Origin of the sequence: Microbacterium endophyticum (assembly GCF_011047135.1) — a bacterium.
Taxonomy (GTDB): domain Bacteria; phylum Actinomycetota; class Actinomycetes; order Actinomycetales; family Microbacteriaceae; genus Microbacterium; species Microbacterium endophyticum.
In genome coordinates this window covers 114,953-576,325 of sequence record NZ_CP049255.1, presented here as the reverse complement: position 1 = coordinate 576,325, position 461,373 = coordinate 114,953, and the positions used below count along the sequence as shown (strand labels likewise).

Annotated in this window: 435 protein-coding genes, 3 tRNA genes, 3 rRNA genes, 3 pseudogenes, 1 riboswitch and 1 other annotated feature (2 of these 446 only partly in view); of the genes and pseudogenes, 302 read left to right on the top strand and 142 right to left on the bottom strand. The window is 61.1% G+C overall.

From position 1 onward, the window contains the following. Positions 1–947, top strand: the 3' portion of a protein-coding gene (locus tag G6N83_RS02790) for a pyridoxal phosphate-dependent aminotransferase (protein ID WP_165139071.1). 280 nt of this gene lie to the left of the window's left edge; only the last 947 of its 1,227 coding nucleotides appear in the window; its start codon lies off the left edge, out of view; the stop codon is at positions 945–947. Positions 948–950: 3 nt separating this feature from the next. Here G6N83_RS02790 and G6N83_RS02785 read toward each other — a convergent pair whose 3' ends face one another. Next, positions 951–1,385, bottom strand: coding sequence for an Rv3235 family protein (locus tag G6N83_RS02785; protein WP_165139069.1), 435 nt, complete (start codon positions 1,383–1,385; stop codon positions 951–953). Between the two features lie 131 nt (positions 1,386–1,516). On the opposite strand from G6N83_RS02785, the gene G6N83_RS02780 reads away from it, so the two are divergent. Further along, a complete protein-coding gene (locus G6N83_RS02780; protein WP_165139067.1) occupies positions 1,517–2,095 on the top strand; it encodes a hypothetical protein in 579 nt (192 codons plus the stop codon). Positions 2,096–2,112: 17 nt separating this feature from the next. Here G6N83_RS02780 and G6N83_RS02775 read toward each other — a convergent pair whose 3' ends face one another. Then, positions 2,113–2,394 (bottom strand): helix-turn-helix domain-containing protein, encoded by a 282-nt coding sequence (locus G6N83_RS02775; RefSeq protein WP_165139065.1) that lies wholly within the window; start codon positions 2,392–2,394, stop codon positions 2,113–2,115. A gap of 99 nt (positions 2,395–2,493) precedes the next feature. Here G6N83_RS02775 and G6N83_RS02770 point away from each other — a divergent pair, with 99 nt between their 5' ends. The 3 genes from G6N83_RS02770 to G6N83_RS02760 are packed head-to-tail and all read left to right on the top strand — an operon-like array spanning position 2,494 to position 5,911. Continuing rightward, positions 2,494–3,120: an SAF domain-containing protein gene (locus tag G6N83_RS02770; protein ID WP_165139063.1), complete on the top strand. Its 627-nt coding sequence runs from the start codon at positions 2,494–2,496 to the stop codon at positions 3,118–3,120. Then, positions 3,117–4,388 carry a CpaE/TadZ family protein gene (locus tag G6N83_RS02765; protein WP_165139061.1) on the top strand — a complete coding sequence of 424 codons (1,272 nt, stop codon included), beginning with the start codon at positions 3,117–3,119 and terminating at the stop codon, positions 4,386–4,388. The genes G6N83_RS02770 and G6N83_RS02765 overlap by 4 nt, the downstream gene beginning before the upstream one ends. A gap of 29 nt (positions 4,389–4,417) precedes the next feature. Further along, entirely contained in the window at positions 4,418–5,911 is a 1,494-nt protein-coding gene (locus G6N83_RS02760; protein ID WP_165139059.1) for a sensor histidine kinase, read from the top strand. Between the two features lie 74 nt (positions 5,912–5,985). Here the strand turns inward: G6N83_RS02760 and G6N83_RS02755 are convergent, their stop codons facing one another. Further along, positions 5,986–6,234, bottom strand: a complete 249-nt coding sequence (locus G6N83_RS02755) for a WhiB family transcriptional regulator (RefSeq protein ID WP_165139057.1) — start codon at positions 6,232–6,234, stop codon at positions 5,986–5,988. Positions 6,235–6,467: 233 nt separating this feature from the next. On the opposite strand from G6N83_RS02755, the gene G6N83_RS02750 reads away from it, so the two are divergent. Continuing rightward, positions 6,468–6,860 (top strand): histidine kinase, encoded by a 393-nt coding sequence (locus G6N83_RS02750; protein WP_165139055.1) that lies wholly within the window; start codon positions 6,468–6,470, stop codon positions 6,858–6,860. A 7-nt stretch (positions 6,861–6,867) separates the two neighbouring features. Here the strand turns inward: G6N83_RS02750 and bcp are convergent, their stop codons facing one another. The 3 genes from bcp to aroA form a co-directional block, all read right to left on the bottom strand. Beyond that, on the bottom strand, positions 6,868–7,338 hold the full coding sequence (bcp, locus tag G6N83_RS02745) for a thioredoxin-dependent thiol peroxidase (RefSeq protein ID WP_165139053.1): 471 nt from the start codon (positions 7,336–7,338) through the stop codon (positions 6,868–6,870). A gap of 62 nt (positions 7,339–7,400) precedes the next feature. Further along, positions 7,401–8,441 carry a ribosome small subunit-dependent GTPase A gene (rsgA, locus tag G6N83_RS02740; protein ID WP_165139051.1) on the bottom strand — a complete coding sequence of 347 codons (1,041 nt, stop codon included), beginning with the start codon at positions 8,439–8,441 and terminating at the stop codon, positions 7,401–7,403. Continuing rightward, complete coding sequence (gene aroA / locus G6N83_RS02735; protein ID WP_165139049.1) at positions 8,438–9,784, bottom strand: 3-phosphoshikimate 1-carboxyvinyltransferase; 1,347 nt, start codon at positions 9,782–9,784, stop codon at positions 8,438–8,440. The genes rsgA and aroA overlap by 4 nt, the downstream gene beginning before the upstream one ends. A 39-nt stretch (positions 9,785–9,823) precedes the next feature. Between aroA and G6N83_RS02730 the strand changes: the two genes are divergently transcribed. Next, positions 9,824–10,486 carry a sigma-70 family RNA polymerase sigma factor gene (locus G6N83_RS02730; RefSeq protein ID WP_165139047.1) on the top strand — a complete coding sequence of 221 codons (663 nt, stop codon included), beginning with the start codon at positions 9,824–9,826 and terminating at the stop codon, positions 10,484–10,486. Next, a complete protein-coding gene (locus G6N83_RS02725; protein WP_165139045.1) occupies positions 10,483–10,728 on the top strand; it encodes a zf-HC2 domain-containing protein in 246 nt (81 codons plus the stop codon). Before G6N83_RS02730 ends, G6N83_RS02725 begins: the two co-directional genes overlap by 4 nt. Positions 10,729–10,791: 63 nt before the next feature. Here G6N83_RS02725 and G6N83_RS02720 read toward each other — a convergent pair whose 3' ends face one another. Continuing rightward, positions 10,792–14,457 (bottom strand): multifunctional oxoglutarate decarboxylase/oxoglutarate dehydrogenase thiamine pyrophosphate-binding subunit/dihydrolipoyllysine-residue succinyltransferase subunit, encoded by a 3,666-nt coding sequence (locus tag G6N83_RS02720; RefSeq protein ID WP_183408449.1) that lies wholly within the window; start codon positions 14,455–14,457, stop codon positions 10,792–10,794. Between the two features lie 172 nt (positions 14,458–14,629). Here G6N83_RS02720 and guaB1 point away from each other — a divergent pair, with 172 nt between their 5' ends. From guaB1 to G6N83_RS02685, 7 genes are all read left to right on the top strand, one after another. Further along, positions 14,630–16,087, top strand: a complete 1,458-nt coding sequence (gene guaB1 / locus G6N83_RS02715; protein ID WP_165139043.1) for a GMP reductase — start codon at positions 14,630–14,632, stop codon at positions 16,085–16,087. 152 nt (positions 16,088–16,239) lie between these two features. Continuing rightward, positions 16,240–17,583, top strand: coding sequence for a hemolysin family protein (locus G6N83_RS02710; RefSeq protein ID WP_165143059.1), 1,344 nt, complete (start codon positions 16,240–16,242; stop codon positions 17,581–17,583). Continuing rightward, the gene (locus G6N83_RS02705; RefSeq protein ID WP_165139041.1) at positions 17,576–18,631 is read left to right on the top strand and encodes a hemolysin family protein; all 1,056 of its coding nucleotides are present in this window, start codon (positions 17,576–17,578) and stop codon (positions 18,629–18,631) included. Before G6N83_RS02710 ends, G6N83_RS02705 begins: the two co-directional genes overlap by 8 nt. Before the next feature lie 28 nt (positions 18,632–18,659). After that, positions 18,660–19,511: an ADP-dependent NAD(P)H-hydrate dehydratase gene (locus tag G6N83_RS02700; protein WP_165139039.1), complete on the top strand. Its 852-nt coding sequence runs from the start codon at positions 18,660–18,662 to the stop codon at positions 19,509–19,511. A 32-nt stretch (positions 19,512–19,543) separates the two neighbouring features. Beyond that, positions 19,544–20,806, top strand: a complete 1,263-nt coding sequence (locus tag G6N83_RS02695) for a hypothetical protein (protein ID WP_165139037.1) — start codon at positions 19,544–19,546, stop codon at positions 20,804–20,806. A 17-nt stretch (positions 20,807–20,823) separates the two neighbouring features. Continuing rightward, positions 20,824–21,150, top strand: a complete 327-nt coding sequence (locus G6N83_RS02690) for a thiamine-binding protein (RefSeq protein ID WP_165139035.1) — start codon at positions 20,824–20,826, stop codon at positions 21,148–21,150. An 89-nt stretch (positions 21,151–21,239) separates the two neighbouring features. After that, positions 21,240–22,439, top strand: a complete 1,200-nt coding sequence (locus G6N83_RS02685) for an MFS transporter (RefSeq protein WP_183408448.1) — start codon at positions 21,240–21,242, stop codon at positions 22,437–22,439. A gap of 134 nt (positions 22,440–22,573) precedes the next feature. Here the strand turns inward: G6N83_RS02685 and metX are convergent, their stop codons facing one another. Both metX and G6N83_RS02675 read right to left on the bottom strand, forming a co-directional pair. Further along, positions 22,574–23,779, bottom strand: coding sequence for a homoserine O-acetyltransferase MetX (gene metX, locus G6N83_RS02680; RefSeq protein WP_165139031.1), 1,206 nt, complete (start codon positions 23,777–23,779; stop codon positions 22,574–22,576). Positions 23,780–23,918: 139 nt separating this feature from the next. Then, a complete protein-coding gene (locus tag G6N83_RS02675) occupies positions 23,919–25,241 on the bottom strand; it encodes a bifunctional o-acetylhomoserine/o-acetylserine sulfhydrylase (protein WP_165139029.1) in 1,323 nt (440 codons plus the stop codon). A 130-nt stretch (positions 25,242–25,371) separates the two neighbouring features. On the opposite strand from G6N83_RS02675, the gene G6N83_RS02670 reads away from it, so the two are divergent. Further along, positions 25,372–26,154: an SDR family oxidoreductase gene (locus tag G6N83_RS02670; protein ID WP_165139027.1), complete on the top strand. Its 783-nt coding sequence runs from the start codon at positions 25,372–25,374 to the stop codon at positions 26,152–26,154. 6 nt (positions 26,155–26,160) lie between these two features. Here G6N83_RS02670 and G6N83_RS02665 read toward each other — a convergent pair whose 3' ends face one another. Continuing rightward, positions 26,161–26,787: a hypothetical protein gene (locus G6N83_RS02665; RefSeq protein ID WP_165139025.1), complete on the bottom strand. Its 627-nt coding sequence runs from the start codon at positions 26,785–26,787 to the stop codon at positions 26,161–26,163. Between the two features lie 38 nt (positions 26,788–26,825). After that, positions 26,826–28,298, bottom strand: coding sequence for an MFS transporter (locus tag G6N83_RS02660; protein ID WP_165139023.1), 1,473 nt, complete (start codon positions 28,296–28,298; stop codon positions 26,826–26,828). A gap of 83 nt (positions 28,299–28,381) precedes the next feature. Here G6N83_RS02660 and G6N83_RS02655 point away from each other — a divergent pair, with 83 nt between their 5' ends. From G6N83_RS02655 to G6N83_RS02645, 3 genes are read left to right on the top strand one after another with little or no spacing between them, the layout of a single operon-like run. Continuing rightward, positions 28,382–28,891 (top strand): phosphoribosyltransferase, encoded by a 510-nt coding sequence (locus G6N83_RS02655; protein WP_165139021.1) that lies wholly within the window; start codon positions 28,382–28,384, stop codon positions 28,889–28,891. A gap of 9 nt (positions 28,892–28,900) precedes the next feature. Beyond that, entirely contained in the window at positions 28,901–29,593 is a 693-nt protein-coding gene (locus tag G6N83_RS02650; protein WP_165139019.1) for a uracil-DNA glycosylase, read from the top strand. Positions 29,594–29,624: 31 nt separating this feature from the next. After that, on the top strand, positions 29,625–30,242 hold the full coding sequence (locus G6N83_RS02645) for a GNAT family N-acetyltransferase (protein ID WP_165139017.1): 618 nt from the start codon (positions 29,625–29,627) through the stop codon (positions 30,240–30,242). A gap of 6 nt (positions 30,243–30,248) precedes the next feature. Here the strand turns inward: G6N83_RS02645 and G6N83_RS02640 are convergent, their stop codons facing one another. From G6N83_RS02640 to G6N83_RS02615, 6 genes are all read right to left on the bottom strand, one after another. Next, entirely contained in the window at positions 30,249–31,055 is an 807-nt protein-coding gene (locus G6N83_RS02640) for an ABC transporter ATP-binding protein (RefSeq protein WP_165139015.1), read from the bottom strand. Continuing rightward, the gene (locus G6N83_RS02635; RefSeq protein WP_165139013.1) at positions 31,048–31,851 is read right to left on the bottom strand and encodes an ABC transporter ATP-binding protein; all 804 of its coding nucleotides are present in this window, start codon (positions 31,849–31,851) and stop codon (positions 31,048–31,050) included. Before G6N83_RS02635 ends, G6N83_RS02640 begins: the two co-directional genes overlap by 8 nt. Further along, a complete protein-coding gene (locus G6N83_RS02630; RefSeq protein ID WP_165139011.1) occupies positions 31,848–32,747 on the bottom strand; it encodes an ABC transporter permease in 900 nt (299 codons plus the stop codon). The genes G6N83_RS02635 and G6N83_RS02630 overlap by 4 nt, the downstream gene beginning before the upstream one ends. A gap of 2 nt (positions 32,748–32,749) precedes the next feature. Further along, entirely contained in the window at positions 32,750–33,703 is a 954-nt protein-coding gene (locus G6N83_RS02625; protein WP_165139009.1) for an ABC transporter permease, read from the bottom strand. Next, positions 33,700–35,211 (bottom strand): ABC transporter substrate-binding protein, encoded by a 1,512-nt coding sequence (locus tag G6N83_RS02620; RefSeq protein WP_165139007.1) that lies wholly within the window; start codon positions 35,209–35,211, stop codon positions 33,700–33,702. The genes G6N83_RS02625 and G6N83_RS02620 overlap by 4 nt, the downstream gene beginning before the upstream one ends. A 133-nt stretch (positions 35,212–35,344) precedes the next feature. Next, positions 35,345–36,268, bottom strand: coding sequence for an alpha/beta fold hydrolase (locus tag G6N83_RS02615; protein WP_241246260.1), 924 nt, complete (start codon positions 36,266–36,268; stop codon positions 35,345–35,347). Between the two features lie 55 nt (positions 36,269–36,323). Between G6N83_RS02615 and G6N83_RS02610 the strand changes: the two genes are divergently transcribed. From G6N83_RS02610 to G6N83_RS02600, 3 genes are read left to right on the top strand one after another with little or no spacing between them, the layout of a single operon-like run. Then, positions 36,324–36,797 carry a carboxymuconolactone decarboxylase family protein gene (locus G6N83_RS02610; protein WP_165139003.1) on the top strand — a complete coding sequence of 158 codons (474 nt, stop codon included), beginning with the start codon at positions 36,324–36,326 and terminating at the stop codon, positions 36,795–36,797. Beyond that, a complete protein-coding gene (locus tag G6N83_RS02605) occupies positions 36,794–37,516 on the top strand; it encodes a tyrosine-protein phosphatase (RefSeq protein WP_165139001.1) in 723 nt (240 codons plus the stop codon). The genes G6N83_RS02610 and G6N83_RS02605 overlap by 4 nt, the downstream gene beginning before the upstream one ends. A gap of 35 nt (positions 37,517–37,551) precedes the next feature. After that, positions 37,552–38,016, top strand: coding sequence for an SIP domain-containing protein (locus tag G6N83_RS02600; protein WP_165138999.1), 465 nt, complete (start codon positions 37,552–37,554; stop codon positions 38,014–38,016). A 3-nt stretch (positions 38,017–38,019) separates the two neighbouring features. On the opposite strand, the gene G6N83_RS02595 is transcribed toward G6N83_RS02600, so the two are convergent. The 4 genes from G6N83_RS02595 to G6N83_RS02580 form a co-directional block, all read right to left on the bottom strand. Next, the gene (locus tag G6N83_RS02595; protein WP_165138997.1) at positions 38,020–38,478 is read right to left on the bottom strand and encodes a Fe-S oxidoreductase; all 459 of its coding nucleotides are present in this window, start codon (positions 38,476–38,478) and stop codon (positions 38,020–38,022) included. Further along, positions 38,475–39,278, bottom strand: a complete 804-nt coding sequence (locus tag G6N83_RS02590; protein WP_165138995.1) for an arginase family protein — start codon at positions 39,276–39,278, stop codon at positions 38,475–38,477. Before G6N83_RS02590 ends, G6N83_RS02595 begins: the two co-directional genes overlap by 4 nt. Positions 39,279–39,311: 33 nt before the next feature. Beyond that, complete coding sequence (locus G6N83_RS02585) at positions 39,312–40,049, bottom strand: PspA/IM30 family protein (protein ID WP_165138993.1); 738 nt, start codon at positions 40,047–40,049, stop codon at positions 39,312–39,314. 69 nt (positions 40,050–40,118) lie between these two features. Beyond that, the gene (locus G6N83_RS02580; protein ID WP_165138991.1) at positions 40,119–42,050 is read right to left on the bottom strand and encodes a TPM domain-containing protein; all 1,932 of its coding nucleotides are present in this window, start codon (positions 42,048–42,050) and stop codon (positions 40,119–40,121) included. A 125-nt stretch (positions 42,051–42,175) separates the two neighbouring features. On the opposite strand from G6N83_RS02580, the gene G6N83_RS02575 reads away from it, so the two are divergent. From G6N83_RS02575 to G6N83_RS02560, 4 genes are all read left to right on the top strand, one after another. Continuing rightward, a complete protein-coding gene (locus G6N83_RS02575) occupies positions 42,176–43,015 on the top strand; it encodes a DUF3097 family protein (protein ID WP_165138989.1) in 840 nt (279 codons plus the stop codon). Between the two features lie 103 nt (positions 43,016–43,118). Further along, positions 43,119–43,781: a tRNA (guanosine(46)-N7)-methyltransferase TrmB gene (gene trmB, locus G6N83_RS02570; RefSeq protein WP_165143057.1), complete on the top strand. Its 663-nt coding sequence runs from the start codon at positions 43,119–43,121 to the stop codon at positions 43,779–43,781. Then, the gene (locus G6N83_RS02565; RefSeq protein ID WP_165138987.1) at positions 43,781–44,617 is read left to right on the top strand and encodes a CPBP family glutamic-type intramembrane protease; all 837 of its coding nucleotides are present in this window, start codon (positions 43,781–43,783) and stop codon (positions 44,615–44,617) included. Before trmB ends, G6N83_RS02565 begins: the two co-directional genes overlap by 1 nt. Positions 44,618–44,657: 40 nt before the next feature. After that, positions 44,658–45,341: a glycosyltransferase family 2 protein gene (locus G6N83_RS02560; protein ID WP_165138985.1), complete on the top strand. Its 684-nt coding sequence runs from the start codon at positions 44,658–44,660 to the stop codon at positions 45,339–45,341. Here G6N83_RS02560 and G6N83_RS02555 read toward each other — a convergent pair. Both G6N83_RS02555 and G6N83_RS02550 read right to left on the bottom strand, forming a co-directional pair. After that, on the bottom strand, positions 45,302–46,612 hold the full coding sequence (locus G6N83_RS02555) for a glycosyltransferase (protein WP_165138983.1): 1,311 nt from the start codon (positions 46,610–46,612) through the stop codon (positions 45,302–45,304). The two genes, G6N83_RS02560 and G6N83_RS02555, sit on opposite strands and share 40 nt — an antisense overlap. Beyond that, complete coding sequence (locus G6N83_RS02550; protein ID WP_165138981.1) at positions 46,609–48,777, bottom strand: glycosyltransferase; 2,169 nt, start codon at positions 48,775–48,777, stop codon at positions 46,609–46,611. Before G6N83_RS02550 ends, G6N83_RS02555 begins: the two co-directional genes overlap by 4 nt. 172 nt (positions 48,778–48,949) lie before the next feature. Between G6N83_RS02550 and G6N83_RS02545 the strand changes: the two genes are divergently transcribed. Together G6N83_RS02545 and G6N83_RS02540 are read left to right on the top strand one after the other, a co-directional pair. Next, the gene (locus tag G6N83_RS02545; protein WP_165138979.1) at positions 48,950–50,137 is read left to right on the top strand and encodes a polysaccharide pyruvyl transferase family protein; all 1,188 of its coding nucleotides are present in this window, start codon (positions 48,950–48,952) and stop codon (positions 50,135–50,137) included. A gap of 70 nt (positions 50,138–50,207) precedes the next feature. Further along, positions 50,208–51,392: a sensor histidine kinase gene (locus G6N83_RS02540; RefSeq protein WP_165138977.1), complete on the top strand. Its 1,185-nt coding sequence runs from the start codon at positions 50,208–50,210 to the stop codon at positions 51,390–51,392. A 37-nt stretch (positions 51,393–51,429) separates the two neighbouring features. On the opposite strand, the gene G6N83_RS02535 is transcribed toward G6N83_RS02540, so the two are convergent. Beyond that, positions 51,430–52,305 carry a sulfurtransferase gene (locus G6N83_RS02535; protein WP_165138975.1) on the bottom strand — a complete coding sequence of 292 codons (876 nt, stop codon included), beginning with the start codon at positions 52,303–52,305 and terminating at the stop codon, positions 51,430–51,432. A 161-nt stretch (positions 52,306–52,466) separates the two neighbouring features. Here G6N83_RS02535 and G6N83_RS02530 point away from each other — a divergent pair, with 161 nt between their 5' ends. From G6N83_RS02530 to G6N83_RS02505, 6 genes and pseudogenes are all read left to right on the top strand, one after another. Further along, positions 52,467–53,450, top strand: coding sequence for an NAD-dependent epimerase/dehydratase family protein (locus tag G6N83_RS02530; RefSeq protein WP_241246259.1), 984 nt, complete (start codon positions 52,467–52,469; stop codon positions 53,448–53,450). Positions 53,451–53,752: 302 nt separating this feature from the next. After that, positions 53,753–54,280 (top strand): GNAT family N-acetyltransferase, encoded by a 528-nt coding sequence (locus G6N83_RS02525; RefSeq protein ID WP_260149116.1) that lies wholly within the window; start codon positions 53,753–53,755, stop codon positions 54,278–54,280. A 40-nt stretch (positions 54,281–54,320) separates the two neighbouring features. Further along, entirely contained in the window at positions 54,321–54,722 is a 402-nt protein-coding gene (locus tag G6N83_RS02520; RefSeq protein ID WP_165138971.1) for a GNAT family N-acetyltransferase, read from the top strand. 210 nt (positions 54,723–54,932) lie between these two features. Continuing rightward, positions 54,933–56,197, top strand: a pseudogene (locus tag G6N83_RS02515) (IS3 family transposase). Continuing rightward, positions 55,232–55,366 (top strand) — a sequence feature (AL1L pseudoknot). It overlaps the preceding pseudogene by 135 nt. A 176-nt stretch (positions 56,198–56,373) precedes the next feature. Then, positions 56,374–57,414 carry a hypothetical protein gene (locus G6N83_RS02510; protein ID WP_165138969.1) on the top strand — a complete coding sequence of 347 codons (1,041 nt, stop codon included), beginning with the start codon at positions 56,374–56,376 and terminating at the stop codon, positions 57,412–57,414. Beyond that, complete coding sequence (locus G6N83_RS02505) at positions 57,411–57,839, top strand: GntR family transcriptional regulator (RefSeq protein ID WP_241246258.1); 429 nt, start codon at positions 57,411–57,413, stop codon at positions 57,837–57,839. The genes G6N83_RS02510 and G6N83_RS02505 overlap by 4 nt, the downstream gene beginning before the upstream one ends. Positions 57,840–57,886: 47 nt before the next feature. Here G6N83_RS02505 and G6N83_RS02500 read toward each other — a convergent pair whose 3' ends face one another. From G6N83_RS02500 to G6N83_RS02485, 4 genes are all read right to left on the bottom strand, one after another. Continuing rightward, on the bottom strand, positions 57,887–58,336 hold the full coding sequence (locus G6N83_RS02500) for a hypothetical protein (protein ID WP_165138967.1): 450 nt from the start codon (positions 58,334–58,336) through the stop codon (positions 57,887–57,889). A gap of 92 nt (positions 58,337–58,428) precedes the next feature. Further along, positions 58,429–58,971, bottom strand: coding sequence for a TetR-like C-terminal domain-containing protein (locus G6N83_RS02495; protein WP_206535835.1), 543 nt, complete (start codon positions 58,969–58,971; stop codon positions 58,429–58,431). Positions 58,972–59,014: 43 nt separating this feature from the next. Further along, positions 59,015–59,809, bottom strand: a complete 795-nt coding sequence (locus tag G6N83_RS02490; RefSeq protein WP_241246257.1) for an alpha/beta fold hydrolase — start codon at positions 59,807–59,809, stop codon at positions 59,015–59,017. Positions 59,810–59,971: 162 nt separating this feature from the next. Then, positions 59,972–60,238: a DUF4190 domain-containing protein gene (locus G6N83_RS02485; RefSeq protein ID WP_165138961.1), complete on the bottom strand. Its 267-nt coding sequence runs from the start codon at positions 60,236–60,238 to the stop codon at positions 59,972–59,974. 132 nt (positions 60,239–60,370) lie between these two features. On the opposite strand from G6N83_RS02485, the gene G6N83_RS02480 reads away from it, so the two are divergent. Continuing rightward, on the top strand, positions 60,371–60,985 hold the full coding sequence (locus tag G6N83_RS02480) for a DUF4166 domain-containing protein (RefSeq protein WP_165138959.1): 615 nt from the start codon (positions 60,371–60,373) through the stop codon (positions 60,983–60,985). Between the two features lie 114 nt (positions 60,986–61,099). On the opposite strand, the gene G6N83_RS02475 is transcribed toward G6N83_RS02480, so the two are convergent. Both G6N83_RS02475 and G6N83_RS02470 read right to left on the bottom strand, forming a co-directional pair. After that, positions 61,100–61,175 (bottom strand) — tRNA-Arg (locus G6N83_RS02475). A 47-nt stretch (positions 61,176–61,222) separates the two neighbouring features. Further along, positions 61,223–61,999 carry an SGNH/GDSL hydrolase family protein gene (locus tag G6N83_RS02470; RefSeq protein ID WP_165138957.1) on the bottom strand — a complete coding sequence of 259 codons (777 nt, stop codon included), beginning with the start codon at positions 61,997–61,999 and terminating at the stop codon, positions 61,223–61,225. Positions 62,000–62,091: 92 nt separating this feature from the next. Between G6N83_RS02470 and G6N83_RS02465 the strand changes: the two genes are divergently transcribed. The 3 genes from G6N83_RS02465 to G6N83_RS02455 are packed head-to-tail and all read left to right on the top strand — an operon-like array spanning position 62,092 to position 65,449. Then, entirely contained in the window at positions 62,092–62,907 is an 816-nt protein-coding gene (locus G6N83_RS02465) for a transglutaminase-like domain-containing protein (RefSeq protein ID WP_165138955.1), read from the top strand. 40 nt (positions 62,908–62,947) lie between these two features. Then, a complete protein-coding gene (gene argS / locus G6N83_RS02460) occupies positions 62,948–64,615 on the top strand; it encodes an arginine--tRNA ligase (RefSeq protein ID WP_165138953.1) in 1,668 nt (555 codons plus the stop codon). Positions 64,616–64,630: 15 nt separating this feature from the next. Further along, positions 64,631–65,449: an LmeA family phospholipid-binding protein gene (locus G6N83_RS02455; protein ID WP_165138952.1), complete on the top strand. Its 819-nt coding sequence runs from the start codon at positions 64,631–64,633 to the stop codon at positions 65,447–65,449. Positions 65,450–65,481: 32 nt separating this feature from the next. On the opposite strand, the gene G6N83_RS02450 is transcribed toward G6N83_RS02455, so the two are convergent. Then, on the bottom strand, positions 65,482–66,996 hold the full coding sequence (locus tag G6N83_RS02450) for an MFS transporter (protein ID WP_165138950.1): 1,515 nt from the start codon (positions 66,994–66,996) through the stop codon (positions 65,482–65,484). A gap of 92 nt (positions 66,997–67,088) precedes the next feature. Between G6N83_RS02450 and G6N83_RS02445 the strand changes: the two genes are divergently transcribed. The 8 genes from G6N83_RS02445 to G6N83_RS02410 all read left to right on the top strand — a co-directional run bounded on the left by G6N83_RS02445 (position 67,089) and on the right by G6N83_RS02410 (position 76,610). Then, positions 67,089–67,751, top strand: coding sequence for a TetR/AcrR family transcriptional regulator (locus tag G6N83_RS02445; protein ID WP_241246256.1), 663 nt, complete (start codon positions 67,089–67,091; stop codon positions 67,749–67,751). A 112-nt stretch (positions 67,752–67,863) separates the two neighbouring features. Continuing rightward, positions 67,864–69,279, top strand: a complete 1,416-nt coding sequence (lysA, locus tag G6N83_RS02440; RefSeq protein WP_165138948.1) for a diaminopimelate decarboxylase — start codon at positions 67,864–67,866, stop codon at positions 69,277–69,279. Further along, entirely contained in the window at positions 69,276–70,604 is a 1,329-nt protein-coding gene (locus G6N83_RS02435; RefSeq protein ID WP_165138946.1) for a homoserine dehydrogenase, read from the top strand. The genes lysA and G6N83_RS02435 overlap by 4 nt, the downstream gene beginning before the upstream one ends. A 1-nt stretch (position 70,605) precedes the next feature. Next, on the top strand, positions 70,606–71,703 hold the full coding sequence (gene thrC, locus G6N83_RS02430; protein ID WP_165138944.1) for a threonine synthase: 1,098 nt from the start codon (positions 70,606–70,608) through the stop codon (positions 71,701–71,703). Then, on the top strand, positions 71,700–72,635 hold the full coding sequence (gene thrB / locus G6N83_RS02425) for a homoserine kinase (protein ID WP_165138942.1): 936 nt from the start codon (positions 71,700–71,702) through the stop codon (positions 72,633–72,635). Before thrC ends, thrB begins: the two co-directional genes overlap by 4 nt. A gap of 168 nt (positions 72,636–72,803) precedes the next feature. Then, positions 72,804–75,035 carry a transcription termination factor Rho gene (rho, locus tag G6N83_RS02420; protein WP_241246255.1) on the top strand — a complete coding sequence of 744 codons (2,232 nt, stop codon included), beginning with the start codon at positions 72,804–72,806 and terminating at the stop codon, positions 75,033–75,035. Between the two features lie 12 nt (positions 75,036–75,047). Further along, positions 75,048–76,130, top strand: coding sequence for a peptide chain release factor 1 (prfA, locus tag G6N83_RS02415; RefSeq protein ID WP_165138940.1), 1,083 nt, complete (start codon positions 75,048–75,050; stop codon positions 76,128–76,130). 48 nt (positions 76,131–76,178) lie between these two features. Beyond that, positions 76,179–76,610, top strand: coding sequence for a hypothetical protein (locus G6N83_RS02410; RefSeq protein ID WP_165138938.1), 432 nt, complete (start codon positions 76,179–76,181; stop codon positions 76,608–76,610). A gap of 12 nt (positions 76,611–76,622) precedes the next feature. Here G6N83_RS02410 and G6N83_RS02405 read toward each other — a convergent pair whose 3' ends face one another. Genes G6N83_RS02405 through cysK form a run of 3 tightly spaced genes read right to left on the bottom strand, consistent with a single transcriptional unit; the run spans position 76,623 to position 79,565 of the window. Beyond that, positions 76,623–78,041 carry an amidase gene (locus tag G6N83_RS02405; protein WP_165138936.1) on the bottom strand — a complete coding sequence of 473 codons (1,419 nt, stop codon included), beginning with the start codon at positions 78,039–78,041 and terminating at the stop codon, positions 76,623–76,625. 13 nt (positions 78,042–78,054) lie between these two features. Then, positions 78,055–78,624 (bottom strand): serine O-acetyltransferase EpsC, encoded by a 570-nt coding sequence (gene epsC / locus G6N83_RS02400; RefSeq protein ID WP_165138934.1) that lies wholly within the window; start codon positions 78,622–78,624, stop codon positions 78,055–78,057. Positions 78,625–78,626: 2 nt separating this feature from the next. Then, positions 78,627–79,565: a cysteine synthase A gene (gene cysK / locus G6N83_RS02395; RefSeq protein WP_165138932.1), complete on the bottom strand. Its 939-nt coding sequence runs from the start codon at positions 79,563–79,565 to the stop codon at positions 78,627–78,629. Positions 79,566–79,670: 105 nt separating this feature from the next. On the opposite strand from cysK, the gene prmC reads away from it, so the two are divergent. The 16 genes from prmC (at position 79,671) to G6N83_RS02315 (ending at position 95,351) form a co-directional block, all read left to right on the top strand. Continuing rightward, positions 79,671–80,561, top strand: coding sequence for a peptide chain release factor N(5)-glutamine methyltransferase (prmC, locus tag G6N83_RS02390; RefSeq protein ID WP_165138930.1), 891 nt, complete (start codon positions 79,671–79,673; stop codon positions 80,559–80,561). A 38-nt stretch (positions 80,562–80,599) separates the two neighbouring features. Beyond that, entirely contained in the window at positions 80,600–81,334 is a 735-nt protein-coding gene (locus tag G6N83_RS02385; RefSeq protein ID WP_165138928.1) for an L-threonylcarbamoyladenylate synthase, read from the top strand. Further along, positions 81,331–82,494: an MraY family glycosyltransferase gene (locus G6N83_RS02380; protein WP_165138926.1), complete on the top strand. Its 1,164-nt coding sequence runs from the start codon at positions 81,331–81,333 to the stop codon at positions 82,492–82,494. The genes G6N83_RS02385 and G6N83_RS02380 overlap by 4 nt, the downstream gene beginning before the upstream one ends. Next, positions 82,491–82,973, top strand: a complete 483-nt coding sequence (locus G6N83_RS02375; RefSeq protein WP_165138924.1) for a Cg1360 family ATP-synthase-associated protein — start codon at positions 82,491–82,493, stop codon at positions 82,971–82,973. The genes G6N83_RS02380 and G6N83_RS02375 overlap by 4 nt, the downstream gene beginning before the upstream one ends. Before the next feature lie 136 nt (positions 82,974–83,109). Beyond that, positions 83,110–83,922 carry a F0F1 ATP synthase subunit A gene (gene atpB, locus G6N83_RS02370; protein WP_241246254.1) on the top strand — a complete coding sequence of 271 codons (813 nt, stop codon included), beginning with the start codon at positions 83,110–83,112 and terminating at the stop codon, positions 83,920–83,922. Between the two features lie 44 nt (positions 83,923–83,966). Further along, positions 83,967–84,203, top strand: coding sequence for an ATP synthase F0 subunit C (gene atpE, locus G6N83_RS02365; protein WP_165138922.1), 237 nt, complete (start codon positions 83,967–83,969; stop codon positions 84,201–84,203). A gap of 29 nt (positions 84,204–84,232) precedes the next feature. Then, positions 84,233–84,799, top strand: coding sequence for a F0F1 ATP synthase subunit B (locus G6N83_RS02360; RefSeq protein WP_165138920.1), 567 nt, complete (start codon positions 84,233–84,235; stop codon positions 84,797–84,799). Continuing rightward, positions 84,799–85,590, top strand: coding sequence for a F0F1 ATP synthase subunit delta (locus G6N83_RS02355; protein ID WP_165138918.1), 792 nt, complete (start codon positions 84,799–84,801; stop codon positions 85,588–85,590). Before G6N83_RS02360 ends, G6N83_RS02355 begins: the two co-directional genes overlap by 1 nt. Positions 85,591–85,655: 65 nt before the next feature. Next, a complete protein-coding gene (gene atpA / locus G6N83_RS02350; protein ID WP_165138916.1) occupies positions 85,656–87,296 on the top strand; it encodes a F0F1 ATP synthase subunit alpha in 1,641 nt (546 codons plus the stop codon). 19 nt (positions 87,297–87,315) lie between these two features. Then, a complete protein-coding gene (locus G6N83_RS02345; RefSeq protein WP_165138914.1) occupies positions 87,316–88,215 on the top strand; it encodes a F0F1 ATP synthase subunit gamma in 900 nt (299 codons plus the stop codon). A gap of 19 nt (positions 88,216–88,234) precedes the next feature. Next, a complete protein-coding gene (gene atpD, locus G6N83_RS02340) occupies positions 88,235–89,689 on the top strand; it encodes a F0F1 ATP synthase subunit beta (RefSeq protein ID WP_183408435.1) in 1,455 nt (484 codons plus the stop codon). A 1-nt stretch (position 89,690) separates the two neighbouring features. Beyond that, positions 89,691–89,951 (top strand): F0F1 ATP synthase subunit epsilon, encoded by a 261-nt coding sequence (locus G6N83_RS02335; protein WP_165138910.1) that lies wholly within the window; start codon positions 89,691–89,693, stop codon positions 89,949–89,951. Positions 89,952–90,003: 52 nt separating this feature from the next. After that, positions 90,004–90,756, top strand: coding sequence for a YaaA family protein (locus G6N83_RS02330; RefSeq protein ID WP_165138908.1), 753 nt, complete (start codon positions 90,004–90,006; stop codon positions 90,754–90,756). 113 nt (positions 90,757–90,869) lie between these two features. Next, on the top strand, positions 90,870–91,493 hold the full coding sequence (locus G6N83_RS02325; RefSeq protein ID WP_165138906.1) for a large exoprotein: 624 nt from the start codon (positions 90,870–90,872) through the stop codon (positions 91,491–91,493). A gap of 151 nt (positions 91,494–91,644) precedes the next feature. Further along, the gene (locus G6N83_RS02320) at positions 91,645–92,421 is read left to right on the top strand and encodes a PP2C family protein-serine/threonine phosphatase (protein ID WP_165138904.1); all 777 of its coding nucleotides are present in this window, start codon (positions 91,645–91,647) and stop codon (positions 92,419–92,421) included. Between the two features lie 92 nt (positions 92,422–92,513). Next, on the top strand, positions 92,514–95,351 hold the full coding sequence (locus G6N83_RS02315; protein WP_165138902.1) for an FtsK/SpoIIIE domain-containing protein: 2,838 nt from the start codon (positions 92,514–92,516) through the stop codon (positions 95,349–95,351). Here G6N83_RS02315 and G6N83_RS02310 read toward each other — a convergent pair. Then, positions 95,348–96,337, bottom strand: coding sequence for an asparaginase (locus G6N83_RS02310; protein WP_165138900.1), 990 nt, complete (start codon positions 96,335–96,337; stop codon positions 95,348–95,350). The genes G6N83_RS02315 and G6N83_RS02310 overlap by 4 nt on opposite strands. Positions 96,338–96,391: 54 nt before the next feature. Between G6N83_RS02310 and G6N83_RS02305 the strand changes: the two genes are divergently transcribed. Further along, positions 96,392–96,868, top strand: a complete 477-nt coding sequence (locus tag G6N83_RS02305) for an OsmC family protein (RefSeq protein ID WP_165138898.1) — start codon at positions 96,392–96,394, stop codon at positions 96,866–96,868. A gap of 15 nt (positions 96,869–96,883) precedes the next feature. On the opposite strand, the gene G6N83_RS02300 is transcribed toward G6N83_RS02305, so the two are convergent. Then, entirely contained in the window at positions 96,884–97,663 is a 780-nt protein-coding gene (locus G6N83_RS02300) for a lysophospholipid acyltransferase family protein (RefSeq protein WP_165138896.1), read from the bottom strand. Between the two features lie 142 nt (positions 97,664–97,805). Between G6N83_RS02300 and G6N83_RS02295 the strand changes: the two genes are divergently transcribed. After that, complete coding sequence (locus tag G6N83_RS02295) at positions 97,806–98,756, top strand: FKBP-type peptidyl-prolyl cis-trans isomerase (RefSeq protein WP_165138894.1); 951 nt, start codon at positions 97,806–97,808, stop codon at positions 98,754–98,756. A gap of 10 nt (positions 98,757–98,766) precedes the next feature. After that, positions 98,767–99,852: a 1-deoxy-D-xylulose-5-phosphate reductoisomerase gene (gene dxr, locus G6N83_RS02290; protein ID WP_165138892.1), complete on the top strand. Its 1,086-nt coding sequence runs from the start codon at positions 98,767–98,769 to the stop codon at positions 99,850–99,852. Positions 99,853–99,859: 7 nt separating this feature from the next. On the opposite strand, the gene G6N83_RS02285 is transcribed toward dxr, so the two are convergent. From G6N83_RS02285 to G6N83_RS02275, 3 genes are all read right to left on the bottom strand, one after another. Then, positions 99,860–101,494, bottom strand: a complete 1,635-nt coding sequence (locus G6N83_RS02285; protein ID WP_241246253.1) for a Mur ligase family protein — start codon at positions 101,492–101,494, stop codon at positions 99,860–99,862. A gap of 74 nt (positions 101,495–101,568) precedes the next feature. Further along, complete coding sequence (locus G6N83_RS02280; protein ID WP_165138890.1) at positions 101,569–102,264, bottom strand: YcnI family protein; 696 nt, start codon at positions 102,262–102,264, stop codon at positions 101,569–101,571. A 114-nt stretch (positions 102,265–102,378) separates the two neighbouring features. Further along, the gene (locus tag G6N83_RS02275) at positions 102,379–102,990 is read right to left on the bottom strand and encodes a hypothetical protein (RefSeq protein ID WP_165138888.1); all 612 of its coding nucleotides are present in this window, start codon (positions 102,988–102,990) and stop codon (positions 102,379–102,381) included. A 93-nt stretch (positions 102,991–103,083) separates the two neighbouring features. On the opposite strand from G6N83_RS02275, the gene G6N83_RS02270 reads away from it, so the two are divergent. Next, a complete protein-coding gene (locus G6N83_RS02270) occupies positions 103,084–104,358 on the top strand; it encodes a M50 family metallopeptidase (RefSeq protein WP_165138886.1) in 1,275 nt (424 codons plus the stop codon). 16 nt (positions 104,359–104,374) lie between these two features. On the opposite strand, the gene G6N83_RS02265 is transcribed toward G6N83_RS02270, so the two are convergent. Further along, entirely contained in the window at positions 104,375–106,306 is a 1,932-nt protein-coding gene (locus G6N83_RS02265; RefSeq protein WP_165138884.1) for an anthranilate synthase family protein, read from the bottom strand. Between the two features lie 275 nt (positions 106,307–106,581). Here G6N83_RS02265 and ispG point away from each other — a divergent pair, with 275 nt between their 5' ends. The 4 genes from ispG to G6N83_RS02245 all read left to right on the top strand — a co-directional run bounded on the left by ispG (position 106,582) and on the right by G6N83_RS02245 (position 112,692). Further along, the gene (ispG, locus tag G6N83_RS02260; RefSeq protein WP_165143043.1) at positions 106,582–107,712 is read left to right on the top strand and encodes a flavodoxin-dependent (E)-4-hydroxy-3-methylbut-2-enyl-diphosphate synthase; all 1,131 of its coding nucleotides are present in this window, start codon (positions 106,582–106,584) and stop codon (positions 107,710–107,712) included. Positions 107,713–107,849: 137 nt separating this feature from the next. Next, positions 107,850–109,616 carry a proline--tRNA ligase gene (locus tag G6N83_RS02255; RefSeq protein WP_165138882.1) on the top strand — a complete coding sequence of 589 codons (1,767 nt, stop codon included), beginning with the start codon at positions 107,850–107,852 and terminating at the stop codon, positions 109,614–109,616. Positions 109,617–109,633: 17 nt separating this feature from the next. Then, positions 109,634–110,680: a hypothetical protein gene (locus G6N83_RS02250; protein ID WP_165138880.1), complete on the top strand. Its 1,047-nt coding sequence runs from the start codon at positions 109,634–109,636 to the stop codon at positions 110,678–110,680. A 149-nt stretch (positions 110,681–110,829) separates the two neighbouring features. Next, positions 110,830–112,692, top strand: coding sequence for a lipase family protein (locus tag G6N83_RS02245; RefSeq protein ID WP_241246252.1), 1,863 nt, complete (start codon positions 110,830–110,832; stop codon positions 112,690–112,692). 16 nt (positions 112,693–112,708) lie between these two features. Here G6N83_RS02245 and G6N83_RS02240 read toward each other — a convergent pair whose 3' ends face one another. Continuing rightward, positions 112,709–114,205, bottom strand: coding sequence for an alanine/glycine:cation symporter family protein (locus tag G6N83_RS02240; RefSeq protein ID WP_165138878.1), 1,497 nt, complete (start codon positions 114,203–114,205; stop codon positions 112,709–112,711). Positions 114,206–114,357: 152 nt separating this feature from the next. Here G6N83_RS02240 and nusA point away from each other — a divergent pair, with 152 nt between their 5' ends. The 4 genes from nusA to rbfA all read left to right on the top strand — a co-directional run bounded on the left by nusA (position 114,358) and on the right by rbfA (position 119,038). Beyond that, a complete protein-coding gene (gene nusA / locus G6N83_RS02235) occupies positions 114,358–115,347 on the top strand; it encodes a transcription termination factor NusA (protein WP_165138876.1) in 990 nt (329 codons plus the stop codon). Then, complete coding sequence (locus G6N83_RS02230; protein ID WP_338143806.1) at positions 115,274–115,654, top strand: YlxR family protein; 381 nt, start codon at positions 115,274–115,276, stop codon at positions 115,652–115,654. The genes nusA and G6N83_RS02230 overlap by 74 nt, the downstream gene beginning before the upstream one ends. 57 nt (positions 115,655–115,711) lie before the next feature. Beyond that, positions 115,712–118,519 (top strand): translation initiation factor IF-2, encoded by a 2,808-nt coding sequence (infB, locus tag G6N83_RS02225; RefSeq protein ID WP_183408436.1) that lies wholly within the window; start codon positions 115,712–115,714, stop codon positions 118,517–118,519. Positions 118,520–118,612: 93 nt separating this feature from the next. Beyond that, a complete protein-coding gene (gene rbfA, locus G6N83_RS02220; protein WP_165138872.1) occupies positions 118,613–119,038 on the top strand; it encodes a 30S ribosome-binding factor RbfA in 426 nt (141 codons plus the stop codon). 3 nt (positions 119,039–119,041) lie between these two features. Here the strand turns inward: rbfA and G6N83_RS02215 are convergent, their stop codons facing one another. After that, on the bottom strand, positions 119,042–119,908 hold the full coding sequence (locus G6N83_RS02215; protein ID WP_165138870.1) for an A/G-specific adenine glycosylase: 867 nt from the start codon (positions 119,906–119,908) through the stop codon (positions 119,042–119,044). 119 nt (positions 119,909–120,027) lie between these two features. Here G6N83_RS02215 and truB point away from each other — a divergent pair, with 119 nt between their 5' ends. From truB to G6N83_RS02195, 4 genes are read left to right on the top strand one after another with little or no spacing between them, the layout of a single operon-like run. Continuing rightward, the gene (gene truB / locus G6N83_RS02210; protein WP_165138868.1) at positions 120,028–120,924 is read left to right on the top strand and encodes a tRNA pseudouridine(55) synthase TruB; all 897 of its coding nucleotides are present in this window, start codon (positions 120,028–120,030) and stop codon (positions 120,922–120,924) included. Then, positions 120,921–121,289 carry a hypothetical protein gene (locus tag G6N83_RS02205; protein ID WP_165138866.1) on the top strand — a complete coding sequence of 123 codons (369 nt, stop codon included), beginning with the start codon at positions 120,921–120,923 and terminating at the stop codon, positions 121,287–121,289. Before truB ends, G6N83_RS02205 begins: the two co-directional genes overlap by 4 nt. A gap of 33 nt (positions 121,290–121,322) precedes the next feature. Further along, on the top strand, positions 121,323–121,775 hold the full coding sequence (locus G6N83_RS02200; RefSeq protein WP_165138864.1) for a hypothetical protein: 453 nt from the start codon (positions 121,323–121,325) through the stop codon (positions 121,773–121,775). Then, on the top strand, positions 121,772–122,731 hold the full coding sequence (locus G6N83_RS02195; protein WP_165138862.1) for a bifunctional riboflavin kinase/FAD synthetase: 960 nt from the start codon (positions 121,772–121,774) through the stop codon (positions 122,729–122,731). Before G6N83_RS02200 ends, G6N83_RS02195 begins: the two co-directional genes overlap by 4 nt. A gap of 4 nt (positions 122,732–122,735) precedes the next feature. Here G6N83_RS02195 and deoC read toward each other — a convergent pair whose 3' ends face one another. Next, positions 122,736–123,455, bottom strand: coding sequence for a deoxyribose-phosphate aldolase (gene deoC, locus G6N83_RS02190; RefSeq protein ID WP_165138860.1), 720 nt, complete (start codon positions 123,453–123,455; stop codon positions 122,736–122,738). Positions 123,456–123,540: 85 nt separating this feature from the next. On the opposite strand from deoC, the gene G6N83_RS02185 reads away from it, so the two are divergent. The 3 genes from G6N83_RS02185 to G6N83_RS02175 all read left to right on the top strand — a co-directional run bounded on the left by G6N83_RS02185 (position 123,541) and on the right by G6N83_RS02175 (position 127,655). After that, complete coding sequence (locus tag G6N83_RS02185; RefSeq protein WP_165138858.1) at positions 123,541–124,179, top strand: hypothetical protein; 639 nt, start codon at positions 123,541–123,543, stop codon at positions 124,177–124,179. Between the two features lie 182 nt (positions 124,180–124,361). Next, positions 124,362–126,521 (top strand): DEAD/DEAH box helicase, encoded by a 2,160-nt coding sequence (locus tag G6N83_RS02180; RefSeq protein ID WP_165138856.1) that lies wholly within the window; start codon positions 124,362–124,364, stop codon positions 126,519–126,521. Between the two features lie 105 nt (positions 126,522–126,626). Next, positions 126,627–127,655: a 6-phosphofructokinase gene (locus G6N83_RS02175; protein WP_165138854.1), complete on the top strand. Its 1,029-nt coding sequence runs from the start codon at positions 126,627–126,629 to the stop codon at positions 127,653–127,655. Here G6N83_RS02175 and G6N83_RS02170 read toward each other — a convergent pair. Next, a complete protein-coding gene (locus G6N83_RS02170; protein WP_165138852.1) occupies positions 127,625–129,778 on the bottom strand; it encodes a S9 family peptidase in 2,154 nt (717 codons plus the stop codon). The genes G6N83_RS02175 and G6N83_RS02170 overlap by 31 nt on opposite strands. A 183-nt stretch (positions 129,779–129,961) precedes the next feature. Here G6N83_RS02170 and G6N83_RS02165 point away from each other — a divergent pair, with 183 nt between their 5' ends. After that, complete coding sequence (locus G6N83_RS02165) at positions 129,962–131,197, top strand: inorganic phosphate transporter (protein WP_165138850.1); 1,236 nt, start codon at positions 129,962–129,964, stop codon at positions 131,195–131,197. Further along, positions 131,194–131,529 carry a peptidase gene (locus G6N83_RS02160; protein ID WP_165138848.1) on the top strand — a complete coding sequence of 112 codons (336 nt, stop codon included), beginning with the start codon at positions 131,194–131,196 and terminating at the stop codon, positions 131,527–131,529. Before G6N83_RS02165 ends, G6N83_RS02160 begins: the two co-directional genes overlap by 4 nt. Before the next feature lie 28 nt (positions 131,530–131,557). Here G6N83_RS02160 and G6N83_RS02155 read toward each other — a convergent pair whose 3' ends face one another. Then, positions 131,558–133,117, bottom strand: a complete 1,560-nt coding sequence (locus tag G6N83_RS02155; protein WP_165138846.1) for a molybdopterin-dependent oxidoreductase — start codon at positions 133,115–133,117, stop codon at positions 131,558–131,560. 82 nt (positions 133,118–133,199) lie between these two features. On the opposite strand from G6N83_RS02155, the gene G6N83_RS02150 reads away from it, so the two are divergent. The 3 genes from G6N83_RS02150 to G6N83_RS02140 all read left to right on the top strand — a co-directional run bounded on the left by G6N83_RS02150 (position 133,200) and on the right by G6N83_RS02140 (position 136,070). Beyond that, on the top strand, positions 133,200–134,120 hold the full coding sequence (locus tag G6N83_RS02150; RefSeq protein ID WP_165138844.1) for a phosphodiesterase: 921 nt from the start codon (positions 133,200–133,202) through the stop codon (positions 134,118–134,120). A gap of 48 nt (positions 134,121–134,168) precedes the next feature. Beyond that, positions 134,169–135,632 (top strand): aspartate ammonia-lyase, encoded by a 1,464-nt coding sequence (locus G6N83_RS02145; RefSeq protein WP_165138842.1) that lies wholly within the window; start codon positions 134,169–134,171, stop codon positions 135,630–135,632. A gap of 132 nt (positions 135,633–135,764) precedes the next feature. Then, positions 135,765–136,070: an MptD family putative ECF transporter S component gene (locus tag G6N83_RS02140; protein ID WP_165138840.1), complete on the top strand. Its 306-nt coding sequence runs from the start codon at positions 135,765–135,767 to the stop codon at positions 136,068–136,070. Between the two features lie 29 nt (positions 136,071–136,099). Here the strand turns inward: G6N83_RS02140 and G6N83_RS02135 are convergent, their stop codons facing one another. After that, positions 136,100–136,963 carry a fumarylacetoacetate hydrolase family protein gene (locus G6N83_RS02135; RefSeq protein WP_165138838.1) on the bottom strand — a complete coding sequence of 288 codons (864 nt, stop codon included), beginning with the start codon at positions 136,961–136,963 and terminating at the stop codon, positions 136,100–136,102. 42 nt (positions 136,964–137,005) lie between these two features. Here G6N83_RS02135 and G6N83_RS02130 point away from each other — a divergent pair, with 42 nt between their 5' ends. The 3 genes from G6N83_RS02130 to G6N83_RS02120 all read left to right on the top strand — a co-directional run bounded on the left by G6N83_RS02130 (position 137,006) and on the right by G6N83_RS02120 (position 140,709). Beyond that, entirely contained in the window at positions 137,006–138,238 is a 1,233-nt protein-coding gene (locus tag G6N83_RS02130; RefSeq protein ID WP_165138836.1) for a PrsW family intramembrane metalloprotease, read from the top strand. A gap of 84 nt (positions 138,239–138,322) precedes the next feature. Next, complete coding sequence (add, locus tag G6N83_RS02125; RefSeq protein WP_206535821.1) at positions 138,323–139,339, top strand: adenosine deaminase; 1,017 nt, start codon at positions 138,323–138,325, stop codon at positions 139,337–139,339. After that, complete coding sequence (locus G6N83_RS02120) at positions 139,339–140,709, top strand: NtaA/DmoA family FMN-dependent monooxygenase (protein WP_165138834.1); 1,371 nt, start codon at positions 139,339–139,341, stop codon at positions 140,707–140,709. Before add ends, G6N83_RS02120 begins: the two co-directional genes overlap by 1 nt. Positions 140,710–140,711: 2 nt before the next feature. Here the strand turns inward: G6N83_RS02120 and G6N83_RS02115 are convergent, their stop codons facing one another. After that, complete coding sequence (locus tag G6N83_RS02115; RefSeq protein ID WP_165138832.1) at positions 140,712–141,302, bottom strand: TetR/AcrR family transcriptional regulator; 591 nt, start codon at positions 141,300–141,302, stop codon at positions 140,712–140,714. 163 nt (positions 141,303–141,465) lie between these two features. On the opposite strand from G6N83_RS02115, the gene G6N83_RS02110 reads away from it, so the two are divergent. From G6N83_RS02110 to rpsO, 3 genes are all read left to right on the top strand, one after another. After that, positions 141,466–141,834 carry an FKBP-type peptidyl-prolyl cis-trans isomerase gene (locus G6N83_RS02110; protein WP_165138830.1) on the top strand — a complete coding sequence of 123 codons (369 nt, stop codon included), beginning with the start codon at positions 141,466–141,468 and terminating at the stop codon, positions 141,832–141,834. A 154-nt stretch (positions 141,835–141,988) separates the two neighbouring features. Further along, entirely contained in the window at positions 141,989–142,546 is a 558-nt protein-coding gene (locus G6N83_RS02105) for a YceI family protein (protein ID WP_165138828.1), read from the top strand. A 194-nt stretch (positions 142,547–142,740) separates the two neighbouring features. Continuing rightward, complete coding sequence (gene rpsO / locus G6N83_RS02100) at positions 142,741–143,010, top strand: 30S ribosomal protein S15 (RefSeq protein WP_165138826.1); 270 nt, start codon at positions 142,741–142,743, stop codon at positions 143,008–143,010. 255 nt (positions 143,011–143,265) lie between these two features. On the opposite strand, the gene G6N83_RS02095 is transcribed toward rpsO, so the two are convergent. Both G6N83_RS02095 and G6N83_RS02090 read right to left on the bottom strand, forming a co-directional pair. Beyond that, positions 143,266–144,285 (bottom strand): isopenicillin N synthase family dioxygenase, encoded by a 1,020-nt coding sequence (locus tag G6N83_RS02095; protein ID WP_165138824.1) that lies wholly within the window; start codon positions 144,283–144,285, stop codon positions 143,266–143,268. Between the two features lie 73 nt (positions 144,286–144,358). Further along, positions 144,359–145,498 (bottom strand): acyltransferase family protein, encoded by a 1,140-nt coding sequence (locus G6N83_RS02090; RefSeq protein ID WP_165138822.1) that lies wholly within the window; start codon positions 145,496–145,498, stop codon positions 144,359–144,361. 196 nt (positions 145,499–145,694) lie between these two features. Here G6N83_RS02090 and G6N83_RS02085 point away from each other — a divergent pair, with 196 nt between their 5' ends. After that, positions 145,695–146,900 (top strand): LLM class flavin-dependent oxidoreductase, encoded by a 1,206-nt coding sequence (locus tag G6N83_RS02085; RefSeq protein WP_183408442.1) that lies wholly within the window; start codon positions 145,695–145,697, stop codon positions 146,898–146,900. Between the two features lies 1 nt (position 146,901). Next, the gene (locus G6N83_RS02080; RefSeq protein WP_165138818.1) at positions 146,902–147,546 is read left to right on the top strand and encodes an FMN reductase; all 645 of its coding nucleotides are present in this window, start codon (positions 146,902–146,904) and stop codon (positions 147,544–147,546) included. Positions 147,547–147,550: 4 nt separating this feature from the next. Here G6N83_RS02080 and G6N83_RS02075 read toward each other — a convergent pair whose 3' ends face one another. Next, positions 147,551–148,159, bottom strand: a complete 609-nt coding sequence (locus tag G6N83_RS02075) for a DedA family protein (protein ID WP_165138816.1) — start codon at positions 148,157–148,159, stop codon at positions 147,551–147,553. Positions 148,160–148,299: 140 nt separating this feature from the next. Between G6N83_RS02075 and G6N83_RS02070 the strand changes: the two genes are divergently transcribed. Further along, on the top strand, positions 148,300–150,264 hold the full coding sequence (locus G6N83_RS02070) for a GDSL-type esterase/lipase family protein (RefSeq protein WP_165138814.1): 1,965 nt from the start codon (positions 148,300–148,302) through the stop codon (positions 150,262–150,264). Positions 150,265–150,271: 7 nt separating this feature from the next. Here the strand turns inward: G6N83_RS02070 and G6N83_RS13775 are convergent, their stop codons facing one another. Both G6N83_RS13775 and G6N83_RS02060 read right to left on the bottom strand, forming a co-directional pair. After that, the gene (locus tag G6N83_RS13775) at positions 150,272–151,459 is read right to left on the bottom strand and encodes an aggregation-promoting factor C-terminal-like domain-containing protein (RefSeq protein ID WP_183408437.1); all 1,188 of its coding nucleotides are present in this window, start codon (positions 151,457–151,459) and stop codon (positions 150,272–150,274) included. A 17-nt stretch (positions 151,460–151,476) separates the two neighbouring features. Continuing rightward, a complete protein-coding gene (locus tag G6N83_RS02060; protein WP_165138812.1) occupies positions 151,477–151,626 on the bottom strand; it encodes a hypothetical protein in 150 nt (49 codons plus the stop codon). 336 nt (positions 151,627–151,962) lie between these two features. Here G6N83_RS02060 and G6N83_RS02055 point away from each other — a divergent pair, with 336 nt between their 5' ends. From G6N83_RS02055 to G6N83_RS02035, 5 genes are all read left to right on the top strand, one after another. Next, the gene (locus tag G6N83_RS02055; RefSeq protein ID WP_165138810.1) at positions 151,963–154,242 is read left to right on the top strand and encodes a polyribonucleotide nucleotidyltransferase; all 2,280 of its coding nucleotides are present in this window, start codon (positions 151,963–151,965) and stop codon (positions 154,240–154,242) included. Between the two features lie 227 nt (positions 154,243–154,469). Beyond that, entirely contained in the window at positions 154,470–155,486 is a 1,017-nt protein-coding gene (locus tag G6N83_RS02050) for an aldo/keto reductase (protein ID WP_165138808.1), read from the top strand. Positions 155,487–155,591: 105 nt separating this feature from the next. Then, positions 155,592–156,194 (top strand): histidine phosphatase family protein, encoded by a 603-nt coding sequence (locus G6N83_RS02045; RefSeq protein ID WP_165138806.1) that lies wholly within the window; start codon positions 155,592–155,594, stop codon positions 156,192–156,194. A gap of 45 nt (positions 156,195–156,239) precedes the next feature. Beyond that, positions 156,240–157,061, top strand: coding sequence for a 4-hydroxy-tetrahydrodipicolinate reductase (locus G6N83_RS02040; protein ID WP_165138804.1), 822 nt, complete (start codon positions 156,240–156,242; stop codon positions 157,059–157,061). After that, entirely contained in the window at positions 157,058–157,504 is a 447-nt protein-coding gene (locus tag G6N83_RS02035) for a tetratricopeptide repeat protein (protein WP_165138802.1), read from the top strand. The genes G6N83_RS02040 and G6N83_RS02035 overlap by 4 nt, the downstream gene beginning before the upstream one ends. A 7-nt stretch (positions 157,505–157,511) precedes the next feature. Here the strand turns inward: G6N83_RS02035 and G6N83_RS02030 are convergent, their stop codons facing one another. The 3 genes from G6N83_RS02030 to G6N83_RS02020 form a co-directional block, all read right to left on the bottom strand. After that, positions 157,512–158,432: a TIGR01777 family oxidoreductase gene (locus G6N83_RS02030; protein ID WP_165138800.1), complete on the bottom strand. Its 921-nt coding sequence runs from the start codon at positions 158,430–158,432 to the stop codon at positions 157,512–157,514. Then, complete coding sequence (locus tag G6N83_RS02025) at positions 158,425–158,850, bottom strand: OsmC family peroxiredoxin (RefSeq protein WP_165138798.1); 426 nt, start codon at positions 158,848–158,850, stop codon at positions 158,425–158,427. Before G6N83_RS02025 ends, G6N83_RS02030 begins: the two co-directional genes overlap by 8 nt. A 77-nt stretch (positions 158,851–158,927) precedes the next feature. Continuing rightward, positions 158,928–159,353: a TlpA family protein disulfide reductase gene (locus tag G6N83_RS02020; protein ID WP_165138796.1), complete on the bottom strand. Its 426-nt coding sequence runs from the start codon at positions 159,351–159,353 to the stop codon at positions 158,928–158,930. Between the two features lie 140 nt (positions 159,354–159,493). Between G6N83_RS02020 and thyX the strand changes: the two genes are divergently transcribed. Both thyX and G6N83_RS02010 read left to right on the top strand, forming a co-directional pair. Next, a complete protein-coding gene (gene thyX / locus G6N83_RS02015) occupies positions 159,494–160,192 on the top strand; it encodes an FAD-dependent thymidylate synthase (protein WP_165143035.1) in 699 nt (232 codons plus the stop codon). A 237-nt stretch (positions 160,193–160,429) separates the two neighbouring features. Beyond that, positions 160,430–161,305: a type IV toxin-antitoxin system AbiEi family antitoxin domain-containing protein gene (locus tag G6N83_RS02010; RefSeq protein ID WP_165138794.1), complete on the top strand. Its 876-nt coding sequence runs from the start codon at positions 160,430–160,432 to the stop codon at positions 161,303–161,305. A 161-nt stretch (positions 161,306–161,466) separates the two neighbouring features. On the opposite strand, the gene G6N83_RS02005 is transcribed toward G6N83_RS02010, so the two are convergent. Then, positions 161,467–162,009 (bottom strand): NUDIX domain-containing protein, encoded by a 543-nt coding sequence (locus G6N83_RS02005; RefSeq protein WP_165138792.1) that lies wholly within the window; start codon positions 162,007–162,009, stop codon positions 161,467–161,469. A 60-nt stretch (positions 162,010–162,069) separates the two neighbouring features. Here G6N83_RS02005 and dapA point away from each other — a divergent pair, with 60 nt between their 5' ends. The 13 genes from dapA to dapF all read left to right on the top strand — a co-directional run bounded on the left by dapA (position 162,070) and on the right by dapF (position 175,245). Further along, positions 162,070–163,047 (top strand): 4-hydroxy-tetrahydrodipicolinate synthase, encoded by a 978-nt coding sequence (gene dapA, locus G6N83_RS02000; RefSeq protein ID WP_165138790.1) that lies wholly within the window; start codon positions 162,070–162,072, stop codon positions 163,045–163,047. Between the two features lie 66 nt (positions 163,048–163,113). Further along, on the top strand, positions 163,114–164,790 hold the full coding sequence (locus G6N83_RS01995; RefSeq protein ID WP_165138788.1) for a ribonuclease J: 1,677 nt from the start codon (positions 163,114–163,116) through the stop codon (positions 164,788–164,790). A gap of 137 nt (positions 164,791–164,927) precedes the next feature. Continuing rightward, positions 164,928–167,594, top strand: coding sequence for an FtsK/SpoIIIE family DNA translocase (locus tag G6N83_RS01990; protein WP_165138786.1), 2,667 nt, complete (start codon positions 164,928–164,930; stop codon positions 167,592–167,594). Next, positions 167,594–168,175 (top strand): CDP-diacylglycerol--glycerol-3-phosphate 3-phosphatidyltransferase, encoded by a 582-nt coding sequence (gene pgsA / locus G6N83_RS01985; RefSeq protein ID WP_165138784.1) that lies wholly within the window; start codon positions 167,594–167,596, stop codon positions 168,173–168,175. The genes G6N83_RS01990 and pgsA overlap by 1 nt, the downstream gene beginning before the upstream one ends. Positions 168,176–168,195: 20 nt before the next feature. After that, positions 168,196–168,729: a CinA family protein gene (locus G6N83_RS01980; protein ID WP_165138782.1), complete on the top strand. Its 534-nt coding sequence runs from the start codon at positions 168,196–168,198 to the stop codon at positions 168,727–168,729. Between the two features lie 154 nt (positions 168,730–168,883). Then, on the top strand, positions 168,884–169,204 hold the full coding sequence (locus tag G6N83_RS01975; RefSeq protein ID WP_165138780.1) for a helix-turn-helix domain-containing protein: 321 nt from the start codon (positions 168,884–168,886) through the stop codon (positions 169,202–169,204). Positions 169,205–169,210: 6 nt separating this feature from the next. Then, positions 169,211–169,435: a DUF3046 domain-containing protein gene (locus tag G6N83_RS01970; RefSeq protein WP_165138778.1), complete on the top strand. Its 225-nt coding sequence runs from the start codon at positions 169,211–169,213 to the stop codon at positions 169,433–169,435. A gap of 245 nt (positions 169,436–169,680) precedes the next feature. Continuing rightward, positions 169,681–170,727: a recombinase RecA gene (recA, locus tag G6N83_RS01965; protein ID WP_165138776.1), complete on the top strand. Its 1,047-nt coding sequence runs from the start codon at positions 169,681–169,683 to the stop codon at positions 170,725–170,727. 200 nt (positions 170,728–170,927) lie between these two features. Continuing rightward, a complete protein-coding gene (locus tag G6N83_RS01960) occupies positions 170,928–171,386 on the top strand; it encodes a regulatory protein RecX (protein WP_208379689.1) in 459 nt (152 codons plus the stop codon). A gap of 57 nt (positions 171,387–171,443) precedes the next feature. Next, the gene (gene miaB, locus G6N83_RS01955; RefSeq protein WP_165138772.1) at positions 171,444–172,994 is read left to right on the top strand and encodes a tRNA (N6-isopentenyl adenosine(37)-C2)-methylthiotransferase MiaB; all 1,551 of its coding nucleotides are present in this window, start codon (positions 171,444–171,446) and stop codon (positions 172,992–172,994) included. Then, positions 172,991–173,914 (top strand): tRNA (adenosine(37)-N6)-dimethylallyltransferase MiaA, encoded by a 924-nt coding sequence (miaA, locus tag G6N83_RS01950; protein ID WP_375782614.1) that lies wholly within the window; start codon positions 172,991–172,993, stop codon positions 173,912–173,914. The genes miaB and miaA overlap by 4 nt, the downstream gene beginning before the upstream one ends. Beyond that, positions 173,911–174,333: a GNAT family acetyltransferase gene (locus G6N83_RS01945; RefSeq protein WP_165138770.1), complete on the top strand. Its 423-nt coding sequence runs from the start codon at positions 173,911–173,913 to the stop codon at positions 174,331–174,333. Before miaA ends, G6N83_RS01945 begins: the two co-directional genes overlap by 4 nt. A gap of 60 nt (positions 174,334–174,393) precedes the next feature. Next, entirely contained in the window at positions 174,394–175,245 is an 852-nt protein-coding gene (dapF, locus tag G6N83_RS01940) for a diaminopimelate epimerase (RefSeq protein ID WP_165138768.1), read from the top strand. Here dapF and G6N83_RS01935 read toward each other — a convergent pair whose 3' ends face one another. Continuing rightward, positions 175,246–175,890, bottom strand: a complete 645-nt coding sequence (locus G6N83_RS01935) for a class I SAM-dependent methyltransferase (protein WP_165138766.1) — start codon at positions 175,888–175,890, stop codon at positions 175,246–175,248. It lies immediately after the preceding gene. A gap of 104 nt (positions 175,891–175,994) precedes the next feature. Between G6N83_RS01935 and hflX the strand changes: the two genes are divergently transcribed. Beyond that, on the top strand, positions 175,995–177,518 hold the full coding sequence (gene hflX, locus G6N83_RS01930; protein WP_165138764.1) for a GTPase HflX: 1,524 nt from the start codon (positions 175,995–175,997) through the stop codon (positions 177,516–177,518). On the opposite strand, the gene G6N83_RS01925 is transcribed toward hflX, so the two are convergent. The 3 genes from G6N83_RS01925 to lexA are packed head-to-tail and all read right to left on the bottom strand — an operon-like array spanning position 177,515 to position 181,539. Next, entirely contained in the window at positions 177,515–179,440 is a 1,926-nt protein-coding gene (locus tag G6N83_RS01925; RefSeq protein WP_165138762.1) for a S9 family peptidase, read from the bottom strand. The two genes, hflX and G6N83_RS01925, sit on opposite strands and share 4 nt — an antisense overlap. Continuing rightward, positions 179,441–180,802: a hypothetical protein gene (locus tag G6N83_RS01920; protein WP_165138760.1), complete on the bottom strand. Its 1,362-nt coding sequence runs from the start codon at positions 180,800–180,802 to the stop codon at positions 179,441–179,443. It lies immediately after the preceding gene. Between the two features lie 53 nt (positions 180,803–180,855). Further along, positions 180,856–181,539, bottom strand: a complete 684-nt coding sequence (gene lexA / locus G6N83_RS01915; protein WP_165138758.1) for a transcriptional repressor LexA — start codon at positions 181,537–181,539, stop codon at positions 180,856–180,858. A 258-nt stretch (positions 181,540–181,797) separates the two neighbouring features. On the opposite strand from lexA, the gene G6N83_RS01910 reads away from it, so the two are divergent. The 6 genes from G6N83_RS01910 to G6N83_RS01885 all read left to right on the top strand — a co-directional run bounded on the left by G6N83_RS01910 (position 181,798) and on the right by G6N83_RS01885 (position 186,157). Further along, a complete protein-coding gene (locus tag G6N83_RS01910; RefSeq protein ID WP_165138756.1) occupies positions 181,798–182,178 on the top strand; it encodes a LysM peptidoglycan-binding domain-containing protein in 381 nt (126 codons plus the stop codon). Between the two features lie 110 nt (positions 182,179–182,288). Beyond that, positions 182,289–183,326, top strand: a complete 1,038-nt coding sequence (locus G6N83_RS01905; RefSeq protein ID WP_243843531.1) for a histidinol-phosphate transaminase — start codon at positions 182,289–182,291, stop codon at positions 183,324–183,326. Next, entirely contained in the window at positions 183,323–183,943 is a 621-nt protein-coding gene (hisB, locus tag G6N83_RS01900) for an imidazoleglycerol-phosphate dehydratase HisB (RefSeq protein WP_165138752.1), read from the top strand. Before G6N83_RS01905 ends, hisB begins: the two co-directional genes overlap by 4 nt. Next, positions 183,940–184,584, top strand: a complete 645-nt coding sequence (gene hisH, locus G6N83_RS01895) for an imidazole glycerol phosphate synthase subunit HisH (protein WP_165138750.1) — start codon at positions 183,940–183,942, stop codon at positions 184,582–184,584. Before hisB ends, hisH begins: the two co-directional genes overlap by 4 nt. A 57-nt stretch (positions 184,585–184,641) precedes the next feature. Next, complete coding sequence (gene priA / locus G6N83_RS01890; protein ID WP_165138748.1) at positions 184,642–185,388, top strand: bifunctional 1-(5-phosphoribosyl)-5-((5-phosphoribosylamino)methylideneamino)imidazole-4-carboxamide isomerase/phosphoribosylanthranilate isomerase PriA; 747 nt, start codon at positions 184,642–184,644, stop codon at positions 185,386–185,388. Then, positions 185,372–186,157 carry an SseB family protein gene (locus G6N83_RS01885; RefSeq protein ID WP_165143031.1) on the top strand — a complete coding sequence of 262 codons (786 nt, stop codon included), beginning with the start codon at positions 185,372–185,374 and terminating at the stop codon, positions 186,155–186,157. The genes priA and G6N83_RS01885 overlap by 17 nt, the downstream gene beginning before the upstream one ends. 7 nt (positions 186,158–186,164) lie before the next feature. Here the strand turns inward: G6N83_RS01885 and G6N83_RS01880 are convergent, their stop codons facing one another. Beyond that, positions 186,165–186,569: a DUF1844 domain-containing protein gene (locus G6N83_RS01880; RefSeq protein ID WP_165138746.1), complete on the bottom strand. Its 405-nt coding sequence runs from the start codon at positions 186,567–186,569 to the stop codon at positions 186,165–186,167. A gap of 176 nt (positions 186,570–186,745) precedes the next feature. On the opposite strand from G6N83_RS01880, the gene infC reads away from it, so the two are divergent. The 40 genes from infC to der all read left to right on the top strand — a co-directional run bounded on the left by infC (position 186,746) and on the right by der (position 231,722). Beyond that, entirely contained in the window at positions 186,746–187,429 is a 684-nt protein-coding gene (gene infC, locus G6N83_RS01875; protein WP_165138744.1) for a translation initiation factor IF-3, read from the top strand. A 45-nt stretch (positions 187,430–187,474) separates the two neighbouring features. Next, positions 187,475–187,669, top strand: coding sequence for a 50S ribosomal protein L35 (rpmI, locus tag G6N83_RS01870; protein ID WP_165138742.1), 195 nt, complete (start codon positions 187,475–187,477; stop codon positions 187,667–187,669). Positions 187,670–187,697: 28 nt separating this feature from the next. After that, positions 187,698–188,084 carry a 50S ribosomal protein L20 gene (gene rplT, locus G6N83_RS01865; protein ID WP_165138740.1) on the top strand — a complete coding sequence of 129 codons (387 nt, stop codon included), beginning with the start codon at positions 187,698–187,700 and terminating at the stop codon, positions 188,082–188,084. An 84-nt stretch (positions 188,085–188,168) separates the two neighbouring features. Further along, entirely contained in the window at positions 188,169–188,969 is an 801-nt protein-coding gene (locus G6N83_RS01860) for a TrmH family RNA methyltransferase (RefSeq protein WP_165138738.1), read from the top strand. A gap of 83 nt (positions 188,970–189,052) precedes the next feature. Continuing rightward, a complete protein-coding gene (locus G6N83_RS01855; RefSeq protein WP_165138736.1) occupies positions 189,053–189,850 on the top strand; it encodes an amino acid ABC transporter ATP-binding protein in 798 nt (265 codons plus the stop codon). A 78-nt stretch (positions 189,851–189,928) separates the two neighbouring features. Then, the gene (locus G6N83_RS01850) at positions 189,929–190,795 is read left to right on the top strand and encodes a glutamate ABC transporter substrate-binding protein (RefSeq protein WP_165138734.1); all 867 of its coding nucleotides are present in this window, start codon (positions 189,929–189,931) and stop codon (positions 190,793–190,795) included. Positions 190,796–190,870: 75 nt separating this feature from the next. Next, positions 190,871–191,518 carry an amino acid ABC transporter permease gene (locus tag G6N83_RS01845; RefSeq protein WP_375782615.1) on the top strand — a complete coding sequence of 216 codons (648 nt, stop codon included), beginning with the start codon at positions 190,871–190,873 and terminating at the stop codon, positions 191,516–191,518. Beyond that, complete coding sequence (locus tag G6N83_RS01840) at positions 191,515–192,420, top strand: amino acid ABC transporter permease (RefSeq protein WP_165138730.1); 906 nt, start codon at positions 191,515–191,517, stop codon at positions 192,418–192,420. Before G6N83_RS01845 ends, G6N83_RS01840 begins: the two co-directional genes overlap by 4 nt. Positions 192,421–192,431: 11 nt before the next feature. Further along, complete coding sequence (gene pheS / locus G6N83_RS01835; protein WP_165138728.1) at positions 192,432–193,481, top strand: phenylalanine--tRNA ligase subunit alpha; 1,050 nt, start codon at positions 192,432–192,434, stop codon at positions 193,479–193,481. Beyond that, positions 193,481–195,985, top strand: coding sequence for a phenylalanine--tRNA ligase subunit beta (pheT, locus tag G6N83_RS01830; protein WP_165138726.1), 2,505 nt, complete (start codon positions 193,481–193,483; stop codon positions 195,983–195,985). The genes pheS and pheT overlap by 1 nt, the downstream gene beginning before the upstream one ends. 115 nt (positions 195,986–196,100) lie before the next feature. Beyond that, positions 196,101–198,962 (top strand): MMPL family transporter, encoded by a 2,862-nt coding sequence (locus tag G6N83_RS01825; protein ID WP_165138724.1) that lies wholly within the window; start codon positions 196,101–196,103, stop codon positions 198,960–198,962. Beyond that, on the top strand, positions 198,959–200,803 hold the full coding sequence (locus tag G6N83_RS01820; protein ID WP_165138722.1) for a YhgE/Pip family protein: 1,845 nt from the start codon (positions 198,959–198,961) through the stop codon (positions 200,801–200,803). Before G6N83_RS01825 ends, G6N83_RS01820 begins: the two co-directional genes overlap by 4 nt. A gap of 202 nt (positions 200,804–201,005) precedes the next feature. Next, complete coding sequence (gene argC, locus G6N83_RS01815) at positions 201,006–202,049, top strand: N-acetyl-gamma-glutamyl-phosphate reductase (protein ID WP_165138720.1); 1,044 nt, start codon at positions 201,006–201,008, stop codon at positions 202,047–202,049. Further along, positions 202,046–203,203: a bifunctional glutamate N-acetyltransferase/amino-acid acetyltransferase ArgJ gene (gene argJ / locus G6N83_RS01810; RefSeq protein ID WP_165138718.1), complete on the top strand. Its 1,158-nt coding sequence runs from the start codon at positions 202,046–202,048 to the stop codon at positions 203,201–203,203. Before argC ends, argJ begins: the two co-directional genes overlap by 4 nt. Next, positions 203,200–204,105, top strand: a complete 906-nt coding sequence (gene argB / locus G6N83_RS01805; RefSeq protein ID WP_165138716.1) for an acetylglutamate kinase — start codon at positions 203,200–203,202, stop codon at positions 204,103–204,105. Before argJ ends, argB begins: the two co-directional genes overlap by 4 nt. Further along, positions 204,102–205,343 (top strand): acetylornithine transaminase, encoded by a 1,242-nt coding sequence (locus G6N83_RS01800; RefSeq protein ID WP_165138714.1) that lies wholly within the window; start codon positions 204,102–204,104, stop codon positions 205,341–205,343. The genes argB and G6N83_RS01800 overlap by 4 nt, the downstream gene beginning before the upstream one ends. After that, positions 205,340–206,263: an ornithine carbamoyltransferase gene (gene argF, locus G6N83_RS01795; protein ID WP_165138712.1), complete on the top strand. Its 924-nt coding sequence runs from the start codon at positions 205,340–205,342 to the stop codon at positions 206,261–206,263. The genes G6N83_RS01800 and argF overlap by 4 nt, the downstream gene beginning before the upstream one ends. Continuing rightward, the gene (locus G6N83_RS01790) at positions 206,242–207,399 is read left to right on the top strand and encodes a heparan-alpha-glucosaminide N-acetyltransferase domain-containing protein (protein ID WP_241246250.1); all 1,158 of its coding nucleotides are present in this window, start codon (positions 206,242–206,244) and stop codon (positions 207,397–207,399) included. The genes argF and G6N83_RS01790 overlap by 22 nt, the downstream gene beginning before the upstream one ends. Beyond that, on the top strand, positions 207,399–208,826 hold the full coding sequence (gene argH, locus G6N83_RS01785; protein ID WP_165138710.1) for an argininosuccinate lyase: 1,428 nt from the start codon (positions 207,399–207,401) through the stop codon (positions 208,824–208,826). Before G6N83_RS01790 ends, argH begins: the two co-directional genes overlap by 1 nt. 56 nt (positions 208,827–208,882) lie before the next feature. Next, on the top strand, positions 208,883–209,527 hold the full coding sequence (locus G6N83_RS01780; protein ID WP_165138708.1) for a SatD family protein: 645 nt from the start codon (positions 208,883–208,885) through the stop codon (positions 209,525–209,527). Further along, positions 209,524–210,246, top strand: a complete 723-nt coding sequence (locus tag G6N83_RS01775; protein ID WP_165143027.1) for a hypothetical protein — start codon at positions 209,524–209,526, stop codon at positions 210,244–210,246. Before G6N83_RS01780 ends, G6N83_RS01775 begins: the two co-directional genes overlap by 4 nt. A 36-nt stretch (positions 210,247–210,282) precedes the next feature. Continuing rightward, positions 210,283–211,602 (top strand): tyrosine--tRNA ligase, encoded by a 1,320-nt coding sequence (tyrS, locus tag G6N83_RS01770; RefSeq protein ID WP_241246249.1) that lies wholly within the window; start codon positions 210,283–210,285, stop codon positions 211,600–211,602. 6 nt (positions 211,603–211,608) lie between these two features. Further along, entirely contained in the window at positions 211,609–212,445 is an 837-nt protein-coding gene (locus G6N83_RS01765; protein WP_165138706.1) for a DUF4184 family protein, read from the top strand. Positions 212,446–213,073: 628 nt separating this feature from the next. Then, a 16S ribosomal RNA gene (locus tag G6N83_RS01760) occupies positions 213,074–214,597 on the top strand. Positions 214,598–215,001: 404 nt separating this feature from the next. After that, positions 215,002–218,104: ribosomal RNA gene (locus G6N83_RS01755) — 23S ribosomal RNA — on the top strand. Positions 218,105–218,251: 147 nt separating this feature from the next. Then, a 5S ribosomal RNA gene (gene rrf, locus G6N83_RS01750) occupies positions 218,252–218,368 on the top strand. The 16S, 23S and 5S rRNA genes sit together here, the layout of an rRNA operon. A gap of 102 nt (positions 218,369–218,470) precedes the next feature. Then, positions 218,471–218,635 (top strand): hypothetical protein, encoded by a 165-nt coding sequence (locus tag G6N83_RS01745; protein ID WP_165138704.1) that lies wholly within the window; start codon positions 218,471–218,473, stop codon positions 218,633–218,635. Then, the gene (locus tag G6N83_RS01740; RefSeq protein WP_165138702.1) at positions 218,632–219,432 is read left to right on the top strand and encodes a TlyA family RNA methyltransferase; all 801 of its coding nucleotides are present in this window, start codon (positions 218,632–218,634) and stop codon (positions 219,430–219,432) included. Before G6N83_RS01745 ends, G6N83_RS01740 begins: the two co-directional genes overlap by 4 nt. After that, entirely contained in the window at positions 219,429–220,352 is a 924-nt protein-coding gene (locus G6N83_RS01735; protein ID WP_165138700.1) for an NAD kinase, read from the top strand. Before G6N83_RS01740 ends, G6N83_RS01735 begins: the two co-directional genes overlap by 4 nt. Beyond that, entirely contained in the window at positions 220,349–222,061 is a 1,713-nt protein-coding gene (gene recN, locus G6N83_RS01730) for a DNA repair protein RecN (protein ID WP_165138698.1), read from the top strand. Before G6N83_RS01735 ends, recN begins: the two co-directional genes overlap by 4 nt. Before the next feature lie 22 nt (positions 222,062–222,083). Further along, entirely contained in the window at positions 222,084–223,775 is a 1,692-nt protein-coding gene (locus G6N83_RS01725; protein ID WP_165138696.1) for a CTP synthase, read from the top strand. Positions 223,776–223,778: 3 nt separating this feature from the next. After that, a complete protein-coding gene (locus G6N83_RS01720; RefSeq protein ID WP_165138694.1) occupies positions 223,779–224,363 on the top strand; it encodes an NUDIX domain-containing protein in 585 nt (194 codons plus the stop codon). Between the two features lies 1 nt (position 224,364). After that, the gene (gene xerD / locus G6N83_RS01715) at positions 224,365–225,267 is read left to right on the top strand and encodes a site-specific tyrosine recombinase XerD (protein WP_165138692.1); all 903 of its coding nucleotides are present in this window, start codon (positions 224,365–224,367) and stop codon (positions 225,265–225,267) included. Between the two features lie 90 nt (positions 225,268–225,357). After that, entirely contained in the window at positions 225,358–226,251 is an 894-nt protein-coding gene (locus tag G6N83_RS01710) for a ParA family protein (RefSeq protein ID WP_165138690.1), read from the top strand. Beyond that, a complete protein-coding gene (locus G6N83_RS01705; protein ID WP_241246248.1) occupies positions 226,235–227,059 on the top strand; it encodes a segregation and condensation protein A in 825 nt (274 codons plus the stop codon). Before G6N83_RS01710 ends, G6N83_RS01705 begins: the two co-directional genes overlap by 17 nt. Next, positions 227,049–227,609, top strand: coding sequence for an SMC-Scp complex subunit ScpB (gene scpB, locus G6N83_RS01700; protein ID WP_165138686.1), 561 nt, complete (start codon positions 227,049–227,051; stop codon positions 227,607–227,609). The genes G6N83_RS01705 and scpB overlap by 11 nt, the downstream gene beginning before the upstream one ends. Beyond that, on the top strand, positions 227,606–228,415 hold the full coding sequence (locus G6N83_RS01695; RefSeq protein WP_165138684.1) for a pseudouridine synthase: 810 nt from the start codon (positions 227,606–227,608) through the stop codon (positions 228,413–228,415). Before scpB ends, G6N83_RS01695 begins: the two co-directional genes overlap by 4 nt. Next, on the top strand, positions 228,412–229,533 hold the full coding sequence (locus G6N83_RS01690) for a prephenate dehydrogenase (protein WP_165138682.1): 1,122 nt from the start codon (positions 228,412–228,414) through the stop codon (positions 229,531–229,533). Before G6N83_RS01695 ends, G6N83_RS01690 begins: the two co-directional genes overlap by 4 nt. Then, positions 229,526–230,209 carry a (d)CMP kinase gene (cmk, locus tag G6N83_RS01685; RefSeq protein ID WP_165138680.1) on the top strand — a complete coding sequence of 228 codons (684 nt, stop codon included), beginning with the start codon at positions 229,526–229,528 and terminating at the stop codon, positions 230,207–230,209. The genes G6N83_RS01690 and cmk overlap by 8 nt, the downstream gene beginning before the upstream one ends. Further along, the gene (gene der, locus G6N83_RS01680) at positions 230,199–231,722 is read left to right on the top strand and encodes a ribosome biogenesis GTPase Der (RefSeq protein ID WP_165138678.1); all 1,524 of its coding nucleotides are present in this window, start codon (positions 230,199–230,201) and stop codon (positions 231,720–231,722) included. The genes cmk and der overlap by 11 nt, the downstream gene beginning before the upstream one ends. Before the next feature lie 35 nt (positions 231,723–231,757). Here der and G6N83_RS01675 read toward each other — a convergent pair whose 3' ends face one another. Both G6N83_RS01675 and G6N83_RS01670 read right to left on the bottom strand, forming a co-directional pair. After that, a complete protein-coding gene (locus tag G6N83_RS01675) occupies positions 231,758–232,486 on the bottom strand; it encodes an anaerobic ribonucleoside-triphosphate reductase activating protein (RefSeq protein WP_165138676.1) in 729 nt (242 codons plus the stop codon). Next, entirely contained in the window at positions 232,483–234,318 is a 1,836-nt protein-coding gene (locus G6N83_RS01670; RefSeq protein ID WP_165143023.1) for a ribonucleoside triphosphate reductase, read from the bottom strand. Before G6N83_RS01670 ends, G6N83_RS01675 begins: the two co-directional genes overlap by 4 nt. A gap of 284 nt (positions 234,319–234,602) precedes the next feature. Between G6N83_RS01670 and G6N83_RS01665 the strand changes: the two genes are divergently transcribed. Continuing rightward, a complete protein-coding gene (locus G6N83_RS01665) occupies positions 234,603–235,505 on the top strand; it encodes an NUDIX domain-containing protein (RefSeq protein ID WP_165138674.1) in 903 nt (300 codons plus the stop codon). A 45-nt stretch (positions 235,506–235,550) separates the two neighbouring features. Next, complete coding sequence (locus G6N83_RS01660) at positions 235,551–235,793, top strand: PLD nuclease N-terminal domain-containing protein (RefSeq protein WP_165138672.1); 243 nt, start codon at positions 235,551–235,553, stop codon at positions 235,791–235,793. A gap of 12 nt (positions 235,794–235,805) precedes the next feature. On the opposite strand, the gene G6N83_RS01655 is transcribed toward G6N83_RS01660, so the two are convergent. From G6N83_RS01655 to G6N83_RS01645, 3 genes are read right to left on the bottom strand one after another with little or no spacing between them, the layout of a single operon-like run. Beyond that, a complete protein-coding gene (locus G6N83_RS01655; protein WP_165138670.1) occupies positions 235,806–236,174 on the bottom strand; it encodes an RNA-binding S4 domain-containing protein in 369 nt (122 codons plus the stop codon). Beyond that, entirely contained in the window at positions 236,171–236,896 is a 726-nt protein-coding gene (locus G6N83_RS01650; RefSeq protein WP_165138668.1) for a lysoplasmalogenase, read from the bottom strand. The genes G6N83_RS01655 and G6N83_RS01650 overlap by 4 nt, the downstream gene beginning before the upstream one ends. Before the next feature lie 54 nt (positions 236,897–236,950). Then, positions 236,951–238,378 carry an MFS transporter gene (locus tag G6N83_RS01645; protein ID WP_165138666.1) on the bottom strand — a complete coding sequence of 476 codons (1,428 nt, stop codon included), beginning with the start codon at positions 238,376–238,378 and terminating at the stop codon, positions 236,951–236,953. A gap of 81 nt (positions 238,379–238,459) precedes the next feature. Between G6N83_RS01645 and G6N83_RS01640 the strand changes: the two genes are divergently transcribed. The 7 genes from G6N83_RS01640 (at position 238,460) to G6N83_RS01610 (ending at position 248,449) form a co-directional block, all read left to right on the top strand. After that, a tRNA-Pro gene (locus tag G6N83_RS01640) sits at positions 238,460–238,533 on the top strand. 277 nt (positions 238,534–238,810) lie between these two features. After that, entirely contained in the window at positions 238,811–239,032 is a 222-nt protein-coding gene (locus G6N83_RS01635; protein WP_165138664.1) for a DUF1294 domain-containing protein, read from the top strand. 760 nt (positions 239,033–239,792) lie between these two features. After that, on the top strand, positions 239,793–240,572 hold the full coding sequence (locus G6N83_RS01630) for a hypothetical protein (RefSeq protein WP_165138662.1): 780 nt from the start codon (positions 239,793–239,795) through the stop codon (positions 240,570–240,572). Further along, complete coding sequence (locus tag G6N83_RS01625; protein WP_165138660.1) at positions 240,569–243,874, top strand: DEAD/DEAH box helicase; 3,306 nt, start codon at positions 240,569–240,571, stop codon at positions 243,872–243,874. Before G6N83_RS01630 ends, G6N83_RS01625 begins: the two co-directional genes overlap by 4 nt. Positions 243,875–243,917: 43 nt before the next feature. Beyond that, the gene (locus G6N83_RS01620) at positions 243,918–246,443 is read left to right on the top strand and encodes an AAA family ATPase (protein ID WP_165138658.1); all 2,526 of its coding nucleotides are present in this window, start codon (positions 243,918–243,920) and stop codon (positions 246,441–246,443) included. Beyond that, positions 246,440–246,709 carry a hypothetical protein gene (locus tag G6N83_RS01615; RefSeq protein WP_165138656.1) on the top strand — a complete coding sequence of 90 codons (270 nt, stop codon included), beginning with the start codon at positions 246,440–246,442 and terminating at the stop codon, positions 246,707–246,709. The genes G6N83_RS01620 and G6N83_RS01615 overlap by 4 nt, the downstream gene beginning before the upstream one ends. 861 nt (positions 246,710–247,570) lie before the next feature. After that, a complete protein-coding gene (locus G6N83_RS01610) occupies positions 247,571–248,449 on the top strand; it encodes a hypothetical protein (RefSeq protein WP_165138654.1) in 879 nt (292 codons plus the stop codon). Between the two features lie 84 nt (positions 248,450–248,533). Here the strand turns inward: G6N83_RS01610 and G6N83_RS13825 are convergent. Continuing rightward, positions 248,534–248,746, bottom strand: a pseudogene (locus G6N83_RS13825) (hypothetical protein); the annotation flags it as partial. 103 nt (positions 248,747–248,849) lie between these two features. Here G6N83_RS13825 and G6N83_RS13955 point away from each other — a divergent pair. After that, positions 248,850–250,880: an AAA family ATPase gene (locus G6N83_RS13955; RefSeq protein ID WP_338143809.1), complete on the top strand. Its 2,031-nt coding sequence runs from the start codon at positions 248,850–248,852 to the stop codon at positions 250,878–250,880. 2 nt (positions 250,881–250,882) lie between these two features. Here the strand turns inward: G6N83_RS13955 and G6N83_RS01595 are convergent, their stop codons facing one another. Then, positions 250,883–251,200, bottom strand: coding sequence for a helix-turn-helix domain-containing protein (locus G6N83_RS01595; RefSeq protein ID WP_165138650.1), 318 nt, complete (start codon positions 251,198–251,200; stop codon positions 250,883–250,885). Positions 251,201–251,529: 329 nt separating this feature from the next. Between G6N83_RS01595 and G6N83_RS01590 the strand changes: the two genes are divergently transcribed. Further along, a complete protein-coding gene (locus G6N83_RS01590) occupies positions 251,530–251,703 on the top strand; it encodes a hypothetical protein (protein ID WP_165138648.1) in 174 nt (57 codons plus the stop codon). A gap of 455 nt (positions 251,704–252,158) precedes the next feature. Here the strand turns inward: G6N83_RS01590 and G6N83_RS01585 are convergent, their stop codons facing one another. After that, entirely contained in the window at positions 252,159–253,175 is a 1,017-nt protein-coding gene (locus tag G6N83_RS01585; RefSeq protein WP_165138646.1) for a DUF4236 domain-containing protein, read from the bottom strand. Between the two features lie 447 nt (positions 253,176–253,622). On the opposite strand from G6N83_RS01585, the gene G6N83_RS01580 reads away from it, so the two are divergent. Continuing rightward, entirely contained in the window at positions 253,623–254,243 is a 621-nt protein-coding gene (locus G6N83_RS01580) for a Fic family protein (protein WP_165138644.1), read from the top strand. Positions 254,244–254,335: 92 nt separating this feature from the next. On the opposite strand, the gene G6N83_RS01575 is transcribed toward G6N83_RS01580, so the two are convergent. Together G6N83_RS01575 and G6N83_RS01570 are read right to left on the bottom strand one after the other, a co-directional pair. Next, complete coding sequence (locus tag G6N83_RS01575) at positions 254,336–254,767, bottom strand: DUF1801 domain-containing protein (protein ID WP_165138642.1); 432 nt, start codon at positions 254,765–254,767, stop codon at positions 254,336–254,338. A 181-nt stretch (positions 254,768–254,948) separates the two neighbouring features. Then, positions 254,949–255,605, bottom strand: coding sequence for a YigZ family protein (locus G6N83_RS01570; protein ID WP_165138640.1), 657 nt, complete (start codon positions 255,603–255,605; stop codon positions 254,949–254,951). Between the two features lie 95 nt (positions 255,606–255,700). Here G6N83_RS01570 and G6N83_RS01565 point away from each other — a divergent pair, with 95 nt between their 5' ends. Further along, positions 255,701–256,114 carry a hypothetical protein gene (locus tag G6N83_RS01565; protein ID WP_165138638.1) on the top strand — a complete coding sequence of 138 codons (414 nt, stop codon included), beginning with the start codon at positions 255,701–255,703 and terminating at the stop codon, positions 256,112–256,114. A 23-nt stretch (positions 256,115–256,137) separates the two neighbouring features. Here G6N83_RS01565 and G6N83_RS01560 read toward each other — a convergent pair whose 3' ends face one another. The 3 genes and pseudogenes from G6N83_RS01560 to G6N83_RS01550 form a co-directional block, all read right to left on the bottom strand. After that, the gene (locus tag G6N83_RS01560) at positions 256,138–256,365 is read right to left on the bottom strand and encodes an RNA-binding S4 domain-containing protein (protein WP_165138636.1); all 228 of its coding nucleotides are present in this window, start codon (positions 256,363–256,365) and stop codon (positions 256,138–256,140) included. Then, positions 256,362–257,345 (bottom strand): arsenic resistance protein, encoded by a 984-nt coding sequence (locus G6N83_RS01555; protein ID WP_165138634.1) that lies wholly within the window; start codon positions 257,343–257,345, stop codon positions 256,362–256,364. The genes G6N83_RS01560 and G6N83_RS01555 overlap by 4 nt, the downstream gene beginning before the upstream one ends. Beyond that, positions 257,339–258,456 (bottom strand): annotated as a pseudogene (locus G6N83_RS01550) (NAD(P)/FAD-dependent oxidoreductase). The gene G6N83_RS01555 and the pseudogene G6N83_RS01550 overlap by 7 nt, the downstream one beginning before the upstream one ends. A 135-nt stretch (positions 258,457–258,591) precedes the next feature. Next, positions 258,592–258,683, top strand: a riboswitch (TPP riboswitch). On the opposite strand from G6N83_RS01550, the gene thiM reads away from it, so the two are divergent. From thiM to G6N83_RS01535, 3 genes are all read left to right on the top strand, one after another. Next, on the top strand, positions 258,675–259,484 hold the full coding sequence (gene thiM, locus G6N83_RS01545) for a hydroxyethylthiazole kinase (protein WP_241246246.1): 810 nt from the start codon (positions 258,675–258,677) through the stop codon (positions 259,482–259,484). Its footprint overlaps the riboswitch before it by 9 nt. Further along, entirely contained in the window at positions 259,481–260,134 is a 654-nt protein-coding gene (thiE, locus tag G6N83_RS13815) for a thiamine phosphate synthase (RefSeq protein ID WP_241246245.1), read from the top strand. Before thiM ends, thiE begins: the two co-directional genes overlap by 4 nt. Then, the gene (locus G6N83_RS01535; RefSeq protein WP_165138630.1) at positions 260,131–261,603 is read left to right on the top strand and encodes a bifunctional hydroxymethylpyrimidine kinase/phosphomethylpyrimidine kinase; all 1,473 of its coding nucleotides are present in this window, start codon (positions 260,131–260,133) and stop codon (positions 261,601–261,603) included. The genes thiE and G6N83_RS01535 overlap by 4 nt, the downstream gene beginning before the upstream one ends. Before the next feature lie 77 nt (positions 261,604–261,680). On the opposite strand, the gene G6N83_RS01530 is transcribed toward G6N83_RS01535, so the two are convergent. Further along, positions 261,681–262,616 (bottom strand): carbohydrate kinase family protein, encoded by a 936-nt coding sequence (locus G6N83_RS01530; protein WP_165138628.1) that lies wholly within the window; start codon positions 262,614–262,616, stop codon positions 261,681–261,683. A gap of 179 nt (positions 262,617–262,795) precedes the next feature. Between G6N83_RS01530 and G6N83_RS01525 the strand changes: the two genes are divergently transcribed. Continuing rightward, positions 262,796–263,119 (top strand): hypothetical protein, encoded by a 324-nt coding sequence (locus G6N83_RS01525; RefSeq protein WP_165138626.1) that lies wholly within the window; start codon positions 262,796–262,798, stop codon positions 263,117–263,119. A 12-nt stretch (positions 263,120–263,131) separates the two neighbouring features. Here the strand turns inward: G6N83_RS01525 and G6N83_RS01520 are convergent, their stop codons facing one another. From G6N83_RS01520 to G6N83_RS01495, 6 genes are all read right to left on the bottom strand, one after another. After that, positions 263,132–264,112, bottom strand: a complete 981-nt coding sequence (locus G6N83_RS01520; protein ID WP_165138624.1) for a fumarylacetoacetate hydrolase family protein — start codon at positions 264,110–264,112, stop codon at positions 263,132–263,134. Next, positions 264,109–265,146, bottom strand: a complete 1,038-nt coding sequence (locus G6N83_RS01515; protein WP_165138622.1) for an amidohydrolase family protein — start codon at positions 265,144–265,146, stop codon at positions 264,109–264,111. Before G6N83_RS01515 ends, G6N83_RS01520 begins: the two co-directional genes overlap by 4 nt. Next, positions 265,143–266,276 (bottom strand): FAD-dependent monooxygenase, encoded by a 1,134-nt coding sequence (locus tag G6N83_RS01510; RefSeq protein ID WP_165138620.1) that lies wholly within the window; start codon positions 266,274–266,276, stop codon positions 265,143–265,145. Before G6N83_RS01510 ends, G6N83_RS01515 begins: the two co-directional genes overlap by 4 nt. Before the next feature lie 33 nt (positions 266,277–266,309). Beyond that, positions 266,310–267,320, bottom strand: coding sequence for a cyclase family protein (locus G6N83_RS01505; RefSeq protein ID WP_165138618.1), 1,011 nt, complete (start codon positions 267,318–267,320; stop codon positions 266,310–266,312). Then, entirely contained in the window at positions 267,317–268,276 is a 960-nt protein-coding gene (locus G6N83_RS01500) for a fumarylacetoacetate hydrolase family protein (RefSeq protein ID WP_165143019.1), read from the bottom strand. Before G6N83_RS01500 ends, G6N83_RS01505 begins: the two co-directional genes overlap by 4 nt. Before the next feature lie 83 nt (positions 268,277–268,359). Beyond that, positions 268,360–269,370, bottom strand: a complete 1,011-nt coding sequence (locus tag G6N83_RS01495; RefSeq protein ID WP_165138616.1) for a VOC family protein — start codon at positions 269,368–269,370, stop codon at positions 268,360–268,362. Positions 269,371–269,529: 159 nt separating this feature from the next. On the opposite strand from G6N83_RS01495, the gene G6N83_RS01490 reads away from it, so the two are divergent. Beyond that, positions 269,530–270,474 (top strand): LysR family transcriptional regulator, encoded by a 945-nt coding sequence (locus tag G6N83_RS01490; protein ID WP_165138614.1) that lies wholly within the window; start codon positions 269,530–269,532, stop codon positions 270,472–270,474. Between the two features lie 27 nt (positions 270,475–270,501). Here G6N83_RS01490 and G6N83_RS01485 read toward each other — a convergent pair whose 3' ends face one another. From G6N83_RS01485 to G6N83_RS01475, 3 genes are read right to left on the bottom strand one after another with little or no spacing between them, the layout of a single operon-like run. Then, entirely contained in the window at positions 270,502–271,500 is a 999-nt protein-coding gene (locus tag G6N83_RS01485; RefSeq protein ID WP_165138612.1) for an ABC transporter permease, read from the bottom strand. Beyond that, entirely contained in the window at positions 271,497–273,041 is a 1,545-nt protein-coding gene (locus G6N83_RS01480) for a sugar ABC transporter ATP-binding protein (RefSeq protein WP_165138610.1), read from the bottom strand. The genes G6N83_RS01485 and G6N83_RS01480 overlap by 4 nt, the downstream gene beginning before the upstream one ends. A gap of 5 nt (positions 273,042–273,046) precedes the next feature. Then, a complete protein-coding gene (locus G6N83_RS01475) occupies positions 273,047–274,207 on the bottom strand; it encodes a sugar ABC transporter substrate-binding protein (RefSeq protein ID WP_165138608.1) in 1,161 nt (386 codons plus the stop codon). 224 nt (positions 274,208–274,431) lie between these two features. On the opposite strand from G6N83_RS01475, the gene secA2 reads away from it, so the two are divergent. The 3 genes from secA2 to G6N83_RS01460 all read left to right on the top strand — a co-directional run bounded on the left by secA2 (position 274,432) and on the right by G6N83_RS01460 (position 279,153). After that, complete coding sequence (gene secA2, locus G6N83_RS01470; protein ID WP_165138606.1) at positions 274,432–276,753, top strand: accessory Sec system translocase SecA2; 2,322 nt, start codon at positions 274,432–274,434, stop codon at positions 276,751–276,753. Positions 276,754–276,889: 136 nt separating this feature from the next. Continuing rightward, entirely contained in the window at positions 276,890–277,435 is a 546-nt protein-coding gene (locus tag G6N83_RS01465) for a PadR family transcriptional regulator (RefSeq protein ID WP_165138604.1), read from the top strand. Positions 277,436–277,440: 5 nt separating this feature from the next. Further along, positions 277,441–279,153, top strand: coding sequence for an ABC1 kinase family protein (locus G6N83_RS01460; protein WP_241246244.1), 1,713 nt, complete (start codon positions 277,441–277,443; stop codon positions 279,151–279,153). 64 nt (positions 279,154–279,217) lie between these two features. On the opposite strand, the gene G6N83_RS13765 is transcribed toward G6N83_RS01460, so the two are convergent. The 4 genes from G6N83_RS13765 to G6N83_RS01445 all read right to left on the bottom strand — a co-directional run bounded on the left by G6N83_RS13765 (position 279,218) and on the right by G6N83_RS01445 (position 282,265). Continuing rightward, entirely contained in the window at positions 279,218–279,373 is a 156-nt protein-coding gene (locus G6N83_RS13765) for an aldehyde dehydrogenase family protein (protein ID WP_206535820.1), read from the bottom strand. Between the two features lie 7 nt (positions 279,374–279,380). Further along, positions 279,381–280,076: an aldehyde dehydrogenase family protein gene (locus G6N83_RS01455; RefSeq protein ID WP_206535819.1), complete on the bottom strand. Its 696-nt coding sequence runs from the start codon at positions 280,074–280,076 to the stop codon at positions 279,381–279,383. 186 nt (positions 280,077–280,262) lie between these two features. Then, on the bottom strand, positions 280,263–281,573 hold the full coding sequence (locus G6N83_RS01450) for an ABC transporter permease (protein WP_165138602.1): 1,311 nt from the start codon (positions 281,571–281,573) through the stop codon (positions 280,263–280,265). Next, positions 281,570–282,265, bottom strand: a complete 696-nt coding sequence (locus G6N83_RS01445; protein ID WP_165138600.1) for an ABC transporter ATP-binding protein — start codon at positions 282,263–282,265, stop codon at positions 281,570–281,572. The genes G6N83_RS01450 and G6N83_RS01445 overlap by 4 nt, the downstream gene beginning before the upstream one ends. Positions 282,266–282,442: 177 nt before the next feature. Here G6N83_RS01445 and G6N83_RS01440 point away from each other — a divergent pair, with 177 nt between their 5' ends. From G6N83_RS01440 to G6N83_RS01430, 3 genes are all read left to right on the top strand, one after another. Beyond that, positions 282,443–283,642 (top strand): sensor histidine kinase, encoded by a 1,200-nt coding sequence (locus tag G6N83_RS01440; protein WP_165138598.1) that lies wholly within the window; start codon positions 282,443–282,445, stop codon positions 283,640–283,642. Next, positions 283,642–284,328 carry a response regulator transcription factor gene (locus tag G6N83_RS01435; protein ID WP_165138596.1) on the top strand — a complete coding sequence of 229 codons (687 nt, stop codon included), beginning with the start codon at positions 283,642–283,644 and terminating at the stop codon, positions 284,326–284,328. Before G6N83_RS01440 ends, G6N83_RS01435 begins: the two co-directional genes overlap by 1 nt. Before the next feature lie 122 nt (positions 284,329–284,450). After that, complete coding sequence (locus tag G6N83_RS01430) at positions 284,451–286,010, top strand: MDR family MFS transporter (RefSeq protein ID WP_165138594.1); 1,560 nt, start codon at positions 284,451–284,453, stop codon at positions 286,008–286,010. A gap of 62 nt (positions 286,011–286,072) precedes the next feature. Here the strand turns inward: G6N83_RS01430 and G6N83_RS01425 are convergent, their stop codons facing one another. Further along, the gene (locus G6N83_RS01425; protein WP_165138592.1) at positions 286,073–286,993 is read right to left on the bottom strand and encodes an aggregation-promoting factor C-terminal-like domain-containing protein; all 921 of its coding nucleotides are present in this window, start codon (positions 286,991–286,993) and stop codon (positions 286,073–286,075) included. Between the two features lie 278 nt (positions 286,994–287,271). Then, a complete protein-coding gene (locus tag G6N83_RS01420) occupies positions 287,272–288,096 on the bottom strand; it encodes an SDR family NAD(P)-dependent oxidoreductase (protein ID WP_208379870.1) in 825 nt (274 codons plus the stop codon). A 220-nt stretch (positions 288,097–288,316) separates the two neighbouring features. On the opposite strand from G6N83_RS01420, the gene G6N83_RS01415 reads away from it, so the two are divergent. After that, positions 288,317–289,384, top strand: a complete 1,068-nt coding sequence (locus G6N83_RS01415) for a 2,3-butanediol dehydrogenase (protein ID WP_165138590.1) — start codon at positions 288,317–288,319, stop codon at positions 289,382–289,384. Positions 289,385–289,466: 82 nt separating this feature from the next. Here the strand turns inward: G6N83_RS01415 and G6N83_RS01410 are convergent, their stop codons facing one another. Both G6N83_RS01410 and G6N83_RS01405 read right to left on the bottom strand, forming a co-directional pair. Beyond that, positions 289,467–290,660, bottom strand: a complete 1,194-nt coding sequence (locus G6N83_RS01410) for a thiolase family protein (RefSeq protein ID WP_165138588.1) — start codon at positions 290,658–290,660, stop codon at positions 289,467–289,469. Positions 290,661–290,685: 25 nt separating this feature from the next. Then, entirely contained in the window at positions 290,686–291,450 is a 765-nt protein-coding gene (locus G6N83_RS01405) for an SDR family NAD(P)-dependent oxidoreductase (RefSeq protein WP_165138586.1), read from the bottom strand. 114 nt (positions 291,451–291,564) lie between these two features. On the opposite strand from G6N83_RS01405, the gene G6N83_RS01400 reads away from it, so the two are divergent. Genes G6N83_RS01400 through G6N83_RS01385 form a run of 4 tightly spaced genes read left to right on the top strand, consistent with a single transcriptional unit; the run spans position 291,565 to position 296,243 of the window. Then, positions 291,565–293,547 carry a SpoIIE family protein phosphatase gene (locus G6N83_RS01400; protein ID WP_165138584.1) on the top strand — a complete coding sequence of 661 codons (1,983 nt, stop codon included), beginning with the start codon at positions 291,565–291,567 and terminating at the stop codon, positions 293,545–293,547. Next, entirely contained in the window at positions 293,544–295,508 is a 1,965-nt protein-coding gene (locus tag G6N83_RS01395; RefSeq protein WP_165138582.1) for a glycosyltransferase family 2 protein, read from the top strand. The genes G6N83_RS01400 and G6N83_RS01395 overlap by 4 nt, the downstream gene beginning before the upstream one ends. Continuing rightward, the gene (locus G6N83_RS01390; protein ID WP_165138580.1) at positions 295,505–295,840 is read left to right on the top strand and encodes an STAS domain-containing protein; all 336 of its coding nucleotides are present in this window, start codon (positions 295,505–295,507) and stop codon (positions 295,838–295,840) included. The genes G6N83_RS01395 and G6N83_RS01390 overlap by 4 nt, the downstream gene beginning before the upstream one ends. Then, positions 295,809–296,243 (top strand): ATP-binding protein, encoded by a 435-nt coding sequence (locus tag G6N83_RS01385; protein ID WP_165138578.1) that lies wholly within the window; start codon positions 295,809–295,811, stop codon positions 296,241–296,243. The genes G6N83_RS01390 and G6N83_RS01385 overlap by 32 nt, the downstream gene beginning before the upstream one ends. 28 nt (positions 296,244–296,271) lie before the next feature. Here G6N83_RS01385 and G6N83_RS01380 read toward each other — a convergent pair whose 3' ends face one another. Continuing rightward, a complete protein-coding gene (locus G6N83_RS01380; protein ID WP_165138576.1) occupies positions 296,272–297,687 on the bottom strand; it encodes a carboxylesterase/lipase family protein in 1,416 nt (471 codons plus the stop codon). A gap of 104 nt (positions 297,688–297,791) precedes the next feature. Here G6N83_RS01380 and G6N83_RS01375 point away from each other — a divergent pair, with 104 nt between their 5' ends. Then, the gene (locus tag G6N83_RS01375; protein WP_165138574.1) at positions 297,792–298,433 is read left to right on the top strand and encodes a TetR/AcrR family transcriptional regulator; all 642 of its coding nucleotides are present in this window, start codon (positions 297,792–297,794) and stop codon (positions 298,431–298,433) included. A gap of 2 nt (positions 298,434–298,435) precedes the next feature. Here the strand turns inward: G6N83_RS01375 and G6N83_RS01370 are convergent, their stop codons facing one another. Next, on the bottom strand, positions 298,436–298,576 hold the full coding sequence (locus G6N83_RS01370; protein ID WP_165138572.1) for a hypothetical protein: 141 nt from the start codon (positions 298,574–298,576) through the stop codon (positions 298,436–298,438). Between the two features lie 34 nt (positions 298,577–298,610). Beyond that, positions 298,611–299,564, bottom strand: a complete 954-nt coding sequence (locus G6N83_RS01365) for an intradiol ring-cleavage dioxygenase (protein WP_165138570.1) — start codon at positions 299,562–299,564, stop codon at positions 298,611–298,613. Between the two features lie 179 nt (positions 299,565–299,743). Between G6N83_RS01365 and dacB the strand changes: the two genes are divergently transcribed. From dacB to G6N83_RS01340, 5 genes are all read left to right on the top strand, one after another. Next, positions 299,744–301,300: a D-alanyl-D-alanine carboxypeptidase/D-alanyl-D-alanine endopeptidase gene (gene dacB, locus G6N83_RS01360; RefSeq protein WP_165138568.1), complete on the top strand. Its 1,557-nt coding sequence runs from the start codon at positions 299,744–299,746 to the stop codon at positions 301,298–301,300. A 45-nt stretch (positions 301,301–301,345) separates the two neighbouring features. Beyond that, on the top strand, positions 301,346–302,341 hold the full coding sequence (locus G6N83_RS01355) for an aldo/keto reductase (protein WP_165138566.1): 996 nt from the start codon (positions 301,346–301,348) through the stop codon (positions 302,339–302,341). A gap of 57 nt (positions 302,342–302,398) precedes the next feature. Next, complete coding sequence (locus G6N83_RS01350) at positions 302,399–303,322, top strand: L,D-transpeptidase (RefSeq protein WP_165138564.1); 924 nt, start codon at positions 302,399–302,401, stop codon at positions 303,320–303,322. A gap of 22 nt (positions 303,323–303,344) precedes the next feature. After that, complete coding sequence (locus tag G6N83_RS01345; RefSeq protein ID WP_165138562.1) at positions 303,345–303,842, top strand: prepilin peptidase; 498 nt, start codon at positions 303,345–303,347, stop codon at positions 303,840–303,842. Positions 303,843–303,905: 63 nt separating this feature from the next. Further along, the gene (locus G6N83_RS01340; RefSeq protein ID WP_165138560.1) at positions 303,906–304,940 is read left to right on the top strand and encodes a YihY/virulence factor BrkB family protein; all 1,035 of its coding nucleotides are present in this window, start codon (positions 303,906–303,908) and stop codon (positions 304,938–304,940) included. On the opposite strand, the gene G6N83_RS01335 is transcribed toward G6N83_RS01340, so the two are convergent. Beyond that, positions 304,928–305,659 (bottom strand): glutamine amidotransferase, encoded by a 732-nt coding sequence (locus G6N83_RS01335; RefSeq protein ID WP_165138558.1) that lies wholly within the window; start codon positions 305,657–305,659, stop codon positions 304,928–304,930. The genes G6N83_RS01340 and G6N83_RS01335 overlap by 13 nt on opposite strands. Before the next feature lie 34 nt (positions 305,660–305,693). Here G6N83_RS01335 and G6N83_RS01330 point away from each other — a divergent pair, with 34 nt between their 5' ends. Continuing rightward, entirely contained in the window at positions 305,694–305,921 is a 228-nt protein-coding gene (locus G6N83_RS01330; protein ID WP_165138556.1) for a response regulator, read from the top strand. 2 nt (positions 305,922–305,923) lie between these two features. Next, the gene (locus G6N83_RS01325; RefSeq protein WP_165138554.1) at positions 305,924–306,556 is read left to right on the top strand and encodes a CYTH domain-containing protein; all 633 of its coding nucleotides are present in this window, start codon (positions 305,924–305,926) and stop codon (positions 306,554–306,556) included. A gap of 85 nt (positions 306,557–306,641) precedes the next feature. Here the strand turns inward: G6N83_RS01325 and lpdA are convergent, their stop codons facing one another. Both lpdA and G6N83_RS01315 read right to left on the bottom strand, forming a co-directional pair. After that, on the bottom strand, positions 306,642–308,042 hold the full coding sequence (gene lpdA, locus G6N83_RS01320) for a dihydrolipoyl dehydrogenase (RefSeq protein WP_165138552.1): 1,401 nt from the start codon (positions 308,040–308,042) through the stop codon (positions 306,642–306,644). Between the two features lie 9 nt (positions 308,043–308,051). Continuing rightward, entirely contained in the window at positions 308,052–308,669 is a 618-nt protein-coding gene (locus G6N83_RS01315; protein ID WP_241246354.1) for a copper resistance CopC family protein, read from the bottom strand. Between the two features lie 225 nt (positions 308,670–308,894). On the opposite strand from G6N83_RS01315, the gene G6N83_RS01310 reads away from it, so the two are divergent. From G6N83_RS01310 to G6N83_RS01300, 3 genes are all read left to right on the top strand, one after another. After that, positions 308,895–309,365 (top strand): FHA domain-containing protein, encoded by a 471-nt coding sequence (locus tag G6N83_RS01310; RefSeq protein WP_241246243.1) that lies wholly within the window; start codon positions 308,895–308,897, stop codon positions 309,363–309,365. Continuing rightward, entirely contained in the window at positions 309,365–310,054 is a 690-nt protein-coding gene (gene ftsR, locus G6N83_RS01305; RefSeq protein ID WP_165138548.1) for a transcriptional regulator FtsR, read from the top strand. The genes G6N83_RS01310 and ftsR overlap by 1 nt, the downstream gene beginning before the upstream one ends. Positions 310,055–310,152: 98 nt before the next feature. Continuing rightward, positions 310,153–310,698 carry a MerR family transcriptional regulator gene (locus G6N83_RS01300; protein WP_165138546.1) on the top strand — a complete coding sequence of 182 codons (546 nt, stop codon included), beginning with the start codon at positions 310,153–310,155 and terminating at the stop codon, positions 310,696–310,698. A 98-nt stretch (positions 310,699–310,796) separates the two neighbouring features. Here G6N83_RS01300 and G6N83_RS01295 read toward each other — a convergent pair whose 3' ends face one another. Beyond that, positions 310,797–311,597: a ParA family protein gene (locus G6N83_RS01295; RefSeq protein WP_165138544.1), complete on the bottom strand. Its 801-nt coding sequence runs from the start codon at positions 311,595–311,597 to the stop codon at positions 310,797–310,799. A 97-nt stretch (positions 311,598–311,694) separates the two neighbouring features. Between G6N83_RS01295 and G6N83_RS01290 the strand changes: the two genes are divergently transcribed. The 3 genes from G6N83_RS01290 to G6N83_RS01280 are packed head-to-tail and all read left to right on the top strand — an operon-like array spanning position 311,695 to position 317,129. Further along, entirely contained in the window at positions 311,695–315,105 is a 3,411-nt protein-coding gene (locus G6N83_RS01290) for a pyruvate carboxylase (protein ID WP_165138542.1), read from the top strand. A 48-nt stretch (positions 315,106–315,153) separates the two neighbouring features. After that, positions 315,154–316,638 carry a MinD/ParA family ATP-binding protein gene (locus G6N83_RS01285; RefSeq protein WP_241246242.1) on the top strand — a complete coding sequence of 495 codons (1,485 nt, stop codon included), beginning with the start codon at positions 315,154–315,156 and terminating at the stop codon, positions 316,636–316,638. Then, positions 316,638–317,129: a peptide deformylase gene (locus G6N83_RS01280; protein ID WP_165138540.1), complete on the top strand. Its 492-nt coding sequence runs from the start codon at positions 316,638–316,640 to the stop codon at positions 317,127–317,129. The genes G6N83_RS01285 and G6N83_RS01280 overlap by 1 nt, the downstream gene beginning before the upstream one ends. A 6-nt stretch (positions 317,130–317,135) precedes the next feature. Here the strand turns inward: G6N83_RS01280 and G6N83_RS01275 are convergent, their stop codons facing one another. Beyond that, positions 317,136–318,968, bottom strand: coding sequence for an AMP-dependent synthetase/ligase (locus G6N83_RS01275; RefSeq protein WP_165138538.1), 1,833 nt, complete (start codon positions 318,966–318,968; stop codon positions 317,136–317,138). 127 nt (positions 318,969–319,095) lie between these two features. On the opposite strand from G6N83_RS01275, the gene G6N83_RS01270 reads away from it, so the two are divergent. Genes G6N83_RS01270 through G6N83_RS01260 form a run of 3 tightly spaced genes read left to right on the top strand, consistent with a single transcriptional unit; the run spans position 319,096 to position 322,070 of the window. Then, a complete protein-coding gene (locus tag G6N83_RS01270) occupies positions 319,096–320,031 on the top strand; it encodes an ROK family glucokinase (RefSeq protein WP_165138536.1) in 936 nt (311 codons plus the stop codon). Positions 320,032–320,033: 2 nt separating this feature from the next. Continuing rightward, entirely contained in the window at positions 320,034–320,723 is a 690-nt protein-coding gene (locus G6N83_RS01265) for a lysophospholipid acyltransferase family protein (RefSeq protein WP_165138534.1), read from the top strand. A gap of 9 nt (positions 320,724–320,732) precedes the next feature. Then, positions 320,733–322,070: a class II 3-deoxy-7-phosphoheptulonate synthase gene (locus G6N83_RS01260; protein ID WP_165138531.1), complete on the top strand. Its 1,338-nt coding sequence runs from the start codon at positions 320,733–320,735 to the stop codon at positions 322,068–322,070. Here the strand turns inward: G6N83_RS01260 and G6N83_RS01255 are convergent. Next, complete coding sequence (locus G6N83_RS01255; RefSeq protein WP_165138529.1) at positions 322,067–324,073, bottom strand: ABC1 kinase family protein; 2,007 nt, start codon at positions 324,071–324,073, stop codon at positions 322,067–322,069. The genes G6N83_RS01260 and G6N83_RS01255 overlap by 4 nt on opposite strands. A gap of 33 nt (positions 324,074–324,106) precedes the next feature. Continuing rightward, positions 324,107–326,050, bottom strand: a complete 1,944-nt coding sequence (gene pknB / locus G6N83_RS01250; protein WP_165138527.1) for a Stk1 family PASTA domain-containing Ser/Thr kinase — start codon at positions 326,048–326,050, stop codon at positions 324,107–324,109. Between the two features lie 105 nt (positions 326,051–326,155). Between pknB and G6N83_RS01245 the strand changes: the two genes are divergently transcribed. Continuing rightward, positions 326,156–326,506: an Rv2175c family DNA-binding protein gene (locus G6N83_RS01245; RefSeq protein WP_165138525.1), complete on the top strand. Its 351-nt coding sequence runs from the start codon at positions 326,156–326,158 to the stop codon at positions 326,504–326,506. Between the two features lie 19 nt (positions 326,507–326,525). Here G6N83_RS01245 and G6N83_RS01240 read toward each other — a convergent pair whose 3' ends face one another. Next, entirely contained in the window at positions 326,526–327,620 is a 1,095-nt protein-coding gene (locus G6N83_RS01240) for a polyprenyl synthetase family protein (RefSeq protein ID WP_241246241.1), read from the bottom strand. A 64-nt stretch (positions 327,621–327,684) separates the two neighbouring features. Between G6N83_RS01240 and G6N83_RS01235 the strand changes: the two genes are divergently transcribed. The 19 genes from G6N83_RS01235 to G6N83_RS01145 all read left to right on the top strand — a co-directional run bounded on the left by G6N83_RS01235 (position 327,685) and on the right by G6N83_RS01145 (position 345,905). Then, a complete protein-coding gene (locus G6N83_RS01235) occupies positions 327,685–328,056 on the top strand; it encodes a DUF3040 domain-containing protein (protein WP_165138523.1) in 372 nt (123 codons plus the stop codon). 201 nt (positions 328,057–328,257) lie between these two features. Continuing rightward, entirely contained in the window at positions 328,258–328,689 is a 432-nt protein-coding gene (mraZ, locus tag G6N83_RS01230) for a division/cell wall cluster transcriptional repressor MraZ (RefSeq protein ID WP_165138521.1), read from the top strand. 98 nt (positions 328,690–328,787) lie between these two features. Next, a complete protein-coding gene (gene rsmH / locus G6N83_RS01225) occupies positions 328,788–329,741 on the top strand; it encodes a 16S rRNA (cytosine(1402)-N(4))-methyltransferase RsmH (RefSeq protein WP_165138519.1) in 954 nt (317 codons plus the stop codon). After that, a complete protein-coding gene (gene ftsL, locus G6N83_RS01220) occupies positions 329,738–330,340 on the top strand; it encodes a cell division protein FtsL (RefSeq protein WP_165138517.1) in 603 nt (200 codons plus the stop codon). Before rsmH ends, ftsL begins: the two co-directional genes overlap by 4 nt. 4 nt (positions 330,341–330,344) lie before the next feature. Continuing rightward, positions 330,345–332,126 (top strand): peptidoglycan D,D-transpeptidase FtsI family protein, encoded by a 1,782-nt coding sequence (locus G6N83_RS01215; RefSeq protein ID WP_165138515.1) that lies wholly within the window; start codon positions 330,345–330,347, stop codon positions 332,124–332,126. A 29-nt stretch (positions 332,127–332,155) separates the two neighbouring features. Beyond that, complete coding sequence (locus G6N83_RS01210; protein ID WP_165138513.1) at positions 332,156–333,568, top strand: UDP-N-acetylmuramoyl-tripeptide--D-alanyl-D-alanine ligase; 1,413 nt, start codon at positions 332,156–332,158, stop codon at positions 333,566–333,568. Beyond that, positions 333,565–334,674 (top strand): phospho-N-acetylmuramoyl-pentapeptide-transferase, encoded by a 1,110-nt coding sequence (mraY, locus tag G6N83_RS01205; RefSeq protein WP_165138511.1) that lies wholly within the window; start codon positions 333,565–333,567, stop codon positions 334,672–334,674. The genes G6N83_RS01210 and mraY overlap by 4 nt, the downstream gene beginning before the upstream one ends. Further along, positions 334,671–336,206, top strand: a complete 1,536-nt coding sequence (gene murD, locus G6N83_RS01200) for a UDP-N-acetylmuramoyl-L-alanine--D-glutamate ligase (RefSeq protein ID WP_165138509.1) — start codon at positions 334,671–334,673, stop codon at positions 336,204–336,206. Before mraY ends, murD begins: the two co-directional genes overlap by 4 nt. After that, a complete protein-coding gene (locus G6N83_RS01195; RefSeq protein ID WP_165138507.1) occupies positions 336,169–337,359 on the top strand; it encodes an FtsW/RodA/SpoVE family cell cycle protein in 1,191 nt (396 codons plus the stop codon). Before murD ends, G6N83_RS01195 begins: the two co-directional genes overlap by 38 nt. 9 nt (positions 337,360–337,368) lie before the next feature. Further along, positions 337,369–338,442, top strand: a complete 1,074-nt coding sequence (locus tag G6N83_RS01190) for a UDP-N-acetylglucosamine--N-acetylmuramyl-(pentapeptide) pyrophosphoryl-undecaprenol N-acetylglucosamine transferase (RefSeq protein WP_165138505.1) — start codon at positions 337,369–337,371, stop codon at positions 338,440–338,442. A 51-nt stretch (positions 338,443–338,493) separates the two neighbouring features. Then, positions 338,494–339,891, top strand: coding sequence for a UDP-N-acetylmuramate--L-alanine ligase (murC, locus tag G6N83_RS01185; RefSeq protein ID WP_165138503.1), 1,398 nt, complete (start codon positions 338,494–338,496; stop codon positions 339,889–339,891). 5 nt (positions 339,892–339,896) lie between these two features. Continuing rightward, a complete protein-coding gene (locus G6N83_RS01180; RefSeq protein WP_165138501.1) occupies positions 339,897–340,874 on the top strand; it encodes an FtsQ-type POTRA domain-containing protein in 978 nt (325 codons plus the stop codon). A gap of 180 nt (positions 340,875–341,054) precedes the next feature. Then, a complete protein-coding gene (gene ftsZ / locus G6N83_RS01175; RefSeq protein ID WP_165138499.1) occupies positions 341,055–342,212 on the top strand; it encodes a cell division protein FtsZ in 1,158 nt (385 codons plus the stop codon). Positions 342,213–342,231: 19 nt separating this feature from the next. Further along, on the top strand, positions 342,232–342,924 hold the full coding sequence (locus G6N83_RS01170; protein WP_165138497.1) for a YggS family pyridoxal phosphate-dependent enzyme: 693 nt from the start codon (positions 342,232–342,234) through the stop codon (positions 342,922–342,924). Between the two features lie 32 nt (positions 342,925–342,956). Beyond that, entirely contained in the window at positions 342,957–343,418 is a 462-nt protein-coding gene (locus G6N83_RS01165) for a cell division protein SepF (RefSeq protein ID WP_165138495.1), read from the top strand. A gap of 9 nt (positions 343,419–343,427) precedes the next feature. Beyond that, entirely contained in the window at positions 343,428–343,730 is a 303-nt protein-coding gene (locus tag G6N83_RS01160; RefSeq protein WP_165138493.1) for a YggT family protein, read from the top strand. An 89-nt stretch (positions 343,731–343,819) separates the two neighbouring features. Further along, complete coding sequence (locus tag G6N83_RS01155; protein ID WP_165138491.1) at positions 343,820–344,419, top strand: DivIVA domain-containing protein; 600 nt, start codon at positions 343,820–343,822, stop codon at positions 344,417–344,419. A 9-nt stretch (positions 344,420–344,428) separates the two neighbouring features. Further along, positions 344,429–344,983, top strand: coding sequence for a signal peptidase II (gene lspA / locus G6N83_RS01150; RefSeq protein ID WP_165138489.1), 555 nt, complete (start codon positions 344,429–344,431; stop codon positions 344,981–344,983). Between the two features lies 1 nt (position 344,984). Next, positions 344,985–345,905 (top strand): RluA family pseudouridine synthase, encoded by a 921-nt coding sequence (locus G6N83_RS01145; RefSeq protein ID WP_165138487.1) that lies wholly within the window; start codon positions 344,985–344,987, stop codon positions 345,903–345,905. Between the two features lies 1 nt (position 345,906). On the opposite strand, the gene G6N83_RS01140 is transcribed toward G6N83_RS01145, so the two are convergent. Then, positions 345,907–346,380, bottom strand: a complete 474-nt coding sequence (locus G6N83_RS01140; protein ID WP_165138485.1) for an NUDIX hydrolase — start codon at positions 346,378–346,380, stop codon at positions 345,907–345,909. Between the two features lie 156 nt (positions 346,381–346,536). Between G6N83_RS01140 and G6N83_RS01135 the strand changes: the two genes are divergently transcribed. From G6N83_RS01135 to G6N83_RS01080, 12 genes are all read left to right on the top strand, one after another. Continuing rightward, positions 346,537–347,325, top strand: coding sequence for an SDR family NAD(P)-dependent oxidoreductase (locus G6N83_RS01135; RefSeq protein WP_165138483.1), 789 nt, complete (start codon positions 346,537–346,539; stop codon positions 347,323–347,325). Then, complete coding sequence (locus tag G6N83_RS01130; protein ID WP_165138481.1) at positions 347,325–347,942, top strand: TetR/AcrR family transcriptional regulator; 618 nt, start codon at positions 347,325–347,327, stop codon at positions 347,940–347,942. The genes G6N83_RS01135 and G6N83_RS01130 overlap by 1 nt, the downstream gene beginning before the upstream one ends. Continuing rightward, the gene (locus G6N83_RS01125; RefSeq protein ID WP_165138479.1) at positions 347,932–348,705 is read left to right on the top strand and encodes a hypothetical protein; all 774 of its coding nucleotides are present in this window, start codon (positions 347,932–347,934) and stop codon (positions 348,703–348,705) included. The genes G6N83_RS01130 and G6N83_RS01125 overlap by 11 nt, the downstream gene beginning before the upstream one ends. Before the next feature lie 6 nt (positions 348,706–348,711). Continuing rightward, positions 348,712–349,995, top strand: coding sequence for an aminotransferase class III-fold pyridoxal phosphate-dependent enzyme (locus G6N83_RS01120; RefSeq protein WP_165138477.1), 1,284 nt, complete (start codon positions 348,712–348,714; stop codon positions 349,993–349,995). A 1-nt stretch (position 349,996) separates the two neighbouring features. Then, on the top strand, positions 349,997–351,178 hold the full coding sequence (locus tag G6N83_RS01115) for an MFS transporter (protein ID WP_165138475.1): 1,182 nt from the start codon (positions 349,997–349,999) through the stop codon (positions 351,176–351,178). A gap of 91 nt (positions 351,179–351,269) precedes the next feature. Next, positions 351,270–354,740, top strand: a complete 3,471-nt coding sequence (gene dnaE / locus G6N83_RS01110; RefSeq protein WP_208379895.1) for a DNA polymerase III subunit alpha — start codon at positions 351,270–351,272, stop codon at positions 354,738–354,740. Between the two features lie 72 nt (positions 354,741–354,812). Beyond that, on the top strand, positions 354,813–355,859 hold the full coding sequence (locus G6N83_RS01105; protein WP_165138471.1) for a hypothetical protein: 1,047 nt from the start codon (positions 354,813–354,815) through the stop codon (positions 355,857–355,859). Then, positions 355,859–357,160: a histidinol dehydrogenase gene (gene hisD, locus G6N83_RS01100; protein WP_165138469.1), complete on the top strand. Its 1,302-nt coding sequence runs from the start codon at positions 355,859–355,861 to the stop codon at positions 357,158–357,160. Before G6N83_RS01105 ends, hisD begins: the two co-directional genes overlap by 1 nt. Positions 357,161–357,162: 2 nt before the next feature. Beyond that, a complete protein-coding gene (gene nrdR / locus G6N83_RS01095) occupies positions 357,163–357,639 on the top strand; it encodes a transcriptional regulator NrdR (protein WP_165138467.1) in 477 nt (158 codons plus the stop codon). Positions 357,640–357,646: 7 nt separating this feature from the next. Then, positions 357,647–358,669 (top strand): quinone-dependent dihydroorotate dehydrogenase, encoded by a 1,023-nt coding sequence (locus tag G6N83_RS01090; RefSeq protein WP_165138465.1) that lies wholly within the window; start codon positions 357,647–357,649, stop codon positions 358,667–358,669. Positions 358,670–358,729: 60 nt separating this feature from the next. Continuing rightward, entirely contained in the window at positions 358,730–359,266 is a 537-nt protein-coding gene (locus tag G6N83_RS01085) for a hypothetical protein (RefSeq protein ID WP_165138463.1), read from the top strand. Continuing rightward, positions 359,257–360,030, top strand: a complete 774-nt coding sequence (locus tag G6N83_RS01080) for a hypothetical protein (protein ID WP_165138461.1) — start codon at positions 359,257–359,259, stop codon at positions 360,028–360,030. The genes G6N83_RS01085 and G6N83_RS01080 overlap by 10 nt, the downstream gene beginning before the upstream one ends. A gap of 1 nt (position 360,031) precedes the next feature. Here the strand turns inward: G6N83_RS01080 and G6N83_RS01075 are convergent, their stop codons facing one another. Next, the gene (locus G6N83_RS01075) at positions 360,032–360,607 is read right to left on the bottom strand and encodes a DUF3043 domain-containing protein (protein ID WP_241246240.1); all 576 of its coding nucleotides are present in this window, start codon (positions 360,605–360,607) and stop codon (positions 360,032–360,034) included. A gap of 49 nt (positions 360,608–360,656) precedes the next feature. Here G6N83_RS01075 and G6N83_RS01070 point away from each other — a divergent pair, with 49 nt between their 5' ends. From G6N83_RS01070 to G6N83_RS01045, 6 genes are all read left to right on the top strand, one after another. Next, positions 360,657–362,051: a dipeptidase gene (locus tag G6N83_RS01070; protein ID WP_165138457.1), complete on the top strand. Its 1,395-nt coding sequence runs from the start codon at positions 360,657–360,659 to the stop codon at positions 362,049–362,051. An 80-nt stretch (positions 362,052–362,131) separates the two neighbouring features. After that, positions 362,132–362,497 carry an iron-sulfur cluster insertion protein ErpA gene (erpA, locus tag G6N83_RS01065; protein ID WP_165138455.1) on the top strand — a complete coding sequence of 122 codons (366 nt, stop codon included), beginning with the start codon at positions 362,132–362,134 and terminating at the stop codon, positions 362,495–362,497. Positions 362,498–362,668: 171 nt separating this feature from the next. Continuing rightward, a complete protein-coding gene (gene ctaC / locus G6N83_RS01060; protein ID WP_165143007.1) occupies positions 362,669–363,559 on the top strand; it encodes an aa3-type cytochrome oxidase subunit II in 891 nt (296 codons plus the stop codon). 2 nt (positions 363,560–363,561) lie between these two features. Continuing rightward, positions 363,562–365,322 (top strand): aa3-type cytochrome oxidase subunit I, encoded by a 1,761-nt coding sequence (gene ctaD, locus G6N83_RS01055; protein ID WP_165138453.1) that lies wholly within the window; start codon positions 363,562–363,564, stop codon positions 365,320–365,322. A 2-nt stretch (positions 365,323–365,324) separates the two neighbouring features. Further along, positions 365,325–365,759, top strand: a complete 435-nt coding sequence (locus G6N83_RS01050; RefSeq protein ID WP_165138451.1) for a cytochrome c oxidase subunit 4 — start codon at positions 365,325–365,327, stop codon at positions 365,757–365,759. A 5-nt stretch (positions 365,760–365,764) separates the two neighbouring features. Continuing rightward, entirely contained in the window at positions 365,765–366,559 is a 795-nt protein-coding gene (locus G6N83_RS01045) for a PP2C family protein-serine/threonine phosphatase (RefSeq protein ID WP_165138449.1), read from the top strand. On the opposite strand, the gene G6N83_RS01040 is transcribed toward G6N83_RS01045, so the two are convergent. From G6N83_RS01040 to ctaE, 6 genes are all read right to left on the bottom strand, one after another. Continuing rightward, positions 366,532–366,981: a rhodanese-like domain-containing protein gene (locus tag G6N83_RS01040; protein WP_165138447.1), complete on the bottom strand. Its 450-nt coding sequence runs from the start codon at positions 366,979–366,981 to the stop codon at positions 366,532–366,534. The two genes, G6N83_RS01045 and G6N83_RS01040, sit on opposite strands and share 28 nt — an antisense overlap. A gap of 68 nt (positions 366,982–367,049) precedes the next feature. Beyond that, positions 367,050–368,231, bottom strand: coding sequence for an FAD-dependent urate hydroxylase HpxO (gene hpxO / locus G6N83_RS01035; protein ID WP_165138445.1), 1,182 nt, complete (start codon positions 368,229–368,231; stop codon positions 367,050–367,052). 123 nt (positions 368,232–368,354) lie between these two features. Then, positions 368,355–370,187, bottom strand: a complete 1,833-nt coding sequence (gene qcrB, locus G6N83_RS01030) for a cytochrome bc1 complex cytochrome b subunit (protein WP_165138443.1) — start codon at positions 370,185–370,187, stop codon at positions 368,355–368,357. After that, positions 370,184–371,242 carry a cytochrome bc1 complex Rieske iron-sulfur subunit gene (qcrA, locus tag G6N83_RS01025; protein WP_165138441.1) on the bottom strand — a complete coding sequence of 353 codons (1,059 nt, stop codon included), beginning with the start codon at positions 371,240–371,242 and terminating at the stop codon, positions 370,184–370,186. Before qcrA ends, qcrB begins: the two co-directional genes overlap by 4 nt. A gap of 41 nt (positions 371,243–371,283) precedes the next feature. Continuing rightward, on the bottom strand, positions 371,284–372,087 hold the full coding sequence (gene qcrC / locus G6N83_RS01020; protein ID WP_165138439.1) for a cytochrome bc1 complex diheme cytochrome c subunit: 804 nt from the start codon (positions 372,085–372,087) through the stop codon (positions 371,284–371,286). Positions 372,088–372,108: 21 nt separating this feature from the next. After that, complete coding sequence (gene ctaE / locus G6N83_RS01015; protein WP_165138437.1) at positions 372,109–372,735, bottom strand: aa3-type cytochrome oxidase subunit III; 627 nt, start codon at positions 372,733–372,735, stop codon at positions 372,109–372,111. A gap of 182 nt (positions 372,736–372,917) precedes the next feature. Between ctaE and trpD the strand changes: the two genes are divergently transcribed. Continuing rightward, positions 372,918–373,979 carry an anthranilate phosphoribosyltransferase gene (gene trpD / locus G6N83_RS01010; protein ID WP_165138435.1) on the top strand — a complete coding sequence of 354 codons (1,062 nt, stop codon included), beginning with the start codon at positions 372,918–372,920 and terminating at the stop codon, positions 373,977–373,979. A gap of 31 nt (positions 373,980–374,010) precedes the next feature. Further along, the gene (locus tag G6N83_RS01005; RefSeq protein ID WP_165138433.1) at positions 374,011–375,324 is read left to right on the top strand and encodes an MFS transporter; all 1,314 of its coding nucleotides are present in this window, start codon (positions 374,011–374,013) and stop codon (positions 375,322–375,324) included. Here G6N83_RS01005 and G6N83_RS01000 read toward each other — a convergent pair. Continuing rightward, positions 375,299–376,222: a 5'-3' exonuclease gene (locus G6N83_RS01000; protein WP_165138431.1), complete on the bottom strand. Its 924-nt coding sequence runs from the start codon at positions 376,220–376,222 to the stop codon at positions 375,299–375,301. The two genes, G6N83_RS01005 and G6N83_RS01000, sit on opposite strands and share 26 nt — an antisense overlap. A 78-nt stretch (positions 376,223–376,300) precedes the next feature. Here G6N83_RS01000 and G6N83_RS00995 point away from each other — a divergent pair, with 78 nt between their 5' ends. From G6N83_RS00995 to G6N83_RS00985, 3 genes are read left to right on the top strand one after another with little or no spacing between them, the layout of a single operon-like run. Further along, complete coding sequence (locus tag G6N83_RS00995) at positions 376,301–376,900, top strand: deaminase (protein ID WP_165138429.1); 600 nt, start codon at positions 376,301–376,303, stop codon at positions 376,898–376,900. A 35-nt stretch (positions 376,901–376,935) separates the two neighbouring features. Next, entirely contained in the window at positions 376,936–377,319 is a 384-nt protein-coding gene (locus G6N83_RS00990) for a hypothetical protein (protein WP_241246239.1), read from the top strand. A gap of 10 nt (positions 377,320–377,329) precedes the next feature. Beyond that, positions 377,330–377,698, top strand: coding sequence for a TraR/DksA family transcriptional regulator (locus G6N83_RS00985; protein WP_241246238.1), 369 nt, complete (start codon positions 377,330–377,332; stop codon positions 377,696–377,698). Between the two features lie 2 nt (positions 377,699–377,700). On the opposite strand, the gene G6N83_RS00980 is transcribed toward G6N83_RS00985, so the two are convergent. The 3 genes from G6N83_RS00980 to G6N83_RS00970 are packed head-to-tail and all read right to left on the bottom strand — an operon-like array spanning position 377,701 to position 380,049. Continuing rightward, complete coding sequence (locus G6N83_RS00980) at positions 377,701–378,777, bottom strand: FUSC family protein (RefSeq protein WP_165138427.1); 1,077 nt, start codon at positions 378,775–378,777, stop codon at positions 377,701–377,703. A 2-nt stretch (positions 378,778–378,779) separates the two neighbouring features. Next, positions 378,780–379,259, bottom strand: coding sequence for an STM3941 family protein (locus G6N83_RS00975; protein WP_165138425.1), 480 nt, complete (start codon positions 379,257–379,259; stop codon positions 378,780–378,782). Between the two features lie 58 nt (positions 379,260–379,317). Next, positions 379,318–380,049 carry an LON peptidase substrate-binding domain-containing protein gene (locus G6N83_RS00970; RefSeq protein WP_165138423.1) on the bottom strand — a complete coding sequence of 244 codons (732 nt, stop codon included), beginning with the start codon at positions 380,047–380,049 and terminating at the stop codon, positions 379,318–379,320. 35 nt (positions 380,050–380,084) lie between these two features. Here G6N83_RS00970 and G6N83_RS00965 point away from each other — a divergent pair, with 35 nt between their 5' ends. From G6N83_RS00965 to G6N83_RS00950, 4 genes are all read left to right on the top strand, one after another. Then, positions 380,085–380,480, top strand: coding sequence for a YchJ family protein (locus G6N83_RS00965; protein WP_206535818.1), 396 nt, complete (start codon positions 380,085–380,087; stop codon positions 380,478–380,480). Between the two features lie 92 nt (positions 380,481–380,572). Next, positions 380,573–381,217, top strand: a complete 645-nt coding sequence (locus G6N83_RS00960; protein WP_165138419.1) for an SDR family oxidoreductase — start codon at positions 380,573–380,575, stop codon at positions 381,215–381,217. Positions 381,218–381,226: 9 nt separating this feature from the next. Continuing rightward, positions 381,227–381,748 carry a DUF427 domain-containing protein gene (locus G6N83_RS00955; RefSeq protein WP_165138417.1) on the top strand — a complete coding sequence of 174 codons (522 nt, stop codon included), beginning with the start codon at positions 381,227–381,229 and terminating at the stop codon, positions 381,746–381,748. Between the two features lie 26 nt (positions 381,749–381,774). After that, positions 381,775–382,830 carry a zinc-dependent alcohol dehydrogenase family protein gene (locus G6N83_RS00950; RefSeq protein ID WP_165138415.1) on the top strand — a complete coding sequence of 352 codons (1,056 nt, stop codon included), beginning with the start codon at positions 381,775–381,777 and terminating at the stop codon, positions 382,828–382,830. Here G6N83_RS00950 and G6N83_RS00945 read toward each other — a convergent pair. Next, the gene (locus G6N83_RS00945; RefSeq protein WP_241246237.1) at positions 382,827–383,216 is read right to left on the bottom strand and encodes a DUF3054 domain-containing protein; all 390 of its coding nucleotides are present in this window, start codon (positions 383,214–383,216) and stop codon (positions 382,827–382,829) included. The genes G6N83_RS00950 and G6N83_RS00945 overlap by 4 nt on opposite strands. 51 nt (positions 383,217–383,267) lie before the next feature. Between G6N83_RS00945 and trhO the strand changes: the two genes are divergently transcribed. Further along, a complete protein-coding gene (trhO, locus tag G6N83_RS00940) occupies positions 383,268–384,170 on the top strand; it encodes an oxygen-dependent tRNA uridine(34) hydroxylase TrhO (protein WP_165138411.1) in 903 nt (300 codons plus the stop codon). A gap of 10 nt (positions 384,171–384,180) precedes the next feature. On the opposite strand, the gene G6N83_RS00935 is transcribed toward trhO, so the two are convergent. Beyond that, complete coding sequence (locus G6N83_RS00935) at positions 384,181–386,187, bottom strand: DUF262 domain-containing protein (protein WP_165138409.1); 2,007 nt, start codon at positions 386,185–386,187, stop codon at positions 384,181–384,183. A gap of 199 nt (positions 386,188–386,386) precedes the next feature. On the opposite strand from G6N83_RS00935, the gene G6N83_RS00930 reads away from it, so the two are divergent. From G6N83_RS00930 to rpsA, 3 genes are all read left to right on the top strand, one after another. Then, positions 386,387–387,160 (top strand): hypothetical protein, encoded by a 774-nt coding sequence (locus tag G6N83_RS00930; RefSeq protein WP_165138407.1) that lies wholly within the window; start codon positions 386,387–386,389, stop codon positions 387,158–387,160. A gap of 90 nt (positions 387,161–387,250) precedes the next feature. Beyond that, positions 387,251–387,817: a ribonuclease H family protein gene (locus G6N83_RS00925; RefSeq protein WP_165138405.1), complete on the top strand. Its 567-nt coding sequence runs from the start codon at positions 387,251–387,253 to the stop codon at positions 387,815–387,817. Positions 387,818–388,013: 196 nt separating this feature from the next. Further along, positions 388,014–389,477: a 30S ribosomal protein S1 gene (gene rpsA / locus G6N83_RS00920; protein WP_165138403.1), complete on the top strand. Its 1,464-nt coding sequence runs from the start codon at positions 388,014–388,016 to the stop codon at positions 389,475–389,477. Positions 389,478–389,556: 79 nt separating this feature from the next. Here rpsA and G6N83_RS00915 read toward each other — a convergent pair whose 3' ends face one another. From G6N83_RS00915 to G6N83_RS00905, 3 genes are all read right to left on the bottom strand, one after another. After that, positions 389,557–392,145, bottom strand: a complete 2,589-nt coding sequence (locus tag G6N83_RS00915) for a LuxR family transcriptional regulator (RefSeq protein WP_165138401.1) — start codon at positions 392,143–392,145, stop codon at positions 389,557–389,559. Between the two features lie 77 nt (positions 392,146–392,222). Beyond that, positions 392,223–392,690, bottom strand: a complete 468-nt coding sequence (locus tag G6N83_RS00910; protein ID WP_206535817.1) for a hypothetical protein — start codon at positions 392,688–392,690, stop codon at positions 392,223–392,225. Between the two features lie 104 nt (positions 392,691–392,794). After that, entirely contained in the window at positions 392,795–393,661 is an 867-nt protein-coding gene (locus tag G6N83_RS00905; protein ID WP_165138397.1) for a class I SAM-dependent methyltransferase, read from the bottom strand. A 72-nt stretch (positions 393,662–393,733) separates the two neighbouring features. Here G6N83_RS00905 and G6N83_RS00900 point away from each other — a divergent pair, with 72 nt between their 5' ends. The 16 genes from G6N83_RS00900 (at position 393,734) to G6N83_RS00820 (ending at position 413,225) form a co-directional block, all read left to right on the top strand. Continuing rightward, positions 393,734–395,332, top strand: a complete 1,599-nt coding sequence (locus tag G6N83_RS00900; protein WP_165138395.1) for an MFS transporter — start codon at positions 393,734–393,736, stop codon at positions 395,330–395,332. Between the two features lie 43 nt (positions 395,333–395,375). Beyond that, complete coding sequence (locus tag G6N83_RS00895; protein WP_165138393.1) at positions 395,376–397,100, top strand: sensor histidine kinase; 1,725 nt, start codon at positions 395,376–395,378, stop codon at positions 397,098–397,100. Between the two features lie 26 nt (positions 397,101–397,126). Further along, on the top strand, positions 397,127–398,284 hold the full coding sequence (locus G6N83_RS00890; RefSeq protein ID WP_165138391.1) for a hypothetical protein: 1,158 nt from the start codon (positions 397,127–397,129) through the stop codon (positions 398,282–398,284). Positions 398,285–398,318: 34 nt separating this feature from the next. Next, positions 398,319–398,918, top strand: coding sequence for a dephospho-CoA kinase (gene coaE, locus G6N83_RS00885; protein WP_165138389.1), 600 nt, complete (start codon positions 398,319–398,321; stop codon positions 398,916–398,918). A gap of 81 nt (positions 398,919–398,999) precedes the next feature. After that, positions 399,000–401,075 (top strand): excinuclease ABC subunit UvrB, encoded by a 2,076-nt coding sequence (gene uvrB, locus G6N83_RS00880; protein WP_165138387.1) that lies wholly within the window; start codon positions 399,000–399,002, stop codon positions 401,073–401,075. A 295-nt stretch (positions 401,076–401,370) separates the two neighbouring features. Continuing rightward, positions 401,371–401,799 (top strand): MarR family winged helix-turn-helix transcriptional regulator, encoded by a 429-nt coding sequence (locus G6N83_RS00870; protein WP_165138383.1) that lies wholly within the window; start codon positions 401,371–401,373, stop codon positions 401,797–401,799. A gap of 50 nt (positions 401,800–401,849) precedes the next feature. Beyond that, a complete protein-coding gene (gene uvrA / locus G6N83_RS00865) occupies positions 401,850–404,747 on the top strand; it encodes an excinuclease ABC subunit UvrA (RefSeq protein ID WP_165138381.1) in 2,898 nt (965 codons plus the stop codon). Next, on the top strand, positions 404,744–406,648 hold the full coding sequence (uvrC, locus tag G6N83_RS00860) for an excinuclease ABC subunit UvrC (protein WP_165143001.1): 1,905 nt from the start codon (positions 404,744–404,746) through the stop codon (positions 406,646–406,648). The genes uvrA and uvrC overlap by 4 nt, the downstream gene beginning before the upstream one ends. Before the next feature lie 49 nt (positions 406,649–406,697). After that, entirely contained in the window at positions 406,698–407,576 is an 879-nt protein-coding gene (gene rapZ / locus G6N83_RS00855; protein WP_165138379.1) for an RNase adapter RapZ, read from the top strand. A gap of 41 nt (positions 407,577–407,617) precedes the next feature. Next, entirely contained in the window at positions 407,618–408,586 is a 969-nt protein-coding gene (gene whiA, locus G6N83_RS00850) for a DNA-binding protein WhiA (RefSeq protein ID WP_165138377.1), read from the top strand. 128 nt (positions 408,587–408,714) lie between these two features. Then, entirely contained in the window at positions 408,715–409,341 is a 627-nt protein-coding gene (locus tag G6N83_RS00845) for a superoxide dismutase (RefSeq protein WP_165138375.1), read from the top strand. A 149-nt stretch (positions 409,342–409,490) separates the two neighbouring features. Then, complete coding sequence (gap, locus tag G6N83_RS00840) at positions 409,491–410,501, top strand: type I glyceraldehyde-3-phosphate dehydrogenase (RefSeq protein ID WP_165138373.1); 1,011 nt, start codon at positions 409,491–409,493, stop codon at positions 410,499–410,501. Positions 410,502–410,510: 9 nt separating this feature from the next. Then, entirely contained in the window at positions 410,511–411,725 is a 1,215-nt protein-coding gene (locus G6N83_RS00835) for a phosphoglycerate kinase (protein WP_165138371.1), read from the top strand. Beyond that, positions 411,716–412,504 carry a triose-phosphate isomerase gene (gene tpiA, locus G6N83_RS00830; RefSeq protein WP_165138369.1) on the top strand — a complete coding sequence of 263 codons (789 nt, stop codon included), beginning with the start codon at positions 411,716–411,718 and terminating at the stop codon, positions 412,502–412,504. The genes G6N83_RS00835 and tpiA overlap by 10 nt, the downstream gene beginning before the upstream one ends. 110 nt (positions 412,505–412,614) lie before the next feature. Further along, positions 412,615–412,863, top strand: coding sequence for a preprotein translocase subunit SecG (secG, locus tag G6N83_RS00825; RefSeq protein WP_165138367.1), 249 nt, complete (start codon positions 412,615–412,617; stop codon positions 412,861–412,863). A 2-nt stretch (positions 412,864–412,865) separates the two neighbouring features. Further along, a complete protein-coding gene (locus tag G6N83_RS00820) occupies positions 412,866–413,225 on the top strand; it encodes an RNA polymerase-binding protein RbpA (RefSeq protein ID WP_165138365.1) in 360 nt (119 codons plus the stop codon). A gap of 74 nt (positions 413,226–413,299) precedes the next feature. Here the strand turns inward: G6N83_RS00820 and pgl are convergent, their stop codons facing one another. The 6 genes from pgl to tkt are packed head-to-tail and all read right to left on the bottom strand — an operon-like array spanning position 413,300 to position 421,412. Beyond that, on the bottom strand, positions 413,300–414,079 hold the full coding sequence (pgl, locus tag G6N83_RS00815) for a 6-phosphogluconolactonase (protein WP_165138363.1): 780 nt from the start codon (positions 414,077–414,079) through the stop codon (positions 413,300–413,302). Between the two features lies 1 nt (position 414,080). After that, positions 414,081–415,022 carry a glucose-6-phosphate dehydrogenase assembly protein OpcA gene (locus tag G6N83_RS00810; protein WP_165138361.1) on the bottom strand — a complete coding sequence of 314 codons (942 nt, stop codon included), beginning with the start codon at positions 415,020–415,022 and terminating at the stop codon, positions 414,081–414,083. Then, positions 415,019–416,569, bottom strand: a complete 1,551-nt coding sequence (zwf, locus tag G6N83_RS00805) for a glucose-6-phosphate dehydrogenase (protein WP_165138359.1) — start codon at positions 416,567–416,569, stop codon at positions 415,019–415,021. Before zwf ends, G6N83_RS00810 begins: the two co-directional genes overlap by 4 nt. Before the next feature lie 12 nt (positions 416,570–416,581). After that, positions 416,582–418,204 carry a glucose-6-phosphate isomerase gene (locus G6N83_RS00800; protein WP_165138357.1) on the bottom strand — a complete coding sequence of 541 codons (1,623 nt, stop codon included), beginning with the start codon at positions 418,202–418,204 and terminating at the stop codon, positions 416,582–416,584. After that, positions 418,204–419,319: a transaldolase gene (gene tal, locus G6N83_RS00795; protein ID WP_165138355.1), complete on the bottom strand. Its 1,116-nt coding sequence runs from the start codon at positions 419,317–419,319 to the stop codon at positions 418,204–418,206. Before tal ends, G6N83_RS00800 begins: the two co-directional genes overlap by 1 nt. After that, positions 419,316–421,412: a transketolase gene (gene tkt, locus G6N83_RS00790; protein ID WP_165138353.1), complete on the bottom strand. Its 2,097-nt coding sequence runs from the start codon at positions 421,410–421,412 to the stop codon at positions 419,316–419,318. Before tkt ends, tal begins: the two co-directional genes overlap by 4 nt. Positions 421,413–421,673: 261 nt before the next feature. Here tkt and G6N83_RS00785 point away from each other — a divergent pair, with 261 nt between their 5' ends. Continuing rightward, positions 421,674–422,597: a heme o synthase gene (locus G6N83_RS00785; RefSeq protein ID WP_165138351.1), complete on the top strand. Its 924-nt coding sequence runs from the start codon at positions 421,674–421,676 to the stop codon at positions 422,595–422,597. A gap of 78 nt (positions 422,598–422,675) precedes the next feature. Here G6N83_RS00785 and G6N83_RS00780 read toward each other — a convergent pair whose 3' ends face one another. Together G6N83_RS00780 and G6N83_RS00775 are read right to left on the bottom strand one after the other, a co-directional pair. After that, on the bottom strand, positions 422,676–423,071 hold the full coding sequence (locus G6N83_RS00780; RefSeq protein WP_165138349.1) for a dinucleotide-utilizing enzyme: 396 nt from the start codon (positions 423,069–423,071) through the stop codon (positions 422,676–422,678). Between the two features lie 121 nt (positions 423,072–423,192). Further along, positions 423,193–424,149 (bottom strand): COX15/CtaA family protein, encoded by a 957-nt coding sequence (locus G6N83_RS00775; protein WP_165138347.1) that lies wholly within the window; start codon positions 424,147–424,149, stop codon positions 423,193–423,195. A gap of 256 nt (positions 424,150–424,405) precedes the next feature. On the opposite strand from G6N83_RS00775, the gene sufB reads away from it, so the two are divergent. The 6 genes from sufB (at position 424,406) to G6N83_RS00745 (ending at position 430,244) form a co-directional block, all read left to right on the top strand. Beyond that, on the top strand, positions 424,406–425,824 hold the full coding sequence (gene sufB / locus G6N83_RS00770) for a Fe-S cluster assembly protein SufB (RefSeq protein WP_165138344.1): 1,419 nt from the start codon (positions 424,406–424,408) through the stop codon (positions 425,822–425,824). Next, positions 425,824–427,008 (top strand): Fe-S cluster assembly protein SufD, encoded by a 1,185-nt coding sequence (gene sufD, locus G6N83_RS00765; protein WP_165138342.1) that lies wholly within the window; start codon positions 425,824–425,826, stop codon positions 427,006–427,008. Before sufB ends, sufD begins: the two co-directional genes overlap by 1 nt. After that, positions 427,005–427,331 carry a non-heme iron oxygenase ferredoxin subunit gene (locus tag G6N83_RS00760; protein WP_165138339.1) on the top strand — a complete coding sequence of 109 codons (327 nt, stop codon included), beginning with the start codon at positions 427,005–427,007 and terminating at the stop codon, positions 427,329–427,331. The genes sufD and G6N83_RS00760 overlap by 4 nt, the downstream gene beginning before the upstream one ends. Further along, positions 427,331–428,101: a Fe-S cluster assembly ATPase SufC gene (gene sufC / locus G6N83_RS00755; RefSeq protein ID WP_165138337.1), complete on the top strand. Its 771-nt coding sequence runs from the start codon at positions 427,331–427,333 to the stop codon at positions 428,099–428,101. The genes G6N83_RS00760 and sufC overlap by 1 nt, the downstream gene beginning before the upstream one ends. 9 nt (positions 428,102–428,110) lie before the next feature. Beyond that, positions 428,111–428,440, top strand: coding sequence for a metal-sulfur cluster assembly factor (locus G6N83_RS00750; RefSeq protein WP_165138335.1), 330 nt, complete (start codon positions 428,111–428,113; stop codon positions 428,438–428,440). A gap of 205 nt (positions 428,441–428,645) precedes the next feature. Further along, the gene (locus G6N83_RS00745) at positions 428,646–430,244 is read left to right on the top strand and encodes an ABC-F family ATP-binding cassette domain-containing protein (RefSeq protein WP_165138333.1); all 1,599 of its coding nucleotides are present in this window, start codon (positions 428,646–428,648) and stop codon (positions 430,242–430,244) included. Here the strand turns inward: G6N83_RS00745 and G6N83_RS00740 are convergent, their stop codons facing one another. The 3 genes from G6N83_RS00740 to G6N83_RS00725 all read right to left on the bottom strand — a co-directional run bounded on the left by G6N83_RS00740 (position 430,245) and on the right by G6N83_RS00725 (position 432,143). Continuing rightward, positions 430,245–431,117 carry an SURF1 family cytochrome oxidase biogenesis protein gene (locus G6N83_RS00740; protein WP_165138331.1) on the bottom strand — a complete coding sequence of 291 codons (873 nt, stop codon included), beginning with the start codon at positions 431,115–431,117 and terminating at the stop codon, positions 430,245–430,247. A gap of 217 nt (positions 431,118–431,334) precedes the next feature. Continuing rightward, positions 431,335–431,691 carry a DUF3099 domain-containing protein gene (locus G6N83_RS00730; RefSeq protein WP_165138329.1) on the bottom strand — a complete coding sequence of 119 codons (357 nt, stop codon included), beginning with the start codon at positions 431,689–431,691 and terminating at the stop codon, positions 431,335–431,337. A gap of 38 nt (positions 431,692–431,729) precedes the next feature. After that, positions 431,730–432,143, bottom strand: coding sequence for a DUF4190 domain-containing protein (locus tag G6N83_RS00725; protein WP_241246236.1), 414 nt, complete (start codon positions 432,141–432,143; stop codon positions 431,730–431,732). A gap of 107 nt (positions 432,144–432,250) precedes the next feature. Here G6N83_RS00725 and G6N83_RS00720 point away from each other — a divergent pair, with 107 nt between their 5' ends. Then, the gene (locus G6N83_RS00720; RefSeq protein WP_165138327.1) at positions 432,251–432,961 is read left to right on the top strand and encodes a beta-ketoacyl-ACP reductase; all 711 of its coding nucleotides are present in this window, start codon (positions 432,251–432,253) and stop codon (positions 432,959–432,961) included. 42 nt (positions 432,962–433,003) lie between these two features. Here the strand turns inward: G6N83_RS00720 and serB are convergent, their stop codons facing one another. Then, positions 433,004–433,651: a phosphoserine phosphatase SerB gene (gene serB / locus G6N83_RS00715; RefSeq protein WP_165138325.1), complete on the bottom strand. Its 648-nt coding sequence runs from the start codon at positions 433,649–433,651 to the stop codon at positions 433,004–433,006. 34 nt (positions 433,652–433,685) lie between these two features. Beyond that, the gene (locus G6N83_RS00710; RefSeq protein WP_165138323.1) at positions 433,686–434,930 is read right to left on the bottom strand and encodes a glucose-1-phosphate adenylyltransferase; all 1,245 of its coding nucleotides are present in this window, start codon (positions 434,928–434,930) and stop codon (positions 433,686–433,688) included. A 46-nt stretch (positions 434,931–434,976) separates the two neighbouring features. On the opposite strand from G6N83_RS00710, the gene glgA reads away from it, so the two are divergent. The 3 genes from glgA to G6N83_RS00695 all read left to right on the top strand — a co-directional run bounded on the left by glgA (position 434,977) and on the right by G6N83_RS00695 (position 437,343). Beyond that, on the top strand, positions 434,977–436,170 hold the full coding sequence (glgA, locus tag G6N83_RS00705) for a glycogen synthase (RefSeq protein ID WP_165138321.1): 1,194 nt from the start codon (positions 434,977–434,979) through the stop codon (positions 436,168–436,170). Positions 436,171–436,180: 10 nt separating this feature from the next. Next, entirely contained in the window at positions 436,181–436,966 is a 786-nt protein-coding gene (locus G6N83_RS00700; protein WP_165138319.1) for an ABC transporter ATP-binding protein, read from the top strand. Positions 436,967–437,085: 119 nt separating this feature from the next. Continuing rightward, positions 437,086–437,343 (top strand): type B 50S ribosomal protein L31, encoded by a 258-nt coding sequence (locus G6N83_RS00695; protein WP_165138317.1) that lies wholly within the window; start codon positions 437,086–437,088, stop codon positions 437,341–437,343. Positions 437,344–437,417: 74 nt separating this feature from the next. Here the strand turns inward: G6N83_RS00695 and G6N83_RS00690 are convergent, their stop codons facing one another. Then, positions 437,418–438,146 carry an exonuclease domain-containing protein gene (locus tag G6N83_RS00690; RefSeq protein WP_165138315.1) on the bottom strand — a complete coding sequence of 243 codons (729 nt, stop codon included), beginning with the start codon at positions 438,144–438,146 and terminating at the stop codon, positions 437,418–437,420. 86 nt (positions 438,147–438,232) lie between these two features. Between G6N83_RS00690 and G6N83_RS00685 the strand changes: the two genes are divergently transcribed. Next, positions 438,233–439,114 carry an alpha/beta fold hydrolase gene (locus G6N83_RS00685; RefSeq protein WP_165138313.1) on the top strand — a complete coding sequence of 294 codons (882 nt, stop codon included), beginning with the start codon at positions 438,233–438,235 and terminating at the stop codon, positions 439,112–439,114. Between the two features lie 3 nt (positions 439,115–439,117). Here G6N83_RS00685 and G6N83_RS00680 read toward each other — a convergent pair whose 3' ends face one another. The 3 genes from G6N83_RS00680 to G6N83_RS00670 all read right to left on the bottom strand — a co-directional run bounded on the left by G6N83_RS00680 (position 439,118) and on the right by G6N83_RS00670 (position 441,142). Then, positions 439,118–439,591 (bottom strand): Lrp/AsnC family transcriptional regulator, encoded by a 474-nt coding sequence (locus G6N83_RS00680; RefSeq protein WP_165138311.1) that lies wholly within the window; start codon positions 439,589–439,591, stop codon positions 439,118–439,120. Between the two features lie 72 nt (positions 439,592–439,663). Further along, a complete protein-coding gene (locus G6N83_RS00675) occupies positions 439,664–440,266 on the bottom strand; it encodes a histidine phosphatase family protein (protein WP_165138309.1) in 603 nt (200 codons plus the stop codon). 24 nt (positions 440,267–440,290) lie between these two features. Next, the gene (locus tag G6N83_RS00670; RefSeq protein ID WP_165138307.1) at positions 440,291–441,142 is read right to left on the bottom strand and encodes a Sir2 family NAD-dependent protein deacetylase; all 852 of its coding nucleotides are present in this window, start codon (positions 441,140–441,142) and stop codon (positions 440,291–440,293) included. 104 nt (positions 441,143–441,246) lie between these two features. Between G6N83_RS00670 and G6N83_RS00665 the strand changes: the two genes are divergently transcribed. Next, positions 441,247–442,071, top strand: a complete 825-nt coding sequence (locus G6N83_RS00665) for a TrmH family RNA methyltransferase (protein WP_165138305.1) — start codon at positions 441,247–441,249, stop codon at positions 442,069–442,071. Here G6N83_RS00665 and G6N83_RS00660 read toward each other — a convergent pair. Further along, positions 442,047–442,913: an SGNH/GDSL hydrolase family protein gene (locus tag G6N83_RS00660; RefSeq protein ID WP_165138303.1), complete on the bottom strand. Its 867-nt coding sequence runs from the start codon at positions 442,911–442,913 to the stop codon at positions 442,047–442,049. The two genes, G6N83_RS00665 and G6N83_RS00660, sit on opposite strands and share 25 nt — an antisense overlap. Positions 442,914–443,103: 190 nt before the next feature. Here G6N83_RS00660 and G6N83_RS00655 point away from each other — a divergent pair, with 190 nt between their 5' ends. Beyond that, on the top strand, positions 443,104–444,909 hold the full coding sequence (locus G6N83_RS00655; protein ID WP_241246351.1) for a DEAD/DEAH box helicase: 1,806 nt from the start codon (positions 443,104–443,106) through the stop codon (positions 444,907–444,909). An 81-nt stretch (positions 444,910–444,990) separates the two neighbouring features. Continuing rightward, positions 444,991–446,085 (top strand): VIT1/CCC1 transporter family protein, encoded by a 1,095-nt coding sequence (locus G6N83_RS00650; RefSeq protein ID WP_165138299.1) that lies wholly within the window; start codon positions 444,991–444,993, stop codon positions 446,083–446,085. A 57-nt stretch (positions 446,086–446,142) separates the two neighbouring features. Here the strand turns inward: G6N83_RS00650 and G6N83_RS00645 are convergent. Then, positions 446,143–446,228, bottom strand: a tRNA-Leu gene (locus G6N83_RS00645). Positions 446,229–446,362: 134 nt separating this feature from the next. Between G6N83_RS00645 and G6N83_RS00640 the strand changes: the two genes are divergently transcribed. Then, the gene (locus tag G6N83_RS00640; RefSeq protein ID WP_165138297.1) at positions 446,363–447,685 is read left to right on the top strand and encodes a M20/M25/M40 family metallo-hydrolase; all 1,323 of its coding nucleotides are present in this window, start codon (positions 446,363–446,365) and stop codon (positions 447,683–447,685) included. Positions 447,686–447,695: 10 nt separating this feature from the next. Beyond that, positions 447,696–448,520, top strand: coding sequence for an undecaprenyl-diphosphate phosphatase (locus G6N83_RS00635; protein ID WP_165138295.1), 825 nt, complete (start codon positions 447,696–447,698; stop codon positions 448,518–448,520). A gap of 41 nt (positions 448,521–448,561) precedes the next feature. Here the strand turns inward: G6N83_RS00635 and G6N83_RS00630 are convergent, their stop codons facing one another. Beyond that, a complete protein-coding gene (locus tag G6N83_RS00630; RefSeq protein WP_165138293.1) occupies positions 448,562–449,425 on the bottom strand; it encodes a PAC2 family protein in 864 nt (287 codons plus the stop codon). A gap of 112 nt (positions 449,426–449,537) precedes the next feature. On the opposite strand from G6N83_RS00630, the gene G6N83_RS00625 reads away from it, so the two are divergent. The 9 genes from G6N83_RS00625 to lnt all read left to right on the top strand — a co-directional run bounded on the left by G6N83_RS00625 (position 449,538) and on the right by lnt (position 459,275). Next, positions 449,538–450,224, top strand: coding sequence for an HAD family hydrolase (locus tag G6N83_RS00625; protein WP_165138291.1), 687 nt, complete (start codon positions 449,538–449,540; stop codon positions 450,222–450,224). Further along, positions 450,221–451,231 carry a tRNA (adenine-N1)-methyltransferase gene (locus G6N83_RS00620; protein WP_165138289.1) on the top strand — a complete coding sequence of 337 codons (1,011 nt, stop codon included), beginning with the start codon at positions 450,221–450,223 and terminating at the stop codon, positions 451,229–451,231. The genes G6N83_RS00625 and G6N83_RS00620 overlap by 4 nt, the downstream gene beginning before the upstream one ends. A gap of 156 nt (positions 451,232–451,387) precedes the next feature. Next, positions 451,388–452,098, top strand: a complete 711-nt coding sequence (locus G6N83_RS00615) for an FKBP-type peptidyl-prolyl cis-trans isomerase (RefSeq protein ID WP_165138287.1) — start codon at positions 451,388–451,390, stop codon at positions 452,096–452,098. A gap of 100 nt (positions 452,099–452,198) precedes the next feature. After that, on the top strand, positions 452,199–453,128 hold the full coding sequence (locus G6N83_RS00610; protein ID WP_165142995.1) for a helix-turn-helix transcriptional regulator: 930 nt from the start codon (positions 452,199–452,201) through the stop codon (positions 453,126–453,128). Continuing rightward, on the top strand, positions 453,125–454,102 hold the full coding sequence (locus G6N83_RS00605) for a helix-turn-helix transcriptional regulator (protein WP_165138285.1): 978 nt from the start codon (positions 453,125–453,127) through the stop codon (positions 454,100–454,102). The genes G6N83_RS00610 and G6N83_RS00605 overlap by 4 nt, the downstream gene beginning before the upstream one ends. A gap of 71 nt (positions 454,103–454,173) precedes the next feature. After that, positions 454,174–454,431, top strand: coding sequence for a twin-arginine translocase TatA/TatE family subunit (tatA, locus tag G6N83_RS00600; protein ID WP_165138283.1), 258 nt, complete (start codon positions 454,174–454,176; stop codon positions 454,429–454,431). A 66-nt stretch (positions 454,432–454,497) separates the two neighbouring features. Next, positions 454,498–455,256 carry a twin-arginine translocase subunit TatC gene (gene tatC, locus G6N83_RS00595; RefSeq protein ID WP_165142993.1) on the top strand — a complete coding sequence of 253 codons (759 nt, stop codon included), beginning with the start codon at positions 454,498–454,500 and terminating at the stop codon, positions 455,254–455,256. Next, complete coding sequence (locus G6N83_RS00590; RefSeq protein WP_165138281.1) at positions 455,253–457,709, top strand: DEAD/DEAH box helicase; 2,457 nt, start codon at positions 455,253–455,255, stop codon at positions 457,707–457,709. The genes tatC and G6N83_RS00590 overlap by 4 nt, the downstream gene beginning before the upstream one ends. A gap of 24 nt (positions 457,710–457,733) precedes the next feature. Next, the gene (lnt, locus tag G6N83_RS00585; protein ID WP_165138279.1) at positions 457,734–459,275 is read left to right on the top strand and encodes an apolipoprotein N-acyltransferase; all 1,542 of its coding nucleotides are present in this window, start codon (positions 457,734–457,736) and stop codon (positions 459,273–459,275) included. Positions 459,276–459,328: 53 nt separating this feature from the next. Here lnt and G6N83_RS00580 read toward each other — a convergent pair whose 3' ends face one another. Together G6N83_RS00580 and G6N83_RS00575 are read right to left on the bottom strand one after the other, a co-directional pair. Then, on the bottom strand, positions 459,329–459,712 hold the full coding sequence (locus tag G6N83_RS00580; protein ID WP_165138277.1) for an RNA polymerase-binding protein RbpA: 384 nt from the start codon (positions 459,710–459,712) through the stop codon (positions 459,329–459,331). 120 nt (positions 459,713–459,832) lie between these two features. Then, the gene (locus tag G6N83_RS00575) at positions 459,833–460,603 is read right to left on the bottom strand and encodes a glycerophosphodiester phosphodiesterase family protein (RefSeq protein ID WP_165138275.1); all 771 of its coding nucleotides are present in this window, start codon (positions 460,601–460,603) and stop codon (positions 459,833–459,835) included. A gap of 79 nt (positions 460,604–460,682) precedes the next feature. Here G6N83_RS00575 and G6N83_RS00570 point away from each other — a divergent pair, with 79 nt between their 5' ends. Next, positions 460,683–461,373, top strand: the 5' portion of a protein-coding gene (locus tag G6N83_RS00570; protein ID WP_241246235.1) for an SDR family oxidoreductase. Its footprint extends 83 nt past the window's final position; 691 of the gene's 774 nt are visible here — the first part of the coding sequence; the start codon lies at positions 460,683–460,685; the stop codon falls past the right edge of the window.

The following is a 461,373-nucleotide window of genomic DNA, read 5'->3' as shown; positions in this document are numbered from 1 at the left end:
TCCCACCATTCGGGCCCGATGATGTGTACCTCGGTAACGGCGTATCCGAGCTCATCACGATGGTGATGCAGGCGCTGCTCGATGAGGGCGACGAAGTCTTGATCCCGGCGCCGGACTACCCCCTCTGGACTGCCATGACGAGCCTTGGCGGCGGCACCCCGGTGCATTACCTGTGCGACGAAGAGGATGGGTGGCAACCGGACCTTGAGGATATTCGAGCGAAGGTCACGCCACGGACCAAGGCCATCGTCATCATCAACCCCAACAATCCGACGGGAGCCGTGTACACGCGCGAGATATTGGAGGGTATTGCGCAGATTGCGCGAGAGAACTCCCTGCTCGTTCTCGCTGACGAGATTTACGACCGCATTCTTTTCGACGATGCTGTGCACATCCCGATGGCGAGTATCGCGCCTGATCTCCTGTGTTTGACGTTCAATGGGCTTTCGAAGACCTATCGTGTCGCGGGGTACCGTTCGGGATGGCTCGTTGTGACGGGTCCGAAAGGTCACGCTGCGGGATTCCTCGAGGGCATCACGCTGCTGGCGTCTACGCGGCTCTGCCCGAACGTTCCCGCGCAGCACGCCGTGCAGGCAGCGCTCTCGGGGGTGCAATCAATCGATGCGTTGATCGCACCATCGGGCCGACTTCACGAACAGCGGGATGCCGCGTGGGAGGCGCTTGAGCAGATTCCAGGCGTCTCATGTGTCAAACCGCAAGGAGCACTGTATGCATTTCCGCGTCTTGATCCGAATGTTCATGAAATTCATGACGACGCGAAGTTCGTCTATGACCTTCTGGTCGCCGAACACGTTCTGCTGGTCCAAGGCTCAGGATTCAACTGGCCCACACCTGATCATCTGCGGATCGTGACTCTGCCGGAGACGAGGGTACTGACCGACGCCGTGGAGCGCATGGGCAACTTCTTGTCGTCCTACCGTCAGTAGCGCTTAAAGGAGCGCGAGTGAGGTAGCGCGCCATCTGTGATCCATGCCTTCAAGCCGAATCGCGATGGCACGTGTGCGGGCCGGGCCACCGACGATAACGACCGACTCGACAACGCCGTCAGCTGGCGCCGTGTGACGTATCCTCAGCACCGTGTGGACAGGTCGCACCACAGGGATCCCACGAGCACTTCGCGCCCGCGTCGAAAGATTCGCCCGCACGAGCAAGGCTCGGTAAGCGTCTTCGCTCATCCATCGCGCAAGCTGCTCGCTTTCCCTCACGCCCGCGAGGACTTCGAGTACACCAAATGCAAGATTGCGGACGATCGGTTCTGGGTCCGGTAAATCCGCTGTGGCCGTGGGCTGGGGAGCGAAGAACTCGGCATTACGAATGCTTTGGTGAGCCAACGATGCCTGACGCGCTGGACTGTTCGATCTCATTTCGGCCTCACAAGTTTTTGGGATCCGCGAGTGAACCCAGTAGAGCACGCAGGCCGCATCCCGCGAATGAGAATGTCCTCATGTGTGAATAACCCTGGCGGCGGCGTAATCCGGTGTCGTAGTGTCCATGCGTGCAGTGGGATCGGTTCTTTGAAGACATGGAGCACCAATTTGTCCGCGAGCAGGAAGCAGAACGAGCAGCACTCGACAATGAGTCCGAAAGATTGCGGCTTGCATCGATCGCACTCCGCGATCGGCTGCGGACTTTTGCCTCCGCGCACGCGTTTATTCGGGTCTCGACGAGAGGCGGCGACGTTTCGGGAACGCTGACGGTCGTGGGAGCTGACTGGTTTGCGCTTGACGACGCGACATTCGGGGGAGTCCTGATACACCTCAGTGCGGTGACCTTGATCGGCATCGAGCGCGCGATTGTGGCGAGTACGACGCGCAATTCAGATTCGCCGCGTCGTGCCCTTGAAGACACCATGACGTGGGGTTTCGTCATGCGGGACCTCATGCGGCGCAGACGTCCGGTGACGGTCACTCTCAGCGACGGAAAGCAGCTCTCTGGAACGATCGATCGAGCGGGCGTCGACCATCTCGAGCTTGCTCTTCATGATCGCGGTACTTCGCGACGTGAGAGCCAAGTAACCGGGGCGCGGCTCGTGCCTTTTAACGTGACAGCATGGGTCCGCGTCGACTCGACGTGACTCGCATACTTGGCAAGTCAGTCCGGCCGGCTCACGTGACCCCGACCCCAGAGTTCGGGAAAACTCGCAGCATTTGACTGGCGCCACAGCGCAATTCTTCGCGCTTCCTCTGCCTGCTCGTCGAGGTATTCCACGACACTCTCGGACTCGATGCGCCACTGCCCGGGAGTGCCGACTCGCGACCCACGCAGGCGCGCTTCGAGCACGAGCGAAACCACATCGTCAACCGACAGCGCGAGCATTTCCGCGACCTGCGCGGGCGCGAGTAAACGCGCGCCGGGCATGGGGGATTCGGGCATGTTGTTCATTATCCGCGTCCGAGGCGACATCGGCGTCCGCACGCGCGGTGCTGTGGATAACCGCTGTCGCCTGGGGCGAAGCTCAGCCACTATTGGGCGATGACTTCGCGTACGCAGCCTCAGGTGCGTCCCCGCCGTGTATGGGGCGACGTCCGTTTTCTCCTCGGCATCGGATTGATCGCCCTCTCGATTGCTGGTGTCTGGGCGGTCGTTGCGGCTGCTCAGACAACGGTGCCGATGCTGGCGGCATCCCGCACGATCGTGCCTGGTGAGAAGATCGACACATCAGACCTTCGAATAGTCGACGTCGCTCTCGGTCAGATCGATGCGTATCTCTCGCCCGATGCGCTGCCCGCTGACGCGGTCGCGCTTCGAACGATCGAGAGCGGCGAGCTCGTGCCCTCGAACGCTTTAGGTGCGCCAGCGACAGCCAGCTCCACGACAATCACGCTGACGAGCAGCATCGCTATCCCCGGCACTGTAGACACGGGTTCCACTGTCGAGATATGGGCCACGCCGCTGAGCGAAGCGGGCGCATACGGCGCACCCCGAATTCTTATCGGTGACGCGATAGTGGCGCTGATCGACGAGGAGGACGCGGTCATCGGCCAAAGCGGTACACAGGTCGAGGTGGTGATCCCTCGGGCGGATGTCGCAGATGTACTTGATGCGATCGCGCAGGAATCGCGGATATCGATTGTGCCGACGGGAGGGGCCGCGCCGTGAGAGTGATCGTCGCAGCTGACTCTCGGCGCGCGGAGCAACTCAGCGAAGATCTTCCTCGTTACGGTGTCGACGTTGTCGCGCTGTGCGCAGCCGATGCAATCGATGCGGCAGGGCGAGGGTCAGAAGACGCCGCGTTGCCCACCGACGTTGATGCGGTTCTATTGCAAACATCTCCCGGTACATTGACCGCAGCTGGCGTCGGTTGGTGTGACAGAGCGGGGATCCGAATCGTGGCGCTGTGTGCCGATCCGGCAGATCACCGACTTGTTGCGGCCTTCGGGCTCGGTGAAGCTCTCGAGCTCGGGGCAGGCGCTGTAGAGATCGTCGCAGCTTTGAACGCACCTCTGAAGTCTCCCCAGTCGGCCCGTTCACCCCGGCTTCCACCCGGAGTGCTCGCAATATGGGGCCCGCACGGTGCACCCGGCCGCTCAGTTTTATCGATCGAGCTCGCGCGTGAACTCTCTCGGGGAGGGCGGCATGTCGCTCTCATCGACGGCGACACGCACGCGCCATCTTTGGCTCTTTCGCTGGGCCTGTCGGACGAGGCTCCAGGACTTGCCGCGGCGTGTCGGCAAGCGGAGTTCGGTGGCCTCGATATCGCCGAGCTCGAGCGAGTGAGTACGAGCGTCGGAGGAAGCGACGGGCGTCTCGATGTGCTCACTGGGGTCAACCGTGCCTCCCGCTGGCCTGAAATCAGTGCATCCCGCCTCTCTCAGGTGCTGCATGCATCCAGATTCTGGGCAGATCACACTGTGATCGATGTTTCGGCGTCTCTGGAGCGCGATGAAGAGATCGTGAGCGACCTGCACGACGGTCCGCGCCGAAACGCAGCCACACTCACAGCTCTTGCGGCCGCAGATGTCGTTGTCGCCGTATTTTCGGCCGACCCCTCCGGCGTTGCGCGCTTCTTGCGCGCGTATTCGGAGTTGCGCGCGACGGTTGGCACCACTCGCGTCGTGGCGATTGCCAATCGACTTCGGCCAGGGGCGCTCGGAATCGACGCGCGCGGACAGATTCGCCGCACGCTCGAGAGGTTCGCTGGCATCCACGAGGTGTGGTTCATTCCGGAAGACACGCGAGCCGCGGATGCCGCGATGCTCGCATCCCGCGCAATAGGAGATATCGCTCCACGATCAGCAATTACACACGCCATTCGCCGCATCGCAGGTGAGGCTCTATTGCCACAGTCGTCACCGGTGGTCGCGGCATCTTCGGCTTCCAACTCGCCAAGACGTGCGCTGAGGCGCGCGGCTGCCGCGGGACGGTGAGATGCACACCGGGCACGTAGGCTGGTCTCGTGTCGACCCTTAGCGATCTCGTCTCTGCCCAGGGCTTCTCCGATGACGCTGACATCGAGTGGCTGCACCGTCTTGCCGGAGACGGCCAGTTACTCGCCGATCTTGCGTTCGCCGACATCGTCGTATGGGTTCCGACGTCAGATGATTCATTCGTCGCGGTAGCCCACACTCGCCCCAGCGGTGCGGCCACGCTGTTCTACCGCGACATCGTGGGCGATCAGGTGCGCCCGCAATGGCGCACTCAAGTTCGCGACGCCTACCGTACCGGTCAGATCGTGGATTCGGCTTCTCCGGATTGGTTCGAAGAAACCCCGACCCGAGTCAGAGCTGTGCCGATTCTCCGCACCCGGCCTCGAAAGGGAGAGGCGGCAGCCGCTATCGGAGTGCTGACCCGTCACACGAATCTCGGCGAGACCCGGACGCCCTCACGTCAGCAGATTACTTTCAATGACTGCGCAGACGAGCTCTTCGGCATGATCGCCGCGTCGGACTTTCCCGACATGTCGGCGCCCACCGCCCCGCGTCGTGGTGCGCCGCGCGCATCAGATGGCCTTATCCGGCTCGACGTCGATGGCACGACAACCTTCGCGAGCCCGAACGCCCTGTCGGCGTTTAATCGAATGGGCTTCGACGACGAGCTCGAGGGAGAATCGCTCGTCGAAGTCATCACGGAGATACTCCCAGACAAGCGTCAGTTCGACGAGTCGCTTCCTGTGGTCGCGACCGGCCGTGCGCCATGGCGGAGCGACATTGAGGCGCGAGGCGTCACCGTCTCGCTCCGCGCTATTCCACTGCGGGATCATGGCACCCGAATCGGCGCGATCGTCTTGTGTCGAGACGTCACCGAACTTAGACACCGCGATCAGGAACTCATCACGAAAGACGCAACAATTCGTGAGATACATCATCGAGTCAAGAACAATCTGCAGACGGTTGCATCGCTACTGCGTATCCAGGCCCGACGCACGCACTCAGACGAGGCGCGAGACGCGTTGACGCAAGCGATGCGGCGAGTCTCTGCAATCGCCGTGGTTCACGACACTCTGTCAGAGGGGCTCGCCCAAAATGTCGACTTCGACGATGTCTTCGCACGCGTCATGAAACTCGTCGCAGAAGTGGCGGCCTCCCCGACAACCCGTGCGCGCACGCGCACCACCGGGGAGTTCGGCATCCTGCCCAGCGAGTATGCGACTCCGTTGTCACTGGCGCTCACCGAGCTCGTCACGAATGCCGTCGAACACGGGCTCGCAGGCCGGGAGGGCGACGTAGAGATCAGTGCTGATCGAAACGAGACACGCCTCGAAGTTCGCGTACGCGACACCGGTTCGGGTCTGCCGGAAGGCCAGGTCGGCCGGGGGCTCGGCACCCAGATCGTGCGAACGCTGATTCAGGGTGAACTTGGCGGAACCATCGACTGGCACACGATTATGGGTAGCGGCACCGAGGTGACGATCGATATTCCCCTTCGGTACATCGCCGGGGACAAATCGTAGGACACAAATCTTCGGACACCTCGCAAGAAAGCCCCGCGGCTCTAAATGAGCGGCGGGGCTTTCTCGTGCATAGGTCAGCTTGCGCGACGGGCACGGGCGGCCCGACGTTTGAGCGCACGACGCTCATCCTCGGAAAGGCCACCCCACACACCGGAGTCTTGTCCAGACTCCAGCGCGTACTGCAGGCAAATTTCAGTGACGGTGCAGCTAGAGCACACGGCCTTGGCTTTCTCGATCTGATCGACAGCGGGCCCGGTGTTTCCTACTGGAAAAAACAATTCGGGGTCGACAGTGAGACAAGCGGCTTTGTCACGCCAATCCATAGTGGTGCTCCTTGGGGCAGACGACGATTTAACGGGCGATTTCAGGGTCGGAACAGCGTCCGATATCCTTTTGTGGTGCGCGAGCCTCTTGCTCGCCCCACGCCGCTGTGGGAGCACACGACGTTTCCCATCGTCCCACAGCCACGAAGGTGAATCAAGGGTTAACTCTTGTTTCGTTTGGGTTTCGCGCGAAGAATGTCGCAGCAGCATCCAAAACACAGAGAGGCGAGAACGTGCACAAGGACGGCATTACTCGAACCGCCGCAACGCTTCTCGCTCTCGAAGCTTTCGGGCTCGTGATGCTCACAGCGTGGCAAGTCATTGCCATGCTCAGCGGTGACACTGAAGCCATCACGACGGCTATCGCGTTGGCTGTACTCACGGTGATCGGCGCATTCGCTCTTGCCGCGTTCGCTGTTGCCGTTCCGCGCGGAGCATCCTGGGGACGTTCCGGGGGTATCGTTGCTCAGCTTCTGATACTCGCGGTAGCCCTCGGAGCTGCAACGGGGGAGTTTGCGCACCCGTTGGTCGCAGTCGGAATCGCGCTGCCGGCGCTCGTAACCTTCATCGCGCTGGTCCTCGTTGCGTGGCGCGCCGGACGTGGCCGCGACGCGGCATCCCTCTGACTCGCGGTTATGCAGCGATACCGAGCATCGTGCGCAAGCGCGCAACGTGACCGGTAGCTTTCACGTTCCTGAGCGCGTGCTCAATGAGGCCGTTCTCGTCGATGACATAGGTCGACCGAATAACTCCGACGACGGTCTTTCCGTAGTTCTTCTTTTCGCCCCATGCGCCGTAAGCCTCATGAATCGAGTGGTCGGGATCACTCAGTAGATCGAAGGTAATACCGTCGCGCTCTCGGAAACCGCGGAGCTTCTCCGCTGAGTCGCGAGAAACTCCGAGCACCGTGTAACCCGCCGCCTGCAGGGGGGCGAGGCTGTCACGGAAGTCGCACGCTTGCGTTGTACACCCTGGTGTCATCGCCGCGGGGTAGAAATAGAGAATCACGCGCTTACCGCGGAGGTCTGCGAGCGAGACGATGGTTTCGTCTTGATTGACCAGCGAGAAATCGGGTGCCGGAGTGCCCTCTTGAAGATTCGTCACAGTGCAAGCCTAATCTGCGTCGGGTGGCTGCTCCTCGATCGCCGGACGCGGATCTCTGGGCGCTACGCAGTCGCGAAGGTCGTGAGTAGGCGCTGAAGCGAATCTAACCGTGCTGCGCCAGTCGGGCCGAGGCGCCCGTCTGCGACCGCCTCTTGGAGTGCGCAGTCGGGCGCATCCGGCAGATGAGTGCATCCACGCGGGCAGTCTTGAGCGATGACAGCGAGTTCGGTAAACGCATCGATGATGTGTGTCGGGTCTACGTGACCAAGTCCGAACGAGCGAACGCCCGGAGTATCGATTACCCAGCCGTTGCCCTCAGCGCCTCGGTATCGTAGCGACACCGTCGACGAGGATGTGTGCCGTCCACGACCGGTGACATCGTTGACGTGGCCCGTGGCACGCTGTGCTGACGGAACGAGCGCATTCACCAGCGTCGATTTTCCTACGCCCGAGTGTCCGACGAATACGGTCGAATGCCCCGTGATCGCGGCCCCGATTCGCTCGAGAGGCATCTCACCTTTTGCGCTTGTAAAGACGTCGAGATCAACGCCCTCGAAGTGCGACAAGAATGCCGTCGGATCGGCGAGATCTGTTTTTGTCACCACGAGTAGTGGGCGGATGCCCGCATCCAGTGCCGCCACGAGGTATCTGTCCACGAGTCGAGCGCGCGGCTCGGGGTCAGCGGCCGCAACGACCACGAGCATCTGGTCGGCGTTGGCGACGACTACTCGCTCGACCTGGTCCGTATCGTCGGCGCTACGCCGAAGCAGTGTTTTTCGATCTTCGATACCGATAATGCGGGAGAGTGTGCCCTGCTCGCCCGTTGTGTCTCCGACGACTCGAGCGATGTCACCGGTAACGATCGGCCGCTTGCGCAGCTCGCGCGCGCGGACAGCGAGCACTTCGTGCTCTTCTGGGGTGTCTTCTGCGACTAATACCGTGTATCTACCCCGTCCAACGCCAAGGACGCGAGCGCTCTGCGCATCGGCATGAGCGGGGCGACGCTTCGTGCGGGGACGGTTTGCTTTGGGGTTTGGCCGCATACGGATGGATGACTCGTCGAAAGCCGCGTCGTCATCGTCGTCGTCGTTGAGCCAACTCACGCGGTACCTGTCTCCATGCTTCCGAGAAGCTGCTGCCACAATTCCGGAAACTCCGGCATCGTCTTCGCGGTGGTGCCGATGTCGTCGACGTGAACGCCCGGAACGGCCAAACCGATGAGCGCGCCAGTCGTTGCCATGCGGTGATCGTGGTGCGCGTGCCAAAGCCCGCCGTGCATCGGACGTGGGAAGACTCTGATGCCGTCAGCCAGCTCTTCGGCCTCGCCGCCGAGGCCGCGAATCTCAGCGACGAGCGCTGCAAGTCGGTCGGTCTCGTGCCCTCGCAGATGGCCGATGCCAGTAAATGTCGATGGGGCGTCGGCGAGCGTCGCGAGCCCAACGAGAGTAGGGGCGAGTTCCCCTGCCGCCGACAGGTCGAGCTCGACCCCGTTGATATGTCCGGTGCCGATGATTGTGAGTGCGCCAGCGCGACGTGATGCGCGGCCGCCCATCTTCGTGAGGAGATCACTCAACAAAATTCCCGGCTGGGTCGAGTGAGCAGGCCAATCGGTGACCGTGACGCTTCCCGCGGTGACAAGTGCGGCAGCCAAAAACGGTGCGGCATTCGAAAGATCAGGCTCGATTGACACGTCTTTCGCGCGCGGCGGCATCGGAGGAACGATCCACTCGGTGGAAGTGGGGCGTTCGACATGCACGCCCCGGTGGGCCAGCGTCTCGACCGTCATATCGATATGAGGCATGCTCGGTAGGCGGCTGCCACTGTGAATCAAATGGAGACCGACGTCGAAGCGGGGGGCCGCGAGCAGCAGCCCAGATACGAACTGACTTGACGCACTGGCATCCATGGTCACTTCGCCACCGCGCACCTGTCCGTGACCGCGAACAGTGAACGGTAGCGCCCACGAGCCTCCATCGTCGATGTCGAGGCCCACGCTACGGAGCGCTTTGATCATTTCGCCCATCGGACGGTGGAGCGCACTTGCGTGCGCCGTGAGTGTCACGTCTCCCTCTGCAAAGCCTGCGACAGCTGCGACGAAACGCATCACGGTTCCTGCTTGGCCGCAATCGACGACGCCTCCGCCGCGGAGCGGCCAGCGTGGTGTGATCGCGAGATCGGGGCCGAAGGAGCCGCGACCGGTGTGCTCGGTGACGTCGACGCCCAAAGCGCGAAGCGCATCCACCATGCGCGCGGAATCATCCGAGTGAAGCGGGGCCCGCACGAGGCTCGGGCCATCGGCAATCGCTGCGAGTATCAGTTCCCGGTTGGTGAGTGACTTCGAGCCGGGCACGCTCACTGTCGCCTCCAGCGGGCCGGGTGCGGTCGGTGCGCGCCAGGCATCCGGTGCGGGGAACTTGGATTCGGGGGAATACCCGTGAATGCTCATCGCGTTCTACCCTACTGAACCACCGAACGGAGGATAGCTATGATCACAACGCTAGAGCGGCCAACGCTCTCGCGTCAGCTTGCCGACGTAGACTGGCCGGTGATGGATGACGAGGGTGAAACTGCGACAGATCCGCGAATGCAGTTCGAGGATCAAGCGTTGCCGTATATGGATCAGCTGTACGCGGCCGCAATGCGTATGACGCGGAATCCGGCAGATGCCGCTGATCTCGTGCAAGAGACGTTCGTGAAAGCGTTCTCGTCGTGGAAGACGTTCACCCAGGGGACGAATTTGAAGGCCTGGCTGTATCGCATTCTGACGAACACGTACATCAATACGTACCGGAAGAAGCAGCGGGAGCCATACCAAGGCACGATCGATGACCTCGAAGATTGGCAGTTGGGCGGCGCTGAGTCGACGACAGCGACGAGTTCGCGTTCCGCCGAAGCTGAAGCAATCGATCGGATGCCATCCTCAGCTGTGAAGGATGCCCTGCAATCGATTCCAGAAGATTTTCGCCTTGCGGTGTACTTCGCTGACGTAGAAGGATTCGCGTATCAAGAGATCGCGGAGATTATGAAAACACCTATCGGCACGGTCATGAGCCGCCTGCATCGTGGCAGGCGGATGCTGCGTGACCTTCTTGCCGAATACGCGACTGATCGGGGAATCGTCCCCGCGTCTTCTGGGAGTGAACGATGACCGATTGCGGTTGTGAAAAAGCGAGGAAAGACCTCGAAGAGTATTTACGCAACGAGATGTGCGCGACTGAGCACGCGGACATTCGCGAGCATCTAGAACACTGTCCGGCATGCCGCGACGAAGCACTCGTCGCAACGACGCTGACCGATGTGCTCGCGCGAGCGTGCAAAGAGTCGGCTCCGGAGACTCTGCGTGATCAGGTAATGGCAACTCTTCGCGCCGCGCAAGCCAGCCATCACTAGCTGAACGACGAGACGCCCCTAGCGTCAGCATGATCATGCTGCGGCTAGGGGCGTCTTCTCGTCTTAGAGCGACAAGGCCTGTTCCATAAGAGTGGCGTGTTGGATCGCGTGTACCTTCGGTGACCCGGTTGCCGGTGAGGCCGACGCCTCACGCGTGATTCCGCGGATCGTGCGACCCCTGAGATTCTTTGCTACCTCAAGGGCGATGAAGGGCCATGCGCCCTGATTCTCAGGCTCGTCCTGTACCCACACCAGTTCTGCGTTCGGGTACTCATCGACGATCGCGTTGAGTTCGGCGATCGGCGCCGGATAGTACTGCTCGAGACGAACGAGGGCGATCTCATCGTTCGGGTGCTTGTCGAGCTCGCCGCGAAGATCCCAGTGAATCTTTCCCGAGTGCAAAAGCACGCGCTTCACCGCCGCCTTGTCGAGACCACGTGTGTCGTCGAGTACTGGCTGGAACTTCCCCGAGGTGAAGTCCTCGACGGGGCTCGTCGCGCCTCGAAGCCGAAGCATCGCCTTGGGAGTGAAGACGATGAGCGGTCGCCGCGGACGCGCGTAAGCCTGCCGTCTCAGCAGGTGGAAGTACGACGCGGGCGTTGATGGGCGAGCGACTGTCATGTTGTCTTGTGCACACATCTGCAGGTAGCGCTCGATGCGTGCCGAAGAGTGATCGGGGCCTTGGCCCTCATAACCATGGGGGAGGAGCAGTACGACGCTCGACTGCTGATCCCATTTTTGGTCGGCCGATGAGATGAACTCATCGATGATCGACTGAGCTCCGTTGGCAAAATCGCCAAACTGCCCTTCCCAGAGAACGAGTGCGTCCGGCCGTTCGACGGAGTATCCGTACTCGAAGCCCATCGTGGCGTACTCGCTCAGAAGCGAGTCGTACACCCAGAATCGTCCCTGGTTCTCACCAAGATTTGCCAGCGGGATCCACTCTTGACCATTCGCGCGATCGTGCAACACCGAGTGGCGCTGCACGAATGTGCCGCGGCGTGAATCCTGGCCCGCGAGCCGAACGTGAGTGCCCTCGACGAGTAGAGAACCGAAAGCCAGCAGCTCGCCAAACGCCCAGTCGACGTTGCCTTTTCGGCTCATGTCGAGACGCTTGTCGAGAAGCTGCTGCAGCTTGGGATGCACAGTGAAGTTCTCGGGTTTGTTGACGAACGTGTCGCCGATGAGCTGAACGACCTCGGCTGACACTCCCGTGGTCTCGGGCTCGCCTGCGAGGTCACTCTCCGGCTCCGGTTCAGGAACTACCGTCGACGTACCGGTTTGCGCTTCATGAGTCTCGGCGAAAGCGATCTCGAGTCGCTGCTGGAAGTCACGCTTCGCTTGTTCATACTCTTCTTCGGTGATGTCACCGCGGCCGACCAGCGACTCCGTGTAGAGACGTCGGACCGAACGCTTGGCCTCAATGAGATTTGTCATGAGGGGCTGCGTCATCGAGGGGTCATCGCCCTCGTTGTGCCCGCGACGTCGGTAGCAGACGAGATCGATAACGACGTCGCGGTGGAACTCCTGGCGGTACATGAAGGCAAGTTCGGCAACACGAACGACCGCTTCGGGGTCATCACCGTTCACGTGGAGAATCGGCGCCTGGATAGTCTTTGCGACGTCTGTCGCATAGACCGACGTGCGCCCATCTTGCGGAAGAGTCGTGAAACCAACCTGGTTGTTTACGACGACGTGAATCGTGCCACCCGTGCGGTATCCGCGCAGCTGGGACATCTGGAGCGTTTCCACGACGACACCCTGTCCGGCGAATGCCGCATCTCCGTGCACGAGGATCGGCAGCCATGAGAAGCTTCCGATCGGACCGCGGTCCTGACGTGCTCGAACGATTCCTTCGAGTACACCGTCGACCGTCTCGAGGTGAGAGGGGTTTGCCGCGAGATAAACGGGCATTTCGTCTCCGGAGTCCGAGACGAAGGTTCCTTCGGTGCCGAGGTGATATTTGACGTCTCCGGAGCCGTGCTTGTTGCCCGGCTGACTGGTTCCTTCGAACTCGCGGAAAACCTGGCCGTACGTCTTGCCGGCGATGTTCGTGAGCGCGTTCAAACGACCGCGGTGAGCCATTCCGATCGCTGCACCCTGCAAGCCTTCGGTTGCAGCTCCCTGCAGAATTTCGTCGAGCAGCGGGATCAAAGACTCGCTGCCTTCGAGAGAGAAGCGCTTTTGGCCGACATATTTCGTCTGCAGGAACGTCTCGAATGCCTCAGCCTCATTAAGCTTCGACAGCACACGCAGCTGGTCATCGTGGCCGGGCTTCTGGTACTTGACTTCGACATTGTCTTGGAACCACTTGCGTTGCACAGGGTCCTGAATGTGCATGTACTCGATGCCCATCGTGCGGCAGTACGAGTCGCGGAGCACGCCGAGGATGTCACGCAGTTTCATCAGGCGCTTGCCCCCGAAACCTCCCGTGACGAAGTATCGGTCGAGGTCCCAGAACGTGAGGCCGTGGTTTTCGATCTCGAGGTCGGGGTGCGTGCGCTGCGCGTACTCCAGCGGATCGATGTCGGCCATCAAGTGGCCGCGTACGCGGTATGAGTTGATGATTTCTTGTACGCGAGAGGTCTTGTCAACGCGTTCTGCAATGTCGACGTTGATGTCGCTCGCCCACTGGATGGGGGAGTACGGAATACGCAACGACGCGAAGATGTCGTCGTAGAAACCGCGCTGGCCGATGAGGAGTTCGTGAACTTTTTTCAGGAACTCTCCGGACCCTGCGCCCTGAATCACGCGGTGGTCGTACGTGCTCGTGAGTGTGATCGTCTTGCCGATGCCGAGCTCGGTCAGAGTTTTTTCACTCGAGCCCTGGAACTCTGCCGGGTACTCGAGAGCACCCGCACCGATAATGCAGCCCTGACCCTTCATTAGGCGGGGCACCGAGTGCACGGTGCCGATGCCGCCCGGGTTCGTCAGTGAGAGTGTCGTGCCTTGAAAGTCGGCACCCGTGAGCTTGTTGTTGCGCGCACGCTTGATGAGATCTTCGTATGCGGAGAGGTACTCATCGAAAGTGAGAGTGTCGGCACGCTTGATGCTCGGTACCATCAACGCGCGGGTGCCGTCTGGCTTCGGGATATCGACGGCGATACCCAGACCGACGTGCGCAGGAGAAACAACCGACGGCTTTCCGTCAACTTCGGAGTAGAAGACGTTTTGGCTCGGAAACTCTTTCAACACTTGAATGAGAGCCCACCCGATGAGGTGAGTGAAGCTGACCTTGCCGCCACGGGTGCGTGACATGTGGTTATTGATGACAATTCGATTGTCGATCATGAGTTTGGCGGGCACTGTGCGAACGCTTGTCGCGGTGGGCACAGTGAGCGACTCATCCATATTCGCCGCGAGTGCCTTGGTCATGCCCTTGAGGACTGTGACCGAATCTTCGCGCTCAGGCGGCGTCTCGCTCGTCTTAGCCTGCACATTGGGCGCTTGCGCGGGAATCGGCTGCGGCGCCGCCGGCTTTGCCGTTGTTCGGGCTACGGGAGGTGCACCGATCACCGGGATTGGTGCGGTGACCGGCTTGGGCTCTCCTGAGTTGGCGGAGGCGCTGCCGGGGTCTACCGGGTGATAGGACTCGAGAACAGGCCACCAGGCCTTGTCTACCGAGTTCTTATCGACCTTGTACTGCTCGTAAAGTTCGTCCACAAGCCATTCGTTGGCCCCGAACTCCCCTTCGCTCGACACCCCGACGCCCGTCACTTGGCTCGACACGTTCGATCGCCCGCTTTCATAGATGAAGAGACGTGCTCGGCCACCGTCGGTCGCCACGCACTTCATCAAGCGTAACGCAGTCTGAAGGCGCGATCCTGGGCATACGGCAACTCTCGTCAGTGTGTGTTCTGCCCGTTCTCTTGCACAGGGCGAATGGCTACCCTTGGGCCTCATGGACTTCTCCGGTGAACGCCCCCAGGTCGACCTCACATACTCCGATGTGTTTCTCGTTCCGCGGCGATCCGCGGTGACGAGTCGACTCGACGTCGATCTCTCGCCCCACGACGGAACGACGGCCACTATTCCGCTGGTTTCCGCGAATATGAACTCGGTGACTGGCCCACGCCTCGCCGCGACACTCGGGCGGCGTGGCGGACTCGGAGTGCTGCCACAAGACCTACCGCTGCAGGAACTCGATGCCGCAATTCGGTCAGTGAAATCGCAGCCGGTGAGGTGGGACACTCCGCTCGTGCTCGGCCCGTCTGTCACAGTCGCTGAAGCATCTCGCGTGCTTCCCGCCAGCGAGGGTTACGCAATCGTTGTCGCTGACCCCACGATCCCGCAACTTTCGATCGACGACGTGCTCGGGGTCGTGAGTGCACCGCGGTTGGGCACGGCACTTCCTGACGCGCGGCTCGGCGATCTCACGCGCGGCCGTCCACCGGCAGTGGACGCTGATGATGTGCTCGATGCACGTGCGGCATTCGACCTCATCGTTGCCGCGGAAGCCGACACTGTCTGTGTCTTGCATCGCGGGCACGTCGTCGGCACTCTTTCGCAGCGCAGTGCGCTCCGGTCAACGCTGTACCGACCCGCGGTCGACGGAAATAATCGCCTCATCGTCGGCGCGGCTATCGGCATCAATGGCGAAGCCGCGCAGAAAGCTCAAGCGCTCGCCGCTGCCGGGGTGGATGTTCTCGTCGTCGATACCGCTCACGGGCATCAAGAAGGGATGCTCTCGGCACTTCGCTCTGTTGCGGATCTGAATCTCGGCATCCCGCTTGTCGCCGGAAACATCGTGACGGCCGATGGCGTGAATGATCTTGTCGATGCCGGCGCGAACATTCTCAAAGTGGGAGTTGGCCCGGGGGCAATGTGTACAACTCGAATGATGACGGCGGTCGGACGGCCGCAGTTTTCTGCGGTTCTCGAAACTGCGGAGGCTGCCCGGGCTCGGGGTGCGCACGTGTGGGCCGACGGTGGAGTGCGGTACCCGCGCGACGTTGCCCTCGCCCTCGCCGCGGGAGCGGCATCCGTCATGATCGGCTCGTGGTTTGCCGGCACTGTCGAATCGCCTGGACACGTGCTGCTCGATGCCGACGGGCGGGCATACAAAGAGTCGTGGGGGATGGCATCGACAAAGGCGGTTCAAGCCCGGTTCGGAAGGTTGGACGCATACGAGCGAGCGCGAAAGGAGCTTTTTGCGGAGGGGATATCCTCGTCGAAGATCTATCTCGACCCGCTGCGCCCAGGGCTCGAAGACCTTCTCGACATGATCACGTCGGGCGTGCGCTCGTCGTTCAGCTACGCGGGCGCCGGGAGCGTCGCCGAATTCCACGAGCGCGCTCACGTGGGGCTGCAGTCGGCCGCCGGTTACGAAGAAGGCAAAGCGCTTCCCGTCAGCTGGTGAACGCAAAACCGGATTTCGCCATGGAAGAACGAATGCCGGCGCCCGGCGTTTGCAAAGAAAGAGTGACATAGAATTACGGTCACAATGGACGACCCTCCTTCTTGCAGACCCTCGCCCCACCGACCAGCCTCCCACTCGGGAGGTGATGCGTGATGGAATACGTCATGCTCGGCGTGGGGCTCCTCCTGACAGTCGGCACTGGATTGTTCGTCGCGAGCGAGTTTGCGCTCGTGAATCTCGACCGGGCCGACCTCGAAGCTCGCCAGTCGGCCGGTGAATCTCGTCTCGCGATGACGATCGGTGCGTTGCGCATAACGTCGACGCACCTCTCGAGCGCGCAACTCGGTATTACCCTGACGACGCTCCTCACCGGTTACACGATGGAGCCGGCAATTTCGAGCCTCCTTCGCCCGGTCTTCGAGTCATGGGGTCTACCGAATGCGGTGACCACTCCGGTATCCGCTGTAATCGGTATCGCCATCGCAACGACCTTCTCGATGATTCTCGGCGAGCTCGTGCCGAAGAACTTCGCTCTCGCCGTGCCACTGGCCACAGCAAAGCTCGTGATGCCCTTTCAAGTGGCATTCACTACCGTTTTTCGTCCCGCAGTACGGCTCCTGAACGGAAGCGCCAACGGTCTGTTACGCGCATTTGGGGTAGAGCCGAAAGAAGAGCTTTCGGGAGCGCGAACAGCCGAAGAACTTTCGAGCTTGGTCCGGCGCTCCGCGAGCGCCGGCGTGCTCGAAAAAGATACGGCATCTCTACTCGACCGCAGTTTGAACTTCGCACGACTGAGTGCGGATGACGTCATGACGCCGCGTCCGCGCGTGCATGCCGTGGCCGCAGGCGATACGGCCGACGATGTGATCGCTCTCGCTCGGCGCACGGGCCACAGTCGTTTCCCTGTCTACGACGAGTCGATGGACGACATCGTCGGTATCGTGCACCTGAAAGCCGCGATCAGCGTCCCGCGTGATCGACGCCGTGATGTGCCGGCCGCTGCCCTCGCCACTGAGCCGCTTCGCGTGCCAGAGACAGTGCACCTCGATGCCCTTGTTTCGGAGCTGCGTGCCCGTGGTTACCAGATGGCGATCGTCGTCGATGAGTATGGCGGCACCGCAGGTGTCGTGACACTCGAGGACCTCGTAGAGGAAATCGTCGGCGAAGTGCTCGACGAGCATGATCGTCGGCGCGCAGACGTTGTTCATAGCTCTGACTCCGTCACGTTCCCGGCGAGTCTTCGACCCGATGAGCTGCGTGACCGCAGCGGAATCAAGGTTCCGGCGGGCGATGTCTATGACACTGTCGGCGGGTTCATCATGAGCGAGCTGGAACGCATACCGATCGTTGGGGATGAGATCGAGATCGACGACGGAATACTCACTGTGGCACGAATGGACGGTCGCCGTGTTGATCGCGTGAAGTTCGTGCCTCGTGCCGTGCCGACGGACCTCGACGGCGACGACGACAGCGAAGGGGGCGAGCGCCATGAGTGATTGGGCTGGACTAGCTTGGCTCGTCGTACTACTCGCGGCGAATGCTTTCTTTGTCGGTGCTGAGTTCGCCGTGATCTCTGCACGACGCTCACAGATCGAACCGCGGGCTGAACAGGGATCTCGATCAGCGAAGACGGCGCTGTGGGCGATGGAGCACGCGACGTTGATGCTGGCCACCTGCCAACTCGGCATCACGATCTGTTCGCTTCTGATTCTTAACGTCTCGGAGCCGGCGATCCACCATTTGTTGGCCGACCCGCTGGCGCTGACCGGTCTGAGCGAAGGTGCCGTCGACACTCTTGCGTTCATTGTGGCCCTCGTCATCGTTTCGTATCTTCACGTCGTGTTCGGCGAGATGGTGCCGAAGAACCTCGCGTTCTCGCTGCCCGATCGCGCTGTGCTCATGCTCGCGCCGCCGTTGGTATGGCTTTCGAAGGTCTTCCACCCGATCATCGTGACGTTGAACTGGGTTGCGAACCACATCGTGCGGTTGTTCCGAGTGGAACCGAAAGATGAGGCAGCCTCGACATTCACTCTCGAAGAGGTCGCCACGATCGTCAACCAATCGCGCATTGAGGGTGTGCTCGATGACAGCGCCGGAACGGTCGCAGCTGTTGTCGAGTTCACCGACAAAAAAGCGAAAGATGTCGCGGTCCCACTAGCCGACCTGGTGACGTTGCCTGCCTCGACTACGGCCGACGAAATCGAGCGAGCGGTCGCTCAACACGGGTTCTCCCGCTACGTGATCGTTGACGATGAGGGCGTACCGACCGGCTACGTGCACTTGAAGGATGTCTTGCGTGTCACGGGCGGGAAAAACCCCGACGCGAGCGTCGTGAAGCCGATTCCGCCTAAGCGCATCCACCACATGGTGCCCGTGCTCGAGACAACCGACCTCGAAGACACGCTTGCTCTCATGCGTCGCGCCGGGCGTCACCTCGCGCAGGTACGCACGCGCACCGGCGAGACGACAGCTGTGTTGTTCCTCGAGGACGTCATCGAAGAACTCATCGGCGAGGTGCAGGACGCCACTCGTCGTCGACGGTGAGCGTTCGCCGCGGAGTATGGTGGCGCCCATGAGTACGGTGCGCACGTGGACTGCTTCGGATGCAGCGGGATGGATCCGCCGCCCCGTGCCCAGCGACGATAAGTACTCGCGCGGTGTCGTGGGAATTCGCACCGGGTCTGCCGAGTATCCGGGAGCTGCGGTTCTGGGAGTTGAGGCGGCGTGGCGAGCAGGAACGGGAATGGTCCGCTACATCGGTGCTCAGCGAGCCATCGACCTCGTGTTGGCGCGTCGCCCCGAAACCGTGACCGCAGCCGGTCGAGTGCAGGCATGGGTCATCGGCTCAGGGACGGATGCTGCATCCCGAAGTGACCAGGAGACCGATGCGTTGCGGGGCACGCTTTCGGGCGCCGTTCCCGTCGTCGTCGATGCGGGTGCCTTAGATCTTTCGGTGGGAGCGACCGCACCCCGAATCGTGACGCCGCACGGGCGGGAGCACGACCGGCTTCGGCAGCTACTCGGACTCGCCCCGACTGCGGTCGGGGACTCGGTAGCTGAGCGAACCGATGCCGCGGTTCAGACAGCACGGGCGCTCGGCGCCACGGTGCTGTTGAAAGGATCGACGACTCTGATTACCTCGCCGAGCGGCGCCGTCATCGAGGTCGAAGCGGGTGTCCCGTGGCTTGCGACAGCGGGAACCGGCGACGTACTGGCCGGAATCATGGGCGCGCTCGTGGCCTCCCACTCCGAGCAGATAGATAATGCGGCGGCTGCTGCGGCAGTGGCCGCAACAGCCGCGTGGGTGCACGGACGCGCCGGGGCCGTGGCATCCGCTCGACTCGGTCTTCAGGGTGGCCCGATCACGGCACTGGATGTGGCGGATGCTACGCCCACCGTCATTGCGGAGTTGCTGACCCGATAAGAACCACGTCGCTCGCCACGTAGGATGAGCACGTGTCGAGGCGGGCGATCTTGTGGGTAGCGTTCGCGCTCGTCCATCTGACTGTGGCTTTGCTGGGCTTCATCCTGCCGAACCAGGCAATGGGGGACGTGTACCTCGTGTACGAGCCGTGGTCCGGCTGCGCGCTGTTCGGCACATCGAACTACTGCGGCGCCGGTGGGCACGAAATTGTTGGCCTCACATCGATCTGGGTGTACCCGCAGCTTGCGCTGGTGCCAATGCTCGCAGCCTGGGCCTTTGCCTGGATCGACGGCTACATCGTCGCGTGGGCGATCGTGGTCACTCTGGTCGACGCGGCGGCTTTCGCCATTCTGCTCGGACGCGGCAGGTCAGCGGGTCGCCGCTCGGCGGCATGGTTCTGGCTCGCCTTCATCCTGCTGCTCGGTCCTGTCGGGATGTATCGCCTCGAGGGCATCACCGTGCCGTTGGCGATCGTCGGTTCGCTGTGGCTCGTGCGCCGACCTTGGCTCGGATCGGTGTTGCTTTCGATTGCTACCTGGATGAAAGTCTGGCCAGCCGCTGTCATCGCAGCGGCGCTGATCGTCGTTCGCCGCAGACTCGCTGTTGTGGGCGGCGCGCTGGTCGTGTCGGCCGCGATTCTCGGCGTCGTGTTCGCGTTCGGGGGAGGCAAATACGCTTTCGGGTTCATTGGAGATCAGGCCGGGCGAGGGCTCCAAATCGAAGCGCCGGTCAGTGCGTACTACCTCTGGCGAGCGATCTCTGGCTCTCGCGATGCATGGATCTACTACGACACGGACATGCTCACCTATCAAGCTACGGGTCCCAACGTCGACGCTGTCATAGCGCTCATGACTCCGCTGATGGCACTAGCCGTTGTGGGAGTAGCGCTACTGGGCGCATGGAAAGTACGACGTGGCGCCGGGTTCGCGACGGTTTTTCCGGCCCTGTCGCTCGCGTTGGTGCTGGCCGTTATCGTGTTCAACAAAGTCGGTTCTCCCCAGTACATCGCCTGGATTGCGGCGCCGGTCGTCGTCGGGCTAGTGATCCGTCGTGCGCGCTGGCGTGGGCCGGCCATCGGCCTGCTGGCAATCGCCGCTATTACGCAGTTGGTGTACCCCATTTTGTATAACCTCGTGCTGGCGCTCGATCCGGTGGCTGTCGGGTTACTGACCCTCCGTAACGTACTGCTGATCGCCTTGTTTGCCTGGTCCGTTGTGGCCTTGGCGAAGGCATCCACGGCGCCGGAACTTCGGTTGCGGCGAGTCGCGGCATCCGGATTGATTTCTGCTGATTGATTTTCAAGGAGAGTGTCATGCTTATTGCTTTTTCTGTAGCCCCGAGCGGGAGCGGAGACGCCACCGGTTCGGTTCACGACGCTGTGGCCGCTGCGGTGAAAGTGGTGCGTGACTCGGGTTTGCCACACCGCACGACGTCGATGTTCACCGAGATCGAGGGCGAATGGGATGACGTTTTCGCGGTGGTCAAGGCCGCGACGGATGCCGTCATGCCATATGGTTCGCGGGTCTCATTGGTGTTGAAAGCCGATATTCGACCCGGCTATTCGGGTGAGCTCGACGCCAAAATCGACCGGCTCGAAGACGCGATCGAACGCGCAGGAGAGGGCGAACGAACTGAATAACTGCGGGGTCTCGAATCGATTCGCTGAACCAGCATCGGCGCCACTAATATGACCGAGTGACCTCCTCGACTTTTTCGAAGAGGACGGCGATGTGGGCGCTCCTCTCTCTCGCCATCGGCAGCTTCGGCATCGGAATGACCGAGTTCGTCGTGCTCGGCTTGTTGCCGAATATCGCGGCCGAGCTTCGCCCCGAACAGTGGGCCGCGAGCCAAGAAGAAACCATTGGCCAAGCTGGGTGGCTTGTTTCGCTCTACGCGCTCGGAGTGGTCGTCGGCGCTCCGACCATCGCCGGCTCCGTTGCTCGCTTTCCGCGTCGCGCCGTGATGATCGGGCTTGCGCTCTCTCTCACAGTGTTCAACGCTCTGACATTTCTTGCGCCCACCTTCGAGCTGGTCGCGGTTTCCAGGTTTTTGGCAGGCATTCCGCACGGCGCATATTTCGGCATCGGCGCGCTCGTCGCCGCTGACATGCTCGGACCTGGAAAGCGCGCGAAGGGCGTCGCTTTCGTGTTGACCGGGCTGACAGTTGCAAACGTCGTGGGTGTTCCGTTCGGCACGTACCTGGGCCAGCAGTACGGATGGCGCGCATCCTTCATCGTGGTGACGGCGATCTTCGCACTCGCAACGATTGCGATCGCCGTCTTCGTGCCGTACCACCCTGGCCAACCAGGACGCACCCTTCGAGCCGAACTCAGCGTGTTCCGCGTGGGTCAGGTCTGGTTTTCACTCGGCATCGGAGCGGTTGGTTTCGGTGGTTTCTTCGCCGTATACAGCTACATTGCGCCGATGGTGACGGACGTTGCGGGGATGACAGAGGGCTTCGTGCCGATTGTGCTCATCATCGTGGGTCTCGGGATGACCGTGGGAAACATCGTGGGCGGCTACCTCGCTGACCGAGATCTCAAAGCGTGGCTTATCCGGGGCCTGATCGCCATGGCAATTGTGCAGAGCCTGCTCGCTCTTACCGCGGGATGGTTCGTTGCGCTCTGTCTGTTTGCTTTCGCTGTCGGATTCACCGGCGCGGCGCTCAGCCCGACGATCCAGACCCGCCTCATGGATGTGGCCGGCGATAACCAGTCGATTGCGGCGGCACTCAATCACTCCGCGCTCAACATGGGCAACAGTCTCGGAGCATTCCTTGGCGGGATCGTCATCGCGCTTGGATGGGGATACGTCGCCCCCGCGTGGGTGGGAGCTGCACTCGCTCTTGGCGGACTCGTTGTGACGGTCGTCGCATTCCGAGTCGAGGCATCCCGTCGCGCCCGCTTCGGCATCCCCAACGCCGCATAGCCTGCGCGCGCACCGTTGGTTTTCTGCTCGCGAGGGGTCGCAACACGCCGCATACGCTCCGCCGGGCGCGCGCGAATGCGGCGTGTTGCGACCCTTCGGCGGTGTGTCAGAGCGGCAAAAAAGGGGGGCGGATGCTACGGCTCGAGCAGGCGGCGAAGGTGCGATGCGACGACGGGGGTCTCGATCAGGAAACCGTCGTGGCCGAAGTCGCTCGTGATGACAGCGGCGCTATCACCGTCGATGGTGTTCGAAATGCCACGGGCGATGGTGTGCTGGCCATCGATGGGGAATAGGCGGTCGCTATCGACACCTACAACGAGCGTCTGTGCCGTGATCAGCGAAAGCGCATCGCTGATGCCGCCACGATCACGACCGATGTCGTGGGAGTTCATGGCTTCGACGAGGGTGAGATAGCTGTTCGCATCGAAGCGTCGGGTGAACTTGTTGCCGTGAAAGTCGAGATATGACTCGACAGCAAATCGACCATCGTGGCCCAGCGGGCTCACCCCGGACTGCCACGAACGCTGAAATCTCTGATTGAGCTCGGTGGGGCTGCGGTAATTCAGCAGTGCCATGCGGCGCGCGAGCGCCAGCCCACGGTGGGGGCCGTCGCCGTCGCCCGAGTCGTAATACTCGCCGCCGGCAAAACGCGGGTCGATACGGATCGCTTCGAGCTGCACGGAGTTGAGTGCAATCTGATCGGCGGTCGTGTGCGGGGGAGCAGCGAAGACAGCGAGACGCTCTACACGTTCTGGCGCCATGATGGCCCACTCGAGAGCGTGCATGCCGCCCATCGACCCGCCCACAACTGCGCCCCAGGCCGCGATGCCGAGAGCATCGGCGAGTGGGATCTGGGCCGCGACCTGGTCGCGAATCGTCAAGTACGGAAACCGTGATGCCCACTCGTAGCCGTCGGGCCCAATGCTTGCCGGGCCGCTTGAGCCCTGGCATCCGCCGAGCATGTTGGGAGCAACGACGAACCAGCGGTCGGTGTCGATAGCCGCACCCGGCCCGATGATGTCGTCCCACCAGCCTGCTGTTGCGTGGCCCGGAGTCGCAGCGCCGCGCACATGGCTGTCTCCGGTCAAAGAATGCAGGATGAGCACTGCGTTGTCACGCGCAGCATTGAGTTCGCCCCAGGTCTCGTATGCGATGCGGTAGCTCGGCAGATCACGCCCGCCCTCGGTGCGGAATCCGCTGAAAGCCGCAAATTGACGGTCGCCCGAGGCGTCGCCGTCACGCCATGCCCCGGTTGCCGGGGGGCGTCCGAGCAAGAACCGGGCGTCGGCTTCGGTGACGGGTGCGCTCGGCACCGTGTCTTCGGAGGTCTGCCAGTCCATACCGCTATTGTCTCGTGTCTCAGACCTCTCGGAACGACTGTTACGTCACGCCATCGTTTGCGAGAACGACGGATGCCCCGGCCCAGAGCGTCTGTCGACGCACAAGCCGAGGCATCCAATCCCCCTGCACAGGTGGGGTCTAGGCGCGTGCCGCCTCCGACACGCGACGAGCGGCGGCAAGCGCCTGCTCAAGGTCAGCCTTGAGGTCAGCGACGTTTTCGAGGCCGACCGACAGGCGCACGAGGCCCGGGGTGACACCCGATGTGAGCTGCTGCTCAGGAGTGAGCTGCGAGTGTGTGGTTGATGCGGGGTGAATGACGAGCGAGCGCACGTCGCCGATGTTGGCGAGGTGGCTGAACAGGTCGAGGCTGTTCACGAACTCGCGGCCAGCTTCAACACCACCCTTGAGCTCGAACGAGAGCACCGCGCCGACCCCCTTGGGGGCGTACTTGTTGGCTGCGGCATACCAGGGTGAGGTCGGCAGACCCGAGTAGTTGACGCTCGCAACGTCGTCGAGGCTCTCGAGCCACTCCGCGATTTCTTGTGCGTTTTGCACGTGGCGCTCGATGCGAAGAGAGAGCGTCTCGAGTCCCTGGATGAGAAGCCATGCGCTGTTGGGAGAGATAGCAGCACCGAGGTCGCGTAGCAGCTGTACACGCGCCTTGATGATGTACGCGAGGCCATCGCCGACGGCCGCGGTGTAGCTTGCGCCATGGTACGACGGGTCGGGCTCGGTGAGTCCCGGGAACTTCTCGACGTTCTTCGACCACTCGAATGACCCGCCGTCGACGATGACACCGCCGATAGTCGTACCGTGTCCACCGATGAACTTGGTCGCTGAGTGCACAACGATGTCGGCACCGTGCTCGAACGGACGAATGAGGTAGGGCGTTGCGATCGTGTTGTCGACGATCAACGGAACACCGGACTCGTGGGCAACGCTGGCGACGCCCTCGATGTCGAGCACGTTGATTTGCGGGTTGCCAATCGTTTCGCCGAAGAACAGCTTCGTGTTGGGGCGCACCGCGCGGCGCCACTCGTCGAGGTCGTCCTGGTTCTCGACGAACGTGACCTCGATGCCGAGCTTGGCAAGCGTGTACTTGAAAAGGTTGTAGGTGCCGCCATAGATCGAGCTCGACGAGACGAAGTGATCGCCGGCTTCCGCGATGTTCAAGACGGCGAATGTCTCAGCGGCCTGGCCCGACGCGACAAGGAGCGCGCCAGTGCCGCCTTCGAGAGCCGCGAGCCGCTGCTCAACGACGTCTTGCGTCGGGTTCTGAATGCGGGTGTAGATGTTGCCGAACTCGGCCAGGGCGAAAAGGTTCGCGGCGTGGTCGGTGTTATCGAACACGTATGACGTGGTTTGGTAGATCGGCGTCGCGCGAGCTTTTGTGACGGGATCGGGCTGCGCGCCGGTGTGGATCTGCTTGGTCTCGAAGCGCCAGTTTTCGGGTGCGGACATGATCTGACTCCTGAAGTCTGTCGATCGGCACACGGCGGGCGTCGCGGCCAAAAACGACAATACGGACGCTTCGCGTTGTCAACAACGAGAGGGAAATGTTACGTAACACAGGAGGGGTAGCGTTGCTCTTATGGTGACGAAGCGTGCAGTTGTAACAGGAGCGAGCTCGGGAATTGGTCGTGCGAGTGCTGCGATTTTGCGTGAACGGGGCTGGGAGGTCGTGGCAGTTGCCCGGCGTGCCGATCGCCTCGCGGAATTGGAACAGGAAACCGGAGCTGTTGCTTTCGCTGCGGACCTGACATCGCAGACCGACATCGACGCGCTCGCCGCGTGGCTCGCCGAAACCGGGCCAGTGCACGCCCTCGTCCACGTCGCTGGTGGCGCTCGCGGCACAGATGTGGTCGCGGAGGGCTCAGTTGACGACTGGCAGTGGATGTACGACGTCAACGTGCTTTCGGCGCAGCGATTGGTGAAAACGCTGCTGCCGCAACTGCGCACGGCTGCGGCATCCGATGGCCACGCTGACTTGATGTTCGTGACATCGACTGCGGCACATGTCGCTTACCAGGGTGGTGGCGGATACAACGCGGCAAAAGCCGCGGAGAAGATGCTCGTCAACGCTCTGCGACTAGAACTCAACGGCGAACCGCTGCGGGTCGTTGAAATCGCACCCGGAATGGTGTTCACCGAAGAGTTCAGTCTCAACAGGCTCCGCGGAAACAGCGACGCGGCAGCATCGGTCTACGACGGCGTCGAGAACCCGCTGACGGCACGCGATGTCGCAGACGTCATCGCCTACGCTGCGGATGCTCCGGGTCATGTGAACCTGGATCTTGTGATGATGCGCCCCGTCGCGCAGTCTGCACAGCACGTGCTCTCACGTGGCCCACTGCACGTGCGTGACGAGGGCTAGGCGCGGTTACAGATCGCCGTAGTCGTTGCTCGGGCTGCTTATGCGGGCAACCACATCGTTCTCGATCACGAGCATGATGAAGTCGATTCCTGTTGCTCCATCGTTTTCAAGGGATGTGGTGCCGGGGGCCTCGGTGATGTCGAGGCGCATGACGTCAGTGAGTCCGGAGTCGGGGAACAGCGCCCCGGCCGCCTGTGCTTCGGCGACGGACGAGCCAACATGTACGCCGCCCGTGGTCGCGAGCGAGAGCCCATCGGCGGAGTCGGTTGCAAACGAGACGCTTGCTGGGCCGTCATCCACAACGACGATGCTGACATCACCCCAGGCATACGTCGTTGTGGGATAGCCCAGTTCACTCTCTTCAGCGCTGGGCTCAGCGCCAAATACGCCGGTCAAGAAATCCAGCGTGCCGATCCCGTCGCTGAGCGGCGTGCTGCTGATGGTTGAACCATCGGCGGCCTGCACCTCGATGTCGGTGAGTGACACCACGAGAGCTGCAGCAACCGGCGCGGAAGAGGCCGTATTCGGCGCCGTGGAGGGCGTTTCGGTGGCTGCGGGTGTGGTCGACGAGGCGCATCCCGAGAGCGCGAGCGTGGCGGCAAGCAGTGTGAGTGCGAGTGTTCGTAGACGCATGTGACGGAGTGTAACGTGCACGCTATTTCTGAGAACGGCTAGATAGTTGCGTTCGCGGCAGGTTGCGCGTCCGAGAACGCGACCTTCGGCACGAAAAACAGAAGTACCGCCGCAACGAAACCACCGGCCGCGCAGATACTCCACACCGCGAGGTAGCCACCGAGGGATGCCGCTGTCTCGCTCAGAAGCGTGCCGGCACCTGCTGCGAGCACGACGCCGAAGATCGCTGACGCAAATGTGCCACCGATCGTTTTCGTCGTGTTCGTGAGAGCAGACGATATTCCGGTTTGACCACGCGGCGCGGCTGCAGCGGCAGCCGCGGGCAGTGCTCCGACGAGCGCGCCTGAGCCGAGGCCCGCGATAGAGAGATTGCACAGAACCTGCCACAACTCGAGATGAAACGGCAGAAAGAGCGTGTAGCCGATGCCGACGAGCGCGGACGCCCCGATGAGGATCACCCGCGGATTGCCTCGTTGAGAGAGCACCGCGAAAATGATTGCGCCGACGATGAGAGAGATCAGATACACGCCGATGATGTTCGAGCGTGAAGTGGCGTCCAAGCCCAGGCCGTAGCCCAGGGAGGTGTCGGTGCCCGCATACGTCGACAGGGGCCCCTGCGCACCCAGCAGGCTGATTCCTATCAATGCCGCTGTCGCCTGGACCGGCCACATCTCTGGTCGCTTGAGGACACGGATATCGATTGCGGGATCGCTTTGCCGAAGCTCAAACCGCACGAACCACCAGAATGCAGCGACTCCGGCGGCGAGGAGAATCCAGGTCCAGACGAAACCCGGTCCGTTGAGCCGCAGGAAGGTGAGCGCACTCGTGACGAGCAGCAGAGCGAACGCCAGGATGACGAAGCCACCCGTGTCGAGTCGACGCCCGCGCACCGGCTCCGATTCGGGAACGCCAATCCAGATCACGACGGCAACGAGACTCACAGCGATGGCAGGCGCGACGAGGGTAAGCGGCAGGTTTTCGTTTGTCGCGGCGAAGATACGACCGGCCGCGAGCGCGCCGATGATCGCTCCGGCCTGCAAACCCACGACGAGGAGGCCGGCCGCCCGACGGGTCGTCGACACCCCTCGATTTTGGCGGCGCCCGCGCTCGAAAATGAGGGCTACTTCGAGGGGCAGCCACACGACGTAAAAGCCTTGAAGCGCCCACGCGATGAGAAAACTCCAAAACGAGCCAGCGAAAGCGAGCCACCAACTTGCCCCGGCGGTCAAAATCGCGGCGATTAGAAGAATCTTCTTGTGCCCGTACATGTCGCCGAGTTTGGCGAGAACTGGCACCACTAGCGCGGAGAGCAGCAGCTGAGCTGCCTCGAACCAGTTGACGTCAGAGTCATGGACTCCTAAATGCGCGACGATGTCACTGAACAGCGGCACGTAGTACCCCTGCAGGATTCCACTCACGAGCTCGACCAGGACAAACCAGCCGATGAGTGATGCTGTGATGCCAAGAGGCGACGTGAGTCGAGCGGCGGACACCGTGCTTTCGGGGCGCATGCGGTGAGAGTACACCGGAGGCGCGCTGACGCGCTCTAGGCTGGAGCGGGCGGCAGTGGTGTCGCTCAAGAGAGGAACACACGATGGGCGAAGCAACCGGCGAGCGAGAGCATCTCACCTGGGACGGGTTCGGGGCGGCATCGCGGGATATCGCACGCGACATTCTTGCCGACGACTTCGTACCTGAAGTGGTGGTCGCAATTGCCCGCGGTGGGCTTCTTCCTGCTGGCTCCATCTCTTACGGGCTTGGCATAAAGAACTGCGGCGCGATCAACGTCGAGTTCTACACCGGGATCGGAACCGTTCTCGACGCTCCCGCCCTTCTTCCGCCCGAACTCGACATGACGTACCTCAAGGGTCGGCGTGTCCTTCTCGTCGACGATGTCGCGGATAGCGGCCGCACGCTCGATCTTGCCGTCCGCTTGCTTTCGGAGCAGGGCGCTATCGTCCGCTCCGCTGTGATCTATACGAAGCCGACCACGATCATTCAGCCTGACTACAGCTGGAAGAACACCGATCTCTGGATTGATTTTCCGTGGTCGTGGCAGGGCAGTGTTATTGAAGAAGACGCCGGCCTCGCGGGTAGTGCCTAACCGCCGCTGATGCCAAGAACCCTCGCTGAGCTGGCGGCATCCGGAAGTATGGACCCGGGGTGGGCTGACGCTCTTACTCCGGTTGCGGACGACATTGCCGCGCTCGGTGAGCGGTTGCGGGCCCAAGCACGCGCGGGAACTCCCTTTCTCCCGAGCGGCGAGAATGTTTTACGCGTGTTCGCTCGTCCGCTCGAGGACGTTAAAGTTCTGATCGTCGGTCAAGACCCGTACCCCACTCCGGGCCACCCCATCGGACTCTCGTTTGCTGTGGATAAGCACGTTCGCCCGCTTCCGCGGAGCCTCGGAAATATTTACAAAGAGCGTGAGAGCGACCTCGGTATCGCACCCGCCGTCCACGGCGACCTGTCGTCGTGGAGCGACCAGGGGGTCATGCTGCTCAACAGGGTGCTCACCGTGGCGCCGGGGGAGCCGGCATCCCACCGCGGGTGGGGGTGGGAGAAGGTCACAGCTCACGCCATCAGCGTGTTAGCGGCTCGCGAACAACCGCTCGTTGCGATCCTGTGGGGCAAGGATGCCTCAAGTGCCAAAGCTCTGCTCGGGGCGACCGCGACCATCGAATCCCCTCATCCATCGCCGCTGTCGGCCCGGCGAGGTTTTTTTGGTTCACGGCCGTTTTCACGGGCGAACGCAATGCTTGAAACCCAGGGCGCGAGCCCCGTCGACTGGAACATTCCAGAGTGACCTGACTACTTCTCGCGCGTAGGCTAGAGCAATGCTCGAGGAGGAATACGACAAGAGTCGTCGACGACTGCCGCGTCACCTCAGACCACGCCCCGCGAGTGAGGGCCCGTTCGAGTACACGATCCGTCCTGCTCAAGTGTCCGACATCCCCGACATTCGTGAGATCTACAACTACTACGTCACGAACTCGGTAGTCACGTTCGACGAGAAGCGCTGGAGTATTGCGCAGTGGCGAGCGAAGTTTGACCACATTCAAAAGCTCAACCTGCCGTTCATCGTTGCGCAATCCCCGCGCGGGCAGGTGCTGGGCTATGCGCTCGTGAGCCCGTGGGCGGGCAAATCAGCCTTTCGATACACAGTCGAGAACTCGATCTATCTCGGTCCGAGCGCCACAGGTAAAGGCCTCGGGCGAGCTCTTCTGGAAGCCCTTATCGTTGCGTGCGAAGATCTTGGGATTCGCGAACTCGTTGCGGTCATCAGCGACAAGGGCGCCGAAGGATCAATCGCCCTGCACGAACGGCTGGGCTTCGTCGAAGTGGGGCGCATGGGGCGCGTCGGGTTCAAGTTTGGGCGCTGGCTCGGGACCATCTACCTGCAAAAGTCATTGCAGCCGAAAAAGAAGAAAAAACGGAGCCTCTTCAGCCGTTGACGCGGTTTACGTCTCGGTGGCTCTGGGCCCGATCACGGGAATGGATGCGAGCAGCTGGCGCGTGTACACCGCTTGCGGTTGCAAGAGAACCTTTTCGGTCGGTCCCTCCTCGACGACGCGGCCATCTTTCATCACGAGGACCTCGTCGCACAGATTCTGGACGACACCGATATCATGCGAAACCAGCATGATCGTCAGACCCTCGCTGCGAAGTTCGCTGAGCACGTCCAGAATCTGAGCCCGGACTGTGACGTCGAGGGCCGAGAGCGGCTCGTCGCCGACAAGAAGGCGAGGACGGTGCACGATCGCGCGAGCGAGAGCAATGCGCTGGCGCTGACCCCCTGAGAACTCGTGCGGGAAGCGGTCAGCGGCCGCGGCATCCAAGCCAACGCTCCTCAGAACCTCCCGCACCCTGCCGCGACGATCTCCATCGATGTCGAGAGCCCAGAGTGGCTCTCCTACGATGCGTCCGACGCTCATCCGCGGATCGAGTGAGGCGTACGGATCCTGGAAGACGATTCCCGTCTGCCGGCGAAGCCAGTGCAGCCGTCGCGCCGATGCGCGAGCGTCGACAACCTGACCGTTAAATTCAATGACACCGGCACTCGGCACATCGAGCGCGAGGAGTAGGCGCACGAGCGTCGACTTTCCCGCACCGGACTCGCCGATGACGCCGGTTGCCGTTCCCTCGCGCACCGTCACATCGACATCGTCGAGAGCTGTCGTGAGAGGGCGGCGAGAGAACAGAGATGGGCGCACATTGCCGTGAGTGCGTGTCAGACCGCGTGCGCGAAGGAGTGGCGTCTCAGTCATCGGCCGCTCCGCTCGCGCGGGCCGGGCGCCACACCGTTGCTGTCGCGTCGCGCAGAAGCCCCTTGGCGACAGCGGACTGAGGTTTCGTCAAGAGATCGGCGACGGCGGCCTGCTCGACGATTTTTCCATCGGCGAGTACGACTCCACGGCTCGCGACCTGCGACAGCACTGCAAGGTCGTGAGTGATGAAGATGAGCGACATGCCGTCGTGGGAGACGAGATCATCGAGCAGAGCGAGAACTTCCGCTTGGATGGTGACATCGAGGGCCGTTGTCGGCTCGTCGGCGATGAGGAGGCGGGGGCCCGCCGCGAGTGCGATGGCGATTGCAACGCGCTGACGCTGACCACCCGAGAGCTGATGCGGGAAGCGTTTGACGATGCTGTCCGGGCTCGGCAAACGCACTCTCGCGGCTTCAGCTATCGCTCGGCGGTTGAGCTCGGGCTTCGTTAGCCGCTCATGAATATTGATTGATTCAGCGATTTGGCGCCCCACCGTCCTGATGGGGTTCAGAGCCGTCTGCGGTTCTTGGAAAACAACCCCGATCTCATCGCCGCGTATTTCCGCGATCTCCCGGTCAGGAATGTTCAGGAGTTCACGGCCATTCCAGCGCACGCTGCCAGTTGCGACCGCACCCTCTGGCAGGAGCCCCGTGATCGCAAGCGCTGTGAGCGACTTGCCGGAGCCGGATTCTCCGATGATCCCCACTCGGGCGCCGTCTTCGACGGAGAACGTAATGCCGTCGACGGCGCGGACGCCGTCAATATCGATGGTGAGATCCTTCACTTCGAGGCTCACGCGACCACCTCCGGCTCGTGAACCTCGGCAGTGGGTCGCCGCGCAGTCGAACGACGAAGGGTTGGATCTGTTGCCTCTCGAAGACCATCCCCGAGGAGGTTTAGTCCGAGAACTGTGACAGTGATGGCGAGTCCCGGCCAGATGACGACGAGCGGCTGCACCGAGATGTACTGCTGCAACTCCGAAAGCAACAAACCCCAGCTGGGTTCGGTCACCGGCGCACCGAATCCGAGGTACGACAGCCCGGCTTCCGCAAGAACTGCGACGGCCATTGCCCACGACAGTTGCACGATGAATACCGGAGCGACGTTCGGGAGAAGGTGTCGCGCCAGATTCTGGAAGGGCGTGAGACCTGAGGCGCGTCCGGCAATAACGAAGTCGCTCTGCAGCACCCGCCGAAGCTCGGGTCGTGTCACACGAGCGATGTTGACGCCGAAGCCGATTCCAACGGCCCAGATGACTACCCAGAGCGACCCGCCCCACACCGCCGAAATCATCATGGCGATGAGGAGTACGGGGAAAGCGATAAGGATGTCGACGAACACTGCGACGGTCTCCCGAATCACGCGCGGAGTCAACGCGCCCGCAGCGGCGAGTGCAAGGCCGAGGACCGTCGCAATGACGCCGGCACCGACGGCCACAAATACCGTCGTTCGCGAACCCGCCATGATGAGGCTGAAGATATCGCGGCCGGTGCCATCGGTGCCGAATACATGCGGCCATGACGGCGACGTCCATCGCACGGCAATGTCGACGTTTTGCGGGTCAAACGGTGTCCAGAAGCTCGCGGTGATTGCGGTGACCGTCACCACGGCCGCAACGACGAGCCCGAACTTCCCGGTCGATAGCGCCCAAAGGCGTGCGATCCAGCTACGAGACGATCTGGTGCTTTTCACTTTCACGCGGAGTCTCCCCGCTGTCGCGGATCGAGTGCGCGGTGGACGAGGTCCACGATGAATCCGATGATCAAGACAAACCCCGTGAGAGCCAGCAGTTCTCCCTGCACTTTGGGTAGATCGCGCCTTCCCACGTCTTCCACCAGCATCCGTCCGATTCCGGGTAGCGAGAAGAGTTGCTCGACGACGACCGCGCCAACAATGATTCCGGCAATCTGTAGACCAAGAACCGTCACGATGGACAGTCCCACGTTGGGTAGCCCGTGCCGAATGAGAGCCTGATTGCGAGTGAGTCCTTTCGCGGCCGCGGTACGCACGTAGTCCTGGTCGCTTGCTTGAATCGTTGCTGACCTCACGAAGCGCAGAAGCATTGCTCCTTCGACAACCCCGATCGTCAGTGCGGGGAGCACGAGAGAGCGGAATGCTGCACCGGGGTCAGACCAGCCGTTCCGAGGAAAACCCTGTGCTGGCAGCCAGCCGAGCCAGACAGCAAAAACGACGACGAGCATCATCCCGGCCCAGACGACTGGTACCGCTGCGAAAAACTGGGCTCCCACGCTCAAACCTGTTCCCACTGGTTTGCCGCGGCGCATCGCGGAGGCGACACCCAATGGCACGCTCACGACCAGCGCAACCAACAACGCCATGATGCCGAGCGGAACAGTCACCTGAGCCTTTTGTGCCAGTTCGGTAGTAACCGGTGTGCCCGTGATCAAGGACGTACCGAGGTCTCCTCGCAAGACGCCAGCTAACCAGTCGCCGTACTGCGCCCATAGCGGTGCGTCGAGTCCGAGGCGTTCGCGGAGGGCCGCCACCTGCTCGGGACTACCGGTACTGCCCGCGATTACCTGCGCAATATCGCCGGGCAGCACCCGCAATGAGAAGAAAATAAGCACGCTGGCAACGAGCAGGCCCAGCAAAAGCAGGGCCAACCGCGTCAGCGCGTATCGAATCACCCGGCGCTCTTGGCGATCTCGGCAGCGTTGAAGCGCGCGTTGACATTGACAGTGGGAACACCGGTTACATCGGAAGCCACCGCCACGACGGAACCGCCGTTGTACAGCCAATCGGCTGCAGCATCTTCTGAGACGATCCGTGCCGCTTTTGCCAGCAGCGCTGCGGCTTCGTCCTCATCGGTTGCCGCAAGCGACTGCGCATAGAGATCCTGAACCTCAGCGTTGTCGTAGGTGAAGTAGTAATCCGGGTTCGCCCAGTTCTCGAAGTCGTGTGCCTCGGTGTGCAAGACGAAGCTGAGCTCGTAGTCCTGGTTCGCGTACACATCGTTCAGCCAGGTGGAGAACTCGACGGAGTCGACTGTCAAGGTGATGCCGACATCGTTGAGGTCGGACACCAAGATCTGCGAGACGGTCGTGGCATAGAACGACGGAATCGTCAGCGTCAGATCGAGGTCTTCGTAACCAGCTTCACTCAGCAGCTTTTTGGCAGCGTCGGGATCATAGGGCGCGACATCCGAAAGATCTTCGTAACCGGGATCGAGCGACGGGATGGGGCCATACAATGTCTCGCCGGCGCCGAGAGCTTCGACGATGGAATCGTGATCAATTGCCTGGCGGATCGCCTGGCGCACCCGCTTGTCCGAAAGCGGCCCCGAGGTGCTGTTCATCGCGAGTACGCCCTTGTCGGTGGACGCGCCCACGTCGACAGTGAAATCGCCGTTCGCTTCGACCTGATCGGTCAAGGTGGCGTCGAACCCGGTGAGTACGTCCACCTCGCCGGCGAGTGCCGCGGAAAGCGCGGCCTGCGTTTCGGGGATATAGGAGAACACGACCTCGGCGGACTTGGCGGCGTCGCCCCAGTAGTCGTCGTATCGCGAGAGCGTCACACTGTCGCCTTGCTTCCACGAAGCAACCATGAATGGCCCCGTGCCGTTCGCCGCAGTGAGGTAATCGACTGAATCGTCTTGCTTCAAAATGATGCCCGCGCGTCCCGTGAGGTTCCACAGCAGTGTTGAGTCGGGTTCAGAGAGCGTGAGTACGACATCCTGGCCGTCGGCGGCGATGGATGTCACTCCCGACAGTCGTGCGGAGTCAAGCCACGTTTCGGTGTCGCGGTGTTGGGTCAAGGACCACACGACGTCATCCGGAGTGAGCTCTTGCCCGTCGTGGAATGTGACGCCTTCGCGAAGAGTGAATGTGTAAGTGAGACCGTCGTCTGAAATCGTGTAGTCGCTAGCGAGAGCGGGAACGATCTCTTGATCAGGAGTGCGGGACACCAAACCCTGGTAGACGTTGTCGATCAGGATCTGGTCGAGAGCCGCTCCGCTTGTCTCTCGAATATCCAGGTTGGTCGGCTCGAGCACGAGACGAACCGCGATGGAGGCGTCTGGGTCGGCGGCTGCCGCGGAGGAAGAACTCCCACCATCTGGGCTTCCCGAGCACGCCGTTAAAGCGAGCGCGGCGGCCGCGAGGGAGGCAGCGGCGGCGAGTGTGGTGCGGCGGAACATACGGGGTCCTTTCACGGGACTGCCGTGGCCATCGTCGGCGCGGCAGCGTAACGCAGGATCGGGGGTGCGATAGAACAGCCTAAACTCCGCGGGGCGGGAAAGGGCTCGCTCTCGTAACAATGCAATCCGAGAGTTAGAGATCGGTGAGCAACTCCGCAAGTTTACGGGGGATCTGCTCTTGCACATTGTGAGATGACGTTACGTGTTCAACGCGCGTGGTTGGTGCGTGCGAGACAAACTCTTCGACGTCATCGTCGGTGAGGTAGCCGTTGTCCGCGTGCACCAGTGTTATCGGCGCCGAAACCCGTTCGAGGTCTAGCCACGTATCGGGTCGGAGAGCTGTCGTCATCGCGTTCTCACCATCACCGGGTACGCCGGTGCTCGCCGCCGTTGCGGCAGCCATGAGATGAGCGATGTGGTGCTTCCACTCCACCCGGCCGTCTTCGCGCACCCGAGAATTGAGGAAGACCCCGCGGGCTGTTGCATCTCGCGATCCACCCAGACCAAATGCCATCGCGCGATCGACGAGTTCCTCCCGGGAAGCCCAGTCCGTCGGTCCCGCATAAAACTCGAGGAGCTCTCGAGGTGCGCCGGTGGGCTTCACCCCGGGAGTGATGTCGACAATGACGAGCGCCCGAACCAGCTCGGGGTGCGATCCGGCCACCGTCATGGCTGTCAGTCCGCCAAGCGAGTGACCGACAAGCAGCTGTGGCTCTTCGGTCCATGCGCTCATTGCGGTAATAACATCTGGCGCGAGTATCGAACCGATGTATGCGGCATCTTCGCGCCATGATGAGTCGCCGTGGCCGGGAAGATCTATCGCGAGCGCCGGCAGGCCCGCGGCGAGGATCGTGGCATCCCACGTGTGGGCGTTCAGCCCGGCGCCGTGCAGGAACGTCACAGCGGGTGGCGCATCTCCGTAGCGCAGCGCGCTGAGAGTGCGTCCGTCGTCAAGAGTGAGGCTGAGACGCTCAGCGCGTGGGAGCGGGCTGTTCAGAGCGAGATCGCGCTGTTGTGCGGCAAGAAAAGAGAATTCATCGAACGCTTCGTCGGTCACGTTGCTCCTTTGCGGAAGTGGGCAATCTCGTATCCCCATTCGCTAGGGTAATTGCGTGACCGAAGAACAACGAGTTCACCTGTCGCGGTCGGCTCCAGCGGCATATAAAGCTCTTGATGCGTTTTCTCGCGAAGTGGGCCGCGTTGCTAGCGACGGCGGTATTGATGATCGCCTGAAAGAGATCGTCCAGATCCACGTTTCGCAGCTGAACGGATGCGCTTTCTGTGTGCGCGTTCATGTGGATCGCGCGACGCATGCGGGTTTGTCTGCTGACACGATCGCGCAGATTGCGACATGGCGAGAGTCGGGTGTCTTCTCATCGCGTGAGCGGGCGGCGCTCGAACTTGCAGAGGCATTCACATTTATCCATCGCGGTGGAATCCCCGACGACGTTTACGATCAGGCCGGTGGAATTCTCACCGAAAGCGAGTACGTCGCACTCAGTTGGATCCTCGTGGCCATCAACGCGTTCAATCGTGTGGCAATCGCAGGTCGCTACCCGGTGCCGCCTCGGGCGGACGAGGCGTGAACACCGAATCTCTCGTTGCGGGTGCGCTGAACTTTCGTGACGTGGGCGGGCTCCCGGCATCCACTGGTCTCACCCGTAGGGGAGTCCTCTTCCGTTCTGGCAATCTCGCCTCTCTCGGCGCTCGAGGACTAGATGCTTTTCGAGCGCTCGGTATTCGGCGAATCATCGACCTACGCGACGATGACGAAGTGCAGCGCGAACCCTCACCCTTTGTCGATTCGGACATCGCGACACAGCGGGAGCCGCTCTTCCTAGGATCTGTCGCTTCGTTCTTCGCTGACGACATCTCTCTTGATGAGTTGTATGAGCGGCTTGCGAATGACTCGGCGAAGCGCGTCGTGCACGCCGTCCGCGGGATCACATCGGGCCAGCCGGTGCTCGTACATTGCACGGTGGGAAAAGACCGCACTGGCGTGACCGTTGCGCTCGCGCTCGCCGCCGCGGGCGTTGAGCGCGAAGCCGTTGTCGCTGACTATGCGCGGACGGAGTCACTCCTTCCCGAACAACGCAATCGACGCGTCGTCAGTGCTCTGCGGGCAGCGCACCCGCATGCACGACACCTCGAGGATCTCGCTACACGTTCGCCCGCCCCGGTAATGCGACGCTTTCTCGCCCAGATCGACGAAACCTACGGTTCTGCAGCCGGTTACCTCGAAGCGCACGGAATGTCTCACGAAGAGATCGCACTCTTGCAGAGAATTCTCATCGACGAAGGTTAGGCAACCCTTCATTTGGGCGCTATAGTTTGACTGTCATGTCAAACAGCGCCGAGCACAACTCCACCGTGTGCCGTACCTCCAAGCACACGCGCGTGCAGCATCTCATCACCGCCGACGAAACATCTTTGGGTGAACTCGAAGCCCTCCTCGCGGTACTTCCGATGTGCTCAACCGGGCGGGTCTTCATCGAGGTGCCCGATGGCTCATTCGTCTCGACGATCGTTGCACCCGCGCGTATGACGGTGACGTGGCTCGATCGCTCCCGTCGCACGGGCGCTGTGGGTTCGGGCGCCGCGTGCAGTCCTGGTGCCGCGCTGGTCCGAGCTGTCACAGCATGGTCAGATGAAATGATCTGCGACGACGACGACCACACTCGTGTTTTTCTTTTGGGCGGCTTCCTCGGAACTGCTGACATCGTCGATCACCTCACAGAGGCGCGTGGAGTGCTGCCAAGCGGTATCCACACGCCGGAACGTTTCGGGCTCGCGACAGCGTCCTGAGCGTCACTCCGTGCCGCGCGGCACGTAGTTCCCGTCCTCTAATCCCGCTTCGATTTCAAAGCGGTTCTGCAGTGGATCGCGTCCAGAGATCGCCGAAAGCAGGGGCATGAGGAACCCGTAGCGTTGCCACTGTGCGACGTGGATGGCCTCGTGGCGCAGCACTCGAGCTGTCACGTACGCGCTGCCGGTGAGATAACAGTGGCCGATACAGACCCCGCCCCGAGGGAATGCCCAGCGTGGAAGGCCACGAAATACCCACAGTTCTCCGCGCTTTTCGACCTTTCCGGTGCTCCAGATAGTTCCCCACGCCCATCCGAGCGCGCAGGCATACCAATAACCCAGACGGCTGAACGCCGAATCGAGCAGGATGCCGGGAATGAAGGCGTCGATCAGCTGCCCCTTCGCGACAGCGCGTTGTGCACGCTCCTGCCAGCCGTGTGGTGGCACAGCGATCGGGCTCACGCGAGCGCCCCGATGACCCTGAGGATGACGCTGAGGTCGTCTTCGGCGGCGATTCGCGATGCGGGCGCGAACTCAGTGATTGATGCGCCAATCAGGGGTAGCTCACTTCGAGCTGCGCGGATCGTTGCTACGAGGTCTTCGGGAGTCGCGCCGAAAGGAACGGGGCGAGACAGCCCGGAAATCGCGGCGGAGTCGAGCACATCGAGATCGACGTGGATATACAGCCTGGATGCGCCACTTCGGCGAAGGATCGACGCCGCTTTGTCGAGTTCATCGACGCCAAGGATGCGAATATCCAAATCGCGTACGACGGCGAGCTCGGCAACGTCGAAGTCACGGGCGCCGGCGATGACGACATGGTCCGGCGTAATGACAGGCGGCGTCGCGGCAAGGCCGGGCGCACCCTCGCCGAGTACGCAGCGGAGCGTCATCTCATGGAGCGCCGAGGTTGGCGATGTCGCTGGGGAATGAAGAGCTGGGTGTGCACCCAACCACAGCACGGCCGTCTCGGTGTCCGCGAGAGACTCGAGAGCACCGAGCGACACACTGCTGTCGCCGCCGACGACGACTACCTGATTGTTCTCTGCCACCGCCTGCGCTACGAGATCGTGAACCCGCTCGAGAGTGGAGTATCGGCGCACTCCCGTGCCCTGTTCTTCGCCAGCCTCGGTGGGAACGTCGATCAGGGTGCACGCGGCGCGCGGCAAATCGCCGTTGATGGCCAGGGCGCCGTCGGCAAGCTGCATTGCGCGTGCCGACGACGATCCCTGCCACTGGGGTACGACGATGAAGTGTGCCATGCGCCGTTCCTTTCTGGTGGGCTATGCCCGGTATTACTGCTCGATCTGGCCGGTTGCTGGTGAGCTCGACTTGAGCGCCGCGAGACGTGCTTCGACCTCGGTGAGCTCGCCGAGGTCTTCGAGGCTTTCGAACTGGGCGTCGAGGCTGGAAGCCGCGAGCTCTGCCTTGCCCTGCGCGAGTGCTTCTTGCCGGCGAATCTTGTCTTCGAATCGGCCGAGTTCGCTCGTCGGGTCCATGACATCGACTGACTTGATCGCGTCGTGCACCTTGTTCTGCGCTTCGGCGACCTTTGCGCGCGCGAGAAGTTCGCTCCGTTTGGTTTTCAGCTGCTCGAGCTTCTGCTTCATGCCGCTCAGGCCATCTTTGAGCTTGTCGACGACCTCGGTCTGTGCCGCGATCTGCGGTGCAGCCGCTTTGGCCTGTCCTTCTTCGGAGATCTGACGCTGGAGCGCGATTTTCGCAAGGTTGTCGAACTTGTCTGCATCGGCAACGCTGCCGGCTCCCCGCAACTGATCTGCTTTGCGGCTCGCAGCGAGGGCTTTGTTGCCCCACTCTGCAGCCGACTGCGTGTCTTCCTGGTGGTCGCGTTCGAGCAGTCGCAGGTTGCCGATTGTCTCAGCGATCGCTGACTCAGCATCCGCGATGTTGTTGGTGTAGTCGCGCACCAACTGGTCGAGCATTTTCTGCGGGTCTTCCGCGGAGTCGATCATCGCGTTAACGTTTGCGCGCATCAGAGTCGAGATTCGGCCGAAGATGGACTGCTTTGCCATGGGATTACCTTCCTATCAATGAGTACTGCGAAATGGATGCCGGTAGCCACCGGCGCGTGTAGTGAAGTATTAGAACCGGCCGCCTCCACGGCGGCCGCGGCCGCCGAACCCACCGCCCCCGAATCCGCCGCGTCTGCCACCGCCGAGCATCGAATTGACGACGATTCCGCCGAGCATCGCACCGAAGAGAGCGTTAGATCCGCCACCTTGCCCGCCGAATCCGCCGACGTCGTTTTGTGCCAGCTCGATGGCCTGTGTCGCGAGCTGGTAGGAACGCTGCGCCAACGGAAGCGCCTGTTCGGGGTCTTGCGCACGCACGCTCTGTGCCTGAGCGAGCGCGCTCGCCGCCTCTGAGAGCCGAGTGCGCGCCGTCGCTCCCACCGCGCCCCGGCGAGCCGTGATGTAGTCCCGTGCCGCAGAAATTTGGGCACCCGCCTGCATCAGAACCTGATCAGTGTGACGTTCCGCGCGTTCAACGCGCTCGGCCTTGTCGCGGATGTCATTCAGCACGGCATCGAGCTGCTCATTCGCGTTCTCGAGTAACTGCAGAGTCAGGATCGGGCGTGGCGGTGTCGTGGTGCGTGCGGTTTCGAGACCGTGTCGGGCGCCCGCGATGGCGCCGGCGATGCGACCGTCAGCGTCGGTGACCGCTTCGGCTGTCGCAATGTCTTGCTCGAGCTCGGCGACGAGGGCGGGCACGCGGCTTTGTGCGGCCGCGAGGTCTGCTCCGAGGGTGCCGATGGCTTCTTCGAGCTGGTTCGCTTGACCGACAGCGCTTTCGGCGGCTCGAATGTGGAGAGCGGCGCTGGCGCTTTCGCCCTTGTTCAGCGCCATGTGTGCCGCATCGAGTTCGGCGTCTGCGAAACTGAGGCGCTCCCGGGCCTGAGAGACATTGTCGGCGACTGTCGCTAAAGCTGCCGGCGCGTACAGCACAGAGAGTTCGGTGAGCTTCGTTTGGGCTCCCTCGAGTGCGGCGGCCGCTTGGGCACTGCCCTCTCGCGCACCCGCGAGCGCTGGTGCAGCGTTCTGCTCGAGTTTTCTCAGGTCATCGAATGCCGAAACTTTTGCATCAAGCTCCGCCTGTGCCGCGGTGCACAAGGCAATGATTTCGCTGTTCCACGAGCGAACGGTTTCGGCGGTGTCGGGTATCTCGTCGTCGAGTTGCTGTTTGAGTGTGAATGCTCGATCAAGGCCTTCTTTTGCGGCGGCGAGAGTAGCCACGAACGGGGCTGTCGCCTCGTCGCCGAACTGGGCCCGTGCAAAACCGAGCTCTTGCTCACTCGTTCGAAGTGCATCGTCTGTCTCGACGAGAGCGGATGCCGCCCGCCGGGCGAGTTCTTTCGGGTCGAGCTGTTCCGGCTTCCCTCCGCTCGCCGCACGCTTTCGCCGTGACCGCAGCACGATCGCAATGAGGAGCGCCGCTATCGCGAGGATGACGACGATGAGTATGACGACGAAGACGGGAGAGCTGCCGGTATCCGCCTGGGAAGTACCAGTGTTCGAACCCGTGCCATCAGAAACCGTGCCTCCGGAGGCCGCAGTCTCGAAGGCATCGGCCGCATCATCGATCGCGCCGGCGATGTCGTCGGCACGTAGCGCCGGTGTGACGGCGGACTCGATGTCGGCGATCTGTTCAAAATCGATCGGACCGGACGAATCTGCGGAGATGTAGAACTGACGAGAGTCCATCGCGATTGCGAAGAGGTATTGCGAAACCCCGAGACCGTTGTCGCTTGCGACGGCGTTGGCCCAGTCTTCGCTTGACGAGGGATTCGTGAACTCGTCGACGATCGCGACGTAGACGTCGATGCCGGTGTCGGTAGACAACTGAGCGAGTCGGTCTTCAGCGGCAGCGATCTGACCGGCTTCGATCGCGCCAGCATCGTCGGTGATGTACCCAGAGTCGAGGGTGATGGGGTCGGTCGCCCATGCTGTGGCCGCGCCACCGAGCATGGCGAGTGTGAGTGCGGCGGTGAGAGCCGCAGTCATTCGCGTTCGCATGGAGCCTCCTGTGACGCGCAGTGTGATCTGAGTCTACGCAGCGCTCCCTATGAGTGACCATGTGGGCGGGTCGGCGAAACACAGCGGTACCCGCGGGTTACGCTGACGGCCCGGAGGAGAACGCGATGAATGATCGATACGGCAGTGATGTGTTGGCTAGCGGCTGGCGCGAGCGAGCTGCAAAACCGCTCCCGAGGGTTGCCGTCGAACGTGATTTGGTCGTGGAGGTCGCGGCGGACGGGTTCTGTGGCGCCGTCATGAGCTGTGCCAAAGGACTCGTCGAACTCGAAGACCGAAAGGGGTCGCGACGGCTCTTTCCGCTTGGGCCCGGGTTCTTGATCGACGGTGCCGCGGTGGTGCTGGTGGCCCCAGCGCCAAAAGCACCCGAGGGTCGTGGGCGGACGGCATCCGGTTCTTTTGCCCCGGCTGATCAACGCGCGAGAGTGGCGCGACCGTCGCGGATTCTCGTCGAGGGACGCCACGATGCTGAGCTCGTCGAGAAAGTGTGGGGTGCGGACCTCCGCGCCGAGGGCGTCGTCGTCGAATATCTGCAGGGCATCGATTTGCTCGCGGACTTGCTGCGCGACGATCCGCCGTCGGCTACGCGGCGCTACGGCGTGCTCGTGGATCATCTCGTTCCACGCTCGAAAGAGTCGCGGATCGCAGCGGAAATTTCGGCATCACGCCATGGCGCGCACATCCGGATCGTCGGGCATCCCTTCGTCGATGTGTGGGAGTGCGTCACGCCACGTGCGATGGGGATATCGGCGTGGCCGCAGGTGCCACGAGACGTTGAGTGGAAGGTGGGGGTGTGTCGCGCGCTCGGTTGGCCAGCCGAGGACCAAGCCGACATTGCTCGCGCATGGCAGCGAATCCTCGGGTCTGTGCATTCTTTCCGCGATCTGGAGCCGACGCTTCTCGGCCGTGTCGAAGAGCTCATCGACTACGTGACCGTCGAGCCGTAGCGGTGCCGGTGCCGACGCTCGGTAGCCTGGACGAGTGAGTGACACCCCCGCAACTGGTTCGTTTCGCGACCGCCCCGTCTCGTTCGTGCGTCGAAGCGGGCGGATGTCGGATGCACAAGACCGCGCCTGGGCCGAGCTGTCGGATCGCTTTCTCTGGGATGTGCCTCGCGGTGAAGCGGAAACGAGCGTCGAGCCGGGCGCTGTTGCTGATCTGACCGCCGTGTATGGGCGCTCAGCGCCGCTGATCGTCGAAATCGGATCCGGTCAGGGGCACGCAATCATCCACGCTGCCTCATCGCGACCCGATGTGAATTTTCTGGCGATCGAAGTGTTTCGTGCGGGGCTAGCGCGCACCATGCTCGATGCGGACCGCGCGGGAGTGTCGAACCTGCGTCTCGCAGAAGCCAACGCCCCCGAGGTCTTGCAACACCTGTTGCCCGCGGCATCCGTCGACGAGATCTGGGTGTTCTTCCCCGATCCATGGCACAAGAAAAAGCACACCAAGCGACGCCTGATCGCACCCGAGTTCACCGATATCGCCCTTGGCGCGCTGCGCCCCGGGGGCAGGCTCCGCCTTGCGACGGACTGGGAAGACTACGCCAAGCAAATGCGCACGGTGCTCGATGCGGCACACGGGTTTGCTCGCGATTTCGATGGCGACTGGGCAGAACGGTTCGAGGGCCGAGTCCTCACCGCGTTCGAACGCAAAGGGTCGCGCGTCGGTCGTGACATCCGCGATCTCACATACGTCACCGACAGCGTCTGATGAGTAGCATTCAGCGGTGGCCCATGCGCCTCATTCCAGCGCTGCTGGTCTGCGCTGCGGCACCCGCTTTCTTTGTCTTGCGAGTGCCATGGCTGGGTTGGGTCTTGATCGCGCTGTCGCTCGCGGGTGCGTGGTGGGTTGATCGACGTGCAAAGACGACGGATGCCACGGGGCATCCGAGTCTGCTGCGTGACCTTTCGCTGATCGCGATCGGTCTTCTCATCGTGAGCGCGATTGATCTTGCCGCTGAACTCGACAACCTCGCGATGCTGAGATTTACTCTCGCGCTCGGAGGAGCGGTGGTAGTGCCGTACGCGGTGTCGCGTTTTATCTATCGTGACCGCGCCGTCGCGTTTCCGTGGCGTACCGGTCGCCGGTGGAATCGCTTTCAATGGGCCTGGCTCGCGGCGGTTTTGGTACTTGGTTGGCTCATCCTCCCCTTTTATTTCATCACTTCGGGCGTGTATCTCAACTGGCCGGTTGTGAACACCCCAGATCTCGTCGGGCGGCTGTTCGTTGGCGTGGGCGCTGTGGGAATCTGGGACGAACTCTTCTTCATCTGCACGGTTTTCGCCCTCTTGCTGCGTCACTTTCCCGCGGCGGTTGCGAACGCGCTGCAGGCGATCGTTTTCGTCGCGTTTCTCTGGGAGCTGGGCTATCGGGCGTGGGGGCCGGCTCTCACGATTCCCTTCGCACTGTTGCAGGGGTTCATCTTCTTGCGCACGCACTCGTTGGCGTACATCGTCGCCGTGCATCTGCTGTTCGACGCTGTCGTCTTTCTGGTGCTAGTACACGCCCATAATCCGGGACTTCTCGACCACTTTTTTCTCGTCTGAAGTGGCCGTGAAAGGTCGTGTGACTGCCTAGGCTGTACGAGTGCCGATCGTGACTGTCATCGTTCCCTGGCGGGAGTCTCCCTCACGCGTTCCCGCATTTGAAGCGCTGCAGCGCTGGTACGCCGAATATCTGCCCGAGTTTGATCTGCGCACCGTCGATGCCACCGACGGAATATTCAATCTCGCCGCGTGCCGGAACGTCGGTGTCGCTGCACTTTCGAGCGATGAGGTTGTCGTCATCAACGACGCCGACACGTTGCCCGAACCAGCCGCACTTCGCGAAGCCGTGGCGGCCGCAGCAACGAGCGGACTCGTGCACCTGCCCTACACCGAGTACCGGTGGTTGGGTGAGAGCGGTACCGCGCAGGTGATGGCCGGCCGCGAAGTGTCGGAATGCACCGTCGAACAGGTTGTTGAGACAGCCTGCTCGGGAGTCTACGTAACAACCCGCCGCACGTGGGACGCGCACGGTGGGCAAGACGAACGCTTCCGTGGTTGGGGCTTTGAAGACGCCGCCTGGTATCTCGCCCACGAAACGCTTTTGGGAGCTGCGCCTGTTCGCCACGCTGGTCGCGTGTATGCCTTGAGCCACGTCGCCGAAATTCGTGCCGGTACCCACTACGACGCGAACGCCTCGCTCATGGAGCGCTACCGCGACGCTGCCGGGGATCCGACCGCGATGGATCAGCTTGTTTCGGAGTGGGCCGAACGCAAAGTCGCGTAAGCGATCTGGGGCCCCGGGCTCTCGCGCTGGTCTGCCGCGATTGTCGCGAGTCGAGCGCGGGTCGTCACGGGAAAGTCGCGGACGCGCGCAAAACACGCCGCCAGCTCATCGACACTTGCGGAGTTCGGGTCGAGACTTTCTCCAAGACCCGTGCGTTCGATCGCGGCCGCTCCGGCGAACTGGTCTGTCGAAAACGGCAAGACAACGAGAGGAATACCCTGCCCTATTGCCTCGGTGACCGAGTTGTTTCCGCCGTGGGTCACCGCGAATGAGGCTGAGCCGAGCAACCGCACCTGAGGCAGATACTCCCGAACGAGCCACCCGTCGGGCATGGCACCGAGGGCCGACGGCGGTGTCGATCCGGTAGCGATTGCGGCCCGCATCCCGATCTTCTTCAGCGCCGCGCTGACACGAGCGAGTACATCGTCACGCACCGAGAGGAAGCTGCCGAAGCTGACGTACGCGAAGGGTTCGTCTGTCGAAGTCCAGGCGTCGACTTCGTCATCTGCTGGCTCTGTGCGTCGTGTGGAACCGAGGAATTCGTGCGGCGGAAGCTGGCGGCCGTCGCCGTCGGCGAGAGCGGCGGGGTAGTTATACAGAACGCGCGCACCATGCTCAGCGAAGGCATCCTTTGTCGGGGGAGTCGCAGGGTTGATGGCGAGTGCTGCGGTGTTCCACTCGGCGGTGAAGCTCGTCGATACCTGCTCGCACAGTGCGCGAAGCTCGGCGAGCTCTTCTGCGGTCGGCGTGAACGCGCGGGGCCAAAATGGTGCGCATCCATACACTTCCCCCGCGACCGGCAGCGCGGTGGGGTGTCCGAGCACGACGTCGCCGTACGCGATTCCCGCGGCCTGTAGCGCGACTCTTGCGCTGAACGCGAGGTGGTCGACGATGATCTCATCCGGCTGAAGCTGCGCCACCAGATCGAGTACACGTCGGCCGGTTTCGACCGGATGCCACATCAAGTCGGTGAGACGTTCGTGGGCCTGGTAGCGGAGAGTCGGGATCATGCCGCGTCGCGTGGCATCGAAAAACCCCTGCAGCGACGCAGATTCTTCGGCTTCCTGCTCGTCGGTGCGGACGATTCGGGCGTTGTTCCCTCGGCCGAGCGCGAGCTCGTGGTGCTCGAGGCCGAAGTCGTGCACAATCGGTGCGGTCGCGGGGCCCGTTGCCACCACGACGCGCTCACCGGAATCTCGCCATGCTGTGGCAAGAGTTGCGAGCGGTAGAAGGTGCGACGCGTAGTCGGGGCTGATGACGAGGAGCGTCACAGCACTCCTCGAGCTTCGCGAACGAGTTCTGCTTCGTCGGCGACGACATGGCGGTAGACCGGGCCGAGGGCTGAAGCCATGGCCTGAATGGTGAAGTTGTCACTGACCATGTCGTGCGCGGCATCCGCTCGTTCGGTACCAGGAAGTACAGCGAGGTCGAGGGCTGCGCCGACGGCCCGCTGGAGCATCTCGCGGTTCCAGGTTTCGGTCAAGATGCCGGTGCGTCCCTGCTCGACATAGGTCGCTGGGCCACCGCCGTCGGGGGCGACGACGGTGAGTCCGGTCGCCATGGCCTCCAGCAGTGCGATACCAAACTCTTCTTTCACACTCGCGCACACGTAGGCGCCGTTCGGGGCGGCAAACCCCGGCAGACCGAATCGTGCAGCAGCAAGCCAACGGGCCGCAATGTTGTTCGGCTGGTGACCCGCAAGGAGCAGTCCGTGGTTGACGCGATCTGTGGGCGGCACGACGGCATCGATGCGGTCGAGCTGTTCGCGCTCATCGAGGGATGGGGTTTCGAGATCGCCACCGATGATGACGAGGTTCGCCCGTTCTCGAAGGTCGCTCTGCGCCCACGTCTCGACGAGAGTTGCCATGCCCTTCACCCGGTGCAATCTGCCGAGACTCACGATGAGGGGCAGCGAACGGCGCGCAGCAGGTAGTCCCTGCAGGAGCTCGCGCAGTGCGATGAGGCTCGGTGTCGCCTCGGCGCCCTCGGCGTGGGCTCGCGCCTCGGCAACGGAATCCTCGGTGACGACCAGGTCGACGCCCTCCGCGACGATCGTGTGGCGTTCGGGGTGAGAGGTGATGTCGATGCCCACGAGTTGCTGCATATCGCGCTGCAGCTCGGGGCGGGGAAAGAGCACCGTGTGTGCTGCGTTCGACGAGAGTCGCTGCACGAGCCGGGTGCGGAACCAGAAATGTTCGCGGAGGTCAGTCTCGCCGAAGTCTATGCGAGTGAGATCCCCGGAGAGGTCGAGCGAACGGATAACGGCGTGCGGGTCGGGTGCGACCGTGAACACGACCGGAATGCCGAGTTCGCGCGCGACGTCTGCTGCAGCGAGGCTTCCGACATCCGCCATTCTCAGGTGCAGCAGATCGACGTGGCCAGCAGCACGCAGCACGCGACGGATGCCACGGCGAATCGTCACACGCAACGGCCATGCCGCAGCCGACGGCATCGGCTCGTCGGCAAGAGGGACACGCGCGTACATGTGGCCCGAGTCGCTCGCGCCGATATCGAGCAGGTCGCTCGTCGCCTGAGCGACGGGACCACGCGAAAGCGTGAGGACACGCTGCACGCCAACTGTTGAGTCGGTGACGAGAGCATCGCCCAAACGCACGAGCAGGGTCGCGATACCTCCGTTGTCGCCCGCACCTGCCGAAGCGAGCGTCGGGTCGATATCGGCGTGCAAGAACATTTGCGCCACCGTCATGGCGGTGCTGTCGCCGGTACTGTCGCGTGCACTGTGGTGTGGCGTTGGCTCGAGGTCGAGCAAGGCGATACGGGCCGCGGCTCCGATGCGATCGCCCTCGAGGAGGATCTCTTCAAGCGCTGGAACGAGCATTCCGCTTTGTGCTGTGCGCTGCCCGAGTGCCTCGATCGCCGCGCGACGGGCGGCGAGAGATTCGGATTTATCTTGTGCGATGAGAAGCAGGGGACGAGTGGCGACTTCACCACGCACGAGGCCGAGCGTCTCGATGAGTCGGGCTCGCGATGCCGGTGCAGTGATACCGAGCAGAGCGGCTTCAAGGCCCACCGAGAGCGCATCGCGGGCATCATTCGACCACACCTCGAGAGTGCGCTGCGCCAGCATGCCGCCGAACCCACCTTCAGCGACGGAAGCGATCAAGCGTCCCATCGCTTCGATGCGTGGCAATGATGAAGAAAGCGCCCAGGTTGCGTGCTCCCGGATGGTCGCTCGCGAATCAGAGAGCAGGGCGCACAGCATGCGAGCGGCTTGCTCGTCGTAAATCTCAGCGAGAGCGTGCACGGCCGCGATTGCTGCGACTTCGTCTGTGCCGCGGATCGCGGTATTCAGCACACGCAGCGTACGAACGCCCGGGTCGCGACCGGCTTCGAAGGCCAAGTCATCGGCAAGATGCATGGCATCGACAATGCTCGGTGTTTGAAGCACCGCGTCGAGAGCTGTTTGCACGCCCATCGGCATCCCCCTTTATTGCTGGCTCACAGTTCGCAAGTCGCTTTGAATCGTAACGCGCACAGGTAGCTGATTGGCGCGAAGTTTGGGGTGGTGAACGGGAGTACTTGCCCAGCTGGTGGCTGCGAGAAGCGGCTAACGTGTACGGGGCTGTTCGACCGGTGAAAGGGGAGTCATGCGTCTGGTTGTAATCGGTGATGTCGGAGTCGTCGACGGCATGATGCACATTGGTGATGAGGCGATGTTCGAAGCGCTTTGTGACGAAATGCGTGCCCGAGGTGCAGAGATCGTTGCCGTGTCTTCGGCTCCTGAAGAAACGGCCGCGCGCTACGGAATCGACGCGATCGGTCGAATCGATTTCGATCTGTTGAGCCGCACCGACGCGGAAGCTCGACTTGACGGTATTGATGCCGCTCTTGGCGGGGCAGTATCAACCGATGACCGCATCCGTACGATGATCGCTGAGATCAGGTCAGCGGATGCCGTCATCATCGCCGGTGCCGGAAACCTTGCGTCGACGTGGCCCACTCACATTTATGAGCGGGTGGCAATGTCGCGGATCGCTCAATCCCTGGGTCGCCCGCTCATTGTCACCGGCCAAACCTTGGGCCCGGAATTGAACGAACGCGACCGCGAGCTCGTGGGCGAGATCGTCCAGAACGCAGCGCTCGTCGGTGTGCGCGAAACAACGTCGCAGGCTCTGTCTTCTGTTCTGGGGGCGCCCGCGCGGCTCGGCGTCGATGACGCATCGTTTCTTGCGTGGGACGATACCGAGTTGCCGTCGAAGCCGTCGGGGGTACTCATCAGCCTCTCGCTTCATCTCGGGGGAGCCGACCGTGTCGAAACGACGACACGGATCGCAGCGCTCGCCGATGCTGCCGCAGGGCTCACTGGTGAACCCGTCCGCTTCCACGCGCACTTTGGAGCTCTGGAAAATGTGACTCCGCGCGGCGACGCGCTCTTGCATGATGAGATCCGGGATCGGATGCGGTCAGCGTCTGAAGTGTTGCCCACCGGCACACCGCGTGAAGCGGCCCTCGCTGCCCGAAGTGCTGCGCTGCTCATCACTGGCCGCTACCACCCCGCCGTTTTCGCGGCACCCGCTGGTGTGCCGGTTCTCGGACTCGTGACCGACGAATACACCCGAATAAAGCAGCGGGGAGCGCTAGCGCACTGGGGGCAATCGAGCACTGTGGCGCTCGCCGCGGCAGATACCGACGGCATCCCGGTGCTTGAGGCGCTGTGGGAACAACGAGAGAGCGTCGCACAGAGCGCTGCTCAGGCGGTGACTGCGGCACGAGTCGAATCCGCCTCGTGGTGGACACAAATTGCTGAAAGCGTCGCAAAAACACCAAAAAACTAGGAGATGCAACCCGCATCAAGTTGAGGCACGCACCCCGTATTGTGAAATACGAAAGCGAGGGGGCGGTGTTGTGGGAACGGCTCAAGACTTTATCCGGCGCGAGGCGATCTCGACGTACCGCGTTGTTGGGGAACCTGCAGATGCCGATCTTCAGGGGCTCGTTCGACTGGCGACGCTGCTCTGCGATGTTCCTGTCGCAGTGATCAACATCATCGACGAGCATTCCCAGCATCAGATAGCCGCGGTGGGGATCGACCGTGCAACGTGCGCGCGCGAAGATTCATTGTGTTCCATTGTCATTGAGCAAAAGAAACCGCTCGTTATCGCGGATGCTTCCGCAGACGAGGCTCTCGCGCGCCATCCGTTTGTTGATGGCACACTCGCACGGGTGAGGTTCTACGCCTCGAGTCCGCTCATCACACCTGAGGGCGTTGCGATCGGAACCCTATGTTTGTTCGATTCGCGCCCTCGCGAATTGTCGCTGGACAGGCGCGAGGCGCTCGACCTTCTTGCTGGCCAAGTGATGGACGTGTTGGAGCTTCGCCGCATCACCTACGAGTTGTTTGCAGCAAATGACCGACTCGAGCGCTTTGCCGCTCAAGTAACTCATGATCTCTCCAACCCGCTCAGCGCAGTCACAGGGTTTATAGAACTCGCCGCCGACGCCGCAGAGGCGACCGATGCCCCTGACGTGATGCATGCGCTTCGGCGCGCCGATGCAGCGTCGGTTCGGATGGCGAGAATGCTGGCCGACCTTCTGAACTATGTACGCGTCGGACCTGCAGATCGTGAGGTGAAAGACATCAAACTTGCCTACGTCATTCAAGAGGCACTCGACGATCTCGCTACCGTTATCACCGAGTCGCACGTTTCCGTGATGGTTGAGGCGAACGAGAGCATCGTTGCCGACGAGATGGCGTGCGGAGTTCTCTTTCAGAATTTGATTGCTAATGCCATCAAGTTTGCCCGTGCGACTCGAGAGGATCCACTCGTTGAGATTAGAGCGGTTCCGATCACCGCAGGGGTACGAATCACAATCGATGACAATGGCCCAGGAATAGCTCCCGACCAGCGGGAAAGAGTCTTCGGTCTCATGGAGCGCGGAGATAATCACGATCTGCCGGGCCTCGGTCTTGGGCTCTCGACATGTCGACGCATCGTCGAAGGTCACGGAGGAAGCATCGGTATCACCGAGTCTCCACTCGGCGGCGCACGTTTTTCTATCCTTTTCCCCCGGTCAACGTCCGCCGCGTGAATACGTGCCTCTCATCGGCCCCGACTGATTTACCGCGTCACGGATTGGTGTCGTCGCGATATTGCCACGGGGTCGGGCCCGTCGCGACGGGACGACCTGGCGTGTTCGACCACTGGCTCCACGAGCCAGGGAATATGGTGACATCGACACCCGTGACCGCCCCTGCGAGCGCGAAGTGTGCAGCCGTGAGCCCCGAGCCGCAGTAGGCGGCGACGGTCGAGTCATCCGTCACGCCGACGCCGGCGAGGGCTTCGCGGATCGCATCAGGTGCTGCAAACCCGTCGCCGTCTAGATAGGCACCTGCGGGCAGGTTTACGGCTCCCGGGATGTGGCCCGCGATCGGGTCGTACGGCTCGGACTCGCCCCGGTAGCGCTCGGGCGCACGCACATCGATCAATATGCCCCGGGCGGGCCAGGATTCGGCATCGTCGATCGTTGCGATTCCTCGGCTCAGCTCTTGGAGCTTGATCGAGCCGGGCGCGGGCACAACTTCGCCCGCCTCCAGTGGAAGTCCCGCTGCCGTCCACGCCGACAAGCCGCCGTTGAGCACGCGCACGTTTTCAACACCCGAATGGGTGAGTAGCCACCATGCGCGCGCGGCCGACACTGAGCGATAGTCGTCGTAGACAACGACCGCGTCGCCGTCGTTGAGGCCCCAGCGCCGCGCGGCATCCTGAAGTACATCGTGGGATGGAACCGGATGACGACCCTCCGATGCGTCACCGTGCATGGCAAGTTCTGTGTCCATGTCGACGTAGACCGCGCCGGGCAGATGGCCGGCGCGGTGGTCGGGGAGTCCATCGGGTTGCTCGAGCCGGTATCGCACGTCGAGCAGACGGATGCCGTCACCTGCCTCGAGGCGGGTGTGGAGTTCGTCCACGGAGATGAGGGGGAGTGCCGAGGATGCCGCCATTCCGACATCTTCCCACTACAAGGTCTGGCAACGCGTGTTGCAGATAAGGCGCCCTTGCATGAATTTTCAGCGGGTGGGGAGGTGCCGGGTGATCGATTCGCTTGCCGGCACCAGCGTTGCGCTGAGTTGCGCTTCGCGCGAAGCGGACTCACAAGCTTGAAATGGTTTGGTTTGCTGGTCACATGCGACGAGTGCTGGTGCTGGGTGGGACAGGGTGGTTGGGCCGCGAGATCTCACGAAGGGCAGTTGAGAGAGGCGCCGAGGTCTTCTGTCTCGCTCGTGGTCGCTCAGGGTACGTTGCTGATGGGGCGCACCTTATCTGCGCAGACCGCTCGTCCGCGGGTGCGTACGACGAGGTTAAGACCGATTGGGACGACGTAATCGAGCTTGCCTATGAGCCAGCTCTAGTGGAACCGGCTTTGAACGCGCTCGCTGCACACGCCGCCCATTGGACACTGGTGTCTTCGGTGTCTGTGTACAGCAAAAACGATGAACCGGGCGCTGACGAATCCGCCCGACTGGTCGAGCCGCAGGACTTGTCCCGCTATGCGGACGCGAAGGTCGCCGCGGAGCGCAATAGTGCCGCCGCACTCGGAGATCGCCTCCTTATCGCCCGACCGGGCCTCATTGTCGGGCCGGGTGACCCCAGCGACAGGTTCGGATACTGGGTCGCACGTCTTGCGCGAAGCGGCCCAGCACTTATTCCGACAGTCGACCGTCGTTTCGTTCAGGTCACAGACGTTGCCGACCTCGCATCGTGGATCGAACAGGCGGGACGCGAACGGGTTATCGGCGCCGTCAATGCCGTCGGAGAAGTGCACCACATGCGTGACTTCTTCAATGCTGCCATCGAAGCAACGGCTTACCGAGGAGATCTGGTGGAGCTCGACGATCAGATCCTGCTCGCTCAGGGCGTGAACTTCTGGGCAGGACCCCGCTCGCTGCCACTGTGGCTCCCAGAGACCGACACAGCATTCATGCAACGCTCCGGGGCCGCATTTCTCGCTGCTGGCGGCACATTGACCACTCTCGATGCGACCCTTGCCCGCGTGCTAGCGGACGAGTCGTTGCGAAATGTGCATCGAGAGCGGCGGGTAGGTCTCACGCCGACCGAAGAAATCACTGTCTTGCAAGCCGCTCGCTGAGAGATTGGCCAATGACTGTGGCGTAAGCCTCCCGGCGCTGACGCGCCGGTGTGTGCGTCATCACCGAGTTCGGGTAAGTCTCCTCGTTGCATGGGCTCTGCGGGTTTCTTCGGCCGCTCGCCGCCGCCGAGTCTGGCGCACTCGTTGGCCCCCTCGACCAAAAATTTCTAGAGCGCGAGATGACAGGTTCGTGGGTAGCAGCCGAAGGTGCGGCATCAACGCTGCAGCTTTATTGGGTTTCGTTGGTCCACGAGTTCGCCGGCGTGTGATTCGGAAAGTCCGTTTCTCCGACGCCGCTTCCAATGTGGAAAGGCGATCCGACGACGTGGGGACTTCGCTTTCGAAGAATGGCCTCATCAGACATCGATGTCATGTCTGCTCTCGTCGGTGACCCCCAAGTGATGCGCTACTACTCGGCGCCGAAGACGCGAGAGCAAGCAGCGGACTGGATTTCGTGGAGCCGAGCACACCACGCGGCCTACGGATTCGGGCTATGGATCAGCGAGACCGTAGCGGGAGAGTTCATTGGGGATTGCGGTTTAACTTGGCAAGAAGTCAACCGCGCTCCTCAAACTGAGGTTGGCTACCACGTCCGTTCGGAACTGCAGGGCTTGGGATACGCCACGGAAGCTGGGGCTGCATGTCTTGAATTCGCAAGAGACCACACGGATGCTGACTGCGTTGTGGGAATTATCCACCCCGAGAACCGCCCCTCTGAGCGCGCAGCGGAGGAAATAGGCATGACCCTTGTTGGGGATGATCAGGGTTCCAGTTTTCTGCGAAGAGTGTCCAGTGTCGCAGTTCAGTGTGCGAGTTCGGGCGCCCGCTGAGCGATCATCTATCGAGGCGGGCTCGTAGTACCGTTTCGTGATGGACTACTCTTTCTCCGCCCCGACCGCAATGGAGTTCAAAGCGCTCTATGACGAGACTGGTTGGGCGGACTGGAGCCTCGACCATTTCGAGCGCGCTCTGTCCGGGAGCTGGCTCGTCTGCACCGTCCGGGATGACGTCGGCCGCTTGCTCGGGATGGGCAGGCTCATCAGCGACGGGGCGCTTCACGCCTTCGTCACGGAGATGATCGTCACCGAACAAGCTCGCGGTACAGGTATCGGCGGGGAAGTTCTCGCGCGCCTGGTAGATGAGGCACGTCACCGCGGCGTCGACGACGTGCAGCTTTTTGCGGCTAGAGGTCGGGCCGACTTTTACGAACGCCACGGCTTCGAGCGCCGGCCCGAGAGCGCACCTGGCATGGACATGATGGGTGTTTGTTAACCCATTGCCAACGGACACTTGATTTGGGTTCGGTGCCTGTGACGCCTCCGAAATCTGCATGCGGCTCGTCAGTGAAAGCACGGATTTTCTTTTGCTGCGAAAGCGGGAAAATTCGAGATTGCCGATGCGCGAGCATCACGCTGATGCCACTTGGCTTGAAGCGCCCTGGTTTTGTTGGAGGCTCTTGACCTTGAAAACGAGGATGGAGTCATGGTGTCGAGTCAGGGATCTGGGAAGCCGACGGCACGTCGGTATTCGTCGGAGGAGAAGGTCGCCGCGGTTCGGATGGTGCGGACGATTCGTGCGGAGTTGGGGACCGAGCATGGGACGGTGCAGCGTGTCGCGACGCAGCTCGGTTACGGGGTCGAGTCCGTGCGGGTCTGGGTCAAGCAGGCCGACGTCGACGACGGTCATGTCGGAGGCGCCACCACTGCCGAGGCTCGTAGGGTGCGGGAGCTTGAGTAGGAGGTTCGCGATTTGCGGCGGGCCAACGAAATTCTGAAGAGAGCGGCGTCTTTCTTCGGGGCGGAGCTCGACCGCCAACACCGGAAATAGTCGCGTTCATCGACGCGAACAAGAACGATATCGTCGAGGGTCGCCCGCTCGGAGTCGAGCCCATCTGCAGCTTGTTGCAGGTGGCTCCGAGCACCTACTACGCCGCGAAAGACCGCGCCCCGTCAGCACGATCACTCAGCGACGCTGCCCTCAAGCCCGAGCTCGTCACGCTCTGGCAAGACAACTACCGCGTGTACGGAGTCCGCAAGCTCTGGAAGAGCGCCCGCCGCGCGGGGCTCAGTATCGGGCGAGATCAGACGGGCCGGGTGATGCGTGCTGCGGGCATCGAGGGCGCGACGAGATCGAAGCGAGTGAAGACCACCAGGCTCGATTCGGCCTCGGTGAGGCATCCGGATTTGGTGAAGCGGAAGTTCACGGCGACCGCGCTGAACAGGCTCTGGGTGACGGATCTGACGTTCGTGCCGACGTGGGCGGGCGTGGCGTATGTCTGCTTCATCATCGACGCGTACGGCCGAATGATCGTCGGGTGGCGGTGCGCGTCACACATGCGCACCGAGATGGTTCTCGACGCCATCGAAATGGCCCGCTGGTCGAGGGGTCGTCACCACGAGGATCCCCGTTGTCATAGCGATGCGGGCAGTCAATTTACGTCGATTCGCTACGGCGAACGGCTCGCTGAGATCGGCGCGACACCGTCGATTGGAACCGTCGGCGACAGCTATGACAATGCCCTTGCCGAGACGATGAACGGCTACTACAAGACCGAACTCGTCCGCGGACCCGCACGCCCCGGCCCCTGGAAGACGGTCGAGGATCTCGAGCTCGCGACGCTCGGCTGGGTGAGCTGGCACAACACGCAGCGCCTGCACGGCTAACTCGGCGACGTCCCACCCGCCGAGTTCGAGAACACGTTCTATGCTGGCCAAACCCCCGTCGATCAGCTGGTGGAAATCAAATAGCGCGAGTCCCCATCAGACCCAGAGCGCTTCAAAAGCCCGATTGCAGCGGTCATGTACTCGTCTGATCAGAGCCTGTCAGTGGGAGAGGCGGGCAGCCTTCGCGCTATTTTGTGCTTTTTACTCGATACAAGTTGTGATAGACATATGACACAAGATCGATGGGAGATATGATGTCAATGCGCGGTAGCAATGTGTTCGACCCGGTCCAGGTCGTCGAAGGTGTTTTATCTTTTTCTCCCGTCTTATTCGGGATTGCACTGCTCGTTTTCGGTTGCGCTGCCATCATCGCTTCGCGCTCGACACGAAGAGCGTCGCACGATTCAGTAGCCGAATCTCTTTCGGTGCGACAGCGCTACGAGCGTGAGCGTCGCACTCTCGGCATCGCCGCGCTGGTGGTCGTCGCCCTGTTCTTCGCTGAGTTACTTTTCCGTGGCTATTTCTTCGCCGGGCCCGGTCTTGTTTCTTGGTGGCAATTCGCTACTCCGCTCTTTGTCGCGGCGCTCGGTATCGGTGCCGTTCTTGTGCAGATCATGACGAGCGGAACAACTCGCCCGGAGGCGCCAGTCATGCTGCCCACCCGCCGCAACTGGACCAGTTTTTGCTCACGTTCTGCCCTGATCGGCGCATGTGTGGTCATCCTCGCTCTCGTGGCAACCACGCTCGCTGCAGGGGTCGCGTCGACGCCCAACGGGGACGGGCAATACGTGTGGCTGACTATCCCTGTGCCCAACGAGGCTGCGATTGACCCGATTCGCGTGAGGTTCTACGGCTGGGCATACGGAGTGCCGGTTCTCATGTGCCTGATTGCGCTGGTCGGTGTTACATGGGCAACTCTGGATCGCAATGCGGCACGTCCCTACCTCTCGCGGGAAACGGTCACGGCCGAACGCATGGCGCGCCGCGCAATTGCTCACGGCGGACTTCGTATAGCGATGGCTGCGATGCTCCTTACCCTTGCGAGCAGTTGGCGACTCGTCGCCAGCTCGGGGTCAATCTCGCAGTTGACGATCATGGGGCAGAGCGGCGGCGAACCCTACGAAGCATCATGGCGCTACGCGGAGCTTGCAGTCGCAGCTGGCTGGGCAGCACCATTTCTTGAGATCGCCGCATTCGTCCTCCTGCTCCTCGTCGCGCATAGCGGTCTACGTTCTCGGCCGGTCGTGCCGGAAGGCTCTATTAATACGACATCACCAGCGGGCGCGGAGGTCGTTTCGTGACCGCGCGCTCGATCCTTTCGGCCGACGAGGATGGCAGCACGGCGCGCGACATCTATCACCAGCTTCGTGGTCTCATCATGTCTGGCCAGCTCGGCGCAAATGAACGGCTTCCCACTGTGCGACAAACCGCGACCGACCTCGGCGTAGCGCAGGGAACGGCCGCTAAAGCGTACAAAATGCTTGAACACGCCGGGCTTGTGGTGAGTCGAACGGCGGCTGGCACACGGGTGGCCGAATCAGCCGCTGTTCTTCCTCGTTCGATCGCACAACGGATCCGCGAGTTGGCTGACGAAGCGTCCGCAACTCGCATTGAACTGGATGACGTCATCAACGTGCTCCGTCTCGTCTGGCGAACGAACTCTGGTCCAAACCGCGACGACACTAGAGAGTCCGAACAGCTGGAGCAGAATCCTGTCCGTGAATAGCGTGGGCCCCGCCTCGATCACGCTCGCGCTGCGCGGTCCCCGCGATGTCAGCCGTCGAGTTCGCAGTGTTCGACGTCTTCGTACATGCTCGAGTTCTTCGCCCAGGACCACTCGCCGACGCTCAGCTGTCTGGCATCGAAGATTCCCCAGACACCTCGGATCGTGGAGGCCTTGGTGCCCGAGATAGATACGCTGATGCGATCCCACTCTTCCTGAGGTGGTGTGGGGCCCAGGTGAATCACGTCACCGCTCGAGATCGTGGCCGGAGTCTCTTGGACTGTCAGCTGGGTCGCGGTGTTCTCGTCGTCCGTGCGGATATACGCTTTCGCGTCTACGAGCCCGACGACAACAGGTTTATCGCAGCTGCCGAAGTCCACGGTTCCGTCACTGTTGAGCCGCAGTGCGACATTCGGCAGGTACTGGCAGGCGCATAGCGTCAGCGTCGCCGCTACCAAGATTGCGGCTGATGCCAAGGCTCGGTGTGGGGCGTGCATCATGCTTGGACGATATCGGTCTGCGTCAGCGTTCAAACAACGGCCAGGTAACGATCAGAAAAATCGGTTAAGTCGTGCACCCTGGCACCATGGGACTACTTGCTGGGGTCCGTGTGGTCAAAGGGTTCAGTCCACTGATTAAGTGCGACGGTGAAGCCGTCTATCAACCGGTTGAAGCTGCGGTCGATGTCCGCTTTGAGAGCAAACCCACCCGACGTCTCAAGTGAAATGAAGCCGTGGAGAAGAGAGCGGAATGCTCGAATGGCGTCGACCGAGTCGTCGCCATCGAGGTGGTAGGCGGTGAGGACGTCGGCGATGGTTTGGATTGCAGTGATCATGCTGGCCTCATCCTCGACGTCTCCTGGAGCCGCAGGTTTCTGCGATACACCGTAGCGACCGGGATGGAGGATGGCCCAGTTCCGGTAAGCGTGCGACATAGCGAAGATCGCGTCGGGACCGGACCGACCCACGGCGGCCCGTGCGATCGCTTCTCCGAGTTCGCGCTTGGCGAGCATTGAGACGCTTCGGTGCAAGTCCGCGAGGGAGTCGAGGTGCTTGTACAGCGAGGGCTGCTTCACGCCGAGCCGTTCGGCCAAGGCAGCAAGAGTCAGGGAGTTGAGCCCCACTTCATCAGCCATGATCGCGGCAGCCTCGACGACGCTGTCGCGGGTAAGCCCGACTCTAGGCAACGGGAGCCACCGTAGCGAGAAAGCCAAGCACCGCTGGCGTGGTGATGTCGGGCCGCTGGGACTGCGGGTAGTGGCCAGCTTCCTCGACCATCACGACGTGGGCGTGGAGCTCGCTGCCGACCCATTTCGCCTCGCCGGCGGGGTCTTTGAAGTCGGGATCGCTGTCGCCCATGATCACGATCGCCGGCGCCGTGACCTGGTTGAGTGCGGCCTCTGCCGGGTCATGAGTGGTCTGGCGCGTCGTGAGTGAGAATGCCGTGCCGTAGCCCGGGCGCTTGAGGCTCGCGATGACTTCGGCGCGGTACTCCGCGAAGTCCGCGGGCTTCTTTCCTTTGTAGAGAGTGGGCATGTAGGCCTTCCACATCGAGGCCACCCATAGGGGCGCCATCATCGTGCGGAACATCCATCTCTCGAATGCCGAGGCCGAAGGGTTGCGGACGAAGGGGCCGAACAGCACGAGTCCGGAGACTTTTTCAGGATGCTCCGCGGCGACGATCACGGCGGCACCAGCAGCGAGTGAGTTGCCACCAATGACTGCTTTTCCACCTAGCTCGTCGATCAGGGCTTCGATGTCGCTCGCAGTCTGCGGGTCGCCATATGACGAGAACGTGGTGTCGCTGTCGCCGTGACCGCGAAGGTCGGCAGTGGCAACGGTGTAGCCCGCCGCGACGAGCTCGGGCGCCAGGTAGCGGTAACCGGCGCGAAGATCGCCCATACCGGGAATGAGGACGACGAGGGGGCCTGAGCCCTGGAGATCGTAGGCGATACGGCCCTCGGGCCGGCTCACATAGCGAGTGGATGGGGATTGGGTGCAGGCCGCTGAAGTCATAGAAGCTAGTGTGCATTTCTATTTGGCTAATGTCAATAGCTAAATGCCCTAGATGAGTTGCTTGTCTTCTTTCGAAGAAGCGCAACCGGCTTTGTTCTGCTGATGTGCTTCGTTGTCTTCTCAGCTCCCGATCGTGTGACCGTTCAACAAGGTGAACAACATTGACAACCAGACGATGAAGAATGCCAGCTGGAAGATCGTTCCGAGCGCACCGATGACCATCGCCCAACGCGCGAGCCCTCGCCCGGTTTCGGGATTGCCTGGCGTACTCAGCTGTCGGCGTGCCAGGATGCCGAGAATCAGCCCCACTAGCGGGATAACGAATGCGGCGATGAAGTCGACCAAAGCCAGGGTGTTGGTCTTGGTAGTGCCAGTGATCTCCGTCATCGCAGCAGACTAATCTGTGCGCGCTGTCGTGCTCGTCCGACCCGTGACTGCCCGTGCGATCCGGCATCGACCTCCGAGGCTTGCGTCGTGGAGGCCGATCACATGGTTGGCGGGGACGGATGGAGGAGGCCAATGACGAAGTTCGTGATGCGTGAGGGAGAAGGAACAGATTCTGCTTCATTTGCGCCATCCGTTTATCAGCGAGCATTGGGCGCGGACTTCGACGCTCTCGCCCCACGATTGAAAGAGTACTTCGGCACGATTCCATCAGGATCTGTCGGCAGAGGATCGGGCACCTACAGCGTCGCTGGCTCCCGGTACCGTCTGCTTCGACCTGTACTTGCTGGCATGGCTTGGCGACACGTTCTATTCCCTGAACTCGGACACGACGTCCTGTTCAGCATCGTCAACACCCCTGGCTTCGACGGTTCCCTCAGCGCCGTGCGGGTCTTTCGCTTCGGCCGACGAACACGCACTATGGAAGACACCATGAGGGTCGTTGACGGAACGCTCCATGACCGACTGGGAAAACGACGCGGACTCGAAGTGGCCCTCCGAGTCGCCGTCGCGGATGGCGGATTGCGGATGACGTCCACCAAGCTCGCACTCCGCCTCGGCACGCTTCGCATGCCGCTCCCGCGAATTGTGACGATGAATTTGGACGAGCGTACCGACGCGAACGATCCGTCTCGACAGCACGTCGACGTGCGAATAACTGCACCAATGATTGGTGAGTTGTTCCACTAGGCCGGCACCTTCGCCTACGAGGTTGTTCGGGCACTCTAGAGTGCGTGCGCCATCGATCGGGATGCTGGAACGAGAAATCGCGAGTCTTGAAGACCCGCGATTTCTCGTTTTTGGTGGTGCCCCCGACTGGAATCGAACCAGCGACCTTTGGTACCGGAAACCAACGCTCTATCCCCTGAGCTACGGAGGCGCACTGATCGAGATTACCATCGCGTCACCGCTCGCGACGCCGTCGAGCTACTGAGCAGGCGCGTCGACGCGGAAGGTTGCCAGTGCTTCCGCCACACGTTCAGCAAGGTAGGCGTGACCGGCCGAGGTCGGGTGGTCACGCCCGGTAGCGCTCGTGTCGATGACCCACGAGTAGTTTGCCGGAGTAATCCACGCTTCTTGTACGGGTGAGATGTACGGCCATCCACGTTCGGCGGCAAGCTGCGCGAGGTCGTTATCTATGCGTGCGGTTGCCCTCTCGACGGGCAGCACCTGAGGCGCCGGGCCCAAAATGACGATCGCGGCATTCGGGTAGATCGACGCGATCGTGTCCCACACCGTCGCCACGGCATCCGCGTAGCCGGCGCTGCCGAGCTTGCGGTCGTTGATTGAGCCCTGCACGATCACGAGGTCGGGGGAGAGGGCGGGGTCAAGCTCCTGTGCGCGTTCAACGAACGTGCCGCCATCCAGTCCGGTTTTCAAGTATCCGCTCCCGCGAACGCCATCGACGATCGTTTCGCCGCCCAAGAGGTCTGCGAGTACATACGCATAGCCCTCGTCCGGTGATGTCGCGGCAGAACCGTAGGTCCAGGAATCGCCGAAGACGAGCACGCGAGGGTTTTCGGGTAGCTCCAGTCCGGCAACGACGCCGGCGCTTCCAGCCGATCCCGCGTCGGCTCGACTCGTCGGGGCTTCTCCCACCCAGGGTCGCCAGAGCGCCGTAACGGCGACAAGCGAAACTGCGCACGCAACGGCGAGGAGAACGGCGAGATTACGCGGTATTCGGTGGGACACTACTCGAGACATCACAACGAGAGTACGTCGCTCTGCGGGAGGAGAGGTCTCCCAGCCCAAACTCATATGATCTCGTGTCATTCCGAGCGTGCGAGGATAGCTCGGTGCAGCGCGCAGTTACCTCAGAAATTGACCTCGATGTGAGAGCGTCAGTCGACCTCATTTTCTCGATCACGGCAGCGCAGCAGGTGCCCGTGGTGAGCGAGGAACTCACGTTTATTCAGGACGATCGTCAGTACATGCCCACCGAGATTGTCGACCAGTCCGGCTCGCGGCTTCACCGTTTCACCGCCGAACCAGGGCTCTTGCAGGTGCGATACTCGGCAACGGTCGATGGACGCACGTCCGGTACGCACACGAGCGATCTCGAAGCGATCTCTTACCTGCGGCCGAGTCGGTACTGCCAGTCGGATGAGGTCTTTTCACAAGCGCGTCGGCAGTTCCAGGGACTCGCTGGTGAAGATCTTGTTCGCGCTGTGACCGACTTCGTCTCGGCCAGCGTCACGTACACGCCGGGGCTGAGCCTCGGAACAGACAGTGCCGTCACAACTTTGATGACCGGTCAAGGCGTCTGTCGCGACTATGCGCATGTCGTGATTGCTCTTCTGCGAGCAATGGACGTGCCAGCGCGCTATGCCGCCTGTTACGCGCCGGGCCTTGAACCCATGGACTTTCACGCCGTCGCCGAGGCTTACCTCGACGGATGCTGGTACGCAATCGATGCCACTCGCCTCGCTGACCGGCGCTCGCTGGTACGTATCGCAACGGGGCGCGACGCCGCGGACTGCGCGTTCTTGAGCTTTCACGGTGGGGCAGTGAATCTCGACCACCTTCGCGTGGATGCGAGACTCCAAGGCGACGACGTGGTGCCTGAATCGCCCACCAATGACGACTTCCTGTCGCTCGTTCCACTCTCGTAGCCAGGACGTGCGCGGCTGCCGACCGTAAGATGGTCAGGTTATGGATCCTGAAGCCCTCTCCGCAGCCCTCCTCACCGTCATCCGCCCGCTTGCCGAGGCGCGACGTGCGGGCTCGACGGCGGAATTAACTGCCGCCGACCTGGTACTCGATCGCCCGAAGAGCCGCGATCATGGAGATTGGGCATCGAATGCCGCGATGAAGCTCGCGAAGGGTCTCGGTGTGAACCCGCGCGAATTCGCCGCAGAGATCGCCGCGGCGCTCGCCGATACCCCGGGTATCAGCAGCGTGGAAGTTGCGGGCCCCGGCTTCATCAACATTCGACTGGATGCCGCAGCTGCAGGTGCGCTCGCACGCACGATCGTCGAGGCGGGTGCCGCCTTCGGTACCAACTCCTCACAGCGCGGCAACAGCATCAACCTCGAGTTCGTCAGCGCGAACCCCACCGGCCCGCTGCACATCGGTCACACCCGTTGGGCAGCTCTCGGTGATGCGATCGCTCGTTTGCTGCAGGCTTCGGGTGCGACTCTCGTTCGAGAGTTCTACGTCAACGATGCTGGCGCTCAGATGGACCGGTTCGGCGCATCTGTGATCGCAGCTCTTACCGGAGCACCCACACCCGAGGGCGGCTACGGCGGGGCATACATCGCAGAGCTTGCGCGCCGCGTGCACGAAAAGCGGCCTGACCTGCTCGATTTGCCCTCCGACGAGCAAGTGGCGACAGCGCGCGACCTGGCGTATGAGTTTCAACTCGGCGAAGTGCAGGCATCCCTCGCGAACTTCAATGTGAACTTCGATGTGTGGTTCAGCGAGCGCGTGCTGCACGCGAAGAGCGAGGGCGCGGGCTCAAGTCTCGTTGATGAGGCGGTTGAGCGCCTGCGCGCGCAGGGCCATGTTTTTGATCAAGATGATGCCGTCTGGGTTCGAACGACCGACTTCGGCGACGATAAAGATCGCGTCATCCGTCGCTCGAACGGTGAGTACACATACTTCGCTGCCGATGCGGCGTACTACCTGAACAAGGGCGACCGCGGTTTTGCGCACAAAATCTACCTGCTCGGAGCCGACCACCACGGCTATGTTCACCGGCTTAAAGCTTTGGCTGGCGCCGCTGGGGATGATCCCGAAAAAGACATCGAGGTGCTGATCGGTCAGCTGGTTTCGGTCAACGGGGCACGGCTGTCAAAGCGCGCCGGCAACATCATCGAGATGGACGACCTTCGCGAATGGCTCGGTACCGACGCTCTGCGCTATTCGCTGGCGCGGTACCCCGCAGACTCACCGCTGACGCTCGACCCCGAGTTGTTGCGGAAGCGCACCAACGATAATCCCGTCTTTTACGTGCAGTATGCCCACGCGCGCACGCACAACGTGGCGCGCAATGCTGAATCGGCGGGCGTCGATCGTTCGGTGTTCGCGCCGGAGCTACTCGATCACGAGAGCGAGTCGGCTCTTCTCGGCGCCCTGCAGGAGTTTCCACGACTGGTTGCTTTCGCGGCCGAAGTGCGGGAACCGCATCGCATCGCCCGCTATCTCGAAGAACTCGCAGCTCTCTATCACCGTTGGTATGACAGCTGCCGCGTCACGCCTCTCGGCGACGATGCCGTGACCGACGTGCATCGCACTCGCCTCTGGCTTAACGATGCAACCGGTCAGGTGCTCCGAAACGGGCTCGACCTTCTTGGCGTGACGGCGCCCGAACGCATGTAACAGGGGGAGTCCCACATGACCGGTGAAACGCAGCCCACACTTCCGCTTCCAGGAGAGTGGCAGGATGCCGCGGCCGCACCGCGTAGACGTCGAGTCTGGCCGTGGGTGCTTGGCGTCGTCATCGTCATCGGGCTGATCATCGCCGCGTGGTTCGTGGGCGAAGCCGTGGCGCGGGATCTCGTGACGAAGTCGATCAGGCAGACAGTGATTGCTGAGCTCTCGCTTCCCGCCGATCAACGGGTAAACGTCGAGCTCGAAGGCATGATCCTTCCGCAGCTGATTGCCGGGTCACTCACCTCAGTGCACATCGACTCTGACGACGTGACGGTCGGCCCCGCGACGGGAGACGTCAGCGTCGATCTGCTCGATATTCCGATTCGAGGTGAGGGTGATATCGGGGGTGGATCAGGAACCGTCACGTTCAGCGAGGATCAGCTCCGTGCCCTGATGGCTACGGTTGACGGCTTTCCTGCGGAATCGCTCGGACTCGATGACCCCGACGTCACCATTTCGACGGATTTTTCTTTCTTCGGTGCGAGTTTTGACATCGGAGTTGCGCTCACCCCGAGCGCCGCCGACGGTGAACTTGTGCTTACGCCCTCTTCACTCCAACTCGGTGGCGCCGAGATCACTGCGGGAGATCTTCAATCTCGCTTCGGTTCGCTGACCGATGGGGTGCTGCAAGATTGGCGTGTGTGCGTCGCGCAATACATTCCCGCAGCAATCACCCTGACGGATGTCTCCGTCGATCACGCCGACGTCCTCGCATCATTCGATATCGATCCCCGCGTCGCAACGGATCCCGCCATGCAGGAGGCGGGCACGTGTTCCTGAGACGCCAATTCGGCGTCTCAGGAACACGGTAGTCAGCTCACGACGACCGGTTCTGCGACCAGATCGTCGTGCGGTGTGGCGTCCGCGCTTCGCCCGGCATTCCCCTTGCGCCGGAATACGATAGCGGAGATCACGCCACCGAGCGCGAAGAATCCTGCGCCCCACGCATACGCGATTGCGTACCCCGCCACAGCGCCGCGCGCGGCCAAATCGGCGGTGTCGCCAGCGTGCGCGGCGATGAAGTCAACGGTCGCCGTGGCCGCGATCGTGTTGAGAAGTGCCGTGCCAATCGATCCACCCACCTGCTGGCTCGTGTTCACCATCGCCGAGGCGACACCGGCGAAGTGGCGGTCCACTCCGAGGGTCGCCGTCTGCATCGACGGAGGCATGATCGAACCCATCGCCAGCCCGAGCAGGATCAGCGCGGGCAGTACATTCGCCGCATAGGTGCTGTCCAGGGTCAGGCGAGTAAGGAGCAGCATCCCCATTACGCCGATGGCCATGCCGAACGGCACCATGAGCTTCGGTCCGAATCGAGGGAGGAGCACGTTCGTGGATAGTTGGGCCGCGAGCACGAGCGTCACGATCATCGGCAAGAACGATAACCCTGTCTGAATGGGACTGAACCCGAGCGAGGATTGCAAGAAGTAGGTCACGAACAAGAAGATGCCGAACATGCCCGCTCCGGCAATCAGGATCGAACTGTAAGCGGCGGCGCGGTTGCGGTCCTTCACGATGGCGAGAGGGAGCAACGGGTGGCTAGCCCGGCTTTGCCACCATACGAAGCCTGTGAGCAATACACCTGCGGCCGCGAGCAGTCCCCACGTCCAAGGCGACTCCCATCCTTCTGTTTCGGCGTTCGCGAAACCATAGACGAGCGAAAAGAGCGCGCCCGAGACGAGGATGGTTCCGGGTACATCGAGGCGCGGCCGCGCGCCTGTGCGCTCGATTTTCGTCACGAACAACATCGCACCAACGATCGCGACGATGGCAATGAATACATTGATGTAAAGGTTCCAGCGCCAGTTGAGCTGTTCCGTCAGTACCCCGCCGAGAAGTAGACCGAGCGCGCCACCAGCTCCGGCGATCGCGCCGAATACGCCGAACGCGCGGGCACGCTCTCGTGGGATCGTGAACGTCGTCGTCAGTACGGCGAGCGCCGTCGGCGCCAGCAGCGCGCCGAATACGCCCTGAAGCGCGCGGGCCGCGACAAGGGTTCCGAAGTCGGGTGCTGCGCCGCCCAGGGCCGAGGCTGCAGCGAAGCCGATCAGTCCGATGATGAATGCCCTTTTGCGGCCAATGAGGTCCGAAAGTCGCCCCCCGAAAAGCAAAAGGCTCCCGAATGCAAGCGAATAGGCGGTGATAACCCACTGTCGGTCGCCGTCGGAGAACCCGAGATCGGCCTGTGCGGAGGGGAGTGCGATGTTGACGACGGTCGCGTCGAGAACGACCATCAGCTGGGCGATACCGACGGTGACGAGAGTCCACCATCGTCGAGAAGATGTGGGGGAGAGGGCAGGTGGCGAGGCCACGGCATCCTGAGTCATGAGTGAGACTATATACGAAACCGAATAGTTTCGGATCTGTAAAGTTTCAGAACTGGAACGTTCTCAATACAATAGGATTTCAGCGAGACAGAATGGAGTCAGCCGCGATGGAGCCGCGCGATCTCGAAGAGACCACAGACCACACACCGAAGCTCGGTCGAAAACGTGATCACACGCGTGACCCTGAGATTCTGCAGGCTGCGCTCGATGTATTAGCCGAGACCGGCTATGACGGGATGACGGTCGACCTGGTCGCAGCCCGTGCTCGCGCCGGAAAAGCGACACTCTACCGCCGCTGGCCTTCCAAAGCAGAGCTTGTCGTCGATGCTGTCGCCTGCATGAAATCGATGGATCTCGATCTGAACGCGCTGCCCGACACGGGTACCCTCCGAGGCGACCTGGTTGCGATGATCAAGACGCCGACAATGGCCGAAGCGGAGCGAAAGCTGCACATCATGGCAGGGCTCGTCTCGATGATCGCTCGTGCGCCGGAGATGCAAGAGGCGGTTCAGGCCGCCATCGTCGAGCCTCGCGCGCAAGCCAACCGTCTTCTTATTCGTCGCGCGATCGAGCGGGGTGAAGTGGCACCCGATGTTGACGCCGAGATGGTCGCGATGGTTGCTCCCGCTATGGCGGCATATCGTGTGCTCGTGATGCGAAAGCCGGTCACTCGCGAATTCCTCATCTCCGTGATCGACGGAGTGGTACTCCCCGCGGCGATAGGAACTCCTGCTGTCCTCGCTGGCAATGCCTAAGCGGTGCCCCACCGTGCCCTAGACTGGCCTCACGCGCGTGAGTGCACCGCAGGGCCCGAGCCCGCAGGTTCGTGTGTCGCCGCGCAGCCGCTCCCACCGATTGGTTTTCCCCGTGTCCGCGTCGCCTGACTCTGCTTTTGTGCCGTCGTGGCTCGCGAAGCCCGCAGACGCCAACGATCTGTCACCCCTGGTATGGCCCGCGTCCGCAAGGCGTGACGTCGACGGCATTCTTTCTGTTGGCGGTGTTTCGACTGCTGCGCTGCAGAGCGAGTACGGTACGCCGCTCTACGTGCTCGACGAAGTAGAAGTGCGCGCGCACGCGCGTCGGAGCCGCATCGCCTTCGAAAAAGCGGCGGCGACCCACGGCGTGAGCGCCCGGGTTTACTACGCGGGCAAAGCTTTCTTGTCGACCGAGGTCGTGCGTTGGGTCACCGAAGAGGGGCTCGCAGTTGATGTCTGCACCGGCGGCGAACTGGCCGTTGCGCAGGCAGCCGGTGCGGATCCCGCGCGCACGGGTTTTCACGGCAACAACAAGAGTCTCGCTGAACTCAAACAGGCAGTTCACGCCGGGCTCGGATCGATCGTGATCGACAGCCGCGACGAGCTCGAGCGACTTATTTCCATCGTTGCGGGCACCGGCACGCAGCAGTCGGTGCTCGTGCGTGTTGTGAGCGGGGTTCACGCGGAAACCCACAGTTTCTTGGCGACGGCGCACGAAGACCAGAAATTCGGCTTTCCGTTGGGCGATGCGCCTGAAGTGGTGGCACGCATTCGCGAAGTCGCAGAGTTGAATTTTCTTGGCCTGCACTGCCATATCGGGTCTCAGATTTTCGGCACGACCGGTTTCGCCGAGTCAGCTGCGCGACTCGTGGCGACGCATGCAGAGCTGCTCACGGGCGGGGACGTGCCCGTCATGAACCTTGGCGGCGGTTTCGGGATCGCATACACCACGGCGGATGACCCGACGCCGATCGAAGACCTCGCGCGTGGCATCGTCGATGCTGTCGCTTTGCAGTGCGCAAGCCGCGGCATCCCGATGCCGAACCTGGCGTTCGAACCAGGCCGGACGATCGTGGGGCAGGCGGGAATCACCCTCTACGAAGTAGGAACGATCAAGCCGGTGCGCCTCGATGGTGGAAACACCCGAACGTACGTCAGCGTCGACGGCGGTATGAGCGACAACGCCCGAACGGCCCTCTACGAAGCTAACTACAGCGCGCGCATTGCTTCGCGCACGAGCGAGGCTGATGCAACGGTCGTGCGCGTCGTCGGCAAACACTGCGAGTCGGGCGACATCGTCGTGGACTCCGAGTACTTGCCCGGCGACATTGCGCCCGGAGATGTACTCGCAGTACCCGCTACCGGCGCGTATTGCTTTTCTCTCGCAAGCAACTACAACTACGTCACGCGACCCGCTGTCGTCGCCGTTCGTGATGGCCGCTCACGTGTGATCGTCCGTGGTGAGACCATTGATGATCTCCTTGCCCGCGACGTTGGCGTCGTGGCACCGAATGGAAGGAACGCATGATCGATTACCGCCGCCTCCGGGTTGCTTTGCTGGGTGCCGGTTCCGTCGGCTCCCAGGTTGCCGCTCTCCTCCTCAAGCACGGCGACGAACTCGCTGATCGCGCGGGCGCTGGGCTTGAACTCGCTGGTATTGCCGTACGCGATCTCGACGCGCCTCGCGAGACCGACCTTCCGCGTGAACTGTTCACAACCGATGCCGAAACCCTCATCATGGGTGCCGACATTGTGATCGAGCTCATGGGCGGCATTGAGCCCGCCCGCACCTACCTGTTGCAGGCCATTGGTGCTGGAGCGGACGTTGTCACAGCCAACAAAGCACTGCTGGCGACGCACGGTACCGAAATCTTCGAGGCCGCCGACCAGGTCGGCGCGCAGGTGTACTACGAAGCCGCAGCAGCGGGCGCGATTCCAATCATTCGTCCGCTGCGTGATTCGCTCGCGGGCGACCGTGTGCAGCGCATCATGGGAATCGTCAACGGCACCACGAACTACATTCTCGATCGCATGGACACCGAGGGTGCAGAGTTCGCCGATGTGCTCGCCGATGCGCAGCGTCTGGGGTACGCCGAGGCCGACCCCACCGCTGACATCGAAGGCTACGACGCCGCGCAGAAGGCAGCAATTCTCGCAAGCCTCGCTTTCCACACGACAGTTCCGCTCGATGCAGTTCACCGCGAGGGCATCACGCACATCGACGCATCGATGATCGAGTCCGCCCGCAAGGCAGGTTTCGTCCTGAAACTGCTCGCTGTGTGTGAGCGTCTGGTGGGTCAGGAAGGTAGCGAAGAGTCCGGCGAAGCCATCTCGGTGCGTGTCTACCCGGCCCTTGTTCCTCGTGTGCACCCGCTCGCGAGCGTGCACGGCGCAAACAATGCTGTCTTCGTCGAAGCCGAAGCCGCAGGAAACCTCATGTTCTATGGGGCCGGAGCGGGCGGGGTGCAAACGGCATCCGCTGTTCTTGGCGATGTCGTTTCAGCTGCACGTCGTCACGTCGCGGGCGGTGTTGGCGTCGGTGAGTCGACGCTCGCAAACCTTCCGGTCGTCGAAATCGGCCGCGTAGTTACGCGCTATCAGGTCACGCTCGAAGTGGATGACCGCCCGGGCGTACTCGCGACCGTCGCCGGCATTCTTGCCGACGGAAACGTCTCGCTTGCAACCGTGGAGCAGACAGTAATTGACCCCGAAGGCCAGACGCCCGGCAGTGCGCGTTTGGTGATCGGCACACACAGCGCACGAGAAAAAGATCTCAGCGAAACCGTTGAAAAGCTCGCATCGAGCGGCGTGGTTGAACGCGTCGTTTCGGTTTTGCGGGTGGAAGGAGACTGACATGGCACACGTCTGGCGCGGAGTTCTTCGCGAATATGCTGACCGATTGGGCGTTACCGACACTTCGACAGTGGTGTCACTCGGAGAGGGCGGCACGCCCCTCATTCATGCCGCTGTGCTTTCGCAGCGCACCGGCGCCGATGTCTGGGTGAAGTTCGAGGGCATGAACCCCACGGGTTCGTTCAAAGACCGCGGCATGACGGTTGCACTTTCGCGTGCCGTGGAGCACGGCGCGAAGGCAGTTATCTGCGCCTCTACAGGCAACACGTCGGCGTCCGCTGCGGCCTACGCTGCCCACGCGGGCATCACCGCAGCAGTGCTCGTGCCCGAGGGCAAGATCGCAATGGGCAAGCTCAGTCAGGCCGTCGCCCACAACGGTCGACTCATCCAGATTCGCGGCAACTTCGATGACTGTCTCGAGATCGCGCGCGAGCTCGCCGACAACTACCCCGTGCACCTCGTCAACTCGGTTAACCCCGACCGTATTGAGGGCCAGAAGACCGCGGCGTACGAAGTTGTCGAGCAGCTCGGAGATGCCCCCGATTTCCACTTCATCCCGGTCGGCAACGCTGGCAACTACACGGCGTATTCACGCGGCTACCGCGAAGAGTACGAGCGTGGCGTTTCGACCCGCATCCCGCGGATGTTCGGCTTCCAGGCTGAGGGCTCCGCGCCACTCGTGCGCGGCGAAGTCGTCAAGCACCCCGAAACGATTGCCAGCGCGATCCGTATCGGAAACCCGGCATCGTGGGAGCTCGCCTTGCAAGCACGCGACGCTACGGATGGCTGGTTCGGCGCGATTGACGACGAGCGCATCCTCGCAGCGCAGAAGCTCCTCGCTTCGACCGCGGGCGTTTTCGTCGAGCCCGCGTCCGCAATCAGCGTCGCGGGCCTCCTCGATCGTGCTGAAGCCGGCAAGATCCCCGCTGGTTCGAAGGTTGTGCTGACGGTGACCGGTCACGGACTGAAGGACCCGCAGTGGGCACTTCGCCAGCCAGATGGCAGCGACGTCACCCCCACGGTCGTCGACGCAACCACCAGCGAAGTTGCTTCGGTGCTCGCCCTTACGCGTGAGCCCGCTCCGGGGACCTCCGCGTGACAACCGGGCGCCGCGTCGCGGTGCGGGTTCCCGCTACCAGCGCGAACCTCGGCCCGGGATTCGACACTCTCGGTCTTGCAGTCAGTGTGTATGACGAGCTCGTCGTCACCGAACTCGACACTGAACGTGTCGAAGTCGAGGTCGAGGGGGAGGGGGCACAAGACGTGCCCCGCGACGCGTCGCATCTCGTCGTCCGCGCTATGGCGCATGCCTTCGAAAGCGTGGGCGTGCGGATGCCGGGGGTACGGCTTGAGGCGAAGAACGTTATTCCGCACGGGCGCGGCCTCGGCTCAAGCGGCGCGGCCGTCGTCTCCGGTCTGCTCGCGGCGAAAGGTCTACTCGAAGGCACCGTCGAACTCGGCCCCGAGATGCTCCTGCGGCTCGCAACCGAGATCGAAGGGCATCCGGACAACGTTGCTCCCGCGCTCTTCGGCGGGCTCACGATCGCGTGGGTCGACGAAACCGGTCCGCAGCACAAAAAGTTACTCGTGCACCGCGGCGTTTCGCCGCTGGTCTTCGTGCCTGAATTCACGATGTCGACAGCTGTAGCGCGCAGCTTGCAGCCTTTGCAGGTGTCGCGCGAAGACGCCGTCTTTAACGTGTCGCGGTCTGCGCTCTTGATCGCAGCTCTCACGCAGAGTCCGGAACTTCTGCTCGCGGCAACGGAAGACAAACTTCACCAGAGCTACCGCGCAGCCGCTATTCCTGAGACCGACCGTCTGGTGCGCACGCTCCGCGCCGAAGGCTTCGCGGCCGTCGTTTCCGGGGCCGGGCCCAGCGTTCTCGTACTCGCGGACGGACCAGGCCGACGACTCGAAGCTGCCAAGCTTGCGGCATCCGTCGTAGACACTCCGTGGGAAGCGCTCATGCTTGCCGTCGACTTCAAGGGTGGTACAGTGAGGGACGCGGAGGGTGCCACGTTTGACGCGTGAATCTGGCCTCCGTCGCAAATCTGCGAAACCCGCACAACCCTGCAGCCGGACCCTGAGCATCTCAGGTATCTGAGAACGCTCCGGCCCTACCTGTCTCAGGGAAAGCGCCTGTCTATGGCGGCGTCCCGTGCGGTTCTTAACCACTACACGTTTGACAAGGGAGAACTCGTGGAGTCCATCTCCGAGATCCACACCGTCGATTCGAACGCTGAAGAGCGTCCCGAAACGACCGAAGCTGCCACTGGCAGCACCACCACTCAAGATGCCGCATCCGGCGCGAGTGCCGAAGCCGTGACGAGCGAATCAGCACCGGTCAAGGTGCCACGCAAGCGCGCGCCGCGTCGTGCGAAGAGCGCAGATGTTGCAGCTGACGCCGCAACTGCTGATGCTGCGTCGCCAGAGGCTGCCGTAGCGCCGAGCGCGAGCGAAAGCGTGACTGCGGATGCCGCCGAAGCACTAGAGGCAACCGATTCGACGACTGTCGAATCGGTTGAGCCCGTTGCGAAGGCGCCGAAGGCTGCTCCGAAGCGTCGTCGTCCGACCAAGGCCGAGAAGGTGAAGGCCGAAGCTGAAGAAGCCGCGGCTAACGCCGACATTGTGACTGCGGATACCGACAACACCGCTGCCGACAGCGGCGATACCGAGGGCGCGGGCAACAACGACTCAAAGGCTGACGTGGCTCCGGCCGCGAACGAGTCCGCTGAGACATCGGCGCCTGCCGCCACCTCGGACGAGGCATCCGCTTCGTCCGACGCTCCGAGCGAAACCAGCGGCACGAAGACCAACAGTGGACGCGCGGCGACTGCTCGTGAACGCGCCGCCGCTCGCCGTGAAAAGGCGGCTGCTGAAAACGACAGCAATTCCTCACATACCGAGAACGCTCCGCAGCAGAACGAGAACAACTCGCAGAAGAGCGAGAACAACTCGCAGAAGAGCGAGAACAACTCGCAGAAGAGCGAGAATAACTCGGCAAGCAGCAACGACGACAACCGTTCGGATCAGAACGATCAGAACGAGGGTGGCGAGAGCACGGGTCGTGGACGCAACCGCAACCGCAACCGTAACCGCAACCGCAATGGTCAAAACCAGAACGGGCCGAGCGACAACGCTGCACCCTCTGCTGCTGCTGAAGACGATCAGTCTCAGGGCAACGGTCGTGGGCGTCAGCGCAACAAGCGCCGCGGCCAGAACGATGATGAGTTCGAGAGCGAGATCGGCGAGGATGACGTGCTCATCCCCATCGCTGGCATCCTCGATGTCCTCGACAACTACGCGTTCGTTCGTACGACGGGATACCTTCCCGGACCGAGCGACGTCTACGTCTCGCTGGGGCAGGTCAAGAAGTACAACCTGCGCAAGGGAGACGCCGTTGTCGGTGCCATCAAGCAGCCCCGCGAGAACGAGCAGTCGAGCCGCCAGAAGTACAACGCGCTCGTCAAGGTCGACTCGATCAACGGTCTGTCCACCGAGGATGCCGCGACTCGCGTTGAATTCGGTGACCTCACCCCGCTGTACCCCCAGGAGCGTCTGCGCCTGGAGACAGCACCCGAAAAGCTGACACAGCGCATGATCGACCTCGTGGCTCCCATCGGCAAGGGCCAGCGCGGCTTGATCGTTGCGCCCCCGAAGGCCGGTAAGACCATCGTTCTCCAGCAGATTGCTGATGCAATCGCGAAGAACAACCCCGAGGTCCACCTCATGGTTGTTCTGGTTGACGAGCGTCCCGAAGAAGTCACCGACATGCAGCGAAGCGTTCGCGGCGAGGTCGTGGCATCCACCTTCGATCGTCCCGCCGAAGATCACACCACGGTCGCTGAACTCGCCATCGAGCGTGCGAAGCGACTGGTTGAGCTCGGTCGCGATGTCGTCGTTCTGCTGGATTCGATCACTCGACTCGGCCGCGCCTACAACGTCTCGGCACCGACCAGTGGTCGTGTGCTCAGCGGCGGTGTGGACGCTGCAGCTCTCTACCCGCCGAAGCGTTTCTTCGGTGCGGCACGCAACATCGAAAACGGCGGCTCGCTCACGATTCTGGCCACGGCGCTCGTTGAGACCGGATCCAAAATGGACGACGTCATCTTCGAAGAGTTCAAGGGCACCGGCAACAGCGAACTGCGACTGTCACGCCAGCTCGCCGACAAGCGGATCTTCCCCGCAGTGGATGTGAATGCATCCAGCACGCGTCGCGAAGAGATGCTGTTGTCGGCTGACGAAGTGAAGATCACTTGGAAGCTTCGCCGCGCGTTGGCGGGGCTCGACCAGCAGCAGGCTCTCGAGGTCGTCCTGGGCAAGCTCAAAGAGACACAGTCCAACGTCGAGTTCCTCGTGCAGATGCAGAAGTCAATGCCGGCTCCGGTCGCTGGTGGTTCATCGCACAGCCACGAGAACAGCATCCGCTAACGCGGGAGTCCTGTGTTCGAATCAGTTCAGTCCCTCATCGACGAGCACAAAGCCGTCCAAGAGGAGCTTTCCGACCCCGCAGTTCACGCTGACGCTGGGCGAGCCAAGCGGGTCAATCGGCGTTACGCCGAGTTGTCACGCATTGTGCACGCGCACGACGAGTGGCAATCGACATCCGAGGATCTCGATGCCGCGCGTGAGCTTGCGAAAGAGGACGAAGCTTTTGCTGCGGAGGTGCCGGGGCTCGAAGAGCGCCTCGCCCAGACGCAGGAGAAGCTGCGGCGATTGCTGATTCCACGCGACCCCGACGATGCGCGCGATGTGATTATGGAGATCAAAGGTGGCGAAGGCGGCGCGGAAAGCGCCCTCTTCGCCGCCGATCTGCTGCGCATGTATCTGCAGTACGCCGCTTCCAAGGGGTGGAAGACCGAGATGCTCGAGCGCACCGAAAGCGACCTTGGCGGTTACAAAGACGTCCAGGTGGCTATCAAGGGATCGTCGACCGACCCGTCGCAGGGGGTATGGGCGCACCTCAAATATGAGGGTGGCGTGCATCGAGTGCAGCGTGTTCCGGCGACCGAGTCTCAGGGACGCATTCACACGTCGACCACCGGAGTTCTTGTATTCCCCGAGGTGGATGAGCCCGAAGAAGTTGCCATCAGCGGCAACGACCTGAAGATCGATGTGTTCCGCTCCTCGGGACCGGGCGGACAGTCGGTCAACACAACCGACTCCGCGGTGCGCATCACACACCTCCCGACCGGTATCGTCGTTTCGATGCAGAACGAGAAGTCGCAGCTGCAGAACCGGGAAGCGGGTATGCGAGTGCTGCGCGCACGGCTGCTCGCTCGGCAACAAGAAGAACGGGATGCCGTCGCCTCCGACGCGCGCAAGTCTCAAATTCGCGGCATGGATCGCTCCGAGCGAATTCGCACCTACAACTTTCCCGAGAACCGCATTGCTGATCACCGCACCGGCTACAAGTCGTACAACCTCGATCAGGTGATGGACGGCGCTCTTGAGCCCGTAATCGCGTCATGCATTGCAGCTGATGAAGAAGAGCGCCTCGCGGCGATCGGCAGCGACGAGTCCTAACAACCGAGCCGTAACCTGATATCAGAGCCAGACGCTATTGTCTGGGGTGTGGTTACCTTCCTGATTCGTTCGGTCATCTTCATCGCGTCTGCCGCGGTGGGCTTGATCGCCGCGGACCTCATCCTGCCCGGGTTCACCATCGACTGGCGCAACTGGTGGCCGCTCGTCTTGTGCGTGTTGATTTTCGCTGTGCTCCAGAGCGTGCTTGCGCCGTGGATTGCAGGTGTCGCGAGACGCAACGCTCCCGCGCTTCTCGGCGGTATCGGAATCATCTCAACGTTGGTCTCGTTGATTATCGTCATCGTCTTGCCCATCGGTGGACTCGAGATCGGTGAGCCGTACCTTCTCACCTGGATTCTTGCCCCGGTGATTGTGTGGGTCGTCACGGCGATTGCGACGCTGGTTCTTCCGCTGCTTCTGCTGCGCGACGCCGTCAAAGACGGCGAACGCCACGAAAAGAAGAAGGCACGCAAGCGCTGACGAGGCTTGCAGTTACCAGCCTGGTGGATGCCGCAGGACGCCACGCTGTTGCTCTAGACGCGCTGCGGCTGCAAGGATGTCGCGCTCTCCGCCTGGCCTACCGATGAGCTGGACACTCACCGGGTGCCCCGCGGCATCCGTGGTCAGCGGAAGCACCAGTGCGGGTAAGCCTGCAACATTGACGAAGCTGCTGTAGGGCGCATATCGCACCTGTTGCGCAAAGTTTCGCTCAGCATTCACCGGGTCGTACCAGCCGACCGGTCGCGGCGACTGAGCGAGCGCAGGGGTCAGGACGACATCATAAGGCGCAAAGCTTGCGGCGGTGTCTTGCTCGAAGCGGGTCGCGGCGGCTAGCGCGTCGAGCAAAGCTACTGCGCCGAGAGCGCGCCCTTCGCGAACGAGCCATGCAGTGATCGGCTCGACGTTTAAGAGATCATCGTCGGATAGCGGAATGCGGGCGGCGCTTGCGCGCCAGAGAGTCCGAAACATCTCCGCGTAGCCGCGCGGGTGCCACGACAGCTCGCTGACGGCATCCCCGCAGTTCGTGAATAATTCGGCTGCCGCTTGAACTGCCGAGCTGGCAGCGGCATCGAGCACGATCTCTTCGTCATCATCCCAGGGCGATACTGTCGTCACCCCGATGCGGAGCATCTTGGCACGTGACACTGGGCTGGTTGCTGTTGAAAAGGGCGCGCCATCGTTCGCGCGCGTGGCATAGCGGTACACACCGAAGCTTGTCATGGCGTCGAGAAAGTATGCGGCGTCGTCGACGCTACGAGCGATCGGACCTGTGACGACGAGTCCACCAGGGCCGTCAAAGCCCGAACCGAGCGCAAGTCGTCCGCGGGATGGCTTGAGACCGACCACTCCTACTGTTGCCGCTGGAATGCGGATCGAGCCGCCACCGTCGGAAGCTGGCGCGAAAGGCAGGAGCCCCGCGGCCACGGCCACCGCGGCGCCTCCGCTCGAGCCGCCGGCACCATTCTCTGGATTCCACGGGTCCCGTGCGGGGAAAGACAGCTCGGGCTCGGTATAACCGGTCAAACCGAACTCAGGAGTGTTGGTCTTACCAAGGCTCACAGCGTCCGCATCGTCGAGCGCGAGAGCCAAGGGGTCTGAGCTCTCGGGCACGTAGTTGGCGCGCGACTTCGATCCATATCTCGTTCGTACTCCACGGCGCGCGACCAGGTCTTTGTCGGCGAGCGGCATGCCCCACAGTGCGCCCACCGATGTTTCGGCAGCTCTCGCCGCTTCGAGCCCTTCGGCTCGTTGGCGAGCGGAATCAGCCGTGATCTCCGTGAACACGCCGAGAGTGTTTTCGCTACGTTCGATGCGAGCGAGATAGTGCGCTGTGACGTCGGACGGTCGGAGGGACCCGGCCCTCATCGCTGCGCCGAGCTCGCGGGCAGAAAGCTCGTGCAGCTGCGTCATGCGGGTAGTCACCTCAGATGTGATATTCCGGCGTCATAAGGAGAGCCCGGTTGTCGTCGGAGTCGCGCCGCGCTCGAGCACGAGCCGGCACACCTACGAGAATCGACCTCGCCGGGGCATCCTTTGTGACGACGGCATTCGCGCCAATGACGGATCCGGCACCGATGGTGATCGGCCCGAGAACCTTCGCGCCCGCGCCGACCGCGACACCGTCGTGCAGGGTGGGATGCCGTTTGCCGCCATTGCGCTGCCGACCGCCGAGCGTCACGCCGTGGTAGAGCATCACGTCGTTACCGACTTCAGCTGTTTCGCCGACGACAACGCCCATGCCGTGGTCGATGAAGAATCGTCTACCGATCGTTGCGCCAGGGTGAATCTCGATGCCGGTGAGCCAGCGCATCAGCTGCGAGCCAGCGCGCGCGAGAAAACGAGCCCCACGTTTCCACAGCCAGTGGTTGACGCGATGCGCCCAGATTGCGTGCAGCCCGGGGTACATGAGCGCGATTTCGAGATTGCTGCGCGCAGCGGGGTCCCTCAGTTTCGCGGCAGCAATGTCTTCACGGACGTGGACCCATACCGCCATCGTCAGTCTTCTTTGAGGTCTGCGTACAGCGGGGTCGACAGGTAGCGCTCTCCGAAGGAAGGGATGATCACGACGATGTTCTTGCCTGCGGCCTCGGGACGGGCTGCGACCTGCAGTGCTGCCCACACCGCCGCGCCGCTGGAGATTCCGACCAGGATGCCATCTTTCGTTCCCACATCTCGGGCCGTCGAGATCGCATCGTCGAACTCGACGTCGATGACCTCGTCGATGATGTCCTGATCGAGAATCTCGGGCACGAAGTTCGGGCCAATGCCCTGAATCTTGTGAGGGCCGGGGGTGCCCTTTGTGAGGAGGGGTGAGTCGGCGGGCTCGACAGCGATGACCTTGACCCCGGGGACGCGCTCTTTCAGTACCTGTCCGACACCCGTGATCGTGCCGCCTGTTCCGATCCCGGCGACGAAGTAGTCCACCTGGCCATCGGTGTCACGGAGGATTTCCTCCGCCGTTGTGGCGCGGTGGATTGCGGGGTTCGCCTCGTTGGCGAACTGCTTGGCCAACACTGCGCCGGGGGTTTCGGCCGCGATCTCTTCGGCCCGTGAGACAGCGCCCTTCATTCCGAGGGAAGGCTCAGTCAGGACCAGCTCTGCGCCATATGCCTTGAGGAGCATTTTGCGCTCATGGGACATCGATGAAGGCATCGTCAGAATGACGCGGTAGCCGCGAGCCGCACCGACCATCGCCAGCGCGATACCGGTGTTGCCGCTTGTGCCTTCGACGATCGTGCCACCGGGCTGTAGCGCCCCGGATGCCTCGGCTGCGTTGACGATCGCGACACCGAGACGGTCTTTCACGCTCGAAGCCGGGTTGTAAAACTCGAGCTTGGCAACAATGTTGCCTTCAACGTCTTCGGCGACGCGATTGAGTCGTACCAGGGGAGTATTGCCAAATGCTGTCGTGATGTCGGAGTGAATGCCTGACATGCCATGCCTTTCGCGGGGAAGTCTCAACGGTCCACCAGCCTAGGCGAGCAATCCAGGGTCATCGCCGAATATGACGAATCCACCCGGTTAGGCTTGACGCCGATCATGACCGATTCTCCCGATACTCCGCCTCTTTCCTTCTCTCTCGCCGCGATCGTGCGTGGCGCGTCCGAAACTCTCCAGAATGCGGGCGTCACCGATCCCCAGGTAGACGCTGAGCTTCTGGCCGCGCATGTGCTCGAAACGTCTCGCGGCGGTCTGCAGTCGGCCATGATCCGCGGGGTAGATATTGATTCCGCGCGACGGGCCTTATTCGCCGATGCGATTGAGCGTCGAGCACGACGCGAGCCGCTGCAGCACATCACAGGGGTTGCGCCGTTTCGGCAGGTGGAACTCGCTGTGGGCCCGGGAGTCTTCGTGCCGCGACCCGAGACGGAGCTGCTGGCACAGATCGCGATTGACGGGTTGCAGTCATCCGCATCGCCGGCGCCCATCGGTGTCGACCTCGGTACCGGCTCCGGTGCAGTCGCGATTTCAATGGCGACTGAGGTACCCCACTCGCGCGTTTTCGCCGCCGAAAACTCTGTCGACGCTTTCATCTGGGCGCGACAGAATGCGGCACGGCTTGCAGGCGACAATCTCCGTCTCGCTTTCATCGATCTCGAAAACGCCTTTCCCGAACTCGACGGAACGGTGAGCGTTGTGGCATCCAACCCGCCCTACGTTCCGGACGGGGCGATCCCGCGAGACGCGGAGGTGCGGCGCTACGACCCCCCGCAGGCGCTCTATGGTGGGCCTGACGGTCTTGATGTCGTGCGTATCTTGAGTGCTGTCGGGATGAGGCTCGCTCATCCGGGCGGAATGATCGCCATCGAGCATGGGGAATGGCAAGGCCCTGAGGTGCGATCGATCTTGGCGGATGCCGGGTGGCGCGCCACAGCGACGCATCCTGACCTCACTCTTCGTGACCGGGTGACAACAGGGCTGCGTCCCTGAGCGAAGAAGCATCTTGCCGCCGGTAGACTGTGGCAGTCATGTCATCACTCTTCGACTGCCGTGACGACGCCCAGCTGTTAGCCGGAATGCGTCGGGCGCGACAAGCCATCGCTCGCGGCGAGCTCATCGTCGTGCCGACGGACACTGTTTATGGCGTCGCCGCCGATGCTTTCAGCCCAGCTGCCGTCGCGCGGCTGTTGGCGGCGAAGGGCCGCGGGCGCCAGTCACCGCCGCCCGTGCTCGTACCCGGCATCAACACGCTTCGTGCTTTGGCCTCCGAAGTGCCTGAGGCGGTAGAGCGACTCGTTGAAGAGTTCTGGCCGGGCGGGCTAACGATCGTGCTTCCTGCGCAACCATCGCTGTCCTGGGACCTCGGAGACACCCACGGCACGGTTGCGGTGCGGATGCCTGCGCACCCGATGGTGCTGGAACTTCTTGAAGAGACCGGCCCGTTGGCGGTGTCCAGCGCGAACCTCACAGGAAAGGCCGCGGCAATCGAAGCCGTGGATGCCGAGAGGATGCTCGGCGACAGCGTCGAGGTCTATTTGGACGACGGTGCTTCTTCGACCGGAATTCCCTCCACGATCATCGATGCAACCGGCCTGGCCCACGGCGCGGACCGCAAAGTAAGAGTGCTTCGCGACGGAGCTGTCGACCGTGATGCCCTCCGACGTGTTCTCGGAGACCTGCTCGAGGCCGACCCGGGAACGGAAGACGCCGAATCCGACCGCGAGCAGGGCGACGATGCCCAGGCAGCGGGCGGCGGCGCGTGAAGCAATATCTGCTGATCACGATCGTCACGGCCCTCGTGACACTCTTTTTTTCTTGGGCTGTGTGGCGACTGAGCCTGCGCTACAAGCTCTATCCCGCGATCCGTGAGCGTGACGTTCACAAAACGCCGACGCCACGGCTCGGGGGAGTGGCGATGTTCCTCGGTGTTGTTGTCGCCTTCGCCGTCTCGTCCCAACAAGAGTTTTTTGCCATCGTCTGGGGGCACCCGCAGCAGGTGCTGGCTATCCTCGCTGCGACACTCGTGATCGTGCTCATCGGTGTCGCTGATGACCTCTGGGATCTTGACTGGATGATCAAACTCGGCGCGCAATTTCTTGCGGCGGGAATCATCGTCTGGTTCGGCGAGCTGCAGATCTCGTCGCTTCCCATCGGCGGGATGACTGTCGGTTCAAGCTGGATGAGTCTGATCTTGACCATGTTCGCCATCGTCGTGGTGATGAACGCCGTCAACTTCATAGACGGTCTCGACGGGCTCGTCGCGGGGGTCTGCCTCATCGCGAACGGTATCTTCTTCGCGTACTCCTACATTCTGGTGCGCGACACTGGCGCGAGCACATACTTCAACCTGGCTTCGCTCATTGCGGTTGTTCTCGTGGGGGCGTGCCTCGGATTCCTGCCGTTGAACTGGAGTCCGGCGAAGATGTTCATGGGCGATTCCGGCGCTCTCATGCTGGGCCTGCTCATGGCTACGAGCGCCATCGCGATCACCGGTCAGATTGAGCCCTCAATGCTTGACCCGGACCAGTTCGGTCGTTCGCAGCTACTGGGTGCCTTCATCCCGATTCTTCTGCCGATTGTGGTGGTGCTGTTGCCGCTGCTCGATTTCGGCCTCGCCGTCATTCGCCGAATTCGCGCTGGCAAGTCTCCGTTCTCGCCGGACCGGAAGCACCTTCACCACCGAATGCTCGATATGGGGCACTCCGACCGGGATGCCGTGCTCATTTTCTATGCATGGACCGCCATCGTCGGTATCGCTGTGCTGTTGATGTACATCGCTACGAAACTCGACTGGTACGGCGAGTATTGGATCGGCGTCGCCTTTGGCGTCGTCGGTGTTGCCGCCTGCCTGGTTGTCACGCTTCTACCCGCCCGCCGCTCGAGCGCTCATACGCGTACACAGACGACGAAAGAAACCTCATGACTTTTGAAGCCGATGCCTCCCGTTCTGTGACAAGCGCTCCGCTGCTGCGTGCCACCCTGGTGTGGTCAAGCGCCGTAGCGGTGTTGCTCGCTGTGATAGCGGGCATCGTCGGGTTCGCTGTTTCGGGCACCGACGGAATGTGGAGCGGCCTTGTCGGGGTGGTGGTTGCCACAGTCTTCCTCGGTATTACGGGTCTCAGCATCCTCATCTCCAACCGCTGGTTCGGAGACCCGCTGTACGTCCCGATCTTCTTCGCGATAGTGCTGGGTGGCTGGATTCTCAAGCTCGTGATCTTCATCGTCGCGCTCGTCATCCTGCGCGGGCAGGCCTGGGTCGATCCGACGGTTTTCTTCGTCACTCTCGTTGTGAGCGTGATTGCGGCACTCGCCGTTGACGTCGTAACTCTCGTGCGTATGCGCGTCCCGCGCGTGAACGTTTCGCTCCCCACATCTGCCGATGAGGGTGAGAAGACAGATTGAGGTCACCAAGCGCCACTCAGACGCCCTGAGTTTGATAGGCTGAACACGCGACCGCCCAGCTTTACCTTCTGGCGCGGATTTCCGCTCATCGACCATCGTCGCAACGGTCCCCACCGATGCCCCGAAGCTGGAGCCAGTGCTGTTTACTCAAGCTGCGACACTGATCGCTAACGCATCGTCCTCTGACGAGTTTCACGCGCCCACAATTTGGGAGTTCTTCCCGGACGCGGTGTTCTTCGAGGGCACAGATTTCGCGATCACGCGTATCAACCTCATCCAGATGCTCGCTACTGCGGTGCTCGTCGTTCTGTTCGTTATCGGAACACGGCGCATGCGCCTCATTCCGACTCGTTTTCAGAGCATCATCGAGATGGGACTTGATTTCGTTCGGGTCAACATCGCGGAAGACCTGCTGGGCAAGAAAGATGGCAAACGCTTTCTGCCGATCCTGACAACGCTCTTCTTCATGATTCTCTTCATGAACTTGACGGGAATCATTCCGGGACTCAACATCGCCGGAACAAGCGTTATCGCAGTGCCACTTCTTTTGGCTGCGGTGGCGTACATCACGTTCATTTATGCCGGAGTGAAGAAGAACCCCGGCAACTTCTTCAAGAACTCGTTGATGCCGTCGGGCGTGCCGTGGCCGCTCTACATCATCATCATCCCGCTCGAGTTCTTGTCGACGTTCATCATTCGCCCGGTGACGCTCACGCTTCGTCTGCTGATGAACATGATCGTCGGACACCTCATGCTGGTGCTGTTCTTCTCGGCAACACAGTTCTTCATCTTCACCCTCGGCGGCTTCTGGTCGCTTCTGGGAGCGGGAACCCTCGCCTTCGGTCTTGTCTTCACCCTCTTCGAAATCCTGGTGGCAGTTCTCCAGGCCTACGTTTTCACCATCCTCACCGCGGTTTATATTCAGCTCGCGGTCGCGGAAGAGCACTGAGCGGGCTGGCTTTCGCCTGCCCACCCAACGAAAGGAAATAACCCGTGGACGCAACTACGGTTCTCGCACAGGTCACCGGTTCGATCGCGACGGTCGGTTACGGTCTCGCTGCAATCGGCCCCGCAATCGGCGTCGGTATCGTCGTCGGTAAGACGATCGAGGGCGTTGCTCGTCAGCCCGAGCTCGCCGGCCGCCTCCAGGTCCTGATGTTCATCGGTATCGCATTCACCGAGGCGCTTGCGTTCATCGGTATCGCTACCGGATTCATCTTCGGCGCCTGATTCCCCACCTATACAAGTAAGGAGACAGGATGCTATCCGCTCTTGTCACCCGCGCTGCCGAAGAGACTGAGGCGGCGCCAAACCCGCTGTTGCCTGCGACATACGACATCGTGTGGTCGGCAGTGTGCTTTGTTGTCATCCTCTTCGTCTTCTGGCGCGTTGTTCTGCCCAAGATGCAGGCGATGCTCGATGAGCGTGCAACTGCCATCGAAGGCAACATTGCGAAGGCCGACGAGGCTCAGCGTCAGGCGGAGGCTGCTCTCGAGGAGTACACCGCTCAGCTCGCCGAGGCTCGCAAAGAGGCTGGAGAGATCCGGGAAGCGGCTCGCGACGACGGCAAGAAGATTGTCGCCGAAGCGAAAGAGACAGCAACCACTGAGGCCGCTCGCGTCACGGCGGCTGCACAGTCGCAGATCGAGGCCGAGCGTCAGACTGCTCTTGTCTCCCTGCGGTCCGAAGTGGGCACCCTTGCTCTCGACCTTGCTGGTGGCGTAATCGGAGAGACACTCTCTGACGATGCAAAGGCACAGGCCGTTGTCGACCGGTTCCTCGCGGAGCTTGAAGAATCAGACGCAGTAGAAAAGGCGTCGAAGTAATGGGCAGCGCGACCACGCAGGCACTCGCGGCGACGTCGGCGGCACTCGATGCTGCATCCGGCGTCGACCTCGACGTCGCAAGGCAGCTGTTTACCGCGGCGCGCACTCTTGCTGACTCGGTGCAATTGCGCAGTGCTCTTGCTGACGGTGCTGCGGCTCCGTCAGCACGCACGGCAGTTGTCAAGGCAGTCTTCGCTAGTGAATTCGCGCCAGCTGCGGTGTCGCTGTTGAACGCGGCGGTCGAGCAGAGGTGGTCTTCGGATGCCGACCTGGTCGCTGGTGTTGAAGAGCTCGCAGTACGCGCATCAGTTGCCGCCGACTCATCGACCGACGTTGAAAGCGAGCTGTTCTGGTTCTCCCGCGTCGTTGCGGATAATCCAGAACTCGAGCTTGCTCTCGGAAGCCGACTGGGGGATGCCTCCGCGAAAGGGACACTCGTCGAGTCGCTCGTTCAGGGCAAGGTGAGCGCCGCTACGAGCTTGATTATCTCGTCGATCGTTCGCCAGCCCGGCGAACGTCGTGTTCGCGCAATCTTGAGTCAGGCGCTCGACATCGCCGCGCGCCAGCGCGGCCGAACTGTCGCAACGGTTACGACGGCTCACGATCTCGGTCCGAATCAGATCGATCGCCTGCGATCTGTTCTGAGTGCTCGCTACGGGACCGACGTTTCTATCAACGTGGTCATTGACGCGACTGTTGTTGGCGGCCTTCGAGTCGCCATCGGCGATGAGCTGATCGACGCGAGCGTTTCCACCCGATTGGCAGATCTTCGCCAGCGCCTCGCTGGCTGATCACAGACTTCCCGCTGTACGGCGGAGACTTCGGGGCCGAGGCCCCACAAACACGAAGGAAGACAATGGCAGAAATCTCCATCAGCCCCGACGTCATTCGTGACGCGCTGAAAGACTTCGTAGCCGCGTACGAGCCCACCGGCTCTGCTGCCGCTGAGGTCGGCACGGTCGTCGACGCCGCAGACGGCATCGCTCACGTCGAGGGTTTGCCGGGCGTTATGGCCAACGAGCTCGTCAAGTTCGCTGACGGCACGCTCGGCCTCGCTCTGAGCCTCGATGAGCACGTCATCGGTGTCGTCGTTCTCGGTGAGTTCGCCGGCGTCGAAGCCGGCCAGCAGGTCACCCGCACAGGTGAAGTGCTTTCGGTTCCTGTCGGTGACGGCTACCTCGGTCGCGTCGTTGACACGCTCGGCGCGCCCATCGATGGACTCGGCGAGATCGCAACGACCGGTCGTCGCGCGCTTGAGCTCCAGGCGCCCGGCGTCATGCAGCGTAAGAGTGTGCACGAGCCGCTCCAGACCGGTATCAAGGCAATCGACGCCATGATCCCTGTCGGTCGCGGCCAGCGTCAGCTCATCATCGGTGACCGTCAGACGGGTAAAACCGCGATCGCTATCGACACGATCATTAACCAGAAGGCGAACTGGGAGTCCGGCGACACCAACAAGCAGGTGCGCTGCATCTACGTGGCAATCGGCCAGAAGGGTTCCACGATCGCTTCGGTCAAGGGCGCTCTGGAAGACGCCGGCGCTATGGAGTACACGACCATCGTCGCGGCTCCCGCATCCGACCCCGCAGGCTTCAAATACCTGGCACCGTACACCGGCTCGGCTATCGGCCAGCACTGGATGTACGAGGGCAAGCACGTTCTCATCATCTTCGATGACCTGTCGAAGCAGGCCGAGGCCTACCGCGCCGTATCGCTTCTCCTGCGTCGTCCGCCGGGGCGCGAGGCATACCCGGGTGACGTCTTCTACCTGCACTCGCGTCTGCTCGAGCGTTGCGCCAAGCTCTCGGATGAGCTTGGTGCTGGTTCGATGACGGGTCTCCCGATCATCGAGACCAAGGCGAATGACGTTTCGGCGTACATCCCGACCAACGTGATCTCGATCACTGACGGACAGATCTTCCTCCAGTCCGACCTCTTCAACTCCAACCAGCGTCCTGCTGTCGACGTTGGAATTTCGGTGTCGCGTGTTGGTGGTGACGCGCAGGTGAAGTCCATCAAGAAGGTTTCGGGAACGCTCAAGCTCGAGCTCGCTCAGTATCGTTCGCTGCAGGCCTTTGCGATGTTCGCGTCGGACCTCGATGCCGCTTCGCGTCGTCAGCTCTCTCGCGGTGAGCGCCTGACTGAGCTGCTGAAGCAGCCGCAGTACTCGCCATACCCCGTTGAAGAGCAGGTCGTCTCGATTTGGGCAGGCACCAAGGGCAAGCTTGACTCGATCGAGGTCGAAGACGTCTTGCGTTTTGAGCGCGAACTACTCGACTACATGCGTCGCAACACGTCAATCCTCGACACGCTTCGTGAAACAAACGCGCTGAGCGACGACATTGTCGCCGAGATGGAAAAGGTCACTGACGATTTCATCCTCGAGTTCCAGGGGGGCAAAGGCCAGGCCATTGACGCTCCAGGACGCGAGGAGGTGGCGGCGGCGGCGGAAACCGACGTCAACCAGGAGAAGATCGTCAAGGGCCGTCGCGGCTAGATAACAGAGACGACGACTAATGGGCGCACAACTCAGGGTCTACAAGCAGAAGATTTCTTCTGCCCAGACGACCAAGAAGATCACGAAGGCGATGGAGCTCATCGCGGCTTCGCGCATTCAGAAGGCGATGGCGCGTGTACGCGCTTCTTCGCCGTTCGCGCGCGCCGTGACACGGGCTGTGTCGGCAGTTTCCACCCACTCGAACGTCGATCACCCTCTCACTCGTGAGCCCGAGGTGATCCACCGTTCCGCGGTGGTCATCTTCTCCTCTGACCGCGGACTCGCGGGCGCGTTCAACTCGCAGATTCTGCGCGAAGGACTCGAAGTGGGAGAGCTTCTTCGCTCGCAGGGTAAAGAGCCGGTGTTCTACCTTGTCGGGCGAAAAGCGGTTGGCTTCTTCCAATTCCGGAAGATGGTGAGCGCAGCGCAGTGGATCGGCGATACCGATACTCCGCACTTCGGCACCGCCGAAGAGATCGCTACAACTCTCCTCGACGCGTTCACGCGCGGCGGCGAGGGCGAAGGCGTCGACGAGATTCACCTCGTTTACAACCGCTTCGTCAGCATGATGGTGCAAAAGCCGGAGCGCGTGCGTTTGTTGCCGCTCGAGGTTGTCGAGGCCAGCGAGGACGCCAACGACGGTCAGATTTATCCGCTCTACGAATTCGAGCCGGATGCCGAAACCGTTTTGGACGCACTCTTGCCGGTATATATCCAAAGCCGCGTCTTCAACGCGCTTCTGCAGTCGTCGGCAGCAAAGCATGCCGCGACACAAAAGGCGATGAAGTCCGCAAGCGATAACGCCGACAAGCTCATCACTGACTACACCCGCCTCCGCAACAATGCGCGCCAGGCGGAGATCACGCAGCAGATCGCCGAGATCGTCGGCGGCGCCGACGCGCTCTCGTCGGGCAAATGACATTCACACGAAAGAGAAGATGACAATGACTTCTACCGCTGAAGCGACGCAGACCGCGGTCGTCGGTCGCGTTGCGCGCGTCAACGGCCCCGTCGTGGACATCGAGTTCCCTCACGATGACATCCCCGACATTTACAACGCTCTCAAGACGACGATCACGATCGGCGACGACAGCACCGAGATCACTCTCGAGGTTGCACAGCACCTTGGCGACGATCTCGTTCGCGCGATCGCGCTGAAGCCGACGGATGGCATCGTCCGAGGACAGGAAGTACGCGACACCGGCGGCCCCATCACGGTTCCCGTCGGTGACGTGACCAAGGGACGAGTGTTCAACGTCACGGGTGACATTTTGAACGCTGAGCCCGGTGAGAAGATCGAGATCAACGAGCGCTGGGGAATCCACCGCAAGGCTCCGAATTTCGATCAGCTTGAGTCGAAGACGCAGATGTTCGAGACCGGCATCAAGGTGATCGACCTGCTCACGCCTTATGTTCTGGGCGGAAAGATCGGCCTCTTCGGCGGTGCAGGTGTTGGTAAGACCGTGCTCATCCAAGAGATGATTCAGCGCGTTGCTCAGGATCACGGTGGTGTATCAGTGTTCGCCGGTGTGGGGGAGCGTACCCGTGAGGGTAACGACCTCATCGCCGAGATGGACGAAGCAGGCGTGTTCGATAAGACCGCTCTTGTGTTCGGCCAGATGGACGAGCCGCCGGGAACGCGTCTTCGTGTCGCGTTGTCGGCTCTGACCATGGCTGAGTACTTCCGTGACGTGCAGAAGCAGGACGTGCTGTTGTTCATCGACAACATCTTCCGCTTCACGCAGGCCGGTTCCGAGGTGTCTACTCTGCTGGGGCGTATGCCTTCGGCCGTGGGGTACCAGCCGAACCTCGCGGACGAGATGGGTGTGCTCCAGGAGCGCATCACCTCGACACGTGGACACTCGATCACGTCTCTTCAGGCCATCTACGTGCCTGCCGATGACTACACCGACCCGGCACCGGCAACGACGTTCGCTCACCTCGATGCGACAACCGAGCTGTCGCGTGAGATCGCGTCGAAGGGTCTCTACCCGGCTGTTGACCCGCTGACGTCAACGAGTCGTATTCTTGACCCCCGCTACATCGGTGATGACCACTACCGTGTGGCGACAGCGGTCAAGCAGATCCTTCAGAAGAACAAGGAACTGCAAGAAATCATCGCGATCCTCGGTGTTGACGAGCTTTCTGAAGAAGACAAGATTGTCGTCTCGCGAGCCCGCCGCATCCAGCAGTTCCTCTCACAGAACACCTACATGGCGAAGAAGTTCACCGGTGTCGAGGGCTCGACTGTGCCGATCAAGGAAACGATCGAATCGTTCGACGCGATCGTCAAGGGTGATTTCGACCACGTAGCCGAGCAGGCGTTCTTCAACGTCGGTGGTATCGCCGATGTCGAGGCCAACTGGGCTCGTATCCAGAAGGAGAACGGCTAACATGCCCCTGCACGTGAGCCTCGTCTCGGCCGACGCCGAGGTTTGGACGGGCGATGCGTCGCTCGTGGTCGCGAAGACCGTCGAGGGTGAGATCGGTTTGATGGCTGATCACGAACCTGTCCTGGCAATTCTTGCCGAGGGTCAGGTGCGCATCACCACTCTCGATGGTGAGAAGGTTCTCGCAAGTGCTCAGGATGGCTTTTTGTCGATGGAAGGCAACGTTCTGACGATCGTTGCCGGAAACGCAGCGCTCGTCTCCTGACGAACATTCACATCGCGCGCTGCCCGATTTCGGGCGGCGCGCGATGTTTTTCATGATGATTCTTCTTCCGCCCTCTGAGACGAAACGCCCAGGTGGCGTTGCGGAGCCGCTTAGCCTCGCTTCACTGGCGTTCGCAAAACTCACTCCCGTCCGCATGAACGTGCTCGACGCATTGGTCACGCTCTCGTCCAGTCCAGATGCAGCCGCGCGTGTGCTGAAGCTCAGTGCACGACAGCGGAGCGAGATCGTTGTAAACGCTGACGTCTATGTTTCTCCAACGATGCCGGCGATTGACCGGTATACCGGGGTCCTTTACGACGCGCTAGGCACGCACGATCTTGACGACTCTGCCCGCCGCTGGTTGGGAGACAACGTCGTCATCCACACAGCGCCCTTGGGGTTGGTGCGTGCGCTCGACCCGATTCCGGCATATCGTCTGGGCGCTGCAGCTTCGCTACCGGGCATAGCGTCGTTGCGTAAGACATGGGCTGACCCGGTATCTGACGCGCTGGTCGCAGCTGCGCCGCCGTTCATCCTCGATCTGCGATCGCAGGCGTATGTGGCGCTGGGACCGACCCCGCTGACCACGCCGAGCGTCTACGTTCGTGTAGTCGTCACGTCGGACGACGGAGCTGTACGCGCGCTTAATCACTTCAACAAGCACGCCAAAGGTGCGTTTGTTCGCGCTCTTGCGAAAGCGCAACCTGCATTGGATTCCCTCGATACGCTCTTGAATTGGGCCTTGGGTGCAGGATTCGACGTGCGCGAGTGTGGCGACGGCTCCTGGGATTTGGCAGTCAGCTAGGCGCGTCGCCACACGGTTCCTGTGAGAATGCCGAAAGGATCGCTATCATGAGCGTGCGGGTACGTTGTGACATATTCCGTTACCCAAGCTGACACCCGATCAAGGATGAAACGATGGTTCCTGGTATGAATTACGACAACGATGGAAGTGGCGCGGGCATAGTGCTCGCCTTCCTCCTGATCATTCTTCCTATTTTGTTCCTCTTCGCGATCGCCGGATACGTCATCGGCTCGTTCTTGTTGATGAAGATCTTCGACAAGGCGGGAGTACGGGGCAAGTGGCGTGCATGGATCCCGATCTATAACTACCTGATTTTTGCGAAGCTCGGTGACATGTCGCCGTGGTGGGTGCTCGGCGTCGCTATCGGAGCGAGCGCGTTGTCTTCGATTCCGGCTGTGGGATGGATTCTTGCGTTCGCTCCGCTTGTGCTCGGCATCATGTATTCCTGGCGTGTCGGGCTCAAGCTCGGGCGTGAATGGTACCTGCTTCTGCTATTCCTGATTCCGGGCCTCGGTACTCTCATTTGGCTCGCTATCTTGGCGTTCGATTCCTCCCGCTGGTCAACGGCGATCCGCCCGGCCCCGTGGAGCCGCAGCTTCCTTGCGGACAACACCGTTTGGGAGGGCGTGCCCCCTCAGCAAGGCGGCGCATCACCCATGCCACCCGCGCCAGGTTCTTACACTCCGCCGGCTCCTCCCGCACCTCCTGCTGGTGGCCCGGACGCTCCGCGCGCCTAGCCCCGTGACAGAAAACGCGCCTTCGCTGATGTGAAGGCGCGTTTTCTGTTGCCGCGCGCCCCGCGAAGCTCGCCCGTTCACGTCTACTAAGATGTGAAAACGCCGTGACCACGGCGCTGCAACGACCGCCAACTGGCGGGGAGGACAGGGCGTGCCCGAAGTATCCACCCGAACTCACTCTGTGACGCTGCCTCACGGCGAACTCACCCTCACCTGGGCAGCAGTCACAGACACCGGTCGTCGTCGTGAAATTAACCAGGACGCTGTGCTGGCCGATTTTCCGCTCTTCATCGTTGCAGATGGCATGGGCGGACATATCGGAGGCGAGATCGCCAGCGCGAGCACGATCACGCGCCTGACCGCGACGCTCGATGGTGCCAAAATGACGCCGCGCATCATCGAGAAGGCCCTCACGCGCGCCGTGAAAGACATCGCATCTCACCCCGAGGCAACCGATGAGGGAACGGGCACGACAGTGACAGGCGTGTACCTCGACGTGACCACGCCGGAGCCGCATTGGGTGACGTTGAACATCGGCGATTCACGTGTCTACTTGTCTCGCGATGGTTCGCTCGTGCAGATTACGACCGATCATTCAGTCGTGCAGGAGCTCATCGCGGCTGGACGGCTGAGTCCTGAAGAAGCCGAGAACCATCCGTACGGGAACGTCATCACGCGAGCCGTCGGACCGACAGAGAGCGTCAAACCTGACTATGTGCGCCTCGACCTCATCGACGGTGACAGGTTCGTGATCTGTTCTGACGGATTGACGAAAGAACTTACTGATTTCGGAATTCAGCACTTCTTGGACGAACACCGCGATCCCGCAGCGGCTGTATCGGCAATGTTGGACGCTGCGCTCGAAAACGGTGGCCGCGACAACGTGACAATCATTGTCCTCGATGTGGCGCTGCCGGGAGCGAATTAAGCGTCGTCTGCACAATGGCGCAGGGGCTGACATTTCTCACACAGTGTCAACGAGCCGCACGCTGAAATTGATGGTCGGCGTCTACTGGGGACATGCCGCAGACATCGGATCGCCTCTTTGACATCGACTCCCGTGCGGCCACTTCGCATTCCGGGGAACCACTGAGGCTCCCTGTCGCTGATCTGATGCCGCGCCGCCAAAGCGTGCCGATTCTTGCCGCATTCGTGCCGGTATTCGGAGCGGTCGCTCTGTGGTTGTTTACAGGTTCGATCTTCGCGCTCTGGTTTGCGGCTCTTGGCCCGTTGATTGCCGGTGCCAGCGCACTCGATGCGGGCCGTGCCGCCCGTAAACAACGTCGAGTCGCACGGCACACGCTGAGTACGGCTATCGCCGAAACGTCACGTCTTGTCGATGAACGCCATGACCGGGAGCGTAAACAGCTCGATAGCCAGCATCCTGATGTCATCCGGTTTCTTGCGGACGATACGGCCGTTTGGCGAGACAGGAGCAGCAGCGCTCCCGACATAGTTGTCGGTCGAGGGATCATGACAAGTAGCGTGCAGGTCACCGGTGGTGAAGGCGCGGAGGCCGATGCTCTTCGTGAGCGCGCGCGTCACTTGGCTGATGCACCGGTGATCGTGGCTGGTGGCGGAGGGATTGCTGTCGTGGGTCCGCAGCACCTAGCGGCTGCCGTCGTTCGCGCACTCGTCATTCAGCTATGCCTCGCGGTACCCCCGACGCGTCTGAGCGTTACGTCAGCAAAACCGGCGGACTGGACGCTTGCTCTTCCACACTGGAACAGCGGCGCGGCCCGGACGTTGAGCGTGTGCGAAGCTAGCGTGCCGCTTGATGGAGACTGCGACATCCTGATTGCGTGCGTTGAACCGGGCGCGCCGATTCCGCCCGGATGCGCTTGCGTCGTGACTTTGACTGGCCTAACCAGCGCGCGTGTCGATGAGCGCGCCCATTCAACTGCCGTCACCGTAGAGATGCTCGCTTCGGCTCAAGCACTCGATATTGCGGGCGATCTCAGCACGCGTGCTTGTGCATTTACAGCCGACCCTGGGCCGCCGCTGGTCGCACTCGGCGAGCTGTTACCGCGCTCAGCTGAGAACGTCCCAGTGCCGTTGCGCGTTCCGATCGGACACGACGGACATATGACGACGTGGATCGATCTGGTCGCCGACGGTCCACACGCGATCGTCGCGGGCGTCACCGGGTCAGGCAAGAGCGAATTACTGATTACGTGGATTACTGCGCTATGCGCAAGGTTTGACACCACCTCGGTGAGCTTTCTGCTCGTCGATTTCAAAGGGGGTACGGCGTTTGACGCCTTGCGCGCGCTGCCGCATGTCGCTGGAGTGATAACCGACCTCGACGCCACTGGCGCCCGGCGCGCGCTTAAGAGCCTCCGCGCAGAAGTCCAATGGCGCGAACGTGCCCTCGGCGAAGTCGGAGCACGCGAGATCGGCGACGAACGCGCAACGTTTCCGCGCCTCGTCATCGTGGTCGACGAGTTTGCGGCTCTCGTCTCGGCACACCCCGAGCTTCACGAGACCTTCGTCGATGTGGCCGCGCGCGGACGGGCCCTGGGTATGCATCTCGTCCTTGGTACACAGCGGGTGGCTGGCGTTGTGCGAGATTCATTGCTGGCAAACTGTCCGCTTCGGATGAGTCTGAGAGTCACCGACCCGGCCGATAGTAAGTCAGTCGTAGGTACTGATCACGCGTTTAGGCTGGCCGGCACACCGGAGGCCCGCGGATTCGCGATGATCAAGCGCTCGGGGGACGCGTTGCCGTCGTCGACGCGAATTGCGCTGACGACAGGCGAAGACATCGCACGGCTGGCCAAGACCTCGCGTGGGCCGGCACCTCGGCGTCCCTGGCTGCCGGCGCTTCCTAGTGATCTCGACAGATCCTCCCTGCAGACATCCCCGGTTATGGGGGACATCGTGCTGGGGCTCGCGGATGAACCGGATCAGCAGAGGCAGTGCACAGCGACGCTGAAGGCGGAAGACCGCGGCCTTCTGGTCATTGGCGGCGGAGGTAGCGGCAAGACGTCGGTGCTGGCGCTCATCGCGGAGCAATCCCCGAGCCCACGTCTCGTATGGGTTCCACGCGAAGTCGAAGGTGCGTGGGACACGCTTTCGAGCCTTGTCGATGATCCGCCCGATGGTGCCATCGTGCTCATCGACGATCTCGACTCAGTGCTGGCGCAGCTTCCGAGTGAATATGCCCTTGAAGCGGTTCACAACCTTGAACATGTATTGCGTGCAGCCGGAAAATACCGGGTTGTCGTTGCCGCGCAACGCTTCACCGGTGCGGTCTCGCGGGTAGCCGATTTACTGCCGCGTCGAGCCCTTCTCGCAATGCCGTCGCGTCAGGATTACGTTGCAGCCGGGGGAGACTCGGCGACGTTCTCCGAGCGGCGCCCGCCGGGACGCGCACGACTGGACGGCACACTCGTGCAGTTTGCGCGCCCGAGGGGCATGCCCGGCAACTCTTCCGCGAGCGAACCGTCGGTGTGGCGTCCGACTGCTCCAATAACTGGTTTTGTCCTCCGTCCCGGAGCAGCTGCCCGACGACTCTCGACCTCGTGGACCCAGGCAGGCTGTCGAGTCCTCAGCGTTGAAGAGGCGAATAGCCTCACATCGATCACAGATGTCGGAGAACGAGCACTCGTCATCGTTGGCGACGGAGAACAGTGGCAACGTTCATGGCGCACGCTGTCAGCGGTGCGCGAGAATCACGACTTCGTTGTCGACGCCGGGTGTGCGGCGGAGCTTCGCGTACTCACCGGCATCCGTGAACTTCCCCCGTACTGCAAGCCCGGAGCCCAGCGAGCCTGGCTCCTCAGTCGGGGCGAGCAGCCGCGGCGAGTGCGCATGTCGAAAGTCGATGCAGGGCCCGGAGCACAGCTCGCAGGTTAAACGACCGGCCGAATGACTCCCACATCGTGACTTCCGCCAGAGATGGTCAGCGGAAGTTGGGAAGTCACCGCTGCAACATCAGATGCCGGAAGCGCTCCGGCCTGCTCGAGTAGCGCGAGTGCGACAACATGGCTGACGCGATTGCTGCCGTCTAGAGTTTTGGCTGCAACCGTTGTGCCGTTCGGTGCCGTCATGATGATGACTCCTTCGGCGCCATACTTAGAAAAAACGCCAGAGCGTTCGATCGCGATTGTGTCGGGCTGCCCGGGGCCCTGAATCGCCCACGGGTTATCGCGTACCGCCTGAACGAGCGCGCCAGCATTTCGGTGCAGTGCGAATGGCGAAGTCGTCGAGGAGGTTGCGATTCGGTGAGCCGCGCGTGCCAGGGCGGACAAGCTGACGGCGTAAACAGGTGCGCCGCAACCATCGATCGCAGCATGCGCCATTTTTTCGCCCGTCAGCCGTTCGGCAACTTCGCGAATTTGCACCTGGAGCGGGTGCGATAGCTCGAGATACGTGCTCGTATCCCAGCCGTTTACAGAGCAAGCTAAAAGCATCGCGGCGTGCTTGCCAGAGCAGTTCATGCGAATTCGCGCTGGCTCGGCGCGATCGCGGACCATCTCGGCGCGTGTTGCGTTGTCGGTAGGCCAGGCGGGAGGGCAACCGAGCGCGTCTTCGTTGAGTCGTGCCGTCTCGAGTATCTCGCGCACGACTTCGACATGTCGATCGGTACCGGAGTGGCTTGCGGTCGCTACAGCGAGTCGTTCCGCGTCAAGCCATGCTCCCGCTGCCAGGCTACCGAGCGCTTGAATCGGCTTGAAGCTTGATCGCGGCAAAATGAGAGCGCCCACATCTCCGATCGTGCGTGCGACAGTTCCGTCGGGCGCGAGCACGATCGCTGATCCGACATGGCGAGACTCGACGAAGCCACTTCGTTCGACAACGGCAAGTTCAGCGGCATCTGCTGCGGCGATTGTGTGCGGCATCCGTCCAGACTACCGACCGGTGAGACCTGAATCGGAGCGTGGCACACTGATGAGATGCTCGGAGAACATCACTACGTCTTGACGGCCACATGGACGGGGGATCGCGGTACCGGCACGAGCGGTTACCGCGAGTACGGTCGCGATGTCACCCTCAGCGTGAACGGCAAGCCGGACGTCGCTGCATCCGCCGATGTGCCGTTTCGCGGCGATGCCGCGCGCTGGAACCCGGAAGACCTGTTGATCGGTTCACTCGTAGAGTGCCATCTACTGTCGTACCTTCACGCGTGCGTCGAGGCGGGCGTGGTTGTCACCGGATACCGCGACAAAGCGACGGCAACGATGCGCGAACACGGCAAGGCCTCGGGAGCTTTTGTCGAGGTGGTGCTGCACCCGGTTGTCACAGTGGCGGACGCGAGCATGGTGGATGCAGCTCTCGCAGCGCACGCAACCGCGCACGACCGCTGTTTTATCGCGAACTCGGTGAACTTTCCGGTGCTGCACGAGGCGACGATTCTCGTTTCCAACACGTAGGCCGAAAAATCAACCTCAGCGCCGCTCGTGGGGGAATACCTGTCTGATCCGCTCGATCGGGTTGTGGGCAGGAACCTCGTTATAGGTGCCCGCTAGCTCTTGGCCGGAAAGTTCATGGATCGCAGCCATGATCTCATCGGTGGCAAGTCGGCGCGCTTTTCCGGAGGTTGCCGGGCCATGGTGGCTGAGATCGAGGGGCTCACCGAATCGCACTGCAATGCGCGGATGAAGCCGCGGAAATTTTGCCCCAACGGGCATTGCTTCGTTGGTTCCAGCGAGACCAACGGGTACGACCGGAGCTCCGGTTTGGAGCGCGAGGAAAGCGACCCCCGTGCGGCCCTTATAGAGTCTGCCGTCGAGGGATCTAGTGCCCTCGGGGTAGAGGGCGATGGCTTTGCCGGCTTTCAACATTCGCTCTTGGGCGTCGAGGGCGTCGAGTGCTGCCTGGCCAGCACCTCGCTCAACCGGACTCGCGCCGAGCGCGGTGAAGAACTCGCGAGATATGCGGCCGCGAAGACCTGGGCCGTCGAAGTAGCTTGCCTTGGCAAGGAAATGCACCTGACGAGGTGCCGACATGGGGATTGCGAACGAGTCGATGAACGACAGGTGATTGCTCGCGAAGATCACCGGACCCTGGCGCGGTACGTGGTGCCGGCCCTCGATGCGGGGCCGGTAGACGACCCTCGCGAGCGGCGCGACGATACGTCGGCTGAAGAAATATGCGAAGCCCACATTTTTGACCGGCGTCGCGTCTTCGGGGCGCGCGGAGTCATCGGGCGTCTCGTCGGAGGTCACCAGACGAGGCTACTCCGATCTTTATGCTCCCCCTTGCATAGGTACCGCGCGGGTCCGTGCGTTCCGGCGCGGCACTCAGCTAGTCGATATCCTGATGGGGGAGGATAGTCGTACTCCCGCCCGACACCGATTGAGGTCCTCCGTGCGCATTCGTTCGCTCGCAGCTTTGTCCATTACGGCTATCGCCGCTCTATCCCTTGCTGGGTGCTCCGGCTCCGGCGACTCCGAGGCCAGCCCCAGCGCCGAGGTTTCAGACCTCTGTAGCGCTGCTGTCGACTCAGGTACCGCATCTGATGCCGTCTCTGTTTCGGGCGACTTCGGCTCGATGCCTGAAGACGTAACTTTCGACACACCTCTCGACATCAGCGAACTTGAGTCCACAATTGTGACAGAGGGAACCGGCGAGACAGTTTCGGCCGGTGACTTCGTGTCGTACGGAATTGCCGTCTACAACGCAGACACCGGCGAGTTGGTTGACAGTGTCGGCTACGAGCCCGGCGAGTTCCTGCCGCAGCAGGTTTCTCCTGATGCCGCATTCGGTCAGATTTTCGGGTGCGCTCCTATCGGCACGCGGGCGGTTGCGACTTTCCCTGAAACCGATTCGAGCGCCGCCGGTGTGTACGTCATCGACTCTCTCGAAATCGTTCCTACCGCAGCATGGGGCGAAGAGCAGACGCCCGCCGACGGATTCCCGACTGTCGTTCTCGACGACGACGGTGCTCCGACTATTACTCTTCCGGACTCCGACGCTCCGACAGATGTCGAGCTCGACACGCTGAAGCTCGGTGACGGCCCGGTCGTCGAATCCGGCGACACGGTATTGGTGCAGTACACGGGTGTGCAGTGGTCGGATGGAACCGTCTTCGACTCCAGCTGGGAAAGCGGGACACCCACGAGCTTTGTGACGACCCAGGTTGTGCCGGGCTTCCAGCAGGCGCTCGAGGGCCAGACCGTTGGGTCGCAGGTTTTGGTTGTGATCCCACCGGAGTACGGCTACGGCGAAGCGAGTGAGGACAACACCAACGCACTCGCTGGTGAAACCCTCGTTTTTGTGGTCGACATTCTCGGCACGCAGCACGCGACTACCGAGTAAGGACGTTCGGATGCCTCGGCGCATTGTCATTCTTGGCTCCACGGGATCGATCGGCACCCAGGCGCTGGATGTCATCGCCGAGCGTCGTGAACAATTCCAAGTCGTCGGGCTGGCCGCGGGTACCAACCGTGGCCAGCTCGACGCTCAGGCTGCAGCCTTCGGCGTTGAGCACACAGCTCTCGGCGTGGCTGAGGCAGAGCAGCTTGTGCGGCATGTCGATGCTGACGTCGTACTGAACGGCATCACCGGCTCGGTCGGGCTTGGACCAACGCTCGCAGCCTTGGAGATGGGTAGAACGCTTGCTCTGGCAAACAAAGAGTCGTTGATCGTCGGTGGCGAACTCGTGAAAGCGAAAGCCGCTCCCGGGCAGATCGTTCCGGTCGATTCGGAGCACTCCGCAATCGCCCAGTGCCTTCGATCGGGCGACACCGGTGAGGTGCGGCGCCTGGTTTTAACCGCATCCGGTGGGCCTTTTCGCGGTCGATCAGCCGCGCAGCTTGAAGACGTGACTCCCGCCCAGGCACTTGCACACCCGACGTGGGACATGGGACGGGTCGTCACAACGAACTCGGCGACACTGGTCAACAAAGGTTTGGAAGTCATCGAAGCCCACCTGCTTTTCGACGTTGACTATGACCACATCGACGTCGTGGTCCACCCTCAGTCGATAGTGCACTCGATGGTGGAGTTCTGGGACGGCTCAACGATTGCTCAGGCTTCCCCGCCCGACATGCGACTACCGATCTCGCTGGGCTTGGCATGGCCCGATCGAGTCAGTGGCGTGGGAGCGCCGCTCGACTGGGCGATGGCATCGACATGGGTGTTCGAGCCGCTCGACGAAGGTGCCTTCCCCGCGGTTTCCCTCGCGAAAGAAGTGGGCCGAGCGGGAAAGACTTTTCCGGCCGTTTTCAATGCGGCCAATGAGCAGGCGGTTGACGCTTTTCATGAGGGACGGCTATCGTTTCCCGGCATCATCGAGACGGTGCAGCGGACAGTCGACGCCCACGAAGCTCCAGCATCCCTCAGCCTCGATAGCCTCGCGGATGCCGAAGCTTGGGCCCGCCGAAGGGCCGACGAACTAATCGCCCGAAGCTGAGCGACGGTTACTCTTCGTCGGAATAGGGTACGGCCCACGACGGATTTGGCACGGGCCACCCTGCGTTGCGCAAAGCTCGTCTGGCGAGTTCCCGCGCCGAATACGGTGTGCGCTGGCCACGAATGTCGCGGTAGTCCTGGTGTCCTGGACCCGCCCACAGAATCGCGTCACCATCCGACACGAGACCGACGGCCTCGACGATGGCACGTTCCGGTGGTGAAAACTCGTAGATCTCAGCGTCAGGACGAGCCTGTCGAGCACCCTTGAGGAGAACGGATCTGATCCCTTCAGGATCCTCGAATCGCGGATGGTGGTCTGTGATCACCAAGATATCGCTACCTTCAACAGCAGTTCGACCCATGTCGAGCCGCTTGGTAGCGTCACGGTCGCCGTCAGCTCCGAAGAGCATCAGCACTCGCCCCGGCGTAACTCGCCGAATCGCCGCGAGGGTCTTTTCAAATGCGTCGGGGGAGTGGCCGAAGTCCACGTAGACGGCGGGACCCGTGAGCCCTGATACCAACTGAGTACGGCCAGGAAGATGAGCCTCGATGCGTCGCCCGTCGAGCGCGGCCCGGAGATCTGCCCACTCGTAGCCGCCTTCCAAGAGCATGACGATCGCGAGGGCGGAATTGGCCGCCATGTGGCGGCCAATCACGGGCACTGTCGTCGTAAGTGACCCGGCCGCGCCGCTCAGGGTGAATGTGGTGCCATCGGGCCGCTCTTCATCAATCGCAACCACCCAATCAGCTGCCGCTGCCGCTTCTGGATCCTCGGCGATATCGGGGGTAGCAACGGTCACGCACGGCACTTCGCACGCCGCGACGACGTCGGCACCTGCTGCGGAGTCAAGGCAAATGACGGCCCGCCGTGACCGGTCAGCGTGGAAAAGAGGAAGTTTGGCTTGAAAGTACTCCGCCATATCTGCGTAGTCGTCAAGGTGGTCGTGGCTCAAATTAGTGAAGCCCGCGACATCGAACATCATGCCGTCAACACGGTGACGGCTGAGAGCCTGAGCGCTAACTTCGACGGCAACAGCCTCGACGCCACGCTCGCGCATGAGTGCGAGTAACGCGTGGAACTCGGATGCCTCGGGTGTCGTGAGGCGTGACACGATGACTTGCCCAGCGATGTGCCTTTCGGCGGTCGAAGAAAGACCGGTGGACACGCCGAGCTGCGTCAAGATGCCCTCGAGGATGTGCGACACGCTGGTTTTTCCGTTGGTGCCCGTTGTCGCGAAAAGCAGCGGAAGGTCGTCGTCTGGGCCGGTACCGTATACCCACGCCGAGATATCGCCGAGCTGGGCTCTGGGGTTTTCGACGATGATCACGGGGAGACCAGCGTCCGCCGCGATCTCCGCGCCGGCAGCATCAGTCACGATGGCAACCGCGCCGCGGTCGGCCGCGATTGGCGCGAATTCGGCGCCGTGGCGGTTGACGCCCTGCATAGCGACGAAGGCTTCGCCCGCGCGAAGATCAGCTGTTGCCAGGGTGACTCCCGTCAGCGAGACGCCGGTGATCTCACCTCGGACCTCGCTGCCAAAGCGGGCGGCAAGGTCGGTAAGAGCACGTGACTGCGGCTTTTCAGGTCGTAGTACGGGAGGAAGATTCGGCGCCGGTTCGTGCGCGGATTTTGGCGTCATCATTGCAACTCATTCAACCAGATGACAGCGGGGGATACCGCGGAGTTGCAGCGCGGCATCCCCCGTGTCGTCGCGTGTTATGCCTTCTTACGCCGCAGGGCGACGGTGGCGACGACAAGAGCCGCAGCCCCGAGCACGAAGCCGGCAGACCCGAGCCCGATTCCGACCGCCGAAGCGGCATCAGCGGAAGCGGTGTCGTCTTCAGTGTCGGCATCGGCATCGTGACTGTGCTCGCCGCTTGATTCAGCCGTCGCTTCGCCAACAGTCACAGCCGGGGCGGGGCTTTCGAGCTCTTCGGCGTCCTGGCCATCCGCCGGAACCTGAGTCCACTCGGTCGAACCTGATTCGCAGACCTGGGTAACGGGGAACGCAAGGGTCTGCCCTGCCGTATCGTCTTCGTACTTCACGCCCAGCGAAATGGTGGCGCGCAGGCCAGATTCCACGGGCTCTTCGGCGGTGTAGACGACGCGCTTTACGAGTCCGTCTTCGCCGTCGCGCGTGACATCAATTGACCAACCGGCCTCGATCGTCGGCGAAACCGAGGCGAGACCATCGGGAATCTCGATGTCGAGCGACGTCGTCGGAGAACCGTCGCAGCCGTGGCTGAACGCGAAAGTGAGAACGCCGTACCCGCCGGCAACGGCATCCGTGTCGGGGGCTACCGTGACGTGAGCGCTCGCAGCAAGCGGCGCTGCGAGAACAAGCCCGGCGGCCAGAGCGGTGCCAGCGATCGCTGAACCGATGCGGCGGCGACGTGATGTGGGAGTGTGCATAAAAGTTTCTCTTCTGTGTTTTGCGGCGCCAAAGAGCGCCATGAAAGCGGATGCGCGTGCAAATTTTTCTATGCGCGCAACTGATGAGACGTTGTGAGGAATCAACGCCACGAATCAGGCGATACGAGAATCGCCGAGAAGAGACGGCGGACCGCGGGGTGTGAAAGGTGCATCGGCAAGGATGCGTGCCAGGGTGAATTCGACAGCACCGACGGGGGCGCTCGGTGCCGCGTGTGCCGGAAAGGACGGCACTGCGCCGGCGCGCGCAGCGACCTGCCACAGCGCAACGAGAACGAGAGCTACGACCGACTCGCCGTGACGAAGAGCGGCGAAGGCCGCGATGGCCGCGACGACGTGCGCGGTCAGCATGGGAGTGTCTGGCCAGCCCATCGACATCTCGGTCGCCGGTGCGAGTAGCTCGACCATTTCGTGATGTTGGTGCATTCCGGGTGGAACGAGGGTGCTGTCGAGCGTTACACCCGCGGTCATCGCGAACGCGATATGCAGGAGCGCTTGCGCGCTCAACACCGCGGCCGAGGTGCCGAACACCCCGCGGGTGCGACCGACAGCAAACGTCGCAACAGGCCAGGCCAAGAGAATTGTGGCGCACACGAGGGCGGCCGAGGGCGGCTCGCCACCACCGACAGTATGGGATACCGAGGCCAGGATCACCGAGATGATCGCCGCAAGCGCACCGCGAAGCGCTCGCAATTGGCGAACTGTCACAGCGGGCTCCTCGATCGGGGTTCTCGACGATCCTAATCGCGTTACCGATACAGTCACGGCTCGTTCAAAGGCATCCACCGCTACCGTGGCTCTGTGACTGTCATCGCCTTTGTTATCGGCATCGTTGTGCTCGTCGTCGGACTTGCTGTGTCGATTGCCGTTCACGAGCTGGGCCATCTTGCCCCGGCGAAGGCTTTCGGGGTGCGCGTCGGCCAGTACATGATCGGGTTCGGCCCCACCCTGTGGTCGCGTCGGAAGGGCGAGACCGAGTACGGGTTCAAAGCACTCCCGCTCGGCGGATACATCTCCATGGCGGGCATGTATCCGCCATCTCCCGCGGAACGGGAGCGCGAAGCAGCCGCGAAGCCAGCCCGCAAGACGCGTTTCTTTTCGACGATGGTGCAAGAAGCGCGGATGGCGAACGACGAGACTCTCGGCGACGACAACCGCGTGTTCTACAAGCTTCCGGTGTGGAAGCGCGTCGTCGTTATGCTCGGCGGCCCGTTCATGAATCTCGTGATGGCTGTTCTGCTGTTGACGATCCTGTACTCCGGGATCGGCGTGCAGACGGCAACGACAACGGTCGCCTCCGTCAGCGCCTGTGTGCCGGCAGAGGGCGCAAGCGAGTGCGCCGCGACAGACCCCGTAGCGCCTGCTGGGGCGGCAGGTTTCGAAGCGGGAGACGTGATCCTGTCGGTAGACGGGACGAGCGTGACAGATTTTGCCGAGGCATCCGCGATCATTCAGGATTCCCCCGGGCGCGCGGTAGCGGTCGTCGTCGAGCGCGACGGCGCGACCCAGACACTTACGCTCACTCCCGCCGTGCGAGAGGTGGATGGGGAAGAAGTCGGTTTCGCCGGAATTACTTCGCAGGTCGACTACGTTCGTCAACCAGTGTGGACCGGAGCCGCCGCAGCGGTGGAAAACACCGGAGCCGTTATCGGCGTCGTCGCCCAACTACCCGTGAAGGTCTACGACACGGCCGTGTCGTTGTTCACTGGAGCGGATCGTGATCCGGACGGCCCACTGTCAATCGTGGGCGCTGGCGTGATTGCCGGTGAAGTGGCCTCGGCGGACGCACCGATTCTCAACCGGGTTGCCGGCATCATTCAGCTTCTTGCGTCCCTCAATATCGCCCTGTTCGTCTTCAACCTGATTCCGTTGCTTCCCCTCGACGGCGGCCACATCGCAGTCGCGCTGTGGGACGGCATCAAGAAAACGTGGGCCAAGCTTTTTGCTCGCCCGGCGCCGAAGCCGGTCGATGCCACAAAGCTTGTTCCGGTGACATTCGTGGTCGTAATTCTGCTGTTTGCGATGGGAGCAATCCTCATCGTTGCCGACCTTGTGAACCCGCTTTCGATCTTTTAGACGAGCTCGCGGCTTTCTACGCTTCCGCTGGGTGTAATGCGTCGGCGATCAATTGCTGCAGAGTGCGCATGCCATCTCGGGAAAGTATCGACTCGAGATGGCCCTGCACCGAAGCGAAACCGGGACCACGCAGCGCATAGACATCTCCCGACCGGGTATCGGCTGACACGGATGCGCGCGAAGTCGACGTCGTACCTGGCTCGACGTGCGCGGTGAACGTGTTGTAAAACCCGATGGATGCCTTCTGACCAAACACGTCGACCTCGAGTTGCAAGCCCTGGTGTGGGTGCGCCAGCGGTGCGAGTTCGATGCCGAGCAGATGCGCGAGTATCTGGTGCGACAGGCACACCGCAAGAAGCGGCCGACGCTGTTCGACGCGACGAGCGACGATTTCTCTCATGCGCTCCATTCGCGCAGAGTTCGCATCGCGCGGGTCACCCGGGCCAGGTCCCGCCACGACGATATCGGCCGCATCGAGTTGCTCTTCGGTGACCTCATTCCACGGCACAATGCGGGCGTCGAGGCCGAGGTGTCGCAACTGGTGCGTGAGCATTGTCGTGAAGCGATCTTCGGCATCCACGACGACGGCGCTCAGCCCGATGAACGGCCCCTCGACACCAGATCCCTGCGGCTCCAACCAGAAAGCGGCCAGTCGCGCGTTTCGCGAGGCAAGCAATTGCGCGATCGCCGGGTCTTCGGCAAGCGGCGGACGATCGAGAGCGGGAGCATCGGGATCGACTGCAGGTTCGTCGCGGGCAATTGCACCGATCGCGCCGAGCACTCCCGCCGCTTTACCGTGAGTCTCGCTGACTTCTCCCATCGGGTCCGAGTGGCGCACGAGGGTTGCCCCGACCGGAACTCGCAGCGTGCCGTCAACCAGATACGCGGTGCGGATAAGAATGGGTGCATCGAGATCGTGCGTCGATTCGCCGTCGGCGACGTGCTCGCGCGGAGTGAAGAGTGCCGCAACTCCGGAGTAGTAGCCGCGGGGACCGCGTTCGTGGCGTGTAATGACGGTGCACGCGTTCTGCATGGGAGAACCCGTGACGGTTGGCGCAAACATCGTCTCGCGCAAGATGGCGCGCGGATCCAGTGTGCTGTGCCCCTCAAGGACATACTCGGTGTGTGTGAGTCTCGACATCTCCTTGAGCCGGGGGCCCGTAATCCGGCCACCATCCGAGCACACGGCGCTCATCATCTTTAGCTCTTCATCAACCACCATGAAGAGCTCTTCAGTCTCTTTGGTCGACTCAAGAAATTCGGTGAGCGTTTCGGCCGTCGCGCCGCCAACCGGATGACGGAATGTGCCAGAGATCGGGTTCATCGTCACAACGCCGTCGCGGGCGCTGACGTGGGCTTCAGGGCTTGCTCCGACGGCGATGTGGCCGTCCGTGGCAATCAGGAAGGTCCAGTAGGCGCCGCGTTCTTGACTCAGAAGCGCACGGAACCAGGTGAGCGCCGCTTCAAGCTCGGAAGAATCAATGCGCGCAGTGAAGTCGCGACGAATCACGAAGTTGGCACCTTCGCCGCGACCAATCTCGTCAGCAATCACGCGCCGCACGATGTCGGCGTATTCGGCATCAGGAATGTCGAAGCCGGCTCCGGTCAGCGCAATCTCTCGTGTCGGAAGTGCACCGAGTGCATCCTCCCGAGTAATCAGCGCGCGCTCGCCAACGACGACACAGCGCAGTGGTGCGCCGTCATCGTGACATTCGAAACCGCGCTCGCGCACCTGCCGGTAAGGCACGAGGGCAAGCACTTCCTGCGGGGTGCCGGAGGCATCGAGCAGGGGGATGTCAGCGAGCGCATCGACATCGACGACAGCACCGGTGAGTACCTCGACATCGCCGCCCTCGCGCGCGAGCAGCACAAGGGGCTGATCGGATGCCGCAGCTCGCAGACGTTCGAGCAGTGCAATGCCCGTTGCTGAAGAGACATCGTCGGTCATGATCGGTCCTTACTTCTCGTCCGCCCTTGGCCGCCGTTCACGAGAAAAGGCCGCCTGTTTCGGCGGCCTGGATTCGTGGAAACGCGAACTCACCGCCCGAGGGCGGTCCACCAGGATTGGTTCGCGTGCATGCCGTGAAAATTACCACATACACTCACCGCCGTTTCGCCGCGCTTCGTGCGGTTGGCGTTTGTTTTCACGTCTGGCTGCTCGTATCAGGGCCTCAAGAGCGCTGACCGGCGTAGGCTAATGACGTGCCAGCAGTCAATATCGGGATGCCCAAAGTCCCCGAAACACTAGCCCCGCGTCGTAAGAGTCGCCAGATCAAGGTCGGCAAAGTGCTCGTGGGAGGGGACGCTCCCGTCAGCGTGCAGTCGATGACGACAACACCGACAACAAACATCAACGCGACTCTGCAGCAGATCGCCGAGCTCACAGCATCTGGGTGCGAAATCGTGCGCGTCGCCGTGCCGACACAAGAAGATGCAGACGTTCTGCACATCATCGCGAAGAAGAGCCAGATCCCCGTCATCGCCGACATTCACTTCCAACCGAAGTACGTGTACCAGGCGATCGATGCGGGCTGCGCCGCTGTGCGCGTCAACCCCGGCAACATTCGCAAATTCGACGACCAGGTCGGATCAATCGCGGCAGCCGCGAAAGCCGCCGGTGTGTCACTTCGTATCGGTGTCAACGCCGGTTCCCTCGATCGCCGACTACTGGAAAAGTACGGCAAAGCCACCCCCGAGGCGCTTGCAGAGAGTGCGGTATGGGAAGCCTCGCTCTTTGAAGAGCATGATTTTCACGACTTCAAGATCTCGGTCAAGCACAACGACCCGGTGATCATGGTCAAGGCCTACCGCCTGTTGGCCGAGCGAGGGGACTGGCCACTTCACCTCGGAGTCACCGAAGCTGGCCCCGCCTTCCAAGGCACGATCAAGTCGGCAACGGCCTTCGGCATCCTGCTTTCTGAAGGCATCGGCGACACGATTCGTGTGTCGTTGTCTGCGCCTCCCGCCGAAGAAGTTAAAGTCGGCCACCAGATTCTGCAGTCGCTCAACCTGCGTGAGCGCAAGCTCGAGATTGTCTCGTGCCCCTCGTGCGGTCGCGCCCAGGTTGACGTCTACTCCCTTGCAGACAACGTCACCGAGGGCCTGAAAGACATGACAGTTCCACTGCGAGTGGCCGTCATGGGTTGCGTTGTGAACGGCCCCGGTGAAGCTCGCGACGCTGACCTCGGCGTTGCCTCCGGTAACGGTAAGGGTCAGATCTTCGTCAAGGGCGAGGTCGTCAAAACCGTGCCTGAGTCCGAAATCGTCCAGACTTTGATCGAAGAGGCTAATCGCATCGCCGACGCGATGGGTCCGAACGCCGCACCCGGCACCGCGCAGGTCATCACCGCGTAGTCGCCCGCCGAGGGGTCGCAACACGCCGCATGATGTCGTGCGGCGATGCGCCTTTGCGGCTTGTTGCGACCCCTCGCGGTGGAGTTTTGCGGGGCACCGCGCGGAAGGCCTCGACGCCGCGCGTAGAATTGGGCCTCGTGGTCACACGTCTTTCGCACTTCTTCCTCCGCACGCTCCGCGACGACCCGGCCGAAGCCGAGGTCGCCAGCCACAAGGTGCTGGTGCGAGCCGGCTACATCCGGCGCCAAGCGCCAGGTGTTTTCGCGTGGCTGCCAATCGGGCTTCGAGTGAAGAACAAGATCGAGACGATCATTCGCGAAGAAATGGCGAATGCTGGCGCGTACGAAGTGCATTTTCCGGCTCTGCTCCCGCGCGAGCCTTACGAGGTCACTGGTCGTTGGGAGGAGTACGGCGACGCCCTTTTTCGGCTCCAGGACCGCAAGGGTGCCGACTACTTGCTTGCCCCCACGCACGAAGAGGTCTTCACGCTGCTCGTCAAAGATCTGTACTCGTCTTACAAAGATCTGCCACTGACGATCTTCCAGATTCAAGACAAGTACCGCGATGAGGCACGTCCCCGCGCCGGCCTCCTGCGCGGGCGGGAGTTCACGATGAAGGACGCCTACTCCTTCGATTACACCGATGCGGGCCTGGATGCCTCTTATCAGGCTCAGCGTGACGCGTACGAGCGGATCTTCCAGCGCCTCGGACTCGAATACGTCATCGTTCAGGCGGATGCCGGCGCCATGGGCGGATCGAGAAGCGAAGAGTTTCTGCATCCCACCGCCGTGGGTGAAGACACTTTCGTGCGATCCGAAGGTGGCTACGCGGCCAACGTCGAAGCGTTCACGACTGTCGCGCCCGACCCGTTTCCGGTCGAGGGTCAGCCCGAGGCGCAGATCTTCGACTCGCCAAACACGCCGACAATTTCAACGCTTGTCGCCCACGTCAATGCGGTGCTCGAGCTGCCCGAAGCGGGGGAATGGACTGCAGCGCACACGTTGAAGAACGTCGTGCTCGCACTCACGCACCTGGACGGCACTCGCGAGCTCGTGGTCGTAGGTATCCCCGGCGACCGCGAGGTTGACGACAAGCGTGTTGAAGTCGCATTTGCACCCGCCGAGGTAGAACCCGCGACCGAAGAGGATTTCCTCGCGTACCCGTCGCTCGTGAAGGGCTACATCGGCCCGTGGTCACCGACCGGTGCTGTGCTCGGTGAGGAGTCTGCCACCGGCATCCGCTATTTCCTCGACCCACGCGTTGTCGACGGCACGAGCTGGATCACTGGCGCGAACGTGGACCAAAAGCACGTGCATTCGCTCGTGGCTGGCCGTGACTTCTTCGGCGATGGCTTCGTTGAGGTGGCAAGTGTGCGCGAAGGCGATGAGGCACCCGACGGTTCGGGGACCGTTAGCCTTGCCCGAGGCATGGAGATCGGTCATGTCTTCCAGCTCGGACGCAAGTACGCCGAAGCCCTGGGGCTCAAGGTGCTCGATGAGAACGGCAAGTTGACCACCGTCACAATGGGCTCTTACGGCATCGGCGTAACCCGAATCCTCGCCAACATCGCGGAACTCAACCACGACGACAAGGGACTCATCTGGCCCGCAGCCGTTGCGCCGTTCGACGTGCAGGTCGTGGCCACCGGCCGCGATGTGACAGCATTCGAACTCGCCGAAACGCTGTCGAGCGAGCTGGAGGCATCCGGTTTGGATGTGTTGCTCGATGACCGGCCGAAGGTCTCACCGGGCGTGAAGTTCGCTGACGCCGAGCTTGTCGGTGTGCCGAAGATCGTCATCGTCGGACGAGGCGCCGTTGAAGGCAACGTTGAGTTGTGGGATCGCCGCTCTGGAGATCGCGATGTCGTAACGGTCGCAGAAGCGGTGGCTCGTCTGCGCTCGTAGTCTCATAGGGTTCTGGGATGACTGCATCCCGGCGACGAATTTCGACTCTCTCTTTCGTGACGTTGACTGCAGCACTTTTGCTCGCCGGATGCGCGAGCGCGGCTCCTACCGCGACTGAGACGAGCTTGCCGACTGAGACTGCGACTGCGAAGCCAACACCGGAGCCAACTCCAACAGCGACCCGCGCGTCGATGCAATTGCCGTTCGCCGGCGATTGCAACTCGGTGTTCGCTGCCGAACAATTGAATGAACTAGTCGGCGAGGCCGAACTCGATGAGCCTTGGGGAGCAGATTTGCCTCCCGAGGAGACCCTGGGCCTGCTGTCGTGCAGATGGAACGGTGAGCTATCGACACTCGAGGCGATTGTTGCTCCGGCCGACAGTGTCGTTAATTTTCCGCTCGATCGTTACGTCATGAGCGATTGCGGGTCGGCCGGCTACTACTACTGCGGCGCGGTCGGCGGAGACTCTGAAACGTGGATCCTTGTCGCAACACTGGTCAGCAGCGATTCGGCCGCCGACCTGCAACGCGCGAACACGGCCCTTGAATACGTTGAATCGGCATCCCACAATTACCCGCAGCCTGTGGCACTCAAGACCGAAAAAGACTGGTGGTCGTTGCCGTCCTGCGACGAACTTGATTCGCGCCTGGACATGGCAGCTATCCTTGGCCGCGCAGCGTCTGAACCTGCATATCACTCAGACAACATTCCCTCAGGACCAACGTGGGATCTGCTCGAGGGCGCCGGCCGCACGCAGTGGTGTCCGTGGACGGTGAGTGACGGGTCACCATACGACACCGAATCGAAGGTCGTCGAAATCGAGATGTGGCCGGGGGCTGCTGACACCGATGCGATGCAAAAGCTGATCGCGGTTGAGGGTATCGAGCCCATCGATGTCACTGGTGCCGATAGTGCCTTCATCGGCCCGGGGCTCGCGTACTCCGGCACGTACACGAGTCTTTATGTGATTGACGGCCCGAACGTCATGCAGGTGTATGGCCTCGACGGAGACCCCGCGGGTCTCAGCGCCGTTGCAACTGCGGTGCTTGAGCAGCTCCAGTAGCGCCTCGATTGCGCTCGTAGCGTCGGAGAATCGCGTTCGGTCGGAGTCAATATGACCAAAGGCTCCGACGGAGTGGAATTCTCCGACGGAACGCCGGCACCCTCGCTGCGGTGCGCCGGGCACGTTCCTGACGCAATTATCCTTTCGTAGTGACCTCAACCGCTCCACGTGCGCGACGGCTGCGCTGGAGCGCTCTGCCGGGATTGCTGCAAGCCGCGCCCGCGCGCGTCATTGTGCTGGTCGGAATTGGGGTCGCGCTCCTCGGCGGGCTTGTGGTGTTCAAGCCGCTGGCGTCACTCGTGCTTCTCGGCATATACGTAAGCCTGAGCGCAATCGCTTCGGGCCTGATCGAGCTGGTCTCGCGCCACCCGGGTGGGCGTTGGTGGCGGCGCGTGCTCGCGACAGCATGGATCACCGGCGGCATCCTGATTTTGGTCTGGCTGGGTCGAAGCATCGAACTTCTCCCGGTCGCGCTCGCTGTGCTGTTGGTCATCGCAGGTCTCGCCTCGGTGGGCGACGCCCTGTCGCCTCGAGCGTTGAGCGCACGTGTGCTCGCACTGGTTTGGGGCACGGCGCAGATTCTGTTCGGAGTGCTCTCGCTGAGCTGGCCAGACGTCACGCTGCTTGCCGTGGCTGTGCTTTTCGGTGTACGAACGATCATCTTCGGTATCGAGCTCATCATCACCGGTGTGCGCGGCCTGATCGAAAAGCGTCGCCGATCACGCGAAGCGGATGCCGCACCGCCGGTGAGGTCTAGTCGGGTCAAGATATGGGTTGCTCTCGGCCGCTACGGGCTCGCGATGTTGCTTGTGGTGACGATGGTCACCGGTTGGCAACTCAACGACTGGCTCGCCGACGGTGCCCCGGTCGTCGACAGTTTTTATGATCCGCCAAGCGACGTGCCCGAAGGCCACGGACGACTCATTCGTGAGGGCGACTACGCTGGGCGCGCGCCGAGCTCCGGCGAAGTGCGAAGGATCCTCTACACGACTGAAGATGAGGCGGGGGATGCGGCTATTGCGAGCGCGATGGTCATTCAGCCCACCGAACTCAGTCCAGGTCCCCACAAAGTGGTGATCTGGAACCATGGTACGACCGGCATCGCGCAGGGCTGCGCGCCGAGTCTGAGCGACGGTACCGCCACAAAATGGGCGATACCCGCTCTCGAAGAGATGCTGGCGCGAGGATGGATTGTTGTCGCACCCGACTACTCGGGGCAGGGCGCAGAGGGCCATTTTCCCTACCTAATCGGTGTGGGCGAGGCCCGGTCGGCGTTGGACGCTGTGCTAGCGGCCGGAGAGCTCAGCGATTTGACGCTCTCGCCGACCACGATCTCAGCGGGCCACTCACAGGGCGGGCATGCAGCACTGTGGACGTCGCAGATTGTCGAGGAGTACACCCCGGGGCTCGACATTGTCGGCACCGCCGCGTTTGCACCCGCGGCAGACCCTCTCGACCTCGCCGAACGCTTGACATCCGACGATGCCGGCGCACTTTTGACGATCATGATGTCCTGGGTTCTGGTTCCTTACGCCGAGACCTACCCCGACATTGAGCTGTCGCGTTACGTCGCAACCGGGGCGCGATCGATAATCCGAGAAATGTCGCAGCGTTGCCTGAGCGAGCCGGGCCTCATGGTCTCCGCGCTGACAGCGCTTGGGCTATCCGAAGATTCTCCTGTGCGCACGCGAGACCTAACTGTCGGTGCTTTCGGTCGCCGCCTCGCCGAAAACGTGCCGACGGGTCCGTGGGGCTCACCCATGTTCTTTGCTTGGGGTGCCGAAGACGACGTCATCCCACCCGAGGCCCAGCGGACATTCACCGAAAATCTGTGCGAAGAGGGCGAGCTCGTGCGAACTCGTGAAGTTTCAGATCGTGGACACCAAGACATCCTGCAACCCGGTTCGGACGCGCTGCAACCGTTTCTGAGGTGGGCGGATGCTGCGATGACGTCCACCCCCGAGCAGATCGAGCAGTCGACCCCGTATTCTCTGGTTGGCTGTCAGCCCTAGGGAGCTGGGCTTTCGCCTAGTGATCGTGCAGGTGATCGCGGTGCTTTTCCGCCTGGTGCTTTTGAACGTTGACGTCGATTGGACCCGTGACGGTGAGTTCGTCTTCCCAGCATTCGATGCCGGTGACGCCGGGAAGGAGATCTCGGGTGAAGACCGGGTCGCGGCCCGCCCGCCGCTGTGCCGTGTAGTCCTTGAGGAGTCGGAACGCCACACCCGACAGCAGCGCGATGGCAATTAGGTTGATGAGCGCCATGAGACCCATCACGCCGTCAGCGAAGTTCCAGACAAGATCGGCGGATGCTACGGATCCTGCAAGTACGGCAAGTACCACCAGGATGCGGTAGGCGGCAAGGACTGGTCGCGAACCGGTGATGAATTCGATGTTCGATTCGCCGTAGTAGTAATTTCCGAGAATTGATGAAAACGCGAGCAGGAAAATGATGACGCTCAGCGCGATCCCGGCCCAGTCCCCGAGCATTCCGGTGAGCGCTCCCTGGGTGAGCCCGATTCCACGTTCCGCGGAAGCAAGATCAGGCTGCGAGATCAAAATAATGAACGCCGTGATCGTGCAGACGAGGAAGGTGTCGAAGTAGACGCCAAGTGTTTGCACGAGGCCCTGCTTGACCGGGTGGGTCACTGCGGCGCTTGCGCCCGCGTTAGGTGCGGACCCAAGCCCCGCTTCGTTCGAGAACATCCCGCGCTTTACCCCGGTCAACACGATGTAGCCGAACGCGGCGCTGAGAACTTCGTTGTAGCCGAATGCCTGCGTGAAGATGGCGGTGAAAACCTCGGGAAGTCGAGTGATGTTCATGCCCACGACGATGAGGCCGAGCAAGAGATATCCCAGCGCCATCAGTGGTACGAGCGTCTGTGTGACCGAGGCGATGCGGCGCACGCCGCCGAACACCACGAGTGCTGTCAGAAGGGCGACGGCGATGCCGATGGCCCAGGGTAGCCACGAAAGCTCGGTATTGAGAGTGCTCGTGACGGTCGCGGCGATCGTGTTTGCCTGCAGTGAGCTGAATGCGAAGGGGAAACAGATGATCAGGACAATTGCGAAGACGATCCCCATCCAGCGCGCTTTCAATCCACGCTGCATGTAGTACGCCGGGCCACCGCGAAAGCCGTCTTTGTCGCGGATCTTGAAGAGCTGAGCGAGCGAGGATTCGATGAAGCTCGATGCTCCACCGACGAACGCCATGAGCCACATCCAGAAGATCGCGCCCGGGCCGCCCATGGCGATAGCGGTACCGACACCCGCGATGTTGCCGACACCGACGCGAGACGCTGCCGAAATCGTGAAGGCCTGGAATGCGGAAACCGACTGCGGCTTACCGTCGGTCGTCTGCGGTGTTTTATCGGTGAGCGTGCGAAACATCTCGGGTATGAGTCGGAACTGCACGACGCCCGACCGCGCGGTGAAGTAGAGCCCCAGCACGACAAGCACGGGGAGAACGAGCCAGGTCCAGAGGTAATCGCCCCACGTCAACAGAAAATCATTCGCAGCATCCATCGCACCAGTATGGAGAGCAACCGCCCTGTTTCACCAGCGCGACTTTGCGGGGTGATGTTGTTTCGTGGCGATGCCGGTTGGCATCCAGCCCGCATCCGGTATCGTTGTGGGGATGTCGGCGTTGCCGGCGAGAGCTAAATATGGAGGCCCCCGTGGATATCGATCTCGGACTGCTGCGCACGGTCGAGCGGGAGAAGGAAATTCCCTTCGACGAACTCGCTCGAATCATCGAACAGGCGATTCTGACTGCGTATGCGAAGCACACGTCGCCCACCGGCGAGCTGCCTTCAGGTGCACGCGCGGAACTCGACCGCAAGACCGGACATGTCGCTGTGATGATTCCCCTTCTTGACGAAGAGGGTGCTGTCATCGGTGAGGAAGAGAGCACGCCCGACGACTTCGGTCGTATCGCGGCGTTCGCCGCCAAGCAGGTCATCGGTCAGCGTTTGCGTGATATTGCCGACGACGCAGTGCTCGGAGAATTTCGTGGCAAAGAAGGCGATATCGTCGCCGGCATGATCCAGCAGGGTCCGAACCCGCGGATGATCCACGTTGACCTGGGAACAGTCGAAGCAATTCTTCCGCCCGAAGAGCAGGTCCCGGGCGAGCTCTATCCGCACGGTACGCGCCTTCGCGTCTATGTCACTTCCGTTTCGAAGGGCGCAAAAGGCCCCTCGATCACTGTGTCTCGTACGCACCCCGGGCTGGTACGGAAACTGTTCGCGCTCGAGGTTCCCGAAATCGCCTCTGGTCTCGTTGAGATCGTCGCATTGGCACGGGAAGCGGGCCATCGCACGAAGATGGCGGTGCGTGCAAGCGATCCGTCGGTTAATGCCAAGGGGGCGTGTATCGGCGAAATGGGTCGGCGTGTGCGTGCCGTCACCGAAGAGCTGGGTGGCGAAAAGATCGACATCGTCGACTATGACGCCGAGCTTGCTCCCTTCGTCGCCAACGCACTTTCGCCCGCGAAGGTGACATCGAGCTTCATTCTCGATGCCAACACCAAGGCCGTGCGCGCCCTCGTTCCCGACTACCAGCTCTCGTTGGCGATCGGAAAAGAAGGCCAAAATGCGCGTCTTGCCGCCAAGCTCACCGGGGCCAAGATCGACATTCAGCCCGACAGTATTCTCGAAGAGGGTTAGGCGACGGGGCGCTCGCCCAGTTGCGAGGTGTACGATGAACCCAGTACGAATGTGCGTCGGTTGTCGCACGCGTGCGCCCCGGTCCACCCTCTTGAGAGTGGTGGCAGTCGAAGCGAACATCATCCCAGATGAGCGCGCGACAATGCCGGGTCGCGGTGCGTGGGTACACGAGACACACAAGTGCGTGGATGCCGCTCTTCGGCGCCGCGCGTTCGTACGGGCATTGCGTGTGTCAGGCCCGCTTGACACGCAGACCATCGAGAAACGGCTGAACGGCTATGGACAAGAAGTGAACGGCTCGAAATGAGACCCGTCCGCATTTAACGGTCTGCCCTGTCTGGGGTAGGCCTCAGACAGGAGAATTGTGGCAAAACCACGCGTGCACGAAATCGCTTCGGAGCTCGGCGTTGACAGCAAAGTCGCGCTTGCGAAGCTGAAGGAACTTGGCGAATTCGTCAAGAGCCCTTCCTCAACTATCGAGCCCCCGGTAGCTCGAAAGCTCCGGGCAGCTCTCGAAGCAGAGGGTGCATCAAAGCCCGCTGCACCGGCTCCGGCAAAGACCCCGAGCTCGTCAAAGCCTGCGGGCAGCGGAACTCCCGCCCGCTCGTCGGCTCGTCCCGGGCCCGCTCGCCCCGCTGCGGCAACCCCCGGCCCAAAGCCAGGACCGGTCGAGCCCGCCAAGGCCGCGCCGGAGCCAGAGGCTCCCGCAGCGCCTGCGGCAAGCGCACCCGAGGCTACGGCTCCGGCCGCATCCGAAGCTCCCGCGGCTGAGAAGACATCTGCCGCCCCCAAGCCAGGCAACGGAGGCGCTACACCCCAGCCGCCGCGTCCCGGTGGCTCGTCGCGTCCGGGGAACAACCCCTTCGCTTCGGCGCAGGGTATGGGCCAGCGTCCGTCTGGTCCTCGTCCCGGTAACAATCCCTTCGCTTCGGCGCAGGGTATGGGTCAGCGCCCGTCTCCCGGCAACATTCCGCGTCCGCAGGCTCCTCGCCCCGGCGCTCCTCGCCCCGGCGCACCGCGTCCCGGCGGCGCGGGTCGCCCCGGTGGTGGCGGCGGTCGCGGTGGCGCGCCGTTCCAGCAGCGTCCCGGTGGCGCAGGTCGCCCCGGTGGCGGCGGTGGCGCTGGCGGCGGTTTCGGTGGTCGTCCCGGTGGTGCTCCGGCACCCGGCGGTTTCGGTGGTCGTCCCGGTGGTGGCGGCGGTCGGGGTCGTGGCCCCGGCGGTGGTACCGCTGGTGCCTTCGGTAAGGGCGGCGGAAAGTCGAAGCAGCGTAAGTCGCGTCGGGCGAAGCGCCAAGAGTTTGAAATGCGGTCCGCACCGATCGTTGGTGGCGTCAACGTCCAGAAGGGCAATGGCCAGACGATCCGGATGCGTCGCGGAGCATCCATTTCTGACTTCGCCGACAAGATCGAGTCGATCACGGGCTACACGGTTCAGCCGGGAACGCTCGTAACGATTCTCTTCAACCTTGGTGAGATGGCTACGGCCACCGAGTCACTTGACGAGGCAACCTTCGAGGTGCTCGGCGAAGAACTTGGATACAAGATTCAGATGGTTTCGCCCGAGGACGAAGACAAGGAGCTTCTCGAAGGCTTCGGTCTCGACCTTGAGGCCGAGCTTGAGGCAGAAGACGAGAGCGATCTCGAAATCCGTCCTCCCGTTGTCACCGTCATGGGTCACGTTGACCACGGTAAGACGCGACTTCTCGACGCGATTCGTCAGACCAACGTTGTTGGCGGCGAAGCGGGTGGCATCACGCAGCACATTGGTGCCTACCAGGTGTGGACCGAGCACGATGGCCACGAACGCGCGATCACGTTCATCGACACCCCCGGTCACGAGGCGTTCACCGCTATGCGTGCTCGAGGCGCGCAGGTCACTGACCTCGCAATCCTCGTGGTAGCAGCCGATGACGGCATCATGCCCCAGACGGTTGAGGCGCTCAACCACGCTCAGGCCGCCGGTGTTCCGGTAGTCGTCGCGGTCAACAAGGTTGACAAGCCAGACGCCAACCCCGCCAAGGTTCGCCAGCAGCTCACCGAATACGGTCTCGTGTCGGAGGAGTACGGCGGCGACGTCATGTTCGTCGACGTGTCGGCGCGCCAGAACATCGGAATCCAGGACCTGCTTGACGCAGTCCTCCTCGTTGCTGACGCGGGTCTTGACCTCACGGCCAACCCGAACAAGGCAGCCCGTGGCGTCGCAATCGAAGCCAAGCTCGACAAGGGCCGCGGTTCGGTAGCAACAGTGCTCATCCAGTCGGGAACTCTCCGCGTTGGAGACGCGATCGTTGCTGGCACCGCCTATGGGCGCGTGCGTGCCATGGTCGATGAGAACGGTGACGCTGTACAGGAAGCATGGCCTTCTCGTCCGGTTCAGGTGCAGGGTCTCAACTCTGTGCCTCGCGCCGGCGACACGTTCATCGTGACGGAAGAAGACCGACTCGCCCGCCAGATCGCTGAAAAGCGTGAAGCGGCGGAGCGCAACGCTCAGCTCGCCAAGGCGCGCAAGCGTATCTCGCTCGAGGACTTCACCCGTGCGCTGCAAGAGGGCAAGGTCGAGTCGCTCAACCTCATCATCAAGGGTGACGTTTCCGGTGCTGTTGAAGCGCTCGAAGAGTCGCTCCTCAAGATCGAGGTTGATGACAGTGTGCAGCTGCGCATCATCCACCGCGGTGTGGGTGCGATCACCGAGTCTGACGTGAACCTGGCGACGATCGACAACGCGATCATCATCGGATTCAACGTGCGTCCCGACGCGAAGGCTCGCGAACGTGCCTCCCGTGAGGGCGTCGACACGCGCTTCTACTCGGTCATCTACAACGCGATCGATGACGTTGAGCAGTCACTCAAGGGTCTCCTCAAGCCGGAATACGAAGAGGTTCGTTCCGGCGTTGCCGAGATCCGCGAGGTGTTCCGTTCCTCCAAGTTCGGAAACATCGCCGGTGTTGTTGTTCGAAGTGGCACGATCACACGAAACGCAAAGGCACGCGTCATCCGCGACGGCGTCGTTCTCGCCGATGGCCTCGCCATCGAGTCGTTGCGTCGCTTCAAGGACGACGTCACCGAAGTTCGGACTGACTACGAAGCCGGTATCGGCCTCGGTAAGTTCAACGACATTCAGATCGGCGACGAGATCGAAACCACCGAACTCGTCGAAAAGCCTCGCGGCTAAGAACACCTTCAGATGCCGGGCGTTCTCCACTGAAAAGTGGGAAGCGCCCGGCATCGAGGTATCTTCCTGCGGGGAGAGAAAGAAGGAACGAAGATGGGCAGTGAACGTCAAGCCAGAATGGCCGACCGCATCCGTGTTCTCATTGCGGAGCGCCTTGAAAAGGGCCTCCGTGACCCAAGACTCGGATTCGTCACCATCACAGATGTTCGTGTGACCGGTGACCTGCAGCACGCATCGGTCTTCTTCACAGTGCTCGGCAACGAGCAGGAGCGAAACGACTCTGCTGCGGCGCTGAAGGCTGCGACGGGCTTGTTGCGGAGCGATGTTGGTCGCCAGCTCGGCGTGCGACTCACCCCCACGCTCGAGTTCATCCCGGATGCAATTCCGGAGAACGCTGACCACATCGCAGAGCTTCTTCGCGAAGCGCGCGAGCGCGACGAGAGCGTTGCGGGCCTTGCATCGAGTGCCACCTACGCGGGCGATGCTGACCCCTACGTCAAGCCGCGCGAAGAAGAATAGAAACTAACGGGGGAGCCGAAGCATCCCATCCGACGCTTCAGCAAGTCCGTCCGCGATGAGTGAGTCGATTGCTCGGTCCCGCTGCAGCGCATCGGGCCACATCGCTGCAACGGTTTCGATCGCTGACTCGTGTGACGATGCTGCCCTCAGATGCTGGAGCACGGCTCCACGAGCCTGCCGGTCGCTACCGGCGTAGGCCGCTTGCCGGCGTCGGCGGTCCCCGGTGTCTGGGTAACCAGCGTTTCGCCAGGCGCAGATATGCGCGATCGGGCATGATTCGCATTTCGCCGCGCGCGCGGTGCACACCACAGCTCCGAGCTCCATTGCCGCGGCGTTGAAAACTGCGGCAGGTTCTTCGTCACGTGGCAACACCTCGGCCATCGCTGCAAGGTCGTTCGGCGAAGGCGGCCCGGGCTGCGACTGCCCGTCGAGTGATCGAGCGAGCACGCGGCGTGTGTTCGTATCGACGACAGGATGCCGGTCGCCGTAAGCGAATACAGCGACTGCGCGCGCCGTGTAGTCGCCGACTCCCGTTAGTGCGAGCAGTGAATCGACGTCGCGTGGAACAACCCCACCATGCTGTTCCGCGATTTGAACTGCCGCACGGTGCAGCCAGAGTGCACGTCTCGGATAGCCAAGGTTCGCCCACTGCTCGACGGCGGCTCCAGGGGAGGCTTTCGCGAGCGCTGCCGGCGTCGGCCACCGTTCCAACCATGCCTCGAGTCGCGGAATCACGCGCGCAACTGGCGTTTGCTGCAGCATAAATTCGCTGACGAGAATTCCCCACGCGCCGAAATCGGGATCACGCCAGGGGAGATCTCGAGCTGTCTCGCGGTACCACGCGATGAGGGGCGTCGCCAGATCTGACACCGGATCAGCCTACGCCGCGACCGGGGGGAGGAGATGCGCCTGGCGGAGGAGCTCACACCCGCACGCTGGTTCTTCGCGCTCCGATACCGATAGGTGGTTGAGAGTCGTAGGCTGGAGGGATGGTGACGACCTCTGCCTCTGGCATCTTGCTGGTCGACAAACCCACCGGAATCACAAGCCACGACGTCGTTTCGCGCACACGTAAGGCGCTGAATATGCGCAAGGTCGGTCACGCCGGCACGCTTGATCCGATGGCAACCGGGCTGCTCGTGCTCGGTGTCGGCCCCGCCACACGACTGCTGACCTTTATCGTTGGGCTCGACAAGACCTATGAAGCAACCATCCGCCTCGGCGTGAGCACAGACAGTGATGACGCCGACGGTGTGGTGATCGAAACGACGGATGCCACGTCTCTCGACATCGATGAGATCACTGCGGGCATCGCGGAACTGACGGGAGATATTTCTCAGGTCCCGAGCAAGGTTTCCGCGATCAAGGTCGATGGGCGGCGCGCATACGATCGTGTCCGCGCTGGCGAAGAGATCACGCTCGCCGCGCGACCGGTGACGGTGTCGCGGTTCGATGTGACGTCAATTCGGACCGGGGAGACCGTCGTTGAGGTCGGTGTTGTCGTTGACTGCTCAAGCGGCACGTACGTGCGAGCTCTCGCGCGCGACCTCGGCGAACGACTCGGTGTCGGCGGTCATCTGACGACACTTCGGCGCACACGTATCGGGCCGTTCGTTGTTGACGGCGCGCCGGGAGCTGATGACCTCGTCGACGTTGCTCTCATCGATGCCCCCACAGCCGCGGCAAAGGTGCTCGGCAGAGTTGACGTTGACGCCGACGAAGCTCGAGATCTTCGCGACGGAAAGCGCATCACCGGCGCTGCTGGGCGACTAGCCTCAGCTCGCGCTGCGGCAGTCGATCCTGACGGGGCTCTCATCGGGATCGTCGAGGCGCGCGGTAAAGATTTGAAGAGTGCCATGAACATGCCGACCGGGGACAACGCATGATCCTGTGGTTCACGCTCACGCAGGTCGTCATCGCCTCAGCCGCTGCCGTGCTCTGCGTCGTTCTGGGGCTGGTGGGGCGGCGACCCAGCGACCTTTCGGTGGGTTCGCTTGCTCTCGTCGAAGTGTTGTTGATCGCTCAAGTCGTGGTCGCACTGGTCTCTCCAGCCGCCGGTAACCCGCCAACTGGAAGCCTGCTCGAGTACTGGGTGTATCTCGTATCTGCCGTGATCCTGCCGCCTGCCGGTGTTGCGTGGGCTCTCATCGAACGGAGCCGATGGAGCACCGTGATCATGGGAATCGCAGCCGTCGCTGTCGCGATCATGCTCTGGCGAATGCACGCCATCTGGACTGTGCAACTCGCGTGATCCTCTCGCTGCCGCACCTAGAATAGTGAAGCTATGACAGACCCCATCCGTCCCCGCCGCATGACTGGCATTGGCCGAGTTCTCGTGGTCGTTTACGCGATCATGGCTCTCGCCGCTACCGGTAGGTCCTTCGTGCAGATCGTGCGCGCGTATTCGGATGCCCCTTTGGCCTACACGCTGTCAGCCCTCGCCGCTGTTGTGTACATCGTTGCGACTCTAGCCCTCGTTTTCGCGGGCTCTCGTGGGTGGTACCGCGTGGCGTGGACGGCAATCGTGTTCGAGCTGGTGGGCGTCATCGTGGTGGGAACCCTCAGCATCTTTCTTCCGGAGCTTTTCAACCACCCGACAGTTTGGTCCGTCTTCGGTAGTGGTTATCTGTTCATCCCGTTGGTGTTGCCGTTTTTCGGCCTATGGTGGTTGGCTACGCATCGTCCTACGGTCGCGCTGACGACGGATGCTGAGCCCGCTGCTGCGGTGCGCGGATGATTCTTTTTCGCGACCCCTCGGAGATTCCCGTCGATTTTGGTCCGTCAGTCGTTGCCATCGGAAAATTCGATGGTGTGCACGCCGGTCACAGGGCCGTTATCGAGCGTGCGCGAGTAGACGCCGCTTCTGCCCATCGCAAGGTGGTTGCTGTGACGTTCGACCGCAATCCGCTGAGTCTCTTGCGTCCCGATCTTTGCCCGCGCGACGTCTCGGGTGTGACGCAAAAAATTCAGCAGCTGGCTGAAACCGGAGTGGACGCGACGCTCATGTTGACCTTCGATGAGGAACTCGCTGAGTGGGAGCCGCGCGAGTTCGTCGAGCGTGTGCTGGTGCAGCCGCTTCGCACGCGTACTGTGCTTGTCGGCCAGGACTTTCGATTCGGACGTGGGGGAGCAGGAACGCCTGAAGTCCTCGCGCAGCTCGGTGAGGAGTTCGGTTTCCGCGTTGATGTCGTTGAAGACGTTCGAGCGATCGACGTCGATCGCCGGGTGTCCTCAACCTGGATTCGCGAGCTTCTGGCCGAGGGTGACGTGACGGATGCGGCGAAACTTCTAGGGCGCCCAGCATCCGTATGGGGCGAGGTGGTTCACGGGCTGAAGCGCGGTCGAGAGCTTGGCTTTCCGACGGCGAACCTGTCGCCCGAACTTGAGGGCTTCGTGCCGGCAGACGGCGTGTACGCGGGATGGCTTGTCGACGAAGGGTCGGCCGACGGGCTGCGAAGTGGCACTCGATACCCCGCAGCTATCAGCGTCGGCACGAACCCGACATTCGATGACGTACACAAGCGTCAGGTCGAGGCGTACGTTCTCGACGAAACTGATCTAGATCTTTATGGTCACCGCGTTGAGGTGCAGTTTGTCGAGCGGGTCCGCGGAATGATCGCTTTCAATGGGATCGAAGCACTCATTGAGCAGATGACGAAAGACGTTTCCCACGTCCGTTCGGCGCTGAGCTAAGAAGTCAGTAGGAAGATTCGTCGGTAATTCCGCTGATGGCTTCACCCGCGTGCAAAGCGCGCAACTCGCCGAGAATTGTCGCGCTCGCGCTTGTCCCCAAGCGGGTTGCGCCGGCTTCGATCATTTCGAGCGCCGTACTGAGGCCCCGTACGCCACCTGAAGCCTTGACAGCGATCGCGCTGGAGACATTTGCGTGCATGAGGGCCACGTCCGGCACAGTTGCACCGCCGCCCGCGAATCCTGTTGAGGTCTTCACGAAATCAGCACCGCCCGCTTCAACGAGCCGACTGCCACGGGCGATCTGCTCATCATCGAGGAGACTCGTCTCGAGGATCACTTTCGTGATGTGGTCGCCAGCTGCGTCCTTCACCGCTCGAATATCGGCGACGACCGCATCGTCGAAACCTGAGCGCAGCGCGCCTATGTTGACGACCATGTCGACCTCGGCCGCTCCGTCAGCGATAGCTTGACGCACCTCGGCAACCTTGGCAGCAGTTGAGGTGGTGCCATGAGGGAAGCCGATGACAGTGCCGACGGCGACTTCGGTGCCTGCGAGGCGCTCCACTGCGTGGGAAATATCAGACGGGCGCACACACACGCTGAATACACGCCACTCGGCGGCGATATCGAGCTCGACGTCGACGTCGGCACGTGTGAACTCGGGCTTCAGGATTGCGTGATCGATCATCGCGGCGACAGCCGCTTCAGAGGGGAGCGAAGGCATAGAACAAGCGTAGGCCCGCGGCGTTGCCTTCGTCGCACTGCCGCGATGCCGATTAGGCTCCGAGTGTTCCCATTCGGAGGTTTCGATGTCGTTCCAGATTCAATCGCTCGTTCGTATAGCAGCGGCAGTCGTTATTGTGGCCGCCGTGCCAGCGGTCGCCACCGCGTGTGCGCCTGAGCCATCCGCGTCTGCATCAGCTTCCGCATCACCGTCGGGGGATGCTGCGACGCCGACGAGCTCTCCAACGCCGTCGAATTCAAATCCGACCGACGATGTGGCGCTGCCCGAGTCATGTGAGGCGCTGTACTCAGCCCCAATGCTTGCAACGCTTCAGTCGGACCTGCCTCCTCTGAACGACAGTGAAGTCGATCTGTACTCAACTCAGATTGTCCCGGCGCTGGAGATCCTCGATTCGGGGGTGCCGACGCTCCGCTGCACGTGGGGCGGTCCCGGTACGCTCGGTCTCGCTACGAACGTCTCTATCGTCTCGGCTGAACAAAACGCGACAGTTGTTGATGCGCTCACCTCCGCGGGTCTGACCTGCAGTGAGACTGCAGGCGGAACACTGTGCTCCGCGCAGTCTGAAGTCGTCGACCTCGATGGCAACACTGTCGCGCGCGGCGAAAGTCACTTTCTGCGGGCAAATGGCTGGGTTTCCACATCATGGGTCGGCGCGCTTCCCGACGGTTACACGGAAGACATTGCAACGACGCTGTGGCCCTGACCTCGCATGCCCTAGACTGTGCGTGGGGAACATCGCGACGACCATGAGTCGTCTCGTGAGCTTGTGGCCACATCGCGATCTTCCGCCCCTGCCGGCCTCAGCATTTGCGCCGCCCGCAGGATCCCGGACATTCGGTGCGACCGAAATCTGCAGTCGCGCCGGTATTGACGCTCAGGAGGAGCATGCCGTCCACGGCAACCGCCACCCAGAACTCTTCGCCGCGTCGTCGGCGTTCTTCGTCGACGAATCGTCGTGACGAAGAAGCTCCGCTGATCCCCATCCTTGCTCGCAAGGTGCGGGAGGTCGAGGCAAAAGCACAGCGTGGAAAACTCGGACCGACCAACCGTGTGAAATTTCAGGTCATCGCATTCTTGGTGCGCGAAGAGCGCGCCCGCGTCAAAGCCGACAGCGAGATCACTGACTCCGCGCGGGCCGAGCTGCTCAAAAGGCTCGATGGCGTCGCGACAATCCTGGCGAAGACCGCTGCGCGCGACACTTCCCTCATCCAGCTTCTCGAAGTCGATCACGCTGCCTCACCGGTCGCCCGGCGGATGCGCCGTGACTGGCTCCTCGAGTCAGGTGCGGAGCTTGCTCCCGATGAGTTGATCATCACGGATGCCGCTCCCGCACCGACCGAGGTTGTTCCTGCCGCGCTCGCCGAACGTCAGGTCAGGCCCCCGCAGGTCGAGCTTCGGCAGATGTCGAATCCTTTCCTTGCTCCCGACCTGACTCCGCGCGCTCCGAAGGATGCGCCGCGTCGCAGGCTCGACGGGTGGGAACTCATGGGCCCCCTGTACAAAGCTTTCGAGATGGGCGCTGGCGGAACAGCGGCAACGATGCCCCTTCCTGAAGTGCCCGAGTACGACCGGCTCTCGCCCAAGGGCCTCGACGTGATGCCACACCAGTCACGATTCCTCGAAGCTGTGCGTGAGGGCCACAGGGCTTTTCTCCTCGCCGACGAGCCCGGCCTTGGTAAGACTGCAGAATCTGTGCTTGCGGCATCCGTCGCCGACGCGTACCCCTTGCTGGCAGTTGTTCCGAACGTCGTGAAGATGAACTGGGCACGCGAAGTCGAACGCTGGACTCCTCATCGCCGCGCGACGGTCATCCAGGGCGACGGCGAGACCATCGACGCTTTCGCCGATGTCTTCATCGTCAACTACGAGATTCTCGATCGGCACCTCTCTTGGCTGTCCTCACTGGGGCTCAAGGGGCTGGTTGTGGACGAAGCTCACTTCATCAAGAACCTCACCTCACAGCGCTCCAAGAACGTGCTTGCACTGGCGGCGCGCATCCGGGAACAGGTGCGCGACCCGCTTTTGCTCGCGCTGACCGGGACACCGCTTATCAACGACGTTGAAGATTTTGACGCAATCTGGCGTTTTCTGGGGTGGACGAACGGTGAAAAGCCGGGTGCGGAGCTGATGGAAAAGCTGGACGCCACAGGACTTACTCCCGCGGACAAAGCTTTCTATCCCGAGGCTCGCGAGGCAGTCATCTCGATGGGAATTGTGCGGCGGAAGAAGAAAGACGTCGCGGCGGACCTGCCGGATAAGCTCGTCGCCGATCTGCCCGTGCAACTTGATGATGACTTCGGTCGCTCTATCCGCCAGGCAGAACGTGAGCTCGGTGAGCGTCTTGCGGCACGCTATCGACGCATTATCGAAGCACGTGGTGATCGAGGTCTCGCTCCCGGCGAGATCGACGAAGATATCGTGCGCTTGGTCGCTCACAATGAGCTTGAGGAGTCGAAGGCTTCTGGCACAGGTTCAGAAAACGTCTTCAGCATGGTGCGCCGTATCGGGCAGGCCAAGGCGGTACTCGCGGCTGATTACGCGGCCCAATTGCAGCGTTCGGTCGGCAAGGTCGTTTTCTTCGCCAAGCACATCGATGTGATGGATGCGGCCGAAGCCCACTTCGCTGCAGCAGGCATGAAGAGTGTCTCGATTCGCGGTGAGCAAACAACAGCTGTGCGTCAAGGCGCGATCGACGCGTTCAACAACGACCCGACGGTCGGCGTAGCAGTTTGTTCGCTGACCGCAGCCGGCGTCGGTGTCAACCTGCAGGTTGCCTCCAACGTGGTCCTCGCCGAACTGAGCTGGACGGCGGCTGAGCAAACGCAGGCCATCGACCGCGTGCACCGCATCGGTCAGGATGAGCCGGTGACCGCCTGGCGCATAATCGCGGCGCACACAATCGACACGAAGATCGCCGAGCTCATCGACTCGAAGCAGGGCCTCGCCGCCCGAGCTCTCGATGGCGAAGCCGTTGATCCGGCATCGAGCGACTCGGTGCAGTTGTCAGCTTTGATGCACCTCACTCGCCGCGCGCTCGGCGGATAATTGTATTAGCCACGGTCCTCCCCAGTGGCACCGCTCGGCATCCGGCGATAGTGTCGTGGTGGCAGCGTCGCCATGCTTTTCCACCCGACAGCAAGGATTCACGCCATGAAGATCGGCATCCTCACCAGCGGGGGCGACTGCCCCGGACTGAACGCGGTTATCCGCGGCGTTGTGCTCAAAGGCACGACAAACTACGACCTCGAGTTCGTAGGGATCCGCGACGGATGGCGGGGACTTGTCGATGGTGACTTTTTCCCGCTCACCCGTCACGAGGTCAAAGGGCTCTCAAAGGTCGGCGGAACGATCCTCGGGACTAGCCGCACAAACCCTTATGAAGGTCCACGCGGCGGCGCTGAGAACATCGCCAAAACGATGTACGGGCACCGAATCGATGCCATTTTGGCGATCGGTGGGGAAGGTACTCTCGCTGCTGCGAACCGCCTCGCGAACGACGGTATTAACGTCATTGGTGTACCGAAGACGATCGACAACGACCTGCGAGCCACCGACTACTCGTTCGGCTTCGATACCGCAGTGAACATCGCCACCGATGCGATGGATCGCCTTCGCACCACTGGTGACTCGCACCAACGATGCATGGTGGCCGAGGTCATGGGACGTCACGTTGGCTGGATCGCGTTGCACGCGGGTATCGCCTCCGGTGCTCACGTCATCTGCATCCCAGAAGTTCCGATGTCGATCGACGAAATTTGCGAGCAGGTCACGAGTGCACATGACCGCGGTCGGGCACCACTCGTAGTGGTGTCAGAGGGATTCACCATCACCGGCATGGACGAAGCATTCAGTGACAAGGGTCTCGACGCCTATAACCGCCCTCGCTTGGGTGGTATCAGCGAAGTGCTGGCTCCTGAGATCGAACGGATCACCGGTGTTGAGACACGTGCAACCGTGCTCGGCCATATTCAGCGCGGTGGCTCGCCGTCAGGTTTTGACCGCGTACTCGCAACCCGGCTTGGTCTCCACGCCGCCGATGCGGTCGTTGAGGGCTCCTGGGGCCAGATGGTGGCGCTACGCGGCACCGATATCGTGCGTGTGCCGTTCGCGGAAGCGCTCGGCGAGCTCAACACGGTGCCGCAGTACCGCTACGAAGAGGCAGCGGCTCTTTTCGGCTGATCCTCGTCGGCGATACCGACGACATCGAGAAGCCAGGCGAGTTCGCCGGCGCGTTCGCGCCACGCGTTGTAACGACCACTGACGCCACCGTGTCCGGCGACCATCTCGCACTTCAGGAGTGCGTCAGCACCGACTTCACGAAGTCTCGCGACCCATTTCGCAGGCTCGACGTACAGCACGCGGGTGTCGTTGAGTGACGTGACCGCGAGAATTCGCGGATAGTCGACTCCGTCGCGCACGTTCTCGTAGGGCGAATACGACTTCATGTATTCGTAGACATCGGCGTTGTGCACTGGGTCTCCCCATTCATCCCACTCGATCACTGTCAGCGGAAGCGAGGGATCAAGAATCGTCGTCAGCGCGTCGACAAATGGTACATCCGCCAAGATTCCGGCGAAGAGCTCTGGCGCGAGGTTGGCCACGGCTCCCATCAGCAGTCCGCCGGCCGATCCGCCCTCAGCGACCAACTGAGCGGGAGTGGTGTAACCAGCATCCACGAGGAATCGTGCGCACTCGACGAAGTCTGTAAAGGTATTGCGCTTGGCGAGCAGCTTGCCGTCTTCGTACCACTGACGTCCCATTTCGCCACCACCGCGAACATGCGCGACGGCGAAAATGACGCCTCGGTCGAGCATCGAAAGTCGAGCGATCGAGAAGCCCGGGTCTATCGAGTGCTCATAGGATCCGTACCCGTACAGGTGCACGGGACGGGGGCTTTCTCCGGCGTCACCGAACGAACGCTTCCAGACGAGCGACATCGGAATCTTCGCGCCGTCTGCGGCCGTAACCCATACCCGCTCCTGCGCGTAGTCAGCTGAGTCGAAGTCGCCCAGCACGACCTGCTGCTTGCGCGGTAGCAGCTCGCCTGAATCAATCACATAGTCGAAGACTGTGCTCGGTGTAATGAAAGACGTGAATCCGATGCGAAGGAGGGGCGGTGCCCATTCCGGGTTTGACCCAGCGCCGGCGGCATAAAGCGGCTCGTCGAATAGCAGCTCTTTTACAGCGCTCGTTGCGTAATCCAGCAGCCCGAGTCGCGGAAGGCCGGCACGGCGGTATCCGACGACGGCCCAGTCGCGAAAGGTCGAGACGCCGAGTAGGCGCCGCCCTGGCTCGTGGGCCAGCACCGTCTGCCGTTGACCGAGAGGATCGGCCGCTGACACCTTGACGAGTTCAAAGTCGAGAGCCTTATCGTTATGCAGGATGTACAGGACGTCCTCGCCGTCGACAACTGCGTGATCGCTGTCGTACTCGATCCCTTCGCGGCGTGGCCACACCACCCGAGGTTCGGAGCGCAGATCGTCCGCGTCGATCAACCACTCTTCTGATGTGATCGAGGAGCCGATGCCAATGACAAGGTATTTGTCGCTCCGGGTGAACCCGGCGCCGACCCAGTAGCGATCGTCGGGCTCGTGAAAGAGTTTGACGTCTGAGGCGACGTCGGCGCCCATCTCGTGCAGCCATACGGTGTCGGGGCGCCAGGCATCGTCGACCGTCGAGTACACGATGAAGCGGGCGTCCGGTGAAAAGTTTGCTCCCGCGGAAGTGCCGGGAATTTCTTCGGCGATGTTCTCGCCGGTTCGCAGATCGCGCACGCGAAGTGTGTACCGCTCATCCCCTTCGGTATCGACACCGTAGAGAAGCAGATTGCCGTCGTTTGAGACTTCGAAGCTTCCCAACGAGAAGAATTCTTCGCCGTCAGCTTCGACGTTCCCATCGAGCAAAACCTCTTCACCGGGAACGTCGACGTCGGGGGAGAGTACTGGTGGGGTCCAATCATCGGCGGACGCAAGCGGCGCACGACACTGGATACCGTACTGCTTGCCTTCGACTGTGCGTCCGTAATACCACCACTCGCCCCTTCGCACGGGCAGAGAGAGGTCGGTTTCGAGTGTGCGGCTCTTTATCTCTTGATAGATTCGCTCCTGCATTGGCGAGAGGTGAGCCATTCGCGCCGATGTGTACTCATTCTCTGCCTCGAGGTGAGCGCGAACTGTCGGATCGTCTTTGGATCGCAGCCATTCGTAGCTGTCACTGACTTCGTCATCGTGGTGCAGCCTGATGAGAGGAACGCGGGATGCTACTGGGGCAGATGGCGCGTGAGCGGAATCGTTCGAAGTCATAGATCAACGCTAACCGAGCGGCGTTGATACTCGTCCGCCTGGGCCCTCCAGCTTGACCGAGGCGAGCCACGGTGGAAAGATTTCCCAGGGTCACATGAACACATCATGAACCCACGGTGAACTGTCCGTTCGCGCTGCCGAATCACTCGGCATCTCTTGCCTGGCATCTACGGAAAGCGAACGGTGGAAACCGCAGTAATCATTGTCGTTCTGGTCATTGGCCTTGCGCTTTTTTTTGACTTCACGAACGGTTTTCACGACACCGCCAACGCGATGGCTACGCCCATCGCCACAGGTGCGCTAAAACCCAAAGTCGCAGTCGCTCTGGCGGCAGGGCTCAACCTCGTGGGTGCTTTTTTGTCTACGGAAGTGTCGAAGACGATTTCTCACGGGATCATTCGTGAAGACCAGATCACTCCGGAGCTCTTTTTGCCGCTGATTTTTGCGGGTCTGATCGGTGCCATTACGTGGAACATGCTCACGTGGCTTTTGGGGCTGCCATCCAGCTCGTCGCACGCGCTGTTCGGCGGCCTCATCGGAGCGACGCTGGTCGGCGTTGGTGTGATGGCCATCGATTTCGGCGTCGTCATGAGCAAGGTGATCCTTCCCGCCGTTATCGCTCCCTTCACTGCCGGGCTCATCGCTTTCCTCACGACCCGCTTGGCGTACGCCGTCACCCGTCGCCACGACAAGAAGCCTGACGGACGAGATGGCTTCCGCTGGGGGCAGATTTTCACGTCGTCTTTGGTAGCGCTCGCTCACGGCACCAACGATGCCCAGAAGACAATGGGCGTGATCACGCTCGCACTGATCATGGCGGGTTGGCAGAACTCTGCGGATGCCGACCCACAGTTGTGGGTGATCCTCGCGTGCGGGTTGACCATTGCGCTGGGCACTTACATGGGTGGGTGGCGAATCATTCGCACGCTCGGGAAGGGGCTCACTGACGTGAAGCCTGCGCAGGGCTTTGCGGCCGAGACATCGACAGCCTCGACGATTTTGGCCTCGAGCGCGCTCGGCTTTGCACTGTCGACGACTCAAGTTGCCTCGGGATCAGTCATCGGGTCCGGTCTTGGAAGGCGCGGCTCGCTCGTTCGTTGGCGCACAGTCGGGCGAATCGCCGTCGGATGGTTACTCACACTCCCGGCTGCCGGCGCAGTAGGCGCATTCGCCGCGTGGCTGGTAGTCCTCTGGGGCGGGTGGGGAATTGCCGTCGATGCTGTTGCCGCCGTCGTCGTGGTGCTGGCGCTTTTCTTGCGTTCACGTCGTGACACCGTGAACGCAGACAACGCGATGAGCGAAGTTGCCGACTCCGGCCATGCCGTTAAGGTCAAAAAGAATCCGCCGTTGACGCGACGCCAGCGCGCTGCTCGCCAGAAGAAGACTGACCCGGACCACAACGGAGGTGATCCTTCGTGAACATCGCCATCGACTGGCTCGCATTCGCGCAGGTTTTCGTAGCTGCGCTCCTCGGCGCGACATTGGTCGTAGGTTTTTATGCGCTCGGGCTGCGGCTTCTGGTGCGGGCAGGCAAAGCACCGGTTGTCGCACCAGCGGATTTTACTGACGCGATCACAGTGCTGAAGCCGAAAGAGATCGCTCGCGCCGAGAAGGCCGCGGCGAAGGCCGCTAAAAAGAGCCCGCTCACCGCGCGTCAGAGATCAACCGCACTCGTCTTCGCATACGCATCCTTCGCGATGTCAGGCTTCGCGGTTCTCGCAGGACTCGCACTCATCGTGGTAGGTCACTGACCCGCTGCGCCGCTCTAACCGCGACGGTCTACTTGACCGTCACGAGGGTGCGCTGCCATCCGCTCGAGCCATTGGGTGCGATGGGGGCGCGTTCCTCGGTCTGGATCTGACCATCAGCGTCGATAGCTCGCACCGCAAGGTAGTGAGTACCCGGGGCGGCATCCCAGTCGACGTACCACTGCACCCACGTATCGGAATTGACAGGGTTCGAAAGGGTTGCCGCCACCCAGTCGCCGTTATCGATCGAAACCTCGACCCGCGAGATCCCGATGTGCTGTGCCCACGCGACACCAGCGATCGGGATAGATCCGGCGGCGACGGCGCCATCCGGTCGCGGAGTGTCGATACGAGAAGACATCTTGATCGGAGCCTTGGCATCGTAGCCGCGCGGGGTCCAGTACGCCTCGTCCTTGTCGAAACGAGTGACGGTGAGATCCGTCAACCACTTCGTGGCGGACACATACCCGTAGAGACCGGGGACAACCATTCGCACCGGGAAGCCGTGCTCGGCGGGTAGCGGTTCGCCGTTCATCGCGACGGCGAGGATAGCATCGCGGTTGCCGTCGGTGAGCGCATCGAGGGGAGTGCTGGCGGTGTAGCCGTCGGCGCTACGAGAGAGCACCATGTCCGCGTCGGCAGAGGGTGCAGCCTTGGCGAGCACATCGCGGACGGGGACTCCCAGCCACTTTGCCGATCCGACGAGGTTGCCACCCACTTCGTTCGAAACGCAAGTCAGGGTTATCGAGTACTCGTCGAGTCCCATGCCAATGAGATCATCGAAGCTCAGTTCCACTCGCTCGCCCACCAACCCCTCGATGACCAGCCGCCACGTCGACGGATCAACACTTGGAACAGTGAGTGCGGTATCGACCCGGTAGAAGTCCGCGTTCGACGTATACAGCGACGACAGACCGTCGATATCGAGTTCGGCGCCGTCCGGAACCGCCACGCGTGATTTCGGGTCGGGAAGTGAGAGCCCCTGGCGGAGCGCATCAACCGATGAAGTGGCTGCGGAAATGGCGCGTGCACCGACCCCGACGACGACAGCGCCGAGGGCTGAGATGCCGGCGAACACCAAGAAGCGGCGGCGACTCGGCTTCGTTGTGTCCGCATCATCGGGGTTGTGAGTTTGCGAATCGTGCCACGCCCTTAAACGGCGAGTGAGAATTTCCAAGACGACGATAGCGGCGGCAAGACCTGCCGCCGGGGCCAGAAGTGCGAGCGGCTGTGACCCAGCGCGCGTGAGAACTGCAGCCCCCGCGAGCACCGCCGCAATTCCCAAGAGCACATGACCCAGTGGCGGGCGCTTGTACTGAAGGATGCCGGCGAGCGCTGCCGCAACAGCGACGGCAAGGCCGAGTCCCAGCAAAAGAGCGACTTTATCGAACGATCCGAAGGTCGAGATGGCAAGTTCTTTCAGCGGTCGCGGCACGACATCGATCACGAATCCTCCGACAGCGAGCAGCGGGCTGGCCGAAGCGCTAAATGCGAGGGCGACGAGCTCAGCCGCGGCGAGAAAAACTGCTGCAGCGACTACGCCGCTGAGCGTGGCAAGCCATACGAACCGTGCCTTGTGTGGGGAAGTCATGGTGATGCCTCTCGTCGTCGTCACGAGTTGTTCGGCGCGGTCGCCCATTCGGATGGGGGTGGGGCCACGTAGGCTGAAAAGCATGTCGGAAATAAGTCCGCGATTCGGCCAATACCCGCCCGCGCAACGCGTTCTCGTGCACGTGAGCGACACTCACTTTCTGGCAGGCAACGAGCCGCTTGGTGGTCGATACGACACTGCCAACAATCTTCGCCGCACACTTGCGGCGGTCGAGTCGCTGCAGATCGCACCCGACGCGATTGTCTTCACCGGCGACCTCACCGACCTCGGTGAGCCGGAGGCCTATCGGGCGCTGCGAGAGATCGTAGAGCCGGTAGCAGAGCGACTGGGGGCGCCGGTCATCTGGGTCGCGGGCAATCACGACGAGCGCGGGCCCCTTCGTGCCGAGATGTTCGACGCACAACGCGCGCCCGAAGATGCGTCGCCCATTACTCAGCTCCGGGATCTCAACGGTCTCAGACTGATCGCGCTCGACACCTCGGTGCCGGGCTGGCACCACGGCGACCTCGATGCAGAACAGCTGGACTGGCTCCGCGATGTGCTCTCCACTCCTGCTCCGCTCGGCACGCTTCTCGCCATGCATCACCCGCCGCTGCCGTCCCACATTCCGTTTTTCGACATTCTGGAACTTCGTGATCAGGGCCGATTGGCAGAGATCATCGCGGGAAGCGATGTGCGCGGCATCCTGGCCGGTCACTTGCACTATTCGACGAGTGGCATGTTCGCGGGTGTTCCCGTGAGCGTTGCTTCAGCCACGTGCTACACCATGAACCTCGCACGACCGGCGGTCACTGTGGGCGGAATGGATGCTGCGCAGTCGTTTCAACTGGTGCATGTCTATGACGACACCATTACTCATGGTGTCGTGCCGGTTGTCGATGCTGAAACCGCCGAAACTTTCTCGGCTGAGTGGGTCGAGCGGATGGCGGCGCGGACGCCGGAGGAGCGACTGAATCTCTTCTCGCGGAAACCCGCGCGATGACTAGGCTCGGAGTTATTCTGCTCATTCTGTGACCCAAAAGGACACCACATGGCTTCGGGCGCAACGTCGCGTACACGCACGGAAACTGACTCGCTTGGCTCGTTGGAAATCCCCGCCGATGCGTATTGGGGGATACACACCGCGCGTGCCCTTGAGAACTTTCCGATCAGTAAGCGACCCATCTCGGTGTATCCCGACCTCATCGTCGCACTTGCGATGGTGAAGCAGGCGTCAGCCAGGGCGAACCGTGACATCGGCGTCGTCTCGCCCGAGAAAGCCGATCTCATCGATCGAGCCGCGCAGCGAGTGATCGATGGGCATCACCACGACCAATTCGTCGTTGGAGTCATTCAGGGAGGTGCCGGTACCTCGACCAATATGAATGCAAACGAAGTGATCACGAACATCGCGCTCGAGATCGCTGGTCGCGAGAAGGGTGACTATGACTTTCTGTCGCCAATCGATCACACGAATCGAAGCCAGTCCACCAACGACGTCTATCCTACGGCGATCAAAGTGGGGCTCTCGCTTACTCTCCAGAGCTTGCTGTCCGAGCTCGCGCTCTTGCGCCGATCATTCAGCGCGAAAGCTGTTGAGTTTCACGATGTCTTGAAAGTCGGACGCACGCAGTTGCAAGATGCCGTACCGATGACACTTGGCCAGGAGTTTCACGGTTTCGCTACGACGCTCGGCGCGGACGAGAATCGTCTTCGCGAAAATGCGTTTCTCCTCGCGGAGATCAATATGGGTGCCACGGCGATTGGAACCGGCATTACGACACACAGGGGGTACGGAGCGGCCGTACTCGGTCATCTGCGCTCCATTACGGGTCTCGACCTCGAAACGGCAAGCGACCTCGTCGAATCGACAAGTGACACCGGTTCGTTCATGTCGTTCTCGGCCTCTTTGAAACGCAACGCCATCAAGTTGTCCAAGATCTGCAACGATTTGCGGTTGCTTTCCAGCGGACCGCAGGCCGGCCTCGGCGAAATCAATCTGCCTGCACGCCAGGCGGGATCATCGATCATGCCAGGCAAGGTGAATCCGGTGATCCCCGAGGTCGTGAACCAGGTTGCGTTTGCCGTCGCCGGGGCGGACACCACGGTGACGATGGCTGTTGAGTCAGGGCAGCTCCAACTCAATGCATTTGAGCCCGTGATTGCGCACTCTATTTTTCAGTCGATCACGTGGATGCGCCAGGCGACATGGACTCTTCGCGTCAACTGCATCGATGGCATAACCGCCAACCGTGACCGACTGGGAGCGATGGTTGGCTCCTCGGTCGGAGTGATTACGGCGCTGACACCGTTCATCGGATACGCAGCTGCGGCCGCTCTCGCGAAAACTGCACTGCTGACGGGGCGCAATGTCGGAGACCTCGTCATCGAGGCCGGGCTCATGTCGCGTGACGAGGTTGCAAAGCAGCTGTCGCCAGCCCGGCTCTCTGGGTTGCAAGCGATGACTATGGCAATCCCGATCATCGCTCCGACCGTCGACACCGCGGCAGAATGACGAAAGCCCGTGGCGTGATTGTGGCCGAGGCATCCGCACCGCTAGCGTTCATTACGTTCGTCCCACAGCTCGAGGAGAGATCATGACTGACCCCGCCCTCAACCGTCCGCCTACAACGCTCCGCCGCCCCCGGTGGCACCTTCGACCGAGCGCCCCGGGCGCACCATGGGCATTGTCGCGTTCATCCTGGCGTTCTTCGTCCAGCTCGTCGCCCTCGTCCTCGGCATTATCGCGCTCGTGCAGAGCCGAAAAGCAGGACAAAAGAACAGCTTTGCGCTCGCCGCAATCATCATCAGTGCCGTCCTGATGGTGCTCGGCGTCGTTGTCGTGATCGTCGTGATTGCGACGGTAGGCGGCGCGTACGCAGACCTTTGTGCCCAGTACGGAACCGGTACCCACGAAATCAGCGGACAGACCGTAGAACTGGTCTGCAACTAACCCGTTCGCGCCTTCAAACTGCCGCGTTCTCAGTCGAGGACGCGGCAGTTTGTCGTTAGCTCGCCTATGCCATCGACGCCCACGGTGACGGAGGAGCGGTCTCGCAGAAAAATCTGGGGGTCGCGCGAGTATCCGGCGCCGCCCGGGCTGCCCGTCGAAATCAGTGTTCCCGGCAGCAAAGTGACCGATCGGGATAGATGAGAGATCAGTGTCGCCACACCCCGGATCATTTGCCCGGTTGATGCGTCTTGCACGGTCTGTCCGTCGACGACCGCCCAGATGTGCAGATCTTGCGGGTCGGGAATCTCGTCGGCCGTAACGACGAAGGGCCCAGTTGGGGTGAAACCGTCGAAAGATTTGCATCGAGACCACTGTGCTTCCGAGAACTGGATGTCCCGGGCCGTGATGTCGTTCACGACTGTGTATCCCCACACATGATCGAGCGCTTCTTCTTCGGTCACGTCTTTGGCCGCTGCGCCGATGATGACGCCGAGTTCGGCCTCGTAGTCGATCGACTCGCTCAGTGTTCGAGGCCACGATGTCGTGCCACCGTGCGCGGCGAGGGAGTTGGGCCAGAGGGTGAATACCGTGGGCGTAGCATCCGTTTTGAGGCCGAGCTCTCCGGAGTGTGCGGAATAGTTGAGACCGATCGCGAGGATGACCGGGGGAGAAAGCACCACGGAACCAAACGCGAAGTCGGCCAGGGCATGTCGGTTTGCACCGGGCGCCGCATCGGCAACTCGTTGCAGCAGATCTTCACCGCCCGCGATGAGATCCTCGAGTACGCGTGGCGCTCCAGCAAAAAGGTCACCGACAAACGTCGCACCCTCATCATCGACGAGTACTAGTTCCGGCGTCGTCGCCGTTTCACCGAAGACATGGGCAAAGCGCATAGGTCCACGCTAGCGCCAGCGAGCACTCTTAGGCTGGATGCTATGACTTTCCCGTCTGACGACGAGCGTCCCCGACGACCGAGGCCCAGCTTGACTCCGCCATCCTTTTCGGAGTTGCGCGCAGAACCGCAGCAGGACATCGTCGTGACCGTTCCTGCGGCGGATGTGCCGCTCTCGCCGATTCCAGCGCAGCAACCACCACGAGGCGGGCTGAGACCTGCGATCTGGCTCGTCGGGGCTCTCGTGATTGTTCTTGTGCTCTTGATTGCCTACTTTCTGAGTGCGTTGGGGAGCGCGGCTTCGCTCGTCGGTATGGTGCTCGCGCTCGTGCCTCTCGCCGTAGTTTTTTTGGCCGTGCGGATCATCGACCGCTGGGAGCCGGAGCCGCCCGCGATCATGGCGCTCGCAGTGGCATGGGGCGCGGTGGGAGCCGTGGGAATCGCTCTGGGAGTCGATTTCGTCATCACCCGTGTCTTCGGCAGCGATGATTCCGCGCTTGGCGTCGCCCTGACCACGGTCATCCAGGCACCGGTCGTTGAGGAGATTGCCAAGGGTCTCGGGGTTCTGCTGATCTTCTTCATCTTTCGTCGCCGCTTCGACGGGCCCATAGATGGAGTCGTGTATGGCGCCCTGGTGGGAGCGGGTTTTGCTTTCACTGAAAACATTCAGTACTTTGCCGTCGCGTTCATGTCGGGCGGTGCCGACCAGACGGGCGTGACTTTCTTCATGCGGGGGATTCTTTCTCCATTCGCGCATGTGATGTTCACGAGCGTCGTAGGGCTTGCCCTGGGAATTGCGGCTCGGCGCGCAGCGCGACCAGCCGAGTCGTTCCGCTGGTGGGTGGGGGGAGTAGCGGGTGCGACTCTTCTTCACGCGCTGTGGAACGCATCGGCGGTCTTCTTTGACTTCTTCGTGCTTTATGCGCTCGTGCAGGTTCCGCTGTTCGTCATCTTCATCGTTGGCATCATTGCTCTCCGTCGCGCAGAGTCCCGCCTCACGAGGGTTCGTCTCGGTGAGTATGCCCAAGCCGGGTGGTTCACGCCCGAAGAGGTCGAGATGCTCGCGACCGGGGCCGGTCGGCGAAAAGCATTGGCGTGGGCTGCGACGCTGCATGGCGACAAGACTCCACTCATGAAGCGATTCATCGCGGATGCCACTTCGCTCGCTGCCGCGCGGCAGCGAGCGATGAGTGGACGCGACAGTCACGCTCAGGCTGACGAGCGCGCATTGCTGGCACGAACGACCGCGACGCGAGCGGCTCTCTTTAGCCTGTGAGCAACTCGTCATACCGCTGAAACATGCAAGCTGTAGTGTGAACTGACCAGTTCATGTTTGATGTATTCTCCGGGAGGCGCCGAAATGGCTAGCGATAAGACGATGTCGGTGCGGGACCTTGCCGCACTGCCAAAGGGGCACTTGCATCTGCACCTAGAAGCAGCCATGAGGCCTGAGACTCTGGGAGAGCTTGCCGCCCAGAAAGGTGTGACTATTCCGCCTACCGCGGGATTTTCAGGGTTTTCGGCATTCGCAGGCATGTACCAAGGGCTCCTCGAGGTACTCGCCGACGAAAAAAACCTGGAGCGGCTCATTGACGAAGCCGTCGCTGACGCAGCCGCAGACGGCGCGTACTACGTAGAGTTCGGAGTAAGTCCGGACTACTACGTCGAGACGTTCGGCTCGATCGAAGCATCTCTCGATCGACATCTCGAGTATGCAGCCGCTGCGGGTGAGCGCCACGGCGTCGAAATCGGGCTCATGGTCACGGTTGACCGCACCCTCGGTATCGAAGCGGCCATCGCTCTCGCCAACGCCGCCGCGTCTCGCGCCGGGCAGGGGGTCGTCTCTCTCGGCCTTGCGAACGAGGAGCGCGGCTATCCTGCATCTGACTTTGCCGCGGCATTCGATATCGCCAAGGCGGCAGGGCTCCAATCCGCCCCGCACGCGGGAGAACTTGTCGGGCCGGAGTCAGTGCGGCAGGCACTTACATCCCTGCACGCTGATCGAATCTTGCACGGGGTGCGCGCGAGTGAAGACGAGACGCTTGTCGCAGAACTCGCCGAGCGCGGTATTCCATTGGATGTCTGCCTCACGTCGAACGTCATCCTTGGTGTTGTAGACGATCTTTCGCAGCACCCGCTTCCCGCTCTCCTCGCAGCCGGTGTTCGCTGCTCGATCAATGCTGACGACCCAATTCTGTTTGGGCCGGGTCTGCTCGGTGAATACATCGCAGCGCGCGAGCAGGTCGGATTGACTGACGAACAGCTCGCCGAGTGTGCGTGGACGTCAATCGAGACCACCTTGGCATCCGAAAAAACAAAAATGCGGGCTCGCGTCGCAATCGATAGCTGGCTGGCCACGACAGGTGAGGATCTCTGATGTCACGACTTCACTTCGGAATTTTTGAGTCTTTCCAACCCCAGACCGGTGGCACCCATAGCTGGCCACACCCCCTGGACGATGGTGAAGATTTTCTTGACCCGGAGCGCTGGGCGCGAATGGCGCGCGTGATGGACGAGACGGGGTACGACTTCTTGTTCCTCGCCGATCAGTACGGCTACCCGATCGTGGGCGACGACATCAGCACTGTGGCCGTAGAACGAGGCATCAACTTTCCCACTCTCGACCCGATCGTGCTCGTGGCATCCCTCCTGCGCGAAACTGAGAACCTGGGCTTCGTTGTGACGGCTACCACCGGGATCGACCACCCGCTGCAGATGGCGCGTCGATTCACTGCGCTGGATCACCTTTCGGCTGGGCGTATCGGGTGGAATATCGTGACCGGTGCATCGCAGAACGCGCAAGCGGAACTGCTTGGACACGAGACGCTCGTGCCTCACGACGTGCGATACGCCATGGCCGACGAGTACGTACGTCTCGCGCGTTCGTATTGGGAAGAGAGCTGGCAAGACGGCGCACTCGTCATGGATGCCGCGCAACAGCTTGCGGTTCGCCGTGACCTGATTCAGCGCACGGTGTTCGAAGGCTCCCACTACCAATCACGTGGTTACTACACGTCGCCGCCGTCGCCGCAACGAACTCCCGTGCTCTTCCAAGCCGGGACGTCTCCCGCGGGTCGCGCCTTCGCCGCGACCCATGCCGAATGCGTTTTCGTTCAGGCAACGACCCCGTCGCACACTGCACGGAGCGTCGCCGATATCCGTCAGCGTGCCGCTGACGCCGGCCGCGACCCGCGACAGTTGCGCCTCATGGCAGGCATGACGGCTATCGTTGCGGCGACAGAATCAGAAGCGCGTGCGCTCGAGGCAGAGTTCGACGCACTGCAAACCGATGAGATCGTCGCGGCCCTGTACGCAGGCAACACCGGCATCGACCTGTTAAGTCTCGATCCGGACAGGACTCTTCGCGACATCATCGACGCCGGGGGACTTGTGGGCCAGCTCGGGACGAGTAACATCGAGCGCTTTCTGGGCAGTGCAGATTCTCCTGCGCCGACGGTGCGTGAGATTCTCGACCAGTTGCGCGGGCGCGGCACTCGTGGATTTCGGGTTGTCGGAGATCCCCATCAGGTTGCCGACCAGATCGAAGCTCTTGCTGCGGAAACGGATCTCGATGGCTTTCTCATCGAGCCTGCGTTCGGAACACGCGACGTCGAGGTGTTTGGTCGAGAGGTTCTTTCGCGCCTGCGCGAGCGTGGTCGCCTGGCGGCTCCGGTCGGATCTACGCTGCGCGAACGCATGCGAGAGGTTGCAGGACCGCTCCCGGATCCACTTCCTGCGAGGGCGTAGCTTCAGCTGTTCGAGATGACTCCGTCGTCGCCGAAGAGCGCGTCGACGGCGGAGTCTTGAGCGAGGTCGAGTATTTCGACGGGCGTTCCCGAAATAAGCGCAAATTGCAAACCGCGCCAGAGCGCCATGAGCTCGACAGCCGCGGTCGCTGCAGCATCCGCTGAGTACCCGCGCAGCACGAAGGCTGATTGAATCTGGCTTGGCCAGTGCGTTGCCAGCACTTCTAGGTGCGCAGGGTTCGCATCGGGATCGCGCGCTGCAGCAGCCAGAGCTTCGAAAAAGAGCGTGATGTAGGGAAGGTTCTCCGCGTGGCGAAGCTGACGCCAGCCATGCTTCAGCGCGTCGCTCATCGGGCCAGGTTCTTGAAGTCCAGGCATCAAGCCATGCAAGCGTGGATACCTGTCGTATGCCGCGCGAATCGCTTCCGTGAAAAGGCGATCCTTTGACGAAAAGTAGTACAACAGCATCCGGTTATTTGAGCCGACGGCGCGCGCCAATTGCGAGAGCGAGACATTCATCACGCCCCGCTCGAGTATGACGTCGACGCTTCGTTCGAGAAGTCGCTGCGCTTCTGGGTATTCCTCGCGGTCCACGTGCCCAGCATAGACGCGAGCAATAAAAGACTCAGCGCCCGGTGCCGCGGCGATGCCTGCGTGACTCCCGAGCGCTGAGTTGGTGTATGAAAAGCATGCTCTCGTCTACAAAGGCTGTCAAGACCCCTTCGGAACGCATTGTCCGTCATGCTTGGATAGAGGTATGACTGACAACCGCACTAAGCCTGAAATCGATGCTCCTGAGGGTGACGCTCCCGCCGAACTCGTCGTGCGCGACCTGATCGAGGGCGACGGCGCCGAAGCTAAGCCCGGCGACAACGTAACTGTTCACTACGTAGGCGTCGAGTACACCACGGGTGAAGAATTCGACTCTTCCTGGGGTCGTGGCGAGACTATCCAGTTCCCGCTTCGTGGCCTCATCCAGGGATGGCAAGACGGAATCCCCGGCATGAAGGCCGGCGGGCGCCGCGAACTCGTCATTCCGCCGCACCTCGCGTACGGTCCGGCTGGCGGACACTTTCTCGGTGGAAAAACTCTGATCTTCGTGATCGATTTGATCAGCGTCGGCTGATTTCTTGCTGATTCGACAAAGAGCGGATGCCCCGAGGCATCCGCTCTTTGGTTATGAATATGCTGATTTTTCATTCTTCGGAATAGATTCGCGGTCGCGTGAGTTTGAATTGTGCGAAGGCCGCGAACGGCGCGGCGACAGACTTGGAGAAACCATGAGCGACACCACGATCGACCTTCCCGGCTACAAACCAGGCACCTGGGTGCTTGACGCATCGCACAGTGAGGTCACCTTCTCGGTGCGCCACATGATGATCTCGAAGGTGCGCGGCAACTTCGGAGTCAAGAGCGCGACCATCACCGCTGGTGAGAACCCGCTCGACACCAAGGTGGAGGCGACGGTTGACGTCGCATCGGTCGACACCAAAGACGAGGGTCGCGACGCGCACCTTCGCTCCGCTGACTTCTTCGACGCCGAGAACTTTCCGACGTTCACCTTCACGTCGACCGGTGTCCGCTACGAAAAGGGCGATCTGCTCGTCGATGGCGACCTGACGATCAAGGGCACCACCAAGCCCGTCACCTTTGAGCTCGAGTTCGGCGGCTTCGGCACCGACCCGTGGGGCAACTACAAGGCTGGTGCGACGGCGAAGACCGTCATCAACCGTGAAGACTTCGGTCTCACCTGGAACGCGGCGCTTGAGACCGGCGGTGTTCTCGTCGGCAAGGACGTCACCATCGAGCTCGACCTGCAGGGTGCTGTCCAGGCCTGATCTGCTGTTGTGAAAGAGGGGCAGGATGCTGAGGCATCCTGCCCCTCTTTCGTTCGTGAGTCGATTGGGCGGGTTTCCCCGCGAAGCCTCGGGCTGGTAGAGTAACGAGGTTGCCGTTTAATCGGCCGCGGATAAAGAGAGCTCACGCATAAGGCGAAGAGCACCGCGCAACGAGAAGAGAGGGGATCAAATTTATGGCACTCGAAGCAGACGTCAAGAAGGCGATCGTCGAACAGTACGGAACGCACCCCGGTGACACCGGATCCCCCGAGGTGCAGGTTGCGTTGATGACCAAGCGCATCAGCGACCTCACGGAGCACCTGAAGGAGCACAAGCACGACCACCACTCACGTCGTGGTCTGTTCCTGCTCGTAGGTCAGCGCCGCCGTCTTCTCAGCTACCTTCAGAACGTCGACATCGCGCGTTACCGCTCGTTGATCGAACGTCTGGGTCTTCGCCGCTGAGCGCAGCCGCGTATATCGCTTTCTTCAAGAGCCGCCCCACGGTGTGGGGCGGCTCTTGTCGTTTCTCCCGCACCTCCCGCACCTCTCCCGCACCTCCGGCACCTCTCATACCTCCCGAAACGCTGCTTCTGTGCCCAACACACCGCGCTCGGGCATCCGCCTACCGGTGATTCGAGGCTAAAAGCAGCGTTTCGGTGAGGAGCGCGGGGGTGATGAGCGCGGAGGGGAGGAGCGCGGGGCGGGGTAGATGGGGAGTCAGACGGTGGCGGCGCGAGCCGCGATCAAATCGCTGTGCCAGCGTTCTGCCACGTCAGGGTGTGCGCGAAGGCGTGACTTGAGCGCGTTTTCGCCGTAGGTCGAGTGGATCGGATTCTCGGGATCCTGCGTGACCCCCGCCGCAGCCACGGCCAGCTCATCGGGAAGATCGATGATGGGCAGTCGCGCATCAAGCGCGGGGTTGAAAAAGAACGGCACCGAGATTCGGTCATCAGGATGCTGCGGCGAGATCACCCGGTGATTGGTTGCGGTGAGGTATCCCTGGGTCGCGTACTCGAGAAGTTCGCCGATGTTCACGACGAAAGCGCCGGGCACGGATGGGGCGTCTATCCATTCGCCGTCGCGAAGAACCTGAAGGCCGCCCTTGCCGGGCTCGACCCACAGCAGAGTGAGCACGCCGGAGTCTTTATGGGCGCCGACGCCCTGCTGAGGCGTGGGGTCGTCTTTGCCGGGATACCGCACGATCTTTATGAGGGTCGAGGGGTCGGCGAAATGCTCGTCAAACACAGTGGGCTCAGCGCCCAGCGACTCCGCCCACGCGCCCAGAAGCTTGTGAGCGACTTCGGTGAGCCTGTCATGCCACTCCAAGGCAACCTCGCGGAGTTCCGGGTGCGCAGCCGGCCACAGATTTGGACCCGTGAGGCGTGCGAAATCGGGGGCGTCGACGTTCGTGATCGCGTCGCGTTCAGGGCCGATGTCAATCTGCTCGCGCCAGTCGATTCGACCCTGGGTGAGCTCGCCGCCAATGCGCGTATAGCCGCGAAAATGGGGGCTGTTGATGTTTTCTATCGAAAGTTTCTCTTCAGCGGGGAGATCGAAGAACTGTCGAGCCGCGGTGTGCAGGCGAGCCTCGAGCTCGCGGCTGACTCCGGTTCCTACGAGGTAGAAGAACCCCACGTCATGAGTCGCCGCACGGAGGTCGCGCCGAAATCTCTCGGCCGCTTCGGGCCCGGCGTCGAGCTGGGAGAGGTCCAGAATTGGCAGGTTCACGTCGTCCATGGGATGAGGCTATGACGACTTGCGCTGTGACCGGTCCAATGTTTCAGTTCATGACCGGCCGGGTATCTCGCCGCTACTGGCGCTCTTTGCGGGGTGTGGCGGGTGTATCGCGGCGCGAACCCGTGGGGTCGTTGTCGCGGCCACCAGGGCTCGACCATGCCGAGTCGGCGAACAGCCACTTCGGCCTTGGTTCAACGATTGGTCGGAAGATAGCGCGCACGGGCGCCGAAGACAGCCCAACAGCGATTGCGACCGACGCCACCGCGACAATCGGCAGCCAAATCCACGACGGCTCCAAACCCCGAAGTACCCCGGATTCGCGGAACGGGTAGAGAACGAAGGAATGCAGAAGATACACATACATCGTGTATTGCCCGTAACGCGTCCACCGGTGCGTGTTGCGCGGAATGAGCACAAAGAAGGCCGTCATGAGGAGAAGCGCCACCGCCATCAGCGCGAGCCGCACGCCGCCGGCCCACCATCCGGTGACGCCGAGCGACGAGTAGTCATCGTCGTAGAAGAGCCATTCGCGCAGATTGACGGCGCGCCAGGTGTCGGCGAACGTCCATGTCGCCCATCCTGCGATCGCAAAAACCGCAACCGACGATGCTGTGAGCCACCATTGCCGATGCCGAAGTAGACCAAGTTTGCGCACGAGGTCATGTTCATTCAGCCACCACCCAACGGTAAAGAACGGCAGCAGGCCGAGAGTCCGCGAGAGCGAGAGTGTCGAGTCGATGTTGGACATGTAGCCCGCGGCGATCGAGATGCCGATGGTCCACAGCAGCGGCCACTTCAAGAGTGCAAGATACGGCAAAACAAGACGGAAGATTCCCAACGCGAGAAGAAACCAAAGCGTCCAGGAGGGCTGAGTGGGGTTTGGGTTCGCGCGGCCCTCGACCAGCCACTTGGTCATCGTCCATAAGCTTTCGAAGATCACGTAGGGAACAAGGATGTCGGTGATCACTCGCGACATCTGACGCTTGCTCTGCTGGCCTGCCTTGGAGAAATACCCCGAGATGACCGCGAACGCAGGCATGTGGAAGGCGTAGACGACCAGATAGAGCGCGAGCGCTGCGTCGGAGTCGTACGTGAGCCGCTGCAGAGCGTGCCCCAGCACTACCAGCACGATGCAGGCGAAGCGTGCGTTGTCCCAGAACGGTACGCGGCGTTTTTGCTCCCGGGCCGGCGCGGGCTGAGAAATATTGGTCATGACCTGCACAGATTACTCGGCGCTGTGCAGACAGGGAGGATCTTGTGCACTGAGCTATGCTTCGTGCCGCTATACGATCCGGGAATAATCTCGCAGAGGGTGCGTTATAAGGTTTATATTCACTTGCATGTAAATGGATGCGAAGGCATCCGGGAAGCGAGAAGACATCGTGAGCGAGAGCAGCGCCTGGCAAGGGATGCAGTTCGGCATCATGACGGTGAGTGACATCACCGAGGACCCCACTACCGGGCACACACCGTCGGAGGCCGAGCGCATTCGCGCGACGATCCAGATCGCCCGGCACGCTGAGGAGGTGGGCCTCGACGTCTTCGCACTCGGCGAACATCACAACTCGCCGTTCTGGTCGTCGTCTCCGACGACCACGCTCGCCGCGATAGCGGGTCAGACGGAGAAGCTTGTGCTCTCGACGTCGACAACCCTGATCACGACGAACGATCCCGTCAAGATTGCTGAAGATTACGCGATGCTTCAGCATGTGTCCGACGGCCGTACAGACCTCATGCTCGGTCGCGGAAACACCGGGCCCGTGTACCCGTGGTTCGGTAAAGACATCCGCCAGGGTCTTCCGCTCGCGATTGAGAACTATGCGTTGTTGCACAAGCTGTGGCACGAGGATGTCGTGGACTGGGAGGGCCAGTTCCGTACTCCGCTACAGGGCTTCACCTCGACTCCACGCCCGCTCGATGGTGTGGCGCCGTTCGTGTGGCACGGCTCTATTCGCACGCCGGAGATCGCCGAACAGGCGGCCTACTACGGTGACGGATTCTTCGCCAACAACATCTTCTGGCCGAAGGAGCACTACCAGCGGCTCATCGCGCTTTACCGCCAGCGTTACGCCCACTACGGTCATGGCACCCCAGAGCAAGCGATCGTGGGACTCGGCGGGCAGGTATTCATGCGCGCCAAGTCGCAGGATGCTGTCGCGGAATTCCGTCCGTACTTCGACAACGCGCCGGTCTACGGCCACGGCCCGAGCCTCGAGGACTTTACCGAGATGACACCGCTCACCGTCGGCTCACCGCAGCAGGTCATCGACCGCTATGCATCGATGCGTGACTACTTTGGTGACTACCAGCGCCAGCTGTTCTTGATGGACCACGCTGGCTTGCCATTGAAGACAGTCCTCGAGCAACTCGACATCCTGGGCAGCGAGGTTGTGCCCGTGCTCCGTAAGGATTTGCAGCGTAACCGGCCCGTGGAGGTTCCTGACGCGCCAACGCACCGCTCGCGCGTGACGGCTGCGTACGGTGATGGTCCGGCGCGCGAGGCCCGCCCTCGCGCGAATCGGGGAGACAACCTCACCGGTGGTTCGCCCTATCAGGATGCTCCGGTAGCGGCAGGTTCCGCTTTCGGTGCTGCTGCTGTTCGACAGGGGGCGTGACATGTCCTCACGTCGAATCGCTGTCGTCTCCGCGGGACTTTCGAATCCGTCGTCAACGAGGATGCTCGCTGACCGTCTCGCGACCGCGACAGCTGCTGAACTGCGGGCACGCGAAATTTCCGCGACGTTCGATGTCGTCGAATTGCGAGATTATGCACACGACATCACCGATAACCTGTTGACCGGATTTGCCGTTCCTGCGCTCGAATCAGCGATCAACACCGTCGTCTCAGCTGATGCTCTGATTGCTGTGACTCCGATTTTCTCGACGAGCTATTCCGGGCTGTTCAAGTCCTTCATCGATGTTCTTGATCCCGAGGCGTTGCGGGGAATGCCGGTTTTGCTCGGCGCGAACGCGGGCACGGCGCGCCACTCGCTCGCGATCGACTATGCGATCCGGCCGCTGTTCACATATCTGCACGCCGAACCGGTATCGACAGGTGTGTTCGCTGCCTCGTCTGACTGGGGAGCGAACGCAGACAGCGTTGCTCCTCTCGCGACACGGGTGCAGCGAGCAGCGAAAGAACTGGCAGAGGCCATCGCCCGGCGCGACGTTCGCGCAACCGAAGATCCCTACGACCCCGAAAACTATCTCGGACAGGGGCGCTCCTTCGGTCACCTTCTCGGGGGCCTCGCGGGGGAGTGAACCGTCAGCCCTCGCGTGCGGAATGCGCGCGAGGGCTTCGGCGCGCGACGAGCGCGTCGATGATGAAGCCGATGCTCAGCGCGACGGCAATCGACACGAGAACCGCCACGAACGGACCGCCCGGAATGAGCGACGCGACAATTGCGCCGATGACAGCTTGGTAGGCCGCCCAACCGAGCGCGGCAAGAGATGCGAGAGTGAGATACCGGGCTGCTCCCGTGCGCGTGGCACCCGCCGTGAGATTGACGGCAAGCCTCGCGAACGGAATGAACCGAGCGGTAAAGACCACGGTGCCCGTGCTCCGCTGCAGCCGATTGTGAGCGAGGGCGAAAGCTTTTTGCAATCTTGGGCGCCGCATCCATCGCCACCGCGTGAGTCCGACACGGCGTCCAACCGCGTAACAACAGGCATCGCCAGCGAATGCCGCCATCCCGGAAATCGAGATGACGAGAATGAGGGGCGGCGACCCTGTCGATACGGCGAGGGCACCGAATGCTGTCACGGCTGCTTCGCCCGGCAAAATGACGAAGAACGCATCGCCGAACACGAGTACTGCAAGCACCACGAGGCCCAGCGGGCTCGTGGAAAGGAATGTTGCCAACTGTTCGGCCATAGGTCGCTGCTTACGCCCGCGCGGTAAACGCGAACCGAACGAAATGTGTCAGGTGACGCGCAGGCGGTCATCCGGTGAATTCTCGATGATGATCACGGTGTTCGGCGCTTTTTCGCGTGATGAGGGTTCACGCTGATTCTGTGAGAGTCGCGTTGATCGCTGAGTCCTACCTGCCGCACATGAACGGTGTCACCGGATCGGTGCTGCAGGTCCTCCATCATCTAGAAGCGGCAGGGCACGAGACGCTTGTGATCGCGGCGCGCGCCGCCGAGACGATCTCGCCGGTAGGGCGCGCGCGCACCGAGCTGCTTCGATCGGTACCGCTGCCTTCGTATCCTCAGGTGCGAGTGGTATTCGCCAGCGCCTCGCGGATTGCCGGCATCCTGCGTTCGTTTCGTCCCGATGTTGTGCACCTCGCCTCGCCGTTCGTCCTGGGATGGCAGGCGCTCGCCGCGGCTGACACACTGAAGATTCCGGCGGTCGCGATCTACCAGACCGATGTCGTGGCCTACGCGGAGAAATACGGGATGCCGCAGGCCACGGCGATTGCTTCAGCGCACGTGGCGCGACTTCACCGCCGCGCGACGTTGAACTTAGCGCCGTCTCGCTCATCAGAGGCGCAGCTCGAACGGCTGGGTGTCGATCGCATCGCCCGGTGGGGGCGCGGTGTCGATGCCGTGAGATTCGCGCCCGAGCACAGAAGCCCGGCGTGGCGTGACCGCATTGCGCCAGGTGAACTCGTGATCGGGTACGTAGGCCGTTTGGCCGCGGAGAAGCAGGTGCGAGACCTCGCTGTCTTGGATTCCTTGACCGGTGCGCGGGTCGTGATCGTCGGTGACGGCCCGGAGCGCACGGCCCTGGAACGCTATCTCCCTCGCGCCATCTTCTTGGGCCACCTTTCTGGTCCAGAGCTGGCCGAAGCGATGGCGAGCTTCGACGTGTTCGTGCACCCGGGTGAGAGCGAGACCTTCGGGCAGACCATTCAAGAGGCGCTTGCGAGCGGTGTTCCCGTGGTTGCGACAGGGGCCGGCGGGCCACTCGATCTCGTACATTCGAGCGTCGATGGATGGCTGTACCGCCCAGGGGACCTCGCTGATATGCGTGCGAGGGTGAGTGACCTGCTCGGGGATGATGCGAAGCGACGCGCATTCGCGGTGGCGGCACGCGAATCAGTGCGAGACCGTACCTGGGCGGCCCTCAGCACTCAGCTGCTGGGCCACTACGAAACCGCGAAGGCGCTGCGGCCAATAGACGACGCGATGCTCGCGCGTATGTACCCGCGCCCCTGGAACCACACACCGCTCACGTCATCGCGACCGCAATGGTCACGGTACGTCGCCCTCGGTGACTCGCTCACGGAGGGGCTGTGTGATTCTTCGCGCATGCCATCGGGGGCGTACCGCGGCTGGGCTGATCGCCTTGCACCGCTGTTGGCGCAGACGACACGCGGGGGAGAAGCATTCAAATACGCGAACCTCGCGGTACGGAGTCGACGTGTTCGAGACCTCACTCACGAGCAGATTCCACAGGCTCTGCGCTTACGGCCCGACCTCGTTTCGATTCTCATGGGCGGCAACGATCTCGTGCGGCGCCGGGTCGACGTGAAAGCGCTCGCCGACGAGTTCGAGCGTGGGGTCGAGGCGCTACGCGTCACGGGAGCAGACGTCCTGCTGGTGACGGCTTTCCTGCCGAGGCGGCGAGCCTCGCGCTTTCTGGCGCCGCGGTTCGCCGCCTTCAACACTCACCTGCGCCGGATCGCCCAGACGCACGGATGCCGTCTGCTCGATCTCGATGCGCTCCCGGAGATCTCGGGGCTGGAAATGTGGGCTGATGATCGTGTGCACTTGCGTTCTAGCGGCCACCGGTTCGTCGCGTATCGGGCAGCAGAGGCCTTGGGAGTGCCGGACGCAGAAGCTCTGGGAGATCTCGAAGCCGCCCTCCACGATGACGAACCGTCGAGTGCGGGCTGGATAAAGCGCGACGTTCTCCCATGGATGTGGCGGCGAGTCCGGGGGCGGACAGCGGGCGATGGGCTGGCCGCCAAACACAGCGACTATGTCGTCATTCCGGGCCCCGGAAGTCACCGCACGCAAAAGGTACGGTGACTGCTGCTCAATACCAGCCCGTGCTTTCCGAGTGGGCCCACGCGCCGCACGGTGTGGAATAGTGGTCCTTGATGTACGCCAGGCCCCAGTTCACCTGAGTGTTTCCATTGGTTCGCCAGTCAGCACCCGCGGCTGCCATCTTCGACCCCGGCAAAGCCTGTGGGATGCCGTATGCGCCGCTGCTCGGGTTGAGGGCATCCGCGCGCCAGCCAGACTCACGATTCCACAGTGAGACGAGGCATCCGAATTGATCGTCTCCCCAGCCGTAATTGCCAAGAGCACCGCGAGCGTACGCTTTGGCTCCCTCGGGATCGACTGTCACGCCGTAGGTGGGCACTTCAGGACTTGGCGTGGACGGCGTACTTGGAGCACTTGGCGATGTGGGGGAGGGATCGGGATCCTCAGTCGCGTTCGTTGGGGGACCACTCGGCTCCTGCGCTGCAACCGCTGTGCTCAGCTGGTACGCGCGCTCAACCTCGGCGGTCGTGTTCTTGAGAGCCGCAAGCTGGGCGTACATTGTGTCTGCGCGTTCTTGAACCTCGGCTACGGCGCGCAATTCGTCGTCGGCTGCAGCCTGAGCGGATGCTGCGGTTTTCTCAGCCGCTGATGCGCTCTCTTTGCGTGCCGACTCCGCGGCCGCCGCTTGCAACTCGAGCGCGGTCGCAAAATCTGCGCTCGCATGCGCGCTCTGCGCCTGTGATCGCCACGAAGCGTGCAACCGGTCGAGCAGGCCAAGGCTCCGCAAAAGCGCGTCGGGATCCGTTGATGTGAGGACTTGAACGCTCACGGGCGCTGAGGCTTCAGCCCGCATGCGCGCAGAAACTACTGCGCCAACAACGTTCGAAGTTTCGGTGAACGCTGCAGCAGCCGCTTCGCTTTGCTGCGTATACGCCGTGGCGGTTGCTGCTGCTGCGGCAGCTTTCTCGTTCGCTTCGACCGCGGCGGCGGCCGCTGCAACAGCTGCGGTTGAAGCTGCTGCAGCCGACTCTTGTGCTGATGAGAGAGCAAGCTCTATTCGTGCGATTTCTGAGCGGGTGGCTTCTTCATTGCCCTGAGCTTCTTCGACATCCGACCAGGTGGGGTCGTCACGTGTCTCGAAACTGCTTGTGCCGGTCGTCAACTGCCCGATCGCGACGGATAGCGTGACAACGATGCCTAGCCAACGCACGCGTTGCGGGCGAACGGAGACGCTCATGGGGCCCTGGTGGGGTGTCAGCCTTCCATGCCCTGTTCGAACTCCTGCACCTCAAGCGCGATCTGGCGACGGATGTCGGCCTCTTCGCGCGGGTCGAGCTCTTTACTCGTGTCGACGTCCGAATCCGCTGACTCATGCGCTTCGTGCTTTCGGTCGTGGGTGCTCATCAGTGGTCTCCTTTGCGGGGTGCGCCGTGATGCGCTCTTCTCACGATAGGCATCGCGCGTCGGGTTCGCCAGCCGTGAGGCGCCCCCTGGTAGTGTTGAGGTAGATGCCCCTGTGGCATTTGCTCAAATTCCATACGAGCTACACGGAGCAGGCCGGCAGGAAGCTGGTCTCCTGTGGTGGATTCCCCGTCGAAATGCCGGGTGTTCTTCTACTGGTGACCAGCGCAGGCGCGAATCGCGGCATAGCCGCACGCTTATATCTGCCTGTTCCTGCTCCTTCGCGAAACCTCGCGCGCCATACGGGTGTGCGAGGTAAAACAAAGAAGGAGAGACCTCTTGGAAGGTCCTGAAATTACTGCAGCTGAGGCTGTTCTCGATAACGGCCGTTTCGGCACCCGCACAGTTCGGTTCGAAACCGGGCGCCTCGCTCAGCAGGCACAAGGTGCTGTCGCCGCGTACCTCGACGAGGAAACTATGCTGCTTTCTGCGACCAGCGCAGGCAAGCACCCCCGTGAAGGCTTTGACTTCTTCCCGCTGACAGTCGACGTTGAAGAGCGTTCGTATGCAGCAGGCAAGATCCCTGGCTCGTTCTTCCGCCGTGAGGGTCGCCCCTCGACCGAGGCGATTCTCGTTTGCCGTCTCATCGATCGGCCATTGCGTCCGTCTTTCGTTGATGGCCTCCGCAACGAAGTTCAGATCGTGATCACCGTGCTCTCGATCGCGCCCGGGGAGTTCTACGACGCCCTCGCGATCAACGCGGCATCGCTTTCCACCCAGATCTCCGGCTTGCCGTTCTCGGGACCGATCGCCGGCATCCGCCTCGCGCTCATCCCCGGACAGGGCGAGCACAAAGATCAGTGGGTCGCGTTCCCGAAGGCCGAGCAGCTCGAAGAGGCCGTATTCGACCTCATCGTCGCTGGTCGCGTGCTGCCCGACGGCGAAGTTGCGATCATGATGGTCGAAGCAGAAGCCACCGAGAACAGCTGGAACCTGATTCGTGGCGGCGCTACGAAGCCGAGCGAAGAGATCGTCGCAGAAGGTCTCGAAGCGGCTAAGCCTTTCATCACCCAGCTCGTCGCTGCACAGAACGTTGTGGCATCGACCGCTGCGAAGGAAATCCAGCCGTACCCGGTCTTCCCGCCGTACGCGCAGGAGACCTACGACTTCGTCGCTGGCAGCGTTTACGACGAGCTCGTCGGTGTTTACCAGATCGCCGACAAGACCGAGCGCCAGAACGCTGACGACGCACTCAAAGATCGCGTCAAGGGTGAAGTTGCTGCAGCTGTCGAAGAGGGCAAGCTGCCCGCTTCGGCGCTCGGCGAGGTTTCGGGGGCGTTCAAGTCGGTCACGAAGAAGATCGTCCGCGGTCGCATCCTCACCGACGGTGTGCGAATTGACGGACGCGGCCTCGCCGACATCCGCCCGCTCGACGCAGAGGTGCAGGTCATCCCGCGCGTTCACGGTTCCGCGATCTTCCAGCGCGGTGAGACTCAGATTTTGGGTGTCACGACCTTGAACATGCTCAAGATGGAGCAGCAGATCGATTCGCTGTCGCCCATCACGCACAAGCGCTACATGCACCACTACAACTTCCCGCCGTATTCCACCGGTGAAACCGGTCGCGTGGGTAGCCCCAAGCGTCGCGAGATCGGGCACGGCTTCTTGGCCGAGCGCGCACTCGCACCGGTATTGCCGAGCCGCGAAGACTTCCCCTACGCGATCCGTCAGGTATCCGAGGCTCTCGGTTCAAACGGATCGACGTCGATGGGGTCTGTCTGTGCGTCGACGCTTTCGCTCCTCAACGCTGGTGTGCCGCTGCGCGCGCCGGTCGCTGGCATCGCGATGGGCCTCGTTACCGACGAGGTTGACGGCCAGACGCGCTACGCCGCGCTGACTGACATTCTGGGTGCAGAAGACGCACTCGGTGACATGGACTTCAAGGTTGCGGGTACGAGCGAGTTCGTTACAGCGATCCAGCTCGACACGAAGCTCGACGGTATCCCGTCGTCGGTTCTCACCGCCGCGCTCACGCAGGCTAAGGATGCTCGTCTCACGATTCTGAACGTGCTGAACGCCGCGATCGATGCGCCCGACGAAATGGCACCGACGGCGCCTCGCGTGATCAGCGTCCAGATCCCGGTCGACAAGATCGGCGAGCTCATCGGACCCAAGGGTAAGACGATCAACTCGATCCAGGACGAGACTGGTGCTCAGATCTCGATCGAGGAAGACGGCACCGTGTACATCGGCGCGACCGATGGTCCATCGGCTGAGGCTGCGCGGGCTCAGGTCAACGCGATCGCGAACCCCTCCAACCCGGAGGTTGGCGAGCAGTTCCTGGGTACGGTCGTGAAGATCGCAACCTTCGGTGCGTTCATCTCGCTGCTGCCAGGCAAGGATGGACTCCTGCACGTCAGCGAGGTTCGCAAGCTCGCCGGTGGCAAGCGTGTTGAGAACGTCGACGATGTTCTCAACGTCGGTCAGAAGCTGCTTGTTCGCATCACGAAGATCGACGACCGCGGCAAGCTGTCGCTTGAGCCGGTTCTCGAAGAGGCTGCTGATCAAGAAGGATCTGCTGCGGCTAACCCCGGTCCCGAGGCTCCTGCCGAAGGCTGAGAGGTACTTCTTACAGTGCACTGAAGCAATGCCCGCTCCCATTCTTGGGAGCGGGCATTGCCGTGTTATCCGCGTACTGCGAGGAAAAACCGTTATCGAATGTTTACCGGAGCTGCGCGCTAGATCGCGGCTGTTCGTCAGCGCTGCCCTAGCCTCGAATAAGACGTGGGGGCGCGAGCTGCGAGTCAGTCAACTGAGTCGTTTCGATGGAACATCAGGGGTGCGGAATGGGATCGTCCGGAACGGGAACTGCCAGAGCGGTCGTCGCGCCGATGCATCCCCACCTGTCGGCGCCCATCCCCGTGCAGGGACCCGCGCTGGGATCTCACGTGCGAGTACCCCTCGGTGAAAGTAGCCACGTGGTGTTCCCTCTGGTGCTGGGTGGGGCCGAGTTCGGCTGGAACCTCAACATTGATGACAGTCACGCGATCATCGACGAATTCGTTGCGATCGGCGGAAACGCCCTCCACACGGCAGATAGTTTCGTCGGCGGCCGTAGCGAGCACATTATCGGGCAGTGGGTCCACACTCGTGGTCGACGCGACGACGTTGTGATCACCACACGGGTTGGCGCACACCCCGACAATCCTGGACTCGGACCGGTACAGCTCGTCCGCGCTGTCGAAGCCTCGCTGATGCGTCTGCAAACCGATCACATCGACGTGCTGTATCTCGATGGTTCGGTGGCGGATGCCCCGCTCGAAGAGACCTTGGCGACGACGGAGTGGCTCGTTGAATCTGGAAAAGTGCGCACCCTCGGCGCATACAGGTTCAGTCCCTCGCAACTCGTCGAGGCGAGGATCCTGTCCTCCGCTGGCTATCCCCGTATCTCCGTGCTCGACGTTCCGTACAACGTCGTGAGACGCACCGATTTCACCGACGACCTTCGGCTGGTTGCGAGCGCCCAAGGCATCGCCGTCACGCCATCGCACGCGCTTGAACACGGTTTCCTCGCCGGGTCCACGAGGACCCGGGCGGACGCTGCCAAGTCTGTCCGCGGCTCGCAGAAGCTCGACAATCTCACGAAGCGCGGAACTCGCACCTTACGCGCGCTCGACGCAATCGCTGAAGAGCTTGCCGTTCCGACCGCAGCCGTCGCCGTCGCTTGGCTGCTCGCTCAGAAGGTCATCGCCGCACCCATCGTGAGCATCGATGCGCCCTCGCAAATACATGAACTCGTGCAGGGCGTGGGAATCAAGCTCAATCGAGGCCAGCTGGCCGACATCGCACGCGCATCCCAGTAGCTACCACCCGAGGATACGAAGCGCGGGTCTTCGATCTGGTTCGTGGCTTAGGCTGGACAGTTGACGTGCGTTTCGCACCCACCGCCCCCAACGAAGAGAGCAGTAGTGACCCACTACCTGTATCTGGTGAGACACGGAGAGCACCAGGACGCCGAGCACGGTTTGATCGACGGCCCACTTTCCGCTCGTGGCCGGCGCCAGGCTGAGCTCATCGCGGATCGACTATCAGGGGTCCCGCTGGACGCTGTGTGGCACTCACCGCTCCTTCGCGCGGCCGAGACGGCGAAGGCCGTCGCCGAGCGACTGCCAGCCGTTTCACCAGAGCCTTCGGCGCTGCTTTTCGATTGCGTTCCCACGGGTATGACCCCCGACACTCCCTCGGCGTTCGAACCCTTCTTCGGCGGAGTCACCGACGCCGAGATCGATGCCGGACGCGCCCAGATGTCGGATGCCGTCGGTGAATTTCTCGTGCGTAAGCACGGTGACGTCCACGAACTCATCATTACGCACAATGCCGTCATTTCGTGGTTCGTTCGCGACGTACTCCAGACACCCGAGTGGAAGTGGATGACGCTGAATCAAGCTAACTGCGGGCTCACGGTCTTGGCGCAGAAATCCGGCCGACCGTGGGTTGTGTACTCGCACAACGATCTGTCCCACTTGCCGTTCGAACTTCGAACTGGTCTACCCGAAGTTCCGCTGGTCTAGTCATCGAAAACTGATCACGCGCTCGGCGGCTCTAGGCTGGGATACATGACGACAGCAGTGGCGATCGTAGGAGGCACCGGAAAGCTCGGGAGCATCATCCGTGCGGTTATCGATGAATCCTCGGATTTCGAAGTGAGTGCGGTTCTCTCGTCGAATTCAGCACTATCGGAGCTCGACGGCGCCGACCTGGTCGTAGACGCTTCGATACCGGCCGTGTCGATCGACGTCGTGCGCGCAGCTACCGAACGCGGAATCAATGTTCTTGTCGGAACATCGGGCTGGTCCGCCGAGCGGATTTCTCTCGTTCGTCCGCTCATCGAGAACGCGGGCAACGGCGTGGTTTTTGTTCCGAACTTCTCGCTGGGCTCGGTTATCGGGTCAGCAATCGCCGCTGCGGCCGCGCCGTTCTTTCCGTCGATCGAAATCGTCGAGGCGCATCGGGAAAGTAAAGTCGACTCACCCAGCGGGACTGCCGTCCGCACAGCAGAACTCATCGCGGCGGCGCGAGCAGGAGTCGGGCCAGTAGCCTCACCGCACGTCGACCAGCGCGCGCGTGGACAGCAGATCGCAAGCGTGCCGATCCACTCGCTTCGCCGCCCCGGTGTCGTCGCTCGTCAAGAGACAGTGCTTTCCGGTCCCGGTGAGTCGCTCTCAATAGTCCACGACACGATCGATCCGTCGGCCGCATATGCCCCCGGCATCCGGTTGGCGCTTCCCGCCGCGCGCGACGCGATGGGAATCACTATCGGTCTGGATTCTTTTGTTGAGATCGGCATTCGTCACACGTCTGAGCGCTCCCGAGCGAACGCTAACGGCGTGGCCGAAGGCAACGTACCCGGCCAAGTAGCACGAACGACTGGCGCATGAGCGCGCGTATCGGCGTCGGTGTCATGGCGCTGCTATTGGCGCTGTACATCGTGCTTGTCGCGCAGCGGGCGGTGCTCTTTGTCTCGAGCGGAAGCCCGGTGGGAATCGCCATCGGCGTGGCACTCATCGTGTTCCCGATTATTGCCGCGTGGGCTTTGGTGCGGGAGATCATGTTCGGTTCGCGTGCTGCAAGCCTTGGGCGCAAAATGGAGGCCGAAGACGCTCTCCCCACCGAGCAGGTAGAGGTGCGCCCGAGCGGGCGAGTGTTGCGAGAAGAAGCGGACGCGCTCTTTCCGCGCTACCGCGAAGCGGTTGAGCGTGCGCCGGATGACTGGAGAGCGTGGTTTCGCCTCGGGCTCGCCTACGACGCATCCGGTGATCGTCGACGAGCCCGCGGGGCCGTCCGCAAAGCGATAACTCTTGAGCGTCAGCTGAGTCGCTAGCGAGTCGTCAGCCTTCAGGTACGACCGCCGCGACTGCTTCCTCCACGGTCGGGTAGCTGAAGGTGAAGCCGGTCTTCTCAAACACCGTCGGCTTCACCTCGGCGTCGGTCGTCAGAAGAGCCGCGGTCGCATCAGACCCGAGCGCGAGCCGAAGCGCCCACTCCGGAACCCGTAGCAGGTACGGCCGATTCATGCGTTGCGCGAGAGCGAATCCGAGATCGTTGGCCGTCGTCCGGGTGGGAGCCGTGAAATTCACCGGTCCCGTGATCTCGGCATCGAGAATATGGCGGATGCCCCGAATCTCATCGTCGAGTGAAATCCACGGCCACACCTGGGTGCCTCGTCCGAGCGGACCGGAAACCCCGAGCTTGGTGAGCAGCATGAGCGGACGAAGCACACCTTTGGGATGGACGATCGGGGCCGTGCGCATGAGCGCAATGCGTGCTTTGTCACCCGCTTGGCGTGCGGCATCCTCCCACTCGCCGCAAAGGTCGGCCAGGAACGAAGAACCCTGAGGATCGGACTCCGTCATGATGCCCTTGGGGAAGGCGCCGTAGTAGCCGCTGGCGGAGGCGTTGATAAAGGTCGGCGCGTCGTCTCCGAGCTCTCGCACGGCAGAAGCGATTGCTCGTGTCGGCGTGATCCGCGACCACAGCAGCGTGCTCTTGTAGCTCTTCGTCCACGGAAAGTGGCCGACGCTGGCACCGTTGAGACCGATGACCGCCGCCGCGCCGGCGAGAACGTCCGGTGATAGCGGCTGCGCGTCGGTGAGCCACGACACCTCATCCTTCGTCCGTGTCTCACGACGCACCAGAGTCGTAACGGTGAACCCATCGGCGCGGAAGGATTCGGCGAGGGCAGTGCCGATGAGGCCAGAAGCCCCGGCGAGCACTACCCGCCCTGGGGTCGACGAACTCTGACTAGGCAAGCGTCGCCTCGATAGTGATGTCTACGCCAGCGAGTGCTTGGGAGACGGGGCAGTTTGCCTTAGCGTCGGCGGCGATGCGATCGAAGTCATCTCGTTCGATACCGGGAACTGTTGCATTCACATTCAGGTGGCTGCCAGTAATTCCCGTGCCGGGGATGAAAGTAACAGATGCTGTCGCATCGATCGATGTTGGGGGAGTGCCGTTCTGGCCAAGTGCGTTCGAGAACGCCATCGCGAAGCAGGACGCGTGTGCTGCCGCGAGAAGTTCTTCCGGCGTTGTGACCGAGTTCGAGCCTTCGCTTCGAGCCTTCCAACTGACGTCGAAAGTGCCGAGTCCCGACGATGCCAACGTCACAGTGCCGGCACCGTCGACGAGTCCGCCCTGCCAGTTCGTGGTGGCTTCGCTTGTTGTAGTCATAGTGTTCCTCCTGAGGTGAAGGCACAGTGTGCGCTCTCACTCAAAGCCTACGACCGAGGCGACGCGTGTGCGGCGGATTAACGTTCAGTGAGTTGCGCCAGCTCGAGAGCGACAACGTGGCGGCTCGGAACCCCGCCGAACCGGGTGCGGATCGCGCCCTTGCTGTCGAGAATCAAGGTCGTCGGTGTTTGCACGACGTGGAAATGCTGAGCGATGTCGGGGCGTTCGGTGACGTCGATATCGAGGTAGTTCACGCCGATGGTGTCGCCTGCCATCTGCGAGAGCGTCCGGTGCACCCCCGGGCATCGACCGCACGTTTGCGTGCTGAACTGCAGGAGCGTGGCGGACTCGCCCAGGGGTCCTGCCCCAAGGCGCGACGGGTCGACAACGGTCAGCGACGAGTGTGGGTTTCTCGCTCTTCTGCGCAGATAGATGATCGCTCCTGTGCCCAAAGTTGTCGCCAGCAACGCCGAAATGACGACGAGTGCCACGAGCAGATCCACAACAGTTAACGCTAGCCCCCGCAGGGAGGTTCGCACGCCACTGATCCCACCCGCCACGCTCGAGCAGTAAAGTGGCAGATGTGACGGATGCCGCTTCCCAGACTGAGACCCACGCCCCCTCCATCGAGTTCCGCAGCGACATGAGCGTTGAACTCGTGCGCTCGAGTGCGGCAGACGCCGACGTGCTTTTCGCCGCACGCGTCTCCACACAGGGGGAGCAGACTCTCGAGTCCGCGGCCGCGGGCACCGAGGCATCCGGTCGTGATCGTGGTCTCATCAACTACCTCATGCGTGACCGCCACGGTTCGCCTTTCGAGCACAACTCGATGACGTTCTACGTGCAGGCACCGATCTTCGTGTTTCGTGAATTCATGCGGCACCGGATGGCGTCGTACAACGAAGAGTCAGGCCGCTACCGAGAGTTGCGTCCGGTGTTTTACGTTCCCGCCCGCGATCGGAACCTTGTTCAGGTAGGTAAGCCTGGCGCTTACGACTTCTTGCCAGGTTCGCCCGAACAGAGCGAACTCGTCGACGGCGTCACGCGGGAGGCATCCGTTCGTGCATTCGAGTCGTATCAGAAGATGCTCGGCGCCGGCGTTGCGCGAGAAGTTGCGCGTATCGTGCTGCCGCTGAACATCTACTCTTCGATGTACGTCACGATGAACGCTCGGGCGCTGATGAACTTTCTATCGCTGCGCACAAAGGTCGAGGGTACCCATTTTCCCTCGTTCCCTCAGCGTGAAATCGAGATGTGCGCCGAAAAGATGGAGACGGTTTGGGCCGAGCTCATGCCGATGACCCACGCGGCGTTCAATGCGAATGGTCGCGTCTCGCCGTAGCCCCGGCGCGACCTGCTTTAGCCCCCGCAAAACCACCACCATTCTCCGAAACGCTGCTTCCGCAGCACGGCGTGCCGTGACGGAGCTGGTTTGTTCGGCATGTCTCTCGGCCGAGCATCGTTTTCGCGGGGCGCTGCGATGAAATGACGCCTCGTCCACATGCCGTCTACGCGTCGAGTAATCCCCAAATACCGGCGATGAGAGCTACTCGTTCGCCCTCGCGCGGAACCTCGAGGAATGCTGAACGACCCTATCGAGGCGTGTCTCCGCGCGGGCGGTGTGGCCCGTACCCGCACTCTTCGACGCGCGGGAGTTGCGCGCTTCTTTTTCGAAGAGGCGGTGCGCGAGGGGTCTCTCATTCGACCGCGGCGCGGAATCTATGCCCTTCCAGACACTCCGGCACCGATCCTGCATGCGTTGTCGCACCGCGCGATGTTGGCCTGCTCGAGTGCTGCGCACCAGTTTGGACTGTGGATGCTGGAAGAAGATTCTCCGGAGTCGCCGCACGTTTGGGCTCACCCCGATCGTCAGACGACGCGACCGCTCGCTTGCACATGCAACTGCCATCGTGAGCACCCGGTCGGCCGGTTCACCCTGACGACGGTGAGTGCTCTGCAGTGCCTCGTGCAGATCGCGAGTTGCTGCGGTCCAGAGACTTTTCTGTGCGCTCTGGAGTCCGCGCGCCGCCGTGGCGTACTGTCATCGGCAGAGTTGATTGAACTGCGGCGCTTGGTTCCCCGGCCGGTTCGGGTATTAGTCGATTTTTCTCGCTCTGATGCCGACAGTGGTCTCGAGACGCTCGTGCGTTATCGGCTGCACCTTCTCGGAATCGAATGTCTGACCCAAATGCGGCTGCCGGGAGTGGGAATCGTCGATCTGATCGTCGGGGACCGCCTCATCATCGAGGCAGACGGTTCTACGCACGAAGGGCCAGCGCGGCACCGTGATCGAATGAGGGATGCCGCGGCGCTGGCTCTCGGGTTCGTCACTGTTCGTCTCGACACAGCGATGATCGTCCACGATTGGCCTTCCGCCGAAGCGGCGATCCTCTCGGCCCTGCAACTTGGCTTGCATGAAAGCCCATTCGGAGTCCGGGTACGGGCGGCAGTCTGATTAACCTGCTCATCATATGGAGCTGTCCGGCGGCAACGTGCGAAAACGCTGCTGATCTACTCGGACACGCCGGGTCGTGGCATCCGCTATCGGCGAGTCGGTCCCACGGGCAGCGTTTCGGAGATCAAGGAAGGGAAAAGTGTGAGGCAAAGCGAGGAGGGCTAGGTGAAGCGACCCAAGTGGATGCCGGCATATGTCAGAGCCGCGATGGTCTCACCGTCGGTAATCCGTCCGTCGGCCACACGGGCGAGCACTTCGGAGAACGGAACCCACTCGACGAGGTCGATACCTTCTTCGTCTTGTGTTGACGTCGCATCGCGTATCTGTGTGAGCTCCCGAGCGAGAAAGACGTGTTCCGGTGCGTTTGCGATCCCATTGAGCGCGTTCATTATGCCCAGAGAAGTCCAGTCAGCGGCCTCGTAGCCTGTCTCTTCGAGCAGTTCCCGCTGCGCAGCGATCAGTGGCGATTCGCCGTCCGATCCGCCAGCGGGCACTTCGCTTGAGCGCCCGCCCGTGGGGTACCGATCCAACGTCAAAAGACACACCCGGTCGTCATCGTTGACGGCAACGATGAACACCGCAGGATGCTGCATCTCAAGCACGCCGTAGATACCGATTCCATGCGGGCCCTGCACCGTGTCTTCACGCACACGAATCCAACGATTTTCGTAGACGACACGAGTGCTCTGGGTCTGCCACGTCATGATGGTCACCCTATCGACACCGGTGCTGAGCCTCGTGGCTGGAACCGATACGCTGGTCACATGACGCACTCGGCCAATCCCTTTGGGCAGGTCCTCGTCGCGCTGATCACTCCGATGACAGCCGACGGCGAAGTTGACTGGCCCGCGGTCGAGAAACACATCGATCACGTGATTTCGGCGGGCGCGGATGGCATCGTCGTTACAGGCACGACGGGGGAGACATCAACCCTCACCGACCCTGAGAAGATTCGCCTTGTCGAGGTTGGTAAAGATGTAGCCGCGGGTCGAGCGAAGATCATCACCGGTGGCGGGTCCAATGAGACTGCACACGCTATCGAGCTCTACAAAGCCAGTGAGCGTGCCGGCGCTGACGGCATCATGATCGTCACGCCGTATTACAACAAGCCGACACAGGCCGGCATCCTCACTCACTTCAGGCTTGTTGCTGATGCGACCGACCTGCCGGTGATTTTGTACGACATTCCGGGTCGCACTGGCGTTCCCATCAAGTACGAAACCATTCTGCGGCTGGCTAAACACCCGAATATTCTCGCTGTGAAAGACGCCAAGGGTGACTTCAGCGAGGTCAGTCGCGTGCTGAACCAAACCGATCTCATGTACTTTTCGGGTGACGACGCCAACGTCCTGCCGCACCTTTCTATCGGCGCAGCAGGATTGATCGGCGTCACCGCAAACGTTGCCGCCCAGCCCTACCGAACCATCATCGACGCTGTCAACCGTGGCGACCTTGCCGCGGCCACCATCGCTCACAAACAGCTCGAGCCACTCGTGCGTGCCGTCATGACGCACGTTCCGGGCACGGTATCGGCGAAGTACATTCTTCATGGGCTCGGACGGATCTCTAGCCCGCGTGTTCGACTGCCCCTGGTAGGTCCCGAAGAGTGGGAGGCCGCCCTCATCGAGGATGAGCTCGCACTTGTTCGTGACGTTCCCGGTGCAGATTTCTCAAACTTCCGCCCTGACCGCAACGCGGCCGCTGGCGGTGCCCTGCCTAAGGTGCACGGCACAACACGATGACGCACGACACCTCGCGCGTATAAAAATGAAGGATGCCTGCCCTCAGGCATCCCGGAAAGGCACCGGATGCCCACGAACGTTTACGACCCGCCCGCTCTTGAGTCCGGAACGCTGCGGGTGATCCCGCTCGGCGGTCTCGGCGAAATCGGCCGCAACATGACTGTCTTCGAGTACGACGGCAAGCTGCTCATCGTCGACTGCGGAGTCTTGTTCCCCGAGGAGAACCAGCCGGGCGTCGACCTCATCCTGCCTGACTTCGAGCCGATTAAAGATCGTCTCGACGACATCGTTGGTGTCGTTCTCACTCACGGCCACGAAGACCACATCGGTGCTGTTCCCTATCTCTTGAAGCGCAAGGGGGACTTGCCTCTCCTGGGTTCGGGCCTGACCCTCGCGCTCGTTGAAGCGAAACTCAAAGAACACCGCATCAAGCCCTACACGATGACGGTTGCCGAGGGCCAGCGCGAGCAGCTCGGCCCGTTCGACCTCGAGTTCATTGCCGTGAATCACTCGATTCCGGATGCTCTAGCTGTTGCCATCAGGACGCCCGCGGGAATGGTTCTCGCTACTGGCGACTTCAAGATGGACCAGTTGCCGCTCGATGGGCGCCTGACTGACCTTCGTGCCTTCGCGCGTTTGGGTGAAGAGGGTGTCGACCTCTTCATGGTGGACTCAACGAACGCCGATGTTCCCGGCTTCACGCCGCTTGAGCGCTCGATCGGCCCCGTGCTTGATCAGGTGATCGGCAAGGCCCCTCGCCGCGTCATCGTGGCGAGCTTTTCGAGCCACATCCACCGTGTTCAGCAGGTTTTGGATGCCGCTGCCGCCCATGGGCGCCGGCTCGCTTTCCTCGGTCGCAGCATGGTGAGAAACATGACCATCGCCGAAGATCTTGGTTACCTGCACGTACCTGATGGGGTGCTGATCGACTACAAGAAGGCGAAAGACCTTCCAGACGATCAGATCGTGTACATGTCTACCGGTTCGCAGGGTGAACCAATGGCAGTGCTCTCGCGTATGGCAAACCTCGACCACGCGATTGAGCCCGGAGAGGGAGACACCGTCATCCTCGCTTCCAGCCTCATCCCTGGTAACGAGAACGCTGTCTATCGTGTGATTGATGGCCTGACCAAGCTCGGCGCTACTGTCGTGCACAAGGGCAACGCGAAGGTGCACGTCTCTGGTCACGCCGCAGCCGGCGAGTTGCTCTACTGCTACAACATTTTGACTCCGCGGAACGTGTTGCCCATTCACGGTGAATACCGTCACTTGATGGCAAACGCGAAGCTCGCGCAAGAGAGCGGTGTTCCGGCGGAACGTACGATTCTCGGCGAGAACGGCACGGTTGTCGATTTGAAAGACGGAGTCGCGAAGGTCACCGGTCAGCTCGATATTGGCTTCGTCTACGTCGATGGTTCGACCGTCGGTGAGATTACGGATGCCGATCTCAAGGACCGTCGAATTTTGGGTGAAGAAGGCTTCATCTCCGTCATCGTCGTTGTCGACGCATCGACTGGAAAAATCGTTACCGGTCCCGAGATACACGCGCGAGGTTTCGCCGAAGCGGATGCTGTCTTCGACAGTGTCAAGCCGAAGATTGCAGCAGCGCTGGCCGAGGCGGCGGAGTCTGGCGTGCGTGACACCCATGCTCTTTCGCAGGTTGTGCGGCGAACGATCGGACGCTGGGTGAACCAGCGCCTTCGTCGGCGTCCCATGATTGTTCCGCTCGTGATCGAGGCGTAAGCGCGATAGAACGTCGAAACGGCCCGGGGGTGCGAAGTGCGCCTCCGGGCCGTTTCGTATTCGTTCTGCCATCTGGACAGCCGGGGATTCCGCGTCGCTACCGCTCGACGTCGGTGGTCGGTCGTACCGTGGGATGCATGCCCAAGAGTTCCAGCTCGACAACGCGCGGTCGCGCCGCCGCGAAGGGGTCTGCGTCACGTTCCCGTAAACCCGAACCTGCTCCCAAGCGCTACGTGGGAGATACCGACAAGCCCCCTGTTATCGCTCGCATGTGGCTTGGACTTGCCCACGCCACCGGCGGACTGTTCCGCGCGTTCGGCCCCGAGAACCTCGAAAAAGACCAGCGTCGCGATGGGCTCCCGTTTTTCATCGTGTTGCTCGCTGTCGTCGGCGCTGTCGTCGAATGGTTCCTCATCGGCACTCCGGCATCGAGCCTCATCAGCGCCTACAGCGTCGGTGGGCTCGTAGGCCGGGTTTCGTTTATTTTGCCGGTGTTGTTGCTGCTACTAGCTGGCTGGCTTTTCCGGCACCCTTCCTCTGTGCACGACAACGGGCGCATTGGGATCGGTTTTGTGCTTTTCGTCTTGACCGTGGCGGGCTTCTGCCACGTCTTCGGCGGGAGGCCTGCGCCGAGCGAGGGCCTCCCCGCTCTAAGCGCTGCGGGGGGTCTTTTTGGCTGGATGATCGGTGAACCACTCGCGCTCTTTTTGACGAATGTCGGCGCGGCGATCGTGCTGGGGATTTTCGCGGTTTTGAGTGTTCTGATTTTGACGAAGACGCCCCCCAACCGCATCGGCACTCGCCTGGGTGATCTCTACGCATGGATGTTTGACGCCGAACGCCCCGAGAAATCTGCTCCTTCAGAAGCAAACGCCGTGAGCGAGAGCGATTCTGGGGCGACGGGAGAGCTGCCGTGGTGGCGACGCAACAAAACTGGCCGTGAAAAAGACCCGGAGAACGAACTCGGCTCTGATGACCTCACCGAGCTGCTTTTCTCTGGCGAATCGGGCCCGAGCGGTTTTGATCAGGCGATCGTCAGCGCCCCGCCTCTTCCTCCGCTCCCGGACGCCGTGACAGAAGTTATTACTCCTTCGGTGCGCGCCGAGGCTCAACGTGCCGCAGCTGGTGGCGGCACCGCCATCCACGATGACGGCGACGCGGCTGAAGTCGATGGTGTTGACGACACGAGCGTCTCGAGCTTCGGAGGCTCGGGTGACCGCATGCCGCCAGCTGCCGCCTACCGCCTGCCATCGGTTGCGACACTTTCGTCAGGTACGCCACCGAAAGCGCGGTCTGAAGCGAACGATCGCGTTGTGCAAGCCATCCGTGGCGTATTCGAGCAGTTCGGCATCGATGCACGCGTGACCGGTTTCTCACGCGGACCGACAGTAACCCAGTACGAAATCGAACTGGGCCCCGGAGTTAAAGTCGAGCGCATTACCGCGCTGACGAACAACATTGCGTATGCCGTCGCCTCGAACGAAGTGCGCATCCTCGCTCCGATCCCCGGCAAGAGCGCAATCGGTGTAGAGATACCCAACACAGATCGTGAGACCGTCACGCTCGGTGATGTGCTTCGCTCGCCCGCCGCGGCGCAGCAGACTCACCCCATGACGATCGGGGTCGGTAAAGATGTCGGTGGGGGATTCGTCATCGCAAACCTTGCCAAGATGCCCCACCTGCTCGTCGCAGGCTCCACCGGCTCAGGAAAATCTAGCTTCGTGAATTCGATGATCACCAGCCTTTTGATGCGCGCAAAGCCATCAGATGTGCGAATGGTTCTGATCGACCCGAAGCGCGTGGAACTTACGAACTATGCGGGTGTTCCGCACCTCATCACGCCCATCATCACGAACCCCAAGAAAGCAGCCGAGGCGCTGCAGTGGGTCGTGAAAGAGATGGACATGCGCTATGACGATCTCGCGTCGTTTGGATTCCGCCACATTGACGACTTCAACAAGGCTGTCGTCGCCGGCACCCTGGAGGTTCCGCCTGGCAGCGAACGGGTGTTGAAGCCATACCCGTATCTCCTCGTGGTCGTGGACGAGCTCGCCGACCTCATGATGGTTGCCCCACGCGACGTGGAAGATTCGATTGTTCGCATCACGCAGCTCGCTCGTGCGAGTGGCATCCACCTCGTCCTTGCCACACAGCGGCCGAGCGTCGACGTCGTCACTGGCCTGATCAAAGCCAATGTTCCGTCTCGATTGGCCTTTGCGGTCACAAGCGTCACAGATTCTCGAGTAATTCTCGATCAGCCGGGTGCCGATCGCCTCATTGGGCAAGGCGATGCGCTCTTCCTGCCGATGGGTACAGCCAAGTCGATACGTGTACAGGGCGCATGGGTGACGGAAGAAGAAATCGACTCCGTCGTCAAGTACGTGACAGCTCAGGCACGTCCTGAGTATCGTTCCGACGTTGCTGCTGTCGCCGCGAAGAAGGAAGTTGACGCGGATATCGGTGACGACCTCGATCTGCTTTTGGCCGCTGCCGAGCTGATCGTGACGTCGCAGTTTGGGTCGACTTCAATGTTGCAGCGCAAGCTGCGTGTCGGATTCGCAAAAGCAGGACGACTTATGGATCTGCTCGAATCGCGGGAGATCGTCGGGCCTTCCGAGGGGTCGAAGGCGCGGGACGTGCTGGTCACATCGGAGCAGTTGCCGGGCGTCTTGGCGCGACTTCGTGGTGACGAGGCCGCCGTGCCTAGTGGAGCGGATCCGGTGGACCAGCAGTTCGAGGGGGTCCCCGTCGTCGAGGACGACGAGGGCTCCGAAGACGCGTGGCAATTGACGGGGCGCGACTGATGGCGGCTCCTCGGCAGCTGCCGAACGCGATCACGATCGCGCGCATCCTCTGCGCACCTGTTTTCCTTTGGATGCTTCTCGCCGACAACGGCAGCGACGGCACGTTGAGGTGGTGGGCTGCAGCGCTCTTTGTCCTTGCGATTGCAACGGACGGTATCGATGGTTACATTGCACGCAAGTACAACATCGTCACCGATCTCGGCAAGCTTCTCGACCCCATCGCTGACAAGGTGCTCACCGGTGTGGCCTTCATAGGTCTTTCGATTCTTGGTGAGTTGCCGTGGTGGGTCACGATCGTCGTTCTTGTGCGCGAAGTCGGGATCACGATCTACCGCTTCATCGTCGTCAACAATCACGTGTTGGCCGCGGCATGGATGGGAAAACTCAAAACTGTCGCGCAGGCGGTTGCGTTGGCGCTTGCTCTAGCGCCGCTCGCGGTTCTCGTTGGCGGGTGGGTCGACTGGGTGAACACCGTCACCATGTGGATTGCAGTCGCACTGACAATTGCCAGCGGTCTCGACTATGTCGTGTCGGAAGTGCGCGGAGCAAGAGCCAACCGCAACCCGAGTGAGCAATCGTGAGGTCGGATGAGCCGGCACCGATGGGTGAAATCGATGACCTCGATGTAGAGACGACTATCGTTCGCAGGAAAAAGCGCAGGAGCGACGCGGAACGTCTACTCGCTCGGCTCGACGAATTGAATTGGACTGTCGCGACGGCCGAATCTCTCACTGGCGGGCTCGTGGCTGCGTCTCTTGTTGCTGTGCCCGGTGCATCCGCTCACGTGCGTGGCGGCATCGTCGCGTACGCGACAGATGTGAAACAGACCGTACTCGGTGTCGATGCCACTCTGCTGGAGCTCCACGGAGCTGTTGAGTCGAAAGTTGCGAGACAGATGGCGGACAAGGTGCGCGACGTTCTCGCCGATGGTGACACACGTGTTGATGTCGGAATTGCAACGACAGGGATCGCGGGTCCGGGCTCTCCAGACGGACAGCCGGTGGGCACTGTTCATATCGCGGTGTCTACGCCGCTCGGCACCAGGGTCGAGTCTTTTGTGCTCGAGGGTGACCGTGAGGCGATCCGCGCCGAAACCGTGCGCCGGTCACTCAGGCTTGCCCTTTCGGCGCTCTGAAGCTGTTTTACGACAATCTCATGTATTTCACAGGCGTTACATTGTTCGATTGCGGCCCATGATGTCGCCGTCGGGATTAGATTGGCATAACGCGGTGTTATAACGTTATGCACCCGTAAGAACAACGGAACTAGCAGTGAGGAGGGGGCCCGAGATGATTTTAGTTCGTCACGAAATTGGTGAAGTCCTACGCGACTTCCGCCAGCAAAAGGGACGCACTCTCCGTCAGGTCGCCGGACGCGCGAGCGTTGCACTCGGTTATCTCAGCGAAGTAGAGCGTGGCCAGAAAGAAGCATCGAGTGAAATTTTGGCGTCGGTCGCTGAGGCGCTCGAGGTTCCTATCTCGATCATTATGCGCGAGGTGAGCGACCGTCTTTCTGTGCTCGAAGGCATGCCGACGTTCCCCGATGTTGTTCCGGATGACTTGGTCGCGCTCGATGCTGAACTCGCTGAGCCTGAGCTCTCCCTCCGCTAACGCTCGATGCGCCGTAGCGAATTCGATCGCGCCGTTTCTGAAGAATTTGGCGCGCAGGCCTCCGTATTGACGGTCGACTTGGTGTTATCTTCAGTCGGCGACCGTACCGCTGCTCAAGCTCTCGCCGCTGGCGTTCCGCCGCGTCAGGTGTGGCTCGCGTTGTGTGCGGAAACTGACGTGCCGCTCAACCGGCGATACGGCGCAGGCCGGCAAGAGCCTCGTCGCCGCTGACGATTCTGGATGCCGCTCTCTCGGCGTGTCGTCGAATATCTGTTCGATATCGGCATAGTCTCCTGCACAGGTGATATTCGAAGGATCGAGTCCACGTTTTGAATGCCGCTCGACGCGATGTCGGAGGCCCCTCGTAGCGTGAACAACGTCCCCGCACATCACAAGCCTTGTCGCAGCGTCCCACCCATCCGGGTGGGAGCGCGACAGCCTACAGGCGACACGGACGCGAGCAAAAGGAGCAAATTATGCCATCACCCGCAGACCGCGAGAAAGCCCTCGAATCGGCCCTCGCCCAGATCGACCGTCAGTTCGGAAAAGGCTCGGTTATGCGACTGGGTAGCGACGACCGCGCACCGGTCGAGGTCATCCCAACGGGGTCTATCGCGCTGGACGTTGCTCTCGGCGTCGGTGGTCTGCCCCGTGGGCGCATCATCGAGATATACGGTCCTGAATCTTCAGGTAAAACCACGCTTACGCTCCATGCGATCGCTAATGTGCAGCGTGCTGGCGGTATCGCAGCGTTCGTTGATGCCGAGCACGCGCTCGACCCCGACTACGCCCAGAAGCTTGGCGTTGATATCGACCAGTTGCTCGTCTCTCAGCCAGACACCGGGGAGCAGGCGCTCGAGATCGCCGACATGCTCGTGCGCTCCGGCGCAGTCGACCTCGTCGTTATCGACTCTGTTGCCGCGCTCGTGCCGAAGGCCGAGATCGAGGGTGAAATGGGAGACTCGCATGTCGGTCTTCAAGCACGTTTGATGTCTCAGGCGCTTCGTAAACTTACCGGTGGTCTCAACACGACGAACACCACGATGATTTTCATCAACCAGCTGCGCGAGAAGATCGGCGTCTTCTTCGGCTCACCCGAAACGACAGCGGGCGGTAAAGCTCTAAAGTTCTATGCGTCTGTCCGGCTTGATATCCGTCGCATCGAGACTTTGAAAGACGGCACCGAGGCAGTGGGTAACCGCACGCGTGTCAAGGTCGTGAAGAACAAGATGGCGCCGCCGTTCAAACAGGCTGAGTTCGACATCCTCTACGGAGTCGGCATTTCTCGTGAAGGCAGCCTGATCGACTTCGGTGTCGAACACTTGATCGTGAAGAAATCTGGAGCTTGGTACACCTACGAAGGTGAACAACTCGGTCAGGGTAAAGAGAACGCTCGAAACTTCTTGCTGAAGAACCCCGATATCGCTAACGAAATCGAGTCGAAGATCAAAGCGAAGCTCGGCATCGGACAGCCGAAGGCTGATGCTGCCGCTGACGAGCTCGCGGCGCGTCGCCCGGCATAGTGGTCCATTTTGTTGAAGACGGGGGCGAGCCGGAGTCGCTTGCCCCCGTCACACCCCTTTTCGGCGGCCGCGGTAGCGCGACCCCCAATTCGAGTTCGGATTCCCCCCGCAAGGGTTCAGCTCGCCGCGGAGCGCCCCCTCCCTCGCGTGGCGGACGGGTGCTTGGCAGCGAGGGTGCGGACGATGCGGACCCTGAGGCAATGATCGCTGCAGCTGAGAACTCGCTTCTCAGAAAACTACGTGCTCGTTCACTTTCGATAAGAGAAGCGCGCGCAGTGCTGGGGGCGCACGTCTCAGACGCTGACGCACAGCAAGCTGTGATCGATTCTTTCCTGGAGCGTGGGTACCTGGATGACGCTGCTCTGGCGGAGCAGCTCATTTACTCCGGCATGGAGCGAAAGAGGCAAGGTCGTCGCGCGATCGCGCAAACGATGATGCAACGCGGGATATCCCGAGACGTGGCCGACACGGCGCTGGCTGAGCTTCCCGATGACGACAGCGACCGCGCTCTTGACTTCGCGCGCTCCAAGGCGCGATCACTGCGTTCTGTCGAGCGTCAGGCCGCGTTGCGTCGATTGACGGGCCAGCTCGGCCGCCGCGGATTTCCCGGAGGCGTTGCGCTGAGTGCGGCGCGTCAAGCGCTCGAGGAGTTGGACTAGCTCGCAGCTCTTGCTCGCGTGCCACACCGGCATTCGGCTCGTAGAATGGGGTACATCATGACTTTGCCCTCGTCCGCTCCCACTCTCATTTCGCCATCCGTCGCCGCGCGCGACGCCAGTGGTCGCGCACGCACCTACGAAGTGCGCACCTTCGGGTGCCAAATGAACGTGCATGATTCTGAGCGGTTGTCGGGGTCTTTGGAGAGCGCGGGCTATGTGAAGGCAGAGACGGGCAACGATCCGGATGTCGTGATCATCAACACCTGCGCTGTTCGCGACAATGCGGCGGGAAAGCTCTACGGAACTCTCGGTTACCTCAAATCGCGCAAAGACAAGCATGAGGGTATGCAGATCGCTGTCGGCGGTTGTCTTGCTCAGATGGACAAGGACACGGTGCTTGACAAGGCTCCGTGGGTCGATGTTGTTTTCGGTACCCACAATATGGGTTCACTTCCGACCCTCCTCGAGCGGGCGCGCCACAACGGTGAGGCGGAGCTTGAGATCCTAGAGTCGCTCGAGGTCTTTCCCTCGACGCTTCCAACGAAACGTGACTCAGTATCCAGCGGGTGGGTCTCGATCTCGGTCGGCTGCAACAACACCTGCACGTTCTGCATCGTGCCAAGCCTGCGAGGCAAAGAGAAAGACCGGCGACCCGGCGACATTCTCAACGAGATCCGCCTTCTGGTAGAAGACGGTGCTGTTGAAGTCACCCTGCTCGGACAGAACGTGAACTCCTACGGTGTTGAGTTCGGTGACCGCAAAGCATTTGGAAAGCTTTTGCGCGCTGCCGGTGAGATCGAAGGCCTAGAGCGGATTCGTTTCACGAGCCCGCATCCGGCAGCGTTCACCGATGACGTTATCGACGCGATGGCCGAGACACCTGCCGTGATGCCCTCGCTTCACATGCCCCTGCAATCTGGGAGCGACCGCATTTTGAAAGAGATGCGGCGTTCTTATCGCAGTTCGAAGTTTCTGGGCATCCTTGATCGTGTTCGGGAGCGTATCCCTAACGCGGCAATCACGACAGACATCATCGTCGGCTTCCCTGGTGAGACCGAAGAGGACTTCGAAGAGACCATGCGTGTTGTGGAGCAGTCCCGGTTTGCGAGCGCTTTCACCTTCCAGTACTCGATTCGTGAGGGCACACCGGCCGCGACGATGCCGGACCAGGTGCCGAAAGACGTTGTGCAGCGGCGCTTCGAACGATTGGCGGCGCTCCAGGATCGCATCTGCCTGGAAGAGAACCAGCTTCAGATCGGTCGCACGGTAGAGGTTCTCGTTTCGAAGAGCGAGGGTAAGAAGGATTCCGCGACTCACCGCCTTACAGGGCGCGCTGAAGACAACCGACTCGTGCACTTTGAGCTGCCTGCTCATTCCGACCAGCCTCGCCCGGGCGATGTGGTGTCAGTGGAGATCACTCACGCGGCTCCTTTTCACCTGTTGGCCGATTCACTCGACGGCGCGCCATTGCGCATACGTCGTACGCGGGCCGGCGACGCGTGGGATCGCTCGCAGGCAGATTCCTGTGGCGTTCCGACGGGCGCCGCGCAGGCGGCAAGCTCGGGAGCCGTTTCGCTCGGTCTTCCGTCGCTTCGTATCGGCGTGTGACTCTGACTGCCCAGCCCCGACTTTGGGTGGTCGTGGGTGCAACCGGAACCGGAAAAACACGCCTCTCACTCGACCTCGCCGAAGTCCTCCGAGAGCGCGCGCGCCCGGTCGAGGTTGTAAATGCCGATGCAATGCAGCTGTATATCGGAATGGATATCGGTACCGCAAAGCTCGCCGAAGCGGATCGGCGCGGCATACCGCACCACCTCTTCGATGTGTTGGATGTGACACAAGAAGCTGCAGTTGCATGGTTTCAAGAAACGGCGCGAGCGACGATTACTGATATCCACTCCCGTGGCGCCGACGCCATTTTGGTGGGCGGATCAGGTTTGTACGTGTCGAGCGTTGTTTACGATTTTCGTTTTCCTCCTCGAGATGAAGGAATTCGTGCGCGACTAGAAGCAGAGCTCATTTCGAGCGGTCCAGGGGTCCTCTTTGATCGACTTCGTGAGCTTGACCCGGCAACCGCAGAGCGCGTGGATCCTAGAAATGGACGACGCGTCGTCAGGGCTCTCGAGGTCATCGAGCTGGGCGAGAGTACCCACGGTGCTGCGTTGCCGGAAGAGCCTGCCCTCTGGCATCGAGAGACGACCGTTGTGGGTGTTTCCGTGCCTCGAGCTGAGCTGGTCGAGCGATTGGATGAACGCGTCGTGGCAATGTGGCGCGAGGGTTTGGTGGCAGAGGCTGCGCAATTGCGCGACATCGGGCTCGAGTATGGTGTGACCGCAGGCAGGGCGATCGGGTACGCGCAGGCGTTGGCACAGCTGCGGGGCGAGAAGTCCGAGTCGGACGCAATAGCTGAGACGCAGGCGCTGACACGGCGGTATGCCCGGCGCCAGGTGTCGTGGTTCAAGCGTCTCTCGGGTGTGCAGTGGGTCGACTCCGGCTGTGATGCTGCAGATTTGGTGGATCAAAAGTGACTGTCGTGATTCGCGTTTTTGGCTCCGAAGACCTCGAACCTGTCATCACACTGTGGGAAGAGGCCGAACTGACTCGGCCTTGGAACGACCCACGCAAAGACATCGAGCGAAAGCTTGCGGTTCAGCCCGAACTCTTTCTCGTCGCGGAGCGCGAGGGAGAAGTCGTCGGCACAGTGATGGCGGGATACGACGGACATCGAGGCTGGCTGTACTATCTCGCAAGTTCTCGTCAGTATCGTGGCTCCGGCGTCGGCCGGGCGCTTGTCGCTGAAGCGGAAAAACGGCTGCTTGCGATGGGGTGCCCAAAAGTCCAGTTGATGGTGCGACCAGAGAACGCATCTGCTCGTGGCTTCTATGATGCGCTCGGATACGAGGCATTCGACGTGTGGTCTACGGGCAAGCGACTTATCGCGGACTAGCGCGCAGTGAATGCGAGATGCCTAGACCTGCGTCGCAGGCGAGCGGCCTAGAATTGATGGATGCCACACACCATTGCGTTCACGAAAGGTCATGGGACCGGCAACGATTTCGTGATCGTGGCCGATCCTGACGGCTCTCTCGATCTGTCTGATGCTCAGGTTGCAGCGCTGTGTGATCGCCATTTCGGTATCGGCGCTGATGGTCTCTTGCGGGTCGTGCGCACCTCGGCGATATCTGAAGGTGCGGCATACGAGTCTGCTGCCGAATGGTTCATGGATTACCGCAACGCGGACGGCTCGGCCGCCGAGATGTGCGGAAACGGCATCCGGGTCTTTGCTCGTTATCTCGCGGATCACGGCTTCGCTGAGATTAACGAGACTCCGATCGCTACACGGGACGGCCTGAAGGTGCTCAGGCGCCACGAGCGGGGCTTCGAAGTCGATTTGGGGCGCTGGGAGGTCGCGGACGCAGAGTATCGCGTCCGCGCCAAGGGCCTAGACGTCGCTCGTCCAGGTTTGGGTATCGACGTGGGAAACCCGCACGTCGTCGTGGCACTTCCCGCTGATAGCGACCTCGACAGTCTCGACCTGACGTATCGACCGATTCTTGATCCGGACCCGGCGGCGGGCGCGAACGTCGAGTTTGTTGTGCCCGCTGACCCGCTTGTACAGCACGGCGTTGGGTCCCTGCGTATGCGTGTCTTTGAGCGGGGCGTTGGGGAGACGCTCAGTTGCGGCACAGGGGTCGCGGCTAGCGCACTCGCCGTGCATCACTGGGCGGGTCCTGCTGCTCCCGATAGCTGGCTCGTCGAGGTTCCTGGAGGCACTCTCGCGGTTCGTATGGCCGATGGCCACGTTCATCTCGCTGGCCCGGCTTCGCTCGTGTATTCGGGCGAGATCACGCTCGCCTAGCTACTCGGGGAGCGAGATCGGCTCGGTAGGTGGTGAACCGTGTCGGCGGACCTTCAGTACGCGGTACCCCTTGCCGGTTGCGGCGCGGTGGACGCTGAAGCCGTCGTGGAAGCTGGCGGCGATCCATCGCTGGAGAGAGTCTGAGCCGAGGTTTCGCTGCACGACGAGCCATGCATCCGATCTCTCGTCGAGTCGGGGGATCCACCGCTCGAGCAAGCCATGCAGCTCGTTTTTTCCAACGCGAATCGGCGGGTTTGAACGGATGCTGCGAAATGACACTTCGTCGGGAACATCGTCGGGCTTGACAGCGTTGACGTTAGAGAGCCTCAGGGTCTCTGCGTTCCTCTTGACAAGATCGAGCGCACGTTCGTTTACGTCGACAGCCCATACCGTGGCGTGGGGCGATTCGAGGGCAAGTGAGAGTGCGATCGGACCCCAGCCGCAGCCGAGGTCGAGGATATTGCCGCCTGACGGTGCAGGTGGGGTGTGCGCAAACAGCACCGCCGTCCCCGTGTCTAGCCTGTCGGGACTGAAGATCCCACCAGCAGTGGTGAGTTCGACGTCGCGGCCGGCAAGGGTCACTTTGAGAGTGCGAAGTTTCTCGGGACTGGCGGGCGACGCGCTGAAATAGTGGTCGCTCGACATTCTGAGAGCGTATCGGAGGACACCGCGTTTGCGGGAAGCTAAAGTTGAGAGAAGCCGGAAAGCGCAGACATATTTGCGTCGCCGGCTCCGGGTGAAAGGACACAATGACGCAGACGTCTGACGTCACAGGCTCTGAAAACGAGCCAATCGATGCGGTAGACCGCGTTCTCGCGCGATCAGAGGGTCGCGCGGGGTTGCGCACCTTCGGAAATGCCCAGGCGCTTCAAGCGGCTGGTACGGACGCCTACGGTGACTCCGACGGAGACCAGTGGGATCGTGAGGAACGTGCCGCGCTCCGCCGCGTTCCTGGGCTTTCAACTGAGCTTCAAGATGTCACAGAGGTCGAATATCGGCAGCTGCGTCTCGAGAATGTCGTTCTCGTCGGTGTGCACCCGCAGGGACAGCAGCAGGATGCCGAAAACTCGCTGCGCGAACTGGCAGCTCTTGCCGAGACGGCGGGCGCCGTCGTGCTCGATGGTCTGCTTCAACGTCGACCGCACCCCGACCCGGCAACATATGTTGGGCGCGGTAAGGCCGAAGAGCTCCGCGGCGTTGTCGCTGCTGTCGGAGCCGACACGGTGATCGCCGATACCGAACTGGCGCCTAGCCAACGTCGCGCGCTGGAAGACGTTGTGAAGGTCAAAGTCATCGACCGCACAACAGTGATTCTCGATATTTTCAGCCAGCACGCCAAAAGCCGCGAGGGTAAGGCGCAGGTTGAGCTTGCTCAGCTCGAATATCTCCTCCCGCGTCTTCGTGGTTGGGGTGACTCGATGAGCAGACAAGCGGGTGGCCAGGTGGGTGCCGGTGGCGCCGGGATGGGATCTCGTGGGCCCGGTGAGACGAAAATTGAACTTGATCGCCGCCGTATTCGTACCCGGATGGCACTGCTTCGTCGCCAGATTCGTGACTTTGGGCCCGGTCGTGACGCGAAGCGTGCCGAGCGCAAGCGCAACACGATTCCGTCGGTAGCTATCGCTGGCTACACGAACGCGGGGAAATCGAGCCTTCTCAATCGGCTTACGAGTGCTGGCGTGCTCGTCGAGAACGCGCTCTTCGCGACTCTCGATGCGACGGTGCGGCGTGCCGAGGCATCCGATGGTCGCGTGTACACGCTGACCGACACCGTCGGTTTTGTTCGAAATTTGCCGCACCAACTGGTGGAGGCATTTCGTTCGACTCTCGAAGAGGTCGGAGATGCCGATGTCATCGTTCACGTCGTCGACGGTTCCCATCCGGACCCGGGAGCGCAGCTTGCCACCGTGAGAGACGTTCTGGGAGACGTCGGTGCTCGGTCAACGAACGAGCTTGTGGTCTTCAACAAGGCGGATCTACTCGATGACGATGAGCGACTCATCCTTCGTGGTCTGGTTGCAAACGCGTACTTCGTTTCTTCGCGCACCGGCGAGGGCATCGATACGCTTCGCGCCGCGATAGAAGAGGCGCTGCCGCTGCCCGCGGTGGAGGTGCACGCCCTTGTGCCTTACGACCGTGGCGAGCTGGTCTCAGCGGTGCACGAAACCGGGCTGATCATCAGCGAGGAACATCGAAACGACGGCACACTCTTGCATGCGCACGTTTCGGCCAGGCTCGCGGCGGAGCTTTCGGCTTTCGCGCTTCAGTCTTAAGAAAGCTCGAGCGCTGCGACGCCGTCGGGCGTGAAGCCGAACGCTTTGCCAAGAAACGCTATTTCTTTCTCGAGAGAGTCGACAATCGTTTCTTGGCGTCGAAAACCGTGGCCTTCACCCTGGTAAAGGACGTAAGCGAGAGGGATGCCACGTGCCCGCAGGGCATCGCGGATGGCCTCTGCTTGCGACGGCGGCACGACGGCGTCGTCCGCGCCCTGCAGAATGAGCATGGGAGCGGTGAATCCGTCGACGTGAGTGAGTGGCGAACGCTCCTCGTACAGGCTCTCGGCATCAGGCAGCGGCCCGATCAGCCCATCGAGGTATCTCGCTTCAAAATCGTGTGTATCTGTGGCGAGGGTCCGAGCGTCGCCTACTCCGTAGCGCGAAATTCCTGCCGAAAAGACATCGGTGCGTGCGAGAGCTGACAAAACGGTCCACCCGCCAGCTGAACCGCCCTCTATCGCGAGTCGCCGTGGGTCTGCGTGCCCCTCAGCGGCGAGGCCGGCGGCAGCCGCGGCCACATCTTCCACATCGACTACACCCCACTGACCGCGCAGCCGCTCGCGATAGGCACGCCCGTATCCTGTCGAGCCGCCGTAGTTGACGTCGAGTACGCCGACGCCGCGAGACGTGAAATACATGATCTTCGACGACACAGCGCCGCCGACGTGACTCGTGGGACCGCCGTGCACAAAAACCACGTACGGCGGCAGCTCATCAGAAGGCGCCGACACGTTGGGATTCTGGGGAGGATAGTCGAACGCGTGCACAGCGCCGCGAGCGCCGGAGAATGAAACGGCGCGCGGCTGCGGCATCCATTCGTCTTCGGCTCCGGTGCTGCCGCCGGCGATTGCGCTGTACACCCCGGAATCGATGTCTACAAGCCAGACGCCCGATGAGACGCGCGCGCCCGAGCCGGTGATCAAAACCTTGGTGCCCCGGGAGTCCTCGACGTTGAGCTGAGACGACAGAGGTAGGTCGAGCTTTCGCGCGCTTGATGACTTGGGATCGACCACGACGACATCGTCGGAACCGTTCGTGCGAAGGCAAACGACTCGCCCGTCTTCTAGCGTCGCGAACCAGCGAGCGCCGAGAACCCAGAGCCCGCCCCCGGTGTCCGCGTCTGCGGGGGCGACTGGCTCGGGGGCATGACCAATTCGGTATCGCCACAGGTTCCAACGACCGGTCGGATCGTCGCAGAACGTGATCTCCGTCGGGCTGCTCCACACCGGCTGGAGCGGCGCGGAACCGCTGCCGCCGGCTACCACGATGGTCGAGCCGATGTCGGAGCCCGCAAGAGTCGTTATGCGAAGTGTGGTTTGGTCCCAGGGCATGTCGGGGTGGTTCCACGCTATCCAGGCAAGGAGGGTGCCATCCGGCGACAGGGCAGGCTGGGCCGCGAAATCAGAGCCGGATGCCAGCACGCGCAGTGCGTTCTCGCTGCGGGCAGCTGAGCCATCGAGGGGGATGCTCACGATGTCGCGTGCTGGCACTTTTCGTTCGGAAGTGTGACGCTCACGTACCGCAAGCAACACGTCAGCGTCGAAGCGAAGACCACCATAGCGGGCTCCCTCTTCGACAGGGGTCAGCGGGTATGGCGAGCTCCCAGGCTCCATCGCCCAGACACGATCGTCGGAACGTTCGCTGAAGAGAAGAATTCCGCTGGTTGTGACGGTCCACGCGCCGCCACCGTACTCGTGTACCCGGGAACGTGCATTCCACGGGGCAGGCAGGATGTCTTCGACCGCGCCGTTGACGCGTCGACGGCGTACGGTCGTGCGTCCGCCTTCTGCTGGGAGTCCTTGACCCCACCAGACGTCGTCACCAACGAACCGTGCACCGTCAAAACGAGCAGAAGATGTGGCTGCATCGGACGCGCTGAGTGGTGAAGGCCAGGAACCATACGGGAGTTGTTTCGGCACTTAGCTCTCCACTGGCGCGTCGACAGAAGTGACGCTCGATTCGGCGTCCGAAGGTTGGCGGCTCAAAAGAGACACGATAAGCCACGTCATCAGCCCGATTGCAGCGGTCAGGATGACATCGCCGAATGTGAGGGGGCGTAGGAAAAACAGGGTGAGAACGGTCAGAGCGATAAGGATAATTCGCACCAGAATTCGTTGCTGTGCGAGCCAGATCCCGAAAACGCCGGTGTTGAGGCCGCGGCGCTGCAGCCCTCGACGCGCACTCGTTGTTAGTGAGTCGCCCAGGGCGCGAGTGCGCACCGCGGGGCTCCACCTACCACTGAGCCAAGCGGCGAGGGCAACGACCACGCCAAGGAAAACGAGTACGAGCGCGGTATCCCGCATGCCTCCGACGACGATGAAATAGACGGACTGCAGGGTCGCCGCAGGTATTCCGATGGAGCCAGCGTTGAGGCCAATGACCACATTGGCACCAGTGAGGGTCGCTGCGAGCGCACCGGCACCGAGCGCAATACCGATTCCGGCACCCATGAGGGCAGTTGTTCGTCGCCGTGCGATCAAAATGCCGATAGCCAACATCGCCATGGCGGCGAACGGCAGCCAGTAGCCGACGGTTGCCGCGAGGTTGTAGACCGCACTGAGAGCTAGCAGTGCATCGGACTGCGCGATCACGATCGTCGTGTCGATCGCGGGGATCGCTGAGGCGAAACTGAAGCCCCTGTCGGTCATTCGGGTCTTGAGTTCTTCGATGATTGGTCCGAGTTGGATGCCGAGCTGACCTTTGTCGTCTATCGAGACTGCTCCCGACCCATCGTTGGTCGCCACCGCTACCAGCGATTTATGGCTTGCTTCTAGTGCTGTCCGCCACACAGAAGAAAAGGCATCAGAGCTAACGATCTGCGAAATCGACGACTCGATGAGGCTCTTTACGCCAGCAGCTGCGGGAGCGCGAAGAAGATCGACCGCGCTGCTTGCCGCTGCCGGAAGATCCAGCGTGCTGAGTCCGTCGAAAAGATCATTCGTCAACCCATCGATATCTACGGCATTGTCGATTGCCGCCGTGGCCTGGTCGATGATCACTGTCTGAACTCCGGGATCATCGATCAGCGGGGCAAACGTCGACACGAAGCTGTCTTCGTCGACGAGCTGCACGCGTGCCCAGCTGCCAACGACAGACACTGGAATGATGACGGCCGCCATCGTGAGGCAGAGCGCCGAGATGAGTCCACGCCACCAACTGTGGCGTCGCTTCTCGCTGAAAGCATTCTGACTGCTCACGGTCAAAGAGCTATCTCGCAGTGACGCATTCTCGGCCTGCAACAGCGCGATCTTCGTTCGCAGCTCGTCAAGCTCAGTGGTCATGTGCTCAACCTTCCCCTGGTTGACGCCCAGACTAGCGATCTCTCGGTATCGCGCTACACCGCGCGGAGGATTGCGACGACTTTCCCGAGGACAACGGCCTCGTCACCGAGGATAGGCTCGAACGCGCTGTTACGGGGGAGCAGCCAGGTGTGGCCGTCACGCTGGCGGAATGCCTTGACCGTCGCTTCGCCGTCGAGCATCGCGGCCACGATGTCGCCGTTGTTTGCTGTTGGCTGCGAACGAATGACCACCCAGTCGCCGTCACAGATCGCGGCATCGATCATGGACTCTCCCGACACCTTCAGCATGAAGAGATCGCCCTTTCCGACGAGCTGGCGGGGGAGCGGAAAGATCTCATCGACCTGCTGCTCCGCAGTGATCGGAACACCGGCCGCAATCCGCCCCACCAGCGGGACAAGAGCGGCGTCGCCGACGGGCGGCGCTGAGTCGGCTGGATTCTCGCCGGAAACGCCGGGGAGATCGATCAATACTTCCATTGCTCGAGTCTTTCCAGCGTCGCGCCGCAGGTAGCCGCTCAACTCAAGTTGATTGAGCTGATGAGTAACGCTTGACAACGATTTGAGCCCCACGGCGTCACCGATTTCGCGCATGCTCGGCGGGTACCCGTGAGCGCTGATCGAGCGCTGAATAACTTCGAGAATCGCGATCTGCTTGTCGCTCAGGCTCTTGCGCCGACGGGTCTGCGGACGCTGTGCGCCGGCGGATGTGTCGCTCATGATGATGGCTCCCGTCTCGCGGCCGTCCGGCAGCGGTATTCGAATGTCGGAGGTTGGTGATGTGCTCCGTGTATCGAAACGGTATCCGTATTTGAGCCTGAACATGCACAACGTGCCGCGTGTCGCGTTCGATCGGTTTCCGAAGTAGTTGCAGCTTGACTGTTTTGTAAATCGAAGATAGCTTCGGAAGAGAAGTTCGTACTGAGTGCTCCTGGCCGAGTGCTCAGTACGAAACTTCCTCGCCAGATGGGAGTCAGAATGACCACGATCAGCGCATCACCTTTCTTGTCCACCGCGCCAGCCACGCGTCACACTGCAACACGCTTGCGTATGACGCAGCGCGGACGCCGCGTTCTGCTGTCGGTTGCTGCGACGCCGATCGCCGTCGCGTTGGCATTCGCGCTGCTCAGTGGAGGATCAGCGCTTGCTTCACGTGACAACGGTGCAGCTATTGGCACTTTCGAGACGATCACTGTCGCTACAGGTGACACGCTCTGGGCGATTGCTGAGGAGATCGCCCCGGCGGCTGATCCTCGCGATGTCGTCGATGCACTCATCCGTTTCAACTCGCTCGATGGCGCCGTGGTCGCGGCAGGTCAAACGCTCGCTATTCCGTCTGAATACTCCGCAGCGCAATAGCCGGGTACCTCGTCTCTCTCAACTTTGAAGAGGACCCGCGGTGCGGAAGTACCATAGAGCGGGTGAGCGTTCGTCTAGAAGACCTGCCCCTCCGCGATGACTTGCGCGGGATGACCCCCTACGGTGCACCTCAGGCGCCCCTCCCTGTGGCGCTCAACGTCAACGAGAACACGCACCCAGTCCCGGCTGATGTTGCTGATGACATCCTCGATTCGATTGCGCTGGCTCTTCGTGACATCAACCGGTATCCGGACCGGGAATTCACAGCACTGCGAGAAGGCTTCGCGGAGTATCTCGGTCATGGTTTGACCGCAGATCAAATTTGGGCAGCAAACGGTTCGAATGAAGTCCTGCAACATGTGTTGCAAGCATTCGCCGGCCCAGGACGAAGCGCAATGAGCTTTGCGCCCACATACTCGATGTACCCCTTGCTCGCCCGCGCTTCGGGGACAGCATGGGTTGCCGGTCAGCGGGATTCTGACTTTTCCCTGACCGCTCACAGCGCCGCATCGCAGGTGCGAGAGGCCGCACCCGATGTGGTCTTTCTCTGCTCTCCGAATAACCCGACGGGTACTCCGATGCCCCTCGACGTCATCGAGGCGGTATACGAGGTCGCTCCAGGGATTGTCGTTGTCGATGAGGCATATCAAGAGTTCGCTCCTCGCGAGGAACGATCGGCGCTGACACTACTGCCGGGTCGCGAACGACTCATCGTGTCGCGCACAATGAGCAAGGCGTTTGCGTTCGCTGGCGCGCGAGTGGGATACCTCGCGGCAGACCCGGCGGTAACAGATGCGTTGCGTCTCGTACGACTTCCCTATCACCTCAGTAGCCTTACGCAGGCTGCAGCTACTGCGGCACTTCGCCATGCACCGGTAATGCTGCAGATGGTCGACGAAATCGTGTCGCAGCGCGACCGTATTTCTGCCACCGTCGAGGCGCTCGGATATGAGGCACACGCTTCATGGACCAACTTCGTGCTCTTCGGCGGTGTCGAAGATACGTCCGTTACATGGCAGGCGCTCTATGACCGTGGCGTACTCATCCGTGATGTCGGAATTCCCGGTCACTTGCGGGTATCAGCAGGCACTGATGAGGAGACGACGGCATTCCTCGACGCGCTGGCGTCGGTACACTCAGGCTCATGACGTCCTCGACTCCCGTGGCTACTAGAACCGCCGCTGTGCACCGCGAAACCAGTGAATCTCATGTCGAGCTCGAGCTCGATCTCGACGGTAGCGGCCGCAGCGCGATTGACACGAGTGTGCCGTTTTTCGATCACATGCTCACTGCTTTCGCCAAGCACTCGCTCACCGACCTGACAGTGCGCGCCTCCGGTGATACCCACATCGACGCTCACCACACCGTCGAAGACGTGTCGATCGTTCTCGGGCAAGCCATCCGCACGGCCCTCGGCGATAAAGCGGGTATCTCGCGTTACGGTGACGCCCTCGTCCCGCTAGATGAAGCCCTCGCGCAGGCGGTGGTAGATATCAGCGGACGCCCTTACCTCGTACACTCCGGGGAACCGATTGGCTTCGAACACCACTTAATTGGCGGGCACTTCACCGGCGCGCTGGTGCGACACAGCTTCGAAGCGATCAGTTTTCACGCAGCTCTCACAGTGCACATTCGTGTGCTGGGCGGACGCGATCCTCATCACATTGCGGAAGCGGAATATAAGGCCTTCGCCCGCGCTTTCCGTCAAGCGAAGTCCCTCGATCCACTGATCGAGGGTGTTCCCAGCACGAAAGGTGCCCTGTGAGTGATAGGCCCGTTGTTGCAGTTCTCGACTACGGTTCGGGAAACGTGCACTCAGCGGTCAAGGCGCTCATCGCCGCTGGTGCAGATGCCCGCCTTACCAAAGATCGCGCGCTCGTTACCGATGCTGACGGACTCGTTGTTCCGGGAGTCGGTGCGTACCGCGCCGTCATGGACGCGCTGCGAGCGAGCCGAGGCGACGAACTCATTGACCGTCGCCTTGCCGGGGGGCGTCCGGTTCTCGGAATCTGCGTCGGGATGCAGGTACTTTTTGGCCGCGGGGTCGAGCGGGGCGAGGACACCGAGGGACTGGGGCAGTGGCCAGGAGTCGTGACGGAGCTCGACGCGCCGATTCTGCCGCACATGGGATGGGACACCGTTCGTGCAGGTGAGAATTCGCAGCTCTTCCGGGGCATCGAGCACGAGCGCTTCTACTTCGTGCACTCGTTCGCCGCTCAGGCGTGGCACCTTGAAACGATGCCGCCGTTTCCGTCACCGGCTCTGACCTGGTGCGACTACGGCTCTCCATTCCTTGCCGCAGTCGAGAACGGTCCGTTGTCCGCGACACAATTTCACCCCGAGAAATCAGGGGCCGCAGGCATTCGTCTGCTTTCCAACTGGATCAAGGGGCTACCTACGGGCTAGTCTCTCAGCTTGTGCCCTGGGACGCGCGACCGCGCGTCAGCGTCTGCACGAGGAGCTATGAACGATTTTGCGTCTACACCCGAGTTGACCCTGCTTCCTGCGGTCGATGTCGCCGGCGGCAAAGCAGTCCGCCTCACTCAAGGAGAGGCCGGCAGCGAAACCGAATACGGCGATCCTGTCGACGCCGCCGTTGACTGGGCTCGCCAAGGAGCGAAGTGGATTCACCTCGTCGACCTTGACGCCGCATTTGGCCGCGGCAACAACACCGCTGTGCTTCGTCGGGCAATCAAGCAGGTGAAAGGTGTGCAGGTAGAGCTGTCGGGCGGCATCCGCGACGATGCTTCGCTCGAAGCCGCCCTCGATTCGGGCGCGGCGCGGATCAACCTCGGAACCGCAGCGCTGGAGAACCCCGAGTGGGCAGCCGATGTCATCAGCCGCTACGGTGATGCCGTCGCGGTCGGTCTCGATGTGCGCGGAACGACGCTGGCTGCGCGGGGCTGGACGCGAGACGGTGGCGACCTCTGGGCGGTGCTTGAGCGTCTCGAGAACTCAGGATGCAGCCGCTACGTCGTGACGGACGTCACGAAAGACGGCACGTTGCGCGGGCCGAATCTTGAGCTGCTTCGCGAGGTCGCAACCCGCACGCCGAAGCCTGTCGTGGCATCCGGTGGAATTTCGAATCTCGATGACATAGCCGCTCTACGTGAGCTCGTACCCCTCGGAGTGGAGGGTGCCATTGTGGGCAAAGCGCTTTATGCCGGTGCCTTCACGCTGGCAGAAGCGCTTGATGTCGCCGGAGGCTGACGGATCCAGCTCGGGCGTACCCGGTGATTCAGCGGGCGTTCCCTGGGAGGGGCGCCAGTTCGAGCCGAATACTCATTCTGCCGATACCGGTGCTGCGGACCCTGCACTTCTCGCCGCGCTGCAGGCACGGCGCGGAAAAGGTCGGGACTCCATTGCGATTATCGAGTCCTATCGCGCTGCGCGCGTGCTGATTCCGCTTGTCGCCCAAAAGGGCGAAGAGGGGGTGGCGCCGAACGGACTTCGCGTTGACAAAACGCAAGAGCTCTCGATCGTGACAGTGAGCGCACCGGACGGGCGCACGGTCATGCCGGTTTTCACCTCGGTAGAAACGATGAAGTCCTGGGATGCGGTGGCGCGCCCGGTGCCGGCAGATGGGCGCCGGACTGCGGTAGCTGCCGTGACTGAGCAGACCGACTTGATCGTGATCGACCCCGGGTCGCCTACGGAATATGTTTTGCGACGCCCCGCTGTTTGGGCGCTCGCTCACGAGGAGCGGTGGGAGCCCAGTTTTCGGTCGTCAGAGGTCTTCTCGGGGATTGAAGAAAGCATTTCGACCGAGATGTCAGTGATCGATTTCGCGGTCGCTGACGGCGACCCTGAGGGGCGCCTGCGGGGACCTGAGCTAATTGTGCGCCTGGATCTCGCCGCGGGACTCGCTCAGGAGCAGCTCGATGCGGTTCTGACACGGCTTGCCCGACGCTGGGCAGCCGATGACCGGATAGCGACGCTGGTTGATTCGCTGCAGGTCACACTGCGCGCATCGAGCTAAAGTTCCTTCAAATGACGGGACCGGTCCACTTCTCGCCCGGCGCTTTACCGATGGGATCAGGAATCGCGGAGCCCTCGCGGAAGGCGAGCTGAAGTGAGCGCAGGCCATCGCGAAGCGAGCGAGCGTGCATGTCACTGATCTCGGGCGCGCCTGCGGTGATGAGCCCCGCCAGCGCGTTGATGAGCTTGCGCGCTTCGTCGAGGTCTGTTTGGGTGTCCGGGTCATCGGCGAGACCGAGCTTCACAGCTGCGGCACTCATGAGGTGAACCGCAGCTGTCGTGATGATCTCCACAGCGGGGACATCTGCGATGTCACGCGTCGCGGCAGAAGCAGCTCGATCCTGTTCCTCCCAGCGCTCTTCGCGCTCGTCTGGGGTAAAGGTAGGCTCTTCGGACGGCTGAGTCGATTCCACGGTGTGCTCTCTGCTAGACTGTGCGAGCGCCGGAGTGTTTTGCTCCGGATGAAAGTGGATTACATCCCACCCGCGCTTGCCGTTCCAGGCTACCGGGTCATCGCACTCCGCTTGTCTCATATGAGACAGGTTGTCCAGGGTGTGTAAAGCCGACGCTTTAGGTCGCGCTGGGTGGAATGATTCTGTTTTCGCCCGCGTCGAACCCTTCGTCGCGGTGGCATAAACCGCACGAAGAGGAGTTCCGCATCAGCGATCCCCGAACCAACGACCGCATTCGCGTTCCCGAGGTACGCCTCGTGGGCCCGGCTGGCGAACAGGTCGGCGTTGTCCGCATCGAGGTCGCCCTGCGTCTCGCGCAGGACGCAGATCTCGATCTCGTCGAGGTAGCTCCGAACTCGAAGCCTCCTGTGGTCAAGATCATGGACTACGGGAAGTTCAAGTACGAAGCCGCCCAGAAGGCTAAGGAAGCTCGACGTAATCAGGCCAACACGATTCTCAAAGAGGTTCGTTTCCGCCTGAAGATCGAGCCCCACGACTACGAAACCAAGCGCAAGCGCGCGGAGGGCTTCTTGCAAGCCGGTGACAAGGTCAAGGCCATGATTCTCTTTCGTGGACGCGAGCAACAGCGTCCCGAACAGGGCGTGAAGCTTCTACGTAAGTTCGCCGAGGACGTAGCCGATCTCGGCACAGTTGAGTCGAACCCGACGATCGACGGTCGAAACATGGTCATGGTCGTTGCACCGCATAAGAACAAGTCAGAGGCGAAGGCGGAGCAGAACGCACAGCGTGCCGCCACGAAGGAAGCCGCGCGTCAGGCGCGCTCCACCCCAGACGAGCCCACACCGGCTGCTGCCGAGTAGGCCCCCCGACTCCCGCATCGCGGGATGACAACGAAGGAAGAGAAGATGCCGAAGCAGAAGACCCACTCGGGTGCCAAGAAGCGCTTCAAGATCACCGGCAGCGGAAAGCTCAAGAAGCAGCAGGCCGGTATGCGCCACAACCTCGAGGGCAAGTCGAGCCGTCGCACACGTCGCCTCAACAAGGACCAGGTCCTGTCCAAGGCTGACACCAAGATGGCCAAGAAGCTCCTCGGTCGCTGAGCGCCGAAGCACGTTAGGAATATAAGAAATGGCAAGAGTAAAGCGGGCCGTCAACGCCCACAAAAAGCGTCGCGTCATTCTCGAGCGCGCCTCCGGTTACCGGGGCCAGCGTTCGCGTCTGTACCGCAAGGCTAAGGAGCAGGTCACTCACTCGCTCGTTTACGCCTACCGCGACCGCCGCAAGCGCAAGGGCGACTTCCGCCGTCTGTGGATCCAGCGCATCAACGCTGCAAGCCGCCAGAACGGTCTCACCTACAACCGCTTCATCCAGGGACTGGGTGCTGCCGGCGTTCAGGTAGACCGTCGCATGCTCGCTGACCTCGCGGTCAACGACCCGGCCACGTTCACCTCACTTGTCGCGACCGCCAAGAAGGCGCTCCCGAGTGACGTCAACGCTGCGAAGGTTTCTGCGTAGTAGCTGCACATAACGACGAAGGGTGTCCCCGCGAGGGGGCACCCTTCGTCGTTTGGGTGTGAAGTTTCGCCATAGACTTGCGCCGTGCTTGAGAACCCGCGATCCCCGCGCGTGCGCGCTGTTGCCAAACTCCACAAACGCAGCGCGCGAGCTGAAACAGGGCTGTTTCTGCTCGAAGGGCCGCAGGCCGCTCGCGAGGTCTTGACGTATCGCCCGGATAGCGTCGAGGAGCTTTTCGCAACTCCCTCGGCGATGGAGCGACACGTTGAGCTCCGGGACGCAGCAGCCGATGCTGAAATAGAGGTCGTCTACACGACTGAGGCGGTACTCGACGCGATGGCAGATACCGTCACTCCGCAGGGAATTCTCGCCGTCGCCCGGCAAACACCGACGTCGCTGCGCGACGTGTTCGCGGCATCCCCACGTCTTATCGCTGTGTGCCAAGAGGTGCGTGATCCTGGAAACCTCGGAACCATCATCCGTGCTGCGGATGCCGCGGGAGCGGATGCTGTCATCCTTACCGGGCGTACCGTCGATCTTTACAATCCCAAAGTCGTGCGAGCGACTACCGGGTCGCTTTTCCATCTACCCGTGTGTGTCGGAGTCGAACTACCGGCGGTGGTAGAGCGTGCACGCGCGGCGGGTGTCCGCGTGATCGCCGCGGATGTGGGCGGAGAGGACTTTCTGGCAGCGCGCGAGATGCTCTCCGCGCCAACAGCATGGCTATTTGGGAACGAGGCGCGCGGCCTCGATGAAGAGTCGCTCAGCCTTGTTGACGCTTCACTCCGACTTCCCATCTACGGCTCGGCGGAGTCCTTGAACTTGGCGAGCGCCGCGAGTGTGTGCTTGTACGAGAGCGCGTTCGCACAGCGCTCCTCCTCGTAATCGCCATCGTTCGCCCTGTTACGTGTAAGTAAAGCTCTCGTCAACCCCTTGGGTGTCGACTGAGAGCCACCTATGGTCTACCTATGTCATCGGTTGATGCGGGAAACCCAGCACCACGAACGTCGAACATCACCGTACGGCGGGGTGAGCCGCTGGTCGTCATAGAAAATGTCGATAAGCATTTCGGTGAGCTGCACGTACTACGCGATATCTCGACGGTTGTGAATCGCGGCGAGGTCGTCGTCGTTATCGGCCCGTCGGGCTCCGGTAAGTCGACTCTTTGCCGAGCGATCAATCGACTCGAAACGATCGACGCTGGTCGTATTTCAATCGATGGACAGGCCCTTCCTGAGGAAGGCAAACAACTCGCCCAACTCCGCGCCGATGTCGGGATGGTCTTCCAATCCTTCAATCTCTTCGCTCATAAGACGGTGCTTGAAAACGTCACTCTTGGGCCGGTCAGAGTGCGGGGGATGAGCAGGAAAGCGGCAAACGAGAAAGCGATGCAGTTGCTTGACCGTGTCGGTGTCGCTAACCAGGCGAAGAAGATGCCCAGTCAACTTTCGGGCGGACAACAGCAAAGAGTCGCCATCGCCCGCTCGCTCGCGATGGACCCCAAGCTCATCCTGATGGACGAACCGACCAGCGCACTCGACCCCGAGATGATCAACGAAGTACTCGACGTGATGGTCGGTCTCGCGACAGAGGGCATGACCATGATCGTCGTCACCCACGAAATGGGGTTTGCCCGTAAAGCGGCAGACCGCGTGCTCTTCATGGCGGATGGCGCGATCGTCGAAGAAGCGACACCCGAGCAGTTCTTCACCAATCCTCAGAGCGAGAGGGCGCAGGACTTTTTGTCCAAAATCCTCGAGCACTAATACGACCCGGATGCCATAAGCATCAGGGAACCGAAGATGGGCGGCACAAGCGGCCCGCACACAGCAAAGGACGAAGACATGAAGCGAATGAGAACCCCCCTCATTGCACTGGCTGCCGTGGGCGCATTGGCTCTTTCTGCCTGCGCCGGCAGTACCGATAGCGGAGATGACGCTGCACCAGCTCCCGCCGACGTCAGCTTCGAAGAGGGCACGACGATGGCCGCGCTCAACGAAGCTGGCAAAATCACCATCGGCACCAAATTCGACCAGCCTCTTTTCGGGCTCATGGGCCCGAGTGGTACGCCCGAGGGGTTCGACGTCGAGATCGGAAAGATCATCGCGGCTGAGCTCGGTATTTCCGAGGAGAACATCGAGTGGAAAGAAACGGTTTCCGCCAACCGCGAGCCGTTCATCGAGAACGGTCAGGTCGATCTCGTCATCGCGACCTACACGATCAACGATGAACGTAAAGAAGTAGTCTCATTCGCGGGTCCGTACTACATGGCAGGACAGTCGATTCTGGTTCTTGCCGACAACGAGGACATCACCAGCGAAGATGATCTCGTCGGTCAGCCTGTGTGCTCAGTTACCGGCTCTACTCCGGCGGCAATGCTGGAAGAGATCGGCGCTGAGCCCGTTCTCACCGATACCTACTCGAACTGCCTCGAGCCACTTCGAAATGGTGCAGTAGTTGCTGTGTCTACAGACAACGTGATCCTCGCCGGTCTTGCAGCTCAGAACGAAGGCGAGTTCAAGGTTGTTGGCGAACCGTTCACCGAAGAGCCGTACGGAATCGGTCTCGCGCTCGATGACACCGACTTCAGAATGTGGATAAACGACGTTCTCGAGGCTAGCTACGAAGACGGCAGCTACGAAGAAGCGTGGAACAAGACGGCAGGCACCGTTCTGCCTTACGTCGACCCGCCGACTCCGGACCGGTACTAGCGCGTTCGCTGTCCGGGCCGAGCGTCTCGGCCCGGACAGCACTTCACCTGATCATTTGTGAGAGGACAGCACATGGTGGAACAGCTGTGGTCGCTCATGCCGGAATTCTGGGAGGGGTTCCGCGTGACGCTGCTTCTTCTGGTGGTTTCGGGCATCACGGCTCTTATCATCGGAACACTCATCGCCGCGATGCGCGTCTCTCCGGTGCCGGTGCTGAGCTGGTTCGCTGCGTTCTGGACGGAGATCGCTCGAAACACCCCGTTGACCCTTGTGTTCTTCTTCACAGCGTTTGTACTCCCGATGCTGGGGTTGCGTGTGCCGTATCTCCTCTTGGCTTTTGTGGCGCTGAGTTACTACACATCACCGTTTGTCGCGGAGGCATTGCGCTCCGGAATCAACGGGGTGCCCGTGGGGCAAGCGGAGGCTGCGCGAAGCATCGGATTGGGTTTTGGAACCACCGTCACCCTCGTTGTCTTGCCACAGGCATTTCGCATGACGGTGCCGCCCCTCATCAACGTTTTCATCGCGCTGACGAAGAACACTTCGGTTGCGGGCGGGTTCTTCGTGGTTGAGCTCTTTGCAACTACTCGCCAACTCGCCAACGACAACGGGAACATCGTGATTCCGATCTTGCTTATTGCCGCAGCGCTGTACCTCGTAATTACAGTCCCGCTCGGATTCGCAGCCGGGATTATTGAAAAGCGTTGGGTGATGAGCCGATGACAAGTGTCCTTTTCGATGCACCAGGGCCGAAGGCTCGTCGGGCGTCGCTTATCGCCTCCATCATTTCGCTTGCGGTCATTGCCGCGGGATTGGCGTGGCTCGTAATTCTGCTTGCAGCGCCTCGTGAATCCGGGGGTATCACGCTTCCTGGCATGTTTGACGGCACTCGCTGGGACATCTTCTCGGATCCCCAGGTGTGGACGTTCATCGGAGAGGGTGTGCTCGGCACTCTCCGCGCAGCCGGGCTCGCAACCCTGGGCGCAATCCCACTCGGGATCGTGCTGTCGCTTTTGCGCAGCTCCGCTATTGCGTGGGTGCGCATTCCCACGGCATGGGTGATCGAATTCTTCCGCGGCATGCCCGTGCTGCTCATGATGCTCTTCATCCTGCTCGTGGCATCGACGGGGTCGCTCGGCGCAGTGGTCATTGCGCTCATCATCTACAACGGAACTCTCATCGGCGAGGCGTTGAGGGCAGGGCTTGTCGCTCTGCCACGTGGGCAGCGCGAGGCCGCGCTGAGCGTCGGAATGCGCGAATTTCAATCGAAGATGCTCGTCGAATTCCCTCAGGCCTTCCGACAGATGCTACCGATCATCGTGGCGCAGCTCGTCGTGCTGTTGAAAGACACATCACTCGGCTACATCGTCGGGTACAACGAGATCATTCGCACCAATATGAATAATCTCGGAAGCTACTACGGCAATCGCTACCTCTTCTCGCTGTTCGCCGTGACTCTGTTGATCTACTTGGCGATCAACCTCACACTGTCGTGGTTTGCACGCTGGCTGTCTAAGCGCACGGCGAGCGGTGGTGGGCGCATGACAGCGAATTCCTCTGTCGATGTTGATCCGGATCAAGCGATCACGGCTGCAGAGGCCGAAGGTTCGACGCACCCTCGGTAGACTCGTCTCTCGTGTCCGACACACCCGATTCCCCCGTTATCTCGCCCGAAGCAGTTGAGGCTGCCGTCGATGCGGCGCTCGCCGCAATTTCAACGGCTTCCGACACCGTCACATTGAAAGCTGCCCGTTCGGCGCACGCAGGCGATGTCTCGCCGCTTGCGCAACTGAACGCGCAACTGCGAAATGTTGAGCCCGCACGTAAAGCGGAGTTCGGCAAGCTCGTCGGTGGCGCGCGCGGTCGCGTCAATCAAGCTCTTGCCGCGCGGGAGAGAGAGCTCGCGGCTGCGGAAACTGCTGCGCGCTTGGATGCTGAACGCATCGACATCACGGCGCAGCCACACCGCGCGCGCATCGGAGCGCGGCATCCGATTTCGCTGCTCCAGGAAGAAATTTCCGATCTCTTCGTCGGCATGGGGTGGGAAATTGCTGAGGGCCCGGAGCTCGAGCACGAGTGGTTCAACTTCGATGCGCTGAACTTCGACGTCGATCACCCCGCGCGTCAGATGCAAGACACATTTTTCGTCGATCCGGTTGATCGACACCTCGTTATGCGGACCCACACAAGTCCCGTGCAGGTGCGCTCGATGCTTGACCGCGAGCTGCCGATTTATATCCTGTGCCCGGGGCGGGTCTACCGCACCGACGAGTTCGACGCGACGCATCTTCCTGCGTTCACTCAGTTCGAGGGTCTCGTCATCGATAAGGGCATCACGATGGCAAACCTCAAAGGCACGCTCGACCACGCTGCGAAGGTTCTGTTCGGGCCCGAGGCCAAGACGCGCTTTCGGACCAACTACTTTCCGTTCACCGAGCCGTCGGCAGAGCTTGACCTTTGGCACCCGACGTTTAAGGGCGGTGCACGCTGGATTGAATGGGGCGGATGCGGCATGGTCAACGCCAATGTGCTGCGCGCGGCCGGCATAGATCCAGATGTGTACTCCGGTTTCGCGTTCGGGATGGGCATCGAGCGGACGCTGATGTTCCGGAGCGATGTGCAGGACATGCGTGACATGGCCGAAGGCGATGTACGTTTCAGCGAGCAGTTCGGGATGGTGGTGTAATGCGCGTTCCGCTGTCGTGGTTGCGTGAGTTCGTTGAGGTACCGGCGGGTGCAACGCCCGAAGAGATCCTCGAAGCATTCGTGTCCGTCGGGTTCGAAGAAGAAGATGTGCACGATTTCGAGCTCGAGGGCCCGATCGTCGTGGGAGAAGTGCTGGAGTTCATTGAAGAGCCTCAGACCAACGGCAAGACGATTCGTTGGTGCCAGGTCGATGTGGGTGCCGACAACGGCGGCGTGCGCGGAATCGTATGCGGCGCGGGCAACTTCTTTGCCGGCGACAAGGTTGTCGTGACCCTGCCGGGATCGGTTCTTCCTGGGCCCTTCCCGATTGCAGCGCGAAAAACCTATGGGCATGTCTCTGACGGCATGATCGCGTCGGCGAAAGAGCTGGGTCTTGGTCAGGAGCACTCCGGCATCCTGCGGCTGGTCGAACTCGGGCTCGACGCTCCGGTAGGTACCGACGCAATCGCGTTGCTCGGGCTCGATGATGTCGCCGTCGACATCAATGTGACCCCTGACCGCGGATACGCTCTGTCGATTCGCGGCGCGGCACGTGAGTATTCGCACGCGACCGGTGCTGCGTTCCGCGACCCCGGATTGCGCCCGACGACAGAGCTTCACCCGGGTGATGGCTTTCCGATCGTGATCGATGATCGTGCACCAATCCGAGGCCGCGCCGGGGCAACTGAACTCGTCGCGCGCGTTGTGCGTGATGTGGATGCTTCGCGCCCGACTCCCACGTGGATGATTACGCGTCTTGCGCTCGCGGGCATCCGCTCGCTCGGCGTGCTCGTCGATATCACCAACTACGTGATGATCGAGCTCGGTCAGCCGATCCACGGCTATGACCTCGACAAGCTGCGTGGCGGATTGACCGTGCGACGTGCCGAAGCGGGGGAGAAGCTCGAGACACTCGATGGTCAAGTCCGTGCGCTGCACACCGAAGACCTACTCATCACTGATGACTCGGGTCCCGTCGGCCTCGCGGGCGTGATGGGCGGCGGCACGACGGAGATGACGTCGTCGACCCGCAACGTTCTCATCGAGGCTGCGATTTTTGACACCGTCTCGATTGCGAGAACCGCGCGTCGTCACAAGCTGCCCTCTGAGGCATCGAGGCGCTTTGAGCGTGGTGTTGACCCACGCATTCCGTTCGTGGCGGCACAGCGCGCGGCGGAGCTCATGGTGGAGTACGCGGGCGGGAGCCTCGACGCCATCGGCGGGGCTGTCTACGCACAGTGGTCTCCAACGCCGCTGACCCTGCCAGAAGGCTTCGTGAGCGGTCTCATCGGCGTCGAATACTCCGATGACGAAGTGCGCCACGCGCTGGAGCTCATCGGCTGCTCCGTCGAGGAGCAGGCGACTTCATGGCAGATCACACCGCCATCGTGGCGTCCAGATCTCACCGACAAGTGGACTCTTGCTGAAGAAGTTGCGCGAATCCACGGTCTCGACCGCGTGCCATCGGTGCTGCCGACCCCGCCGTCGGGTCGTGGTCTGACTTCGGTTCAGAGCGCGCGTCGCCGGGTCTTGAATTCTCTCGCCGCCGCGGGATACACCGAAGTGCAGGCGTTCCCCTTCACCACCGAGGCGCTCAACGATCTGCATAGTTCGGCGGCCGGCTCGCACCTGCCGAGCATCGCGCTCGCCAACCCGCTTGACGGTCAAACTCCATTCCTTCGTCGCTCTCTCGTGCCCGGCCTGATCGATATCGCACATCGCAACGTGTCGCGCGGGTTGACCGACGTGGCTGTCTTCGAGACGGGATCGGTTTTCTTGCCGAAGCCGGGAGTGGCATATGGCACTCGCGCGGTCCCGCCGCTTGGGGCTCGACCCGATGCTGCAACGCTCACTGAGCTCGACGCATCAATTCCGCCGCAGCACCGTTACTTGGCAATGCTTGTCGCCGGAAATACCCAGCCGAAGCAACCCGGTCGTGCCGCTGAGGTCGCGGGTGTCGCCGACGCGCTCGATGCTGTGCGAGTCATCGCGAACGCGGCAGGTGTGACGATCGATGTATCTCAGACAACGCGCGCGGCTCTTCACCCGGGTCGGGCCGGGACGCTGAGCGTCAACGGTACCGAGGTTGGCTACGTCGGGGAGCTGCTGCCTGCTGTGGTTGAGGCATCCGATCTTCACGGGCGCGTCGCAGTCGCTGAGTTGGACCTCGATCTCGTGGTTTCGCTTGCGGGAGAACGGGTCGTTGCGGCATCACTGTCGAGCTATCCCGCGGCAACACAGGATGTCTCGCTCGTTGTTGGCGCTGATGTGCCGGCGGCTGAAGTACAGGCAGCTCTCGCCGCGGGCGCGGGTGACCTGCTCGAGTCAGTGCGTCTCGTCGACGACTATCGCGGCCAGGGAGTTGACGCGGGCGAGAAGAGCCTTACGTTCGCATTGCGCTTCCGGGCGTCCGATCGCACGCTGACCGCGGCAGAAGCCACGGAAGCAAAACTGGGCGGAGTCACACGTGCGCAAGAAGTCTTCAGCGCACACCTTCGGGAGTAGCCGCTGGGGGCTTCGCGCGTGCTGGAGTAGCCGGGGATCGAACTCGTAGCACGGTTTGCGCTACGCTTCGGCGGGGGGCACGACCTGCGTGCGCTTCCACGGGGAGGACGCGACGATGTCATCGTTGCTCTATCGGGTAGGCCGTTTTTCTGCGAAGTATCGCTGGTGGGTGATCGTCGCCTGGCTTGTTCTTGCGGTTGGACTTGGCACCATCGCCGGCGTTCGAGGCGGCTCGAGCAATCTCGAGCCCTCATTCACGATTCCGGGTACCCAGGCTCAAGAGGCTCTTGAGACTCTTGAGCAGCGTTTTCCCCAACTTAGCGGGGCCAGCGCACGCGTCATCGTGCAAGCTTCCGACGGCGGTGACATCAGCGACGATGCGGACGTCGTGTCGACGGCGTGTGAAGCGCTCGCCTCCCTTTCCGCGGTGAAATCTGTGACGTGTCCATTCCCCATGGCGGCCGCAGGTTCATCGGCCGCGGGCACAGGAGAAGCCACTCAGGTTTCTTCGGACAAATCGATGGCTTTCATCGCGCTCCAACTGTCATCCGCTACAGCAAGCAACGCCGTCGTCGCGGACGCGGAATCTGCGATGCAACCTGCGAGCGAGGCGGGACTGAAAGTCGCCTACTCCGGATTGGAAGCGACGGCGTCGTCGACGAACTTCACCGAGCTCTTCGGAATCGCCATCGCCTTTCTCGTTTTGGCCCTGACGTTCGGTTCACTCGTCGCGGCGGGGATTCCGCTGCTCACCGCCCTGCTCGGTGTCGGCTTCGCTTCAAGCGCCATCCTCATCACTGCGTCCTTCGTACCGGTTTCGCAGACTGCGCCACTGCTCGCGACGATGTTGGGGCTTGCGGTGGGTATCGACTACTCACTTCTCATAACGTCGCGTCACCGCGCGCAGATGCGTGCAGGAATGAGCCCTCGGCAATCAGTGGCGGTCGCCACGGCTACCGCGGGCACAGCGGTTGTTTTCGCGGGGATCACAGTGATGATCGCGCTGGTCGGGCTCTCTGTGGCAGGCATTCCTTTCCTCACGGTGATGGGATTGGGCGCGGCCGTCGCGGTGATGGGTGCACTCGCTGTTGCGCTCACGCTGTTGCCGGCACTGCTCGCGGTTTTCGGCGGAGCACTTCGCCCTCGCGTGCGGCGTCGGCAACGCACTCCGCGAGAATCACGACCACCCATCTGGGTGCGAGGCGTGACAGCAACACCCATCGTGGCGATTCTTCTGGTGGTCGGATGCCTCGGAGCCGCTGCCATTCCAGCATTCGGTGCTCGACTCACACTTCCTGACGCTGGGTATGATCCCCCAGGAAGCCCCGCGAGGGTGGCGTATGACCTGCTCGACGAGGGATTCGGTCCTGGGTTCAATGGTCCACTCGTCGTCACAGCCGATATATCCCACACGCTCGATATCGAGAAAGCCCTTGATGCGCTCGATGCTGAGTTCGCGGGTGTTGCGAACGTGGCGGCGGTTTCTCAGGCGACGCCCAACGAAGCGTTCGATTTCGCAGTGCTTTCAGTCACTCCGAAAAGTTCGCCGTCCTCCGCTGCGACCGCCGACCTTGTGGCCACCCTTCGAGATCTCGCACCTTCCTTCGAAAAGAAGAACGGGTTCACTTTCGAAGTCACTGGCTCGACGGCGCTCGGGGTCGATATTTCAGCGCGCCTCAACGCTGCGCTCTTGCCGTTCGGTGTCGTGGTCGTGGGACTCTGTCTGCTTCTCCTGACGATCATGTTCCGCTCAATCGCCGTACCGCTGTCGGCGACCGTGGGATATCTCCTGACTGTGGGAGGTGCGCTGGGAGTCACTCGTTTGGTCTTCGAAATGGGATTCGGTGCGTCCCTTATCGGCGTCGCGAAAGTGGGCCCAGTCGTGAGCTTCATGCCAATTCTCGTGATGGCAGTCCTGTTCGGACTAGCAATGGACTACCACGTGTTCCTCGTGTCGAGAATGCGGGAACAGTTCTTTGAGACCGGTAGTGCGCGCACTGCGGTGCTGCAGGGATTCTCGGCATCCGCTCGAGTCATCACAGCGGCCGCCCTCATTATGTTTTCCGTCTTCTTTTCGTTCGTCCCGGGTAGTGCCGCGCTGATCCAACCGATCGCGTTCGCACTTGCTATCGGCGTTCTCATCGACGCGTTTATCGTGCGTATGACCTTCATCCCCGCCGTTATGGCGCTGCTCGGCGACAAAGCCTGGTGGGTGCCGAAGTGGCTCGATAGAGCGCTGCCGAACGCCGACATCGAGGGTGAAGTCGTGCAGCGGATGCTGCGCCAACGCGAGTGGGTGAAAGACGGCGGCGATCAGAGCGCTAGCATCTGGGCTGATGGGCTCTCCGTGGTTCAGAGTGCACCGGTGAGTTTCCGGGCTTCCGAGCACGACGTCGTACTCGTAGAAGGCGAGCACTCGGGCGCCGTGGTAGCGGCGATTGCGGGCCGCGCCGCCGATACCGTGGGAGATCTGAGCGTGTTTGGCCGTCTCGTTCCTTTCGAACGTGCAGCGATTTCGAAAGAGTGCCGATTCGTGCCCGCAGTGCCCGATGCGCCGGGAGGCGAGACCGTGCACGAGCGGCTTCGTGCGCGGATGCGTGATGCCGCGCGTGCCAGCCACGAGCGTGACGCGCTGGTGGCCGAAGCCGCGGAGACCTACGATCACCTGCTGAATGCGGTATCCGACGATGCGCATTCGATGATCGAGCTTTCAACGCCCGTCGGTTCGCTCACCGACACTCAGCTGTGGAGTCTCGACGTCGCGGCGGCGCTAGCCCCATCGTCGCGTCTGGTCGCAATCGATGCGACGGGCAAAATCGCCGCGAACGCGCTGGTTGCCGTCATGGTGTCTCGCGCTCGTACCGACACCACCCTTGTTGTTGCTGCATCCGTTGAGTCGCCCATGACCGACCGTCATGTCGTTATGGTCGCGCTCGACGAGTATGCCGGCACCGCAACGAAAGGACACCGCGCATGAGCGCCCTGTGGAGCATGGTCGGCGCACCCGAAGTGGGAGCCCGCAGAACAAGAGTCCTCATTGTTGTTGCCGTGGCGGTGCTGGCGCCGCTTCTCATCGTGCTGGCCCTTGTGCCTCGGAGTGCGGATCAGTCGATTCCGGTCGCAGTCGTCAACCTGGACGTTCCCGTCGGACTCACCACGGACTCACCCGTAATAGCGGGCAAGTTGTTGACGGAAAATCTTGTCACGACAGATAACGGTGTCGACTGGACACTGACCGACACCGCGACCGCTTCCACGGGGTTAGACGACGGCACGTACGTTGCTGTCGTCACGATTCCCACCGACTTTTCGAAGTCTGTGGCCACGATCTCGTCTGACACCCCAGCGGCGGCAACGATCTCGGTCAAGACGAGTACGGCTCACGGCTATGCCGGCGGAGTCATCGCGGATGCGGTCGCCGAGCGCATACCGAATGGTGTATCGACAACGATCACGACCGCCTACATTTCTGGGACGCTCGACTCGTTCGCGCAACTGCATACCGGCATCGGCGAAATAGGTGGGGGTCTATCGAAAATCGCTGACGATACGGATGCCGCGTCCACCGGTGCTGGCACGATTGCAGGATATTCCGAGGACCTGGCGACGGGCCTAGCGGATATCAGGGATGTGCTCGGTCTGCTTCCGGACGGCGCACGTGATCTTGGCCGTCTCAGCGCGGATGGAGCAGCCGGTTCTGCTCAACTCGCTGAAGCACTCGGCGAACGATCCTTACGCGCCAGCGAGCTCGCTGCCGCCCAGACGCTGACCGCCGATGCGCTCGCCGAGCTTGAGGCCGCGATTCGGGCTGATCCGACAGCACCGATGAGTGATCTCCTGGGCACCGTAGTCGCACTGCAAGACGAAGTGGACGGGATGGCATCTCAGCTGTACGAACAGGGAGGCTCGCTCGCAAACGACGCCGAGTACGCAGTGGGTGTCGCGGCAGCCGATGCTGTCCTCGCTGATGTGAGTGGCCCGGTTGCACGTGGCCTCACGACGCTGGACGGCTATGTCGGTGACACCGCAGAGGTCTCCGAGGCGATCGGTACCGGCATAGCGACACTTTCAACAGATCTCGGCGAGCTCGGGGCTGCCACGGGCACTGTTGTCGATGATCTAGACACCATTTCAGCTGACATACCGGACTACTCCGCGGCGCAGCAGAAGTCGATCGCGGCAGTCGTGTCGACGCCCATCACCGCTGACGTCACGTCTGTGGCTGGCCCGACGACCGCCCGTGCAGCAACTCTCGGCGCCGTGGTGCCGGTCGCGTTGTGGCTAGGTGCGCTTGCGACCTTCCTCGTGGTGGCACCGTTCTCGCGAACACGACTCACTACCGCTGTGTCAGCTCTGCGCATCGCGGCGGACAGTGCGATGGTCGCAGTCGCCGTGGGATTCGTGCAGGCGGTTCTGGTGTGGATTGCGATCGTTATCGTTGGGATTCCAGCAACGCGTCTTGGTGTCGCCTTCGCTTTCACAGTGGTCGCCGCTATGGCTTTTGCTCTCCTTCATCAAGCGCTGGTTGCGTTGATGGGGCGTGCGGGTCTCGTGGTATCGGTTGTTGCACTCGGACTCCAGCTCGTCGCCTCGGGAACCCTGGCGCCTCATTCCAGCGAGAGCGCACTGGGGTTCCTTCCGCTCAGCCTTGCATTGCAGGGTGCTCAGGCTCTCGTGGGCGGATCACTGCATGCGGTGCTCTCCGCCGCGATCGGTCTGGCTATCTGGGGGGTCATCGCCGCTCTTCTGACGGTCGCGGCTGTGGCTCGCGCGCGGCAATCGGTCCTTCGGGGAATGCTCGTGGCCACGGCTTCGTGATTTGCGCACGGCGTACGCATGCCGATATCGTCGCTTCATGCCATCGGCTGTGCCTTTCTCTCTTTCGCTCGTTTCGAGCGTGGTTAGCGCGCGCCGACGTCTGGACGGCCGCCGACTCTAGGCGACTGCGCGCATCCGCCTTCGGGAGGAGTGTGGGCGTCGCCGTCTCAGGCTCTTGTCTCCAGACTCTAAGGTGGAATCCATGACGTATTCGGTCGCTGTATCCGGCGCCTCCGGCTATGCAGGAGGAGAAATTCTTCGTCTCCTCGCTGCGCATCCCGATGTAGAAATTCGCACCGTAACTGCCCACTCGACGGCAGGACAGCCGCTCGTGCAGCATCAGCCGCACCTGCGTTCGCTCGCGCATCTCACAATTCAAGAGACGACGCCCGAGATCCTGGCCGGCCACGACATCGTTTTTCTTGCGCTTCCGCACGGCCAGTCGGGCCAGTACACAGATTCGCTCGGTGGCACCCCTCTCGTCATCGATGCGGGAGCAGATCACCGGCTCGTATCTGAGACCGAGTGGGATCGCTTCTACAGTGGCCCATTTCACGAGCCCTGGACCTACGGCGTTCCAGAGTTGCCGGTGGGCACAGGCAAACAGCGAGAGAATCTCATCGGTGCGACGCGTATCGCAGCTCCGGGTTGCAACGCGTCGACGGTGAGTTTGAGTATGGCTCCGGGTGTGTCTGCGGGCGTCATCGACCCCGCCGGCATCGTGAGCGTGCTGGCTGTCGGCCCGTCGGGGGCAGGCAAGAGCCTCAAGACGAAGCTTCTTGCGAGTGAGATTCTCGGATCGGCAAACCCATATGCCGTCGGCGGCACACACCGTCATATCCCGGAGATCAGGCAAGCCCTGATTGCGGCCGGGGCTCCCGACCCAAGGATTTCATTCACTCCAGTACTCGTTCCTATGGCGCGGGGAATTCTCGCGACCTCCAGTGCGCCGATAGCACCAGGAGTGAGCGACGCGGACCTTCGCGCCGCGTGGGAAGACGCATACAACGGTGAGGCGTTCGTTCAGTTACTCCCGGAGGGCCAGTTCCCGCGTACCGCTGACGTCATCGGGGCGAATACAGCTCTAATCGGGCTCGCGATTGACCGTGACGCGGGGCGGGTCGTCGTCGTGGCCGCTGTCGACAATCTTGTGAAGGGCACCGCTGGAGCTGCCATCCAATCCATGAATATTGCCCTGGGTCTTCCCGAAGACCGGGCACTCAGCATGAACGGAGTCGCGCCGTGAGCGTCACTGCAGCCCAAGGTTTTACCGCATCAGGAGTTACCGTCGGCCTCAAATCAACGGGAAAACCGGACGTCGCCGTCGTCGTCAACGATGGGCCGCTCAAAGTTGGCGCCGCTGTCTTCACGAGCAACCGGGCGAAGGCCAACCCCATTATTTGGTCTCAGCAGGCTGTCGCTGACGGCGTCGTCGAAGCAATCGTGCTCAATTCGGGGGGCGCAAATTGCTTCACCGGTTCATTCGGATTTCAAACAACTCATCAGACAGCTGAGAAGACGGCATCCCTACTGGGCGTGAGCCCGGGCGACATTCTGGTGTGCTCGACAGGACTTATCGGTACGGGCGACGAGATTTTTCGCTCCCGTGTGCTCGAGGGCGTAGCGCGCGGAATCGAACAATTGAGCGTTGACGGCGGGGTCGCGGCATCCGAAGCCATCATGACCACCGACTCAAAGGCCAAGCGTTCCGTCGTCTCTCGCGACGGTTGGACGATCGGTGGGATGGCCAAGGGTGCCGGGATGTTGGCTCCCGGTCTTGCGACGATGCTCGTTGTCATCACGACCGACGCTGTCATTGATTCATCGAACGCCGATGCGTATCTGCGTGCCGCGACTCGCACGAGCTTTGACCGCCTCGACTCCGACGGGTGCATGTCGACCAATGATCAGGTGACGCTGATGGTCTCTGGCGCATCCGGTATTTCACCCGACGCTGATGCGTTTGCCGCGGCGCTCGCAGAGGTGTGCCTCGACCTTTCGAAGCAATTACAGGCCGACGCCGAGGGCGCAAGTCACAACATCACGATTCGTGTCGAGCACGCGGCATCCGAAGACGAAGCCGTAGAAGTCGGTCGCTCGGTTGCTCGCAACAACCTCTTCAAGGCAGCGATTTTCGGCAATGACGCCAACTGGGGGCGTGTGCTCGCCGCCATCGGGACGACCGATGCCGAATTCGACCCGTACAACGTCGACGTATGGATGAACGGGGTCCGTGTCTGCGCTGAAGGCGGCCCGGATCGCCCTCGAGAGGATGTTGACCTCACGCCACGGGCAACTGATGTTCTCATCGATCTAAAAATCGGTGATTCGTCAGCGACAATTCTTACCAACGACCTCACGCACGACTACGTTCACGAAAATAGCGCCTACTCGTCATGACAAATATAGATATTCAAGACACAGATCCCGCTGAAGCGAGCGCGAAAGCGCAGACTCTGATCGACTCGCTTCCGTGGCTCAAGCGCTACTCCGACCAGATCATCGTGATCAAATACGGCGGCAATGCGATGGTGTCAGAAGAGTTGCAGGATGCCTTCGCCGAAGACATGGCGTATCTGCGCTATGTCGGCATCAAGCCTGTTGTCGTGCATGGTGGCGGGCCGCAGATTTCGAATATGCTCGACCGGCTTGCGATCCCCAGCGAGTTCAAGGGCGGCTACCGCGTCACGAGCACTGAGGCGATCAGCGTTGTCCGAATGGTGCTCACCGGCCAGATCAACCCGCAACTTGTTGCGAAGATCAACGCGCACGGCCCCGTGGCCGCTGGCCTCTCGGGCGAGGACGCTGGCTTGTTCGGAGGGCGCCAGCGTGCGGTCTTCGTTGATGGCGCCGAGCACAGCCTCGGACGAGTCGGAGATGTCGTCGAAGTTGATCCGCAGCCGGTGCTTGATCAGATCGCGGCGGGCCGTGTCCCGGTGGTGTCATCGATCGCACCCGACATCGATAATCCCGGTCAGTCGCTCAACGTGAATGCCGATGCTGCTGCGGCGGCGCTCGCCGTGGCCCTCGAAGCGACGAAGCTGGTCGTTTTGACGGACGTCGCAGGTCTATATGCCGACTGGCCGAACCGAGACTCTCTCGTGTCGCATCTGACGTCGACTGAGCTTCGCGAGCTTATGCCGCGACTGCAGTCGGGAATGATCCCCAAGATGCAGGCGTGCCTTGAGGCTGTCGAGGGAAATGTCGAAACGGCGGCGATTATCGACGGTCGCATACCGCACTCCGTGCTCGTTGAACTGTTTACTCATAAAGGAATTGGAACCGAGGTGGTGAAGGGATGACTGACTGGCTAGAGGACGCGAAGCGCGACCTCGTACGCAATGCAGGTGACCGGATGGCACTGTTCGTGCGCGGTGAAGGCGCATGGCTATGGGATGCCGAGGGCAACCGCTACCTCGATTTTCTCGGCGGAATAGCGGTCAATTCGCTGGGCCACGCGCATCCCGTCTTCGTCGAAGCCGTTGCGACGCAGGCGGCAACGTTGACACACGTATCGAACTACTTCGCCACCCCGCCACAGCTCGAGCTCGCAGCGCGATTGAAGCGACTCGCGGGCACTGGTGCCGAGGGGCGCGTATATTTCAGCAACTCGGGTGCCGAAGCAAACGAAGCTGCGTTCAAGCTTGCTCGTCTTCACGGCGGACCATCCGAGTCGGGCGCTGAACGGTCACGCATCCTTGCGCTCAAGGAAGCCTTCCACGGGCGCACGATGGGGACCCTTGCTCTCACAGGGAAACCCGCAATGCAGGCACCGTTCGCGCCGATGGTTCCGGGCGTCGAATTCATTGACTCCACGATCGAAGCGCTCGAAGCTGCGATGGATGACCGCGTGGCCGCGTTGTTTGTGGAGCCGATCAAGGGCGAAGCAGGAGTTCTCGAACTGCCCGAAGGCTATCTGCAAGCCGCGCGAGAGTTGACCACGGCGCACGGCGCGCTTCTCATCATTGATGAGATCCAGACAGGAGCCGGGCGCACTGGAGAGTGGTTCGGTTTTCAACACGCTGGAATCACTCCCGACGCGATCACGCTCGCCAAGGGCATCGGCGGAGGATTCCCGATCGGTGCGCTTGTCACCTTCGGCGCCGCCAGTGAGCTCTTCTACCCTGGTACGCACGGATCCACCTACGGCGGCAACGCTCTGGGTACTGCCGTTGCCAGCGCAGTGCTCGGCGAGATCGAGCAGGCTGGGCTCGTCGAAAATGCTCGCGAGCGTGGACCTCAGATCAGGGCAGCGATCGCGGCCATCGACTCCCCGTTGGTTGCGGGATGCCGGGGCGCAGGATTGCTCATCGGCGTTGCACTGAGGCGCCCGGTTGCCAAAGAGATCGTTGCCGCAGCGCAGCAAGCCGGACTTATCGTGAATGCTGCCAACGACAGCACTGTGAGGATCGCTCCGCCGCTGACGATTGGCGACGTTGAGATCGACGAGTTCGCCGAACGTTTTGCTGTGGCGTTGCGCGCTGTTGAAAAAGCACTCGTCGCGGCGGATTTCGATACTGCTGAGGAGGTCCCCGCATGACTCGGCATTTGCTGCGTGATGACGATCTGACGAGTGCTGAGCAGTCCGAGATTCTCGATCTCGCACTCGAGCTTAAGAAGGACCGCTGGCAGGTCAAGCCACTCGCTGGGCCGCAGACAGTCGCCGTCATCTTCGACAAATCATCGACGCGCACGCGCGTCTCCTTTGCCGTGGGGATTGCAGATCTCGGCGGTTCACCGCTGATCATCTCGACAGCGAACAGTCAGCTCGGCGGAAAAGAGACGCCCTCTGACACCGCCCGCGTTCTTGAGCGACAGGTCGCGGCGATCGTGTGGCGCACGTATGCACAAGCCGGTCTCGAGTCGATGGCGAAGGGCACCAGCGTCCCTGTGATCAATGCTCTCAGCGATGATTTTCATCCCTGCCAACTGCTTGCCGATCTGCTGACGATTCGCGAGCACAAGGGTGACCTCAAGGGCCTGACGCTGTCATTCTTCGGTGATGGACGTAGCAACATGGCGCACTCGTACATGCTTGCCGGCGTCACCGCGGGTATGCATGTTCGTGTCACGTCTCCCGAGTCGTACGCGCCCCGCGAAGACGTCGTTGCTGCTGCAGACCGTCGCGCTGCCGAGACCGGTGGGTCAGTCACGCTGATGACGGATGCCAACGAAGCCGCGGCGGGCGCTGACGTGATCGTCACCGACACCTGGGTGTCGATGGGCAAAGAAGAAGAGAAGCTCGCCCGGTTGCGAGACCTGTCTGAGTACAAGGTGACTGACGAGACCATGTCGCTCGCCGATCCTGGGGCCATCTTCATCCACTGCCTTCCGGCAGACCGGGGCTACGAAGTCGATGCGTCGGTCATCGACGGACCGCAGTCGGTCGTGTGGGATGAAGCAGAGAACAGGCTGCACGCGCAGAAGGCACTCCTCGTGTGGCTGCTTCGCCAGCAGTAGTCGACGGCTCTGCCGCAGCTCGAGCATGGCGGCGTCTCGGGGGAGCGAAACGCCTCGGCGGTATCGATCTTGCTCGCGGTCTCGCGCTCATCGGTATGTTCGCTGCTCATCTGCTCACTATCGACGCGTTCGATGCGGCAGAGCCTGAGACGTGGCTCGACGTCGTCAACGGGCGATCGGCGATTTTGTTCGCGACTCTCGCGGGGGTCTCGATCGCTCTGGTCACCGGGGGAGCCACCCCCGTTGTCGGACTGGCCCGAAAAATCGCGCGACAGCGGCTCGGTGTCCGCGCTGCGTTCTTGTGGGTGCTTGGCGTCATCCTGATCTTCACTGGCGTGCCGATCTACGTGATTTTGCCTGCGTACGCTGTGCTCTTTTGCCTGGCTATGCCGCTCCTCGGGGTGCGTCCACGTGCACTTCTCGCCATCGCCGCGATTCTCACTGTCACGATGCCGTTCCTTGTCGCCGCGATTGAGGCACTGTTCGGTTGGGGAGGCGCAACAGATTCTGCTATCGGGCTCCTTATCGGCTGGGCTTACCCATTCCCGGTGTGGAGCATTTTTCTCATCACGGGGCTCGCGCTCGGTCGTCTTGATCTGTCACGCACACGCGTGCAGGTCGGTGCTCTTCTTATCGGCTCTCTCGCTGCCGTCGTCGGTTACTCCCTCGCTGCTGTGTATCCAGCCGGGCCAGTGACGTATGACATGAACGGAGCACCCACGGATGCCGGAGCGTGGTTTCTTGCATCCGTATGGACGGCGGATGCCCACTCCGGTGGAATTCTCGAAGTGATCGCCTCGGGCGGCGTGGCTGTTGCCGCCATTGGTGCATGCATTCTGATCTGTCGAACGGCACTGCGGTGGGTTTTTCTTCCACTTCGTGCCGCTGGGACGATGCCGCTCACCGCCTACTCGTTGCAGGTGGTCGTATGGGCGGTGTGGGCGCAGATTGCGCTTGGTGCGACGACGGATCTCTGGGGATTCCGGGGGCTCGAGCCGTTCTGGCCGCTGACTATCGCCGTTTTGCTGGCATGCATGCTGTGGGCGCTCGTTGTCGGACGTGGTCCTCTCGAGAACCTCTCGAATATGCTCTCGCGGCGCCTGGCTCCGGGGCCGAAGGTCAGTAGGCTGGAATGATGAGCGAAACACAGGGTACAAACGAGGGAGCTCTCTGGGGAGCACGATTCGCCTCGGGGCCGTCGCCGGAGCTTGCCGCTCTCAGCCGCTCGACACACTTCGACTGGCAGCTCGCTCCGTATGACATTGCGGGCTCGCATGCTCACGCCACCGCGCTCGCCGCGGCGGGTTACCTGGACGAAGACGAAGCTCGCCGCATGCACGCCGGGTTGGATGCTTTGAGCGCCGCTTTTGCTGATGGCTCGCTGCAGCCGGCGCCCACCGACGAAGACGTACATGGTGCGCTCGAAGCAGCACTTATTCGTGAGGTCGGGTCGGACCTTGGGGGAAAGCTTCGCGCCGGACGTAGCCGTAACGATCAGATAGCCACTCTTGTGCGGTTGTATCTGCTTGATCACGCTCGCACGATTTCTCGGGATATCCTGCGTGTCATAGACGCACTCGTGTCGCAGGCAGAAGCTCACCCCGAAGCGATCATGCCCGGACGAACGCATCTTCAGCACGCGCAGCCCATATTGCTCGCTCATCATCTTCAGGCCCACGCATGGCCGTTGGTTCGCGAGCTGGAACGCCTGCGTGACTGGTCGGTTCGCGCCTCGGTGTCGCCGTACGGCGGAGGCGCGCTCGCCGGAGCAACTCTGGGCCTTGACCCACAGCTCGTTGCAGATGAACTCGGACTCTCGCGTCCCGCGGAGAACTCACTTGATGGCACATCCTCGCGTGATGTCGTTGCCGAGTTTGCATTCATCGCTGCGATGATCGGCGTCGACCTCTCGCGTCTCGCCGAGGATGTCATCCTCTGGAACACGCGCGAGTTCGGTTTCGTCACGCTCGATGACGGCTACTCCACCGGCTCAAGCATCATGCCGCAGAAGAAGAATCCCGATATCGCCGAGCTAGCCCGCGGAAAGTCCGGGCGTCTGATCGGTAATCTCGCTGGACTCCTTGCCACGCTGAAGGGTCTACCGATCGCATACAACCGTGATCTCCAAGAAGACAAAGAGCCGGTGTTCGACTCCATCGTGACACTCGAGGTGACGCTCCCGGCCGTCGCGGGAATGGTCGCGACGCTTCGTTTTCACACCGATCGTATGGCAGAGCTTGCTCCGCAGGGCTTTTCTCTTGCGACAGATGTGGCGGAGTGGCTGGTGAAGCGCGGTGTGCCATTTCGCGATGCCCATGAAATTTCTGGAGCCCTCGTCAAGGCGTGCGAGCTGAACGGGATCGAATTGGATGCTGTGACCGACACCTTGCTGGCGTCGGTATCGCCGCTTCTGACGCCCGAAGTCCGCGAAGTGCTGACGATCGAAGGCTCAGTTGCGTCGCGTACCGGCGTCGGCGGCACCGCGCCAGTACGAGTTGCTGAGCAGCGAAGCGAACTTATTGCGCGGGCAACCGAGGCGGCACGTTCCCTCGGCGCGGCCTAACAGTGCTCATCAGATTATCTCTTATATTCATAAAAGATTAGAGATATACTGATTGCATGAGTGTCACGGTGATTGCCGACATCGTCGGATCGCGGTCGTTGCCAGACCGTGCATCCGCGCAGCAGACTCTTGACGCGATCATCGCCGAAGTCGACGAGTTCGGACCCGGAGCCATCCAGCGGCTCACGCCTACGGTCGGTGATGAACAGCAGGGGATCTACGAAACCGTCGAGATGGCTCTCAGTGCGATTCTGTTGCTTCGCCTCGCGCTTCCGGCTGATGTGCAGTGCCGGTTTGGCCTGGGAATCGGTGAAATCCGATCGGTACCCGCAGCTGGCGGATCGATTCCGGATGGGCCGGCATGGTGGGCCGCACGTCGCGCGATCGACGAGGCGCGCGCGTTGCAACAGCGAGCTGTGCCCGCAGCGCGAACACGGGTGGTCGCCGATTCAGATGAGAGCTCGTCGGTCCAAGACGCGGTCAAGCTCGCGAACGCCTATGCGCTCGTTCGCGATCAGCTCATCGACGGCATGAGCGCGCGCGCGCGCCGACTCACCTACGGGCGGTGTCGTGGGCGCACTCAGCGAGAGTTGGCAGCATCCGAAAACATCACTCAGTCCGCCGTCTCGCAAACCCTCTCTCACTCTGGTGCTGCCGCACTCGTTGCAACTTTCGTTGAACTTTCGGGGGAGTGGAAATGATATTCGCGGGCCTCATGCTGTTGGCGGTAGGCGCCGCAGATCTCGTCCGGCAGTTCGTTCCTCGCCGAAGTCGAGTCTGGGTCAGCGCTTGCGCGTTCGTGGTGCTTCTCGTGGTCGCTGCTGCGGCCGATGCTCTCGCGTACGCCATGGCTGCGTCAGCAGTCGCGACCGTGTGGCTTCTTCTGATGCCGAGCGCCGGTGGCGGCCGAGCCGGTTTCTTGCCTGTCGTGGGGGTGGCTACGGTGAGCGCGGTAGCTGTCGTAGGCTTCGGCGAACGCTCGGAGAGCGGACCCTGGGGGACTATCTGGCAGCTTGTGACGCCCGCAGGTCCCGTCTCATTGGATTTGGTGATTCTCGTGGTGGGGGTGGGCGTCTTCCTGCTGGAGTCCGCGAACGTCGTCGTACGCTCCGGCCTTCGAAGCGAGAACGCCGCACTTTCCTCTGACAGCGACGCGCCGGCTCAAGATGGTGTTCTCCGCGGAGGACGCTTGATCGGCCCGCTTGAACGCATTCTCGTTGTCGCGCTCGCACTGGCTGGCGCATACACGCTTATCGCGGCAGTGTTCGCCGCGAAGGGTATCGTGCGTTTTCCGGAGATCTCACGAGACACCGCTCACGGCAATCGAGCTGAGTACTTTCTCGTCGGAAGCCTGCTGAGCTGGGTCATTGCGCTCGCGGCAGCTTTCCTCGTGTGGTGGGCATACCGCACGGCGCTCTAGCTCAAACGCACCGAGCCCCGCTGATAGCCTCGTATCGTGTCAGCCGCCCCCAATGAAAGCGCCACTGTGAGCGCCCTCACCCCCGCCAACGATCCTGCGTTCGAGAATGTCTGGGACGAACTGGTTTGGCGAGGACTCATCCACGTCTCGACAGATGAACACGCACTGCGAGAGATGCTCGGTGGCGATCCAATTACGTATTACTGCGGGTTCGATCCCACTGCGCCTAGTCTTCATCTCGGAAACCTCGTTCAGTTGTTGACGATGCGCCGACTTCAGCTTGCCGGACACCGGCCCCTCGGTCTCGTAGGCGGCTCTACCGGTCTGGTCGGCGACCCACGCCCAACGGCGGAACGCACCTTGAACACTCGAGAGACTGTGGGCGAGTGGGTGGGAAGCCTTCGCGCTCAGGTCGAGCGCTTTTTGAGCTTTGAAGGCGATAACCCCGCACGCATCGTCAACAATCTCGATTGGACGGCTCCGTTAAGCGCTATCGACTTCTTGCGCGAGGTGGGAAAGTACTACCGCGTCGGAACGATGATTAAAAAGGATGCCGTCAGCGCACGTTTGAATTCCGACGCGGGCATCAGCTACACCGAGTTCAGCTACCAGGTGCTGCAAGGCTTGGATTACCTCGAGCTCTACCGTCAATACGACTGCAGGTTGCAGACCGGTGGTTCAGACCAGTGGGGAAACCTCACGAGTGGTACCGACCTCATTCATCGGGCAGAAGGCGTCTCGGTGCACGCGCTGGGCACGCCGCTGATCACGAACAGCGATGGCACCAAGTTTGGCAAGAGCGAGGGGAATGCCATTTGGCTTGACCCCGAGATGTGCAGCCCGTACCGGATGTACCAGTTCTGGCTCAACACGCTCGATGCCGATGTGTGCTCACGGCTGAAGGTGTTCACATTCCTGAGCAAGGCCGAGATCGAAGAGTACGAACATCTCGTCGAAACCGAACCCTTCCGGCGTGCTGCGCAGAAACGTCTTGCATACGAGGTGTGCGTTACCGTTCACGGCAAAGTAGCGACCGACGCGGTGGTCGCAGCATCCGATGCGCTCTTCGGCAAGGGTGATCTCACGACGTTGGATGCCGCAACTCTTCGTTCTGCACTCGATGAGCTACCGAATCTCGTTGCGGCCCCCGGCGTCACTGTTTTGCAGGCGCTTGTTGAAACCGGGCTGGTGTCGAGCCTTTCGGAAGCTCGCCGCGCGATCGCGCAGGGTGGAGTCAGCGTCGACGGAGTACGCGTTGACGACGAGAACGCCGTAGTCGACGGCGCGCTACCGGGAGGCGTGAGCGTTCTGCGTCGAGGAAAGAAAACTCTCGCGGGCATCTTCGTCGAAAGCTAAGCCCCTATGCCGTTCACGCCGAGTCATGCTGTCGTTGCGCTTCCATTCTTGCGCACACCCCTGGTTCCGGCGGCGATAGCTATAGGGGCGATGACCCCGGACCTTCCGCTGTTCCTTCGTGGCACCCCGTTGACATACAACGTGACGCATACATGGGCGTGGCTACCTCTCACTGCCGTCGCAGCTCTAGTTCTTCTGCTGCTCTGGCGATGCGTGATGCGACCGGCGGCCGTTGAACTCCTTCCTGCACTTCTTGCGTGGCGGTTGCCCACGCAGTGGCTCACGAGCACGTCATTGGACGGAGCGCGGGAGACATTTCGCGGGGGTATATCTGGGCTCCTGCTTCTATTTACTTCTCTCGCGCTCGGTGTGGCATCTCACCTGGCATGGGACGCGTTCACTCACGAGGGACGGTGGGGGAGCGCACTTCTTCCGATGCTCGAAGGCCAGTGGGGGCCAATGGTCGGTTACAAATGGCTACAGCACGGTTCCAGTGCGTTGGGACTTATCGTGCTCGCTATTTGGGCCGTGCTTTGGCTGCGTCGTCGCACCCCGGTCATCTCTCCGCGTGAGGTACCGCAGTGGGTGCGAGTGTTCTGGTGGCTGTCGTTGCCGCTGGTGCTGGGATTCGCATGGCTAGGCGGCTTGATGATGCTCGGTCCGCTCGATGCGGAGTTCACTGTGGCGCACCTGGCATATCAGGTGTTGCCTCCCGCCGCGGCTGTGTGGGGATTGGGAACGATTGCACTGTGCCTCGCGGTAACGGTGCGGCGTGAGATATCGCTGTTTCGCCGCGGAAAAGCGGCGGCTGAAGTGCGCGACACGCCAGGGGCGCACGCGTGATTTGCGGCGCGGCTGAGAGCCACGTAATGTCTTACTTGTTCGCCCCACAGGGGGAAAGCGGAGAGGCCGAAAGGCCCCCAGCCCCCTCAAGCGGAGAACCAAACCTCCTCCAAAAACTGATCATTGATCGGCCTGTCCGCTAGGACTAGGATGAGGTTCCCAACTCCTCGAAGTTGTCAAGGAGTGCTGCTGCTGACGCTAAAACAGTCACGGTATGCTGATTTGACACGAAGAGAGAGAAGGGTAAGATAGAGAAGTTGCCCCGGCTGCAAGCTTTAATGCTTAGTCGGAGCGAATACTCTTCCTTTATGAATTGCTTTTAATTCACTAAGTACGAATTGAATTCGAACAAAGTGAATTTGACAAAGCGTTTATAGAGAATAAGATAGAGAAGTTGCCCTGCGTGGAAGGCCGAGAGGCTGGAAAGTGGGAGCATCCGATCCTTGAGAACTCAACAGCGTGCACTTGTCAAATGCCAAATAACCTCTATCTCGTTTCGGCGAGATGAGATTCCTTTGGATCAAAAATCCAGTCTTCGGGCTGGTAACGGATTGTCAGTAATGACATCCTTTTGGTCAGTTCAAACTCGCTGCTTCGACCTTTTTCCGGTTGTTGTATGCATTTTTCTTTTACGGAGAGTTTGATCCTGGCTCAGGATGAACGCTGGCGGCGTGCTTAACACATGCAAGTCGAACGGTGAAGGTGGAGCTTGCTCTGCTGGATCAGTGGCGAACGGGTGAGTAACACGTGAGCAATCTGCCCCTGACTCTGGGATAAGCGCTGGAAACGGCGTCTAATACCGGATATGAACTGCGAAGGCATCTTCAGTAGTTGGAAAGAATTTCGGTCAGGGATGAGCTCGCGGCCTATCAGCTTGTTGGTGAGGTAATGGCTCACCAAGGCGTCGACGGGTAGCCGGCCTGAGAGGGTGACCGGCCACACTGGGACTGAGACACGGCCCAGACTCCTACGGGAGGCAGCAGTGGGGAATATTGCACAATGGGCGCAAGCCTGATGCAGCAACGCCGCGTGAGGGACGACGGCCTTCGGGTTGTAAACCTCTTTTAGCAAGGAAGAAGCGAAAGTGACGGTACTTGCAGAAAAAGCGCCGGCTAACTACGTGCCAGCAGCCGCGGTAATACGTAGGGCGCAAGCGTTATCCGGAATTATTGGGCGTAAAGAGCTCGTAGGCGGTTTGTCGCGTCTGCTGTGAAAACTGGAGGCTCAACCTCCAGCCTGCAGTGGGTACGGGCAGACTAGAGTGCGGTAGGGGAGATTGGAATTCCTGGTGTAGCGGTGGAATGCGCAGATATCAGGAGGAACACCGATGGCGAAGGCAGATCTCTGGGCCGTAACTGACGCTGAGGAGCGAAAGGGTGGGGAGCAAACAGGCTTAGATACCCTGGTAGTCCACCCCGTAAACGTTGGGAACTAGTTGTGGGGTCCATTCCACGGATTCCGTGACGCAGCTAACGCATTAAGTTCCCCGCCTGGGGAGTACGGCCGCAAGGCTAAAACTCAAAGGAATTGACGGGGACCCGCACAAGCGGCGGAGCATGCGGATTAATTCGATGCAACGCGAAGAACCTTACCAAGGCTTGACATATACGAGAACGCTGCAGAAATGTAGTTCTCTTTGGACACTCGTAAACAGGTGGTGCATGGTTGTCGTCAGCTCGTGTCGTGAGATGTTGGGTTAAGTCCCGCAACGAGCGCAACCCTCGTTCTATGTTGCCAGCACGTAATGGTGGGAACTCATGGGATACTGCCGGGGTCAACTCGGAGGAAGGTGGGGATGACGTCAAATCATCATGCCCCTTATGTCTTGGGCTTCACGCATGCTACAATGGCCGGTACAAAGGGCTGCAATACCGTAAGGTGGAGCGAATCCCAAAAAGCCGGTCCCAGTTCGGATTGAGGTCTGCAACTCGACCTCATGAAGTCGGAGTCGCTAGTAATCGCAGATCAGCAACGCTGCGGTGAATACGTTCCCGGGTCTTGTACACACCGCCCGTCAAGTCATGAAAGTCGGTAATGCCTGAAGCCGGTGGCCCAACCCTTGTGGAGGGAGCCGTCGAAGGTAGGATCGGTAATTAGGACTAAGTCGTAACAAGGTAGCCGTACCGGAAGGTGCGGCTGGATCACCTCCTTTCTAAGGAGCACTTGGAGGTCTTCGGACCTTCCAGAGCCAGATTCGAGACATACGTTCTCGACTGGTAGCTCATGGGTGGAACATTTGACAGGGTGTCGCGGGATTGATCTGGAGTTGAGTACGCCGTTTACGGTTGGAAAGGCGATGGTGATTGATTGTGGCACTTGCACGCTGTTGGGTCCTGAGGGACCGGATGATTTCTTCGGGAATCGACGGACTTCAGGGCCTTTTTTGGCGGCCGGTGACGGCACGCGGGAAAGGTACCGCCCGTACTTTGAGAACTACACAGTGGACGCGAGCATCTTAGAGACGATCTTCGGATCGTTTCACAAAGATGATCTTTATAGATCATTAGTCAATTTCATCTAGATTTTTCTAGACCGATTTCGACGAAACTCATGTGATTTCAAGTCTTTAAGAGCAAACGGTGGATGCCTTGGCATCTGGAGCCGAAGAAGGACGTAGCAATCTGCGATAAGCCTCGGGGAGTGGATAAGCACACTGTGATCCGAGGGTGTCCGAATGGGGAAACCCCGCTGGGCGGCGTGCCGACCTAGTGACTCCCGCCTGAATATATAGGGCGGGTAGAGGGAACGTGGGGAAGTGAAACATCTCAGTACCCACAGGAAGAGAAAGCAACCGCGATTCCGTTAGTAGTGGCGAGCGAAACCGGAACAGGCTAAACCGAGTACGTGTGATATCCGGCAGGAGTTGCGTATTCGGGGTTGTGGGACTTTTCATGTTGCTCTGCCGAGCAGCGAGCGTGACAAGTGAGTATAGACGAATGGTATTGAAAGGCCAATCATAGAGGGTGCAAATCCCGTAGTCGAAATGCTTATTCTTGGCGCGAAGAGTATCCCAAGTATCACGGGGCCCGAGAAATCCCGTGTGAATCTGTCAGGACCACCTGATAAGCCTAAATACTCCCAGATGACCGATAGCGGACAAGTACCGTGAGGGAAAGGTGAAAAGTACCCCGGGAGGGGAGTGAAATAGTACCTGAAACCGTTTGCTTACAAACCGTTGGAGCAGCCTTAGTAGCTGTGACAGCGTGCCTTTTGAAGAATGAGCCTGCGAGTTAGCGATACGTGGCGAGGTTAACCCGAGTGGGGTAGCCGTAGCGAAAGCGAGTCTGAATAGGGCGATTCAGTCGCGTGTCCTAGACCCGAAGCGAAGTGATCTATCCATGGCCAGGTTGAAGCGACGGTAAGACGTCGTGGAGGACCGAACCCACTTAGGTTGAAAACTGAGGGGATGAGCTGTGGATAGGGGTGAAAGGCCAATCAAACTTCGTGATAGCTGGTTCTCTCCGAAATGCATTTAGGTGCAGCGTTGCGTGTTTCTTGCCGGAGGTAGAGCTACTGGATGGCCGATGGGCCCTACAAGGTTACTGACGTCAGCCAAACTCCGAATGCCGGTAAGTGAGAGCGCAGCAGTGAGACTGTGGGGGATAAGCTTCATAGTCGAGAGGGAAACAACCCAGACCACCAACTAAGGTCCCTAAGCGCGTGCTAAGTGGGAAAGGATGTGGAGTTGCTTTGACAACCAGGAGGTTGGCTTAGAAGCAGCCACCCTTGAAAGAGTGCGTAATAGCTCACTGGTCAAGTGATTCCGCGCCGACAATGTAACGGGGCTCAAGCACGCCACCGAAGTTGTGGCATTGATATTTTTGGTAGGCCTTCGTGGTCCAGCCGTATTGATGGGTAGGAGAGCGTCGTGTGGCCAGCGAAGCGGCGGTGTGAACCAGCCGTGGAGGCTACACGAGTGAGAATGCAGGCATGAGTAGCGAAAGACGTGTGAGAAACACGTCCTCCGAAAGACCAAGGGTTCCAGGGTCAAGCTAATCTGCCCTGGGTAAGTCGGGACCTAAGGCGAGGCCGACAGGCGTAGTCGATGGACAACGGGTTGATATTCCCGTACCGGCGAAGAACCGCCCAAGCTAATCCAGTGGTGCTAAATGCCCGAATTCCTTTGATTGATCCCTTCGGGGTGAGACGTTGGAGCTAGCGCATGACCCCATGCTGGTGCGGTTAGCGTATTAACAGGTGTGACGCAGGAAGGTAGCCCAAGCCAGGCGATGGTAGTCCTGGTGCAAGTGCGTAGGCCGAGTGATAGGCAAATCCGTCACTCATGAAGGCTGAGACACGATGCGGATAAAAAGTGGGTGATCCTATGCTGCCAAGAAAAGCATCGACGCGAGGTTCAAGCCGCCCGTACCCTAAACCGACTCAGGTGGTCAGGTAGAGAATACCAAGGAGATCGAGAGAATCGTGGTTAAGGAACTCGGCAAAATGCCCCCGTAACTTCGGGAGAAGGGGGGCCTTCGACGTATTAGGACTTGCTCCGAAAGCGTTTGGAGGCCGCAGAGACTAGTGGGTAGCGACTGTTTACTAAAAACACAGGTCCGTGCTAAGTCGCAAGACGATGTATACGGACTGACGCCTGCCCGGTGCTGGAAGGTTAAGAGGAAGGGTCAGCGTAAGCGAAGCTCAGAATTTAAGCCCCAGTAAACGGCGGTGGTAACTATAACCATCCTAAGGTAGCGAAATTCCTTGTCGGGTAAGTTCCGACCTGCACGAATGGCGTAACGACTTCCCAACTGTCTCAACCGCGAACTCGGCGAAATTGCATTACGAGTAAAGATGCTCGTTACGCGCAGCAGGACGGAAAGACCCCGTGACCTTTACTACAGCTTGGTATTGGTGTTCGGTGTGGCTTGTGTAGGATAGGTGGGAGACTTTGAAGCAGGGACGCTAGTTCATGTGGAGTCATTGTTGAAATACCACTCTGGTCACTCTGGATATCTAACTTCGAACCGTAATCCGGTTCAGGGACAGTGCCTGGTGGGTAGTTTAACTGGGGCGGTTGCCTCCCAAAAAGTAACGGAGGCGCCCAAAGGTTCCCTCAATCTGGTTGGCAATCAGATGGCGAGTGTAAGTGCACAAGGGAGCTTGACTGTGAGACTGACAGGTCGAGCAGGGACGAAAGTCGGGACTAGTGATCCGGCAGTGGCTTGTGGAAGCGCTGTCGCTCAACGGATAAAAGGTACCTCGGGGATAACAGGCTGATCTTGCCCAAGAGTCCATATCGACGGCATGGTTTGGCACCTCGATGTCGGCTCGTCGCATCCTGGGGCTGGAGTAGGTCCCAAGGGTTGGGCTGTTCGCCCATTAAAGCGGTACGCGAGCTGGGTTTAGAACGTCGTGAGACAGTTCGGTCCCTATCCGCTGCGCGCGTAGGAAATTTGAGAGGATCTGACCCTAGTACGAGAGGACCGGGTTGGACGAACCTCTGGTGTGTCAGTTGTTCCGCCAGGAGCACCGCTGATTAGCTACGTTCGGGATGGATAACCGCTGAAAGCATCTAAGCGGGAAGCCGGCCTCAAGATGAGATTTCCATACCTTCGGGTGAGAGGCTCCCAGCCAGACTACTGGGTTGATAGGCCGGGTGTGTAAGCGTGGCAACACGTGTAGCTGACCGGTACTAATAAGCCGATGACTTGATAACACATAACCTCTTTGAAGGTGTGCGCGTCCACTGAGTGGTTCTCGATGTACGGTCGAGAACCGCATGAACAACACACATATGCTGTGTTGTGCCTGCATGAAAGTTGCAGGAACTCATGCTTTTGAACGATTGAAACATCAATAGTGTTTCGGCGGCCATAGCGAGAGGGAAACGCCCGGTCACATTCCGAACCCGGAAGCTAAGCCTCTCAGCGCCGATGGTACTGCAGGGGGGACCCTGTGGGAGAGTAGGACACCGCCGGACTTCTTTTAAGAAAAGGGCCACCCAACGCTGGGTGGCCCTTTTCGCATTTACTGGACCTTTTCACGCGTGGCGGCATCCGGTTTTGCCACGTATCCTGGGCATATGTCGAACGTTGAGGATGCAGTAGTCGTATCCGAAGACTTGCTCTCTGCGCTTGAGGTGATCGAGCAGCAGCCCCTGCGGGACAGGGCATCGTCGTATGCGTCCTTGCATGACGATCTTGCTCGTCGGCTGGAGTCGAACCCGGGCGAGAACCGCTCATCGTGACGATGCGTCTCGATGCGGCGCTGGCCGCTTCGGGCCTGGCGCGTTCACGAACTCAAGCTGCGACGCTCATTGCGTCGGGGCTCGTTTCCGTCGACGGAGTCACCGTCGTGAAAGCTTCAGCGCGCGTGTCCGAAGATGCAGTGCTCGAGGTCGCGGCATCCGATCACTACGTGAGCCGCGCGGCTCATAAGCTCATTGCCGCGCTCGATTCGTTCGGCGTCGATCCTCAAGGTCGTGTGGCGCTTGATCTTGGCGCCTCAACAGGCGGTTTTACGCAAGTGCTGCGTGAGCGCGGGGCGGCCCGAGTGATCGCGGCTGACGTCGGCCATGACCAGATCGATCCTGTCATCGCTGCAGACTCGGGCGTGAGCGTCGTCGAAGGTTACAACGTGCGCTACATGACACCTGAGTCGCTTGCGGGTATCTCAGGAATAGACGATGTGCCCGATCTTGTGACCGCCGACCTTTCCTTTATTTCGCTCACGCACGTGTTATCGGCTTTGAAAGACGTGATGGCTGTCAACGGTGATGCCATCTTGCTAGTGAAACCGCAGTTCGAAGCCGGGCGCACAGCGGTAAAGGGAGGCCTTGTGACCTCTCCCGCGGTACGGGCTGATGCGGTGACGACGGTGCTGTGGGCAGCATGGGATCTCGGTCTATCCACTCACGGTGTCATCTCTTCACCGATTGTGGGAACCCACGGTAATCGGGAGTTTGTGGTGCACCTGAAACCTGGAACGGATGGGAATCCGACAGAATGGATACGCACGGTGACCGAACTGACAGGAAGTCGATGACAGAGACCGTACGCAACATTTTGGTTGTCGCGCACGCCCTGCGCGAGGAGACCGTTTTAGCAGCCGTCCGGGTAGCATCTGCGCTGAGCGCAGCTGGCGCGCGTCCGGTCTTTGTGGCGGACGATCGCGATGATCTGATTGCGGCACTTCCCGAGTACACCGACCCTGCAATTCTTGGCCGTGACGTGAATATCGCGGATATCGAGCTCGCGATTGTGCTCGGGGGCGACGGCACAATACTGCGTGCTGCTGAGCTGGTTCGTGATGTCAGTGCACCAGTGCTCGGCATCAATATGGGACACGTCGGTTTTCTGGCAGAAATCGAACGCGACGATATGGACGACGCCGTCGCACGTGTCATCGCGCGCGATTACCGCGTCGAGGAACGACTCGCCCTCGCAGTGCAAGTCAAGGACTCGTCGGGCGACGTTACCTACGAGACGTGGGCGCTCAACGAAGCAACGGTCGAAAAGGCGTCACGCGAACGGATGCTGGAAGTCGTTGTCGAGGTCGACGAACGCCCACTGACCGCGTTCGGATGTGACGGCATCGTCGTATCGACTCCGACCGGTTCGACGGCCTATAACTTCTCAGCGGGTGGCCCCGTCATTTGGCCGGGTGTGCAAGCGATTGCGGTCGTACCGCTGTCAGCGCACGCGCTTTTCGCGAAGCCCCTCGTCATTAACCCTGATGCGCGAATAGCCATCGAGCTGCTGCAGCGCACGAACGGCACCGGGATTTTGTGGTGTGATGGGCGCCGATCACACGAGCTCCCGCCGGGTGCGCGCGTCGTTGTGCGTCAGTCGAGCCGTCCGGTACGGCTAGCTCGCCTGCATCCAGCATCGTTTACTGACCGGCTCGTTCGAAAGTTCCACCTGCCGGTGACGGGCTGGCGCGGACCAGACGGAGACGCTTCGTGATCGAAGAACTGCGGTTGCGTGACCTCGGCGTGATCGCAGACGCGACGTTGCCCATTGGTCGCGGTTTCACCGCGATCACCGGCGAGACCGGTGCTGGTAAAACTATGGTCGTGAGCGGCCTCGGTCTACTGCTCGGTAATCGGGCTGACTCGAGCGCTGTACGTGCGGGAGCCGCGCAAGCCTCCGTTGACGGTGCCTGGCTCGTGTCGGAGACTGGCCCAGTGGCGGACCGCGTCCGCGACGCCGGCGGTGATGTCGAAGCGTTGGGTGACGGGCGTGCGGAGCTGCTGATGGCACGCACTCTTTCTCGCGAGGGTCGCAGTAGGGCGAGCGTCGGCGGTCGGGTTGTGCCGGTAGGAGTGCTCTCCGAGCTCGCCGATCAGCTCGTTGTCGTGCACGGGCAGTCCGATCAACTGCGGCTTCGCTCATCCAGCGCCCAGCGGGATGCCCTTGATCGCTTCGCCGGCGAAGTGGTTACCGAGGCGCTCCGTGAATACCGTGACGCTTTCACGCGCCACCGGCAGATCGACGACGAACTCGACGCGCTCGTGACGTATCGGGGGACTCGCTCAGAAGAGGCTGCACTCTTGCGAGCCCAGATCGCCGAAATCGAGCAGGTCAATCCGCAGCCGGGAGAAGACACGGAGTTGGCCGAGCGCGCACAGCGACTGGCGAACGCGGAAGAGCTCCGAATCTCTGCCGCGACAGCTCACGCCATGCTGGCAAACGAAGATGGTTCGCCCGATGTCGTGACGATTCTGGCTGAAGTGCGCCGAACCCTCGAACGCGCTGATGATCCGATTCTCACCGAAGCCGGTGCGGCCGCGGCAGACCTCGGATATCGCGCCACCGATCTTGCGGCAACGCTTGCTGGCTACCTCGCAGATCTTGACGACGCGGCCCCGGCAGAACTTGCCGCTCTTGAAGAAAGACGCGCTGTACTCGGGGAACTGGTTCGCACTCACGGATCGATTGATGCGGCGATCGAGATGCTCGCGAAGGGATCGGCGCGCCTCACCGAGCTCGACGATGACGATGACAGGGTCGCGCGGCTCGAGGCAGAGCGCGAAACTGCATCCGCTGCCCTCGATTCGGCAGCCAGCGCACTGTCTGCGCATCGACGGGATGCGGCGATGCGACTTGCCGACGCTGTCACTGAAGAGCTCCATGCCCTCGCGCTGCCGGACGCACGCGTCGTTGTCGAAGTTTCTGAGGCGGCACCTACCACGACAGGCCGCGATGAGGTTGCACTGCTCTTGGCGCCGCACCCGGGCGCTGACCCACGCCCCGTCGCTCGCAGCGCATCAGGTGGAGAGCTCAGTCGCGTCATGCTCGCGATCGAAGTCGTCATCGCGGGCACAGACCCCGTTCCGACCTTCGTGTTCGATGAGGTCGATGCTGGTATCGGCGGGGCAGCGGCTATCGAAGTCGGGCGGAGACTCGCGAAGCTCGCAGAATCAGCACAGGTCATTGCTGTGACGCACCTTGCCCAGGTTGCGGCGTTTGCGGGAAACCACCTCGGCGTCGTGAAAGCGAGCGACGGTACCGTGACGGAATCCAGCGTCCGACGCCTTGACGGCCGAGACCGAGAAGCTGAAATGGCGCGACTGCTGTCAGGCCTCGACGACTCTGAAGCGGCTCTCACTCACGCGCGTGAACTTCTGGCCCTCGGGGCAGCTTCTTCATCGTCGGCGAGCACAAGTCGATAACGGGCTGATAGCATAGAAGCCCGTGACGGACTCTCCTGCTGCGGCCTCTTCTAACGACACGACCAAGCACATTTTTGTGACGGGTGGTGTCGTTTCTTCTTTGGGTAAAGGCCTGACGGCGGCAAGCCTCGGCAACCTTCTGACAGCACGCGGTTTACGCGTGGTTATGCAGAAACTTGACCCGTATCTCAACGTAGACCCCGGAACGATGAACCCGTTCCAGCACGGTGAGGTCTTCGTTACCGACGACGGGGCTGAGACAGACCTCGACATCGGACACTACGAGCGCTTTCTCGACATTCAGTTGAGTCAGGCCGCGAACGTGACCACCGGGCAGATTTATTCTCAGGTGATCGCGCGAGAGCGCCGCGGCGAGTATCTCGGCGACACTGTGCAGGTCATCCCGCACATCACCGACGAGATCAAGCGCCGCATGCGGTTGCAGGCCGATGAAACGCCGAAGCCCGACGTCATCATCACTGAAATCGGTGGCACTGTCGGCGACATCGAGTCTCAGCCGTTCATCGAGTCAGCTCGTCAGATTCGTCACGAACTGGGGCGCCAGAACGTTTTCTTCGTTCACGTGTCACTCGTGCCGTTCATGGGCGCGTCGGGCGAGCAGAAGACCAAGCCGACGCAGCACTCGGTGGCAACGCTTCGCTCGATCGGTATTCAGCCTGATGCTCTCGTGCTTCGCAGCGACCGACCGGTGACCGAGTCGAACAAGCGCAAGATCGCTCTCATGTGTGACGTCGACGAAGACGCTGTAGTCAACGCTGTTGACGTTCCGAGTATTTACGACATCCCCACGATGCTGCACGATCAAAATCTTGATCAGTACATCGTGCGGACGCTCGGGATCGATAAGGCGGAAGACGTGGACTGGACTCGCTGGGGTCGTCTGCTCGAAGCCGTGCACAACCCCAAGCACGAAGTGACCATCGGTCTCGTAGGTAAGTACATCGACCTGCCGGATGCGTATCTCTCGGTCACCGAAGCGTTGAAAGCTGGCGGATTCGGTCAGGAAACGCACGTCAAAGTGAACTGGGTTCCCTCCGACAGCTGCGAAACCCCAGAGGGCGCTGAACGCGCACTCGCACACCTCGATGGCATCATCGTTCCCGGTGGTTTCGGCATCCGCGGTATCGAAGGCAAGCTCGGTGCGCTCAAATTCGCACGAGAACAGGGCATTCCGACGCTCGGGATCTGCCTGGGCCTGCAGTGCATGGTTGTGGAGTATGCACGCAATGTGGTGGGGCTTGAAGGCGCATCATCGAGCGAGTTCGATCCCGACACCGAGTTCCCTGTGATTGCGACGATGGCTGAGCAGGTCGATATTCTCGACCACGGCGACATGGGCGGCACGATGCGTCTGGGTCTTTACCCGGCGCAGTTGCGTGAGGGATCGCTCGCAGAAGAGGTCTATGGCGACGACCTCGTGTCGGAGCGTCACCGTCACCGCTACGAGGTCAACAACGCGTACCGTGACCAGCTAGCCGAGGCGGGTCTCGTCTTCTCCGGCTTGTCGCCCGACCGCAACCTCGTCGAGTATGTGGAGCTTCCGAAAGACAAGCACCCGTACTACATCGCAACTCAGGCTCACCCCGAGCTGCGGTCGCGTCCGACGGCGCCGCATCCGCTCTTCCGTGGCCTTGTCAGTGCAGCGCTCGAACGCCACCGCGCGAGCGAACTCTTCGACGTGGATCGCGGTTAGTCGATGTCTTCTGCTGATCTGCACGACGAAAACGTCACGCCCGATATCGTCGCCTCGGAGCTCGTGTACGAGGGACGCGTGTGGGACGTGCGAAGTGAGAAGTTCCGGTACAACGGTGCTGAGCTCGAGCGACAGTTCGTCGACCACCCGGGCGCTGCCGCAGTCGTGGCGCTCGACGACGAAAACCGTGTGCTGCTGATTCAGCAGTATCGGCACCCCATTCGTACCCGCGATTGGGAGATTCCCGCGGGACTGCTCGACGTCGAAGGTGAGCCTCCGATGGAAGCTGCCAAGCGCGAGCTCGCCGAAGAGGTTGATGTTGTCGCACGCGAGTGGGAACCACTCGTGAGTGTGTTCACAACGCCCGGCGGCAACGACGAGGTCATTCATGTGTTCTTGGCGCGTGGACTCAGCGCCACTGAGGAGACGTTCGACCGCGACGAAGAGGAAGCCGACATCCGCACCGAGTGGGTGCCGCTCGACGAGGCGGTTTCTGCTGTGCTCGCGGGTCGTATGCGAAATGGCATTCTGAGCGTCGGCGTGCTGGCGGCATCCGAACGCTTGCGACGTGGAGCATCCGCATCCTGACATGAACCTCGATCGCGCTGTCGATACGTACCTGCGACATGTCGCGATTGAGCGAGGCCTGTCGGACCATACGGTCGCGGCCTATCGTCGCGACCTTGATGTGTACACGTCGTGGCTGACGACGCTCGACATTGCAGACTCGGATGCCGTCACCCCGGCGATCGTCGCAGATTTCGTGGCCGAGCGAGCGAATACCGAGCCGCCGCCCGCGGCCTCGAGTCTTGCGCGGTTGCAATCGTCGGTGCGGAACTTTCATCGCTTTCTGAGTGCCGAAGGATCCGCGGTGGCTGACCCCACGGGAAAGCTCCGGCCGCCGGTACAGCCGAAGCGACTGCCGAAAGCGCTGACGATCGAGCAGATCGAAGCACTGCTTGCTGCCCCCGATGTGTCAAACATTTCGGGCGTCCGCGACCGGGCTCTCTTGGAGATGCTCTACGCGACGGGTGCTCGCGTGTCGGAGCTCGTACAGCTCGACGTTGATGACCTCACTGACGCCGACATTGTTCGGGTGCGCGGTAAGGGCTCGAAAGAGCGCATGGTGCCGGTTGGCTCATTTGCTCGAACTGCCCTCGACGCGTACCTCACTCGTGCTCGCCCTGAGCTTGCGCGCCGGGGAAAGGGCACGCCGCGCCTGTTTCTTGGCGTGCGGGGTGCACCTCTTTCGCGACAGAGCGTGTGGCTTATCATCCAGGCTGCAGCTGAAACCGCCGGCCTCTCGGCCCACGTATCTCCCCACACGTTTCGGCACTCGTTTGCGACCCACCTGCTGCAGGGGGGAGCCGACGTGCGTGTGGTGCAAGAGCTTCTCGGCCACGCGTCTGTGGCAACGACGCAGATTTACACGCACGTGTCGATCGACGCCCTGCGCGACGTTTACGCGACGTCTCACCCTCGCGCCCTCTAGCTCGTCTGAGCGCGCTCGGTGTGCCCAGGTATTGCGAAAGCCTATGCGCCGGTAGAATCAAAAGATCGTGTACGTGAGAGCAGGAGAACGGTGACGGGCAGCGCAGCAAAGTCCACGGCTAAGTCGCCGAAGAAGGGCGAGACAGCCACTCTGGGAGCGACGGGTCGCCCCTATCGGGGTTTTGCGACTCCGCCCGCACTCGATTCACATGGGCCCGCGCGCATCATTGCGCTTTGCAATCAAAAGGGTGGCGTCGGTAAAACGACGACGACCATCAACCTTGCCGCAGCTCTTGCCGAGTATGGTCGCCGTGTCTTGACGATCGACTTCGACCCGCAGGGTGCGCTTTCAGCAGGGCTCGGCATCGATACCCATGACATGCCGACCATTTACGATCTGCTGCTCGACACGAAGCGCGATCCGCAAGATGTGATTGTGCAGACGTCAGTACCTGGCCTCGACATCATGCCGGCCAACATCGATCTGTCTGCCGCTGAAGTGCACCTCGTCAATGAGGTCGCACGCGAGACAATTCTCTCGCGTGTGCTCCGGAAAGTCGCTGGTGACTATGACGTCATCCTCATCGACTGCCAGCCGTCGCTTGGCCTTCTCACCGTCAATGCGTTGACGGCAAGTCATGGTGTGCTCATCCCTCTGGAGTGCGAGTTCTTTGCGCTCCGTGGGGTTGCGCTGCTGATTGAGACGATCGACAAGGTGCGCGATCGCCTCAACCCCTCGATCACGCTCGACGGTGTTGTCGCGACGATGTACGACCCGCGCACGCTCCACTCGCGTGAAGTTCTCGAACGGGTCGTCGACGCCTTCGGCGATGACGTGCTTGAAACCGTGATCGGACGCACCGTGAAGTTTCCGGATGCCTCGGTTGCCGGTGTGCCGATTACCGAGTTTGCTCCGGAGCACCCCGCAGCGCAGGCGTACCTGCGTCTGGCGCGGGAGCTGGTGGCCCGTGGCGCTGTCGCCTGATCCCGATTCGGGAACAGAAGCCACAGCCGAAGGATTCCGCGTATCGCTCGGCGTGTTTGATGGTCCATTCGACCTCTTGCTCACGCTGATTTCAAAGCACGAACTCGATATCACGGAGGTTGCCCTCAGCACGGTGACCGATGAGTTCATTTCGTATCTTCGGGCGCTGGATCCCGATGAAGAGATGGAACAGGCATCCGGCTTTCTCGTGGTTGCGGCAACGCTGCTCGACATGAAAGTCGCCGGGCTCCTGCCGCAGGGCGAGTTTGTCGATGCTGAGTCGGTCGCGCTACTCGAAGCGCGCGACCTCTTGTTTGCGCGGTTGCTGCAATACCGAGCCTTCAAAGACGTATCGACGTGGTTTGCGGAGAAGCTCCAGAGGGAAGACGCCCGCCACACCCGTTCGGTGCGGTTGGAAGAGAAATACCGCCGAGCAACCCCGGAGCTCGTCTGGACCCTCTCTGCGGGGGACTTCGCCGCGCTTGCTCTCTTTGCGATGACACCGAAAGAGATTCCGATCGTTGGGCTCGACCACCTTCACGCCCCACTCGTGAGTATTCGCGAGCAGGCAGCGATTGTCGTGACGTTTCTTCGAAATGCCGGCACCGTGAGTTTTCGTGAACTGATCGCCGGCGTATCAATGCCCGGCGTGGTCGTGGCCAGGTTCTTATCGGTGCTCGAGCTTTATCGCCATGCAGCCTTGACGTTCGAGCAGCTCGAGCCGCTCGGCGAACTGACTTTGCGCTGGACAGCAGAACGCTGGTCCGACGAAAACCTCGCCTCGCTGGGAGCAGATTATGACCGATGATGTTGCAGGCCGACTCGAAGCGATCCTTCTCGTGGTCGATGAACCACAGAGCCTCGTGAGTCTTGCGACCGCCATCGCGGCCCCCGTGCCCGCGGTGCGACAGGCGATCGAAGAACTCGTCGCCGATTACGACGGTGAGCGTGGCGGCCGGCGGCGCGGATTTGAGCTTCGCGAAGTTGGTGGCGGCTGGCGCCTCTACGTGCGCGCCGAGTTCGATCCGGTGGTCGCAGAATTCGTTTCGTCGCAGTCGCCGTCGCGTCTTTCGCAGGCGGCGCTTGAGACTCTTGCCGTGATTGCGTACAAGCAACCCGTCTCTCGCGGGCAGGTAGCTTCGATCCGTGCAGTGAACGTGGATTCTGTAGTGCGTACGCTGGTAGCACGCGGGCTCATCACCGAGGTTGCGACCGATTCTGAAACCGGCGCGATTCTTTACGGCACATCCGATGCGCTGCTCGTGAATCTCGGCATCAACTCGCTTGACGAGCTGCCCCCCATTTCTCCGCTGCTGTCTGATGGCGCTGACGGATTTGACCAGGAAGTTATTCGATGACAGACCTCACTCCCGAACGCAGCACCGACGGTGTGCGCCTACAAAAGGTGCTCTCTGGTGCGGGCGTTGCATCGCGCCGTGTCGCCGAGAACTACATCGTCGACGGTCGGGTACGAGTGAACGGCGAGGTCGTCACGGAGCTCGGCCGGCGCATCGATCCTGAGACTGATCTCGTCGATGTCGACGGCACTGCGATTCAGCTCGACGCCAGCAAGCGCTATGTCGTCTTGAACAAGCCCACTGGCGTTGTCAGCACGATGAAAGACGAACATAGTCGCCCCGATCTTCGTCGCTTCACGCAGGACTGGGAAGAGCGCCTCTTCAACGTGGGCCGATTGGATGCCGAGACCAGCGGTCTCTTACTGCTCACCAATGACGGCGCACTCGCGCACGTGCTCGCCCACCCGTCCTTCGGCGTGACCAAGGTCTACATCGCCAAGGTGCGCGGAAAAGTCACCGGCCAGACGGTTGCAACCCTCACTCGGGGGATTGAGCTGGAAGATGGCCCGATCTCCGCTGACCGTGCACGCGTCATCGACGTCTCGGGCAGCGACAGCGAAGACGCCACGAGCCTCGTGGAGCTGACCCTGCACTCGGGCCGCAATCGTATCGTTCGTCGCATGATGGCTGAGGTGGGGCATCCGGTGATTGACCTGGTGCGACGCCAGTTTGGTCCGCTGCACCTCGGGTCGTTGCCCGTAGGGCGCGCCCGCGAATTGACTACAGTTGAACAGGGCGCGCTTTTGACACTTTCTCGCGGCCACAACACGAGCGCGGAGGAAGCGCAGGACCAGGAGACCGAGTGAGCGAGCAGAACGTACCTGTACGCCCTCGCGTTGCTGCACGCACCAGCGGTCTTGTTCGCATCGTGGGTGCTGGGCTCCTCGGATCAAGCATCGGTCACGCACTTCGCGCGCTTGACGTCGAGGTTGCTCTTGAAGACGCGTCTCCCGCGCAGCTACGCCTCGCGGTCGACTACGGCGCAGGTCGCCGGGCGACACCTGATGACAAGCCCGGCCTGATCGTGGTTGCTGTTCCGCCCGACGTGACGGCAAGCGTGATCGCGCGTGAACTTCAGACATACCCGGATGCCGTTGTGACCGACGTCGCGAGCATCAAACTCGAGCCGTTGCAGCAGCTCCGAAACGACGGTGTCGACGTGACCCGATACATCGGCTCACACCCCCTTGCAGGACGCGAACGCGGCGGAGCGATTGCCGCCCGCGCCGATATCTTCCGCGGACGGCCCTGGGTCGTTTGCCGCGATGAAGAGACGACACCCGCCGACCTTTCGCTCGTAGAAGGACTCGCGCTCGACCTCGGTGCGCTGCTCGTTGAGATGAGTCCAGAAGAGCACGACCGTTCGGTGGCGCTCATCTCCCACGTGCCCCAGGTTGTCGCCTCTCTGCTCGCTGGACGCTTTGTCACGGCTCCCGATGACGCGCTGTCGCTCGCAGGTCAGGGTGTTCGCGACACGACTCGCATTGCCGCCTCTGACCCAGAGCTCTGGGTGCAGATTCTCGAGGGAAATTCCGCGCCCGTCGTAGATGTGCTCGACGCACTCGCTGCCGACCTGTCGACGCTCGCTGACGCTCTTCGTGCGCCCGACGAGCCAGGTGCGCGACGTGCCGTCGCCGACGCCATCCGTCAAGGAAATCTGGGTGTCGAAAGGCTGCCCGGAAAGCACGGCCAGAACCGCCGGTTTGAAACCGTTGTCGTGATGGTGGATGACACCGCCGGCCAGCTCGGTCGTCTGTTCGGTGAACTTGGCGAGCTCGATGTGAACGTCGAAGATCTGCGCCTCGAACACTCGCCGGGAGCCCAGTTCGGCCTCGCTGAGATCAGCGTGGAACCGGCTGTCGTGACGCGCGCGACCGAAGGACTTGCCGCCCGCGGCTGGAAGATTGCGAGCCTCCATGACTGATCAGATTGTCGTCGCAATCGACGGCCCCGCCGGCAGCGGTAAGTCGAGCGTCTCGAAAGAGGTGGCTCGAAAGCTCGGCTTCGGATACCTCGACACCGGTGCTGCCTACCGCGCGCTTGCCTGGTACGCGCTGGATGAGAACGTCGATACCGCAGATGCTTCGGCGATTGCGGATGCCGCAACTGTTTTTCCCTATGCCATCTCGCTCGACCCCGACCTGTACTGGGTGCGGGTCGGCGAAACCGATGTCACGTCGGCGATTCGGGAGCCTCGGGTGGCAGCCGCAGTGAGCGCTGTCGCCCGTGTACCGGCCGTTCGTGACAGCGTGAATGCCGCCTTTCGCCGCCTGATCGGCGAAGCGACAGCCCCCGGAGTCGTCGTCGAAGGGCGTGACATCACGACGGTGGTTGCCCCCGATGCTCCGGTACGACTGCTGCTGACAGCGGCCCCCGAAGTGCGGGCCGCGCGGCGGAGCGCCGAACTTACAAGCGAAGATGCGGCATCCGTTGCTGCCGCTCTTCACCAGCGTGACGCGTCTGATGCGCGCGTTGCCGACTTTTTGACGGCCGCCGAAGGCGTGACCGTCGTTGATTCCACTGATCTCGATTTCGCTGCGACCGTGGATGCGGTGCTCGAAATCGTGCGTACCCAGACGGGAGAACACCATGGGGACTGAAGAAGAATACGAGGGCGGCGAGGATCGACTCGTCGAAACGCTTGCGAACCTCGACGAGGAGCTTGTCGAACAGCGCGCTACTGCGCTGCGCGCCGGATTGTCGGACTACGAACTCGATGACGACGACGCAGCACTGCTGCAGGAGATGGGCATCGGCGAAGACGGTGTCGAGTACCTGCCGGCGCTGCCGGTCGTGGCAATCGTCGGCCGCCCGAACGTGGGCAAGTCAGCGCTCGTCAACCGCATCCTGGGGCGCCGCGAGGCCGTGGTCGAAGACACCCCTGGTGTCACACGTGACCGCGTGATGTATCGCTCGGAGTGGCAAGATCGTCGCTTCACGCTCGTCGACACCGGCGGATGGGAGCCCGACGCGCGCGGCATCGACCGCTCGGTTGCCGCCCAGGCTGAGATCGCCATCGACCTGTGTGACGTCGTCATGTTTGTCGTTGACGCAACGGTTGGTGCGACCTCGACCGACGAGCACGTTGTGAAGCTGCTGCGTCGCTCGGGTAAGCCTGTCTTCCTCGTGGCCAACAAGGTTGATGACGCGACCCACGAGCCCGAAGCTGCAGCGCTGTGGGCGCTCGGTCTCGGTACGCCGTACCCGGTCTCCGCCATCCATGGCCGTGGTGTTGCCGACCTCCTCGACGAGATCATGAAGGTACTGCCCGAGATCTCGGCCGTTGCCAAGCAGGAGATCGGTGGACCACGTCGCGTGGCGATTCTTGGTCGCCCGAACGTCGGCAAGTCGTCGCTGCTCAACAAGGCAGCCGGCGAAGAGCGCGTTGTCGTCAACGAACTTGCGGGCACGACACGCGACCCGGTTGATGAGATCGTCGACCTCGGCGGAAAGCTCTGGCGCTTCGTCGACACCGCGGGAATCCGTCGTCGCGTGCACCTGCAGCAGGGCGCCGACTTCTACGCATCGCTTCGTACCTCGGCAGCGCTCGAAAAGGCTGAAGTTGCCGTCGTCGTGCTCGACGTGTCGCAGTCGCTGAGTGAGCAGGACGTGCGCATCATCGACCTCGTGCTCGAATCGGGCCGCGCGCTGGTTCTCGCTTTCAACAAATGGGATCTGCTCAACACTCCCGAGTACGAAGATGCCGAGCGTCGCCGTTACCTCGAGCGTGAGATCGAGCAAGACCTCGCGCACGTCGCGTGGGCGCCTCGCGTCAACATCTCGGCCCGCACGGGTCGCCACCTCGAGAAGCTCGTGCCCGCTCTCGAAGTGGCTCTCGCCTCGTGGGATCAGCGCATCGCGACCGGAAAGTTCAATGCGTTCCTTTCCGAGCTCGTCGCCGAGCACCCGCACCCGTTGCGTGGTGGAAAGCAGCCACGCATTCTGTTCGGTACCCAGGCGTCAACGCGCCCGCCGACATTCGTGCTCTTTACGACCGGGTTCCTCGACCCGGGCTACCGTCGCTTCATTCAGCGCCGGTTGCGCGAGGTGTATGGTTTCGAGGGCACCCCGATCATCACAAACATGCGCGTGCGCGAAAAGCGCCAGCGCTAATAGACATCCGCTGACCTCCCGCCCGAACGAGGAGGTCAGCGGATACCAAACCTCTGGAATCGACCCGTGCCGAGGCCTGCTGCGGCGGATTCTAGATCGTAGGGGGCCGTGGCGGCGGGGATCCGTGCGGCGCGAACGCCGATCGGCCGGTAGTGCTGCAGCATCCAGGTGTCGGCTCCCGCCTTCGCGACATCGTCGGCGAGCGAACTGAGGGCCATCGCATCGAGCACGCCCGGGTGCACTGTCGTTCGCACTTCGTAGTCGAGCGGATGCGCGGTGCCCGAACGTGCGCGGGATGCCGCCACCACGGTGTCGAGCGAACGCCAGGCATTGTCGCCGCTTCGGGTTCGACCGGTGGTGTCGCTGTAGTCGTCACGGCGGGCTTTGATGTCGAGTCCGATCCAGTCGATAAGTGGCAACGCGTCGGTAAGTAGCGCGGGGTAGGCGCCGCCGGAGTGGAGCCCGACCGCGAAGCCGAGCGCGCGAGCCTGCTGTAGCGCCGGGATCAGCGCGCGCTGCATCGTCGGCTCGCCGCCCGAAAAGACCACACCGTCGAGCAACCCTTTCCTCGTTTCGAGGAAATCGTGCACGCTCTGCCAAGAGATGCGCCCTGCGCGACGCGGGCTGATCAGCTCGGGGTTGTGGCAGTAGAAGCAGTCCCACGGGCAGCCCTGCAAAAACAGCGTGGCGACGAGCTTTCCCGGCCAATCGACACTCGAAAACCGACTGATGCCAGCGATGCGCAGTTGGGCCGCATCACTCACGCTGGCACCGCGAGGTGTTCCTTCGCGCGCTCGGCGGCAAAGTACACGCGTTCTTCGGCCTCACCCTGCTTGCCGACGTTGAACGACGCGATGGGGCGGAAATAGCCCATGACGCGCGTCCATACTTCGCAGACGCTGCCGCACGAGGGGCACTCGGGGTGATCGCCCGAGACGTACCCGTGTTGAGGGCAGATCGAGAAGGTCGGGGTGACCGTGATGTAGGGGATTCGGAACTGCTCGAGTGAGCGCCGTACCAGGTTCTTGCATGCCGCGGCCGACTCGACAGCTTCACCCATATAGAGGTGAAGAACCGTGCCGCCGGTGTACTTCTGCTGCAGCGGCTCTTGCCGGGCCATCGCATCGAACGGGTCGTCGGTGAAGCCCACCGGTAGCTGAGACGAGTTGGTGTAATACGGGTGCTCGATCGTTCCGGCGTGGCGGATGCTGTCACCGAACTGTGCCACGTCAACCCGGGCAAACCGGTAGGTGGCGCTTTCGGCGGGTGTGGCCTCGAGGTTGTACATCTGACCGGTCGACTCTTGGAATTCGACCATGCGGCGGCGGACGTGGTCGAGGAGCTCGATGGCGAGGGTGGCACCGGCATCCGTCGTGATGTCGTCACTGTCGAGAGTGAAATTGCGGACGAACTCGTTGATGCCGTTGACGCCGATCGTGGAGAAATGGTTGTCGAGGGTGCCGAGATAGTGCTTGGAGTAAGGAAAGAGCCCACCTTCGAGGTGCTGCGAAATGATGGCGCGTTTGGCTTCGAGACTGTCGCGAGAGATCTCAAGCAGCTCGTCGAGCCGGGCGAGCGCCCCGGCAAGATCGCCGGGGAAGAGAAAGCCGAGGCGCGCGCAATTGATTGTGACAACGCCGATTGAGCCGGTCTGCTCGGCGGACCCGAAGAGGCCGTTCCCACGCTTGAGTAGCTCGGTGAGATCGAGCTGTAGCCGGCAGCACATGGAGCGGATCATGTGCGGGTCGAGGTCGGAATTCAAAAAGTTCTGAAAGTAGGGCAGGCCGTACTTCGCTGTCATGCCGAAGAGGGCATCGACGTGGGGATCATTCCAGTCGAAGTCGGGCGTGATGTTGTAGGTCGGAATGGGAAAGGTAAAGGCACGCCCGTCGGCATCGCCCTCGGTCATGACATCGATGTACGCGCGGTTGATCATCGCCATCTCGGGAGCAAGATCGCCGTACGTGAAGTCGCAGACCTCGCCGCCGATAAGTGGATGCTGGTCGGCGAGGTCGTCGGGACACGTCCAGTCGAACGTGAGGTTCGTGAATGGCGTCTGCGTGCCCCACCGCGACGGCACGTTGAGGTTGAAGATGAACTCCTGCATCAGCTGGCGGACAGCACCCTGCGTGAGTCCGTCGAGGCGTACAAAAGGTGCAAGGTAGGTGTCGGTGGAACTAAACGCCTGTGCACCTGCCCACTCGTTCTGCAGCGTGCCGAGGAAGTTGACCATCTGCCCGAGTGCCGATGAAAGATGCCGCGGGGGAGTCGAGGCGATACGACCGGGCACACCATTGAAGCCTTGCTCGAGGAGCGCGCGCAACGACCACCCCGCGCAGTAGCCCGCAAACATGTCGAGATCGTGAATGTGAAGGTCGCCCTCGCGGTGTGCGGCACCGGCCTCGGGTGCGTAGACCTCATTGAGCCAGTAGTTGGCGATGAGCTTTCCGGCGGTGTTGAGCACCATGCCCCCGAGTGAATACCCCTGGTTGGCATTGGCGTTGACCCGCCAATCTGACTGGGCGAGATATTCGTTGATCGTGTCGGCGACGGCTACCGCGGCGCCCGGGGAAGTGTGAACTGAGGATGCGGGAATCACGACTGCTCCAGAGATAGGGAAACGCGCCTCGTGGCCGTGTCCGGCGGTAAGCGCAACTGCACTATATGCAGGGTCATGTGGGGAGTGAGCCACAATATGTGGGATTCAACAGTGGTCAGACCACATCCGGGTTCGTGCTTTGTGAGGGCGTACATGTTCGCGCGCCGTGCCGGGTCTCATGCTGTCATCGGGTGTAGGCGTCGTGAGATTCAGGGCGAAATGCCTGGGTGACGGCGGTAGTTTCGGGGCGTGTGTGGCCGCGGATATGCGAGGCTGGACTGGTGAGTATCGAACTCCCTCTTCCCGGAGAACCGCGGCGGCCACACGGCCCGCGCGATCCCGGTGATGCGTGGGTAGTTGCGCCGTCAGGTGAGAGGTACTGGGGTCGCTTCGGCGCCGCCGGACTCTTGGCCGTCGACGCCGCTCGCGGTGTGCTGCTGCAGCACCGTGTGTCGTGGAGTCACTTCGGTGACACCTGGGCTCTGCCTGGAGGTGCCCGCCACGAGGGTGAGTCTGCGCGCGATGGTGCGATGCGCGAATCGGCAGAAGAAGCAGGCGTGCCCCATGCCTCGATGATGCCGCGCTGCGAGAGCGTGCTTGACCTTGGCATCTGGACGTACACAACACTCCTCGCCGACGTTGTGATGCCGTTCGAGCCGGTGATCAGTGACCCGGAGAGCCGCGAATTGCGCTGGGTGCCGGTCGATGACGTAGCGAGTTACCCGCTGCATCCGGGGTTTGCGTCGTCGTGGGCGAAGCTTTCGGGCTTGATTGGTGTGCGGCCCGCCCTCGTGATCGATGCCGCGAACGTTGTGGGTTCAGTGCCAGACGGATGGTGGAAGGACCGCGCGGGAGCGGCGGCCCGACTGATTGCACGCGTGGGTGCGCTCGCCGAGCAGGGGATAGTGGCCGCAGAGCTCGACCTACCCGAAGACACCTGGTTTCCCGAGATCTCGATCGTGGTCGAAGGTCAAGCGAAAGCGACGGATGCCGCGGCCCCCGGTATCGACATCGTGCGCGCTGCGGGCGAAGGTGACGACACGATCGTCGCTGAGGTAGAGCGCCTCCTGGGTCTTGGCCGCACAGTGACCGTGGTGACGAGCGATCGCGGGCTCATCGAGCGAGTGAATGCCGCCGGGGCAGCGACGCGCGGCGCCGGTTGGTTGGTCGGTCTGCTCGACTGAGCGCCGTCTCTAGCGGTCGCACACATGCTGCCCTAGCCTCGAACAATGGCTAACCCACTGATTCCTGCGGCTTACGATCTCTGGTGGTCTGGCGCAGTAGTACTCGTGCTGGTTGCTCTCATTGCAGCGCTGGTCTCGATCTCGCGGACGCGGAACTCGGTATCACCCAGTCACGCGCTCGTATGGACACTCCTAGCAATCTTTGTTCCGATCATCGGGCCAGCAAGCTGGTTTCTCATCGGCCGCCGCGCGAATGTGGGCAGTGGTGCGGGCGATGGGGTCAGCTGAAGATTCTGGCCCCTAGCGTCCGCGGAGGCGGTCGGTTTCGCGGCGCTCGCGCTTGGTGGGGCGTCCAGCGCCACGGTCGCGCACGGCCACCATCGCCACTTCTTCGCGAGGAGGCGGCGGGGGAGTGAGATCGTCCATCGCTGTCGCTGCAACGGCAGCACTCACTCGTTTGATGATGGTTTGACGAACGACCAGGATGCGGTCAAACCCGGCGATCCGCACTCGTACTTCGTCGCCGGGGCGCACCGCCTGTGCGGCCTTCGCGCGCTCGCCGCCGACCCGCACGTGGCCGGCACGGCACGCGGTGGTGGCGGCAGAACGCGTCTTGTAGACCCGCACCGCCCAGAGCCACGCGTCAACGCGAGCTGAGGCATCCGTCATGAGTCAATTGTGTCGCTTTGTGGGTTGTCTCGGCGAACCGACGCTGTGGAGCGAGGGCGGTGCGTGGCGATGATGACGCCCGCCGCGATGAGGCCCTGGCCCATCGTGTAGGTGAGCATAACGAGATCGCCGACGCCCGGCGGGAGAGCCTGCGGGGCGAAGATCGTGAACGCCAGGATGGTGTCTGACGTGAGAAAGAACGCGCCACCCCACGCGATCGCCGGGTGGCAGCGCGTGGACAAGACCGCTGTGCCGCCGAGGACGAGGCCGTACGCTGCGACCGCGAACGCGAGCGCGCCCAGGTAAGGCCACAGGTAGACGACGAGCACGATCCACCACGCGGCGTAGATTGCTGCCCACCGGGGAATGCGTGTGATGGCGAGGTGCCGCCAGAACAGTGCGATGTAGATGACGTGCGCGATGCCGAAGCACAGCAGCATCGCGGGGAGCTCATCGTCGAGATAAGGGAAGAAAGTGCTGGCTCCGTCGCCGAGCCACGAGAACGCCAACGCGAGGAAGAGGAGCGTGTAGGGGGTTCCCCATGCCGTGCCACGACCGCCCCAGAGCACCGCAACGATGAGAAGCGGCATGAGCCAGAGCTTCGTGGGCCCGGCGATGTCGTCGACGCCGAGTGCGAGCGTGAAAACGTGGATGATCGACAGCACGATGTAGGGGATGAAACCCCACCACCAGTTGCGAGCGAGTGGTGTGCTCAGTGTCATAACTCCGGCACTCCTTCGTGCATGTGAGACGGCTTAGATTGGCTTGGTCGAAGGCTACTCGCCCGTGACGCGTCGCCTGATTCGACGACGACTCGGAATCACCAGCGACAGCGCGAACGCCGCGACGCCGAGTGTCGTGATGAAAGCGAACGCGAGAGTGTACGTTTCGGGCTCCGGTGTGCCCCCGTGCAGGGTGAGCAGTGTTGCGGCGGTGGCTGCGCCGAAGGCGCCGCCAATTTGCCGCGCAACAACGTTGATGCTCGAGACAGCGGCGACGGCATCCGTTGATGACACGTCGATGAGTACGTTGAGTGCTCCGGCCGACCCCATGGCGATTCCGGCACCGGCGAGCGTGGAACCGGCAAGCAGCGAGGGGATGTTTTGCGGGGGGAGCGTGAGTACGATGCTGCCGGCGACGGTGAGTGCGGCACCCAGAATGATCGGGCCGCGGCGGCCGAGGTAGGTGCGGAGAATGCCCGAGAGCGAGCCGACAACTGCCATCGCGGCGGTCGCAGGCAGAAGCAGGATGCCGGCGATGGTCGCGCCCTGCCCGAGCCCCGAGGCGGATTCGGCGAAGACCGGCAAAATGACGAACGTACCGAAAAGCGCCGCACCGAGCAGGAATGCTGTGACGTGGGCGATCCAGACGGCGCGGATTTTGAGTGTGTGTCGATGGATGCTGGTGTCTTCGCGCCGCACCTCGTGCACGCCCCACGCCGTGAGAAATGCGATGCCGATCACGATGCAAGCGATTGTGGCGAGAACCGGGACCGGCCAGCGGGGAGCCTCGGTGACCGCAAGGAGCAGCGCGAGAACGCCGGTCGCGAGTGTGAGAGCCGAGCGTAAGTGAAGTCGACCGTGCCCCTTGGCGGGTGCAGGGGGAACGAGAGCCACGATAAGAACGAGAGCGACAGCGAGTAGGGCAAACGGTACCCACGCGAGCGCTCTCGTGCCGATGCGGTCGACGAGAACACCCGAGATGACCACGCCGAGTGCTGTTCCGGTAGCAAACGCGCTCGTCAGGATGCCGATGGCCGTTGCGCGGCGATGGTGAGGCATCGAGTGGCTCGCGAGCGAGATTGCGAGCGGAAAGACGCCGCCGCCGAGTCCCTGCAACGCCCGGCCCGCGATGAGCTCGGGCATTGACGTCGAGATGCCCGCGATGAAGAGCCCGACGCAGACGATCGGGATAAGAATGAGCAGCACGCGGCGCGGACGGTAAATATCGCCGAGACGACCAATGACCGGGGTGAATGTGGCGGCAACAACGAGGACGATGGTGAGCGTCCAGCTGGACTCTGCCGCCGTGGTGCCGAACTCGGCAGCGGTGAGCGCGAGGGTGGGTGCGACCATCGAAAGCGGGAGCGCTGCGCCGATGGTTGCGAGCACGAGAGTGCCCAAGGATGCCGCCACCCGCAGCTGCGCTGCAGTGCGAGGGATCGGCGCCTTTTTCACACACGCAACGCTACCGAGATTGCTCATGCGCTGACACGCCAGCACGATTCGCGGACGGCGCTTCGAGCAAGTAGGATTGTGGAGTTGTCTACGCTTCGGCGAAGAAAACGGGATGTGGCGCAGCTTGGTAGCGCACTTGACTGGGGGTCAAGGGGTCGCAGGTTCAAATCCTGTCATCCCGACAGATATGTCCCGGGAACCCAAGGGTTCCCGGGACTTTTTGTTGGTGAAACTTGATCAAGTCATCGCAATGACATCACGGCTCCCTGTGACGACTTCGCACCTAATGGTCGGCGAGTGACCACTGGATACGACCGATGGCGCCCCGTCACCGACCGTCCGCGCGATCTCTCACGACTATTGCGCCCGCGCTGAGCCAGTCTGTTTTATGCGCGTTCGTCGTGGCCTTCATGCTCGCCGTCATCGTGCTCGACCGCCCTTGGCAGATGCCGGTCTTGTATGGTGTCCTCGGTTTCGTCGCCGTCGCTGCGTACGGGCTCGACAAGTCTGCGGCGCGGCCACCGGCGTTGGATATCGGAGCAGATGCTGCTCACGCTCGGCCTATTCGGTCGTTGGCCCGGCGCGCTGATCGCAAAGCAGCTGTTCCGACACAAGCCCCGCAAACGCTCGTTCCGCCGTGCGTTCCGGGGGCACGGTTGCGGTCAACGTTGCGTCGCTTAACGGCCTGATCACGTTCGCGATACCGCGCGGCATGGCCCTGGAGTCGCTACTCGCGGCGCTCCCGCATGGGCAGACCTGACGTGCAGCCGCAGCGAGCCCCAGAGCGCATCGTTGCTCGGTGAACCTCCTCGAAGCTCGCGTGTGTGACTACGGAATCTCAGTGAGCACCGCCGTGCGCCGGATCGCCAGAGCAGCGTTGCTGCGAGGGGGCGCTCGGGATTCCGTTGCGTGCACTGCACAGTTGAGGCCCAGTATTGCGCACTGAGCGAGAGTGACGCGTCGGAAGTGTGGCTATCGGGCTTGCACTTGATGATCTATGCAGCTGCGCCTTGACCGGTCGCGCCAAGCAGCGACGTCAAGAATCGGTACCGCCAGCATGTCATCAATGATCAATTGAAGCGCATCGCCGCAACTGATCTGGCCGCGCGAGTTGAGTGCCGATGGGCTAACTTCATCCGCACCAGGCAAGGCTTCAGGTGGGGCCATCCCCGCGATGCTACTGGCCGTGCCCTACCTCTACACTGCCGCAATCTGCGCCACGATCATCAACGAGGGCGGCCCCGGCTGGCTCCAGCTGCTGGTCCTGCTGTTCGCCTGGAACGCTCTCAAGTTCATCTGAATCTGATCGGTCAGCCTGCTCCTATTGCTCAGGTCGAGGACTCGCGGGCGCCGGGAAGACCAGCTGTCGGAGTGTGTCAAGTAGGCTGGGCCCCAGCGGAGCCTACCCTTCCGCGCTGGGCAGTACGGGAGAGGTGGTGCGGTGGTCGGATCATTGGCTTACACCGTAGACAACGGCGCAGTCTCCGCGACCGGCCACCTCGTCGTAGAGTCGGATATCGCCCACATCGCGTCTGGTGTGCAATCGATTCTGCGAGATGACACTGGCGTCCAAGAAGCGCGCGAGGCGCTCGCCGACCTAGCAAAGACCGACTTCGAGAACGAGCGTTTGGAAAGTATCCTCAGTTCTCCTGATTCATTCGATGAATGGCGAGTAGGGGAGGCGCTCGCTGAGCATCATCTGATCACGGAAGTCGGATGCGAGTTTCCATGGCCCGACAGTCGATCGACGCGAAATCCCAACAGCAGCGGAGGGGGCGTGGATCTTGTTGGATTCCACGCGAGCGATCGAGTTCGGTTCGTCTTTGCCGAGGTGAAGACCAGCCACCAGCAGGCATGGCCACCCGGCTTGCTGACGAGCCGGAGCCACGGGCTTCATAGTCAGTTGTCCGGACTCAACGCGGGCGACGACCGTAGCAGGTGGGCGATTCGATACCTCACAATGAACTCGGTAGGCAAGTCATGGCTAGACAGCTTCCGTCAGGCGCTTGTGACCTACCTTTCAGACAGCCTGGATGTCGTTATTTACGGCGTTCTCATCCACGCGACCGGACCAAACCAGGCAGACCTTCGGGCTAGAGCCTCCAGTCTTGCCCAATCCGTGAAAGAACCAACAAGCATGGCGCTCGTCGCGATCTACCTAACCGCCGAACTACTGGCTCAGGTCGCAGATGCTTCGGTTGTATTGGAGACCGCGGCATGACTGTCTCCCGCGAAGCAATCAGTCGCCTCAGCTCGCACTGGGCGATCGAAGCCCTCGGCCCTGACCGGGTGAAGGCGGCCCACGACGCGGCTGCTTCCATGTACGTCGACTCGAACCTTGGTCGCCAGCTTCACCGCGAAGGCTCTCACGATGCCGCGACCGAGACTCTTATCCAGGACGTCGCCTTCGCGTACGAGATTGTCGCCAGCGAAGGGATCGAGGCCCTCGCACAGGTATCGCTGCGCTCGGGCGCATCAGACGCCGCGGTGTCGGAGGCCGCGGCCCATGAGGCGTTCGCTCTACTTCGAGCGCTTCCGTTGAAGCTCGACTCGTTGGAGGCGCTGGTACATCAGGTCCTTCAGCTCGGCGCGCTCGCGTACTGTTCGGACCGCTGGGCGGAATACCGGGCCTGGATGCGCGAGCGCGAGGTCAGCCCCGAGCTCTTCCGATCCAACGGCTCATGGGATACGCGTGTTCTCAGCGACCTAGGGCAGATTTGGACTCGGCTTCTTCGCAAAGACGGATGGCAAGACCTCGAAGGCGTCGCAGAAACCGTGGCGCGGCTGCGAGCCGAACAGAATGAGAACGAGGAGCTTCTCTTCAACGCGCAATCACGGCCCGAAGACCTGCAGGTCGCTGGGTGGCGCCTCGTAGCCCTGTACCACTGGGCCAGGCTCTCGGAAATGGTCGCTACCTACCTCATGCAAGGGGAGCCAGCCGACATCGCGACGCAACTCGACTTCCACTTCGACCGAGCGATCTCCGCGGCACAGCAGTCTGCTGATCCAGCTTTCGTAGTGGTTCTCCAGTGGCAACGCGCGATGGCTCAGCGCATGGTGGCGGGTGCCCTGTGGTCTGTCACACGAATCGGTCCCGAAATTCGGAGCATCGTCGAAACTGCGACCCGACACCGCTCCATGTTTGAGATGCTGCCTCCGCAGCGCATCGCGATTCAGGAACAAGGACTCCTAGACCCGGCAAGCGCAGCGGTCGTTGTCGATCTGCCTACGAGCGCCGGTAAGACTATCCTCGCTGAGTTCAAGATTGTTCAAGCAATTAGCCAGTTCAAGCAGGACAAGGGGTGGGTTGCGTACGTGGCCCCAACACGGGCGCTGGTTTCGCAGATCACACGACGGCTGAGGCGCGACCTCGGACCAAGCGGCATTCGGGTCGAAGAACTCACCTCAGCGGTGGAGATTGACGACATCGAAGCCGGAATGCTTAACGAATCCCCGTTCGACGTGTTGGTGGCAACCCCAGAAAAGCTCCACTTGGCAATCCGCAATGCGGCGATCGATCGCCCACTCGCATTGCTGGTGCTTGATGAAGCGCATAACATCGAAGATTCCGATCGCGGCATCCGAATCGAATTGCTGCTGGCCACAGTTAAACGAGACTGCACTCAGGCGAACTTCTTGTTGCTCATGCCTTACGTCCCGAACGGCGATGACCTCGCCCGATGGCTGGCACCGCGAACTGGAAAGAGCATCAGTCTTGCAACAACCCCTTGGCAGCCCAACGATCGACTGATCGGTCTTGTCTCAGTGGTGGCTCCGACCTCTGGACGGGGTAGGGACTGGCGGCTGTCTTTCGAGCCCATGCTGACAAGCGGCTCATCGATGAACGTCTCCGGCCTCTACCAGATTGGTAAAGCACCACAACTTGATCGCACGTTCTCTAGTATCAGGAACAGTCTAAGCAAGATCGCTGGCGCATCGGCGCTAACGCTTTCTGAGCGAGGGACTGCGATCGTGATCTGCCCGACAATCCCGACGGTGTGGACAATCGCGGAGGAACTGTCAGGAGAGCTTCCAGAAGCGGACGATCCCGATATCGCTCTGGTGCAGCGCTACTTAGCAGCAGAAATTAGCGAAGACTACGCCCTCATCGGAATGCTCGCCCGGCGGGTCGGGGTACACCACGCGGGGCTCTCCGACGAAACCCGCGCACTGATGGAATGGCTCGCCGAGCAGGGAAAGCTAAGGATTCTGGTGGCGACTACCGGGCTTTCTCAGGGCCTCAACTTCCCAGTCTCTTCCATCCTCCTAGCAAGTCGGAACCTGCCCAGCGGCAAGTTCAACCGCCCCATGACCGCCCGCGAGTTCTGGAACCTCGCAGGTAGGGCAGGCCGTGTAGATCAGGACAGCATCGGCGTCGTTGGAATCTCCAGCAAAGAAGGCGACCGCGAGTCGCTGGCGCGGTTCTTGTCAGAAAAGGCAGGAGCGCTGGTTTCCAGACTCGTGGTTCTCCTGGATGAACTCGAAGATGCCGGTCGGCTGCTCAACCTAGAACGATCGCTCTACAACGATCAATGGGCAGACTTCCGTAGCTACGTCGCACACCTATTCGCTCAGAAGAAGAACCTAGATGCTGTCCTATCTGAAACAGAGCTGCTGCTACGGAACACATTCGGATACTTATCCCTAGCCGAGGCGAGTCCCGCTGAAAGACAGAAGGGACTTAGGCTGCTGGAAGCGACGCGGGCTTACGCTGCTGAACTCGCTCAGAACGTTGAAACGACGACGCTCGCTGATAGCACGGGATTCACTCCTGAAGGCATCCGTTCAGCGATGGGTGAGATGCGTCGGATGGACAAGTCCCTCGACGTGAGCGATTGGCAACCGGGCAGCTTGTTTGGCGACGTCACCTCTAGCGCTCTACCTGACCTCATGCGGGTCATGCTTCAACTACCGCAGATCAGAGAGAGCATCGATGAACTGAGTGGCGTCGGCGCGGGAATCGGCGACAGAGCGGCCAAGATCGCTGCTGATTGGGTGGCAGGCGTCTCCATCAAGTCCATCGCTGAGCGATATTTCGGCGATGCGGCAAGCCCAACCGCCGCGCTTACGGAGGCAACCAAGGCAATCTACCGGAACCTTGCGACCGCCGGTACGTGGGGTATTTCTGCCCTGTCGAAGTTGCCCACGAGCGGTATTGATTTCGAGAACGTGAGCGAGAGTGACCTGCGAAGCATCAATTTGCTCGGTGCAATGCTGTATCACGGCGTCAACACGGAGGCAGGCGTAGTGATGCGGATGAGTTCAGTTCCGAGAACGGCAGCGAATTCGCTCGGCGCAGAGTTTGCACAGGGCCATGAGTCGGGCACGCTCCGTCCCTCGGAGGCGCGAGAGTTCCTTTCGCAACTCTCCGACGCTGACTGGGGTCGGCACGTTCCGAGTGGATCAGACTTGGCGGGGTCTGACCTGCGGGATCTGTGGCAGGTGCTGTCAGGTAGCGCTGGTGATCCTGGTGTTAGGACCGCCCCGGGCAAGGCAGAACAAGCTCAATCGGGATCGTACTGATCGCCGCACCATACCCGTCTCCACGCCGTGAAAGGCGCACGCTATGAAGCTCACCGCCATCTACGCAAGATTCTTCCGCTCGCTGAATTACGACTACGTTCGCCTTTCGAATCCGAACTACAGCCCTGATCCTTGGGACGGCACGCCTTCCGGAGCGCAATACCCCTTCGTGCGGTTGCGCTTGGAAGACCAGATCACCACGGTTGTCGGCGGCAACGAGTCGGGAAAGAGTCAGGTGCTAGCGGCTGTGCGCGCTGCACTTACCGGCGAAGGATACGAGAGGAGTGATTTCTGTCGCTACTCGCCGTTCTTCTCTGTGGACAAAACGCTCATTCGACCAGAGTTCGGCGCCGAATTTCGAGACCTCAGTGATGCTGACATCGAAGCAATTGAAGAAGCGACCGGCGAGACGGGGCTCACTGGAACTGATCGTGTCGCCATCTTCCGTATGAATACAACCCCGCAACTGCGTCTATACGCTCATCGAGGCGATCAGTGGACGAAACCTAGGCACGTCAAGAAGTCGTCGCTCTTGAACGACGCCGGACTTCCAGCCCCGTTCAACATCGATGCCGATATTCCCCTGCCGGATAGCGTCCCGCTGGAGTTCCTGGCCACTGGCAAACCGGCTGCAGCTGTTGGGCGCAGCGTGCTTCGTAGCATCTGGGATGCTTTCACGAACAACTCCACCTGGTTTGACTCGAAAGATTCCGTTGTCAGCCAGGCGAGCGAAATCTCGACATCCTTCAAGACCTCGACATCAATCGACGAGAAAGAACTCAAGAAGTACCATCTCGCCGCTGATCTCTTGCTGAAGGTCGCAGGCCTCGACCGCTCCCAGTTTGTAGAGTTGCAGAACGCAGTTCGCACCAAGAACGGATACGCGAACAGCATCGTCGACACGATCAACAGTGAACTGTCTAAGGCCCTCAACTTCCCGCACTGGTGGACGCAAGACAGTCAGTTCGAGTTGTTCGTCGCGCTCTTCGAATACGACTTGGTCTTCATGATCCGGGATCGAACTGGACGCTCCTACGGATTCGACGAGAGAAGCGATGGTCTCAAGTACTTCCTGAGCTACTTCGTGCAGTACCTCGCACACGAGGCTCCCAGCGACGGGCGACCGGAAATTCTGCTGATGGACGAGCCTGACCGCTTCCTATCGAGTTCCGGTCAACAGGATCTCTTGAGAGTGTTCGCAGACTTCGCTGATCCCGAAGACGAGGCCCGCGCTCCAGTTCAGGTCCTCTACGTCACCCACTCACCGTTCCTGATCGACAAGAACCACGCCGAGCGTATTCGGGTACTCGAGAAAGGTGAACACGACGAGGGGACACGCATCGTCGCAAGCGTCGCACAGAACCACTATGAGCCACTCAGATCTGCGTTCGGGAGCTTTGTCGGTGAGACCGCCTTCATCGGTACCTGCAACCTGATGCTGGAGGGTCCGTCTGATCAGATTCTGCTCGCTGGCATCTCAAGCTGGCTGGGCCGCCAGAACGCTCCCGACCGGGAAAGGCTCGACCTCAACCGCATCACGCTCGTCCCTGCTGGGGGTGTTAGTCAAGTGCCGTATCTGATCTATCTCGCCAGAGGGCGTGACATTGAACAGCCGGCAGTGATCGCGCTCCTGGACGGCGATAAAGCAGGCAACGAAGCTCGGTCAACAATCCGTAAGGGCGGTGCTCGGCGCAAGCCGCTCATCGCCGATGACCTTGTGCTTCAACTATCCGACGCAGAACTCGATGGCGTCACAACCGACAACCCGCACGGCAGGGTCGCCATTGAGGACCTAATACCGATCGACATCGCGATCGCAGCCGCAAGCAGCTACTGTGCCGAGTTCGTCCCCGATATAGACATCCCGAAGCTCGAGCTGAGCGCCAAGACGGTGTTCGGTGAGGGCTCGGGAGGGGAGTTGCCGACTGCAGGAGCGAAGGGCACGATTGACGCTCTGGAGCAAATGATCCGCAAGCTCACAGTCCAGGAGAAATTCGAACTGAACAAGATCGGCTTCGCTCGGAGCGTCCTCGCCGAACTTTCAAGCGACGCCACGCGAGAGCAGGATCGCCAAACCCTAGCCAAGAACTTCCGTCAGCTATTCGAAGCCCTCGGTGTCAGGCAACGAAAAGCTGTCCGCGCTGAGAGTGTCGAACGGGTTTCCAGTCGCATCAACCGCGCGCGAGATCGTTTCATGCGAGAGCATGTCTCGACGGCCACGCGAGAACATGTGCTGTTGCTCATCGAGGAGATCTCAGGGCAACTCGATAACTCTGAGGAAGCGGAAGACGTCCGCGCTGAAATGCGCTCGTGGCGACCTCGGTTCCATCTGGACCAGGACCCGCGTGAGGCCATCGAAGACATTGAGGATCTTCACACCGCTCTTCGGTCACTTGCCTACCTCGGAAAGCGTAAAGCCTCGACCGAGCCGACCATTCCCGCGCCCAGCCTCGGAAAAGTCCCGGCAACGCTGGCCATCGTCAGCGAGTCCGAAACCTTTGTTGAGAGCCCAGCAGGTAGTCAATCAAGCACGGACGTCGAGCATGTTTCGGAAGGAGAAAGCGCATGAGCGCATATCTGATCACTTATGACCTGAACGCACCGGGCCAGGACTATGAGTCGCTGATAGAACGCATCAAGTCCTACGGGACATGGGCGAACTTGATTAAGTCCACATGGATCGTGGTCTCCAACACGTCGGCGGACGCCGTCTATACCCACCTACGAGGCGCGATGGACGACAGCGGCTGGCTGTTTGTCGTCGACATCTCAGGCCAAGATTGTCAGGGGTGGCTGACGAAAGACACCTGGGATTGGATTCGAAAGCACGTGTAGCTCAGCGCACCCGCGAGATCACTCAGGTCTCGGTGGCGCCGGACACAGCCTCCTAAATGTCGCCCGCTGCAGGGGACCAGAAGGGGACCAGAAGGGGACCAGAATCATGCAATTCACGCATTTCATGACGGGCTCTGCACGATCTGGTTCGCGGAATCACGCGGGTTTTGGTGACATCTGAGTCATTGGGACGCCTGGGGGTCAAGGGGTCGCAGGTTTAAATCCTGTCATCCCGACAGATCAGCCCTGGTGAAAAGAAATTTTCATCAGGGCTTTGTCGTTTCCTGCGGCGGTCACTGGCTGGTTCACTCGCTCGATCTTCTCGAGCATTCTGCTGATTAATTGGACCAATCCAGTTCGGGCCCGTCGCCCGTGAGGTGGTGCAGAATCCGGGCACGCCGATGCTTCGGCACATTCTGGAAGGGTCGGAGCGGCTGCTCGGCGGCGGTCATAGGTAGGGTCCGTCTCGGCGGGCGGGGTCCCTTCTGGCGGGTGTTGCGGAGAAGAACTGGTTGGCAGGCATGGCGGCTTCCGCTCGCCCCGAAGCGCCCGCGGTCTCGGGCAGCCGGTCTCGCTGTCCGAAGCGGCTTCGCGCCCAGAGCTGCCACGCCTCTTGCAGGTCGAGGAGCGGCACCCGTGCCGGAGAATGGGTGCATGCCCGAATCTTGTGCTTTCTGCGGGTCGGTGGGGCCCCTGACCCGCGAGCACGTTTTCGGTCAGTGGGTGAGCAGGACTGGCTTGGATCTCGCTCCGATGCGTCATCACGCGGGCCCGATAAATGCTCTGCCGCGCGACATGGGGGAGCAGCCCCCATTCCGGCAAACGGTGAAGACCTTCTGCGGCTCGTGTAACAACGGGTGGATGAGTAACCTCGAAACGGTCGCGCAGCGAGTGCTGACCCCGTTGATCCTCGACGAGCCCGGGACGATCGCGCTGGAAGACCAGGCGGCGATCGCAACGTGGGTGCAGAAGACCGCGCTGACAGCGATGCTCCTCTCTAGCAAGGAGCAGCGAGAAAACGGCTACGGGCTCGCCCCGTCGGAGTACAGGGCACTCTACGAGCGCCGCGAGCTGGTGCAACCGCTGGATTTCAGCCAGTTCTGGGTCGGCCGATTCGAGGGAGTCAAGGGATTCTCGGCTGTACGCGTCACTCCGCTGACGGTTCGCATCCCAGACTTTCCCGAGCCGCCGCTGCCCCAGGGCTACGCGATGACGATCGTCCTCGGGGCGCTCCTCCTGCACGGCGTGCGGTTCACCACTCCAGGCCTTCAGGCAGACACGAAGACGGAGGTGGGGATGCCACAGTTGTGGCCTTCGGAAACGTCGGTGATGTGGCCGGCCGGACAGACGTGCACGGAGAAGTCTCTGCTCGCTCTCGCGGACGGGGGGACGTTGCGCGCAACGGGTGGGGAGGTGCGATTGCAACCCTGGTCTCACGCAGCTCACCTCCCGCAGAGCGCCTTCGAGAATGGTGCAATCAAAGTCCCGGCGCTGTGCGGCAAGCATGACATCTACTACCCCGCGGCGCTATTGCAAGAAGCGCACCAGGGGCGGTTCTACGCATTCATGACTTCGTGCGAGTGCAGCGCCTATCTGATCCATACGGACTCTGACCGTGTCCGGTTCCGAGCCGCGGGCGAACCGGAAGGCATCGCTGCCATGTTCGCGGACCTGGTTGGCGACGAGTTCCTCATCGAGGACCAGATCGGGGAGTTCGCCTGCAAGAGACTGCCCGCCTGACGCGACCGGCCGCGCCAAGCGCGGGCAGGCGCACCTGCTGTATGTGAGGGTCTGCTGAAGGTTTAGTTGACTCGGGTTTCTTGTCTACGCGGCCAGGTCGACCGTGGTTCTCATTGTGGTCTCGGACTCGATCGGTGTGAGCCGGCCGAGTCCGCGTTGGCGTCGTTTGTGGTGCTACTTTCTCTTGATCCATGACACGATCGCGAGACGCAACTCGGCACGGGTGGTCCAACTCTGCCGATCGAGGACGTTCTTCTGGAGCAGGCTGAAGAAGCTTTCCATCGCCGTGTTGTCACCAACCGAAGAAGCGCCGGCGACAGCCTCGCTCCATTACGCGTTGGGTGAAGATTTTGCTGAGTACATCTGGCGCGGAGAATTCAGCGTCCCGCCGTTCACCCGGATGTCAATCTTCGACAGCCCTGCCGTGAACTTCCATGTCGACGATGATCTCGACTACGTGTATGTCCCGACAGTCCTCTCGCTCTTCAACCACGTCGGCGCAGGGATACGGCTAGTACAGCAACGCATCGAAGACGATCGCAAGGAACTCGTAAAGCCGACCTCATCCTTACTCGCACGGTTTCCTAAAGACGGGATCATCTACCCCGAGATCGAAACGCTTGGTGCCTCAACAGACCTCGAGGCGCTAAAGGCTCACATCGCCACAGGAACCGACAACGACCAGCGGATCACAGACCTTCAGATGACGGTCGCCGCTTTGCAGTCCAACTCGCTATCGGTTACCTTCACTGGGCTGCAGCGACAGCAACGTGTTCTGAAACAAGCGACAACGATCCAGCAACTTCTAGCCGGGCTCGACGGACGGTCATTCAACGCATCTCTCACGAAGCTCGCCGATTTGAGAACGGATCAGGAAGCGTTTCGAACCGCGTTCTTTAGCGAGGCTGATCTCCCTAGCGAGCCTGATGACTCGTGGGAGGAGTTCATCGCGCGTGGTGCCGACTATCAGACGCACCTAGCCGCTGAAGAGGCGCATGACGATTCGCGTTGCCTCTACTGCAGGCAACCGCTCGACGAGAACGCTCGCGCTTTGGTGTCAAAGTACTCGGTCTTCTTGCTCGACAAGATCGGCCAAGACATCAAGGCCGAGCAGTCGAGCATTACCAAGTTTGGCAGGCTGTTGAGCGGCGTGCAGGCCGATGAACTACGGGCGTACGTCAAGGAGTACGACGCTCAGGAGGACAAGCCGGAATTTTTCGGACGCCTGGAATCGATCGAATCGGCGCTTACACACTGCGAGCAAGCGATCACGACATCGTCTTTGATAGATGTAGCGCTTCTCGCTGAGATGGATTCGATCGCGGGGCTATTGGCGGCGGACGTGACCGCGACGGACTCGGCTGCCGCGACCATTGAACAACAAATGGCCAACCGCGAGACCACCACCCGTGAAAAGAAGAAGGAGCTTCAGGACCTGCAAATAGGTGTTGAGCTCGCTAAGTCGTGGATAGAGATTGAGGGAGCAGTACGCCGAGCTAAAGAAGCCGACAAGCTCGGGTCGCTCATGAAGCGAATCCCACCAGTGCTTCGTGGCGTGACTGAGCTCGCCAAGTTTGCGAGTGATCAGCTCGTCAACGAGAGCTTCGACGCACTCTTCATCGAAGAGTGCGAAGCGCTCAGAGCGCCGATCCTCAAAGTGGAGTTTATCGGCCGTCAGGGGAAAGCTCAGCGGCGCAAGGTTCTCACTAGCAAACACCGCCCCCCAAAGGTTCTGTCCGAGGGGGAGCAGAAGGTACTGGCGATGGCTGACTTCCTTGCCGAGGCTCGGCTCAGCGGAATCAGCGCACCTGTCATATTCGACGATCCGGTATCGAGTCTCGACCACCGACGGATAGACGAAGTTGCCGATCGAGTTGCACGTCTTGCAGAACAGACTCAGGTCATCGTCTTCACGCACGACGTTTTGTTCGCGGCTGCGCTCATCTCGCGCTTCGAGAAGACAAAACGTTGCCGCTTCTATCAGATCACCGATGAAGGCGGCAAAGGCAAGGTCACGCCGGCTAGCGGACCTCGCTGGGACAGCATCAGCGAGCTCGCCAAGAAGGTGAACGTGACCATCGAAACAGCTCGCAAAGCCGAGGGCGATGCACGTGATGCTCTCGTGCGGACGGGTTACGGATGGCTGAGGTCGTGGTGCGAGGTCTTCACGGAGATGGAACTTCTCAAGGGCGTCACGCAGCGATATCAGCCAAACGTCCGTATGACGACACTGTCCGACATCAACATCGAGCAACTTCCAGCGGCGATCGAGACTGTCACTCGGCTTTTCGAGGACGCCTGTCGATACATCGACTCTCACTCGCAGCCGTTGCCGGCCCTCGGCGTCACGCCAACGCTCGCTGACCTCGAACGCGACTGGGCCGAGCTGAAAGCCGTCCGACAGAATTACGCCGCTCTAACTGCCCAATAGAGTCACCGTTCCGTTGGTTCGGCGAGAGCCTGAGTCGGTGGGCGCAGAGTCACACCAGCCTTGAGAATCGCCGTCCTCATCGTCTCCTGATTCACGTCTAACTGCTTGGCGACTTGCGACAACGACAGCCCAGATTCATATAGTCGCGTTGCCTCGCTCACTTGTCCTGTCGTGAGTGGCTGGCGACGCATTACGACCTTCTTGTCGCGAAGGATACCGATGATCGTGGACTTGGCGACGCCGTAGTCCTTTGCGAGCTGTGTGGTAGCGTCGCCGGCTCCGTAGCGCGCAGCAACTTCGTCCCGTGTTTCGTCGCTCAAACGGTTCCAGCTCCGCTTGACTCTTGGTTGGAACCTTCGCGGAGAATCCCCGATTGAGCGCAGGATCTCGCGGATCTGGGTTGGCGTAACAGGGGTCGCTGAATTATTGGAACAGAGGTAGACAACCCCGACACATATAGGGCCGGAAACTCGCAGGAGTCTCCGGCCCTTTTGCATGTCTGTAGAGCGCGCCGTGTCCTTAAGAAGAAACGCCGCGAGAGAACGTATCGGCGAAATCTGCGAGGCTCGCGAGCATGAATAGCAGTCCGGGGCGCTGACGCCTCCTCTCGGGAGCCAACAAGGACAGAAGCCGACATGTCGGCGTTCGCGTGCTCCCTGGCGCTGCGAACCAGATCCAGGCGCTGGTACATCTCGTCGTGAACAAGATGTACCAGCACTTCCTCGACAGGCGTGGGACCTCGGGGGTAAGTATCGGCGACGTCTTCGATGTGGTCGGACTCGTCGTGAATGCTGGCGGGATCGTACGAGGGCTCGGCGCCTAAATCCCGCCTGTGAGGGATGCGGTGCCCGATGCCCGGAACTCGTGCGCGCCCCGAGCGCTGTTGTGGTCTGAGGCGACACACGCGTAGCGAAGGAGAACCTCAGCGGTTCTCCACGAGGGAGGCGGAAACCATCTCCGTTACTGCGTTCACGCAAGAGCATCTGGGAGCGCCTGAGCCGGAAACTGACGCTGGAGGTCACTCGTCAGCGGCGAGTAAGGCGGTGCCTCAGACCCAGCAGTGCAAAGCCAGGTGGTTTTTGCGGAAGATGATCCGGCGACCAGCGGAGTCGACCGTGCCAGCTTGACGTCTGCGCGTGCCCGCTGCCGGCCAAACCTTGACTTGGGGAAACGGTGCCAGTGCATGCGGGTAGACACTGACAGGTCGCTCTCGGAGAACGACTGCGGCTTTCCGGTCTATCGTGTGACCCCCCCAGAGAGATCGGCTTCATAAGAGGGCTACGGCGCGACCGATGCGAGCATCGTGTCGAGGTCGGGGTACGCGGCATCCTCCGCGAGTACGCGCTCGAAGTCCTTTCGCGCCATCGCCTTCTTGCCCTCGAGAAGGTACGTGTGGCCGCGGGATACCCATGCCAGATGGCGGAGTTCTGAGGGGCGCGACCGTACGCGGAGCGCTTCCTTGAGTGACTCGCGGGCGGCTTCGAAGTAGCCCTGTTCGCGGAAGGCAGTGCCGCGTTGAATGAGGAGAAAGGTCGCGGCGACGTCGTCATTGCTGAGGCCGTTGGTCAAGTCGATGACATCGGACCATCGCTCTGCCTCGGCGTAGAGCTCAGCAAGGGACACGGCGGCGACGGTCGTGGGCTCGAGTGCTTCGACGACCGCGGTGGCGCGGGGGTGGTTGCCGGCGGCTTGCTCGAGTTCGGCGACCATCAGACCAAGGGCCTGGCGGTCCCAGGTCATGACCGCGGTGATGCCGGTGGCGACCGGAATGTTGATCTCTGATGGCTCTAGGTACTTTGTGATGAAGGGATCCGCAGCGGGGTCGTAGCCGGAATCGAACAGCCAACCGAGAAGCACGCGCGCGCGTTCGCTGTCGCGGTTCGGGCCGGCCACGCGGAGGACTTCGACCATCGCGGCGGTCGGCGCGACCGACGGTGTCTGCTGACCGATGCCGTGGATGGCCGCGGCGTCCGGTTCCCCATCGATCTGCTTGAACAGTTGCTTCTCCCACGCAGGGGCGGTGAGGCCAGGCTTGACCTTCTTCGGACGCGCCGCACGCACCGGCTGGGCGTTCTGCTGCGGGCGCGGAGCTGGGCGGCGACCGCTGCCGGTCGAGGTCGACTTTGTGTGAGATATGCCGGTGCCCGGGATGCCGACTGTTCGTGTCGTGCGGCCATTTGTGTTGACGCTGACGCGTGCTCCGCGAACGCCGGCCGATAGGCCGATGTTCTTGCTGGAGACGTTGAGCCGCACGCCCGGCGCGATCTTGATGGACTTGCGGACCTTGAACCCCATAGTTCTGCCTCCATTAGCCAGTTGAATGCAGTCTATGGAGATGTGCGAGTGCATTGAAGGTCGTGCGCTAAGCCAGAATTGCGATACGTGAGCCTCAACGAGCCGCTCGGACGTCATTCGTCGACTACGCGCGCCGGCGTAAACATGTACGTGTACGGGGTGCCGCTCGAACTATTAGATAAGAGCACCCGCGAGGAATCTTGACCAATTCTCGCCTCTCAGTTTGCCTAGAAAGCCCCAGAACGGTGCGGTAAAGTTGAGTGTCAGCACACGAATTGTATGAGGTAGGACGGCGATGAAGCGCAAGGCGATCGACCAGGCCGCTGTGAAGCGTGCCGCCGTACGCTCCACACGTGAGTCAGCGTCACTGGAACGACGAACCGTGCCGGCAAACTATGTTCGGTCTGCAAAGACCGGACGCTTCGTCGTGGCCCGTAATACGCAGAAGTGACGCTCGATCCGGGTTACGGCGAGACTCCGCTCCCGTTCGATGAGCTGGATGCCCTGACTCCGGCGGCTCGCGAAGCCCTCGAGGAACCGATCACTAAAGCGGCCGTCTACGACCTCGAACAGGCCGTTGAAGCCGAGGCGACCGAACAGCTCATCACCGACGTTCTCGAAGACCGACTCGGACTCGACGAACTGCTCTCAGATCATTTCCTGCGAGATCTGCACCAAAGACTGTACGGGGATGTCTGGATCTGGGCGGGGACGCACCGGCGTCATCTCTTTAATCTCGGAGTCGACCCGGCCTACATCGCGCTCGATTTACGGACCTCTATCGAAACTATCCAGTATCGATGGGATCACACCGAGGACTGGACACCGCGCGAACTCGGCGTCGCTGTGCATGCTGAGTGCGTGCGAATCCACCCATTCACTGATGGGAACGGCCGGAGCACCCGCCTATATGCAGATCTGACGTTCCTCGCTGCCCAGGAGTCGGAGGACGTCGAGATGTACGACTGGTCGATCGACAAGAAGTCGTACGTTGCACTGCTCCGTGAGTATGACATCAATCGTGACCCCAAGCCGCTCGCGGCCTTCATTCCCACTTACAAGCTCTAGCGCCGTGATCTCTCATCGCCGGTGATCAGGACTGTACGGTGCAGGTCAAGACGACGCCAATCCGTGCATCAGACCCTTTTACAGCGAGACGACTATTTTCGGTCGCGCGGGTCGTCCTCGCGCGACCACGCGATCTCAATGAGGCGGCGTAGTACGTCCTCGTCAATGTCCTCAAGTTTTTTGACGTAGACGCAACCCGCGCCCTCAACGTACGTTCCGAGCTGGGGAAGCAACTTCGCACCCTCGGGCAGGTCCTTCAACCCGTATATCGACAGGCTTGCTTTGCGTGGGGAGAAACCCGTCTTCGGCCAGTCGCCGTGCGTGCGCGGATTGACCGGTGAGACATAGTGGTAGCTGCCATAGCCGATGATCGACGGCCCCCACATCACTGCATCCGCACCGGTGGCCTTTCGGAATATCTCCGCAAGTCGCAGCCCGTCCTCCTTGCGTTTCGCAGGGGTCACTTGCGCCAAGAACGCATTCACCTCTGCGCCAGTGGGAACTGTGTTGGTCGCGGTGGCCATGCGGTGATCATCCCACCCTCCGGGAGCCGGGGCTAGGGCTCAACCGTGTCGTCCCGCGTGTCCTGGCCACGCAAGGTTTCAGCGATGCAGGCGGCATCGCATTCGACCTATGTCACCGGGCGGCGCAGATCGACCGCACGGCCACGGGCTCTAGTCGCGCGGGCCCCGTATTCGGCGCTCTCTAGCGGTCGCTCGCGGGCACGTCGACGATGCGTTCCGCTCCGAGCTGTGGTGCGATCTCTCCCGCGGATGCGGCGGCAATCGCATCGTGTAGTCCTGCCAGCGCGCTCGCCGGAGCCCAGACATCGAGAGTCGCGTGCGCGGCGTAGCTGGGCGCGCCCAAGGTTGCGCCGGCTTGACCCGCCCAGCTGCGAAGCAAGTTCTCGATGCGCCCCGCGTCGGCATGGGGAACCTCGATGCGCACCTGTGTGAGTGCGACGCGATGCACGAGTGACGCCGCGTCGAGTGCTTCTGACACGGCGGTCGAGTACGCGCGGACGAGTCCGCCCGCTCCGAGCTTGACGCCTCCGAAGTAGCGTGTGACGACGGCCACGAGGTCGGTCAGCTCGCGGCGGCGCAGCACTTCTAGCATCGGGATGCCCGCGGTGCCCGACGGTTCGCCATCGTCTGAGGATCGCGCCTGGTCGGCGGTGAGGCCCAGCACCATGGCGGTGCAGTGGTGTCGCGCATCCCAATGCCGTTTGCGCACAGCGGCAATGACGGCTTCGGCTTCCTCGACCGATGTGACCGGCTCGATGCGGGCGATGAACCGCGACTTGCGGATGACGATCTCCTGCTCCACTCCGGCCGCGATGGTGGAAGGGTAGGAAAGCGGCATCCCCTTGAGAGTAGTCGCCCTGCCTACCCGGCTGCTTCGACGATGGCATCCCTCGGGGCATAGACGTAGTTGGGCTAGGTTGCTACGTTCAGGCCGTGAGAATCATTGTTGCTTCCCTTGCAGCATCCGCCCTGGTCTTGTCGTTGGCGGGGTGCGCCGCTTCGCTGTCCAACTCGTTGGAAGAGCGAGGTATCGAGGGCACCTGGGTCGGGTCGAACGTCGGTTATGAAAGCGGCGAGTATCAAGACCGTGAGGTGCGTCTCATCATCGACCAATCGACCGGAACAACTTTTTCGGGCGAGAAGGCCTGGCGTGAGGTGGATGGCGAGTGGAGCGACCCCGAACCGTTTGCCGGAAACATCGTTGATTCGACAGAGTTTCACGCCACAGATTTCGATGGGTACATCATCGGAAAAGTTGTGTCTTCGACATCCATTCAGGCCACCTATCTTGAGTCAGGTGAAGACAGTGGAGCCTTCGCGTTAGACCTCGAGAAGGTCACAGAATGAGTAGCGCAGGGAGCTAGGCCGCCTCAGAACCGAACGCGCACCGTGCGGTCTTCGAATGTGACGAGGTCGCCCCCGTGTAGCTTGCGCCCGCGGCGACGGTCTACCTCGCCGTTCACAGTGACGTACCCGTCGATGATGACCTCTTTGGCATTGCCGCCAGAGTCGAGCAGGCCCGAGAGCTTCAGGAACTGTCCGAGGCGGATGACGTCTCCCTCGACGGGAATGTCTTCGATCGGATCGGGTGATGTCATCCTTGAATGCTAACCGCTGCTCGTGGATGGCGGCGAGCGCGTTGCAGTAGCTGGGTGATGACCGTCAGATGGGGGAATTCGATCAGCATTCCCAGAATGATCGCCGCGTGCACCACCGGCTGGTCAGGCAGAGCGATCGTCGTGAGCGCGAGCATCAGCGGGGCGTTCCGCGCAGACGTTGTCATCGTGAGCAGCGCGTGCTCGGCGTAGCGGAGCCGGAACAATCGAGCCACGCCCTCGCCGATCACGAAGATGGCTACAAAAAACAGGAAGACCACAACCAATACCCCGGCGAACCGTGCTGGGGCGGCGAGGATCGTTCCGACATTGCCGGCGAAAATCACGAGGATCACCGCAGCAATGACCAACGGCATGCTCCGATCTGTCGTTGCCAGAATTTGTTCCCGTCGCTCGGCAGGAGCGATGAGGTGCAGCGCGATGCGCGCGGCGACGCCGATCGCCGCGGGCAGGACGAACCACGTCAGCAATGTCGTGGCTGTTTCGCCCATCGTCGACTCCACGTGCTGGCCGGCGAACAGGGCAAGCCAGAGGGGATATAAGGCCAGTTGCAGAACCATCTGCAGAGGAATGAGCGCTGCTCCCGTGGTGGTGTCTCCGCCAGCGAGGCGTGTGAAGCCAAGGAACCAATCGGTGCAGGGCGCGAGGCAGTAAATCAACACTCCCAGGCGGAGTGCATCGTCGGGCAAGAGCGCAGTAAGCGTGAAAGCGACGAACGGGATGACGAGAAAATTCATACCGATCGCAAGCAGCATTGTCTGCGGGGCGCGGCGCAAAGCGGAAAGCCCGTCCAGGCGCAGCGTGAAAAATAGAGCGCCGACCAAGACCAGGATCAGCGGGTCTGTGAATTCGGCGACCAGGCCTGCTGTGCCGGGCGCGAAAGACCCGAGGAGGCTTCCGCCGACAATCGCAGCGAGAAACAGCGCCGTAGCGAGTCCGCCTCGGGGGATTTGCTCTAGCACGCGCACTCCACACCGCAGCAGGAGAGATCATCGGTGAGCATGCCGGCAGCACGCCACGCCTCTAGCGCACCGGTGTCTTTCTCCGCCCGTTCTCCGATGACTCTCGCAATGTGCGCGAAGCGCTGACGGAACTTGTAGACGAAACAGAACTTCAATCCGCCATGCCGGATTGCGGGGCCTGACAGGAAGAGCCCGGGTGTGAGCGTGGACTGGTCATCCTCGTCGAGTTCGGGCCACCCGTCGGGGCGCAGTGAGAATAGACCCTCGACGGGACCGAGACCGGGGCCGTAGCCGGTCGCGGCGATCGGGCGCGAATCGGTGCGAACCGATGCTCCGCTATCCAAGCGAACCACCCATTTCGTGCCGTCTTTCTTGATAGCAGCGGCGTGTGCGTCAACGAGGGTGAGCCGTCCGGTACTCCCTGCTGCGCTTAAGCGCGTACGGGAGCGAGGCGCGAGGCGAAAGGATGGGTCCGAACCGGTGCCGGCGTCCCAGGGCGTGGAAGCGTCGACGACTGTGACATGAGCTCCGCGTTCTACGTGGTGACACGCGATATCTATGCCTGACTCGTAACCTCCGATTACGAGCACTCGACCGTCGCGCGGCTCCCATGCCGCAGGCTCGCGTGCTCCATCGGCGAAACTGCTGCCGGAGAGACGTGGTTGCAGTGGCTGGCCGAATTCTCCGCCCGCCCACACGAGCGAGCGAGCGAGTGTGGTGCCGCCCGCGTGCTGCACCTCGAAGTCGTGCTCGCGGGGGTGACCGCGGTGACTTCGACGTCAGAGAGAATCGGGACGCGAAAGTGCGCTGCGACGCTGCGCAGGTACTTCGCGTACTGTGCGCCAGTTGGATATTCCACGCCCAGGCTGAAGGCTGGAGATGTTTCGGGGTGAACGGCATTGAGATCCGTTGCCCCGAACCCATTGCCGGTGAAAGACGGCGTAAGGAAGGTCTGTTCAGTTGGCCAGTCGAGAAAGGTCTGTCCGATTTGGCCCCGCTCCAGCACGCCGAACGTGAGGTTTTCGACTGCGGCGAGAGCCAGGGCGGTGCCGATGCCTGCGGGGCCCGCACCGACCACGAGTGCGTCAAGAGTCTTGGGTTCGTGCGACATGAACTCACCATCTAATTGAGAAGCGTTCTCAATAGATTATGTGACCATGGCTCGAAGCGACGAATCCTGTGTCGCGGCACCAACTGCGCTCCGCGTGCGAAGCATCCGCTTTCATCGGTATGGTCTGGAGTACACACAAGTGACACGGGGTGCCCTGCGGGGCTGAGATGACACCCGTTGAACCTGATCTAGTTCGTACTAGCGAAGGGATGTCGCGCATGCTGCGCACGCCAAAAAACCTGACCGATTTCACCTGTTCAGCACTCGACGAGGTGCGGGATCATGCACCGCTCGTGCAGTGCATCACCAATAGCGTGGTGGTGAACTTCACCGCCAACGCTTTGCTCGCTCTCGGGGCATCCGCTGCGATGGTCGACATCCCTGACGAAGCGGGGCCGTTTGCGAGGGTCGCATCGGGACTTCTCGTCAACCTCGGCACGCCCGCAGCCGAGTCGCGAGAAGCGATGCTTGAAGCCGTTGCCGCGGCGAACGATGCCAAGACGCCCTGGGTGCTCGACCCGGTTGCAGTCGGTTCGCTGCCGGTGCGGACTCCACTCGGGTACACGCTGAGGGATCTTCGCCCGAGCATCGTGCGCGGAAATGCGTCAGAGATCATCGCGGCAATGGGTTCGGGCTCCGGTGGGCGCGGAGTTGATGCATCTGACGGGGTTGATGAGGCAGAACCTGTCGCGCGAGCGCTCGCCGCGAAGACCGGGCGCGTTGTTGCCATTTCGGGGCCGGTCGACGTTGTGACCGATGGTCGGGATACCATCCGCATCGCGAACGGAGACGCACTGCTCACAAAGGTCACCGGTGGCGGCTGTGCGCTGGGAGCGGTCATGGCCGCATTCGCCGCAGTTGATGACGACAGGCTCGCAACGACCGTTGCCGCCGCCACGGTTTATACCGTCGCGGCGGAACTGGCAGCATCACGCTCCGTTGGGCCTGGCAGTTTCGCGGCGAACTTTCTCGACGCGCTCGCCGCAGTCGATGCAGATGACATCCGTCGGATGGCGGCGATCGCGTGAACATCGATCTCTCGCTCTATCTCGTGACAGATGCCAAGATCGCGACGGATGCCGGTCACGACCTCATCGAGTTGATGCACACGGCGGCACGACACGGTGTGACGACGGTGCAAGTGCGAGAAAAGGATGCCTCGCCCCGGCGGTTTCTTGAGACGGTGCTGCGTATCTCCGAGACTCTTCCGCCGCACGTATCGCTTCTCGTCAACGACCGAATTGACGTGTATCTCGCTGCTCGCGCTGCGGGTGCCCGGGTTGCGGGCGTGCACGTGGGGCAGTCTGATCTGCCGGTAGCTGCCGTCCGCGAAATGATTGGGCCCGACGCGGTGCTGGGGCTTAGCGCATCGACCGAAGAACAGCTGCGGGCTGCGGCATCCGGTGCGGGAAACGTGAACTACGTCGGTATTGGTGCGCTGCATGCCACCGCGACGAAGAAAGACGCGCCACCCTCGCTGGGGATAGTGCGATTCGCTCAGCTCGTGGCGGCGAGCGCGTTGCCCGCGGTCGCAATCGGCGGGGTCACGCGCCACGACCTGGCCGGATTGCGCCGAGCGGGCGCCGCCGGCGCTGCGGTTGTGTCGGCAGTGTGCGCTGCGCCCGACCCGGGAGTTGCAGCGTTGGAGCTCCGCCAAGCCTGGGAGTCGGCGGCATGAGTGGCGTGCCGCGGGTGCTGAGCATCGCAGGTACCGACCCAACCGGCGGCGCGGGCATTCAAGCCGATCTCAAGAGCATCGCAGCCAACGGTGGCTACGGTATGGCCGTTGTGACGGCTCTCGTTGCTCAAAATACGCAGGGGGTGCGCTCGGTGCACGTGCCGCCGACCCAGTTTCTTGCGGAGCAGCTCGACGCGGTTTCGGACGATGTCGTGATCGATTCGGTAAAAATCGGGATGCTCGCCAATACCGAGGTGATCGCGACAGTCAAAGCCTGGCTTGATCGCGTGCGACCGCCGGTCATTGTGCTCGACCCGGTGATGGTGGCAACGAGCGGTGATCGCCTGCTTGACCGCGACGCTGAGCAGGCGCTCCGCGACCTTGCGTCTCGTGTCGACCTGGTAACCCCCAACATTCCGGAGCTTGCGATACTCGCAGAAGAGCCGACCGCGTGCGATTGGAACGCGGTCATTGGCCAGGCAAAGCGCGTTGCTGCGCGACTCGGAGTGCGTGTACTCGCCAAGGGCGGTCATCTCGGAGGGGAGGAGCTCCCTGACGCACTCATCGACGCCCGCGGCCACGTCATCGAGTTTCCCGGTGAGCGCATCGAGACGACCAACACGCACGGCACGGGGTGCTCGCTCTCGTCGGCGATTGCGACCCGGTACGCCGCGACCGGTGATTGGGCGAGTGCGACGGGGGAGTCGAAGCGGTGGCTGGGCGAGAGCATCCGTCATGGTTCTTCACTTGAGGTCGGTTCAGGCAATGGCCCCGTGAGCCACTTCGCGGGGCTGTGGGAGCGCGGTGGCATCGTGACGCGACCGACGCCCGGCGAAGTGATCACCGACTGGTGGGAGTACATTCGCGACCTGCGCGAGAGCATCGACGACGTGCCGTTCGTGAGAGCGCTCGGCGACGGCACTCTCGATCAAGACGCATTCGTTTGGTACCTAAAGCAAGACGCCCTCTATCTGCGTGATTACTCTCGAGCGCTCGCCGAGGCCAGCAGGCTTGCTCCCACGGGCGACGAGCAGGCATTTTGGGCGGCGAGCGCCCACGGTGCGGTTGCCACCGAGATGCAGTTGCACGAGAGCTGGATACCCGCCGACGCGCTGGGGGAGACGTACCCGAGCGCCGTGACGAGCGGATACCTCAACCACCTGCTCGCGACATCGGCTCGCGGTGACTACGCGGTGTTGATCGCAGCGTTGCTGCCGTGCTTTTGGCTCTATCAAGATGTGGGGACACGACTGCATCCGCATTCTCACGCGGAGCATCGGTATCGCACCTGGCTCGATACCTACGCTGACGATGCATTTGCGGCGGCGACCGAGAGGGCAATGATGATCGTGGCAGGAGCCGCGGCGCATGCCGACGAGACGACTCGAGCCCGGATGCGGGAGGCCTTTCGTGCGTCTGCAGCGCATGAACTCGCGTTCTTCGCGGCGCCGTACGAGATATGGGTGTGACGGTGTCGTCGTGATCTTCGGATTGAACGGCCACACCGATCTAGTACCCGGGAGCCTCATCTCAATAGAGAGCGCAGCTATCCGTCGAGTTCCGCGCGGCGCGGTGGGTCGGCTCCGGGCCGAGAGACCGTGACGGCCGCGGCAGCGGCGCTCCGTCGAAGTATCGAATCGACGTCATCCGTACCTAGTTCTGCGAGCGCGCGCTGCACAAGCGGGCCGTAGACACCGGCCGTGAGCAACCCATCGATGAGTGCGCCCATAAACGTGTCACCCGCACCGACGGTGTCTACGACGGTGACGGGCACACCAGGAATCCGCAGCACTTCGCCGCGAAGAACAGCGAGCGCGCCTTCTGAACCGAGCGTGATCACAACAAGAGACGGGCCATCGGCGGCCCACTGGCGCGCAACGGCCAGCACGTCTTCGCCCGGGTGCAGCCAGCTGACGTCTTCGTCGCTTGCCTTGACGACATCGGCCTGAGCCCGAAGCGCTGCGACCTGCGACCGCACCGACTCTTCGTCATCGACGAGACTCGGGCGAATGTTCGGGTCGTAACTGATGAGTGCGCGGCCCCGATGGCGTTCCACAAGGCGCGCGACAGCCTCGGCACCGGGGGCGAGTACCGCGGCGATCGAGCCGATGTGCAGAGCATCGGGCGACCCTTCGCTCACAGAGTCACCAAGGTCCCAGGTGATCGCGAAGTCGTAACTTGCGGCGCCATGCTCGTCGAGGTGGGCGGCCGCCGTCGACGTGCGTTCGGCCACCTCGCCCTCAACGGCGACGCTCGACTCTTCGAGCCACGCTTTGACCATCACTCCGTGCGCATCGTTGCTGAGCGACGTGAGCAGCCGCGGGCTGCGTTCTAGCCTGCCGAGAGTCAGCGCCACATTTGCGGGACTGCCCCCGGGCTTTGCGTCGACAGTGCCGTTAGCCCGGTGCACAATGTCGACGAGCGCCTCGCCGACGACGAGCACATCGGGGGTATGGATCGGATGCGAGGGGGTATCGGCCATGAGTAGCTCCAGGTCGTGAGGTGGCTCAGAGATTCAGGTCTCAGCCTTGAGAAAAAGTAGCTCATTCGAGGCTACGGCGTGCGTACGCTCGGCGAGCGTTCGGCTACGCACTGAATATCGATCGCGGGATGCGTCAATCAGGTGTTCCCGCGCCCGACGGGGAGTGATTGACTGGGCGCATGCTCGCATCAGAACGCGAATCCGCGGTCGCAACCCTTGTCGCATCCGACGCCGTCGACAAACTGTCAGCGCTCGATGCCGTCGCGCGAGCGGTCGGTGCCGCTGTCGTCGGGCCTGCGACCTCACACCCGACGGTGCCCCTCGCCGACGATGTGTGGGTCGTGATCGAGATTCCGAAGTTCGGTGAGCCGCCGCCACTGACGATCGACGTGCATGCCGTCGCTGGTCGCGCAGCGGCCCAGAGTCACGCGCTCGCGCTCATGGAAACGTTGCAACAAGAAACAACGTGGACGATCATCACCGACTTTGAGCGCCTGCACTAGGCGCCGCCGCCGCTAGCGCGAGCGGGCGCGAGAGCGCACTCGTGCGCGGGCCGTCTGGGGCGCAGCCACCGTCTCGCCGACGACGGTCTCAATCTCACCGACGCCCTCCACCGTCATTCGCACGCGGTCGCCTGTCTCGAGCGGCGGCGGCGTGAGCCCAGCGTTTCGCCCCCACAGTTCGCCGAGGCATCCGCCGTTGCCAACCGTGCCGGAACCCAGCACATCGCCTGGCATAACCCGTGAGTTGTGTGACGCGTACGCGACGAGTTCGGGGAATGGCCAGCCCATGTTCGAGACCAGGTCTTCGCCGATGAGCTCATCGTTGACGCGCACCTCGGCACGAAGGGCAAGGAAGCCGTCTTCGTCGAGGTACTCATCGAGCTCGTCCGCCGTCACGATCCACGGTCCGAGTGTCATTCCGAAGTCTTTGCCCTTGCAGGGGCCCAGGCGCACCTTCATCTCGCGTCCCTGCAGATCGCGAGCCGACCAGTCGTTCATGATCGTGTACCCGAAGATGTGGCTGGCTGCGGCATCCGCGTCAAGGTTCGAGCCGTCCGAGCCGGGGGCTGCGCTGATCACGACGGCAAGTTCGAGTTCGAAATCGAGGCGCTCGGTGACGGGCGGACGAACGGGTTCGCTCGGGCCGAGAATCGTATGCGGATTGGTGAAGTAGAACGTCGGCGCTTCGTACCACTCGTCGGCGACATGGCTCTTGCCCTCGACCCCCGCGCTGACGCCTTCCACGTGCTCTTCGAACGTCACGAAGTCGCGCACCGATGGGGGAGCGACGGGAGCCAGCAGCTCCACGTCGGCCAGCGGCCGTCGCGCCGAAGCCGGAAGCGCGGATGCCTCCGCCCAGAGCCGCTGGGCAGTGGCTAAGCCGTCGGCCAAGACCGACGCCACGGTGCGGTTGTCGGGAAAGGGAACAACATCTGGGTCCGCGACGAAGCCCTCGCGGACTTCGCCACCATCACGCCAGCGTGCGATTTTCATGCGGTCCTCTTCGTTTCGAGCAGTGCTGCGGCGTTACCACCGAGGATGCGCTGCGTGATGTCTTCGGCGAGTTCGGCTTCGCGAATCTTCGTAACCGGGTCATCGAGACCCATGTCGAACGGGTAGTCGCTGCCGAGCACCACCCGGTCTTCGCCCGCGACCTCAACGAGAGCATGAAGAGTGCGCGAATCGTGCACGACCGTGTCGAACCAGACCTTTCGCAAATACGTCGAGGGCGGGTGCTCGCAGCCTCGAGCATCTGGTCGAACATTCCACGCATGGTCAGACCTGCCGATCACCGTTGGCAGGTACCCGCCACCGTGAGCGGCGACGATCTTCAGTGCGGGGTGCCGATCAAGCACACCGGCAAAGATGAGATGCGAAAGCGCCACAGCGTTCTCGGTCGGCTGGCCGACGGTGTTGGCGAGGTAGAACCTGTCGAGGCGCTCATCGAGGCTGCAGCCGAAGGGGTGCAAGAAGATGACGATTCCGAGTTCTGCCGCACGTGCCCAGAACGGCTCGAGGCGCGGGTCGGAGAGCTCCACATCACCCGCGAATGACGAAATCTCGACTCCGGCGAGGCCACGACCGAGCACCGCGTCATCGAGATACTCGACCATCCGCTCCGGATGCTGCATCGGCACGAGTCCGAGCCCCGTGAGGCGGTCGGGCGCCTGCGCAACGTAGTCGGCGATCAGCCTGTTGGCTTCCCCTGCCACCCAGACCGCAAGCCCCTCGGGCGCCCACGGGTAGAAGTGGTTAGGCGATGCGCTCACCCACTGCCGCTCCACACCCTGCGCATCCATATCCGCCAGACGCACATTCACATCCGTGAGTTTGGGAATCCGCATCCCGATCATCGGCCCAGAAACCGCCTGGCTCGCCGCACCATTTCGGCGCAGGTCGAGCGCGGCGGCTTCGGCAACGAGCTCTGGTGCGCGCCGTTCTACCTCGGCGTGAAGCGTTGGCAGCAGCACATGAGCGTGAACATCGACGGTGCCGGTTACAGCGGCGCCAGTCACCGGGCCGGTCATGCGGGCTGCGCCATCTTCTGAGCGATCCCAAAGATCAGTCCACCGGCATCCGCATCGCGGTCACCGTCTATCTGCCACTGTCCCAGCTGCACGGATGCCTCAACCACTGCCTGTGCCCGGGGGATCCGGCGCTCGTGGAACTCATCCCAGAGCGTCTGATCGATCGTGTCGCGATTCACAAGCAGCTCGGTCAGCACGTAGGCGTCTTCGAGCCCCTGCGCCGCGCCCTGCGCGATCGTGGGCGGGCAGCTGTGTGCGGCATCGCCGATGATCACGGTGCGGCCCCGGTTCCACGGCGCGGTCACGATGTGCTTGGTGAACCAGGTGTAGTTCGCGCGTGCGCCGTTTTCAAGATCGGCGCGAATCGCGTTCCAGGGCCCGCCGTAGGCACGCGACTCCTCGAGCATGATGCGGGTTGCCTCTTCGGGAGTTACGCCGACGCGATCTTGAGCTTTCTCAACGAGAAACGCATAGATCGAATCTTCGCCGGTGGGGGTGTAGCCCGCGATGTAAACCGGTCCGCCGTAATAAAGCTCGCTTCGCTCGACCTCCGGCGGGCGCGACACGAACGTGCGCCAAATACCCATGCCGGTGGGCTCGGGCTTCGTGTCGATTCCGATGAGTTCGCGTACGCGCGAGTTCACACCATCGGCCCCGATGACGAGATCGTAGCTCCCGGCGCTCGCGTCGTTCACGAAAAGCTCAACGGATGCTTCGGACTCTTCAAGCCCCGTAACCTTCGAGCTGAAGTGCATCACGACACCGGCACGCACTGCGTGGTCGGCGAGAATGCGGGCCAGGTCAGCCCGCGGCATCCCCATCGCGGCGGGGTAATCGGGACCACCGGTCTTGACATCGGGAAGTTCAGCCACGATCGGTGCGTCGGGCCCGGGTGCGCGTAGCGTGAGGCCCTCGAAGGCGTATCCGGCGGCGAGGATGTCATCCCACGCGCCCAGCGCATCGAACACCCGCAGGGCGTTGCCCTGCAACGAGATTCCGGAACCGAGGGCGTACAGCTCAGCGGTCGCCTCGTACAAATCGACCGATACACCCGCCTTGGCGAGCTGGATCGATGCGGCAAGCCCTGCGACGCCACTACCGACGACGGCGACTTTATTGACTGCAGACATTTCAGAACCTCTCTGTTCTGGACAATGAAGAATTTAAAGCAGAGCGACCGGGTTGATCGGTGAGCCCACGGCACCCGTGATCGGCAGGGGCGGCGCAGAGAGCAAGAACTCCCATCGGCCGAGTTGAGCGCAGACCTCTCCCAGCTCATCGAGATTCCACATCTCGCCGATTGTCAGCCCCATATTGGGGATGACAATCTGATGCAGGGGCTGGAATGCCGGGGCATCGAATTCGTTGGGGCGCACTTCGAATCCCCACGTGTCGGTCGCGATAGCGGCGATCTCGGTGCGGTGGAGCCAGCCGGCGCTCGTGAGCGAAAGCCCGGGGGCTGGACCCCCGGCGTACTCGCCCCAGCCCTCGCGGAGCGCACGCGTGTATCGACCCGTGCGGACGAGCACAATATCGCCGCGCCGCACAGCGCTTGTGGCGCCCTGCGCTGCGATGCACGAGTCGAGTTCGGCTGGCGTGATCGCGTAACCATCGGCAAGCTCACCGGTTTCTGGCGAGAGGTGCCGACCGAGATCGAGCAACACTCCTCGAGAAACAATGACATCGCGCGCATGTTCGACGCCCGTGACAAGGTCACCTTCACTGGTTACGACGTCTCCGGCCCGGCGGCCGTTCCAGGCGTTTCCATGATCGAAGATGTGGCCGAGTCCGTCCCATTGCGTCGAGCACTGCAGCGGCATGGTGACGTAGTCATCCGCACCACCGATACCGTGTGGAAACCCCTGGTTGCCGCGCTCAGCGTCGGTTCCGGTATCGGTCATCGTGTGTACGGGGTTGATCCGCCGACGCCATCCCTTTTGCGGGCCATCGGTGTCGAACTTCTGCGCGAGCGATACGACGCGACCCTCGGTCACGAGCCGTGCAGCACTGGTACGGATGCCGTCGTCGATGAAGTTGAGTGTGCCCAGCACATCGTCGTCACCCCATCGCCCCCAGTTGCGATAGGCCTCGGCACGAACAGCGATCTCGGCTGCGGGATCGTTGCGGTCGAGGTCACTTGGGTGCTCCGACGGCGTCGCGTCCGTGTGAGTCATCGTGACCCCGCGACGCAGCGCACAACCTGGGTGCCGAGTCCTTCGATCGATCCCGACATGACGTCGCCGTCTTGGAGAAACCGCTTCCAGTGCTGGCCGTTGCCGGCGGGGCTTCCGGTGAGCAGCAGATCTCCGGGGTTGAGGGGAGCGGTCTTCGACGCCACCGAGACGAGAGACGGCACATCGAAGATCAGCTCGGCCGTTGTGGCATCCTGCTTCGCTTCGCCGTTCAGTTCGAGCACGACGCGGAGGTTTGCCGGGTCTACGAACTGAGCCGGCACGAGGAACGGACCCGTCGGCAAGAAGCCCGGTGCATTCTTCGAGCGGTACCAGTCAGCGCCGATGTCGCCGACATCCGTCGGAAAGACGAGGTCACGCGTCGTGATGTCGTTGACGATCGTGTAGCCCGCCACGTGCTCCATTGCATCCTCAGGCGATACGTCCGCCGCGCGCTTTCCGATGACAACCGCAAGCTCCAGCTCCCAGTCGTGGGTTTCGCTGTACGACGGCAATTCGAGCGGAACATTCGCGCCCACAACACACTGGGGGAGCCCGATGAAGAAGAAGGGGCGACCGCTCGCAGCTCGAGCATCCATCACCTTTTCGGCGTGAGCTCGCACCTCGTCAGCGCTCCGTGACGGATCGCCCTTCGACAGGCCGGCCATGATGAGCTGGATGACGTGTGTGCGGTAGTTCGCGCCAGCCTGCAGCACCTCCCGGGGTTCGACCGGGGCGAGCAGAGTCACGTCGTCGAGCGGATGCCACGAGCCATCCTGCTGCGTGAGAGCTTCTAGCCGGTCCCAGTCCGGGCTCGCCAGGAAGGCGTTGAGGTCTTCGGCCCCGAGCTCGGCCGGTGTTAACTCGCGGATGCGGTCGCCTGCGACGAGACCGAGCGCTGCGCGCCCGCCATTGTCGAAACGGGCTAGCGCGAATGGGGCATCAAAATTTGCGGACATCTTCGTCACTTTCACTCCTTGCCGATCCGTGGTTCGGGCTGTGGCGGCGCGATCGGCGGCGCCCCCACAACCCGGACTGCGGCTTAACCGTGTTGCGTGTAGGGGTTGAGAAGCGCGTCGCGAATCTCTTCCGGCACACCTTCTTCTGTCGCTGACGGGCCATCGGCCGGTGGGAACGATTCCGTCATCGACATCGGCATAGCACTGTTGCGGTAGAAGTTGCTCGAGCCCATCGAAGGCTTCCACGTGTTCGGTGTCCAGTCGGGCACGTAGTTGCGGTATCCGCCAGTGTTGAGTTCGATGCGCATCGTCGACGGTTCGCGGTAGTACAGGAACGTTTGCTCGCCGATGCCGTGGATCGACGGCCCGTACTCGATCGGAATGTCGTGCTCCATCAGCGTGTCGGCCGCGATCAGAAGCTCTTCGTAGGTGTCGACCCAGAACGCGTAGTGATTCACGCGACCGGCGCGCGACGATCCGTCGAGAACGACGCCCAGGTCGTGTGATTTCTCGTTGGTGGTGAGCACGGAGAACACCGAGATGGGGGCTTCATCGAGCACTGTGCGTGCCATGATGCGGAATCCCAGCACCTCGTTGTACCACTTCGCGAACCCGTCGACGTCGCTTGTGGCGATCGTCACGTGATCGAGCTGGCGAGGCGCGCCGGCGATCTTGGAACGCTTTTCGGGGCGGTCGGGGTAAATCGATGCGACGTGGCCAGCTGCCTGGTGGCGCTCGACGTCCCAGTGCAGCGTCATGTTGTGGCCCCACGGGCCAACGAAACGGAGCGCGCGGCCCACCTTGAAACCGTCGAACCACTCGACTTCGACGCCGGCAGCTTCGAGACGCTTCGCGGCCTCATCGAGCGCCTCGGCGCTCGAGGTTCGCCACGCCATGGTTTCGAGAGATGGCTCGTCGCCCGGTGCGATAACGAGCGAGTACGAGTAGTAGTCGCCCCAGCAACGGAGATAGACACGACCATCTTCGCGTGCTACCTCGGTCAGCCCGACGTGCGTCTTGTAGAACTCGACCGATGCCTCCACGTCGGTCGTCGTCACTGAGACATACGAGAGGTGAGAGAGAAGCTTGATCATCTTTGATCCTTTCGGAAGCCACTGGGCGCGGTATCTGCCCTTCTCCTCAATGGTGGGATCGGCTTCGGAATAAGGGAAGTCGATTCTGGCAATGTTGAGTATCATTCCCTTTGATGGGCGCCAATGCGGGCGCCTGCATCCGCGCAAGGGAGCGCACCCGTGAGAGATACCTCGCAGCTCAACCGTCTCGACCTCAATTTGCTCGTCGCACTCGACGCTTTACTCACCGAGCGCAGCGTGACACGCGCCGCCGAGCGCCTGCACCTGACGCAGCCTGCCCTCAGTGCTTCGCTGTCGCGGCTTCGCACCCACTTCAACGACCCGATCCTCGTGCGACGCGGTAACGCCCTGGAACTCACGCCCTTTGCTGTGCGTTTGATGGACCACGTTTCTACCGCGCTTGAGGCCGCGCGTCGAGTTTTCGACAGCCAGGCGGCGTGGGCTCCGACCCACTCGAACCGAGAGTTCTCGATCTACGGATCTGACTATGGATTTGCAACGATCGGCACGGTGGTTTCGCGACTCGCCGCTGAGCGGGGTAGTGGTGTTCGGTTTCGATTCATGTTGCACACCCCGCCGGTGGTTGAGGATGCCGCAACCCGCCTTCGCTCGGCTGACGCCATGCTCATTCCGCACGGCTTCTTGAGTGACCTTCCGTATCTCGATGTGTGGCGTGATGACTGGTTCGGAATCGTGTCAGACGACAACCCCACAGTGGGTGATGACCTGACGATGCAGAACCTTGCGGCGCTGCCCTTCGTGATGACCTACGCCTCGCGGAACGCGTTCACCTCGGTGAGTCGTCAGATTCAGCAGATGGGCGTCGAGCCACGAGTGGATGTCGTCGTGGAGAGCTTTCTGAGCTTGCCGCATTTCGTGCAGGGCACCAACCGGATCGGACTCATCCAGGGAGCCCTCGTACCGTTTGTGCGGCAGCTCGGAGGCACACGTGTCTTACGACTACCGTTTGCTGCGACATCCATCGTCAACGCGTTGTGGTGGCACCCGGTGCATTCACGCGACCCGGAGCATGCCTGGATGCGTGACCTCTTTGCTGATGCGGGTCGGATCGTCGAGCAGCAAGTGCATGCCCACACTCCGTGAGAGGACGCGTTACAGCGGGTGACTGCCCTAACGCCCGCGACCTTCACGCCGTCGGCGGAGCGCCGTCGAGACGAAGACCGCGATGACGAGGGCAACACCGTTGAAGACCGAGTCGACCCAAGACTGAGCACCGGCGAGCGTCAAGCCACTCACGCTGACAGCCACGAATAGCACCCCGATGATCGTTCCGACAGCGTTGAAGCGCCCCGGTCGAATTGCTGTTGCTCCAAGGAAGACTGCAGCCAACGCGGGAAAGAGTAACTCGGTGCCGGCGCTGGGATTTGCACCGCCGGTTCGCGCGCTGAGCAATACGCCAGCGATACCAGCAAGCGCACCGGCCAGGACGAAGCCGACGAACGTGAGGCGCGACGCATCGATTCCTACCAAGTCTGCGGCGCGGCGGTTGGAGCCGACCGCATAGAGGCGCCGACCGAATGGGGTCCAGGTGAGCACATACCAGATCACTACGAACACGACGATGACGACGTAAAGCACCATGGGAAGGCCCAGCAGCGTCTGGGATCCGAAGGCGATCATCGAAGGATCAATTCCGTAGATCGCTAGCCCTCCGGAGTACCACTGCACGAGTCCCGCGAGTGCCGTTGCGACACCAAGTGTGGTGATGAACGCGTCGAGCCCGACAATCGCCACGAGCCACCCGTTGAGGAGACCGATAAGGGCACCCGCAGACACCGCCATAAGGATTGCGACGGGCACGGGAAGCTGCAGGTGCGCCTGCGCACCGGCGCAGACCATAGTGGCTACCACCGCGTTTGCGCCGACCGAAAAGTCGAAGTTTCCAGTGATCAGGGGAATCATGACAGCCAGTGCACACAGCATGACGACCGATTGGTTCGCGAGTACGACCGACAGGTTGGCGGACGAAAAGAACGTGGAAGAACTCGCCGGAAGTAGCGAGAAGAACAAAATGATGACGACCAGCAGTACTGGCAGCCCGTATTGCTCGCCGACCGAAGAGAAGCTGCTTCGCGTCACCCGAATCGTGCGCGTTTGTGGGGAAGTCATGCGGACACTGGCTCCTCTGCCATCATCGCGTTCGCGATCTCGTCACGTGTCGTTGAAGCGGTGTCGAACATTGCCGCCATGCCGCCGGCACGAAATACGCCGACGCGGTGGGTAAGCGTCAAAAGCTCGTCCAGATCGGACGAAGCGACGAGCACCGTCGCTCCAGCTTCGGCTGCCGCAACGATCTTTTCGTAGACGTCCCGGCGCGACACGACGTCTACCCCCTGCGTGGGTTCAAGCAGGAGGATTAGCTTCGGGTCTCGTTGCAGCCACCGCGCGACGATCACCTTTTGTTGGTTGCCCCCGGACAGCAGCCCAAGGGCGATGTCGGAGCTGGCCACCCGCACGTCGTAGCGAGCGATCGCGGTGTCGGCGATGTGTCGCTCCCGTCGGGGCGAGAGGCCAAATCCGTTCCACACTCGATCGAGCACGGTCGCGGTGATGTTCTGCGTCACCGACATGTCTGCGAATGAAGCTTCTGCGTGCCGATCCTGCGGAACGAAGGCGCTGCCAGTATCCATTGCCTCACGCGGTGAACTCGGAGTGTAAGGGGTTCCGTCGAGGGTCATCTCGCCGCTGCGCACGACAGCTGCGCCGAAGAGAGCACGGACAATGTCCGCATGGCCGGCACCATCGAGCCCGGTGAAGCCAAGAATTTCTCCTCTGCTCGCCTCGAACGACACCGCGTGGCTTGCTCCTGTCGTGAGGGAGTCGACCTTCAGCCGGATGGCTCCTCTTTGATGTGTAACGAATGAGCGCGGCATCTCTCGACCCTCACCTCCCGTCATGAGGCTGACAACCGTCGGGAGCGGCATCTCAGCGAACGGTCCGCTGCCGACACACCGACCGTCGCGAAAAACCGTGACGTCGTCAGCAACGGCTGCTATTTCGCTGAACCGATGACTCACGAGCACGACCGTCTGCCCGCCATCGGCGCGTTTGCGAATTGCCCGCACGAGCTCGCCCGCGTCGTGCTCGCCAAGGGCGGCTGTGGGTTCGTCGAGCAGCAGAATCGAATCGGCCGAGTCGGCATCATCGAGCGCGCGAGCAATTGCGACCATCGCCCGCTGAGCTGGTCGTAGCTCGGCGACGAGGGTGCGTGCATCAGCCTCAATCTCGAATTTCTCGAGAAGCGTCTGGACGCCGCTACGAAGATTGCGCTCGCGAACGGTACCCCATTTGGTGGGGTAGCCCCGACTGAGCCCGATGTTCTCAGCGATGCTCAACTGGGGGAAGAGCCCCAAATCCTGGTGCACGAATTTAAACCCGAGACGTCGTGCGGTTGCCGGATTTACCTCTGGTAACCGCACGACGTCTCCGCCGATCTCAAGCGTGCCGTCATCGGCGCTGTACACACCGGCAAGGCACTTGATCAGCGTCGATTTTCCCGAGCCGTTCCCACCGAGCAGCGCGTGTACGGTGCCGCGCCGCACGATGAGCTCCGCACCAACGAGAGCGCGAAAGTTTCCAAAGGTCTTAGAAACTCCTCGAGCCCTGAGCCCGATCTCGCCACTCGCTGTCACACGCTGTTCGGCGACCATCAGATCTAACGCGTCCAAACTGACAGGTAGTCAGCCTGGTAGTCGATTGCGGGGGTGTAGACGAACGGCTGCCCCTGCGCGGGCAGGTTCATGTCAGCATCAACGACCTGCAGGCCGATGCCGGCGGGCAAAACGTCTTGCCCAGCAAGGCTTCGCAGCGCGGCGTCTACACCGGCCCAGCCGTTCCATTCTGCAGAACTTGCGACCGTGGCATCCTGACCTCCATCAGAGCGGATGACTTCCCAGTTGGGAATGGAACCAAAATTACCCACGACGTAAAGCGATTCGCTACGGTCGGATGCTGTGATTGCTTGACCAAGTCCAGCAAGGAACCAGCCGTCAATCGGGATTGCGACAGCGTTGGCCTCGGGATACTTGAGGAGCGCGGTTGAGAACTTTTGCGACAGCGCTCCGGTGCTGACGTCAGCGTTGGAAAGCTGCAGCGTGCCTACGACGCTGCAGTCGTCGCATTCTGCAAGACGCGACTCGAGCGCCGCGGTAATGATCGGGCCCCACTGCGTGTCGTTGAACTCAACCTCGAGTAGCTTCACTGCGCCGTCGGTCTTGCCGATCAGCCAATCTGCCTGCAACTCGCCAACCTTCGACCAGTAGGCCTCATATGAGAAACCGTCGAGCATTGTGACGTTTACCGTGTACAGCGATGGGCTGCAGTCAACCCCGCCAACGTTGACCGTGGTGATACCGGCCGTCGCTGCCTCTTGCAGGGCGCCGTTGATCGCACCGCAGTCTTGGCCGATTGTGATGATGACATCAGCCCCAGCTGCGATTCCCTGGCGAATGCAGTCTCCCCAACCGGTGGGGTTGAGCTGGCCATCGCAGATGCTCGCGTCCCAGCCGATTTGTTCGGATGCATCTACGGCACCGGCCGCGGGGGCCGAGCACGTACTCGCCTGCTCGCCACACGAAACTACCCACGCGGTGATATCTGGTGTCACTTCCACCGGCTCGGTGGGCGGAGCGCCCACAACGCCGTCATAGGCCGCCTGCAAAGCAGCTGCGGAATCTCCTGCTGCGGGGGCTGAAGCCGAGGGTGTATCGCTGTCACCGCCGACGCTACCCGTGGAACATGCGGTGGCCATGATGGCAATCGTCAGTGCGAGAAGCGCGCCGGCGACAGGTCGCGTTCTGCGGATGTGTTGTTTCACGGAATCTCCTTTGATTCGTCGTCTGCTGACCAGACCGGTGCAAATGTATGGCGGAGCCATCAACGAAAGGAAATAGTTTCGATCAATACCCGACATACAGAACGGCGATGGTGAGTGACATTGGTGGCGAGAAAGTCATCTCCACCATCCGAAAGACAAATCGCTGTAGTCGACGCTCGTGATGTCGTGAGCCACGCATAGCTGCTCGTGTTTTGATGGGCACTATGAAGCGATGGTTGGCACGAGCAGTGAAGGCTCCGGGGTCTGCCTCGTTCACTCACCTGCAACGCACGGTAGATGAATCAAAAGCCCGGCGCGAGTGGGCCGAGAATCTTGACGACAGAGCACTTGCGCTCGCCGCGCGGCGAACAGCCCTTGAGGACGCTGGATCAGACGGGTTCACGGCAGCACCACAGCTTTTAGCAATCCTCGCAACTGCGGCGGAGCGCGCGATCGGTCAGCGGCCATTTGATCCGCAACTTCTTGCGTGTGCTGCTTTGCTGAGTGGCAACGTCGTCGAGCTCGACACGGGGGAGGGAAAGACTCTCGTCGGTGCGATGGCCGCCGCTGGGTTCGCTGCTGCCGGGCGCAAGGTTCACGTCCTTTCGGTGAATGACTACCTGGCACGGCGCGACGCGGAATGGATGGGTCCGCTGTTTGGGATGCTCGAGCTCACCTTCGGGTGGATCGGGCAGCAGACCACACCAGCCACGCGACGCGCGAATTACCAGCACGATGTTGTCTACGCGCCCGTGAGTGAGATTGGTTACGACACTCTTCGCGATCGCTTCGCTACCGCAGACGCCGACATGGTTCGACCTATGCAAGACGTTGCGATTGTCGATGAAGCAGATGCAGTGATGATCGACGAAGCGATGTCACCACTCGTTCTTGCTGGCTCTTCACGAGAAGAGCCAGCAGATTTCACCCTGGCTGATTCGCTCGTACGAGACCTCGTTGCCGGTGCGCACTACGCCATCGATGATGACCGAGCGACGGTCTCGCTCACGGACGAAGGAGTTGACCTCATCGAGCAGCGGCTCGGTGGCGTAAATCTCTACGAAACTGCGCACACCGAAGCGTTTACGCGCATAAATCTTGCGCTGCACGCTCACGCGCTCATCGAACGCGACGTCGACTACCTCGTGGTGGACGATGAAATCAAGCTGATCAACACAGCTCGCGGACGCGTTGCTCAGCAGCAACGTTGGCCTGACGGCCTCCACGCGGCAATCGAAGCCAAAGAGCAACTCGCTGTTTCGTCTCCCGGTGTCGTGCTCGACACAATCACTGTGCAGGGTCTGCTTGCCGAATACACGACTCTTGTCGGCATGAGTGGCACTGTCGTTGCCGTTGCCGAGGATCTGACCGAGTTCTATTCCGTGAAGTCGGGGCGAATCGAGCGTCGGCTTCCCCAGCTTCGAGTGGACGATCCCCAGCTGGTGTTCACCGATGACGGGGCGCGGATGGATGCCGTTGTGCAAGAGATCACGCGGCGGCACAGCGCCGGGCAGCCCATTTTGGTCGGCACACAGAGTGTCGCTGAGTCGGAACAATTTGGTCGCGCACTCGCGAAGGTGGGTATCGACGCCGTCGTACTCAACGCTCGAAACGATGCGCACGAGGCATCCGTCATTGTTCGCGCCGGTGAGTTCGGCGCTGTCACGATCTCAACCCAGCTTTCGGGCCGAGGAACCGATATTCGCCTCGGCGGCGCTGAAGAGCAAGATCACGAGCGGGTTGCGGCGGTTGGCGGCCTTGCCGTTCTGCTGGTGGGGCGGGGTCCTTCGGAGCGACTAGACGCGCAGCTGCGAGGACGCTCGGGGAGACAGGGTGACGCGGGCAGCACTCTGGTCTTTGTGAGCACCAACGACGAGGTCGTGCAGGCCAACGCGCCCGCGCACCTTCTCGAAAAAGTTCGTCGCAGTGGCGCGCGACTAGATCAGCGCACCCTCGCCGACATTGTGGATCGATCGCAGCGCATTGCTGAAGGAATCCGTCGTGACCAACACCGCGATACATGGGATTTCAGCCGCGCACTTTCGCGCCAACGAAAGAAGGTTCTTGCGCTTCGCGGCGAGATTCTGAGTGGTGATCTCAGCTCCATCGCACTGGAGACTCGTATGCCCGCGAAGCTTGCGAGCCTCGAGGACGCGTCTTCTGCGCGGCTCGTCGCAAATCTCGCTCGCGACGTCGCGCTCTGGTGCCTCGATGAGCAGTGGTGCGAGCATCTTGCGCACATGGGTGAAGTGCGCGACGGCATCCACTTGCAAGCTCTCGCGGGGGTCCACCCGCGGGAAGAGTTTCACCGCATAGCCCTCGAAGAGTTTCAGGGATTCTTTGACGCAGCCTACGAAAACGCGGTGGGCATCCTCGAAAAAGTCACGACAGACCAGCTGTTGCAGGGCTTCGATGCGCTCGAGCTGCGTCGACCCTCCGCCACGTGGACGTACATGATGAGCGCCAACCCGCTGGGTAGCCCGATGGATCGCGCGGGGCGCCAAGCGGGCAAATGGCTGCGAACGCGAGTGTTGAAGATCGAGTAGGGCCGGGTGCGCGCCAGGCCGCGAGGTTGCTTCTTATGAGTCTCCGGAGAATAGCGGTTTTTAGGGATTTTTCCTATCGCTCAGGTACTTAGCGATATATCGTTGAGTATCGTTCGTTTTTCTACAGGAGGTCATCATGGGCAGTTCATTCCCGACCGGTGGATTCGGTTCCGGCAACCCCGCCGAAAGCATGTGGCAGGCAATGGAGCAGTTGCGCTCGCGTTTTGAAAAGCGCGTGGGTACTCGCATGGGGCGCGGCGATGTGCGTGCAGCCGTACTCTCGTTACTCGCTGAGCAGCCGATGCACGGCTACCAGATCATCCACGAAATCGAAGAACGCAGCGGCGGCAGCTGGAAGCCAAGCCCCGGCTCGGTTTACCCCACGTTGCAGTTGCTTGCTGATGAGGGTCTGATCAGCGCGGAAGAGTCGAATGGTCGAAAGACCTACGCGCTCACCGAAGCCGGTCGCGAAGAAGTCGCCGAGTCGGAACCGTCGACGCCGTGGGACTCAGAAGAGTCCTCAGACAACGGCCGTTTCACTGCGCTGCCGAAGGCAGGCGTTGAGCTTGCTCAGGCTGCAGCCCAGGTGGGACGCACCGGAACACCCGAGCAGGTGCAAGAAGCTGTCGTGCTCCTCGACGAGGCGCGCCGTAAGCTCTACGCGATCCTCGCGCAGGACTGACGCGAGTGCCGCCCGCTCGCCGGCGCCGCGTAGACGTGGCGTCGGCCGCAGGAGATACCCGTGCGCGTTACCGGCGCATACTTCGTTTCGCCGGCTGGAACCTCGCTATCACGTGGTGGTACGAGTTAGTCCTGCCACGCATTGGGCTTGCCAAGATTGCCGAGCGAACCCGAGCGAAGCGGATGATCCGCTTCGCTCGGCGCTTTCACGTGCTCGCTGTAGATCTCGGTGGGCTCATGATCAAGGTCGGCCAATTCATGTCGTCGCGCCTCGATGTGCTTCCACCCGAGATCACGAAAGAGCTTGAGGGCCTGCAAGACGAAGTGCCCGCGGTGCCGTTCGGCGCAATTCGCGCTCTCGCCGAAGCGGAGCTCGGCGTGCCACTTGACCGTGCGTTCGAGTGGGTAGACGAGACACCGGTGGCCGCGGCATCCCTCGGGCAAGCGCATCGTGCGCGACTTTCGCCAACCGGAGCGGCAGACACCGGGCTCGACGGAGTCATCATCAAGGTGCAACGGCCGGGCATCGATGAGATCGTCGAGGTCGACCTCGACGCTCTCCGCAAGGTCGGCGGATGGTTGAGTCACGTGCGCCTGGTTTCTTCGCGTGTCGACGCGCCCGCGCTCGTGGAAGAGTTTGCGCAGACAAGTCTTGAAGAAATCGACTATTTGCACGAGGCATCCAATTCGGAACGCTTCGCTGCAGACTTCGCTGACGACGATCGCGTGAGCGTCCCGGCGGTTGTATGGGAGCGCAGCACGCGTCGCGTACTCACTCTCGAAGACGTGACAGCAATCAAGATCACGGATGCCGCAGCGCTCACCGCATCCGGCATCAACCCCGCCGATGTTGCACCCGTGTTCGCATCGGTGATGTTCGACCAGCTGTTCACGAACGGGTTCTTCCACGCCGACCCCCACCCGGGCAACATTTTTGTGACGCCGGTGACCGACGGCTCGAGCGAACTCGGGTGGAAACTCACCTTCATCGACTTCGGCATGATGGGCGAGGTTTCAGCGACCACGCGCGGTGGCCTCCGCAAGATGCTGATCGCTGCGGCATCGCGTGACGGCAAGGGCCTCGTGAATGCGGCCCGCGATTTGGGCGTGCTGCTGCCGTCGTCTGACACTCGCGACCTCGAGCGGGCGATGACCGACCTTTTCGCGCGTTTCGGCGGCATGGGTTTCGCGGAATTGCGCGAAGTCGACCCACGTGAATTTCGTGAGTTCGGCGTGCAGTTTGGTGACGTCATCCGTTCGTTGCCGATCCAGTTGCCCGAAAACTTCCTGCTCGTCATTCGCGCGATGTCACTCGTGTCGGGAGTGTGTAGTGCGCTCGAGCCGACATTCAACCTCTGGGACTCTGTCGAGCCTTACGCTTCGCAGCTTTTGCGGGATGAGCGCGGCAACGTGGTGCAGGATCTCGCCAAGCAGGCGGGTGAGAACATCGCCGTGGCTTGGCGCCTTCCCAAGCGCATCGATAGCCTCGTTACCCGCTTTGACGAGGGCACCGTCGACGTCAGTAGTTCGCGTCTCGACAAGCGCATCGCCCGGCTGGAACGGGTTGTGCGTCGCGCGATCTCGGCAGTGCTGTTCGCAGGGCTGCTTGTGGCCGGCGCCGTACTCCGGGCGGATGATGTGGTCTTCGGAACCGTGCTGATCGTGGCATCCGCTCTGCCGTTGCTGCACACGCTGTTCTCCGGCCGTCGCGTCCGCTGACCGCATCCCGCGGTGACCGGGCCGGGTGACTCCCAGAACGGTCCACTCGCGGGAGGGGTCAGCATCAGAAGGCGGCGTTGATATCTACGACATCGATGACCTTCTTGTTGATGAACTCTTGGATGCCGAGGTTCGTGAGCTCGTGACCGTACCCCGAGTGCTTTACGCCTCCGAAGGGAATATCCGCCTTCACCATGGTGGGGTGATTGACATAGACCATTCCGGTTTCAATCTCGCGTGCTCTTCTTGCCTGCCTTCGCGGCGTGGCCCGCAATCAGTACTCCGGCCTGCTCGCCGCCCGTCAGCGCCACACCACGCACACGCGGATCGCTGATGACGTGTTCTGTTAGATCGTGGGGCAGATAGAGATTCATGAAAGCTCCGGACAAAAGCCCAGCGCGAGCAAACGGGTCGTCGAAGACAGCCGCCGCCTGCGGGACGTTGCTCGCGTGCTTCAGCAGGAGTGTGTTTCCGGCCAGGAGTTGCGGGGCGGCTACGCGTACCACCTGATAGTAAGGAAAGTTCCACGGTTCCACCGAGAGGAGCACCCCGAGCGGTTCGCTGACGATCTCGACTTCACCCTCGGAGGCCAGCGCCACCGGCACCTTTTCGGTTTCGAGTAGCGTCTGACCGCGATCGGCGTAGTACTGGAGGATGTCGGCCGACAGCTCCACTTCTGCTTCGGCTTCACCGATCACCTTTCCCATTTCGAGGGTCAACAGCTCGGCGTAACGGCGCTTTTCTGCACGTAGTAGCTCGGCCGCTTTCGCGAGTACGGCGGTGCGTGTCGAGAACGGCGTCGTGCGCCAGGAGAGAAACGCTTCGTGGGCTGCGGTGATCGCCGCATCCACTTCGGGCTTCGACGCATCCGGAAAATCTGCGACGAGTTCGTTCGTATATGGATTGATCGTTTGGTAAGCCATGAGAGGAAACCAACTTCTGCAGCGACGCTGCATCGAATTCGGGATTCCCCTTTTGCTTCAGAGGCGCGATGGGGAATCGCTGCCGAAGTCTGGAGCAACACCCTCAACCTACGTCCGATTGGGCGCGTCTCGTGATGCGCATGTCCAACTCACAGCAATCCCGCTCAATACCGCGAGGCGGCGTGGTCACTCGTATCGCAGTGACTCCACCGGATCGGCCTTCGCCGCGCGGGCGGCGGGGAGGGTCCCGGCGAGGAACGCAATCAGCATGACAACGAGGATGATGGTTGCGATCGATACCGGGTTGAACGCGATGAGTGTGAGGCCCGGCAGATCGGCCAGAAGCGAGGTCGAGAGCGCCGCGCTTATCCCGGTTCCGGCGACGATCGCGATGCCGGCACCGATTGCGCTCCCCAAGAACCCGATAAAAGCAGCTTCCAAGCTGAAGAGTCCGAAGACCTTGCCGCTACCCATTCCCATCGCTTTCATGAGGCCGATTTCACGGGTTCGCTCCTGAACCGACATCAGCAGAGTGTTGACAATGCCGAAGCTAGCCGCAAGCAAAGCGATGACAGCGAAGGCATTGAGTACCAGCACGATGCCATCGATTACGGTCTTGATCGTTCCGAGCTGGTCGGCAACCGTCGTGCCGGTATAGCCAGCGTCTGTCAAGGATGCTTTCAGATCGCTGATTTGCTCATCAGTGGCATCCGCGCTGAATGTGACGCTCGCTTGCGCGTAGCGCTCCGTTTGATCGGCGGGCACCCCGATGTTCTCAGTATCGAATAACTCTTGTGTCAACGCATCGTTCGGGACGATCGAGGCCCCGATCGGCGACGCGATGTTTTCTTCAGCAACGCCCGAGACGGTCGCTTCGATGACGTGCTGAGTGCGGGTGGCATCGGTGATGCCGATCGATACTGTCTGGCCGACCGCGTCGGCGTCATCGTCGAATCCGAGCGCGTCCACGTAGGACGTCGGAATGACCACCTGCAGTTCGTCGCTCGCGTCGTCGGCTTCGGTCCCGGCGAGAAGCGTGACGGTTTGGCCTGCGACGAGTTCTCCGACGCTGACGACATATTTGGTGCCGTCGGATCCTTCGATGTAATCAGCGGAGATCGACTTCGTCGCCTGGACATCCTCGACTCCATCTATTTGCGAAAGTGTGTCGAGGTCGTCGGGGGTGAGCGCCACCACAGTTGCGCCCGGGACCCCGGATCCCGATGAAGAGATGGCATCGGGGTCATACTCGGTTGGGCCGGAATCGGCCGCGCCGATGCTGGTATCGGTATCGCTGTTTTTCGTAACGGTCATCACATCAGAGGCACCGACGCCGGAGACGGTGTCATCGATATAGGCGTTGATCCCCGTGCCGAGGCCGTTGGTGAGCGTAAGAGTGAACGCGCCGACGAAAATCGCGAGGATCGTCAAAATGGTGCGTGTCTTGGAGCGGAATGTGTTCGAGACAGCGGTCCCGATCAAGTCGAGCGTTTTCATGCTGCCACCACCGATGTTTCGTCGAGCAGAAGACCGTCGCGGATGACGATTCTTCGGTCACAGCGCGCGGCAAGGTCTTCGTCGTGTGTTACGACGATGAGAGTGATCCCACTTTCCCGATTGAGGGAGAAAAGGATGTCTTCGACCACAGCTCCGGTGTTCGTATCAAGGTTGCCCGTCGGCTCGTCAGCGAAGATGATACGGGGGTTGTTGACGAGTGCCCGCGCGATCACGGTTCGCTGCTTTTGCCCGCCGGAGAGATTCACCGCCTTGTTCTTCGCTTTGTCGGCAAGCTCCAACTGCTCGAGCGCAGCCATTCCGCGTCTTTTTCGCTCGCCTCTGCCGATGCCGGCAATCTTCATCGGCAGCACAACGTTCTCCAGCACCGATGCGTTCGCCGTGAGAAAGAATTGCTGAAAGACGAAACCGAAAGTCTTGTTGCGAGTGCGGTTCAAGCGGCGTCCCTTCAGGGTGCGGGTATCGACTCCTTCGAGCATCACGTTTCCCGTCGTGGGGGCGTCGAGCAGTGCGAGCACATGCATGAGCGTCGATTTACCGGAGCCGCTCTTGCCGACGATGGCAACGCTCTCTCCTTCGAAGATGTCGAAACTTACGCCCTTGAGCGCCTCGAAACGGTTTTGGCCGCGACCGTACGATCGCCGTACATCCCGGACCGAAATGATGGGTGTCATATGCGTGCTCTCCTTGCAGGCGAAGGTCCGGCGTCTCCGGCTTCCGAACTAAGGCTCGCTGGTGCGAGAGGAATGCGCGTCACCCGGTCGGGTTGAACCTCATACCGCAAGCGCGGTATCCGCTGTGCTGCGCGAGGCTGACTCGCGCAGCACACAATTGCGGGCACACTAGGGTCCATGGCCAAGTGGAAAGCGGGGGAGCTCGATCCGGGTTTCCCGCATCCTCACCCACCCGCGTGGGCCGGCGATCTCATCGCCGCCGTCATCATCGTCTCCACCGTGTTTATTCCATTCCCCGAAGTGTACTTTCGACCAAGCAACCCCCTTGCCGTCATCGTTGTCGTCGCACCAGCGTTCTTTCTCCCGCTGCGAAGACGCTGGCCGGTCTCCGTACTCGCCCTCGTCGTCGTGTGCTACGGCGTTGCTGCGTTGACCGGCACGCTTTCGCCGGGAACTGTCCTTGCCGCTGCGATCGCGATGTTCGGCGTCGCCACCCACGCCACGCGAAGGACGACGTTTGTTGTTGCTGGATTAACTGTGCTGGCGATCGTCTTTCTGAGCCTTCTCGCGGCCATCAGCTCGGTAACCGATCCACGAATCATTCAGTTCGCGATTTTCGTTGCATTTGCCGCAGCAGCGGGCGACGCAGGCCGCTCTCGGCGGGAGTACATCATCGCGATCACCGAACGTGCGGAGCGTGCAGAACAGACAAGAGATGCCGAGGCATCGCGCCGAGTTGCGGAGGAGCGTCTGAAAATCGCCCGCGATCTGCACGATGCCGTCGCGCATCAGATTTCCGTCATCAGCCTGAACGCAGGCGTTGCGTCGTCGGCACTCGAAACGCGGCCAGAAAAGGCCAAAGCGGCGTTGGGGACGATCCGAAGCGCTTCGCGAACGGTGCTGGGCGAGATCGGGAATCTTCTCGAGGTTTTACGAGCCGAGGACTCAGAAGGCGTCACCGCGCCGCAGCTCGGTCTCGCACATCTCGACGACCTCGTCGCCCAATTCGCCGCCGACGGTCTCGATGTCAAAGTTCGCCTCGAAGGCGATCCGGGCGAAGTGACGGGGGCTGTGGACCTCGTTGCCTACCGCGTGATCCATGAAGGTCTCACCAACGCTCATAAACATGGTGCTGAGCATCGCGCGCATGTACTCATCGAGGTTCGCGAAGATCAGGTTTTGATCGTCGTCACCAATCCGGTACTCCCACCGGCTGATTCACAGCAGGGCCGTGGCGTGACGAGTGCAGGCGGTGGCCATGGGCTCCTCGGCATCCGTGAGCGGGTGTCGGCCGTGCGGGGTGCCGTTGAAGCCGGTCCGATGCCCGGAGGCTTCCGTATCGCCGCCACACTGCCTCTCGCGAAGGAGAACGTCTAATGGCAACCGTGCTTATCGTGGATGACCAGGCCTTGATTCGCCAGGCAGTTACCGACATCCTCACCGGCGAAGCAGGGATCGAGGTCGTTGGCGAGGCCGCGAACGGACGCGATGCGGTCGCGCTGGCTGCGGGGTTGCATCCGGACGTTGTGGTGATGGACATCCGGATGCCGGAACTCGACGGTATCGGCGCAACGAAGGCGATCTGCTCGGATCCAACGCTCGCTCACACGCGCGTACTGATCTTGACAACGTTTGAAGAAGACGAATATCTCGTGAATGCTCTGCGCTCTGGAGCGAGCGGATTCATCGGCAAGGGCGCTGAACCCGAAGATATCGTGCGCGCGGTTCGTGCAATTCATGAGGGGGAGTCGCTGCTCTCTCCTGCGGCGACACGAAGCCTCATCACACGGTACGTGCTTCCCGTGAATCCGCAGGATTCCGCGGCCGCCGGGACTCGCACCGTCCCGAAAGAGTTCGAGCAGCTCACCGAACGTGAGCGGGAGGTCCTGCTCCTGGTCGCACGCGGACGCTCAAATGATGAGATCGCTGCCGAGTTCTTCATATCTCCGCATACCGCGAAGACGCACGTCAACCGAATTATGACGAAGCTCGATGCGCACGACCGTGCTCAACTGGTGATCCTCGCCTACGAGACCGGATATCTCGCTCCCGGTGAGTCGTGACGGAATCATTCTCTCGCGTCAACGCTGAGTCGTCACCGGAGACGTGAAAATACTCCAACCGCGGTAGCCGGATGCCGCGGTTGGAGGACGCTTTCGGGAGCAAACGCGGCGATATTTGAGTTATGACTTCTCTCACTTCTGGTTCGGATCAACAGTCCGCGGGCAGTGGTACCGGCGGTTCGGTGAATAAACGCCGAATTGGCACGATGTTCGCGGGGCTCCTCGTCGCGATGTTCCTGGCATCACTCGACCAAACGATCTTCTCTACAGCGCTTCCCACCATTGTCGGAGAACTCAATGGTGTAGATCACATGCTATGGGTCACGACGGCTTACCTCGTCGCGGCGACGATAATGATGCCGATCTACGGAAAGATGGGCGACCTCTTAGGCCGCAAAAATATCTTCATCGCCGCTCTCACGCTTTTCCTGGTGGGGTCTGTCGTCGGTGGACTCGCTCAAGACATGACGTGGCTCATTATTGGGCGCGCAATCCAGGGGCTCGGTGGCGGTGGCCTCATGATCCTCTCGCAGGCGATCATCGCTGATGTCGTACCGGTGCGGGAGCGGTCGAAATATATGGGAGTCATGGGAGCAGTTTTCGGTCTGTCCAGCATCGCCGGTCCGCTCTTAGGCGGCTGGTTCACGGAAAGCATCGGTTGGCGCTGGGCGTTCTGGATCAACATTCCGCTTGCGCTTCTTGCAATCGTTTTTGCGGTTGTCTTCCTCAAGCTGCCGCGCCACAAGGTCGCTGTGAAGCTCGACGTCTGGGGAATTTTGACGATGGCTGTGGCCGTGACGTCGATCATCCTGGTCACGTCGTGGGGCGGCACGCAGTACGAGTGGAATTCACCGCAGATTCTCGCGTTGATCGCTCTCGCCGTCGTATCCGCCGCCGCCTTCGTGCTTGCGGAGCACAAAGCAGCCGAGCCGATCATTCCGCTCAAAATCTTCCGTAGCCGAAATTTCGTGCTCGCAACCGCGGCCGGTCTCGTGATCGGTGTGGCGATGTTCGGCGCGCTGTCCTACCTGCCGACATATCTTCAGATGGTCACGGGAGTGAACGCGACTGTGTCTGGCTTCATGCTGATCCCCATGATCGTCGGACTCATCGTGAGTGTTACCGGAACGGGCCAGATCGCGTCGCGCACAGGGCGCTACAAGTGGATGCCGCTTGCCAGCATGGCGGTCATTGGCACTGCGCTGTCGCTCATGTCGACGCTCACCATTGACACCCCGATCCCGCAGCTGCTCGCATACCTGTTCGTGTTCGGACTCGGGATCGGGCTGGGGATGCAGATCCTCATCCTCATCGTGCAGAACTCATTCCCCAACCGCGATGTGGGCACAGCGACGGCATCGAACAACTTCTTCCGAGAAATCGGTGCCTCCGTGGGTGGTGCCGTTGTGGGTGCGCTGTTCAGTAGCCGGCTGTCGACGCTGATCACCGATCGGATGTCAGCGGCCGGTGACGGCACCGCGATTGATACGAACTCACTTACTCCCGCGGCGGTGAACGCTATGCCGGAAGCGGTGCGGGACATCATCGTGAGCGCTTACAACGACGCGCTCACACCGGTCTTCCTCATGCTCGTGCCGATGGTGGTCATCGGATTCGTCATCCTGTTGTTCGTGAAAGAAGTCCCGCTGCGAGCAACGCTCGACGAAGTCCCGAAATCGTAAAAACAGCGTGGACGTTGCCGCATCTACGGCAACGCCCACGCTGTTTCTATCGTCGACCGGTTCTAGTACCAGCCGGTGGACTGTGAGTGTGACCATGCGCCGCAGGGTGTGCCGTAGCTACCGGCGATGTACTGCAAGCCCCAGACGATCTGGGTGGTCGCGTTGGTCGCCCAGTCAGCGCCAGCACTAGCCATCTTGCTTCCGGGGAGCGCCTGCGGAATACCGTACGCCCCGCTGGATCCGTTTGACGCCTGAGCGTTCCAGCCTGATTCCTTGTTCCACAGCGAAACGAGGCACGCGAACTGATCGTCGCCCCAGCCGTAGTTCGAAGCCGCGAGCTGCTGAGCGGTGGCCTGCGCACCTGATGGGTTCGCCGGCGCGGCGGGTGCTGTGGCCGGTGCGGCTTCTTGCGCTTTTTGCGCCTCGGCGGCTGCTTCGGCTGCTGCTGCTTCAGCTGCGGCCTTTTCGGCAGCGGCCTTCTCAGCTGCCGCCTTTTCGGCGGCTTCCTTCGCCGCGCGCTCAGCCTCTGCGGCTTCGACGCGGTCAGTCAGCTTCGCTGTCTCGGCACGCACGCGCTTGGTTTCAGCGATCGCGTCTGCCGTGTCATCTGGAAGGAGAAGAGCCGGCACGATCTCGAGATTCGACATCTCGTCGATCGTGTCGAGTAGATCAGCGGTTTCGATCGCCGTCGGCTCGTTGCCGAGATCGAGACCACTTTCGTTCGCATCCACCGTCGCGGCGACTGACTCAGCGACAGCAGAGCGTGCGGCGACGAGCGCCGACTCGGCCTTGGTCGTCATGTCTTCGAGCGTGTCAGATGTTCGAGATGTGGTTGGGGTGACCGCGGGCGCCGAATCCGAAGTCGATGCCAGCGCCGGACTCGCGGTAAAAATGCCAGTTGCGACGATGACGCTAGCTGTCGCGATAGCGATGCCCACGTTTTTCGCGCGCCGGGCAGGAGAAAGTTCAGGGGAGTGGAGCATGTCAGATTTCCTGGGAGATGGAAGCCGCAGTTTCACGACTCTGCGCCCTCGGGACGGGCACAAAGAAGCGAGTCTGGTCACCTCTTCTGGATGAAAGCCTGGCGTTCGCTGGTAGAAGCGTGAGAGGGCATCCCCTATCGGGGCCGCCCTCGACCCCTCATTTGGCGCGGCAACCGCCCCGCATGGCACCCCGCCAACCACCCGACTTGCCTGTTTTTGCGGGTCCCGGGGCGACATCACCCACAAATAAGGGCACGTCGCCGGGGAGGGGCCGTGAGCTACTTTGTGGTCACGTATTCTGCACTGCGATTCCACAGACTCTCGGCTAATTCGGCGTCCCCAGCCTGCTTATTGGGGGCCGCGTGCGAGATCTTGTCGTAATACTCACCCGAAATCCAGGTCGTTCCGGGTGTGCCCTCGACGAACCACGACAGTACTTTGCCGCCGGTCTCCGGGCTCGTCAGCAAAATGTTGCGAAGCGGCCACCGGTACACGAGTTTGATGAGCGAGTTCGCCTCGCTCGTGAAGTTGGAGGCGATATTCCCCGGGTGGAATGCAACCGTCGAAATTCCCTGGCTTTCGTATCTGCGGTGCAACTCTTTCGTGAACAGCACGTTCTCAAGTTTTGCCGCGCCGTACGCTCGGGTCGCACTGTACGAGCGTTCGCCGTTCAAGTTGTCGAGGTCTATCCGCCCGAAAAGTGAGTTCGCGACGCTCGACGTATTGATGACGGATGCCTTCGACTCGGTGAGTCGCTCCATCAAAAGCTGAGTGAGTAAAAACGGCGCAAGATGGTTGACCTGAAACGTCTTCTCGAAGCCGTCGACGGTGAGTTCACGGTCGCCCATAATGCCGCCAGCGTTGTTCGCGAGCACGTCGATCTCCGCATATCGGCTGGAGAGCGCTTCGGCGAGTTCTCGCACTTGGCGAAGGTTGGTGAAGTCGGCAAGAAAGTAGTCGGCGTTGATGCTTTCAGCGACGCGACGTGTCTTCTCCGCTGAGCGGCCGACTACAGCGACGGTATGGCCTGCCTCGCTGAGCTGTCGAGCGGCCGCCGCGCCGATCCCATCTGATGCGCCCGTGATGATGATCGTTTTCTTCATGATGTCCAATCGGGGCGCTCTCTACGCGCCTTCCCAAGCCTGACACCTTCTCGGCCCCGCATGGCGCGATCTGAACGGATTAGACGACGGTATTTCTCACGGCCCGCGTGCGACCGCCCCCGCGCGCACGGGAATACCGTTGAAGTGGTGGATGAGCCTTTCCACCTAAGACTGAGGGGCTCGCACAACGATGCCCTTCGCGACCTTCGAGGAGTTCATCATGAAGGCAGCACGCTATTACGACCGTGGCGACATTCGTATCGAGAATATTGATGCGCCCACCGTGGAGCCCGGCACCGTCGGTATCGATGTCGCGTTCTGCGGCATTTGTGGAACCGACCTGCACGAGTATCTTGACGGTCCGATCTTCGTGCCACCGGCGGGGCATCCCCATCCCATCTCTGGTGAGTCAGCTCCGGTCACGCTCGGACATGAGATGTCCGGTGTTGTCTACGAAGTTGGTGAAGGCATCACAGACATAGCGGTCGGGGACCATGTCGTAGTCGAGCCTTACATTATCGGCGACGACGTCGACTCGAGCGAAAACAATAACGCCTATCATCTGTCTCCGGATATGAACTTCATCGGTCTCGCGGGTCGCGGTGGGGGACTGGCCGAGAAGATCGCGGTCAAGCGTCGCTGGGTGCACGTCATCGGTAACAAGATCCCGCTCGATGAAGCAGCACTCATCGAACCGTTGTCGGTCGGATATCACGCCTACAAACGCTCCGACGGAAAAGCTGGTGACTTCGCGCTGATCACGGGTGCCGGGCCGATCGGACTCCTGACAGCGGCTGTGCTTCAAGCGCAGGGAATCACCGTCGCGATCTCTGAGCCGAGCGAGCTTCGTAGGCAGAAGGCACTCGAGACCGGGGTCGCGACCCACGTCTTCGACCCTCGGGAATCCGACGTCGTCGCACAGGTCAACGGCCTGACAGATGGACGCGGCGCCGACATTGCCTTTGAATGCACATCCGTGCAGCCCGCTCTCGATACCCTTTTCGCCGCTGTCAAGCCAACCGGAGTCATCGTTGTGGTGTCGATCTGGGGGCACCCCGGTCAGCTCGATATGCAGCAGCTAGTGCTTAAAGAGATTGATTTGCGCGGCACGATCGGTTACGTGAATTCGCACCCGGCAGCGATCGCTCTTGTGCAAGAGGGCAAGGTGAATCTCAAGCCGTTCATCACCGCAAAAATCGGTCTTGACGATCTGATCGATAAGGGCTTTGACACTCTCATCAACCGCAACGAAACTGCCGTCAAGATCCTCGTCGACCCTCGGGTGTAAAGCGCGCCAACTGGATGCCGTCGCGCTTGTGTCGTTCACACTCGCGCGGCATCGCGCGACGGCATCCGTTGTTGGCATCGGTCTAGAGTCGTTCGATGATGGTCGCGTTGGCCATTCCGCCGCCCTCGCACATCGTTTGAAGGCCGTACCGGCCACCGGTCGCCTCGAGTCCGTTGACGAGAGTTGCCAAGAGTCGTGTGCCCGACGAACCGAGTGCGTGCCCGAGAGCAATCGCGCCGCCGCGGGGATTGAGCTTTGTATCGAGCACGCCTATCTCATTCGCCCACGCGAGCGGCACCGGTGCGAACGCCTCATTCACTTCGAAAATATCGATGTCGTCAGCCGACAAGCGGGCACGATCCAATACCTTTTGAGTAGCGGGGATGGGGCCCGTCAGCATCAGGATGGGATCGTCGCCGACAACAGCGAACGAGACGAATCGGGCTCGAGGTCGCAGACCGAGCTGTGTGGCACGTTCTCGCGACATGATGAGTGCGGCCGATGCCCCATCGGTCAGTGGCGACGAATTGCCGGCGGTGATCTTCCACCCGATTTCTGGAAATCGTGCACCAACCGAGGTATCGGCAAAAGATGCCGGTAGCTCGCCGAGGCTTTCCACTGTCGTCGCCGGGCGCACTGTTTCATCGCGTGAGTGAAGAATCGTGCCGCCTGAGGATGAGCGAAGCCGGAGCGGAACGATTTCGTTATCGAAGCCATGCTCCGCCGCTGCTTCCGACGCGCGCTCGTGCGATCGCACTGAGTACTCGTCGAGCTCGGCGCGGCTTAAGCCCCAACGAGCCGCGATCAGCTCAGCGGCTACCCCTTGATTGACGAGACCATCCGGGTACCTCACGCGCAGCTTTTCGCCTTGAATATCACGGCCGAGCGAAGGAGTTCCCATCGGGACACGACTCATCGATTCCACTCCGCAGGCGATCACGACGTCTTGAAAGCCCGCCACGATGGCCTGCGCTGCAAAAGTCGCAGCTTGCTGACTTGATCCGCACTGACGGTCGATTGTCGTCGCGGGAACGTGTTCCGGAAACCCCGCGGCGAGCACAGCTGCGCGGGTGATGTTCGTTGATTGTTCCGACGCTTGGTTGACGCAACCGCCGATGACATCGTCGACGAGAGCCGGGTCAAGGCCGTTCCGCGTAATGAGAGAATTGAGGACGCTCGCGAGGAGGTCGACCGGGTGCTCTTCTGAGAGGGCCCCTCCGGGCTTTCCCCGTCCGGATGCCGTCCTCACGACATCGATGATGACGGCTTCGATCATGTGACACTCTTTTCCGACGTCATCGCTATCGTGGCGCCATTCGAATGCCACCATCGAGGCGGATCGTCTCGCCATTGAGCATGGGGTTTTCAATAATCTGCGTCACCATGAGAGCAAACTCGCTCGGAGCGCCGAGGCGCTGTGGGTGTGGAACTTGGAGTGCAAGAGAGCTCCGTGCAGCTTCTGGGAGGCTCGCGAGAAGCGGAGTGTCAAAAATGCCGGGGGCAATAGTGACAACGCGAATTTGTGATGCTGCCAGCTCGCGCGCAATCGGTAGCGTCATTCCGACGATCGCGGATTTCGAGGCTGAATAGGCAGCCTGTCCGATTTGTCCGTCGAACGCCGCAACCGACGCGGTATTGACGATCACGCCCCGTTCGCCGTCCGCGTCGGTATTGAGCCGCTGCATCCGTTCCGCAGCGAGACGGATGACATTGAAGGTGCCAACGAGATTGATGTCGATCGCGCGCTGGAAGTCATCGAGCGGATGAGGACCTCGTGTATCGACGACTTTTGCCGCGGGGGCTACTCCTGCACAGTTGACGAGTACCCGCAGATCGCCGAGCGCATCCGCTACATCGAGGGCTGATGTGACGTCTGCGGCATCGCGGACGTCGGCGGCTGCGAAGTGGGCCCGGTTGGGATGAGCACGGGCAACTTCTGCGCCTTCTGAGGAGGGCAGATCGACGATGACGACGCGCGCACCGAGTGTGAGCAGCCGTAGCGTCGTTGCAAGTCCGAGGCCTGATGCCCCACCTGTGACGACGGCGACTTGATCCGTGATATCCACTGAGAGTCCCTTCTCCCTCTTGCCGACTCTATGAGCGGAGCGTAGCTGCGGCAACAGTCAGGACTCATCTTTGTTTTCGACCACACATAGCGGATTGATGGAATAGTGGGCCTTATGAGCCCGTCTGGTTTAGCGCTGGCGACATGGGGCCGGCAAGGGTGGACGCGCCCCACGCTCGTCGTGGCCGGATGCTTGCTCGGCTTCTTCTTGTTGGGGGCCCTTTCGCTCATCACGAGGCCTGCCGCCGCTGCATCTGTGGCCTGGTGGCCGGCGGCCGGCGTCGCACTCGGGCTGGTGACGCGTGTAAGTATCCGTTACGTCTGGATGCTCGCCCTCGCTGTTTCGGCGTTGACGCTCCCGCTGGCGCTATGGATCGGCAGCTCTTTGCCACACGCGATTGCTGTGTCTCTGTGCGTGGGCGTCGAACTGGCCGTGGGCGCGTTCGTCATGCGCGGGAGAAAAGACGTGCTGCCGCAGCTTGCAATTCCACGCGACATCGGGCGTCTCGTTCTTGCGGTGTTACTTTCGGCGGGCGTCCTCGACATTCTCATCAGCCTGGCAGACCTGATTTTCACGACTCCAGAGCAGGCATTCGAGAGGTTTACGACGGTCTTCTCCCGCCACGCCGCCGGAATGCTGGTGGTTGCGCCGCTGTTCATGAAGATGCCTCGGCGACGCTCACGCGCGAACAGCGCGGAAGTAGTAGTGCAGTTCATTCTCGCTGTTGCACTGAGCGTCTATGTCTTCGTTGCCAACTCGGCGTTACCGCTCGCATTCCTGCCATTCGTTCCGCTCGTGTGGGCAGCGATGAGGATGTCGACGCGTCTGCTGCTCGTTGAAACGCTAGTCATAAGCGTGGTTGCGACCTTCGGTAGTTCAATCGGACGGGGCCCCTTCTCGTTTGAGCGCCTCGATAGCGTCGAAGGTGCAGTCGTACTCCAAGTGTTCCAACTCTCGATGGTCGTGGTGTTCCTACTGCTCTCTCTCTTGATCGGACGTGAGGCCGACACTCGCGCAGCGCTTGCGGAGAGTGAAGAACTTTTTCGGCGAAATTTCGATACGTCTGTCGCCGGCATGCTGATCGTGAAGCGCAATAACGGCATCTGGCCGGTTGTCCAGTCCAACGAATCAGCTCGCGCCATGCTGCCGTCCCTCCATCGCGGTGACGCGGACGTCGTCTCAATTTGGGGACCTGCGGCGCAGGTGGCAATCGCTAGCGCCGCGCAGCGCCTTCTAAATGGGAACGCTCGATTGGCAGTAGAAGCCGAGAGTGGACGCAGCTTTGACGTCAGTCTGTCAACGCTAGGAGCACGCGCGCAGGACGATACCTTCGCGCTTCAGTTCTTCGACGTCACTGAGGCAAAAAGCGCTCGCCTGCTCCAACAGCAGGAGCTGGATCGAGCAGGCGAAGTTCAACGGGCGCTCTCGCCCGGGCGGCTGCCGCCAATACCCGGGTGGGGATTTGCTGCCCTTTCTGTTCCCGCGAAAGAAGTTGGGGGCGACTTCTACGACGTCCGAATTTCTTGGCCGCGTGCTGTGCTCGCGCTTGGCGATGTCATGGGTAAAGGCGTCGGCGCGGGGATGCTCGCGGCGGCTACGAGAGCGACGCTACGTTCGGTGGACGTTTCAGAATCCCCGCAAGACACGATGAGTCGAAGCGCGAACCTGCTGGATTGGGATCTGCGTCGCACGGGCGCATTCGTCACTATGGCTTGCGCCGTCATCGATCTGACGACCGGCGAGGCGCGCCTCGTCGATGCCGGCCACGGTCTGTCGTTCATCGTGCGGGGTGACGGCGAACGTGTTGACCGAATCATCTCGGAGGACCTGCCGCTTGGTCTCGACTCACGGTGGACTGAGGCGCGGCGTCAGCTTCGCCCCGCAGATTCACTTTTGATTCTCAGTGACGGCATTCTTGACCGATGGGGAGGCGACATCGATGGGTTCGAGGAAACAGTTTCTGCCTGCGCAAAGAAGTCGGGTGGCAACCCCCAGACTCTCGTTGACTTGCTCGGTGCCGGTGGCGAAGAGGTGTCGAACATCGATGACGTAACTGCTGTTGTCTTCCGAAGAGTCTCCGACGCGGATAGTCAATGAATCGCAACGACAACCTCAAGCCAAGCGACGCGCCGCGGCTCTGGCTCTTACGCGTCGTCATCGTCGGCGCGGTGATCCTGGGGATCAATTACGTCAGCTGGCGATGGCTGTATTCGGTGAATTGGCAAAACTGGTGGATAGGAGTACCTCTTGTCCTCGCCGAAACATACAGTGTTGTCGACCTCTTCCTGTTCGGTTTTACGATGTGGCGTTCCCGTCGGCGTGGCGCCGCGCCACCGCCTCTTGACGACGTCACAGTAGATGTTTTCATCGCCACGTACAACGAGCCAATCGACCTTGTAATGAAGACAGCGCGTGCTGCGCAAAAGATCACCTATCCCCACAAGACATGGATACTCGACGACGGCGCGCGAAGTGAACTGCGGATGGAAGCTGAAAACCTTGGCGTGGGATACATCACTCGCGGCAAAGAATGGAACGGTAAGCCCCGCCACGCGAAAGCTGGCAACCTCAACAACGCCTTGATGCAGACCGACGGCGAGTTCATTCTCGTGCTGGATGCCGATATGATCCCGCGCCCTGGCATTCTCGACAGCACTCTCGGATACTTTCGTGACGAGAAAGTCGCTCTGGTTCAGACTCCGCAGATTTTTATGAATGTCCCACAGGGCGATCCGCTTGGCAGTCAAGCGCCGCTGTTCTATGGCCCAATCCAGGAGGGTAAAGACGGGTGGAACGCGGCTTTCTTCTGCGGGTCGAACGCTGTTCTTCGTCGGGAGCCGCTGATGCAGCTCGGAATCCTCGGCTACGTCAGCGCCACGGAGGATGCGGTGCTCACGGCGCTAGGTCGTGCGGCATCGATACTTCAGCGGGAGCGACGTAGACCCAGTTCTCCCGAGGTAGCTGTCGTTCTCGCAGAGACGGCCGGTGCAATCCGAACTGCGCGCCGGCAGCTGGCGAGGGGAGAGTCGTACGGCGAAGTCACCTACACACTCCACCAGAGGGTGGCTACGGCCGCCCGCCTTGTCGTGGCGAATGACATGGCGAAGATGACCGAAGATCTTGCATCTCTTGGATTGAGCGCGGATGACCTGGCTGTTTTTTCGGGCGGGCGCGACGACGCAGTCACACGACTTTCCAGTGGTGAACTTTCGCCACTGAATGCTCTGGAATCGGTACAAAGTACGCTTCGCGACATCGACGTCAACCGGCCCGGCGAGGCCCAGGTGATTCTTCCGCTTGCGACGAACTCAGTCACGGAGGACATGTCAACGTCGATGCGGTTGCACGCGCTCGGTTGGGAGAGCGTATTCCACAATGAGCTTTTGGCCGACGGACTTGCTCCGGAGGATCTGGGCACGATGCTGACTCAGCGTCTTCGCTGGGCGCAAGGAACAATGCAGGTTTTTCTTGCTGAGAATCCACTCTTCAGAAAAGGGCTTACGGTATCGCAGCGATTGATGTACTTCTCGACGATGTGGAGCTACATCTCGGGGTTCACCTCGGTGATCTATCTGGCTGCTCCGGTGATATTTCTCACCGCTGGCATACTGCCGGTGCAGAGCTTCGCCGCAGAGTTCTTCTGGCACTTCCTTCCCTTCCTCGCCGCGAACCAGCTGCTCTTTCTCGTCGCCTCGCACGGTCTGCCCACCTGGCGCGGGCAGCAGTACACACTTGCCCTTTTTCCGCTGTGGATTCAGGCGTGCGTGAGCGCGGCAGCAAACGTTACCTTCGGTCGAGCACTTGGATTTGCGGTCACCCCAAAGGACGGGAAGATAGCGCATGGGTTGCAGCTGCGGCGCATCCGGATACAGATCATCACCGTCGTAGTCCTTTTGATAGCTATTGTGATTGGTATCTTCCGGCTAGTGATCCTCGGGGATGAACCGGTTGGCACCATAGTGAATGTGGTGTGGGTGATATACGACTTCCTCGCATTCAGCGTTTTGATCGGCGCAGTTCGATATCGGGGATATCAGGAGCACAAGGAGAGAAAATGACCGCGTTTCACACTGATGACCACGGCGCTGACGTCGCTATCATCCGCGGCACAGGCCGATTGAACATGGTAACGGCGCCGGAACTACGCGAAGCGGTATCCGCTGCGGTAGGGCGCGGTCGCGCGAAGGTTGTGGTCGAGCTCTCGCAGATCACCTTTATGGACTCTTCCGGGCTCGGCGCGCTGATTGGCGCACTCAAAACTTCTCGAGAAGCGGGGGGCGACCTTCGGATCGCTGAGCCCGCCGAGCAAGTAATGATGGTGCTTCGGCTTTCCAATGTCGACAAGATCCTCAAGCCTTATGAACACGCTGAGACCGCCTTCTCCGGCTGAGTACAGCGCCGATATTCGCTGCCCACCCGACAGCGTTGAAGATGCGCACGACTTCATCCAGACTGTCTGGGAGCACCACGGCGACGTCGTTGCCACGGATCGAATGGCGATGGAGCTCGTGTTGAGCGAACTCGTCAGCAATATCATCCAGAACAATCCGAGAAGAGCTGTTCTCTGCCACGTGTCAGTGACAGTGGGTATCTCTGAGCTACTTCTTCGAACGAGCGACACGGGTGTCCCGGTGAGCACTAAGACCGGTTCGGGAACGATGCCGGACGAAACCGCCGAAAGCGGTCGGGGATTGGTGCTCATCGATATGGTGGCGCGGTCGATGGACTATCGCCGCGAGAGCGGCCGCAATGTGTGGATTGCGGTCGTTGATCGAACGTCTCAAGGCTCGTGAGCGCGACTCGAGACCGAAGCGCAGCCAGCTACAGCGCATCCACTATCGCTGTGCGTCGCTGCGGGCGCGTGACTGATGCCGCATCGAACACGCGCGTGAGCCGTTGCGGGCGATACGCAGGCCAGCCAGGATCGCCACCAGTGATGAACGCGACCCAGGAGCGATGCATTTCATTCGCAAGAAGCTGTGGGGCGTTCTCGCCAACTAGCGATATGGAGTCCGAGGCATCAAGGGTGTCAAAGATGAAACCGATTTCTAGCGCATGTGCTGCGCCGAGCCCGCGGACGGGGCTTTGCCACGCGAATTCGTACATGAACGTGGACGATGATTTGACGCCAGCAACCGTTGTGGCAGGCCCACGCAGAACTTTGTCGGTGAGAAGTTGCCCAAGCACCTCACCATGCGAAGAACCGACCCACGCAGACTTTGCAGCGGCCGCCGCTTTGTAGGGAATCTTGAGTGCAAGACGCGCGGCAGACGCTTTGAACGCTCCAATATCGGCAATGGCCTCGGGCGTGAGCCACAGGCGATATTCGTCGGTATTGGTGCCGATGAGCAGCGGAGTATCTATGTGCGGCAGAACAGTGTGAGGGGACAGCGGTAACGTGTCGGGATCAGTAGTCAGGGCAAATCCGGCCGTGCCGCTCAATAGCGTTCCACCCCGCGTGATCTCGATTCGAGCCTGGACGAGTTCTTCCGCCGACACCGCGAGGAAAGCTTCGCGCGTGGCTGGGATTCCGAGTTTTTTCGCCAGCGCCGTTGTCGCGCGCGCAGCCTTCTTGGTCGTCGAGACCTCGAGCGGGCCTGATTCGATGATGGCGCGAGCGACGAGTGATCGAGTAGAGCGGCGCGCTAAGAGCGCTGCAACAAGGGTTCCCCCGGCGGACTCTCCCATGAGCGTGATTCGCGAGGGGTCCCCACCGAACGCTGCGATTTCTCTTCGCACCCACGTGAGTGCGGCCCCCGCGTCCAACAGTCCGATATTCCGGGGAGCTCCTTCGAGTACGGAGAAGCCTTCAGCGCCGAGACGATAGTTTATTGAGACGAAGACAACGCCGTCTCGGGCAAAAGCTGTGCCGTCGTAGCTGGGCAGCGCTGCTGCGCCGCGTTCGAGTGCTCCGCCATGAATCCACACCACGACGGGGGCACTCTTCGCGTTAACCGGCGCCCAGACATTTAGAGTCAGTACATCGTCTCCGGGAATCGAAACGCTCGCGAGGAGCGTCGCGAGGGCTCCCTGATATGCGCTCTGTGAGGCGGTGGGGCCGAATTCTGTCGCTTCCCGCACGCCCTGCCATGGCTTGCGTGCGACGGGAGCCGCGAATCTTCGCTCACCGACAGGCGGTTCGGCGTAGGGAATGCCCAAATACCGTGCGATTGCGCCCTCGGTGACCCCGCGGATCGTGCCCGTTGAGATGGTGACGTCAGCGGTCTGATGATTCATGATGATTAACCTTCCGCCGCTCACAGAACGTGAGGTGAGAACCGAAACATCAGCCGGGATGTGAGCTCTGGTATTTACGTTATGCGTAACGTTATTCTGATTTCGTGTCGTTTGACAAGCTTCAAAAAGCGCCTCGAGGTCGTCCTCGTTCGGTGTCACGTTCCGAAATTGTCGCTGCAGCTTCGCGCCTGGCGCGTGACGGCGGTTTGAGTTCGGTCACTTTGCGCGCCGTGGGGGAGGCGCTCGGCGTGTCATCGATGACGATTCACCGGACGGTCGGTGGCAGCGAATCCTTGCGCTCGTCCCTGGTGAGCGAATGGGTAGGTCTTGCCCTTGCTGACACTCAGTGGCCGGAAGACGACTGGCGCGCGCTCGTGGAGGTGTTCGCACTGAGACTTCGTGACCTGCTTTTCGAGCACCCATTCGTGCTCGAGGCGCATCGGCAGTCCGCTCTCGATGGACCAGGCGCCGAAGCGCTCGTGAGAAACATCGTGGCCTCTCTTGAGGCCGCCGGTCTCACCGAGGAACAAGCAGTGTGGGGATACGCAGCGGTCCACGATTTCGTGACGGGCTATGTCGCCGTCGCGCTGGGGCGCGCAGCTGCCGCATCGCCGCGCTCGGCCGAGCCGCGCGGGACGGCCGCGCTCTTTAATGAATATCGCGGTAGTTCGGCGAGATTCGGTGGCGGCATCACCGTGCTGACCGAAGGTCTCGCAGCACTGATGAAGAGCAATCAGCATCAATAGCATCACCCGATTTTCAGCGTGAGGTCGAAGACATCCCGCGCTGTGAATTCCGCTGGCGTGGCGTGGCGTGGCGAGTCCGCCGTGGAATGGCGGACAACATCGAGCACGATGAGTGCGTGCCAGCCGCTGAGGTCCCGGAACATTGGGTATTTCTCCAATGACTGAAGAGCGGCTCTCTCAGCGATTTCCGCCGGAAGAGGCCGATCCAGCACTCGGTGTCGTCGACGTGTCGACGAGCGCGGTGAGTGAAACCGAATAGCCGGATGTCGTGTCGCCCGTGACTGTCGCAAGTTGAAGCGCACCGCCATCGTCGCTGAAGACGTTGTCGCTGGTCAGGGAGACTTGCGAGAGGTTCGTGGATGAGCCGGAGTAGTCGGCGAGCGCGTAGACACTGTCGCACGCGTTCTCGGGAAGCGCGATCTGCGAGGTCGCGATCGCATTCGAGGAGTCAGCGATGTCACTCACAGCGGGGTATACCTCGAAGTGAATATGGGGCCACCGACCCGAGTAACACGCGGGGAAAATGGATGTGAAGGTGACGGTGCCATGTGAGTCCGCGACCTGCACGCCGCGCAAGTACGTCTCGCCCTCGATACCGCTGGAGTACATCGAATACCGGCCTTGCGCATCGCAGTGCCAGACGTATACCGCCACGTTTTCGAACGGCGCGTTGTTGTTCGCCGCGTCGAGAATCGTCAGGCTCAACGCCATGGTCACGCCCGCAGCAGTTGCACCGGCGTCGATGCTCGAGCGGATGTCGCTGCGGATGATGCCCGAATCCGTCAGAACGTCGACACCATTCGAACCGTCACCGGGGTAGGGCCCCGCCGTCTCGTCGGGGATTTCTCCCGCCGGAACCGCGACGGATGCCGATGCGGCAGGGGTGGGGCTCTTCGTGGCGCTCGGAGTTTTCGTGGAGGTGGAACCGGCAGATGAGGCGGGAGCGCACGCAGCGAGGGTTGCCGCCCCCAAACCGATGCCGACCAAGCTCAGCACTCCACGCCGGCTGATCAGGGTTCGAATGTCGAAGCCCGCGCCTTGATCGACCACCTCATCCTCGACTCGAACAAGAGGTCGCCCCTCGTACTGCGGGCCGTCTGGAGTCTGCGTGGGCTCGGGGATGCGGGTCATACTCGTCTCCTGAAGTTTGTTTGCGATGACCCGAGCATGGCCCCCTCGACTTTCCGTGAGCTTTCTGTTCGCTATGCGTTACCTATGCGTCCGAAAGATCCGAGCATGTGCTGCGCATTTGGTGTTGTATCGCTGGTGCGATTGACTGAATGGACGCCGACCGCGCCGAGGGGGCCGCAATGAGACGAAACGCTGCTGCTCCACCTTTGCCACGGTTCTCTCCGGCGATCGCCCTTCTTCTCAGCGCCGTCATGCTCGCGGGCTGCACGGGGTCAGATGACGGCGAATTGCAATCCGCGATCGAGGATGTCACTGAAGATCCGATGTTCGCTGGGGGCGGGTGGGGCATTCTTGCCGTCGATATCGAGACTGGCGAAACGGTCTATGAGCTCAACTCCACAGTCCCGTTTGTTCCCGGATCGATCCAGAAGTCCTTCACAACTGCCGCCGCTCTCGATCTGCTCGGCGAGAATTCTGTCGTCACGACTCCGGTGTACGCAACCGGAAGTGTCGTTGAGGGCGCGCTGAAGGGGGATCTCGTATTGGCGGGAAGGGGTGACTTCAGCTTCGGATTGCGTGACCTCTCTGATGGCACGCTCGAAATCACATCATTCGACCACAATGAGGCGAACTCTGGACTGTTGCCTGTCGAACTCAACTCGGGCGATCCTCTGAGCGCATTGCGCTCACTCGCTGGCGATCTTCGCGACTCTGGAGTGACATCCGTGTCGGGGAACGTCTACGTCGATAATCAGTATTTCAACACGATGAACGAGTGGCCCGACGACCGAATCGACTCGATTTGGTTGAACGAGAACGTGGTAGATCTCGAATTCACTCCCCGCACCGTGGGCGACACCCCCACCATGCGCGTCGTCCCCGACCTCGACGTGCTCCGAGTGATCAATAACGTGGAGGTGATCGAAGGAGATCAGGTCGATATCGATGTATCGATGGTGGATATGACAGTCACCGCGAGTGGAACGATCGGCATAGATTCTGACGTTTCCGTGCGAAACACCAGAGTTTCAGATCCGGTCGCTTTCACAGCAGCTGCGTTCGTTGAGGTTTTGGAGGACGAAGGAATCACAGTTCTCGGCGACAGCGGCGAATACCCTGCGGGACGAGAAACCTCCTCTGCGGGCGAACCTCTCGCCGAGTGGACATCGGCCCCGCTGAGCGAGTTTGCTCGCGTCGTCCAAAAAATCAGCTACAACCGTGGCGCCGATCTCCTTGCCTGTCTCATCGCAGTATCCGAGGGGAGCCGTGACTGCGTCGATGGCGTGACCGCGGTGCTCAGCGTGGCAGGCGATGTGGGCAGCTCAGAAGCAGCCATCAAGCTGTTCGATCCGGCGGGCAGCATCGATGAGAATCGCACGAGCGCCCAAGCACATGTCGACTTTCTCATCGGAGCTCTGGATAAGACATGGGGTGACACGTTTGTCGATCTTCAGCCGATCTCCGGCGTCGACGGCTCGTTGACCTCCCTCGGAGAAGGCACCGACGCGGTCGGCAAGATTCACGCCAAGACAGGAACCCGTATTCTCGGATACCCGACAACACAGCAGCTTCTTTATCTGGCGCGCGCGTACTCCGGTTACATCACCACAGTCGACGATCGTGAGCTCGCGTTCACGGTCATCTTCAATTCGACGACCGTCGATGACATTCCCGGTGTCTTCGCCATCAACGATCGAGTGGCAGATATCGTACTCGCGCTCCAAGAACACGGATAGCGTGGAGAGCGGTTGCAACGACAGCACCCGCCGAAAGGACATCTCATGCAGCAACGCGCTCTTGCATCGACCGGCCGCCTGATCTCCGCAGTGGGCCTCGGTACATGGCAACTAGGAGCCGACTGGGGTTCGGTAGACGAAGCGGATGCCACAGCTGTTCTTGCCGCTTCAGTTGACGCCGGCGTCACATTTTTCGACACGGCCGATGTATACGGAGATGGTCGATCGGAAGCCATCATCGGGCGCTTCCTCGCGAATCAGGGGCAGAAAGCCGTCACCGTCGCGACGAAGATGGGAAGACGTCAAGAACAGCTGCCCGAGAACTACACTCTCGACAACTTCCGGCAGTGGACGGAGCGATCCCGTCGAAACCTCGGTGTGGACACGCTCGACCTCGTGCAGCTGCACTGCCCGCCGAGCGCAGTCATCTCCGACGACGACACGTACGCCCTTCTTGACACGCTCGTCGAAGCAGGAGCCATCGCGGCGTACGGCGTCTCGGTCGAAACGTGCGATCAGGCCATGAATGCGATAGCTCATCCAGGGGTCACCAACGTCCAGATCATTGTCAACCCCTTCCGGTTGAAACCGCTCGACGAAGTGCTGCCAGCGGCTCTCGCAGCGGGCGTAGCGATTTTTGCACGTGTGCCGCTGGCATCCGGCCTGTTGTCGGGCAAGTACACATCGGGCACGAGCTTCGCGCCGAACGATCACCGCTCTTACAACAGGGACGGATCGGCGTTCGACAAGGGAGAGACGTTCTCGGGGGTCGACTACGAGACCGGGCTCGCCGCGGCATCCGAACTCGCGGGAGCGCTACCCGAAGGCGTGTCGCTGCCCGCAGCGACAATCGCGTGGATTGCATCGCAGCCAGGTGTCACGAGCGTGATTCCTGGCGCTCGCAACGAAAAGCAAGCTCGCAGCAACGCGGAGGCAGTCTCCCTTATCGCGAGCACTGACGTTGACCTCTCTCGGTTCGATGCTGCCGTTCACGCCGTCTACGACGCACGACTGCGGGCTCAGATTCATCCACAGTGGTAGCCGCAACCAGAGGGCTCGTCTCTTGCGCGCTCGCCAATCGCCCCGGAACATAGATTCATGATGGCAACCGCAGTGCGCGCGCGAAATCGAAGAGTCATCACGTTGGTCCTTTCGATCGTCGTCGTGGCAGCTCTTGCGGGCGCCATTCTGCTTGCGGTTTTCTTTGGGGGAGCGCCGGTAGCAAGCACGGTTCCGACAGCCGGAGAATCGACGTCGAAACCAAGCCCTTCAACGCCGAGCCCCACTACGACACCGACTGAGACAGGTTTTCCGGAGAATACCGAGATCTACGACATCTCATCGCTTCCCGTCGTTGACGTATTTTCGGTCAATCCAGCGCTTCCCCGAGATGACGATCCTTTTGGCGGATCGACGGGGCAAGTAGCGCAGCCAGGCGCCGCCGGTGCCCCGGTCTTTGCTGACCCTGGTGCGCCCCCGGTTGCTTTCTTGCCACAGACGCAAACCTTTGAAGGCACGGTTGTTCCGGTCGTCGAAGCTCAAGACCACTGGGTGAAAGTGCTTCTTGTGGGGCGAGCTGGTGTGCCGCCTGAGCAAAGTTCTGCACAGACATTCGGCTGGATACGCGCAGCGGATGTGACGCTCACGACGCTCGACTCGCATGTCGAAGTCAGCTTGAGTGCGCGAACCATCGACATCGTGGGCGGGGGCGGCAGCGAGCGCATCGCGACAGACTTCGGTTCCGGCACGCTGGATACTCCCACCCCGACGGGGCGAATGTTCATCATGATGACGCGCACCGTGCCTGATTTCGGCTACACGCGTGGCCACCCGCTGGTCTATCTCTCTGCGCAGTCTCCGACTCTCGCGGGGTTTTCTCATGCGAACGTCGCGATAACTGCTTTTCACTATCACGATGAACGGTCGGGAGAAATTTCAAACGGATGCCTGAGGCTCGCCCCTGAGGCGATCGACCGCCTTGCCGAGCTTCCGCCAGGGACGCTCGTCGTCGTCTCGGCATAGTCATTCCTCTCTGGCCTACGACATGAACACCGCAGTCTTCTTCGCCATCCTCGTCGGGTTCGCACTCATCAGCTGTGCGTTGGCGACTGTCGATGTGCGGACGCATCGGCTGCCAAATCGCATTGTTCTTCCGTCGTACCCGGTTCTTGTCTCGCTCCTACTGCTGAGTTGCGCGACCGGTACCCCCTGGAACGCCCTTTTTCGCGCGTTGATCTGCGGAGCGCTCCTGTTTGGCTTCTACGCGATTCTCAGAGCACTTCCGGGCGCAGGAATGGGCGGGGGCGACGTCAAACTCGCGGGAATCATCGGTCTTCTGCTGGGGTTCATCGGCTGGGTGCCTTTCGTCGTGGGCGGTGCGGCGGCATTCGTCCTCGGCGGACTCTTTACGGTGATGATGTTGGCGCTTCGGCGCGTGACACGCGAATCTCGTATCCCGTTCGGTCCCTTCATGCTGGGTGGAGCATGGTGTGGGATCGCTGTTGGCGTGGGGAGTTTCCTTCATGGATTGAGAGTCGTTTAAGAGCACTGCTCGAGTGTGTCAACCGCGCGAGACTCAGTGCGCCAGGCAGCTAACCTGGTCGGTATGACCGAATCCGGAGCGACAACCTCACCGAGTCAGCAGTCCTTCGTGGCCCGGGTGATCTCGTGGGCACTGGGGCGGAAGCCCGTACGAGCTTTTCTGCTCTACAGCGAGCATCGCGGGGTTCAACTCGCGGACTCAGTGACATATCGCGCATTGTTCAGCGTTTTTGCTGCCGTCCTCCTCGGGTTCTCGATTGCGGGGCTCTGGTTACAGGGGAACCCGCAAGCCTGGGACGCGCTGATATCAGCTGTGAACTCCGTCGTGCCAGGACTCGTAGGCAAAGACAAGTTGATCGACCCCGAAAATCTTCAATTCACGGCAGGACTCTCGATCGCGGGTGTCATATCCGTTGTCGCTCTTGTAGGTGCAGCTATTGGGGCGATCACGTCGCTACGAATCGCGTTCCGGCAGTTGGGCGACCGCATGCACGATGACGTCGCGTTCTATTGGGTTCTGTTGCGCAATTTGGCGTTGGCAGTAGGGATCGGAGCCGCGCTTCTGGCATCGGCCGTCGCGACAGTCCTTGGCACCGCCTCGATCAGCACGCTACTTAGTTTGATAGGAATTCAAGACGAGAATCCCGTGACCACCGTCGCGACCAAGGTCATTTCCCTCGTCGTGGTCTTTTTGCTCGACGCCGCCGTGATCGCGGTCCTCTTTCGCGTGCTTTCCGGGCTACGTCCATCCGTGCGTGCGCTTTGGCCGGGAGCGATCTTGGGCGGAATCGGTCTGCTCGCACTACAGGAACTGTCCGGGCTTTTCGTGCGTGGTGCGGGCTCTAATCCTCTCCTTGCATCATTTGCTTCACTCATTGCCCTGTTGCTGTGGATCAACCTGTCTTCCCAAGTGATCCTTATCGCAGCGTCGTACATCATCACCGGTGTCGAAGACGAGGCCGACCGCGCCTACTCGAGGCAACGAGCGAAGACGTTCGCCGAGCGACGAGTGAACCGCGCTCAGAAGGTCGTGATTCTTGCGACAGAGGAACTCCGCCAGGCGCGCGCGGCCGAGATTTCCGAGAGTCAGCGGGCGTAACGTGCCGCGAATGCGCTGAGAAGTGCCGCGGGGTGAGTCACGGGAGCGCGATTTACCCCAGCAAGAGTCATCTCGATCTCATCGACGCCGAAGTAGCCGTAAGACGCGTAGGCGTGGATACGCGTGGTAATTCCCGCCACATCAAGTTCGGGATGAAACTGAGTTGCATACACGTTCGTGCCGACACGAAACATTTGCACCGGGCAACTCGCTGACGACGCGAGGACTGTGGCGGTGTCCGGCAAACTTCGGATTGCCTCCTTGTGTCCTACGAACGCCGAGAAAACAGGTGGGAGCGCGGCGCACAGCGGATCGTGTTCGCCAGCCTCGCTCAGCACAACGTCAACGACGCTGATGGGTTCGGCGAAATGCCGGTCGATAACTGCGCCCTGTTGCGCTCCGAGTGTTCCGACGCCGTAGCACGCGCCCAGGAATGGGAAGTCGCGAGCAACGACCTCGTCGAGCAGGATGGCAATCTCCGACTCAACGCGACGCTGTACAGCTGACTTTTGGGCATCTGGATCAGATGAATTAAAAGGCCCGCCACCGAGAAAGATCCCCGAAATGGCATCCAGGTCGATCGCGGGCATGCGACCGGCTTCGAGCCGTACACGCTGCAATTCTGAAGAGGTCAATCCGCTATAACGCAGGAAAAGTTCGTATTCCTCGTCCGCGGGAACGTCTTCTGCGCGCGTCGCTAGCAGAACAAACGGCTTCATCCTTACAGCCTATGGCGCGGACTAGGCTGGATGCATGGCTATTGCGCGACTTTCTGGAGGCCCGCTCGACGGGCAGGTAATGCCCCTCGAGCCGGGCGTTGAAGATTCCCTTATCGTTCCTTACAGCGAGGGACAGGTCGTCTACCGGCGAGAGGGTGAACCGGTGAACACCGGTGACCATGACGGACCCACCGAGATTGCTTTTTCTTTCGTGGAATCGACCGAACCGATCGACCCGAACCCGGATGATCGAAACGATTGACGGTGCATGACGACGCACACGCGCAGCCGAAAAGGTCCTTCGAAGTAGAGAATACCTACGACGTCGAAGACTCCACACCGCTACCGGCGTGGAGCCTTCTTCCCGGTGTTGCGTCGGTCGGAGAACCGGAGGTGCGCGAGCTCGACGCACGGTACTTTGATACGGCCGACATGGAGCTCTCCCGTGCACGCGTCGCGATCAGGCGGCGAACGGGCGGACCGGACGAAGGCTGGCATATCAAGGCATCTGCCGCTGAGGGAAGACACGAATCGCACTGGCCGCTCGACGATCAGGATGCCGATTCAGCCGCTGTTCCTGCCGCAGTCGTCGCAGCCGCAGCAGAGTGGGCGAGCGGCGAGTTTCTCCCGCTCGCTCGAATCAGAAACCGGCGCACCGCGTATGCGCTGCGAGACGCAGAGGGCGCGCTCATCGCTGAGGTCGTCGATGATCGCGTATCTGCGCGCGCAGAGCGGACGGGTACGGAAACGTCATGGCGAGAGTGGGAAGTCGAGCTCGGTCCCGCCGCGCCAGAAGACAGCTCTGCTTTTTTTGCACGGGTCGATGATCTTGTTGCGAGCGTCGGAGGTCGGGCTGCGGCATCCGATTCAAAGCTTGGACGAGCTTTAGGTCGTTAGACCCGCGGCATCGCTTCACAAACACTGACGCCGCCCCCCGGCTTCGTTCGGGGGCGGCGTCAATGGTTTTTACGTCGGGTTCGACTCACATATTAATCATGTGACCCGCGAGCCCATGGAATGCTTCCTGGAGCGCTTCACTCAACGTGGGGTGCGTGTGCACATTGCGCGCGAGCTCAAGAGCCGTCAGGTCCCACTTCTGGGCGAGCGTGAGCTCGGGAAGAAGTTCAGAGACATCGGGCCCAATAAGGTGGCCACCGAGAAGCTCCAGGTGTTCGGCGTCAGCGATGAGCTTGACGAAGCCAACGGGCTCGCCGAGCCCATGCGCTTTTCCATTCGCCATGAAGGGGAACGTCGAGATTTTGAGTTCGCGGCCCGTCTCTCGTGCTTGCGCTTCGGTAAGTCCGAAGGACGCGACCTGAGGCGAACAGAATGTTGCACGCGGCATCATGCGGTAGTCACCGAGCGGCATCGTTTCGGCCTTGCCGATGGTCTCCGCTGCCACAACGCCCTGAGCTTCGGCCACGTGGGCGAGCTGGAGCTTCGCGGTGACGTCACCGATCGCGTAGATGTGGGGGACGTTCGTGCGCATGTAGTCGTCGATAGCGATGGCGCCACGCTCGGTGAGCTCAACGCCGGTCTTCTCAAGTCCAAAACCTTCAACGCGCGGAGCGAAGCCGATAGACATGAGCACCTTGTCAGCCTCGATTGTCGACTGCACGCCGTCTTTATTGCCGGAGTACGTGACAGTGACCTTGTCGCCGGAATCGACGACAGATTCTACCTTCGTCGACGTGAGAATGTTCACGCCGAGGTTGCGGTACTGCTTTTGGATTTCCTTCGAAACGTCGGCATCTTCGTTGGGAAGGGCACGATCGAGGAACTCGATGATCGTTACATCCACGCCGAAGTTCTTCATGACGTACGCGAATTCCATACCGATCGCGCCTGCGCCGACGATCACGATCGACCGAGGAAGATCACGCGTCATGATCTGTTCTTCGTAGGTCACGACGTTTTCGCTGAGGGTCACGCCGGGAAGCAATCGCACGGTCGACCCCGTGGCGAGGATCGCGTTGTCGAACGTCACGGTTTCTTTACCGCCGTCTGCCTTCGTTACCTCAACAGTATTGGCATCGAGGAAAGCGCCACGGCCGTTATATTCGGTGACCTTGTTCTTCTTCATCAAGAAGTGAACACCTTTGACACGACCTTCGGCGACGGTGCGGCTGCGATCGAACGCGACGCCGTAATCCATCGAGACTTCGCCAGAAATGCCGAAGAGCTTGGCTTTGTGCTGAAGTGTGTGGGCAAGCTCTGCGTTCTTGAGCAGCGCTTTGGAGGGGATGCAGCCCACGTTCAGGCAAACACCGCCCCAGTATTTCTCTTCGATGATGGCGGTGGACAGTCCGAGCTGTGCACTGCGCACGGCCGCGACGTATCCGCCGGGACCCGCGCCGAGAATGACGACGTCGTAGTGAGGCATGGTCTAAGCCTAGCGTTCGGTAGGACCGCCAGGTCGCCGCCGAGAGAGTACGACGACGACGGTGGCGCCGATGGCGAGAAGAAGGAGCACACCGACGATGATCCACGGCACGAGCGAGCTCGAGCCGGTCGCTGAATCGGCGGGCGTAGGCGAGACCGCTTCAGGCGCACCGGACTCTGGGGTCGCAGATTCAGCAGGAACTGTGGTTTCGGGTGTCGGCGTGACAGCACTAGGAGAATTCGTTGGGTCGGATGCGACCGTGAAGTGATACTCGCCCGAAATGGGGTGGCCGTCGCTTGAAACAACGCGCCACAGCACGGTGATATCTCCGCTGGCGCTTCCCGCAAGTGGCTGCCGCACTATCGCCCCGGTGACCTCGAGATCCCCGCCGGTCAAATCGGTGCCGGCGCTGTCGGTGACTTCGATTACCGTCGAATTGCCGTCGTTGATCAACTCACCGCTAAAGCTGAGAGTGAGCTCGGCCGGTAGGGCATCAAGCGTCGAATCAACCGCAGGATCTGTCGCGATGAGTTCATCGTGTGCGGAAGCCGGGGCCGCGATCAAAAAAACCGAAGCGAGTGCCAAGGCAACACCGGCAAAACCGGCACGGGCGCGGGAGGTAAACATCACGCGTACGACCCTACCCGCGTGATGGCGACGTTTCTGCGACGAAATTCGCTCTTGAGTGGACACGGCGGCCCTCGAATGCGTAGGTTCGAATGACCCCATCCGGTTGCACTACGTCACTGCCCTTTTTTGCGCTGAGCAAAAGACAGTGCCAAGGATGCCGGGGCGAATTTCATTAATTTCGCACAGAGATGTTCGGCTAGTCTGAACCGAGAGGAGGCGCGCGTGACAGATAACCTTCGGCCTGAGCCCGGGCCCGCATCGCAGAACAGCGACACGACAGAGACATTCGGTCACGAAGCCGATCTCTCGTTCGTTCCGTTCGGCGCCGATTTGAGCACCACCGAGATGGAAGCTATCGAGGCGCTGCCCAGTAACGCAGCGCTTTTGATCGTTCGCTCCGGTCCTACAGCGGGCGCGCGGTACCTGCTCGACACCGACGTGACCACGGTCGGACGACACCCTGACGCCGATATCTTCTTCGACGATGTAACTGTGTCTCGCAGACACGCGGAAATCACGCGTGCCGGATCGGTTTTTGAGATTGTCGATCAGCGTTCACTCAACGGCACTTACGTCGATGGTGAACGAGTGGACCGCGTCGCGCTCGCAAACGGCGATGAAGTACGAATCGGCAAATTCCGACTTACGCTTTTCGTTTCTCCGGCTGATCTTCCCCGCACAACGGAAGGCTGATGGCGGCCGCATCCGCCCACGGCCGCGCTGCGTCCGGGGGAGTGCTGAGCATCGGTCAGGTGCTAGCGCGCCTGAGTCCGGAATTCCCAGGCTTATCGGCGAGTAAACTGCGGTTTCTCGAAGAGCAGGGAATCGTCACGCCTCAGCGGACCGAATCGGGATACCGCAAGTTCTCCGCCCGCGACGTCGATAGGTTGCGCCTCGCGCTCACGCTGCAACGAGACCATTTTCGTCCGCTAGCGATGATTCGGGACTATCTGGAGCAGCTCGACGCTGGTCGAACGCCAGCACTTCCTGCTGCAGCGCCGCCCTCTATCGCGCCCGTGGTTCGTCGCTACCGCCGAGACGAATTGCTTTCGGCATCTGGGGCTGCGCCTCAACTCTTCAACGAAGCAATCAGCATGGGTTTGCTCACGGGAGCCGAGAACTACACAGAGCAAGACGTCGCTCTTTTGCGCTCGCTCGTCGCGTTGGAACGCCACGGAATCGAGCCGCGGCACCTTCGTGGGCTTCGCCAGAGCGCGGAGCGCGACGTGTCATTGATCGAATCCGCGTTGACGCCGCTTCTTCGGCGTACCGACAGCTCGTCTCGTTCACGCGCGGCGGACGTGGCACCAGAACTCGCCCGCCGACTCGACGACGTTCGAAGCGCGATCGTGCGCTCCGGGGTCACTCGACTCACCTCGTAACGACGACACGCCAACTTCGTGTCACGGATGTCATTGCCGGAGGGCATTCCCTCCTCTAGCGTTGAGGGAAACCACAACGAGCGAAGGAGGGTCAGACCGTGACCGCTGATGACGTTACCGGCGAACATGGCTTCGTTTCTGACCTCCTTTTTACAGACGGTCTCCCGAGGATGGACGACGAGGTCGGCTATCGGGGCGCTGCGGCTGCCCGTGCGGCGGGGATCACCTATCGTCAGCTCGACTATTGGGCCCGCACGGAGCTCGTCGAGCCGACGGTACGAAGCGCCACCGGATCAGGCTCACAGCGCCTTTATGGCTTTCGCGACATCCTGGTCTTGAAGCTCGTAAAGCGCCTTCTCGATACCGGGATCTCTCTGCAGCAGATCCGCGCTGCCGTTGAGCAGCTTCGAGTCGCAGGTATTCGGGATCTCAGTGGTACCACGCTCATGAGTGACGGTGCATCCGTATATCTCTGCACATCGAACGACGAGGTCATCGACCTGGTCAGCCGTGGGCAGGGCGTTTTCGGTATAGCTGTTGGCAAGGTTTTGCGCGAAGTTGAATCAACTCTCGTGAACTTCGAGGCACAATTGCCTGACCCGGTAGACGAACTCGCTGCGCGTCGGGCGAAACGCACCGCCTGACTTTCTCTCTTGGCTTCGGTCTTAACAGCCAGTCACATCTAAAAGGGGCACTTTCCGAACAACGGAAAGTGCCCCTTTTAGATGTTGCGAGGTTCGGCTTAGGACTCAGGAAGCTCGATGCGACCTGTCCTGATGACTCGGTCTAGAAGAGCATCGAAGTCTGCGGCGAGCTCTTGAGCCGAGTCTCCAGGCCAGACGTGCAGCGGCTTCGCTGCGCCCTGTGCCTGCTGTAGCGAAGTGCGCTCAGGGAGCTGAGGTGCCAGTACAAGCGGACCGAACATGTCGCGAAGTTCCTTGATGCGGAATTGGTGCTCGATCGACTGTGGGCGCACACGGTTTACGACGATTCCGAGCGGCTGAAGTCGAGGAGAAAGGCCGCGACGAATCTCCTCGATTGCACGCAGCGCACGGTCGGCTGCCGCGACGGAGAACAGCCCGGGCTCTGTGATGACGATGACGCGGTCGCTCGCAGCCCACGCCGTACGGGTGAGCGCATTGAGAGACGGAGCGCAATCAATGAGGACGAGGTCGTAGTCTGCTTCGACCGTTGCAAGAGCCTCTTCCAGCTTCCACACGTCGCGAACGCTCGGATGCGGCCCGTCGAAGTTGATGGCAGACGGGCTGCCGATCATCACGTCGATTGTTCCGGGGTGTACCTTCGCCCATCCGCTGGAGGTGATGGCCTGCTTAACCACCTTCTCCTTCGGATTTGCGAGGACGTCGGCGACATTTAGTCGCCCAGCGACCTGGATATCCATCCCCGTAGAGACGTCGGACTGCGGGTCGAGGTCGACGACGAGCGTACGGACACCGCGGGCGAATGCCGCTGAAGCGAGTCCGAGAGTTACGGTCGTTTTGCCGACGCCTCCCTTGAGCGAACTGACGGAAAGGACGTGCACAATCGTCTACGTTACCGTCCCTTAAGCTGTGAGCACACTCAGCCACGCGCACGGCTCCGCTCGGGCCGGTTGCGCGCCCAGCGAAGGGCCGAACCGTATGTTCCGAAAGATCCTGGTTGCCAACCGTGGTGAGATCGCCATCCGGGCGTTTCGTGCCGCATACGAACTCGGTGCTCGTACGGTCGCTGTGTATCCCCACGAAGATCGAAATTCGCTGCATCGTTTGAAGGCGGATGAGGCATATCGCATCGGAGAGCAGGGGCACCCGGTTCGCGCTTATCTCGACGTGGACGAAATCATCCGCATCGCGAAAGAGTCTGGCGCTGACGCGATCTATCCGGGATACGGGTTTCTCTCCGAGAACCCTGAACTTTCCGAAAAGGCTGCCGCCAACGGCATCGTCTTCATCGGGCCATCAGCGAGCGTGCTGGAGATGGCCGGTAACAAAGTGACGGCGAAAGAGCATGCGATTTCGGCTGGCGTGCCGGTGCTTCGCTCAACCCCGGCATCGGGCGACATTGATGCGCTTCTCGCACAATCTGCAGACATCGGGTTTCCCCTCTTCGCGAAGGCCGTCGCGGGCGGTGGCGGGCGCGGAATGCGGCGTGTGGCATCCCCGGAGCAGCTGGCTCCTGCGCTAGCTGAGGCGATGCGCGAAGCAGAGAGCGCGTTCGGAGACAGCAGAATGTTCCTCGAACAGGCGGTGCAGCGTCCGCGCCATATCGAAGTGCAGATTCTGGCGGACAAGGCTGGCCACACCGTGCACCTTTTCGAGCGGGACTGCTCGGTACAACGGCGGCACCAAAAGGTCATCGAGATCGCACCAGCGCCGAATCTTGAGGATGGCACGCGTGCAGCGTTGCACCGGTACGCCGTAGCGTTTGCCCAATCGATCGGGTACGAGAATGCCGGTACTGTCGAGTTTCTCCTCGAGACCGCGGGTCCACGTGCGGGCGAAGTGGTGTTCATCGAGATGAACCCGCGTATCCAGGTCGAGCACACTGTCACGGAAGAGGTGACCGACGTAGATCTCGTGCAGTCGCAGATGCGGATCGCGGCGGGGGAGACCCTTAGCGATCTCGGCCTTGACCAAGACAACATCCATCTGCGTGGCGCGGCTCTGCAATGCCGGATCACGACTGAGGATCCGACCCAGAATTTTCGACCGGACACCGGCAAAATAACGACCTACCGATCGCCGGGAGGAGCGGGAATCCGCCTCGATGGTGGCACGACAGCTGCCGGATCTCAGGTAAGCCCGCACTTCGACTCTATGCTCGCGAAGCTCACCTGTCGCGGACGAGACTTTTCTGCGGCGGTCAGGCGCGCGCGGCGTGCGCTCGCTGAATTTCGAATTCGCGGCGTTGCGACGAACATCCCTTTTCTGCAGGCGGTGCTCGACGATCCATCGTTCGTCGATGGAGACCTGAGTACCTCGTTCATTGAAGAACGTCCAGAGCTTTTGAAAGGGCGTGAGTCGAAAGATCGCGGGACGAAAGTACTCAACTGGCTTGTTGACGTCACCGTCAATAAACCCCACGGTGAGAACCCACTTCACACCGACCCTCGCGCGAAACTCCCATCGCTCGATCTGTCGACGTTGACTCCCCGGCCTGGATCACGTCAGCGCCTCCAGGAACTCGGCCCACGGGCCTTTTCCGCTGAGCTGCGCGCGCAGACGCCGCTAGCCGTCACCGAGACGACATTCCGTGACGCGCACCAATCTTTGCTCGCGACCCGAGTGCGAACGCGCGATCTCGCGGCCGTCGCGCCGTTCGTGGCGCAGATGACACCGGAGCTTCTGTCTGTTGAGGCCTGGGGTGGCGCAACGTATGACGTGGCTCTGAGGTTCCTCGGCGAAGATCCGTGGGAGCGCCTCGATGCGCTGCGTCAAGCGCTTCCTAACGTCGCGATTCAGATGTTGCTGCGGGGGCGAAACACTGTGGGGTACACGCCCTACCCAACGAAGGTCACCGACGCCTTCGTCGCGGAGGCGGCCGCGGGAGGCGTTGACATCTTCCGAATATTCGACGCACTCAACGATGTGTCGCAAATGCGTCCTGCAATCGACGCGGTGCTCGCGACCGGTACGACCGTCGCGGAGGCGGCTCTTTGCTATACGGGCGACTTGCTTGATCCGGCCGAAGAGCTCTACACGCTCGATTACTATCTCCGACTGGCCGAGCAGATGATGGATGCCGGAGCGCACATCCTCGCGGTGAAGGACATGGCGGGTCTTCTGCGCCCCGCAGCGGCCAGTCGGCTGGTGTCGGCCCTTCGCGCCGAGTTCGCAGCTCCCGTTCACGTCCACACTCACGACACCGCCGGAGGGCAGCTCGCGACTCTTCTAGCCGCGAGCGCGGCTGGTGCGGACGCGGTCGACGCTGCGGCAGCACCCATGGCCGGAACGACGAGTCAGCCCTCGCTGTCGGCTCTTGTCGCGGCGCTCGCTCATACCGAGCGCGATACGGGTATCTCTCTCGCCGCGGTGTGCGACCTAGAGCCGTACTGGGAGGCGGTACGTCACATGTACCGTCCGTTCGAATCAGGTCTTCCCGGCCCAACCGGCCGTGTGTACCACCACGAGATTCCCGGCGGGCAGCTATCGAACCTGCGGCAGCAGGCGATTGCTCTGGGCCTTTCTGAAGACTTCGAACTCATCGAAGACATGTACGCGGCCGCGAACAAGATTCTTGGCAGGGTGCCCAAAGTCACGCCGTCATCTAAAGTCGTCGGCGATCTCGCGCTTCATCTCGCTGCCGTTCGCGCTGACCCCGCTGACTTTGAAGCACACCCCGAGCGTTTCGATGTTCCCGACTCTGTGGTTGGTTTTATGGCGGGTGAACTGGGAGATCTGCCCGGCGGATGGCCAGAACCCTTCCGGTCGAAAGTGCTCGCCGGTCGCGAGGTGAAAGCTGCGGTCGCTGACCTCGCCGATGAAGATGCAGCGGATCTCGGTGGCGAGGGCAAACAACGTCGTGAGGCACTCAATCGCCTGCTTTTTCCGGTGCCGACCCGCTCTTTTCAGACGTCACGTGAGCAGTTTGGTGACCTGAGTGTGCTCGATACGTCCGACTACCTCTACGGGCTCGTTCAGGGGTCTGAGCATGTCGTCGAGATCGAGCGCGGTGTGCAGCTCTTCGTCGGGCTCGAAGCGATTGGCGAAGCCGACAATAAGGGCATGCGCACTGTCATGACGACGCTCAACGGCCAGCTTCGTCCCGTCTTCGTCCGCGATCGAAGTATTGAAGTCGACAGCCGCACAGCCGAAAAGGCAGACACCTCAAAACCCGGACAGATTGCCGCTCCGTTCTCAGGTGCTGTCACTCTGAAAGTTACGATCGGTGACAAGGTCACCGCCGGTCAGGCCGTCGCGTCCATTGAGGCGATGAAGATGGAAGCGGCCATCACAACGTCCATCGATGGCGTCATCGAACGCACCGCGATGGTCGGCACGCAACAGCTGGAAGCTGGTGATCTTTTGGTCGTGGTCCGCCCGCCGCAGTAACCTGAGTCGGGCGACGTGCATTCTCGTTGCCCGTTTGGAGCTACTGCAGTGACCCTCGACCCCACAGACGCGAAAGCCGTCATCGACGATGACCACGGCGTTCTCGACGAACCCACCATCATTGACACCACCAGCATCGGCATTCTCGGGGCGATGACCGAGCAGGTGAAGGTCACTATGCCGTTTTCTTCGGATGACGATTTTGATGACGATGACGACGTCCTCGATGGCGAAGTTGAACCAGGCGAAGTCTTCGAGTCGGAAGAACTATCTGGAGCCGAGGTTTTTGCTGAGGCGGAACTCCCGGACGAGCCTGAAGATGCGGCGGAGTCGGAAGCTGTCTTCGAGCGAGTGGCCGTCCTTGCGCCGGAACCATTGACCGAACCAGAAGACGTCGATATCGACGCCACGTTTGACGAGCCGGCTGTCGAATCGTCAATGACCGATACACCGGAGGCCGCCGTGGTTGCAGCTCACAAAGCACCCGAGTCGTCGAACGAGATGGAGAGGCGAGGGGGCGCAGTCTCCGACGGCGCCAGCGCCATGACCTTCGCCGCCAAACGAATCGATGACCGCACCTCCCACCGAGAGAGCGCTGACCTGCTCACCGATGACCGATTGCTCGACCAGGGAAAGCTGACGGCGGCCGAGCCTGAAGGCACGTGGCGGCAGCTCGTATATTCGTTGACGCGTCATCGAGTCAACCTCGGAGACAGCCGTGCCGTGCGTGAGCGCAAAGCAGTTGATGCTGTGATCAGTGCACCACTACCCGGCGGAGCACGCTTCGTCCCGGTGCTTTCGCGAAAAGGTGGGGTTGGGAAGACGACCGTCACAACTCTTTTGGGGATGGCACTCGCGGATGCGCGTGACGATCGTGTCATCGCGGTCGATGCAAACCCCGATCGCGGCACGCTTGCCGATCGTCTCGAGCGTTCGAGCGGACGAACTGTGCGGGATCTCGCCCGGACACGAAGCGATGTCGTTGGATTCAACGACATCTCCACGATCGTCGCGAGAGACGAGACACGACTTGATGTGCTGTCTTCGGATGCCGACCCCACCGTGCATGAAGCATTCAGTGATACCGACTACAACGATGTCGCTGAACTCGCTGCGCACTACTACTCGATCGTGTTGACAGATACCGGCACCGGAATCGTGCACTCTGTCATGTCAGCAACGCTCGACCGCGCCGACCGCATTGTCGTCGTCGCCGGCCTCAGCGTCGACGAAGCGCGCCTCGCGTCCGAGACGCTTACCTGGCTTGAGACGAACGGATTCGAGGATCAAGCTCGTGAAGCTGTCGTCGTGCTAAACACGGCACGGCCGGGCGTTCCCCTCATTCGGGCAGACGAACTCGAGGCGCACTTCCGGACGCGTGTGCGTGACGTCATCCGACTGCCGTACGACCCGCTGATCGCTCGCGGCACAACGATCTCGTTCCGCGGCCTGCAACCCGCGACTCGCATGGCTGCGCGCGCGCTGGCCGCGAGCGTCGTCACGGGCCTACGTTCCGGCGCTCCGGTCGCGTAATGGCAGTGCGGAGTATCCGGGTGTTCGGAGACCCGGTTTTGAAGTCGTCGTGTGCCGTGATCACAACGATCGATGCAGGAACACATGCCCTGGTTCAAGATCTTCTCGACACGGTTGAGCTTCCCGGGAGAGCGGGCGTGGCCGCGCCGCAGATCGGCGTTGGCGTTCGCGCGTTTAGCTACAACATCGACGGGGACATCGGTTATGTCCTCAACCCGACGCTGGTAGAAGTTCGCGGTGAGCCGGAGCTGATTGGCGAGGGATGTTTGTCGGTTCCTGGTCTCTGGCATGACACGCCTCGATACCCCTGGGCGAAAGCTGTCGGCATCGACCTCGAGGGGAACGAGGTCGTGCTGGAGGGAGAGGGCCTGCTTGCCCAAGCACTCCAGCACGAAACCGATCACTTGGACGGCATGCTGTACCTTGACCGCCTTACTCCTCTCACACGCCGTGCGGCGATGCGTGAGGTTCGCGAGAGCGATTGGTTCTGAGCCGTCTTACGGTAGCGAAATGTTCGTCGTGTTGATGGGGGCCGCATAGAGCTCTTCGACCTCGTCGGAGAAGTCGCTCATGATGACGTTTCGCTTGATGCTCAGCTTCGGTGTGAGGTGCCCGCTGGCCTCGGTCCACTCGCTGTCGAGAATCGTGAACTTACGAATCGACTCTGCTCGCGACACATTTCCATTCGCGACGTCGATAGCTGATTGAATCTCGGACCGTACCTTGCTGTTGCGTGCGGCGTCCGCCAATGACATATCGGATGGAAGACCGTTGTTTCCGAGCCACGACGGCAGCATTTCGGGATCAAGCGTGATCAGCGCTGCAATGAACGGCTTCTGGTCGCCGACGACGACAACCTGCCCAACGATGGGGTTTGCGCGAATCGGATCCTCGAGAACCGCGGGCGCGACATTCTTCCCACCAGCGGTCACGATGAGCTCTTTCTTGCGACCCGTAATCGTGAGGAAACCCGCGTCGTCGAAAGTGCCGACGTCACCAGTTTTGAACCAGTCGCCGTCGAAGGCCGCAGCGGTTGCTTCCGGATTACGCCAGTACTCCTTGAAAACGTTGACGCCGCGCACCTCTATCTCGCCGTCCTCTGCGAGACGCACGCCGACGCCAGGAAGAACCGGCCCAACAGTGCCGATCTTCGAGGTGTGTGCGAGATTCACGGTGGCAGGAGCCGTCGTCTCAGTGAGGCCGTAGCCTTCCAAGATCGTCACTCCCAAGCTGTGGAAGAAATGTCCGAGGCGGGGCCCCAGGGGCGCCGAGCCCGAGACTGCATACACAACGCGCCCGCCCATAGCTTCGCGGAGCTTTGAATAGACGAGTTTGTCGAAGAGACGGAATTTCACGCGAAGGCCGAGTGGAACGCGCTTGCCCTCTTGGATGAGGGCCGAATGTTCGACGGCAGCGTGGGCGGCGGCACGGAAGATCTTTCCCTTCCCCCCGCTTTCCGCCTTCTGCTCAGCTGAGTTATAGACCTTTTCGAACACGCGGGGCACGGCCAGAAGATACGTCGGCTTGAAGCTCCCGAGCGCGGGAAGAAGCTGTTTCGTGTCTGGCTGGTGCCCCGTCTTTACGCCCGCGTGGACGTTCAAGATCGAAATAAAACGGGCGAAAACGTGGGCCGTGGTTATGAACAGGAGCGTGGACGCTCCGGGAACCTCGACGACATCGTGGAGTGCCTTAGCGGAGTTTCGCGACAGCTCGACAAAGTTGCTGTGGGTGAGGACGCAACCCTTTGGTCTTCCCGTCGAACCCGACGTATAGATGAGGGTCGCGATATCGGCAGCTTGAGCGATCGATCGACGATGGTCGATCTCGGAGTCCGTAATATCTCCACCGGCTGCCGCAACGCGATCGAGGTCACCGGCTTGCATCTCCCACACTTTTTCGACGAGCGGAAGATTTGCACGAACGGCAGCAAGACGCTCGGAATGCTCGGGTGATTCAACGATGCACGCCACCGCGCCGGAATCCGACAGAATCCACTCGATCTGACTTGACGAGCTCGTCTCGTAGATCGGAACCATGATCGCGCCCGCGTAGAAGAGTGCGAAATCGACGAGCGTCCAGTCGTAGGTCGTGCGCGCCAGGAACGCGACTTTCTCGCCGGGTTGCACGCCTGCCGCGGCAAAGCCCTTGGCGAGCGCGATGACCTGCTTCTCGAATTCCAAAGCCGAAATGTCGCGCCAGCCCGTGCCGTCTGGAACAGCGAATAGCGGCCTGTCGGGTGTGGCGGCAACTCGTTCGACCAGAAGATCAGCGACGTTACCCGTCGGGTCTGCTGGAACGATTGCGGGGACGTCGAACTGTAAAGCGCTCATGTCGGCAACTCCTTTGGCACCGTAGCGTGTGGATGACACTCAAGTGTACTGGTTGATGACACTCAGTCTCGCCCCTGTTGGGTAGTTAGACTTCACAAGGCTTTTGGTGTGGTGAAAGGACAGCTCAGTGCTCACAGTCGGAATCGATATCGGTGGAACCAAGATCGCGGGCGGGGTTGTCGACCCCGATGGCGTCATCATCGAAAAGACCCGCGTTGACACACCGAAAGATCCAGATCTGCTCGCCGAAGCTGTCTCGGACATGGTGCGTCACTTCGCGGCCCATCGAGAGATCGGTGCAGTTGGAGTAGCCGCAGCCGGTTTCATCGACCGTGATCGAGCCACTGTCATTCACGCACCCAATATTGCCTGGCAGAACGAGCCACTCAGAGCGAAGCTCGAGTCGCGTATCGGCATGCCTGTCACTATCGAGAACGATGCCAACGCTGCGGGCTGGGCTGAGTATCGTTTTGGTGCGGGGCGGGGATATCGAGACATCGTGATGCTCACAATGGGTACGGGGGTCGGTGGCGCCGTCATCGTGAACGGTGAGATGTATCGCGGTGGCCACGGTGTCGCAGGAGAGCTTGGCCATATGCGGTTCATCCGGGACGGTTTACCCTGTGGGTGCGGTCAGCGCGGATGCCTCGAGCAGTACGCCTCTGGTCGCGCGCTGCAGCGTGAAGCCAACGCGATCGCCGACGGCGGTGGGATCGGGCGCGCTCTGGCTGAGCTTCGCGCCGAAAAAGGGGCGATTCCGGGACCTGCGATCTCACGACTTGTCTTGGCGAACGATCCTGGAGCACGTGAAGCGCTCGGCCGTGTTGCCACGGCGCTTGGAGAAGCGTGCGGCGGGTTTCAAGCCGTGCTTGACCCAGAACTTTTCGTTATCGGCGGGGGAGTCGCACAGCTCGGTGAGGACCTCCTGACTCCCATGCGCGCTGCCTACCGCACTTCGCTACCGGGCTACGGCAAGCGGCCGGTCGCTGAGTTCGTCATTGCCGCTCTCGTAAATGACGCGGGCATAATCGGCGTCGCCGACCTCGCCGCGGGAAGCGTATAGCGATGTTTTATTGGCTGATGAAGTACGTGGTGATCGGGCCGGTCGTGAAAGCGATCTTCCGGCCGTGGATCGTGGGACGCAGAAACATTCCGAAAGAGGGCGCTGCGATCCTCGCGAGTAACCATCTTTCTTTCGCTGACTCGGTTTTTCTGCCACTCGTCATTGATCGCCCCATGGCGTTTCTGGCCAAGAGCGACTACTTCACTGGGCGCGGTCTCAAAGGGTGGGCCACTCGAATGTTCTTCAAAGGAACCGGTCAAATCCCCATTGACCGTTCCGGGGGAAAGGCGTCGGAGGCATCCCTCAATACCGGCCTCCAAGTACTCGGGCGGGGTGCGCTCTTGGGCATTTATCCCGAGGGCACACGTAGCCCCGACGGCACCCTCTATCGGGGACGCACGGGAATTGCGCGTATGGCCCTCGAAGCTCGTGTACCTGTCATTCCGGTCGTCATGGTCGATACCGACACTGTCATGCCGATCGGTCGACGCATTCCTCGTGTCGGCCGTGTCGGCATGGTGATTGGCGAACCCCTCGATTTCTCGCGGTTCGCAGGCATGGAAGGCGACCGCTACGTCTTACGTTCCGTCACGGACGAAATTATGGTCGCGTTGCAACGTTTAGGTGAACAGCGTTACGACGATGTGTACGCGTCCACGGCGAAGGCGCGACTCGCGTCTGAGCCCCACTAGACTGATCGGATGCTTCAGCCGTTGGACGCGCTCGATCACTGGCGTACCCTCCCCATCAAGCAGCAACCGCAGTGGTCATCGCAGGATGCTGTCACCGCCGTCTCGGAAGAGCTGGCCACCCTCCCTCCGCTCGTATTTGCGGGCGAGGTAGATATGCTGCGTGACCGCCTCGCGGCGGCGGCCGGTGGACGCGCCTTCCTTCTGCAGGGCGGCGACTGCGCAGAGACTTTTGCCGGTGCGACAGCGGAACAGATTCGCAATCGCATCAAGACAGTGCTCCAGATGGCAGTCGTTCTCACATACGGTGCTTCGATGCCGGTCGTGAAGATGGGCCGTATGGCTGGGCAGTTTGCGAAGCCGCGATCGAGTGATACCGAGACTCGTGGAGATGTCACACTTCCCGCGTACCGCGGCGATATCGTCAACGGGTACGACTTCACTGAAGCGTCTCGTCAAGCAGATCCGCAGCGACTGCTGAAGGGCTACCACACTGCCGCATCGACGCTCAATCTCATCCGCGCGTTTACTCAGGGTGGCTTTGCAGACCTCCGCGAAGTTCACTCCTGGAACCAGGGCTTCGCGAAGAACCCCGCGAACCAGCGCTACGAGGGCCTCGCCGCCGAAATTGATCGCGCGATCAAGTTCATGGAGGCCGCGGGGGCGGACTTCGATGATCTACGTCGAGTCGAGTTCTACACCGGGCACGAAGGCCTTCTCATGGATTACGAGCGCCCGATGACGCGAATCGATTCGCGTACCGGAACGCCGTACAACACCTCGGCCCACTTCTTGTGGGTGGGGGAGCGGACGCGTGACCTAGATGGTGCGCACATCGACTACTTCTCCAAGATTCGTAACCCCATCGGTGTGAAACTCGGACCCACAACCACTCCTGAAACAGCGCTCGCGCTCATCGACAAGCTCGATCCCGAACGCGAGCCGGGACGACTGACCTTTATCACTCGAATGGGTGCAGGAAAGATCCGCGACGCGCTTCCGCCACTGCTTGAGGCAGTGCGGGACTCCGGTTCGACACCGCTGTGGGTGACCGATCCGATGCACGGTAATGGCATCACAACTCCTACGGGGTACAAGACGCGTCGCTTCGATGACGTCGTTGACGAGGTACGCGGCTTCTTCGATGCTCACCGCGCTGTGGGCACGCACCCTGGTGGAATTCACGTGGAGCTGACAGGCGACGACGTGACCGAATGTCTGGGTGGTTCCGAGAAGATCGATGAGGCAACTCTCGCGACCCGCTATGAGTCGCTGTGCGACCCGCGGCTTAATCACATGCAGTCGCTCGAACTCGCCTTCCTCGTCGCGGAAGAACTCGAACACCGCTAGCGCCGGCGACGGCGGCGAATCGCCGTCTGTCGCAGCACTCTCAGCACGCCCAAGAAACCGAAGAAGCCGATCAGGGCGCCGAGAAGGTCGAACAGCCGAAGTCCTCCAGCAAGCAGCGGGCCCGAATCGGTGACGATCAGGACGACGGCTACCACGACGGCCGCGATGGACACGAATGTGCCCACGATCTCCGCGGTGATTTTCTGCAGGAAGTTCTGAGCGGGCTCGTCGGTGAGTGCCCGGAGTGTCACACCGGCAGTGCCGTTTTCTAGTCCGGAGAGCAGAGAGTCGAGCCGCCGCGGAATGCCTCGCAAAAGAGCGGCAGCCACGCTCGCCTGAGCCTGCAAGCTCACGGCTGAATGCTGAAAAGAATGTGAGCGGCGCAGGAGTTTCGGCACCATGGGCAGTGCCTGATCGAACATGTCGAAATCCGGGTCGAGTGCCTTCAGGCATCCCTCGAGTGTCGCGAAGCTGCGGAAGGCCGCAGCAAGGTCGCCGGGCAGAGCGATGCGGTGGTGTCGGATGACGTCGAGCAGGCGCGTGAAAATCGAACCGTCGCCGCGTGGCCGGTATCGCTCTGTCGTCACGACGATTCCGACGTCGTGACGAAGAGACTCGATATCTGCATCAACGGGGACGTCGACAATAAGTAGGAGTGCTTCGGTTGCGGCGATGTCGTCTTCGCTGATGGCCGCGAGCATGACGGCTGCGAGCCGCTGTCGCTGACTACGCTCGATGACGCCCACAGCACCGAAGTCGATGAGCCCGAGAGACCCATCGGGGCGCAATATGACATTGCCCGGATGAAGATCCGCGTGGAAAACCCCGTGCACCAAGATCTGCTCGAGAACGACCTCCATCAGCCCGCGTGCGAGGGCCTCGCGCTGCGCGCGCGGCATATCCGCTATGAGCACCGACGCACGGCTGAGTGGTTCCCCTGCCACGAGGTCCATGGTTAGCACGCGGCTTCCTGAAGCATTCGGATAGACGCGAGGCACGACGATCTGCAGTCGCTCGGGATGGCCTGCCTGACCCTTGAGCGTATTGCGGATCATCTCGACGTTAGTGGCTTCGACGCGGTAGTCGAGCTCATCGAGCAGTGTTGCTGTGAAGCTCCGTGCAACCGCCGCAAGATTGAGGTCTCGTCCGAAACGTGTATGGGTTTCGGCACGCTCGGCAAGCCGAACGATGATGTCGGCGTCTGCTTCGACCTGCGCTCGCGCCGCGGGCCGTTGAACCTTCACCACGACAGCCGTGCCGTCGTGAAGCACCGCCTTATGTACTTGAGCGACGGATGCCGCCGCGAGCGGCTCATGATCGATCGACACGAAGATGGTGTCGATGGGTGCTTCGAGTTCCGCTGCAATGACAGGTCGAATGTCGTTCCAGGGGAGCATCGTCGCCTCGGACTGCAGCGTTGCGAGTGCGCTGAGGTAGGGCTCGGGCACGAGATCACGCCGCGTAGACATCACTTGTCCGAGCTTCACGAAAGTGACGCCGGAATCGTTGATCGTCGCAATGACGGCACGAGCGCGCTGCTCGCTCGTCGTGAGGTCGTCGTGAACGCGAGAGCGGCCTTCTATCAGCCAGCCAGCACCATGACGTGAAGCGATGCCGATGATCTGCAGGTATCTGCGCGTGCGTTTGCGCTGCTTGATTGCAGCCCGGATGATGTCGAGCGGATTTTGGAGTTGCCTGGTCGGGAAAACGGCTTCGGTCGCGACCAAGAGCGCAAGTCCTAGAGCGAAGATCCACCCGATAGAGAGCAGCACGACAGCGAGAGCCGCGAAGGCCGCGGCCGTATCGACTGTTTTACCATTCGTAAGCAACCCGGTCTGGTCCAACATCCAGGTCGCGAACGGGAGACTGGTCGCGAAAACGGCGAGACCGACGACGATGCTGCGTGGCCAGCCGGCAGGCGTCGACAACACCCGGCGTGCGAAGAATCCGACGAGGATGCCCGACAGAATCGCAAGAGCTACGGTCAGTACTGCAGTCGCCATGGATATCCTTTCGCGGCCCCGCGGGCTCGTTTGCTAACCGGACGCCGTGATCTGCAAGTAGACAGTTGCTCCCTTGACGATTTGAGAGCTGGCTGTCGGGTCGGTAGCAGTTACCTCGGTCAAACCGTCAGGAAACGCATTCCAGAACACGGCAAAGTTCACACTGAAGCCCGCGTCTTCGATGGCTGAGCGCGCTTCGTCGCGTGTCATGCCGATGACATCCGGCACCGGAAATAGGGGAGGGCCGTCGGAAACAATCAACGTCACGGTGTCGCCGGGGCGCCAATCTCCGCCGCCATCACGATCACCGATTCCGATGACATCGCCTTTGGAAATCGAGTCACTCGTGGTGGTGATTTGGTTATCTGACACCTGCAGACCGACGTCTTCGAGCGTCGAAGTTGCGTTTCCCACGCTGAGCCCGGAGACGCTGGGCACCTGCCCTGCAGAGATGGTCAGAGTTGCGCTGTCACCCTCAAGCACTGTGCAGCCGTTCGTGCAGTCGTAGGAATCGCCGCCTAGACCCGGCGTGACAGAAGCTCCGAGGACGATGTCTTTGTCGGCATCATTGAAAATGTATGCGTTGTCACCCACGCTGACTTTCGCCGCGGTGAGTGCGTTTCGGGCGTCCGTTTCGGTGACGCCAGTGAGCGCTGGGATGTCGTGCGGCGCTGGTCCGAGTGAAACAAAGACTTCAATCGCGGCGTCTTTCTCGACAAAACGCCCGGCACCAGGATCAGTAGAGATCACCTGGCCCGCTTCGACGTCGAGAGTGTATTGGCCGGTCTCGGACGCGACAAGTCCATCTTCGGCGAGGCGAGAGGCGGCTTCGTCGTAACTGAGTCCCGCAACCTGGGCGACTGAAATCAGCGAACCTGGGCCGGAGCCGAACCACCAACCCGCGCCGCCGGCGACCGCTGTTAAGAGCATGACGAGTACGAATAGCCACCCGCCCTTGGCTGATCTGCGACGCGCGGCGCGGCGAAGGCGCGTCGCATTGTCGACATCGGCAACGACCGCCGAAGGCGAGGTAATGGCGGGAGGCAAAGTTCGCGTGAGCTCGCCCGAATCGAGTCCGTCGTCGGCCACCGCGGTACCAACGGCGAGCGTCCTCGCGACCTGCGGCGCAATGCCCAACTCGCGCTCGACGTCGCGAAGGCGTTCAAGCATCCGGTCTGCATCGTCCGGTCTGCCATCAGGTGAGCGTTCCGTCGCCCACAACACCAGCTCGTCGAGGGCTTCCGGCACGTCGGGGTTCTTCACGCTCGGGCGCGGTACCGAGTCAGTCGCGTGCTGGTACGCGATCTGCATGGGCTGCTCGCCTTTGTACGGCTGATCGCCGGTCAGCATTTCGTAGAGCATGATCCCAAGCGCGTAAATGTCGCTGCGGGCATCCGCTGTGCCGCGCGTCACGAGTTCGGGCGCAAGATATGCGATCGTTCCGAGCAGCATCTGGCCGGTTGCAGTATTCGCGGTCGTCGCTCTCGCGAGTCCAAAGTCGCCGATCTTAATGCGTCCGTCTTCGGCAAGAAGAACGTTCTCGGGTTTCACATCACGGTGAACGATGCCCGCGCGGTGCGCAGCCGCAAGGCCCGACAAGATAGCGTCCATGATCGTCATGGTCTGCGGAACAGTGAGTCGACGTTGCTGTCTAAGAAGGTCTCGAAGGGTGATACCCGGCAGGTACTCCATAACCAGGTACGCCATGTCGCCGTCTTGGCCCTGATCGAACACATTCACAACGTGCGGGTCGGCAAGACGCGCAGCTGCTCGCGCCTCTTGAATGAAGCGGCTTTGGAACACTGCGTCGTCGCTCAAATGGCCGTGCATGACTTTAAGCGCGATGCGACGTTCGAGCCGCATGTCAGTCGCGACGTACACGGTCGCCATGCCGCCACGCGCAATGCGGGCGCGCACACGGTATCGACCATCAACTAGACGGCCGATCAGCGGGTCCGCCTGCTGACTCGTGCTCACGAGGAGAGTCTACGGATCGTCAGCCGTGACAAGCGGAGCGGCTCACCTCCTGCTAATCACAATCACGCGTCGTATTTGTTCTACAAGAGGTGCGATCATGGGAGTGTGAGCGTCGAGAACAATCCCCAAACCGAAACCGAATGGTTGAGCCTTCCCGAACTCGTAGAGATTCTGGGCGAGCCGCTCGGGCGCGTTAAGCGTCGACTCGATGAGCGCCAGCTCATCGCATCTCGACGTCTCGGGGCGTTGCGTGTTCCTGCTGTCTTTCTTATTGGCGACCAGCCGCTGTCTTCACTACGGGGAACAGCGATTGTGCTGCACGACGCGGGTCTCAGCGATGACGAAGCAATCGACTGGTTGCTGAGCGTTGAGGAATCGATCGGTGTCGCACCGATCGAGGCATTGCGTGCTGGACGCAAACATGAAGTTCGCCGCGTCGCCCAGGTGCTCGCTTAGGTCGCTTCCACTTAGAAGATCACGCCGTACGCGTGGTGGCTGCGCGTGCCAGATCACGCAGTTCTCCGACGGCAGTATTGCTGAGCCGTGCGCCCGAGAGTGCGCGGTCGGCCTCATGAGCGAACTGCGTGATGAGCTGTTCGGTGCGCTCTAGCGCACCGGTATCGATGATCGTCTGTTGAAGCGACGAAATCTGGTCTGAAGTCAGCTCGGGATCACCGATGAGTTCGTCGACGACGCGGCGTGCACCGGCATCGAGTGCTTCCCGCATGTAAGCGATGAGCACTGTCCTTTTTCCTTCTCGCAGGTCGTCGCCGGATGGTTTACCCGTCACGGCTTCGTCGCCGAAGACACCGAGCACGTCGTCACGAAGCTGAAAAGCCATGCCCACGGGGTGTCCGAATGAGCTCAGAGCGTCGTTTTGTGCGCTGTCTGCGCCAGCGAGGGCTGCACCGAGCAAGAGCGGTTGCTGGATGCTGTAGCGCGCTGATTTCAACGAAGCCACACGAAGTGCACGCTCGGCATGTTCGGCATCAGGAGCAGAGTGAAAAGCTGATTCTTCGGCCACATCGAGAAATTGGCCGATGGTGACGTCACGCCGCATGCGCGCGTACTCTGTGCGAGCTTTCGCGGCAACATCGGGGTCCTCGTCTACCAAACCCTCTTCAAAGAGATCGTCGCTCCACGCGACGAGGAGATCGCCGAGCAGGATGGCTCCGGCGCGGCCGAAAGCTGGCGCATTTCCGACCCAACCCGACGACACGTGAGCTGCTTCCAGCGCGCGATGCGCGGCAGGACCGCCGCGACGAGTGTCTGAGTTGTCGATGATGTCGTCGTGGACGAGCGCTGCAGCGTGAAAGATTTCCAAGGCTGCTGCGGCGCTCACGACACTGTCGGCGAGTTGCGTAGGTCTGCCCGAGAACTCTGTCACGGCTCGCCATCCTGCGATGCAGAAGCGTGCACGTAGCCGTTTACCACCGGCGAATGCTGCGGCTGCGGCAGTCACAAACTGCGCAGCTTCACTGCCCATCGTGCCGGTATGCGTGCGCTGAGATGTGACAAAGGTGTCGAGACGCTGAGAAACAACCGTTTTAGGATCCGACAAGCTCGACACAGGCCTAGCCTAGTGTTCTAACGCACGGGTAGAATTAGCGTGTCAGACAGAACGAGGGGGACGCATGCCACTCTCCGAACAGGAGCAGCGCCTGCTAGACGAGATGGAACGCCATCTCATGGGCCACGACGCCGACGTCGTGAGCACCGTAAGCGGCAGTCGCACACTCAGCTACCGAAACATCGTCTACGGCTCGATTCTTGTGCTCGTCGGTCTCGGCGGGCTCGTCGTCGGCGTTTCGTCGCAAATCATCGCCGTTGGGGTTGTGGCGTTCGTCGTCATGCTGGGCGGCGTCGTGCTGGCCGTGACCCCGACTCGATCTAAGACGAACTCGTCGTCTGTCCCGCCTTCATCCCGAGCGCCCAAAGCTAAGGCCTCTGCCTCTTTCATGGACCGCATGAACGATCGTTGGGACCGTCGCCAAGAAGGGCGATAACCCTCCACTTTCCTCCCTCTTAAAAACACCGGCCTTCGGGCCGGTGTTTTTTTGTGTATTTGCGCCTCGTCTCCGACTGTGCTCATGCAAAAAATCCCGCGATTAGTAGCCAAAGTGCAGGATTTGATAGCAAAGTGGAGGAGAGTGGAGTAAAGTGGTGAATATCCTCGCGGGGCCGGACGAAGGGGGTGGATAGCTCGAATGCTGCTGGGCACGCATACTCCCAAACTCGACGACAAAGGTCGGGTCATCCTCCCGTCGAAGTTTCGTGACGATCTCGGATCAGGGGTCGTCGTGACGCGTGGACAAGAACGCTGCCTTTATGTGTTCTCGACCGAAGAGTTCGAGCGCATCCACGAGCGCATCCGAGAAGCGCCCCTCACAAACAAACAAACCCGCGATTTTTTGCGGATGTTCTTGTCGGGCGCGAGTGCCGAGAAGCCAGACAGTCAAAACCGCATCACGATCCCACAGCCTCTTCGGGCGTACGCGGGCCTTGAGCGCGAGCTGATTCTGACTGGAGTCGGTGCTCACGCCGAGATATGGAACACCGACGCGTGGAACGCCTACGCCGAAAGCAACGAAGAGATCTACGCCGAAATGGAACAGGAGGTGATCCCGGGACTTTTCTGAGCCCTCGGTCGTGATACCCCACCGGCCGCCCTGACACACTTCCCCGGTGCCAGGTCGACGCGGCGGGGGATCAGGATCGACGGACACCCGGACGCATCATGAATCTCCGTGACATTCACACACCTGTCTTGCTAGAGCGCTGCATCGAACTGCTCGCGCCAGCTCTTCACGCTGATAATGCCGTCGTCGTAGACGCGACTCTCGGTATGGGCGGACATTCTGAGGCGCTACTTGAGCGGTTTCCGAACATCCGGTTGGTTGGCCTAGATCGTGACCGTGACGCGCTCCGCATTGCGGGGGAGCGGCTAGCACCATTCAAGGAGCGAGTCACTCTCGTTCATACCGTCTACGACGGAATCGCCGAAGCGATTGCTGACCTCGGCATGCCGAAGGTTGACGGCGTCCTTTTCGATCTCGGGGTCTCGTCGCTTCAGCTAGATGAAGCCGATCGCGGCTTCGCCTACTCGCAAGATGCGCCACTCGATATGCGCATGGATCAGAGTCAGGGCATCACAGCCGCGGACGTGCTCGCGACCTACGGCGAAGGTGACCTTCGCCGGATTTTCGAGCGCTATGGCGAAGAAAAGCTCGCGGGCCGATACGCACGCGCGATCATCGCATCGCGAACACAGCAGCCGCTCGTGCGTTCGGGCGCACTCGTCAAGATCCTGCACGATGCGACTCCTGCTGCACTGCAACACAGTGGACACCCTGCCAAGCGCGTTTTTCAGGCTTTGCGCATCGAAGTGAACGCGGAGCTTGCGGCCGTCGAGGCAGCAATCCCCGCCGCGATGAGCGTGCTGGGTGTCGGCGGTCGCATCGTGGTGATGTCGTACCAGTCACTCGAAGATCGCCTCGTTAAGAGAGTATTCGCGGGCGCGGTGCGTTCCACGACCCCGCCCGGGCTCCCCGTCGAACTGGCGGAACACGCGCCGAAATTCAAGCTTCTCGTCAAAGGCGCCGAACTCGCCTCTGAGAAAGAACGTGCAGAGAACCCACGTGCGACGCCGGTTCGTTTGCGCGCTGCAGAACGAGTGAGGCCGGCGCTATGAGCACAGCGATGACATCGATCACGACGCCAGTCGAGTTCGAGCAGTTCGAGCACGAGTTTCCGCAACGCCGACTCGAGGTCGTCACGGCACCTCGTCGTCGTCGCCGCCCACGTTTGCTGTACGGAGTGATTGCTGTTGCTGGGGCAGTCGCAATTGCCGGTGCGCAAATGACACTTTCGATTCTGACGACACAGACGACGTATCAGCTTTCTACACTCACTCAACAAGAGCGAGACCTCACGTACCAGAAGCAGATGGTCTACGACGAAGTAGCTGGCTTGAGCTCGCCACAGTATCTGGCCGCGAACGCTTCCGCCCTAGGCATGGTCATCAACGAGTCGCCGAGCTACCTCAGATTGAGTGACGGCGCCATTCTCGGGATGCAGCAGGCATCCGTTTCCTCATCGTCCGTCGACGCTCTCTCTCGCGGGTCGGTGCCCAACGCCCTCATCACCGACACGCCCCTCGTGACTTCGCCCGACGCAACGATCACGGGCTCCACTGTGGCTCCAGCGACGGAAGAAGGCGCAAGCGATGCAACTGATTCCGCGACACCCCCGGCATTGACCGACGGGCTGCCCACGCCCCAGACACACTGAGACTATGACGACGAGAAGCACCCGTAGTCCCCGACGCAGAACGGTCGTCGCACTCGCAGTGGTTCTCGCTGTGCTTTCTGGATTCGTGGTGCGATTGGTCGATATCCAGGTCGTCAACGCTGACCAACACATCGAAGATTCCATGGAGTTGAGTCTCGGCAGTGCTCAAAAACTTTACGGTGCACGCGGCGAAATCGTTGATGACGAGGGTGAGACTCTTGCGGGCTCAATTCTTCTCTACGACGGTGTGCTTTCACCGATGAACATCGCGCCGATCGAGAAAGAGGTCGACGGCAAAACAGTGACTGTGTCGGTTGCTGACCAGGCCGCACAGATGGCCGCGATCACGGGACAGACCGCTGAAGAGATCCAGCAGATCATCGCTGACGCTCTTGCCGAGAACCCCAATTCTCAGTTCGCTTATCTGGCGCAGAGCCTCTCTACCGAGCAATACCGAGCTCTGGCAGATCTCGGTTACTCCTATCTGACTTTCTCGCCACACCCCTCACGGACCTACCCGGATGGTGCGGTTGCCGGAAACCTCGTCGGGTTCGTCGGAAGCGACGGATCAGCGCTGGCAGGTCTGGAGAAGACCGAAAACTCGTGCCTCGCTTCGGAGGACGGCGAAGTCCTCTACCAAAAGGGCGCCGACGGGGTTGTGATACCGGGCACTGAGACGGAAACCGCAGCTGTCGACGGCGGCACACTGAAACTAACGATTAACCGTGATTTGCAGTGGTACCTGCAACAGCTCATCGCTGAGCAGACAGAGAACATGGGCGCGCAAAGCGGCACGATCACCGTCGTCGATGCCAAGACTGGCCAGATCAAGGCCGCGGCCGAATTTCCCACGGTTGATCCGAACGACATCAACGCGTCGTCTTCCGACGACTGGTACTCGCGGATCTTCAAGAACACCTTCGAGCCCGGGTCGACGTTCAAGCCTTTGACCGCTGCGAGTCTGCTGGATTCCGGTGCTGCCACGATGGACACGACGGTGTCCGCGTCAAGTCTTGAGTACTTCGCGGATGGTGCACGTGTACGAGATGCCTTTGTACACCCGGCATATAACTATCACCTGACCGGGGTCCTAGTGGACTCGTCGAACGCCGGTATCTCGAAGTTCGCAGAGCTCGAGAGTGCGCAGACACGATACGACTACCTCAAGAGCTTCGGGATTGGAAGCGGCAGCGCAGTCGATTTCTCGGGCGAGGAGTCCGGGCTGATCTATCCGCCCGATGAGTGGGGAACTCAGACCTTTTACAACACAGCTTTCGGTCAGGGGCTCACGACCACTATCCCCGAGCTGGTCGGGGCGTATCAGGCAATCGCGAACGACGGAGTCAAGATTCCACTTTCTCTCGTCGAATCTTGCACCAGTGCGGACGGCACCGTTACAAAGCCCGACACCACTGACACGACACAGGTCATCAGCTCAGAAACTGCCGAAGATGTGCAGCAGATGATGGAGAACGTCGCTATTCAAGGCGATCTGTCAGATCAGGTCCAGGTGCCGGGCTATCGCATCGCGTTCAAAACCGGAACTGGCGAGAAGTCAGACGGGAACGGCGGCTATAAGGCCGGCGTCTACTTCACGACGATGATCGGATTTGCTCCGGCAGACGACCCACAGTACGTCGTCGCTGTCACCCTTGACGAGCCCACTAAGGTAACGTCATCTGCGGCCACAGCGCCGGCCTTCCAGAAGGCCATGACGCAGGTTCTCAAGACCTTCCGCGTTATGCCGAGCGACACACAGCCCACCATTCTTTCGAAGTTTGGTTGAGCGGCGCTGACACCAGTGGCCAACCCATCATGATTTCTCTCACTCTCACTGACCTCGCCCGCGTCATCAACGGATCGCTCGTCCTCCACGGATCGGCGACCGCTGACACGCAGGTCGATGGCACCGTCGACACGGATTCGCGCAACATCGGGCCCGGCGACATTTTCGTCGCGAAACCAGGCGAGGCCACGGATGGCCACTTGTTCGTGCCGACCGCTGCATCGCAGGGTGCGCTTGTTGCGATCGTTGAACATGTTGTCGAGGCATCCATCTCGCAGATCGTCGTCGCAAATACGGTGGATGCGCTTGCGGATTTTGCGCGCGAAGTCGTTGCCAGAGTTCGTGCTCGCGGCGAACTGCAGGTTGTGGGCATCACCGGCTCAAACGGCAAGACCACCACGAAAAACATGCTGGCGCATATCCTCGCGGGAGCGGGCGAAACGGTAGCCCCACACGCGTCGTTCAACAACGAAGTGGGCGCTCCGCTCACAATGCTTCGGGTGACCGAAGATACGGCGTACCTCGTGAGCGAGTTCGGGGCGAGTGGCCCCGGCGAAATCGCACGACTGGCGGGCCTTGTGACACCCGATGTCGGTATCGTGCTGATGGTGGGCATGGCTCACGCCGGCGGCTTCGGCGGCATCGAAGAGACTTTCCGCGCCAAATCAGAGTTGGTGCGCGCTGTTCGCCCCGGCGGGCTTGCCGTGCTCAATGCTGACGATGGCCGTGTTGTCGCGATGAGCCCGATCGCGGAAGAGTGCGATGTCGCGGTTCGTTGGTTTGGCCACACATCGACAGCAGATGTCCGTGCCGCTGACGTCGAAGTGACTGCTGAGGGCACCATCTGCACCGTCTCGGTTGATGGAGTGAGCGCTCAGCTTAGGCTGCGCGTGCTTGGTGCTCACCATGTCATGAACGCCCTCGCTGCTCTTGCGGCAGCCACAGCGCTCGGTGTGAGCATGACAGACGCGATCAAGCGGCTAGAAGAGGTCGAGATCGCCGAGCGCTGGCGGATGCAGCCACTCGGCTCAGACCGCGTGCGCATCATCAACGATGCCTACAACGCGAGTCCCGACTCGATGTCTGCGGCACTGCGGACCCTTGCGCAAATCACCACTCCGAGTCAGCGCCGAGTCGCTGTGCTGGGGGCAATGAGTGAGCTGGGGGAATACGCCGAAGACGAGCATGACCGCATCGGCTTACTCGCTGTCCGTCTCGGTATTGAACGAATCGTGATCATCGGCGAGCCTGCGCGCCGCATGTTTCTTGAAGCAGTCGCGCAGGGGTCGTGGGACGGCGAAGCCGTTTACTTCGCCGACGCCGACGCAGCCTATGACTATCTGGTCACGGAACTTCGCGATGGCGATCGTGTGCTCGTAAAGTCATCCAATTCAGCCGGGCTCCGCTTTCTCGGCGATCGTCTGGGAGAATTCTTCTCGTGAGATCACTCCTAACAGCCGCTGCGATCTCTCTCGCATTCACTCTTTTTCTCACCCCCGCATTCCTGCGGCTCTTTCGCAAATGGGGCTGGGGTCAGGTTATTCGCACGCCCGAGGATGGAAACATTCCGGCCCACGAAGCCAAGCGAGGAACGCCCACGATGGGTGGGACGATCTTCATCGCCGGCACGATCGTCGGCTATCTCATCGGCACGTATGTCGGCAACAACCCGCCCACAATCTCCGGAATTCTCGTGCTCTGGATGATGGTGGGATTCGGCGTTGTCGGCTTCATCGATGACTACATGAAAGTTCGTCAGCAGCGAAGCCTCGGGCTCTCGGGCTGGCGAAAGATCCTCGGTCAGATAGTGGTCGCTGTGCCGTTCGCTATCGTTGCGCTGAATTTTCCGAATACTGCCGGATCAACGCCAGCAAGTCCCTATATCTCTCTTTTCCGGGACGTACCGGCATTGTCTTTCATGGCTCTCGGCGCCATCGCGGGATGGATTCTCTACACGGTGTGGATCACGCTCATCGGAGTCGCGGCATCCAACTCTGTCAATGTCTCAGACGGGCTTGATGGCCTCGCTGCCGGCGCCGGCATCTTCGTCGTAGGTGGCTTCAGCCTCATGGCGTTCTGGCAGTTCCAGCAGCTCTGCGCTCGAAGCGCACTCGACCCCGTGAACCAGCCAGGATGCTACGACGTCCGCGACCCGTTCGACCTTGCGATCATCTCGGCGTCGTTCGTTGGCGCGCTCGTCGGCTTTCTCTGGTGGAACGCGCCGAAGGCTGACGTCTTCATGGGAGACGTGGGTTCGATGGCTATCGGCGGAGTCGTTGCAGCGATGGCGATCCTCATGCGTGTCGAACTGTTGCTCGTGCTGGTTGCCGGCGTCTACGTCGTCGCCTCGGGATCAGTGATCCTGCAGCGGCTGTACTTCAAACTCACCCGAGGAAAACGACTATTCCTCATGAGCCCACTCCATCATCATCTTGAGATGCGGGGATGGCCCGAGATCACGATCGTCGTCAGGATGTGGATTATCGCGGGGCTGCTCGCGCTCACCGGTGTTGGCCTGTTCTACGTCGAATGGTTGTCGCGAACATGACCGCGCCACTTTCGGAACTCACCAGCTGGCATGCCGACTGGAAAGGTCTGAAGGTCGCAGTACTCGGGCTTTCTGTTACTGGATTCTCCGTCGCCGATACGCTGACGGAGCTGGGCGTCGAGGTCCTCGTGCTCAGTGAGTCGGCCGCCGAAGAATACGAGCGACTCGTGCCCGTCATCGGCGCGACACTGTTGCTGGGTCCACTCGATTCCCCGCCGATAGCTCTCATCGAGTTCGAGCCCGATGTGGTGATTGCCTCACCCGGATTTTCGCCGCGGCATCCGCTTATTACGTGGGTGAGCGAACAGCAGATCCCCCTCTGGGGCGATGTTGAGCTCGCTTGGCGCGTGCGCGACAAAGTCCTCACACCGCGAGGAGAACCTGCAGCGTGGGTCTTGATCACCGGCACGAACGGGAAGACCACGACGGCGCGACTTGCGGCGACGATGATGACCGCTGGCGGTCTTCGCGCTGCGCCGTGCGGGAACATCGGCGTGCCGGTTCTCGACGCGATTAGGGATCCGAGCGGGTTTGACGTCCTGGTGGTGGAACTTTCGAGTCATCAGCTTTGGTACCTGAGTCTGCAATCGGGGCCCAATCGGCTTTCACCTCACGCGAGTGTCTGTCTCAACCTTGCGGATGATCATCTCGAATGGCATGGGTCTGCTGCGGCCTATCGCGACGCGAAAGCGCGTGTATACGACAACACGAAAATCGCCTGCGTCTACAACAAGGCCGACGACGCTACGCGGCTGATGGTCGAAGATGCCGAAGTCGTCGAGGGCGCGCGTGCAATCGGATTCGACCTCGGCATCCCCGGACCGAGCGATATGGGTCTTGTCGACGGAATTTTGGTTGATCGCGCGTTCGTCGCCGAACGCCGCACGAGTGCCCAGGAACTTACGACACTCGCAGAATTGGACGAACGCGGCCTCGGAGCGCCACACATCGTGGCGAATATTCTTGCCGCGAGCGCGCTCGCGCGCGCGTTGGATGTCGACGCAGCCGCGATTCGCTCGGCACTTCGGGACTTCGAGCTCGACCCCCATCGCATTCAGGTGGTTTCGCGCGCCGGCGGTGTTCTATGGGTCGACGACTCCAAAGCCACCAATCCCCACGCAGCCGCATCGTCCCTCGCGACCTACCCGGGTGCAATCTGGGTTGTGGGCGGTCTGCTCAAGGGAGTCGATATCGCTCAGTTGATTTCAGATCGCGGTGCGAAAGCTCGCGCGGCGATTGTCATTGGAATCGATCGGGAGCAGATCGTGGCAGCGTTCGCGCGACACGCGCCCGCGGTGCCCGTGTTCGAGGTCTTGCACAGTGAGACTGAGGACATCATGGCGCGGGTCGTTGAACTTGCTTCGGGAATTGCGGCAGACGGAGACGTAGTTCTGCTCGCCCCCGCCGCCGCTTCATTCGATCAGTTCTCTTCCTACGCAGACCGAGGGCGCAGATTCGCTCAGGCGGTGCAAGAGAGAGAAGGAGGGGCCGACGGTGACGACGACAGCCCCACGCCCGGCCCCATCGGCTGACGATTCCGCGAAACGCGGTCTCGCTGCTCGGGTCACTCTCGGCCGGGTCTTCGCCCCTGTACCGAGTGAGTTTCTGCTCATAGCGTCAACCGCGTTGTTGTTGACGGGGTTCGGGCTTGTCATGATCTTGTCGGCAACGTCGGCTGCGGCGGACCCGTACGCTGCGGCCCTCAAGCAGGGCGTGTTTGCGCTGCTCGGCGTGCCTCTGATGTTCATCTGCTCGCGACTGCCGATTGTGTTCTGGAAGCGAATCGCGTGGCCGGCGCTGATCTTCGCAACGCTCTTTCAACTTCTCGTTTTCACCCCGTTGGGAATTGAAAACGACGGAAACCGCAACTGGATAAACATTGCAGGGTTCCAAGCACAGCCGTCTGAGTTTTTGAAGCTGACCCTGGCTATTTGGCTGGGCTTCATTCTGTATCGCAAACGGACCTTGCTCGCGGACTGGCGGCATGTATTCATCCCCGCAATTCCGGTCGCGGGCGCGGTCATCGCAACTGTTATGGCCGGGCACGACCTTGGCACCGCGATGATCCTTTTTCTCATCGTTTTGGCTGCGCTCTTCTTCTCGGGAGTGAAGCTGCGGATCTTCATCCTTCCCGTGATTCTCTCGATCGGCGCTGTTGCTGTTCTTGCCATCACGAGTCCTGACCGCATGCGCCGCTTCATGAGCTTCATCAGCGAGGACTGCCTCGCTGACTACTACAACGGGTGTTACCAGCCTCTTCATGGGATCTGGGGGCTCGCAAGTGGCGGGTTCTTCGGACTCGGCCTTGGCAATTCGAAAGAGAAGTACAGCTGGCTTCCGGCGGCTGCCAACGATTACATCTACGCCATCGTTGGCGAAGAACTGGGCATGATCGGATGCATCGTGGTGCTCCTGCTGTTTGCCCTGTTCGCGGTCGGTGCGTTTCACATCGTGCGTAAGACTGATGACCCCTTCGTGCGTATCACCGCTGGCGCCATCACGATCTGGATCGTTGGACAGGCGCTTCTGAACGTGGGCGTCGTGCTGCGACTCCTTCCGGTATTCGGTGTGCCGCTGCCGTTCATGTCCCAGGGCGGCACATCCTTGCTTTCTGTGTTGCTTGCGTGTGGTGTACTGCTCTCTTTTGCGCGTACCCTGCCAGTGAAAACAAGCGCGCGAAGGTAACGTCGTACGGTGACCACGTATCTTTTGGCCGGCGGAGGCACCGCGGGCCACGTCAATCCTTTGCTTGCCGTCGCAGACGCGCTGAGAGCGCGCGACCCCCGCGCTGAGATTCTCGTTCTCGGAACGCGAGAGGGGCTCGAAGCGCGCCTTGTGCCGCTTCGTGGATATGAACTGCTTTTCGTTGAGAAGGTTCCGTTTCCGCGCCGTCCCAATCGAGCAGCTGTGACTTTTCCCGCGAAGTATCGACGCGCCGTGTCGACAGTTCGTGCGCTGCTGAAGGAACGGTCGGTCGATGTTGTCGTTGGCTTCGGCGGATACGCGGCGGCTCCGGCGTATGTCGCCGCTCGCCGTGAGCGCGTGCCGTTCGTCGTTCACGAAGCTAACGCTCGACCGGGCCTTGCGAACCGACTTGGCGCGAGAAGTGCCGCGGCAGTGGGTGTCGCTTTTGAGGGCACTCCGCTGGCCCGGAGCAAAGTGGTCGGTATGCCGCTTCGACGCGAGATTGTCGAGCTTGATCGCGAGGCATTGCGAGACGAAGCTGCTGTCTTCTTTGGGCTCGATTCCGAGATTCCGACACTTCTGGTGTTCGGCGGATCACTGGGAGCGCTGAGACTGAACACTGCGTTCGGTGACGCAGCCCGTGCCGTGCGTGCCGCCGGCTGGCAAGTTCTTCATGTCACGGGGGAGCGATCTGAACTTCCCGACCCGGGCATCCCGGGTTATATCCTCCGTCGATACGTCGACAGAATGGATCTCGCCTTCGCGGTGGCTGATGTGATCGTCTCGCGCGCTGGCGCGGCAACAGTGAGTGAGATCGGGGCTCTCGGCATACCAGCGCTTTATGTTCCGTATGCGGTCGGAAATGGCGAGCAGGCTCTCAATGCTGCGGCATCCGTCAGCGCGGGGGCTGCACTCATCATTCCGGATAGCGACTTCACCGGAGATTGCGTGCGTACTCTCGTCGTGCCGCTGTTGCAAGACTCCGCGCGCATCGACCGCATGCGCGCTGCCGCGTCAGGCGTGGGAACACGACGTGGCTCCGAGAACCTCATCGAATTGATCGATGCTGCGCTCGAGAGCTGACGGGCGCGGCGGCGCCTTCTCTCAGACGCGCCGATCTAGAATTGTGACGTCATGATCAGACCTGATTTAAGCCTCCCGATTCCCGAGTCCATCGAGGCTGCGCACTTTATCGGTATCGGTGGTTCTGGTATGTCGGGCTTAGCGCAGATGTTCTTGGCGCGTGGCATCCGGGTCTCTGGATCTGATCGTGCGGACAGCGCTGCGCTTCGTGCGCTGGCCGATGCTGGTGCAAACGTGCATATCGGTCACGATGCGGCGCACCTCGGCGACGCCGACACCGTGATTCACACGGGAGCGATTTGGCCCGAAAATCCTGAGTTCGTCACGGCAAAAGAGCGCGGGATGCCGGTGATTCACCGTTCTCAGGCGCTGCATTGGCTCATCGGCGATCGTCCGTTGGTATCTGTTGCGGGAGCGCACGGAAAGACCACATCCACGGGCATGATCGTCACCGCGCTCCAGGAACTCGGAGCGGATCCGAGCTTCGTGAACGGCGGGGTCATCGCACAGCTGGGCGCATCGAGCGGGCCCGGGACGGATGACCTGTTTGTCATCGAAGCCGATGAGTCGGATGGCACCTTTGCGCTTTACAACACGTCTGTCGCGCTGATCACGAATGTAGACCCGGATCATCTCGATCACTGGGGGAGCGAAGACGCGTTCTTCGATGGATTCGTAAATTTTGCAGACGGAGCCCGAGACGCTGTCGTCATTTCATCAGACGATGCGGGTGCACGCCGAGTGCGCGCCGCGCTGTCGCACAGCAATGTCACCACCTTCGGAACAGCGGACGACGCTGACGTGCGCCTCAGCGATGTGGTCACCGAAGGGCCCGTCTCCTTCACCCTTTCGGTTGGCGCCGAGGCGGCTGATATTCGCCTGTCCATACCGGGTGTGCACAATGCGGTGAACGCTGCAGGAGCGGTCGCAGTGCTCATCCAACTCGGTTACGGACTCGAGAATGCAGCTCGCGCCGTCACTGGATTTACCGGGACGATTCGCCGTTTCGAGCTGCACGGCACCGAACGAGGCGTCAGCGTCTTTGATGACTACGCACATCACCCCACCGAGGTTGCTGCAGCCCTCGCCGCTGCGCGAAGCGTGGTGGGGGATGGGCGAATCATCGCAGTTCATCAGCCGCACACATATTCACGCACGCAATTGATGTCTCGCGAGTTCGCCCAGGTGTTGGAGCAGTACGCAGACCACACCGTCGTGCTCGATGTGTACGGCGCACGCGAAGACCCGATTCCGGGGGTCACTGGCGAGCTTGTCAGCTCGGCATTCGTTGACTCCGCTCACGTTCGCTACGTCTCGGACTGGCAAGAGGCGGCTGAGTACACCGCGGCCGTGGCGAAAGACGGTGACTACGTCATCACGCTCGGTTGCGGAAACGTGTATCAAATCATTCCTCAGGTACTTCACGCTCTCGCGCTCTCTGGAAGCTGAAACGGATGCGCCGCCCGACTCCGCTACCGCCGACGAGTCGGCCTCCGCGCGAATCATTTTCGCGAGCTGAGTTTTCTGAGACTCCCGCATCGGGTGACGGTGAGCTTCTCGCGCCTGTCGTCTCACTCAACCCCGACCGAGAGCAGCCGGCTCGCGAAGTGGAGGTTGAGGTCACGGGTGAGCAGGCATTCGGCCTGGAGTCTTCTGCTGTGCGTGGCAGCGTCCGGTGGCGAGACGTGTGGCGAGCGGCCCGCGCGAGACGCAAAGCGCTCCGGGCCGAAGTTCGACGATTCACCGTGCGTCAGCGCCGGCGACGGATGGTCGCTATCGGTGTTGTGTCGTCTCTCGCTCTGCTCGTGCTCGTTACAGTAGGTGCCGCCTATAGCCCGCTGTTCGCCGTCGAACAGATCACCGTCGTTGGAACTTCTCAGTTGGATGCGGGCGAGGTGAGCGATGCTCTCGCCGATCAGATCGGCACTCCTCTCGCTCAGGTTGATTCCAGCGCGATCAAGGCGGCGCTTGTTGCTTTTCCGCTTGTTGAGACCTACGCGCTTGAGGCGAAACCGCCACATGAACTCGTCGTGAGGATAGTGGAACGAACGCCGCTTGGCGTCGTCGAAACTCCGGCAGGCTTCAGCACCGTCGACGGCGCGGGCGTGGTCTTGTCGACCGCGCAGTCAGCGCCGGAAGACCTGCCGTCGATAGCGGTGGAAGGTGGGCTCGGTTCGGACGCGTTTCTCGCCGCAGGACAGGTGCTGCGGAGTCTTTCGGATGATCTGCGAGCGCAGGTGACGGCGGTGACGGCTACGTCCGCGAACGATGTCACCTTGACCCTTGGTGGCACCGATACGAACATCGTTTGGGGAAGCGCCGATGATTCGGCCTTGAAATCGCTGACGCTGCAGAAGCTGATGGATGCCAAACCTCCCGAGAGCGTGAGTTTCTACGACGTCTCATCTCCCGATGTCGCGGTAGTCGGTTAAACCCTCGACCAGAGGTTGAACCGTTCTGGAGAACGAAGTCGCGACACGCGGAGTGGGGTCCCCTCGCATGTTCGCCTGGATCGTAATTTCGATTCAGGAAATGCATGCTGAACTGCTCTTTAAGCCTCAACGAGAGGTTGAAGGTTTAAGAGAGTAGTTCGGGACGAGACGGAGGCCGGCATGAGCCAGAATCAGAACTACCTCGCGGTGATCAAGGTTGTCGGCGTGGGTGGTGGCGGCGTTAACGCTGTCAACCGCATGATTGAGCTCGGCCTTCGCGGTGTCGAGTTCATCGCGGTGAACACCGACGCTCAGGCGCTCCTCATGAGCGATGCTGATGTCAAGCTCGACGTCGGACGAGAGCTCACTCGTGGGCTCGGTGCCGGAGCAGACCCCGAAGTCGGCCGTCGTGCCGCAGAGGACCATGCTGAAGAGATCGAAGAGGCGCTGTCCGGTGCTGACATGGTGTTCGTCACCGCTGGTGAGGGCGGCGGCACCGGCACCGGTGGAGCGCCCGTAGTCGCACGCATCGCAAAGTCGATCGGTGCGCTCACGATCGGTGTCGTAACCCGGCCGTTCTCTTTCGAGGGTCGTCGCAGGCAGAGTCAAGCCGATGAAGGCGTAGCAAAGCTTAAAGAAGAGGTCGACACCCTGATCGTCGTGCCGAACGACCGCCTCCTCGAGATCAGCGATCGCGGAATTTCGATGATTGAAGCATTCGCCACTGCAGACCAGGTTCTCCTCGCGGGTGTGCAGGGCATCACAGATCTCATCACGACGCCCGGACTCATCAACCTGGACTTTGCCGACGTGAAGTCGGTTATGCAAGGTGCTGGCTCGGCTCTCATGGGAATTGGTTCAGCGCGAGGAGCTGACCGCGCGATCAAGGCCGCAGAACTTGCCGTCGAGTCACCCCTGCTTGAGGCCTCGATCGAGGGCGCCCATGGCGTACTTCTCTCGATTCAGGGCGGTTCCAACCTTGGGATTTTCGAAATAAATGATGCAGCGCAGCTCGTTAAAGAAGCAGCGCACCCCGAAGCGAACATCATCTTCGGAACCGTGATTGACGACACCCTCGGCGATGAGGTTCGGGTCACTGTCATCGCTGCCGGTTTTGACGGGGGAGAGCCGCAGCTGCGGATCGAGCCAGTGGCTGCGACGCGCGCACCCGCAACGCCCGCAGCCCCGTCGGTATCGGCCATGGAGGCTGCGAGTGAACGGGAAGAGAGCGAAGACCGCTCGCCCGTCGTTCCTGTGACAGCGGGCGTATCGGAAGCATCCTCGTATGACTCCGCGTTCTCCGAGGATGACCTAGATATTCCTGACTTCCTCAAGTAGCAGTTCGGTAGCTCGTAACGTGACATTTTCTGGTGATGCGCTCATCGATCGTCTGAAGACGATCGATGAGCGCATCGCTGATGCTGCTCGCGCCGCGGGTCGCGAACCAACGGACATCACTCGAATCGTGGTGACAAAGTTTCATCCGCCAGAACTTATTCGCGAACTCTACCGACTCGGTGTTCGAGATGTCGGCGAGAATCGGCAGCAGGAATACAGTGCGAAAACTGAAGAGCTCTCTGATCTTTCGGATCTGAACTGGCACTTCATCGGCCAGATTCAGTCCAAGAAAGCAAAAGCCGTTCGTGCCGGAGCGGCGCTCGTGCACTCGGTCGACAGGGAGCGCGTGGCTGACGCTCTGGACCGCGCCGATTCCGACGGCCAACTCGACGTGTTCGTGCAGATTAACCTCACGGATGACCCGGGTCGCGGCGGCGTCTCGCCCGAGAGTGTCGACGCACTCGCGACGCATATCGCTGGTCTTCCCACTCTCCGTCTCCGGGGGGTTATGGCCGTCGCGCCTCTTGATGAGTCACCAGCATCTGCTTTCGCACGGCTTCGTAACTACAGTGCCCTCGTGCAAACTGTCGTGCCGGACGCGACGTGGATGTCAGCGGGCATGACAACAGATTTCGCCGAGGCGATTGCCGCGGGTGCGACACACCTGCGTATCGGCTCGGCAATCACGGGTCCGAGGCCCGTGCAAGGTTAGCCTCGAAACAGACGAGCAAAACGGAGGATCCGATGTCGAACCCGCTCAAGAAGACCATGGTGTACCTGGGCCTCGCCGACGAGGAAGAGGTCTACGAAGAGACCACCGCGCAGCAGCCTACGAGCCGCAAAATGCAAGCGGTGGAGAAGACGGATGCGCCTGTGACCCCCATTCACCGACCGGCAGTTGTGCGTCAGCCTGCTGTGGGAACTGTCAGCGAAATTTTGACAGTTCACCCGAAGCAGTACCGGGACGCACAGGTCATCGCGGAAAACTTCCGTGATGGCGTGCCAGTTATCATCAACCTCTCGCAGATGAGCGACGCAGACGCTCGCCGCCTGATCGACTTCGCAAGCGGCCTCTCACTGGGTCTCTACGGTCGCATTGAGCGTGTGACGAGCAAAGTATTTTTGCTTTCACCTGAGAACGTCGCGGTCTCCGGCGATGGCGCGGTCGCACAGGCCGACGCCGAGTCGGCGCCCTTTGCGCAGTAGTCGCTGATCGTGGAGGTGCTTCGCCTCGTTGCGTCCATCGCCAACGTTCTCTTACTGCTTTACGTATTCACGCTTTTCGGTCGCTTGATTTTGGAATACATTCCGATCTTCAACCGGGAGTGGCGACCTCGAGGTGCGAGCCTTGTTGCCGCCGAAGTCGTGTACACCCTGACCGACCCGCCCATCAAGCTTTTTCGTCGTTTCATTCCCCCGCTGCGCGTCGGAATGGTCTCGATTGATTTGGCCTTTGCGCTCACGATGCTCGTCTGCTTCGTTTTGCTGAGCGTTACCCGCACTCTCGCTGCCGCGTAGCGGACGCGACTATGCTTTCCTGAAGTGTCCCAATAAGGGACTTCCCCCTGACCTCGGCCAGCCGCCAGAGCCCCGAAAGAGGAACCACAATGGCATTGACTCCGGATGACGTCGTCACCAAACAGTTTCAGCACGTCCGGTTCAAGGAAGGTTTCGACCCGGATGAGGTCGACGACTTCCTTGACGAAATCGTTGTTGAATGGCGAAAGACCATCGCCGAGAACGATGAGCTGAAGGCGAAGCTCGCAGCTCTTGAGTCCGGCGAATCCGCCGCTCCTGAAGCGACTCCCGAAGAGGAGAAGCCGGCCGCTGAAGCCCCAGCTGAAAAGCCCGCTCCAGTCACCGAGCAGGCCCCTCAGCCGGCCGCGCAGAGCGCTGGAATCATCGAGCTTGCTCAGCGCTTGCACGACGAGCACGTCGCAGAGGGCAAGGCCACTCGTGACCAACTCGTAGCGGATGCCAAGTCTCAAGCAGCCACAATCGTCGCCGAGGCTGAAGCCACCGGTCGCGATGAGATGGTGAGACTCGAGAAAGAACGATCCACTCTCGAGAACCGTATTTCGGAACTTCGACAGTTCGAGCGCGATTACCGTTCGGAGCTTCGTGGCTACATCGAAGGCAAGCTGCGTGACCTTGAGACGACAGCCACCAACTCGGGTAACACTCCCGTGTCGGCTATCGGTCTCTAAGAAGGCCTGTTGACAGGCCGAACGCCTCTTCGCTCGGCAGCGGCCGGCACTATTCTCGCAACTCTTGCGATTGTGGTGCTGGCCGCTGACCAGTTGACGAAGTATTTGGCGATATCGAATCTCCCCGCCGAAGAGTCGGTTCCGATTTTCGGTGACTTTTTGGTGTTCTACTTGATCCGAAATCCCGGCGCCGCGTTTTCGCTCGGCGAAGGTGTGACGTGGATCTTCACGATTGCATTGGCGCTGGTCGCCCTCGCGATCATCTATCTTTTTGTGTCTCGCCGAGTGCAGTCACGGGCGTGGGCGATCGTGCTCGGGCTCCTGCTCGGCGGAGTGCTGGGTAATCTTTCGGACCGTATTTTTCGCGAACCTGGGTTTCCCGTGGGTCACGTTGTCGACTTCATATCGACACCGTGGATGATGCCGGCGATCTACAACGTCGCTGATATGTTCATCGTCACGACGATGATCGCTGTGGCGGTTCTCGTATTGATTGGCCTCGGACTCGATGGCACTCGCGAACGTCGCAAGACCTCAGCAGAAGAAGTTGTGGGCGAGGACTGAAGTGGAGCTGAGAAGCCTGCCCGTGCCTGATGGCCTCGAGGGCGTGCGCGTCGACGCTGCACTCGCCAAAATGCTCGGGTTCTCGCGCACTTTTGCGGCTGAGGTCGCTGATGCCGGAGGGGTACTCGCCGACAATCGGCAGCTCTCGAAGTCGGATCGCCTTCACAGCGGCACATGGCTCGAGGTGTCTTGGGAACCGAAGCGAGGCGCCGAAATCGTGCCGCTCGCAGTGCCGGACCTGGGCATCATCTGGGATGACGATGAGATCGTCGTGATCGATAAACCAGTTGGGGTCGCAGCCCACCCCTCAGTTGGGTGGGATGGGCCGACAGTGCTCGGCGCTCTTGCCGCCGCAGGATTTCGAATTGCGACAACCGGTCCGGCGGAGCGTCAGGGAATCGTTCATCGGCTCGATGCCGGAACAAGCGGACTCATGGTCGTCGCCAAAAGCGAGCGGGCATTCACGGCCCTCAAGCGTGCGTTCAAGGAACGAGACGTCGAGAAGGTGTATCACGCGGTCGTCCAAGGGCACCCCGATCCATTAGCCGGGACGATAGACGCGCCGATTGGCCGTCATCCCTCGCACTCATGGAAGTTTGCGGTGGTTCCCGATGGCAAGGATTCGGTTACCCACTACGAGACGCTTGAGGCTTTTCGCGGCGCATCGCTTCTCGAAGTTCACCTTGAGACGGGCCGTACGCATCAGATTCGTGTTCATATGGCGGCGCACCGGCATCCGTGCGTGGGTGACCCGCTTTACGGAGCTGACCCGACGATGTCAGCACGCCTGGGGCTCACCCGTCAGTGGCTTCACGCGCATCAGCTCAGCTTCACTCACCCGGGCACCGGGGAATGGGTGACTTTCCGCTCGGAATACCCAGCCGATCTAGCTCACGCGCTAGACGTACTACGCGGCGAATGAACTAAGAGCCGGTTTCGAATCGGGTTGTGCCCCGAAAATCGACAGCCGACGCAATCCGCTGCTTCATGTCGCCACTGAGTTCGTCGAGTTCATCGAGCTGGAACCAGCCGACTGACGTCATCTCTCCGTCGGCCGGATACGGTTCGCCATCGAGCCATGTGCAACGGAACGTGAGATCTAGATAGTCGGTTTGATCCCCGTTTTCGTAGGTGACGCGGGGGATCTGATGCACCCAGGTCAGGCTGTCGACCCGAATTGTGACGCCGGCCTCTTCGAGTGCTTCTCGAGCGGCAGCGATCGCTGGTTCTTCGCCCGGGTCGATGATTCCGGTTATGGGCGTGAGCGCACCGTTGTCGCTCCGACGTCCGAGAAGCACGGATTCATCGCGAATGATCACCGCGGTAACACCCGATAAAGAGAGCGGTCGGTTCCCAACAAAACGGCGCAGTTCAAGAATGAAGTCCGGGGTTGCCATCTTGCCACCGTACTGCGGCCGACCGGCCTCGCGCTCCGTACGAATGTGTCGGCCAGGCTAAAGGTTGTTTCCGCCGCGTTAATACTCGGCCAAACCGTTCGGATGGGCGGGGTTTTCCCTCTATGTTTTTGGTCAAGTGACCAACTTGGAGAGAACATGGTTGATATTCAGCGGCGCGTTGTCGTCATCACCGGCGCAAGCTCCGGCATCGGCGAGGGATTCGCGCACGAATTCGCGCGGCGTGGCAACGACCTGGTTTTGGTGGCGCGTCGCGCATCGCTCCTCGAAGCCATCGCACAGACGCTGCGAGACACGCACGGCGTGCATGTCGAGGTGATCGATTGTGACCTCGCTGATCTCAGTTCCGCCGCGGGCCTGGTTTCGAGTCTCGCCGAGAGGGGATTGACGGCATCGGGCCTGGTCAACAGCGCAGGGTTTGGCACGGCTGGCGAATTCATCGTTGAAGACCTCGCGCGGATGACGTCAGAAATCCTGCTCAACGTTGCTGCGCTCACAATTCTTACGCGGTTACTCCTGCCTCAACTTGTCGCAACGCGCGGGGTGCTTGTGCAGGTATCAAGCAACGCATCGCATCAGCCGTTGCCTGGCATGGCTGTCTACGCCGCGACAAAGGCCTATGTGACTTCGCTCACCGAGGCGCTCTGGCGAGAGATGAAAGGTAGCGGCGTCAGGGTGCTCGCGCTTTGTCCTGGGCCGACTGACACAGGTTTCTTCTCAGCGGCCGCTAGCGAAACATTTAAAGTGGGGGCCGTTGCGGAGGTCACGCAGGTTGTAGACGCCACCTTTCACCACCTTTCGCGGCGGCGCCCGGGACCTGTCCTCACCATCGGCAGACGAAATCAGGTTCAGGGCACGCTTTCCCGCATCGCTCCGCGGCGGTTGCGGCTCGCGGTCGCTGCACGGCTCGTAGGCGAGGCATCCTGATGCGGAGGATTCCAGTCGCACAGCGCCGCGAGGAACTGGTCGCGGCGGCCATTCGGGTGATCGTCCGCGGCGGTGTTTCAGCTCTCACCACGCGCGCGGTCGCAACCGAAGCGGACATGCCCCTCGGCGCGATCCACTACATTTTCGAGTCGCAGGACGACCTCATGGCTGCCGTCGTGGATGCTGTCACTGACGAGGAGCGTATCGCTGCAGAGAGTCGAACTCTTGAATCGGCATCCGTCGAAGACGCGGTGAGAGACGGCCTCGAGGCCTATATCGCGGTTCTCGAACGAGATCCGACGCGCGAACTCGCCGTTATGGAGCTGGGTCTCTTCGCGCGCCGCAAAGACCCGTCGGGTCGCATGCGGTCGCAGTGGATGGGCTACTACGAAACAGCGACCGATCTTTTGAGTATTGCGGCCCTTCGAAGCGGCATCGAGTGGACCCTCCCGGTCTCCGATCTCGCACGATCTCTCATCGCCGCGCTCGATGGGATCACAACAACGTTCCTCGCCGACGGAGATGGCGTTGCTGCTCGACGCACGGCGGCCTTCTTCGCATCAGCTTTTACCGTTCACACCCGCCCAGCCCTCAAGGAATCCCCCGATGCTCACTGATACCGATGACACGGTTCTCGCCGCCATCAATTTGCACGCCGTTTTCGGCACTCTCCCAAGGCTCGTGGAACTTGTTCCAGCCGCGAATTCTCTCGTTGCGGAGCTCTCAAGTCCCGTCACGCTCGATCTGGCAATCGTGGGAGGTATTCATTCGCGCCTGGTCTTCTCACCCGACGGTATCGAAGAAGGCGGTGAGCCCCGCGGTACGAGAGCGCGTCTTTACTTCCGCTCTGCCGCGCACCTGAATGCCGTGATTGCTGGAGATGCTCAGCCGATCCCGCTTGCAGGCCCGCGAGGTTTGCGATTTCTCACGGGTGTCTTCACTCCATTGACGGCTTTGCTCGCAAAATATCTCGAGCCGACGACGGAAGCCCTCTCGGACGAAGACTTTTTTGAGGCGAGCAGCCTGCTGACGCTGAACGTCGCGGTCAACGCCATCACGATCGTCGCCAACGCGGATCGCAGCGGACGCTTCAGTGCGGCGCAGATGGCGGACGGCGAACTCGATATCGAAGTGGGGGATTCGCTGCGGTATCGCATCAGTGTCGAGAAACATCGCCTCACCCTCGTGCCCGCCGGCGCATCGCCAGCGCGGGCAGTGTTCGGTTTCGCGAATCTCGCGACAGCGGGTGACGTGATCGCAGGGCGAGAAAGCGCGCTCGCCTGTGTCTGCGATGGGCGCATTGCAATGCGCGGCTATATCCCGCTCGTAGACAACACCAACCGCATCCTCGACCGCGTCGGCCAGTACCTCGGAAAGTGAACTGAAATGACTCTCGCAACACCCACAGCCACCACGCCGTTTCGTTTCGACAAGAGTCGCGAAGCATTCGCCCGTGCCGCCCGAGTGATTCCCGCAGGCATCCCCGGGCACCTCGGTCCCGCCGAAGGACTTCACATTCCGCACGACGCATTCCCCAAGTTCTCTTCGCGGGCAGAAGGAACGCGCTTTTGGGACCTCGATGGCAACGAGTACATCGATTACATGTGCGGTTACGGACCGAACGTGCTCGGGTACAACGATCCCGATGTTGCAGCCGCGGCGAATGATCAAGCGCGGCGTGAAGACGTCGTCACGTTGCCCTCCAGCATCATGATCGACTTTGCCGAGCTGCTTGTCGATACCGTCGCGAGCGCTGATTGGGCCTTTTTTGCGAAGAACGGTGGAGACACCACGACGCTTGCGATCATGACGGCACGGGCGGCGACCGGTCGCAAAAAAATAGTCTTCGTCAAGGGCTACTACCACGGTGTCGCACCGTGGACGCAGAAGCTTGATTACCCCGGCGTTCTCGAAGAAGACGTCGCGAACAATCTGATGGTGCCCTGGAACGACCTCGGTGCTTTACGACAGATGCTCGCTGACTACCGCGGCGAAGTCGCGGCGCTCATCGCCCAGCCCTACATGCATGGAAACTTCACCGACAATGAGCTGCCTGCAGCTGACTACTGGCAGCAGGTGCGGCGCCTATGCTCCGAGCACGGAGTGGTGTTGATCGTCGATGATGTTCGAGCCGGATTCCGGTTGGACCTTGCCGGCAGCGATCACTACTTCGGATTTGAAGCCGACCTGATCTGCTTTTGTAAGGCACTCGCGAACGGGTACAACGTCTCTGCTCTGTGCGGCAAGGATTCACTAAAAGAAGCGGTGAGCAGCATCACCTATACCGGTAGTTACTGGATGAGTGCCGTTCCATTCGCTGCCGGAATCGCCACCATCACGAAACTTGCCGAGCTCGACGCTCCGGCTTTGTTCGAGAGCCTTGGTCGTCGTTTGACCGATGGTCTCGTTTCCGCGGCGGCAGATCACGGGCTCTCGATGATTGCATCGGGTGCACCAGCACTTTTCTATCTCCGACTCGATGATCCGACCGGCTCGTTGATGCTGCATCAGGAGTGGGTCGCCGAGTGCGTACAACGCGGCGTTTTCGTAACGTCGCATCACAATCACTTCATCAACGCGGCCTTGACGGATGACGATATCGACCGCACGATCGAGATTGCGCACGACGCGTTCGCCGTCGTGGCTGGTCGTCGTCACGGAGGACACTGAGATGTCGCAAGGTCGGACGCACGAGCTGCCACTCAAAACCACGACAGCTTCGGTCGGCCTCGCGTACGGCGTCCAGGGCCTCGGATACGCTGTGGTCGTCACCGCTTTGCCTTCCTTCCAAGAGCGTCACGGTCTCGATGAGACTCTTGTTGCGGTCATTCTCCTCGGAGTGTGTATCGCCGCGGCGGGAGGATCCCTCATCGCCGATCTCATTGCCGTGCGGCGCAATAGTCGGATCGCGGTCGTCATCGGTTTTAGCATGCAAGCGCTCGGACTTCTGGTTGCTGCACTGAGCCCGAGCGTCGTGCTCTTCGTCGCGGCGATTGCACTTTACGGTGTTGGCTTGGGGCTGATCGATGCGGCGTCAAACATGCAAGGCGTACTCGTGCAGCGCCGGTGGGGCCACGCCGTGCTTGGGCGCTTCTTCGCGGCCTACACCGTCGGTGCAATCACGGGTGCACTCGTCATGTCTACGGGGCTCACTGCGGGCACGGGCGCGACTCTTGCTCTCGTCGCCGCCGCGGTTCTGCAGGTAATTTTCATCGTTGTCGTTGCCCGATACCTCGACCCTGAGCGCGCAGCACGCCGTTCCGGGGCATCGAACACGCGGCCGCTACCCGGGAAGGCAGTCGCCGTGGCAGGGCTCGTCGTTCTGGCAGCCTTCACGATTGATTCAGGGGTAAGCACCTGGAGCAGTTCACATCTGGTGGGGATAGGCGTTGCGTTGGCAGCTGCGCCGATCGGATACGCGGTGTATCAGTCTGCCGTCCTCGTCGCACGTCTCGCCACCGACCCACTACAGCGTCGCATCGGGATGCGTGGGCTCATCATCGCTGCGGGTATCGTCGGGGCAGTCGGCGGCTTCGCTATCGCGTTTCTTCCGACCGTCGGCGCGGCTCTCGTGGGCTTCACTCTCAGCGGTCTCTGCGTGGGAGTGCTCGTACCGATTGCTTTCAGCATGGCTGGTCGAATCGACCCGGATCGTAGCGATGAAGTCGTGGCGCGAGTCAATCTCTACAACTATGCCGGCGCGCTCGTCGGAGCGGTCGGAGTGGGCTTGCTGCTCGACACTGGGGGAGCCGTCATTGCATTCGCGGTGCCCGCACTTCTGCTTCTGCTCGTCATTCCAGCGGTTCGCTCGCGTCTTTCTGCGCCACAGGAGGTTGCGCTCGAAAAGTCTTGAGCTGAGCGGTTCCCGGAGTCATTCTCGAACGTAGAATCGGGTGGTGGCATCCGACTCTTTCGTACACCTGCACGTGCACAGCGAGTACTCGATGCTCGATGGAGCAGCTCGCATTGGGCCGATGGTTCAGGAAGCGGCGCGGCTTGAAATGCCAGCGCTCGCGGTCACTGACCATGGCAACACTTTTGCCGCCTACGAGTTCTACAAGACCGCGAAGGATGCCGGGATCAAGCCGATCATCGGTATCGAGGCCTACGTCACGCCTGGCACCCACCGCAGCGATAAATCGCGCGTTCGCTGGGGCGGACCAGAGCAAAACAGTGACGATGTTTCGGGTGCTGGCGCGTACACCCACATGACTCTGCTGTCTCATTCGACTCAGGGCATGCACAATCTCTTCAGACTGTCATCGCTCGCGAGCCTCGAAGGCTACTACTTCAAGCCCCGCATGGACCGGGAGCTGCTTCAGAAGTATTCCGACGGCCTCATCGCGACCACCGGTTGCCCGTCGGGCGAAGTGCAGACTCGGTTGCGACTCGGTCAGTACGATGCGGCCCGAGCGGCGGCGGCGGAGTTTCAAGACATCTTCGGCAAAGAGAATTACTTCGCCGAGATCATGGATCACGGCCTCTCGATCGAGCGTCGGGTCATGAGCGACCTCGTCAAGATATCGAAGGATCTTGATATTCCGCTCGTCGCCACGAACGACCTCCATTACACACACCAGCACGAGTCGACGAGTCACGCAGCGCTCCTCTGCGTGCAGTCGGGAACAACCCTCGACGATCCGAAGCGGTTCAAGTTCGACGGTGACGGCTACTACGTCAAAACCGCCGCCGAAATGCGCCAGATCTTTCGCGACTACCCCGAAGCATGCGACAACACGCTGTTGATCGCGGAGCGGTCGGAGGTTGAGTTCAACACGAGTGCGAACTACATGCCTCGTTACCCCGTTCCCGATGGCGAGACCGAAGAATCATGGTTCGTCAAAGAAGTCGAGAACGGGCTCAATTTTCGTTATCCGGACGGCATTCCCGACGCGGTGCGAAAGCAAGCCGAGTACGAAACCGGCGTCATCGTGCAGATGGGATTCCCGGGCTACTTCCTCGTCGTCGCGGACTTCATCAACTGGGCAAAAGACAACGGCATCCGCGTCGGTCCAGGACGCGGATCGGGTGCAGGTTCGATGGCCGCGTACGCCATGCGCATCACCGACCTCGACCCGCTTCAGCACGGTCTGATCTTCGAGCGTTTCTTGAACCCCGATCGCGTCTCAATGCCCGACTTCGACGTCGACTTCGACGACCGTCGCCGTGGCGAAGTCATCCAATACGTCACTGAGAAGTACGGCGATGATCGAGTCGCTCAAATTGTCACGTACGGCACTATCAAGGCGAAACAGGCGTTGAAAGATGCGGGCCGCGTGCTCGGTTTTCCCTTCAGCATGGGCGAACGCCTAACGAAGGCAATGCCGCCGCCGGTGATGGGTAAAGATATGCCGCTCGGTGGCATGTTCGACAAGGATCACCCGCGCTTCAAGGAAGCGGGGGAGTTTCGTACGCTCATCGAGACCGACGCCGAAGCCAAGACAGTGTTCGACACTGCCGTCGGTCTTGAAAACCTGAAGCGCCAATGGGGCGTTCACGCGGCCGGCGTCATCATGTCGAGCGAACCTCTGCTCGACATCATCCCCATCATGCGTCGTGAACAAGATGGGCAGATCGTCACGCAGTTCGACTACCCATCGTGTGAGTCGCTCGGGCTCATCAAGATGGACTTTTTGGGGTTGCGTAACCTCACAATCATCAACGACGCGCTCGACAACATCGAGGCCAACCGAGGCGAGCCGCTCGTGCTCGAAGAACTCACGTTCGACGATCGCGGAGCGTACGAGCTCCTCTCCCGAGGTGACACTCTCGGCGTCTTCCAGCTCGATGGCGGGCCGATGCGTTCGCTCTTGCGCCTGATGAAACCTGACAACTTCGAAGACATCTCAGCCGTCATCGCGCTCTACCGGCCGGGGCCGATGGGTGCGAATTCGCACATCAACTACGCTCTGCGAAAGACGGGGCAGCAACCGATCACGCCGATCCACCCGGAGCTCGAAGAGGCACTCGAAGAGGTACTGAGCACGAGCTACGGCCTCATCATCTATCAAGAACAGGTGATGGCGATCGCTCAGAAGGTTGCCGGATTCACGCTCGGGCAGGCAGATATTCTGCGCCGTGCCATGGGCAAGAAGAAGAAGTCGGAGCTGGATAAGCAGTTCGAGGGCTTCGAAGCGGGCATGAAGGCAAACGGGTATTCGGATGCCGCGGTCAAAACGCTGTGGGACATTCTGCTGCCGTTCTCCGACTACGCGTTCAACAAAGCACACTCCGCTGCATACGGTCTCATCGCTTATTGGACTGCGTACCTGAAAGCGCATTACCCCGCCGAATACATGGCGGCGCTTCTCACGAGCGTCGGCGACTCGAAGGATAAGCTCGCGGTTTACCTCAACGAGTGTCGTCGAATGGGTATCAAGGTTCTGCCACCCGACGTGGGCGAATCGATCCGATACTTCGCCGCCGTCGGCGAAGACATCCGTTTCGGCCTCGGTGCGGTTCGAAATGTCGGTGCCAACGTGGTCGACGGAATTGTGACTGCTCGCGCTGATGACAGCTTTGTGAGTTTTCACGACTTCTTGACCAAAGTGCCGCTGCACGTGGCGAATAAACGCACTGTCGAGTCGCTGATCAAGGCGGGGGCTTTCGATTCGTTGGGGTCAACGCGTCGGGCGCTCTTAGAGATCCACGAGGATGCCACCGAAGCTGCCGTCGAGACGAAGCGAAAAGCCGCGACCGGAGCTATCGGCTTCGACTTCGACAGCCTCTACGACGAAACCGAAGAGATCATGCCGGCAAAGGTCCCAGAGCGACCCGAGTGGACGAAGAAAGACAAGCTCGCTTTTGAGCGTGAGATGCTCGGCCTCTACGTTTCAGACCACCCACTGGCGGGCCTCGAAGTACCACTTGCCAAACATGCATCGCTGTCGATTCACAACCTGCTTGCGTCCGAGGACCTCGCAGACGGTGACCAGGTGACCATCGCGGGCCTTGTGACGAGTGTGCAGCACCGCGTAGCAAAACAGAGCGGCAACCCGTACGGCATGATCACCGTCGAGGACTTCAACGGTGAAATCACCGTCATGTTCATGGGTAAGACATACACGGAGTTCGCGTCGATGCTGCAAGCGGACGCGATCTTGGTGGTGCGAGGTCGAGTGTCCCGACGTGATGACGGAATGAACCTTCACGCGCAGTCGGCGTTTTCCCCTGATCTCGGGTCGATGGATGCGACCGGCCCGCTGGTACTGCTGCTCCCCGAGAGCCGTGCGACTGAGAGCGTCGTGCGCGACCTGGCTTCGGTGCTTACCCGGCACGCTGGCGAGACCGAAGTGACGCTCAAGCTTCACAAGGGGTCGACCGCGAAGGTCTTCGAGGTGCCGCACCCCGTTCGGGTGACGGCAGACCTCTTCGGAGATCTCAAAGGTCTGCTCGGGCCGAACTGTCTCGGCTGATCTCTGGGATTGCGCTGCGGCGCGGGTAAGATCGAGAGGGGTGCGAAATCGCATCGAATGGAGGGATTTTTCGTGACGAATGAAGAACGAGACGCGACAGTTCCGGCTGACGACGCGAACGTGAGTGAAGCTCCGGCTGAGGCAGCCGCTCCAGGCGAAGTCACCGATACCGCTATTGCTGAAGAAGCTGTCGCCGAGTACGCCGAGGCCGAAGCACCTGTTTCGGGCGCGGTCTCTGTTACCCCGCCCCCTGCTGACGACGTGCAATACGGTGTGGGTCCGTTCTCGATCCGCGAAATTTCACTCATGTCGGTGTGGTTCGTCTCTTTCGTCGTATCGTTCTTTTCGGTCGCGAGTGTCGGGTTCAACTCGGTGTGGACTTCGGGGCTCTCATGGATTCTCACGATCGGCCTTCCGACTCTCGCCGTGATCTTGGTGGTCATGCGTCGACTTTCGCCCGAAGGCATCCGTCGCGTGGGATCTCTCGGGATCGACCAATTTGCTTCCGTTGCGTTCTCGGTGTCAGCAATGCTGTGGCTGCAAATGGTTTGGGACTCGGTCGCGTTCGCCGCTCAGGGCGGACCATGGCTTCACTCGTGGGTTGCGTGGGTCGAGCTGTTCCTGATGGCTGGCGGAGTTGTGCTCACTGTCTTCGCGCCGTTCCTGCCGACGCTCAAAGACGATTTCGCCGGACGCCCAGAGGCGCCGGCGCACCGAAACGCAAGGCCGGTACGCAAGGTCGTCGACCGTCCACGCCCGGCACCAGTACCCGTGCAAACCGCTCCGGCTCCCGCCGCGAATTCCGCCGATGACGCTGTGACAGATGCGTACGCTCCCGATGCATTCGCCTCGCTCTCTACTCAGGCAGCAAGCACTGAACCGAATCACACGACGGAAGATGTCACCACAACGGTGCAGCCGATCGCATCCCATCAAGCTTTTTGGGCCCTCTCGCCGGTCGAGCGGGATGTTCTTGACGTGCAAGGAAACCCGATCTTCAGTGTCGGACCGACAGCTTGGGCTCTCGTCATCGAAGATCGTGGTGAAGTGTTCGTCGTTCGTCACGAAGATGGACGCGTCGGCTTCTTGCACGATGTCTCTGGAATTACGCGCGGCTGATGCTGCGCACCATTGACCTGCGGGGGCGGGAACTATCGACCGCTGAGCTGCTCGCAATTGTTCCGCGGGCGCGTGCAGCTCGCGAGTTGGCCTTGACGACTGCGCGAACGATCGTTGATGATGTCACAGCTCGCGGTGAGGCTGCGCTCCGCGATCAGGCCGAGCAGTTCGACGGATGCCGTGGGCACGCAATCCGGGTACCCCAATCGCACCTCGACGAAGCGCTACGCGACTTGTCGGGCGAGGTTCGTGGCGCGCTCGAAGAAGCAATTTCTCGCGTGCGGGTGGCCTCAGCAGCGCAGGTGCCCACGAGCACAACGACGGAGCTTGAGCCGGGGGCTCAGGTCGTTCAGCGTTGGCAACCTGTCCGCCGTGTCGGCCTCTACGTGCCTGGTGGCAAAGCGGTGTATCCATCGAGCGTTGTGATGAATGTCGTGCCAGCCCAGGTCGCTGGCGTGTCAGAGGTCGTCGTTGCATCGCCACCGCAGCGTGATTTCGATGGGCGCATACACCCGGTCATCCTTGCCGCCGCCAAACTCCTCGACGTAAGCGAGGTTTACGCCATGGGAGGTGCGGGTGCCATCGGTGCTCTTGCCCACGGCGTACCTGATGTGGGCCTTGCACCGGTTGATGTCGTCACCGGACCCGGCAATAACTTTGTTGCAGCGGCCAAGCGCGTCGTGTCGGGAATTGTCGGAACTGACTCTGAGGCGGGGGCGACGGAGATTTTGATCGTGGCCGATGCTGAGGCGAATGCTGGACTGGTCGCGGCTGACCTGATCAGTCAGGCTGAACACGACGAGCAGGCGTCCGCTGTTCTTGTGACGGATTCGGTCGAGCTCGCACATGACGTTGCTCTTGAGCTCGAAAAACGCGTCGGTCACACTCGTCACAGCGAGCGCGTGGCGGTCGCGTTGGCGGGGGAGCAGTCAGCGATTGTGCTCGTAGACAATCACGAAACTGCGGCGGCCTTCAGCAACGCTTATGCTCCCGAGCATCTCGAGCTGCACCTCGTGGAGCCGCGAGTCGAGGATTTCGTGAACGCTGGAGCGATTTTCGTGGGGCAGGATTCGCCGGTGAGTCTCGGCGACTATCTAGCCGGAAGTAACCACGTCTTACCAACGGGCGGACAGGCCCGGTACGCGGCGGGGCTCTCAGCCATGACTTTCCTTCGCCCGCAGCAGGTTATTTCTTACGACCACGCCGCTCTTTCCGCTGTGCGCGCGAAAATCGTGTCACTCGCCAACGCCGAGGCGCTTCCCGCGCACGGTGAGGCCGTCGACGCTCGATTCGAGGGCTAGAAATGCACTGTCCGTTTTGTCGGCACCCCGACTCGAGGGTCATTGACTCACGCACGAGCGATGATGGCCTCAGCATCCGTCGTAGGCGCCAGTGCCCCGAATGTGGCGGGCGATTCACAACCATCGAGACGGCAAGTTTGAACGTCATCAAGCGCTCGGGAGTTGTGGAGCCGTTCAGCCGTGAGAAGGTCGCGTCTGGGGTGCGGAAAGCCTGCCAGGGAAGACCTGTCACCGAGGGTGACCTCGCGATGCTCGCGCAGAAGGTAGAAGAGGTCGTTCGCCAGACCGGTGCCTCTCAGATCGACACGAACGAAATCGGGCTGTCGATTCTTGGTCCCTTGCGTGAACTCGATGAGGTCGCGTACTTGCGGTTTGCCAGTGTGTACCAGGCGTTCGAGTCGCTTGAGGACTTCGAATCCTCGATCGCGCAGCTGCGTGCCGATCACCAGGCGGATACCCGCCCCGCCGACTCCGAATAGGACCTCGATGTACTCTTTGCTTTTCCGTCTCGTTCTCTCGCGCATGGACCCGGAGACCGCGCACCACTCGGCGATGATCCTCATTCGTGTGCTTGGTGTGGCACCTTTCTCTTGGGTAGTGCGCCGCTTTACTCGTCCGGCGGAGTCGTTGCGAGTACACACTCTCGGTCTCACGTTCGATTCGCCTTTCGGCGTCGCTGCGGGATTCGATAAGGATGCAATCGGCACGGCTGGGTTGTACGCATTCGGGTTCGGCCACGTCGAAGTGGGAACGCTCACCGCGCTTGCTCAGGACGGCAATCCCAAGCCGCGACTCTTTCGGCTTATTCCTGACCGCGCGGTGATCAACCGCATGGGATTCAACAACAGAGGCGCGCAGGCCGCGGCCACGCGCCTGACCACGCTTCGTCGTAAGCGTCAGCGAGCCGTACTGGGCGTGAACATCGGCAAAAGTCGAGTGGTAGAGGTCGCCGATGCGACTCTTGACTACGTAAGAAGCACTCGGCTGCTTGCGCCTCTGGCTGATTACCTTGTCGTCAATGTTTCGTCACCGAACACTCCAGGGCTTCGCGGCCTGCAAGCGATCGACACGCTGCGCCCGCTACTTGAGGCTGTGCGAGACGCCGCGGGAACGACTCCACTTCTGGTGAAGATCGCTCCTGACCTTCCTGACGACGAGGTCGAAGCAGTATCGCGGCTCGCGGTCGACGTGGGACTTTCCGGACTTATCGCCACCAACACGACCCTCAGCCGTGACGGACTGAAAACCGATGCACAGACCGTTAACGCCGCCGGTGCGGGCGGACTGTCGGGGGCACCGCTGAAGACGCGCGCCCTTGAAGTGCTTCACATCGTGCGTCGCAATGTCCCGACCGACTTCTGCGTCGTGTCAGTCGGTGGCGTCGAAACTGCCGATGATGTTCAGGAACGCCTGGATGCTGGTGCGACACTCGTGCAGGGCTATACGGCTTTTCTCTACAGGGGTCCGCTCTGGGCGCGACAGATCAACCGGGGCCTAACCGCACGCTGATCGGTATTCGCGCTGTGGATAATTCTGCGGCGCCGCGAGCGTGCGTTGTACCGTGGGCGCGTGAATTCACGCACGGTATTGCCACTGCTTCTCGCTACTGTCGTCGTCGTAGTGGGAGTCAGCGGCTGCGCTGCGACTCCTGAACCCGCCGAAGAGACGACTGCGGAGTGGACGGAAGCCGAGGCTTTCGCTGCTGCCGAAGAAACCTATCGCTCATACGTCGACGCTTTGAACCAGGTTGATCTCAGCGATCCCGATACGTTCGAAGCCGTCTACGCCTGGACGACCGGCGATGCCAACACCGGCGAGCGTGAGTCGCTCTCAAAAATGCATGCGGAGGGCTGGACGGTCTCTGGCGAGTCGAAAGTGCTTTCATTCGATCCTGCATCATTCAGTTCGTCAGATATGGAAGTGAGCGGCGTCGTATGCCTCGATATCTCCTCGATTGAGGTTGTGAATTCATCTGGAGAAGATCAAGTCGATGAAGACCGGCTCGACGTCTATCCGTTGAACGTCAAATTTTCGGTAGAACGTTCTACCGATACCGGTATGCAGATTTCGAAAAGTGAAAGGGTTGAGTCAGCTTCATGCGGGTAGCTGTTACATCTCTGCTCGTGGTCGCGAACTTGTTAGGTCTGTCTGCAGACGTCCATCGTGCCGCAAACTGCGATGGTTCGCAGGCATGGACCTCGTGCCCGAACGCGGTCTCCGACGGGTCGCAGGTGGACGTGGGCGCGGGAAGCACATCGCCGGGGAGCGGCGGCGGATCATCCGGGGGTGGCGACGGTGGTGCAAGCCAGCAAGAGCCTCCGGGCGAGACGATGCCGGAGTGCACGACCGAACTGTGTCGTGGTGGCTACACGGTGGTCGGTCTGCCCGATGTAACTCTTGCCGATATCGCATCGTTCGTGCCGGCTCAACCGACTCTCGGGGGAGAACCAACCGGCCTTGGCGTCGTGGCCATGCCGACGAACGTCGTTGCGTCAGCGACAGAGCAACGCATGGCAGGTCGCGTGCTCGACTACGACGTGACTGTGCGCTTCGTTCCGCAACGATTCGTGTTCAGCTACGGCGATGGATCGTCCAAGGTTTCCGAAACCGGCGGTGCGTCGTGGCGTGAACTCGGGCAAGCCGAATTCACGTCGACGCCCACCAGTCACTCTTATGGCGCCTCGGGCAACTACAGCGCCAGCGTGACTGTCGAGTACGCGGCCTCGGTCGATTTTGGCTCGGGCAACTGGCGTGCGGTTCCGGGCGTCGTCGAGTCCACGGCTTCTGGCTACGGCATCCGAGTCGTCGAAGTGCATACCGCTCTCGTCGACAAAACGTGCCTGGAGAATCCGTCTGGTGTGGGGTGCTGAATCAGGCGGGGTACTGACCGCGCTTGACCTGGGCCTTCGGCAGACGCATGAAGCGCATTTGAATAGTGCGCATGGCGCCGTACCAGCCGAGGCCCTTTTCCATGCGGTCTCCCCAGCGCTCACGTGCGCGCCGTTTGATGCGCACGGATGTGAAGATCATGTCGCCGATGACGAAGATGACGTAGATCCACAACGCGAGAAACGACCAGTACTGCAGGATCTGAATCTGCACGAATGTGATCAAAATGACGAGCACCATGAAGGGCATGACGCCCTCGCCGATATGCCAGCCGGCGTCGATGAAATCACGAACGTATTTGCGCTGGGGCCCCTTGTCGCGCACGGGGAGATAGCGGTCGTCGCCAGCGGCCATGCCGACACGGGCTTTTTCGCGCTGGGCCTGAAGGTCGGCTCGGGCGCGTGCTTTCGCTTCTTTCGTGTTGGCGACGAGCGGACGCTTTCGTGCGGCTTCTTGCTCAGCGCGGGACGGCGTCGGCCGACCCTTTCCCGACGTGGTGTCGGTCGGTTCAGACGTCGGTGCGTCCTTCGGTGCGGGGGCGGCAGGTGAGGTGGCCACGGGGAGATCCTCAGATCGTTGGAAAGCGGGTGCACTTAAGATTACCCGCATGAGCTATGAGTACACCCGAGAGGAAGCTGTTCGTAACAGCGCGCAGTCCGCCATGCCGACTGCGATGGCCGATTTAGGTGCACTGGTGCGCATCCCGTCAATTGCATGGCCGTCGTTCGACCAATCGCAGCTGCGCCGTAGCGCCGAGGCGGTAGCCGCTCTCGCCGAGAGCACCGGCATCTTCGACCGCGTTGAAGTTACGTCGGCTGCGATTCCCGGTACCGCTGAACAAGGTCAGCCCGCAGTTCTTGCCACCAGGGCTCCGCGCAACGGTCGCCCGACGGTGTTGCTATACGCCCATCACGATGTGCAGCCGCACGGTGATGACGACCTCTGGGACTCGCCACCGTTTGAGCCGACGGTGCGAGACGGCAGGCTTTACGGTCGAGGCGCCGCTGACGACAAAGCGGGCATCATGGTGCACATCGCAGCGCTGCGTGCGGTGAAAGAAGCCCTCGGCGACGATCTAGATCTCGGGGTCGCACTCTTCATCGAGGGCGAAGAGGAGTATGGCTCGCGGTCGTTCGGTCAGTTTCTCTCCGACAACGCCGATGCGCTCCGAAGTGATGTCATCGTCGTCGCAGATTCCGGCAACTGGGATGCTGATACCCCGGCACTCACCGTCTCCCTTCGCGGGAACGCGCGATTCACCCTGCGCGTCCGAACGCTCGCCCACGGCTCACACTCGGGAATGTTCGGGGGAGCGGTGCCCGACGCGATGATGGCAACCGTGAAGCTCCTGTCGACTCTCTGGGATGACGACGGGTCGGTGGCGGTAGACGGCTTGCACGAGCGGGATGCCGCAACGCCGGAGTACAGCGAAGCGACGCTGCGAGATGAAGCCGGTCTTCCCGACGGCGTACAGCCGATCGGAGCGGGGTCGCTGCTTGGTCGCATTTGGAACAAGCCATCCATCACGATTACCGGAGTCGACGCGACGAGTGTTGCATCGGCATCCAACACTCTCGCTCCCGAAGTCACCGTCGTCATCAGCGCGCGAGTGGCCCCGGGCCAAAAGGCTGAGGAGGCATACGGCGCGATCGAGAAGCACCTGCGAGAAAGAGCGCCTTTCGGCGCTCAGCTGGAGTTCTCTGACGTTGATTGCGGAGACGCGTTCCTGGTCGATACCAGCGGATGGGCGGTCGAGCTTGCGCGTGACGCACTCAGCCGCGGATACGGAAAAGACGCCGTCGATGTCGGCGTCGGCGGCTCCATCCCGTTTATCGCGGATCTCGTGCGAGAGTTCCCAGGCGCTCAGATTCTCGTGACCGGCGTGGAAGACCCGCACACGAGAGCCCACAGCCCGAATGAGTCGCTGCATCTCGAGACTTTTCGGCGAGCTGTGCTCTCAGAAGCACTCCTTCTCGAACGTCTCGACGCGCGGACGATCTAGACCGGCCCGACGGCGGCACTCGCGGCGTACAATCGACACATCCCGCCTTTCGCGGCCAAATTCTCGAGATGGAGTGTGACATGACCGACACCGCACTGTCGCCCGACCAGCAGACCCGCCCGCACGGCGTTGGCCTGACAGACGCCGCCGCCGCGAAGGTGAAGAGCCTTCTCGACCAGGAAGGACGCGACGACCTTCGTCTGCGCGTCGCAGTTCAGCCCGGTGGTTGTTCTGGCTTGATTTACCAGCTTTACTTCGACGAGCGATACCTCGAGGGCGACCAGGCCGTTGATTTCGGCGGCGTCGAAGTGATCGTCGACGACATGAGCGTTCCTTACCTTGACGGTGCCAACATCGACTTCAAAGACACGATCGCGGAGCAGGGCTTCACGATCGACAACCCCAACGCTCAGGGCTCCTGCGCATGTGGTGACAGCTTCCACTGAGTAACTTTTTCTTCGCCACTTTTGGGGCGGTCGCACGCGGAATCCTCCGCAGCGACCGCCCCAACTTTGTAAATCGGGCTGGGTGCATGGCCTGAATCGAGTGTGAGGTTGCCGTAGACTGACCGAAGCTACAATTCTTACCCGGAAAGGTGCCCCGTGCAGTCGAAACGAGTGCCTCCCAAGAGTCGCATCCGCTGGGCAGCTCTGCCCCTCGGACTGGCCGCAGTTGCCGTCCTTGCAGGATGTAGCCCGACGGAGCTCCATGGCTTCCTTCCCGGATTCGTCGAAGACGGAACCCCGGCGACAAACCACACCGATATGGTCGCTGGCCTGTGGGTCAACTCCTGGTTGGTGTTGCTCGGCGTGGGAATCATCACCTGGGGCCTCATGCTCTGGGCGATGATCGCTTACCGTCGCCGCAAGGGACAGACCGGCCTACCGGTACAGATGCGCTACAACATGCCGATCGAAAGCTTCTACACGATCGTGCCCTTGATTCTTGTCGTCGGGCTCTTCGCGTTCACCGCGCGTGACCAGACCGTGCTCGAAACACAGACCGAAGACCCCGATGTGTCGATCATCGCGATCGGCAAGCAGTGGGCTTGGGACTTCCAGTACAACGGCGAAAAAGAAGACGGCTCGGATGCTGTCTGGTCGATGGGCATTCAGGCTCAGTACGACGGCGCGGGCAATGTCGACGAGTCGCAGTTGCCGACGCTCTACATGCCCGTAAATCAAACTGTGAAGATCCAGTTGGAATCTCGCGACGTCATCCACTCTTTCTGGATCATCGACTTCCTTTACAAAAAAGACATGTACATCGGTAAGGACAATTACTGGTCCTTTACCCCCACTCGTGAGGGCACTTACGAGGGAAAATGTGCTGAGCTTTGTGGCGAGTATCACTCCGCCATGCTCTTCAACGTCAAGGTCGTAAGCGCGGACGAGTACGAGAACTATCTCGCGTCGCTTCGCGCTGAAGGCCAGACGGGCAACATCAACGACCAATACGATCGGCTTGCCAACCTTCCCGGCACCGGATCGACTGAGGGAGACGACTGATCATGGCGACGACGCTTCCGCCTCAGGAGAAGTCTTCTCGACCGAAGACCCTCCCACCCCGCCAGGCAGCGCTGCTCACAGCATCGCGTACCGAGCAAAAGGGCAACATCATCGTCAAGTGGATCACCTCCACTGACCACAAGACGATCGGGTACATGTACCTCATCGCCTCGGTGATGTTCTTCATGCTCGGCGGAGTGATGGCTCTCATCATCCGTGCTGAGCTCTTCGAGCCGGGTATGCAGATTCTCCCCACGAAAGAGCAGTACAACCAGCTCTTCACGATGCACGGCACGATCATGCTGCTGATGTTCGCCACTCCGTTGTTCGCGGGATTCGCCAACGCGATCCTCCCGCTTCAGATCGGCGCGCCTGACGTCGCTTTCCCGCGATTGAATGCATTCGCATTCTGGCTCTTCCTGTTCGGCTCGACTATCGCTGTTGCCGGATTCCTGACACCGCAGGGTGCCGCTTCATTCGGATGGTTTGCTTACCAACCGCTTGCAAGCGCGAGCTTCACCCCTGGTGCCGGAGGAAACCTCTGGATGGTTGGTCTCGGCATCAGCGGGTTCGGAACGATCCTCGGTGCCGTGAACTTCATCACAACCATCATCACGATGCGTGCGCCGGGTATGACCATGTGGCGCATGCCGATCTTCACCTGGAACACGCTGATCACCAGCATCCTGATTTTGATGGCCTTCCCGGTTCTCGCCGCGGCGATCTTCGCTGCTGCGGCCGACCGAATTCTCGGGGCGCACATCTACGATCCGCACAACGGTGGAGTACTGCTCTGGCAGCACCTCTTCTGGTTCTTCGGACACCCAGAGGTGTACATCATCGCGCTGCCGTTCTTCGGTATCGTGTCGGAAATCTTCCCCGTCTTCAGCCGGAAGCCCATCTTCGGATACAAGACACTGGTATACGCAACGATCTCGATCGCGGCACTATCGGTCGCTGTCTGGGCTCACCATATGTATGTCACTGGCTCTGTTTTGTTGCCGTTCTTCGCTCTTATGACGATGTTGATTGCAGTCCCTACCGGTGTGAAGATCTTCAACTGGATCGGAACGCTCTGGCGAGGCTCCGTGACGTTCGAGACGCCGATGGTGTTCTCGCTCGGATTCTTGGTGACGTTCGTCTTCGGCGGTCTGACCGGTGTCATCCTGGCTTCGCCGCCGCTTGACTTCGCGCTGTCCGACTCTTACTTCGTTGTGGCGCACTTCCACTACGTTGTCTTCGGAACCGTCGTGTTCGCCATGTTCGCTGGCTTCTACTTCTGGTGGCCGAAGTGGACGGGACGCATGCTCAACGAGCGCCTCGGCTACATCCACTTCTGGTTGCTGTTCATCGGCTTCCACATGACGTTCCTCATCCAGCACTGGCTTGGTGTCGACGGAATGGTGCGTCGCTACGCGGACTACTCGAACGCGGACGGCTGGACTTGGCAGAACCAGGTTTCTACTGTCGGCTCGATGATTCTCGCGGCATCGATGATCCCGTTCCTGTTCAATATCTGGCTCACCTCTCGTAAAGCGGCCACAGTCACGGTCAACGATCCTTGGGGATATGGCGGATCACTGGAGTGGGCAACGAGTTGCCCACCGCCACGCCACAACTTCACGTCGATCCCGCGCATTCGCAGCGAACGTCCCGCGTTCGACTTGAACCACCCCGAAGCCGCTCTTACCGTTGGCGTAGGCCCGAGCAAGGATGCCCCCGACGCACCTGTCGTGGACGCTGACAACGGAAAGGTGAAGTAGTCGTGCGTACGAATATCAACCTCTGGTGGATCCTCGCCGGCTTCTTCCTGTTCATCGCCGTCGTCTACACCGTGTGGAACGTCATCGCCCACCCCGACCTTCCGTTCGTGCGTGCAGTCGAGTGGGTCGGCTCCATCGCACTCCTGTTCGCAACGTTGATGGCTCTGATGATCGGTTTCTATGTGAACCAGATCCACAAAGCGCAAAGCGGCGAGCTGCCCGAAGACATCCTCACAGCCGATATCGACGATGGTGACCCTGAAATGGGCGAGTTCAGCCCGTGGTCCTGGTGGCCCATCGTGCTCGCCGGCTCCGCTGCGATCGCAATGATCGGATTCGCTGTCGGTACCTGGATGATCCCAGTAGGCATCGGCGTGTTCGTCGTGGCTATCGTCGGTTGGGTCTTCGAGTACTACCGCGGCTACTTCGCACGCTGAGTGTTGTGCAGCTGAGGCTCAACGCCACGGCCGTTTCTGACATCGGCGCGTTTCGGCAGACAAACCAGGACGCCGCTTTCGCGGCGGACTGGGGCGCTGCTGTTGCCGACGGTGTCGGGGGCGGGCCGTCAGGAGACATCGCATCCGCGGCTCTCGTGCAGCGGGTCGGAGCTCTTGGTGGACGTATCGCGAATGCCGATGCTGTCACAGCGCGAATCAGCGACGCGAACTGGGATCTTCGCTCGTTAGTCGACTCGGATGCGTCGCTCGAGGGGATGGCGACAACATTCACCGGGCTTTTTCTCTCGGCCTCGGGATCGTTACTTCTTGCGCACGCCGGCGATTCGCGTGGTTATTTGCTGCGCCACGGTGCTTTCACCCGTGAGACGCGAGACGACTCGTACGTTCAAGTCCTGGTCGAGCACGGTTTGCTCGCTCCTGAGGATGCCGCGTACCACCCGCGCCGTAACATCATCACGGCCTCACTCCGCGGGGCCGAGACGGATGCTGTGACGGTGGCAGAGCGCGATACGCAAGTGGGGGATCGTTGGCTACTCTGCAGCGATGGACTCACTGACTACGTGCCAGAAGAAGAGATCGCAATCACCCTGATTCGTGCACGTGACGCTGCGTCTGCGGCATCCGCCATCGTCTCGCTCGCGCTTGAAGCTGGAACGCGGGACAACGTCACAGCAGTCGTGTGCGATGTCGGTGAAGCCGGGCTATTACCGCTCAAAGCTGACGCGTGCTATTTCGGGTCTGCGGCGAGTGTTCAGGCGCCCGACGCGCAGATCGCCTGAGAGTTATTCTCCCCTTCGTCATCTCGAACGACCATGACGAGTGGGTCGAAAATTCGGGGCAAGTCGCCGTTCGAATCTTCGGTGGGCTGCCCCTCACGGGTCCAATACTCATAGCCACCGATCATCTCTTTAACTTCGTAACCCAGCTCGGCGAACTCTCGTGCGCCTTTTGCGCCTGCGTTGCAACCTGGGCTCCAGCAGTACACCACGACCGGCGTCGAATGCGAGATCTCCTGTGGTGCGCGCTTCTCGATAGTGCGATATGGCATGTGGAGAGCACCACGGATGTGGCCCTGCTGCCACGCTTCGACACTTCGCACGTCTATGAGTACGAAATCCAATCCCGCCTTCTGAGCGGCGTACACGTCGCTCGGGTCGGTTTCGTGTGCGAGCTTGGCATCAAAGTATGCGGATGAGGTCATTCGGTCAGCTTAAGAGCCAGCGAACGTGTGCGAGCGCCAAGATGCGCGCTATTTCTGCCGTAAGAGCGTCAGTCGAGAAGGCCGCCGCCGAGGTTCACAGGGCTGCCGACGATGTTGCCGACGATGCCCTTTATGACTCCTTCGCCAGTCTCTTTCCACAGGCTGTCGTACCACGCCTGTGTGACTGCAGGGTCGTACGCATGCGTTTCTTGACTGCGCCGGCGAGCTCGCAAGACAAGATCGCCGGCGCGTTCGCTCCGGATGCGTTGATAGCGGCTCAGCGCGTCTTCGACACCCACAGTGTTGGTGGCGAAGACGATACCGAGCACGAAGCTGTCCTCGAGCGCTGAGCATGCGCCCTGCCCGATATCCGGCGCTGTGTTGTGCGCGGCGTCCCCGAGGATCGCGACGCGACCGCGTACCCACGTGTGAAAGGGGTCGATGTCCCAGATCTCAACCCGGTTGAGTGACACGTCAGGATCGATTGCGTCAATGAGATGCTGCACTCCCGGCGCCCAGCCGGCGAACGCCTCTTTGAGGGGAGTTGCTCCGTCGGAACGGTCGTACGGGAGACCGGACGGCTGGGGGATATCGCAGAAGTAGTAGAAACGGTCGCCAGCGACGGGCATCACGCTCATGCGCTTCCCGTCTGCAACATACGTTGTCCACTGGTCGAGTGGACTCACACGTTCGTCCACGGGAATGAGCCCGTTGAAGTTGGTGTAGCCCGAATAGCTGCGCTCAATGCCGCCTCCGGTCACGTAGTCGCGTGTCAGCGAACGAGCGCCGTCTGCGCCGATGAGCATGTCGCCGGTCGCGGTATCCCCATTTGCAAAAGTCACAGTCACCGTTGCGTCGGCCTCGGCGATGCTGACGACCTTCATGCCGAGTTTGATGTCCTCCATCCCGAACGTTTCCATGAGAAGCGCCTGGAGATCGGCTCGCGCGACCGGGTAGGGGCGCTGTCCGGTTTTCGTGGTGACGGGTTCAAGGCTGAAGCGGCACATCGTGTCGCCAGTGTGGCCGTCAACATACGACATCATGTCCATGCGGCCACCAAGGGCGGCGACTTCATCGGTGAGACCGAGCCAATTAAGTACCTTGACGCCGTTCGACCACAGCGAGAGAGCCGCTCCAACCGGTTTGTTCTCTCGGATCTGATCGTAGATGGTGACGTCGTGGCCTAGTCGCTTGAGCGCGATACCCGCGCTCGCGCCGCCGATACCTGCTCCGATGATGATGATTCGCACATATCTAAACGTATGCGGTCTCTGTCACGGGACTGTTACAGGCGCCTCACAGCGCCGACTGACTGAATGAAAGATGGTCCGAACCTCAATGAGGCACGGACCATCCTTCAAATTGCTGCGTTGCTAGCTTCGAGGAGCGTTGCCGTCGGTGGAGTCCTTCGTGTCCTCGTCTTTGTCGTCCAGGAACGACGGAGCCGGGAACTCAGCCTCAGCTCGGATGCCAGTTTCGACCACAGGGTGACCGTCTTCGATGGCACGCTGTCTTGCGCCCTCTACCTCTTCGGCCTCGTCATGTGCGATGTCGTCGAGCGTGTGGTGCTGGTGCGCCACTGCTTCATCGAGTTCCGCTTGTGTGACGGGGGAGAGCCGATCTTCGAAGAACCAGCGCGAAAGCGAAGCGCGCAGGTTCTGGTGCCAGGGAATACTGCCCTTGTCGTTCGGGCGCACAACCAAAGGTTCGTAGGTCTCGAAATCAACGAGCTTCCAGCGCTCGTACTCGTCGACGGGCTGGTGAACCTCGATGTACTCGCCACCGGGAAGGCGAACGATGCGACCGGACTCGTAGCCGTGCAGTGCAATCTCGCGATCCTTCTTCTGCAGCGCGATGCACATGCGCTTCGTCACGAAGTAGGCGATGATCGGACCGAGAATGAGCGTCGCTTGCAGGAAGTGAATGACGCCTTCCATCGTGAGCCAGAAGTGCGTCGCGATGATGTCCGACGACGCAGCTGCCCACAGCGCGGCGTAGAACGTCACACCAGCGGCACCGATTGCGGTGCGCGTCGCCGCGTTACGAGGACGCTGAGCGATGTGGTGTTCGCGCTTGTCGCCGGTGATCCACGCCTCGAGGAATGGGTATAGGGCAACGATCACGATGAAGATCACGAGGACCGCGAGGGGCAAGATGATGTTCCACGACCACGTGTGGCCCCAGAAGACGCTCTCCAGGTGTGGAGGTACGAGGCGAAGCGCACCGTCAGCGAATCCGATATACCAGTCCGGCTGAGTTCCCGCCGATACCGGTGACGGATCGTACGGGCCGTAGTTCCAGATCGGGTTGATCGTGAATAGCGAAGCGATCAGCACGATGACCCCGAAGGTGATGAAGAAGAATCCACCCATTTTCGAGACATAGACCGGAAGCATGGGGTAGCCGACGACATTGCTGTTCGTGCGCGCGGGCCCGGCGAACTGGGTGTGCTTGTTGATGATCATCAACACAAGGTGCAAGGCGAGAAGCGCGACGAGAATTGCCGGCAACAACAGAATGTGGAGCGTGTATAGGCGTCCAACGATCTGGTCTCCGGGGAACTCGCCACCGAACAGAAGATACGAGATCCAGGTTCCGATGAGCGGAATTCCCTTGACCATTCCGTCGATGATGCGAAGACCGTTGCCCGACAGAAGGTCGTCAGGGAGCGAGTAGCCGGTAAAGCCCTCTGCCATTGCCAACACGAACAGCACGAAGCCGATGACCCAGTTGATCTCGCGCGGCTTGCGGAACGCACCGGTGAAGAAGACACGCAGCATGTGCACGCCGATTCCGGCCACGAACGTGAGCGCTGCCCAGTGGTGGATTTGGCGGACGAGAAGGCCACCGCGGATATCGAACGAAATACGCAGCGAAGAGTCGAGGGCTGCCGACATTTCGACGCCGCGCATCGGAATATAAGCGCCTGCGTAGTGAGTTGGCACCATCGATGCCTGGAAGAAGAACGTCAGGAACGTGCCCGAGATCAGAACGACAACAAAGCTCCAAAGAGCGATCTCGCCGAGCATGAACGACCAGTGGTCGGGGAAGATTTTTCTGCCGAGCTCTTTGACAAGACCCGAGAGGCTTGTGCGCTCGTCAATGTAGTTTGCGGCCGCGCCGACGAATCGGCCGCCGAGAGGCTTCTCTTTTTCAGATCCGTTCGGCTGCTCCGTGATGGCGCCGTTGACGGTGGCGGTACTCAATGGCGCTCCCAGAAGCTCGGGCCAACAGGCTCGGTGAAGTCGCTACGGGCGACGATATATCCCTCATCATCAACAGCGATCGGAAGCTGAGGGAGTGGGCGTGCAGCGGGGCCGAAGATGACCGCCGCGCCGTTTGCCACGTCGAACTGTGATTGGTGGCATGGGCAGAGCAAGTGATGCGTCTGCTGCTCATAAAGCGCAACAGGGCATCCGACGTGAGTGCACACCTTGGAGTAGGCAACGATTCCGTCGTAAGACCAGTCTTTGCGATCGTCAGCTTCGATGAGCGTCTCTTGCGGCATCCGTACGAGCAGAACGATGGCCTTCGCCTTTTCGTCCAGATACCCCTCTTCGTGGCTGAGTGAGGCTAGCTCTTCCGGGATGACGTGGAACGCCGAGCCGAAGGTGACGTCCGAGGCCTTGATCGGGATACCGCTCGGGTCGTGTGCGAGACGGGATCCTTTTTTCCACATCGTGTGGCGCAGCAACTCTGCCGGGTCGTCATACTGCGGTGCGAGCCCACGGAAAAGCGTGACTCCCGGAATAACTGATGCCACCAGCGCGGCGAAGAGCGAGTTTCTGATCATCGTGCGACGACCGAAGCCCGACTCTTCGTTCGCGACAGCGAAGACAGCAGTAGCGCCATTGCGAGTCGTGTCACGGCCACGTGTGGCGTGACGGGCTTCAATGTGCTCTTTGTCGTTCATCACGGCCTTGGACCAGTGAATGGCGCCAATACCAATCGCGAGAAGCGCGAGCGCTATACCGAGACCTATGAAGAGGTTGTTGTGGCGGATACCAACGATTGAGCCGTCTTCGATCGGAAAGATCATGTAAGCGGCTACAGCCCAGATGCTCCCTGCGACAGACAGGTAGAACAGGGTGTAAATCGTGCGGACAGCCCGGTTCATGGCGGCCGGATCTTTGTCAGTCAGGCGCTCACGGTGCGGCGGGAGTTCAGTGCCCTTGACCGGGTCGGGAACAGCCACCGCGAGCCCAGATGCGGGCTTCCAGGATGCCCTCTCGTGCCCGAGTGGGTCTTCCTCGTGTGCCATGGTGCTCCTCGTGCGTTGAAAGGTGGGTCAGGTGGGGAATGTCAGTTGGACTTAGCGGTGATCCACACCGTAATGGCAATCAGCGAACCGATGCCGAAGATCCAGATGAACAAACCCTCAGATACAGGGCCGAGTGAGCCGAGGTTGAATCCGCCCGGTGACTCGGTTTCTTGCATGTACAGCAGAGCCGAAATGACGTCGCGCTTTTCGTCGTCGGTGAGGTTCATGTCGTTGAAGACAGGCATGTTCTGCGGACCGGTAACCATGGCCGCGTACATGTTGAGCGCTGAAGTGCTGTGCAGGTTAGGCGCGAATTTTCCCTCGGTCAGCGCGCCTCCGGCGCCAGCGACGTTGTGGCACATCGCGCAGTTGATGCGGAAGAGTTCAGCTCCGTTGGCCACATCGCCTTCACCGTCGAGAACTTCTTCGTCTGGGTATGTCGGGCCCGGTGCGACGGACTGAACGTACTCCGCGATGGCGGCAGTCTGCTCGTCGGTGAACTGCACCGGCTTCTGAAGTGCCTGCGGCCCCTGGGCCTGAAGCGGCATGCGACCCGTAGAAACCTGGAAGTGCACAGCCAGCTCGCCAACACCGTACAGTGATGGTCCCGAGTCCGTCCCCTGCAGATCAAGGCCATGGCAGGTAGCGCAGTTGGCCTGGAATAGCTTCTGCCCGTCTTCGACTGTCAGCGTTGATGCGGAAGTGGACGAGTCGCTTGTCGCCGCCATGGCGGCTGAAGCGCCGGCATACGCACCGCCCGTGATGAGGAGACCGATCCCGATGAGAGCGGCGGCGGCGAGAGGGCTGCGTCGGCCGCTTTTGCGGCGTGTGGTGTGGCGTGCCATGTCGAGTTGGTACTCCGCTTTCTACTTCAGGAAGTAAATGACGATGAAGAGAGCGACCCATACGACGTCTACGAAGTGCCAGTAGTACGACACCACGATCGACGTGGTCATCTCTTTGCGTCCAAAGTTCTTGACGGCGTAGGCGCGTCCGATGGTCAGCAGGAAGGCGACGAGGCCACCTGTTACGTGCAGCGCGTGGAACCCGGTGGTGAGGTAGAACGCTGACGCATACGAGTTAGCCGAGATCGGCATGCCTTCGGCGACGAGTTGCGAGTACTCCCACACCTGGCCGGACACGAAGATCGCTCCTAACGCGAACGTGAGGAAGAACCACTCCACCATTCCCCACTGACGCGGGGACTTTCCTACGCGGTAGGGGCGGAACTTCTCGGCAGCAAACACACCAGCCTGGCATGTGAACGAAGATGCGATCAGGATGATCGTGTTCACGAGTGCGAACGGAACGTTCAGCAGCGATGATTCCTCGGCCCACAGCTCAGGAGAGGTGCTGCGCAGAGTGAAGTAGATCGCAAAGAGGCCGGCGAAGAACATAACTTCGCTGCCTAGCCAGACGATTGTGCCCACCGCAACGGGATCTGGGCGCTTTACGGTGCGCAGAGCCTGGTTATACGTCGCTTGGGTCGTCACCTTCTTATTATGACCGAAGTTGAGGACCGAGTCTTGCACCTCGACCCTTGAATGAGGTGTGGTGCGCTCTTAGCATCGCCTAGGAGCTACCCGTGAACTTGCTTCACACCACTGAGAACGCGGCTTCTCGGCAGGTCATGGTGCGTCAAAGGTTTTTTTCGCGCTGAGTAGGATCAATGCTCATGACTGAGCTTTATTCATGGCCGGGAATTCTCACCTCGCTTCTCTCGGGTGAGGACCTGAGTGTTTCGGAGTCGACGTGGGCGATGCGCTCGGTGATGGCGGGAGAAGCAACCCCGTCTCAGCTCGCCGGTTTCCTCATCGCTCTGCGGGCCAAGGGCGAGACCGTCGACGAAGTTGTTGGATTCCGTGATGCGATCCTCGAAGCCGCGCTCCCGCTGTCCGTCGACTCCCACGTCCTCGACATCGTCGGTACGGGCGGCGACCGGTTCGGGACAGTAAATATCTCGACCATGTCGGCAATCGTGGCGGCGGCGGCAGGCGTTCCGGTTGTGAAACACGGAAATAGAGCGGCAAGTTCCAAGTCGGGCTCATCGGATGTGCTCGCAGCGCTGGGAATTGATCTCACGCTGACGCCTTCGGCTGTTGCACAGACACTTGAACGCACCGGAATTACGTTCGCGTTCGCGTCTGCGTTCCATCCAGGATTTCGACACGCCGGACCTACCCGTGCGGAGCTTGGCGTTCCCACCGTTTTTAACTTCCTTGGGCCACTGTGCAACCCCGCGCGCGCGGAAGCTAATGCTGTCGGTGTTGCGCATCTCGACCGGGTCCCGCTGATCACCGGCGTTTTTCGTACGCGAGGAGCGACAGCTCTCGTCTTCCGAGGAGACGACGGTCTCGACGAGCTCACAACGACCGGCCATTCGCGTATCTGGGAGGTGAGCCGAGGTGATATTCACGAACACGATATTGATCCTCGGGATCTCGGGATCCCTCTTGCGCGCATTGAGGATCTGATTGGCGGAGAGCCGAGCGATAACGCGGATATCGTGCGACGTACGGTCGGGGGTGACCTTGGGCCGGTGCGAGATATCGTCCTTCTGAACACTGCGGCAGGGATCGTGTCATATCGACTGTCACAGGATGCGTCGGAGGTCCAGCGCCCGATTCTCGAGCGACTCAGCGAGGCTAAGGATCTTGCCGCGCGAACGATCGACGACGGTGCAGCGGCCGCAAAATTGACTGAGTGGATAGAGACGACGCGATCCCTGTCTGTCTGACGCCTGGGCAACGCTTTCATAGACTGAGGTGATGACCTCGTCTGCGCGTTCGATGGCTTCGCGCGGTATTCCGTGGCTGGTGATTTCTGGCGTGCTTGTCGCGGCTCTGAGCCTGCGGGGGCCAATAGTGGCGCCAACACCGGTACTTCGCGACATTGAACGCGATTTAGGAATCGGTTCTGCAAGTGTCGGCTTGCTGACAACTGCTCCGGTTTTGATGTTTGCGCTGCTTACTCCGGTTGCCGCGGTCATGATTCGGCGGTCGGGCGCAGAACGGGCGCTTCTACTCTCGCTTTCTGGAGTTCTCGTCGGCACCGTCATCCGGGCATTGCCTGGGTTCGGATGGATGCTGACTGGGATGGTCGTCATCGGGGCGGCGATCACCCTAGGTAACGTCGTCATCCCGGTGATTATCCGTCGCGATGTGCCAGGTTCACGGGTCGGAATCATCACAGCCGCTTACGTCGCGACTCTCAACGCCGGGTCGCTTCTGACTTCTCTTCTCACTGCGCCTCTCGCCGACATCGTCGGCTGGTCGTGGGCCCTCCTCCTGTGGGGGGTGATCACCATCGTCGGCCTCTTTTTGTGGGGCATCTATCTCCGAGAGATCAGCGCTCGTGGCGATATCAGCGGTGAGCGATACTCGGGCTCTCTGCCGAGTGAAGCGACAAATCAAGGGATCGACCCAGCAACTGTCACCGGTCCGCTGCCGGTCATGACAAAGTCTCGGTCCGTTTTTCGAAACCCCACGGCATGGCTCCTCTTGGCGACATTCAGCTGTCAAACCACGATCTATTACGCATTCTCCACATGGTTGCCTTCGATCACATCTGATGAACTCGGACTTAGTCGGGTGGGTGCAGGCGCGCTTTCGTCTCTCTTTCAGGGCATGGGAATCCTTGGCGCATTCGTTGTGCCGCTCCTCGGGAGATTTGCGCCTCGGTGGGTGCCAGCGAGCGTCATATGCGTCTGCTGGCTATTGCTCACTGGAGGGATGCTGGCGCTGCCAGAGTTGACCTGGCTGTGGCTGATATTTGGTGCCATTGCCCACTCGGGCGGATTCGTCGTAATCTTCACCGTGCTTGTTGCTGTCTCACGCTCTGACACTGAGGCCGCGGGAATGTCTGCTTTCGTTCAGGGCGGGGGATATGCCGTCGGCGCCCTGGGCGCGCCCCTTGTGGGTGCTCTTCACGAAGCGACTGGGAATTGGGCTGCTGGCGAGTTACTTCTCGTTGTATTGGCTGCGCTCTACGCTTTTGCTCTACTTGCTGCGTTGCTTTCGGCCGCTCGACGGGGTCGCGCTCACGGACGTACGTCGTTCAGTAGCGCGAAAGGGCATCGGTGAGACGATCCATTGCAGCGCCAAGCCCCCACGTATTCGCGAGCTCCGTGGCGTCGTTCATTGCCGCGGGTGTCAATGAGTGGAGCGTTGCATCAGCTTCTTTTAGCGGAACGTTCCGCGCGACCGCCACGACCTGAGGTGCCACGGCAAGATATTCGGCCGCACTGCGAATTTTGACCCGCAGGTTCGGGCGCAAGGCGCTGCCCTCATCGGCTTCCGCGATGACGGCGTCCAGACTGCCGTGGGTCTGAAGCAGAGACGCCGCAGTTTTATCTCCGATGCCTGAAACTCCCGGCAGGCCGTCTGACGCATCGCCTCGGAGCGTCGCGAAGTCGGCGTATTGTCCTCCGCTGACGCCGTATCTTTCGTGCAGCGTGGCTTCTGTCACGATCTCGAGATTGCTCATTCCCTTGGCGGTATACACGACTCGCACCTCGCGCTCATCGTCTACGAGCTGGAATAGGTCTCGATCGCCGGTGACGATGTCGACGGGAATCGTCGACGACGTCGCGAGCGTGCCGATGACATCGTCGGCTTCGTATCCTGGGGCCCCAAGCACCGCGATACCGACAGTGGCGAGAGCCTCGCGAATGATGGGGAGTTGAGCTTCGAGGGGATCGGGGACTTCCTCGACATCGGGTCCAGACGCCACCACCTCAGCGACTCGATGTGCTTTGTAGGACGGAACAAGATCGACGCGCCACTGGGGCCGCCAATCGTCGTCCCAACACGCAACCATGTGAGTTGGTTCGTAGCGACCGACAAGTTTTGTGATGATGTCTAGCAGCCCCCGAACGGCATTCACTGGCACTCCGTCGGGTGAACGAACAGTGTCTGGAACTCCGTAAAACGCACGAAAATACAGCGAAGCTGTGTCAAGCAACATAAGGCGTGAAGTCACGAAGTCAGTTTGGCACGGTGAATGCCAGCTGGCGAGAGTGAGCGATTTCACGAAACATTGCGACGGCAGACTGAGGTCATGACCTATGCAACCTCGTACCGAGCCGCGTTACCGGAATGGCTCCTCGACGACCTCGAAACCCTGCCCACCTCGCTTCCTCGGGGTGAATCGAGAATGGCGCTCGTTAATGAGCTGGCCGACCGCAACTGGCGGGCAGGAAATGGTGGTCCTTTCGCAGCGATCGTTGTCGACAACACGACAGACGAGGTCGTCGCTGTTGGCGTGAACGTGGTGCTGAGCTCCGGCCTGAGCTCAGCACATGCCGAAGTAACAGCGCTGAGCCTGGCGCAATCACGTCTCGGACGCTGGGATCTCGGCGCAGAGGGAGCTGACCTCGAGCTCGTTGTCAACTGGCGTCCGTGCGTGATGTGCTACGGCGCGACGATGTGGAGTGGCGTCCGCTCTCTCGTTGTCGCTGGAGAGGGGCCGCTTCTTGAAGAACTCACCGGTTTCGATGAAGGACCCGTCGTGGACGATTGGGCTGAACAGTTCGAGCGCCGGGGTATTCGTGTGACAGTCGGCGTCGGTCACGAAGCTGCCCTCGGTGTCTATCGGTCATACGGGGCGGCGGACGTTCTTGTCTACAACGCGCGCGGTGCTATTGAGACTGAATCGTAACGGGCGTACCGCGGCGGCGGTGTCATACTGACGTGGTGAAAATCTCCAAGTTTGTAGTCGCGTCGGTGTTGGTCATGGCGAGCATCGGTTTGTCGGGGTGTTCCTCGTCATCTGATGAACCTGGCGACGTCATCGCTCCTGTCACTATGGACGCTGGCGAACTGCAGGGTGAGACCGTCGATCTCGTTGTCGGTCAGGTGTTGAACATCAACACTGGTGACCTTGCAGTCGACAGCTACACCGGTGAGGTTGCTGATGAGAAGGTCGCGGAATTCGTCGCGGGGTACGTGCAAGACGGCACAACCTTCAACCCGGGCATCTCCGCTCTCGCGACGGGTGAGTCGAGCGTCACTTTGACGAACAGCGACGGTGGCATCCAGCCTCTTGAATTCACCGTTGTGGTTTCACCACGCTCCTAACGGGGCGGGTGTGCTGATCGTTGAGAGCGTGGGGGCAGACGACTTCGCCGATTTTGTTGTGCTTCTTCACAAGCGCCAGCTCGAATTGAGTGAGCGCATTCGAGAACATGACGAGGAGGCGCGGGCGCTGCGAGCCGCGCGAACTGAAGACGTAGCAGATGACGAGCATGATCCGGAAGGTTCAACGTTGTCGCTGGAGTGGGCGCGACTCGAGGCAATTCGGGAAGCAGAAGCGGGTGAGTCCGAAGCGATCAAACACGCACTGGAGCGAATACGGTCAGGAACCTACGGCGTATGTGAGGGCTGCGGCCGCATGATCCCTGCAGGCCGACTCACGGTGCGTCCGTTTGCCGCGCACTGTGTGAGTTGCGCGAGCTGAAACTACCTATCGCTCAGCGTGTCGTGAATCCGTCGCAAATCCTCCATGAGTGCGCCGATGAGGATCCAGTTGTCGGATGACGGTTTGACAATCGTGAGCGGTGTGGTGAGCGCGGGTACTTCAGCCGTGGGTTGAAGTACCTCTTCGTTACGAGTGTCGTGAGGCACAGCATCGGATGAGCGCTGTATCAGACGAACATCGTGCGCTGCCCGATGGAGCTGCTCCGAAATGGCCCACGCGGCGGGCTCGACGATGACACTCGAGTCATACCGGTCGTAGACCGCACGCGCCATTCCGACGACCTGGTTGACGATTGGCGTGAAGTATTCAAGCTGGGCGCTCAGTTCGTGGAGCTCGTGACGATGTGTGCGCGCACGGGGATTGAGAGTTAGTGAATCCACGCTTACATCGATCGCCGCTTGTGCGCTCTGCTGCATTGGCCGCAGCAACCGAGCGGTCAGGAGAAGTTCTTCGAGGTTTGATCGCGTGCGTTCTGACGTGATGGAGTCGGCCAGACGGTCGAGGGTTTGCGCGATTTCTTGCCCGAGCGCATCGATTCGCTCACGAGCTGGCTGCAGTGCGAGCGGCGGGACGATCGCGACGTTGGCGATGACGCCGATCGCGGCGCCGAGAATCGTCTCCAACACGCGGTCCACCGCGTAGCCGGGCGTGGTTTGTCCCAGGGCGATCACGAGAATTGCGCTGATGGCGACCTGGTTGGCGGTTGCCGCAGTCATCTTCAGAGCCCAGGCGATGAGAAGCCCGAGCGCAATCGCGATCACGACGACCCAGTTAGCTTCCCCGAACAGCATCCCCAACCCCGACGCGACCGCCACACCCGCGATCACGCCGGCGCTACGCTCGAGGGCTTTCGCGAGCGATTGATTGAGGCTCGGCTGGACGACGAGGAGGGCAGCAATAGCGGCGAAGACAGGCGTGGCGTCGGGAAATACCAGTGACGCCGCCAACCATGCGGCGATTGTGGCAATCGCGGATTTGAGAACTTGAAGAAGCGGAGTGCGGCGTGGGGCGCGGATCGCTGTGTTGAGGCGCTCAGTGACCCGACGTGTGATTCGCATAACTAGGGTCGTTGAGCATTGATAGCCGCGGCGGCGTCCGACGGCGTGCGATCGAGGAGGTTCTCGGCGAAAACGAGATCCCAACCACCGGAACTGCGTCGTGTTTCGCGAAGCTCTTCCCGGGAAAACCCGCGCGGATCCTGAGCGATGAGGGCATCAGGGTTACGAAGACGGATGCCGAGCTGCGTCGAGGTCGTCCCCACTCGCTCGACTCCCTTCCACTCGATCAGGGTGCGGTGCGAGAATCGGATGCCTTCAGCATCGGCCTCGAGGATCAGGCTGCGGCGCCACAAAGATATGAGAGAGATACCCCCGCCGACGCCGAAAAATCCGACAGCGGCGACTCCGACGATGAGGTTAAGCATCGTTTCTGGGCTGAGCGCAACCGTGACGATTCCCGTTGCTGCGAAGAGTGAGCACACGACCGCGATGATGACGAGCTTTCCTCGTGGTGTGATGATTCGAAGTGACTTAGCGGACACTCCACCAAGACTAGACGGGGGAGGCTTGCCGTATCTGCGTGCGCCGGACTGCTGTGCGCTATTCGCGGTCGGAGTCATCCTCAGGATCGCCACGTTCTCCTGAATCCGGTTCGGTATCAGCCTCGGTCTCCCGCAATAACTGCGCGACGGCATCCGCAAACTCAGAATCGGCGCGGGCGGAAGTGAGCGCGGGCTCAGCGTCTCGGGTCAGGGCGATGACGCCGGTCAGAAGTTCGGCGAGGCTGGCGGATTGCAAGAGCCCCATTCGGTCGATGTCGGGAATAGGGGCGATTCCTGCGAGCTGCCAAGACGAAGCGACTGGCCCGTCAGAGAGTTCGATGGCGGGGTCCCAGCCGACGTCGGCAAACTCGCTCGCGCGAGTGAGTACGCGGCGAACGACACGCTCGGCCTCGGCGCGTAGCGGCTCGAGCGTTGGGCTCCAGGGTAACTCTGCGATCTCGCTCACCCGAGCCCGCGGGTACGGTGCTTCTTCGTCCCATGACAGGACATTGACTCGGTGAGTGCCGTGGGCAAAAATCACGAAGTCGCCGGGCCCCGCTGAGACCACTCTCTCGATGCGGGCCATCGTGCCGAGCGAAAACCGGCGATCGTTGCCGCCGGATTCGTGGCCGCGTTCAATCAGCACCACTCCAAAGTGTGGTTCAGCTGGCGGTTCCGCTTCGAGGAGGGCGCCGAGCATCCGTTGATACCGCTCTTCGAAAATTCGCACGGTGAGGGGCATATGCGGCATGAGTACTGTGCTCAGCGGAAACATCGCGACCTGCGCCATGCGGCAAGTCAAGCACTCGTGAGAGTGTGGGAGCCGTGAAAGACGCAGATTTGTGTGCGTGCGGCAGTCAGCTTGCATTTGCTGAGTGCTGCGGGCCGGTCATCGGCGGCTCGGCCGCGCCGACCGCTGAGGCGCTCATGCGGTCGAGATACACCGCTTTCGCCCTGGGTAACCGCCGTCACCTGATGGAGTCATGGCATCCAGGCACTCGCCCTGCGGACCTTGACTTCGATGACCGCACGGTCTGGACCGGACTCGACATCTCCTGCGTAGAGGCCGGGAAGCCGGGGGATCGCCGCGGGTTCGTGACTTTTCGGGCGCACTGGCGAGATGCGAAAGGGCGAGGAACACTGTCGGAACGTAGCCGGTTCGTATGGCAGAGCGAGCGTTGGTGGTATCTGGATGGCGATGCCACTCATTCAGCCGAATGACCGCCGTAACACGAGATTGCACTAGATGCCAGCACCCTCCGCGGTTGGTGGGCTGTTTCTAGGGTGGGTATACGACGACGAAAGGACTACCCATGTCGCGAATTTTGATCTTTGGCGGCCACGGCCGTGTGGCACTGCTTCTTGCGCCCATCCTCGTGGAGCAAGGGGATGAAGTAACGGCTGTAATTCGAAACCCTGACCACTCGGATGACGTTGCGGCAACTGGCGCAAATCCGCATCTGGCGGATATCTCCTCGCTCGACGGAGATGACTTGACCGAGCTCATCTCCGGCCACGACGCTGTCGTATGGTCGGCGGGCGCCGGCGGTGGATCCGCGGAACGCACCTATGCGATCGATAGAGACGCCGCCATTCGTACGATGGATGCCGCATCCAAGGCCGGTGTGAAGCGTTACGTGATGGTTTCGTGGATCGGGTCACGACCCGACCACGGCGTACCAGAAGACGACGACTTCTTTGCCTACGCTGACGCGAAACTCGCCGCAGACCAGCACCTGACGGCATCTGAACTCGACTTCACCGTTCTCGGCCCTGGCACGCTGACGCTCGATGCAGGCACCGGGAAGATCACGTTGAGCCCGGAGGGAAACGGTGAGGTTCCGCGTGCCGATGTCGCAGCTGTCATCGCTGCGTCACTCGCGGATACGTCGACGATCGGTCGAACAATCCGATTCGGGTCCGGCGACACTTCCATCGCCGACGCTGTCCGAGGCTGAGTTTCAACTATGAAGCGGCCCATTCCAGATCGCGTGAAGCCTGGGCAGGAGTCAGTGTGGGACTACCCACGGCCTCCCCGCCTCGAGCGGCAGCGAGCGCGCATAACGATCACGTTCGGGGGAGTCGAGATTCTCGACACCGACGACGTGTTGCGCGTGCTCGAGACGAGTCATCCTCCCGTCTACTACCTGCCGGAAGATGCGTTCGAGACCGGATGCCTCGTCCCGGCGTCGGGCTCGTCGATGTGCGAATGGAAGGGTGCTGCGCACTACTTCGATGTGGTCGCTCCGGCAGCCGGCTCTTCCGCCACGCAGTCGGGCGTAGCCCCACGCGCGGCATGGGGCTACGCCCGACCCATGCCGGGATTCGAGCTTTTGCGGAGGCGTGTGGCGGTATATCCGCAATATATGGATCGCTGCACCGTGGACGGCGAGACGGCTGTTCCTCAGCCGGGCGAGTTCTACGGAGGGTGGATCACATCGGGAATCGTCGGCCCGTTCAAAGGCATCCCGGGCTCTCACAGCTGGTGAGTGAGAAGCGGGCGTACGCTGAAAATATGCGTGCCACAGTGATTCATGCTCCGCGAGATATTCGCGTTGAAGACGTTCCCACTCCTCACCTCTCCAGCGGACGCGATGCCATAGTTCGTGTCGTAGCCGCCTGCGTGTGTGGCTCCGATCTCTGGCCCTATCGCGGTGTCACACCGACCGAGTCCGCGCACCGTATCGGGCATGAGTTCGTCGGTGTCGTTGAGAGCATCGGCGATGACGTCGCCCTCGTTTCTCCCGGCGATTTTGTCATCGCTCCCTTCTACGTGTGCGACAACACATGCGCGAACTGCCGGAACGGCGTGAGTACTTCATGCCTCAACGGCGGATGGTGGGGGAGCGAAGACCGTGAAGGTGGCTTCGCCGACGGAGGGCAGGGCGAGTTCGTTCGTGTGCCTCTCGCAGACGGGACGTTGACAGTTGTCGAGGGGCCGGTTGCAGATTCCGAAATTCCTGGTCTCCTCACGCTGAGTGACGTGATGGGCACCGGACACCACGCCGCCGTGTCGGCTGGTGTCCAGCCTGGCGATGCCGTGGCTGTCGTCGGAGACGGAGCTGTAGGTCTGTGCGCCATCATTGCGGCCCATCGACTCGGTGCGACCACGATCATCGCGATGTCGCGGCATCCTGAGCGTCAGGCGCTCGCGCGCGAATTCGGTGCCACGCACGTCGTCTCGGAGCGAGGAGATGAGGGTGTGGAGCGAGTGCGAGAGCTCACCGGCGGCATCGGTGCGGATCGGGTGCTTGAGTGCGTCGGCACGAAAGAATCCATGGACCAGGCGCTTCGCTCGACGCGCCCCGGCGGGATGGTCGGCTACGTCGGAGTGCCGAACGGCGGCCCCGAACTCCCGGTTCAGGCGATGTTTGGGCGAAACGTCGGGGTAAACGGTGGTGTTGCTCCGGTGCGCGGTTACATCGCGGAGCTTCTGCCTGATGTCCGCTCCGGAAAGATCATGCCTGGCAAGGTTTTCGACCTCGTCCTGCCTCTCGAAGAGGCCCCTGAGGCGTACGCAGCGATGGACGAACGTCGCGCGACGAAAGTCATGCTGAAACTCGGCCTCTAAGAACGCCGACGGCGACGGAGCGCGTGCGCAAGTGCTCGCCACCCCACCAGGAATACGAAGAGTGTGATCGTCGCCACGATGATGAACGCGACTGCAGTGCCCTGATCGCTCGTCGCGCGCAGCAGCATCCCGACAACGACTGTCGTTACCCATACGCCAAGTCCAGTTCGCACAGGGGCAGCGGGGTGCCGCCAGACGCGTGTGATCACCCACCCGAGGGCCAGGCCCACGAGAAAGGGCCATGCCGTAGTCGCGAGCCCTGAGCCGTAGGCGCCGAGAACGCCTTCGTCATGACTCGCGCGACCGATAGCAGCGAAGAGTATGACGAACACAACGTCGAGAAGTAGTGCCGCAAAAAGAGCTCGTCGGTGGGAAAACGCAGTCACTGGGTTCCTTTCGGAGGCGCTCTCACGCCACTCACGGCCTACCATTGTTCGGTGGCCGTCTCTAAGATTCTCCTTTATTACCGGTTCACACCGATCGCCGACCCTGAGGCTATTCGTGTGTGGCAGCGCGACCTGTGCGAACTCTTGGGTCTTCGCGGCCGCATCTTGATCTCCAAAGACGGTATCAACGGCACAGTCGGCGGAGAGTTGAAGGCCGTCAAAACCTATTGGCGCAAGATGCGCGCATACGCGCCTTTCGCCGAGACTGACTTCAAGTGGTCGGAGGGTTCGGATCTCGATGCACGCGGGTTAAGCAATGACTTTCCGCGGTTAGTTGTGAAAGTCCGCGACGAGATCGTAAGTTTCGGTGCACCTGACGAGCTTCGGGTTGACGAAGGCGGTGTGCGCGGCGGCGGCACTCACCTCTCGCCCGAGGCAGTCAACGCGTTGGTCGCTGAGCGTGCGGATGAGGTCGTGTTCTTCGATGGCCGGAATTCCTTCGAGGCCGAAATCGGCAAGTTCAAGAATGCTGTCGTCCCGGATGCCGCAACCACTCGTGACCTGGTGAGCGCTATTGACTCCGGTCAGTACGACCACCTCAAAGACAAGCCGATCGTGACTTACTGCACAGGGGGAGTGCGTTGCGAAGTGCTCTCTAGCCTCATGATTTCGCGTGGATTTTCGGAGGTGTACCAGATCGATGGCGGAATCGTTCGATACGGCGAGCGCTTCGGAAACTCCGGACTATGGGAGGGCTCGCTCTACGTCTTTGACGCGCGTGAGGCTCTCACGTTTGGTCCCAACGCAGCGGTCATCGGAAAGTGCAGCGGATGCGGGGCACCCGAATCTCGCATGGTGAACTGTGCTGACTCGAATTGCCAGAGTCGTGTCGTTCAATGTGCAGCTTGCACCGAAGCGGGCGCACCGATTTGCGAACGCGCGCACGCCGCGTAACACGCGTTCCTCACATCACGGCACCGATGTAGGAGTACTTGACGAAGACTTCGGGCGCGAATCCCGCGTCGTCGAGCAGACCTTGCACAGCAGTCAGCATGTATTTGGAATCCCATCCCATATACAGGAAGTGTGATTCGTCGAGCGCATCCCATTCACCGTTCCACGCTTGAGCGTCGAAGATCGGACCGCCGCGATCCGCGCTGAATGCGACTACGTCAGCGCGTGAATCTGCCCACAGTCGGGTGAAAATGCGGTGGAACAGATACTTGACGTCGTGGACTTCCCAGTGTTCCCCGCGGTATTCGACATAGTCGAATTCCCGTTCCCAGCCTCGCGGCCAGCCTCGCCGTCGTTTCGCGTCGAGGATCGGTGTGAGATCGTCATCGTCGATTCCGGCCGTTACCGGTCGCGCCCACACGTGAAGGAATATTTCCGTGAGCCGCGTCGTGCGTGCGGCGATCGCGGCTGTTCCCCACGACTTGTCAGAAGCGAGATCAGATGTCAGAAGCAATTCGCTCTCGCCGTAGATCGGCCGCTTCTCCTGGAACGACTTGTCAAATGCGCGCTCGGCAAGTGATTCCTCCAAGAGCGTGAGGTTTCCGAGCGTCGGGGCGAGCGCACGATGGCTGTTTTGCTCATCATCGGTGTATTCGGCCCACTCGCGGTTGCCGTCTCCGCTCCAGTTGTCGCCCGGAGCTAGCGGAAAAATGTACTCGACATCACACTCGGAGACGTCGGTGGCTCCCGCAAGACGTCCGAGAACGTAGCGCGCGTGGGGGAGCTCGCTGTATTTCAGAGCTACCTTGACGCGCTCATCTGACGGCGTGATTCGAGCTATGGCATGCCGGAGGGCATCTGGGCCGTCGTGTCGGGCCCGACAAAGACGTGCAACAAGCCTCTCATTGCTGATACCGACGATTGCACGACGGAGGAGCAGCGCTTGCACGTACTCCACGGTCTCGATTGCTTCACTCATCGTCAGAAGCCCATCGAGGTACTCCCGGTAGACCCTCATGACGAGCGGGTACATGCCACGCCCGAACGTATTGATGAACGTCAGATGAGCGGAGAGGTCGGCCTCTTCTGCCTGGGTGGGGTCGAGGAGGGTTCGGTAGGCCTCCGAATAGCTCAACCACTGGGTCGCGTGTTCGCGAAGTGTGGCGATTGTGAGACGCGGAAAACTGGTTCGGAACGCGTCGTAGACGCCGCGTTCGCCAGCGATAGCGACTTCTCGACCTGTCGTCATGATCAGGTAGTGCTGCCAGAACGAGCCGATCGATTCGCCGGTGTTTTGTTCGATAGGCACCCAAAAGAGTTCTTCGATCTCGGTCTGCTCGGCGTGAGTCAAACCCATGAGTACGTAATTGTGAATCAGCTCATGATCACGTAGCGGCTCGCCAGTCGAGTTCAAGCTCTCAAATGTCTGCTGAGCGTTTGCATCAGCACCGAGAGCGATAGAGACATGCTCAAGCTTCTTCAGCCCACACCAAATGTGGGGTGCTTCTGAGGTGCCAACCTGGCTGCGGAAGAACGCGTAGTTGTCGTCGAAGCGCGAAGAGCGTTCTTGATCGCCGGGCGTGCGGCGATCAAGAACCACGCTTTGAAACACGTCTGCCCATGCTTTATGCGGCCGCAACTTCGTCGTCGCGTGGCTCGGGTCTGCCAGTAGAACTCGCGCAAGTTCTGCGGCCATATCCGGGTCACTGTCTCTCACCGCATGGTGCACGGCCGCGACCAAGAGCATCAGCGTCGTGATTCGCTGTTGCCCATCGATCAACACAAGGTCGGCGGCATCCGCTGTCGAGGCCCGCGTTGAAAGAATCGAACCGATGAAGTGAGTGTGGCTTTCATCAGAGTCAGCTACGGCTCTCACATCGGCGAGGAGCTGCTCGCACCCGCCGATATCCCAGCGGTATTGCCGCTGATAAACGGGGACCACGATGGTAGCGCCGGGGGTAGAGAGCCAGTCGATCGTATTGACTGCTGTGGCGTCGACGTTTGTGGCAGTGCCCATGATTCGGCTTCGCTCCTTGCCTGCATCGGTTCCGCGGAGTCTTGGCGTGCTCTGCGGCCCCGGCGAGTTTAGTTGATCCGGATGCAGCGGCTTTATTCCCGGGCGGTTCTCGGCGTCGACAACCGGAGCGTCGGTAGGCTGACCTTACCTGGGCCTGTAAAAACTTCGCTGGCCCCCTACGAAAGGCATGATTTACCTCATGGGTTACATCAAATCCGCCGCTCTCGAAGAGACCGGCTACGTCGTTCTCGACTCCTACAACAGGGAACTCGACCCCAAAGAGTGGCTCGATATCGAATACAACGACTGGAAGTCGTCGGGCGACACGCGCTTCGCTCCGTTGGCAAGTGCCTTCGGCGACATCGAGTGCAATGGCTTCTGGAACCACAAGCCGCCGCGTACAGACAAAGACGGCGTGTGGATCGATTCGCAGGTAGAGAAGGCACCCGAGCTCACCCGTCGCGCACAGGAGCCCGGGGCCAACGTTGGCCGTTGCCGCGTGATTGAGCTGCAGCCCAACACGTACGCCGACTGCCTGTACAACCTTCACCAAGACGACAACAACCGCTTGAATCCGGACGGTACCGGTTGGGTCGTACGTGGGTTCTTCAACCTCACCGACGATAAAGAGAGCTACTTTGTGCTGCGTCACAACCGCACCGACCCCGAGGGCGAAGTGCGCATCGCACTGCCCGCCGGTGCGCAGTTGATCGTTGACACGCAGCGCCTGTGGCACGCAGCCACACACCCCGGCGATGAACCGCGCTACTGCCTCATCACATCGTGGACGTCTGGCCCCGAACTGGACGCCTACATCGAGAAGTACAACGGTGTCTCGCATGTCGAGAGCGTCGACGTTCCGCAAGATGTGCTCGACGCAGGTCAGGCCGAGCAAGCACGACGCCTCGCTGCTCGTGCCGCGTACTACGCCGCCAAGGGCCAGGCCGAGAAGACAGCTATGAGCGAGGCGTAACCTCGAATTCTTCCTCCCGAAGGCCCCGGACCTAAGTCCGGGGCCTTCGTCGTATGCCTTGATCGGTTCGGATGCTGAGAGAATTGGCGGATGCCGCAGCCTCACACGACAGAGATCGATCGCTACACTCTCGCCACTGATGGTGCCTGCAAGGGAAATCCCGGCCCTGCCGGATGGGCGTGGGTTGGCGAAGACGGAAATTGGGCTGCGGGATCAATCCCAGAAGGCACCAACAACATCGGTGAGCTGCTTGCGCTTCTCTACGCCATTACTGACCACCAGCACGTACGCCACCTGACAGTTCAGGCGGACTCGATGTATGCGATTGATACCTACTCCAAGTGGATGGATGGTCATGCCCGCCGCGGTTGGGTGACGAGCGCGAAGAAACCCACGGCGAACCGGGACATCTTGGAGCAGCTCATTGTGGCGCGTGATGGACGCCGCGCGTCGGGTATGCCCGATGTCATCCTGGAGCATGTGCGTGGACACGCTGGACATCGACTGAACAGCTGGGCTGACGAGCGGGCGGTTCGTGCATCCCAGCACGCTGCAAAAGGTGAGCGCCTCGTCTGGGCATCGAGGCGGGGACTCGACCCGCTCGATGTGACCGTAGATCCTTCGAAGAGTGCAGCCGATAGGGCTGGCCGACGCTAAGACACGAATTGTTGCGCAGATGCCGCTCGCACTGCAGCGGATGCGGGGATTCTGATAGCCTTAGATGTCATTCGTTTCACGTCTTTTGGCGTGCGATCGTGACATCGCAATAAAAATCCGCTTCGCTGTGTGCCTTGGCATCCTTTTGCCCGTGCGCCGCAGCCTGACACCCAACCCAACAAGGACAACCCACTACATGACTACCGCAACGACCGCCCCGGCCACCAAGCAGGTCGCCATCAATGACATCGGATCTGCTGAGGACTTCCTGGCCGCGGTCGAGAAGACCCTCAAGTTCTTCAACGACGGAGACCTGATTGAAGGCACCGTCGTCAAGATCGACCGCGACGAGGTCCTCCTCGACGTCGGTTACAAGACTGAGGGTGTCATCCCCTCTCGCGAACTTTCCATCAAGCACGATGTTGACCCCAACGAGGTCGTCAAGGTCGGCGACGAGGTCGAAGCTCTTGTTCTTCAGAAAGAAGACAAAGAAGGCCGCCTCATCCTCTCCAAGAAGCGCGCACAGTACGAGCGTGCATGGGGAGACGTCGAGAAGATCAAGGAAGACGACGGCGTCGTCACCGGTTCGGTCATCGAGGTCGTCAAGGGTGGCCTCATCGTCGACATCGGACTCCGTGGCTTTCTTCCCGCGTCGCTCATCGAGCTCCGTCGTGTTCGTGACCTCACGCCGTACCTCGGCCAGGAACTCGAAGCGAAGATCCTCGAGCTCGACAAGAACCGCAACAACGTTGTGCTGTCGCGCCGCGCTCTGCTTGAGCAGACGCAGTCCGAGTCGCGCACTACCTTCTTGAACAACCTTCACAAGGGCCAGGTCCGTAAGGGCGTCGTTTCGTCGATCGTCAACTTCGGTGCGTTCGTCGATCTCGGTGGCGTTGATGGTCTTGTTCACGTCTCGGAGCTCTCGTGGAAGCACATCGAGCACGCTTCTGAGGTTGTCGAAGTTGGCCAGGAAGTTACTGTCGAGATCCTCGAGGTCGACCTCGACCGTGAGCGTGTATCGCTCTCGCTCAAAGCGACTCAGGAAGACCCGTGGCAGGTATTCGCCCGCACCCACGCAATCGGACAGGTCGCGCCCGGTAAGGTCACCAAGCTCGTTCCGTTCGGTGCGTTCGTTCGCGTCGCCGACGGCATCGAAGGTCTCGTGCACATCTCGGAGCTTTCGGGCAAGCACGTCGAGCTCGCCGAGCAGGTCGTTTCGGTCGGCGAAGAGGTCTTCGTCAAGGTCATCGACATTGACCTTGAGCGTCGCCGCATCTCGCTGTCGCTGAAGCAGGCCAACGAGGCGGTCGACCCGTTCGGCACCGAATTTGACCCCGCCCTCTACGGCATGGTCACCGAGTACGACGAGAACGGGGAGTACAAGTACCCCGAGGGCTTCGACTCCGAGACCAACGCGTGGAAGGAAGGCTTCGACACCCAGCGCGAGGCTTGGGAGCAGGAATACGCTGCTGCACAGGGCCGTTGGGAAGCGCACAAGGCAGCTGTCATCAAGGCAGCCGAAGCCGAGGCAGCTAACCCGATCGGTGAAGACATGAGTGTCTCAAGTTCCGCAGCGCCCGCGAGCTCTTCGAGCTCCGCAGGAACGCTGGCGGACGACGAGGCTCTTGCAGCTCTCCGCGAGAAGCTCGCAGGTCGCTGATCTTCGTAGCATCCTGAAAGGGCCGGAACCGTTTGGTTCCGGCCCTTTTTCTTGAATGCCGATTGGCCGCCGGCCGAGGCTAGAAACTGTTGATGTTGAGAGCCGCGAGCTCTTCTCGACCATTCACTTCGAGCTTGCGATAAATATTCCCGAGGTGGTTCTCAACAGTTCGCACGGAAACACCAAGCTGTTCGGCAATGTGTCGACTGCGTATTCGCTGCGCCGCGAGGTGAGCAATCTCGAGTTCTCGTCGTGACAACAGGCGAGCGTCACCGGATGGAGATCGCCGCAGCGTTGCATCCGACAAGGCGCCTTCGTTGAGCTCCGCGCAGAAAAGCCGAGCTTTGCGGCGAATCATTGTTTCAGGCGATCGGACGGCAGCGACGCTGCAGATGTGAAGCGCAAGCGCATCGAGGCCAGCGGCGCGCAGCCGCGGAGTCATTGATACGGCGACAGCGTGATCCGATCGCGACGCTGCGCGGGCGACATGACAGACTGCACGAAAAATCTCCGCTGAGTTTTCGGACGCGGATTCCTCTAAGAGGTCAAGGACAGCATTCGGCAGTCCTATCCGGATCGCGACAGTGGCGGTGATAGCCGCCAGTAGCTCGTGCTGTTGTAAGAGTGCCTGTTTCACCGCCGCGCGGATGCGTTGCGCGGCCTCTTCGCGCTTACCTGCGGAGACATCTAGCCACGCAAGAGCTTCACCTCGCTGAAGGATCGTTTTCGCATCCTTCAGGGAAGCCGAAGGCAGCTCAGTTAAGCGCATCCGGGCGCGATCTTCGTCACCTAAGAGCGCTGCTGTCGTTGCAGACAAGGCTCGGGCGCACCCAACGAGGCCGGTGAAGTCTCGCCACTCAAGTTGGCGCACGGCCAACTCTGCAAGCTCGTCAGCTTTACCGTAGACCCCGGCATGTAAATGAATGAGGGCGAGTGTGTACGTCCACATCCCCGCGGCGTCTGTCGGCCCGCTCGCTCGGTGCGATGCCGCAAATGCTTGAGCGTCAACAATTCGACCTTCGGCGACCGAGACGAGAAACTCAGAGAGGTCGAGCAGATCCGACGCGTGCGGCAGATCCTTGAGCGTTGGGGGGAGCAATGCACGCGTTGCGGAGATTGCGGCGGTAGCATCCGCGGAATGTCCCGCCATGGTGGCAACCATGGACCTCACCAAACCGTGAGATACAGCGCTGAGCGCGTCGGTTTGGGTGCCATCTTTCAGCTCTCCTAGAATCGCTTGCTCTCCGGCCATCAATCGCCATTTGATGAGTTCGGGTAACACGATGTCTCGCGCTGTGGGCGAGAGGGCGGGTAGGTGCAGCGTCGTTCGGGAAATAGCGAGATCGGGCCGGTGCATTCTGTAGGCCTCATGCTGTCCCCATCTGAGTAAAACGCGAGCGCGATCCTCCTCGGACGGTGCCACTGACATCGATGACTCGAATGCTTCTTCTGCTTCCGTGACATCCCCGACAGCGGACGCCGCTATCGCGAAGATAAAGTCTGTCGTGAAGCCTCCTCCGCGCTTCTTGGCCGCACGTGCAAGACGTAACGCCGCCGCTGCATCGCGGGCGTCGAGAGCAAAGCTCGCCGCCCACTCCAACTCTCGGGCATCCGTATCGGGCTCTTCTAGGAGGAGATGCGCTGCGGTTAAGCGATCGGAATCAATATCCGTGGAGCGCAGGGCGGCGGCTGCGCGGCGAACAGTTTGCTTGCGACGGGTGGCGCTCATGTCACCAACGATCGCTTCGGTAAAGAATGGATGCGCCAGACGAACGAGTTGCCGTTCGTCTGGTTCTATGGATACAACAGCTCGGCGTCGAAGTTCGTCGAGCGCATCGGCACCGATGGACGATGCCAAGGATACGGGCCAGGGCTGGGACACACTGAGCAGTTGCGCCAGCCGTCGTGCTTTGGGGCGAATGTCGTCTATTCGTGTTCGAAAAGTATCGAGCCAGTATCGCGGGAGCGACGTTGGTTCGATAACGACACCGAAGTCTTTCGCTAGCACTCGCCCCGACCGTTCGGCCTCGAAGACGATTTCACGAAGGTAGAGCGGGTTACCCTCAACGTACCGTTGCAGAGTTGCCCCGATGTCCGGCTGAAGCGGTTTCTCGAGATAACGTTCAACGACCTCTTCGACTTCCACTGCCGACAACGGTGGCACGTCGATCAAAGTAAGAAGATTCTCGTGATGCAGCCTTTCCAGTGGGCCGCTGATCGTGTGTTCGTCACGAGCTGTCATCACGGCGGCTACCCCGAACACTCTTATGAGCTGATACAGAGTGCTCGCCGAAACCTCATCGAGAAGTGGTGCATCGTCCACGACCAAAACACACTCATGTGGCGCAGCACCGATCAGCGTCACGAGCGACTGCAGACGGAGATCGACGCGGTTCTCCGACGTTGGGGCCGTGGCCAGCAGTGGAGCGAGAGCTGCGAGCGGCACGTGCGAGAGCTCAGCCAGAGCAACAATCGGCACGACGCGCAAACCGCGTCCTGAGAGCGTCCGGGCAACGTGGGCGGCAACTGTGGTCTTACCGATTCCACTCGGACCGCGGATGAGCTGAGAACGACCAGGACGCCGTGTCACTCCGCTGACAATGTCGGCAACAAGGGCGCCGCGCGCGAGCAACGGCCATGACGCAGGATCGCTTTGATGTGCCCCCATCGCCCTGAGGTTAGCGAGAGCGCGGAGTGTCGGCAATGCTGAATTCGGGTGCTTAGCTATCGCGCACCGTGACCGCGCTATGACTGGGTCGCGACCACTGAGTAGCTGACCGAGTACCCGCCGTTTTCTTCGTCTTCAAACCATGACAAGAGAACTGTCAGCTCCTCGTCGGCGACGCTCACTGTCTTGAAGCCACCCAGATCGGCTGTAGTGACTTCCGCGTAGCCGAGCGCATTCAATTCTGCAATGGTGTCTTCGATCGTTTGTTCGTCAGTCGTCAAGATGGTCGCGGAGTATGAGTCATCAATCCGCATCGCCGATATGACTTTTCCCTCTGGCATGGGGAGTTCAGGCCAGCCATCCGGAAGACCTACATCTGTACCGTCGCTGACGTCTATATCAACGTCAGCACCGCTCGTGCCTTCCAATGCTTGCTCTACGAGACTCTCGGCTCCTCCCTGAACGAGCTGATCGACGGGGTTGGCTATGCAGCCAGACAAGGCTGCAGCGATGACCGCGATAACGGCTATTTCGGTCAACTTCATCGCACGTTTTTTCGGCACTGTCTAAACCTTTCTCGGAATGATTTTTCACCCCGAGAGTGCACGGAACTTTTTCTCCCGTCGATAGGTAGAAGTTACCTAGGCCATTACGGAGCTTTCGGTGCCTGTCGGTTGTTCCGCGCAACAATCGTGTACGTACATGGCACGACATCGCGTTCCGATGCCGGCCACGCGTAGCCCCCGTCCACTTCGATCATCCGCTCGCTGAAGCGCCAGGGCAACGTGTCGCCCTCGTCGAAGAACTCGATGTGAAGGCCGGCGGAAATGAGAGACATGACGATCCGCGATAGTGGATGCGGCCACTCATAGGTACGCGTGTTCGTGACCTTGCCGTTGCCGGCATAGGTAGATTCGTCGTCCCACGCTTGCGCGCTACCGACGTCGAAGTAGCGGTATCGCAGCTGCAAATCGGGAGCATCCTCGTCGAGCGAATAAAGGATCGGGTGTCCATCACGGATGAAGAAAACCCCGCCCGGTTTGAGAAGCGTCGCGATCTGCGTCGCCCATTTCTCTAGATCAGCGAGCCATGTGATTGTTCCAATGCTCGTGTAGACGACATCAAACGTCGTGCGCACTGCGGCTGCAGCGTCGAGGACATCTGTCAGCACCCAAGACGCTCGCACCTGCGCGCGTTCAGCTAGTCGCCGGGCGGACTCGAGTGCAGGAGCCGAGAAGTCGACTCCTGTGACGCTGGCGCCGGCACGGGCAAGAGAAACCGTGTCGGTACCGATATGGCATTGCAAATGGCACAGCTCGAGCCCGTGCAGTGATTGGGCGGGCAGAAACCGGGAGAGCACTGGCAGGTCATCTTGAACTACGCGCGAGACATAGCGTGGGTTGTCGAATTCGCTGAGCTCATAGGCTTCTTCATGGATCGCAACGCGATCATTCCAGTTTCTGAGATTCGCTTCTCGCGCGTCGGCCCACTCGATGTCGATGTCGTCGCCATTCATAGTCTGAACGATAGCGGCGACGCCCTGTGACGGCGGAGCTGCCGGTCTCGCTGCCGCCGATAGGGTTGGCGCATGAACGACGCAGCAGCCAGCACTGCTATACCCACGGTGACCGGCGCACCTCGACGTCCTGCGCTCGTGCTGACGGCACTTATCTTGGCCGCCCTGGTCTGCAACATCAACCTAGCGGCAGCCAATATCGCCCTTCCCGAAATTGGGGATGCCTTCGGCGCAGGTCAGACCTCCCTCAATCTTGTCGCATTGGGCTGTTCGCTGGGGCTCGCGATGTCGGTGCTCTATCTCGGAGCGCTGGCTGATCGCTATGGACGCAAGCAGCTCCTCCTCGTGGGGCTCGCGCTCACGGTGCTCGCCAGCTTCTTCGCTGCATTCGCACCGTCGATCGAGCTGCTCATCATCGCGCGGCTCTTCACCGGTATCGCGGCGGGTATGGCCTACCCGACGACTCTTTCTCTCATAACCGCACTGTGGGTGCAGGGAAAGCGGCGAACAACCGCTATTGCGCTTTGGTCCAGCGTGTCCGCGATGTCATCGGTCATCGGATCGGTCCTGGCGGGCCTTCTGCTGGAGAAGTTCTGGTGGGGCTCGGCCTTTCTGCTGGCAGCACCAATTGCGGCTGTCGGTTTCATTCTTGTGGCTTTTGTCGTCCCGTCGCACGTCGCTGAATCCGGCGACCGCGTGGATCATTTCGGAGGCGTGCTCTCGGTATTCGCCGTCGCTGCGCTGGTCCTCGGAATCGGGATCGTCTTCGCACCGGGAGACGAGCAGGCAGGTATCACCCTCATCGTGCTAGCTGTCGTGCTCTTCGCAGCCTTTGCCTGGCGTCAGATGACCGCCGTGAACCCGCTCTACCAGCTCAAGGTCGCGCGACGACGGATGTTCTGGGTACCGGCTCTTGCGGGCATGGTTGTCTTCGGCGCGCTCATGGGATTCATGTTCGTTGCACAACAGTTTCTGCAAGACATCTTGGGATACGGCACTCTCGATGCTGGACTCGCGGCAATACCCGCAGCGGTCGGCCTGCTTCTCATCGCACCGTTCTCGGCGCGTCTAGTTTCGTCGAAAGGCACGAGAGCGACGATGCTCGCCGGATACGGGCTGGTATTCGTAGGGTTCGTGACCACACTGTTCTGGCGTGAGGACACTCCTTACTGGTTGGTGGGTGCGGGTTTCTTCATCATCGGATGCGGCGTCGCGTTTGCCATGACGCCTGCATCTCGCGCGCTCACCGACTCCACGCCGGTGCACCGTGTCGGAATGGCTTCTGCGACATCCGATCTCCAACGCGACCTGGGGGGCTCCATCCTGCAAGCGCTTCTTGGCGCAATCCTGGCCGCGGGCTTCGCTCGTTCATTCGGCAAACTCATCTCATCGAGTTCGGAGTCGGCCACCGTGACCGCCGAAATCACTCGTGCGCTGCAAGCGTCGTATTCGTCGGCGCTTCATGTCGCGGATAAGTATCCGCAATACAAAGACCAGATACTCGCGGGCGCGACACAGAGTCTCGTCACCGGCGCCCTCGGCGCCTACCTGGTCGGAGCAATAGCGATCATTGTGGGGGCCGCTCTGATTGCGATCTTCGTTCCGTCGCATGCGCGCGAAAAAGAACTCCTCATCGAGTACGCACGACGGGATGCCGCCGACATCAGCTAAGAGTTGGCCACTGCCGTTCGCCGTGTCGCGGTACCTTCAGACTATGAAGCGCGGAAACGGCATAGCGTCGCCAGCGGAGACTCCGCGCGGTGAGTGGGCGCTGGCCCACATCGGGCGAAGATCCGGCACCTACGACGATGCTGATCGTGCGCGCAGCGCGCTGCTGAACCAAGTACCCCTGTGTGCGGTCGTGCTCGTGATCGTCATACTGGAGTTCGCAGGAGGCGCGACTGCTGATCCTGGCTTTTTTCTACTCGGGGTGCTTCTCATCTTTGCATCGGCTGGCGCCACCCTCATCGTGCCGTGGGACCGGGGCGGACCGCTTTTTATCGCTGTCATTCCGCTGATCGACGTCTTCGCAATCGCGATACTGCGCGCGGCTAGCCCGGCTGGTGGGTATGGCTTGCTCTGGGTGTTCCCCGCGATGTGGTTGGGCTCACTAGGGCTGGCACTGTTCATTACGAGCGTTATCGTGATTCCAGCGCTCTACTGGACGCTGCTCGTATTCTCCGGGACGATATTCGGTCTTTTCTCAGCGTTTGTGCTTCCTGTGGTCCTCTGTGCAGTGTCCTATGCAAGTTTCACGGCATCGCGGCGCTTTACGGCACAACGCGCGCTCACTGTTTCGCGATCGGAAGTTTTGGCGGGCGCGTTGACGCGCGCTCACCGCCATGAGCGGCTCGTCACTGACGTGCTCGATGCTGTTGACTTCGGTGTCGTTCGGTTCACCGCCAGCGGCGATGTCACATTCATGAATGACTCTTACTGCCGGCTGGTTGACACCATCCCGGGGCTGTCGGACGCTGACGATATGGCCGCAGATCTCTACGCATCGGACGGAACGACCAAGATCTCGCCCCGCGACAGTTCGATTGCGCGAGCGCTCCGAGGGGAGTTTTTCGACCGCGACCTGTTGTGGCACGGCCGCCCCACTGCGCGCAGGTGGGCAGTGCGGAGCACGGCCCGAAAAATCCGCGACGAACGCGGCTTGGATGCGGGCACAGTCGTGATCGTGCAGGACGTGACGGCCGAGCTTACAGCGCAGCGCGCACGGGATGAACTCATCGCCTCTATTTCCCATGAGCTGAGAACACCGCTCACATCGCTCATGGGGCATCTCGAACTTGCCCTTGACGACCATCAACTCTCCGCGCGCACACACGAGAACCTTACGGTCGCGGGACGAAGTGGAGATCGGCTTGGGGAAATCGTCGCAGAGGTATTGGCGGCATCCCGAGCGTCTCGACTTTCGCTCGATATGACGATTTCTCCGGAGGACCTCGACGTTGCGACCCTGCTGCTCAGATCAGCCGAGGAATTCCGTCCGATCGCAGCTGATCGTGCGATCACGATCAATGTCGATGGCGTTCGCTCAGCACACGTAACCGCAGATCCCGTGAGGCTGCGTCAAGTCTTCGATAACCTCATCAGCAACGCGATCGAATTCAACCGTGACGGCGGACTCGTGACAATCGTCTCGGGCGAAGACAGTGAATGGGGGACGACGATCACGGTTCATGACACGGGGGTCGGTATTCCACTTGCGGCCCAGGAGCGCCTGTTCGATCGCTTTTTTCGCGGAGGGGCTAGAAAGACGGGCGGCACGGGGCTTGGGCTGTCGATTAGCCGTGACATCGTCAGGGCACACAGCGGCGAGATATCTTTCTCGACTGATCTCGGCTCCGGCTCTTCGTTCACCGTTCATCTTCCTGCTCGCGCGGGAGCCGTCGAAAAGCTCACACGGTCTGATGGTGAGTCGGCACCGTGATCTTGGATGACTTCACGGTCTCTGTGATGGCGGGGCTGGTAGGCGTGGTCGCCGGAGTCCTGTTCATCGCCGAAACCCTGATCCGGCGCGACCAGGGCGCGGGACGCGTATGGGCGTTTGCATATCTCTGCGGCATGTCCACGACTATCTCTTACATCATTTGGTCAGCCGGCGGCGAGAGTTTTGCGGTCATTGCTGCTGGCAATGCGCTCTTTTCCTTCACAACTGGATTTTTGTGGCTCGGAGCCCGCCGATTTAACGACCGCGCGATGTTGTGGCCCGGAGTATTCGTTCTCACTGTGGGCGCTGTCGTCGCGGGAGCGGTGCTCATCGAGGGCCCGAATGGTGGCTATTGGGCAGGCGCTGTTGCACTTTTCGCGGCTCTCGCCATCTTCGCTACCGCAGCTTGTGTCGAGACGTTACGCACGCCCATGGTGCGAAGCGCGAGCGCGTGGTCGCTCAGCCTCATTTTCGCCGTGGAGGCGGTCTACTTTTTTGCTCGCATCGTCGTATATCTCGGGTGGGGTATGCAGAGCACCTTCTTTCAAACGTATTTCGGATCAGTCATGACGAGTGTCGTGGTGGTGACACTGACCATCATCGGCCTCGTCGTAACTTCGGTGCTCCGGGCAGCGCAGATGCAGGTTCGGGGGTACGCATGGCTCAGTGCCGATGGGGTTGCGTCAGACGGAATTTTGTTGGGGCCCACGTTCGTCGGTGCGATGCGTGACATTGCTGAACGCGCAGGCTGGCGTAGCGAACTCATCAGCGTTATCTCGATTCGAGTTGACGATGTCGCGGAGATTTCTCGCGCGTTCGGTGGCGATCTCGGAAGTGATCTGATCAACGTGACGCGTCAGGGCGTGCGCCGTTTCGCGCCATCGACCTCGGTGGTCGGGGAAGACGGTGACGCGGGGTTGCTTATTTGTGCGCGCCCCGACACCGCGGCGGAAGCGCGGAGATATGCAGCGACTGTCTATCGAGGGCTTCTCGACGCGTTCAGCGCGGTGGCTCCGGATGTCATGCCCATTGTCGGCGTCGGCGTTGCGCTCAGTAGTGATGTCGGATACGACACACGGGGGATGATCAGGGCAGCTCGCGATGCCGCCAGACGTGCCGCGACAAGCGTTGAAGCCTCGGTGCTGTTCGCGCCCCCGGCGCACGCGAGCTTCACCGCCGAGTGACGCGTTACCGCTCGACACGTGCAATGCTCGAGGCATGCCGTTAGTTGCCTTAACCGGAGGGATCGCCTCGGGTAAGTCCACCGTTGCACAGCTGCTCGCGGCCAAGGGCGCCGTCATCGTCGACGCGGATCAGATCGTGCGAGATGTCCAGGCTCCTGGAACTCCCGTGTTCGCAAAGATCGTTGCAGTATTCGGAAAGGATGTCGTGAGGCCAGACGGCTCTCTCGATCGTGCCGCGCTAGGTGAGCGAGTGTTTACTGATTCTCATGCACTCGCAGAACTCAATGCGATTGTGCATCCTGCGGTGCGCCGAGAATCACAGCGCCGATTCGACGCCGCGTTCGCATCGCACGAGCGAGCTGTCGTCGTATACGACGTCCCCTTGTTAGTGGAGGCGCGTGTGGATGACCCGTGGGACTTGATCGTCGTCACGCATGCACCGGCGGCGACTCGTGTTGAACGCTTAGTTGAGCTTCGTGGTATGGAACGCAGGCACGCTGAAGACCGAATCGCGGCGCAAGTGTCCGACGAAGCCCGTCTCGCTGTTGCCGATGTGGTCATCGACACCACTGGATCCATGGCGGAGACGACCGCGCAGGTCGAGAGCTTGTGGGAGCAAATCGGGAGTCGTTAGCTCTGGCACGAGACGCCGGCGGGGGGTGCGCTCGACGCGAACGGCGACGCTGATGTCGGAACCCCGCCGTACCCTAGTTTCATGCAGCCGACTCGTTCCGTACGTCCGTTTGAGGTCGTCAGCGAATATGAACCCTCAGGTGACCAGCCCAAGGCGATCGCTGATCTCGCGGCGCGAGTGAATGCCGGCGAGACAGATGTCGTCCTGTTGGGGGCGACGGGTACCGGAAAGTCTGCGACGACAGCGTGGCTCGTCGAGCAGGTTCAACGACCAACCCTTATCCTCGCGCACAACAAGACGCTAGCCGCCCAGCTTGCAAATGAGTTTCGAGAGCTGCTTCCGCACAATGCAGTCGAGTATTTCGTGTCTTACTACGACTATTACCAGCCTGAAGCGTATGTCCCACAGACTGACACTTTCATCGAGAAAGACTCGTCGATCAACTCCGAAGTGGAGCGACTGCGTCACTCCACGACGAACTCGCTGCTGTCTCGTCGCGACGTAGTCGTTGTTTCTACAGTTTCGTGTATCTACGGTCTCGGTGCGCCCGAAGAGTACCTGCGAGCGATGGTCGCGCTCCAAGTGGGAGAGCGGTACGACCGTGACGCATTGATTCGGCAGTTCATTTCAATGCAGTACAACCGCAACGACGTCGACTTTTCACGTGGCAACTTCCGCGTCCGCGGCGACACCATCGAAATTATTCCGGTGTATGAGGAGTATGCGATTCGCATCGAGTTATTCGGCGATGAGATCGAGGCTTTGTACATGCTGCATCCGCTGACGGGTGACGTCATCCAGAAGATGCAGTCTGTGCCGATTTTCCCGGCATCTCACTACGTTGCGGGGACAGACGTCGTGCAGCGCGCGATCGGCACTATCGAAGAAGAATTGGCCGAGCGGCTCAAGGAATTCGAATCCCAGGGAAAGCTGCTCGAAGCTCAGCGGTTGCGCATGCGGACGACTTTCGACTTGGAGATGCTGCAGCAGCTCGGTTTCTGCTCGGGCATTGAGAACTATTCTCGCCATCTCGATGTGCGTGAGCCGGGGGAGCCGCCCCATACACTTCTAGACTTCTTCCCCGATGACTTTTTGCTCGTCATCGATGAGTCACACGTGACAGTCCCGCAGATTGGTGCAATGTACGAGGGGGATGCCTCGCGCAAGCGCACGCTCGTCGAACACGGTTTCCGTCTTCCGAGTGCGATGGACAATCGCCCACTTCGGTGGGACGAGTTCAAAAATCGAATCGGCCAGACGGTCTATCTGTCTGCGACGCCCGGCCGTTATGAGATGGGAATCGCTGATGGCGTCGTCGAGCAGATCATTCGCCCGACTGGCTTGGTTGATCCAGAAATCATCGTGAAGCCCTCTAAGGGTCAAATTGACGATCTCCTGGAAGAGATTCGCCTGCGTGTTGAGCGCGACGAGCGTGTCTTGGTCACCACTCTGACAAAGAAGATGTCAGAAGAGCTCACTGATTTCCTGAGCGAGCACGGCGTCCGTGTGCGTTATCTGCACTCAGATGTCGACACTTTGCGCCGAGTCGAGTTGCTGACGGAGTTGCGCGCTGGCGTGTACGACGTACTCGTCGGTATCAATCTTTTGCGAGAGGGCCTTGATTTGCCTGAAGTGTCACTCGTCTCGATTCTGGACGCCGACAAAGAAGGATTTTTGCGCTCGGGAACCTCGCTGATCCAGACGATCGGGCGCGCAGCACGTAACGTGTCGGGGCAAGTTCACATGTACGCCGATAAGATCACGGACTCGATGCGCAAGGCAATCGACGAAACGGACCGGCGCCGAGAAAAACAGGTTGCTTACAACAAGGAACACGGTGTGGATCCGCAACCGCTTCGAAAGAAAATCGCCGACATCACTGATGCGCTTCTTCGCGAAGGGGCAGACACGAAAGCGATGTTGGCAAGGAGCGAAGCATCCGGTAAAGGAAAGAAGAAGGCGCCAACCCCCAATCTCCGAAGCGGCGGCATTGCCTCGGAGGGTGCCGATCAGTTGCGATCAACGATCGCTGATTTGTCCGACCAGATGCTCACCGCGGCATCCGAGTTGAAATTCGAACTCGCCGCGCGACTTCGCGACGAAGTGCAAGACATGAAGAAAGATCTGCGTGCCATGGAGCGGGCTGGACACGCCTAGAACACGCTGCCGCATCAGGGGCAGTGCATGAGTGGTTTCGTTCCGGTGCGGTCGAAGGTGTGTGCGTTCATCGGTGCGCCGCATAATGGGCACGGCCGCGCTGTACGCGCAGGTTCCGGAGAAGTCTCATATGGGCCCACTGAGGCCGGACCGGCCGCCTTGATGAGTGAGGCGTTGATCCACGAATACCATCCGCCTGCCGCACGCACCCTGGTGCGGAGCGACTGCTTTCCCGATGAGCCATTGCTATCTGCCATAATTATTAGTGTACTAACTAATGTCGGAAGGGTGACGAATGTCAGACGAGCTTCGTCTTGAAAACCAGGTGTGCTTCGCACTCGTGACCGCTGCTCGAAACATCGTGTCGATATATCGTCCGGTGCTTGAGCCGCTCGGGCTCACCCACCCGCAGTACCTCGTAATGCTCACACTGTGGGAACGTTCGCCGCGATCGCTTAACGACATTGCTAGTGATCTCGCAATGGAGCCGGCGACACTTTCACCGCTTATCAAGCGGCTCGAAGTTCAGGGGAGGGTCACCCGTAGACGTCGCGCAACTGATGAGCGAGTGTTGGACATCGCGCTCACACCGGCGGGCGTCAGTTTGCGGGCCGCCGCGCTTGGGATACCGGCCGAGATCATGCGTCGAGTTGGCGTCGACGAGGCGGCTCTTGCTCAGCTAAGAGATGGGCTCGCGCCCTTCGCGGCGCGCAAAGAACCGTGAGGAATCCCCTCTGCGGAGCCAATGTCGGAGGGTCAGCCTAGACTTATTGGGTGCCCATCGTGCCTGTTTCTGACCTCGGCCACAACACTGGAACCCTCAGTGTTCGTGGTGCTCGCGTCCACAATCTTAAGAACGTCGACCTTGATATTCCGCGAGATTCTCTCGTCGTTTTCACCGGACTCTCCGGGTCGGGAAAATCGAGCCTGGCGTTCGACACGATCTTCGCTGAGGGTCAGCGTCGTTACGTCGAATCTCTGAGTGCTTATGCACGTCAGTTCCTCGGCCAGGTAGATCGTCCCGACGTCGACTTCATCGAGGGCCTCAGTCCTGCTGTGTCGATCGACCAGAAGTCTACGAACCGCAACCCGCGTTCCACCGTCGGTACGATCACCGAGATCTACGACTACATGCGACTTTTGTGGGCACGCATCGGAGTACCGCACTGTCCAGAGTGTGGCGAAATCATTCAGCGGCAAACCGTGCAGCAAATCGCGGATCAGCTCATGGAGCTCGCCGAGGGCACGCGCTACCAGGTCGTTGCGCCCATCGTGTCGCAGAAGAAGGGGGAGTTCGTTGACCTTTTCAAGGAACTCTCCGCGAAGGGTTACGCGCGCGCGGTCGTCGACGGCGATTTGGTTCAATTGGCCGAGCCGCCGACCCTGAAAAAGAGCTACAAACACGACATCGCTGTCGTAGTCGATCGGCTTGTTGCGGGTCCTGAAATCCTCAGCCGCGTCACTGACTCGGTCGAAACAGCGCTCGGTCTTGCGGGTGGCACCCTTCAAGTGAATTTCGTTGATGAAGAGGGAGATGACGCGTGGCAGAACTTCAGCGAAAAGCTGGCCTGTCCGAACGGTCATCCTTTGCAACTCACGGAGATCGAACCGCGCACCTTCTCATTCAACGCTCCCTTCGGCGCGTGCCCCACGTGTTCCGGCCTCGGAACCCGCATGTCGGTCGATATCGAGCTGATGCTCGGCGACGAAGATCTCTCGATCAACGAGGGTGTTGTGATCCCTTGGACCACTCAAGGCAAGGGGCTGTTTCAGTACTACGAGCGGCTACTCGAAGGACTTTCGGCCGATCTTGAATTCTCACTCGACACCCCATGGAAATCGCTCCCGCAAGAAGTAAAAGACGCCGTACTTCATGGAAACGACTTCAAAGTCTCGGTGAAGTGGAAGAACCGCTTCGGTCGAGAAATGCGATACACCTCTGGTTTCGAGGGTGTTGCGCCCTACATTGAACGGCAGTATCAGCAGGCTGAATCAGACGGTGCGCGCCAACGTTGGGGGGAGTACCTTCGCGAGATTCCGTGCGGCGTCTGCGATGGCGCACGTCTGAAGCCAGAAGTGCTCGCCGTCATGGTCAACGATCATTCCATCGCGGATGCGGCGAGTTTGAGCTTGGCTGATGCTCAGGTGTTCTTCGCCCAGCTCCAGCTCACAGATCGCGAAGTGAAGATTGCGGCAGCTGTATTGCGTGAAATCCGTGCGCGACTCGACTTCCTCATTCAAGTGGGGCTCACTTATCTGAGCCTGTCGCGAGCCGCGGGCTCGCTGTCAGGAGGCGAAGCTCAGCGAATCCGTCTCGCCACCCAGATCGGCTCGGGGCTCACCGGTGTGCTCTATGTTTTGGATGAGCCATCCATCGGACTCCACCAGCGCGATAACCGTCGCTTGATCGACACCCTCTTGGCGCTCAAGAACCTGGGAAACACACTCATTGTCGTAGAGCATGACGAGGAGACAATTCAGGCGGCGGATTGGGTCGTCGACATCGGCCCCCGCGCCGGCGTGGACGGCGGAAACGTCGTGCACTCGGGGCCCTATACGCAGCTGCTTGCCGAATCTCGCTCTTTGACTGCCGACTACTTGTCCGGACGCCGGCAGATCGACGTGCCAGCTAAACGGCGACCAATCGACAAGAAGCGTCAGATCTCTGTGGTTGGTGCTCGCGCGAACAACCTGCAGAATGTGACCGCCAACTTCCCACTCGGCGTGTTGACGGCAGTGACCGGCGTCAGTGGTTCGGGTAAGTCGTCGCTGGTCAACGGCATCCTCTATGAAGTGTTGGCCTCTCGGCTCAACGGTGCACGTCGCGTCCCGGGAAAACACACTCGTGTCACGGGCTTGGATAACCTCGACAAGGTCGTTCACGTTGATCAGGCGCCAATTGGCCGCACGCCACGATCAAACCCCGCAACCTATACCGGCGTCTTCGATCGCATCCGCAACCTTTTCAGTGATACTCCGGAGGCGAAAGCACGCGGCTATCAGGCGGGCCGGTTCAGCTTCAACGTCAAAGGTGGCCGTTGCGAAGCATGTTCGGGTGACGGAACGATCAAAATCGAGATGAACTTCTTGCCTGATGTGTACGTCGACTGCGAGGTGTGCGGTGGCAAGCGGTACAACCGCGACACTCTCTCGGTGCATTACAAGGGCAAGAACATCGCAGAGGTCCTCGAGATGCCGATCGCAGAGGCAGCAGATTTCTTCGAACCAATCCAAGCGATCCACCGCTATATGAAGACACTCGTCGATGTTGGCCTGGGATACGTGCGGCTCGGACAGTCAGCTACGACCCTGTCCGGCGGCGAAGCCCAACGAGTGAAGCTTGCAACCGAGCTTCAGCGTCGCAGCAACGGGCGTTCGATCTATGTACTTGACGAGCCGACGACAGGGCTCCACTTTGAGGATGTTTCTCTCCTTCTCAGTGTGCTGAACAGTCTTGTCGATAAGGGAAATACTGTCGTCGTCATCGAGCACAACCTCGATGTCATCAAGTCTGCGGACTGGGTTATCGACCTCGGGCCAGAAGGCGGCTCCGGTGGCGGCACTATCGTCGCCACCGGAACGCCAGAGGCGGTTGCAAAAGAGAAGTCGAGTTACACCGGAGCCTTCCTCGCGGAGGTGCTCGACGCCCAGGCACAACGCAAGGCGGGATAGTGTCTCAGCTTCCGTATAAGCCGAAGCAGGGCGAGATCCCCACCGACCCTGGTGTCTATCGTTTTCGCGACGCCGAGGGTCGGGTGCTCTACGTCGGCAAGGCGAAAAACTTGAGAGCAAGGCTGTCAAACTACTTCGCCCCGCTACGGACGCTGCACGAACGTACACGACGCATGGTGACGACGGCCTCGTCTGTCGAGTGGACAGTGGTGGGGAGCGACGTCGAAGCTCTCCAGCTGGAGTACATGTGGATTCAGGAGTACTCACCGCAATTCAATGTCAGATACAAGGACGACAAGTCCTACCCATTCATGGCGATCACGCTCGCAGATGAGGCTCCGCGAGTCATCGTCACGCGAAATCACAAGATCAAAGGGGCCAAGTATTTCGGGCCGTATCCGAAGATCTGGGCGGTTCACGACACCATCGATCTGATGATCAAGGTGTTCCCTATTCGTACCTGCTCAGACTCGTCGTATAAAAAGGCGATGGCTACCGGTCGACCGTGTTTTCCCGGTCAAATTGGACGATGCGGCGGCCCCTGTTCGATGAGAGTGACGATCGATGAGCATCGCGCTATCGTCAATGATTTCGTCGCGTTCATGTCGGGCAGCGATCAGCGCTTCGCAAAAGAGTTAACGGCTCGGATGCGGGAGGCATCTGCCGCAATGGATTACGAGGCGGCGGCATCGTATCGAGACAAGCTGCAAGCCATTGATGCTGTGCTGTCACGAAGCGCGCTCGTATTGCCTGACGAGACCGAAGCGGACCTCTTCGGGATCGCGGAGGATGAACTCGCTGCGGCAGTGCAGCACTTCGTGGTTCGCGGTGGTCGTGTGCGGGGAGTGCAAGCAGTGACGATTGAGAAAGAGATCGACATTTCGGGTGCTGATTTGGTTGATCAGATTATCCAGCGTACCTACGGCGACGCGCAGGCATCCGATATTCCGAAGCAGGTCATCGTGCCGTCGCTGCCGGACGATGTCGACGAACTCACCCAGTGGCTTCGAGTAAAACGCGGCAAGAACGTGTCAATTCAGGTTGCGCAGCGCGGGCACAAGGCCGAGCTGATGAAGACCGCCGAGCTCAATGCGCGGCAAGCGCTCATGCTCTACAAGACACGACGAACGAGCGACTACGTGGCACGAACGCAGGCGCTCACTGATTTGCAGTCGGCACTCGAGCTGGAAGAGGCGCCACTTCGTATCGAATGCTTCGATGTCTCACACCTCTCTGGAACGAATGTGGTCGCTTCGATGGTGGTATTCGAAGATGGTCTTCCCCGAAAAGATCAATATCGATCATTTTCGATCCCGGAGACAACCGACGATACCGATTCGATTTACCAGGTGTTGATGCGTCGCCTTGCGCACCTCGACGGCCGTGATGAGCCCGAAGCTGTCGCGGCAGACCCCACGACCGATGTCGAAGGCGTCGCGATTCCACCAGTATCTCGACCTCGTTTCGCCTATCGTCCGCAGCTTCTCGTCGTGGACGGCGGTGCGCCGCAGGTTGCTGCCGCGGCGCGCGCGCTCGCGGATTCGGGCCATTCCGAAATAGCGCTCTGCGGGATCGCGAAGCGTCTGGAAGAGGTGTGGTTGCCTGGAGAGGACTATCCCGTCATCTTGCCGCGGGCTTCCGAGTCGCTCTACCTGCTGCAAAGACTTCGCGACGAAGCCCACCGCTTTGCCATCACGCACCAGCGCAAGCGTCGTAAGCGCGACATTACGACTGTGCTTTCAGATGTGCCCGGGCTCGGAGCAGCGAGAATACGAGCATTGTTGCGTCATTTCGGCTCGGTGTCTGCGCTTCGCGGTGCCACCGTCGAGCAGATCACCGAGCTACCGGGTATCGGGCCAAAACTTGCCGCCTCGGTTCGGCAACACCTAGCCGATCAGTAGGCTGGACGCACCGAACGCTGTTTCGGTTCGCTTGCGAGGAGGTAGTGAGATGGCCGATGGTCCTCAGCAGGCCGGCGAAGTGCTCGTTGTGACAGGAATGTCGGGGGCGGGAAGATCGACGGTCGCGAACGCGCTGGAAGATCTTGACTGGTACGTCGTCGACAATTTGCCTCCGCAAATGCTTACTCCGTTGCTCGACATTACGGAGCGCGCCGGAGGGGTGCTCCCTCGGGTCGCTGCGATCGTCGATGTTCGAGGGCGAGGACTTTTTACTGAACTTCCTCGCGAAATCCGTTCGCTTCGGGATGGGCGCCAGACGCGCACTGTGTTCTTGGACGCGGCCGACGATGTTCTCGTGCGTCGGTTCGAAGCTGTTCGTCGTCCGCATCCGCTGCAGGGAGACGGCACGATCAGCGATGGGATTCGTCGGGAACGCGAGCGGCTGGCAGTGATCCGTGAAAACGCGGACATTGTTATCGACACCTCGACGTATAACGTGCACGAGCTGGCGTCGCATGTGTACGACCTCTTCAGCGCCCAAGGCTCCGCCCGACACACTCTGACGATCATGAGCTTCGGGTTCAAGTATGGGTTACCGCCAGACGCCGACATTGTCGCTGACATGAGATTTCTCCCAAATCCATACTGGGTCGAAGAGCTGCGAAACCTCACCGGTGAAGACACAGAGGTGCGTGATTTCGTACTCTCGCGTGACGGCGCACGGACGTTTCTCGATGCGTACTCAGCCGCGTTGACCCCAGTCCTTGCCGGTTATCAGCGTGAGAACAAGCGTCATTCGGTTGTTGCGGTCGGGTGCACCGGCGGTAAGCACCGGTCTGTTGCGATCGCCCGTGAACTCGCCCGTGTTCTTGGCGATACTCCCGGTGTGGCCATCCGAGTCAAACATCGCGACCTCGGTCGCGAGTAGGCTGGAACGTCATTGAGAATCGTAAGACCCCGAGGAGAGCCGTGCCCCTGACCGCCGACGTAAAGGCAGAACTGCTGCGGCTGCGTGATCCCCGCCCGAGCGCGCGTGTCGCAGAGCTGACGACGATCCTGAGATTTTCTGGAGGACTCCACTCGATCGCCGGCCGTGTCGCTGTTGAGGCTGAGCTTGACTCTGATCTGCTCGCGCGGCGGGTTGCACGGGATCTTGTCGAGATATACGGCGTTCGACCGCAGCTCGCTGCGGTCCAGTCCTCGGGGGCTGGCCATTTCGCAGTGCGTGTCATCGATGGGGGAGAGACGCTTGCTCGACAGACAGGCCTCCTCGATCAGCGCAGACGGCCGGTGCGGGGGCTACCCAACAAGCTCACAACCGGTGCTCCGGCGGACTTGGCCGCAATTTGGCGCGGCGCATTTCTTGCGGCCGGAAGTCTGAGTGACCCGGGACGCTCCGCCGCCCTCGAAATCTCGTGCCCTGCTCCGGAAGCGGCCATGGCTCTGGTTGGTGCTGCGCACCGCATAGGAGTTCCATCGAAAGCTCGGGAAGTGCGCGGCGTGCCTCGCGTTGTGGTGCGAGAGGGTGAAGCCATTCGTCAGACTCTCCATGAAATGGGCGCGCGATTGGCAGCCGAGGAGTGGGACCAGCTTCGGCAGCGCCGTGAAGTGCGCGCGGGTGTGAATCGGCTTGTCAATTTCGACGATGCCAACCTTCGTCGGTCTGCGCAGGCGGCGGTGGCTGCGTGCGCCCGCGTCGAGCGCGCACTAGAAATTCTTGCCGATACGGTACCTGATCATCTCCGTGAAGCTGGCGACCTACGACTCGCGCATCGTGACGCGAGCCTCGACGAGCTCGGCCACCACGCGGATCCGCCGCTTACGAAAGATGCCGTCGCGGGACGCATTCGTCGTCTGCTGGCGATGGCTGATAAGAAAGCTGAAATCGACGGCATCCCTGGGACTGAGTCAGCAGTTCCTGTGGGAGCCGAAGACTGAAAGTTCGCTATACCCGGGTTTTCCGGGAATCAAGCCCCCCGCGTCTGTCGTTGGTGCTGGGTAGGATGATTGCGTCCCCCTCGCCGCGCGAGGATCTCCTTGAGCGGCGCCGACAGGAAGAAGAGATAATGGCGACATATACGCTGCCCGAACTCCCCTACGACTACTCTGCGCTCGAGCCCAGCATCAGCGCGACGATCATGGAGCTTCACCACAGCAAGCACCACCAGGCTTACGTGACTGGCGCTAACACCGCCCTCGAGCAGCTCGCGGAAGCCCGTAGCACCGAGAACTTCGCAAACGTCAACAAGCTCGAGAAGGATCTCGCGTTCAACCTCGGTGGACACACGAACCACTCGATCTTCTGGACGAACCTCTCGCCGAACGGCGGAGACAAGCCGACCGGCGAACTCGAGGCCGCGATCGATGACAACTTCGGTTCGTTCGACAAGTTCCGGGCTCACTTCACCGCTGCTGCACTCGGAGTGCAGGGTTCCGGTTGGGCTGGCCTGTTCTGGGACTCCATCGGCGAGAACCTCATCATCCAGCAGTTCTTCGACCAGCAGGCACAGTTCGCTGCCGGCACCGTTCCCGTGTTGCTGCTCGATGTATGGGAGCACGCGTACTACCTCGACTACAAGAACGTCCGTGCTGACTACGTGAAGGCGTTCTGGAACATCGCCAACTGGGCGAACGTCCAAGAGCGTTTTGTCACAGCTCGCGAGAAGGCAGCGGGTCTGCTGGTAGTGTCGTAATTAGGTAAGGATGCCTCGGAGACCTCGCTCACCGAGGCTCCGAGGCTACCTTCTTACGGGGAGTTGTCGCACCCGCACGACCCCCCATCTCCGGGTCGTCCACCCGGGGAACGAAGGCGCTAAAGCGCTAAGAGAAACCGGGAGACACCGTGTCTGTCAAGATTGGCATCAACGGCTTCGGCCGTATCGGACGCAACTACCTGCGCGCAGCACTTGCGCAGGGCGCGGACATCGAAATCGTGGCGGTGAATGACCTCACCGACAACAAGACTCTCGCTCACCTGTTGAAGTACGACTCCGTTGGCGGACCCCTCTCAGAGGATGTTTCGTACGACGGCGAATCGATCACTGTGGGCGGAAAAACCATCAAGGTGTTCGCAGAGCGCGACCCCGCGAACCTCCCCTGGGGTGAGTTGGGCGTTGACATCGTCATCGAGTCGACTGGCCGCTTCACGAAGGCGGAAGACGCCAAGAAGCACATTGCTGGTGGCGCGAAGAAGGTTCTGATCTCGGCCCCCGCTACGGGCAATGACGCCACCATCGTGATGGGCGTCAACGAGGGCGACTACAACCCCGAAACCGACGTCATCATCTCCAACGCATCGTGCACGACGAACTGCCTTGCACCTCTCGCGAAGGTCTTCAACGACAACTTCGGTATCGAGCGCGGCTTCATGATGACCGCGCACGCTTACACTGCAGACCAGAACCTGCAGGATGGCCCGCACAGCGACTTGCGTCGCGCACGCGGAGCGGCGATCAACATCGTTCCCGCTTCGACCGGCGCCGCGAAGGCGATTGGTCTGGTGTTGCCTGAGCTCAACGGCAAGCTGAGCGGTTCTTCATACCGCGTGCCCGTTCCCACCGGCTCGATCGTCGACCTCACTATCGTGACGCCCACCGAGGGATTGACTGTTGAGCAGATCAACGCTGCGTACAAAGCTGCAGCTGCAGATGGCAGCCTCAAGGGCTACCTCGAGTACACCGAGGACCCGATCGTCTCGAGTGACATTCAGCTCAACGCTCACTCCTCGATCTTCGACTCGGAGCTGACCAACGTCAGCGGCAACTTGGTCAAGGTGTCAGCTTGGTACGACAACGAGTGGGGTTACTCCAACCGCCTCGTTGACCTGACCGAGTACGTCGCAGAGCGTCTCTGAGACTCGATCATGTCACTGCGTACCCTCGACTCGTTGGGTTCGCTCGCTGGTAAGCGGATCATCGTCCGTGCTGACCTCAACGTCCCCTTGCGGGACGGGGTCATCACGGACGATGGTCGCGTACGGGCGACGCTTCCCACTCTCAACGCCCTGATCGATCAGGGCGCTCGTTTGATTGTTTGCTCACACCTCGGACGCCCCGACGGTGAGCCAAATCCGAAATACAGTCTCGAACCCGTGGCGCAGCGCCTCTCCGAGCTGCTGGGGAAGCCAATTGCTTTTGCGCGGGACACCGTAGGCGAGTCCGCGGCTGAGGCTGTCGCAGCTCTCGAAGACGGAGACGTCACCGTCATCGAGAATCTGCGGTTCAACCCCGGCGAGACCTCGAAGGATGCAGACGAGCGACGCGCTTTCGCCCGGCAGCTCGCTGGACTTGGCGACGCTCTCGTTTCGGATGGTTTCGGTGTCGTTCATCGAAAGCAAGCGAGCGTCTTCGAGCTCGCAGAGATCCTGCCGTCGGCTGCCGGCTTCTTGATCGAAAAAGAGGTCGAGGTCCTCGATCGCCTAACCGAGAACCCCGAGCGTCCGTACGCGGTCGTGCTGGGAGGATCGAAGGTTAGCGACAAGCTCGGAGTGATCGAGCATCTTCTTCCGCGAGTCAACACGATCCTCGTTGGTGGCGGCATGATGTTCACGTTCCTCGCCGCTCAGGGACACTCCGTGGGTGCCAGCTTGCTGGAGAAAGACCAACTCGAAACGGTTCGCGGCTACATTGCTGACGCGAAAGCACGCGGCGTGGAGATTGTCCTTCCCGTGGACGCCGTTGTGGCGGCATCGTTTGCGGCTGACGCAGACCATGTCGTTGCGGACGCGGACGCGCTTGAGGCAACGCCGTTCGGCGCATCGGGACTCGGCCTGGATATCGGACCGCGCACGGCTGAGCTGTTTGCAGACGTCATCCGCCGGTCAAAGACCGTGTTCTGGAATGGTCCGATGGGCGTGTTCGAGATGGAAGCCTTCGCGGCCGGAACAAAGACGGTCGCTGGGGCGCTCACCGAAGTAGACGGCCTCAGCGTCGTCGGTGGCGGCGACTCGGCAGCAGCGGTACGCCAGCTCGGCTTCGAAGATGCGGCATTCGGCCACATCTCTACCGGAGGCGGTGCAAGCCTCGAATTCCTCGAGGGCAAGAAACTCCCCGGATTGGAAGTACTCGGATGGTCGTAAGCAGAAAGCCGCTTATTGCGGGTAACTGGAAGATGAACCTCGATCATCTTCAGGCGGTCGCTCTCGTGCAGAAGTTGCACTGGGCTCTCAAAGACGCGAAGCACGAATCTGACACAGTCGAGGTTGCGGTCTTTCCTCCGTTTACCGATCTGCGCACAGTGCAGACGCTGGTAGATGCCGACAAGATTCCATTCGCACTCGGCGCGCAGGACGTTTCCTCACACGATTCCGGTGCGTACACCGGTGAAGTCTCGGGAGCATTTCTTGCGAAGCTCGATTGCGAGTACGTGATCATCGGGCATTCTGAGCGACGCGAGTATCACAACGATAACGATGAGGTTGTAGCCAGCAAGGTGCAAGCCGCACTGCGTCATGGCGTCGTTCCCGTCATTTGCGTGGGAGAGACGGCCGAAGATCTCGAGAAGTTCGGTGCGAGCGCCGTCCCGGTCGGTCAGTTGCAGGCTGCGTTGGAGAACGTACCGGCAGCGGCCGACATCGTGGTGGCATACGAGCCGGTGTGGGCCATTGGCTCAGGTCAAGCTGCGACGCCTGAACAAGCTCAGGAAGTGTGCGCGACACTGCGCGCGGTCGTGGCCGACAAGCTTGGCACCGAAGCAGCGGAGCGCACGCGTGTGCTCTACGGCGGGTCTGTAAAGTCCAACAACATCGCGAGCTTCATGCGTGAACCTGACGTTGATGGCGCGCTCGTCGGAGGCGCGAGTTTGGTCGCCGACGAGTTCGCAGCAATTATCCGATTCCAGAAGCACGTCGGAGTTTGACGTCGAGCGATCTGTGACCGGAGAAATCTGGTCACAGATCGCGACACGTCTACCCGTATACTTGAAAACCGTGCGCTTCGACGGGTGCGTACTGAAAGGCCGAAAAGACTGTGCAGATCCTCGAGTTCGTCCTCCAGGTGCTTCTAGGCATCACGAGCCTCTTGCTGACCCTTCTCATCCTGCTCCACAAGGGGCGCGGTGGGGGTCTCTCCGACATGTTCGGCGGGGGTATGAGCTCAGCGTTGGGGTCATCCGGCCTCGCCGAGCGTAACCTCAATCGCTTCACTGTGATCCTCGCGCTCGCGTGGTTCACCTCCATCGTGGCCCTCGGCCTCATCACCAAGTTTCAAGGGATCTAACCATGGCAACTGGGGGAAACGCTATTCGTGGCACGCGGGTCGGGGCGGGCCCGATGGGCGAGCAAGATCGCGGTTTTCAGGCGGATCGCGTCTCAATCTCGTACTGGGACGCGCTCGGTAACGAGACCGTGCGACATTTTGCTGCCGGTATTGCAGAAGAAGAGATTCCAGAAACGATTGATTCCCCACACTCCGGGCTCCCCGCTGGGCGCGATCGTGCGAATCCACCAGCACTCTCACGGAACGAGCCATACAAGACACACTTGGCATACGTCAAAGAGCGTCGCAGCGATGAAGAAGCAGAGACGCTTCTCGGCGATGCATTGCAACAGCTTCGCGAACGTCGCGGGCAGCCGAGCTGACCAGTACTAACTGTGTAAAAGAGAAGAGCGGATGCCATGAGGTATCCGCTCTTCTCTTCGGTACAACAGTCGAACTAATATTCTCCGTCGATGAGTTCGGGCGGTACCTGCGAGGCCGCTGCTTCGTCGACGAAGAATGCCGTGCGACGGCGGCCCTTGGCGCCGGCTGCAGGAACGCTCTCGTAACTAGCACCGGCTAAAGCGAGACCGAGTGCTGCCGCCTTATCTGGCCCAGACATCACGAGCCACACGCGTTTTGCTGAATTGATCACAGGTCTAGTCAAGCTGACGCGGTTTGGTGGCGGCTTCGGGGAGTCGCGAACCGCGACAGTCGCGCGATCAGTCACCTGAATTTCGGCCCGATCTGGGAAGAGAGACGCGATGTGCGCATCTGGTCCAACGCCCAAAAAGCAGATATCGAAGGCTGGCCAAGCGTGCTCTGCCGTTGCGAACTGCGCGAGCTCCTCGGCATACGCTGCAGCTGCCGCGTCGATATCCTCCCCGGAATCCGTCGACGCTACCGCGTGGATATTGGACGCGGGGATGTCGATCGCGTCGAGAAAAGCGGCACGTGCTTGAACATCATTGCGGTCAGCATCAGTTGAGGACACAAACCTCTCGTCGCCCCACCAGAAGTGAACCTTGGACCAGTCGATTTGCTGGGAGAGCGGATTGTTCGCAGCGGCTGCCAAGACAGCTCCACCCATCGAGCCACCCGTCAGCACAATGTGCGCAAGCCGATCACCCTCGATACGACGCACAACGCGATTGAGGAACTTCTTTGAGACCATTGCCGCAAGGTGCGCGGCATCGGGGCTAATGATGACGCGTTTCTCGCTGACAGTACTTGTCATGTCATTCCTCCGTGGGCGGGGTCGACAGAAGATCCCACCCGTCCGTGATGACTCGACCGTAAAGGATGTCGGGGTCGAGGCTTCGTAGCTCTTCTGCCAGGCACTCACGCAGTGTACGACGCGGGAACGCGAGATCGTGGCTGGGCTGACCGGGTTGGGTCAAAACAGCAGTTACCGCGTCTGGACGTTCCAACAGCGTGTCGCCACTTTCCCGTGTGAGTCGCACGGACTTGATGCCACTGGCCCACTCATCGGTCGGGAGATAGCGCCACACCACCGGGACGTCGAGTTTTAACCGGAGCCATGCGGCCAGAAGGGGTGTGGATGGTGAATCAGCGGCGCCGAGAACTTCAACCTCGGTTACCGGCTCGAACGGTGGCTGATCGAGGACTGCGGCGAGCTGCTCGCGCCAGCGCGTGATCCGGGTCCAAGCGAAATCAGTGTCACCAGGGCTGTAGTGGGCGCCGAGAGCGCCAACCCATGCCGAAGGATCCGGCTGCGTGGCGGCATCCGTAATGCGGCGCTGGGCAATCTTGCCGATCGATGAGCGCGAGGGCTGATCCGGCGTCTGTGTGGGCCACCAAGCGACCACAGGAGCATCGGGAAGGAGTAGCCCCGTCACCAGACTCTCGGCGTTGGATCCGGTCGCCCCGTGGGCGCTTAGAAGAACGACCTCGCTTGCGCCGGCGTCTCCACCCACTCGAATTTGAGCGTCGAGTCGGGGTTCTTCATCGCTTTCACCGATCATGAGCACGATGACACGCATGGGGTGCTCTCGCGACGCATCATTCGCCGCCTCGATTACTTCTTCCTCAGCACCGTGACGAGTCACAATGATCAACGTGAGAACTCGGCCGAGCGCAACAGCGCCACCCTCTTCGCGCACGCTAACGAGTGCGCGCGTAATTTTACTCACGTTCGTGTCGGGCATATCGACGATCATGGACGCCTCCAGGTTCGGCCGTCACGGGCGAGGAGTTCATCGGCTGCCGCCGGACCCCACGAGCCCGGGGAATATTGTTCAAGAGGTCCGCTTTGTGCGCTCCAGAACTCTTCGATGGGATCGAGTATCTTCCAGCTCAGCTCGACCTCTTCGTGTCGCGGAAACAGGGGAGGATCGCCCAAAAGTACGTCGAGAATCAAGCGTTCGTAAGCCTCGGGGCTAGCCTCCGTGAACGCATGTCCGTATCCGAAGTCCATCGTCACATCGCGCACTTGGGTGCCGGCTCCGGGAACTTTGGAGCCGAAGCGAATCGTGACGCCCTCATCAGGCTGAACACGGATGACAAGCGCATTTTGTCCCAGACCGGATGTCTGGCTTCGGCTAAAGAGGTGTTCCGGAGATCGTTTGAAAACGACTGCGATCTCCGTCACTCGACGACCGAGGCGTTTGCCGGCACGCAGGTAGAACGGCACACCAGCCCAACGTCGAGTGTTGATTTCTAGCTTGATGGCGGCATACGTTTCGGTTGCCGATTCTGGGTCCATGCCGTCCTCTTCGAGGAAGCCGGGCACGTGTTCACCACCCTGCCAGCCACCGGCATACTGGCCTCGTGCCGTCGCCTCCGAGAGATCCTCCGGCAACGAGACTGCCGCAAGCACCTTCTCTTTCTCAGCACGCAAATCTGCTGCGTTGAAAGTAATCGGCTCTTCCATCGCGGTCAAGGCGAGAAGCTGCAGCAGGTGGTTCTGTATTACGTCGCGCGCTGCGCCGATTCCGTCGTAGTATCCCGCGCGGCCACCGACGCCGATGTCCTCGGCCATCGTGATCTGCACGTGATCGACGTAGTTGCGGTTCCAGAGCGGCTCGTAGAGTTCGTTTGCGAAACGAAGCGCCAGGATGTTCTGCACGGTCTCTTTGCCGAGGTAGTGATCGATGCGGAAAATCGAGTCGGCAGGGAATGCGGTTCGAAGTGAGTCGTTGAGCTCACGTGCCGACGCAAGGTCGTGTCCGAACGGTTTCTCGATGACGACTCGTCGCCAGCCCTCCGGATTGTCCGCTGTTTCGTCGACCAGACCAGAATCTTTTAGCTGTTTCGCCACTTCAGCGAAACCCTTGGGGGGTATCGACAGGTAATAGGCATGGTTGCCCATCGTCCCGCGTTCCACGTCGAGCTTTTCGACTGTTTCCCGAAGGCGACGGAATGCTTCCGGATCACCGAATTCGCCAGAAACAAAACGGATTCCCTGAAGAAGTTGCTGCCAGGTCTCGTCTCGGAACTCTGTGCGTGCGTGCTCTTTGACAGCGTCGTACACCACATTCGCAAAGTCCTGATCCTCCCAGTCGCGTCGGGCGAATCCGACAAGTGCGAAGCCGGGTGGAAGGAGACCACGGTTGGCAAGATCGTACACAGCAGGCATCAGCTTCTTGCGGGACAGATCTCCTGTCACACCGAAGATGACGAGAGCGCTTGGGCCCGCAATGCGATTAAGACGCCGATCGTCGGGGTCGCGCAACGGATTGTTACCCCGCGAAATTTCTACCACCATCAGCAACTGCTCCTACTGGGCCGCTTCGAATAAAGAGAGAACATCGGCTTGCGGATCTGTCAGCGTCAAAGTCACGACTGGGCGTCCATGATCGTTCGCCAGAACCGCTTCGTCGCCCGCAGCTTGAGCGCGGATCAACTCGCCGAACGTAAAGGACTGTCCGGGTACTTCGAGATCGACGTCGGTGTTCTCGAGAATCTGCAAGAACACCCCGTTTGCCGGCCCGCCCTTGTGGAACTGCCCGGTTGAGTGAAGAAAACGGGGACCCCATCCGAACGTCGTCGGACGACCGGAGTCAGCAGCCACGAGCTCGCGTAGCCCTTGAATCTGTGAGAGTTCAAGGCGGTTGACATATGCCTGAACCGCTACGTATCCGTCAGCTGGGACGAGCTTCCAAAGGGCTTCGAGCACACCCGATATCGTCCCGGACGCCGCAAGCTCGGGATCTGACACACGAACTTCTACACCATCGAGTGCGAAGGCGGGTGTTGTCGGCGCGGGGCGCGCATCCAAGAGACCTCGAGTTGCGGACTTGGCTGACTCGACATCTGGCTGGTCGAAGGGGTTGATTCCTAGAATGCGGCCTGCGACTGCCGTGGCGTACTCCCACACCACGAACTGTGCGCCAAGCGAACCACTAACGAGAATCTCACCCTCGTGGTGAGCGAAAAGATGAAACTCATGTGCTTCGCCAACGAGTCTCACGATTTGGAGATCGGCAGGCTTGCTCTCTAGTTCGGGGGAGACAGGCAGGAGTACAACGGGAAGGATGCCGGTTCCGCCTTTGCCGGTGGACTCTGCGACCAGCTGTTCGATCCAGTCGGGGAGCCCGATGATGTGCGTGCCGTCGGTTACCAGACCGAGTTTGTCGCGCCGAGGCTCGCCGCCGGCGATAGCTGCTGCGAGCACGAGGGCTGGGTTGTCGGGGGAGTCGATTGCAACTTCAAGGAGCGTTGCATCTGCTTCATCGAGCAATTCGCTGATGTCGACGCCTGCAAGGCCCGCGGGGACGAGCCCGAACGCAGTGAGTGCCGAGTAACGTCCGCCAACGGTCGGATCGGCATTAAAGACGGTGTAGCCCTCGGCCCGGGCGGCCGTATCCAAGGGAGAACCCGGATCGGTTACGACGATGATTCGTTCGGCGGGATCGATTCCAATGTCGCGGAATGCGACTTCAAAAGCCCGTTTCGCCGAATCGGTCTCGACGGTCGAGCCCGACTTCGATGAGACAACGAGCGCAGTCTGTGCCAAACCCCCAGCTTCGGCGTCACCATCGATCGCAGCGAGCACCTGACCTGGCGCGGTGGAATCGAGAATGACCAGTGGGACGCCAGCAGTCTGAGCGATGACCTCTGGCGCGAGCGATGAGCCGCCCATCCCCGCGAGGACGATACGGGCGACACCGCGGCCTCGCAGCACCTCCCGTAGCGACTCAATCTCCGCGACGAGCGGGCGGGAAACGCTGACAGCGTTTACCCACCCGAGTCGACGAGAAGCTTCATCTTGCGCTGCGGTTCCCCACAGCGTGTCATCTTGGGCGGTGATGCCCGAAGCGACAAGGGAGGCGACGAGGCCCGGAAGTGTACGGTCAACAACCGACTTCACGTGCCCCGTCAATTTGAGCTCAAAGCTCATCAGTTTCCCTCGGTTGCGCCGCTCAGCGCGGTTGCGACGGTTTCTTGCAACTCGTGCCACGAGACGATGAACTTTTCGACACCCTCGTCCTCAAGTACCTGGGTGACGTCGTTGAAGTCGACTCCAACGGATGCCAACTGGTCGAAGACGCTGTGCGCGTTTGCGTAGTTGCCGGTGATCGTGTCGCCAGCAATGGTTCCGTGGTCGAACGTGGCCTCGAGTGTCTTCTCCGGCATCGTGTTGACGGTTCCCGCCGTTACGAGCTCTGTGACGTACAGAGTGTCGGGAAGCGCTGGGTCTTTCACGCCGGTCGAGGCCCAGAGTGGGCGCTGAGCATTCGCTCCAGCCGCCAGCAAATCCGTCGCTCGTGGCGTCGCGAACTCGCGCTCGTAAAGCTCGAAGGCAAGACGTGCGTTCGCGATGCCAGCCGCGCTCTTGAGTGATGTGGCGGCGTCCGTGCCAATTGCCGTCAGGCGCTTGTCAACTTCGGTGTCGACACGCGACACGAAGAAAGATGCGACCGAGTGGATCGTCGAAAGATCGATACCAGCAGCCTTGGCCTTTTCGAGACCAGCGAGGTAAGCGTCGATAACAGCAGCGTGGCGTTCGAGACTGAAGATCAGTGTGACGTTGACGCTGATACCCGCACCGATTACTTCGGTGATTGCGGGCAGGCCAGCTTTGGTCGCAGGGATCTTGATCAGAGCGTTGGGGCGATCGACCTTTGCCCACAGTTTTTTCGCCTCGGAGATCGTTGCCTCGGTGTCGTGTGCAAGGTCGGGGGAGACCTCGATCGACACCCGGCCGTCGACTCCACCAGTCGCATCGAATACCGGTCGGAAGATGTCCGATGCTGCTTGTACGTCGTCTGTCGTGATCTCGAAGATCGCGGTATCAACGCTTGCGCCAGCGGCGGAGAGAGCGTTCACCTGCTCTTGATACGCCTCACCTTTTGCGAGCGCGCCCGCGAAAATGGTGGGGTTTGTCGTCACTCCGCTGACGTTGCGCTGAACGATCAACCCCTGGAGGTTGCCCGTCGAAATACGTTCGCGTGAAAGGTCATCGAGCCAGATGCTGACGCCCGCTGCTGCAAGTTGTTCGGTGGGGGTACTCATGCGTTCTCCTTAAGAGTTTCGCGTGCCGCTTCAACAACGGCTTCGGTTGTGATGCCGAATTTTTGGAAAAGTGTTTTGTAATCAGCCGAAGCGCCGAAGTGCTCGATCGATACTGAGCGCCCACGGTCGCCGACAATTCCGCGCCAGCTCAGCGCGGTACCCGCTTCAACGGAAACACGAGCAGTTACGGATGCCGGAAGAACGCTTTCGCGGTAGGCATCATCTTGATCGGCGAACCACTCCAGTGAAGGCGCCGAAACGACACGAGCGTTCACGCCTTCGCTCTTCAGCTCCTCACGTGCGTTGACTGCGAGCTGCACTTCGGATCCGGTCGCGATCAAAATGACGTCGGGCTTTCCATTGGGTGCTTCCGCGAGCACGTAAGCGCCCTTCGCTGCTTCGGAAGCCGAAGCGAAGGTATCTCCTGACGCCACTCCGTCGCCGCGTTCGAAGACCGGGATGTTCTGGCGCGTGAGCGCGATTCCGGAAGGCCCAGCGTGACGGCGCAGCATTTCAAGCCAGACTTCGGCTGTTTCATTTGCGTCCGCGGGGCGAACGAGTGCGAAGTTGGGAATGGCGCGCAGCGCCGCGATCTGTTCGATCGGCTGGTGCGTGGGGCCGTCTTCGCCCAAAGCGACAGAATCGTGAGTCCAGACAAAGATCGACGGAACATTCATGAGCGCCGCCAGCCGCACGGGTGGACGCATGTAGTCGCTGAAAATGAGGAACGTTCCACCGAAGGCACGGGTAGGGCCGTGGAGAACGATTCCGTTGATGATGGCGCCCATGGCGTGCTCGCGAATACCGAAGTGGAGCACTCGGCCGTAGGGGCTTCCACTCCACTCGTGCGTTGACCATTCCTCAGGAATGAACGAGGGTGCGTTCTTGATGGTCGTCAGGTTCGACTCGGCGAGGTCAGCGGAGCCTCCCCACAGCTCAGGCAACTGTTCCGCGAGAGCGTTGATGACCTGGCCAGATGCTGCGCGGGTGGATACATCTTTACCCGCGGCGAATGTCGGCAGCGCAGATTCGATGTCGGCCGGAAGCTCGCGAGCCTGCAGACGATCGAACAGGGCCTTGCGCTCGGGGTTCGCAACAGCCCATTCGTCGAAGGCTTTCTGCCACGTTTCGCGTTCGTTTGAAGCGCGCTCGGCAAGCGAACGTGTTCGGATGAGCACTTCCTCGTCGACCTCGAACGACTTTTCGGGATCGAAGCCAAGGACCTCTTTTGTAGCCTTCAGCTCGTCTGCGCCGAGGGCCGAGCCGTGGATCTTGCCACTGTTCTGCTTGCCCGGAGCGGGCCATCCGATGATCGTCTTCAGGATGATGATGGATGGTTTCGAGCTTTCGCCCTTCGCTGCTTCGATCGCCGCGTATAGGGCTGCGGCATCCTCGATGTACTGGCCTGTCTTCTTCCAGTCCACGGTCTGAACGTGCCAGCCGTATGCTTCGTAGCGCTTCGCGACGTCTTCGGTGAAGGCGACATTCGTGTCATCTTCAATCGAGATCTGGTTGGAGTCGTAAATGACAACCAGATTTCCCAGCTGCTGGTGGCCAGCGAGCGAGGATGCTTCGCTCGTGACGCCTTCTTCGAGGTCGCCGTCGGAGGCGATCACGTAGACGAAGTGATCAAACGGGCTCTTGCCTGCCGCAGCATCTGGATCGAAGAGGCCGCGCTCGTAGCGCGCGGCGTACGCGAATCCGACCGATGAGGAAAGCCCCTGGCCGAGTGGACCCGTCGTCATTTCCACACCCTTGGTGTGGCCGTACTCGGGGTGTCCGGGGGTAAGCGAGCCCCAGGTGCGCAGAGCTTTGAGATCGTCGAGTTCGAGTCCGAAACCGCCGAGATAAAGCTGAACGTACTGCGTCAAGGACGAGTGGCCGGCCGAGAGAATGAAGCGGTCGCGCCCTGGCCAATGCGGGTCGGCTGGATCGTGGCGAAGCACGCGCTGGTACAGGAGATAGGCGGCTGGCGCCAAGCTCATGGCCGTACCAGGGTGGCCGTTTCCCACTTTCTCGACGGAATCCGCCGCGAGTACGCGAGCTGTGTCCACAGCGCGCTGGTCAATCTCGTCCCATTGCAGTTCCGACACCCGGACCACCTTTCCTAAAGAAGAGGGAGCGCGCCTGACGCATCCGTTATTCCCGCGCGCCGGAGCGACGGAGGAGAAATCGGGATTGCGCGAGCTGCGCCTGTGATTTCAGCATAGCGACCGCGCTCCGGTTGAGGGGTTCGCGTCGTGCCTAGCTCCGTAATATTCTCCCGCTTAGTGTGAGAGCTGGGTAGTCGTGCCAGCCCCGAAGCGCGATGCAATAGACTTGGACAGACTTTGTAACAGCCGATAGTGGGGACGATGGACATCACGACGACGTCGGCAATCGAGGCATCAGCTGGTTCCTCTTTTGGGCGAAAAATTGGCGCGTATGTCGCGCTCACCAAGCCTCGTGTGCTCGAGCTTCTTCTTGTCACGACCGTGCCCGTGATGATTCTCGCGGAACGCGGGCTTCCGAACCTTTGGCTCGTGCTCGCGACCGTCATCGGCGGTTCCATGAGTGCCGGCGCTGCAGCGACGTTCAATATGTATCTCGACCGGGACATCGACGCACATATGCAGCGCACGATAAATCGACCTCTCGTCACGGGAGAAGTGACCCCGCGAGGCGCGCTCGTTTTCGCTTGGACGCTCACAGTTTTTTCGACCGTGTGGCTCCTCGTCACGACGAACTGGCTCGCCGCGACGTTGTCGGCGGCCGCAATCTTCTTCTACGTCGTCATCTATACGATCCTGCTGAAGCGGCGCACCGAGCAGAACATCGTCTGGGGCGGCATCGCTGGCTGTTTTCCAGTGGTCATCGGATGGTCCGCAGTCACTGGCACGCTTTCTTGGAGCGCCGTCATCTTGTTCGTCCTCGTTTTTCTCTGGACCCCGCCGCACTATTGGCCGTTGTCGATGAAGTACAAGGCTCAGTACGACGAAGTTGACGTTCCGATGCTCGGTTCCACCCGCTCCGGGTCTCAGGTCGGTCTGCAGGTCATTCTCTATGCGTGGGCAACAATTGCTTGTTCGTTGCTTCTCATCCCAGTCGCGCAGATGGGTCTTGTTTACAGCGTTTCTGCACTCGTCTTCGGTGGTTGGTTCATTTACGAGTCTCACCGGTTGTACGCAAGAGCGGTGCTCGGAATTGAGCCGCGTCCGATGCGTGTATTCCATGCGTCGATCACTTATTTGACGTTGCTGTTCGTCGCTATCGCGATCGATCCTCTGCTTCCTTTTTAGCAAGCCACGACAACGAAAAAGAGTGTGTCCCCGCAAGCGGGCGACACACTCTTTTTCGTTAGCGAAAGTCGCGAAGCGTTAGCGCTGGGTCGTGGCGGCGTCGGACTCGACGACCGGAGCGGTGGTGTCGTCGGCAACATCATCGGTTACGACGGGCTCGGAGACCGGTTCTTCGACGATTTCAACGACTTCGACAGCAGCGGGAGCGGTTGTCGAGAACACCGAGCGCGCTACGGCGAGGGCGAGGGCTGCAACGAGGCCGATAAGACCCGCAGCAACGAAGGCAGCCGCGAAGGCTACCCACGCCTGGCCGGCATAAACCTCGACACCCGTGGCTGTTCCGTCGGCGAGCGTTGCTGTCATGATCGACAGCTTGTCGACTGTCAACCACGCGCCGTAGGCAACTGCCGCGATCGACGCGATGACAAGCACCCAGTAGGGAATGCTGCGATACAAACGGGGACGGTTGTTCATTTAAGGCCTCTCATGGGTGTGGTCGGCGCATTCCGCCGACGCATGTTTTCTATGTTCACTGCCGCGATGTAGCGGCATCGATGGATCAGCTATGCATTTACTGTGCGTTACGCATTCACTGTCATCTGCTCGCGGCCCCGAGTTCGTCGGGCTGCTTGACATGCATTGCGACCGCGACCATGGCAGCGACAAGGACCATCGCGAGAACCATGTGGATGTTGACCAACACGATAGGAAGTCCCGTTCGAGCCTGCCACAAACCCACCGCGATCTGCATTACCTCGGTGGCCAAGAGAAGCGCAGTCCACAACCGCAATCGGAGCGTGGGAGGTGTGCGCCACGCTCCCGCCAGCAGGACAAGCGTGAGGGCAAGCGTCACGTACGCCGGCCAGGAGTGGACATGCTGCATGAATGCGGGATCCAAGCCATTTCGACTTGCACCGCCGTCACCAGAGTGCGGTCCAGATCCCGTGACGAGCACTCCGACGACGACAGTTACGGCTACCGCAAAGCTTGTGAAATGCACTGTGAGTGAGTACCAGTTGGGTACTGTTCTGACCCGCGGTCCCGGACTGGCATAGACCCGCGTGACGAACACGGCTGAGAATGCCACAAGGATTGCGGATGCTACGTAGTGCAGTCCGACAACGTAGGGGTTGAGATTCGAAAGCACAGTGATGCCGCCAATGATGGCCTGGAGCGGAATGTAGAGCCCGATCACAAGTGAGAGCCAGAAGAGATCGCGGCGCTGCCGACGCATGCGCACGACAAGCAAAAACGTCACTATCGCGACGATGACGAGCACGAACGTCAGAAGCCGGTTGCCGAATTCGATGACGCCATGAATACCCATTTCCTCGGTCGCTACGAAAGAACCTTCTGTGCACCGCGGCCACGTCGGGCACCCCAAGCCTGAACCAGTGAGGCGCACGAGGCCTCCGGTGCCGACGATCCCCACCTGCACGATGAGCGTGACCCATGCAGCAGCAATGACTCGTTTGTCGACACGCGCGGGAAGCCAGCGGGCGAGGCGACGCCACTTTGACATTGTTGAGGGAGATGTGGGCTGCGCGGACATCGCGTCTTGCCTCCTGAGGGTGCGCTCTGCGCAGCGCGCCGAGCGATAACGGCGGCCCGGCGAAGGGGCGTTACCTGTAGAATCGGTGGTGTCGGGATGCAACGCAAACGCGTTCCGCATCGAAGACAGTCTAGGCGCGTCGAAGCCAGCGCCGAATGAGCGGTCCCACTAGCGGTATTCCCCTTCGCACTCCACAGAAGGTAAGGAATGCCGGCACGGCTGAAACCGTTGGGTACCGAAAGGAGAGTGAGACGCAATGTCTGATGTGCTTATCGATCGGCCAGAACTCGATGGACTTGGAGTCTACGAGTTCGGGTGGCACGACGCCGACGCGGCTGGAATGAGCGCCAAGCGAGGTATTAACGACCTCGTTGTGCGGGATATTTCCGCCCTCAAAAACGAACCTCAATGGATGTTGAAGAATCGCCTCAAAGGACTTCAGCTCTTCGGGAAGAAGCCGATGCCCACGTGGGGTGCAGATCTCAGCGCGATCGACTTCGACAACATCAAGTACTTCGTCCGCTCAACCGAGAAGCAGGCGCAAAGCTGGGAAGACCTCCCCGAGGATATTCGGAATACCTACGAGAAGTTGGGTATTCCGGAGGCAGAGCGGCAGCGGCTGGTCGCCGGTGTCGCGGCTCAGTACGAGTCAGAGGTCGTCTACCACCAGATCCGAGAGGACCTGGAAGAGCAGGGCGTCATCTTCATGGACACCGACACGGCGTTGCGTGAACACCCGGAATTCTTCGAAGAGTATTTCGGTTCGGTAATCCCCGCCGGTGACAACAAATTTGCGGCGCTGAACACGGCAGTCTGGTCGGGCGGCTCTTTCGTTTACGTGCCCCCGGGCGTCCACGTCGAAATTCCGCTTCAGGCCTATTTCCGAATCAACACCGAGAACATGGGTCAGTTCGAGCGCACGCTGATCATCGCCGACGAGGGCTCCTACGTGCACTACATCGAAGGGTGCACGGCTCCTATTTACAAGAGCGACTCATTGCACTCCGCTGTCGTGGAGATCATCGTCAAGAAGAACGCGCGCGTGCGCTATACAACGATTCAGAACTGGTCCAACAACGTCTACAACCTGGTGACCAAACGAGCCGTTGCACACGAGGGTGCCACTATGGAGTGGGTCGATGGAAACATCGGTTCCAAGGTGACGATGAAGTACCCCTCGATCTTCCTTATGGGAGAGCACGCTAAGGGCGAGACGCTCTCAGTGGCGTTCGCCGGACCGGGCCAGCATCAAGATGCCGGCGCGAAAATGATTCACATGGCGCCATACACCCAGTCATCCATCGTTTCGAAGTCCATTGCTCGCGGTGGTGGCCGGGCCGGATATCGCGGCGAAGTGCGCGTGGATGCGAATGCACACCACTCGGCGAATACTGTGCGATGCGATGCCCTTCTTGTGGATTCGATTTCGCGAAGTGACACGTACCCCGCAATCGACATTCGCGTCGATGATGTTCAGCTCGGACATGAGGCGACCGTCTCGAAGGTCAGCGAGGAACAGCTTTTCTATCTGATGAGCCGGGGCCTGGACGAGGCCGAAGCTATGGCCATGATCGTGCGAGGGTTCATCGAACCGATTGCACGGGAGCTCCCGATGGAATACGCACTCGAACTTAACAAGCTCATTGAGATGGGCATGGAAGGATCCGTCGGCTGATGAGTTCTGCCATTCAGACCCCCGTGAATGCAGCGGAGGGTCATATCGATCCTGCCGCGGCGTTCGTGCCGGTTCAAACGCGATCAGAACGTCCCACGTCGTTCGATCCTGAGGATTTCGGAATTCCTACTGGCCGCGAGGTCAACTGGAAGCACACCCCGCAACAAGTTCTCGAACCTCTCCTGCGCGATGAAGCCGATGAGTTGGAAGCCGTCACTATCACGGTGAACGCCCCGAGCGTCGTGAACGTAGGCCGGCTCGCGTCGAGTGAGTTGCCGCGGGGCGAGTTCTTCGTCCCGGAGGACCGTGTTTCTGCTGTGACCTGGAAACAGGACAAGAGCGCGACGCACATTAGCATCCCCAATGGTGTCGAAATCGGCGAGCCAGTAGTCCTTACAGTGCAGGGACACGGCGGCCTGGCGCACGCGCACATCGTTATTGAAGCTGAGCCGCAGTCCCGGGCAAAAGTTGTTCTTCGCCACCACGGAAGTCTTGCGTTCGGTGAGAACGTAGAGATTATCGTTCGTGACGGTGCTCACCTAGAGGTCGTTTCGGTGCAGCAGTGGGACGATGACGCAGTACACGCGGCATCCCATCAAGCACGTGTCGATCGTGATGCAACACTTCGTCACACCATCGTCAGCTTCGGGGGAGCAGTGACCCGCGTGAACCCGAGCTTGCAGCTCTCGGGGTCAGGCTCCGCCGGTGAGATGTTCGGGTTGAGCTATGCCGACGCCGGTCAGCACCTCGAAAGTCAGGTTTACCTGCACCATAAGGGTGCCCAGACACGCGGAGATGTTCTCTTCAAGAGCGCGCTCCAGGGCACTGCTGCCCGGACGGTGTGGATCGGTGATGTGCTCATCGGCGCCGAAGCTACCGGCACCGACTCGTATGAGGCCAACCGCAACCTCGTTCTGACCGAGGGTGCGCGGGCGGATTCGATCCCGAACCTCGAGATCGAAACAGGTGACATTCGTGGCGCAGGACACGCGAGCGCTACCGGCAGGTTCGATGACGAGCAGTTGTTCTACCTGCAAGCCCGAGGAATTTCAGAGGAAGAAGCACGACGCCTCGTTGTGATGGGCTTCCTCACCGAAATCGTGCAAAAGATCGGCATCGACTCGCTCGAAGCCGAACTCATGACGGCAATCGAGGCCGAACTGACACGAGAGGTCGTTCAATGACCGCGACTCGCGTGTGCGCGCTGAGCGAGCTTGAACAAGACGCTGCCACGCGTGTGGAGGTCGATGGTGTTGCCATCGCCGTTGTGCTCGATAGCGCTGGCGAGGTACACGCGATCGGAGACGTGTGCACTCACGGCGACATATCTCTGGCCGACGGATTCGTCGAAGGCGAAACCCTCGAGTGCTGGGCTCACGGTTCGGCGTTCTCGCTGCGCACTGGAAAGCCCCTCAACCTACCCGCGTATGAGCCGGTACCCGTATACGCCGTCTTAATCGACGGCGACGATGTGCTCATCGATCCCACTGTGAAGAAGGAAATCTGATGTCTGTCCTCGAGATCCGCGACCTGCACGTCACGGTCGACACGGAAGAAGGAACCACGCCCATCCTTAATGGCGTCACGCTCACCCTCCGTACGGGTGAGACGCACGCCATCATGGGCCCGAACGGTTCTGGTAAATCAACTCTGGCGTACACGATCGCCGGCCACCCAAAGTACACCGTGACAAGCGGGACAATCACCCTCGATGGTGAAGACGTGCTGGCCATGACTGTTGACGAGCGTGCGCGTGCTGGACTGTTTCTCGCCATGCAGTACCCGGTGGAGATCCCCGGTGTGACGGTGACGAACTTCCTTCGCACCGCGAAGACCGCCATTGACGGTGAGGCCCCCTCGATTCGCACGTGGACCAAAGATGTGAAGCAGTCGATGAAGGGGCTTCGGATGGATCCGAAGTTCGCCTCGCGCAACGTTAACGAGGGCTTCTCGGGCGGAGAGAAGAAGCGTCACGAGATTCTCCAGCTCGAATTACTGAAGCCGCGGTTCGCAGTACTCGATGAAACCGACTCGGGCCTCGATGTGGATGCGTTGAAGATCGTGTCCGAAGGCGTCAACCGTGCAAAAGAAGAGACGGGCCTCGGCGTGCTTCTCATCACGCACTACACGAGGATTCTCAAGTACATCACCCCCGACTACGTCCACGTGCTCGTCGCGGGACGCGTTGCTGAAGAGGGTGGCCCAGAGCTAGCAGCGCGACTTGAAGACGAGGGTTACGACCGCTTTCTCGAGCCTGTAGTCGATGCGGAAGCGTAAGATCGCATCATGACGGCGACACTTAGCCCGGATAAGTTTGACGAGGTCACCGAGTCCCTGAAGGACGTCATGGATCCCGAACTTGGGATCAATGTAGTGGATCTCGGCCTGATCTACGATCTCGCCTGGGATGACGAGAACGATGCTCTCGTCATCCATATGACGCTCACGTCGGCTGGGTGCCCTCTGACGGACGTGCTCGAAGAGCAAACGGCACAGGCTCTCGACAATGTCGTAGAGCGATTCCGAATCAATTGGGTATGGATGCCGCCGTGGGGGCCCGAACGCATCACGGATGATGGTCGAGACATGATGCGTGCACTCGGGTTCTCTATTTGAATCTGTATAAATCAAAAAGAAGGTGGGCCTCCAGCGTTTCCTGAAGGCCCACCTTCTTTTCGTACGGGGAGACGCGGCGGCTTTGGCCGCAGTAGCTGACCTCGGAGATGCCGGTGGAGCGTGCGCTCTACTGTCTCGCTTATAGTAGAGGGCTGGCCATCGGTCACTCTTGTTCCCTTCCCCTTAAAAGAAATGGACGATCACTGTGCTCGCGGTGCACGATCTAGAAATTCGCGTGGGCGCCCGCGTGCTGATGTCAGACGTCTCTTTCCGAGTGTCAGACGGCGACAAGATTGGACTCGTCGGTCGAAACGGCGCCGGCAAGACCACGTTGACCAAAGTTTTGGCCGGTGATCTGCTTCCGGCCGACGGGAGCGTGGAGCGCCGTGGCGAACTGGGATACCTTCCTCAGGATCCACGCTCTGGTGATCCTGAGATGCTCGCGAGGACACGTATCCTCGACGCGCGTGGGCTCGGAACGATTTCTCTGGGAATGGTCGAGGCATCGCTTGCGATGGCGGACGAAGATCCTGATGTAGCGGATCGCGCCATGCGTCGGTACGGCAACCTGATGGAGCGCTTCGAGTCACTCGGCGGCTATACCGCCGAAGCTGAGGCCGCTTCGATCGCACACAACCTCTCGCTTCCCGACCGTATTCTCGATCAACCGCTGAAGACTCTCTCGGGTGGTCAACGCCGTCGCATCGAGCTTGCACGCATCCTGTTTTCTGACGCTCAAACGATGATTCTCGACGAGCCGACTAACCACCTTGATGCCGATTCCGTCGTGTGGCTTCGTGAGTTCCTCAAGGGTTACAAGGGTGGGCTGATCGTGATTAGTCACGATGTTGAGCTCGTCGGTGAGACGGTAAATCGAGTCTTTTACCTTGATGCGAATCGTCAAATCATCGACGTGTACAACATGAACTGGAAGAACTATCTCCGCCAGCGTGTTGCTGACGAAGAGCGGCGCAAGAAAGAGCGCGTCAACGTTGAGAAGAAGGCAACTGCGCTTCAGCTTCAGGCCGCAAAGTTTGGCGCAAAGGCTTCGAAGGCTGCTGCTGCGCACCAGATGGTCGCGCGAGCAGAGAAGATGCTCTCCGGCCTCGATGATGTGCGCCAGGACGAACGGGTCGCAAAACTTCGCTTTCCGAAACCAGCAGCGTGCGGAAAGACGCCGCTCATGGCGTCCGGACTTTCGAAGTCTTACGGATCGCTCGAGATCTTTACGGACGTCGATCTCGCAATCGACCGCGGCTCGAAAGTTGTCGTGCTCGGACTCAACGGTGCGGGTAAGACCACTCTTTTGCGAATTCTTGCCGGCGTCGATGCCCCCGACACCGGTCAGCTCGAGCCGGGCCATGGGCTGAAGATCGGTTATTACGCGCAGGAGCACGAGAACCTTGACGTCAATCGGTCTGTGCTTGAGAACATGATGTCTTCCGCGCCGGATATCACTGCGACAGAAGCCCGCAAAGTGCTCGGTTCGTTTCTCTTCACGGGCGATGATGTGCTGAAACCCGCGGGTGTTCTCTCCGGTGGCGAGAAGACTCGTTTGTCGCTGGCAACGCTTGTCGTCTCCTCGGCCAATATGTTGCTTCTCGATGAGCCGACAAACAACCTTGACCCGGCTTCACGTGACGAGATTCTCGGCGCGCTCGCTCACTACGAGGGTGCTGTTGTTTTGGTATCTCACGATGCAGGTGCTGTAGAGGCGTTGAACCCGGAACGCGTGCTCATCCTGCCTGACGGCGTCGAAGATATTTGGGGCCGCGACTACGTGGACCTCATCACTCTCGCGTAGTTAGCGCACGTGGTCGAGGAGAGCATCCTCGTCGTCCATGTCTTGATCGCGCCCACGGGTGAAAATAGCGCGACGGGGTCGACCTTGAACCGGCTCGTCGTCTTCGGGGTCATCGTCTTCGTCTTCGTCTTCGCGGCGGTGGCGCAACTCAGTGCGAATGATGTAACCGATGAAGATGAATCCCATGATGGCGAACAGTATCCACTGCACAGCGTAAGACAGGTAGGGCCCAGGGTCATCGGATGGGGAATCGATCGAATTCGGTGATGTTGCTGGCGCCGGCTCTTCTGAATCCATCAAGAGATAGGCGCTGGTATCAATGTCCGCGTCGAGCATCTCATCGATAAGCTCGAGGTTTATCGTCGGCACCTGACCTTCCGGAGCCGATCGTCCTGATGTCGGAAGGGCTTCTCCCTCGCGAATGCGAGCAGTGACCGTAACCTCGCCGGTCGGCGCTTCTGGAATATCCTCCGGAAGCGCCCCTTCTCCGGGTGGTACCCATCCACGATCGACGAGGAAAACTCTGCCGTCTTCCAACTGGAACGGCACCAGTACTTCAAAAGCCGAGGTACCCCCGCGTGCGCGATTTCTCACGAGCAACTGTTCGTTCTGGATGTATCGCCCCTGAAGAGTGACGGGATGCCACTCGTCTCCCGCCGTAAAGACGTCCGGTTCCGGGATCATCTCTTCGACCGGCACCGCGTCGGCGTCATAGTTCAATTCGACGAGCGCGAGCTCCGCGCTTCTCGCGGAATTTCGGCTGAACTGCCAGTGAGACAAAAAGGCACAAACGATCGCGAAGACAATCGCGATCGCGACGTAACCGGTCCAACGCCATCGGGTGCGGGCGGCTGGACTCAGGGTGCTGCTCATGCTATTTCACCTGCAGGTTTTACGAGTGAATCGACTTCGACGGGAAACGCTCGATTCGAAAGATAGTCGCGAAGAAAAGGCATATGTTCACTACAAGCGACCCACGTTTTGCGGCGGTCTGCGTCGTGAATTCGCGGGTTGCGCCAGTCAATTCGCCACATAGCGGGCTCGCGGCAACCGGCGCGCGAGCACGTGACATCACCTGTCACGTCACTTGTCACGTTGGATTCTCCGGGTTTTTTGGGGACTCAGTGATTCGGAATACTGCTGGCGCTTCAGCTTGTGGCGTGGGCTTCTCGCTCTCCGCTGCAAGCTCTCGGTCAGGAAGCTCTCGTTCGGGGACGTCTGATTCTCGGCCGACGTTCGCGATGATAACCGCCACGTAGGGCAAAAAAACCGCTCCCACTGCGAAAACCCACGTGTACCAGCCGAACGGCGTGATTGTCGCCATCAAAATGAAGCAGATCACGCGAATAACCATCATCACGAGATACCGCGTGTTTCGAGCGTCAGAGTCCTCGCGAGGGGCGCGCGGCAGCGACGTAGCGGATTGGGTTTTCGGCGAAGGTTTCACGGTGCATCCAGCCTACGCCGGTGCACCGCTACCACGGGTTAAGAGTAGTAACCGTTAGAGGTAGAAGCGGCGATGCCGATGGCGAAGACAAAGAAGATCAAGAACCCCACGATGACCAACGCCCAGATTCCCACTCCGACCCAACCGATGATCGTCCCCGAGAGTGCGAGTGCGCGCCCGGATTCACCGCTGCTCTTGAGCTGTTTGAGGGAGATGTGACCAGTGATAACGGCCACGATGGATGCGATAAGCGGGAGCACGAACATTCCGACGAGTGACGAGACGAAAGCGATGATGGCCATTGAATTCATCGGAGGCTGCGCCTGGTATGCATAGCCGGGCGTTTGATAGGGCGCCGGCGGTGCGTACATGTCGGGAGTCGGGGGAGTCGGTGGGACCGGCGAACCCGCGCTGTAATCGGGCTGTCCGCTGTTGGGGTCGGAATTGCTCACGGGACTTCCCTTTCGTCGTTTCTCTCAGATTCGCAGTGTGAGCATCAGGTGTCAAACCTTGGCTCTGTAGGCTTAGCGGACCCACCCATTTTCTCGTAGGAGTTGTTGTGTCTTCAGGTCGTGTTGTCGTTGTCACCGGCGGAAATCGCGGAATCGGTCGCGCTATCGCTGAGCGATTTGTGGCGCAGGGCGCGAAGGTGGCCGTCACCGCGCGATCGGGTGAGGGTCCGGCAGGAACGCTCACCGTGCGCGCAGACGTGACAGATGCGAAAAGCGTGGATCTGGCATTCGCCGAAATCGAACGCGAGCTCGGGCCGATCGAGGTAGTAGTCGCCAATGCCGGCATTACCAAAGACACTCTGCTTCTTCGCATGTCCGAGGAAGACTTCGATTCGGTCGTTGCGACAAACCTCGGTGGCGCTTTTCGAGTCGTCAAGCGCGCGTCGAAAGGGATGCTCAAAGCGCGCTGGGGACGGGTCATCCTCATTTCTAGTGTTGTCGGGCTCTACGGGTCGGCCGGACAGATCAACTACGCGAGCTCAAAGAGTGGTCTCGTCGGTTTTGCTCGATCACTCACGCGGGAACTCGGTTCACGCGGTATCACCGCCAACGTCGTGGCTCCCGGTTTCATCGAAACAGACATGACAGCAGCCTTGCCCGATGAGACGCAGGCAGAGTACAAGCGAAATATTCCTGCTGGACGCTTTGCCACTGCTGACGAAGTAGCTGGGGTAGTGTCGTGGATCGCTTCTGATGACGCGGCCTATATTTCGGGAGCGGTCATCCCTGTGGATGGCGGGCTCGGAATGGGCCACTGACACGCGACGTGTCGGACCCGCGCACTGGGCGCGGTTTCTCGTTCACCGAGGAAGCAGTGCAATGACCTCGGACAAGTCGACGCGTCCGATCACAAGGTCTGCGTGGACCTTAACGATCGGCTTCGCGTTGAATGCCAAGCCGAGGGCGGCGACTTTCATCATCTGAAGGTCGTTTGAACCATCGCCAATGGCGAAGGTTTGGTCTCTCGAGACTCCGTGCTCACGGGCCCACTGAAGCAGAGAGTCTGCTTTCGCTTCGGCATCGACCACTTCGCCACGGACCTCACCTGATAGTGCACCATTCTCGATACCGAGGCGATTAGCGCGCCAAACGTCGATACCGAGGTCGGGTGCGACAGTATCGAGAATCTCGTGGAAGCCGCCGGAAACGACCCCCACGATGCCACCACGGTCATGGACCGTAGATGTGAGCTGTCTGACCCCGGGGGTTTCTTCAATACGAGCCAGCACGCGCTCAAATGCGCTCAATGGCACGCCACGGAGAGCGGATACACGCGATCTGAGGCTGGTTGCGAAGTCGATATCTCCGCGCATGGCGGCTTCTGTTGCAGCAGCCACTTCAGCACCGCGTCCAGCTTCATCCGCGATGAGCTCGATGACTTCATTGCGGATGAGAGTCGAGTCGGCGTCGAGGACAACGAGGAAGCGCGCGTGGTTTTGGCTTGTCACCAGTTCACGTTATCGAACCCTCGGTGTCTGCGAATCACGCGTCGACGTAAACGTTCTTTCCGACAACGGTGATGCCAGACTCAGTTACCGCAAAACCTCGGGCAAGGTCCCGCTCTCGATCGACCCCGACGGTTGCGCCGTCTGCGAGGACGACATTCTTATCGAGAATCGCGCGATGGATTCGTGCGCCGGCTCCGACATGTACTCGGTCGAAGAGAACCGAATCGGTGACCGTAGCGCCAGCCTCGGCCAGAGTCCATGGTCCGACGACGCTGCGCTCGAGGTGTGTGCCCGAGAGAACCGAGCCGAGCGAGACGATGGAATCGATCGTGTTACCGATACGACCGACCGAGTCTCGGACGAACTTCGCGGGCGGCGAGTTGACGAGCTGGGAATGGATCGGCCACTGCATGTTGTACAGGTTGAAGATCGGCAGCGTCGAGATGAGATCCATGTGCGCATCGAAGAACGAGTCGATCGTCCCTACGTCGCGCCAATAGGAACGATCGCGTTCTGTGGAGCCGGGTACGTCATTGCGCTTCATGTCGTAGACGGCTGCTTCTCCGCGGTTTACGAAGTAAGGCACGATGTCGCCGCCCATATCGTGGTTCGACGTGGGAAGTTCCCCGTCAGCCTCGACGGCCGCAATAAGAGCGTCGGTGTTGAAAATGTAGTTACCCATCGAGGCGAGGATTTCGTGGGGACTGTCGGGCAGGCCCGAAATCTCCTGCGGCTTCTCTAAGAACTGGCGGATGCGAGTCGGGTCGCTTTCTTCGACATCGATGACTCCGAACTGATTCGCCATCCCGATGGGTTGACGAATGCCTGCGACGGTTGCTGATGCTCCCGATTCGATGTGAGCCTCTAACATTTGCCGGAAATCCATCCGATAGACGTGGTCGGCACCGACCACGACCACGATGTCGGGCTTCTCGTCGTTGATGAGGTTGAGACTCTGCAGAATTGCGTCCGCAGACCCCGAGAACCATCGCTTCCCGAGACGCTGTTGTGCCGGAACAGATGTGACATACGAGTCAAGAAGCGGAGACATCCGCCAGGTTTGTGACACGTGGCGGTCGAGGCTATGGGACTTGTACTGCGTGAGTACGACTATTTGTCCAAGTCCCGAGTTGATGAGATTGGATATGGCGAAGTCAATAAGGCGGTATTGACCGCCAAAGGGCACAGCGGGCTTGGCTCGGTCGGCGGTGAGCGGCATCAGGCGCTTGCCCTCTCCGCCGGCGAGAATGATTCCGAAAACCTTGGGGGCAGCAGGCATGCGCCAAGACTATGCCCCTCACCCCACGTGTACTAGCGTCCTTGACATGCGCGTCGATATCGTCACTAAGGAATATCCACCTGAGATCTATGGCGGTGCAGGTGTACACGTCACTGAACTGGTGAAAGCGCTCCGCACTTCACTCGATGTCAGAGTGCGAGCTTTTGGTGCAGATCGGGATGAACCCGAGACGACTTCGTATGTAGTGCCGCGCGAATTGGCGGCAACGAATGCCGCGATCCAGACGATGGGAATTGACCTCGAGATCGTTTCAGACGTCGCCGGGGCCGACGTCGTCCATACCCACACCTGGTATGCGAACTTCGCCGGTCACGTCGCATCCTTGCTTCACGGAATCCCGCACATCGTGACGGCGCACAGCCTCGAGCCCCTGCGCCCGTGGAAGGCCGAGCAGCTGGCCGGCGGGTATGCCGTGTCCAGCTACATCGAGAAGTCGGCGTATGAATCCGCTGCAGCTGTCGTCGCAGTGAGTGATGGCATGCGCCGCGATATCTTGCGCAGCTATCCCGCTCTCGATCCTGAAAAGGTTCGAGTGATCTACAACGGGATTGATGTGGAGGCTTGGCAACCCGTCTACGACAGCGACGCCCTTCGTGCGCTCGGGATCGACCCTGCGCGTCCTTCGGTTGTCTTCGTTGGTCGAATCACACGTCAAAAGGGGCTTCCCTACCTGCTGCGAGCCGTCGAGCAGCTGCCACCGGAAGTGCAGATCGTGCTGTGTGCAGGCGCCCCTGATACTCCAGAAATTCTGGCGGAAGTCGAAACTCTTGTGGCAGCGCTCCAGACCACTCGTACTGGAGTGGTCTGGATTGACCGACACCTACCGCGGCGGGATCTGTGCGTGATTCTGACAGCAGCGACGACATTCGTGTGCCCGTCGATTTACGAACCGCTGGGGATTGTCAACCTTGAGGCAATGGCGTGCGGCGCGGCAGTGGTGGGAACGGCCACCGGCGGAATTCCGGAAGTTGTCGTTGACGGTGTGACCGGGCGAATCGTGCCGATCGAGCAGCTGCAAGATGGCACGGGAACTCCGGTAAACCCCGACAAGTTTGTTGCGGACCTTGCAAGGACTCTGAACGAAGTAGTCGCAGACCGTGATCAGGCAGCTGCGTACGGTGCAGCGGGTCGGCAACGCGCCGCGGACGACTTCAGTTGGGGCTCGATTGCGGCTCAGACAGCCGCGTTGTACGCGGAGGTTGCGGCGTCGGGCCGTTAAGCTTGAGGCCATGACGCAGGTTCTCGATTTCTCCGACGTTGTCGTCCGCCGAAACGCACGGGAGATCGTTTCCCACCTGGACTGGCAGGTCGCCGACGATCAGCGCTGGGTGATCCTTGGCCCGAATGGGGCAGGTAAGACGACGTTGCTGCAGCTCGCGGACACGCTCGATCACCCAACAAGCGGTTCGGTGACAATTCTGGGTGAGCGCCTCGGCCGGACTGACGTCTTCGAACTCCGGCCCCGAATCGGATTTGCCTCGTCGGCGCTCGCCAAGCGCGTACCGCCGAACGAGACGGTTCTCAACGTTGTTCTCACCGCCGCCTTCTCGGTAGTCGGCAGGTGGAACGAGTCGTATGAGAATGTTGACGAGCGACGCGCGTTGCGCGTGCTTGCGGAATGGAAACTTGCCCATCTGGCTGACCGCACTTTCGGAACGCTCTCGGACGGTGAGCAGAAGAGAGTTCAGATTGCGCGTGCCGTCATGACCGATCCCGAGCTTCTCCTGCTCGATGAACCGAGCGCCAGCCTCGACCTCGGTGCTCGAGAGGAACTGCTGACGTTGTTGGGTGGATACGCCCAGGCGCCTTCCACGCCGGCAATGATTATGGTGACTCATCACGTCGAGGAGATTCCGGTCGGCTTTACGCACGTCCTCTTGATGCGCGACGGTCGAATCGTTGCTTCCGGGCCGCTGGAGCAGACTCTCACGTCCGATTCCTTGACCGAAACGTTCGGAATGAATATTTCGCTTTCGAGTGAAAACGGTCGTTATGCGGCCAGAGCCACAAGCTAGCGCGGCGACCCGTGTGGCAACGCCGCGCCGATGCTGATAAGATTGATGTTTGGTGCGTTTGCACCGCAGACTTCCCTGGTTCTGAATAGCTCAGAACCGCACCATCACAAGGATCCGCTATGAAGACTGACCTCCACCCCGACTACCAGGCCGTCGTTTTCCGTGACCTCGGTTCGGGCGACACGTTCCTCACTCGCTCGACGGTTTCTAGCGACAAGAAGATCGAGCTCGACGGCGTTGAGTACCCGGTCATCGATGTCGAAATTTCCTCGGCGTCGCACCCGTTCTACACCGGTAAGCAGCGCATCATGGACTCGGCCGGTCGCGTCGAGAAGTTCAACCAGCGTTTCAAGAACTTCGGTGGCTCCAGCAAGTAGTCGCCGTAAAAAAGGGCCCCGCAGATGCGGGGCCCTTTTTATTATCTTTCGCGTCGGTTTCGGAGCTGCGCGGACTATCGAATCGGCCAGCGGCCATCGAGCCGTTCACTAGCGGCAATGCGCCCGGTCTTTACGAAGTGGTCTGAGAGGCTTGCTGCTTGTTCGCGCGCCCACGCCACTTGGTGCTCGTGCAACTCGCCCGAGGTCGTTGGTAATTCTTCGCCGTATCGCTGAGCTATTTTCAACGCAATGCGCCCCGCGGCGACAGCGTCTGCCTGCGCATCGTGCGCGATATCCAGTGTTACGCCGTAGTGCGACGTTACTGTGTCGAGTGTGCGCTTGCCACGGCGATATCGATCGAGAGCTTTGTCGAGGACAAGGGGATCGACGACAGGGAAAGGATCCTCGATGGGCACGACACCGTGGCGAAGAGCTTCGCGCTTGAGTAGCGAGAAGTCGAAGGGTGCGTTGTAGACAACGATCGGGGTCTCTGCTGCGATGAGTTCCGCTATTGCGGTGACTACTTCCGATACGACCTCTGGTGCGGGGCGACCGAGACGACGTGCATCAGCGGTCGTGATCCCATGAACTGCCGCCGCGCCATCCGGAATTTCGATCCCAGGATCAGCCAGCCAGGTTCTAGCACTCACTTGTCGCCCCGTCCGGTCGAGCACGCCTACGTGCGCCGAGACAATTCGATCATCCTCGATGTCGATTCCTGTGGTCTCGAGGTCGAATATCCCTAGACTCTGAGTCCACGATGGCGCAGGCGCGTGATCTGAGTCACGTGATGTGTGGGGCATGCGATTTACGCTATGCGATGGCCGAGCGACGTTTGGCGCGGGCGCGCCGGAGCGCTCGGTTGCTCCGCGCTCATAGAATCGATGGTGTGAGTTTCACTGATCCGTATGCTGAACGTCTTGCGGCTATTCCTGTCGAGCGGCGTGAAGTTGAAATCGACGGAGCGACGACCGCTTATTGGGTCTACGGTGATGCGAATGCCGAAATGACGATCGTCTTCGTTCATGGTTTCCGTGGCGATCATCACGGACTTGAGCCGGTCGTCGCGTACCTCGAGGGCTATCGGATCATTGCCCCAGATCTTCCTGGTTTCGGTGAAAGTCCGCCATTGCCTGGTAAGCAGCACTCCGTGGAAACCTACGCGGCTTGGCTCGAGAGCTTCATAGCGTCGATTGAGCCGGGTGCCATCGTGCTCGGCCATTCCTTCGGTTCGATCATCGTGGCCGCGGCGGTCGCAGGCGGACTAAATTCTCCGCGTGTGATCCTGGTCAACCCCATCGGTGCGCCGGCTCTTGAAGGGCCACGTGGCATCCTCACGCGCCTTGCGGTGTTGTATTACTGGGCGGGAGCGCGGTTGCCGAGGAAACTAGGGGAGTCCCTGCTTCGGAATAGAGTGGTCGTTCGCGTGATGAGCGTGTCGATGGCGAAGACGCGCGACGCTCAGCTTCGGCGATTCATTCACGATCAGCACGATCGATACTTTTCTGGATTTTTTGATCGTGATGTTCTTCACGATGCCTTCATCGCGTCGGTATCTCACGATGTGAGCGAGTTCGCGGCGAGGATCAATCAGCCAGTGCTCCTCATCGCCGCTGACCGCGACGACATCACACCCATCGCGGTGGAGCGCAAGCTGCGGAGACTGTTTTCTGACGCGGAACTCGTGGAGATCGAAGGCGTCGGCCACCTCATCCACTATGAGACCCCAGCCCCGGCGGCTGACGGCATCCGACGTTTTCTCTCTCGCTGAGAGCTATTCGTCTGCCCGCGCCATATCGATGAGCGGAGACAAGCGATAGGCGATCACTTCGCCCATGGCTAGCGATGTCTCAGTACGGTCGACCCCTTCGATCGAGAGAATACGGGCGTCAGTATCGAAGAGGTGCTGAGTGTCTCGGCAGGCGACTCGGACAAGTAGATCGACCTGTCCGCTCAGACCGTGCGCCTGGAGGACTTCGGGGATGCGGGCGAGCTCGGCCGTGATGGCGGGAAGCGCCGCCTGTCGCAGAATCACGTTGATGAATGCCTCGATAGGGAACCCCAGTGCGCGTGACGATATCGAACGCTCGTAAGACAAGAACACACCTGCCTTGTCGAGACGAGCCATCCGTGCCTGAACAGTGTTGCGGGACATTCCCAGCCGATCGGAGAGTGCCACGACGGTTGCGCGCGGATCGTGGGAGAGCGCGGCAAGTAGCTCGAGGTCTACGTGATCCAGGGCTGCCATGCTGCGAGACCCTAGCATGTGGCGAGTCCCATGATCAGGTGCGTAGACGAATACTCGTCGGGTTGCCTGCGATTACGCGAAGACAAGATCATCCGAGAGGAAACGAAGGCGGTCACGCTCAACCAGAAATCGCCATCGCGATCCGTTTGCGAGTCGCGATCCGTCTGGGGGAAGCACGCCGCCGGTAGCATGCCGGATAACTTCGCGGATCAGAGCGCCGTGCGAAACAATGATGACTGGCATCGGGATGGGGGAGGAGGCCGCGCGACTGTGCTCGACAACGTCGAGAAGACCACGGACGGCGCGCTCTCGCAGGTCATCTCGTTTCTCCGAGCCGGGAACATCGGCACTGTGCCAGGGCCCCCACCGCTCGGCGAATTCGGCGGCGGTGAGGCCCTCTCCGTCGCCGTAGGCGCGTTCGCGAAGAGACGGGTATTGCCGTGGTCCTTCGAGTCCGAGTTCCGCCCCGATGATCTCTGCCGTTTCCCGCGCGCGGGACAGGTCGCTCGATGCGAGAAACACGGGCATATCACCCAATGACTTCCGAAGCTCGACTGCAGCCTCTAGAGCTTGCGCCCTGCCGGTGTCATTGAGCGGAATGTCTGTTGTTCCCTGCACGCGAAGCGCGCGGTTCCATTCGGTTTCGCCGTGGCGGACGAGAGTCACATATGTCACTCACCGAGCTTACGGCCTTGACGCTCACCGAGTCGCGGGGAGAGCCGTAGCTAGCGCCTGCAGAATCTCTCCGGCGCCGCCATCGATCTTCACCGTTGCCCGCGCATCTGCGCGAGTCACGCCGCGGTTGATGATGACAATAGGAAGCTTGCGCCGGCGGGCGCGTTCGACAAGACGGATGCCGGAATTCACGACGAGAGACGAACCGGCGACGATGAGCGCATCGCTCGCCGCAACCAACTGTTCGGCCTCGCGAAACTTCTCAGCCGGGATGAACTCGCCGAAAAATACGACGTCCGGTTTGAGCATTCCGTGACAGATCGTGCAATCCGGTATCACGAATCCCTCGATCGTTTCCGGAAGAACGTCGCCGTCCGGACCCAACGGAATATCGGCGTCCAAATGCAGAGTCGGGTTTTCTTGCTCAACCCGGAGTGCAACGTCGCGTCGGTCGAAAACTTGACCGCAGCGTGTGCAAAAAACGCGGCGCATTGTGCCGTGGAGTTCCACCACCCGCCGGCTACCCGCCCGAACATGGAGGCCGTCGACGTTTTGTGTGACGACTCCGGTGGCGATGCCCTGTGCTTCAAGCTCGGCGATGGCGTTGTGTCCGCTGTTCGGCTGTGCTGATGAGAATGAGTGCCAACCCAGATGACTGCCAACCCAGTATCGGCGGCGCGCGTCCTCGCTCGCATAAAACTGATCCACGGACATCGGTGTCCGCGTGGGAGCGCCCTTGCCACGGTAATCAGGAATGCCTGAATCCGTGGAGACGCCAGCGCCCGTTACGATCGCGACTTTGCGGGTCGCGAGGGCGTCGATGGCACGACCAACGAGAGCGGTCGTTTCAGTATCAAATCCGGACAGGACGGTCACGGCGCTCACCTCCTCCGTCACTTCGACTCTACGCTGGACGAATTGCCGTGATGTTACGAGGCGCCGTGCATCCCGCGTTCGATCTTTGAAAAGAAGGCACTTTCATGCAGGTACACCATGTCACCGACGTCACCGACCCCCGGTTAGCCGACTATCGGGACCTCACCGACGTCGCGCTTCGACGTGTGCTGGAGCCCGAGGGCGGCCTGTATGTCGCTGAGTCTGCGAAAGTGATCGCACGAGCGCTGAAGGCCGGACACAACCCTCGCTCGGTTCTCGTGCAAGAGAAGTGGCTCCCCGACGTGTCCGCGCTGCTTCCCGCTGAAACTCCGGTGTACGTCGTTTCTCCGGGCATTGCCGAAGAGCTCACCGGGTACGCGATTCACCGCGGGGCGCTTGCGGCGATGCATAGACCGTCACTTCGGTCGGTTGCCGAGGTTGCAACCGGCGCGCGCTTGGTCGTCGTTCTCGACGACATCGTCGACCACACCAACGTCGGTGCCGCCTTTCGCGCAGCGGCGGGACTCGGGGCGGATGCCGTGCTCATCAGCCCGAGGTGTGCCGATCCGCTCTATCGCCGCAGCGTTCGAGTCAGCATGGGAACTGTCTTTCAAGTGCCCTGGACCCGTCTTCCGGCGTGGCCGCAGGCGGCCGTGGAACTGCACGACGCCGGGTTTCATATCGCAGCGCTTGCGCTGAGCGACAACGCTGTGCGACTCGATGACTTTGCAGCATCCCCACCACGCGCTGTTGCAATGGTCCTCGGCTCAGAAGGTGACGGTTTGAGTAGGCATGCCCTGGCCGCAGCCGACACAATCGTCACCATTCCCATGTTTGGTGGCGTGGATTCGCTCAACGTCGCCGCGGCAAGTGCTGTGGCCCTCTGGGCGCTGAGACCCGCTTTTCAGAGCGCAGTGCTCGACGAGTGACCATCGGTCGCCACTCCCCGCGCAATATCGAGCGGTGACGGGTTGGGGCGTTTGGCTGTCACGGTGTCTCCGGAAGACTGATGCCGTAGACGCCGCAATACCCAGGGCATGAGGTGCGTTCTAGCCCATACGAGATCATTCGAGCGGGCGGTGCGCCAGGTTCTCGTCGGGTACGGGTCGGGTTGCATCGGCATCAGGTCGTTCGGCACGGCAAGTGCTCGCAACACCATGCGGGCGACCTCGTGGTGCCCCAGGGCGTTGAGATGCAGCCGATCGTCGGCAAAGAATCGCGGATCTTGAATCTCTTTCAACGCCCACTGATCGGCGACGACGCAATCGTATTTCTCCGCAACAGCGCGAACGTTCTCGTTGTAGATGGCCACCTTGCCGCGGAAAGCGCGCAGAACGGGGGTGAAGGCCGTGTCGATTCCCGTAAATACCACCACAGTTGCGCCCGAAGACGTGAGACGCACGATCGCGTCTTCGAATTGCGCTGAGATTTCGTCGGGGTCTGTCCCCGGCCGGATCACGTCGTTCCCTCCCGCGCAAAATGTGATCAGGTCTGGTTTTAGGGCTACCGCGGGCTCGACCTGATCGGCGACGATTTGCGCAATGAGCTTTCCGCGTACGGCGAGATTCGCGTACGCGAAGTCAGCAACTTGAGAGCCGAGCACTTCAGCGAAGCGATCAGCCCAACCGCGGTGGCTGCCCGGCGACCCAGAGATGGGATCGCCGATGCCTTCGGTGAACGAATCGCCCAGAGCGACATATCGACGCCAGGGGTGCGCGCCGTGATTCTCTGGGATTGGCGCAGACGGTGATGTATCCGAATCGCTCGACATGGTGCCTCCTCAACTTCAGAAACCCGCCGCTGCGAGTGTCGATCTTCTCGACAGCCTAAGGCGATGTCGGTTGTGTCGCCTATCGTTGATGGTTGCGCTTTAGTTCTGGAGAGGAAGTGCCGTGGACGAAGAACCTTTCGCCAGCGATACCCTCGGCCCGGCGAACCCTGCGGCATCCGATTCCGACCACATCGGAAGTTTTGCGGCCGAGCACCTCTCGCCGTCGTACCCGCAGCGTGCACCGTGGGGAACAGCGCAACGTCTCCGCGCATGGCAGGCAGAGGCGCTTGATGAGTATTTCGCCCTCGACGGGCCGGATGGCGTCGGTAAGGGTCCGCGTGACTTTCTCGCTGCAGCGACGCCTGGCGCTGGAAAGACGACCTTCGCGCTCCGGCTCGCGACGGAACTTTTGAGGCGTGGCGTCGTTGATCGGCTCGTCGTTGTCGCGCCCACGGAACATTTGAAGACGCAGTGGGCGGACGCTGCGGCGCGAGTGTCGCTCCGCCTCGACCCCCATTTCAGCAACCGGCACTCGGTCCCCTCGCGGCAGTATCACGGCGTTGCAGTCACCTACGCACAAGTGGCGACGAAGGCTACGGTTCACCAAGCACTCACGCTGAACGCGCGGACGCTAGTCATCCTCGATGAAGTTCATCACGGGGGAGACGCTCTCAGCTGGGGTGAGGCGTTGCGCGAAGCGTATGCCAGAGCCACGCGCCGTCTCTTGCTTTCGGGAACGCCGTTCCGCAGCGACACAGCGCCGATCCCCTTCGTCGAGTACCACCCGAATGCACACGGGATCCGGGTCTCCCGCACTGACTACGCGTACGGCTACCGTCGCGCACTCGAAGACGGTGTGGTGCGACCGGTTATGTTTCTCGTCTACGCAGGCAAGATGCGTTGGCGAACGAAAACTGGCGATGAGATGGAAGCTCATCTCGGTCAAGACAACACGAAAGACATCACCTCCCAGGCTTGGCGAACAGCCCTTGATCCTGAGGGCGATTGGATTCCCGCGGTGCTGCGAAGCGCGGATAGGCGCCTTACCGAGGTGCGCGAACAGATCCCGGATGCCGGTGGCCTCGTCATCGCGACAGATCAGACCGCGGCGCGGGCGTATGCGGCGATTCTGGAGAAGCTGACCGGCGAGGCACCGACCGTTGTTCTCTCTGATGAGGCTGAGGCATCCGGTCGGATTGAGACGTTCTCAGCATCGAATGCGCGCTGGATGGTCGCTGTTCGCATGGTGTCAGAAGGAGTCGACGTTCCGCGGCTCGCTGTGGGTGTATATGCCACGAGCGCATCAACACCCCTCTTTTTCGCGCAAGCAATTGGCCGTTTCGTGCGGGCGCGGCGGCGGGGTGAAACCGCGAGCGTCTTTTTGCCGAATGTGCCGATTCTTCTGGCTCTGGCGGGGGAAATGGAACGCCAGAGAGATCACGCACTCGACCGTGATACCGGCGAAGATGAGGACTGGGCTCTCGACGAAGACGCGATGAATATGGCGGCGCGAGAGGACTCGGCCTCCGATGCACTCACACAGGAGTTCACCTATCAGGCGCTAGGCTCGCTCGCCCACTTTGATCGAGTGATGTTCGATGGCAAGGAATTCGGTCAGCTTGCGGTGCCAGGCACACCCGAAGAAGAGGAGTTTCTCGGCCTGCCCGGCCTCTTAGAGCCTGAGCATGTTCACGAACTCCTCATGCAGCGTCAGGCCCGGCAGGGGAGGCATCGAAGCGAACGTGAGGCGATGGAGTCGGAATCCGGTCAGCCGAGAGACGAGTCCTCTCTCCCGGAACCGCTCCACCGCACGTTGAAGGAACAGCGTCAACTTCTCAACAGCCTCGTGGGTCTGTATGCACGCCAGAGCGGGGAACCGCATGGCGCAGTCCACTCTGAGTTGCGCCGGGTGTGCGGAGGACCGGCCGTTTCACACGCGACAGTGGCACAACTCCAAGCACGAATAGAGCTCTTGCGTTCACGCGTGCGCTCCTAGCGCACAAGTTCGGTCGGCCGAACTGCAGCGAGTTCCCTGCCTGATTACTCTCAATAGCTGGAGTCGTCTAGGAGGACAGCAGTGAATGATGCACCCGCACGCGCGCCGAAAGTGCGTGATCGTCGAAGATGGGCGAAATATCTCGTCAATGAGCGCGCAGAGGCGGCCGTCTACTCAGGGCTTGCGCGTCGCCGTGAGGGAGAAGAGCGTGAGATCTTGCTCGCCCTAGCAGCTGCTGAGGGCCGACACGAAGCTCACTGGGTGGAGCTGCTGGGGGGAGAGCCAACAAAGCTGCCGCGAGCGTCGATGTCGACTCGTCTGCTCGGATGGGCCGCTGCTCGATTCGGATCCATCTTCGTGCTGGCGCTGGCGCAGAACGCGGAAGCGCGTTCGCCCTACGATGACGATCCTCACGCCACTGCGGAGATGAGCGCTGATGAAAAGGTTCATCACGAGGTCGTCAGAGGGCTTGCCGCGAAGGGGCGTCGGCGACTCTCAGGTACCTTTCGTGCCTCAGTTTTTGGCGCGAACGACGGACTCGTGTCGAACCTCGCGCTTGTCATGGGCATCGGTGCGACGGGGGTGGCCCCCCAATTTGTCTTGTTCAGTGGCATCGCTGGGCTTCTGGCCGGCGCCCTTTCGATGGGTGCGGGTGAGTTCGTTTCGGTGCGCTCTCAGCGCGAACTGCTCGAATCTACTGAACCCAACAATGATGTAGACGCCGTCTTGCCTGACTTGAACCTGGATGCGAACGAACTGGCTCTTGTCTATCGCACGCGAGGAATGAGTGAAGAGGACGCACTGGCCCGTGCGGGAGCCGAGCTGCAGATCGCAAGACGGGCGGACCGGTCCCAGCCGTACCGCCGTCCAACAGAGCGGTCCGATAGTCACGACGTAGTAGGAAGTGCGATTGGCGCCGCGAGCTCCAGCTTTCTCTTCTTCGCCTCAGGAGCGATCATCCCGGTACTGCCCTGGATTTTCGGCGCTGAAGGACTTCTTGCCGTCGTTTTGGCATTGCTGCTCGTCGGAGTCGCCTTGATGGCGACGGGCGCAGCCGTGGGGTTGCTCTCTGGCGCCCCGCCGCTCGCGAGGGCGTTACGTCAGCTGGCGATTGGATTTGGGGCCGCTGCGATCACATATGTACTCGGTCTGCTGTTCGGGGTCTCTGCGGCCTAGAGACGGCAAACAAAAGGCCCTCGATCTGAAATTCAGATCGAGGGCCTTTTCACAATGTGCGCGAGGGGGGACTTGAACCCCCACGCCCGTTAAAGGGCACTAGCACCTCAAGCTAGCGCGTCTACCTATTCCGCCACCCGCGCATTGTTTTTTCGGTTTCGCAACCGAGGGTCAACGCTATCACGAACCAGACGGCGTCGAGAACACGTCGTCGCTTTGGGCGGCGCCCGTGGTTGCTGTGCGTGGGACCTCAGGCGTAACGGGTAGCGTTGACGCCATGTCCAATCCCGCGGCATTCGCCCCTGAATCAGCGCCCGATCTTCCAGAAGTTGCACGCGTTGCACGAGACCTCATTCGATTCGACACGACGAACTTCGGCGGGGGACGAGCAAACGGCGAGCGCGAAGCTGCGGAGTACGTGGCGGCTTACCTCGAGTCACTCGGTCTCGACGTCAGCGTGTATGAACCGGTTCACCGCCGCACGAACGTGCACGCGCGCATTCGTGGCAAAAACTCATCGAAACCTGCGCTCGTTTTGCACGGACACCTCGATGTCGTCCCGGCCATTGCAGGCGACTGGAGCGTCGACCCGTTTGCAGGAGAGATTCGCGACGGCATGTTGTGGGGTCGCGGCGCGGTCGACATGAAAGACATGGATGCCATGATCTTGACCGCTGTGGGCGAGATTCTGCGCTCCGGCGATCAGCCAGAACGCGACATCATCGTGACGTTCTTCGCTGATGAAGAGAATGGTGGCGTCGAAGGATCCGGTCTCGTTGTCGCTGAACACCCCGAGTGGTTTGCCGGCGCGACCGAAGCGATCAGTGAAGTGGGCGGATATTCGATTGCTGCGGGCGACCGCCGCGCCTACTTGCTTCAGGTCGGCGAGAAGGCACTGATGTGGATTCGTCTCGTAGCGCGAGGGCGCGCGGGTCATGGGAGCCGGTTGCACCCTGAAAACGCGCTCACTCGACTCTCCGAGGCGGTCGTCGCGCTGGGGCGCACTGAATGGCCTATCCGACTGACGGAAACCACAAGCCAGCTTCTTGACGGTCTCTCGAGTCTCACCGGAATCTCGACCGATGACCCCGACGCTCTCGCGCTCGGGGCAGGGCCGGCCGCCCCCTTCCTCCGATCGACGCTGCGAACGACAACCAATCCGACCGGACTTACTGCGGGATACAAGCACAATGTCATCCCTGATCGCGCTGAAGCCCTCGTCGACGTCCGGGTTCTTCCGGGTACCGAAGCTGCCGCGCTGGCGGACATTCGACGGATTATCGGGCCCGACATCGAGATTGAGATTGTCCACCAGGACATTGGGCTCGAGGTTCCGTTTGCCGGAGAAATCGTCGAAGCGATGGTCGCGTCTTTGGAGCGCCACGACCCCGGCGTGCCCGTGATTCCCTACCTGATGGGCGGCGGGACCGATAACAAGGCTTTGTCTGCGCTCGGGATCGCTGGTTATGGGTTCGCTCCGCTGCGGCTTCCCGCGGACCTCGACTTCACGGGCATGTTTCATGGCGTGGATGAGCGCGTGCCTATCGATGCGCTAGTTTTCGGTCAGCGAGTACTGACCGATCTTCTTCGGACGTATTGAAGGGCCCGATATGCATTTTCTTGAGGCGATGTTTCTGGGCCTGGTACAGGGGCTGACTGAGTTTCTCCCGGTGTCATCGAGTGCACATCTGCGCATCGTAGGCACGTTCCTGCCGAACGCGGAGGATCCCGGCGCCGCGTTCACCGCCATCACCCAAATCGGAACCGAAGCCGCTGTGGTTATTTTCTTCTGGCGGGACATCGTCCGGATCATCACGCACTGGTTCCAGTCGCTGGTTGGCCGGATGCCGAGAAGCGACCCTGATGCACGGATGGGCTGGCTCATCATCATCGGATCGATTCCGATTGTCGCGCTCGGTCTCGCATTTCAAGACCAGATCGAGACTGTCTTCCGTTCCCTCTGGCTGGTCGCAGCAATGCTGATTCTCTTCGGCGTGTTGCTGGGAATCGCCGACCATGTTGGCGCCAAAAAGCGCAAGCTCGCCGATATCACGGTGCCTCACGGCCTGATTTATGGCGGCGCCCAAGCGCTGGCCCTCATTCCCGGTGTTTCTCGCTCAGGCGGCACAATAACTGCGGGCTTGTTTATGGGTTACGAACGAGCCGCTGCCGCGCGCTACGCCTTTCTTCTTGCGATCCCGGCGGTATTCGGAAGCGGTTTCTACCAGCTTTTCAAGAGCTGGAATGAGCCGGGCGTCTATTCTCTTCCCGAAACCCTTGTCGCGACAGTCATCGCATTCGTGGTGGCACTCGGTGTCATTGCGTTCTTCATGAGCTACATCTCGAAACGCAGCTTCTTGCCGTTTGTGATCTACCGGGTCGCTCTAGGCTCGACGTTGCTCGTGCTGCTCAGTCTCGGCGTCATCCAGGCTTAGTTTCCTGGCCCAGCGCAGAGTTGCGGATCAACGCGATTTCGTCAACGGCGGGGCTCGTCGCGACCTGGCTTGCCAGGCCCTTCGCCGCGGCGGCGCAGGTATTGCTCGAATTCCTTCGCGATCGCATCGCCTGACGCATCAGGGGAGTCCCAGGTGTCGCGAGTCTGTTCGAGTCCGCGGATGTACTCCGTCATCTCTTCGTCGTCCGCTGCAGCCGCATCGATCGACGCTTCCCATGCCGCGGCTTCCGTTGAGAGAGTTCCCCGAGGAATCTGAACGCCGGTGAGGTCCTCGAGCCGATCGAGCAACGCGAGTGTCGCTTTGGGAGACGGGGTATGCCCGGCGACGTAATGGGGGACACTTGCCCACAAACTCGCTGTAGGAATCCCGACCTTCTCGACTGCATCGCTCAGCACGCTGAGGATGCCGACCGGTCCTTCGTAGGTGCTGCGCTCGAGAGAGAGCTCACTACGCAAGCGCTCGTTCTCACTCCCAGAGAAAATTGTGATCGGGCGCGTGTGCGGAACATCCGACATCATCGATCCGAGCGATACGACGCCCGTGATGTCTTCACGAAGCGCGACATCGGTCAATTCCGCGGCGAACGCCTGCCAGGAACGCGCGGGCTCGACGCCGGTGAGCAGCCAGAGTTGCGTGCCTCTTCCCGGGTTCCGGGGCCTCAGAAGTGTCGTTTCCGGCCAGTGCAGGCTGCGGCCGCCATCAGCGTCGGTGTGGATATGAGGGCGCGTGTATTGATAATCGAAATACAGTTCGGGGTCGACGGAATAAACCGGCTCGTAAGCATCATCCTTCTGCAGCAGGCTCATGGCGGCAGAAGCCGCTTCGCCGGCGTCATTCCATCCGTCAAACGCCGTAACAAGTACTCGACGACCAAGTCCGTCCACGCGACCACCCTCTCTCCCCGTCGAACGGGTGCTTCAAGGATAGGCGTACATGGGCACACCGTCTCGGTGGACGCGAGCGATCTGATGCAATGGCGCCGGATAGCATTGCGGGATGACTTCATCACTGCCGGCTGCCGTGTTGTGGGATATGGACGGCACTCTTGTCGACACGGAGCCATATTGGATGGCAGCAGAGACCCCGCTGGTCGAGAGTTTTGGCGGAACCTGGAACCACGAACAGGCGTTGAGTCTCGTCGGGCTCGGCCTCGACGACGCAGCACGCATCCTGCAATCTGCCGGCATCCGTCTCTCGACGACCGAGATTGTGACCCGGCTGACAAACAGCGTCATTGATCGCCTGTCTACGGATGGCGTTCCTTTTCGTCCGGGTGCACGCGAGCTTCTCTCCGACCTTCGCGCCGCGGGAATTAAGACCGCTCTCGTGACCATGTCACTGCGGCGGATGGCCACGCACGTCGTTGATTTGATCGACTTCGACGCTTTTGATCTCGTTATCGCGGGTGACGATGTGGATCGTCCGAAGCCTTTTCCTGACCCTTACCTGCAGGCATGCGCATCACTCGGCGTCGATCCGGCGCACACCGTGGCGATCGAGGATTCACCGAACGGGTTACGCGCGGCCATTGCGGCAGGCACGGTTGCTCTCGGTGTTCCCCACATGGTTTCGCTCACCGGGGTGGGCGCAAACGAACTGTGGCCCACTCTCGAAGGGCGCACCGCTGCCGATATCGTCGGCCTTCACACGGCGCACGCGTCGAGCAAGGATTTCATTAAGTGAGTACCCAGCGCCCCAGCGGCCCTTTCCGTTACGGCGATCGCGTGCAGTTGACCGGGCCTAAAGCCAGGATGCACACGATCACTCTTCGTGACGGAGGTGAACTGCACACGCATCACGGCGTCTTACGGCACGACACGCTCGTGGGTCTCCCAGATGGTTCGGTTGTGCGAAACACTTCCGATCAGGAATATCTTGCGCTTCGCCCGCTCCTGCGCGACTTTGTGATGTCAATGCCGCGCGGTGCTGCAATTGTTTATCCGAAGGATGCCGCGCAGATCGTGGTGCACGCGGATATCTTTCCGGGCGCTGTCGTCGTCGAAGCTGGCGTCGGCTCTGGTGCGCTTTCGCTTTCTCTTCTGCGTGCTGTAGGCGGTGAAGGCCGACTCGTGTCACTCGAGCGACGGGAAGAGTTCTCGGACGTCGCCCGAGCCAATGTCGAGACATTCTTTGGCGCGGTGCCGCCACAGTGGGAGGTGGTCATCGGCGACCTCGTCACTTCGCTTCCGGAGACGATGGCTGCCGGTTCCGTTGATCGCGTTGTTCTCGACATGCTCGCCCCTTGGGAGTGCATCGACGTGGTTTCTGATGCACTCACCCCTGGTGGCGTCGTGCTTTGTTACGTCGCCACGGCCACGCAGCTCAGCCGAACCGCCGAGTATCTTCGCGCAACGGGACTGTTCACTGAGCCTGAAGCAAACGAAACCATGGTGCGCGGTTGGCACGTAGATGGCCTTGCCGTGCGCCCTGACCACCGTATGGTCGCACACACCGGGTTTCTCATCAGTGCTCGACGCCTCGCGCCGGGGACAGTGCTTCCGGAGCGGAAAAAACGCGCGTCCAAAACGAGTTATGGCGACGAAGACGTCGAAGTGTGGACGCCAGGCGCCGTGGGCGACCGCGAAATTACTGACAAGAACCTCCGCAAACGCGTTCGCGAAGCGCAGCGCGCAGCTGACGGTGCGCGTATCGCTCGTGATGCGGATGACAGCGCTGCGACTCTAGACTGAAATCGTGCGTAGATGCCGCGCGGAAAGCTCTTCAACCGCAGCAACCGATCTGGTGACGGTGGACGGAGAAGTCGGGTCGACACCGACCGTCGACGTGAGAACACCGCTCTACGCCTCTGAGACGGAGTTCGTCGATATCGACGCGGCACTGGCCCGGTGCTCGTCTCAGCTACACAAGCGGCCATCCTCGACTTCGTTTTGCTCGACGGAACTACCGGCGAAATAGTTGCGAGCACTTCTTACGCAGGCTCCGAGAACGCACCGGATGTCGTTTCGACTCTTTACACCGCGCTTCCGGGTTTGGAGAGTGCGCTCGAGTGTGCCACCGGAGGCTCACGTGTCGTCGTCGCGCTTGCAAACGACGACATCGCCCCAGACTCCGCGAAGAGCTTGGGCCTGAGCGAAGATGACACGCTCGTGGCCGTCATCGACGTGCAAAAGGTTTATCTCGCAAAGGCTCAGGGCACGGACAAATTTGCCGAGGGTCAGGGACTTCCCACTGTCGTGAGAGCTCCGAGCGGCCAGCCCGGTGTGAGCTTTCCCGATCACGATGCGGATGTCCCCGATGCGGCGGTTTCGCAGGTGATCATCGAGGGAGATGGAGCCGAGGTTACCTCCGACGACTCAATCCTCGTCAATTACACCAGCGTCGACTGGGACACTCGGGAAGTCCAACAGACAAGTTGGGGCTCAGCGCCGCAAGCCCTGGACATGGCGACGGTTCCCGATGAGATCACAGACGCTTTGGTCGGTCAGCCGGTTGGCTCTCAAGTGATGCTGGTGGTGCCTGCTGACACCGATTCAGGTCTCGACCAATCGCTCATCTACATTTTCGACATCCTGGGCGTTAACGACTTCACTGGCTGATCTTCCGCTGCCTTCTGGCCAATAGAATGGCGTCGTGACGTCCATAGCAGCGAACCGGAGTGCCCCCGAGGAACGACTGGTGAATCTCGTTGTGGCACTGATGGCGACGGAACAAGGTCTCACCAAAGACACGATTTTGCACTCGGTTGCCGGATATCGCGAACAGGGAGATTCCGGTGCGTCAAAAGACGCGTTGGAGAAAATGTTCGAGCGTGACAAAGAGAATCTGCGTCGTCTCGGAGTGCCCATCGAAACGATCGGTGATTTTGCCGATCCGGACGATCTTCGTGAAGCACGGTATCGAGTTCCTACAGCTGAATATTCGCTCCCCAACGATATTTCTTTCACACCAGCCGAAATTGCGCTCCTGAATCTCGCAGGCGGCGTATGGGGCCAGAGCTCGATGTCTGACAACGCCCGGAGTGCACTTCGAAAGATTCGCGCGCTCGGGAACAACGTGGATGAACCCATCATCGGATACGCGCCGCGCATTAGCCTTCGTGAACCCTCGTTCGCCAAGATTCAGGATGCGATCGAGTCGGCGCGGGTCGTGAGGTTCGCATACTTGAAACCGGGGGAGCGAACAGCCCGCACACGGCGAATGGTTCCTCTTGCCCTCGTCGAGTATGAAGCGCGCTGGCATGTGCACGGAATAGATCTCGATGCAGACGCTGAACGTACCTTCCTCCTAGCGCGGATCGCCGGAAGCGTCGAAGTCACCCGCGCAACATTCGATGCGGCGCTTCGCGAGGGCGCGGGAACGCGAGCGCTGCGTGGGTTGGAAGACGTTGCCGCGAGAAACGAAGCAATCCTCGAAGTGCACCCGGGAACCGAGGCGGCACTGAGACTCTCACGTCGGGGAATCCGTGACGATCGGGGTATCCGTATTCACTTCGTCGACGTCGATGTCTTCGCAGATGAACTCGCTTCTTTCGGTCCTGAGGTGCGCGTGATCGAGCCTGCGCGTCTGCGTAACGCTGTTATTACCCGTCTGCGTGCAACACTTCTCCTCCACGGCGGGGCAGCATGACCGTCAACAAGCCGCTCCTTGCGCTCGATCGTGCAGCTCTCATGATGCAGCTCGTGCCGTACTTGATTGGCCGCGGCGAAGTGTCTGTCACTGAGGCCGCGCGCGACTTCGATGTCACTCCTGATCTGATGCGCGGCATGGTCGAAAAGCTGACCGTAATTGGTCTCCCCGGTGATGGTGGTTTCTGGCAGCTGCCGCATGATCTTTTCGACATCGACTGGGATCTGCTCGACGCACACGACATAATTTCGATCACGAACACCGTGGGCCTCGAACATGCGCCCCGCTTGACCGCCCGTGAGGCAGCCGCACTTCTCGCTGGACTTCAGCTCGCCAGAACTCTGCCGGGTGTCAGCGACAGCGGTATCGTGCAGGATTTATTGTCGAAGCTCAGTCGAGGCGCATCGTCAACGCCGGCCGAGGTTATCGTCGCTCCCGGACCAGTCGACGATGCCCGTGACGTTGTCGACCAGGCGTTGAAAACCGCCGTTGCGGTGTCGTTTACATACAAAGCACCGGATGCCGCGACCACAATCCGCACAGTTGATCCCGTCAAGGTCCATATCGCCGGTGGCCAGTGGTATTTGCAGGGCTGGTGTCACCTACGACAGTCCATGCGCACTTTTCACCTTGACCGGGTGAGGGACATCGAACTCACCAGCATCCCGATTACACATGGAGAAGAGCCAGTTCCCGCTCTCTTTGCTCCGAGTGACGATGACGTCGTTGTTGAAGTGAAATATCCCAGCGTGATGGCGCCGTTACTGGGGGGCTATATCGACCGAGCGCAGGTCTCTGTTGTGGGTGACAAAGCCATTGCGACTCTGCGTGTTGCCGACGAACAGAGCATGAAGCGTCTTGCTGCCCGCGGCGGCGGTGAGATCGAAGTACTCTCTCCAGTGTCGGCGAGAGATTCTGCGGCGGCGTGGGCACAGTCCGGGTTGGAACAGTACGCCGCGCGAGACTCGCGGTAGTTCGTGAGTTGGCCCGCTGGTAAGAGCTGGCGACTACACTGGGGTCACCGCACAATCTTCGAGGAGTAACCATGGGCAACGCATTCGGTTGGCCTCACCTGTTGATCATCCTCGCGGTGATCCTCTTGCTGTTTGGGGCTGCAAAGCTCCCCGCGCTCGCGAAGAGCGTCGGTCAGTCGGCACGTGTTTTCAAGGGTGAGATGAAAGCAATGAAGGACGATGACGTCTCTTCAACGACGGTCGACAATCAAAGCAATTCGACGGAGTCGGCAACGACCATATCGACGGCGAATCCGCCATCGAGCGGATCACCCGACAAATCTGCCTAGCTCGGAGTGGTTACGGCAGGACCGCCGCGCGTCGAAGAGCCTGATGCGCCTAAGCGCGACAGGCGTATGTCGCTTGCGCAGCACCTTGTAGAGCTGCGCAGAAGAGCGATCATCGGAGCGATTGCTCTCGTGATCGGAATGATCATTGCCGCCCTGATTTCGAATCAGGTGATCGATCTTCTGACCGAACCGATTCGAATCGTTTCTGATAGTCGTGCGTCTGACTTCGCTGCCTTGAATTTCAACACGGTCACGGCCGGATTCGATTTCCATGTGCGAATCGCTTTCGCAATTGGCATTCTTCTTTCTGCGCCAGTATGGCTCTGGCAGATCTGGGCGTTCGTGATGCCCGGTCTCACCCGTAAAGAAGTGCGCTACACGGTTGGATTTCTCAGCGCCGCCATTCCGCTGTTTTTTGCGGGGTGTGCCTTGGGGCTGTGGGTCATGCCCCATGTCATCGAAGTGATGGCCACTTTCGTCCCCGAACAGGGAGCACTTTTCTACCAGTACGACGTCTATTACGACTTCGTTCTCAAGCTCCTACTGGTTATCGGTATTGCGTTCGTTCTACCCGTGTTTCTCGTGGCACTGAATTTCGCTGGAATCATCACGGGGAAGGCGATCTTGAAGGGCTGGCGTGTCGCCGTGCTCTCGGCGACGATCTTCGCCGCTATCGCCACTCCCGCGGCTGACGTCCTTTCGATGTTGATGCTCGGAGGCATTCTGATCGTGCTCTACGTTGCTGCCGCTGCGGTATCGATGCTCTTTGATCGACGCCGAAGCAAGCGCGAGGAGTCATTCCTCGCGTCGGACATTAACCAATGAGCGCGCCGAGTCCCGCGGAGAAATACCAACGCGCACAGCGTGCCCAGGAGCATCCGCTCTCTCGAGAGTTTGCGGAAATGCAGCGATTCTCGCTGGATCCGTTCCAAATCGCAGGATGCGAGGCGCTCGAAGACGGCCAGAGCGTCTTGGTCGCTGCGCCTACGGGGGCCGGGAAGACCGTAGTGGGGGAGTTCGCCGTACACCTTGCGATGCGAGAGAACGTAGACAAAGCGTTCTACACAACTCCGATGAAGGCGCTGTCCAATCAGAAATTTCGGGAGCTGCAAGCCGTATACGGTCCCGAGAACGTTGGCCTCCTGACCGGCGACACCAACATCAACGGCAACGCGCGCGTAGTTGTGATGACGACTGAGGTCCTTCGGAACATGCTCTACGCCAATTCTCCTGCGCTGCGTGGTCTCCGCTTCGTCGTGATGGATGAAGTGCACTTTCTTGCTGATCGCTTTCGAGGTGCGGTCTGGGAAGAAGTCATCATTCATCTCCCACCTGCGGTTCGTCTCGTGTCGCTGTCGGCGACGGTTTCTAATGCTGAAGAATTCGGCGATTGGCTCGACACCGTTCGCGGCGACACCGAGGTGGTTGTCTCTGAGATTCGACCAGTTCCATTGGAACAACACGTCCTAGTTCGAGGTGATCTCTTACCGCTGTTTGACGATCGCGGTGGATCCACAACAGCGCAAGTCAATCAAGAGCTCATGCGTCTTCGCCCCGGCGGAGGTCGCGACGGCGGAGGCGGTCGATCGCACGCGTATCGTTCCGGTGGCGCGAGACGCGGCGGTGGCCATAACCCCCCGCGAACACGGCATGCGGTGCGATCAGAGCGCGTCAGTCGTCCCGAAGTCGTCGAGCTCTTGGCGAAAGCTAATTTGCTCCCCGCAATCTTCTTCGTTTTCAGCCGCGTCGGCTGTGAAGCTGCTGTTGAACAGGTTCGACGTTCCGGCGTTCGACTGACATCGCCGCAAGAGCGTGACCAGATTCGCGAGATCATCGAAGAACGCATGAGCGCGATGGTGGACGAAGACCTGGCCGTGCTCGGGTATTGGGACTGGGCCGAGAACTTGCAACGTGGAATCGCGGCGCATCACGCCGGTATGCTCCCCGCTTTCAAAGAAGTCGTGGAAGAGCTGTTTCAGCGCAAACTCGTAAAGGTCATTTTCGCCACCGAGACGCTCGCGCTCGGCATCAACATGCCCGCTCGAACTGTCGTGCTCGAGAAGCTCGAGAAATTCAATGGAGAAGCGCGTGTACCGATCACCTCAGGGGAATACACACAGCTGACAGGGCGTGCCGGTCGTCGGGGAATCGATGTTGAGGGCCACGCTGTCGTGCAGTGGACGGAGGCGCTTGACCCGCAATCGGTGGCCTCGCTCGCATCGCGGCGCACCTACCCACTCAATTCGAGTTTCCGGCCGACGTACAACATGGCGGTCAACCTCATCGATCAGTTTGGGCGCGCGCGTGCGCGCGAAATTCTTGAGTCCTCCTTCGCGCAGTTCCAGGCCGATCGGGCTGTGGTCGGGCTCGCCCGGCAGGTGCGCGACGCCGAGGAATCGCTCGACGGCTATGCCACCGCTATGGCGTGTGACAGGGGAGATTTCGCCGAGTTCTCGCAGATCCGCCGTGATCTCAGCGACCTCGAGAAACTGAATCGAAAAGATGCGAATGCGTCGCGCGCCACTCGCGAGAGACGCCAGAAAGAGTTGAACTCTCTTCGCAAGCGAATGTCGCGGCATCCTTGCCAGGGGTGCCCTGACCGTGAGAACCATGCGAGATGGGCGGAGCGGTACTGGAAGCTGCGTCGCACAGTTGAGCGCACCAGACGTCAGATTGACGCGCGCACCGGCACCGTCGCGCGGGTGTTCGACCGCGTTGTGGACGTGCTCACTGAGCTCGACTACGTGCAAATTGATGACGAAGGGTCGACAACACTCACTCCTGCTGGACGCACTATGCGGCGTATTTATGGCGAGCGCGACCTTCTGGTCTCGGAATCACTGCGCACCGGGATCTGGAATGATCTCGATGCGCCGTCGCTCGCGGCACTCGTCTGCGCGCTCGTATATGAGCCTCGACGCGACGAAGCAGGAGTTGGCGATCGCGGGCTACCACGCGGTGCTTTCCGTTCTGCGCTCAGCGCCACTGAGAGTCTGTGGCAACGGCTGGATGACCTCGAACGGGATCACCATCTCCCGGGCTCTGAGGCGCCGGCTGTAGGTCTCTCAGCGGCCATGCACGCGTGGGCGCGGGGTGGGTCTCTCGATCGAGTGCTGACCGAGGCCGATATGGCAGCTGGCGATTTCGTCCGGTGGACGAAGCAGACAATCGACCTGCTCGATCAGCTATCGCTGGTCGCGGAAGGCGAGGTGGGGCGAGTTGCTCGCCGCGCTTTGGATTCGGTACGACGCGGGATCGTCGCGTACAGCGCTGTGTAAGCGAGCACAACTTAGTGTTGAGACGTGCCTGACTCGCAATCGCGCCCGCATACGCGTCCGCTTCTACCCCTCTGGGCTGCTCTCTTGGCCTCCGCGGTGGCTGGGCCAACGCTTGATCTCGCTTACCCATCTGTGGGGTGGTGGCCATTAGCATTCGTCGGAATTGCGTTTAGCTTGATCGCGCTCGTTGGTCGAAGCGTATGGGGTTCGCTTTTCGTCGGGTTCGTCTTCGGGGCGTCGTTTTATCTCGTGCACATTGAGTGGATCACTCGTTATCTCGGCGTTGTGCCATGGTTTGCATTGGCGGGTCTCGAGTCGATTCTCATGGCCGTCGGTTCAGTGCTGCTGACACTCGTCTATCGTTGGTTCCCGCGAGCGTTCCCGTCACGATGGGCGCGCCTCGTTGGTCTTCCCGCGCTGATTGGCGGAGTCTGGACGCTTCGAGAAATCGTTATGGGCTCTTGGCCGTACACCGGGTTTCCCTGGGCACGCATCGGAATGAGCCAGTCTGAAAGTCCCCTCGCGCACATTGCATCCTGGGTAGGTGTAAGCGGGTTGAGCTTCTTGATGGTCGTCGCGACCGCCGCAGTGATTGAGGCGGTTCGCGGGGGAGCGATACGTGATTTACGTCGTCTTATTCCTGCAGCAGCGATCGTGCTTGTTCTTGTTGCCACGCCACAGTACGTAACGACGGATGCTGGTGAGATGCGTGTCGGTTCTGTTCAGGGAAATGGTCCATCTGGTTATTTCGATTCGCGGTCGGCGAACTCCGTGCTCAGCGCTCAAATTGATGCGTCGTCTGCGCTCTTTGGTGAAGAGATGGACGTCTTGCTCTGGCCTGAGGGCGGCATCGACTCAGATCCGACGACATCACCGTCTACGGCGGCTGCGCTCGACCAGGTCGCGGAGGAGGTTGATGCGCCACTAATCGTGAACGCAGCTACAGTGCGCGGCGATGACATTTTCAATACGTCGATGCTCTGGATCGGCGGTGAAGGAGCGGTGCAAGTCCACGATAAGACTCACCCGGTGCCATTCGGCGAGTATGTTCCGGATAGGTGGTTCTTTCGTGCGCTCGCTCCGGACCTAATCGATCTCATTCAGCGCGAATACACGCCCGGTACCAATTCTCCGACGCTTGATGTCAACGGCACTACCGTTGGTCTCGCGATCTGCTTCGATGTCATTTACGACGATGTTGTGTGGGAAGGCGCAGAAGAAGGCGCCGAGGTGTACATGTTCCAGACAAACAATGCTGACTTTCGCGATACCGATGAGAACTTGCAGCAGTTGGCGTTCGCACGCATGCGCGCGATTGAGACCGGCCGGTCCGTAGTGAATATTTCGACGGTGGGAACGAGCCAGGTCATTGCGCCGGACGGCACAGTGATCGACGGGCTCCCCGCTGGCGAAGCCGGGGCAATGCTCACTGACGTGCCGCTACGCATCGGACTCACACCCGCAGTCGTGCTTGGCGGCTGGGTGCAGGCGATTCTTGCGTGGGGAAGTTTCATCGCGGTTCTCGCGCTTGGTGTGCTCGTGCGGCGCCGACGGCATATCCAGTGAGAACAAAAGAGCACCAACCCGGATAGGGCTGGTGCTCTTTTGTTGAGAGGTGGTTACGCGCTCAGTTTTTCCTTGTTCACGTCGTCGCCCGCACCGCGGCGAGCGCGGATGTATGCGAGACGTTCTTCGAGGAGTTCCTCGAGCTCGGGAACACTGCGACGCTCGAGCAACATGTCCCAGTGGGTACGTGCTGCTTTATCGTCGCTGTGGTCAACAGTCACAGTGCTGTCACCGACACGCAGAAGTGCTTCAGCACCGCATGCGCGGCACTCCCACGTCTGCGGTGCCTCTGCGTCAGCCGCAAAGGTCAGCGTTGTCTCGTGCTGGCACGTCGTGCAGACGTATGAGTGCTGCACGCGCTGATGAAAAACGACGCCCTCTTCGCTTTGTAAGCTCTGGGCGCCGAGACGTATACCGCGAAGGCTCCGGTCTGCCATTGTGTGGTCCTCTCGTCACAGGTCGTTATCCGGTATAACGTCATGACCTGTGTGCATCATCCGAACGGGGCCTTCCAACGGTCTTTTCACAGCCGATGCTCAGCCCGTAGGGGGTCGGAACTAGCGCAGCACAGCCAGGGCGAGATCGGCGCGATCCGTGACGATTCCGTCGACTCCCATACGCAGGAGCCGAAGCATCGTTTCCACATCGTTCACTGTCCATACATGCACTTCGATTTCGAGCTGGTGCGCTGCGCGAATTAAGCGCGGAGTGAGGATGCGGAGCATCCCTTGCCGTTCCGGAATCTGCAATGCATCCACCTTCTCAACACGTCGACGCGCGAGGCGTTGGACGCCAAGAGAGGATGCAGCTAAGAGGGTTGCGACCGTTCGTGTACCCGCTGAAGTCGCAGGTGTTCCACCCGCGCGAGCCGCGGACGCGAGCGCAAGCATTCTGCGCTCGTCCGAGAAACTAGTGATCAGGACACGGTTGGAGTGTGGAGCGACGAGTTGGCCCACCTGCTCGGCTGCGGCTGCTGCTTTTACGTCGAGATTGAATTTTAGGTCGGGAAAAGACTCGAGTGCCTGACGGAGCGTAATCAAGCCGCCACGCTGCGACATCAGCTCTTCGAGCTCGTGAGAACTCACGTCAGCGACTGCGCGAGGGTCCCCGGCTACCCGAGCCAGATCGGAGTCGTGGAAGAGCACGACCACACCATCGGCAGTGAGATGGCAGTCCGACTCGACGTACTCGACGCCCTCGGCGTGGGCCGTCGCAACGGCAGCGAATGAGTTCTCAACCACTCCATGCGCCGCGGCCTCTGGCAACACAAGTCCGCGGTGCGCAAAAATGCGAGGTGTAGCTGTGCCGGTAAAGAACGGATGCGTCACGCATCGAACAATAGCGGTGATTGATAGTGTCGAGACGCGCCCTGATCTCGGGCGGCATCCGTTTCGTCAGGAGTTGTTTGTGACCGAATCTTCGTCTGTTTTGAGCCCAGGATCGCTCGCGGGTAAGACCGCGCTCGTCACTGGATCCTCCCGCGGTATCGGCGCGGACACTGTGCGCTATCTCGCTGAGGCCGGCGCTAACGTCGTCGTTAATTTCCGGAACAAGGCCCCGCGCGCCGAGAAGCTGGCAAATCAGCTTCGCGAACTCGGGGTACGTGTTCTCGTCGTAGGTGCAGACCTCACAGATGCTGACTCAGTCCAGGCGATGTTCGACGAAGTGAAGAACGAGTTCGGTGGGCTCGACGTGCTCGTGTTAAATGCGTCTGGAGGCATGGAAGCCGGAATGGCGGAAGACTATGCGCTCCAGCTGAATCGGGACGCACAGGTGCGCGTTCTCGAAACTGCCCGACCGTTGCTCAGCTCAGGTGCTCGAGTTGTCTTCGTCACGAGTCATCAAGCCCACTTCATCAGGACAACCGAAACCATGCCGGAGTACGAGCAGGTCGCGCTGTCGAAACGTGCCGGTGAAGATGCACTTCGCGAACGTATTCCGGCGCTCTCTGAGGTCGGAGTCGATTTCGTCACGGTGTCCGGCGACATGATCGAGGGAACTATCACCGCGACTCTCCTTGAGCGCGCGAACCCCGGAGCGATCGCGTCGCGGCGCGATTCGGCAGGAAAGCTTTACAACGTTGCCGAGTTCGCTGCTG

Bases quoted from the DNA above. Each gene is read 5' to 3' on its own strand.
- G6N83_RS02785 (WP_165139069.1), bottom strand. From the start codon at position 1,385: ATGAGATCGAACAGTCCAGCGCGTCAGGCATCGTTGGCTCACCAAAGC.
- G6N83_RS02775 (WP_165139065.1), bottom strand. From the start codon at position 2,394: ATGCCCGAATCCCCCATGCCCGGCGCGCGTTTACTCGCGCCCGCGCAG.
- G6N83_RS02770 (WP_165139063.1), top strand. From the start codon at position 2,494: ATGACTTCGCGTACGCAGCCTCAGGTGCGTCCCCGCCGTGTATGGGGC.
- G6N83_RS02755 (WP_165139057.1), bottom strand. From the start codon at position 6,234: ATGGATTGGCGTGACAAAGCCGCTTGTCTCACTGTCGACCCCGAATTG.
- aroA (WP_165139049.1), bottom strand. From the start codon at position 9,784: ATGAGCATTCACGGGTATTCCCCCGAATCCAAGTTCCCCGCACCGGAT.
- G6N83_RS02730 (WP_165139047.1), top strand. From the start codon at position 9,824: ATGATCACAACGCTAGAGCGGCCAACGCTCTCGCGTCAGCTTGCCGAC.
- G6N83_RS02725 (WP_165139045.1), top strand. From the start codon at position 10,483: ATGACCGATTGCGGTTGTGAAAAAGCGAGGAAAGACCTCGAAGAGTAT.
- guaB1 (WP_165139043.1), top strand. From the start codon at position 14,630: ATGGACTTCTCCGGTGAACGCCCCCAGGTCGACCTCACATACTCCGAT.
- G6N83_RS02710 (WP_165143059.1), top strand. From the start codon at position 16,240: ATGGAATACGTCATGCTCGGCGTGGGGCTCCTCCTGACAGTCGGCACT.
- G6N83_RS02705 (WP_165139041.1), top strand. From the start codon at position 17,576: ATGAGTGATTGGGCTGGACTAGCTTGGCTCGTCGTACTACTCGCGGCG.
- G6N83_RS02700 (WP_165139039.1), top strand. From the start codon at position 18,660: ATGAGTACGGTGCGCACGTGGACTGCTTCGGATGCAGCGGGATGGATC.
- G6N83_RS02690 (WP_165139035.1), top strand. From the start codon at position 20,824: ATGCTTATTGCTTTTTCTGTAGCCCCGAGCGGGAGCGGAGACGCCACC.
- G6N83_RS02685 (WP_183408448.1), top strand. From the start codon at position 21,240: ATGTGGGCGCTCCTCTCTCTCGCCATCGGCAGCTTCGGCATCGGAATG.
- metX (WP_165139031.1), bottom strand. From the start codon at position 23,779: ATGGACTGGCAGACCTCCGAAGACACGGTGCCGAGCGCACCCGTCACC.
- G6N83_RS02675 (WP_165139029.1), bottom strand. From the start codon at position 25,241: ATGTCCGCACCCGAAAACTGGCGCTTCGAGACCAAGCAGATCCACACC.
- G6N83_RS02670 (WP_165139027.1), top strand. From the start codon at position 25,372: ATGGTGACGAAGCGTGCAGTTGTAACAGGAGCGAGCTCGGGAATTGGT.
- G6N83_RS02665 (WP_165139025.1), bottom strand. From the start codon at position 26,787: ATGCGTCTACGAACACTCGCACTCACACTGCTTGCCGCCACGCTCGCG.
- G6N83_RS02660 (WP_165139023.1), bottom strand. From the start codon at position 28,298: ATGCGCCCCGAAAGCACGGTGTCCGCCGCTCGACTCACGTCGCCTCTT.
- G6N83_RS02655 (WP_165139021.1), top strand. From the start codon at position 28,382: ATGGGCGAAGCAACCGGCGAGCGAGAGCATCTCACCTGGGACGGGTTC.
- G6N83_RS02650 (WP_165139019.1), top strand. From the start codon at position 28,901: ATGCCAAGAACCCTCGCTGAGCTGGCGGCATCCGGAAGTATGGACCCG.
- G6N83_RS02645 (WP_165139017.1), top strand. From the start codon at position 29,625: ATGCTCGAGGAGGAATACGACAAGAGTCGTCGACGACTGCCGCGTCAC.
- G6N83_RS02640 (WP_165139015.1), bottom strand. From the start codon at position 31,055: ATGACTGAGACGCCACTCCTTCGCGCACGCGGTCTGACACGCACTCAC.
- G6N83_RS02620 (WP_165139007.1), bottom strand. From the start codon at position 35,211: ATGTTCCGCCGCACCACACTCGCCGCCGCTGCCTCCCTCGCGGCCGCC.
- G6N83_RS02600 (WP_165138999.1), top strand. From the start codon at position 37,552: ATGTCAAACAGCGCCGAGCACAACTCCACCGTGTGCCGTACCTCCAAG.
- G6N83_RS02590 (WP_165138995.1), bottom strand. From the start codon at position 39,278: ATGGCACACTTCATCGTCGTACCCCAGTGGCAGGGATCGTCGTCGGCA.
- G6N83_RS02585 (WP_165138993.1), bottom strand. From the start codon at position 40,049: ATGGCAAAGCAGTCCATCTTCGGCCGAATCTCGACTCTGATGCGCGCA.
- G6N83_RS02580 (WP_165138991.1), bottom strand. From the start codon at position 42,050: ATGCGAACGCGAATGACTGCGGCTCTCACCGCCGCACTCACACTCGCC.
- G6N83_RS02575 (WP_165138989.1), top strand. From the start codon at position 42,176: ATGAATGATCGATACGGCAGTGATGTGTTGGCTAGCGGCTGGCGCGAG.
- trmB (WP_165143057.1), top strand. From the start codon at position 43,119: ATGTCGGATGCACAAGACCGCGCCTGGGCCGAGCTGTCGGATCGCTTT.
- G6N83_RS02565 (WP_165138987.1), top strand. From the start codon at position 43,781: ATGAGTAGCATTCAGCGGTGGCCCATGCGCCTCATTCCAGCGCTGCTG.
- G6N83_RS02550 (WP_165138981.1), bottom strand. From the start codon at position 48,777: ATGGGCGTGCAAACAGCTCTCGACGCGGTGCTTCAAACACCGAGCATT.
- G6N83_RS02545 (WP_165138979.1), top strand. From the start codon at position 48,950: ATGCGTCTGGTTGTAATCGGTGATGTCGGAGTCGTCGACGGCATGATG.
- G6N83_RS02535 (WP_165138975.1), bottom strand. From the start codon at position 52,305: ATGGCGGCATCCTCGGCACTCCCCCTCATCTCCGTGGACGAACTCCAC.
- G6N83_RS02530 (WP_241246259.1), top strand. From the start codon at position 52,467: ATGGTTTGGTTTGCTGGTCACATGCGACGAGTGCTGGTGCTGGGTGGG.
- G6N83_RS02525 (WP_260149116.1), top strand. From the start codon at position 53,753: ATGTGGAAAGGCGATCCGACGACGTGGGGACTTCGCTTTCGAAGAATG.
- G6N83_RS02520 (WP_165138971.1), top strand. From the start codon at position 54,321: ATGGACTACTCTTTCTCCGCCCCGACCGCAATGGAGTTCAAAGCGCTC.
- G6N83_RS02510 (WP_165138969.1), top strand. From the start codon at position 56,374: ATGCGCGGTAGCAATGTGTTCGACCCGGTCCAGGTCGTCGAAGGTGTT.
- G6N83_RS02500 (WP_165138967.1), bottom strand. From the start codon at position 58,336: ATGATGCACGCCCCACACCGAGCCTTGGCATCAGCCGCAATCTTGGTA.
- G6N83_RS02495 (WP_206535835.1), bottom strand. From the start codon at position 58,971: ATGGCTGATGAAGTGGGGCTCAACTCCCTGACTCTTGCTGCCTTGGCC.
- G6N83_RS02485 (WP_165138961.1), bottom strand. From the start codon at position 60,238: ATGACGGAGATCACTGGCACTACCAAGACCAACACCCTGGCTTTGGTC.
- G6N83_RS02480 (WP_165138959.1), top strand. From the start codon at position 60,371: ATGACGAAGTTCGTGATGCGTGAGGGAGAAGGAACAGATTCTGCTTCA.
- G6N83_RS02470 (WP_165138957.1), bottom strand. From the start codon at position 61,999: ATGTCTCGAGTAGTGTCCCACCGAATACCGCGTAATCTCGCCGTTCTC.
- argS (WP_165138953.1), top strand. From the start codon at position 62,948: ATGGATCCTGAAGCCCTCTCCGCAGCCCTCCTCACCGTCATCCGCCCG.
- G6N83_RS02455 (WP_165138952.1), top strand. From the start codon at position 64,631: ATGACCGGTGAAACGCAGCCCACACTTCCGCTTCCAGGAGAGTGGCAG.
- G6N83_RS02450 (WP_165138950.1), bottom strand. From the start codon at position 66,996: ATGACTCAGGATGCCGTGGCCTCGCCACCTGCCCTCTCCCCCACATCT.
- G6N83_RS02445 (WP_241246256.1), top strand. From the start codon at position 67,089: ATGGAGTCAGCCGCGATGGAGCCGCGCGATCTCGAAGAGACCACAGAC.
- G6N83_RS02435 (WP_165138946.1), top strand. From the start codon at position 69,276: ATGATCGATTACCGCCGCCTCCGGGTTGCTTTGCTGGGTGCCGGTTCC.
- thrC (WP_165138944.1), top strand. From the start codon at position 70,606: ATGGCACACGTCTGGCGCGGAGTTCTTCGCGAATATGCTGACCGATTG.
- G6N83_RS02405 (WP_165138936.1), bottom strand. From the start codon at position 78,041: ATGACGCAGCTGCACGAGCTTTCTGCCCGCGAGCTCGGCGCAGCGATG.
- epsC (WP_165138934.1), bottom strand. From the start codon at position 78,624: ATGGCGGTATGGGTCCACGTCCGTGAAGACATTGCTGCCGCGAAACTG.
- cysK (WP_165138932.1), bottom strand. From the start codon at position 79,565: ATGTCAGGCATTCACTCCGACATCACGACAGCATTTGGCAATACTCCC.
- prmC (WP_165138930.1), top strand. From the start codon at position 79,671: ATGACCGATTCTCCCGATACTCCGCCTCTTTCCTTCTCTCTCGCCGCG.
- G6N83_RS02385 (WP_165138928.1), top strand. From the start codon at position 80,600: ATGTCATCACTCTTCGACTGCCGTGACGACGCCCAGCTGTTAGCCGGA.
- G6N83_RS02375 (WP_165138924.1), top strand. From the start codon at position 82,491: ATGACTTTTGAAGCCGATGCCTCCCGTTCTGTGACAAGCGCTCCGCTG.
- G6N83_RS02360 (WP_165138920.1), top strand. From the start codon at position 84,233: ATGCTATCCGCTCTTGTCACCCGCGCTGCCGAAGAGACTGAGGCGGCG.
- G6N83_RS02355 (WP_165138918.1), top strand. From the start codon at position 84,799: ATGGGCAGCGCGACCACGCAGGCACTCGCGGCGACGTCGGCGGCACTC.
- atpA (WP_165138916.1), top strand. From the start codon at position 85,656: ATGGCAGAAATCTCCATCAGCCCCGACGTCATTCGTGACGCGCTGAAA.
- G6N83_RS02345 (WP_165138914.1), top strand. From the start codon at position 87,316: ATGGGCGCACAACTCAGGGTCTACAAGCAGAAGATTTCTTCTGCCCAG.
- atpD (WP_183408435.1), top strand. From the start codon at position 88,235: ATGACAATGACTTCTACCGCTGAAGCGACGCAGACCGCGGTCGTCGGT.
- G6N83_RS02335 (WP_165138910.1), top strand. From the start codon at position 89,691: ATGCCCCTGCACGTGAGCCTCGTCTCGGCCGACGCCGAGGTTTGGACG.
- G6N83_RS02330 (WP_165138908.1), top strand. From the start codon at position 90,004: ATGATGATTCTTCTTCCGCCCTCTGAGACGAAACGCCCAGGTGGCGTT.
- G6N83_RS02325 (WP_165138906.1), top strand. From the start codon at position 90,870: ATGGTTCCTGGTATGAATTACGACAACGATGGAAGTGGCGCGGGCATA.
- G6N83_RS02315 (WP_165138902.1), top strand. From the start codon at position 92,514: ATGCCGCAGACATCGGATCGCCTCTTTGACATCGACTCCCGTGCGGCC.
- G6N83_RS02310 (WP_165138900.1), bottom strand. From the start codon at position 96,337: ATGCCGCACACAATCGCCGCAGCAGATGCCGCTGAACTTGCCGTTGTC.
- G6N83_RS02305 (WP_165138898.1), top strand. From the start codon at position 96,392: ATGCTCGGAGAACATCACTACGTCTTGACGGCCACATGGACGGGGGAT.
- dxr (WP_165138892.1), top strand. From the start codon at position 98,767: ATGCCTCGGCGCATTGTCATTCTTGGCTCCACGGGATCGATCGGCACC.
- G6N83_RS02285 (WP_241246253.1), bottom strand. From the start codon at position 101,494: ATGATGACGCCAAAATCCGCGCACGAACCGGCGCCGAATCTTCCTCCC.
- G6N83_RS02280 (WP_165138890.1), bottom strand. From the start codon at position 102,264: ATGCACACTCCCACATCACGTCGCCGCCGCATCGGTTCAGCGATCGCT.
- G6N83_RS02265 (WP_165138884.1), bottom strand. From the start codon at position 106,306: ATGACCGACGATGTCTCTTCAGCAACGGGCATTGCACTGCTCGAACGT.
- ispG (WP_165143043.1), top strand. From the start codon at position 106,582: ATGCCCAAAGTCCCCGAAACACTAGCCCCGCGTCGTAAGAGTCGCCAG.
- G6N83_RS02250 (WP_165138880.1), top strand. From the start codon at position 109,634: ATGACTGCATCCCGGCGACGAATTTCGACTCTCTCTTTCGTGACGTTG.
- G6N83_RS02240 (WP_165138878.1), bottom strand. From the start codon at position 114,205: ATGGATGCTGCGAATGATTTTCTGTTGACGTGGGGCGATTACCTCTGG.
- G6N83_RS02230 (WP_338143806.1), top strand. From the start codon at position 115,274: ATGCGCGTCTTGCCGCCAAGCTCACCGGGGCCAAGATCGACATTCAGC.
- rbfA (WP_165138872.1), top strand. From the start codon at position 118,613: ATGGGCAGTGAACGTCAAGCCAGAATGGCCGACCGCATCCGTGTTCTC.
- truB (WP_165138868.1), top strand. From the start codon at position 120,028: ATGGTGACGACCTCTGCCTCTGGCATCTTGCTGGTCGACAAACCCACC.
- G6N83_RS02205 (WP_165138866.1), top strand. From the start codon at position 120,921: ATGATCCTGTGGTTCACGCTCACGCAGGTCGTCATCGCCTCAGCCGCT.
- G6N83_RS02200 (WP_165138864.1), top strand. From the start codon at position 121,323: ATGACAGACCCCATCCGTCCCCGCCGCATGACTGGCATTGGCCGAGTT.
- G6N83_RS02195 (WP_165138862.1), top strand. From the start codon at position 121,772: ATGATTCTTTTTCGCGACCCCTCGGAGATTCCCGTCGATTTTGGTCCG.
- deoC (WP_165138860.1), bottom strand. From the start codon at position 123,455: ATGCCTTCGCTCCCCTCTGAAGCGGCTGTCGCCGCGATGATCGATCAC.
- G6N83_RS02185 (WP_165138858.1), top strand. From the start codon at position 123,541: ATGTCGTTCCAGATTCAATCGCTCGTTCGTATAGCAGCGGCAGTCGTT.
- G6N83_RS02180 (WP_165138856.1), top strand. From the start codon at position 124,362: ATGCCGTCCACGGCAACCGCCACCCAGAACTCTTCGCCGCGTCGTCGG.
- G6N83_RS02175 (WP_165138854.1), top strand. From the start codon at position 126,627: ATGAAGATCGGCATCCTCACCAGCGGGGGCGACTGCCCCGGACTGAAC.
- G6N83_RS02170 (WP_165138852.1), bottom strand. From the start codon at position 129,778: ATGACTTCGAACGATTCCGCTCACGCGCCATCTGCCCCAGTAGCATCC.
- G6N83_RS02155 (WP_165138846.1), bottom strand. From the start codon at position 133,117: ATGACTTCCCCACACAAGGCACGGTTCGTATGGCTTGCCACGCTCAGC.
- G6N83_RS02150 (WP_165138844.1), top strand. From the start codon at position 133,200: ATGTCGGAAATAAGTCCGCGATTCGGCCAATACCCGCCCGCGCAACGC.
- G6N83_RS02145 (WP_165138842.1), top strand. From the start codon at position 134,169: ATGGCTTCGGGCGCAACGTCGCGTACACGCACGGAAACTGACTCGCTT.
- G6N83_RS02135 (WP_165138838.1), bottom strand. From the start codon at position 136,963: ATGCGCTTTGCCCATGTCTTCGGTGAAACGGCGACGACGCCGGAACTA.
- G6N83_RS02130 (WP_165138836.1), top strand. From the start codon at position 137,006: ATGACTTTCCCGTCTGACGACGAGCGTCCCCGACGACCGAGGCCCAGC.
- add (WP_206535821.1), top strand. From the start codon at position 138,323: ATGGCTAGCGATAAGACGATGTCGGTGCGGGACCTTGCCGCACTGCCA.
- G6N83_RS02120 (WP_165138834.1), top strand. From the start codon at position 139,339: ATGTCACGACTTCACTTCGGAATTTTTGAGTCTTTCCAACCCCAGACC.
- G6N83_RS02110 (WP_165138830.1), top strand. From the start codon at position 141,466: ATGACTGACAACCGCACTAAGCCTGAAATCGATGCTCCTGAGGGTGAC.
- G6N83_RS02105 (WP_165138828.1), top strand. From the start codon at position 141,989: ATGAGCGACACCACGATCGACCTTCCCGGCTACAAACCAGGCACCTGG.
- rpsO (WP_165138826.1), top strand. From the start codon at position 142,741: ATGGCACTCGAAGCAGACGTCAAGAAGGCGATCGTCGAACAGTACGGA.
- G6N83_RS02095 (WP_165138824.1), bottom strand. From the start codon at position 144,285: ATGGACGACGTGAACCTGCCAATTCTGGACCTCTCCCAGCTCGACGCC.
- G6N83_RS02090 (WP_165138822.1), bottom strand. From the start codon at position 145,498: ATGACCAATATTTCTCAGCCCGCGCCGGCCCGGGAGCAAAAACGCCGC.
- G6N83_RS02085 (WP_183408442.1), top strand. From the start codon at position 145,695: ATGCAGTTCGGCATCATGACGGTGAGTGACATCACCGAGGACCCCACT.
- G6N83_RS02080 (WP_165138818.1), top strand. From the start codon at position 146,902: ATGTCCTCACGTCGAATCGCTGTCGTCTCCGCGGGACTTTCGAATCCG.
- G6N83_RS02075 (WP_165138816.1), bottom strand. From the start codon at position 148,159: ATGGCCGAACAGTTGGCAACATTCCTTTCCACGAGCCCGCTGGGCCTC.
- G6N83_RS13775 (WP_183408437.1), bottom strand. From the start codon at position 151,459: ATGAGCGTCTCCGTTCGCCCGCAACGCGTGCGTTGGCTAGGCATCGTT.
- G6N83_RS02060 (WP_165138812.1), bottom strand. From the start codon at position 151,626: ATGAGCACCCACGACCGAAAGCACGAAGCGCATGAGTCAGCGGATTCG.
- G6N83_RS02050 (WP_165138808.1), top strand. From the start codon at position 154,470: ATGGGATCGTCCGGAACGGGAACTGCCAGAGCGGTCGTCGCGCCGATG.
- G6N83_RS02040 (WP_165138804.1), top strand. From the start codon at position 156,240: ATGACGACAGCAGTGGCGATCGTAGGAGGCACCGGAAAGCTCGGGAGC.
- G6N83_RS02035 (WP_165138802.1), top strand. From the start codon at position 157,058: ATGAGCGCGCGTATCGGCGTCGGTGTCATGGCGCTGCTATTGGCGCTG.
- G6N83_RS02025 (WP_165138798.1), bottom strand. From the start codon at position 158,850: ATGACTACAACAAGCGAAGCCACCACGAACTGGCAGGGCGGACTCGTC.
- thyX (WP_165143035.1), top strand. From the start codon at position 159,494: ATGAGCGTTGAACTCGTGCGCTCGAGTGCGGCAGACGCCGACGTGCTT.
- G6N83_RS02010 (WP_165138794.1), top strand. From the start codon at position 160,430: ATGCTGAACGACCCTATCGAGGCGTGTCTCCGCGCGGGCGGTGTGGCC.
- G6N83_RS02005 (WP_165138792.1), bottom strand. From the start codon at position 162,009: ATGACGTGGCAGACCCAGAGCACTCGTGTCGTCTACGAAAATCGTTGG.
- dapA (WP_165138790.1), top strand. From the start codon at position 162,070: ATGACGCACTCGGCCAATCCCTTTGGGCAGGTCCTCGTCGCGCTGATC.
- G6N83_RS01995 (WP_165138788.1), top strand. From the start codon at position 163,114: ATGCCCACGAACGTTTACGACCCGCCCGCTCTTGAGTCCGGAACGCTG.
- G6N83_RS01990 (WP_165138786.1), top strand. From the start codon at position 164,928: ATGCCCAAGAGTTCCAGCTCGACAACGCGCGGTCGCGCCGCCGCGAAG.
- pgsA (WP_165138784.1), top strand. From the start codon at position 167,594: ATGGCGGCTCCTCGGCAGCTGCCGAACGCGATCACGATCGCGCGCATC.
- G6N83_RS01980 (WP_165138782.1), top strand. From the start codon at position 168,196: ATGGGTGAAATCGATGACCTCGATGTAGAGACGACTATCGTTCGCAGG.
- G6N83_RS01975 (WP_165138780.1), top strand. From the start codon at position 168,884: ATGATTTTAGTTCGTCACGAAATTGGTGAAGTCCTACGCGACTTCCGC.
- G6N83_RS01970 (WP_165138778.1), top strand. From the start codon at position 169,211: ATGCGCCGTAGCGAATTCGATCGCGCCGTTTCTGAAGAATTTGGCGCG.
- recA (WP_165138776.1), top strand. From the start codon at position 169,681: ATGCCATCACCCGCAGACCGCGAGAAAGCCCTCGAATCGGCCCTCGCC.
- G6N83_RS01960 (WP_208379689.1), top strand. From the start codon at position 170,928: ATGATCGCTGCAGCTGAGAACTCGCTTCTCAGAAAACTACGTGCTCGT.
- miaB (WP_165138772.1), top strand. From the start codon at position 171,444: ATGACTTTGCCCTCGTCCGCTCCCACTCTCATTTCGCCATCCGTCGCC.
- dapF (WP_165138768.1), top strand. From the start codon at position 174,394: ATGCCACACACCATTGCGTTCACGAAAGGTCATGGGACCGGCAACGAT.
- G6N83_RS01935 (WP_165138766.1), bottom strand. From the start codon at position 175,890: ATGTCGAGCGACCACTATTTCAGCGCGTCGCCCGCCAGTCCCGAGAAA.
- hflX (WP_165138764.1), top strand. From the start codon at position 175,995: ATGACGCAGACGTCTGACGTCACAGGCTCTGAAAACGAGCCAATCGAT.
- G6N83_RS01920 (WP_165138760.1), bottom strand. From the start codon at position 180,802: ATGACCACTGAGCTTGACGAGCTGCGAACGAAGATCGCGCTGTTGCAG.
- lexA (WP_165138758.1), bottom strand. From the start codon at position 181,539: ATGAGCGACACATCCGCCGGCGCACAGCGTCCGCAGACCCGTCGGCGC.
- G6N83_RS01910 (WP_165138756.1), top strand. From the start codon at position 181,798: ATGACCACGATCAGCGCATCACCTTTCTTGTCCACCGCGCCAGCCACG.
- G6N83_RS01905 (WP_243843531.1), top strand. From the start codon at position 182,289: ATGACCCCCTACGGTGCACCTCAGGCGCCCCTCCCTGTGGCGCTCAAC.
- hisB (WP_165138752.1), top strand. From the start codon at position 183,323: ATGACGTCCTCGACTCCCGTGGCTACTAGAACCGCCGCTGTGCACCGC.
- priA (WP_165138748.1), top strand. From the start codon at position 184,642: ATGAACGATTTTGCGTCTACACCCGAGTTGACCCTGCTTCCTGCGGTC.
- G6N83_RS01885 (WP_165143031.1), top strand. From the start codon at position 185,372: ATGTCGCCGGAGGCTGACGGATCCAGCTCGGGCGTACCCGGTGATTCA.
- infC (WP_165138744.1), top strand. From the start codon at position 186,746: ATGATTCTGTTTTCGCCCGCGTCGAACCCTTCGTCGCGGTGGCATAAA.
- rpmI (WP_165138742.1), top strand. From the start codon at position 187,475: ATGCCGAAGCAGAAGACCCACTCGGGTGCCAAGAAGCGCTTCAAGATC.
- rplT (WP_165138740.1), top strand. From the start codon at position 187,698: ATGGCAAGAGTAAAGCGGGCCGTCAACGCCCACAAAAAGCGTCGCGTC.
- G6N83_RS01855 (WP_165138736.1), top strand. From the start codon at position 189,053: ATGTCATCGGTTGATGCGGGAAACCCAGCACCACGAACGTCGAACATC.
- G6N83_RS01850 (WP_165138734.1), top strand. From the start codon at position 189,929: ATGAAGCGAATGAGAACCCCCCTCATTGCACTGGCTGCCGTGGGCGCA.
- G6N83_RS01840 (WP_165138730.1), top strand. From the start codon at position 191,515: ATGACAAGTGTCCTTTTCGATGCACCAGGGCCGAAGGCTCGTCGGGCG.
- pheT (WP_165138726.1), top strand. From the start codon at position 193,481: ATGCGCGTTCCGCTGTCGTGGTTGCGTGAGTTCGTTGAGGTACCGGCG.
- G6N83_RS01825 (WP_165138724.1), top strand. From the start codon at position 196,101: ATGTCATCGTTGCTCTATCGGGTAGGCCGTTTTTCTGCGAAGTATCGC.
- G6N83_RS01820 (WP_165138722.1), top strand. From the start codon at position 198,959: ATGAGCGCCCTGTGGAGCATGGTCGGCGCACCCGAAGTGGGAGCCCGC.
- argC (WP_165138720.1), top strand. From the start codon at position 201,006: ATGACGTATTCGGTCGCTGTATCCGGCGCCTCCGGCTATGCAGGAGGA.
- argB (WP_165138716.1), top strand. From the start codon at position 203,200: ATGACAAATATAGATATTCAAGACACAGATCCCGCTGAAGCGAGCGCG.
- G6N83_RS01800 (WP_165138714.1), top strand. From the start codon at position 204,102: ATGACTGACTGGCTAGAGGACGCGAAGCGCGACCTCGTACGCAATGCA.
- argF (WP_165138712.1), top strand. From the start codon at position 205,340: ATGACTCGGCATTTGCTGCGTGATGACGATCTGACGAGTGCTGAGCAG.
- argH (WP_165138710.1), top strand. From the start codon at position 207,399: ATGAGCGAAACACAGGGTACAAACGAGGGAGCTCTCTGGGGAGCACGA.
- G6N83_RS01780 (WP_165138708.1), top strand. From the start codon at position 208,883: ATGAGTGTCACGGTGATTGCCGACATCGTCGGATCGCGGTCGTTGCCA.
- G6N83_RS01775 (WP_165143027.1), top strand. From the start codon at position 209,524: ATGATATTCGCGGGCCTCATGCTGTTGGCGGTAGGCGCCGCAGATCTC.
- G6N83_RS01765 (WP_165138706.1), top strand. From the start codon at position 211,609: ATGCCGTTCACGCCGAGTCATGCTGTCGTTGCGCTTCCATTCTTGCGC.
- G6N83_RS01745 (WP_165138704.1), top strand. From the start codon at position 218,471: ATGTCGAACGTTGAGGATGCAGTAGTCGTATCCGAAGACTTGCTCTCT.
- G6N83_RS01735 (WP_165138700.1), top strand. From the start codon at position 219,429: ATGACAGAGACCGTACGCAACATTTTGGTTGTCGCGCACGCCCTGCGC.
- G6N83_RS01720 (WP_165138694.1), top strand. From the start codon at position 223,779: ATGTCTTCTGCTGATCTGCACGACGAAAACGTCACGCCCGATATCGTC.
- xerD (WP_165138692.1), top strand. From the start codon at position 224,365: ATGAACCTCGATCGCGCTGTCGATACGTACCTGCGACATGTCGCGATT.
- scpB (WP_165138686.1), top strand. From the start codon at position 227,049: ATGACCGATGATGTTGCAGGCCGACTCGAAGCGATCCTTCTCGTGGTC.
- G6N83_RS01695 (WP_165138684.1), top strand. From the start codon at position 227,606: ATGACAGACCTCACTCCCGAACGCAGCACCGACGGTGTGCGCCTACAA.
- cmk (WP_165138680.1), top strand. From the start codon at position 229,526: ATGACTGATCAGATTGTCGTCGCAATCGACGGCCCCGCCGGCAGCGGT.
- der (WP_165138678.1), top strand. From the start codon at position 230,199: ATGGGGACTGAAGAAGAATACGAGGGCGGCGAGGATCGACTCGTCGAA.
- G6N83_RS01660 (WP_165138672.1), top strand. From the start codon at position 235,551: ATGGCTAACCCACTGATTCCTGCGGCTTACGATCTCTGGTGGTCTGGC.
- G6N83_RS01655 (WP_165138670.1), bottom strand. From the start codon at position 236,174: ATGACGGATGCCTCAGCTCGCGTTGACGCGTGGCTCTGGGCGGTGCGG.
- G6N83_RS01650 (WP_165138668.1), bottom strand. From the start codon at position 236,896: ATGACACTGAGCACACCACTCGCTCGCAACTGGTGGTGGGGTTTCATC.
- G6N83_RS01645 (WP_165138666.1), bottom strand. From the start codon at position 238,378: ATGAGCAATCTCGGTAGCGTTGCGTGTGTGAAAAAGGCGCCGATCCCT.
- G6N83_RS01635 (WP_165138664.1), top strand. From the start codon at position 238,811: ATGGTGTCCTCGGTTTCGTCGCCGTCGCTGCGTACGGGCTCGACAAGT.
- G6N83_RS01625 (WP_165138660.1), top strand. From the start codon at position 240,569: ATGACTGTCTCCCGCGAAGCAATCAGTCGCCTCAGCTCGCACTGGGCG.
- G6N83_RS01620 (WP_165138658.1), top strand. From the start codon at position 243,918: ATGAAGCTCACCGCCATCTACGCAAGATTCTTCCGCTCGCTGAATTAC.
- G6N83_RS01615 (WP_165138656.1), top strand. From the start codon at position 246,440: ATGAGCGCATATCTGATCACTTATGACCTGAACGCACCGGGCCAGGAC.
- G6N83_RS01610 (WP_165138654.1), top strand. From the start codon at position 247,571: ATGAGTAACCTCGAAACGGTCGCGCAGCGAGTGCTGACCCCGTTGATC.
- G6N83_RS13955 (WP_338143809.1), top strand. From the start codon at position 248,850: ATGTCAATCTTCGACAGCCCTGCCGTGAACTTCCATGTCGACGATGAT.
- G6N83_RS01585 (WP_165138646.1), bottom strand. From the start codon at position 253,175: ATGGGGTTCAAGGTCCGCAAGTCCATCAAGATCGCGCCGGGCGTGCGG.
- G6N83_RS01575 (WP_165138642.1), bottom strand. From the start codon at position 254,767: ATGGCCACCGCGACCAACACAGTTCCCACTGGCGCAGAGGTGAATGCG.
- G6N83_RS01570 (WP_165138640.1), bottom strand. From the start codon at position 255,605: ATGCCGCTTTCCTACCCTTCCACCATCGCGGCCGGAGTGGAGCAGGAG.
- G6N83_RS01560 (WP_165138636.1), bottom strand. From the start codon at position 256,365: ATGACATCACCCGATCCGATCGAAGACATTCCCGTCGAGGGAGACGTC.
- thiM (WP_241246246.1), top strand. From the start codon at position 258,675: ATGCTGCGCACGCCAAAAAACCTGACCGATTTCACCTGTTCAGCACTC.
- G6N83_RS01535 (WP_165138630.1), top strand. From the start codon at position 260,131: ATGAGTGGCGTGCCGCGGGTGCTGAGCATCGCAGGTACCGACCCAACC.
- G6N83_RS01530 (WP_165138628.1), bottom strand. From the start codon at position 262,616: ATGGCCGATACCCCCTCGCATCCGATCCATACCCCCGATGTGCTCGTC.
- G6N83_RS01525 (WP_165138626.1), top strand. From the start codon at position 262,796: ATGCTCGCATCAGAACGCGAATCCGCGGTCGCAACCCTTGTCGCATCC.
- G6N83_RS01520 (WP_165138624.1), bottom strand. From the start codon at position 264,112: ATGAAAATCGCACGCTGGCGTGATGGTGGCGAAGTCCGCGAGGGCTTC.
- G6N83_RS01515 (WP_165138622.1), bottom strand. From the start codon at position 265,146: ATGACCGGCCCGGTGACTGGCGCCGCTGTAACCGGCACCGTCGATGTT.
- G6N83_RS01510 (WP_165138620.1), bottom strand. From the start codon at position 266,276: ATGTCTGCAGTCAATAAAGTCGCCGTCGTCGGTAGTGGCGTCGCAGGG.
- G6N83_RS01505 (WP_165138618.1), bottom strand. From the start codon at position 267,320: ATGACTCACACGGACGCGACGCCGTCGGAGCACCCAAGTGACCTCGAC.
- G6N83_RS01500 (WP_165143019.1), bottom strand. From the start codon at position 268,276: ATGTCCGCAAATTTTGATGCCCCATTCGCGCTAGCCCGTTTCGACAAT.
- G6N83_RS01495 (WP_165138616.1), bottom strand. From the start codon at position 269,370: ATGATCAAGCTTCTCTCTCACCTCTCGTATGTCTCAGTGACGACGACC.
- G6N83_RS01485 (WP_165138612.1), bottom strand. From the start codon at position 271,500: ATGACTTCCCCACAAACGCGCACGATTCGGGTGACGCGAAGCAGCTTC.
- G6N83_RS01480 (WP_165138610.1), bottom strand. From the start codon at position 273,041: ATGGTCGCCGAACAGCGTGTGACAGCGAGTGGCGAGATCGGGCTCAGG.
- secA2 (WP_165138606.1), top strand. From the start codon at position 274,432: ATGAAGCGATGGTTGGCACGAGCAGTGAAGGCTCCGGGGTCTGCCTCG.
- G6N83_RS01465 (WP_165138604.1), top strand. From the start codon at position 276,890: ATGGGCAGTTCATTCCCGACCGGTGGATTCGGTTCCGGCAACCCCGCC.
- G6N83_RS13765 (WP_206535820.1), bottom strand. From the start codon at position 279,373: ATGGTCTATGTCAATCACCCCACCATGGTGAAGGCGGATATTCCCTTC.
- G6N83_RS01455 (WP_206535819.1), bottom strand. From the start codon at position 280,076: ATGGCTTACCAAACGATCAATCCATATACGAACGAACTCGTCGCAGAT.
- G6N83_RS01450 (WP_165138602.1), bottom strand. From the start codon at position 281,573: ATGAAAACGCTCGACTTGATCGGGACCGCTGTCTCGAACACATTCCGC.
- G6N83_RS01445 (WP_165138600.1), bottom strand. From the start codon at position 282,265: ATGACACCCATCATTTCGGTCCGGGATGTACGGCGATCGTACGGTCGC.
- G6N83_RS01440 (WP_165138598.1), top strand. From the start codon at position 282,443: ATGGCCAAGTGGAAAGCGGGGGAGCTCGATCCGGGTTTCCCGCATCCT.
- G6N83_RS01435 (WP_165138596.1), top strand. From the start codon at position 283,642: ATGGCAACCGTGCTTATCGTGGATGACCAGGCCTTGATTCGCCAGGCA.
- G6N83_RS01430 (WP_165138594.1), top strand. From the start codon at position 284,451: ATGACTTCTCTCACTTCTGGTTCGGATCAACAGTCCGCGGGCAGTGGT.
- G6N83_RS01425 (WP_165138592.1), bottom strand. From the start codon at position 286,993: ATGCTCCACTCCCCTGAACTTTCTCCTGCCCGGCGCGCGAAAAACGTG.
- G6N83_RS01420 (WP_208379870.1), bottom strand. From the start codon at position 288,096: ATGAAGAAAACGATCATCATCACGGGCGCATCAGATGGGATCGGCGCG.
- G6N83_RS01415 (WP_165138590.1), top strand. From the start codon at position 288,317: ATGAAGGCAGCACGCTATTACGACCGTGGCGACATTCGTATCGAGAAT.
- G6N83_RS01410 (WP_165138588.1), bottom strand. From the start codon at position 290,660: ATGATCGAAGCCGTCATCATCGATGTCGTGAGGACGGCATCCGGACGG.
- G6N83_RS01400 (WP_165138584.1), top strand. From the start codon at position 291,565: ATGAGCCCGTCTGGTTTAGCGCTGGCGACATGGGGCCGGCAAGGGTGG.
- G6N83_RS01395 (WP_165138582.1), top strand. From the start codon at position 293,544: ATGAATCGCAACGACAACCTCAAGCCAAGCGACGCGCCGCGGCTCTGG.
- G6N83_RS01390 (WP_165138580.1), top strand. From the start codon at position 295,505: ATGACCGCGTTTCACACTGATGACCACGGCGCTGACGTCGCTATCATC.
- G6N83_RS01385 (WP_165138578.1), top strand. From the start codon at position 295,809: ATGAACACGCTGAGACCGCCTTCTCCGGCTGAGTACAGCGCCGATATT.
- G6N83_RS01380 (WP_165138576.1), bottom strand. From the start codon at position 297,687: ATGAATCATCAGACCGCTGACGTCACCATCTCAACGGGCACGATCCGC.
- G6N83_RS01370 (WP_165138572.1), bottom strand. From the start codon at position 298,576: ATGTTCCGGGACCTCAGCGGCTGGCACGCACTCATCGTGCTCGATGTT.
- G6N83_RS01365 (WP_165138570.1), bottom strand. From the start codon at position 299,564: ATGACCCGCATCCCCGAGCCCACGCAGACTCCAGACGGCCCGCAGTAC.
- dacB (WP_165138568.1), top strand. From the start codon at position 299,744: ATGAGACGAAACGCTGCTGCTCCACCTTTGCCACGGTTCTCTCCGGCG.
- G6N83_RS01355 (WP_165138566.1), top strand. From the start codon at position 301,346: ATGCAGCAACGCGCTCTTGCATCGACCGGCCGCCTGATCTCCGCAGTG.
- G6N83_RS01350 (WP_165138564.1), top strand. From the start codon at position 302,399: ATGATGGCAACCGCAGTGCGCGCGCGAAATCGAAGAGTCATCACGTTG.
- G6N83_RS01345 (WP_165138562.1), top strand. From the start codon at position 303,345: ATGAACACCGCAGTCTTCTTCGCCATCCTCGTCGGGTTCGCACTCATC.
- G6N83_RS01340 (WP_165138560.1), top strand. From the start codon at position 303,906: ATGACCGAATCCGGAGCGACAACCTCACCGAGTCAGCAGTCCTTCGTG.
- G6N83_RS01335 (WP_165138558.1), bottom strand. From the start codon at position 305,659: ATGAAGCCGTTTGTTCTGCTAGCGACGCGCGCAGAAGACGTTCCCGCG.
- G6N83_RS01330 (WP_165138556.1), top strand. From the start codon at position 305,694: ATGGCTATTGCGCGACTTTCTGGAGGCCCGCTCGACGGGCAGGTAATG.
- lpdA (WP_165138552.1), bottom strand. From the start codon at position 308,042: ATGCCTCACTACGACGTCGTCATTCTCGGCGCGGGTCCCGGCGGATAC.
- G6N83_RS01315 (WP_241246354.1), bottom strand. From the start codon at position 308,669: ATGTTTACCTCCCGCGCCCGTGCCGGTTTTGCCGGTGTTGCCTTGGCA.
- ftsR (WP_165138548.1), top strand. From the start codon at position 309,365: ATGGCGGCCGCATCCGCCCACGGCCGCGCTGCGTCCGGGGGAGTGCTG.
- G6N83_RS01290 (WP_165138542.1), top strand. From the start codon at position 311,695: ATGTTCCGAAAGATCCTGGTTGCCAACCGTGGTGAGATCGCCATCCGG.
- G6N83_RS01280 (WP_165138540.1), top strand. From the start codon at position 316,638: ATGGCAGTGCGGAGTATCCGGGTGTTCGGAGACCCGGTTTTGAAGTCG.
- G6N83_RS01275 (WP_165138538.1), bottom strand. From the start codon at position 318,968: ATGAGCGCTTTACAGTTCGACGTCCCCGCAATCGTTCCAGCAGACCCG.
- G6N83_RS01265 (WP_165138534.1), top strand. From the start codon at position 320,034: ATGTTTTATTGGCTGATGAAGTACGTGGTGATCGGGCCGGTCGTGAAA.
- G6N83_RS01260 (WP_165138531.1), top strand. From the start codon at position 320,733: ATGCTTCAGCCGTTGGACGCGCTCGATCACTGGCGTACCCTCCCCATC.
- G6N83_RS01255 (WP_165138529.1), bottom strand. From the start codon at position 324,073: ATGGCGACTGCAGTACTGACCGTAGCTCTTGCGATTCTGTCGGGCATC.
- G6N83_RS01235 (WP_165138523.1), top strand. From the start codon at position 327,685: ATGCCACTCTCCGAACAGGAGCAGCGCCTGCTAGACGAGATGGAACGC.
- mraZ (WP_165138521.1), top strand. From the start codon at position 328,258: ATGCTGCTGGGCACGCATACTCCCAAACTCGACGACAAAGGTCGGGTC.
- rsmH (WP_165138519.1), top strand. From the start codon at position 328,788: ATGAATCTCCGTGACATTCACACACCTGTCTTGCTAGAGCGCTGCATC.
- ftsL (WP_165138517.1), top strand. From the start codon at position 329,738: ATGAGCACAGCGATGACATCGATCACGACGCCAGTCGAGTTCGAGCAG.
- G6N83_RS01215 (WP_165138515.1), top strand. From the start codon at position 330,345: ATGACGACGAGAAGCACCCGTAGTCCCCGACGCAGAACGGTCGTCGCA.
- G6N83_RS01210 (WP_165138513.1), top strand. From the start codon at position 332,156: ATGATTTCTCTCACTCTCACTGACCTCGCCCGCGTCATCAACGGATCG.
- murD (WP_165138509.1), top strand. From the start codon at position 334,671: ATGACCGCGCCACTTTCGGAACTCACCAGCTGGCATGCCGACTGGAAA.
- murC (WP_165138503.1), top strand. From the start codon at position 338,494: ATGATCAGACCTGATTTAAGCCTCCCGATTCCCGAGTCCATCGAGGCT.
- G6N83_RS01180 (WP_165138501.1), top strand. From the start codon at position 339,897: ATGCGCCGCCCGACTCCGCTACCGCCGACGAGTCGGCCTCCGCGCGAA.
- ftsZ (WP_165138499.1), top strand. From the start codon at position 341,055: ATGAGCCAGAATCAGAACTACCTCGCGGTGATCAAGGTTGTCGGCGTG.
- G6N83_RS01165 (WP_165138495.1), top strand. From the start codon at position 342,957: ATGTCGAACCCGCTCAAGAAGACCATGGTGTACCTGGGCCTCGCCGAC.
- G6N83_RS01155 (WP_165138491.1), top strand. From the start codon at position 343,820: ATGGCATTGACTCCGGATGACGTCGTCACCAAACAGTTTCAGCACGTC.
- G6N83_RS01140 (WP_165138485.1), bottom strand. From the start codon at position 346,380: ATGGCAACCCCGGACTTCATTCTTGAACTGCGCCGTTTTGTTGGGAAC.
- G6N83_RS01135 (WP_165138483.1), top strand. From the start codon at position 346,537: ATGGTTGATATTCAGCGGCGCGTTGTCGTCATCACCGGCGCAAGCTCC.
- G6N83_RS01130 (WP_165138481.1), top strand. From the start codon at position 347,325: ATGCGGAGGATTCCAGTCGCACAGCGCCGCGAGGAACTGGTCGCGGCG.
- G6N83_RS01125 (WP_165138479.1), top strand. From the start codon at position 347,932: ATGCTCACTGATACCGATGACACGGTTCTCGCCGCCATCAATTTGCAC.
- G6N83_RS01120 (WP_165138477.1), top strand. From the start codon at position 348,712: ATGACTCTCGCAACACCCACAGCCACCACGCCGTTTCGTTTCGACAAG.
- G6N83_RS01115 (WP_165138475.1), top strand. From the start codon at position 349,997: ATGTCGCAAGGTCGGACGCACGAGCTGCCACTCAAAACCACGACAGCT.
- dnaE (WP_208379895.1), top strand. From the start codon at position 351,270: ATGCTCGATGGAGCAGCTCGCATTGGGCCGATGGTTCAGGAAGCGGCG.
- hisD (WP_165138469.1), top strand. From the start codon at position 355,859: ATGCTGCGCACCATTGACCTGCGGGGGCGGGAACTATCGACCGCTGAG.
- nrdR (WP_165138467.1), top strand. From the start codon at position 357,163: ATGCACTGTCCGTTTTGTCGGCACCCCGACTCGAGGGTCATTGACTCA.
- G6N83_RS01090 (WP_165138465.1), top strand. From the start codon at position 357,647: ATGTACTCTTTGCTTTTCCGTCTCGTTCTCTCGCGCATGGACCCGGAG.
- G6N83_RS01080 (WP_165138461.1), top strand. From the start codon at position 359,257: ATGCGGGTAGCTGTTACATCTCTGCTCGTGGTCGCGAACTTGTTAGGT.
- G6N83_RS01070 (WP_165138457.1), top strand. From the start codon at position 360,657: ATGAGCTATGAGTACACCCGAGAGGAAGCTGTTCGTAACAGCGCGCAG.
- erpA (WP_165138455.1), top strand. From the start codon at position 362,132: ATGACCGACACCGCACTGTCGCCCGACCAGCAGACCCGCCCGCACGGC.
- ctaD (WP_165138453.1), top strand. From the start codon at position 363,562: ATGGCGACGACGCTTCCGCCTCAGGAGAAGTCTTCTCGACCGAAGACC.
- G6N83_RS01040 (WP_165138447.1), bottom strand. From the start codon at position 366,981: ATGACCTCATCCGCATACTTTGATGCCAAGCTCGCACACGAAACCGAC.
- qcrA (WP_165138441.1), bottom strand. From the start codon at position 371,242: ATGGCACACGAGGAAGACCCACTCGGGCACGAGAGGGCATCCTGGAAG.
- qcrC (WP_165138439.1), bottom strand. From the start codon at position 372,087: ATGGCACGCCACACCACACGCCGCAAAAGCGGCCGACGCAGCCCTCTC.
- trpD (WP_165138435.1), top strand. From the start codon at position 372,918: ATGACTGAGCTTTATTCATGGCCGGGAATTCTCACCTCGCTTCTCTCG.
- G6N83_RS01005 (WP_165138433.1), top strand. From the start codon at position 374,011: ATGACCTCGTCTGCGCGTTCGATGGCTTCGCGCGGTATTCCGTGGCTG.
- G6N83_RS00995 (WP_165138429.1), top strand. From the start codon at position 376,301: ATGACCTATGCAACCTCGTACCGAGCCGCGTTACCGGAATGGCTCCTC.
- G6N83_RS00980 (WP_165138427.1), bottom strand. From the start codon at position 378,777: ATGCGAATCACACGTCGGGTCACTGAGCGCCTCAACACAGCGATCCGC.
- G6N83_RS00970 (WP_165138423.1), bottom strand. From the start codon at position 380,049: ATGGCGCAGGTCGCGATGTTTCCGCTGAGCACAGTACTCATGCCGCAT.
- G6N83_RS00960 (WP_165138419.1), top strand. From the start codon at position 380,573: ATGTCGCGAATTTTGATCTTTGGCGGCCACGGCCGTGTGGCACTGCTT.
- G6N83_RS00955 (WP_165138417.1), top strand. From the start codon at position 381,227: ATGAAGCGGCCCATTCCAGATCGCGTGAAGCCTGGGCAGGAGTCAGTG.
- G6N83_RS00950 (WP_165138415.1), top strand. From the start codon at position 381,775: ATGCGTGCCACAGTGATTCATGCTCCGCGAGATATTCGCGTTGAAGAC.
- G6N83_RS00935 (WP_165138409.1), bottom strand. From the start codon at position 386,187: ATGGGCACTGCCACAAACGTCGACGCCACAGCAGTCAATACGATCGAC.
- G6N83_RS00930 (WP_165138407.1), top strand. From the start codon at position 386,387: ATGGGTTACATCAAATCCGCCGCTCTCGAAGAGACCGGCTACGTCGTT.
- G6N83_RS00925 (WP_165138405.1), top strand. From the start codon at position 387,251: ATGCCGCAGCCTCACACGACAGAGATCGATCGCTACACTCTCGCCACT.
- rpsA (WP_165138403.1), top strand. From the start codon at position 388,014: ATGACTACCGCAACGACCGCCCCGGCCACCAAGCAGGTCGCCATCAAT.
- G6N83_RS00915 (WP_165138401.1), bottom strand. From the start codon at position 392,145: ATGGGGGCACATCAAAGCGATCCTGCGTCATGGCCGTTGCTCGCGCGC.
- G6N83_RS00910 (WP_206535817.1), bottom strand. From the start codon at position 392,690: ATGAAGTTGACCGAAATAGCCGTTATCGCGGTCATCGCTGCAGCCTTG.
- G6N83_RS00905 (WP_165138397.1), bottom strand. From the start codon at position 393,661: ATGAATGGCGACGACATCGACATCGAGTGGGCCGACGCGCGAGAAGCG.
- G6N83_RS00900 (WP_165138395.1), top strand. From the start codon at position 393,734: ATGAACGACGCAGCAGCCAGCACTGCTATACCCACGGTGACCGGCGCA.
- G6N83_RS00895 (WP_165138393.1), top strand. From the start codon at position 395,376: ATGAAGCGCGGAAACGGCATAGCGTCGCCAGCGGAGACTCCGCGCGGT.
- G6N83_RS00890 (WP_165138391.1), top strand. From the start codon at position 397,127: ATGGCGGGGCTGGTAGGCGTGGTCGCCGGAGTCCTGTTCATCGCCGAA.
- coaE (WP_165138389.1), top strand. From the start codon at position 398,319: ATGCCGTTAGTTGCCTTAACCGGAGGGATCGCCTCGGGTAAGTCCACC.
- uvrB (WP_165138387.1), top strand. From the start codon at position 399,000: ATGCAGCCGACTCGTTCCGTACGTCCGTTTGAGGTCGTCAGCGAATAT.
- G6N83_RS00870 (WP_165138383.1), top strand. From the start codon at position 401,371: ATGTCAGACGAGCTTCGTCTTGAAAACCAGGTGTGCTTCGCACTCGTG.
- rapZ (WP_165138379.1), top strand. From the start codon at position 406,698: ATGGCCGATGGTCCTCAGCAGGCCGGCGAAGTGCTCGTTGTGACAGGA.
- G6N83_RS00845 (WP_165138375.1), top strand. From the start codon at position 408,715: ATGGCGACATATACGCTGCCCGAACTCCCCTACGACTACTCTGCGCTC.
- G6N83_RS00835 (WP_165138371.1), top strand. From the start codon at position 410,511: ATGTCACTGCGTACCCTCGACTCGTTGGGTTCGCTCGCTGGTAAGCGG.
- tpiA (WP_165138369.1), top strand. From the start codon at position 411,716: ATGGTCGTAAGCAGAAAGCCGCTTATTGCGGGTAACTGGAAGATGAAC.
- G6N83_RS00820 (WP_165138365.1), top strand. From the start codon at position 412,866: ATGGCAACTGGGGGAAACGCTATTCGTGGCACGCGGGTCGGGGCGGGC.
- pgl (WP_165138363.1), bottom strand. From the start codon at position 414,079: ATGACAAGTACTGTCAGCGAGAAACGCGTCATCATTAGCCCCGATGCC.
- G6N83_RS00810 (WP_165138361.1), bottom strand. From the start codon at position 415,022: ATGATCGTCGATATGCCCGACACGAACGTGAGTAAAATTACGCGCGCA.
- zwf (WP_165138359.1), bottom strand. From the start codon at position 416,569: ATGGTGGTAGAAATTTCGCGGGGTAACAATCCGTTGCGCGACCCCGAC.
- G6N83_RS00800 (WP_165138357.1), bottom strand. From the start codon at position 418,204: ATGAGCTTTGAGCTCAAATTGACGGGGCACGTGAAGTCGGTTGTTGAC.
- tal (WP_165138355.1), bottom strand. From the start codon at position 419,319: ATGAGTACCCCCACCGAACAACTTGCAGCAGCGGGCGTCAGCATCTGG.
- G6N83_RS00785 (WP_165138351.1), top strand. From the start codon at position 421,674: ATGGACATCACGACGACGTCGGCAATCGAGGCATCAGCTGGTTCCTCT.
- G6N83_RS00780 (WP_165138349.1), bottom strand. From the start codon at position 423,071: ATGAACAACCGTCCCCGTTTGTATCGCAGCATTCCCTACTGGGTGCTT.
- G6N83_RS00775 (WP_165138347.1), bottom strand. From the start codon at position 424,149: ATGTCCGCGCAGCCCACATCTCCCTCAACAATGTCAAAGTGGCGTCGC.
- sufB (WP_165138344.1), top strand. From the start codon at position 424,406: ATGTCTGATGTGCTTATCGATCGGCCAGAACTCGATGGACTTGGAGTC.
- sufD (WP_165138342.1), top strand. From the start codon at position 425,824: ATGAGTTCTGCCATTCAGACCCCCGTGAATGCAGCGGAGGGTCATATC.
- G6N83_RS00760 (WP_165138339.1), top strand. From the start codon at position 427,005: ATGACCGCGACTCGCGTGTGCGCGCTGAGCGAGCTTGAACAAGACGCT.
- sufC (WP_165138337.1), top strand. From the start codon at position 427,331: ATGTCTGTCCTCGAGATCCGCGACCTGCACGTCACGGTCGACACGGAA.
- G6N83_RS00750 (WP_165138335.1), top strand. From the start codon at position 428,111: ATGACGGCGACACTTAGCCCGGATAAGTTTGACGAGGTCACCGAGTCC.
- G6N83_RS00740 (WP_165138331.1), bottom strand. From the start codon at position 431,117: ATGAGCAGCACCCTGAGTCCAGCCGCCCGCACCCGATGGCGTTGGACC.
- G6N83_RS00710 (WP_165138323.1), bottom strand. From the start codon at position 434,930: ATGCCTGCTGCCCCCAAGGTTTTCGGAATCATTCTCGCCGGCGGAGAG.
- glgA (WP_165138321.1), top strand. From the start codon at position 434,977: ATGCGCGTCGATATCGTCACTAAGGAATATCCACCTGAGATCTATGGC.
- G6N83_RS00700 (WP_165138319.1), top strand. From the start codon at position 436,181: ATGACGCAGGTTCTCGATTTCTCCGACGTTGTCGTCCGCCGAAACGCA.
- G6N83_RS00695 (WP_165138317.1), top strand. From the start codon at position 437,086: ATGAAGACTGACCTCCACCCCGACTACCAGGCCGTCGTTTTCCGTGAC.
- G6N83_RS00690 (WP_165138315.1), bottom strand. From the start codon at position 438,146: ATGCCCCACACATCACGTGACTCAGATCACGCGCCTGCGCCATCGTGG.
- G6N83_RS00680 (WP_165138311.1), bottom strand. From the start codon at position 439,591: ATGGCAGCCCTGGATCACGTAGACCTCGAGCTACTTGCCGCGCTCTCC.
- G6N83_RS00665 (WP_165138305.1), top strand. From the start codon at position 441,247: ATGCAGGTACACCATGTCACCGACGTCACCGACCCCCGGTTAGCCGAC.
- G6N83_RS00660 (WP_165138303.1), bottom strand. From the start codon at position 442,913: ATGTCGAGCGATTCGGATACATCACCGTCTGCGCCAATCCCAGAGAAT.
- G6N83_RS00640 (WP_165138297.1), top strand. From the start codon at position 446,363: ATGTCCAATCCCGCGGCATTCGCCCCTGAATCAGCGCCCGATCTTCCA.
- G6N83_RS00635 (WP_165138295.1), top strand. From the start codon at position 447,696: ATGCATTTTCTTGAGGCGATGTTTCTGGGCCTGGTACAGGGGCTGACT.
- G6N83_RS00625 (WP_165138291.1), top strand. From the start codon at position 449,538: ATGACTTCATCACTGCCGGCTGCCGTGTTGTGGGATATGGACGGCACT.
- G6N83_RS00610 (WP_165142995.1), top strand. From the start codon at position 452,199: ATGGCGACGGAACAAGGTCTCACCAAAGACACGATTTTGCACTCGGTT.
- G6N83_RS00605 (WP_165138285.1), top strand. From the start codon at position 453,125: ATGACCGTCAACAAGCCGCTCCTTGCGCTCGATCGTGCAGCTCTCATG.
- tatA (WP_165138283.1), top strand. From the start codon at position 454,174: ATGGGCAACGCATTCGGTTGGCCTCACCTGTTGATCATCCTCGCGGTG.
- tatC (WP_165142993.1), top strand. From the start codon at position 454,498: ATGTCGCTTGCGCAGCACCTTGTAGAGCTGCGCAGAAGAGCGATCATC.
- G6N83_RS00590 (WP_165138281.1), top strand. From the start codon at position 455,253: ATGAGCGCGCCGAGTCCCGCGGAGAAATACCAACGCGCACAGCGTGCC.
- G6N83_RS00580 (WP_165138277.1), bottom strand. From the start codon at position 459,712: ATGGCAGACCGGAGCCTTCGCGGTATACGTCTCGGCGCCCAGAGCTTA.